Annotated in this window: 430 protein-coding genes, 4 tRNA genes and 4 pseudogenes (1 of these 438 cut by a window edge); 234 read left to right on the forward strand and 204 right to left on the reverse strand. The window is 67.9% G+C overall.

Translation table 11 applies throughout. The features are described 5' to 3' along the window. The first annotated feature begins 4 nt into the window (after positions 1–4). From FZP69_RS13340 to FZP69_RS13350, 3 genes are all read left to right on the forward strand, one after another. Positions 5–214 carry a hypothetical protein gene (locus FZP69_RS13340; RefSeq protein WP_152041899.1) on the forward strand — a complete coding sequence of 70 codons (210 nt, stop codon included), beginning with the start codon at positions 5–7 and terminating at the stop codon, positions 212–214. Between the two features lie 141 nt (positions 215–355). Next, positions 356–724 (forward strand): VOC family protein, encoded by a 369-nt coding sequence (locus FZP69_RS13345; RefSeq protein ID WP_152041900.1) that lies wholly within the window; start codon positions 356–358, stop codon positions 722–724. Positions 725–1,053: 329 nt separating this feature from the next. Next, positions 1,054–1,776, forward strand: a complete 723-nt coding sequence (locus tag FZP69_RS13350) for a fumarylacetoacetate hydrolase family protein (RefSeq protein ID WP_152041901.1) — start codon at positions 1,054–1,056, stop codon at positions 1,774–1,776. A gap of 45 nt (positions 1,777–1,821) precedes the next feature. Here the strand turns inward: FZP69_RS13350 and FZP69_RS22595 are convergent, their stop codons facing one another. Both FZP69_RS22595 and FZP69_RS13355 read right to left on the reverse strand, forming a co-directional pair. Continuing rightward, positions 1,822–1,986, reverse strand: coding sequence for a hypothetical protein (locus FZP69_RS22595; protein WP_192918581.1), 165 nt, complete (start codon positions 1,984–1,986; stop codon positions 1,822–1,824). A 114-nt stretch (positions 1,987–2,100) separates the two neighbouring features. Further along, entirely contained in the window at positions 2,101–3,048 is a 948-nt protein-coding gene (locus tag FZP69_RS13355; RefSeq protein WP_152041902.1) for a D-2-hydroxyacid dehydrogenase, read from the reverse strand. A gap of 344 nt (positions 3,049–3,392) precedes the next feature. On the opposite strand from FZP69_RS13355, the gene FZP69_RS13360 reads away from it, so the two are divergent. Next, positions 3,393–4,787, forward strand: coding sequence for an NAD(P)/FAD-dependent oxidoreductase (locus tag FZP69_RS13360; protein WP_152041903.1), 1,395 nt, complete (start codon positions 3,393–3,395; stop codon positions 4,785–4,787). Between the two features lie 81 nt (positions 4,788–4,868). On the opposite strand, the pseudogene katG reads toward FZP69_RS13360, so the two are convergent. After that, positions 4,869–7,034 (reverse strand): annotated as a pseudogene (gene katG / locus FZP69_RS13365) (catalase/peroxidase HPI); the annotation flags it as partial. A gap of 184 nt (positions 7,035–7,218) precedes the next feature. Here katG and aceB point away from each other — a divergent pair. Then, positions 7,219–8,526: a malate synthase AceB gene (gene aceB, locus FZP69_RS13370; RefSeq protein ID WP_152041905.1), complete on the forward strand. Its 1,308-nt coding sequence runs from the start codon at positions 7,219–7,221 to the stop codon at positions 8,524–8,526. 423 nt (positions 8,527–8,949) lie between these two features. Here the strand turns inward: aceB and FZP69_RS13375 are convergent, their stop codons facing one another. Continuing rightward, entirely contained in the window at positions 8,950–9,372 is a 423-nt protein-coding gene (locus FZP69_RS13375; RefSeq protein WP_152041906.1) for a hypothetical protein, read from the reverse strand. 343 nt (positions 9,373–9,715) lie between these two features. Here FZP69_RS13375 and FZP69_RS13380 point away from each other — a divergent pair, with 343 nt between their 5' ends. The 7 genes and pseudogenes from FZP69_RS13380 to FZP69_RS13405 all read left to right on the forward strand — a co-directional run bounded on the left by FZP69_RS13380 (position 9,716) and on the right by FZP69_RS13405 (position 13,050). Further along, on the forward strand, positions 9,716–9,985 hold the full coding sequence (locus tag FZP69_RS13380) for a type II toxin-antitoxin system HicB family antitoxin (protein WP_152041907.1): 270 nt from the start codon (positions 9,716–9,718) through the stop codon (positions 9,983–9,985). A 3-nt stretch (positions 9,986–9,988) separates the two neighbouring features. Then, complete coding sequence (locus tag FZP69_RS13385; RefSeq protein ID WP_152041908.1) at positions 9,989–10,240, forward strand: type II toxin-antitoxin system HicA family toxin; 252 nt, start codon at positions 9,989–9,991, stop codon at positions 10,238–10,240. Positions 10,241–10,254: 14 nt separating this feature from the next. After that, positions 10,255–10,395, forward strand: coding sequence for a hypothetical protein (locus FZP69_RS22600; RefSeq protein ID WP_192918582.1), 141 nt, complete (start codon positions 10,255–10,257; stop codon positions 10,393–10,395). A gap of 349 nt (positions 10,396–10,744) precedes the next feature. Continuing rightward, complete coding sequence (locus FZP69_RS13390) at positions 10,745–11,641, forward strand: DUF3267 domain-containing protein (RefSeq protein WP_152041909.1); 897 nt, start codon at positions 10,745–10,747, stop codon at positions 11,639–11,641. Between the two features lie 140 nt (positions 11,642–11,781). After that, positions 11,782–12,228: a hypothetical protein gene (locus FZP69_RS13395; protein ID WP_152041910.1), complete on the forward strand. Its 447-nt coding sequence runs from the start codon at positions 11,782–11,784 to the stop codon at positions 12,226–12,228. 264 nt (positions 12,229–12,492) lie between these two features. After that, positions 12,493–12,796: pseudogene (locus FZP69_RS23425) on the forward strand (type II toxin-antitoxin system HicB family antitoxin). 3 nt (positions 12,797–12,799) lie between these two features. Next, a pseudogene (locus tag FZP69_RS13405) lies at positions 12,800–13,050 on the forward strand (type II toxin-antitoxin system HicA family toxin). A gap of 181 nt (positions 13,051–13,231) precedes the next feature. Here FZP69_RS13405 and FZP69_RS13410 read toward each other — a convergent pair. After that, positions 13,232–14,344, reverse strand: a complete 1,113-nt coding sequence (locus tag FZP69_RS13410; protein WP_152041911.1) for a pyridoxal-phosphate-dependent aminotransferase family protein — start codon at positions 14,342–14,344, stop codon at positions 13,232–13,234. 220 nt (positions 14,345–14,564) lie between these two features. Here FZP69_RS13410 and FZP69_RS13415 point away from each other — a divergent pair, with 220 nt between their 5' ends. The 9 genes from FZP69_RS13415 to FZP69_RS22605 all read left to right on the forward strand — a co-directional run bounded on the left by FZP69_RS13415 (position 14,565) and on the right by FZP69_RS22605 (position 22,245). After that, positions 14,565–14,897, forward strand: coding sequence for a hypothetical protein (locus FZP69_RS13415; RefSeq protein ID WP_152041912.1), 333 nt, complete (start codon positions 14,565–14,567; stop codon positions 14,895–14,897). A gap of 106 nt (positions 14,898–15,003) precedes the next feature. After that, entirely contained in the window at positions 15,004–17,427 is a 2,424-nt protein-coding gene (locus FZP69_RS13420) for an amino acid permease (protein WP_152041913.1), read from the forward strand. Positions 17,428–17,749: 322 nt separating this feature from the next. Continuing rightward, complete coding sequence (locus FZP69_RS13425; protein ID WP_152041914.1) at positions 17,750–18,634, forward strand: aldo/keto reductase; 885 nt, start codon at positions 17,750–17,752, stop codon at positions 18,632–18,634. A 23-nt stretch (positions 18,635–18,657) separates the two neighbouring features. Then, complete coding sequence (locus FZP69_RS13430) at positions 18,658–19,398, forward strand: class I SAM-dependent methyltransferase (RefSeq protein ID WP_152041915.1); 741 nt, start codon at positions 18,658–18,660, stop codon at positions 19,396–19,398. 198 nt (positions 19,399–19,596) lie between these two features. Further along, a complete protein-coding gene (locus tag FZP69_RS13435) occupies positions 19,597–20,028 on the forward strand; it encodes a hypothetical protein (protein ID WP_152041916.1) in 432 nt (143 codons plus the stop codon). Between the two features lie 19 nt (positions 20,029–20,047). Beyond that, positions 20,048–20,494: an SRPBCC domain-containing protein gene (locus FZP69_RS13440; RefSeq protein WP_152041917.1), complete on the forward strand. Its 447-nt coding sequence runs from the start codon at positions 20,048–20,050 to the stop codon at positions 20,492–20,494. A 34-nt stretch (positions 20,495–20,528) separates the two neighbouring features. Further along, on the forward strand, positions 20,529–21,257 hold the full coding sequence (locus FZP69_RS13445) for a hypothetical protein (protein WP_152041918.1): 729 nt from the start codon (positions 20,529–20,531) through the stop codon (positions 21,255–21,257). A gap of 33 nt (positions 21,258–21,290) precedes the next feature. Then, positions 21,291–21,809, forward strand: coding sequence for a hypothetical protein (locus tag FZP69_RS13450; RefSeq protein ID WP_152041919.1), 519 nt, complete (start codon positions 21,291–21,293; stop codon positions 21,807–21,809). A gap of 295 nt (positions 21,810–22,104) precedes the next feature. Next, a complete protein-coding gene (locus tag FZP69_RS22605; RefSeq protein ID WP_192918583.1) occupies positions 22,105–22,245 on the forward strand; it encodes a hypothetical protein in 141 nt (46 codons plus the stop codon). A gap of 116 nt (positions 22,246–22,361) precedes the next feature. Here the strand turns inward: FZP69_RS22605 and FZP69_RS13455 are convergent, their stop codons facing one another. After that, the gene (locus FZP69_RS13455; RefSeq protein ID WP_152041920.1) at positions 22,362–23,435 is read right to left on the reverse strand and encodes a sodium:calcium antiporter; all 1,074 of its coding nucleotides are present in this window, start codon (positions 23,433–23,435) and stop codon (positions 22,362–22,364) included. Between the two features lie 56 nt (positions 23,436–23,491). Beyond that, positions 23,492–24,907, reverse strand: coding sequence for an FAD-binding oxidoreductase (locus tag FZP69_RS13460; protein ID WP_152041921.1), 1,416 nt, complete (start codon positions 24,905–24,907; stop codon positions 23,492–23,494). 169 nt (positions 24,908–25,076) lie between these two features. Here FZP69_RS13460 and FZP69_RS13465 point away from each other — a divergent pair, with 169 nt between their 5' ends. Beyond that, a complete protein-coding gene (locus tag FZP69_RS13465) occupies positions 25,077–25,724 on the forward strand; it encodes a hypothetical protein (protein ID WP_152041922.1) in 648 nt (215 codons plus the stop codon). 121 nt (positions 25,725–25,845) lie between these two features. Here the strand turns inward: FZP69_RS13465 and FZP69_RS13470 are convergent, their stop codons facing one another. The 9 genes from FZP69_RS13470 to FZP69_RS13510 all read right to left on the reverse strand — a co-directional run bounded on the left by FZP69_RS13470 (position 25,846) and on the right by FZP69_RS13510 (position 33,146). Then, on the reverse strand, positions 25,846–26,487 hold the full coding sequence (locus FZP69_RS13470) for a hypothetical protein (RefSeq protein WP_152041923.1): 642 nt from the start codon (positions 26,485–26,487) through the stop codon (positions 25,846–25,848). Positions 26,488–26,643: 156 nt separating this feature from the next. After that, on the reverse strand, positions 26,644–27,144 hold the full coding sequence (locus FZP69_RS13475; protein WP_152041924.1) for a hypothetical protein: 501 nt from the start codon (positions 27,142–27,144) through the stop codon (positions 26,644–26,646). 81 nt (positions 27,145–27,225) lie between these two features. After that, positions 27,226–27,786 (reverse strand): DUF2391 family protein, encoded by a 561-nt coding sequence (locus tag FZP69_RS13480; RefSeq protein WP_321168825.1) that lies wholly within the window; start codon positions 27,784–27,786, stop codon positions 27,226–27,228. A gap of 79 nt (positions 27,787–27,865) precedes the next feature. Continuing rightward, positions 27,866–28,312, reverse strand: coding sequence for a luciferase domain-containing protein (locus tag FZP69_RS13485; protein ID WP_152041925.1), 447 nt, complete (start codon positions 28,310–28,312; stop codon positions 27,866–27,868). 134 nt (positions 28,313–28,446) lie between these two features. Continuing rightward, positions 28,447–28,872 carry a VanZ family protein gene (locus FZP69_RS13490; protein WP_152041926.1) on the reverse strand — a complete coding sequence of 142 codons (426 nt, stop codon included), beginning with the start codon at positions 28,870–28,872 and terminating at the stop codon, positions 28,447–28,449. Between the two features lie 147 nt (positions 28,873–29,019). Next, positions 29,020–29,973: a hypothetical protein gene (locus tag FZP69_RS13495; RefSeq protein ID WP_152041927.1), complete on the reverse strand. Its 954-nt coding sequence runs from the start codon at positions 29,971–29,973 to the stop codon at positions 29,020–29,022. A gap of 88 nt (positions 29,974–30,061) precedes the next feature. Further along, positions 30,062–30,535, reverse strand: a complete 474-nt coding sequence (locus FZP69_RS13500) for a Zn-ribbon domain-containing OB-fold protein (RefSeq protein ID WP_152041928.1) — start codon at positions 30,533–30,535, stop codon at positions 30,062–30,064. Then, entirely contained in the window at positions 30,532–31,716 is a 1,185-nt protein-coding gene (locus tag FZP69_RS13505; protein ID WP_152041929.1) for a thiolase C-terminal domain-containing protein, read from the reverse strand. Before FZP69_RS13505 ends, FZP69_RS13500 begins: the two co-directional genes overlap by 4 nt. Positions 31,717–31,901: 185 nt before the next feature. Continuing rightward, positions 31,902–33,146 carry an NAD(P)/FAD-dependent oxidoreductase gene (locus FZP69_RS13510; protein ID WP_152041930.1) on the reverse strand — a complete coding sequence of 415 codons (1,245 nt, stop codon included), beginning with the start codon at positions 33,144–33,146 and terminating at the stop codon, positions 31,902–31,904. Positions 33,147–33,229: 83 nt separating this feature from the next. Between FZP69_RS13510 and hisD the strand changes: the two genes are divergently transcribed. The 11 genes from hisD (at position 33,230) to FZP69_RS13565 (ending at position 42,407) form a co-directional block, all read left to right on the forward strand. Further along, complete coding sequence (gene hisD / locus FZP69_RS13515; RefSeq protein ID WP_152041931.1) at positions 33,230–34,519, forward strand: histidinol dehydrogenase; 1,290 nt, start codon at positions 33,230–33,232, stop codon at positions 34,517–34,519. Between the two features lie 440 nt (positions 34,520–34,959). Then, the gene (locus FZP69_RS13520; RefSeq protein ID WP_152041932.1) at positions 34,960–35,322 is read left to right on the forward strand and encodes a HesB/IscA family protein; all 363 of its coding nucleotides are present in this window, start codon (positions 34,960–34,962) and stop codon (positions 35,320–35,322) included. A 243-nt stretch (positions 35,323–35,565) separates the two neighbouring features. Beyond that, the gene (locus FZP69_RS13525; protein WP_152041933.1) at positions 35,566–37,230 is read left to right on the forward strand and encodes a thiamine pyrophosphate-binding protein; all 1,665 of its coding nucleotides are present in this window, start codon (positions 35,566–35,568) and stop codon (positions 37,228–37,230) included. A gap of 82 nt (positions 37,231–37,312) precedes the next feature. Next, positions 37,313–37,558 carry a DUF5816 domain-containing protein gene (locus FZP69_RS13530; RefSeq protein WP_152041934.1) on the forward strand — a complete coding sequence of 82 codons (246 nt, stop codon included), beginning with the start codon at positions 37,313–37,315 and terminating at the stop codon, positions 37,556–37,558. 101 nt (positions 37,559–37,659) lie between these two features. Next, positions 37,660–37,998, forward strand: a complete 339-nt coding sequence (locus tag FZP69_RS13535) for a DUF7116 family protein (protein ID WP_240137630.1) — start codon at positions 37,660–37,662, stop codon at positions 37,996–37,998. A gap of 54 nt (positions 37,999–38,052) precedes the next feature. Next, positions 38,053–39,000 (forward strand): metal-dependent hydrolase, encoded by a 948-nt coding sequence (locus FZP69_RS13540; protein WP_152041935.1) that lies wholly within the window; start codon positions 38,053–38,055, stop codon positions 38,998–39,000. Between the two features lie 61 nt (positions 39,001–39,061). Then, positions 39,062–39,703 (forward strand): hypothetical protein, encoded by a 642-nt coding sequence (locus tag FZP69_RS13545; RefSeq protein ID WP_152041936.1) that lies wholly within the window; start codon positions 39,062–39,064, stop codon positions 39,701–39,703. A 56-nt stretch (positions 39,704–39,759) separates the two neighbouring features. Then, positions 39,760–40,362 carry a hypothetical protein gene (locus tag FZP69_RS13550; RefSeq protein WP_192918584.1) on the forward strand — a complete coding sequence of 201 codons (603 nt, stop codon included), beginning with the start codon at positions 39,760–39,762 and terminating at the stop codon, positions 40,360–40,362. Positions 40,363–40,743: 381 nt separating this feature from the next. Beyond that, the gene (locus tag FZP69_RS13555; RefSeq protein WP_152041938.1) at positions 40,744–41,544 is read left to right on the forward strand and encodes a helix-turn-helix transcriptional regulator; all 801 of its coding nucleotides are present in this window, start codon (positions 40,744–40,746) and stop codon (positions 41,542–41,544) included. A 124-nt stretch (positions 41,545–41,668) separates the two neighbouring features. Further along, a complete protein-coding gene (locus FZP69_RS13560; protein ID WP_152041939.1) occupies positions 41,669–41,875 on the forward strand; it encodes a dodecin in 207 nt (68 codons plus the stop codon). A 127-nt stretch (positions 41,876–42,002) separates the two neighbouring features. Continuing rightward, positions 42,003–42,407 (forward strand): universal stress protein, encoded by a 405-nt coding sequence (locus tag FZP69_RS13565; protein WP_152041940.1) that lies wholly within the window; start codon positions 42,003–42,005, stop codon positions 42,405–42,407. Between the two features lie 3 nt (positions 42,408–42,410). Here FZP69_RS13565 and FZP69_RS13570 read toward each other — a convergent pair whose 3' ends face one another. After that, positions 42,411–43,388: a mechanosensitive ion channel family protein gene (locus FZP69_RS13570; protein ID WP_152041941.1), complete on the reverse strand. Its 978-nt coding sequence runs from the start codon at positions 43,386–43,388 to the stop codon at positions 42,411–42,413. A gap of 265 nt (positions 43,389–43,653) precedes the next feature. Here FZP69_RS13570 and FZP69_RS13575 point away from each other — a divergent pair, with 265 nt between their 5' ends. Further along, positions 43,654–44,394, forward strand: a complete 741-nt coding sequence (locus FZP69_RS13575) for a proteasome assembly chaperone family protein (RefSeq protein ID WP_152041942.1) — start codon at positions 43,654–43,656, stop codon at positions 44,392–44,394. A gap of 211 nt (positions 44,395–44,605) precedes the next feature. Beyond that, the gene (gene trmB / locus FZP69_RS13580) at positions 44,606–45,667 is read left to right on the forward strand and encodes an HTH-type sugar sensing transcriptional regulator TrmB (protein ID WP_152041943.1); all 1,062 of its coding nucleotides are present in this window, start codon (positions 44,606–44,608) and stop codon (positions 45,665–45,667) included. Positions 45,668–45,825: 158 nt separating this feature from the next. Here trmB and FZP69_RS13585 read toward each other — a convergent pair whose 3' ends face one another. From FZP69_RS13585 to rpl7ae, 7 genes are all read right to left on the reverse strand, one after another. Beyond that, positions 45,826–46,047 carry a hypothetical protein gene (locus tag FZP69_RS13585; RefSeq protein ID WP_152041944.1) on the reverse strand — a complete coding sequence of 74 codons (222 nt, stop codon included), beginning with the start codon at positions 46,045–46,047 and terminating at the stop codon, positions 45,826–45,828. Between the two features lie 261 nt (positions 46,048–46,308). Further along, entirely contained in the window at positions 46,309–47,169 is an 861-nt protein-coding gene (locus tag FZP69_RS13590) for a hypothetical protein (protein ID WP_152041945.1), read from the reverse strand. Positions 47,170–47,248: 79 nt separating this feature from the next. After that, complete coding sequence (locus tag FZP69_RS13595; protein ID WP_152041946.1) at positions 47,249–48,322, reverse strand: Gfo/Idh/MocA family protein; 1,074 nt, start codon at positions 48,320–48,322, stop codon at positions 47,249–47,251. A 246-nt stretch (positions 48,323–48,568) separates the two neighbouring features. Next, the gene (ndk, locus tag FZP69_RS13600) at positions 48,569–49,060 is read right to left on the reverse strand and encodes a nucleoside-diphosphate kinase (protein ID WP_152041947.1); all 492 of its coding nucleotides are present in this window, start codon (positions 49,058–49,060) and stop codon (positions 48,569–48,571) included. 76 nt (positions 49,061–49,136) lie between these two features. Then, positions 49,137–49,547, reverse strand: coding sequence for a 50S ribosomal protein L24e (locus FZP69_RS23430; RefSeq protein WP_152041948.1), 411 nt, complete (start codon positions 49,545–49,547; stop codon positions 49,137–49,139). Further along, positions 49,547–49,771: a 30S ribosomal protein S28e gene (locus FZP69_RS13610; protein WP_103426021.1), complete on the reverse strand. Its 225-nt coding sequence runs from the start codon at positions 49,769–49,771 to the stop codon at positions 49,547–49,549. The genes FZP69_RS23430 and FZP69_RS13610 overlap by 1 nt, the downstream gene beginning before the upstream one ends. Positions 49,772–49,777: 6 nt before the next feature. Next, entirely contained in the window at positions 49,778–50,140 is a 363-nt protein-coding gene (gene rpl7ae, locus FZP69_RS13615; RefSeq protein ID WP_152041949.1) for a 50S ribosomal protein L7Ae, read from the reverse strand. 261 nt (positions 50,141–50,401) lie between these two features. Between rpl7ae and tmcA the strand changes: the two genes are divergently transcribed. Beyond that, on the forward strand, positions 50,402–52,765 hold the full coding sequence (tmcA, locus tag FZP69_RS13620) for a tRNA(Met) cytidine acetyltransferase TmcA (RefSeq protein ID WP_152041950.1): 2,364 nt from the start codon (positions 50,402–50,404) through the stop codon (positions 52,763–52,765). A gap of 382 nt (positions 52,766–53,147) precedes the next feature. Beyond that, positions 53,148–53,312, forward strand: coding sequence for a hypothetical protein (locus tag FZP69_RS22610; RefSeq protein WP_192918585.1), 165 nt, complete (start codon positions 53,148–53,150; stop codon positions 53,310–53,312). A gap of 9 nt (positions 53,313–53,321) precedes the next feature. On the opposite strand, the gene FZP69_RS13625 is transcribed toward FZP69_RS22610, so the two are convergent. The 6 genes from FZP69_RS13625 to FZP69_RS13650 all read right to left on the reverse strand — a co-directional run bounded on the left by FZP69_RS13625 (position 53,322) and on the right by FZP69_RS13650 (position 59,491). Then, a complete protein-coding gene (locus FZP69_RS13625) occupies positions 53,322–54,065 on the reverse strand; it encodes a GNAT family N-acetyltransferase (RefSeq protein WP_152041951.1) in 744 nt (247 codons plus the stop codon). 215 nt (positions 54,066–54,280) lie between these two features. Then, entirely contained in the window at positions 54,281–54,682 is a 402-nt protein-coding gene (locus FZP69_RS13630) for a hypothetical protein (protein ID WP_152041952.1), read from the reverse strand. After that, positions 54,679–56,385, reverse strand: a complete 1,707-nt coding sequence (locus FZP69_RS13635) for an FAD-dependent monooxygenase (RefSeq protein WP_152041953.1) — start codon at positions 56,383–56,385, stop codon at positions 54,679–54,681. Before FZP69_RS13635 ends, FZP69_RS13630 begins: the two co-directional genes overlap by 4 nt. Then, a complete protein-coding gene (locus FZP69_RS13640; protein ID WP_449329027.1) occupies positions 56,378–57,904 on the reverse strand; it encodes an electron transfer flavoprotein subunit alpha/FixB family protein in 1,527 nt (508 codons plus the stop codon). The genes FZP69_RS13635 and FZP69_RS13640 overlap by 8 nt, the downstream gene beginning before the upstream one ends. 212 nt (positions 57,905–58,116) lie before the next feature. Then, positions 58,117–59,001, reverse strand: coding sequence for an electron transfer flavoprotein subunit beta/FixA family protein (locus FZP69_RS13645; RefSeq protein ID WP_152041954.1), 885 nt, complete (start codon positions 58,999–59,001; stop codon positions 58,117–58,119). A gap of 145 nt (positions 59,002–59,146) precedes the next feature. Beyond that, positions 59,147–59,491 carry a 4Fe-4S dicluster domain-containing protein gene (locus FZP69_RS13650; protein ID WP_152041955.1) on the reverse strand — a complete coding sequence of 115 codons (345 nt, stop codon included), beginning with the start codon at positions 59,489–59,491 and terminating at the stop codon, positions 59,147–59,149. Between the two features lie 108 nt (positions 59,492–59,599). Between FZP69_RS13650 and FZP69_RS13655 the strand changes: the two genes are divergently transcribed. Then, positions 59,600–60,082 carry a DUF456 domain-containing protein gene (locus FZP69_RS13655; protein ID WP_152041956.1) on the forward strand — a complete coding sequence of 161 codons (483 nt, stop codon included), beginning with the start codon at positions 59,600–59,602 and terminating at the stop codon, positions 60,080–60,082. A gap of 22 nt (positions 60,083–60,104) precedes the next feature. Here FZP69_RS13655 and FZP69_RS22900 read toward each other — a convergent pair whose 3' ends face one another. Then, a complete protein-coding gene (locus FZP69_RS22900; RefSeq protein ID WP_152041957.1) occupies positions 60,105–60,908 on the reverse strand; it encodes a cyclase family protein in 804 nt (267 codons plus the stop codon). Between the two features lie 171 nt (positions 60,909–61,079). On the opposite strand from FZP69_RS22900, the gene FZP69_RS13665 reads away from it, so the two are divergent. Next, a complete protein-coding gene (locus FZP69_RS13665; protein ID WP_152041958.1) occupies positions 61,080–63,263 on the forward strand; it encodes a PAS domain S-box protein in 2,184 nt (727 codons plus the stop codon). Between the two features lie 71 nt (positions 63,264–63,334). On the opposite strand, the gene FZP69_RS13670 is transcribed toward FZP69_RS13665, so the two are convergent. The 3 genes from FZP69_RS13670 to FZP69_RS13680 form a co-directional block, all read right to left on the reverse strand. Further along, on the reverse strand, positions 63,335–65,068 hold the full coding sequence (locus tag FZP69_RS13670; RefSeq protein ID WP_152041959.1) for a glutamate--tRNA ligase: 1,734 nt from the start codon (positions 65,066–65,068) through the stop codon (positions 63,335–63,337). Between the two features lie 917 nt (positions 65,069–65,985). Next, positions 65,986–67,038: a geranylfarnesyl diphosphate synthase gene (idsA3, locus tag FZP69_RS13675; protein ID WP_152041960.1), complete on the reverse strand. Its 1,053-nt coding sequence runs from the start codon at positions 67,036–67,038 to the stop codon at positions 65,986–65,988. After that, positions 67,038–68,384, reverse strand: a complete 1,347-nt coding sequence (locus tag FZP69_RS13680; RefSeq protein ID WP_152041961.1) for an RNase J family beta-CASP ribonuclease — start codon at positions 68,382–68,384, stop codon at positions 67,038–67,040. Before FZP69_RS13680 ends, idsA3 begins: the two co-directional genes overlap by 1 nt. A gap of 326 nt (positions 68,385–68,710) precedes the next feature. Between FZP69_RS13680 and FZP69_RS13685 the strand changes: the two genes are divergently transcribed. The 7 genes from FZP69_RS13685 to FZP69_RS13715 all read left to right on the forward strand — a co-directional run bounded on the left by FZP69_RS13685 (position 68,711) and on the right by FZP69_RS13715 (position 72,569). Next, positions 68,711–68,938, forward strand: a complete 228-nt coding sequence (locus tag FZP69_RS13685; RefSeq protein WP_152041962.1) for an LSM domain-containing protein — start codon at positions 68,711–68,713, stop codon at positions 68,936–68,938. After that, positions 68,935–69,111 (forward strand): 50S ribosomal protein L37e, encoded by a 177-nt coding sequence (locus FZP69_RS13690; protein WP_152041963.1) that lies wholly within the window; start codon positions 68,935–68,937, stop codon positions 69,109–69,111. The genes FZP69_RS13685 and FZP69_RS13690 overlap by 4 nt, the downstream gene beginning before the upstream one ends. A 216-nt stretch (positions 69,112–69,327) precedes the next feature. Further along, positions 69,328–70,800 carry an amidophosphoribosyltransferase gene (gene purF / locus FZP69_RS13695; RefSeq protein WP_152041964.1) on the forward strand — a complete coding sequence of 491 codons (1,473 nt, stop codon included), beginning with the start codon at positions 69,328–69,330 and terminating at the stop codon, positions 70,798–70,800. 181 nt (positions 70,801–70,981) lie between these two features. Next, positions 70,982–71,275, forward strand: coding sequence for a HalOD1 output domain-containing protein (locus tag FZP69_RS13700; protein WP_152041965.1), 294 nt, complete (start codon positions 70,982–70,984; stop codon positions 71,273–71,275). A gap of 95 nt (positions 71,276–71,370) precedes the next feature. Then, positions 71,371–71,856, forward strand: a complete 486-nt coding sequence (locus FZP69_RS13705) for a hypothetical protein (RefSeq protein ID WP_152041966.1) — start codon at positions 71,371–71,373, stop codon at positions 71,854–71,856. 54 nt (positions 71,857–71,910) lie between these two features. Continuing rightward, on the forward strand, positions 71,911–72,180 hold the full coding sequence (locus FZP69_RS13710; RefSeq protein WP_152041967.1) for a DUF2249 domain-containing protein: 270 nt from the start codon (positions 71,911–71,913) through the stop codon (positions 72,178–72,180). Continuing rightward, positions 72,168–72,569, forward strand: coding sequence for a hypothetical protein (locus FZP69_RS13715; RefSeq protein ID WP_152041968.1), 402 nt, complete (start codon positions 72,168–72,170; stop codon positions 72,567–72,569). The genes FZP69_RS13710 and FZP69_RS13715 overlap by 13 nt, the downstream gene beginning before the upstream one ends. A 35-nt stretch (positions 72,570–72,604) precedes the next feature. On the opposite strand, the gene FZP69_RS13720 is transcribed toward FZP69_RS13715, so the two are convergent. Together FZP69_RS13720 and FZP69_RS13725 are read right to left on the reverse strand one after the other, a co-directional pair. Further along, on the reverse strand, positions 72,605–72,982 hold the full coding sequence (locus tag FZP69_RS13720; RefSeq protein WP_152041969.1) for a cupin domain-containing protein: 378 nt from the start codon (positions 72,980–72,982) through the stop codon (positions 72,605–72,607). Beyond that, the gene (locus FZP69_RS13725) at positions 72,979–73,206 is read right to left on the reverse strand and encodes a DUF2249 domain-containing protein (protein ID WP_152041970.1); all 228 of its coding nucleotides are present in this window, start codon (positions 73,204–73,206) and stop codon (positions 72,979–72,981) included. Before FZP69_RS13725 ends, FZP69_RS13720 begins: the two co-directional genes overlap by 4 nt. Before the next feature lie 88 nt (positions 73,207–73,294). On the opposite strand from FZP69_RS13725, the gene FZP69_RS13730 reads away from it, so the two are divergent. Beyond that, positions 73,295–73,582: a CGCGG family putative rSAM-modified RiPP protein gene (locus tag FZP69_RS13730; RefSeq protein WP_152041971.1), complete on the forward strand. Its 288-nt coding sequence runs from the start codon at positions 73,295–73,297 to the stop codon at positions 73,580–73,582. 73 nt (positions 73,583–73,655) lie between these two features. Here FZP69_RS13730 and FZP69_RS13735 read toward each other — a convergent pair whose 3' ends face one another. Then, entirely contained in the window at positions 73,656–74,966 is a 1,311-nt protein-coding gene (locus tag FZP69_RS13735; protein WP_152041972.1) for a hypothetical protein, read from the reverse strand. A 167-nt stretch (positions 74,967–75,133) separates the two neighbouring features. Then, positions 75,134–76,207, reverse strand: coding sequence for a copper-containing nitrite reductase (gene nirK / locus FZP69_RS13740; RefSeq protein ID WP_152041973.1), 1,074 nt, complete (start codon positions 76,205–76,207; stop codon positions 75,134–75,136). A gap of 372 nt (positions 76,208–76,579) precedes the next feature. On the opposite strand from nirK, the gene FZP69_RS13745 reads away from it, so the two are divergent. Further along, on the forward strand, positions 76,580–77,566 hold the full coding sequence (locus tag FZP69_RS13745) for a cupredoxin domain-containing protein (RefSeq protein WP_152041974.1): 987 nt from the start codon (positions 76,580–76,582) through the stop codon (positions 77,564–77,566). A 40-nt stretch (positions 77,567–77,606) separates the two neighbouring features. Here FZP69_RS13745 and FZP69_RS13750 read toward each other — a convergent pair whose 3' ends face one another. Further along, on the reverse strand, positions 77,607–79,889 hold the full coding sequence (locus tag FZP69_RS13750; RefSeq protein WP_152041975.1) for a nitric-oxide reductase large subunit: 2,283 nt from the start codon (positions 79,887–79,889) through the stop codon (positions 77,607–77,609). A gap of 208 nt (positions 79,890–80,097) precedes the next feature. Between FZP69_RS13750 and FZP69_RS13755 the strand changes: the two genes are divergently transcribed. The 3 genes from FZP69_RS13755 to FZP69_RS13765 all read left to right on the forward strand — a co-directional run bounded on the left by FZP69_RS13755 (position 80,098) and on the right by FZP69_RS13765 (position 84,300). Continuing rightward, positions 80,098–82,026 (forward strand): ABC transporter substrate-binding protein, encoded by a 1,929-nt coding sequence (locus tag FZP69_RS13755; protein ID WP_152041976.1) that lies wholly within the window; start codon positions 80,098–80,100, stop codon positions 82,024–82,026. A gap of 100 nt (positions 82,027–82,126) precedes the next feature. Beyond that, entirely contained in the window at positions 82,127–83,131 is a 1,005-nt protein-coding gene (locus FZP69_RS13760; RefSeq protein WP_192918687.1) for an ABC transporter permease, read from the forward strand. After that, positions 83,131–84,300 (forward strand): ABC transporter permease, encoded by a 1,170-nt coding sequence (locus FZP69_RS13765; protein WP_152041978.1) that lies wholly within the window; start codon positions 83,131–83,133, stop codon positions 84,298–84,300. The genes FZP69_RS13760 and FZP69_RS13765 overlap by 1 nt, the downstream gene beginning before the upstream one ends. Before the next feature lie 163 nt (positions 84,301–84,463). Here FZP69_RS13765 and FZP69_RS13770 read toward each other — a convergent pair whose 3' ends face one another. Beyond that, positions 84,464–87,088: a pentapeptide repeat-containing protein gene (locus tag FZP69_RS13770; protein ID WP_152041979.1), complete on the reverse strand. Its 2,625-nt coding sequence runs from the start codon at positions 87,086–87,088 to the stop codon at positions 84,464–84,466. Positions 87,089–87,284: 196 nt separating this feature from the next. Here FZP69_RS13770 and FZP69_RS13775 point away from each other — a divergent pair, with 196 nt between their 5' ends. Together FZP69_RS13775 and ppsA are read left to right on the forward strand one after the other, a co-directional pair. Continuing rightward, entirely contained in the window at positions 87,285–87,539 is a 255-nt protein-coding gene (locus FZP69_RS13775; RefSeq protein ID WP_152041980.1) for a hypothetical protein, read from the forward strand. A gap of 198 nt (positions 87,540–87,737) precedes the next feature. Next, positions 87,738–90,062, forward strand: coding sequence for a phosphoenolpyruvate synthase (ppsA, locus tag FZP69_RS13780; RefSeq protein ID WP_152041981.1), 2,325 nt, complete (start codon positions 87,738–87,740; stop codon positions 90,060–90,062). 61 nt (positions 90,063–90,123) lie between these two features. Here ppsA and FZP69_RS13785 read toward each other — a convergent pair whose 3' ends face one another. Continuing rightward, complete coding sequence (locus tag FZP69_RS13785) at positions 90,124–91,716, reverse strand: sensor histidine kinase (protein WP_152041982.1); 1,593 nt, start codon at positions 91,714–91,716, stop codon at positions 90,124–90,126. 302 nt (positions 91,717–92,018) lie between these two features. On the opposite strand from FZP69_RS13785, the gene FZP69_RS13790 reads away from it, so the two are divergent. From FZP69_RS13790 to metG, 3 genes are all read left to right on the forward strand, one after another. Next, positions 92,019–92,591, forward strand: coding sequence for a YqaA family protein (locus FZP69_RS13790; protein WP_152041983.1), 573 nt, complete (start codon positions 92,019–92,021; stop codon positions 92,589–92,591). Positions 92,592–92,646: 55 nt separating this feature from the next. Further along, positions 92,647–94,662, forward strand: coding sequence for a PAS domain-containing sensor histidine kinase (locus tag FZP69_RS13795; RefSeq protein WP_152041984.1), 2,016 nt, complete (start codon positions 92,647–92,649; stop codon positions 94,660–94,662). A 158-nt stretch (positions 94,663–94,820) separates the two neighbouring features. Further along, positions 94,821–96,899 (forward strand): methionine--tRNA ligase, encoded by a 2,079-nt coding sequence (gene metG, locus FZP69_RS13800; RefSeq protein WP_152041985.1) that lies wholly within the window; start codon positions 94,821–94,823, stop codon positions 96,897–96,899. 371 nt (positions 96,900–97,270) lie between these two features. On the opposite strand, the gene FZP69_RS13805 is transcribed toward metG, so the two are convergent. Together FZP69_RS13805 and FZP69_RS13810 are read right to left on the reverse strand one after the other, a co-directional pair. Continuing rightward, positions 97,271–97,720: a hypothetical protein gene (locus FZP69_RS13805; RefSeq protein WP_152041986.1), complete on the reverse strand. Its 450-nt coding sequence runs from the start codon at positions 97,718–97,720 to the stop codon at positions 97,271–97,273. Positions 97,721–97,835: 115 nt separating this feature from the next. Continuing rightward, a complete protein-coding gene (locus FZP69_RS13810) occupies positions 97,836–98,621 on the reverse strand; it encodes a cytochrome bc complex cytochrome b subunit (RefSeq protein WP_152041987.1) in 786 nt (261 codons plus the stop codon). Positions 98,622–98,762: 141 nt separating this feature from the next. Between FZP69_RS13810 and pyk the strand changes: the two genes are divergently transcribed. The 5 genes from pyk to FZP69_RS13835 all read left to right on the forward strand — a co-directional run bounded on the left by pyk (position 98,763) and on the right by FZP69_RS13835 (position 104,030). Next, positions 98,763–100,544: a pyruvate kinase gene (gene pyk / locus FZP69_RS13815; protein ID WP_152041988.1), complete on the forward strand. Its 1,782-nt coding sequence runs from the start codon at positions 98,763–98,765 to the stop codon at positions 100,542–100,544. Between the two features lie 144 nt (positions 100,545–100,688). Beyond that, positions 100,689–100,970: a DUF7312 domain-containing protein gene (locus tag FZP69_RS13820; protein ID WP_152041989.1), complete on the forward strand. Its 282-nt coding sequence runs from the start codon at positions 100,689–100,691 to the stop codon at positions 100,968–100,970. Positions 100,971–101,107: 137 nt separating this feature from the next. Continuing rightward, positions 101,108–102,379, forward strand: a complete 1,272-nt coding sequence (locus FZP69_RS13825) for an ArgE/DapE family deacylase (RefSeq protein ID WP_152041990.1) — start codon at positions 101,108–101,110, stop codon at positions 102,377–102,379. Beyond that, positions 102,376–103,263 carry a hypothetical protein gene (locus tag FZP69_RS13830; RefSeq protein ID WP_152041991.1) on the forward strand — a complete coding sequence of 296 codons (888 nt, stop codon included), beginning with the start codon at positions 102,376–102,378 and terminating at the stop codon, positions 103,261–103,263. Before FZP69_RS13825 ends, FZP69_RS13830 begins: the two co-directional genes overlap by 4 nt. After that, complete coding sequence (locus tag FZP69_RS13835) at positions 103,263–104,030, forward strand: hypothetical protein (RefSeq protein ID WP_152041992.1); 768 nt, start codon at positions 103,263–103,265, stop codon at positions 104,028–104,030. The genes FZP69_RS13830 and FZP69_RS13835 overlap by 1 nt, the downstream gene beginning before the upstream one ends. Before the next feature lie 349 nt (positions 104,031–104,379). Here the strand turns inward: FZP69_RS13835 and FZP69_RS13840 are convergent, their stop codons facing one another. Continuing rightward, positions 104,380–105,480, reverse strand: a complete 1,101-nt coding sequence (locus FZP69_RS13840) for a tyrosine-type recombinase/integrase (protein ID WP_240137635.1) — start codon at positions 105,478–105,480, stop codon at positions 104,380–104,382. A gap of 455 nt (positions 105,481–105,935) precedes the next feature. Here FZP69_RS13840 and FZP69_RS13845 point away from each other — a divergent pair, with 455 nt between their 5' ends. Then, positions 105,936–106,187 carry a phage repressor protein gene (locus FZP69_RS13845; RefSeq protein ID WP_204960023.1) on the forward strand — a complete coding sequence of 84 codons (252 nt, stop codon included), beginning with the start codon at positions 105,936–105,938 and terminating at the stop codon, positions 106,185–106,187. An 870-nt stretch (positions 106,188–107,057) separates the two neighbouring features. On the opposite strand, the gene FZP69_RS13850 is transcribed toward FZP69_RS13845, so the two are convergent. The 3 genes from FZP69_RS13850 to FZP69_RS13860 form a co-directional block, all read right to left on the reverse strand. Continuing rightward, positions 107,058–108,878: a pentapeptide repeat-containing protein gene (locus FZP69_RS13850; protein WP_192918586.1), complete on the reverse strand. Its 1,821-nt coding sequence runs from the start codon at positions 108,876–108,878 to the stop codon at positions 107,058–107,060. A gap of 277 nt (positions 108,879–109,155) precedes the next feature. After that, the gene (locus FZP69_RS13855; protein WP_152041995.1) at positions 109,156–110,187 is read right to left on the reverse strand and encodes a hypothetical protein; all 1,032 of its coding nucleotides are present in this window, start codon (positions 110,185–110,187) and stop codon (positions 109,156–109,158) included. A gap of 266 nt (positions 110,188–110,453) precedes the next feature. Beyond that, a tRNA-Pro gene (locus tag FZP69_RS13860) sits at positions 110,454–110,524 on the reverse strand. A gap of 319 nt (positions 110,525–110,843) precedes the next feature. On the opposite strand from FZP69_RS13860, the gene FZP69_RS13865 reads away from it, so the two are divergent. Then, positions 110,844–111,404 carry a diadenylate cyclase gene (locus FZP69_RS13865; protein ID WP_152041996.1) on the forward strand — a complete coding sequence of 187 codons (561 nt, stop codon included), beginning with the start codon at positions 110,844–110,846 and terminating at the stop codon, positions 111,402–111,404. Positions 111,405–111,422: 18 nt separating this feature from the next. Here FZP69_RS13865 and FZP69_RS13870 read toward each other — a convergent pair whose 3' ends face one another. The 5 genes from FZP69_RS13870 to FZP69_RS13890 all read right to left on the reverse strand — a co-directional run bounded on the left by FZP69_RS13870 (position 111,423) and on the right by FZP69_RS13890 (position 114,970). Beyond that, positions 111,423–112,349 carry an RNA-guided pseudouridylation complex pseudouridine synthase subunit Cbf5 gene (locus FZP69_RS13870; protein WP_152041997.1) on the reverse strand — a complete coding sequence of 309 codons (927 nt, stop codon included), beginning with the start codon at positions 112,347–112,349 and terminating at the stop codon, positions 111,423–111,425. Between the two features lie 23 nt (positions 112,350–112,372). Beyond that, positions 112,373–112,951 (reverse strand): (d)CMP kinase, encoded by a 579-nt coding sequence (cmk, locus tag FZP69_RS13875; RefSeq protein WP_152041998.1) that lies wholly within the window; start codon positions 112,949–112,951, stop codon positions 112,373–112,375. 152 nt (positions 112,952–113,103) lie between these two features. Then, the gene (locus tag FZP69_RS13880; protein ID WP_152041999.1) at positions 113,104–114,054 is read right to left on the reverse strand and encodes a DUF106 domain-containing protein; all 951 of its coding nucleotides are present in this window, start codon (positions 114,052–114,054) and stop codon (positions 113,104–113,106) included. Between the two features lie 96 nt (positions 114,055–114,150). Continuing rightward, positions 114,151–114,360: a hypothetical protein gene (locus tag FZP69_RS13885; protein ID WP_152042000.1), complete on the reverse strand. Its 210-nt coding sequence runs from the start codon at positions 114,358–114,360 to the stop codon at positions 114,151–114,153. Then, positions 114,353–114,970, reverse strand: a complete 618-nt coding sequence (locus FZP69_RS13890; RefSeq protein WP_152042001.1) for an SHOCT domain-containing protein — start codon at positions 114,968–114,970, stop codon at positions 114,353–114,355. Before FZP69_RS13890 ends, FZP69_RS13885 begins: the two co-directional genes overlap by 8 nt. Positions 114,971–115,102: 132 nt before the next feature. Between FZP69_RS13890 and FZP69_RS13895 the strand changes: the two genes are divergently transcribed. Next, positions 115,103–115,726, forward strand: coding sequence for a TetR/AcrR family transcriptional regulator (locus FZP69_RS13895; RefSeq protein ID WP_152042002.1), 624 nt, complete (start codon positions 115,103–115,105; stop codon positions 115,724–115,726). 34 nt (positions 115,727–115,760) lie between these two features. On the opposite strand, the gene FZP69_RS13900 is transcribed toward FZP69_RS13895, so the two are convergent. Next, positions 115,761–116,765, reverse strand: coding sequence for a hypothetical protein (locus tag FZP69_RS13900; RefSeq protein ID WP_152042003.1), 1,005 nt, complete (start codon positions 116,763–116,765; stop codon positions 115,761–115,763). Between the two features lie 132 nt (positions 116,766–116,897). Beyond that, positions 116,898–117,536, reverse strand: coding sequence for an adenylate kinase (locus FZP69_RS13905; RefSeq protein ID WP_152042004.1), 639 nt, complete (start codon positions 117,534–117,536; stop codon positions 116,898–116,900). Positions 117,537–117,746: 210 nt separating this feature from the next. Here FZP69_RS13905 and FZP69_RS13910 point away from each other — a divergent pair, with 210 nt between their 5' ends. Next, a complete protein-coding gene (locus FZP69_RS13910; protein WP_152042005.1) occupies positions 117,747–118,739 on the forward strand; it encodes a YeiH family protein in 993 nt (330 codons plus the stop codon). 75 nt (positions 118,740–118,814) lie between these two features. Here FZP69_RS13910 and FZP69_RS22625 read toward each other — a convergent pair whose 3' ends face one another. Next, a complete protein-coding gene (locus FZP69_RS22625) occupies positions 118,815–118,970 on the reverse strand; it encodes a hypothetical protein (RefSeq protein ID WP_192918587.1) in 156 nt (51 codons plus the stop codon). Between the two features lie 138 nt (positions 118,971–119,108). On the opposite strand from FZP69_RS22625, the gene FZP69_RS13915 reads away from it, so the two are divergent. From FZP69_RS13915 to FZP69_RS13950, 8 genes are all read left to right on the forward strand, one after another. Continuing rightward, positions 119,109–120,443 carry an MFS transporter gene (locus tag FZP69_RS13915; protein WP_152042006.1) on the forward strand — a complete coding sequence of 445 codons (1,335 nt, stop codon included), beginning with the start codon at positions 119,109–119,111 and terminating at the stop codon, positions 120,441–120,443. A gap of 89 nt (positions 120,444–120,532) precedes the next feature. Further along, entirely contained in the window at positions 120,533–120,946 is a 414-nt protein-coding gene (locus tag FZP69_RS13920) for a hypothetical protein (protein ID WP_152042007.1), read from the forward strand. A gap of 275 nt (positions 120,947–121,221) precedes the next feature. Then, complete coding sequence (locus FZP69_RS13925) at positions 121,222–121,707, forward strand: universal stress protein (RefSeq protein ID WP_152042008.1); 486 nt, start codon at positions 121,222–121,224, stop codon at positions 121,705–121,707. Beyond that, positions 121,704–123,926: an amino acid permease gene (locus FZP69_RS13930; protein ID WP_152042009.1), complete on the forward strand. Its 2,223-nt coding sequence runs from the start codon at positions 121,704–121,706 to the stop codon at positions 123,924–123,926. The genes FZP69_RS13925 and FZP69_RS13930 overlap by 4 nt, the downstream gene beginning before the upstream one ends. Positions 123,927–124,062: 136 nt before the next feature. Beyond that, the gene (locus FZP69_RS13935; protein ID WP_152042010.1) at positions 124,063–125,163 is read left to right on the forward strand and encodes a sensor histidine kinase; all 1,101 of its coding nucleotides are present in this window, start codon (positions 124,063–124,065) and stop codon (positions 125,161–125,163) included. 63 nt (positions 125,164–125,226) lie between these two features. Then, positions 125,227–126,177, forward strand: coding sequence for an alpha/beta fold hydrolase (locus FZP69_RS13940; RefSeq protein WP_152042011.1), 951 nt, complete (start codon positions 125,227–125,229; stop codon positions 126,175–126,177). 434 nt (positions 126,178–126,611) lie between these two features. After that, positions 126,612–127,637, forward strand: a complete 1,026-nt coding sequence (locus FZP69_RS13945) for an AIR synthase family protein (protein ID WP_152042012.1) — start codon at positions 126,612–126,614, stop codon at positions 127,635–127,637. 34 nt (positions 127,638–127,671) lie between these two features. Beyond that, on the forward strand, positions 127,672–128,967 hold the full coding sequence (locus FZP69_RS13950; protein ID WP_152042013.1) for a hypothetical protein: 1,296 nt from the start codon (positions 127,672–127,674) through the stop codon (positions 128,965–128,967). 6 nt (positions 128,968–128,973) lie between these two features. On the opposite strand, the gene FZP69_RS13955 is transcribed toward FZP69_RS13950, so the two are convergent. Beyond that, the gene (locus FZP69_RS13955) at positions 128,974–129,972 is read right to left on the reverse strand and encodes an alpha/beta hydrolase (RefSeq protein WP_152042014.1); all 999 of its coding nucleotides are present in this window, start codon (positions 129,970–129,972) and stop codon (positions 128,974–128,976) included. 302 nt (positions 129,973–130,274) lie between these two features. Between FZP69_RS13955 and kynU the strand changes: the two genes are divergently transcribed. After that, positions 130,275–131,537 carry a kynureninase gene (kynU, locus tag FZP69_RS13960; protein ID WP_152042015.1) on the forward strand — a complete coding sequence of 421 codons (1,263 nt, stop codon included), beginning with the start codon at positions 130,275–130,277 and terminating at the stop codon, positions 131,535–131,537. A gap of 31 nt (positions 131,538–131,568) precedes the next feature. On the opposite strand, the gene FZP69_RS13965 is transcribed toward kynU, so the two are convergent. From FZP69_RS13965 to FZP69_RS13975, 3 genes are all read right to left on the reverse strand, one after another. Further along, positions 131,569–132,291 (reverse strand): SDR family NAD(P)-dependent oxidoreductase, encoded by a 723-nt coding sequence (locus FZP69_RS13965; RefSeq protein WP_152042016.1) that lies wholly within the window; start codon positions 132,289–132,291, stop codon positions 131,569–131,571. Positions 132,292–132,372: 81 nt separating this feature from the next. After that, positions 132,373–132,792, reverse strand: a complete 420-nt coding sequence (locus tag FZP69_RS13970; protein WP_152042017.1) for a desampylase — start codon at positions 132,790–132,792, stop codon at positions 132,373–132,375. Beyond that, positions 132,779–133,408, reverse strand: a complete 630-nt coding sequence (locus FZP69_RS13975) for an NUDIX hydrolase (protein WP_152042018.1) — start codon at positions 133,406–133,408, stop codon at positions 132,779–132,781. Before FZP69_RS13975 ends, FZP69_RS13970 begins: the two co-directional genes overlap by 14 nt. 159 nt (positions 133,409–133,567) lie before the next feature. On the opposite strand from FZP69_RS13975, the gene FZP69_RS13980 reads away from it, so the two are divergent. From FZP69_RS13980 to FZP69_RS13990, 3 genes are all read left to right on the forward strand, one after another. Beyond that, positions 133,568–134,245 carry a PHP domain-containing protein gene (locus FZP69_RS13980; RefSeq protein ID WP_152042019.1) on the forward strand — a complete coding sequence of 226 codons (678 nt, stop codon included), beginning with the start codon at positions 133,568–133,570 and terminating at the stop codon, positions 134,243–134,245. Positions 134,246–134,418: 173 nt separating this feature from the next. After that, entirely contained in the window at positions 134,419–134,664 is a 246-nt protein-coding gene (locus FZP69_RS13985; RefSeq protein ID WP_152042020.1) for a hypothetical protein, read from the forward strand. Between the two features lie 149 nt (positions 134,665–134,813). After that, complete coding sequence (locus FZP69_RS13990; protein WP_152042021.1) at positions 134,814–135,071, forward strand: hypothetical protein; 258 nt, start codon at positions 134,814–134,816, stop codon at positions 135,069–135,071. A 17-nt stretch (positions 135,072–135,088) separates the two neighbouring features. Here the strand turns inward: FZP69_RS13990 and FZP69_RS13995 are convergent, their stop codons facing one another. Continuing rightward, positions 135,089–135,502, reverse strand: coding sequence for an Lrp/AsnC family transcriptional regulator (locus tag FZP69_RS13995; protein WP_152042022.1), 414 nt, complete (start codon positions 135,500–135,502; stop codon positions 135,089–135,091). 97 nt (positions 135,503–135,599) lie between these two features. Here FZP69_RS13995 and carA point away from each other — a divergent pair, with 97 nt between their 5' ends. Beyond that, positions 135,600–136,673 carry a glutamine-hydrolyzing carbamoyl-phosphate synthase small subunit gene (gene carA, locus FZP69_RS14000; protein ID WP_152042023.1) on the forward strand — a complete coding sequence of 358 codons (1,074 nt, stop codon included), beginning with the start codon at positions 135,600–135,602 and terminating at the stop codon, positions 136,671–136,673. A 122-nt stretch (positions 136,674–136,795) separates the two neighbouring features. On the opposite strand, the gene FZP69_RS14005 is transcribed toward carA, so the two are convergent. After that, the gene (locus FZP69_RS14005) at positions 136,796–137,731 is read right to left on the reverse strand and encodes a GNAT family N-acetyltransferase (protein ID WP_152042024.1); all 936 of its coding nucleotides are present in this window, start codon (positions 137,729–137,731) and stop codon (positions 136,796–136,798) included. Between the two features lie 448 nt (positions 137,732–138,179). Between FZP69_RS14005 and FZP69_RS14010 the strand changes: the two genes are divergently transcribed. Then, positions 138,180–139,055 carry an amidohydrolase family protein gene (locus FZP69_RS14010; protein WP_152042025.1) on the forward strand — a complete coding sequence of 292 codons (876 nt, stop codon included), beginning with the start codon at positions 138,180–138,182 and terminating at the stop codon, positions 139,053–139,055. Positions 139,056–139,601: 546 nt separating this feature from the next. Here FZP69_RS14010 and FZP69_RS14015 read toward each other — a convergent pair. Both FZP69_RS14015 and FZP69_RS14020 read right to left on the reverse strand, forming a co-directional pair. Beyond that, the gene (locus FZP69_RS14015; protein WP_152042026.1) at positions 139,602–140,366 is read right to left on the reverse strand and encodes an enoyl-CoA hydratase/isomerase family protein; all 765 of its coding nucleotides are present in this window, start codon (positions 140,364–140,366) and stop codon (positions 139,602–139,604) included. Positions 140,367–140,477: 111 nt separating this feature from the next. Beyond that, the gene (locus tag FZP69_RS14020) at positions 140,478–141,125 is read right to left on the reverse strand and encodes a helix-turn-helix domain-containing protein (protein WP_152042027.1); all 648 of its coding nucleotides are present in this window, start codon (positions 141,123–141,125) and stop codon (positions 140,478–140,480) included. 86 nt (positions 141,126–141,211) lie between these two features. On the opposite strand from FZP69_RS14020, the gene paaA reads away from it, so the two are divergent. Genes paaA through paaE form a run of 5 tightly spaced genes read left to right on the forward strand, consistent with a single transcriptional unit; the run spans position 141,212 to position 143,934 of the window. Next, positions 141,212–142,144, forward strand: coding sequence for a 1,2-phenylacetyl-CoA epoxidase subunit PaaA (gene paaA / locus FZP69_RS14025; protein ID WP_152042028.1), 933 nt, complete (start codon positions 141,212–141,214; stop codon positions 142,142–142,144). A gap of 1 nt (position 142,145) precedes the next feature. Then, complete coding sequence (gene paaB, locus FZP69_RS14030; RefSeq protein ID WP_152042029.1) at positions 142,146–142,481, forward strand: 1,2-phenylacetyl-CoA epoxidase subunit PaaB; 336 nt, start codon at positions 142,146–142,148, stop codon at positions 142,479–142,481. Further along, on the forward strand, positions 142,481–143,350 hold the full coding sequence (gene paaC, locus FZP69_RS14035) for a 1,2-phenylacetyl-CoA epoxidase subunit PaaC (RefSeq protein WP_152042030.1): 870 nt from the start codon (positions 142,481–142,483) through the stop codon (positions 143,348–143,350). Before paaB ends, paaC begins: the two co-directional genes overlap by 1 nt. After that, positions 143,340–143,762, forward strand: a complete 423-nt coding sequence (paaD, locus tag FZP69_RS14040; protein ID WP_152042031.1) for a 1,2-phenylacetyl-CoA epoxidase subunit PaaD — start codon at positions 143,340–143,342, stop codon at positions 143,760–143,762. The genes paaC and paaD overlap by 11 nt, the downstream gene beginning before the upstream one ends. Before the next feature lies 1 nt (position 143,763). Next, a complete protein-coding gene (gene paaE, locus FZP69_RS22630) occupies positions 143,764–143,934 on the forward strand; it encodes a 1,2-phenylacetyl-CoA epoxidase subunit PaaE (protein ID WP_192918588.1) in 171 nt (56 codons plus the stop codon). A gap of 217 nt (positions 143,935–144,151) precedes the next feature. On the opposite strand, the gene FZP69_RS14045 is transcribed toward paaE, so the two are convergent. The 8 genes from FZP69_RS14045 to FZP69_RS14080 form a co-directional block, all read right to left on the reverse strand. Continuing rightward, positions 144,152–144,418 (reverse strand): hypothetical protein, encoded by a 267-nt coding sequence (locus FZP69_RS14045; RefSeq protein ID WP_152042032.1) that lies wholly within the window; start codon positions 144,416–144,418, stop codon positions 144,152–144,154. A gap of 513 nt (positions 144,419–144,931) precedes the next feature. Continuing rightward, positions 144,932–145,321, reverse strand: coding sequence for a PaaI family thioesterase (locus FZP69_RS14050; RefSeq protein WP_152042033.1), 390 nt, complete (start codon positions 145,319–145,321; stop codon positions 144,932–144,934). 118 nt (positions 145,322–145,439) lie between these two features. Further along, positions 145,440–146,528, reverse strand: coding sequence for a hypothetical protein (locus tag FZP69_RS14055; protein WP_152042034.1), 1,089 nt, complete (start codon positions 146,526–146,528; stop codon positions 145,440–145,442). 157 nt (positions 146,529–146,685) lie between these two features. Then, positions 146,686–147,456: an ABC transporter ATP-binding protein gene (locus FZP69_RS14060; protein ID WP_240137638.1), complete on the reverse strand. Its 771-nt coding sequence runs from the start codon at positions 147,454–147,456 to the stop codon at positions 146,686–146,688. Next, on the reverse strand, positions 147,453–148,256 hold the full coding sequence (locus FZP69_RS14065; protein ID WP_152042035.1) for an ABC transporter ATP-binding protein: 804 nt from the start codon (positions 148,254–148,256) through the stop codon (positions 147,453–147,455). Before FZP69_RS14065 ends, FZP69_RS14060 begins: the two co-directional genes overlap by 4 nt. Further along, positions 148,249–150,219 (reverse strand): ABC transporter permease, encoded by a 1,971-nt coding sequence (locus FZP69_RS14070; protein WP_152042036.1) that lies wholly within the window; start codon positions 150,217–150,219, stop codon positions 148,249–148,251. The genes FZP69_RS14065 and FZP69_RS14070 overlap by 8 nt, the downstream gene beginning before the upstream one ends. Before the next feature lies 1 nt (position 150,220). Then, entirely contained in the window at positions 150,221–151,492 is a 1,272-nt protein-coding gene (locus FZP69_RS14075; protein ID WP_152043388.1) for an ABC transporter substrate-binding protein, read from the reverse strand. A gap of 205 nt (positions 151,493–151,697) precedes the next feature. Continuing rightward, positions 151,698–152,702 carry an LLM class flavin-dependent oxidoreductase gene (locus tag FZP69_RS14080; protein ID WP_152042037.1) on the reverse strand — a complete coding sequence of 335 codons (1,005 nt, stop codon included), beginning with the start codon at positions 152,700–152,702 and terminating at the stop codon, positions 151,698–151,700. 56 nt (positions 152,703–152,758) lie between these two features. Between FZP69_RS14080 and FZP69_RS14085 the strand changes: the two genes are divergently transcribed. After that, positions 152,759–153,280: a VOC family protein gene (locus FZP69_RS14085; RefSeq protein WP_152042038.1), complete on the forward strand. Its 522-nt coding sequence runs from the start codon at positions 152,759–152,761 to the stop codon at positions 153,278–153,280. 26 nt (positions 153,281–153,306) lie between these two features. On the opposite strand, the gene FZP69_RS14090 is transcribed toward FZP69_RS14085, so the two are convergent. Beyond that, positions 153,307–153,783 carry a MaoC/PaaZ C-terminal domain-containing protein gene (locus FZP69_RS14090; RefSeq protein ID WP_152042039.1) on the reverse strand — a complete coding sequence of 159 codons (477 nt, stop codon included), beginning with the start codon at positions 153,781–153,783 and terminating at the stop codon, positions 153,307–153,309. 569 nt (positions 153,784–154,352) lie between these two features. Between FZP69_RS14090 and paaI the strand changes: the two genes are divergently transcribed. Continuing rightward, positions 154,353–154,808, forward strand: a complete 456-nt coding sequence (gene paaI / locus FZP69_RS14095) for a hydroxyphenylacetyl-CoA thioesterase PaaI (protein ID WP_152042040.1) — start codon at positions 154,353–154,355, stop codon at positions 154,806–154,808. Between the two features lie 95 nt (positions 154,809–154,903). On the opposite strand, the gene paaK is transcribed toward paaI, so the two are convergent. Further along, entirely contained in the window at positions 154,904–156,196 is a 1,293-nt protein-coding gene (gene paaK / locus FZP69_RS14100) for a phenylacetate--CoA ligase PaaK (RefSeq protein WP_152042041.1), read from the reverse strand. A 197-nt stretch (positions 156,197–156,393) separates the two neighbouring features. On the opposite strand from paaK, the gene FZP69_RS14105 reads away from it, so the two are divergent. Both FZP69_RS14105 and FZP69_RS14110 read left to right on the forward strand, forming a co-directional pair. Beyond that, positions 156,394–157,557, forward strand: coding sequence for a thiolase domain-containing protein (locus FZP69_RS14105; protein ID WP_152042042.1), 1,164 nt, complete (start codon positions 156,394–156,396; stop codon positions 157,555–157,557). Next, positions 157,554–159,011, forward strand: coding sequence for a zinc ribbon domain-containing protein (locus tag FZP69_RS14110; protein WP_152042043.1), 1,458 nt, complete (start codon positions 157,554–157,556; stop codon positions 159,009–159,011). Before FZP69_RS14105 ends, FZP69_RS14110 begins: the two co-directional genes overlap by 4 nt. A gap of 50 nt (positions 159,012–159,061) precedes the next feature. Here the strand turns inward: FZP69_RS14110 and FZP69_RS14115 are convergent, their stop codons facing one another. After that, positions 159,062–160,207 carry a thiolase family protein gene (locus tag FZP69_RS14115; RefSeq protein WP_152042044.1) on the reverse strand — a complete coding sequence of 382 codons (1,146 nt, stop codon included), beginning with the start codon at positions 160,205–160,207 and terminating at the stop codon, positions 159,062–159,064. Between the two features lie 129 nt (positions 160,208–160,336). On the opposite strand from FZP69_RS14115, the gene FZP69_RS14120 reads away from it, so the two are divergent. Next, complete coding sequence (locus tag FZP69_RS14120; RefSeq protein WP_152042045.1) at positions 160,337–160,756, forward strand: spore germination protein GerW family protein; 420 nt, start codon at positions 160,337–160,339, stop codon at positions 160,754–160,756. Positions 160,757–160,836: 80 nt separating this feature from the next. On the opposite strand, the gene FZP69_RS14125 is transcribed toward FZP69_RS14120, so the two are convergent. Continuing rightward, positions 160,837–161,835: a hypothetical protein gene (locus FZP69_RS14125; RefSeq protein ID WP_152042046.1), complete on the reverse strand. Its 999-nt coding sequence runs from the start codon at positions 161,833–161,835 to the stop codon at positions 160,837–160,839. A gap of 136 nt (positions 161,836–161,971) precedes the next feature. On the opposite strand from FZP69_RS14125, the gene FZP69_RS14130 reads away from it, so the two are divergent. Together FZP69_RS14130 and FZP69_RS14135 are read left to right on the forward strand one after the other, a co-directional pair. After that, complete coding sequence (locus FZP69_RS14130) at positions 161,972–162,853, forward strand: 3-hydroxyacyl-CoA dehydrogenase family protein (protein ID WP_152042047.1); 882 nt, start codon at positions 161,972–161,974, stop codon at positions 162,851–162,853. Further along, complete coding sequence (locus tag FZP69_RS14135; protein WP_152042048.1) at positions 162,850–163,734, forward strand: enoyl-CoA hydratase/isomerase family protein; 885 nt, start codon at positions 162,850–162,852, stop codon at positions 163,732–163,734. Before FZP69_RS14130 ends, FZP69_RS14135 begins: the two co-directional genes overlap by 4 nt. Before the next feature lie 246 nt (positions 163,735–163,980). On the opposite strand, the gene FZP69_RS14140 is transcribed toward FZP69_RS14135, so the two are convergent. Continuing rightward, positions 163,981–164,745, reverse strand: coding sequence for an IclR family transcriptional regulator (locus FZP69_RS14140; protein ID WP_152042049.1), 765 nt, complete (start codon positions 164,743–164,745; stop codon positions 163,981–163,983). 224 nt (positions 164,746–164,969) lie between these two features. Between FZP69_RS14140 and FZP69_RS14145 the strand changes: the two genes are divergently transcribed. Further along, positions 164,970–166,664: a thiamine pyrophosphate-binding protein gene (locus FZP69_RS14145; RefSeq protein ID WP_152042050.1), complete on the forward strand. Its 1,695-nt coding sequence runs from the start codon at positions 164,970–164,972 to the stop codon at positions 166,662–166,664. 161 nt (positions 166,665–166,825) lie between these two features. Next, a complete protein-coding gene (locus tag FZP69_RS14150; RefSeq protein ID WP_152042051.1) occupies positions 166,826–167,788 on the forward strand; it encodes an NAD-dependent epimerase/dehydratase family protein in 963 nt (320 codons plus the stop codon). 42 nt (positions 167,789–167,830) lie between these two features. Here FZP69_RS14150 and FZP69_RS14155 read toward each other — a convergent pair whose 3' ends face one another. The 3 genes from FZP69_RS14155 to FZP69_RS14165 form a co-directional block, all read right to left on the reverse strand. Then, entirely contained in the window at positions 167,831–168,028 is a 198-nt protein-coding gene (locus FZP69_RS14155) for a hypothetical protein (protein WP_152042052.1), read from the reverse strand. 97 nt (positions 168,029–168,125) lie between these two features. After that, complete coding sequence (locus FZP69_RS14160; RefSeq protein WP_152042053.1) at positions 168,126–168,722, reverse strand: HD domain-containing protein; 597 nt, start codon at positions 168,720–168,722, stop codon at positions 168,126–168,128. Further along, positions 168,719–169,444, reverse strand: coding sequence for an EthD domain-containing protein (locus FZP69_RS14165; RefSeq protein ID WP_152042054.1), 726 nt, complete (start codon positions 169,442–169,444; stop codon positions 168,719–168,721). Before FZP69_RS14165 ends, FZP69_RS14160 begins: the two co-directional genes overlap by 4 nt. A gap of 472 nt (positions 169,445–169,916) precedes the next feature. Between FZP69_RS14165 and FZP69_RS14170 the strand changes: the two genes are divergently transcribed. Next, positions 169,917–171,167 (forward strand): M24 family metallopeptidase, encoded by a 1,251-nt coding sequence (locus FZP69_RS14170; RefSeq protein ID WP_152043390.1) that lies wholly within the window; start codon positions 169,917–169,919, stop codon positions 171,165–171,167. A 469-nt stretch (positions 171,168–171,636) separates the two neighbouring features. Here the strand turns inward: FZP69_RS14170 and gatD are convergent, their stop codons facing one another. Next, positions 171,637–172,890: a Glu-tRNA(Gln) amidotransferase subunit GatD gene (gatD, locus tag FZP69_RS14175; RefSeq protein ID WP_152042055.1), complete on the reverse strand. Its 1,254-nt coding sequence runs from the start codon at positions 172,888–172,890 to the stop codon at positions 171,637–171,639. 172 nt (positions 172,891–173,062) lie between these two features. Between gatD and FZP69_RS14180 the strand changes: the two genes are divergently transcribed. Beyond that, positions 173,063–173,590 (forward strand): hypothetical protein, encoded by a 528-nt coding sequence (locus FZP69_RS14180; protein ID WP_152042056.1) that lies wholly within the window; start codon positions 173,063–173,065, stop codon positions 173,588–173,590. Positions 173,591–173,608: 18 nt separating this feature from the next. On the opposite strand, the gene FZP69_RS14185 is transcribed toward FZP69_RS14180, so the two are convergent. The 3 genes from FZP69_RS14185 to FZP69_RS14195 all read right to left on the reverse strand — a co-directional run bounded on the left by FZP69_RS14185 (position 173,609) and on the right by FZP69_RS14195 (position 177,287). Beyond that, positions 173,609–174,265 carry an ArsR/SmtB family transcription factor gene (locus FZP69_RS14185; protein WP_152042057.1) on the reverse strand — a complete coding sequence of 219 codons (657 nt, stop codon included), beginning with the start codon at positions 174,263–174,265 and terminating at the stop codon, positions 173,609–173,611. 76 nt (positions 174,266–174,341) lie between these two features. After that, entirely contained in the window at positions 174,342–174,983 is a 642-nt protein-coding gene (locus FZP69_RS14190; protein WP_152042058.1) for a DUF1405 domain-containing protein, read from the reverse strand. A 99-nt stretch (positions 174,984–175,082) separates the two neighbouring features. Continuing rightward, on the reverse strand, positions 175,083–177,287 hold the full coding sequence (locus tag FZP69_RS14195; RefSeq protein ID WP_152042059.1) for a hypothetical protein: 2,205 nt from the start codon (positions 177,285–177,287) through the stop codon (positions 175,083–175,085). Between the two features lie 178 nt (positions 177,288–177,465). Between FZP69_RS14195 and gpmI the strand changes: the two genes are divergently transcribed. Then, complete coding sequence (gene gpmI / locus FZP69_RS14200; RefSeq protein ID WP_152042060.1) at positions 177,466–178,980, forward strand: 2,3-bisphosphoglycerate-independent phosphoglycerate mutase; 1,515 nt, start codon at positions 177,466–177,468, stop codon at positions 178,978–178,980. A 68-nt stretch (positions 178,981–179,048) separates the two neighbouring features. On the opposite strand, the gene FZP69_RS14205 is transcribed toward gpmI, so the two are convergent. Beyond that, positions 179,049–179,705: a TVP38/TMEM64 family protein gene (locus FZP69_RS14205; RefSeq protein WP_152042061.1), complete on the reverse strand. Its 657-nt coding sequence runs from the start codon at positions 179,703–179,705 to the stop codon at positions 179,049–179,051. A gap of 218 nt (positions 179,706–179,923) precedes the next feature. On the opposite strand from FZP69_RS14205, the gene FZP69_RS14210 reads away from it, so the two are divergent. Further along, a complete protein-coding gene (locus FZP69_RS14210; protein WP_152042062.1) occupies positions 179,924–180,289 on the forward strand; it encodes a DUF5830 family protein in 366 nt (121 codons plus the stop codon). Between the two features lie 33 nt (positions 180,290–180,322). Here the strand turns inward: FZP69_RS14210 and FZP69_RS14215 are convergent, their stop codons facing one another. After that, positions 180,323–181,543, reverse strand: coding sequence for a DUF7115 domain-containing protein (locus tag FZP69_RS14215; RefSeq protein ID WP_152042063.1), 1,221 nt, complete (start codon positions 181,541–181,543; stop codon positions 180,323–180,325). Between the two features lie 219 nt (positions 181,544–181,762). Between FZP69_RS14215 and FZP69_RS14220 the strand changes: the two genes are divergently transcribed. Beyond that, a tRNA-Met gene (locus FZP69_RS14220) sits at positions 181,763–181,914 on the forward strand. A gap of 700 nt (positions 181,915–182,614) precedes the next feature. Here FZP69_RS14220 and FZP69_RS14225 read toward each other — a convergent pair. Genes FZP69_RS14225 through FZP69_RS14235 form a run of 3 tightly spaced genes read right to left on the reverse strand, consistent with a single transcriptional unit; the run spans position 182,615 to position 186,003 of the window. Next, entirely contained in the window at positions 182,615–183,865 is a 1,251-nt protein-coding gene (locus FZP69_RS14225) for an ABC transporter permease (protein WP_152042064.1), read from the reverse strand. After that, positions 183,855–184,595 carry an ABC transporter ATP-binding protein gene (locus FZP69_RS14230; RefSeq protein WP_192918589.1) on the reverse strand — a complete coding sequence of 247 codons (741 nt, stop codon included), beginning with the start codon at positions 184,593–184,595 and terminating at the stop codon, positions 183,855–183,857. Before FZP69_RS14230 ends, FZP69_RS14225 begins: the two co-directional genes overlap by 11 nt. Beyond that, positions 184,534–186,003, reverse strand: coding sequence for a hypothetical protein (locus tag FZP69_RS14235; protein ID WP_152042066.1), 1,470 nt, complete (start codon positions 186,001–186,003; stop codon positions 184,534–184,536). Before FZP69_RS14235 ends, FZP69_RS14230 begins: the two co-directional genes overlap by 62 nt. A gap of 334 nt (positions 186,004–186,337) precedes the next feature. On the opposite strand from FZP69_RS14235, the gene FZP69_RS14240 reads away from it, so the two are divergent. The 3 genes from FZP69_RS14240 to FZP69_RS14250 all read left to right on the forward strand — a co-directional run bounded on the left by FZP69_RS14240 (position 186,338) and on the right by FZP69_RS14250 (position 187,935). Beyond that, positions 186,338–187,285, forward strand: a complete 948-nt coding sequence (locus tag FZP69_RS14240) for a M48 family metallopeptidase (RefSeq protein ID WP_152042067.1) — start codon at positions 186,338–186,340, stop codon at positions 187,283–187,285. 147 nt (positions 187,286–187,432) lie between these two features. Next, positions 187,433–187,615, forward strand: coding sequence for a hypothetical protein (locus tag FZP69_RS14245; protein WP_152042068.1), 183 nt, complete (start codon positions 187,433–187,435; stop codon positions 187,613–187,615). Positions 187,616–187,707: 92 nt separating this feature from the next. Further along, positions 187,708–187,935 carry a DUF7385 family protein gene (locus tag FZP69_RS14250; protein WP_152042069.1) on the forward strand — a complete coding sequence of 76 codons (228 nt, stop codon included), beginning with the start codon at positions 187,708–187,710 and terminating at the stop codon, positions 187,933–187,935. 48 nt (positions 187,936–187,983) lie between these two features. On the opposite strand, the gene FZP69_RS14255 is transcribed toward FZP69_RS14250, so the two are convergent. Next, positions 187,984–188,703, reverse strand: coding sequence for a hypothetical protein (locus FZP69_RS14255; RefSeq protein ID WP_152042070.1), 720 nt, complete (start codon positions 188,701–188,703; stop codon positions 187,984–187,986). Positions 188,704–188,875: 172 nt separating this feature from the next. On the opposite strand from FZP69_RS14255, the gene FZP69_RS14260 reads away from it, so the two are divergent. Further along, the gene (locus FZP69_RS14260) at positions 188,876–189,844 is read left to right on the forward strand and encodes a hypothetical protein (RefSeq protein ID WP_152042071.1); all 969 of its coding nucleotides are present in this window, start codon (positions 188,876–188,878) and stop codon (positions 189,842–189,844) included. A gap of 362 nt (positions 189,845–190,206) precedes the next feature. Here FZP69_RS14260 and FZP69_RS14265 read toward each other — a convergent pair whose 3' ends face one another. Continuing rightward, a complete protein-coding gene (locus tag FZP69_RS14265; RefSeq protein WP_152042072.1) occupies positions 190,207–190,395 on the reverse strand; it encodes a hypothetical protein in 189 nt (62 codons plus the stop codon). Between the two features lie 52 nt (positions 190,396–190,447). After that, positions 190,448–190,708, reverse strand: a complete 261-nt coding sequence (locus FZP69_RS14270; protein ID WP_152042073.1) for a hypothetical protein — start codon at positions 190,706–190,708, stop codon at positions 190,448–190,450. 288 nt (positions 190,709–190,996) lie between these two features. Here FZP69_RS14270 and FZP69_RS14275 point away from each other — a divergent pair, with 288 nt between their 5' ends. Continuing rightward, a complete protein-coding gene (locus tag FZP69_RS14275) occupies positions 190,997–191,332 on the forward strand; it encodes a transcriptional regulator (protein ID WP_152042074.1) in 336 nt (111 codons plus the stop codon). A gap of 71 nt (positions 191,333–191,403) precedes the next feature. Here the strand turns inward: FZP69_RS14275 and FZP69_RS14280 are convergent, their stop codons facing one another. From FZP69_RS14280 to FZP69_RS14305, 6 genes are read right to left on the reverse strand one after another with little or no spacing between them, the layout of a single operon-like run. Then, entirely contained in the window at positions 191,404–192,348 is a 945-nt protein-coding gene (locus FZP69_RS14280) for a DMT family transporter (RefSeq protein WP_152042075.1), read from the reverse strand. Between the two features lie 33 nt (positions 192,349–192,381). Continuing rightward, positions 192,382–193,725 (reverse strand): ABC transporter ATP-binding protein, encoded by a 1,344-nt coding sequence (locus FZP69_RS14285; protein ID WP_152042076.1) that lies wholly within the window; start codon positions 193,723–193,725, stop codon positions 192,382–192,384. After that, positions 193,718–194,995 carry an ABC transporter ATP-binding protein gene (locus tag FZP69_RS14290; protein WP_152042077.1) on the reverse strand — a complete coding sequence of 426 codons (1,278 nt, stop codon included), beginning with the start codon at positions 194,993–194,995 and terminating at the stop codon, positions 193,718–193,720. The genes FZP69_RS14285 and FZP69_RS14290 overlap by 8 nt, the downstream gene beginning before the upstream one ends. Continuing rightward, positions 194,992–196,062: an ABC transporter permease gene (locus FZP69_RS14295; RefSeq protein WP_152042078.1), complete on the reverse strand. Its 1,071-nt coding sequence runs from the start codon at positions 196,060–196,062 to the stop codon at positions 194,992–194,994. The genes FZP69_RS14290 and FZP69_RS14295 overlap by 4 nt, the downstream gene beginning before the upstream one ends. Before the next feature lie 7 nt (positions 196,063–196,069). Continuing rightward, positions 196,070–197,068 (reverse strand): ABC transporter permease, encoded by a 999-nt coding sequence (locus FZP69_RS14300; protein WP_152042079.1) that lies wholly within the window; start codon positions 197,066–197,068, stop codon positions 196,070–196,072. Positions 197,069–197,087: 19 nt separating this feature from the next. Then, complete coding sequence (locus FZP69_RS14305) at positions 197,088–198,752, reverse strand: ABC transporter substrate-binding protein (RefSeq protein ID WP_152042080.1); 1,665 nt, start codon at positions 198,750–198,752, stop codon at positions 197,088–197,090. 151 nt (positions 198,753–198,903) lie between these two features. Between FZP69_RS14305 and FZP69_RS14310 the strand changes: the two genes are divergently transcribed. After that, positions 198,904–199,551 (forward strand): ribonuclease H, encoded by a 648-nt coding sequence (locus FZP69_RS14310; RefSeq protein ID WP_152042081.1) that lies wholly within the window; start codon positions 198,904–198,906, stop codon positions 199,549–199,551. 94 nt (positions 199,552–199,645) lie between these two features. On the opposite strand, the gene FZP69_RS14315 is transcribed toward FZP69_RS14310, so the two are convergent. Then, a complete protein-coding gene (locus FZP69_RS14315; protein ID WP_152042082.1) occupies positions 199,646–200,422 on the reverse strand; it encodes a sulfite exporter TauE/SafE family protein in 777 nt (258 codons plus the stop codon). Positions 200,423–200,586: 164 nt separating this feature from the next. On the opposite strand from FZP69_RS14315, the gene FZP69_RS14320 reads away from it, so the two are divergent. Continuing rightward, positions 200,587–201,282, forward strand: coding sequence for a twin-arginine translocase subunit TatC (locus FZP69_RS14320; protein WP_152042083.1), 696 nt, complete (start codon positions 200,587–200,589; stop codon positions 201,280–201,282). 92 nt (positions 201,283–201,374) lie between these two features. Beyond that, entirely contained in the window at positions 201,375–202,343 is a 969-nt protein-coding gene (locus tag FZP69_RS14325) for a winged helix-turn-helix domain-containing protein (protein WP_152042084.1), read from the forward strand. A 158-nt stretch (positions 202,344–202,501) separates the two neighbouring features. Here FZP69_RS14325 and FZP69_RS14330 read toward each other — a convergent pair whose 3' ends face one another. Both FZP69_RS14330 and FZP69_RS14335 read right to left on the reverse strand, forming a co-directional pair. After that, the gene (locus FZP69_RS14330; protein WP_152042085.1) at positions 202,502–204,751 is read right to left on the reverse strand and encodes an NADP-dependent malic enzyme; all 2,250 of its coding nucleotides are present in this window, start codon (positions 204,749–204,751) and stop codon (positions 202,502–202,504) included. A gap of 128 nt (positions 204,752–204,879) precedes the next feature. After that, positions 204,880–205,998, reverse strand: a complete 1,119-nt coding sequence (locus FZP69_RS14335) for a M24 family metallopeptidase (RefSeq protein WP_152042086.1) — start codon at positions 205,996–205,998, stop codon at positions 204,880–204,882. Between the two features lie 227 nt (positions 205,999–206,225). Here FZP69_RS14335 and FZP69_RS14340 point away from each other — a divergent pair, with 227 nt between their 5' ends. The 7 genes from FZP69_RS14340 to FZP69_RS23270 all read left to right on the forward strand — a co-directional run bounded on the left by FZP69_RS14340 (position 206,226) and on the right by FZP69_RS23270 (position 211,511). After that, entirely contained in the window at positions 206,226–207,110 is an 885-nt protein-coding gene (locus FZP69_RS14340; RefSeq protein ID WP_152042087.1) for a COX15/CtaA family protein, read from the forward strand. A 143-nt stretch (positions 207,111–207,253) separates the two neighbouring features. Then, positions 207,254–208,189 (forward strand): basic amino acid ABC transporter substrate-binding protein, encoded by a 936-nt coding sequence (locus FZP69_RS14345; RefSeq protein WP_152042088.1) that lies wholly within the window; start codon positions 207,254–207,256, stop codon positions 208,187–208,189. 88 nt (positions 208,190–208,277) lie between these two features. Further along, positions 208,278–209,108, forward strand: a complete 831-nt coding sequence (locus FZP69_RS14350; protein ID WP_152042089.1) for an amino acid ABC transporter permease — start codon at positions 208,278–208,280, stop codon at positions 209,106–209,108. Further along, the gene (locus FZP69_RS14355; RefSeq protein ID WP_152042090.1) at positions 209,105–209,869 is read left to right on the forward strand and encodes an amino acid ABC transporter ATP-binding protein; all 765 of its coding nucleotides are present in this window, start codon (positions 209,105–209,107) and stop codon (positions 209,867–209,869) included. Before FZP69_RS14350 ends, FZP69_RS14355 begins: the two co-directional genes overlap by 4 nt. A gap of 106 nt (positions 209,870–209,975) precedes the next feature. Then, positions 209,976–210,176 (forward strand): hypothetical protein, encoded by a 201-nt coding sequence (locus FZP69_RS14360; RefSeq protein WP_152042091.1) that lies wholly within the window; start codon positions 209,976–209,978, stop codon positions 210,174–210,176. A gap of 47 nt (positions 210,177–210,223) precedes the next feature. Then, positions 210,224–211,297, forward strand: a complete 1,074-nt coding sequence (locus tag FZP69_RS14365; RefSeq protein WP_152042092.1) for a TrmB family transcriptional regulator — start codon at positions 210,224–210,226, stop codon at positions 211,295–211,297. Positions 211,298–211,388: 91 nt separating this feature from the next. Further along, the gene (locus tag FZP69_RS23270) at positions 211,389–211,511 is read left to right on the forward strand and encodes a hypothetical protein (RefSeq protein ID WP_275689366.1); all 123 of its coding nucleotides are present in this window, start codon (positions 211,389–211,391) and stop codon (positions 211,509–211,511) included. A gap of 412 nt (positions 211,512–211,923) precedes the next feature. Here FZP69_RS23270 and FZP69_RS22635 read toward each other — a convergent pair whose 3' ends face one another. The 4 genes from FZP69_RS22635 to FZP69_RS14395 form a co-directional block, all read right to left on the reverse strand. Then, positions 211,924–213,522: an ATP-binding response regulator gene (locus FZP69_RS22635; RefSeq protein WP_192918590.1), complete on the reverse strand. Its 1,599-nt coding sequence runs from the start codon at positions 213,520–213,522 to the stop codon at positions 211,924–211,926. A gap of 88 nt (positions 213,523–213,610) precedes the next feature. Further along, entirely contained in the window at positions 213,611–215,161 is a 1,551-nt protein-coding gene (locus FZP69_RS14385) for a replication factor C large subunit (protein ID WP_152042093.1), read from the reverse strand. A 42-nt stretch (positions 215,162–215,203) separates the two neighbouring features. After that, the gene (locus tag FZP69_RS14390; RefSeq protein WP_152042094.1) at positions 215,204–215,578 is read right to left on the reverse strand and encodes a PIN domain-containing protein; all 375 of its coding nucleotides are present in this window, start codon (positions 215,576–215,578) and stop codon (positions 215,204–215,206) included. After that, a complete protein-coding gene (locus tag FZP69_RS14395) occupies positions 215,579–215,809 on the reverse strand; it encodes an AbrB/MazE/SpoVT family DNA-binding domain-containing protein (RefSeq protein ID WP_152042095.1) in 231 nt (76 codons plus the stop codon). Positions 215,810–216,331: 522 nt separating this feature from the next. Between FZP69_RS14395 and FZP69_RS14400 the strand changes: the two genes are divergently transcribed. Then, on the forward strand, positions 216,332–216,763 hold the full coding sequence (locus FZP69_RS14400; protein ID WP_204960024.1) for a pyridoxamine 5'-phosphate oxidase family protein: 432 nt from the start codon (positions 216,332–216,334) through the stop codon (positions 216,761–216,763). 228 nt (positions 216,764–216,991) lie between these two features. Next, positions 216,992–217,447, forward strand: coding sequence for a pyridoxamine 5'-phosphate oxidase family protein (locus FZP69_RS14405; RefSeq protein WP_152042096.1), 456 nt, complete (start codon positions 216,992–216,994; stop codon positions 217,445–217,447). A gap of 45 nt (positions 217,448–217,492) precedes the next feature. Here the strand turns inward: FZP69_RS14405 and FZP69_RS14410 are convergent, their stop codons facing one another. Further along, positions 217,493–218,668: a metal-dependent hydrolase family protein gene (locus FZP69_RS14410; RefSeq protein ID WP_152042097.1), complete on the reverse strand. Its 1,176-nt coding sequence runs from the start codon at positions 218,666–218,668 to the stop codon at positions 217,493–217,495. A 67-nt stretch (positions 218,669–218,735) separates the two neighbouring features. Next, positions 218,736–219,236 (reverse strand): GNAT family N-acetyltransferase, encoded by a 501-nt coding sequence (locus tag FZP69_RS14415; RefSeq protein WP_152042098.1) that lies wholly within the window; start codon positions 219,234–219,236, stop codon positions 218,736–218,738. A gap of 1,142 nt (positions 219,237–220,378) precedes the next feature. Here FZP69_RS14415 and FZP69_RS14420 point away from each other — a divergent pair. Together FZP69_RS14420 and FZP69_RS14425 are read left to right on the forward strand one after the other, a co-directional pair. Then, the gene (locus FZP69_RS14420; RefSeq protein WP_152042099.1) at positions 220,379–221,200 is read left to right on the forward strand and encodes a hypothetical protein; all 822 of its coding nucleotides are present in this window, start codon (positions 220,379–220,381) and stop codon (positions 221,198–221,200) included. A 271-nt stretch (positions 221,201–221,471) separates the two neighbouring features. Then, positions 221,472–222,287: a hypothetical protein gene (locus tag FZP69_RS14425; RefSeq protein ID WP_152042100.1), complete on the forward strand. Its 816-nt coding sequence runs from the start codon at positions 221,472–221,474 to the stop codon at positions 222,285–222,287. An 80-nt stretch (positions 222,288–222,367) separates the two neighbouring features. Here FZP69_RS14425 and FZP69_RS14430 read toward each other — a convergent pair whose 3' ends face one another. Beyond that, positions 222,368–223,996: a hypothetical protein gene (locus FZP69_RS14430; protein ID WP_152042101.1), complete on the reverse strand. Its 1,629-nt coding sequence runs from the start codon at positions 223,994–223,996 to the stop codon at positions 222,368–222,370. Between the two features lie 316 nt (positions 223,997–224,312). Then, positions 224,313–225,077, reverse strand: a complete 765-nt coding sequence (locus FZP69_RS14435; RefSeq protein ID WP_152042102.1) for an SDR family NAD(P)-dependent oxidoreductase — start codon at positions 225,075–225,077, stop codon at positions 224,313–224,315. A 941-nt stretch (positions 225,078–226,018) separates the two neighbouring features. Between FZP69_RS14435 and FZP69_RS14440 the strand changes: the two genes are divergently transcribed. The 3 genes from FZP69_RS14440 (at position 226,019) to FZP69_RS14450 (ending at position 228,216) form a co-directional block, all read left to right on the forward strand. Continuing rightward, a complete protein-coding gene (locus FZP69_RS14440; protein ID WP_152042103.1) occupies positions 226,019–226,342 on the forward strand; it encodes a winged helix-turn-helix transcriptional regulator in 324 nt (107 codons plus the stop codon). A 27-nt stretch (positions 226,343–226,369) separates the two neighbouring features. Further along, on the forward strand, positions 226,370–227,545 hold the full coding sequence (locus FZP69_RS14445) for an isochorismatase family protein (protein ID WP_152042104.1): 1,176 nt from the start codon (positions 226,370–226,372) through the stop codon (positions 227,543–227,545). A gap of 392 nt (positions 227,546–227,937) precedes the next feature. Then, complete coding sequence (locus FZP69_RS14450) at positions 227,938–228,216, forward strand: hypothetical protein (RefSeq protein WP_152042105.1); 279 nt, start codon at positions 227,938–227,940, stop codon at positions 228,214–228,216. A gap of 127 nt (positions 228,217–228,343) precedes the next feature. On the opposite strand, the gene FZP69_RS14455 is transcribed toward FZP69_RS14450, so the two are convergent. The 4 genes from FZP69_RS14455 to FZP69_RS14470 all read right to left on the reverse strand — a co-directional run bounded on the left by FZP69_RS14455 (position 228,344) and on the right by FZP69_RS14470 (position 231,810). Further along, positions 228,344–229,468 (reverse strand): TrmB family transcriptional regulator, encoded by a 1,125-nt coding sequence (locus FZP69_RS14455; RefSeq protein ID WP_152042106.1) that lies wholly within the window; start codon positions 229,466–229,468, stop codon positions 228,344–228,346. A 224-nt stretch (positions 229,469–229,692) separates the two neighbouring features. Beyond that, on the reverse strand, positions 229,693–230,166 hold the full coding sequence (locus FZP69_RS14460; RefSeq protein WP_152042107.1) for a hypothetical protein: 474 nt from the start codon (positions 230,164–230,166) through the stop codon (positions 229,693–229,695). A gap of 531 nt (positions 230,167–230,697) precedes the next feature. After that, complete coding sequence (locus FZP69_RS14465; protein WP_152042108.1) at positions 230,698–231,339, reverse strand: metal-dependent hydrolase; 642 nt, start codon at positions 231,337–231,339, stop codon at positions 230,698–230,700. Between the two features lie 183 nt (positions 231,340–231,522). Beyond that, a complete protein-coding gene (locus FZP69_RS14470) occupies positions 231,523–231,810 on the reverse strand; it encodes a hypothetical protein (RefSeq protein WP_152042109.1) in 288 nt (95 codons plus the stop codon). Positions 231,811–232,122: 312 nt separating this feature from the next. Here FZP69_RS14470 and FZP69_RS23275 point away from each other — a divergent pair, with 312 nt between their 5' ends. The 3 genes from FZP69_RS23275 to FZP69_RS14480 all read left to right on the forward strand — a co-directional run bounded on the left by FZP69_RS23275 (position 232,123) and on the right by FZP69_RS14480 (position 233,469). After that, on the forward strand, positions 232,123–232,254 hold the full coding sequence (locus tag FZP69_RS23275; RefSeq protein ID WP_275689367.1) for a hypothetical protein: 132 nt from the start codon (positions 232,123–232,125) through the stop codon (positions 232,252–232,254). Next, positions 232,251–232,958: a helix-turn-helix domain-containing protein gene (locus tag FZP69_RS14475; RefSeq protein WP_152042110.1), complete on the forward strand. Its 708-nt coding sequence runs from the start codon at positions 232,251–232,253 to the stop codon at positions 232,956–232,958. Before FZP69_RS23275 ends, FZP69_RS14475 begins: the two co-directional genes overlap by 4 nt. Positions 232,959–233,133: 175 nt before the next feature. Beyond that, complete coding sequence (locus FZP69_RS14480; protein ID WP_152042111.1) at positions 233,134–233,469, forward strand: ArsR/SmtB family transcription factor; 336 nt, start codon at positions 233,134–233,136, stop codon at positions 233,467–233,469. Between the two features lie 131 nt (positions 233,470–233,600). Here FZP69_RS14480 and FZP69_RS14485 read toward each other — a convergent pair whose 3' ends face one another. From FZP69_RS14485 to FZP69_RS14500, 4 genes are all read right to left on the reverse strand, one after another. Beyond that, positions 233,601–233,951 (reverse strand): hypothetical protein, encoded by a 351-nt coding sequence (locus tag FZP69_RS14485; RefSeq protein ID WP_152042112.1) that lies wholly within the window; start codon positions 233,949–233,951, stop codon positions 233,601–233,603. Between the two features lie 143 nt (positions 233,952–234,094). After that, the gene (locus FZP69_RS14490; protein ID WP_152042113.1) at positions 234,095–235,195 is read right to left on the reverse strand and encodes a hypothetical protein; all 1,101 of its coding nucleotides are present in this window, start codon (positions 235,193–235,195) and stop codon (positions 234,095–234,097) included. A 168-nt stretch (positions 235,196–235,363) separates the two neighbouring features. After that, positions 235,364–236,701: a hydroxymethylglutaryl-CoA synthase gene (gene hmgB, locus FZP69_RS14495; RefSeq protein WP_152042114.1), complete on the reverse strand. Its 1,338-nt coding sequence runs from the start codon at positions 236,699–236,701 to the stop codon at positions 235,364–235,366. Between the two features lie 110 nt (positions 236,702–236,811). Further along, positions 236,812–237,804 (reverse strand): type IV pilin N-terminal domain-containing protein, encoded by a 993-nt coding sequence (locus tag FZP69_RS14500; protein WP_152042115.1) that lies wholly within the window; start codon positions 237,802–237,804, stop codon positions 236,812–236,814. 189 nt (positions 237,805–237,993) lie between these two features. Here FZP69_RS14500 and FZP69_RS14505 point away from each other — a divergent pair, with 189 nt between their 5' ends. Further along, positions 237,994–239,583, forward strand: a complete 1,590-nt coding sequence (locus FZP69_RS14505) for a hypothetical protein (protein ID WP_152042116.1) — start codon at positions 237,994–237,996, stop codon at positions 239,581–239,583. A gap of 70 nt (positions 239,584–239,653) precedes the next feature. Here FZP69_RS14505 and FZP69_RS14510 read toward each other — a convergent pair whose 3' ends face one another. The 4 genes from FZP69_RS14510 to FZP69_RS14525 form a co-directional block, all read right to left on the reverse strand. Next, positions 239,654–240,238, reverse strand: a complete 585-nt coding sequence (locus FZP69_RS14510) for a DUF2150 family protein (RefSeq protein ID WP_152042117.1) — start codon at positions 240,236–240,238, stop codon at positions 239,654–239,656. Positions 240,239–240,364: 126 nt separating this feature from the next. Beyond that, complete coding sequence (locus tag FZP69_RS14515; protein ID WP_152042118.1) at positions 240,365–241,210, reverse strand: TatD family hydrolase; 846 nt, start codon at positions 241,208–241,210, stop codon at positions 240,365–240,367. Between the two features lie 77 nt (positions 241,211–241,287). Next, positions 241,288–241,647, reverse strand: coding sequence for a hypothetical protein (locus FZP69_RS14520; protein ID WP_152042119.1), 360 nt, complete (start codon positions 241,645–241,647; stop codon positions 241,288–241,290). Positions 241,648–241,711: 64 nt separating this feature from the next. Beyond that, the gene (locus tag FZP69_RS14525; protein WP_152042120.1) at positions 241,712–242,167 is read right to left on the reverse strand and encodes an NYN domain-containing protein; all 456 of its coding nucleotides are present in this window, start codon (positions 242,165–242,167) and stop codon (positions 241,712–241,714) included. Positions 242,168–242,401: 234 nt separating this feature from the next. Between FZP69_RS14525 and FZP69_RS14530 the strand changes: the two genes are divergently transcribed. The 5 genes from FZP69_RS14530 (at position 242,402) to gcvPB (ending at position 247,430) form a co-directional block, all read left to right on the forward strand. After that, positions 242,402–242,674 (forward strand): hypothetical protein, encoded by a 273-nt coding sequence (locus tag FZP69_RS14530; protein WP_240137641.1) that lies wholly within the window; start codon positions 242,402–242,404, stop codon positions 242,672–242,674. A gap of 519 nt (positions 242,675–243,193) precedes the next feature. After that, positions 243,194–244,294, forward strand: coding sequence for a glycine cleavage system aminomethyltransferase GcvT (gcvT, locus tag FZP69_RS14535; protein WP_152042121.1), 1,101 nt, complete (start codon positions 243,194–243,196; stop codon positions 244,292–244,294). A gap of 9 nt (positions 244,295–244,303) precedes the next feature. After that, positions 244,304–244,678, forward strand: coding sequence for a glycine cleavage system protein GcvH (gene gcvH, locus FZP69_RS14540; RefSeq protein WP_152042122.1), 375 nt, complete (start codon positions 244,304–244,306; stop codon positions 244,676–244,678). Then, complete coding sequence (gcvPA, locus tag FZP69_RS14545; RefSeq protein WP_152042123.1) at positions 244,675–245,994, forward strand: aminomethyl-transferring glycine dehydrogenase subunit GcvPA; 1,320 nt, start codon at positions 244,675–244,677, stop codon at positions 245,992–245,994. Before gcvH ends, gcvPA begins: the two co-directional genes overlap by 4 nt. Next, positions 245,994–247,430, forward strand: coding sequence for an aminomethyl-transferring glycine dehydrogenase subunit GcvPB (gene gcvPB, locus FZP69_RS14550; RefSeq protein WP_152042124.1), 1,437 nt, complete (start codon positions 245,994–245,996; stop codon positions 247,428–247,430). Before gcvPA ends, gcvPB begins: the two co-directional genes overlap by 1 nt. A 40-nt stretch (positions 247,431–247,470) precedes the next feature. On the opposite strand, the gene FZP69_RS14555 is transcribed toward gcvPB, so the two are convergent. Next, positions 247,471–248,103, reverse strand: coding sequence for a TetR/AcrR family transcriptional regulator (locus FZP69_RS14555; RefSeq protein ID WP_152042125.1), 633 nt, complete (start codon positions 248,101–248,103; stop codon positions 247,471–247,473). 74 nt (positions 248,104–248,177) lie between these two features. After that, the gene (locus tag FZP69_RS22640) at positions 248,178–248,345 is read right to left on the reverse strand and encodes a DUF7838 family putative zinc beta-ribbon protein (RefSeq protein WP_192918591.1); all 168 of its coding nucleotides are present in this window, start codon (positions 248,343–248,345) and stop codon (positions 248,178–248,180) included. 298 nt (positions 248,346–248,643) lie between these two features. Between FZP69_RS22640 and FZP69_RS14560 the strand changes: the two genes are divergently transcribed. After that, complete coding sequence (locus FZP69_RS14560) at positions 248,644–248,883, forward strand: glutaredoxin family protein (protein WP_152042126.1); 240 nt, start codon at positions 248,644–248,646, stop codon at positions 248,881–248,883. Positions 248,884–249,139: 256 nt separating this feature from the next. Here FZP69_RS14560 and FZP69_RS14565 read toward each other — a convergent pair whose 3' ends face one another. Further along, positions 249,140–250,018, reverse strand: coding sequence for an NmrA/HSCARG family protein (locus FZP69_RS14565; protein WP_152042127.1), 879 nt, complete (start codon positions 250,016–250,018; stop codon positions 249,140–249,142). A 134-nt stretch (positions 250,019–250,152) separates the two neighbouring features. Here FZP69_RS14565 and FZP69_RS14570 point away from each other — a divergent pair, with 134 nt between their 5' ends. Further along, entirely contained in the window at positions 250,153–250,410 is a 258-nt protein-coding gene (locus FZP69_RS14570) for a DUF7553 family protein (RefSeq protein ID WP_152042128.1), read from the forward strand. 40 nt (positions 250,411–250,450) lie between these two features. Further along, positions 250,451–250,525: transfer RNA gene (locus FZP69_RS14575), tRNA-Val, on the forward strand. A 116-nt stretch (positions 250,526–250,641) separates the two neighbouring features. Here the strand turns inward: FZP69_RS14575 and FZP69_RS14580 are convergent. The 5 genes from FZP69_RS14580 to FZP69_RS14600 all read right to left on the reverse strand — a co-directional run bounded on the left by FZP69_RS14580 (position 250,642) and on the right by FZP69_RS14600 (position 255,685). Next, complete coding sequence (locus FZP69_RS14580; protein ID WP_192918592.1) at positions 250,642–251,064, reverse strand: hypothetical protein; 423 nt, start codon at positions 251,062–251,064, stop codon at positions 250,642–250,644. A gap of 332 nt (positions 251,065–251,396) precedes the next feature. Next, entirely contained in the window at positions 251,397–253,574 is a 2,178-nt protein-coding gene (locus tag FZP69_RS14585) for a heavy metal translocating P-type ATPase (protein WP_152042130.1), read from the reverse strand. Between the two features lie 137 nt (positions 253,575–253,711). Then, complete coding sequence (locus FZP69_RS14590) at positions 253,712–254,140, reverse strand: universal stress protein (RefSeq protein ID WP_152042131.1); 429 nt, start codon at positions 254,138–254,140, stop codon at positions 253,712–253,714. Positions 254,141–254,426: 286 nt separating this feature from the next. Then, the gene (locus tag FZP69_RS14595) at positions 254,427–255,290 is read right to left on the reverse strand and encodes a CPBP family intramembrane glutamic endopeptidase (RefSeq protein WP_152042132.1); all 864 of its coding nucleotides are present in this window, start codon (positions 255,288–255,290) and stop codon (positions 254,427–254,429) included. Continuing rightward, on the reverse strand, positions 255,287–255,685 hold the full coding sequence (locus FZP69_RS14600) for a DUF5518 domain-containing protein (protein ID WP_152042133.1): 399 nt from the start codon (positions 255,683–255,685) through the stop codon (positions 255,287–255,289). Before FZP69_RS14600 ends, FZP69_RS14595 begins: the two co-directional genes overlap by 4 nt. A gap of 158 nt (positions 255,686–255,843) precedes the next feature. On the opposite strand from FZP69_RS14600, the gene FZP69_RS14605 reads away from it, so the two are divergent. Next, the gene (locus FZP69_RS14605; RefSeq protein WP_152042134.1) at positions 255,844–256,746 is read left to right on the forward strand and encodes an alpha/beta hydrolase; all 903 of its coding nucleotides are present in this window, start codon (positions 255,844–255,846) and stop codon (positions 256,744–256,746) included. 123 nt (positions 256,747–256,869) lie between these two features. Here the strand turns inward: FZP69_RS14605 and FZP69_RS14610 are convergent, their stop codons facing one another. From FZP69_RS14610 to FZP69_RS14620, 3 genes are all read right to left on the reverse strand, one after another. Continuing rightward, positions 256,870–257,625: a CPBP family intramembrane glutamic endopeptidase gene (locus FZP69_RS14610; protein WP_152042135.1), complete on the reverse strand. Its 756-nt coding sequence runs from the start codon at positions 257,623–257,625 to the stop codon at positions 256,870–256,872. After that, on the reverse strand, positions 257,622–258,488 hold the full coding sequence (locus FZP69_RS14615) for a hypothetical protein (RefSeq protein WP_192918593.1): 867 nt from the start codon (positions 258,486–258,488) through the stop codon (positions 257,622–257,624). Before FZP69_RS14615 ends, FZP69_RS14610 begins: the two co-directional genes overlap by 4 nt. Before the next feature lie 64 nt (positions 258,489–258,552). After that, positions 258,553–259,446, reverse strand: a complete 894-nt coding sequence (locus FZP69_RS14620) for a type II CAAX endopeptidase family protein (protein WP_152042136.1) — start codon at positions 259,444–259,446, stop codon at positions 258,553–258,555. A gap of 178 nt (positions 259,447–259,624) precedes the next feature. Between FZP69_RS14620 and FZP69_RS14625 the strand changes: the two genes are divergently transcribed. Then, a complete protein-coding gene (locus FZP69_RS14625) occupies positions 259,625–260,305 on the forward strand; it encodes a hypothetical protein (protein WP_204960026.1) in 681 nt (226 codons plus the stop codon). On the opposite strand, the gene FZP69_RS14630 is transcribed toward FZP69_RS14625, so the two are convergent. The 5 genes from FZP69_RS14630 to FZP69_RS14650 all read right to left on the reverse strand — a co-directional run bounded on the left by FZP69_RS14630 (position 260,291) and on the right by FZP69_RS14650 (position 263,027). Next, positions 260,291–260,518, reverse strand: coding sequence for a hypothetical protein (locus tag FZP69_RS14630; protein WP_152042137.1), 228 nt, complete (start codon positions 260,516–260,518; stop codon positions 260,291–260,293). The two genes, FZP69_RS14625 and FZP69_RS14630, sit on opposite strands and share 15 nt — an antisense overlap. A gap of 4 nt (positions 260,519–260,522) precedes the next feature. Next, positions 260,523–260,708 carry a hypothetical protein gene (locus FZP69_RS14635; RefSeq protein ID WP_152042138.1) on the reverse strand — a complete coding sequence of 62 codons (186 nt, stop codon included), beginning with the start codon at positions 260,706–260,708 and terminating at the stop codon, positions 260,523–260,525. Between the two features lie 143 nt (positions 260,709–260,851). Next, positions 260,852–261,541, reverse strand: a complete 690-nt coding sequence (gene queC / locus FZP69_RS14640; protein WP_152042139.1) for a 7-cyano-7-deazaguanine synthase QueC — start codon at positions 261,539–261,541, stop codon at positions 260,852–260,854. A 232-nt stretch (positions 261,542–261,773) separates the two neighbouring features. Then, positions 261,774–262,559: a 7-carboxy-7-deazaguanine synthase QueE gene (locus tag FZP69_RS14645; protein WP_152042140.1), complete on the reverse strand. Its 786-nt coding sequence runs from the start codon at positions 262,557–262,559 to the stop codon at positions 261,774–261,776. Between the two features lie 6 nt (positions 262,560–262,565). Further along, positions 262,566–263,027 carry a 6-pyruvoyl trahydropterin synthase family protein gene (locus FZP69_RS14650; RefSeq protein WP_152042141.1) on the reverse strand — a complete coding sequence of 154 codons (462 nt, stop codon included), beginning with the start codon at positions 263,025–263,027 and terminating at the stop codon, positions 262,566–262,568. Positions 263,028–263,253: 226 nt separating this feature from the next. On the opposite strand from FZP69_RS14650, the gene FZP69_RS14655 reads away from it, so the two are divergent. Beyond that, a complete protein-coding gene (locus tag FZP69_RS14655; RefSeq protein ID WP_152042142.1) occupies positions 263,254–263,562 on the forward strand; it encodes a hypothetical protein in 309 nt (102 codons plus the stop codon). A gap of 36 nt (positions 263,563–263,598) precedes the next feature. Here FZP69_RS14655 and FZP69_RS14660 read toward each other — a convergent pair whose 3' ends face one another. The 3 genes from FZP69_RS14660 to FZP69_RS14670 all read right to left on the reverse strand — a co-directional run bounded on the left by FZP69_RS14660 (position 263,599) and on the right by FZP69_RS14670 (position 266,184). Beyond that, entirely contained in the window at positions 263,599–264,381 is a 783-nt protein-coding gene (locus tag FZP69_RS14660) for a nucleotidyltransferase family protein (RefSeq protein WP_152042143.1), read from the reverse strand. Next, positions 264,378–265,607 (reverse strand): molybdopterin molybdotransferase MoeA, encoded by a 1,230-nt coding sequence (locus FZP69_RS14665; RefSeq protein WP_152043394.1) that lies wholly within the window; start codon positions 265,605–265,607, stop codon positions 264,378–264,380. The genes FZP69_RS14660 and FZP69_RS14665 overlap by 4 nt, the downstream gene beginning before the upstream one ends. A 157-nt stretch (positions 265,608–265,764) precedes the next feature. Beyond that, on the reverse strand, positions 265,765–266,184 hold the full coding sequence (locus FZP69_RS14670; protein ID WP_152042144.1) for a hypothetical protein: 420 nt from the start codon (positions 266,182–266,184) through the stop codon (positions 265,765–265,767). Between the two features lie 149 nt (positions 266,185–266,333). On the opposite strand from FZP69_RS14670, the gene FZP69_RS14675 reads away from it, so the two are divergent. The 10 genes from FZP69_RS14675 to FZP69_RS14720 all read left to right on the forward strand — a co-directional run bounded on the left by FZP69_RS14675 (position 266,334) and on the right by FZP69_RS14720 (position 277,029). Further along, positions 266,334–266,495, forward strand: coding sequence for an AbrB/MazE/SpoVT family DNA-binding domain-containing protein (locus FZP69_RS14675; RefSeq protein ID WP_152042145.1), 162 nt, complete (start codon positions 266,334–266,336; stop codon positions 266,493–266,495). A 176-nt stretch (positions 266,496–266,671) separates the two neighbouring features. After that, on the forward strand, positions 266,672–267,262 hold the full coding sequence (locus FZP69_RS14680) for a CoxG family protein (RefSeq protein ID WP_152042146.1): 591 nt from the start codon (positions 266,672–266,674) through the stop codon (positions 267,260–267,262). A gap of 2 nt (positions 267,263–267,264) precedes the next feature. Next, the gene (locus FZP69_RS14685; protein WP_152042147.1) at positions 267,265–268,128 is read left to right on the forward strand and encodes an FAD binding domain-containing protein; all 864 of its coding nucleotides are present in this window, start codon (positions 267,265–267,267) and stop codon (positions 268,126–268,128) included. Continuing rightward, positions 268,125–268,781 carry a (2Fe-2S)-binding protein gene (locus tag FZP69_RS14690; RefSeq protein WP_152042148.1) on the forward strand — a complete coding sequence of 219 codons (657 nt, stop codon included), beginning with the start codon at positions 268,125–268,127 and terminating at the stop codon, positions 268,779–268,781. Before FZP69_RS14685 ends, FZP69_RS14690 begins: the two co-directional genes overlap by 4 nt. Further along, positions 268,778–271,267 (forward strand): aerobic carbon-monoxide dehydrogenase large subunit, encoded by a 2,490-nt coding sequence (locus FZP69_RS14695; RefSeq protein ID WP_152042149.1) that lies wholly within the window; start codon positions 268,778–268,780, stop codon positions 271,265–271,267. Before FZP69_RS14690 ends, FZP69_RS14695 begins: the two co-directional genes overlap by 4 nt. A 178-nt stretch (positions 271,268–271,445) precedes the next feature. After that, on the forward strand, positions 271,446–272,642 hold the full coding sequence (locus FZP69_RS14700) for an XdhC family protein (protein WP_192918594.1): 1,197 nt from the start codon (positions 271,446–271,448) through the stop codon (positions 272,640–272,642). Beyond that, a complete protein-coding gene (locus tag FZP69_RS14705; protein ID WP_152042151.1) occupies positions 272,639–273,655 on the forward strand; it encodes an AAA family ATPase in 1,017 nt (338 codons plus the stop codon). Before FZP69_RS14700 ends, FZP69_RS14705 begins: the two co-directional genes overlap by 4 nt. 2 nt (positions 273,656–273,657) lie before the next feature. Further along, positions 273,658–275,013, forward strand: a complete 1,356-nt coding sequence (locus tag FZP69_RS14710) for a VWA domain-containing protein (RefSeq protein ID WP_152042152.1) — start codon at positions 273,658–273,660, stop codon at positions 275,011–275,013. A gap of 1 nt (position 275,014) precedes the next feature. Continuing rightward, positions 275,015–275,839, forward strand: a complete 825-nt coding sequence (locus tag FZP69_RS22905; protein WP_204960031.1) for a Rossmann-like domain-containing protein — start codon at positions 275,015–275,017, stop codon at positions 275,837–275,839. Further along, complete coding sequence (locus tag FZP69_RS14720; RefSeq protein WP_152042153.1) at positions 275,836–277,029, forward strand: XdhC family protein; 1,194 nt, start codon at positions 275,836–275,838, stop codon at positions 277,027–277,029. Before FZP69_RS22905 ends, FZP69_RS14720 begins: the two co-directional genes overlap by 4 nt. A 138-nt stretch (positions 277,030–277,167) precedes the next feature. Here the strand turns inward: FZP69_RS14720 and FZP69_RS14725 are convergent, their stop codons facing one another. Then, entirely contained in the window at positions 277,168–277,770 is a 603-nt protein-coding gene (locus tag FZP69_RS14725) for a 5' nucleotidase, NT5C type (protein WP_152042154.1), read from the reverse strand. Between the two features lie 184 nt (positions 277,771–277,954). On the opposite strand from FZP69_RS14725, the gene msrA reads away from it, so the two are divergent. Beyond that, the gene (msrA, locus tag FZP69_RS14730) at positions 277,955–278,503 is read left to right on the forward strand and encodes a peptide-methionine (S)-S-oxide reductase MsrA (protein ID WP_152042155.1); all 549 of its coding nucleotides are present in this window, start codon (positions 277,955–277,957) and stop codon (positions 278,501–278,503) included. A 116-nt stretch (positions 278,504–278,619) separates the two neighbouring features. On the opposite strand, the gene FZP69_RS14735 is transcribed toward msrA, so the two are convergent. Then, a complete protein-coding gene (locus FZP69_RS14735) occupies positions 278,620–279,048 on the reverse strand; it encodes a CBS domain-containing protein (RefSeq protein ID WP_152042156.1) in 429 nt (142 codons plus the stop codon). Positions 279,049–279,148: 100 nt separating this feature from the next. Between FZP69_RS14735 and FZP69_RS23050 the strand changes: the two genes are divergently transcribed. Beyond that, positions 279,149–279,445: a zinc ribbon domain-containing protein gene (locus FZP69_RS23050; RefSeq protein WP_240137643.1), complete on the forward strand. Its 297-nt coding sequence runs from the start codon at positions 279,149–279,151 to the stop codon at positions 279,443–279,445. 442 nt (positions 279,446–279,887) lie between these two features. Here FZP69_RS23050 and sucD read toward each other — a convergent pair whose 3' ends face one another. The 3 genes from sucD to FZP69_RS14755 form a co-directional block, all read right to left on the reverse strand. Beyond that, entirely contained in the window at positions 279,888–280,760 is an 873-nt protein-coding gene (sucD, locus tag FZP69_RS14745; RefSeq protein ID WP_152042157.1) for a succinate--CoA ligase subunit alpha, read from the reverse strand. Next, positions 280,757–281,902, reverse strand: a complete 1,146-nt coding sequence (gene sucC, locus FZP69_RS14750; RefSeq protein WP_152042158.1) for an ADP-forming succinate--CoA ligase subunit beta — start codon at positions 281,900–281,902, stop codon at positions 280,757–280,759. Before sucC ends, sucD begins: the two co-directional genes overlap by 4 nt. 228 nt (positions 281,903–282,130) lie before the next feature. Further along, positions 282,131–282,415, reverse strand: coding sequence for a hypothetical protein (locus FZP69_RS14755; RefSeq protein ID WP_152042159.1), 285 nt, complete (start codon positions 282,413–282,415; stop codon positions 282,131–282,133). 159 nt (positions 282,416–282,574) lie between these two features. Here FZP69_RS14755 and FZP69_RS14760 point away from each other — a divergent pair, with 159 nt between their 5' ends. The 6 genes from FZP69_RS14760 to pdhA all read left to right on the forward strand — a co-directional run bounded on the left by FZP69_RS14760 (position 282,575) and on the right by pdhA (position 288,582). After that, positions 282,575–283,915, forward strand: coding sequence for a RimK family alpha-L-glutamate ligase (locus FZP69_RS14760; RefSeq protein ID WP_152042160.1), 1,341 nt, complete (start codon positions 282,575–282,577; stop codon positions 283,913–283,915). Between the two features lie 308 nt (positions 283,916–284,223). Further along, positions 284,224–285,183 carry an NADPH:quinone reductase gene (locus tag FZP69_RS14765; protein ID WP_152042161.1) on the forward strand — a complete coding sequence of 320 codons (960 nt, stop codon included), beginning with the start codon at positions 284,224–284,226 and terminating at the stop codon, positions 285,181–285,183. A 96-nt stretch (positions 285,184–285,279) separates the two neighbouring features. Further along, complete coding sequence (locus tag FZP69_RS14770) at positions 285,280–286,080, forward strand: type II CAAX prenyl endopeptidase Rce1 family protein (protein ID WP_152042162.1); 801 nt, start codon at positions 285,280–285,282, stop codon at positions 286,078–286,080. A gap of 114 nt (positions 286,081–286,194) precedes the next feature. Further along, complete coding sequence (locus FZP69_RS14775) at positions 286,195–286,461, forward strand: TrmB family transcriptional regulator (RefSeq protein WP_240137644.1); 267 nt, start codon at positions 286,195–286,197, stop codon at positions 286,459–286,461. A gap of 146 nt (positions 286,462–286,607) precedes the next feature. Beyond that, entirely contained in the window at positions 286,608–287,372 is a 765-nt protein-coding gene (locus tag FZP69_RS14780; protein WP_152042163.1) for a metallophosphoesterase, read from the forward strand. A 124-nt stretch (positions 287,373–287,496) separates the two neighbouring features. Continuing rightward, complete coding sequence (gene pdhA, locus FZP69_RS14785; protein WP_152042164.1) at positions 287,497–288,582, forward strand: pyruvate dehydrogenase (acetyl-transferring) E1 component subunit alpha; 1,086 nt, start codon at positions 287,497–287,499, stop codon at positions 288,580–288,582. Positions 288,583–288,637: 55 nt separating this feature from the next. Here the strand turns inward: pdhA and FZP69_RS14790 are convergent, their stop codons facing one another. Next, positions 288,638–289,915, reverse strand: coding sequence for an NAD(P)/FAD-dependent oxidoreductase (locus tag FZP69_RS14790; protein WP_152042165.1), 1,278 nt, complete (start codon positions 289,913–289,915; stop codon positions 288,638–288,640). A gap of 207 nt (positions 289,916–290,122) precedes the next feature. Beyond that, positions 290,123–290,317 carry a cold-shock protein gene (locus FZP69_RS14795; RefSeq protein ID WP_152042166.1) on the reverse strand — a complete coding sequence of 65 codons (195 nt, stop codon included), beginning with the start codon at positions 290,315–290,317 and terminating at the stop codon, positions 290,123–290,125. Positions 290,318–290,530: 213 nt separating this feature from the next. Between FZP69_RS14795 and FZP69_RS14800 the strand changes: the two genes are divergently transcribed. The 6 genes from FZP69_RS14800 (at position 290,531) to FZP69_RS14825 (ending at position 295,996) form a co-directional block, all read left to right on the forward strand. Then, positions 290,531–291,691 carry a threonine synthase gene (locus tag FZP69_RS14800; RefSeq protein ID WP_152042167.1) on the forward strand — a complete coding sequence of 387 codons (1,161 nt, stop codon included), beginning with the start codon at positions 290,531–290,533 and terminating at the stop codon, positions 291,689–291,691. A 95-nt stretch (positions 291,692–291,786) separates the two neighbouring features. Further along, positions 291,787–292,497, forward strand: coding sequence for a metal-dependent transcriptional regulator (locus FZP69_RS14805; RefSeq protein WP_152043397.1), 711 nt, complete (start codon positions 291,787–291,789; stop codon positions 292,495–292,497). Further along, positions 292,497–293,234 carry a TMEM165/GDT1 family protein gene (locus tag FZP69_RS14810; RefSeq protein WP_152042168.1) on the forward strand — a complete coding sequence of 246 codons (738 nt, stop codon included), beginning with the start codon at positions 292,497–292,499 and terminating at the stop codon, positions 293,232–293,234. Before FZP69_RS14805 ends, FZP69_RS14810 begins: the two co-directional genes overlap by 1 nt. A gap of 151 nt (positions 293,235–293,385) precedes the next feature. Then, positions 293,386–294,042 carry a LysE family translocator gene (locus FZP69_RS14815; RefSeq protein WP_192918691.1) on the forward strand — a complete coding sequence of 219 codons (657 nt, stop codon included), beginning with the start codon at positions 293,386–293,388 and terminating at the stop codon, positions 294,040–294,042. Positions 294,043–294,151: 109 nt separating this feature from the next. After that, entirely contained in the window at positions 294,152–295,207 is a 1,056-nt protein-coding gene (locus tag FZP69_RS14820; protein ID WP_152042170.1) for an NAD(P)-dependent glycerol-1-phosphate dehydrogenase, read from the forward strand. A 171-nt stretch (positions 295,208–295,378) separates the two neighbouring features. Beyond that, entirely contained in the window at positions 295,379–295,996 is a 618-nt protein-coding gene (locus tag FZP69_RS14825) for a DUF420 domain-containing protein (RefSeq protein ID WP_152042171.1), read from the forward strand. A gap of 38 nt (positions 295,997–296,034) precedes the next feature. On the opposite strand, the gene FZP69_RS14830 is transcribed toward FZP69_RS14825, so the two are convergent. Further along, the gene (locus FZP69_RS14830) at positions 296,035–296,280 is read right to left on the reverse strand and encodes a hypothetical protein (protein ID WP_152042172.1); all 246 of its coding nucleotides are present in this window, start codon (positions 296,278–296,280) and stop codon (positions 296,035–296,037) included. 125 nt (positions 296,281–296,405) lie between these two features. Between FZP69_RS14830 and FZP69_RS14835 the strand changes: the two genes are divergently transcribed. Next, a complete protein-coding gene (locus FZP69_RS14835; RefSeq protein WP_152042173.1) occupies positions 296,406–297,476 on the forward strand; it encodes a glycosyltransferase in 1,071 nt (356 codons plus the stop codon). 96 nt (positions 297,477–297,572) lie between these two features. On the opposite strand, the gene FZP69_RS14840 is transcribed toward FZP69_RS14835, so the two are convergent. Then, positions 297,573–298,184 (reverse strand): halocyanin domain-containing protein, encoded by a 612-nt coding sequence (locus FZP69_RS14840; RefSeq protein ID WP_394350169.1) that lies wholly within the window; start codon positions 298,182–298,184, stop codon positions 297,573–297,575. Between the two features lie 172 nt (positions 298,185–298,356). After that, complete coding sequence (locus FZP69_RS14845) at positions 298,357–299,430, reverse strand: M42 family metallopeptidase (protein WP_152042175.1); 1,074 nt, start codon at positions 299,428–299,430, stop codon at positions 298,357–298,359. Between the two features lie 309 nt (positions 299,431–299,739). Here FZP69_RS14845 and FZP69_RS14850 point away from each other — a divergent pair, with 309 nt between their 5' ends. From FZP69_RS14850 to FZP69_RS14860, 3 genes are all read left to right on the forward strand, one after another. Then, the gene (locus FZP69_RS14850) at positions 299,740–300,633 is read left to right on the forward strand and encodes a GAF domain-containing protein (protein ID WP_192918595.1); all 894 of its coding nucleotides are present in this window, start codon (positions 299,740–299,742) and stop codon (positions 300,631–300,633) included. Continuing rightward, positions 300,630–301,316 (forward strand): DUF7504 family protein, encoded by a 687-nt coding sequence (locus FZP69_RS14855; protein ID WP_152042177.1) that lies wholly within the window; start codon positions 300,630–300,632, stop codon positions 301,314–301,316. The genes FZP69_RS14850 and FZP69_RS14855 overlap by 4 nt, the downstream gene beginning before the upstream one ends. Positions 301,317–301,429: 113 nt before the next feature. Further along, the gene (locus tag FZP69_RS14860) at positions 301,430–301,687 is read left to right on the forward strand and encodes an MTH865 family protein (protein ID WP_152042178.1); all 258 of its coding nucleotides are present in this window, start codon (positions 301,430–301,432) and stop codon (positions 301,685–301,687) included. Between the two features lie 167 nt (positions 301,688–301,854). On the opposite strand, the gene FZP69_RS14865 is transcribed toward FZP69_RS14860, so the two are convergent. Beyond that, on the reverse strand, positions 301,855–302,859 hold the full coding sequence (locus FZP69_RS14865; RefSeq protein WP_192918596.1) for an LLM class flavin-dependent oxidoreductase: 1,005 nt from the start codon (positions 302,857–302,859) through the stop codon (positions 301,855–301,857). Positions 302,860–303,080: 221 nt separating this feature from the next. On the opposite strand from FZP69_RS14865, the gene FZP69_RS14870 reads away from it, so the two are divergent. The 5 genes from FZP69_RS14870 (at position 303,081) to meaB (ending at position 308,604) form a co-directional block, all read left to right on the forward strand. After that, positions 303,081–304,943, forward strand: a complete 1,863-nt coding sequence (locus FZP69_RS14870; protein ID WP_152042180.1) for a S9 family peptidase — start codon at positions 303,081–303,083, stop codon at positions 304,941–304,943. Between the two features lie 177 nt (positions 304,944–305,120). Next, the gene (locus FZP69_RS14875; protein ID WP_152042181.1) at positions 305,121–305,975 is read left to right on the forward strand and encodes a zinc ribbon domain-containing protein; all 855 of its coding nucleotides are present in this window, start codon (positions 305,121–305,123) and stop codon (positions 305,973–305,975) included. Next, positions 305,976–306,812 carry a DUF4013 domain-containing protein gene (locus FZP69_RS14880; protein ID WP_152043398.1) on the forward strand — a complete coding sequence of 279 codons (837 nt, stop codon included), beginning with the start codon at positions 305,976–305,978 and terminating at the stop codon, positions 306,810–306,812. Between the two features lie 263 nt (positions 306,813–307,075). Then, complete coding sequence (locus FZP69_RS14885) at positions 307,076–307,492, forward strand: cobalamin B12-binding domain-containing protein (RefSeq protein ID WP_152042182.1); 417 nt, start codon at positions 307,076–307,078, stop codon at positions 307,490–307,492. After that, positions 307,489–308,604 carry a methylmalonyl Co-A mutase-associated GTPase MeaB gene (gene meaB, locus FZP69_RS14890; RefSeq protein WP_152042183.1) on the forward strand — a complete coding sequence of 372 codons (1,116 nt, stop codon included), beginning with the start codon at positions 307,489–307,491 and terminating at the stop codon, positions 308,602–308,604. The genes FZP69_RS14885 and meaB overlap by 4 nt, the downstream gene beginning before the upstream one ends. Positions 308,605–308,909: 305 nt before the next feature. Here the strand turns inward: meaB and FZP69_RS14895 are convergent, their stop codons facing one another. The 4 genes from FZP69_RS14895 to FZP69_RS14910 form a co-directional block, all read right to left on the reverse strand. After that, entirely contained in the window at positions 308,910–309,518 is a 609-nt protein-coding gene (locus tag FZP69_RS14895; RefSeq protein ID WP_152042184.1) for a hypothetical protein, read from the reverse strand. 84 nt (positions 309,519–309,602) lie between these two features. Further along, positions 309,603–311,330 (reverse strand): b(o/a)3-type cytochrome-c oxidase subunit 1, encoded by a 1,728-nt coding sequence (locus FZP69_RS14900; protein ID WP_152042185.1) that lies wholly within the window; start codon positions 311,328–311,330, stop codon positions 309,603–309,605. Further along, entirely contained in the window at positions 311,330–311,917 is a 588-nt protein-coding gene (locus FZP69_RS14905; RefSeq protein WP_152042186.1) for a cytochrome c oxidase subunit II, read from the reverse strand. The genes FZP69_RS14900 and FZP69_RS14905 overlap by 1 nt, the downstream gene beginning before the upstream one ends. A gap of 1 nt (position 311,918) precedes the next feature. Further along, the gene (locus FZP69_RS14910) at positions 311,919–313,109 is read right to left on the reverse strand and encodes a halocyanin domain-containing protein (RefSeq protein WP_152042187.1); all 1,191 of its coding nucleotides are present in this window, start codon (positions 313,107–313,109) and stop codon (positions 311,919–311,921) included. Positions 313,110–313,426: 317 nt separating this feature from the next. Between FZP69_RS14910 and FZP69_RS14915 the strand changes: the two genes are divergently transcribed. The 5 genes from FZP69_RS14915 (at position 313,427) to FZP69_RS14935 (ending at position 318,846) form a co-directional block, all read left to right on the forward strand. Then, on the forward strand, positions 313,427–313,624 hold the full coding sequence (locus FZP69_RS14915; RefSeq protein WP_152042188.1) for a hypothetical protein: 198 nt from the start codon (positions 313,427–313,429) through the stop codon (positions 313,622–313,624). Between the two features lie 156 nt (positions 313,625–313,780). Next, positions 313,781–314,518 carry a sulfite exporter TauE/SafE family protein gene (locus tag FZP69_RS14920; protein WP_240137761.1) on the forward strand — a complete coding sequence of 246 codons (738 nt, stop codon included), beginning with the start codon at positions 313,781–313,783 and terminating at the stop codon, positions 314,516–314,518. Between the two features lie 4 nt (positions 314,519–314,522). Beyond that, positions 314,523–317,102: a heavy metal translocating P-type ATPase gene (locus tag FZP69_RS14925; protein ID WP_152042189.1), complete on the forward strand. Its 2,580-nt coding sequence runs from the start codon at positions 314,523–314,525 to the stop codon at positions 317,100–317,102. Next, the gene (locus FZP69_RS14930; RefSeq protein WP_152042190.1) at positions 317,099–317,788 is read left to right on the forward strand and encodes a DUF7546 family protein; all 690 of its coding nucleotides are present in this window, start codon (positions 317,099–317,101) and stop codon (positions 317,786–317,788) included. Before FZP69_RS14925 ends, FZP69_RS14930 begins: the two co-directional genes overlap by 4 nt. 110 nt (positions 317,789–317,898) lie before the next feature. Further along, positions 317,899–318,846 carry an alpha/beta fold hydrolase gene (locus FZP69_RS14935; protein ID WP_152042191.1) on the forward strand — a complete coding sequence of 316 codons (948 nt, stop codon included), beginning with the start codon at positions 317,899–317,901 and terminating at the stop codon, positions 318,844–318,846. A gap of 485 nt (positions 318,847–319,331) precedes the next feature. On the opposite strand, the gene FZP69_RS14940 is transcribed toward FZP69_RS14935, so the two are convergent. Further along, positions 319,332–319,715, reverse strand: a complete 384-nt coding sequence (locus FZP69_RS14940) for a Zn-ribbon domain-containing OB-fold protein (RefSeq protein ID WP_152042192.1) — start codon at positions 319,713–319,715, stop codon at positions 319,332–319,334. Continuing rightward, a complete protein-coding gene (locus FZP69_RS14945) occupies positions 319,712–320,875 on the reverse strand; it encodes a thiolase domain-containing protein (protein WP_152042193.1) in 1,164 nt (387 codons plus the stop codon). Before FZP69_RS14945 ends, FZP69_RS14940 begins: the two co-directional genes overlap by 4 nt. Positions 320,876–321,179: 304 nt before the next feature. On the opposite strand from FZP69_RS14945, the gene FZP69_RS14950 reads away from it, so the two are divergent. The 3 genes from FZP69_RS14950 (at position 321,180) to FZP69_RS14960 (ending at position 323,796) form a co-directional block, all read left to right on the forward strand. Next, positions 321,180–322,475, forward strand: a complete 1,296-nt coding sequence (locus FZP69_RS14950) for a M28 family peptidase (protein WP_152042194.1) — start codon at positions 321,180–321,182, stop codon at positions 322,473–322,475. A 115-nt stretch (positions 322,476–322,590) separates the two neighbouring features. Continuing rightward, positions 322,591–323,325: an NAD(+)/NADH kinase gene (locus FZP69_RS14955; protein WP_152042195.1), complete on the forward strand. Its 735-nt coding sequence runs from the start codon at positions 322,591–322,593 to the stop codon at positions 323,323–323,325. A gap of 24 nt (positions 323,326–323,349) precedes the next feature. Next, on the forward strand, positions 323,350–323,796 hold the full coding sequence (locus FZP69_RS14960; protein ID WP_152042196.1) for a DUF7313 family protein: 447 nt from the start codon (positions 323,350–323,352) through the stop codon (positions 323,794–323,796). 536 nt (positions 323,797–324,332) lie between these two features. On the opposite strand, the gene FZP69_RS14965 is transcribed toward FZP69_RS14960, so the two are convergent. The 7 genes from FZP69_RS14965 to FZP69_RS14995 form a co-directional block, all read right to left on the reverse strand. After that, on the reverse strand, positions 324,333–324,608 hold the full coding sequence (locus FZP69_RS14965; protein ID WP_152042197.1) for a DUF7314 family protein: 276 nt from the start codon (positions 324,606–324,608) through the stop codon (positions 324,333–324,335). Beyond that, positions 324,601–324,996: a DUF7315 family membrane protein gene (locus FZP69_RS14970; protein ID WP_152042198.1), complete on the reverse strand. Its 396-nt coding sequence runs from the start codon at positions 324,994–324,996 to the stop codon at positions 324,601–324,603. Before FZP69_RS14970 ends, FZP69_RS14965 begins: the two co-directional genes overlap by 8 nt. Before the next feature lie 52 nt (positions 324,997–325,048). Beyond that, positions 325,049–325,831, reverse strand: coding sequence for a cytochrome bc complex cytochrome b subunit (locus FZP69_RS14975; protein ID WP_152042199.1), 783 nt, complete (start codon positions 325,829–325,831; stop codon positions 325,049–325,051). Positions 325,832–325,838: 7 nt separating this feature from the next. Further along, complete coding sequence (locus FZP69_RS14980) at positions 325,839–326,636, reverse strand: cytochrome b (protein ID WP_103424801.1); 798 nt, start codon at positions 326,634–326,636, stop codon at positions 325,839–325,841. A gap of 7 nt (positions 326,637–326,643) precedes the next feature. Continuing rightward, positions 326,644–327,030: a DUF7318 family protein gene (locus FZP69_RS14985; RefSeq protein ID WP_152042200.1), complete on the reverse strand. Its 387-nt coding sequence runs from the start codon at positions 327,028–327,030 to the stop codon at positions 326,644–326,646. Next, the gene (locus tag FZP69_RS14990; RefSeq protein WP_152042201.1) at positions 327,030–327,680 is read right to left on the reverse strand and encodes a halocyanin domain-containing protein; all 651 of its coding nucleotides are present in this window, start codon (positions 327,678–327,680) and stop codon (positions 327,030–327,032) included. Before FZP69_RS14990 ends, FZP69_RS14985 begins: the two co-directional genes overlap by 1 nt. A 73-nt stretch (positions 327,681–327,753) precedes the next feature. Further along, entirely contained in the window at positions 327,754–328,722 is a 969-nt protein-coding gene (locus FZP69_RS14995; protein ID WP_240137645.1) for a DUF7319 domain-containing protein, read from the reverse strand. A gap of 348 nt (positions 328,723–329,070) precedes the next feature. Between FZP69_RS14995 and FZP69_RS15000 the strand changes: the two genes are divergently transcribed. Then, positions 329,071–329,565 carry a DUF7321 family protein gene (locus FZP69_RS15000; protein WP_152042202.1) on the forward strand — a complete coding sequence of 165 codons (495 nt, stop codon included), beginning with the start codon at positions 329,071–329,073 and terminating at the stop codon, positions 329,563–329,565. Between the two features lie 333 nt (positions 329,566–329,898). On the opposite strand, the gene FZP69_RS15005 is transcribed toward FZP69_RS15000, so the two are convergent. Together FZP69_RS15005 and nth are read right to left on the reverse strand one after the other, a co-directional pair. Then, positions 329,899–330,657 carry a YihY/virulence factor BrkB family protein gene (locus tag FZP69_RS15005; protein ID WP_152042203.1) on the reverse strand — a complete coding sequence of 253 codons (759 nt, stop codon included), beginning with the start codon at positions 330,655–330,657 and terminating at the stop codon, positions 329,899–329,901. Between the two features lie 159 nt (positions 330,658–330,816). Beyond that, a complete protein-coding gene (gene nth, locus FZP69_RS15010) occupies positions 330,817–331,503 on the reverse strand; it encodes an endonuclease III (RefSeq protein ID WP_152042204.1) in 687 nt (228 codons plus the stop codon). A gap of 104 nt (positions 331,504–331,607) precedes the next feature. On the opposite strand from nth, the gene FZP69_RS22645 reads away from it, so the two are divergent. Continuing rightward, a complete protein-coding gene (locus FZP69_RS22645; protein WP_192918597.1) occupies positions 331,608–331,763 on the forward strand; it encodes a hypothetical protein in 156 nt (51 codons plus the stop codon). Between the two features lie 144 nt (positions 331,764–331,907). Here FZP69_RS22645 and pan1 read toward each other — a convergent pair whose 3' ends face one another. Next, a complete protein-coding gene (pan1, locus tag FZP69_RS15015; RefSeq protein WP_152042205.1) occupies positions 331,908–333,125 on the reverse strand; it encodes a proteasome-activating nucleotidase Pan1 in 1,218 nt (405 codons plus the stop codon). A gap of 166 nt (positions 333,126–333,291) precedes the next feature. Here pan1 and FZP69_RS15020 point away from each other — a divergent pair, with 166 nt between their 5' ends. The 4 genes from FZP69_RS15020 to rad50 all read left to right on the forward strand — a co-directional run bounded on the left by FZP69_RS15020 (position 333,292) and on the right by rad50 (position 338,328). Further along, complete coding sequence (locus tag FZP69_RS15020; RefSeq protein WP_152042206.1) at positions 333,292–333,567, forward strand: winged helix-turn-helix domain-containing protein; 276 nt, start codon at positions 333,292–333,294, stop codon at positions 333,565–333,567. Positions 333,568–333,685: 118 nt separating this feature from the next. Continuing rightward, positions 333,686–334,000, forward strand: coding sequence for a hypothetical protein (locus tag FZP69_RS22650; protein ID WP_192918598.1), 315 nt, complete (start codon positions 333,686–333,688; stop codon positions 333,998–334,000). 162 nt (positions 334,001–334,162) lie between these two features. After that, positions 334,163–335,644, forward strand: coding sequence for a DNA double-strand break repair protein Mre11 (gene mre11, locus FZP69_RS15030; protein ID WP_152042207.1), 1,482 nt, complete (start codon positions 334,163–334,165; stop codon positions 335,642–335,644). Further along, entirely contained in the window at positions 335,641–338,328 is a 2,688-nt protein-coding gene (gene rad50 / locus FZP69_RS15035) for a DNA double-strand break repair ATPase Rad50 (RefSeq protein WP_152042208.1), read from the forward strand. The genes mre11 and rad50 overlap by 4 nt, the downstream gene beginning before the upstream one ends. A 48-nt stretch (positions 338,329–338,376) precedes the next feature. Here the strand turns inward: rad50 and FZP69_RS15040 are convergent, their stop codons facing one another. Together FZP69_RS15040 and FZP69_RS22655 are read right to left on the reverse strand one after the other, a co-directional pair. Continuing rightward, complete coding sequence (locus FZP69_RS15040; RefSeq protein ID WP_152042209.1) at positions 338,377–338,799, reverse strand: DUF7346 family protein; 423 nt, start codon at positions 338,797–338,799, stop codon at positions 338,377–338,379. 647 nt (positions 338,800–339,446) lie between these two features. After that, positions 339,447–339,614 carry a DUF7331 family protein gene (locus FZP69_RS22655; RefSeq protein ID WP_192918695.1) on the reverse strand — a complete coding sequence of 56 codons (168 nt, stop codon included), beginning with the start codon at positions 339,612–339,614 and terminating at the stop codon, positions 339,447–339,449. A gap of 159 nt (positions 339,615–339,773) precedes the next feature. On the opposite strand from FZP69_RS22655, the gene FZP69_RS15045 reads away from it, so the two are divergent. The 4 genes from FZP69_RS15045 to sufD all read left to right on the forward strand — a co-directional run bounded on the left by FZP69_RS15045 (position 339,774) and on the right by sufD (position 346,283). Then, positions 339,774–342,485 (forward strand): DNA-directed DNA polymerase, encoded by a 2,712-nt coding sequence (locus FZP69_RS15045; RefSeq protein WP_152042210.1) that lies wholly within the window; start codon positions 339,774–339,776, stop codon positions 342,483–342,485. Between the two features lie 182 nt (positions 342,486–342,667). Continuing rightward, positions 342,668–343,579: an ABC transporter ATP-binding protein gene (locus FZP69_RS15050; RefSeq protein ID WP_152042211.1), complete on the forward strand. Its 912-nt coding sequence runs from the start codon at positions 342,668–342,670 to the stop codon at positions 343,577–343,579. 58 nt (positions 343,580–343,637) lie between these two features. Next, complete coding sequence (sufB, locus tag FZP69_RS15055; RefSeq protein WP_152042212.1) at positions 343,638–345,068, forward strand: Fe-S cluster assembly protein SufB; 1,431 nt, start codon at positions 343,638–343,640, stop codon at positions 345,066–345,068. After that, on the forward strand, positions 345,069–346,283 hold the full coding sequence (sufD, locus tag FZP69_RS15060) for a Fe-S cluster assembly protein SufD (protein WP_152042213.1): 1,215 nt from the start codon (positions 345,069–345,071) through the stop codon (positions 346,281–346,283). Positions 346,284–346,929: 646 nt separating this feature from the next. Here sufD and FZP69_RS15065 read toward each other — a convergent pair. The 3 genes from FZP69_RS15065 to FZP69_RS15075 form a co-directional block, all read right to left on the reverse strand. Then, entirely contained in the window at positions 346,930–348,603 is a 1,674-nt protein-coding gene (locus FZP69_RS15065) for an alpha-amylase family protein (protein WP_152042214.1), read from the reverse strand. Positions 348,604–348,670: 67 nt separating this feature from the next. After that, a complete protein-coding gene (locus tag FZP69_RS15070; protein ID WP_152042215.1) occupies positions 348,671–348,964 on the reverse strand; it encodes a DUF3006 domain-containing protein in 294 nt (97 codons plus the stop codon). Beyond that, a complete protein-coding gene (locus tag FZP69_RS15075; RefSeq protein WP_152042216.1) occupies positions 348,964–350,424 on the reverse strand; it encodes a lamin tail domain-containing protein in 1,461 nt (486 codons plus the stop codon). The genes FZP69_RS15070 and FZP69_RS15075 overlap by 1 nt, the downstream gene beginning before the upstream one ends. Before the next feature lie 122 nt (positions 350,425–350,546). Between FZP69_RS15075 and FZP69_RS15080 the strand changes: the two genes are divergently transcribed. From FZP69_RS15080 to FZP69_RS15095, 3 genes are all read left to right on the forward strand, one after another. Further along, the gene (locus FZP69_RS15080; RefSeq protein ID WP_152042217.1) at positions 350,547–351,032 is read left to right on the forward strand and encodes a ferritin-like domain-containing protein; all 486 of its coding nucleotides are present in this window, start codon (positions 350,547–350,549) and stop codon (positions 351,030–351,032) included. Between the two features lie 76 nt (positions 351,033–351,108). Further along, positions 351,109–351,543: a metal-dependent transcriptional regulator gene (locus FZP69_RS15085; protein ID WP_152042218.1), complete on the forward strand. Its 435-nt coding sequence runs from the start codon at positions 351,109–351,111 to the stop codon at positions 351,541–351,543. A 403-nt stretch (positions 351,544–351,946) separates the two neighbouring features. Then, positions 351,947–352,019: transfer RNA gene (locus tag FZP69_RS15095), tRNA-Gln, on the forward strand. Between the two features lie 186 nt (positions 352,020–352,205). Here the strand turns inward: FZP69_RS15095 and FZP69_RS15100 are convergent. Next, positions 352,206–353,816, reverse strand: a complete 1,611-nt coding sequence (locus FZP69_RS15100; protein ID WP_152042220.1) for a Na+/H+ antiporter NhaC family protein — start codon at positions 353,814–353,816, stop codon at positions 352,206–352,208. Positions 353,817–353,902: 86 nt separating this feature from the next. Here FZP69_RS15100 and FZP69_RS15105 point away from each other — a divergent pair, with 86 nt between their 5' ends. Then, entirely contained in the window at positions 353,903–354,325 is a 423-nt protein-coding gene (locus FZP69_RS15105) for a universal stress protein (RefSeq protein ID WP_192918599.1), read from the forward strand. 897 nt (positions 354,326–355,222) lie between these two features. On the opposite strand, the gene FZP69_RS15110 is transcribed toward FZP69_RS15105, so the two are convergent. The 3 genes from FZP69_RS15110 to FZP69_RS15120 all read right to left on the reverse strand — a co-directional run bounded on the left by FZP69_RS15110 (position 355,223) and on the right by FZP69_RS15120 (position 359,828). Then, positions 355,223–357,319, reverse strand: a complete 2,097-nt coding sequence (locus FZP69_RS15110) for a nuclease-related domain-containing protein (protein ID WP_152042222.1) — start codon at positions 357,317–357,319, stop codon at positions 355,223–355,225. Positions 357,320–357,714: 395 nt separating this feature from the next. Beyond that, entirely contained in the window at positions 357,715–358,407 is a 693-nt protein-coding gene (locus tag FZP69_RS15115) for a universal stress protein (RefSeq protein ID WP_152042223.1), read from the reverse strand. Further along, the gene (locus FZP69_RS15120) at positions 358,407–359,828 is read right to left on the reverse strand and encodes an APC family permease (protein WP_152042224.1); all 1,422 of its coding nucleotides are present in this window, start codon (positions 359,826–359,828) and stop codon (positions 358,407–358,409) included. Before FZP69_RS15120 ends, FZP69_RS15115 begins: the two co-directional genes overlap by 1 nt. Positions 359,829–360,024: 196 nt before the next feature. Between FZP69_RS15120 and FZP69_RS15125 the strand changes: the two genes are divergently transcribed. Then, positions 360,025–360,996, forward strand: a complete 972-nt coding sequence (locus tag FZP69_RS15125) for a D-2-hydroxyacid dehydrogenase (protein ID WP_152042225.1) — start codon at positions 360,025–360,027, stop codon at positions 360,994–360,996. Between the two features lie 361 nt (positions 360,997–361,357). Here FZP69_RS15125 and FZP69_RS15130 read toward each other — a convergent pair whose 3' ends face one another. From FZP69_RS15130 to FZP69_RS15140, 3 genes are read right to left on the reverse strand one after another with little or no spacing between them, the layout of a single operon-like run. Continuing rightward, the gene (locus FZP69_RS15130; RefSeq protein WP_152042226.1) at positions 361,358–363,931 is read right to left on the reverse strand and encodes a xanthine dehydrogenase family protein molybdopterin-binding subunit; all 2,574 of its coding nucleotides are present in this window, start codon (positions 363,929–363,931) and stop codon (positions 361,358–361,360) included. Then, positions 363,928–364,554, reverse strand: a complete 627-nt coding sequence (locus FZP69_RS15135) for a (2Fe-2S)-binding protein (RefSeq protein WP_152042227.1) — start codon at positions 364,552–364,554, stop codon at positions 363,928–363,930. Before FZP69_RS15135 ends, FZP69_RS15130 begins: the two co-directional genes overlap by 4 nt. Positions 364,555–364,591: 37 nt before the next feature. Then, a complete protein-coding gene (locus tag FZP69_RS15140; protein WP_152042228.1) occupies positions 364,592–365,518 on the reverse strand; it encodes an FAD binding domain-containing protein in 927 nt (308 codons plus the stop codon). A gap of 176 nt (positions 365,519–365,694) precedes the next feature. Between FZP69_RS15140 and FZP69_RS15145 the strand changes: the two genes are divergently transcribed. From FZP69_RS15145 to FZP69_RS15155, 3 genes are all read left to right on the forward strand, one after another. Then, positions 365,695–367,158: an amidohydrolase family protein gene (locus FZP69_RS15145; RefSeq protein ID WP_152042229.1), complete on the forward strand. Its 1,464-nt coding sequence runs from the start codon at positions 365,695–365,697 to the stop codon at positions 367,156–367,158. A 261-nt stretch (positions 367,159–367,419) separates the two neighbouring features. Then, positions 367,420–369,528, forward strand: a complete 2,109-nt coding sequence (locus tag FZP69_RS15150; RefSeq protein ID WP_152042230.1) for a hydantoinase/oxoprolinase family protein — start codon at positions 367,420–367,422, stop codon at positions 369,526–369,528. Next, the gene (locus FZP69_RS15155; protein ID WP_204960035.1) at positions 369,525–371,702 is read left to right on the forward strand and encodes a hydantoinase B/oxoprolinase family protein; all 2,178 of its coding nucleotides are present in this window, start codon (positions 369,525–369,527) and stop codon (positions 371,700–371,702) included. Before FZP69_RS15150 ends, FZP69_RS15155 begins: the two co-directional genes overlap by 4 nt. Positions 371,703–371,771: 69 nt before the next feature. On the opposite strand, the gene FZP69_RS15160 is transcribed toward FZP69_RS15155, so the two are convergent. Both FZP69_RS15160 and FZP69_RS15165 read right to left on the reverse strand, forming a co-directional pair. Continuing rightward, the gene (locus FZP69_RS15160) at positions 371,772–372,134 is read right to left on the reverse strand and encodes a cupin domain-containing protein (protein WP_152042231.1); all 363 of its coding nucleotides are present in this window, start codon (positions 372,132–372,134) and stop codon (positions 371,772–371,774) included. Between the two features lie 146 nt (positions 372,135–372,280). Further along, positions 372,281–372,985 (reverse strand): ABC transporter ATP-binding protein, encoded by a 705-nt coding sequence (locus tag FZP69_RS15165; RefSeq protein ID WP_152042232.1) that lies wholly within the window; start codon positions 372,983–372,985, stop codon positions 372,281–372,283. Between the two features lie 122 nt (positions 372,986–373,107). Between FZP69_RS15165 and FZP69_RS15170 the strand changes: the two genes are divergently transcribed. From FZP69_RS15170 to FZP69_RS15190, 5 genes are all read left to right on the forward strand, one after another. Beyond that, complete coding sequence (locus FZP69_RS15170; RefSeq protein WP_152043401.1) at positions 373,108–374,547, forward strand: ABC transporter substrate-binding protein; 1,440 nt, start codon at positions 373,108–373,110, stop codon at positions 374,545–374,547. Positions 374,548–374,549: 2 nt separating this feature from the next. Further along, positions 374,550–375,449 (forward strand): branched-chain amino acid ABC transporter permease, encoded by a 900-nt coding sequence (locus tag FZP69_RS15175; RefSeq protein WP_152042233.1) that lies wholly within the window; start codon positions 374,550–374,552, stop codon positions 375,447–375,449. A 1-nt stretch (position 375,450) separates the two neighbouring features. Beyond that, a complete protein-coding gene (locus FZP69_RS15180; protein WP_152042234.1) occupies positions 375,451–376,515 on the forward strand; it encodes a branched-chain amino acid ABC transporter permease in 1,065 nt (354 codons plus the stop codon). Continuing rightward, complete coding sequence (locus FZP69_RS15185; protein ID WP_152042235.1) at positions 376,512–377,282, forward strand: ABC transporter ATP-binding protein; 771 nt, start codon at positions 376,512–376,514, stop codon at positions 377,280–377,282. Before FZP69_RS15180 ends, FZP69_RS15185 begins: the two co-directional genes overlap by 4 nt. A 72-nt stretch (positions 377,283–377,354) precedes the next feature. Next, positions 377,355–378,170, forward strand: coding sequence for an SDR family NAD(P)-dependent oxidoreductase (locus tag FZP69_RS15190; RefSeq protein WP_152042236.1), 816 nt, complete (start codon positions 377,355–377,357; stop codon positions 378,168–378,170). 69 nt (positions 378,171–378,239) lie between these two features. On the opposite strand, the gene FZP69_RS15195 is transcribed toward FZP69_RS15190, so the two are convergent. Continuing rightward, positions 378,240–379,922, reverse strand: a complete 1,683-nt coding sequence (locus FZP69_RS15195) for an ABC transporter ATP-binding protein (RefSeq protein WP_240137646.1) — start codon at positions 379,920–379,922, stop codon at positions 378,240–378,242. A 202-nt stretch (positions 379,923–380,124) separates the two neighbouring features. Beyond that, positions 380,125–380,871, reverse strand: coding sequence for an SDR family NAD(P)-dependent oxidoreductase (locus tag FZP69_RS15200; protein ID WP_192918600.1), 747 nt, complete (start codon positions 380,869–380,871; stop codon positions 380,125–380,127). A gap of 295 nt (positions 380,872–381,166) precedes the next feature. Here FZP69_RS15200 and FZP69_RS15205 point away from each other — a divergent pair, with 295 nt between their 5' ends. Then, a complete protein-coding gene (locus FZP69_RS15205) occupies positions 381,167–382,387 on the forward strand; it encodes a BMP family ABC transporter substrate-binding protein (protein ID WP_152042238.1) in 1,221 nt (406 codons plus the stop codon). Between the two features lie 88 nt (positions 382,388–382,475). Here FZP69_RS15205 and FZP69_RS15210 read toward each other — a convergent pair whose 3' ends face one another. Beyond that, complete coding sequence (locus FZP69_RS15210) at positions 382,476–384,026, reverse strand: amidase (protein WP_152042239.1); 1,551 nt, start codon at positions 384,024–384,026, stop codon at positions 382,476–382,478. Between the two features lie 220 nt (positions 384,027–384,246). On the opposite strand from FZP69_RS15210, the gene FZP69_RS15215 reads away from it, so the two are divergent. Together FZP69_RS15215 and FZP69_RS15220 are read left to right on the forward strand one after the other, a co-directional pair. Next, a complete protein-coding gene (locus FZP69_RS15215) occupies positions 384,247–385,377 on the forward strand; it encodes an ABC transporter permease (protein WP_152042240.1) in 1,131 nt (376 codons plus the stop codon). Position 385,378: 1 nt separating this feature from the next. Next, positions 385,379–386,377 (forward strand): ABC transporter permease, encoded by a 999-nt coding sequence (locus tag FZP69_RS15220; RefSeq protein ID WP_240137647.1) that lies wholly within the window; start codon positions 385,379–385,381, stop codon positions 386,375–386,377. A gap of 25 nt (positions 386,378–386,402) precedes the next feature. On the opposite strand, the gene FZP69_RS15225 is transcribed toward FZP69_RS15220, so the two are convergent. The 4 genes from FZP69_RS15225 to FZP69_RS15240 all read right to left on the reverse strand — a co-directional run bounded on the left by FZP69_RS15225 (position 386,403) and on the right by FZP69_RS15240 (position 391,283). Then, on the reverse strand, positions 386,403–386,924 hold the full coding sequence (locus tag FZP69_RS15225; protein ID WP_152042241.1) for a hypothetical protein: 522 nt from the start codon (positions 386,922–386,924) through the stop codon (positions 386,403–386,405). Positions 386,925–387,160: 236 nt separating this feature from the next. After that, positions 387,161–389,380 carry a hydantoinase B/oxoprolinase family protein gene (locus tag FZP69_RS15230; protein WP_152042242.1) on the reverse strand — a complete coding sequence of 740 codons (2,220 nt, stop codon included), beginning with the start codon at positions 389,378–389,380 and terminating at the stop codon, positions 387,161–387,163. A 221-nt stretch (positions 389,381–389,601) separates the two neighbouring features. Continuing rightward, positions 389,602–390,381 carry an SDR family NAD(P)-dependent oxidoreductase gene (locus tag FZP69_RS15235; protein ID WP_152042243.1) on the reverse strand — a complete coding sequence of 260 codons (780 nt, stop codon included), beginning with the start codon at positions 390,379–390,381 and terminating at the stop codon, positions 389,602–389,604. 62 nt (positions 390,382–390,443) lie between these two features. Further along, positions 390,444–391,283, reverse strand: coding sequence for an alpha/beta fold hydrolase (locus FZP69_RS15240; protein WP_152042244.1), 840 nt, complete (start codon positions 391,281–391,283; stop codon positions 390,444–390,446). A 159-nt stretch (positions 391,284–391,442) separates the two neighbouring features. Between FZP69_RS15240 and FZP69_RS15245 the strand changes: the two genes are divergently transcribed. Beyond that, positions 391,443–392,825, forward strand: a complete 1,383-nt coding sequence (locus tag FZP69_RS15245) for an LLM class flavin-dependent oxidoreductase (RefSeq protein ID WP_152042245.1) — start codon at positions 391,443–391,445, stop codon at positions 392,823–392,825. 80 nt (positions 392,826–392,905) lie between these two features. Further along, positions 392,906–393,931 (forward strand): LLM class flavin-dependent oxidoreductase, encoded by a 1,026-nt coding sequence (locus tag FZP69_RS15250; protein ID WP_152042246.1) that lies wholly within the window; start codon positions 392,906–392,908, stop codon positions 393,929–393,931. Positions 393,932–393,990: 59 nt separating this feature from the next. On the opposite strand, the gene FZP69_RS15255 is transcribed toward FZP69_RS15250, so the two are convergent. Further along, the gene (locus FZP69_RS15255) at positions 393,991–394,368 is read right to left on the reverse strand and encodes a Rid family detoxifying hydrolase (RefSeq protein ID WP_152042247.1); all 378 of its coding nucleotides are present in this window, start codon (positions 394,366–394,368) and stop codon (positions 393,991–393,993) included. A gap of 153 nt (positions 394,369–394,521) precedes the next feature. On the opposite strand from FZP69_RS15255, the gene FZP69_RS15260 reads away from it, so the two are divergent. From FZP69_RS15260 to FZP69_RS15275, 4 genes are all read left to right on the forward strand, one after another. After that, positions 394,522–395,523, forward strand: coding sequence for an agmatinase family protein (locus tag FZP69_RS15260; RefSeq protein ID WP_152042248.1), 1,002 nt, complete (start codon positions 394,522–394,524; stop codon positions 395,521–395,523). A gap of 5 nt (positions 395,524–395,528) precedes the next feature. Continuing rightward, positions 395,529–397,088, forward strand: coding sequence for an amidase family protein (locus tag FZP69_RS15265; protein ID WP_240137649.1), 1,560 nt, complete (start codon positions 395,529–395,531; stop codon positions 397,086–397,088). Further along, positions 397,088–398,593 (forward strand): amidase, encoded by a 1,506-nt coding sequence (locus FZP69_RS15270; protein WP_152042249.1) that lies wholly within the window; start codon positions 397,088–397,090, stop codon positions 398,591–398,593. The genes FZP69_RS15265 and FZP69_RS15270 overlap by 1 nt, the downstream gene beginning before the upstream one ends. A 223-nt stretch (positions 398,594–398,816) precedes the next feature. Then, complete coding sequence (locus FZP69_RS15275) at positions 398,817–399,365, forward strand: HIT family protein (RefSeq protein WP_152042250.1); 549 nt, start codon at positions 398,817–398,819, stop codon at positions 399,363–399,365. Positions 399,366–399,448: 83 nt separating this feature from the next. On the opposite strand, the gene FZP69_RS15280 is transcribed toward FZP69_RS15275, so the two are convergent. Both FZP69_RS15280 and FZP69_RS15285 read right to left on the reverse strand, forming a co-directional pair. Next, positions 399,449–400,153 carry a DUF120 domain-containing protein gene (locus FZP69_RS15280; RefSeq protein ID WP_152043405.1) on the reverse strand — a complete coding sequence of 235 codons (705 nt, stop codon included), beginning with the start codon at positions 400,151–400,153 and terminating at the stop codon, positions 399,449–399,451. 162 nt (positions 400,154–400,315) lie between these two features. Beyond that, positions 400,316–401,092, reverse strand: coding sequence for an IclR family transcriptional regulator (locus tag FZP69_RS15285; protein ID WP_152042251.1), 777 nt, complete (start codon positions 401,090–401,092; stop codon positions 400,316–400,318). A 1,045-nt stretch (positions 401,093–402,137) separates the two neighbouring features. On the opposite strand from FZP69_RS15285, the gene FZP69_RS15290 reads away from it, so the two are divergent. From FZP69_RS15290 to FZP69_RS15330, 10 genes and pseudogenes are all read left to right on the forward strand, one after another. Beyond that, positions 402,138–403,274 (forward strand): hypothetical protein, encoded by a 1,137-nt coding sequence (locus FZP69_RS15290; protein ID WP_152042252.1) that lies wholly within the window; start codon positions 402,138–402,140, stop codon positions 403,272–403,274. 425 nt (positions 403,275–403,699) lie between these two features. Continuing rightward, on the forward strand, positions 403,700–404,320 hold the full coding sequence (locus tag FZP69_RS15295) for a DUF4255 domain-containing protein (protein ID WP_152042253.1): 621 nt from the start codon (positions 403,700–403,702) through the stop codon (positions 404,318–404,320). A 5-nt stretch (positions 404,321–404,325) separates the two neighbouring features. Next, entirely contained in the window at positions 404,326–404,469 is a 144-nt protein-coding gene (locus tag FZP69_RS22660; RefSeq protein WP_192918601.1) for a hypothetical protein, read from the forward strand. Beyond that, positions 404,466–405,104 (forward strand): hypothetical protein, encoded by a 639-nt coding sequence (locus FZP69_RS15300; RefSeq protein ID WP_152042254.1) that lies wholly within the window; start codon positions 404,466–404,468, stop codon positions 405,102–405,104. Before FZP69_RS22660 ends, FZP69_RS15300 begins: the two co-directional genes overlap by 4 nt. Before the next feature lie 137 nt (positions 405,105–405,241). Continuing rightward, entirely contained in the window at positions 405,242–406,714 is a 1,473-nt protein-coding gene (locus FZP69_RS15305; RefSeq protein ID WP_152042255.1) for a phage tail sheath family protein, read from the forward strand. A gap of 92 nt (positions 406,715–406,806) precedes the next feature. Continuing rightward, entirely contained in the window at positions 406,807–407,247 is a 441-nt protein-coding gene (locus FZP69_RS15310) for a phage tail protein (RefSeq protein ID WP_152042256.1), read from the forward strand. Further along, positions 407,248–407,610 (forward strand): annotated as a pseudogene (locus FZP69_RS15315) (hypothetical protein); the annotation flags it as partial. Between the two features lie 41 nt (positions 407,611–407,651). Beyond that, a complete protein-coding gene (locus FZP69_RS15320) occupies positions 407,652–407,909 on the forward strand; it encodes a DUF6760 family protein (RefSeq protein WP_152042258.1) in 258 nt (85 codons plus the stop codon). Further along, entirely contained in the window at positions 407,909–408,349 is a 441-nt protein-coding gene (locus FZP69_RS15325; protein ID WP_152042259.1) for a phage tail protein, read from the forward strand. The genes FZP69_RS15320 and FZP69_RS15325 overlap by 1 nt, the downstream gene beginning before the upstream one ends. Positions 408,350–408,377: 28 nt before the next feature. Next, the gene (locus FZP69_RS15330; protein ID WP_152042260.1) at positions 408,378–410,570 is read left to right on the forward strand and encodes an ATP-binding protein; all 2,193 of its coding nucleotides are present in this window, start codon (positions 408,378–408,380) and stop codon (positions 410,568–410,570) included. A gap of 93 nt (positions 410,571–410,663) precedes the next feature. On the opposite strand, the gene FZP69_RS15335 is transcribed toward FZP69_RS15330, so the two are convergent. Beyond that, on the reverse strand, positions 410,664–411,791 hold the full coding sequence (locus tag FZP69_RS15335) for an eCIS core domain-containing protein (RefSeq protein ID WP_192918602.1): 1,128 nt from the start codon (positions 411,789–411,791) through the stop codon (positions 410,664–410,666). Positions 411,792–414,068: 2,277 nt separating this feature from the next. Here FZP69_RS15335 and FZP69_RS15340 point away from each other — a divergent pair. From FZP69_RS15340 to FZP69_RS15385, 10 genes are all read left to right on the forward strand, one after another. After that, positions 414,069–414,734, forward strand: a complete 666-nt coding sequence (locus FZP69_RS15340) for a CIS tube protein (RefSeq protein ID WP_152042262.1) — start codon at positions 414,069–414,071, stop codon at positions 414,732–414,734. After that, positions 414,731–415,759 carry a phage late control D family protein gene (locus tag FZP69_RS15345; RefSeq protein ID WP_152042263.1) on the forward strand — a complete coding sequence of 343 codons (1,029 nt, stop codon included), beginning with the start codon at positions 414,731–414,733 and terminating at the stop codon, positions 415,757–415,759. The genes FZP69_RS15340 and FZP69_RS15345 overlap by 4 nt, the downstream gene beginning before the upstream one ends. Then, a complete protein-coding gene (locus FZP69_RS15350; RefSeq protein ID WP_152042264.1) occupies positions 415,756–416,385 on the forward strand; it encodes a phage baseplate assembly protein V in 630 nt (209 codons plus the stop codon). The genes FZP69_RS15345 and FZP69_RS15350 overlap by 4 nt, the downstream gene beginning before the upstream one ends. A 9-nt stretch (positions 416,386–416,394) precedes the next feature. Beyond that, positions 416,395–416,685, forward strand: coding sequence for a PAAR domain-containing protein (locus FZP69_RS15355; protein ID WP_152042265.1), 291 nt, complete (start codon positions 416,395–416,397; stop codon positions 416,683–416,685). A 97-nt stretch (positions 416,686–416,782) separates the two neighbouring features. After that, positions 416,783–417,172 (forward strand): GPW/gp25 family protein, encoded by a 390-nt coding sequence (locus FZP69_RS15360; RefSeq protein ID WP_152042266.1) that lies wholly within the window; start codon positions 416,783–416,785, stop codon positions 417,170–417,172. 4 nt (positions 417,173–417,176) lie between these two features. Continuing rightward, positions 417,177–421,484, forward strand: a complete 4,308-nt coding sequence (locus FZP69_RS15365) for a putative baseplate assembly protein (protein WP_152042267.1) — start codon at positions 417,177–417,179, stop codon at positions 421,482–421,484. Next, the gene (locus FZP69_RS15370) at positions 421,485–423,977 is read left to right on the forward strand and encodes a putative baseplate assembly protein (protein WP_152042268.1); all 2,493 of its coding nucleotides are present in this window, start codon (positions 421,485–421,487) and stop codon (positions 423,975–423,977) included. It begins immediately after the preceding gene. 1 nt (position 423,978) lies between these two features. Then, positions 423,979–426,414, forward strand: a complete 2,436-nt coding sequence (locus tag FZP69_RS15375) for a phage tail protein (RefSeq protein ID WP_152042269.1) — start codon at positions 423,979–423,981, stop codon at positions 426,412–426,414. A 64-nt stretch (positions 426,415–426,478) separates the two neighbouring features. Then, a complete protein-coding gene (locus FZP69_RS15380) occupies positions 426,479–429,292 on the forward strand; it encodes a hypothetical protein (protein ID WP_152042270.1) in 2,814 nt (937 codons plus the stop codon). A gap of 849 nt (positions 429,293–430,141) precedes the next feature. Then, positions 430,142–430,912: an SDR family NAD(P)-dependent oxidoreductase gene (locus FZP69_RS15385; protein ID WP_152042271.1), complete on the forward strand. Its 771-nt coding sequence runs from the start codon at positions 430,142–430,144 to the stop codon at positions 430,910–430,912. Between the two features lie 60 nt (positions 430,913–430,972). Here the strand turns inward: FZP69_RS15385 and FZP69_RS15390 are convergent, their stop codons facing one another. From FZP69_RS15390 to FZP69_RS15415, 6 genes are all read right to left on the reverse strand, one after another. Next, the gene (locus FZP69_RS15390; protein WP_152042272.1) at positions 430,973–432,220 is read right to left on the reverse strand and encodes a mandelate racemase/muconate lactonizing enzyme family protein; all 1,248 of its coding nucleotides are present in this window, start codon (positions 432,218–432,220) and stop codon (positions 430,973–430,975) included. Between the two features lie 171 nt (positions 432,221–432,391). Beyond that, on the reverse strand, positions 432,392–433,513 hold the full coding sequence (locus FZP69_RS15395) for a zinc-dependent alcohol dehydrogenase (protein ID WP_152042273.1): 1,122 nt from the start codon (positions 433,511–433,513) through the stop codon (positions 432,392–432,394). 61 nt (positions 433,514–433,574) lie between these two features. Beyond that, positions 433,575–434,324, reverse strand: coding sequence for an SDR family oxidoreductase (locus FZP69_RS15400; RefSeq protein WP_152042274.1), 750 nt, complete (start codon positions 434,322–434,324; stop codon positions 433,575–433,577). 46 nt (positions 434,325–434,370) lie between these two features. After that, positions 434,371–434,712 carry an AzlD domain-containing protein gene (locus FZP69_RS15405; RefSeq protein WP_152042275.1) on the reverse strand — a complete coding sequence of 114 codons (342 nt, stop codon included), beginning with the start codon at positions 434,710–434,712 and terminating at the stop codon, positions 434,371–434,373. Then, positions 434,713–435,396, reverse strand: a complete 684-nt coding sequence (locus tag FZP69_RS15410; RefSeq protein ID WP_152042276.1) for an AzlC family ABC transporter permease — start codon at positions 435,394–435,396, stop codon at positions 434,713–434,715. Positions 435,397–435,528: 132 nt separating this feature from the next. Then, on the reverse strand, positions 435,529–437,424 hold the full coding sequence (locus FZP69_RS15415) for an MBL fold metallo-hydrolase (RefSeq protein ID WP_192918603.1): 1,896 nt from the start codon (positions 437,422–437,424) through the stop codon (positions 435,529–435,531). Positions 437,425–437,530: 106 nt separating this feature from the next. Here FZP69_RS15415 and FZP69_RS15420 point away from each other — a divergent pair, with 106 nt between their 5' ends. Continuing rightward, entirely contained in the window at positions 437,531–438,487 is a 957-nt protein-coding gene (locus tag FZP69_RS15420; RefSeq protein ID WP_152042278.1) for a 3-hydroxyacyl-CoA dehydrogenase family protein, read from the forward strand. A 1-nt stretch (position 438,488) separates the two neighbouring features. After that, positions 438,489–439,424 (forward strand): D-2-hydroxyacid dehydrogenase, encoded by a 936-nt coding sequence (ddh, locus tag FZP69_RS15425; RefSeq protein WP_152042279.1) that lies wholly within the window; start codon positions 438,489–438,491, stop codon positions 439,422–439,424. A 51-nt stretch (positions 439,425–439,475) separates the two neighbouring features. On the opposite strand, the gene FZP69_RS15430 is transcribed toward ddh, so the two are convergent. The 4 genes from FZP69_RS15430 to FZP69_RS15445 all read right to left on the reverse strand — a co-directional run bounded on the left by FZP69_RS15430 (position 439,476) and on the right by FZP69_RS15445 (position 445,064). Then, the gene (locus FZP69_RS15430; RefSeq protein WP_152042280.1) at positions 439,476–440,678 is read right to left on the reverse strand and encodes an MFS transporter; all 1,203 of its coding nucleotides are present in this window, start codon (positions 440,676–440,678) and stop codon (positions 439,476–439,478) included. A 331-nt stretch (positions 440,679–441,009) separates the two neighbouring features. Continuing rightward, positions 441,010–442,686, reverse strand: coding sequence for a thiamine pyrophosphate-binding protein (locus FZP69_RS15435; protein ID WP_152042281.1), 1,677 nt, complete (start codon positions 442,684–442,686; stop codon positions 441,010–441,012). A gap of 125 nt (positions 442,687–442,811) precedes the next feature. Beyond that, a complete protein-coding gene (locus FZP69_RS15440; protein ID WP_152042282.1) occupies positions 442,812–443,585 on the reverse strand; it encodes a DUF7260 family protein in 774 nt (257 codons plus the stop codon). 519 nt (positions 443,586–444,104) lie between these two features. Continuing rightward, complete coding sequence (locus tag FZP69_RS15445) at positions 444,105–445,064, reverse strand: mannonate dehydratase (protein WP_152042283.1); 960 nt, start codon at positions 445,062–445,064, stop codon at positions 444,105–444,107. Positions 445,065–445,698: 634 nt separating this feature from the next. On the opposite strand from FZP69_RS15445, the gene FZP69_RS15450 reads away from it, so the two are divergent. The 4 genes from FZP69_RS15450 to FZP69_RS15465 all read left to right on the forward strand — a co-directional run bounded on the left by FZP69_RS15450 (position 445,699) and on the right by FZP69_RS15465 (position 449,842). Beyond that, on the forward strand, positions 445,699–446,889 hold the full coding sequence (locus FZP69_RS15450) for a UxaA family hydrolase (RefSeq protein WP_152042284.1): 1,191 nt from the start codon (positions 445,699–445,701) through the stop codon (positions 446,887–446,889). Continuing rightward, the gene (locus FZP69_RS15455; RefSeq protein ID WP_152042285.1) at positions 446,886–447,203 is read left to right on the forward strand and encodes a UxaA family hydrolase; all 318 of its coding nucleotides are present in this window, start codon (positions 446,886–446,888) and stop codon (positions 447,201–447,203) included. Before FZP69_RS15450 ends, FZP69_RS15455 begins: the two co-directional genes overlap by 4 nt. Next, entirely contained in the window at positions 447,200–448,327 is a 1,128-nt protein-coding gene (locus FZP69_RS15460) for a UxaA family hydrolase (protein WP_152042286.1), read from the forward strand. The genes FZP69_RS15455 and FZP69_RS15460 overlap by 4 nt, the downstream gene beginning before the upstream one ends. Before the next feature lie 168 nt (positions 448,328–448,495). After that, the gene (locus FZP69_RS15465) at positions 448,496–449,842 is read left to right on the forward strand and encodes a DUF362 domain-containing protein (protein WP_152042287.1); all 1,347 of its coding nucleotides are present in this window, start codon (positions 448,496–448,498) and stop codon (positions 449,840–449,842) included. Between the two features lie 33 nt (positions 449,843–449,875). Here the strand turns inward: FZP69_RS15465 and FZP69_RS15470 are convergent, their stop codons facing one another. From FZP69_RS15470 to FZP69_RS15480, 3 genes are all read right to left on the reverse strand, one after another. Further along, the gene (locus tag FZP69_RS15470) at positions 449,876–451,087 is read right to left on the reverse strand and encodes an ABC transporter ATP-binding protein (protein WP_152042288.1); all 1,212 of its coding nucleotides are present in this window, start codon (positions 451,085–451,087) and stop codon (positions 449,876–449,878) included. Between the two features lie 88 nt (positions 451,088–451,175). Continuing rightward, positions 451,176–452,051: a carbohydrate ABC transporter permease gene (locus tag FZP69_RS15475; RefSeq protein ID WP_152042289.1), complete on the reverse strand. Its 876-nt coding sequence runs from the start codon at positions 452,049–452,051 to the stop codon at positions 451,176–451,178. Between the two features lie 73 nt (positions 452,052–452,124). After that, positions 452,125–453,008: the 3' portion of a carbohydrate ABC transporter permease gene (locus FZP69_RS15480; protein ID WP_204960037.1), read on the reverse strand. It continues 70 nt past the right edge of the window; only the last 884 of its 954 coding nucleotides appear in the window; the start codon falls outside the window, past its right edge; it ends in the stop codon at positions 452,125–452,127.

Here is a 453,008-nt window from a genome sequence, read left to right on the forward strand (position 1 = left end):
AGTCATGACAGACTCCACGACCTGGACTCCGCTCGAGGCGGCGTACGACGAAGACGACAGCAAGTGGTACGTCCTGCTGTACCGCGTCCGCGAGAAGGGCGGCGGCGACCGACACGAGTTCCGCACGGTTCGCGGCGACGCGACGACCGAATTCGGGATCACGGAACACAAGAACGGCGAGCGGCTGAACGTCACCGGCGGCGAGGAGCTATAGCGAATACTCGCGCTCGATCTGTCGCGGCCGGCGTCCCCGGCTCCGGCTCGGCCCACGGCGAACTCGGACAGCGGCCCGTCTCGTGGGGCCACGTCGGGAGACAGCGACCAGCTTTATCATCCACAGGGTTCGACCTACCGCATGGCACCGTTTATCCACCTGTGTCTGAACGTGACCGACGCCGACGAGAGCCAGGCGTTCTACGAACAGTTCGGTTTCGAGTACTCGCGGTCGTTCGATCTCGCCGGTGCCGAGAACCGGTACGTGATCGACGAGAACGGTATCGAGATCCAGCTCCGCGACGACCCCGAGGTCGAGTCGGTCGAGGTCGGCGACGCCTGGGACCACCTCGCGCTCGCCGTCGACTCCGTCGACGACGAACTGGCGCGGATCGAACACCACGGGCTCGTGAAGGGGCCGATGGACGTCGAGCAGGCGGGTGCACGCGTCGTGTTCTTCGAGGATCCCGACGGCCACGTCGTCGAGCTCGTCGAGTCGCTCGAGGACTGAACCCGGGGACCGGCGGCGGGCTCGTAACGGCCCGAAGTCGCCCGGAAGTTCAAGTCCGATGGGGCGGCCACCCATCCGCGTGACCTGACGAGTGGCCCGGCGCGTCTCGCAGTCGTGCGGTACGTCGCGTTCGGGGGCCGAAGCCGTACCGCCTGATCGCCACGGATCGCGAGCGACGGGTAGATCGACCGAGCGGGAGCGAAGGGATACTCGTCACCGTCGCGACGGACTCGGTAACGATGTACTGGCTGCGCTCGGTCACTCCGTCGTGAACGACGCCGCGGACACGAAGCGACACGCTTTCGGTTCGGAGCGTGCGACACCGGGGTATGCGAGTAGCGAGAGCACGGACCGACGACGGCGTCGTCACGGGAACGTACCGCGACGGCCATCTCGTGACCGACGACGGGGAGTACGCGGTCGATCCGGCGCACCTCCTCCCGCCCTGTGAGCCGACCGCGCTGTACTGCGTCGGGCGAAACTACACCGCGACGCTGGAGCAGATGGCGTACGAACGTCCCGAGGAGCCCGACTTCTTCATCAAACCGCCAGCGTCGCTGCTCGGACACGGCGACCCGATCGCGTACCCGCCGTTCACCGAGGAGCTGACGTACGCGGGAGAGCTCGCGGCCGTCGTCGACGTCGAGTGCCGCGACGTCGGTCCCGACGACGTCGACGAGGTGGTGCGCGGGTACACCGTGATGAACGACGTGGACGCGCTCGACCAGCAGGGACGGACCGCCCGCAAGGCGTTCCGGGGGTCCGGACCGCTCGGTCCCTGGATCGAGACCGACGTCGATCCCACGGCCATCGACATGTACACCGACGTCGCGGGCGAGCGGCGGCAGGAGGCCAACACCGAACTGATGCTGTTCGGCCCCGCCGAGATCGTCTCGTTCCTCTCGCGTCGGTTCACGCTCCAGCCCGGCGACGTGATCGCGTTCGGCAGCCCCGCGAACCCGGGCCTCGTCGAACCCGGCGACACCGTCGAGATCACGTACGAGGGTGTCGGGACGCTGCGGAACGAGATCGTCGGAACTGACGCCTGGTGACTACGACGTCGGGACACCGACTGCCTCCCGCAACGAGCTCCCTCGTCAGACGTCGTTGAGGCAGTGATCGCAGGTCGACTCGAGGGCTTCGAGTTCCGTGTCGGAGACGACCCGCTGGCGTCTGCAGGTCACCCCGACGTGGGTCCAGAGACAGGTCTCGCGGTGCCACGTCCCACCGGCTGTCTGGACGATCACGTGTCTCCCTTCCATACACTCACTATTCCGTGAAAGTTTAAAAAAACCACCACCGACGCCGTCAGATCGCTAGGGGCGCGGGGGCGACGGGGAGAGCGACCGGCGATCGGCCCGTGTGCCGACGGAGGGTCAGACCACGCGGTTGAGCAACTCGTCGTCGCCGGCGTCGAGCCGTCGGACGTTCTCGGCGACGATCTCGGCGAGGCGCTCGTAGTACCGCGGGGTGTGGCCGGCGTTGTGGGGTGTGATCAGGACGTTTCCGACGTTCCAGAGCGGGTGGTCTTCGGGGAGCGGTTCGGGATCGGTCACGTCGAGCGCGACCCCGCGCAGGTGGTTGTGCCGGAGCGCCCACAGGAGCGCGTCGGTGTCGACGACCGGTCCGCGGGCGACGTTCACCACGACCGCACCCGCCGGGAGGGTCTCGAACGCCTCGCGGTCGACGAGCCCCTCGGTCGTCTCCGTGAGTGGGCAGGCGAGGACGAGGTAGTCGGTCCGCGCGAACGCCTCGTGGACCGCATCGAACCCCACCACGTCGTCCGTCGGTCCGCCTTTCTCGGGCGTGTAACGGACGCCGATTGTCTCGACGCCGAAGCCGTCGAGCCGGTCGACGACCGCCTCGCCGATCGCGCCGAGGCCGACGACCGTCACGGTCGATCCCTGTAGCTCCCCGGCCTGGAACGAGCGCCACTCCCGGTCGCGCTGGCGCGCCCACGCGGTGTCGAACCCGCGCGTGAACGCGAGCATCGCACCGATGGCGTGTTCGGCGACGTTGGGACCGTGCACCCCGGCGGCGTTCGTCACGGCGACGCCCGCGTCGGCGAGCTCCCGCGTGGGGAGGTGGTCGGTACCTGCCCAGGCGCACGCGAACAGCTCCATCCCCGCGTCGGCGTCGTCGGGGGCGAGACGCTGTCCTGTCACGACCCGCGCGGCGAGCGCCTCGCGTTCGGCGGCGGGCGTCCGTGCGAGGTGGATCTCGTGGTCCGGCAGCCGCTCGCGGAGCGCCGCGGCGTAGTCGCTGGCTGGCATCCCGTGTACCTTCTGCCTGAGGACGGCGACGTCCGGTGGTGTGTCGGTCATGCGCCGGGGTTCGACGGGTGCGATCAAGAGTGCGTTCGAACCGGCCGAGGTCGCCGTCACCTCGTTCGGATGTCAGTGGCCATCGTCGGCGGTCGTCGGTTGGCGGCAGTCATCGGTCGGCGGCTGTCACCGGGCGTCTCCGACCTGTCCAATAGAGGATACGAAGACGGAGCGTCAGGGAGTCATACTGTCGGCTGGAAGTCCACGAAGAACTTCGAAACCCTCGGGTGCCGAACGTCTCGAGACAGTTACAGCCGACAGTATCAGATCGCCCTCCACCTCCGGGGGCTGCGGTCCGCCGGAGAGGAGTGGAGTTTAATACCGCCGCACCGAGCGAACGAAGTATGGAACGCGTGGACGTGGCCATCGTCGGCGGCGGACCGGCCGGGTCGTCTGCGGCCCACGCCGCTGCGGACGCAGGGGGGTCCGCACTGGTGCTGGAGAAGGGCGTCCCCCGGACCGACCGTCCCGACCGACTGGGTCCCGACTCGACTGACGCCGCGGGCATACTCGACTACTGGGTCGACATCATGGGGATCCATCCCGACGAGTTCCCCGACGGCGTCCTCCTCCACCACCTCGACCGCGCGGAGTTCATCGGCCCGAACGAGTCGGTGACGATGCGGTCGACGGGTATCGACTCCTCGTACGACCACTTCGGCTACTGTTTCCACCGTGCCCGCTTCGACGACTTCCTCCGCGACCGTGCCGAGGCGGCCGGGGCGGAGTACCGCGCCGGCGTGTCGGTCCGCGACGTCGAGACGGACCTCGACGCCTACGGGGGCGAAGACGATCCCCGACACCTGGTTCGGACGGCCGACGGGTCGAACGTCGGGGCGGACTTCCTCGTCCTCGCCGACGGTCCTCAGCGGACGATCACCAACAAGGTGCTCGATCGGTTCCTCCCGTTCGACATCACGGACCGACTCGCGTCCACCTCGTCCAACCACATCGCGTACCAGGAACACCGCCGTTTCCCCGAAGAGGTGTACGAGGAGGTGTCGGGTGCGATCAAGTTCTGGTGGGGGTACATGCCGGGACACACGGCGTATCCGTGGATCTTCCCGAACGACGACCGGGTGTGCAGGGTGGGGCTGACGATGCCCATCGGCCTTGACCTCTCGGAGGTAGCGGACCGCGAGAAGTACAAACTCCTCCACCCCGACGACGAGCGGATCCCCCGGGGACGAGAGTACATCCGTCGACTCCTCGAACAGGAGTACGGCGACGAGTACGACATCGAGTCGGACTTTCCCCTCGTCGAAGACCGCGCGAAGTCGAAGGGGACCGAGACGTACCCGATCTCGTCGACGCGCCCGATCGACTCGCCCGCGCGGGCGGGTATCGCCGTCGTCGGGGGCGCGATGGGTGCCACCTCGGCGTTCCACGAGGGCGGCGACCACGTCGCGGTTCGGACGGGCGCCATCGCCGGTCGGCTGGCGGCCGAGGGCGACCTCTCGACGTACAACCGCGCGTGGAAGGACGCGATCGACGACGAAGTCCTGCGAAACGTGGCGATGGCCGACATCGTCCACGACTACGGACCCGACGACTGGGACTGGGCGTTCCGGACGGCGAGGAAACTCCAGACCGACAAGGGCGGCTACCGGTCGCTCAGCGTCTCGAAGATGAGCGCCGGCGTGAGCGCCGCGAAACTGGTCGGGACGTACAAGAAGCGCAAGTTCACTTTCCGCAACGGCAAGTACGTCCAGCTCCGCGAGGACGAGTACACGGTCTGAGAGCGTGAAATCCGCTTGGATGAGGGCCGCGTCGTCCACCAAGGCGTCGGAGACGACCACCGCCCGGAGTCGCGCCCGTAGTTACTCGAGGTCGAAGCGGTCGAGCGTCATCACCTTCCGCCACGCGTCCGCGAAATCACGCACGAACTTCTCCTCGGCGTCGTCGGAGCCGTACACTTCCGCGATTGCCCGAAGCCGCGAGTTCGATCCGAAGACGAGGTCGACGCGAGTGGCCTGCCACTGGAGTTCGCCGGTGTCACGGTCGTACCCCTCGAAGACGTCGTCTGAGTCGCTTGACGCCTCCCACTCCGTCTCCATGTCGAGCAGGTTCACGAAGAAGTCGTTGGTCAGCGTCTCCGGCCGGTCGGTGAGGACACCGAAGTCGGAGCCGCCGTAGGTCGCGTCCAGCGCCCGCATCCCGCCGACCAGCACCGTCATCTCGGAAGGCGTCAGGTTCAGGAGCTCCGAGCGGTCCACCAGCAGTTCCTCCGCCGGCCGCGTGGCCTCGTCCGAGAGGTAGTTACGGAAGCCGTCGGCCGTCGGCCTGAGCGCCTCGAACGAGTCGACGTCGGTCTGTTCCCGCGAGGCGTCGGTCCGCCCCGGTTCGAACGGAATGGACACGTCGTACCCGGCGTCCGCCGCCGCCTGCTCGACGGCGGCGGTGCCGCCCAGAACGATCAGGTCTGCGAGCGAGACCCTCGTCCCGTCGGTTCGTGAGTCGTTGAACTCCTCGCGGATCTCCGCCAGCGTGTCCAGCACGGTCGCCAGCTCCGCCGGCTCGTTCACCTCCCAGTCTCGCTGGGGCCGGAGGCGAATCCGGGCGCCGTTCGCGCCGCCGCGTTTGTCGCTGTCGCGGAACGTCGACGCCGACGCCCAGGCGGTCTTGACCAGTCGAGAGACGGATAGGTCGGATTCGAGCACGTCCGTTTTGAGCGCGGCGACCTCCTCGTCCCCGATCAGTTCGTGGTCGACGTCGGGGATCGGGTCCTGCCACAGCATCTCCTCGTCGGGGACTTCCGGGCCGAGGAACCGCGACGGCGGACCCATGTCGCGGTGGATCAGCTTGTACCACGCCTTCGCGAAGGTGATGCCGAACGCCATCGGGTTCTCCTGGAAGCGCTCGACGATCTCCCGGTAGTCGGGGTCCCGTTTCAGGGCGATGTCCGTCGTGAGCATCATCGGGGTTCGCTTCTCTGACGGGTCGTGGGCGTCGGGGACGGTGTTCTCCAGCGCCTCGCCCTTCGGCGTCCACTGCCAGGCACCGCCGGGACCCTTCTCGGGCTCCCACTCGTAGTCGAGCAGGTTGTCGAGATATCCCATGTCCCACTCGATGGGAGACGACGTCCACGGCCCCTCGATGCCGCTGGTGATCGTGTCGGCACCCTTGCCGGAGCCGTACTCGTTCTCCCAGCCGAGGCCCTGTTTCTCGATGGGAGCCGCCTCGGGTTCGGGGCCGAGGTTGTCGCCGGAGTCGGCACCGTGGACCTTGCCGAACGTGTGGCCGCCGGCGATGAGCGCGACCGTCTCCTCGTCGTTCATCGCCATACGGCTGAACGACTCGCGGATGTTCTCCGCCGACGCGAGCGGGTCCGGCTGGCCGTCCGGCCCCTCCGGGTTCACGTAGATGAGTCCCATCACGGTGGCACCGAGCCCCTCCTGCAGCTCGCCGTCCTCGTCGAAGCGCTCGGACGCCTCCCACTCGTCCTCTGGGCCCCAGTCGACGGCCTCGTCGGGTGCGAAGTCGTCCTCGCGCCCACCGGCGAAGCCGAACGTCTCGAACCCCATCGACTCCATGGCGACGTTCCCGGACAGGACGAGCAGATCGGCCCACGAGAGGTTGCGGCCGTACTTCTGCTTGACCGGCCAGAGCAGCCGGCGCGCCTTGTCGAGGTTCGCGTTGTCGGGCCAGCTGTTGATCGGCGCGAAGCGCTGTCTCCCGCCGGCGGCACCGCCACGGCCGTCGCTGGTGCGGTACGTGCCGGCGCTGTGCCACGCCATCCGGATGAAGAGCGGCCCGTAGTGGCCGTAGTCGGCCGGCCACCACTCCTGTGACGTCGTCATCACCTCCTCGATGTCCGATTTCACCGCCTCGAGGTCGAGCTGCTCGAACGCCTCGGCGTAGTCGAACTCCTCGTCCATCGGCCCCGGTCGGTGCGCGTTCCGGTCGAGAACCGTCAGATCCAGCTGATTCGGCCACCAGTCGTGGTCGGTGCCTGTCATCGACGATCGGTTTTCGCGTCCGCCTGTTAAAGTTGCCTATTGCGAAGAATAATTTGTCTAATCTGAATGTATATTTTTCATTTGTGGTAATTCGATCGCTCCGACCGGTTCCCACGGAGATTGGAACTCGGATGGTACACAATCGTTACGAAACAATATCGCCCCGATACAAACTGATTAATAGCTCTCTTCGAACCCTGCACACGTCGATATGAGCACCGAAAGACACTACGAGCGCGAGTTCGTCCGGACGTTCTTCACCTCCCCGACGGCGGTGGAAGGCGAGGACGACTCCGCGAAGATGCTGCGGAGCGCCGCCGGTCTCCGGGGGATGCAGGCACCGGACACCTGGATCCCGGACAACGAGGACGCGACCGCGCCCTCGATGCGTGACGAGGGCGTCGAGAACATCGTCGACGTCGTCGCCGAACACGGGGCGGCGTTCCCGGGCGAGATCCACCCGCGGGTCGTCTGGCACCGCGACGACCCCTCGACACGCTACGCGGGCTTCCGGATGATGCTGGAGATCGCCGACCCCGAAAACGGCGCGGTCGACCACATCGACGGGTTCGTCATCCCCGAGGTCGGCGACATCGACGACTGGAAGAAGGCCGACGAGTTCTTCACCATCGTCGAGAACGAGCACGGTCTCGAGGAGGGAAGCCTCTCGATGTCCGTCATCGTCGAGAGCGGCGAGGCCGAACTCGCCATGGGCGACCTCCGCAAGGAGATGGGTCGGCCGTCGAACAACCTCGAACGGCTGTTCATGCTGGTCGACGGTGAGGTCGACTACACCAAGGACATGCGGGCCATGACGCCGACGGGATCGCTCCCCCCGTGGCCCGAGCTGCGGCACAACACCTCCCGTGGAGCCAGCGCCGCCGACCTCGTCGCCGTCGACGGGCCGTACGACGACATCCGCGACGTCGAGGGCTACCACGAGCGGATGGTCGACAACCGGGCGAAGGGGATGATCGGCATCTGGTCGCTGACGCCGGGACAGGTCGTCGAGGCGAACCGGTCGCCGCTCCCACCGAAGACCGGGAGCTGGCTGCTGGAGGTCGACGGCGAGGACGTCGAACTCGAGGCGGTGGACGGCAAACAGGTGTACGACGGGGACGAGGTCGAACTCGACGCGCTCGGTGACGATCGGTACGAGCTGGAGGTCGGCGACGACGAGATGGAACTCGACGCCGACGGCCTGCGCGAGGAACTGCTGGCCCTGACGTCGTACGTCCCCAGCATGGACGACATCGTCGACTCCATGGAGGAGTTCGAGGCGGCCAAGGAGGCCGGGAAAGGTGCCATCGCCATGACCCAGTCGGCGACCCTGGTCATCGACGGTGTCGAGATCGACATCAGCAAAGACCGCATGTGGGACGAGGCGACCTACCAGGCCGCCCAGACGCCGATCGCGCTGTTCCAGGACGTCTACGAACACCGACCGGACCAGCACGAGGAACTCGAGGAGATGTACGGTGCGGACGTCGTCGAGCGGGCGACGTCGGTCGGCAACTGAGCCCGCCGTCACCGCACTCGTCTTGCCGCGGCCGTCGGCTGGCATCGGTCGCTGACGCCAGTCGGTTCCGTTCGACCGGGCCACCCTGTCGCAACTGGTTTGTTTCCACACCGACTACTGTGCGCTGCACACCGCAGTCCCCGCCCGAGTACGCCTACGAGGGCGCGATGACGCGCGGAGAACCCCGGTGTGGCACATGAGGGCCCGCTCACACCTGGTTTCGACCGAACGTGGGCCGCCCGGCACGAGGGTTTCCCGGTTGACACGGCACGCAGCCCAGGGATGATACCGGTCGTTAGTGTTCCGGGCGTACACTTCGAGTATGCTCTTAGAAATATTTGTGAATAATATAGCTCGATTCAGTTGCGATCTACCGATGAGTCCGGTTCTTTGGTAGTAACCGCTCTTCCTACTGGATTCTGATCACCTGCGTCTAATCTGACGGCGAAGCAACTCCCCGCCCACGTACCCGATACAGCCGAATAAACACCCCCATGAGACGATGAGGAAATCGAGGTCGAAGAGAAAACCCAATCGCTCTGTGACGGTGAACCCTCGGTATAGGAAGAACACTTCGACAAGCCCTGTGGAGAAAAACACGAAACAGGAACTGGCAAGACCCAGAATGAACTCGCGACGGAAGTACGCGATTACACTAGACGATATTATTGCGATGAGTGTCGCAATGAACGGGGGGCTCGGGCCACCCCACGAAACAAACGAAGCAGAGCCGAAGACGCCTGTTAGATAACCGATTGCGACGACGAATGAGATGGCGAGAGACCCGATTATTGATGTCCTCAAGTCCACATCGTTACTCCCAAAGAGAACTTCGGCCCAGTACATTCCAAGCCCCGACTTTGTAACCTGTAATTGTAGTTTTTCTGTCTAAGACTCGGCGTATTGCGAATGCACACCGAGTGAGTGTTTGGTCGTTGATTGCCTGCTGAACTCACCTTCTGTATTCAGCAGGCAATTGCTGACGATATGGTGACAGGACATCGACATCCACGACTCGGAATCCGTTCGTGCCAAGATCATTCCTGAAGTAGATTACATGTGTCGACCTTCTTCGGTCAGTGGGCTATCCCGGCTAGTCCGACTGTTCGAAGAATCTGGATAGATGTGAGATGTTTGGATAGCCACCGACCAAACGCTTATTCGACGCGTTGCGCTATCCGTAGCTAGAATGGCCAGTTCGACCAGAGACGGAGCGACTCACACCGACGAGATTCGTCTGTGGCGCGAGGACGATTGGTGGGTCGCCAAACACGTCGAAACCGGAGTCACGACGCAAGGCCAGTCCAGAACGGCTGCACTAGAAAACCTCGACGAGGCGGTTGCGCTCCACAACGACGAGATCGGGAGAGATCCGACCGACGAGGAACTCCGTGAGATGGGAATCGACCCGGCCGACAACAGGACCGGTGACCGGGACGCACCAGACGTGCTCGACTAATCGATGGGGAGACGGACGTTCTCCGGCACGGAAGTCGTGAAGGTGCTGGTCAACGTCGGGGGCTTCGAGTGGCGACGGACGACTGGCGATCACGCACAACTGTACTACGAGCACCCCACGAACGAGGACGACCGACGGCGAGTCACGGTTCCGTTACACGACGAGCTTCGGACCGGAACGCTCCGTGGCATCGCCGACAGTGCCGGGGCCAACGACTTCGACGCGTTTTGTGAGTGGATCGACCGCCACGCCTAATCAGGACGGACGGGATGACATCCGATAGCCATACCGGCGACCGTACCCCGCTCGACGACGTGATGGACGATATTCGTCGAGAACTGGTGCTACGAGTCGCCAAGGCAGACCGGGAGAAACACCGCGACATCTACGACGCGCTCGAACACGAATAGTTCTCTCACGACCTTCGGTTCCCGACTCACAGAGTCCCAGTGTTTCACTTCCACCGAGCCTACTAGTAGAAGCTCGCCCGGTAGTGTTCCGGGTGTACATTTCGAGTATGCTCTTAGAATCATCAGTGAATAATATGTATATGTTCAGTTACGGTCTATCGTCGAGATCGATTCTTCCGTAGTAACCGCTCTTCCTACCGAATCTTGGAAACAGTCGGTGATAACGAGCTTGGAATGAGGTCTCCCGAGAGTACTGACATCTGTCAGCGTTGGATGGTCGTGCTGCATACAGGGCGTATATCGAGTATGGTGCGAACGCTTTTCTGCAAGAGGGATGTCACGCTAGTGAATGGATGACTTGTCTACTGAGCGAGTTCTCGCCGATCTCGAACTCACTCGCGGGCTTACGATTCAGATGCTGGCAATCGGCACGCTGGGAATGCTCGTCGGGTGGACGCTCTTTAGTGGCCTCTACCAGTTCACAACCGGTAACGCTGTAACGTTTCAATTTGCGCCGGTATCGGTCGGTTGGCTTGCAACCCCACTGAACATCCTCGTCCTCGTGTTTCTTGGGACCGCGGTTCTCGCACCCCACGAGTGGCTACATGGGCTCGCAATCAGATACTACGGTGGCGAGCCTCGCTACGGTGTCGGTGTCGCTCACTTCGTTCTCCCATATGCGTATGCGACGACCGATCACGAGTTCACGCGCAACCAGTTCATCGTGGTTCTCTTGACGCCCCTCGTCGTGATGACACTCGTCGGTATCCCCCTGATGATCCTTCTCGAGTGGGGCTGGCTGGCCATTCCACTGACACTGAATGCCGCTGGCGCGGTCGCGGACATCTGGATGACACTGATGGTAGTGAGCTACCCGGTACACATTCGTATCGTTGATCACGAACGCGGCGTCAGAATCCTTGGGAAGGACAGTGATCGTCCGCGTTCGCTGTCGATTACGTCGCTCGTCTGGGACGCACTCTCCGGTGCGGCGGTGGCGTTGTTTGTCGTGGGGATTCTCCTGGCACTTGGTGGTCCAATACTCCTCTCGGCGCTCGGAGTCGAATCGATGACGGTCGGGAAGCCGGGGACGATTACGTACCTCTTCGCGTTCGTCAACACCGCAGAAGAAATCTCGATCAGTGTCGGTCCGGGTGTCCTGAGTGTGGGTGGTCTGCTTGGATTGCTGTATGCGTTCGTGCGGAGCTATCGTCGAGGCAAACGGTCACTCACGGACACCGCGTAGCACATCCACCGATGAGGTACAACGGCTACGCTGAAGGAACAAGGGTAGACTGCCGGGGACACAGTCCGTATCTGTCCCCACTGTCTCTCGAAGGCCGGTAAGCCCATTACCGCACGGCGACACTTCCATACTACTTACTCATGGAGAAGACCCCACTGTTCCGAGAAGTGCAGCGGTTTCGCCAGCCGTGGCTCTGGGCACTCCTCGGCGGTATCGCGCTTCTTATGCTCGTGTTGGGACCCATTTCGTGGAGCGGGCTCGTCGTCGTCGGTGCGGTCGCTGGACTTCTGTACAGCCTTCGTCTCGAAACCGAAGTGAGAGCTGACGGCATCTATCTCAAAATGTGGCCGCTTCATCGGTCGTTCCGTCGGGTACAATGGACGGAGATTGAACGCTACGAGCCCGAAGAGTACAGACCAATTCGTGAGTTCGGTGGGTGGGGCATTCGCTGGGCACCCGGGAAGATCGCGTACAACGTACATGGCAACCAAGGGATTCGGATTTTGCGAACGAACGGACGCGTAGTGCTTATCGGATCACAGCATCCAGAGGAATTTGTAAAGACAATTGACGAGGCAGTACAGTAGTATCCTCGTTTCCGCTTGACCGCCACCAAGAACGAAGAGATAACAGAATTAGATTGCATGTGCCGAGTTCCGATTGGCGTGTCGTATTGTCTGAGTTCACGGCTCAATTCGTTCGATTTTTACTTCCACCGAGCCTACTAGTAGAAACTCGGCCGGTAGTGTTCCGGGCGTACACGTCGAATTCACCGGCAGTGGCTTCGTTGTGGACGTATTCTCGTGACATTAGTGCTCACCCGCGTGCGAGGTGTATCAGCTCACGACCGAATCCCTACGCGAGACGTCCTACTATCTCAGACCAACAGAGCCAGTTCGACGCGAGATGGGAGCCCGCACGAAGCGGAGATTCGGCTGTGGCGTGAGGACGACTGATGGGTCGCCAAAGACGTCGAAAACGGTGTCACCACGCAAGGGCAGTCTCGGGAGGCTACACTGGCAAACCTTGACGAGGCGGTCGCGCTCCACAACGACGAGGTTGGGAGAGCGCCGACCGACGAGGAACTCCGTGAGGTGGGTTCAGCCCCCGGACAACACGACTGGTACACAGGAGCCGCCGGACGTACTCGAGTAATCGATGGGGAGGAGGGCGTTCTCCGGCCGAGAATGGTGAAAGTACTGGTCAACGTCGGTGGATTCGAGTGGCGACGAACGACTGGCGACCACGCCCAGTTGTACTACGAACATCCGACGAGCGAAGCCGACAGACGGCGGGTCACGGTTCCATTACACGACGAACTTCGAGCAGGGACGCTCCGTAGTATCGCCGACAGCGCGGGTGCGAGGGATTTCGAGGAGTTCTGTGAGTGGCTCGACCGTAACTCGTAGTTCCCACTGCGACCGTGAGCGGGTTCAGAGTACATCGGTTCTCACGCACACTCTACTAGTCGTTCGTCGATCGGTAGTGTTCCGGGCGATATTCGTTTGATTGCAGGTCACGAGTCCGAAGCCGGGGATCGATCGAGACGGACCGGGACGAACGTGACGAGGTCAGGTGCCGCCCGACGGCTCACAGGTCGGCGACGTCCTCGATGGCGTCGGTCAGCGCCCTGATCGATTCCACGTCGTGTTCGCCCATGTGGCCGATCCGGAACGTCTTTTCGCCGAGCGCCGATCCGTACCCGTTCGAGAAGACGTAGTCGTACTGCTCGGAGACCGCGTCGATGGTCGCGGCGACGTCGATACCGCGCGTGTTCTCGATGCAGCTCACGGTCTGTGACTCGTAGCCCGCCTCGGGGAAGGTATCGAAGTGCTCGCGAGCCCACTCGCGGGTGTACTCGGCCATCTCCCGGTGGCGTCGGTCGCGCTCGGCGTGTCCCTCGTCGAGCATGTGTTTCATCTGTTTTCGGTAGGCGAGCATGATCGGGATCGCCGGGGTGGAGTGGGTCTGTCCCTTCCGATCGTAGTAGTCCAGACACCGCTGGAAGCCACCGTACCACGACGCCGACTCTTTCTCCAGTTCGCGCTCGTAGGCGGCGTCGCTGACGACGCAGGTCGTCAGCCCCGGCGGCATGGCGAACGCCTTCTGCGAGGAGTTGAAGATGACGTCGATGCCGTGGGCGTCGATGTCGACGTAGTCGCCGCCGAGCGACGACACCGCGTCGACGACGAAGTAGGTGTCGGGGTAGTCGGCGACGACGTCGCCGATCTCTTCGATCGGGTTTCTGACTCCCGTGGAACTCTCGTTCATGACGCAGCCCACGACGTCGTAGCCGGTGTCGCTCTCTTCGAGTCGCTCTCGCACGTCCTCGGGTTTGACCGCCGTGCCCCACTCGTACTCGAGTCGGTCGACGGTCTTGCCGAGTCGCTCGGCGACGTTGGCGAAGCGTTCGGAGAAGCTCCCGTTGGTCGCACAGAGGATGTGCTCGTCGACGAGGTTGAGCGTCGCCGCCTCCCAGAACTCCGTGCCCGACGCCGTGAGGACGATGACGTCGTTGTCGGTGCCGAGGAACTCCTTCGTGTCCTCGACGATGGTCGTGTAGAGGTCGGTCATGCGTTCCATGCGATGTCCGAACATGGGCTGACACATCGCCTCGATGACGTCCTCGCGCACCTCGGTCGGACCCGGGATGTACAGCGTCTTGTCGCGGTAGTCGTCCGTGTACTCGCGTTTGTCGGTCACGTGTTCCACCTGAGTACCGATGGCTGGGTGGGGGGATGTCATGGTACTTTTGATTCCGCGCTGAACACGGGGAGGGAGAGACGTGGCCAGTGAGACGGAGGGAGAGACGTAGCCAGTCGGGTCGGGAGTGGTCGTCACGGCGTTCGTCTCCGTCCTCGGGCGACCACCCTGCCACGAGACGTCGCGCCCCCTCCGGCGCGACGCTCATCAGCCCGTCGTCGTGGATCGCCTCGGCGATCGCGGGGAACCGGCCGCGGGAGGCGCCGTCCACCTCGCGGAGTCGGGACGACAGTCGCAGACCATCGCGGACGTCGACGACGCGTTCGACGATCGCCGCGGCGAGGTGCCCGCGCTGGCGCACCAGTTGCGAGTGTCGGACGGTGTGGCGTTCGTCCGGGGCGAACACATGCGAGACGCGATCCGACAGCTTGGTCTCGAGGCGGCGACTGTTCTGGCGAAACACCGGTACACGGTTACAACGGCCCTTATGAACTGGCATCGGAGCCACCCGGATCACGGGGGTGCCGGTGACGCGCCCGTGCGTGCTGTGTGACCGTATCCGTACGCGGAGTCGATTATATTTTGTGTGTTGTATATTTACAGGGGTTCGTGTATATATACCAGAGCGTTCATGTCCTCTGCCCGTGCTGACGTAGGGTATGACTGCCGCGGGGGACGACGCGTCTGTGTCGGCGGGGACGGAGCAGCTCACCGAGGAACTCAACCCAGAGATCGGGCTCGTCGGTGCTCTGGCCATCGGCGTCGGGACGATGATCGCCGCGGGCATCTTCGTCCTCTCTGGGCTGGCCGTCACCAACGTCGGCGCAGTCGCCATCGGCTCGTTCCTCCTCGCCGCGGTGATCGCGGGGTTCACCGCCGCCGCGTACGCCGAGTTCTCCTCGATCTACCAGGAGAGCGGCGGCGGCTACATGTTCGTCGCGAACACGTTCGACAGCGACGTCACGTACATCATGGGCTGGACGATGATTCTGGGCTACCCCGCGAGCGCAGCGTTCTACCTGGCGAGTTTCTCCGAGTGGTTCTTCCGGTTCATCTACCCGATCCTGGACGTGCCCGAGGCGCTGCCCTTCTGGATTCCCGGCCTCGCCATCCTCGGGCTGTTGATCCTCATCAACCTCAAGGGGACCGAGGAGTCGACCCAGTTCCAGATCATCGTCACCCTGCTCAAGGTCGTCCTGCTGTTGTTTTTCCTCTGGGGCGGGCTCCAGACGTTCGACTCGGCCGTCGTCGCGATCTCGGTCGCCGAGAACATCGACAAGGTGGCCCAGATCGGGCTCACGAGCGCGCTGGTGTTCATCACGTTCTTCGGCTTCTCGGCGATCACGACCAACGCCGAGGAGATCAAAGACCCCGGGCGGACGATCCCCCGGGCGATCTACCTCAGTATGGGGATCGTGACGGTCATCTACGCCCTCGTGGTGCTCGTCATCGTCCTCGCGGTCAACAACGCCGCGTTCCTCGACTTCCTCACCCAGAACGTCGACCTCGGCGGTCTCGACCCCGCGGCGTTCGTCGGCGAGAACGGCGAGGTGTCGATGGGGTACGCCGCACAGTACTACCTCGGCCCGATCGGGTTCAACGTCATCATCGTCGGGGCGCTCTTCTCGATGCTGTCGGCGGCGAACGCGACCATCATGGCCGGGTCGCGCGTGAAGCTCTCGATGGCCCGGCGGAGCCACCTCCCCCGCGGATTCGAGGACATTCATCCTGACTTCAACACCCCGTACAAAGCCGTCCTCCTGACGGGCGGGCTGATCCTGGTGTACATCGTCGTCTTCGCCATCGTCTTCGGAGAGACGGCCGGGACCGAACCCCTGTTCGGGCTCCACCTCGGGATCGAGGGGCTGGCACAGTTCGCCAACTTCCTCCTCCTGAGCGGGCTGAGCATCGTCAATATCGCGCTCATCCAGTCGCGACGGAAGTACCCCGACCTCGAGCGCGGCTTCAGGGTCCCGCTCGTCCCGTTCGTCCCCATCGTCGCCGTCCTCGCCAATGTCGGCCTCCTGCTCAACGTCGGCCTCGTCGCCTTCGCCATCGGGCTCGGCGTCGAACTCGTCGGCGTGGCCGTCTGGTTCACCTGGAAGAGTCAGAAGCCGCCCGTCGAACGCCTCGAACGCGAAACCCCGACAGCCGTCGCCGAGTACAAGGCGTCGGGAGAGGGGTATCAGGTCGTCGTCCCGATCGCGAACCCACGGAACGCCGCACAGCTGATGCGGACGGCGACGACGCTCGCCGCCGAGAACGACGGCGAGGTCCTGGTGATGAGCGTGGTCACTGTCCCCGAACAGACGCCGCTGTCACGCGGCCGCGAGCGCACGGACGAGAAGCGCGACGTGCTGAACTACGCCATGTCGATCGCCGACGAGGAGGGCGTCCCCGTCAGCGGGACGATCAGGATCGGCCACAACGCCGCCTCGGCCATCCTGAACACGATCATCCAGCACGACAGCGACGCCGTCGTCGTCGGCTGGAAGGGGAGACGAACCCAGCGACGCGACGTGGTGCTCGGGACGAACGTCGACCGGATCGTCGCCGAAGCCCCCTGCGATGTCTACGTCGAGAAGTTCGGGATGCGAGCCGACGGGGAGATCGACTCGATCCTGCTGCCCACCTCCGGCGGGCCGCACGCCGCGCTCGCGGTCGAGACCGCCGAGGCCGTCGCCAGACGAACGGGCGCGACCATCCACGCGGTGTACGTCCTCCCGCTGGACGCGGACGACGAGATACGCCAGCAGGGCCAGTCGATGCTTTCGACCGCGACAGAGAGCATCGACGACGTACCGGTCGAAACGACCCTGCTGGAGGGCGACGACGTCGTGTCTGCACTCGTCGACGAGAGCGCGAACCACGACCTGACCATCATCGGGGCCACCCGAGAAGGGGTGTTCCAGAAGTTCCTCTTCGGGACGATTCCGGAGACTGTCGCAGAGCGGGCCCAGACGACCGTCATCATGACGAAGCGCTCGCTCCCGGTCGGAGAACGGCTCCAGCAGTCGGTCACGAAGCTCCAGGAGCGAGCGACGGGGTACACCGACCCGCTGGAGGTGAACGACGTCGATTGATCGACGTCGAAGCGCGGCCGTTCGTCGGAGAGTCACATCTCTCACGATCGACGAGAGCTCCGAACGCTCCGAGGGTAGCAGTGGGTCGACCGTCTCGACTGTCCACACGGAGCCGGCACGCCGTACGGCAGGCTCGACGAGTGCCTCTCGTCGGGTCGGCACACACGCCCTTCCGTCGGGTCGGCACACACGCCCTTCCGTCGAGTCGGCACACACGCTCTTCCGTCGAGTCGGCACACAAGCCCTTCCTGTCGACCGGCACACACGCCCTTCCTGTCGACCGGCACACACGCTTTTTACCGACCGCCCGTGAGTCACGTCCATGCAGACACGCCCACTGGGCGAGACCGGCCACGACAGCACGGTCATGACCTTCGGCGCGATCGCGCTCAACTGGCTCGAACAGGAGGGCGCGGACCAGCTGGTCGAACTCGTGCTCGACCGTGGCGTCAACCACTTCGACGTCGCACCGACGTACGGCGACGCCGAACTCAAGCTAGGTCCCAAACTCCGCCAGCACCGTGACGAGATCTTCCTCGGCTGCAAGACGCAGGAACGGGGATACGAGGGAGCACGGCGGAAGCTCGACCGGTCGCTCACCCGCCTCGGGATCGACACGATCGACCTCTACCAGATCCACGGACTGGAGTACGAGGACGAGCTCGACGAGATCACTGCCGAGGGGGGTGCGCTCGAGGCGATTCGGGAGGCCAAACGCGATGGACTCGTCGACCACGTCGGTCTGACCAGCCACGGCGACCCCGGCCTGATCCTCGACGCCATCGACCGCATCGACGACCTCGAGACGGTGATGTTCCCGCTGAACCCCGTCGTCGCGGGCAAGGACGACGCCGAACACGACTACGAGGCGGTGCTCGACCAGGCCGAGGAGGCGGGGATCGGCACGCTCGGCATCAAGGCGTTCGCGAAGGGTCCGTGGCCCGCGACCGACGACCTCCCCGAGGAGGACCGACCGTACGCCAACTGGTACGAGCCGATCGACACACCCGACGAGATCAGGGCACGGTTCGACTTCGCAGCCGCGCAGGGGCTGTCGACCGTCGTCAGTCCCGGCGATCCGAAGCTAGTCGCGATGGTGCTCGACGCGGCCACGCGCTACGACGGGATGGACGAGGCCGCCCAGCGGTCGCTGATCGAGCGGCTCCGTCACGAACGGAGTCCCGTCCCCGAACAGCTCCACCACTGACGCGCCGGCGACGAGAGTCACCGATGGACGTCCCGACCACGGTCACGACGGCCCTCGCCGACCGTCCGGTGTCGGGCGCGGTCTGTCTCGACGCCGGTGCAGGCGTCGGCAACACGACCGCGGGCCTGCTCGCGGCCGGTGCCCGGCGGGTGTACGCCGTCACGAACGACCCGGGCCACGCACGCGCCGTCGACGAACGGCTGGGCGACGACGATCGGCTCGTCGTCTTGGAGGCCGACGTTCGCGCCCTCCCGCTCGCGGCCGACGCGATCGACGTCGTCACCGCTCACGGCCTGTTCAACGTGCTCGAACCCCGGACACTCGACGCGACCGCGACCGAACTGACACGCGTGACGGCCCCCGGTGGACACCTCGTCGTCGACGACTACGAACCGCTCCCCGACGCCGCCGCCGTCGGCGACCTGTTCGCGCTGGAGAACGCGGCGACCGAACTCGCCGACGGCCGACCCGCGCTCACCTTCTATCCCGCCGACGTCCTCCGCCGGCTGTTCGTCGGCTCGGGGTGGACGTTCGACCGGGGGTCGACGCTACTGGATCCGGTGCCGTGGACGAGGACCCACGTCAAGGCACACGCGGCTGCGACGCGGGAGGCGGCGGCGCGGCTGCCGGAGGGACTGGAGGCCGAGCTACGCGCCGAGACCGATCGCCTCGTCGACGCCGTCGACCGGGAGTCGGTCGGGGAGATGTACAGCCTCGCGTTCCGGCTGCCGGCCCGACAGCGCGGGCGACACACGGACATGTGAGGCGTCGACGGCAGCGGGGAACGTCGCCGCAGGAGATCGCCGTCTGGTGGGAGACGACGCGCACCATGGAGGCACGCGGAGGGTGTCGAGGGGTGCGAGGCGGCTGTCGGTCACGGTCGAGCGGCCCTCCTCACGACGTCGTGCGCACACCTGTTTCTCCACGAACAGGTATTTCACCCCGGCGGACGGGGGGTGAGTATGAGCCGACATCCGCCGGATAGGACCGTCGTCACTGGCGTGCTCGCCGGACTGGTCCTCCTCGGCGGGTGTCTCGGCGGGCTCGGTGCGCCGACCGATGACGCCGTGGGTCCGAAGGAGTACCCCGATCGGCCACCCACGGTCGACGCCGAGACGGCCGGGCCGTACGTCGCGGCCTACGAGGAGGCGTACCGCCACAACCGTATCGTCGAGGAGGAGACCGAGACGATCCAGGAGGTCGTCGTCGGGGCGGGCGTCGTCTCCGCCACGGAGCGGGGCGACGGCTACGAGGTCGTCGTCTCGGTCGGCTTCTACTGGACGTTCGGCGACGACGGCTCCGGCCAGCCGACCGGAATCGCCGACGGTCGACCGTACGAAGCGACCTACTTCGTGAACGCGACCGCGACCGAGCGGCTGGGGGATACGCTCTGAGGGGTCGACCGAACCAACGATGTTCACCAGAGAGATCCACACCGAACGCGAGATCGACGCGCCCCCGGAGCGGGTCTGGGAGGTCCTCACCGACTTCGCGGCCTACGGGGCGTGGAACCCACAGATCACGGCCGTCGAGGGCGTCGCCGTGGAGGGAGCCGACGTCGACCTCACGGTCCAGCACCGCGGCCGCGAGCGCTCCATCACGGCGACGATCACCGCCGTCGAACCGGCGCGCCGGCTGGAGTGGGTCGCCTCCCTCGGCGGGCCGTGGTTGTACGAGGGGCGGCACACGTTCGAGCTCCGCGCGCACGACGGCGATCGGACGGAGTTCGTCAACCGGGAGCACGTCTCGGGCATCACCGCCCCCCTGATCGTCCGACCGGGTTCGGACGAGGCGTACGAGGCGATGAACCGGGCGCTCGCCGAGCGAGTGCGGGCGCTCGAACGGGACGACACACCGTGAACACGTTTATCGGGCCGGGGAAAGAGGTCGTCGCATGGCCGTCGGAGGCGACCTCCTCGTCGCCGTGCTCATCACGGGAGGTATCGGGCTCTTCTTGCTCGGTGCTGGACTCCGCGAGGCGTACCTGGCCGTTCGCCTCTGGCGGAAGCGTGCCGTCCCGATCGGTGAGCTCGACGACGCCTCCGGGACGGTCACCGTCTCGGGACGCGCGGAACGGATCGACGAGACGGTCCGCGGGCCGCTGACCGGACGGGACTGTCTCGGCTACGCCTGGCGTGTCGTCGGACTCCGGACCGTCCGCGGGTTCGACGGCCGCGTCGAACAGTCGTTCCACCAGCTCGGTCGAGGGCAGGAGGCGGTGCGGTTCCGGCTCCGAGACTACAGCGGGAGCGTGGTCGTCGATCCGGTCGGCGCGACGCTCCGCCTGAACGAAGAACACGTCACGGATCCGGTTCGAGACCCGGTCGAACGGGGCGACGTCTCGCTGTCCGGACTCTCTCACGACGGCCCGCGCCAGTACTACGAAGCGCGGATCGACGACGGCGAGACCATCGTCGTCCAGGGGCGCGTTCAGCCTACCGCGGATCCGCGGCTCGACGTCGAGAAGATCGGGGTACAGCTGTCTGGACGGGGCTTGTACATCGCCGACTCGGACCGGTCACGCGCGGTTCGGCGATCCGCCCTCGCGGCCGTCGTGTCGCTCCTCCTCGGCTTCGGGGCGCTCGCGGTGCTTGCTCTCATCGTCGGGGTGGGTCCCCTGTGAACGCGCACCGTTCTCCGGGGGCGAGCTGAATACGTGTCGCGCCTCGCCGCCGCTCCGACGCTCGACCCCCGCCGGTCGGCGCTTCCCGCGACCGCCGTCTTCGCCCTCGGACTGGGACTGTTCCTCCTCGACGCGACGTCAAACCCTCGTCCGGGACCGGTCGCGTACCTCCTGACGCCGACGCCCGTCGCCGTCCTGCTGTACGTCCGCGACCGTCCGACCACGGGCCGCCGCCGTCTCCTCGCGCTCGGCGCGTGGGGATTCGTCGGAACGACCGCCGCCGGCCTGCTCACGGTCCTCGTCGCGCTCGGCACGCGCCTCCCCCGGCCGTACGAGGCGTGGGAGTTCTTCCTCCTCGACCTCGGCGTGTTCCTCTGGTTCGTGGTCGCGCTCGCCGGCGCGTTCGTCGTGGCGGCGCGGCAACACGGGAGACGCGAGCGCCTGGCGCTCGCGGCCGGACCGGTCGCCCAGTTCGGAGGGTTCCTCCTGACGACGTTCCTCACCGCCGAGGCGGTGGTGCTGTTCGGGGTCGTCGTCCCGTCGTTCGCGTGAAGGGGATCGGACTCGTTCGTACAGTGGGTGCAGGACTCGCTCGCACAGTGGGTGCAGGACTCGTTCGTACAGTGGGTGCAGGACTCGTTCCGTGACGGCGAAACCAGGGTTTACCCTCGGTGCGCGAGTCGTCGGCCACGTGCCGTCCACGCGCAGGCGCGTCCGCCGACTCACGCCGGCGGCGCTGGTGCCGGGGTGTGCCGCACCGACGGCGACCGAGCCCTTCGATGGACGGTACTCGTGAGGATTCGAGGAGCGCGTCTTCGCCCCCTGCGGAGGCGACGAACGGTGGTGGGTGGCCGACGACGCCGAACTGGTCGCACGTCACCGCGAACTCGCCGACGGGTGCGAGCCCGTGTACGCACAGCTGTACGGCGAACTCAGCGACCGAGGGGGCGACGGACAGAGCGGACAGTCCCCCGACAGCCCCGGGTGACGCGGGTGGTGGCAGTGAGACGGACGACCGAAGCGGACTGTCGGCCCGGATTCGACCCTGGGGAGTGACGACGACAGTGGGTGGACGTCGTGCAGAACGTGTCCGGGTGCGAGCCGCTACCCGACGAGGCCCAGTATCCATCGAGCGACTTCGGAGGTGGCGAACAGCCCACCCTCGACCCGGGAGAGCTGTCGGCCGGTCCACAGCGCCGCGACCATCAGCACCGAGACGACCGTCAGCCAGGCGACGGTCTGTAGCACGTCGGGGCCGACCGAAAGCGGCCGGATGACGGCCGAGAGACCCATGATCCCGAGGACGTTGAAGACGTTCGAGCCGACGACGTTGCCGACAGAGACACCGAGGCGACCGCGCCGCATCGCGACCAGCGAGACGGCGAACTCCGGCGTCGAGGTGCCGGCGGCGACGATCGTACTGCCGATCACCAGGTCAGAGACGCCCGCGCCACGGGCCAGCGCCGAAGCCGCACCCACCAACAGGTCCCCGCAGACGAGCACCACCCCGAGTCCGACGACGAGCAAGAGCGCGTCGCGGCCACGGAAGTCGACACGCTCGGTCAGCGCAGTCGAAACGGCGTTCGGCGGGTTCGTGGCCGCGTCGTCGGCCCCCACGTCGGCCGATCCGGAGGCGTCGACCGACGACGGCTCCGATGTCGTTGTCGCTGTCGATGCGGATTCCGATGTCGACGTCGATGCTGTCGGCGTCTCGGTGGTCGTCCGGAGGAGGTAGCCCGTGTAGGCGACGAACAGCCCGACCAGCAGCGCTCCTTCGAGCCGACTGACGACCCCGTCGAACAGCACCGCACCGCCGAGGAGCGTGCTCGCGACCAGAACGACCCCGTCGCGGTGGACCAGCGACCGCTCGATGGGGACGACCCGGACCAGCGAGACGACGCCGAGGATAAAGGCGAGGTTGTAGACGTTCGAGCCGACGACGTTGCCGACGGCGATGGCACCCAGGCCGGCCAGCGCCGCGTCGACGCTGACCACGAGTTCGGGCGCGGAGGTCCCGGCGGCGACGACGGTCAGCCCGATAGTGAGTTCCGAGAGTCCCAGGCGACGCGCGAGGCGAATCACGGTGTCGACCAGGAGCCGGGCACCGAGCCAGAGCCCCCCGATCGTCAGGACGACGATTCCGAGCTGGACGACGGTCGGTGGCAGTGCCGTACCCATCGGAGTCGAGCGAAGCGTGTCGTGGGGGGAACAAAAAACCGGGGCGTTCGAGGAGATCAGCGGGCGGGCGTGACGTTCAGGTTGCTGCGGAGCAGGTTCTCCGGGTCGTACTCGGTCTTGAGCTCCGCGAGGCGAGCGAGGTTGTCGCCGTACGCCATCTGCGACCGTTCTTCACCGGAGACGAAGCCGGGGAAGCCGGGGTAGAACCCTTCGAGCGTCGCCGCCGACTCGCGGAGATCGCGCCAGGTCGACTCGGACCACACGAGGTGTGCCTCGTCGGCAGCGGGGTCGCGCCAGGTCGTGTCGATGGAGACGAGGAATTCGGCGTCACGCCAGGCGTAGGCGGTCTCGTCGGCGGCGACGTCGCTCACCGCGCCGCCGAGGTGCCAGGCCGTCACCGCCACCTCGTGGCCGGGGGCGGACTCGCCGGCTGCCGCGATCCGACCGATCAGGTCGTCCGACAGCTCCGAGGCGTACAGCGAGTGCCACGAGTAACGGTTTCCGGAAGGGAACATCTCGTTGGCGATCTCGTGGACGGCCAGGAACGGCATCGGGGCGCTGAGGTCCATCGCGGGCTCACCCATCTCGCGGAGGGGGGCGAGCGCCGTCTCACCCTCGGCAACGTCGCCGGCGTAGACGCCGAAGAACATCACGATGGGCGCGCCGTGGAACTCCTGCGGGACGAACGGGAACGGCGGGACGAACGTCCGGAGGGCCATCGAGGTCACCTCGTCGGGGGCGTCGGCGACGAACTCGCGGTAGCGTCGGAAGATATCCGACGTCGTCTCCGCGTCGGGAGCCGGGTACGCGACCTGCGCGACCGCGACCTCCGGGCCGAGTTCGAAGCAGTCGAACTCGTAGCTCGTGACGACGCCGAAGTTTGCGCCGCCGCCGCGGAGGCCCCAGAACAGCTCCGGGTTCTCCGTCTCGCTGGCGGTCAGCACGTCGCCGTCGACGGTGACCAGTTCGACGGAGTGGAGGCCGTCGACACCCAGCCCGTGCTTACGTCGGACCCAGCCGATGGCACCGCCGAGCGTCGAGCCGGCGACGCCGTTGTGTGCGGCGCTCCCGCAGGCGATGGCGAGGCCGTGCTCCTGCGTCACCGAGAGGATGTCGCTGACGCGGCAGCCCGCGCCCACGCGGACCGTCCGCGCCTCGGCGTCGAGGTCGACGGTCGTGAGGTTCGAGAGGTCGACGACGAGTCCGTCGTCGACGATGGCGCTGCCGGTGACGTGGTGGCCGCCACCGCGAACGGCGATCTGGAGCTCTTGCTCGCGGGCGAACCGGATCGCTTCGGCGACGTCGTCTGTCGAGGTGACCTGAACGATGGCCGCGGGGAACCGGTCGATGCGCCCGTTCCAGAGCGCGCGGGCGGTGTGGTAGCTCTCGTCGTCGGGAGTGATGACGTCGCCGGCGACGGCGGTGCGAAGGTCGGAGACGGTCGAGGAGTCGAGGGGTGTAATCGCGGACATGGTGTACCTGTTGCTCTCTGTGTGAGAATGAGTGTGGGTATCGCTCGCTCAGAATATAAAGTGCGAGTGACACGAAGTGGCAGCTACTGTCGGCCGCCGGACGGCCGTCGATCCCTCGAACGTGACGCGCAGCATCCAGGGTTTTCCGTCCAGGGGACGGTGACGGGGTATGGGTGTGACAGCCGTGTACCGAGACGGAGCGTGGGCTCCGTTGAGCGGCGTCGCCGCAGTCGTCGGGTCGGTCCTCTGGATGGCGATGCCGTGGCTCCAGTTGGCGGCGCTCGGCACCCGACCGTACGTGGGGACCGCGTTCGACGTCGGCTCCTTCCTCGGGTGGTTGCTGATGGCCGTCGGACTCGTCGGCGCTCGGACGGCGTTCGGTGACCGATACGGTCGCGTCGGCCGAGCCGGCGTCGCCCTCTCGGGAGCGGGAATGACCGTCGTCGCCGGCCTGCTTCTGCGTCGGGTCGCGGTCTTCGTCGACGCGGGGTTCAGACGGGTCCCTGCGACCGGCGAGGACCCGGCGGGACTGGTGCTCACGTGGGCGTTCCTGCTCGGGTTCGGACTCGTCTTCGTCGGTGGGGGGCTGCTCGGCGTCGCCCTCTGGCGTCTCGGCCTCGGTCGACCGCTCGCGGCAGGCGTGCTGGTCGCCGCCCCCATGCTCGTGCTGTTGCTCCTCGTCCTCCGGCTCCTGTCGCTGCTTCCGCTCCCGTTCGGGAGAGCCCTCGTGGGGACCAACATCGCGTTCGTCCCACTCGCGGTCGGCTGGATGGCGCTCGGTCGACTGGTGTACACGGTGGCACGTGCCGACGGCTGAGTCGCGGAACACGACGGCTCGGAACTCGCTTTCGACGGCAAAAGCCTCCCCCGGAGTCTCGTTCTGCGGCTCGGCCCCGTCGGTCGTCCGTCAGGCCGTCCGGGAACCGCCTCGGCCGGGCTCACCGCGGCGTCAGTGTCACCCGAAGGTCGTCGACGAAGTGGGTCGCGTCACCCTCCCAGATGACACTCACCCCGACCGCGACGTGGAGGGTGTCGGTCGATAGCGTCGGCGTCGTCCACTCGAAGGAGTACTCGCGCCAGCCGTCGGCCAGCCACAGCGGTTCGCGGAGGCCGCCGTACGGCGTCTCTCCCAGGACAGACGTGTTCACCCCCGGACTGGGGAAGTCCTCCTCGGTCTCCGGCGGCGAGGGACCGAGTCGCATCACGGCGTCCCGGAGCGTGTTGAACGACTCCGACTCGCTCCAGATCTCCGCCGAGACCTCGGCGGTGTACGCCCGTCCCGGGTCGACGGCGACGGGGTGGACGGCCCACGCCGTCCCGTCGTCGTAGTCGCCCTCGGTGAAGATGCGGAGGCTCCGGTCCCCTTCGGCGGCCTGCTCGTCCGAGACGACGACCGTCCACTCGAACTCGGCGACGTCCACCTCCGGACCGATCGCCGCGTCGCTCGTCCAGTCTCCCAGGCCGCCTTCGAACCCCTCGCGAAAGGCCGAGCCGGCGGTCGGAGCCGTGCACCCCGCCAGACAGCCGAGCCCACCGAGTCCGATCGTCGCTCCTGTTCGAAGCACCTCGCGCCGGTTCACGGCCGTTACCGTCGACCGAGGCATAAAAAAACTGGCGCGGAGGCGAGGCGTCGAGAGCGTGCGTGTCGGCGGACACGGCCGGGACGACAGCCCACCCGATCCCGGAAGTCCCATCCGCCGGGCACACGGGGATTGCGACGATCTCAGCGTCCGTCGTCATCCGCGAACGGATGCGACGGCGACGCCGACTGCTGCCGGACCGAACAGCACGACGAGTGCCAGCGCCGTCCACGCGAGGAGGGCCTCGGCGCCCGTCAGGAACGTAATGTTGTAGCGGGTGAAGTCACCGAAGACGACCGGGAGCGACGCGAGGAGCGCGACGGGGAGGCCGACGGTGGCGTCGCGGAGCGCCCGTTCCGGCTCGCTCCCACGTCGCACGAGGACCCAGCGGGCCACCGTCAGCGGGACGGCCCACAGGACGACGCCGAGGACGGTGGCGACGATTGCGACCGTCACACCGGCCGCCGGCGAGATGGTCGCGACGACGCCGACCAGCGCGAGTGCGAGCGCCGCGACCCCGCCACTCGCGTACACGAGCGCCCGCGAGAAGGGCCGGATCCGTCGGGCGAGCAGGAACGCCGCCGCTGCCAGTGGGACGGCACCCACAGCCGCCACGAGGAAGCCGATCACCACGAGCAGGCCTGCGGTGGTCGTCACGACTCGGATGGAGGCGCTCGTCCCGTCGTGATAAGGATGGAGGTCGAGCCGTCGGGACGACCGGACCGACGCCGTAGCGTCTCACCCGAAGAGGGAGTCCGCCGTCGCGGCACCCACCACCGCGAAGATGGCCCCGATCGAGATCGCCTTCACGGTCGTCTCGGGGGTCGCCCCGAAGGTCACGGGGGCCGAGAACACGAACGTCAGGATCGTCACGGAGAGGTACGAGATGAGCACCAGCGAGACGAACCGGATCGGTAGCCCCGCGATCGACTCCTCGCGGTCGGCGTGGTGTTGCTCGGCGGCCCGGTACAGCGCGCCGTAGCCGATGAAGACCACCATGAACACGGTGATCGCCCACTGGAGCCAGTTCATCCCCGCGGCGAGGTTCCACACCTCTTCGGTGACGATGAACGGGGCGGAGAGGATGAACCCGCCGACGATCTGCTGTGCCACGTCGTCGAACCCGAACATCCGGCCGCCAGCGAGCCGATTGACGGTTCTGATCGTCCGTCGGATGACGCGACGCTCCTCCGCGGAGTCGGCCGTCTTCTGGAGCCGTTTCAGGTCGTCCAGCAGCTCCTCGACCTCCTGCTCGGTCGGGACCGGTTCGTCGGTCACGAGTGACTCTGGTTCGCTCACCGCCTGGCAGTATCGGGGTGGAAGCGTATAACGGTCGCGTGAGCGGCGAGACGAGCGCGAACGGTGGGGCCGACGGTGCCTACCGACCGGCGGCCGTGGTCGATTCAGTCGTACCGGTCGACCGTGCGGTGAGGAACTCGCGGATCGCCGCGGGCGGATCCAGCGCATCGACTTCGTTCGCGACGTCGATCCCGTCCACGGCGGCGACGGTACCGCGTCGCTGGAGCGCCGCGACGTGGGAGAGGTACGACAGCCGGAGGAGCCAGACGGCGCGCTCGGCGTCGGCCTCGGAGTCGACGTGCGTCGTGACCCATCCGGAGTCGGGGAACAGGTGGTGTTTCGCGGTGAGCCCCTGCTCGACGACGACGTCGCGCACGCGCTTAGCGAACGGGATGTCGACCTGGTGCGTCCCGTGGATGTGACCGAACTCGCGCCCACCCAGCGTGAACTCGCTCCCGGCGAACCGGTGTGGTTCGACCTCGACACCGGGCCACGACGCGACGGTCGAGACGATGTCCGTGTCCATGCTCCCTCCTACGCGGTCCGAGGAGATAACTCGACCAGACGATCGACCATGCGGACGCACCGGGTGGTTGAGGCCGTGGTTCCAGTCGGTTCGTCGCGGCAGTCGGTTCGTCGCAGCCGCCCCCGCCGCACTCCTCACTCCTCGTCGACTCGGCGGTTCACCGGGTCACCCGACGAACCCACCGACTCCGACGCCGACACTCGCCACCGGAAGAGAGCCACCGCCAGGACGCTGCCGACGAGGCTCGCGAAGACGTCGCCGCGCTCGTACCGCCGGCCAGGGATCCACCGCTGGAGCAGTTCGAGCGCGAGGCCGTAGCCGGTCGACAGGACGATCGCCACGATCGACGGGCCGACCGACCACTCTCCGGCGTCGTACGCCTCGACCAGCGCGACGACGAGCGTGCCGTGCCCGACCCCGTGGAGCGCCTTGTCCACTCCGTACGGCGGGGGCTGGGGCGGGTCACGTCGTTTCGCGGGGAGGAGGTTCGCCCCGAGCAGCACCCCGGCGACCACGACGACCCGTCTCCAGTCCGCGTCCGTGCGCTGACGACGGTCCATACACACCCCAGGTCGATCAGAGGGCTAACAGTTTCGCCCGTGTGCGTGCCTCGCCCCAGCCGCCGAGTCGGATCCGCATCCGGATCCGGATCGGACTCCCACTTCGGACTCGGACCCCGTACGTGGCCCGATCGGCGGGGGTCGTCCTCACCGGACGACGTCGACCGAGAAGACGGCCGTATGCGTCAGCAGATACTCCGTCCTGTCGACGAACCGCACGACATCGCCGGACAGTTCGCGGTGCTCGGACCGCACGTCGCGCTCGTCCGGAGACCGTTCGACGAGGTGTGGCTCGACGATGCGCACGAAGGAGTCGGGGACAGCCGCGAGCCGGAGCGTGACCACGTCCGCCGGCTCGTCGGTGGTCGGCGACAGCGACAGGACGTACCACACCGTCGTACTGAAGAACGCCGCGTCGGTCTGCTGGACCTCGTAGCCGCGGTACACCACACCCTCGCGGCTGACGTACCCATCGAAGAATCGGGTTCTGGCCCACTCGCCGAGGCGGCTCTCTGGGACGACCGTCGCGCGCCGACCGTCGTCGATCGCTCGCTCGACGAGGCGACGACGCGCCGGGAGCAGCGCGTCCAGCGGCGTGACCGTCGCCGTCTCGGGTGGCGCGTCGACCCGTTCTGCGCCCACGAGGCGGTCGTAGCGCGTCCCACCGTCGACGGTCGTCGCGTACGTACCCGAAACGTCGGACGGTCCCGCCAGTTCGACGTGGTCGACGCCCGAGAGGACCGGCTCCGGCGTCTCGACGAACGCCTCATCGTGGCCCCGGACCGTCTCTTCACTGGTCGCGGCACGCTGCAGCCACGCGCGGAGCCGCGAGGGATAGACGACCACGGGGGCGTCCCGGGGCACGCCGTCGACGGTCCGGAGCCGGACGCGTCCCTTCGTCGGCATCGTCGACGTCGTCTGGGTCGTCTTCGCCGTGGTGGTCACTCCGTCTGTCGAGCGCGTCGTCCGGTCGGCCGTCGACTGTCGGACAGTCGACGGGTTGGTGTCGCCTCCCGCGGGCCCGAGACAGCCCGCGAGCCCGGCGGTCGACCCGAGCGACGCGACGGACGCGAGCACCGCTCGGCGGTGAAGCCGTCTCATGTCTCACGACGCGAGGCGTGTCGAGACGTGTCTTGTGGAGACTGAAACGACCGTTTGTGCGTCGAGAAACGACCGTCTCGCGGGTGGCCTACACCGCCTCCCGGAGGGCGAAGACGTGGAACGGCCAGTCGCCTTCGTACGACAGGTGCGCCTCGGCGTCCACGTCGGGATCACGGACCGTGAGTTCGACCGGTGTCCCGATGGCGAGGTCGTCGTAGTCGGCGTCGACGCGCCCCGTGAGCCGTACGCCGGAGTCGAGTTCGACGATGGCGACGGTCAGGGGCGCGAGATGCTCGAACGCGGTCGGCGGCCGCGAGATCTCGGTGTACGAGTACACCTCACCCGTCTTCGGTTGCTCGGCGATGCCGACCCGCCGGCTCCCGCAGTCGTGACAGGCGGGACGCGGGGGGACGAGCACGGTGTCGCAGTCGCGGCAGACGGCCGCGAGCAGCCGTCCCTCCGAGAGTGCGTCGAAGAAGCCGGGGAGCGTGAACGGGCTCTCGGCCGTGATCTCCTTGGGAGCGAGCGGTCCCTCGGGATAGTCGGCGTCGCGGTCGCTCATCGTGCACCACCTCCGTTCGGGCCGACGAGCAGGTGCGCGGCCGTCACCGCGTCGGCGACGCCGCCCTCGTTGACGAGGAGCGCGACGCCCGCGCCGTCGACCTGCCGGTCGCCCGCGTGCCCGGTGAGCTGGTCGTACGCCTCGGCGGCCTGGGCGACTCCGGTCGCGCCGATCGGGTGGCCGCGCGCCTTCAGCCCGCCGCTCGTGTTCAGGTGGACGTCGGTCCACCCCTGGCTCCGTTCTCCGGGGGGGCGCGCCGTCTCGACACCCCGCCCCCGCGGGGCGAACCCCACGGATTCGGCCAGGAGCGCCTCACAGACGGTGAACGCATCGTGCACTTCGGCTACGTCGACGGCGCTGGCCGTGACGCCCGCCTCCTGGTACGCCCGTTCGGCCGCGAGGTTCGCTCCCTTGACGAAGGTCAGGTCGCGCTCGGCGACGGAGATGTTGTTCGCGGTCGCGGCCGACCCTGCGACGGAGACCTGCTCGTCGCGAGGGACGAGGTCGTCGGCCACCTCGGGGGAGACGACGAGCGCGACCGCCGCGCCGTCCGTGACGGGCGCACAGTCGTACAGTTTCATCGGTCGGGCGACCGGTGGCGACTCCATGACGGTGTCGACGTCGATCTCCCGCTGGAACATCGCGTGTGGGTTCTTCGCCCCGTTGGCGTGGTTCTTCACCGCGATGCGGGCGAGGTCTTCCTCCGAGACGTCGTGTTCGTGGAGGTACCGCTGTGCCAAGAGCGCGTACTGGCTCGGGGCGGTCACCCCCGACCGCTGTTCGAGCGCGCGGTCGAACGCCGCCGCGAGCGCGTTCGTCGCTCCCTCGGTGCCGCCGGCGGTCATCTTCTCGACGCCACAGGCGAGGACAGCGTCGTGCGTGCCGGCGCGAACGTCCTGAACCGCGTGCCGCAGCGCGAGCGCCCCGGCGGCCGCGCAGCCCTCGACCCGCTCGGCCGGGATCCCGGTGAGTCCGGCCCACTGCGCCATGAGCGTCCCCTGCATGATCTGGTTCTCGTACTGTTCGGACTGGTTGCCGAGGTAGAGCGCGTCGACGATCTCGGCTGGATCGGGCAGCCCCTCAAACGCCGCCGCCAGCGCCGCCGAGAACAGGTCCCTGCCGGGAAGGTCGGTTCGTCCCAGTTCCGAGAGACCGACCCTGACGAGTCGTGGTTCAGGCATGGTACCGTCATCGTACGTGGGCGTTGAAAGTGTATCCCTGTGTCGGGAGGACGGTGGCGTCCGAGATGACGCACGACGTCGGGTGGGCCCCGACGGGGAACACGTGCTGAAGCACCTCCGTCTCGGCGAACGATTCGACGGGTTCGTCTCGATGGCGGAGCGGCCCGTCGTCGCATGCGGTGGGATTAGCCGCCAGTCGCTGTCTCCGCTCGGCGCGCCGAGTCGTACTCCCAGGTGTCCGTGTACGCGTCGACCAGACGCGAACGAACGCCGGCGATCCCGAGGAGTCGAACGAGGAGCCGCGGGTGGCGGGCGATGCGAGCGATCACTCGCCAGGGCCTGCGTGTCACGTCTTCGACGCCGAGACCGTCGATCGCCCGGGCGACCGACGCCAGCAGTTCGGGGTCCTCGGTCGACTCCCACACGCCGCGCATCAGCGTCGCGAGCCGATACTCCGCTCGCATCGACTCGTGCAGCCGTCGTGGGTACTCCGCCACGCGGCCCTGTTTGACGAGGTCTGCGAGCAGGGACGACGATCGGATCGCCTGGCTGATCCCCTCGCCCTGGTACCGGTTGGCGATGCCGGCGGCGTCGCCGACGAGGAAGACGTTCCCGTTGCGGTGGGTGTGCTCGGGATCGAGACTCGGCCCACGCGGGATGGTGTAGATCCCGTCCTCGCGCGCGGGCCGGGGGACGCCGAAGCGGTCGCACGCGCCCCACAGCTCCTCGATGTAGTTGTCGGGGCGCTCCTCACCGGCCCCGCCGATGCCGACGTTCGCCCGACGGTCGGACTTCGGGAACACCCAGAAGTAGCCGAGATGGCCCTCGAAGACGATGTCGGGTCGGTGTGGCGTCTCGGAGGCGGCCTCGACGTCGGCGTTGAGCGCGACGACGTCGCCCGTGTACGCGCCCGTCCGTCCGGCGGCCTTCAGCGAGAGCGCTGGCTGGCCCGTGGCGTCCACGACGAGGTCGAAGTCGTCGACGATCTCGCGGTAGCGGCCGACGGAGACGTTCGTCCCCTCGCACACGTCGACGCCGCGCCGTCGGAGTCGATCGGCCCACCGCCGTTCGACCACGTCCCGGTCGGTGACGAACCCCTCGTCGACCGTGATCGTCGTGGACGCGAGCGGTGACGCCATCGCGTCGCGGTCGGTCGACGGGTAGACGTGGAGGTCGAACCCCTCGATACGGTTGAGAAAGCCGTTCTCCGGCGTCGTCGCCAGCGGGACGACCGACGACTCAGTGATCGCCTCCCCGCAGTTCACGCGTTTGTCGTCGTACGACTGCCGCTCGAACAGCGTCACGTCGGCGAAGGCCGCGAACCGATCGGCGGCGGTGGCCAGCCCCCCGACCGCGCCGCCCAGGACAGCGACCCTCGGTCGAGTCGTTGCTGTTACTGAAATGACTCGTCTTACGACGGTGCAGTGCATGAAATTCGCGCCGACGGGCGTCGGCGTGCACGCCCCCGACGCCGAGTCGGAACGTCTTTTCACCCGCCGAGCCAACGACGGGTATGACTCTGGACCTCGGTGTCCGGGCGGTCGCCGACCTCCGCCCGGCGGAACGCGAGGCGCTGTTCGAGCGCGACGCGGGCGTCTCGGCCGTCCGAAGCGACGTCCGCGAGATCGTCGAACGCGTCCGCGAGGAGGGTGACGTCGCCGTCCGGGAGTTCTCGCGGGAGTTCGACGACGTCGACGTCGGCAACCTCGACGTGACGGACGCGGCCGAGCGCGCCGTGAGCGAGGTAGAAGACGACGTACTCGACGCCATCCGGACCGCGATCGACAACGTCCGGGTGTTCCACGAGCGCCAGCTCCCCGAGGACTGGCGCGTCTCCGAGGACGGCCGCGAACTCGGCCGCAGATTCCGCCCGCTCGAACGCGTCGGTGTCTACGTCCCCGGCGGCGCCGCGGCGTACCCCTCCAGCGCGATCATGGGCGTCGTACCCGCGGTGGTCGCGGGCGTCGAACACGTCGCCGTCGCCACACCCCCCGCCGAGGAGATGAACCCGGTCACCCTCGCGGCCATCCACGAGGCCGGTGCGGACCGCGTCTACGCCGTCGGCGGTGCACAGGCCGTCGCGGCGCTCGCGTACGGCACCGAGACGGTGAACGCGGTGCAGAAGCTGGTCGGCCCGGGCAACCGGTGGGTGACGGCGGCGAAAGCCGAGGTCCGCGGTGACGTGGAGATCGACTTCCTCGCCGGCCCCTCCGAGGTGCTGGTGCTCGCTGACGACACCGCCACGCCCGACTACGTCGCGGCCGACCTCCTCGCGCAGGCCGAACACGACCCGAACGCCTCCGTCGTCTGTGTCACCGACTCCGCGGCCGTCGCCGAGGCCGTCGTCGCCGCGGTCGAGGAGCAGTTGCCCGACCGCGCACGCGCCGACGTCGCCCGCGAGGCGCTCGAAGCCGACGCCTCGGGCGTCTTCCTCGCGCGCTCGATGCCCGAGGCGGTGCTGTTCGCCGAGGAGTACGCCGCCGAACACCTCTCGATCCAGGCCGCCGACGACGAGGCGCTCCTCGACCGGGTCGCGAACGCGGGGAGCGTCTTCCTGGGGCCGTACACGCCCGTCGCGGCGGGCGACTACGCCTCGGGGACCAACCACGTGCTCCCCACGAGTGGCGGGGCACGCCTCCACGGTGGCCTCTCCGTGGACACCTTCCTCCGGTCGTCGACCGTCCAGCGCCTCTCGCGGGAGGGGCTCGACGACCTCTCGGAGACGATCACAACGCTCGCCGAGGCCGAGGGGCTGGAGGCGCACGCCGCGAGCGTCCGCGTCCGGTTCGAAGACGACGGGTGATCGCTCGCCCGTGCCGCCCGGCGGGGGTTACAGGACGCCGCTCGACGGCAGATAGTCGACCTGACAGTCCCGACAGGTGACCATCTCACAGTGCTCGGTACACCGCCGAACTCTCCCACACAGTTCACACTCCGTGTGTCGGCCGTTCCACTCGCACGTGCTCAGTGTCTTCGCTCTCTCCGTCGAACCCAGCATTCCGTAACCGACGCTCGGGACGTCGTGAACTTAAACACACGTCTCCGCTCACTGGGGGGTTATTTACACACGTTCGGGGGGTCGACCCGAAGCCGGCACGTCGCGTGGACGCGGGCCGGACGTACAGACAGCACGGACCGCGGTCCCGGCGGGGACAGAGTCGGACGTGGAGGCCACCTCCCTCGACGGGCCGGACCCACCGGCCGCTGCGTCAACGTTAACTCACTGGCTACTGAACTACGGGTATGAGCGCAGAAGCGGTCGACGGGGAGGAAACACCCGTCCGCGTGACGGAAGTCGCGGCCTCGGAGGCGCTGTCGCTCCTAGAGGGCGAAGGGCTGGACACGGACGTCGCCGGCCTCCGGCTGTTCGTCCAGCAGGGCGGCTGCGCCGGACTCTCGTACGGGATGCGGTTCGACGACGAGCCCGAACCCGACGACGCCGTGACGGAACACCACGGACTGCGGATCTTCGTCGATCCCGCCTCCCAGAAGTACATCGGCGGCTCCACGCTCGACTACGAGAGCGGCCTCCAGGCCGCGGGGTTCCACGTCGAGAACCCGAACGTCGTGAGCGAGTGTGGCTGCGGCGAGTCGTTCCGGACCTGAACGCCGAGTTCGTCGTGCGAGAGTAGCCGGACAGCGGGCGACGAGCCACGACCGTCGGAGCGGGGTCGGTTCGGCGACGCTGCCACCGGCCGGTCGTCGGCAGTTCCGCGACCAAGCAGCCCCGGCACCGCCGAGTGAGTGGGTCCGTCTCGCCGACCCCCGTCCGGCCTACAGGGCAGCGTTCCGATCGGCTCCGGCAGGTCGGGGAGGCAACTATATCGGTTCGACTCGTGACCCTGAGTCATGACCACCACGGGTGCGGACCTCGTCGTCGAGGCCCTCGAGTCGTACGGCGTCACCCACCTGTTCGGAAACCCCGGGACGACGGAACTCCCGCTGATGCAGGCGCTCGGCCGGAGCGACATCGACTACGTCCTCGGCCTCCACGAGGACGTGGCGGTGGGTGCTGCGGCAGGCTACGCGACGCGACGGCGGTACCACAGCCACGCCGACCCGGACGTGCTCCCGCTCGGCGTGGCGAACGTCCACCTGGCCGGCGGGCTGGCTCACGGCCTCGGCAACCTGCTGAACGCCGACTACTCGGGGGTGCCGCTGTTGCTCACCGCGGGCGGACACGACCGCGACTTCCAGCAGGACGAGCCCATCCTCCGGGGCGATCTCGTCTCGCTCGCCGAGCAGTACACGAAGTGGAGCGCGGAGGTGAAGCACGTCGACGCGCTGCCGCGGATGGTCCGCCGCGCCGTCCGGACGGCACTGACCCCGCCCACGGGACCGGTGTTTCTCACAGTCCCCGTCGACGTCCAGCTGGCCGAGACCGACCACGAACCGGAGCGACTGGGCTCGATTCCGACCGCCGGGCGGGGCGACGACGCGGCCGTCGCCGCCGCCGCGAGCGCAGTCGTCGACGCGGACGACCCCGTGGTCGTGGTCGGCGACGCGGTCGCCCGGAACGACGCGGTCGACGCGGCGGTCCGGTTCGCGGAAGCCACCGGGGCGCGCGTCCACGGCGAGATCCTCACCGGCGAGGCGAACTTCCCCAGGACGCACGACCAGTGGCAGGGGGTGCTCTCGACGCGGGCGGCCGCCGCGGCCGAGGCGATGGACGCCGACACCCTCGTCTTCGTCGGCTGTTCGACGAACACGACGATCACGCGCCCCGATCGACCGCTCGTGCCGGCGGACGCGACCTGCGTCCACGTGACGGACGACGCCTGGGAGCTCGGCAAGCACGCACCGGCCGACGTGGCGGTGCTCGGCGATCCGCGGGCGGTACTGGCCGACCTCACCGCGCGCGTCGACGACCGGCTGGGCGACGCCGAACGAGCCCGACGACTCGAACGCGTCGACGCGTGGGCGGCGGCTCACGCCCAGGACCCGCCCGAGACGGCCGGGGGGACGCTGACGCGGACGGGGCTCGCGCGAGCCCTGCGACGGGTCGCGGGAGAAGCCGTCGTCGTCAACGAGTCGGTCACCGCGACGCCCGCACTGCACGCGGAGTTCCCGTTCGAGTCGACGCAGTTCGTGAGCGCCAAAGGAGGGAGTCTCGGCTACGGGCTCCCCGCCGCCGTCGGCGCGGCGGTCGCCGAACACGAGGCAGACAGCGGCCGCCGGATCCTCGCGTACGTGGGGGACGGCTCGTACCTCTACTACCCGCAGACGCTCTACACCGCCGTACGGGAGGGCCTCGACCTGACCGTGGTCGTCCCCGACAACCGGAGCTACCGCATCCTCAAGGACAACACCGCGCTGCTCCTCGGTGGCGACCCCGACGACTACGAGTACGACGGCGTCGACCTCGACCCGCCGGTCGACCTCGTCGCGAACGCCGAGAGCCACGGGGCGACGGGACGCCGCGTCGACACCCCCGACCGGGTCGACGAGGTGCTCGCGGAGGCGATCGCGCGCGAGGGACCCGTCGTCGTCGACGTCCCGGTGTCCGACCGCTGACGGCGGGGCGTGGCGGCCGGCGTCGCCAGGGATGACACGCGACGAAGCGACAGTATAAATCCCGGGAGGCGCTGGAACGAGTATGCAACTCGAAGCCGCCGAGACGAGCGCCGGGGCCACGGTGTACGTCGCTCCGGCCGAGACGGAACGCGGGTCGAAGGGACCGTTCTACGTCGTCTACGTCACGCCGGACCGCGAGACGCGCTGGGGGTACCGCTGCGGGAACTGCGACTCGTTCGATACGGCGATGGACACCATGGGCCGCGTCGAGTGTAACGAGTGCCGGAACGTCCGCAAGCCCGACGAGTGGGACGCCGCTCACGAGTAGCCCGACCGTTCGCAGGATCCGGCGACTTGCCGGTGGATCCGTTCGCAGAACCTGACAACTGTGCCAAACTTTATCAGGATATGTGTCGTAGCCGAGCGTACATGGCCCCTGTTACCATGCCACCTGTGGAGGAGGCACGGGCGATCTTCCAGCGCCTCGGCTACGAGGTGTCGGGGAGTGGCCCGGAACTGTTGGCCGAGCGCAAGTGGCGCACTGTCCGCGTAACCGCTCTCTCGTCCCGATCCGAGGTCGTCGCCGACGGCGGGACCTGCGAGAGCGACTATCGCCTGCAGTGTTTCGTCACGTGGGCAGAGGAGACAGGGGAACTCGCGCGGCGGCTCCGTCGGTCGACGCCCGACTTCGAGTGGGCCGTCATCGGCGTCGAACCGGGGACCGACGAGTACGAGATCGTGCGCGACTCCGAACCCGTCCCCGTGTAACCGCGGTACCACGGCACACGGTTCACTTATTCCCGAGAACGTCGAACGAGAGGTATGTTCGTCGGCCACGCCGCGCTGGCGTTCGCGGTCGTCGCGGGCCTCGCCGCTCGCGAGTGGCCACGCCGCGACGCCCTCGCCGTGGGCGCCGTCGCCGCCGCGTTCGCCACCCTCCCCGACGTCGACGTCCTCTACGCACCCGTCGGTCTCGTCGGTGCCCGTCTCGACGCGCTCGCGCTCGCGTCGGCGTTCTGGTCGACGTCGACGCTGGTTCACCGCGGCGTGACGCACTCGCTCGTCGTCTCCGCCGTCGTCGGCGTCGTCGCCGTCGCCTGGTTCCTCGGTGCCCGGCGGGGATCGGGACGGCTCCGCGTCGTCGCAGCGGGGCTCGGCGTCGGGCTGGTCGCGGCCGTCGGCGTCGACGCCGGCGCGCTCGGTGCGCTGGTCACCGCGTTCTTCGTCGTCGGGGCGGTGGGGGTGTCGGCCGCCGTCGTCCGGGTGACGTCGCTCGGGACGCGCCCGTTCGTCGCGGCGGCGGCAGTCGGTCTGCTGTCGCACCCGTTCGGGGACGTCTTCACGGGCGAACCGCCCGCCTTCCTCTACCCGTTCGACGCCGTGCTCCTCGCGGAGCGCGTCACCCTCGCGACCGACCCGACGCTCCACCTGCTCGCCGCGTTCGCGGTCGAACTCCTGGCGGTCTGGCTCGCGGTCGTCGTCTGGGCGGACTTGCGGGACGTGCGTCTCCACGCGTCGGTGCTGCCGCGCGTCGCGGTGGCGGCTGGCTACGCGGTGGCGGTCGCGTTCGTTCCACCGCCCACGCTCGATCTGTCGTACCCGTTCGTCTTCAGCGTGATCGCCGTCGGAGGTGTCGGCGCGATCCCCCGCGTTCGGCTCGGCGACGAGCGTCGGATGACGGTCCCCGACCGTCGGGCGGCGTTCGTCACGGCGCTGTCGGCGATCACCGTCGCGTGGGCCGCCTACACCGTCGCGTACCTCGTCCTGTGAGACAGCCCTGGTCCGTCCGTTGTCGAAAGCGGTTTGCCCCCGTCGGATCCTACCAGTGCGCATGTCGGAGACTGCAGGACTGCGAAGCGTCGTCGAGAGCCAGCGGCTGAACGCCCTCCTCGCGTGGCTCCTCGTCGGACTCCTCCTCGTGGCCGCGGGTGTGAACCTCGTCGAGCGACACCCCGTCTGGGCGGGTGTCACCGCCACGGTCGCCGTGCTCGCACTGATCCCGGCGATCCGGTACCGCGACCCCCTGACGATGCTCCCGTGGGAGGTGCTGCTGGTCGCGTCGTTGCCGATCATCGGACGGACGTTCGTCGTCGGCCAGCGCGTCGGTGGCATCACGCTCACCGGTCGGGTGACGACCTACCTGGCGGTCGCGGCAGTCGCGCTCGTCATCGCCGTCGAACTCGACGCGTTCACCACTGTCCGGATGAACCGGGCGTTCGCACTGTTGTTCGTCGTCGTCACCACGACGGCCGCCGCGGGCGTGTGGGCGGTCGTCCAGTGGACCTCGGATCTCTACCTCGGGACGTCGTTACTCCTCGACGGTCGCCCCGAGGAGGTCGTCGAGACGGAGCTCATGTGGGACTTCGTGGCCGCGACCGCCACCGGCGTCCTCGCGGGACTGCTCTTCGAGTACTACTTCCGCCGGCGTGCCCGGACCGGTGCGCGGGTCGCTCGGGAGGGGCGCGAGTCGTGAGGCTCGCCGAACGCCTCCGACCCACGCCGAAGACGCAGCGCCGGCTCAGCAGGGCGATGCAGGTCGTCCTCGTGGGGCTGGTGTTCATCGGTCTCGACCGCGGCAACGTCGGCATCGTCGTCAACGGTGTCATCGCACTCGTGATCACCTACCTCCCCGCGGTGCTCGAACGCGACTACCACATCCCGATGAACGCGGGCCTCACCCTGTGGCTCACGAGCGCCGTGTTCCTCCACGCACTCGGCACCGTCGGCCTCCCCGGATCGGAGTTCAGCTTCTACCAGACCGTCTGGTGGTGGGACCACCTCACGCACACGCTGTCGTCGTCGGTGGTCGCCGCCGCGGGCTACACCACGGTCCGCGCCATCGACGAACACTCCGAGGAGGTGTACCTCCCCTGGCAGTTCACGTTCGTCTTCGTCCTGCTGTTCGTCGTGGCGCTCGGCGTGCTCTGGGAGGTGATCGAGTTCGCCGTCGGCGGCGTCGGCGCGCTCTTCGGCGGCGGGTCGATCCTGACCCAGTACGGCCTCGAGGACACGCTCCTCGATCTGGTGTTCGACATCGTCGGCGGTGTCGTCGTCGCCCTCTGGGGGACCGCGTACCTCGGTGACGTCGTCGGCGCGCTCACCAGACGGCTCGACGGACGAACGTCGGACTGAGCACACACGGTCGGCGTCGACGACACGACGGTAGCCCGCAGACGACGACACGGGGGTGACCGTCAGCGCCGTCGAACTGGCAACAGGCACCAGCGGCCGCACCGTCGTTGGCTGTTCCCTCTTCCCCTGGTGTGGGCGTCCCGCCGAACTGGTCTGCGAGCCGTTCACGGACACTGGACACGACGGGGACGCAACTGTTCACTCGTCGTGGGGAAGCTGTTCACTCGTCGTGAGCGAGCGCGGTCGACGACGCGGCGTGCCGCTCACACCGCGAACTGTGTCACCCGACGGGTCGTTCCCGCGGCGGCGTCGGTCGCTGACGTGAACGGCCGCGATTGGGTTAGGTATATACGGACCCGTTCTCCAAAGAGAAAATGTACGATGAATCGGGGGGAGCCGGAGGACGTACTGGAGACGATCTCGCACCGTCGCGAATTCCTCGCGCTCCTCGCCGACGAACCGCTGGACAAAGCCTCGATGGTGCGTCGGATGAACGTCTCCCGATCGACGGTCAACCGGGCGATCACGACGCTGGAGTCGCACGGCCTCGTCGAACGGGTCGACGGGGCGTACGCGACGACGACCACGGGGATCCTCGCACACCGGCACCTCCGGGAGACGCTGTCGGTCGTCGAGGGCCTGATGGACGCACGACCCCTGCTCGCCGACGCCGGCGACGCCGTCCGCGACGACCTGCCGCTGTCGCTGTTCCGCGACGCGACCGTCGTCGGGGCCGACGACGACCGGCACGGCCCGGTCCGCTTCCTAGTCGACCTCCTCGTGGGCGCACGGACCATCCGTTCGGTCGGCGCCGTCTTCCGGAACGACGTGCCGACGTCGATCCGCGAGCGGGTCGTGAACGAGGTCGAACTCCGGATGACATTCGTCATCTCCTCCGAGACGCTCGACTGGGCACGCACGTACCACGAGCCCGAACTCCGCGCCACCGTCGCCGCGGACGAGCACGACCTGTGGGTCACCGACGACCCCCTCCGGACGACCGTAGCGGTGGTCGACACGGGAACCGAGGAGACGGTCACCGTCGTCTTCTACGACGACGCCGGCGAACCGATCGGTCTCGTCAACACGGCGGACCCCGCCTGTCTCGTCTGGGCGCGCGAACGGATCGACCGGGTGCTGGCGACGGCGACGCCGATCGACGCGATCGTCGACCTCGACTGACGGATCGTCGGGGTGCCGGGTCGTCGGGACGCTGGACGACCGAACCCGTTCGTCTCCCTCCGTGGTCGCGCCGCGGCGGCGAGGACGTGGACTTTTGTTCCCCTGTGCTGTACTGAACCATGCCATGGTGTACAAGAAGATCACGCTCATCGGTCGCAGTCCCGAGAGCTTCGACGCCGCCGTCGACGACGCGATCGACCGCGCCAACGACACCCTCGACAACGTTCACTGGGTCGAAGTGGACGAACTGGGCGTGGAGATCGCCACGGTCGACGACCGGGAGTATCAGGCCGAAGTCACCGTCGCCTTCGAGCTCGAGGGGGCGCAGTGACCGACGGGAACGGCTAATCCGGTCGGGCGACAGGAGTCAGAACGGCTTCGACGCTCCGTCGACCCTCCGATCTCGATCCCGCCAGACAAAGGAAACGTTCAGGAGAGCGGAGCGTTTCCTCTCGCACATGACTCGCGTCGTGGTCCCGGTCAGATACCCCCTGACGGGACCCTCCGAAACCACGCTCGAAGAGGCGGTCAGCATCGCCAGTGAACGTGACGCGGATCTGACGGTGCTGCACGTCGACCTCTATCAGGACTCCAGAGGCGTCACCCGTGCGGACCTCAAGCGCGCGGTCGAGCGAGCGGTCGGACCGGTCGGCCGCGCCCGGTACGTGGTCCGCCGCGGCTTCCTCGTGGAGGAGACGATCCTCGAGGAGATCGCCGCCGAAGGAGCGGACATCGTCGTGATCGGCTCACAGCAGGCCTCGCGGTGGCGAACGATGGTCAGACGGTTCATCGACGACCCCGACATCGAGACGTTCCTCCGCGAGAAGCTCGACTGTCAGGTCGTCACCGTCCGCTCCGACTAGTCGCTACTCCTCGGGGGGAGCCGACGGCGCGGGGGCGTGCTCCGCCGCGCTCTCGCGTCCGTTCGTGACGGCGACCCGGGCGGTGCCGCTGGTCTCGTCGAAGACGTGGTGCTGATGCGGGTAGGCCATCTCGACGCCCTCGCCGTCGGCGTCGAGCAGCGGTCCGAGGTTGGTCAGGACGCGCGACCGGACGGTCCCGAGCTTGTACGGCTTCTTCGCCCAGTAGCGCAGCGTGAGGCGGATGCCGTGGTCGGCGTACTGGTCGATGTACGCCGTCGGTTTCGCGGGGTAGCGGGCGCTCCCGATCCGGATGTCCGGCCCGCCCTCGATGACCATGTCGCACTGCCTGCCGGCCTGTTCGAGCAGCCTGCGTGCCCTGTCGACGTCCGACTCGTACGTCACCGTCACCTTGAGCGTGAGCCGGGTGCGTTCGTCCTCCGCGGAGTAGTTGACGACGTCGCGGTCCCGGATCGTGGAGTTCGAGATGACGAGAAAGGAGTTGTCGAGCGTGAACATCTTGGTGTACCGGAGGGTGATGTCGTCGACGAACCCCCGCCGCCCGTCGTCGAGTTCGATCATGTCGCCGATCTCGTACGGCTGATCGGCGAGGATGAACAGGCCGTTGATGACGCTCCCGATCAGCGGGGCGAGGATGATCCCCGTCACGGCCGAGAACACGCCCACCGAGATGACGATGTTGGATAGTTCGATGCCGACGGCGTTGAGCCCGAACGCGACCGCCAGAAGGACGGTGAAGACCCGGACGGACTTGAGGACGGTCTGTGCGACGCTCTGCCGTCTGAACTGTCGCGCGACCGGCCGCCCGAGGAGGCGAACGACGTACGTCGAGAGGTACGCGCCCACGGCGAGGTGGAGCAACACCACCACGAGCCGCCAGCCGGGGAACTGTGCCCAGGTCGGGAGCAGGTCCGCGAGCGTCCACCCGTTCGCCGTCTGCAGTACCACCGCGACGGTATCCATGCGCCAGCGTCGGAGTGTCCATAAAAAAGGGTTGTCCTCGCCACCCTGCTCGTCCGTGCTTCGGATTCGACGTCGGGCACGTCGGATTCGATCGGGAGACCACGGACTGCAGACCGCAGACGCTGGCTCCCGGGCGAGCCAGCGAAGCCACCTCGTCGCCGCGTCCCGACCGCTCGCCGACGAGTCGTCGACGGAGCGTGGCTGATCCGACGATTCGCGTCCACACGGACGAACAACTAAGCCACGTGTCGGTGAACCAGTTGGCATGTCCGAGACGACACGCGCGCCGCCCGACGTTCGCGTCTCCCACGACAGCGAGCCGAGCAACACGATCCTCGCGGGCTTCTCGGCGTTCGGGCTCGCCGGGCTCACGGCCGTCGACTTCCTCGTCGAACACCTCGAACTCGAACAGCAGGGCCACGTCACCGTCGAGGGTCTCCCGACCATCACCCCGTTCACCGAGGGCCGCCCCCGCCACGCGACGCGGCTCTACTCCCGCGACGACCTCGACGTCACCGTCCTCGTGGCCGAACTGTTCGTCCCCACCTCGGTCGGACACGCGTTCGCCGACGCCCTCCTCGACTGGACCGAGGGCGGTCCCGTGGAAGAGGTGGTCGTCCTCGCCGGTGTCCCCGTCCCGCACGGTCCGGACGCCCACCGGACGTTCTACATCGCCACCGACGACTACCGCGACCGACGACTCGCTGACGTCGAGATCCCGCCGATGGGCACTGGCTTCCTCGACGGCGTCAACGCGGCGCTGGTGGCCCGGGGTCTCGACTCCCCGCTCGGCGTCTGCGTCTACGTCACGCCGGTTCACGCCCACGCGCCCGACGTCGACGCGGCCATCCGACTCGTCGAGGCCATCGAGGCGGTGTACCAACTCGGTATCGACCCGTCACCGCTCCGCGAGTTCGCCGAGCGGGTCCGCCAGTACTACGCGGACCTCGCGGCGCGGATGGACGACCAGCAGACCGAGGTTCCCGAGGACCGAATGTACATGTGAGAGCCGGCAGACGCTCGCACGGACTCCCGTCCGGGCCGGCTGTTCCCCGACCCGCGACCGCCTCGTTTCCGGGACGCAGACGGAGTTTCGACCCGCGACCGCCTCGTCCACGGGTCGCCGGTGGTTGTCCCGATCCAGGAAACGGTGTTCCGTAACGTCGTGCTACTCGGTTTATAATAAATCCTTTATCCCAGAAGGCCAACTGCCGCGTATGGTAGACGACCTGCGGACGACGATGGAGCGCGTCGGCGACCGCTTCAACCTCGGCGAGTACGAGATCGAGGCGTATCTGGCCGTACTCGAACACGGACAGTTGACGGCGAGCGAGATCGCCGACCGGACCGACATCCCCCAGCCCCGGGTGTACGACACGGTCCGGTCGCTCTCCGATCGGGGACTCGTCGAACTGCGCGAGTCCCGTCCGATGAAGATCGTCGCTGTCGACCCCGAGGACGCCTTCGGAAGCATCCAGACCTCGCTGACCGAACTCGTCTCCGAACTCGAGGCGCGGTACACGGCTCCCGCCCGCGACACGGAGGCCGTCACGCTCGTCAAGTCGCGCTCGACCATCCTCCGGTACGTCGAGGAGATCATCGAGACTGCCGAGTACGAACTGGTGCTGTCGCTGACGCCGGACCTCCTCCGGCGGTTCCGCGACGACCTCGCCCGACAGATCGACGCGGGCGTGAGCATCGACCTGCTCGTGACACCCGCATCCAAGGCACCCGACCCCCGCGAATTCGACTACCTCGACGTCGCCACCGTGGCACGGGCCCGCCGCGGCATCACCACCCCCGTCCTCGCGGTCGCCGACGGCGACTACTCCATCTACGCCACGCAGGACGCCCTCCGGGACGACCGCGACCGCTACGGCGTCATCTTCAACCGTTCCGCCCTGGGCTTCCTCGTGAGCGGCTTCTTCGGTACGGTGCTGTGGACCACGGCCGAGACGCTCGACGCCGACGGTAAGCGCCGGCCGTTCCCCCGGCGGTACGCGTCGATCCGCCGCGCCGTCAAGGACGTTCGCGAGATGGAGGGGCCGTTTTACGCCTCGGTCTCCGGCCGCGACGTCGAGACCGGCGAGGCCATCATCGTCGAGGGTCGCGTCGAGACGTACACGTTCGAGGACACCGAGGAGGTCGCGTCGTTCGTCATCGAGACCGACGACGGCCCGGTCGACGTCGGTGGACTGGTCGCCGCGCTCGAATCCGTCGAGGCCCAGGAGATCCTGCTCGGACGCGACGGCGTGCCCGACCGGGCGTCGCTAGACTGACCCGACCGGGACGGGGCTGTCGAACGTCTCGGTGGTCGGTCGGGTGCGGAGCGTGTCCCGAACGCAGTAGCTGTCTCGATCACCGGGGAGGCGCATCGGCTCGGCGAGGATCTACCGAACGGCCGACGAGGGCGGCTGCAGGCCGGCGGGGCAGACGGCTAGCAGCCGCCGCCCTCGTCGGGATGCCACGCACACGCGTTCCCGGTCGTGAGACGGTTTTCGTCGATGTACGCGGCGAGACACGCGTAGTGACAGAAGTACTCGGGCGACCCGCAGTCGTCCTCACAGTCACGCACGCAGATCGGGTCGTGGTCGAAGATTCGCGACGCGCAGTACGCACACCGCTCGTCCGCGTCCGGTGTTTCGACGGTCGTGGACATGCGAGTGATAGTGGACCACCCATGGAAAACGTTTCGTAGCGACCCCGGCGGGGACGTGGCCCGTACCCAGCAACCCGACCGCTCGCGAGCGGAGAACCGTTTCGATGACCGATGCTCCGAAAACCGTTTCGATGACCGATGCTCGGAGAACCGTTTCGGAGACCGAGACGGTCGCGTCGACCGAACGGAGTTCGTATCGCGGTCCCCGAGCGTCGACCGAACCGACCGTTCGACAGGCGGCCCTCCCGGTCGGACCGAGACTCAGAACTCGTACAGCAGTTCGTCGCAGTCGGCACAGGCGAGGACGGGCGTCTCCGGCTTGTCGTACACGCCGACCGTGCCACCGCAGCAGTTCTTCACGACGGTCTCCTCGACGGCCCCACCGCAGACGGGGCAGCTCTCGAGGAAGAGTCGAATCGGCGTCGCCGCCTGCGCGGCGGTCAGCGGGTCGACCCGGTCGCCGATGGCGGCGACGGCAGCCGTGTCGGCGACGGCGTGCGCCCGCGAGAGCCACACCTCGTCGCCTCCGGCACCGGCAACCGTCTCGGCGTCGTCACGATCCTCCTCGGCGACGGCGGTTCGCGTCACGACGACCCAGTCGCCGTCGCCCTCGACGCGGCCCTCCGCGGGGAAGGGTGCCGCCGACGCGGTCGACGCCGCCAGCTCCGCGTCCGAGACGTCGCGGAGCCGTCGCATCCCCGCCTCCCAGCTCCGGCGCACGTCGTCGGCGAGGAAGAGGTCGCCCGACTCGTCGGCCGTGACGACGCCGGCGTCAACGAGGCGGCGGATGAGCTCGTCCCCGTCGACCTCCTCGTCGACGAGCGACTCCGAGGTCCGGCCACCGTCGGCCCGTTCGGGCCGGGCGTGACCGAACCGGTCGCCGACGTCGACCGGGAGCCGCGCGATCAGCCGTGGCGCGACCGTCGGGGTGTACGGGACGACGTACCCCCGCAGGGCGACGAGCGCGCTGCCCGCGAGGAGCGCGAGCACGCCGAGCGGCGGGGACACTACTCCGAGGAGCGCACTCGCGACGACGACGACGACGGCGTTCACCACGGTACAGGGCCAGCACCGGTTCTCGCCGGTGTACTCCGGACGGCGGAGTCGTGACGGCAGTGACATGGACGAACGTGAGAAAGCCGGCTGTTTCAACCTGTCTGTCCCGGGCAGCCGTCGTCAGTGGGTGGCGACCACGGCTGGATCACTCGTCGAGCCGGACGGCCCGACCCTCGCTCGCCGAGCGGTAGATGGCGTCGATGACCCGCTGGACCGTGAGTCCCTGGTCGACCGTGTTGCGCCCGAGCGTCCCCGTCCGCACCGCCTCGACGAACGCGCGCTGTTCCTGGCGGTGGGTGACCGACTCGCGGGTGTCGACGACCGACGTCGAGAGGTGGTTCGCACCGCCGACGCCGGCCTCGTACACCGTGAGTTCGTGCTCGTTGCGGTCGAGCGTCGCCCCCGCTTCGGTCCCGCGCACGACGAACTCGTCGGAGTCGGGGCGGTTCGCCGCCCACGCCACCTCGAGCGAGACAGTCTGCCCGTCGGCACAGCGGATGAACGCCGACGCCGAGTCCTCGACGTCGAAGCCGCCCGGTCCCTCGTCGGCACCCCACTGCCGGAGGAAGGCGTAGTCGTCGCGGGTGCCGAACTCCGACCGGGTCGTCCCCGACACCTCGACGACCTCGGGGAAGTCGAGGAAGTACAGCGCGAGGTCGATCGCGTGGACGCCGATGTCGATGAGCGCGCCACCGCCGGCGACGTCCTTCGAGGTGAACCACGAGCCGCGGCCGGGGATCCCCCGTCGCCGGACGTAGTTGGCCTCGACGTGTGTCACGTCGCCGTATCTCCCCGCACGGAGATCGTGTTTCAGCACCTCGACCGGGTTCGAGAACCGGTTGTTGAACCCGACCATGCAGATCGCGTCGGCGTCGTGGGCGGCCGCCGCGATCCGCTCGGCGCTCTCGACCGAGTGGGCCAGCGGCTTCTCGAGGAGCACGTGGACCCCGGCCTCGAGTGCCGCGACGGCGTACTCCTCGTGGAACCGGTTGGGGGTCGTGACGACGACGGCGTCGGTCGCCGCGAACAGCGCCGTCCGGTCGTCGTACACCTCGACGTCGTGTTCCTCGGCGAACGACCGCCGCGCCCCGGCGTCGATGTCGAGCCCCGCGACCAGTTCCGCTCCGTCGACGTCCCGGAGGAACTCCGCGTGGTAGCCGCCGATGTTTCCGAGCCCGACGATACCGATCCGTACCCGCTCGTCGTCTGTGGAGGTCATACGACAGCCGAGACGGTCCGAGTGGTTACGTGTTGCGAGTTCGATGGACCCGGCCGACCGTCACGAGGAGACTGCCGACCGTCACGAGGAGACTGCCGACAGTTACCGGAGAACTGCCGAGGGGTCACGCTCACGACGAGCGAGTCCGTCGCGTTCGGGACGTGGCACGATCGGTCCGGCGGATCGGAACGGGTCGACAGAAGGAAAACCGCACCGCGTCGGCGATTCTGTGTAAGCCAGTACGACTCAGTGCGACTCTTCCTCGTAGATCCACGCCGCCGAGTCGAGGCCCCAGTCGACGAGTTCCTCCTCGTCGAAGAAGAGGCCGATCTCGCGCTCGTTCGGCGGGACGTCGTCCTCGTCCTCCATCGGCGCGGAGGCGTGGATGACGTTGTGACCGAGGTCCAGTCCGTAGTCGCCGCGGATGGTGCCCGGGGGCGAGTCGGCGGGGTCGGTCTCGCCGACCATGCTCCGGACCTGTCGCACCGCGTCGGCACCCTCCCACACCATCGCGAAGACGGGGCCGGAGGTGATGAACTCGACGAGCCCCTCGAAGAAGGGCTTGCCCTCGTGCTCGCCGTAGTGGTCGTGGGCGAGGTCGTCGTCGACCTGCATGAATTTCGCGCCGACGAGTTTGAGACCGCGCGCCTCGAAGCGCGAGACGATGTCTCCGACGAGTCCGCGCTGGACCCCGTCCGGCTTTACCATCACGAACGTGCGCTCGTCGTGGTGACTCACGCGAACCACCTCGTGGTGAGCGTGAGGTCGAAAGTCGCAGTCGACGAGCGGAGCGAGTTGAACCGTCTTTCGGAACTCATTCTTCGTCGTCCTCGTCCTCGTCGTCGGCGACCGCCGACTCAGTCGTGTCGGCGTCGGCCACCTCTTCCGCATCTTCCGCGTCTTCCGCGTCTTCCGCGTCCTCCGTCGCTTCGTCGTCCTCGGGTTCGTCGACCGCTTCGGCCTCGGCGACTGCTTCGGTCTCCGCGGCTGCTTCGGCCTCCGCGGCCGCAGCGGCCGCCGCGTCCCGGGCCGCCTGTGCGCGTTCGCCCTGGCGCCGTCCCTCGGCGGTCCACTCGAGGTCGCGGGCCTCCCGACCCAGGAGGTAGTTCTTCTCGGCCTTCGAGTCCTTGAAGTGGAGCACGGTGCCGTCGGTCCTGACGAACACCGTCCCCGTGCCGGGTTCGATGTCGTCGCCCGTGTAGTCGCAGGTTCGTTTCTCGACCATTACTGTCCCCCGATGGAGTCGGCGTCGCGCTGGGTCTCCCGCAGCTGGAGGATGTCCCCCTCGCGGACGGGCCCCAGCACGTTTCGCGTGATGATGCGACCCTGGTTCGAGCCCTCGCGGATGCGGCACTTGACCTGCATCGCCTCGCCGTGCATGCCGGTCTTGCCGACGATCTCGATGACCTCCGCGGAGGTGGAGTCGCTCGCGCTCTCTTCTGCGCTCATGGTCGGTTATCGGAGTTCCTCGACCTTCGAGGCGATGTCCTCGACGCTCGACTCGGCCTCGCCGGCGTCGACGATGGCCGCGGCGGCGCTGCCGACTTCGAGGCCGGCGGCGTGGCCGATGTCGTCCTGCGTCTCCACGAAGATGTACGGGATGCCCTTCTCCTCGGCGATGTCGGGGAGGTGCATCACGATCTCTTCGGGGGAGACGTCCTCGGCGATGAGGACGAGCACGGCGTTGCCACGCTCGATCGCCTTCGTCGTCTCGTTCGTCCCTTTCTTTACCGTTCCTGTGTCTCGTGCGACCTCGAGCGCGTCGACGGCGCTTTCGGCGAGGTCTGCGGGTACATCGTAGTCAACGTAAACTGGCATGGTATCCTCCTCCTACCCGGGGCTCGACTGCCTCGCCGAACCGGTCTTCCGGCGTCCGCCTCTCGACGGCAGTCCCTGACGGCGAGGAGTAGTCATCGACCACGGGCAGGGGTGTACGCAGTCGTAGAGCATCACTCCATAAAAGCGCTTTCAATGCCGTCACGCCGTGTGAGACGGGCGCACGGTACTTTCGGTGTCAGCGAGGCCGAACGATCGGTGCGAGTCCGAACCGCCTTATCGATCCCTGTCCAACCACGGACGATGTCGGACCCCTCTCCCGCCCCGACCGGCCCGACCGTCCGGGCACTGGCCGCGGATCTCGCCAGGGCGGCGACCGCAACCGACCAGCGTCGTCTACTCGTCCTGAGCGGAGCCCGCGACGCCGGGTGGGACGCCGTCTTCGACGCCGTCGACGGTGCCGGCGTGGACGACGACGTGACCCTCGTCACGACCCGCGAGGGGTTCCGGTTCGAGCGCGTGTCGCCGCCCCGCGCCGACAGCCTCCTCGGAACCACCCGGCGGATGGTCGTCTGCGACGGCCACGAGGGGTTCTCGCCGAACCTCCTCGGTCGACTCTCCGGCGTGGTCGACGGTGGCGGCCTCCTCGTGCTCCTAACGCCGCCGCTCGACGACTGGTCCGACCGACGGACCGACTTCGACGAGCGACTCGCCGTTCCACCGTTTTCGGTCGAGACGGTGACGGGCCGGTTCCGCCGTCGACTCGTCGACGTGCTGCGCACGCATCCAGGCGTGGCCGTCGTCGACGTCGACGGCGGCACGATCCAGCGCGACGGCACGATCGACGACGAGGCCGACCTCGCGGACGTCGATCGCCCGACAGCGTCCGTTTCGATCCCCGACGACGCCCTGTTCCCCCGGGCGGCGTACGAGGCGTGCCTGACTCGTGATCAGGCCCGGGCCGTCGCCGCGCTCGAACGCCTCCACGGCGAGAGCGAGGCAGTCGTCGTCGAGGCCGACCGTGGGAGGGGGAAGTCGAGCGCCGCCGGCATCGCGGCGGCCTGTCTCGCACGCGACGGACGCGACGTGCTCGTGACGGCCCCACGCTACCGCAACGCCCGCGAGGGGTTCGTCCGCGCGCTGGCGCTGTTCGAGACGCTCGGCGTCGCCGTCGACCACGACGAGGCTGATCACGTGATCACGGTCGACTCCGACGCGACCGACGACGCCGACGTTGACGGAGACGGACGCATCCGGTTTCTGCGACCCGCAGCGGCGACCAACGCAGTCGACGAGGCCGACGTCGTCCTGGTCGACGAGGCGGCGGCCCTCCCGGTCCGGGTGCTCACCGCGTTCCTCGACGCGAGTCGGGTCGCCTTCTTCACGACCGTCCACGGCTACGAGGGCGCGGGTCGGGGGTTCACCGTCCGCTTCCGCGACCACCTCGACGTGTCGTCCCACGCGGTGACCGACGTCCGCCTCGACGACCCCATCCGCTACGCGCGCGGCGATCCGGTCGAGTCGCTGGCGTTCCGCGCGCTCCTGCTCGACGCACGGCCGCCGGTCGAGCAACTCGTCGCCGACGCGACCCCCGACACGGTCGCCTACGATACACTCACCCCGGAGGCGCTGCTCGCCGACGAACACACGCTCCGCGAGGCGTTCGGCCTGCTCGTGCTCGCCCACTACCGGACCGAGCCGAACGACCTCGCCCGCGTGCTCGACGCGCCGAACCTCACGCTCCGGGCGCTGGTCCACGAGGGACACGTCGTCTCGGTTGCGCTGCTCGCTCGCGAGGGCGGTCTCGACGCCGACACCCGGGCGAGGATGTACGGGGGTGCGCGCGTCCGCGGGAACATGCTCCCCGACGTGCTCACCTCACAGCTCCGCGACGAGGACGCCGGCGTCCCCGTGGGGTACCGGGTGATGCGCATCGCGACCCACCACACCGTCCGGTCGCGGGGGCTGGGGTCCCGGCTGCTCGACGAGATCCGGTCGGAACTCCAGGCGGGAGACCCGCTGGCAGACCGCCTGGCCGCGGAGTCGGTGGGACACGAGCCCGCGGTCGACTGGCTCGGGGTCGGCTACGGCGCGACACCCGCGCTGGTGTCGTTCTGGCACGAGAACGGATTCTCGACCCTGTACCTCTCCACCTCGCGGAACGAGACCAGCGGCGAACACTCGGTGGTGATGCTCGAGGCGCTCTCGTCGGCGGGCGAGGCGCTCCGTGACAGACACACACGGTGGTTCTGCGACCAGGTCGCGGGCGTGCTCTCCGACCCGCTCCGTGACGTCGATCCCGACGTGGTTCGTGCGTCGCTCCGGGCCGTCGACGCCTCGGTTCCGCTCTCGCTCACGGACCGCGAGTGGCGGCTCGCCGTCGACGCCTCGTTCGGCCCCGGCCTCTACAGCGCCCACCCGTCGGTGTTCCGCCGACTGGCGCTCCGGGCGCTCGTCGGCTCCCGACACGAGGAACTGCTCACACCGGCACAGGAGCGACTGCTCGTCCGCAAGGTGCTCCAGGCACACCCCTGGCCCGCGGTCGCCGACGAACTCGACTACGTCTCGCCGAGCGAGTGTATGCGATCGCTCGGTCGGGCGTACCAGCCGATCGTCGAACACGAGGAAAGTGCGGTGGCGGCGTCACATCGCCGACGGTACGAGTGAGGGCGGAAAGCGCACGTCGGTGCCGACCTCCGGACGGAGCGGTGACTCGCTCCTCGTCTTCCCGTCTCCTCTCTCGTGGGGACCACGTCCCGTCGCCGCGTGCACTCCATCGGCTGTCCGGTCTCGTGTTCGACGATGGGCTTCTGGTGCGTCGTCCGCGTCCTCACGAGCGGTGTTTACTGCCGTCGTCGCGACCGCCACGTCCGTCTCGACGTCGACCGTGACCGCGTCGTCGGCCGGGCGCGCGGGCGACCGCGACCGGAACGACCACCGAACAGACGAACGCTGGACTCCCGTAGGGCCGACCGACGCCGGAGGGTCACTCCGTGGAGGAGCTGGGTCGGGATACACACTCTTGTCTCCCGAGCGACACCGTACTCGTATGGAGACGTGCAGCGAGGACGGCTGTGAGAACGAGGCCGCGGTCCGGGTGTACGTCCCGTGGGACGCGGACCGCGACGTCTGTACGGCGCACGCACGAGCCATCGTCCAGCAGGACGGCGTCGTCGCCGAACCCCTCGACGGCGCGGAGAAGAACTGGCGGTAGTGGGCGAGTTCAGTCCGAGAGGTCGACGGCCATCATTACCTCGTCGACGTACTCGCCATCGATCCTGTAGTGGTGTTTCCGGACGGCCTCGGTCTCCCAGCCGTGGCCCTCGAGGAAGTCGATCGCGCGCTGGTTCGTCTCGGGGACGGAGTTGTACAGTTTCTCGAAGCCGTGTTCGCGCGCCCACTCGACGCCGCGTTCGAGGAGGTCCGAGCCGATGCCGTGGCCGCGGTACTCGTCCCTGAGCCCGACCGTGAGGACAGCCGTGTGCGCGAGGAACTCGGTCTCGGGGAGGTCGAGGTGGACCCAGCCCGCGACCTCGTCGTCGTCGCCGACGCAGGCGACGAAGAAGATCCGAGAGCGGACCTCGTTGTGCCGGATGAGCACCTCCTCGTGGTCGAGGACGTCGGCGACCGTCTCGGCCTCGAAGTAGTCACCCTCCTCGGCGACCTCGCGGATCGTTCGTGTGAGATCCTCCTGGTCGTCCTCGCGGGCCGTGCGGATGACGAACGAGAGACCACCCGACTCGTACTCGCGGGGGGCTTCCTCCTGGTAGGCGATCTGGAGGCGGTCGCCGACCTCGCGAATGTATCCCTCGCGCCGGAGGATGGTCATGTGGACGCCGAACGCGCCGGGTTCCATGTTCAGCGAACGCCGAGCCTCGTCCTTGCGGACCGTGCCGTGGCTCTCGACGTAGTCGTAGAGGTCCTTGCGGTCCTTGTGCGAGAAACTGAGCTTGTCAGTGATGTCCATGGGCGGGTGTACCACACTCCGGTACTTAATCTTTGTTCGTGAATGTGGCCTGCTGGACGGGGATGCAGCCAGGGACGATCGAAAAGACGGAGAGCACGGGACGGATACAGAACGGGACGGATACAGAACGGATCGAAGAACCGATCGAGGAGCCAATCGAGGCGACGATCGAACCGAGGGCGGGACCGACGACGTGCCCTCGGTCGGGGCGGGTCTCAGTCCCGTTCCGGGACTTTCGTCACCAGCTGTGCGGTATCGACGATGTTGTGCGTCTTCAGGACGATCTCGGCGACCTCCCGCACCGTGGTGTCCGTGTCGAACTCGACACCGTGACACCGCGTCCACAGCGAGAGGTAGTCGTTCGTCGCCCGGTGGAGGAGTTCGAGTTCCCGGGCGGAGAACTCCACGTCCCACTCGGCGGTACGGGCCTCGATGTACAGCGAGACGACGTCACCGAGACCGTCGCGGGCGTACCGGAGCGCCCGCTCCTCGTCCACGCCGTCGAACGCGAACGTCTCGCGCTCGTGACGGGCCTCGTCGGCGAGGTCGGCGATCCGGGGGTAGTAGCCCGAGTGCTGCTTCCGGCGATCGTCGCGGCCCTCGTGCTCCCGGGTCACCCCTGTTTGAACTCCACGCCCTTGCCGCCGCGTGGATGGACCCACGTGGTGTCGGCGACGACGGCGCAGGTGCCGCACTCGACGCACGGCTGGGTGTCGAGCGAGACGACCTGCTCCTCGTGACCGTTCGTTCGGATCGTCTCCTCGCGGTAGCAGCCGCCGCCGAAGTCTCGCGCGGAGACGGGACAGGCGTACACCGCTGCCCCCGACGCCGCCATCGAGTTGTCCTCGACGACGATGTGCGGGTTGCCGATGTCGGTGTTGTACGCCAGGTTGCCGATCCGTTCTTCCAGCGACGGTGGCTCGATCTCGTTCGTGTCCCGCACCGGCGTCCCGAGTTCCTCCGCGATCACGGTCGGGAGCGTGACGTACGGCGTTCGGGTGTCGGGGATCATCGACACCATGAGCGGCGAGTTGTACAGTTTCTCGAGCTGGGAGCCGAGCAGTCGCACCCCGAACCGACCGAGCGGCGAGTCGACCACGTCGTCGACGACGCCGGCGAGGGGTTCGCGCTCGCCCTGCGAGCCGAGGAGGTCGTACTGCGTCGGTCGGAGCTTCTTCATCACGCCCTCGTCGCGGAGCTTCTTGGCGTAGAGCTTGCCGGCACCGTCGGGCGACCCGCGCGCCCGCGACTCCGCGAACGCCTCCGCCGCGAGCGCGCCCGCGGTGACGGCGTGGTTCATCCCCTTGATGATCGGCCCCTGTGCCTGCATCTGTCCGGCCGCGTCGCCGACGACCACGAGGTTGTCGCGGTACGGCTCGCGGAGGGCGGCCTTCTTCGAGTCGGGGACCAGCTTCGCCGAGTACTCCCGTTCGTGGTACTCGTCACCGAGCCACTGTGCGAGGAGCGGATGAGTGAGCAGCGCGTCGAGCAGCTGGTGCGATTCGAGTTCGCCCTCGACGATGCTGTCGAGGTGGAAGACGGTGCCCAGCGAGAGCGAGTCCCGGTTGGTGTAGAGGAAGCCGCCGCCGCGGGCCTCGTCGAAGAGGTCGCCCGAGAACAGGTGGGCGACCCCCTCGTCTTCGGCGATGTCGAACCGGTCGTTGACGACGTCTTCGGGCATATCGACCACGGCTTTCACGCCCTGGAACCACTCCTCGGGGCGCTCCCAGTCCATCAGCCCCGCCTGCCGTGCGAGTTCGGAGTTGACGCCGTCTGCGGCGACGATCAGGTCGGCCCGGATCGGGTCGAGTTCGTCGCAGGTCACGCCGACGATCCGCCCGTTCTCCGTCAGGAGCCCGTCGACGTGGACCTCGGTGAGGAGGCCACCGCCGTGGTCGCTGGTGCGCTCGTGGACGCGCTCGGCGAGCCACGAGTCCATCTTCCGTCTGAGGACCGCGTCGGACCACTCGGTGTCGGCCTCGTGGAGATCCGTGAGGTCGAACGACTTGACCTTCGAGCCCGCGACGTTGTGGATGTAGTAGTCCGTGATGGGTCGTTCGGACGCCTCCTCGCGGAACTCTTCGAAGATCCCGTCGATGGTGTACGGCGCGGACTCCTCGGCGTAGATCAGCCCACCCGAGACGTTCTTCGAGCCGGCGTCGACACCGCGTTCGAGGACGAGCGTCTCGACGCCGTACGACGCCAGCGTGGCCGCGGCCGCGGCTCCGCCCGGTCCCGCACCGACTACGACCGCCTCGTAATGTTCATACTCTGCGCCCGGGTCGACTTCCGTGGTCTCGGATGTGTTCGCGCTACTCATGGTGTCCACCGTGTTCGTCGCCTCCTGCGTCGTCCGCCTCGTCCGTGCGTGCGCCGCCGTCGGTCCGTGCGTCGTCCACGCGACCCCCGTCGGCGACCGCGCCGACGTCGAGTTCGCCCGTCTTCACCGCCTCCGTGAGTCGGGGCAGGACCTCGAAGAGGTCGCCCTCGATGAAGTAGTCCGACCAGTCCTTGATGCGGGCGTCGGTGTCGGTGTTGATCGCGACGATGGTGTCGCTTTCGTCGCAGCCGACCTTGTGCTGGACCGCGCCCGAAACGCCCGCCGCGATGTACAGCGTCGGCTCGATGACCTGTCCCGTCTCGCCGATCTGTCGTTCCTCGTGCGTGTACTGCTCGACGTGGCCGTCGAACTGGAACGAGCCGGTGACGATCCCCCGAGTAACGCCGACGTCGGCGCTCTCGAACTGGTCGGCGAGTTCGACCGCGAGTTCGACCCCTTTCGTCGGGTCGGCGCTGATGCCGCGACCGACGCAGACGACGACGTCGTTGCCCGTGAGGTCCACCCCTGAGTCGAGCTGGTCGAACTCGGTCACGGTTACCTGGAACCAGTCGTCATCCAGCGGGAGGTCGTTGTGGACGACCTCGCCGTCGCGGGCGGGGTCAGGGTCGGGAATCTCGAAGCTTCCCGGGATGACGGAACCACCCTGTGGGTGGAACTCCCGGTGAGGGTTGTCGAGACAGAGAATGGTCGAGTACTCGAAGCCCGAGAAGTCGGGCCGCGGCATGTGGAGCACCCGCTCGAACGTCTTTTTCGTCCCGGGCTTGCCGGTCTTGACGGGATTCGAGATGACTGTATCCTCGATGTACAGCCCCGAGCAGTCGGAGGCCAGCCCGGAGTCGAGTTCGGCTTGCACCTGCGCGGAGAGGTCGCGACCGTTGTTCGTCGCCGGGAAGATCACGTAACGCGGCTCGTCGTAGTCGCGCCACTCCTGTGACTCTTTCTCGCGGCCGTAAGGGTGGTCGGCCGCACGCGCCATGTCGCAGAAGATCTCGGTGAAGGGCTTGTGCCGGAACCGCTCTAATCGCTCGTCCTCCTGGACGACGACGACGTCGGCACCGAGCGCGATGCACTCCTCGGCGTGTCGCTCGACGTCGTCGCCAATAAGGACCGCGACGACCCGTTCCTGCTCGTCGTAGTCGTCGTTGTAGGTGTCCATCAGCTCGCGGGCCTTGCCGAGCATCTCGCGCGAGACGTCGATCAGCTCGCCGGCCTGCGTCTCACAGTAGACCCACATGTCGCGGTAGTCGCCGTCCTCGAGCGCGTGGACGTACTGCTTGTCCTCCGTCGGGTGGTCGAGGTCGGGATGGCGCTCCTCGGGCGACTCCCGCTCGGCCTGTTCGCCATCGTCGTCGCTTCCCTCCAGGGATTCGAGGCGGTTCTCGAACTGTCGAATGATGGTGTCGCGGTCTTTACCTTCGCGCTCCTCTTCGAGGAGTTCCCGGAGCCGGTCGACGTCGTCCATCGACTTGATGGCGTTCGCGAGGTCGGCCATCCCCATCTCGTCGAGGTCGATCTCACCGTCACCCTCTACCTCGTCGTCGAGTTTGTCGATGCGCGACTGGATGAGCGTTTTTACTGGAGCCCGATCCTCGCCCTCCTCCTCGGCGGCGAGCATCGCTTCGAGGCCCTCGCGGTCGTCGACATCCTTGATCTTGGGGCCGAGTTCAGCGATCTCGTACTCCGTCGGGTCGAGTGGGAGGTCGGCCACCGTCAGTCACCCCCCGCCTCGGCGGCGTTCGCACTCGCCGAAAACGGCGTCAGTTCCTCCACGACCTCCTGCATCGCGTCTGCATCCTGCGGATCGACCATCGTCGCCTCGCGCTCGGCGGGTGCTTTCGGGATCGGATCCACGGAGGAGACGATGGTGGGCGAGCCGTCGAGCCCGATGTAGTCGGGGTCGAGGTTCAGGTCGACGTGGTCCCAGACGGTGAGGTGGTCCTCGAACGCCTCGGCGCGCTCGCGGGTCTGCCGGCGGAGTTCCTTGAGTTCGAGGCGGTCGCCGGCCGTTCTGTAGACGGGTTCGAAGTCGGGATCGGAGACGATGAAGGCCGGCATCGGTGCCTCGACGGTCTCGATCTCCTCGATGTCACCCTCCACGAGGCGCTTGGCGCGGACCGTCCGTTCCTCCTCGTCGACATCGAGCGCGACGACGTGGGTGATGACGGGCATGTCGAGACACCAGCACGTCTGGGGGCCGGTGTGGCCCGTCTCCCCGTCAGCGGTCTTGAAGCCCGCGAACACCAGGTCGGGGACGCCACGCTTGCGGATGGCCGTTCCGAGGGTGATGGCGGTGGCCCACGTGTCGGCGGCGGCCATCTCCCGGTCGGAGACGAGCGTCAGGTCGTCGGCGTACACCGTCTCCATCGCCTCGCGGAGGACGTCTTTGTAGCCGGGCGGCCCCATCGACATCACGGAGACGGTCCCTCCGTGTCTGACCCGCGTCTGGAGCGCCGCACGGAGCGCGTGCTTGTCGTTCGGATTCATAACCGTCGGTGTCTTCCCCCGCTCGAGGTGGCCGTCCTCGTCGAACGACACCTGCCCCTCGCGGAAGTCCGGTACGCCTTTGGTCAACACGACGGTGTCAAGTTCACCCATTGTCTCGCAATCACCTCGGCACGTTTTCGTAATAATCTTTTGCCCGCATCCCCGTCAGTCGGGAACGGAGTCGCCGCTGCGGGTCCGTGTGACGGTCACGAACTGGACGAGAAGCCGGTCGCCGCGCGACCGATGACGCCGCGTCTCAGATCCGCCCGGCGCGGCCCGGGTCGACGTCAATGGCGTCGACCGGACAGACGTCGACGCAGAGCATGCAGTCGATGCACTGGTCCTCGTGCGTCGGTTCGGCCTTGATCTCCGATTCGGGGTGACCCGGCGTGTCGACCCACTCGAACACGTCGACCGGGCAGTCCTCGAGGCAGGCGCCGTCGGCGATGCAGATGTCGAAGTCGACCGCGACGTGCGTGCCGTGGATGCCCTGTTTCTCCGGCGGATCGTACGGTCCCCAGATCGCGACGTCGTCCGCGAAGGCGTCGTCGTCGACCTCGGCCCGCTCCCGGTTCGTCTCGAAGTTCGCGTCGATGGCCATGTGAGGTCATAACAGGCAGACCACTTAACTCTTGCACGGAACCCGTTCGGGTGACGGCGAGCGGATTCGTCCCGGACTGCTTTTGCCGACGCCCGGCGAGAGCGAGGTATGGTCTCCACCCTCGCGTGGGTCGCGCTCGCCCTCGCCGCCCTCGGCGTCGTCGGGAGCGTCCTCCCGGCAGTCCCCGGCGCGACGCTCTCGCTCGTCGGCGTCCTCCTCTACTGGTGGTCGACGGGCTACACCGACCCCTCGACCCCGATCCTCGTGGGGTTCGTTCTCGTCGCCGCCGTCGCGACCGCGGTCGACGTCGCCGGGAGCGCCGTCGCCGTCCACGCCGGCGGTGCCTCGTCGCTCACCGCGGCCGTGGCGCTCGTCGCGGGGCTCGTCCTCGGGCTCCTCACCGGCCCCGTCGGCTTCGTCCTCGGCGTCGCTGGCGCGGCGTTCGCCGTCGAGTACTACCGGACCGGCAGCTCGGAGGAGAGCGGGCGTGCCGCCCTGTTCGCCACCGTCGGCGTGCTCGGCTCGGCCCTCGTTCAGGGGTTACTCACGCTGTCGCTGCTCGTCGGGCTCGCGGTCGTCGTCTTCACCTGATCGTCGTCGGGGGCGATTCGGATCAGTCGTCCGTCGACGCGACCGCTCTGACGGGTGCGCCGTCGCCGTCGAGCGCCAGCGGGTATCCGTGGAACTCGAAGCGCGACGGGAGCCGGGCCAGTCCGGTCAGGTTCTCGTAGATCAGCCGCCCGGCTCCGAGGATGGCATCGTGTGCCGCGAACCCGGTCGACTCCGCCGGTTCCGTCGGTTCTGTCGGCTCCGTCGGCTCCGTCGGCTCTGTCGGCTCTGTCGGCTCTGTCGGCTCCGTCGGCTCCGTCGGCTCTGTCGGCTCTGTCGGCTCTGTCGGCTCCGTCGGCTCCGTCGGCTCTGTCGGCTCTGTCGGCTCTGTCGGCTCTGTCGGTTCCGCACTCGGCGACGGCGTGGGGTCGACGTTCAGTGCGTCGGTCGCCACGTCGTACCCGTGGTCGACGCACCACTCGGCCGCCGCCCGCGTCAGGAACGGGTGATCCGGAGACCGGGCGGTGCCCCAGTGGTCGTCCCACCCCGTGTGGAGCACGAGCAGGTCGGCGTCGGTCGCGTCTGGCAGGTCCGCGACCCCGATCGGCGCGCGAGCGCCGAGTCGAACGTCCGCCAGCTGCGCGTCGAAGCGGAACGCGTCGGGCGCGAACGCGCCGAGCGTCGCGCCGTCGTCCTGCGTGTGGCTGGGCGCGTCGACGTGCGTCCCCGAGTGACTCCCCAGCGAGAGCGCCGTCACCCGGTAGCCGTCCGTCTCGAAGTCGGCGTGAGGTTCGATCTCGACCGAGGGGTCGCCGGGGTACGTCTGCATCCCCGCTTCGAGCGGGTGTGAGAGGTCGTACGTGGCCATGCCTCCGACTCGCGGAGCGGACCGTTACGTCTTTCCGTGGCTCGGTTCCGCGACGAGGCGGTGTCGGCCCGGTCCGAGCTGGTCGTCGCCGTCCGATCGGCGGGGGCGGTCGTTCTCAGCACTAATACTCACCACAGAACCGTTATATCGCCCGTTCGAGACGGTCGGACAATGAACTGGTCGGCACGGTCGTCGATCCGCGTCCTCCACGTCGACGACGATCCGGAGTTCGCCGAACTCACCGCGACCTTTCTCGAGCGCGAGGACGAGCGGCTCACCGTCGAGACGGCACAGAGCCCACCTGCGGAACTCGACCGCCTCGCCGACGACGTCGACTGCGTCGTCAGTGACTACGACATGCCGGAACTGACCGGGATCGACTTCCTCGAGGCCGTTCGCGAGCACCACCCCGACCTCCCGTTCGTCCTCTTCACGGGGAAGGGGAGCGAGGAGGTCGCCAGCGACGCCATCTCGGCGGGCGTGACCGACTACATCCAGAAGGAGCACGGAACCGGCCAGTACGCGGTCCTCGCGAACCGCATCGGGAACGCCGTCGAACAGTACCGATCCGAGGCCGCCCTCGAGGCGAGCCAGGAGCGCCTCTCGCTGTTCATCGAACAGTCGCCGCTGGGCGTCCTGGAGTACGACGAGGAGTTCGAGATCGTCGGACTCAACCCTGCTGGCGAGGAGATTCTGGGCTACTCCGAGGCGGAACTGTGCGGCCACACCTGGCAGAAGCTGGTCAGCCCGTCGAGCTACGAGAACGTCGACGACGTCACCACCGCCCTCTCGGCGGGGACGGGTGGCTTCCACAGCGTCGACGAGAACGTCCGGAAGGACGGCGAGCGCATCGTCTGCGAGTGGCACAACCGTGTCGTCACCGACGAGGAGGGAGACGTCGTCGCGGTCTTCTCGCTGTTTCAGGACGTCACGGAACGCCGCCGACACGAGGAACACCTCCGGGAGACGACTGCCCGCCTCGAAGCGCTGTTCGAGCACTCGCCGGACATGATCGACATCCACGACGCCGAGGGGACGATCCTCGACGTGAACCCGCGGCTGTGTGAGGTGACGGGGTACGACGAGTCGGAACTCGTCGGCATGAAGGTGTGGGACGTCGACGAGACGGCCACGCCCGACGACGTGCGTGCCGCCTGGGAGCGGATGGCTGACGGCGAACGACTCGAGCTGGACGGGGAGTACGCATGTCGCGACGGGTCGACGGTCCCCGTCGAGGTGCACGTCAGACGGATCGAAGGGGACGGTGACCCCCGGTTCGTGGTGAGCAGCCGCGACGTCTCCGAGCGTATCGAGCGGGAGCGACAGCTCGAGGCGGCGACGGCACGCTACCGGACACTGGTCGAGCGCTTCCCCGACGGCGGGGTGTTCATGTTCGACGACGACCTTCGCTACACGCTCGCGGGCGGCGACGAACTGGCGGCGGCCGGGTTGACGGCCGACGAGGTCGTCGGCAGCCACCCGGACGAGCTGTTTCCGGCCGACGTCTCGGCCGAGCTGGTCGAGCGATACCGCGACGCCCTAGCAGGCACCAGTCACGTCTTCGAGCAACAGTACCACGGCGAACGGTATCGGGTCCGAACGCTCCCGGTCCGGAACGACGACGGGGACGTGGTCGCGGGGATGGCCGTCTCACGGGTCATCACGGAACAGAAACGACGGGAGGAGCAGCTCGGTCGGCAGAACGAACGGCTCGAAGCGTTCACAGAGGTCGTCTCGCACGACCTCAGGACGCCGCTCTCGGTCGCCGAAGGCCACCTCGATCTGGCCCGGGCGGACTGTGACTGTGGCCACGAACACCTCGACCGGGTCGAGAACGCACACGCCCGGATCCGGACGCTGCTCGAGGAGCTGCTGGCGCTCGCTCGAGACGGTCCGAGACACGAGGCCGTCGACACGGTCCCTCTCGTGGACGTCGCCCGGGCGAGCTGGCGGAACGTCGACACGGGCGACGCGACGCTCGTCGTCGACACCGACCGACAGATCCTGGCCGACCACAGTCAACTCCAGCAACTGCTCGAGAACGTGATGCGCAACGCCGTCGAACACGGTGGCGAGGACGTGACCGTGACCGTCGGCGAACTCGCCGACGGCTTCTACGTCGCCGACGACGGCGCCGGCATTCCGGAGTCCGAGCGGGCGAGGGTGTTCGAGAAGGGGTTCTCGACCGCGTCTGACGGGACCGGTTTCGGCCTGTACATCGTCGCGGAGCTCGCCGACCGACACGGCTGGACGGTCCGCGTCTCCGAGAGCGAGAACGGTGGCGCACGGTTCGAGATCACCGGCGTCGACCTCGTCTCCCCGGAGCCACGCACCAGCGTCTCACACGACGACTGAGGTCGACGGGTTCCTCCGCGACTGCGTTCGGTCGGTGCCTCGGCGACCGCACCTCCTCGGGCACTCCCCCCTCAGGGGTGTGCGAAGTAGACGACCGACTCGTCGCCCGAGACGGCGCCGTCCTCGGCCACCCGGTCGACACGGACGAAGCCGATCCGCTCGAACTGGAGCACCTCGTCGACGTCACGCTCGGCGAACCCCGGCTCGGCCATCCCGGTGACGTCGCCGTCCATCGTCCGCATTCGGACGGGGAGGGAGCCGTCGGCGGGCACCCAGTGGACGACGTCCACGTCGCCGTCGCGGACGACGTCGATGTCGTCGCCCGTGAACTCGAACGCGTCGCGGGTGTGCCTGACGCAGCCGTAACCCTTCAACCAGACACGCCGCCCGTTCGGTGGGACGTCGTCCGGTTCGACGAGTACCGCACCCTCGACCGGGATGTGGCGGCGGCCGCGGTCCTCGTGGTCGGGGTGGACCGGCGGCTCGCCCGCCGCCGGGCCTGCGATGACGGGCTTCTCCACCCCGTCGCGCACGAAGAAACACCGGTCGGACGCGTCGTCGACGCGGTCGCGGTTCTTCGCGTACACCGACGACATCGAGAGATCGACGTTCGCGGTCGACGTGCCGAGTTCGATCATCGCCTCGACGACCGCCTCGCCCCTGATCCCGCGGCGGCGCAGGCTCCGCAGCGTGGGTGCGCGCGGGTCGTCCCAGCCGTCGAGTTCGCCCGCGTCGATCAGTTCCTTCAGCGTGGAGGTCGAGAGTTTCACGTCGTACGCGTCGACGTCGACGTGGCCCCAGTGGATCACCTCGGGGTACTCCCAGCCGAAGTAGTCGTAGACGAACTCCTGGCGTTTGGCCGAATCCTGCAGGTCGATGCCACGGATGATGTGGCTGACTTCGAGCAGGTGGTCGTCGATCCCCGACTGGAAGTCGAGCATCGGCCAGCACCTGTACTGCGACGCCGCCTCGCGAGGGTGCGGGGTGTCGACCATCCGGAAGGCGACCCAGTCGCGGAGCGCGGGGTTCTTGTGTTCGATGTCGGTCCTGACTCTGAGGACCATCTCCCCCGCGGCGAACTCGCCGTCGACCATCGCCGTGAACTCCTCGTGGGTCTGCTCGGTGGACTTGTCCCTGTGTGGACAGGCCTCGCCCGCGTTCTTCAGCGCCGAGAACTCCGCCTGCGGACACGAACAGGTGTACGCCCCGCCGGCGTCGACGAGGTCGCGGGCGTACTCGTAGTACGTCTCGACACGGTCCGACGCCGTCACCACCTCGTCGGGCTCGAACCCCAGATAGGCGACATCGTCGAGGATCTGGTCGTAGGCGTCGAGGTCGGGTCGCTTCGTCTCGGGGTCGGTGTCGTCGAACCGGACGACGAACTCGCCGTCGTACCGCTCCTTGTACGTCCCGATGACGGCGGGCATCCGCGCGTGGCCGATGTGCCACGGGCCGTTCGGGTTCGGCGCGGCGCGCATGCGGACCGTCTCGTACGCCTCGACGTTCGGCAGGTCGGGCAGGGTGTGGTCGTCGCCCTCGTCGTCGGCGTCGAGGGCGGCGGCGAGCGCGGGGTCCAGTTCTTCGAGACGAGCCCGTCTCTCCGCCGTGTCCATCTCGTTCACGCGCTGGACGACTGGCGCGACCACGCCCGGCACCGCGTCGCCGTGGGGGCGGAAGTCCGGGTTCTCACCCATCAGCGGTCCCATCACGGCGCCGACGTCGGCGTCGCCGTCGTGCTTCAGCGCGTTGAACAGGGCGTGGGCCTCCGCCGCCCGTTCGACGCGCTCGCGGAGTTCGTCTTCCATCGTCTCCCGGTGTGGGAGGCGTGGGCAAAAGAAACCCGGATTCCCGGTCACTAGCGGCAACGGGGGACGCGGGCAGGGGTACGTCAATGAGTACCACGCCGAGACGTATGAGCGTTTCGCGGGGTCCGGTGCGGAGCAGTGTACGGTGATGGCCGCGACTCGACAGGTCTGTACACGTTCTGGGCGGGCGGAGGCCCGAGCCACGGCGGGGGCGGTGGAAGTGTCCGATTCAGTGATCCACCCCGGAACGGTGCCACCGCGAGTACCTCGACGGGGCGACGTGGGACGTCCGTCCGACAGGCGTCTGCCGGGCGCTCTCAGCGCTGAATCCCGGGAACGAGGAGTTATCCGTGCACGCGACTCGACGCAGACGTCGTCCACCATGTCAACACCTCGCAATCCAACGGTCCACGTGCCGGCCGGAGACGAGTACGACCACGTGTTCCACTCCTCGACACGCTGTCCAGGGTTCCCGGTCACGTCCACCGCGATGCCCCGGTCGAGAGCCCGACGGGACGGTCGAACCGAGTGTCCCCGGTGTTACGAGCGACGAATGCGGACCGTCGAACGCGACTCGGCCGGTCGCGTCGAGTCGCGCTCGTGGCGGCCGGTGTCGGAGTCGAGGGGCTCCGGATTCTCCGGGTTCGCCGTCGACTGACACTGTCGGCTGTAACCGTTTCGAGATCTTCGACACCCCGAGGTATCGAACGTTTTCGTGGCCTCACAGCCGACCGGACGAGTGCGACACGGTCCGCTCGCTCGCGATCGATTCGTGGTCCGTCGGCGATCACGGTCCACGGAACGACTCACTCCACTATCGGTCGTCGCGACGGACGGAGAGCGAGGCCGACGTCACACGGTCACCGTCCCCTCGGGGCCGGGCCGAACGGAGGTCCTGACCGACGCCGATCCGACGGTCAGTAGCCGCGGGTGATGAGGTAGTCGGCGATGTCCGCGAGGAGGCTCCGCGCCTCGTTGTCGGGGAGCACTTCGAGTCGGGACTTGCTCTTGGCGACGAGCTCCTGGGCGGTGGTCCGGGCGTAGTCGATGCTCCCTGCCTCCTCCAGGGTGGCGACGGCCGCCTCGACCTCCCGCTCCGTGAGTTCCTCGGGCGTCTCGGCGGCGACGAGGGAGTCGACGTCGACACCCTGCTGGCGGGCGTGGAGCGTGATGAGCGTCTCCTTGTCCTCGACGAGATCCGACCCGCGCTGTTTGCCCAGCCTGTCGGAGGGAACCGTCAGGTCGAGCACGTCGTCCTGTATCTGGAACGCGCTGCCGGCCTCGATCGCGTACTGGTGGAGTGCGTCGACGACGGTGTCGTCGGCGTCCAGGAGGATGGGCGGGATGGCCGCGGCCGCCCCGTAGAGGACCGCCGTCTTCGACTCGACCATCTCCAGATACTCCTCGGGACGGATCTCGGTGCGCCCCTCGAAGTCGACATCGAGCGCCTGTCCCTCGCAGATGTGGGTACAGGTCGTCGCCAGCTTGCGGGTGGCGCGGAGCCCGTTCTCGGGGCGGGCTCCGGTGTGGGTGAGGATCTCGAACGCCTTCGAGTAGAGCGTGTCGCCCGCGAGGATGGCCGTGTCGGTGTCGTACTCGACGTGAACTGCCGGAACGCCCCGACGGAGGGCGTCGTCGTCCATGATGTCGTCGTGGATGAGCGTGAACGACTGGATGATCTCGATGCTCATCGCGGCGGCGAGGACGTCGATCCGCTCGCCCGAGAGGGTCGGGAAGTCGGTGTACGACTCGGACAACGGTTCGGCGTCAAGCAGCGCCTCGCTCACGAGGAGCGAGACGGTCGGACGGAGCCGTTTGCCGCCGGCCAGCAGCAGGTAACGCGACGCCTCCCAGAGCCGTTCGGGCTGTGCCATGGGGAGGTAGTCGTCGATGGCGCCGTTGACGACCCGGCGACGTTCCTCGACCGCGGCGAGTACCCGCTCCTCGGTGGCGTTCGCGTCGGAGGGCATCAGTCCACCAGCTGGATCATGTTGCCGTTCCGCGTGACGTGGAGGTCGCGCCCGAGCGCGTACCCCTGGTTCTCCGCGAGGTCGACGTACGGGGAGAAGCCCTTCAGGTTCTGGTGGGCCGGGATGACGTGCTGGGGCTGGAGCGCCTGCAGCATCGTGTAGTGGCCCTCCTCGCGGAGGTGGCCGGACACGTGGATGTCGTCGTAGATGCGCGCGCCCTGCATCTTCAGGAGCTTCTCGGACTGGTAGCGCTGCCCCTCGTTCGTCGGCTCGGGGATGACGCGTGCGGAGAAGAGCACCTTGTCGCCGTCGTCGAGCTCGAACGGCGTCTCGCCGCGGCCCATCCGGGTGAGCATCGCGCGCGGCTCGCCCTGGTGGCCGGTCACCACGGGCAGGTAGTTCTCCTTGCCCTCGTTCATGATGCGCTTGAACGTCCGGTCCACGGACTTGCGGTGGCCGTACATCCCGACGTCGTCCGGGAAGTCGACGAAGCCGAGTCGCTCGGCCGTCCCCGAATACTTCTCCATCGACCGACCAAGGAGGACGGGCTGGCGGCCGATCTCCTTGGCGAACTCCACGAGGGAGGTGACGCGGGCGATGTGTGAACTGAACGTGGTGGCGACGATGCCGCCGTCGTAGTCCTCGATCGACGTCATCACGTCCCGGAGGTGCCGGCGAGCGACCGCTTCGGAGGGCGTCCGGCCCTTGCGACCGGCGTTGGTGCAGTCCTCGATGTAACAGAGCACTCCCTCGCCCTCGCGGCCGATCTCGCGGAAGCGCTTCATGTCGATGGGGTCGCCGATGACCGGCGTGTGGTCCATCCGCTTGTCCAGCCCGTAGACGATGGCTCCCTCGGGGGTGTGGAGGACGGGGTTGATGGCGTCGATGATCGAGTGGGTGACGTTGACGAACTCGAGTTCGACCTGGTCGCCGATCGACATCGTCTCGCCCGCCGACATCTTGACGAGGTCGTTGCCGACGTTGAACTTGTTCTCGCCCTCGATCTGCTGGCGGACGAGTTCGATGGTGAAGGGCGTGGCGACGACCGGCGCGTCGTAGCGGTGGGCGAGCTTGGAGATGGCGCCGATGTGGTCGAGGTGGCCGTGTGTCGGCACGATCGCCTTCACGTCCCCTTCGAGGTCGCTCATCACCCGGTCGTCGGGGATGGCGCCCATGTCGATCAGGTCGAGGCTGTGCATCTGTTCGGTTTCGACGTTGTCGTGGATGAGAACCTGCGAGAGGTTCAGACCCATGTCGAAGACGACGACGTCGTCACCGGCGCGGACAGCAGTCATCTGGCGGCCGACTTCCTCGTAGCCGCCGATCGTTGCGATTTCTATTTCCATGGTAGCACTGAAACGCGAGGGTGTCGCACTCGTGTATCTGAATCCCCGCGGATGTGGCGGAAGCCACGGGCCTCGGCGTCTTGCAGCCTGTCGGTCGGTGGTCCCCGCTGTACGACCGGCGGTGGTCGCACTTACCCGCGGGAGTGTGGTACTGGAGGCTACACGCCGGGGTACTAAAAGAGCACGGGTTGTGGTGGACGACGCGTGAGAGCCGCCACGACCGCCCGACGTGGCGGGGGCGAACTGGGAGACGCCGGGCGACAGGGGGTAGGCGAACACGACCGACAGACGGTACGTTTATTAGTGCGACAGAAGCGTGTTCAGGTATGAGTGGACGACCGCTGGACGTACTCGAGGCGTCGCTCGACGCGCTCGTCACGGTTCATCTCAAGGACGGAACGATCTACCACGGCGTGCTCGCCGGGTACGACCAGCACATGAACCTGGTGCTCGAGGGCGACGACGTCGGCGACGTCCACGGTGAACTGGACGCCACTGCAGTGCAAGACACAACGATTATACGCGGCGACAACGTCGTGACGATAACAACATGACTGGCGCAGGAACGCCGAGCCAAGGGAAGAAGAACAAGACGACGCACGTGAAGTGCCGCCGGTGCGGCGAGAAGTCCTACCACGTGAAGAAGAAGGCCTGTGCGTCCTGTGGCTTCGGGAAGTCGGCCAAGCGTCGAGACTACGCCTGGCAGTCGAAGGCCGGCGACAACTGAGTCGGCGGTCACGGTTCTCCCGGTCGCTTCGTTCGTCACCGTGGTCTGTCGTGACAGGGCAGTCCACGGGACCGATCGACCACCGTCGCATCGAAGGACGACGAACCGGCCCACGGCGCGGGACCTGTACACGATTACGCACAACTTCGGGTTACCGCTCGGGAGAATACGGCACAACCACGGGTCTTTTTACTGCTCCGAGCGCATCCCACTCGTATGGCACACGGGCGGGACACACTCCCGGACGGACCGACGGAGAAGTGTGGCGTCGTCGGTCTCTCGCTGGCCGATCGGGCCGCTGCACGGCCGCTGTACTACTCGCTGTACGCCCTCCAGCACCGGGGGCAGGAGTCGGCGGGCATCGTCACCCACGACGGGTTCCAGCAGCACAGCCACGTCGACATGGGGCTCGTCGGCGACGCCTTCTCCGAGTCGGATCTCGCCGGGCTGAACGGGACCACGGGGATCGGCCACGTCCGCTATCCGACGGCCGGGAGCGTCGACAAGTCCTGCGCACAGCCGTTCACCGTGTCGTTCAAGTCGGGATCGCTCGGGCTGTCGCACAACGGCAACCTCGTCAACGCGGGCGAGATCCGCGACACGCTCGCGGCGAAGGGCCACGCCTTCACCTCCGACGGCGACACCGAGGTCATCGCCCACGACCTCGCGCGGAACCTCCTCGAGGGTGACCTCGTCCGCGCCGTCAAACGGACCATGGAGCGCATCCACGGCTCGTACGCGCTCACGATCATGCACGACGACACGGTCCTCGGCGTGCGCGATCCCGAGGGGAACCGTCCGCTCTGTATCGGCGAACTCGACGACGGCTACGTCCTCGCCAGCGAGAGTGCGGCCATCGACACCCTGGGCGGCACGCTCGTCCGCGACGTGCGACCCGGCGAACTCGTTCTGCTCGAACGCGACGGGTCGGGCTTCGACTCGTACCAGCTCGTCTCACACGAGCGAACCGCCCACTGCTTCTTCGAACACGTCTACTTCGCCCGCCCGGACTCGCGCATCGACGGCACGCTCGTCTACCAGGCGCGCCGCGAACTCGGCCGCCGGCTCTGGGACGAGAGCGGCGTCGACTCCGACGTCGTGATGCCCGTCCCCGACTCCGGCCGGGCGTTCGCCTCGGGGTACGCCGAGGCCGCACAGGACGACGGGGCGGACGTCGAGTTCGCCGAGGGGCTGATGAAGAACCGCTACGTCGGCCGGACGTTCATCATGCCGACGCAGGACGAGCGCGAACGCGCCGTCCGGCTGAAGCTCAACCCCATCCGGAGCACGATCGAGGGGCGGTCGGTGACGATCATCGACGACAGCATCGTCCGTGGCACCACCTCGCGTCAGCTGGTGAGCCTGCTGCGGGACGCCGGTGCCGACGAGGTCCACGTCCGGATCGGCGCGCCGCCGATCGTCGCTCCCTGTTACATGGGCATCGACATGGCGACCCGCGAGGAGCTCATCGCCGGCGACCAGTCGGTCGACGACATCTGCGAGGAGATCGGCGCCGACTCGCTCTCGTACCTCTCGATCGACGCCGTCGCCGCGGCGCTCTCGTCGTCCCGAATCGATCTCTGCCTCGGCTGCGTCACCGGCCAGTACCCGTACGACATCGACGGCGAGGAGACCGATCGGGCGGTCGAACGACCCGCCGTCACCGACTCCGCACCCGCAGACGACTGATCGCGGGGGCTGGACCACGGCGACGCGAGGGGAGCCACCGCCGCGTTCGAGCGGGCTACAGTCTCCCGGCCGTCCGACCCGAAACGGACGTTATCGTGCGGTTTTGAGACACACTATTTAAATAGATGTACTGGGTACCTCTCGCTCATGCCGGGATGTCGGCGATCCGGGGTGTTCGTGCGTGGCTGACGGCGTCCTCGCCAGTACGCGGTTCGATCCGACCGCGGACCGGTCAGTCTGCGTGGCGATCGTCGAGACGATCGAGCTGGTCACGGACCGGACGGACGACCTGCCACCACTCGGGGAGCGGATCGACACCGACGCGGTCGACGCGCTGTTCTCCACGCACTTCGGCACCGCGCCCGAACCGGCCGTTCGCCTCTCGTTTCCGTACGAGGAGTGGCAGGTGACGGTGTCGGGCACGGGCGAGATCGTCGTCGGCCCGCTGTCGGGTCGCGAGATCGCCAGCGACTGACGGCCGGCGGTTACGACGGCGCGGGTCCGTCGCCGCCGGACGAGTCGAACACGTTCGGGGGACGGCTCTCGGTCGTCCCGTCCCGAGTTCGACGTATGAGCCGCGTGTTTCCGTTCGGATCGAGGGACGACGCGTTCGACGACGAGGGGTCGTTCGTCCCCGCGCACCTTCCCGATCCGGACCCGTTCCTCACGGAGGAGGGTGGAGAGGTACTCACCGACGAGGCACACGTCCGCATCCACGACTGGAGCCGCGACGTCTTCGAGGCACGGGGCGTCTCCGACGCGACGTTCGGCTACAATCTCGCGCGACTCAACGACGACGCCCGACATCCCGACGCCGGGATCCGCTACGCGCGCGACGGCGACGAACTCCGGGCGGTGTTCACGCCGACGACGGCCTTCTGTCCGCAGGCCGAGACGCTCGCAGTCGCGGCGTTTCGCGCGTGGAACGATCGCGGTGACGGTGCGGAGACACCGACCCCGCCCGACGGCGTCGACCACGTCCGCGTCCGGGTCGCCTCGCTCCACCGCGACCACGAGCGGATCGACGCCCGGCTCCAGTCGCTCGAATCGACGTAACACCCGAACCTGTTCGGGAGAACGTTGGGGAGCATCCGTCGTGTACCGGCGCACATGTCCGAGACTGCTCGACTCCCCCCGGCGCTCGAATCGACCGTGCCGACGGACCGCGCCGTGGTCGCCGTCGACGTGGCGACGGCACCCCCACCGGAACCCCTGACGCGGACCCTGGAGGCGCTGGCGACGCTCGACGACGACGAACTCCTCCTCCAGGTGAACGACCGCGAGCCGACGTACCTCTTCCCGAAGCTCGACGACAGGGGTGCCGCGTACGCGACCGCCGAACGAGTGGAGACGGTGGTGACCGCGATATGGTACCCGTGAACGGAGTCTCGTCCGAGGACGGGAACCGAGCGGACACCGGAAACCGGACGGACGAAGACGGACACCGGGCGGACGACGATCGTTCCGAGGGGAGGGACGCCGACGAGCGGACCGAGCCGGTCGACGCGCGCGCCCTCTCGCCGGCCCAGCGCCGCGCCGTCCTCCGGGTACTCGCCGACCGCAGTGGCGAGGTCGCCACCGACCAGCGACGGGCGGCGATCAGCGCACTGGACGACGGGACGGGCGTCCCGCCGGAGACGCGGTGGGTCCTGTCGACGATGGCCGTCAGGCTCGCCGTCCGGGTCGTCTCCCCCTTCGCGACCCCGCTGGTCGACGGCGACGACCGGGCGGCGGTGGCCGTTGCCGAGCTGTTCGCTCCGTCGGAGTGATCCGATCCGGCCTCCGAGGTGACCCGACCCGCACCTCAGTGGCCGTCGAGACCGAGTCCAAGGACGACGAGCGCCGTCGCCGGGCCGTCGTCGGTGGCGGCGGGCGAGACCTCCTGTTCGCCGTCGAACCGGAGGCAGTCACCCGTTTCGGCCGACCAGGTGTCCCCGGCGACGGTCACCTCGAACCCACCCTCGACGACGAAGAAGACGACGCCACGTCCCGGATGAGCGTGGGGTGGGACTGACTCACCCGCGTCAAGGCGGAGCCGGACGACGTCCGGTTCGCCCTCACCGTCGAAGAGCCGCCCGGTGCCGTCGAGGTCACTCAGCGCCGCCCGTTCGACGCGCGCCGGGTCGGTGGCTCCTCGGTCGGTGTCGGTCGTGCGGTCGTCGGTCCTGTGATCGTCGCTCATCGTTTCGGGAACGTCGCGACGTAGCGGTCGTCGGCCTCCCTCTCGACCCGGTAGCCGTCGCCGTCGAACGCGTCGACCTCGGCCTCGAACTCGTAGTACAGCGGCGACGGGTCGTGGTCGTTCACGACGACGAGCGCCTCGCCGGCGTCGAGGGCCTCGAAGCAGTCGTGGATGCGTTCGTGGCGCTGTGCGGGCGGGAGGTCGCGGACGTCCAGTCGGTCCATATCTCGACTGTCTCGCCCGAACGGTCTGTCGGTTCCCCCGAACAAGTTCGGAGGGAGAGTGAACCGCCGGGTGGCCGTAGAGGCGACCATGACCGACAGCGACGTCGCGACGGAACCCGTCCACGAGAGCTCGTGGTCCGCGAACCTCGAGACGGAACGGCACGCCGCCGACCAGGACCTCGTCGTCACCGAGGCACGCGACGCCGTCCACGCGACGCGGGCGGGCGTTCACGTGAACCTCGTCACCCACGGCGACCACGGCGACCCGAGGGAGTACCTCTGGGAGCCACTCGCGTCGCTCGACCGGGTGGAGAGAGTCGAGTACGTCGATCGGTGTGGCTGTGGTGGTCACGTCACCCGCGTCCACGTCGCGTAGCGAGGATCGCCGGCTCGGTGGCAGTTCGGCCGTCGACGGTCGAAGCGCCGTACACCGACGTTCGGGTTCGCGGTCACTCGCCAGTTGGTGGGCGTTCACGTGGTGCCGCGCGCCACCCTCGCAGTGCGTGCACCCACACCACCTGCACGAGGTTGAGCGCCGCGAGCACGAGCGCGGTGCCCGCGACGGCGACACCGGCGACGACCAGACGTGGCGTCCCGAACACCGTCCCCGCGACCAGCGCGGCTCCGCCGAAGACGAGGCCGACGAGGTCTGCACGGGCGGCGCGAGCCTCGTACAGGTCGTCGGGCATCGGCACCGGCTCGAATCCGACGCGGTCGGCGTACCGCCGGTCCCAGATCAGGAAGGGAACGACGTGGTACAGCGTCCCGACCAGGACGGCCGCGAACACGACGCCCAGCACCCACGCGGCCGCCGCCGGTCCGACCGCACCCGTGTCCAGCGGGTGGGTCAGGAGCGTCGGTGCCGCGAGCACGGCCCACAGTGGGAGGGCGACTGCGACGACCGCGTACCGCGTCGCCGTCGGCGTCGTCTCGACGCGGCGTTCGAAGACGACGCGGACGAGCAAGAGGCCGGCGGCGACCACGCCGACGAGGACGAGGGCGGCCCCGAGGAGCGCGAGACGGTGGTGTGCGAGAGCACGTCCGGCGGCGAGGAGGGCGACGCCGGGTGGGAGCGTCGCCTCCTCGACGCGGCTGAGACGGATCGAGCGGCGGTCGACGTCGGCACCGGCGAACATCGGCCCGAGCTGGTACAGCGCGCCGACGACCGTGAGCAACACCCCACCGAGGAGGGCGAGCGTCGCGTGCCCCGAGCGGACGGCGGCGTGCGAGAGGCCAGCACGGGCGAGGAGGCCGACCGAGAAGTCGACGGCGAGGAGGCCGCCCAGCGCGACGGCGACCGCGAGCGCACAGAGCGCGTAGACGAAATGTCGCTCGGTCACGTCGCCCCGGCGTGGTCGCGGCAGGGTTCGAAGGAGGTCGTAGACGAACGTCCAGACCCCGGCGACGGCGAACAGCCCGAGCACGAACAGTCGGGGACGACCGAAGACGGCGGCCGACGTCAGGCCGACGACGCCAGCGGTCACGAGGACGAGTGCCAGGTCTGCGAGCCGGCGCGAGTGGAGGTCGACGCCCGACCAGACCGGGACGAACTGTTCCATCGCGCCCATGATGGTGAGACAGATCCACCCCAGGACGAGGAGATGGATCGGAGCGAGGCGGACGAGTCCGTCGAGATCGCCGACGAGGACGACCGTCCCGAGGACGACCCCGACGAGGAGGAAGCCGAGCCCGAGCACGGCGTGCGCGAGCGGGAGCCGGAGCGGCGGACCGTACGACGTGTCGACGTCCGGAACGCGCATGCGAGACGGTTCGGCGGCGGTCGGCCTGCGCGTTCTCCCGAACGTGTTCGACTGCCCGTTCGGCCACGACGCGGGGTTCTCGAACGGCAGGTCGGCCGGGAACCGCGAGCCGAAGTCGCACACCCGAACGGGCTCGACGAAAACGAGGTCACCGAAGACGCCGCGACTCACTGCTCGGGGTTCGGGTCGAAGATGTCGGGTCGTTCCTCCCCCTCGGCGGTCACGATCGCCATACAGCCCTTGCGGGCGACCCGCGAGAGCGCGTGGTCGACGAGTTTGAAGTTCCCCGGGACGGGGAAGCTCATCGTCGCGATCGTCGTCGAGCCGGGTGCGACGGGCTTGGTCTGGACGTGGGTCTCCGGGCGGGTGGTGAGCGAGCCTTCGGGGTACAGTTCCTCCCACACGTTGCCGATGGGGTGGAAGCTGGAGGTGAGGTTCGGCCCGCCGGTGACGAAGTACGTCCGGACGGTGTCGCCCGTCGAGACCGTCGCCGCGGTCCCGTGACCGTCGGGCGTCAGAGCGTACTGTTCGCCGTTCATCACGACGTACGTCGGCTCCTCCCGCTTCATCGCCTGCATGTCGAAGCGGTGTTTACCGGACTCGCCGGCCTCCTTGTCCGTGTAGATCTCGTGCTGGCCGAGGTAGAGTTCGTGGTCGACCGCGGGCATCCCCTCCTCGGGTTCGACGAGGATGATGCCGAACATCCCCGCCGAGATGTGCATGTCGAGGTTCGGGACCGCGCAGTGGTAGATGTACGCGCCGGGGTACGTCGCCTTGAACCGCAGGCGGGCGGTCTCGCCTGGCGCGGTCATCGTCGCCTCGGCACCACCACCGGGGCCGGCGACGGCGTGGAAGTCGACGTTGTGCGGGAGGGCGTTCCCCGAGGGGTTCTCGAACGTCAGGTCCACCGTGTCACCCTTCCGAACCCGGATGAACGGCCCCGGCACCTGGCCGTTGTACGTCATGTAGTCGAACGTGACGCCGTCTTCGATCTCGGCCGTCACTTCCTCCGGGCGGAGGGTGACGTCGACCGTCGTCGGCGTCGACCGCTGGATGGGGCCGGGGATGTCGGTCGGGTCCGCGGCGACCCGGTCGACCGTCGGTTTCGCGTTCTGCTCCATCGCCGTGCGCTGTCGCTCCGTGTCCGCCGCGGTCGGTGCGTTCGCGGCACAGCCGGCGACGGCGGCCGCGCCGCCGACGCCGAGGGCTTCGAGGACGGAACGACGGGTGGTTCGGACCATCGGTGGTCACCTCACAGTCGTGAGCTAGTGGTACAGGGACTAAAACCGGGACTCAGGCTGTACGACCGTGAGAACGCGGGCGGAGATGTTCGGACTGGACACTTAAATCAGCGACCAGCGTCTCGCTCGTGCGTCGGAGCCATCCCTGGTGGACTCGCGCGACCGCGCCGGCGGATACGTCGGCGTCTCCGGACGGTCCGTCCGAGCGACTCGTTTCACCCGGCCGAGGGTCGGTCGCCACTCGGACAGTGGCGGACGGCATCGAACGCGGTGGGTGAGCCGGCTCGATCGACGTCGCGACTCCGCGACAAGTGACCTCGTAAAAACATTTTTTATTGTTAGGTTCTATCGTTCCGCGAGGGTAGTTACCTAATGACGCGATCGGACGACAGCGGAGCGGACGAACTGGACACGTACCGGCTCGCGCGCCGTGCAGTGTTGAAGGCGACCGGTGGTGCGGCGGCGCTGTCGCTGGGGGCCGGAACGGCCGCCGCGGCGAACCACAACAACGGCCACTCGGGGAACGAGAACGGGAACGGCCCCGGAACGGGCCAGGGTGACTCGAACCCGAACTACATCGACCCGGTGTTCGGACAGGCGTCCGCGGAGCCGAAGCCGGAGTCGTTCCGGCCACCGGTCCGACCGGATCACGAGGTGGACATGCTGTTCACCGTCGAGAACCTGCTGTTCGCGGCCGCGGCCGAACTGGACGAGGATCAGAGAACGGCCGTCAACAGCGCTGCTGCGGACGGGACTGTGACGAGTCAAGAGGCGGGCGATCTGGACGAGACCATCACGATCGAAACGCCGAACGGGCCGGAGGAGGTCCCGCTCTCGGCGGTCGCTGGGGCCTTGACCGAGACGCTCGGGTTCAACTTCGAGCCGGCGGGGCTGGTGGTCGAACCCGGCGACATCGTCGTCTTCGACGCAGTGTCGCCCGACCACCTCGTCGCCTCGTATCACGAGCGACACGGGCGGCAGAACCGCGTTCCCGGGGACCCCGGGTCCGGAACCGGACTCATCTCGTCGCCGCTCATCCCCGTCGGCGGCTACTGGCTCTACCAGTTCGAGGAGCCGGGCGTCTACGACCTCAACTGCACGGTCCACGAGCTCTTCGGCATGGTGATTCGGGTGGTGGTCACGGACGACCCGAACGACGTGCCCGAACTCGACGTCGACGAGGGGAGCGGCCGCCCGCCGGAAGACGTCAACGAGATCGAACTCGTGTTCGGCGGCCTCGACCCGAACCTCCCGAGCGCCCTCGGCGCGCTCGAGACCGATGCGCTCTCCCCCGGGAACATCGTCGACGAGGGCGAAGTCAGCTGGGAGGCCGTCGTCGAGGAACACCGGACGTCGTAGCGGGCCTCGGGACGGTCCCCGGACGGGCTGTGGCCGCGCGTCAGTCGTCCGACTGGAGCGCCCGTGCCGGCTGAGGCAACCGGACGTCGTCGGGATCGGTCACCTCGCGCCGCGACCGGAGCTTGTCGAGCACGTCGTACGCGAACAGGAACGTCCCGGCGATGAGCAAGGTGTCGCCGGGCATCCGCACCCAGAACAGCAACTGGACGAGGTCGCGCTCGTAGAAGGCCAGGCTGCGGGCGGCGTCGTAGCTGGCGGTGAAGGCCGTCTCCAGCTGGAGGAACCCCACGGGGAGGACCGAGACGAACACCATGAGCGCGAGCCCGACGTTCCAGAGCCAGAACGCCCACCGGAGTCGCCGGCCCGACCACTCCCTGGTCGTGATCCGGAGCATGTACGTCGCCATGCCGATGGCGAGGAAGCCGAACGCACCGAACATGGCGGCGTGGGCGTGTCCCACCGTGAGGTAGGTGCCGTGCTCGTAGTAGTTCACCAGGGGGAGGTTGATGAAGAACCCGAGCACGCCCGCCCCGACGAAGTTCCACGCCCCCGAGGCGATGATGAACATGAAGGGGAGCGTGTAGGGGAACGACTCGCCCTGCGCCGCCAGCGAGCGGTACTCGTTCAGCGCCTCGAAGAGGATGAACACCAGCGGGAGGAGTTCGAGCGTCGAGAAGGCGCTCCCGATCGGCACCCAGAGGTCGGGCAGACCGACCCACCAGTAGTGGTGCGAGACGCCGATGACGCCCGTACTCATCACGAGCAGGGCCTCGAACATCACGGCCTTCTCGGCCGACTCTCGTCTGAGGAGGTTCATCGAGACGAGAGTGATGCCGACGATGGCGACGATGAAGAACTCGAACGCGCCCTCGACCCACATGTGGACGACCCACCACCGCCAGAACTCGGTGACGACGATGTTGGTCCCCGGGGTGTAGAGGAAGCCCGCGACGAACAGCAGGGCGATCGAGCCGCCGGCGTAGAGGATCATGTGCGCGAGACCGTAGCGCGGCTCCTCCCGGAGGAGGGGTCGGAAGCCGCGGGCGACCAGCGCGGCCCACGCGAGAAAGCCCAGGAGCAAGCCGGCCTGCCAGAGTTTGCCGACCTCGAGGTATTCGAGGCCCTCGTTGCCGAGGATCCACCAGAGCGCGCCGTCGATGTACCCCTGCGCGCCGAGCCAGATGCCGGCGAGCCCGCCGACGGCGACGACCACGAGCGCGCCGAGGAGGCCGTAGACGTACCGTCCCTGGTTCTCCGGCTCGTAGCCGGTCAGGAGCGCGGGGAGGAACAGCCCCGCGCCGAGCCAGAGCGTGGCGATCCAGAGCACGCCGAGGTCGATGTGCCACGTCTTCGCGATGGCAAAGGGGAGCCACTGGAGGACGTTCACGCCGAGCAGTTCGCCGAGGCCGAAGAAGCCGGCACGCTCGACGTAGTAGTGAGCGAGCAGGCCACCGAGGAGCACCTGTCCACAGAACAGCAGGGCGGCAACGGGGACGAACGACAGCGCCGCCATCTGACTCGGCACGAGATCGACGTCGCCCGGACGCGGGACATCGATGTGCTCCGTCTCGGGTTCGGGCAGGTCGACCGAGCGGTAGAGCCAGATGCCCAGTCCAGCGGCACCGACGAGGAGGATCATCGCGACGACCGACCACGTCATCGCCGCGGCGGTGGGTTCGTTCCCCGCGTCGGGCGCGTACGGCCAGTCGTTGGTGTAGGTGTGCGTCGACCCCGGCCGTTCCGTGTGGGCGGCCCACGCGGTCCAGAGCGCGAAGTCGGCGAAGTCACGCGCTTCCTCCTCGGAGGAGATCATCCCCGCGGGGACGCCCCGTTCGGCCTCACCCTCGTGATAGCGTTCGACGTACTGTTCGCGGACGCGCTCGTGCGCCCACGCCTCGGCGGCCGAGTAGTCGACTGGACCGCCGTCGTACCCCCGATCGAGGTCCGACTCGACGAGGCTGTCGACGGCGGCCTGCCGCTCGCGCGCGAGGTCCGCGTACGCCGTCCCGTAGCGCTCGCGGGCGTAGTACTCCTTCATGTACTCCGTCTTCAGGTCGAGCGCGTCGGCGGTGTAGTCCTCGCCGAAGTACGCGCCGTTGCCGAGGACCGAACCGTGGTTCATCAGCCCGTCCTGCTGGAAGACCGTCTTCCCGTGCCGGACGTCGGCACCGGTCGCGATCGTCTCACCGTCCGGTCCCTCGATGCGCTGTGGGATGGGCGGTGCCTGTTCGTACGCGAGGTACGCCCCCGCGCCCATCACGACCAGGTTGAACACGAACACGACGACCAGCACGCGTGCGATCGTTCGTCTGCGTATCTCCATGACAGTCGGCTGTTCACGGGCCACCGTTACCGGCGTCACGGCGCTTCCCAGACCACGACACGGGGGGCGAACATGTTCGACCTGCGGGATCAAGGGAAAGGAGGACTCCCGTCGAGCGTGATCCCGCGGTTCACTCCGTGGCTACGGGTCGGTCGACGCGGGCACGTCGGGCGAAGCTTATTTGCATGATTAACCGTTGACAATACCTATGCCGTCTGACAACGGGGCTGCGGGCATCGACCGTCGACAGGTGTTGAAGACGCTCGGCGTCGGCGGACTGGTCGGACTGGCAGGGTGTAGCAGCGAGGACGCAAGCGACGCCGACGGCGCTGGCGACGCCACCGACACCGACGGCGGGACAGGGACCACAGAGGCGTTCGAGGCGCAGGGACCGGGTGATAGACGCTGGATCCGGGCGGCCACCTCCAGCGCGCAGAGTCTCAACCCGCTCAACGTCAGCGACGAGGCGACGACGAACCGGATCGGCCTGCTGTACGACCCCGGCAGCGTCACCGTCGACGGGCCCGCCGTCGAGGGGCGACTGCTGTCGGACTGGCAGCTCTCCGACGACGCCCGCACGGTCACGTACACGGTCCGCGAGGGACTGGAGTGGGGGGCCGGCTACGGGCAGGTCACCGCCGACGACTACATCGCGTTCGTCGAGAACATCGTCTACGGCGACCTCGGCAGGGAGCAACGGCCGGTCGGCTACACGCAGACGGACAGCTACGTCCTCGGCGGTGAGCGGTTCGAGATCGAACGGCTCGGGAAACTGTCGTTCCGCGTCACGCTGCCACAGCCGCGGGCGTACTGGCTGACAGAGGATCCGCTTCGGGTAGCGTGGATCGTCCCCGCGGGGCTGATCGAGAAGTACAAGCCCCTGCAGAAGCGGACGGTGAACGGCGAGGAGGCGAACGTCGTCAGACAGATCGGCGCGGACCCGGCCGTCGCGGAGGCCGACCTCGCCGGGAACCTCGGGCCGTTCACGTTCGAGCGCTGGACGAAGGGACAGAAGCTGGTACTGAGCCGGAACGACGACTACTACCTCGCGGGCACGGACGTCGGCGGCGGACGGTTCGAGGGTGCGCCGACCATCGAGGACTTCACCTACCAGGTGTTCGACGAGCAGTCGACCGCGTACTCGGCGTTGCGTGCGGGCGACATCACCGCGACGAGCCTCGAGGCACGGAAGGTCGACGAGGTCGGGTCGAGCGACGGGGTAACGGTGTTCGAGTCGCAGTTCGGCGACGGGGTGTTCTACCTCAACCTCAACCACAGGGTCAACGGCTGGGCACCGATCCGCGAGAGCCGCGCGGTGCGGCAGGCGTTCGCCCACCTGATCGACAAGACCACCCTCATCGACCAGATCTTCGAGGGACACGCCGACCCCGCGGCGACGTTCCACCCCAGCTGGGGGCCGTTCTACCCCGACGACCTGCCGACGTTCGAGCCCAGCGTCGACCGGGCACGGGAGAAGTTCGAGAACGGGACCGGGAGCGACTACGGCTACGACGGCGAGGCGTTCCTCGGGCCGGACGGCGAGCAGGTCGAACTGCGGCTCGCGATCAACAACGCCAGCCAGACCGGCGAGATCATCGGCAACTACCTCAAAGAGCGGCTCGGCCAGGCGGGCATCGCGGTGACCGTCGTCGGGACCAACTTCACGAAGCTCCTCACCCAGTACGGTCGGAACAGCGTCGACAACAACCCGAACTTCGACGGCGAGCCCTCGTACAACTCCGGGCCGTACAACGCTGGCGCGTACGACGAGGCCATCTCACAGGAGCCGTGGGACATCCTGCAGGGGGTCGGGTTCTCCGCGGCCCCCTTCACCCCGTGGCAGATCATCGACCTCGTGCTGACGCGCACGGGGACGTTCAACTACTTCGGCTACACGACCGACGACTACGACCTCTCGACGCGGATCGAGGAGGCGGCCACGGCGACCTCGCGGTCGGAGACCGAGTCGATCCTCGCGGAGATGTTCCGCTTCCTCGCCCGCGAGCAGCCACTCACGTGGCTCTACAACGACAACTTCCTCGGCGGCTACCGCCGTGCGGTGTCGAACTTCCCGGAGCCGGACAGCTACTGGGACAAACCGGACAGCCGGACGCTGACGCTCCGCACCGCACAGTGAACGCCGGACACGACCGCCGCTCGGTCCGTCGAGATCGAACCGCCGCGGGGCAGATCGATCGGGATCGACCCCGGAGACGGGACGGAGCCGACCGATGTCGATGAGGTGGTACGTGGTACGGCGACTGCTGTGGACCGTCGTGGCGACGTGGGTGGCCGTCAGCCTGACGTTCGGACTCCTGATGGTCGCCCCGAGCCCGGGCGCCGAGGCCGCGGCGGCCCAGTGTGCCGCACAGGACCAGGACCCCGAGCAGTGCCGGCAGAACTACCTGGAGGAGCGCGGCCTCACCCGCCCGATCTCGGTCCAGTACGTCGACTTCATGACCGGGATCTTCACGCTCGACTGGGGCTACTCGAACAGCCAGGGCAAGCCCGTCCTCGCCGCCATCGCGGACGCGTGGGTGTACTCGGCGCAGTACTTCGTCCCGAGCGTCCTCCTCAGCGCCGTCGTCGGCTACGCCATCGGCCTGTACAGCGCGGTGAACCGGCACACGCTCACCGACTACGTCGGCTCGTTCGTCGCCTACTTCGGCATCAGCGTCCCGAACTTCTGGTTCGCGATCGTGTTGATCCTGATCGTGGGCGTCTGGTTCCGGGACGCGCAGGTGCTGGGCGTCTCCCTGGAGCCGCTGAGCCTCCGAACCTACTACGAGGTCGACTACCCGACGTTCAGCGTCAGGAACGCGAAACAGCTCGTGCTGCCGGTTGTCGTCCTCTCGACGGCGAGCGTCGCCAGTCAGATGCGATACGCGCGGGCGCAGGCGCTCGAGTACGCGACCGCCGACTTCGTCAAGACCGCCCGGGCGAAAGGTGCCTCGACGTGGCGCGTGCTGATCTACCACGTCCTCCGGGTCGCGCTCGTCCCGCTGTCGACGATCCTCATCGTCGACGTGCTCGCGGTGCTGTTCGCGGGCTCGTTCGTCATCGAGACGATCTTCCAGATCCCGGGTCTCGGCCGACTGGCGCTCGAAGCGATCAGTCAGCGAGACACGGATCTGGTGCTGGCCACGACACTGATCCCCGTCTTCCTGGCGATCGTCGGGAACCTCATCCAGGACCTGGCGTACGTCTCCCTCGACCCACGGATCGACTACGGTGATCGGTGATGTCGGGGGACGCCACGCGAGAAACGGCGGCGTTCGACGCCGAGACGGAGGCGCTCGACTCCGAGGCGGACAGGTTCGACACGATCGAGTGGGACGAGATCGACGCCGACGGCGACGGTGTCTCGCCAGTCCTCGTCGTCGAGGCGCTCGTCTTCGTCGTCGTCGCGGCCGCGTTCGCCTACGACTACCTCGTCGTCGCGAACGACGGGCCGCTCCTGTTCGACTGGGACGTCACGTCGGTCGAGTGGCTGTTCCTCGCGGTCCTCGTGCTGGGCGCGTTCCACGTCGTCGCCCCGCTGGCGCGGAACCGCCGGATGACCGCGTACTACTGGCGACAGTTCCGGAACGACCGGTTAGCGGTCGTCTCCGCCGGCTACCTGTGTCTCCTGTTCCTGATCGGGGTGTTCGGCCCGATCGTCTGGGCGGCCCCGAACGGGACGATCGACTACGGGACGGCGTACGCGCCGCCGGTGTTCCTCGGCGGCGACGGGGCCTCGCTGGCGCACGCGCTGGGGACCGACGCACAGGGGCGGCATCTCTGGCACCTCATCGTCTACGGCATCCGAGTCAGCTTCGAGGTCGGGCTCATCTCGACCGCGATCGCCATCACGCTCGGGACCGTCGTCGGCGCGGTCGCCGCGAACGTGGGCGGCTACGTCGACGAGGTGCTCATGCGCTACGTCGACATCCAGCAGACGTTTCCGGTGTTCGTCCTCCTCGTGTTCCTCGTCTACCTGTTCGACGCGAGCCTGCTCCTCATCGTCGTCCTCTACGGCGTGTTCGGCTGGGAGGGGACCGCCAGACTCGTCCGGTCGGAGGCGCTCCAGCGCTCGGAGGAGACGTACACGAAGGTCGCCGAGGCGGCCGGCGCGAGTCACTGGTGGGTCGTCCGCCGGCACGTCATCCCGAACGTGTCGAGCACGGTCATCACGGCGGCGACGCTCTCCATCCCCGTCTTCATCCTCGGCGAGGCCACGCTGTCGTTCCTCGGGTTCGGCGACCCGAGCACGTTCAGCTGGGGCCGGACGATCAACGCGGGGCGCTCGGACCTCGACAGCGCCTGGTGGATCAGCACGATCCCGGGCGTGGTGTTGTTCCTCACGGTGCTGGCGTTCAACTTCACGGGCGACGCGCTCCGCGACGCCGTCGACCCGCGGACGGACTCGTGACGTGGCGACCGGGTCGTGGGTCGGAGACGGCTCGTCGGTGACGCGCCACACGCCGCCGCGAGCTGTCCCGGACGGGGAGGGTGGGGCCTCTCGTGCTGTGAGACCGCTCGGCCCCCTCCGGGTGTCCGGCCGCTCGGACCTGTCGGAGACGTCGGCCCGGGAGTCAGCGCCCCCGGAACCAGGAGACGAACCCGCTCTCGACACCCTCCTCGCTCGTCGTGCTCCCGAAGTAGATGCGGAGCTGTTTGATCGCGAGCCACGAGAACGGGACGATCAGGACGGCGCCGACCGCCCGCTCGAACGCGCGGACGTGGACGCCGGCACCGACCGGTTCGAGCGTCGAGACGCCCAGTTGCTCGAGCAGGACCGCCCCCGTCGGCTCGAAGAGTTCGAACGGGAACAGCGGGTCGAGCGGCGTCTTGACGACGACGTACATCCCGTCGAGCAGCGTGACGAGGCTGTAGACGAACAGTCGAACGACGTCGAGCGCCGAGAGCCCGACACCGGTGTAGACGGTCGCGGTGGCGGGGTCGCGGAGACCACCGAACGCGAGGTAGAGGCCGCCGAACGCGAGCGCGACCAGGCCGACGACGGCCGCCAGGACGAGCGGGACCTCGCCCAGCAGGAGGACGAACTTCGCCGCGTTCAGCTCGACGATCCGGGCCCAGTTCCCGTCCAGTCTCGCGCGGCGGATCCGCGCGTCCTGTTCTCGCAGGTAGTGTTTCTCGGTGAGTGCACGTCGGTACCGACCACTCCTGATCAGCTGTCGGTGGATGGTCTCGTGGGTCCAGGCCTGCTTCTCGAACCGCGTACGATCGGCGTCGCGACGGGCGATCCCCTCGTCGTCTGGCGTCTCGACGGCGGCCCTGCCGTCCCCGTCGGTGCCGTCCGGTTCGGTACGGTCGTCGCCGCAGTTCGGCATCTCGTCACCGACGTCGTGGGGGGCGTCATCCGCGTGATCGACGGTGCCGCGTGCCCGGAGCGCCCGTGCAATCCGACCGACGACACCGCTCTCCGCGACCGTCCCGTCTGCCACGTCGTACAGGTCGACCGCGGAGAGCGTGGTCGAGCGGTCCATGTCGCAGTCGGTGAACGTCGCGCGGTAGATCCGCGCCCCGTCGAACCGCGCGGACCGGAGATCCGTCTCGACGAACGAGGCGTCCTCCAGGGTGGCGTTCCGGAAGTCCGCGAACCGGCAGTTCGCGCCGTCGAAGACGGCGCCGGAGAGCTCGCCGCAGGCGAAGTTCGTGCCGTGCAGGTCGGCCTCACTGAAATCCGCTCTCTCGAACGTCGTTCGCCTGAACGAGTCCGACGGTTCGACGACGAGTTCGCGGGTGCGGTCGATCGTCGTCTCGTCGGCCGTCACCCGGGCGGTGCGCAGGTCCTGTCCGCGGAAGTTCGCGCGGGAGAAGTCGGCGCGGTTGACGTGGCGCGCCAGGTGGACGGTCGCGTCGGTCAGGTCCGCGCCAGTGAAGTCGGCATTAGCGACGTCCGCGTTCGTGAAGTCGACGCCCCTGAGGACGGTTCGACGGAACGACGCCCCCGACAGTCGGCAGCCGGAGAGGTCCGCGTTCGAGACGTCGGCCTCGTCGAAGGTGGCGGAGGCGAGGTGTCTCTTGAGGGGCGAGACGTCGAAGCTCGACACGTCCGACCCGGGGAAGTTCACGTCAACGGACCGGGGGAACCGCGTCCGGGAGAAGTCGACCGCGGAGAGGTCCGAGTCGACGAACGAGAGCTCCAGGTGGTCCTCGAACGTCGTCCCCGAGAAGTCGCCGTCGCCCTCGAAGACGCACCGAAACACGGGACCCTGCTCGAAGACCGCGTCCGAGAAGTCGGCACCGCGTTCGAACGTGCCGGTGAATCCGGTCGAAGCCGCGAACCGGGCCCCCGAGAAGTCGGCCCGCCGTTCGAAGACGTTGGTGTCCCAGAAGCGTACCTCCATCTCGAACGTCGCGTTCGAGAAGTCCGCCTCGTCGCGGAACCGCGCGCCGTGGAAGTGTGCCCAGTCACCGACCCGAACGCCCGAGAAGTCCGCTCGCCCCGCGAACGAGGTGTCCCGAAAGAACGCCGCGCCCGCGACCGTGGCGTCTTCGAAGGTCGCGTCCGCCTCGAACGCCGCCCCGGAGAACTGCGCCGAGATGGGCGTCGGTGCGCGCTTGCCGTGGCCCGTTCGTGACCCGCGCTCTTCGAACCGTGCGTTCGCAAAGCCCGCGTCGGCCGCGAACGTCGCGGACGAGCAGTCGACCGCACCACCGAACGTCGCACGGTCGAGGGAGACGGACGCCTCGAAGGTCGTCTCGGTCAGGTCGACACGGCCGGCGACCTCGATCGCCCGTGCGTCGATCGGCACACGGATCGTCGCCCCCCGCCACTCGAACGAGTCGAACCGGGCGTGCCGGAGGTCGATCGGTCCGTCGACGGCGACCGTCGTCCCCGTGAGGTCGAGCGATCCGAGGTCGGCGTCGATGAACTGGGGCGGGCGGAGACCGTCGCCGTCGAGTGCCCGTCGTTCCCCCCTGACGACCGCGACGAACTCCGCTGTGAGTTCCTCCTGCGCCACCCCGTCCGGGTCGTGGAAGACGCACACTCCCCGATCAGTCGCCTCGTGTGGACAGCGCCAGACCAGCCGCCCGTCCGTGGTCTCCTCGAGGACGCCGTCGCTGTCGAGACTGTCGATCTGACACGGGGTCTCCGTGGTGGCGTCCCACTCTGCCGGATCGAGCGTGTGACGACAGCGGACCACAGTGGACTGGCTCGATCCCGTCTCGGTGTGTGTCGTGTCCGTCATAGATCCCACGCCGCGCGATTCGGTCCCGCGAGCGACGAACTCTCAACCGCACAACTCGAACGCTAATAACTGTTCGCCCGCGAGCGCCGGCACGGGAGCCGCGAACCGTGGTCCGCTCGTCCGGCACGACCGTGACAGGAGCGGCGGCAGTCGAGAGAACGACGACGATTTGTCGTCACGGACCGAACTCGACCCGATGCGACCCATCCGGTTCGAGACGGCCGACACCGACGACTACACCCAGATCGGCGAGGGGCTGACGCGCGTCGCGCGAGCGGCGGGGCGGCTCGAAACCGGTCACGCGGTCGGCAGGTACGCCCTGCGACACGACGACGGCTGTGCGGTCTGCGGCGAACGGGTCGCGGCGGGCGAGACGTTCTACCTCGACCCCGAGACGGGCGACCTGCTCTGTGCGACCCACGGCCGAGCGCGACGCGGCGAAGACGAGTAACCGGAGAGCGGACGGACAGCGGCTCGTGGCGCGGCGCGAGTCCGTTATATGACAGTAAATTGTGACGAAACCGAACGTCGTGACACGACAGAACGTCGCAACGTGGGACCGTTGGTACACGATTCCGAGCGTAATCAATATTCCTTGTTACAGGTCCGGAAAGTTCTTTACCGATTCCCGGCACGCATCAAGACACACATGGGAGTGCTCTGGCTGGACGACGTGCGGTCCGACGACCTGGAGACGGTCGGCGGGAAGGCGGCCTCACTGGGGGAACTCACGGCGGCGGGTCTACCGGTGCCGCCCGGGTTCGTGGTCACCGCAGGGACCTACCGGACGTTCATCGAGACGGCCGGGATCGACGACGAGCTGTTCGACGCCGTCGACGTCGACTCCGAGGACTCGAAGGCGCTCAAGGCCGCTCACGAGCGGGCACACGCGCTGATCATGGAGACGCCGCTGCCCGACGAGGTCGCGGCGGAGATCGTCGAGGCGTACCGTTCGATCGACGACGGGGAGGCGTTCGTCGCCGTCCGCTCGTCGGCGACCGCGGAAGACCTGCCGGACGCGTCGTTCGCCGGCCAGCAGGAGACGTTTCTCAACGTCCGCGAGGCCGACCTGATCCGACGGGTGAAAGAGTGCTGGGCCTCGCTGTTCTCCCAGCGCGCTATCTACTACCGCAACCAGAAGGGGTTCGACCACGACGCGGTCGACATCGCTGTCGTGGTCCAGCGGATGGTCGACGCCGACAAGTCGGGCGTGATGTTCACCTCCCACCCCTCGACGGGCGAACCGCGCATCATCATCGAGGCGGCGTGGGGGCTGGGGGAGGCGGTCGTCTCGGGTGCCGTCTCGCCCGACAACTACGTCGTCAACCGTGCGACCCAGCGCACGGAGGACGTCACCGTCGCCGACAAGAAGCTGATGCACGTCAAGGACGCGGAGACGGGCGAGACCGTCGAGCGAAAGGTGCCCGACGATCGCCGGACTGAGCGGGTGCTCTCCGACGAGGAGATCGCCCGGCTCGTCGATCTCGGCGAACAGGTCGAGACGCACTACGGCCAGCCACAGGACGTCGAGTGGGCTGTCTTCGACGACGAGGTGTACATGCTCCAGTCGCGGCCGATCACGACCATCTCCGACACGGCGGTCTCCAACGTCTCGGACGTCGGCGTGGGAGCCACCGACGGCGACGTGGCGGGCGAGGCCACCGACGGGGCCGGCGAGACCACTCGTGACCAGACCGCCGTGGGCGAGGTACTCCTGCGGGGGCTGGGTGCGAGTCCGGGCATCGCCTCCGGGCCCGCGCGGATCGTCACCAAACTCGACCACCTCGATCAGGTCGCCGAGGGCGACATCATCGTCACCGAGATGACGATGCCGGACATGGTGCCGGCGATGAAGCGCGCCGCGGGCATCGTCACCGACGAGGGCGGGATGACCTCTCACGCGGCGATCGTCTCGCGGGAACTCGGCGTGCCCGCAGTGGTCGGGAGCAGCTCGGCGACGCGACAGCTTGAGGACGGGCAGCCGATCACCATCGACGGCGACAAGGGGACCATCAGGGAAGGGGTCGAGTCGAAGGAGAAACAGCGCCAGCCGGTCGAGGACGCCCGGCCCAAGACGCCCGTCAAGCCGATGACCGCCACGGAGGTCAAGGTGAACGTCTCGATCCCCGAAGCCGCCGAACGCGCGGCGGCGACGGGTGCGGACGGCGTCGGCCTCCTGCGGATCGAGCACATGGTACTCTCCCTGGGCAAGACACCCGAGCGATTCATCGCGGACAACGGCGAGCGGGCGTACGTCGACGAGATAATCGAGGGCGTGCGGACCGTGGCGGACGAGTTCTACCCGCGCCCCGTACGCGCCCGGACCCTCGACGCCCCCTCCGACGAGTTCCGTCAGCTCCAGGGCGGCGAGGACGTCCCGCGCGAGCACAACCCGATGCTCGGCTACCGCGGGATCAGGCGGTCACTGGGAAATCCGCGCGTGTTCAAGCTCGAACTGGAGGCGTTCCGCCGCCTGTACGACATGGGCTACGACAACCTCGAGGTGATGTTCCCCCTGGTCAACGACGCCGAGGACGTCGTCCGCGCCCGCAAACACATGAGAGAGGCGGGGATCGATCCCGGCAAACGCGAGTGGGGGGTGATGATCGAGACGCCCGCGTCGGCGCTGCAGGTCGAGGCGATGGCGAAAGCCGGCATCGACTTCGCCTCGTTCGGCACCAACGACCTCACGCAGTACACGCTGGCCGTGGACCGCAACAACGAGAACGTCGCGAGCGTCTACGACGAACTCCACCCCGCCGTCCTGGAGCTCATCGGATCGACCATCGAGACCTGCCGCGACCACGGGGTCGAGACGAGCATCTGTGGACAGGCCGGCTCGAAGCCCCGGATGGTGCAGTTCCTCGTCGAACGCGGTATCTCGTCGATCTCCGCGAACATCGACGCCGTCCGCGACGTCCAGCACGAGGTCAAACGGGTCGAACAGAAACTGCTCCTGGACTCGGTCAGGTAGCTCGACTCGGTCCGATAGCGCCCAACACCGCCGGTTCGTGCACTCCCGCTCGGTCGTCGCTTCACTTCTCGACGGTGACGCTCGGGAACGTCGCGGCGACGACGCTCCCACGGGGAGACCGCGGTTCGACGGTGACGTTCCCGTCGAGCGAGGTGACGAGGCTACTGACGACCCAGACGCCCAGCTGCGAGCCGTGGCGGATGGGATGTTCCTCCAGCCCGCCGGTGAGGAGTCGGCGGTCCTGCTCGGGGATGCCCGGACCGTCGTCGCTGACGCGGATCGACACGCGTTCGTCGCCGCCCTCGTGGACGCGGACGACCTCGATGCGGACCCACGGATCGGAGTCGTTGTGGACGATGGCGTTCTCGACGAGTTCGTGGACGACGAGCGAGAGCGACTGCGTCCCCCGGACGACCGCCACGGCGGGGAGCGACGTCTCGATCACCGCGAGAGGGTACCGCTCGCCGAGCCGCTCGGTCACCTCGTTCACGACGGCCACCAGGTCGATCGGTGTGGTGGGGCGGTCGTCGGCGTTGACCTCGCGGTAGCGGCGGGCCTGTTCGCTCAGCGAGAGCAGCTCGCGCGCGGCTGCACCGATCGTCGTCGCCGCGGTCGCCGTCTCGGCGTCGCGGTCGCTCGCCAGCGCGGCCGCGTGTCCGAGGATGATGTTCGCCTTGTTCCGCAGGTTGTGCCGGAGCACCCGGTCGAGCACGTTGATCCGCTGTTTGTACTGGGAGATGTCGTAGTGGACGACCGCTACCCGGACGGGGGCGGCGTCCGCGACGGGGACGATACCGGCAGAGAACCACCGGCGGGTTCGCTTCCCGTGACAGGGGTACTCGATCCAGTCGCCGTCGCTCTCGCCGTCGACCACGCGACGGATCGCCTTGGCGGCCGCCGTCGCGAACGTGTCGTTAGCCTGGTCGCAGACCGCGATGTAGTTGCGGCCGACGTCGGTCTCGTCGGGGTCGCGACCGTTCTCCGCGCCGAACCGCGTCCACGCGTCGTTGACCAGCAGGATGACCCCGTCCTCGTCGAGGAGCGCGACGGGGAACGGGACGGTCGAGAGCGAGTCGAGCACGTCGACGTCGGCCGGCCGTCCGTCCTTCATCGGGTGGTCGTCGCTGCGGTCGTCGTCGGCAGTACCGCCACCTTCGACGGCACGGTCGCCACCAGTGTGTTGACCTGCGTCCCCATCGCTGGTCCCGCCGGGCCGAACGGACGTCGCGTCCCCATCGGAGTCGGTGGGGGTCGACACCGTGGTGCCGACGGTGGTGGGGTCGGTGGACTCACGCGGACCGGTCACGCCGCGGAGCCTGTCGTCGGTGGGCGCCGCCACGCTCGTGAGGAGGTCGACGAGCGTCGGCGTCACGACCGGCACGTCGGCTGCGTGCACCCAGTCCGGGGCGGGCGTCTCCGATCGAGAGAGGACGTAGACGTCGCCGGAGAGCGCCTCGAACCACGGTGGAGGCGTCGTTCCGAGCACTTCGGCGTCGACGATCACCCACTCGGCGTCGGGGACGTCGGCGGCCGTCCCGAAACTGTCCGCTGACCGCGTCGTGATGTGGTCGGCAGACAGCCCGTCGAACGCGTCGGACCGGTCGACCCGATCCGAGACGTACAACAGCGTGTCACGGCGTGACTGGGGATGCATGACTCTCGAGCGTTCGTTCTGGTTTATCCCTCCGTCGGATATAATAATACCGACAAAACAGTGCTCGGAAGAATATCCGGGACTCTGATGTGTTTAACCTGACGTTATCGTCGAATACAACGGCTCTTACCTGTTTTCAGCCCTGAAACACGGATCGACCCGTGGACGAGTGTCCAGGGCGAGGGCGGTCGTGACAGCCAACTACTACGATCCGACGAGCACTCGTTCGGCACGTGTGACGCTCGCTTTACACGTCCTCGAAGAATCTCAAGACTTACGTCCACGCTCACCAACTATCCACCGTGACATCCGCGGCTCTGGCGTCGACGCTCGCCGACGTCGCTCTGCCGTTCGTCTTCTCCGAGAGCGGGTGGTTCGCGTCGCTCGTCCGGACCGCGACGGGATGGCCGGGGCTGGGGATCATCTTCGGCTACTCGTTCCTCATCGCCTTCGCGCTGCCGGGGGTGAGCGAGATCGTCCTGCTCGCGCCGCTGAACCTCGGCCTGCCGGGGTGGGCGAACACGACTCTCATCGTCCTCACGTCGGGGGTGGGCAAGGCCGCCGGGAGCGTCTTCGCCTTCCACATCGGGCAGGAGGCGAAGGAGTCGGGTCCCATCATCCGCGCCCTGCGACGGTCGCCCATCGACGTCGTGGCGTGGTCCGAGAAGAAGACCGTCCAGCTCGCACAGCGGTACGGGTACGGTGGTCTCGCGCTGGCTCTCTGCGTGCCGGGTTTCCCCGACACCCTGTCGATCTACGCGTTCTCGGTGCTCGAAGAGGACTACTGGCGGTTCGCGCTGGCGACGTTCGTCGGGAGCGTCGGCCGGCTCGTCGTGACCATCGTCGGCGTCGAGGCGTTCTTCTACCTGTTCTGAAATTCAAGGCTGTTCACCGAAACGTACATACTCCTCGGAAATAGTGTTCAATGGGATGATCATCCCGCTGCGAGTGGTACACCTCGGCGAGGACGAGGACGCCCTGGACCGGGTGGCGGCATCACTCGCGGCGGTAGACGACCGCGTCGACGTCTACTCGACCAGCGACGCCGACGACGCGCTCGACCGGATCGCGACCGCGTCGGTCGACTGCGTCGTCACAGGGTTCGAGCCGTCGTTCCTCCGGACACTCGCGACCGACCACGCCGCGGTCCCGTGCGTGCTCTTCTCGTCGGTGGAGACCGTCCCCGTCGAGGTCCTCACCGCGAACGTGGCAGCGGTCGTCCGGACGGACGAACCCGACCCGTTCACTCGAGTGGCGGAACGAGTCGTCGACGTGATCCGAGAGCGAAGAGCGGCGGCTGACGGGGACCGCGGGCTGTTCGCCACGCTCCTCGCGGCGTCGACCGACGTCGTCGCCGTGGTCGACACCGACGGCCGGTTCGGATACGTCTCCCCGGCAGTCGAACGACTCCTGGGCTACGACCCCGACGACCTGGTCGGCGAGGACAGCCTCGCGTACGTCCACCCGGACGACCGCGACCGGGCGAGCGAGCGACTCAAGGGACTGATCGACGACCCCGACGGGGAGCTCACGGACGAACTCAGACTGCGACACGCCGACGGTTCGTGGGTATGGGTCGAGAACCGCGGGCGGAACCTCCTCGACGACCCCGACGTCGGGGGCATCGTGATCTACTCGCGCGACGTCACGGCGCGCCGCCGCCGCGAGGAACGGCTCCGCCGGTACGAGGCGATCGTCGAGAACATGCAGGACGTGGCGTACACGGTCGACGAGTCGCTCACCGTCACCTCGGTGAACGACCGGGTGCTGGCGTACGCAGAGCGACCCCGCGAGTCGATCGTCGGCGAGTCGATCGAGACGCTGGCGGCCGAGATGCTCGTCGACCCCGAGAACGTCGAACGGCTCTGTGACGCGCTCGAGTCGGTCGTCGCGGGGGAGACCGACGGCGAACGGCTCGAACTCGGTATCGACCTGCCACGGGGGACGGTGTTCGCCGAACTGCAGGTGACGCCGCTGCGGGGAACGGACGCGACCGGAGGAGAGGCGCCGCAGGGTGCCGTCGTCATCTCCCGGGACGTCACGGAACGTCGGGGCGACGAACGCGAACTCGAACGACAGAACGAGCGGCTCGAGGCGTTCACGAGCGTCGTCTCGCACGACCTGCGCGGGCCGCTGGCGGTCGCCAGCGGCAACCTCGAACTGGCGCGATCGGAGGTCGAGCACGAACGACTCGACACGGTCGCCCGTGCGCACGGCCGGATGAGCGACCTCATCGACGACCTCCTGAACGTCGCGCGGCAGGGGACACCCGTCGACGACCCGGACCCGGTCGACCTGGACGCCGTCGCCGAGGCGTCCTGGACCCTGGTCGAGACGGGGGACGCGACCGTCGAGATCGACACGGGGCTCGTCGTGCGCGCGGAGGAGCAACGGCTCCGTCAGTTCTTCGAGAACCTCTTTCGGAATAGCGTGGAACACGGTTCCACGGGGAGCGAGAAGACGTCCGGTGGCAGCGTCGGGCACGGCGCTCCGGGGAGCCACCCCGCGGCCGGCGACCCGATCGACGAACCGGCGACTCCGGCTGGCGACTTCGTGCGGGGCGGTTCGACGACGGACGACGAGGGTGAGACGACACCGGCCGATGCCGGCGACGGGGACGACACCAGCGACGCCGAGGGGGCCGGCGTGACCGTCCGCGTCGGTCGGCTCGACGACGGGTCGGCGGAGGCCGCAGACGCGAACGAGAGACGGGACGTGGACGCGCGCGGGGGCTTCTACGTCGAGGACGACGGTCCGGGTATCCCACCCGACGTTCGTGACGCGGTCTTCGAGGCCGGCTATTCGGCGAAACCGGACGGGACGGGGCTCGGCCTGATGATCGTCCGGGAGATCGCCGACGCTCACGGCTGGGACGTCACTGTCACCGACGGGTCGACCGGTGGGGCGCGGTTCGAGGTGCGGAACGTCGCCCTCGCGTCGGCGTGAGGACCGACGGCTGGCCAGCGATCGCCGAGGACCGACGACAGGTCAGTGACGACGGTGCCGTCACGCCACCCACGAGGGGTGCGATCGGCTCGCGATCGTCTGTGGTCGACGGCCAAAAACCAGCGGCCTTTAGACCTCCACCGCGTCACACGTAACACATGAGCCACGAGGACTTTCCCACGGACAGTCCCGCGGTGGTGACGTGTGGGCTGCCGTACGCCAACGGCGACCTGCACATCGGCCACCTGCGCACGTACGTCGGGGGCGACGTCTACGCGCGTTCCCTCCGAAAGCTCGGGCAACGAACCGCCTTCGTCTCGGGCTCCGACATGCACGGGACGCCCGTGGCGGTCAACGCCGAGAAGGAGGGGCTCACCCCGGAAGAGTTCGCCCTGTCGTACCACGAGACGTACGAGGAGACGTTCCCGCAGTTCAACGTCGAGTTCGACAACTACGGCCACACCCACGACGAGACGAACACCGAGGTGACGACGGAGATCGTCCGGCGGCTGATCGACGGCGGCCACGTCTACGAGAAGGAGATCAAGGTGGCGTTCGACCCGGTCGAGGAACAGCCCCTCCCCGACCGATACGTCGAGGGGACCTGTCCGTACTGCGGCGCGCACGCGAGAGGTGACGAGTGCGACGAGGGTTGTGGCCGGCACCTCGAACCCGGTGAGATCGAAGATCCCACCTCAACGCTGACGGGCAATCCCGCCGAGTACCGGGATCGAGAACACAAGTTCTTCCGCGTCTCCGAGTTCCAGGAGTACCTCCAGTCGTTCATCTCCCGGCTGGAGGGCACGTCGAACGCCCGCAATCAGCCCCGCGAGTGGATCGAGGGCGAACTCAAAGACTGGTGTATCACCCGCGACCTCGACTGGGGGATCGACTACCCCGAGGAGGGAACGGACCTCGTGCTCTACGTCTGGGTCGACGCACCGATCGAGTACGTCTCCTCGACGAAGCAGTACACCGAACGGGTCGGAAGCGACGAGTACGACTGGGAGGAGCCGTGGAAGGTCGACGGCGGGATCGTCCACGTCATCGGCCGCGACATCATCCAGCACCACACGGTGTTCTGGCCCGCGATGCTCCGCGGAGCCGACTACAACGAGCCCCGCGCGGTGATGGCGAGCGGCTTCATCACGCTCAACGGCAAGGGTTTCTCCACCTCCCGCGACCGGGCGGTGTGGGCCGACGAGTACCTCGACGAGGGCTTTCACCCCGACCTCCTCCGGTACTACCTGGCGACCAACGGCGGCTTCCAGCAGGACGTCGACTTCTCGTGGGAACGCTTCCGCGAGCGGGTCAACAACGAACTCGTCGGGACCGTCGGCAACTTCCTCTACCGGTCGCTGCTGTTCGCGTACCGCGAGTTCGGCGGCACCCCCGAGGCCGACCTCTCGAGCGAGGTCCGCGAGCGGATCGACGACGCCATCGACGACTTCCGCGAGGGCGTCAACGACTACTCCGTCCGCCGGGTGGGTGACGCCGCGGTCCGACTCGCCGCGTTCGGCAACGAGTACATCCAGCGGAACGAGCCGTGGAAGCTCGCGGACGACGACCCGCAGAAGGCGCAGGTTATCCGCGACTGCGTCCAGATCGCCAAGGCCGTCGGCGTGCTATTCGAGCCCATCGCGCCCGGGAAGGCCGAACGGCTCTGGGCGAGCCTCGACGAGGGGACGTCGATCCACGATGTCGAACTCGGTGCCGCGCTCGAACCCCCGGCACGCGAGTTCGCCGAACCCACCGAGCTCTTCGAGAAGGTCGCCGACGAGCGGGTCGAGGAGCTGAACGAGAAGCTCCAGGCGCGGATCGCGGAGAGCGAGGCCGACGCCAGCGACGAAGACGCGGACGACTCCGCCACCGACGAGGCAGACACGACCGCCGACGTCGATCTCGAGCCGCTCGCCACGGAACGGATCGGCTTCGACGACTTCCAGGAACTCGACATCCGCGTCGGCCGGATCCTCGCGGCGGAGGGGATCGAGGGGGCGGACAAACTCGCCCGCCTCGAGGTCGACATCGGCGTCGAGGAGCGACAGGTCGTCGCGGGCATCAAACAGCTCCACGACCTCGACTCGCTGGTCGGCGAGCGGGTGATCATCCTCGCGAACCTCGAGAAGGCGGAGCTGTTCGGCGTGGAGTCGAACGGGATGCTGCTGGCGGCGGGCGAGGAGGCGGACCTGCTGACGACGCTGGGCGACGCGGTGCCCGGCGAGAAGATCCGCTAACCGTCTCGGTGGCTCCGTTGAATTGCTCTGGAACGGATCGGTACGGTAGAACTCCCTACCAGAGAAAACGATGTACAGGCACGTCCGCAACTACCAGCAATGGGTAGCTTCGTAACGCCGCCGAATTGGACCGATGACTCGTCCGACAACGACGAACCACGACCACGACTTGGCGACCTACTTTCAGGCCGACTTGCAGACGTGGATATCGATTCTGTTGCAGCGGTGCGTGACGGACGAAAACGAGGATGAAGGTGCACCGGAAGAGATGACTGGCTGACCAACACGAACGAAGCTCTCGATGTAGCTATCAAACCAGTGTTACAAACCACAAGCTAAACGTAGAGAGTGTTTTCATCAGGACGACTTAATCACGAGTTGATGGGGTGTTCGGATTCCCAACCACAGTTAGAACATATGTCCGGATCGTCCACGAGCTCATTTCCGCAATCCGGACACCCTCTTGTTGCTGATACTTCAGGTACGGTAACGGTCACCATCGCTGGTTCTACTCTGGTAACCAATTCATGGACTTCCGTTAGTAGAATGTTCCACTTTACTCTGGTTCCGGTGATCCTAGCCGCGTGAACAAGAACCCTCACGAGATCTTTCTCTGGGACATCCAGTGCACCGAACTCAACATCAATATCAGATAGGGCCTCCTGGATGATACCATCAATTTCATTAGGAATCTCCGAGCTGGCAACGTTCCTAATCGTTTCAAGCGTCGGTTGATCTTCACCGTATAATCGCTCTATATCGTCCCCGCTGATTGCCGTCCGGACGATGTTAACTCGCCGTTTTACCCTGTCCTTATTCATGTTCTCGGGTAGTCAGGGAGTCGTAATAAGAAACTTGCCACATACACGCTGTGTATTCATCACCGTCCCAGCAAATTCTCGTATAGAGAGGAGTTCAACAGAGCCGGCTCGGACCTCACCGCGGCGGTCGGAGCCGGTAGTAGCGGCGGTTGAGGTCGTACATGTACCCCTCGCGCATCGTCTTCAGCACTGCATAGGTGACGATCCCCGCCACGATCGGTAGGAGGAACGTCAGGTCGAACAGCAGGTCGACGTTCATCGGCACGAGGTTCTTCACCGACAGCAGCGAGATGGTGAACGCGAAGACGACGCCGAGCACGCCGACGGCGGCCCAGAACGGCTGCTCGACCGGTCTGCGAGCGCTCCCCTTGTTGAGGAAGGGGACGATGGCGATCAGGCCCACCACGACCACGTTCGCGAGGACGCCGTACGTGCGGTCGGCCATGATCTTCTGCCCGCCGAGGATGGCGAGCTCGGGGTTCAGCGGGTCGAGCTTGAGCAGACCGAACGACCAGTAGAGATACCAGTCGGGGAGGATCACCGCGGGGGTCGAGGAGGGGTTCGCGGGCGGGCCGATGTGCGGCGGCATCGTCGCCGAGAGGAACAGGATCATCCCGACGAAGAACGAGGCGATAGAGGCGTTCCGCACCGTCTCGTGGGGCCACGTCGGGAAACCGAGCACGTCGCGCTCGACGTACGTCGACTCCTGACGGAGGGTCTGGTCCTCGTACCGCGCCCGTTCGAAGTACTCGTAGGTGAGCCGCGACAGCCCGGTCGTCCGGGCCTTCCGCTCACGCCAGGTCGGGGTCGTGTCGTCCGAGGGGATCGCAGGGGGGATCGTACCCCCGTCGGGCCGTGGGTCGGACCCGACACCGTTCGTGGAGGGGTCGTCCGGATCCATACCTCCCAGAGGCGTCGAGCGGAGATAAGCCGCGCGCGGCCCGGGTGTCCTATATAGACTCGCCACCGCTCGTGAGAGAGGTTTACTCGCTCGAGAGTTTCATCGCCGGTCTTTTTACGCTACTCGGGCGTAGCGGCGTCCATGCGAAACGCGAAAATCGTCTGCACGCTCGGGCCAGCGTCGGACGACGAGGACACGATCAGGCGGCTCGCGGACGCCGGGATGTCCGTGGCTCGACTCAACGCGAGCCACGGTTCGGTCGAACACCGTGCGGAGGTGGTCGACCGGATCCGCGCCGTCGACGACGAGATCCGCGACCCACTGGCGGCGATGATCGACACGAAGGGACCGGAGGTACGAACCGCACCGCTCGACGAACCCATCTTCCTGAAGACGGGGAGCGAGGTCCGGTTCGTCGAGGGCGACGAGGCGACGTCGGCGGAGGTGGGGCTCTCGTACTCCATCTCCGCGGTGAGCGTCGGCGACCGGATCCTCCTCGACGACGGGCGCATCGAGGCGACCGTCACGGACATCGACGGCGAGGCGGTCGTCGCCCGTATCGACTCCGGCGGCGACCTCAGTGGGCGCAAGGGTGTCAACGTCCCCGGCGTCGACCTGGACATCGACCTCATCACGGAGGGGGACGCGCGCGACCTCGCGCTCGCGGCGGAGAAGGAGGTCGACTTCGTCGCCGCTTCGTTCATCCGCTCGGCGAACGACATCTACGCCATCTCCGACTTCCTCGAGGAACACGGCGCAGACATCCCCGTCATCGCGAAGATCGAACGCGCGGGTGCCGTCGAGAACCTCGACGAGATCGTCGAGGCCGCCTACGGCGTGATGGTCGCCCGCGGCGATCTGGGCGTGGAGTGCCCGCTGGAGGACGTGCCGATGATCCAGAAACGGATCATCCGGCGGTGTCAGGCCGCTGGCGTGCCGGTCATCACGGCGACGGAGATGCTCGACTCGATGGTCCACGCCAGACGGCCGACGCGCGCGGAGGCGTCGGACGTGGCCAACGCGGTGCTCGACGGGACCGACGCGGTGATGCTCTCGGGGGAGACCGCCGTGGGCGACCACCCCGTGCGCGTCGTCGAGACGATGGCCCGGATCGTCCGCGAGGTCGAGTCCACGGAGGAGTACGACGAGAGTCAGGAACAGCGCGTACCGACGGCGAGCACCGACTCGCGGACGGAGGCGCTGGCCCGCTCGGCGCGCTATCTCGCCCGCGACGTCAACGCGGCGGCCGTCGTGGCGGCGAGCGAGTCGGGGTACACCGCCCGGAAGACGGCGAAGTTCCGCCCCGGCGTCCCGGTCATCGCGACGACCCCGAACGACCGGGTCCGCCGGCAACTCGCCCTCTCGTGGGGGATCGACGCCCGCTACTCCGAGTACCGTCAGAGCGCCGCCGAGGTGATGGACGACGCGGTGAACGCGGCGCTCGAAGCTGGGGTGGCCGAGAGCGGCGACACGATCGTCATCCTCTCCGGGATGATGACCGAACTCGAGGAGACCAACACGACCAACATGCTGAAGGTTCACGTCGTCGCCGAGGCGATCGCCAACGGGCGGAAGATCGTCGCCGGGCGGATCGCCGGTCCACTCTACCGGACGGCCGACGGCGACCTCTCGGCCGTGCCGGAGGGTGCCGTCCTCTACCTCGGTGCGGACTTCGACGGCGAGTTCGACGGCGACGCCCGCAAACTCGGTGCCATCGTCGACGCCCGGCCGGGTCTCACGGGCTACCCCGCGATGGTCGCGCGCGAACTCGACATCCCGATGATCTCCGGCGCACCGATCCCCGACACGATCGACGAGGAGACGATGGTCACCCTCCACGCCGAGCGCGGCATCGTCTTCGAGGGCGACATCCTCGCCCCGGAGGACCGCGACCGCCACGCCATCGCGAACGGCCGGTCGTAGCGTCGTAGTAGCTGCCAGGCGTCGTGTCGTCTCACGGGGAGGCTCTGTCGTCGCCACCGGCGGTCTCGGTCGTCGTCACCGGGGATTTCGAGTGTTTCGACCGTGTGCGGTAGGCATTTGACGCTCCCCCACCAACTGTTGGTAATGGCGCAGTCCAGTCCGGATGCCGAGACCGACCACGACGCCCAGTCGTCCGCCGAGGACGACCCCGCTGACGGCGAACCGGCCGGAGCCTCCGGCGACGACGTCGCCGAGACCGCGGCCGACGAGAGCCAGTGGGAGTTCGGGCTCGACGAGGTCGGTCCTGACGGGATCATCGACTCCGAGCCCGAACCACTCGAACCAGGTCAGCCGCGGCTCGAAAGCGTCTTCTTCGTCCTGCTCGGCGTCGTCGGCACGCTCCTGCTGCTGTCGACCGTCGTCTGACCCCACCGACGGTGGCCGCACCCCGCCGGGCGCAACTGCCGCTGACCGTGGCGCACTGGTTGGTTCGAACCGTTTTTATCGCGTGACGGAATCCTGGCAGGCGTGGACTGGTCACCGGAACCAGTCGGCCCCCGACGATGATCACGAAAGCCGAACTCTACGACGCGGTCGACGCACGCGAGGCGGAGATCGTCGCGTTCATGCGCGACTTCCTCGCCCTCGAGACCGAGAACCCGCCCGGGAGGAACTACCGCGAGGGGGCCGACTTCCTGACCGCCGCGCTGGAACAACGGGGATACGACGTCGAACAGGTCACGGTCCCCCCGGAGGTGGTCGCCCGTCACTACCCGGAGCGGACCGACCACGAGCGGGTGAACGTCGTCGGGCGACGGTTCGGAACTGACACCGGGGACGGCCCACACGTCCACTTCACCGGCCACTTCGACGTCGTCCCCGCGGGCGAGGACTGGTCGACCGACCCGTACGAGGCCGTGGTCGCGGACGGCCGCATCTACGGCCGCGGGGCCTCGGACATGAAGTCGGGGATCGCCGCGAGCCTCTTCGCCGTCGACGCGCTCGTCTCGCTGGACACGCCGCTGCCGGGGACGATCACCCAGAGCATGACCGTCGACGAGGAGACGGGCGGGTTCACGGGGCTTGGCTACCTCGTCGACGAGGGGTACGTCTCACCCGACAACACCGACTACTGCGTCTACACCGAGTGCTTCGACTCCTCGCGGGTCTGCCTCGGCCACCGCGGCGTGCTCAAGTTCCACGTGACGGCCACCGGCGAGAAGGCCCACGGTTGTATGGCCCACGACGGCCGCAACGCCATCACGGCCATGAACGACTTCCTCTCGCGGGTCGAGCGGTATCGCGAGACGCTCCACGACCGGACGACCGACCTGCCGGTGACGCCCGTGGAGTCGCGCCACGCGGACGTCTCGGCGACGATGCTCGACGCCGGCTACTCCGAGAACGTCGTCCCCGACCGGTGTCGGGCGACGTTCTACCGTGTCCTGGTCCCCGAAGAGACGGTCGAGGGTGCCCGCGAAGAGGTGCGCTCACTCATGGCCGAGACCGAGGACGAGTTCGACACCACGCTCTCGTACGACGAGATCATGTACGCCGAGCCCACCGCCGTCTCCGAGGAGTGTACCGTCGCGCGCACGTACGCCGAACACGTCCGCGACTTCCACGGCGACCCCGAGTTCGTCGTCTCGCCGGGGTCGGACGACCAGCGGTTCGTCGTCAACGACGCCGGCATCGAGGAGTGTATCGTCTACGGACCGGGCCTCCTCGACCAGGCGCACGTCGTCGACGAGTACGTCCCCGTCGAGGAGATCCTCACCGCGGCGAAGGTGATGGCCGTCTCGACCGCCGACCTCCTGGGGGTGCTCGCGGAGTGAGCGAGGGACTCGACCGCACGCCGGCGGCGGTCGTCGACACGGCGCGCGCGGTCGAACTCGACGGGAACGACCGCGATCCGCACTCGGTGGAGGTCGTCGTCGCCGACGCGCACGCGACTGGAGACGCGACGCGCACCGAGACGGGATACGAGGGGCCCGACGCCGTCGCCTGCGGGCACCTCGCCGCGGCGCTCGCGGTCGCCGACGCGGTCGAGGGCGTCCGCGTCCACCACGGCGACGTGGATCTGACGCGCGACGGACCGTGGCTCGTGCTCGCCCCACTGTCGGGGTTCGTCGCGACGGTCGCCACGGGGACCGCCACGGCGACCGTGACCGTCCCGCTCGACGGCGACCCACGACGAGTGCGCCCCGTGCGGGAGCGTCTCGACAGCGTTCTCGCGGCCGCACGCGCCCGCCACGACCACTACCCGGTCGCCGACGACGACCGGGGCGTGTTCCGGACGGGGCTGACGACGCTCTCGGTGAGCGAGGTGACCGTGACCGACGACCTCCGGGTTCGGTTCGACGTATCGACCACGCCCGCGACCACGCAGAGCGAGCTCGCAGAGCGGTTTCGAACAGGGATCCCGGTCGACGAGGCCGCGGTCGACGTCGACCTCGAGTTCCAGGTGGGCGTCGAGCGAGCCAGCCCCAGTGCCGCCCTGCGCGAGGCGGTCGAAGACGCCCACCGCGCGGTCGTCGGCGACGCAGGCTACGAGTGGCTGCCGCGACCGACGGTCTTCTCGCGGCTCCCCGCGCCGGAGAAGGTCGCGTTCGGTGCCGGCCGGCCCGGTGACCGGTTCGACCACGACGACTTCGAACGGACGCGCGACCTCCTCGAACGCGTCGTCGACAGGCTCCAGCAGCCGGAGGAGTCGCGCTGATGTCGACAGGCTCCGTTCGAACGCTCGCCGACCCGGTCGTCGGCAGCGAGGTTCGCGTCGAGCCGAAGGAGACGCCGGGGATCGAGATCAACGGCCTCCCGGCCGACCTCGACCACGTCGTCAAGGCGGACGTCCGGGTCGACCTCGGCGGGGACGCAAACCGGGCGTTCGTCGTCGAACACGTCCTCGGTCCGCTGGGGCTCCGTGGCGTGACCGCCGCCCGCGTGACGGGCCGCGTCGAGACGTGGGACTTCGCCCGGCCCGAACACCGGTTCTGCTACTCGACGTCGCTCCCGCCGTCGAACGTCGTCGGCCACCCCGCGGGCCTGCCGAACCCCGACCTGGCGCGGGCGGTCGGCGAGGTCGACATCGTCGGCGATGTCCCGAGCCGGACCACCGTCTCGGAGCCGGTGACCGTCGAGGCCGGCGGCGGGCGACTGACGCTCCGTCCCCGAGCGTACGGTGCTGGCGTCCGGTTCGAGGCGTCGTACGGCGAGGCGAGTCTCGCGGCCGAAATCGACCCGAAGGGGGAGACCGACGACGCGCTCGTCGAACGGGTGACGACGAGCACGACGCCGTACCTCTCGTCCGACGACACCGAGGGAGTGACGCACGCGGTCGCCGACCTCGTCTCCGACGTCTGTGTCCTCGGCGGCTTCGACGACCTCGTGGTCGAGGCGGAGCTGGGCGAGGCGTACCACGCGCTCACGGTCGGGGCGGCGCGGGAAGCGCGGAAACGGGGAGTGGTCGTCGCGCGTGAGGGCTGAGTCGGTCGGGAACCACGAGAGTCGAAATACGAACCTCGAGCGGTCGAGGTCATTCTGTACTGTTCCGCGACGAGTGGAGCGAGTCGCGGGCCGACGACCGAACGGAGCGAAGCGGAGCGAGGGAGGAGTGCTTTTGTTGCCAGAACGCCGTGCGTTCTGGCTGAACAGCCAGAAATCGGAGATTTCTGGCGCTGATCCAGGTTTTACCGAGGGCTGACGAAGTCAGCCCGCAGCGTAAAAGCTGGAATGGGACCGCCGAGATGCCCGTGAGGACAGCTCGTACTCCCAGTTTTCTCCGAAAACATGGGACCGCTGAGATGGACGCTCCTCTTGTTGCGGGGGAGCAGTCTTACTCATCCCCCTCACCGTCCTCAAGAAGGTCACGTCGGGATTCCATCCGGCGGAGCTGCTGCGGGTGATCGTAGTGCTGGCGAATTACCTCGGGCGTCGCGTTCGCCCGTTCAGCTAACACCTCCGGCGGCCAGCCACGGTCTCGATGGTCGGTGATCGATCCCGTGCGGACTCGGTGAGGTGACCGAGACGATGGACACCGTGCTTCGAGTCCATGCTTACGCGCCTCGCAGGTCTCGATATCACGGCCGTGTGGGCAGTCGGCGCCGAACCGACACGGTTGGCTAATGATGTTGAAGACGCGACGGATGGCGCTCTTCGACATCCGACCGGAGCCCTTCTCGGTCGAAAACAGTGGAGCTCGTCCGTTATCATCCATCGTCTGGACCCTATTCACCATGATATACCCTCTGAGCACGCTGGCGACGTCCTCGGTGATAGCCACTGGACGCTGCCCTTCGTGCTTGTTCTTCAGTGGCGTCTCCTCTCTGTGACGAAAGTAGACGAACGGTACCTGAACCACATCGCGAATCTCGTCGAACTCGGTGTCGTCGATCTCCGGGTAATGGAGGAGGCGGTCGAGATGCTCGTTCTTCAAGAAGCAGTCACCGACATCTAACGCTCGGAGTGCACCCAATCGCGCGGTCGACTCCCACGCGAGCGAGAACAGACCGTGTTCCCGTGATGCGTGTCGATACGTCGTGAGATTGCCGAGGATTTCTTCGGCCCTCGTCCGTGACAACTTCTCTTCATTCACCCGTTCTGTCTTCACGAGGGATGGTATGTCGACGGCTTTCACTACCGACTCAGCGACAGCGTTGTAATCGGCGCAGAACCCGAGAAAGAGCTTGATCGTCCCGAGTCGATTATTTAGCGTCGATTGTGCGTGTCCGTCAGCCCGACACTCGTTATCGAACGCGTAGATGTCTCGAGTGGTGAGGTCGTTGAGGTTGTCGATTCCATGTGACTCGCACCACTCCACGAACTGCCTCACGCGGTAGAAATAGCTCTGAACCGTCTCCTCAGCCTTTTCAGTTCGCTGACGGTCCAGCCACATCTGCATTCCTTCGCGCGGTGGGAGAGGCTCAAGCTCCTCCATTGGCCTCACCATCCGACGGAAAGGTCCTGACTGGTCGTCTCTCGTGGCGGAGAAGCGGATATCTACTGACTCTTGTTCGTTCTTTTCTTTGAACCGGGTCGTGCTCTCCGAGTGTTTTATCGGGAGCGTGTTCGTTCTTTAGCACGGCGTTATCGGGTTTCGACAAGCGCCACTCCCGGACCTCTCCACAGGTCCACTCTGCCTTCCCGTTTTCACGACTCTGTTGAGTGGTGCTTGTCTAATGTCCATCCTAGCCCCTGGAAACAAAATGTTCCTCCGAAGGAATTCAAATGTGTCTTAAGCATAGATACTTTCTTGAAATGAATCTTGATCGAGTCCAGAGATGATTCGCCTCAATGGAAGTATCATCATGTTGTACACCAGTGGGAACTGGTCCAGCACAACCCCGTTTCATGCTGAACCAAGGATGGACTATGCGTAAACGTGGAGAGTGGATGAAGCCCGTGGACGATCTCATACTGGAACTACTGAAGGACGAGGGTCAGTATCCTCCAAAACTAATTGGCGAGAAAACCGACAAGCATCCAAAGTACGTTGGTCGGCGGTGCCGTGCCCTCCGTGATCACGGACTGTTGAGAAATCTAGGGAGGGGACTGTATCAGATAACTGAGGATGGAGAGTTGTATCTGGAAGGAGAATTGGACGCAGCCGAAGTTGCCGATACAAACGAGTCAACTGAGGAGTGATCCTGCATCTTTGACTAAGTGTAGTGGAGTTCTGCGTGGGCGGCGTATTAAGACCGGAGCTCTGTCTTCCGCTGAATGAAGGCAAACTCTGCTTACCACCGCCTACCCTCGCTAAAGGACTGTTTTGACGGAATTGAAAAGAAAGAGTCTGCCTGACGCTGCTCAGTAATTGCCCGCAGATGGAGAGTGAGCTCACGACGCTCGCGGGCAAGACTTCTGTGTGCGTCGACGAGAAGACGAATTTGCTGATCTACACTCGTCTGTTCAACGTCGGTACCATCGATGGTACCAACGATTTCACCCAGTTGCTCGATCGTCTCCGCTTGTATACGTGGTCTTTGCTCTGTCATGGAGGTAGAAGGGTTGAGAAGCCACAAAACGATGGTGCCTGTCCTTGGTACCAAGATGATTCTGGCTACAAGTAGGCGCTATCAGGGAACGAGCGAAAACCGCCATACAAGAGCGGGGTTTGGAGGCAACAACAACCGAAGGAGAGGCTAATAGTATGTATTGACGCGTATAGAGAGACGAGACGGTTTATTTCGTTCAAGAAGGGACCCGGCGGGCCGTCGTGTACTGGACTCGTTCGTTCTGAATTAATTTGACAGGGATCTGTATTCTCAACTGACCAGAACGTGAGTCCGTCTTTACCGAGTCTACACGATTCAATAGGAAAAGGCCTACTGACAGAGATATTGGAACCGGAGGAAACAGTGATAAAGACCGAATCTAACCAGTTATGAATCGCTCGAAAGTACGACAGTCTGACAGAATTGGACTGAATCGGGAGACACACCCGGCGGTGGCCGACCGAGGCGAGTGGCTGCGTCCGCAACGTCGTTGAGGAATTCAGTCGCCCGTGTGGGGGGATCAGATCGACTCGCGGGTGGCGAGGACGTACCCCAAGAGAACGGTGCTCAGAGTACCGAAGAAAGTCTGGAACAGAGCCGCCGCCCGAGTCACTCCATCGGTGATCGGCGGATCCGGCGGGCGAGCGGTCACAAACGTGACGACGCTGTAAGAGAGGTACTGATCAAACCCCGCGTGCCACCAGTACACTGCGGTCGGGAGCAGGAAAATCAGAAGCATGACGCCAACGACTGCTTTCAGGTCCACACCGTACCCGGTCGTGTAACGGGAGAGCCACGAGAGGACATAAGCCTTGTAATCACCATCTATTCCTGCCTCTACACGGCGTGCGCGACGCTCCCATAGATACTGCCGTCGAGCCTTTCCGACCAATCCCCGGGCACTCAATTCGTCCTTGACCGTATGATATGCTCTCGCTATTTCATCCCAGTCTGAGGGCGAATTGGCGGATGTTTCTGCTCTTGATTGCCGACCACACCGAGTTGCCTGAGTGAACGCCGCTTCTGAGAAGTCGACACTCCGCAGGTCCGCCTTCCGCAGGTCAGCCCCCGACAGGTCCGCCTTCTGCAGGTTCGCATCCGACAGAGTCGCCTTCTGCAGGTTCGCATCCGACAGGTCAGCCCCCGACAGGTCCGCCTTCTGCAGGTCCGCCTTCTGCAGGTCAGCCCCCGACAGGTCCGCCTTCTGCAGGTCCGCACCCGACAGGTCCGCCTCCCGCAGTGTCGCTCCCGACAGGTTCGCATCCGACAGATCCGCATCCGACAGGTTCGCATCCGACAGGTCTGCATCCGACAGGTCTGCATCCGACAGATCCGCACCTGACAGGCCCGTCCTCGACAGGTCCGCACCCGATAGGTCCACATCCGACAGGCCCGTTCTCGACAGGTCCGCCTTTTGCAGGTCCGTCCCCGATAGGTTCGCCTCCGACAGAGTCACCCCCTGTAAGTCCGCCTCCGACAGGATCACCCCCTGCAAGTCTGCCTCCGACAGGGTCACCCCCTGCAAGTCCGCCTCCGACAGGTCCGCCTCCGACAGGTCCGCCTCCGACAGGTCAGCCCCCGATATGTCCGTCCCCGATATGTCCGTCCCCGACAGGTCCGCACCCGACAGGTCCGCACCCGACAGGTCCGCCTCCGACAGAGTCGCCTTCCGCAGGTCCGCATCCGATAGGTCCGCATCCGACAGAGTCGCCTTCCGCAGGTCCGCATCCGATAGGTCCGCATCTGGCAGGTCCGCCTTCCGCAGGTTCGCTCCCGACAGGTTCGCATCCGACAGGGTCGCTCCCGACAGGTCCGCCTCCCGCAGGTTCTCATCCGACAGGTCCACACCCGACAGGTCCGCATCCGACAGGTCCGCCTTCCGCAGGTTCGCTCCCGACAGGTCCGCATCCGACAGGGTCGCTCCCGACAGGTCCGCCTCCCGCAGGTCCGTCCCCGACAGGTCCGTCCTCCACAGGTCCGTCCCCGACAGGTCCGTCCTCCACAGGTCCGTCCCCGACAGGTCAGCATCCGACAGGGTCGCTCCCGACAGGTCCGCCTTCCGCAGCTCCGCATCCGACAGGTCTGCATCCGACAGGTCTGCATCCGACAGGGTCGCCATCCACAGGCCCGTTCTCGACAGGTTCGCCTCCGACAGGTCTGCATCCGACAGGTCCGTCCTTGACAGGTCTGCATCCGACAGGTCCGCCTCCGACAGGTCTGCCCCCGACAGCGTCGCCCCCGACAGGGGCGCTCCCGACAGGTCTGTCCCCGACAGGTCCGCCCTGTCGAGTAGTTCGGCGGGACCGTTCTGCCCATCCCGATTTATGATACGATTTTCCATCGTCTCTCGAGTTGCTCGTAACTCCTCAAACGGTTTTTTCTCTCCTGACTTAGTCTCGGCATGCCAGATACACCGGTCACGATCCCCCCACGTCTCTCGATAACAACAACTCGGGTGAGCAACCTCAGATGAAGTTTCGTACCGACAGCGCTCGGTCGGTCTATTCATCATGCCTACATATTCCGCAGAATCAACAATCAATCTACCGTCATGTAGGGATCACTGTGAAGAGCGCTACCCTCGGGGCGTTGGCACCGAATACACCTCACCGCGTAGATTAGTTTGGCGTAATCGAAAGTGCCTCCACATAGTACTTAGCGTCCGCGTCTACGGTCATGATGTAGTCAGTGTACGACTGTGCAGACCAGCCCACAGAAGGAGTAAACTGAAAGAGATAGGTCTCCCCCTCAACAGCGTGGAAGTCGAGAGAAAGCTGTCGAGGCTCGTAACGGTCAATAGAGAACTGCCCAGAGCGACTCGATCGTGGCGTGAGGTCGAACACCCAACTGAGGACCTGCTTCGCGATAAACGAACCAATCACGCCAAGGTAAATCGAAATCAATCGCCCCGCGATGAACTCTAAGAGTTGTTCGGCCACCTCTGTTGCCATCTGAGCGTTCTTGTCGCGAAGGTCGGGATGCGTTCTTTCATGCAAAACACGTGATGCGCGGGAATCAAGTACGGCGAGATTCGACTCGAACGTTATCGAGACGTCTCGGGAATCATTATCCTGTGGAGCGTAGCCGTAGCCACCGAACCCCCAATAATCGACGGTTAATCGATACTGGCCAGTCTGCGGTGCCTGCCAGGCTGTCCGGTAAAATCCACCACCGTTTGCGGCAGTTTGTCCGGTCCCATAGGTGGTCCCTTCGAGTGCGAAGTACAGAGAAGTGTAATCACGATGTTCAGACACGAGCTCGTTGAATTCTGCGGATTCTCCACTACCACGAAAGCCTTGTGTGGCACCTTCGGCCGGTTGCTGAACAATCTCTTGGATCGGCAGTTCACCACGAAGAACTGATACGGGGTCTCGAGGGATTGCTGCGGGTGGCGTTGTCGTTGGCTGTGGTGATGCCGTCGGTGTCGGGGTTGCGGTCTTCGTCGGTGTCGGCGTTGAAGTGGCCGTTTCGGTGGGTGTTGCTGTCGGTGATGATGTCGGAGCCGCGGTTGACCTAAGCGGCGTCCGCGTGCCCGTGGGAGCAGTTTCCCCTGTCTCTGCAAAATCTGTCGAGATGGCTGAGCATCCTCCGAGAAGTGTGGAACCACTGCAGCCGAGTAGTTCGAGAATTCGTCGTCGGCTGAGGCGCATTGGTGCTGATTGTGTTCACATACTAATAATACTCATCCCGATGCATTGTTTGTTGTCGGAATTAGGTTCAGTGCTCCTGACCACCGACTTAGATCCTCCCGCTGTTGAAGTCTGAGCCCTAACTCTCCTGAGTCGCTCACAGCTCGCCACCTCCGGGAGTGATTGAACAGTTGATAAACAGCGACTTTATATCCAAAATCTCATCGAGAAAAATGTCGCGTGACCCGAGTGAACGGCCAACTGTGTAAACTCCCGGGAATAAGACATGGGACCGCTGAGAATCGAACTCAAGTCCTGCGGACCCCATCCGCAGAGGATACCACTACCCCACGGTCCCTCGTGGCGCATCTCGGGAGAGGCCCGTCCGGGGGTTAAACGCTTCGTTTCCGCGTCACCGTGAGGCGGGGGCGTTCTGTCGTCGCACCCGATCCCGTGACCCACTCGAACGCGGAGGCACTGGTCCGCTGCAGACGGCCCTGTCGCGTTTCGACGCTCGCGCCGCGGTGACACACCATCGTAGGGCGACCCGTCCGGGCCGTGGGGGCCGCGTCGGGCTCTGGTGTCGATACGCTGATACAGCCGACGCACGTACCCACGGCCAGTATGGAGCACGACAGCCAGTACTCGCTCGTGGTCGCCGGCATCGCCCCTGGCACATGACCCGTCGGAGCGCACTCCGGGCGCGGTACGCGACCAGCCAGGAACTGATGGACCTGATCCGCTACACGGCCGAGAGTCTGAGCCTCGAGTTCACTCTGTGGGACGAACAGTACGTCACCGGGCCGGGGCTCTACGTCCTCATCGTCGCCGACGTCGACTTCGGCGACTACGCCGACCCGCTCGGAGAGAACCGGTGGCCGGTCGAGCAGTGCGAGGTCGTCGGCAACGAGCCCGAGGCGTTCGTCGAGGCGGCCCGGGAGGTCGCGTTCACGATGGACGGGGCCGTCGTCGTCGCCGGGGACGGCACCGTACAGGAACAGATGGTCCGCGTCCGGAACCTCTCCGAGGCCGAACGCCAGCGTGGTGACGAGATCGTCGCCGCCGACTGGATGGGGACGAGACATCTGAGTGCGCTGGAGGTGTCGACCCGCCAGCAGGTGCTCTGGGCGGTCACACTGAGCGAGGAGGACGGCCGGGTGACCACGTTCCTCAACGGAGCGTACCGGGATTACGAGCGCGACGCACTCGGAGGGCGGTGGCGACCGGAGACGTCGTAACCAGGGTCGAATTCGGGATCACACCAGTACGCGCTCCAGCGCGACGACCTCGCCGCGGTCCGCGTCGGGGTCGCCGACCAGCCGGCCGAGACAGACCGCGCTCCCGTCGGGGGTGTAGCAGGCGACGAGGTCACCCTCGTCGACGCTCGTCCCGGTTCCGACGTCGGGGACCGGCTCCGTGGCCGTGTCGACGCCGATGACGCCGGGCGCGTAGACGGGAGCACCGGTCGCGACCTGTTCGGCGGCGGAGGGGGCGATCGTCACGCGAGGGAGGTGGACGAGCGCGCGCTCGCCGGGGGCGACGACGTCGCGGAGCGGACCCTCGTCCGGATCCGCGCCCGCGTCGGCCCCGTCGGCGAACGCCACGGCGTCGGCGAGGTCGTGCATCGTCACCAGCGTCGTGTCGTCGAACGGCGACGTCGCGGTCCGGCGGAGGTGTCCCATGTGTCCGCCGGTCCCCAGCGCGAGGCCGAGGTCGTGACACAGTTTTCGGACGTAGGTCCCCGACTCACACCTGATCCGGAGGAGCACCTGTCGATCCCGCGAGTCGAGTACCTCCATCGCGTACACCTCCCTGACCCGGAGGCGGCGGGTGACCGCGCTCTTCCGTGGGGGTTTCTGGTAGAGCGGTCCCTCGAACTCCTCGACCACCCGGTCGAGATCCGTGGGGATCGGGCCGTGCAGTTCGAGCACGGCGACGTACTCTTTCGCCCCCTCCAAGAACACCTGTGCCATCCTGGTCGCGTCACCGAGGAGGACGGGCAGACAGCCGGTCACCTTCGGGTCGAGCGTTCCGGCGTGAGCCGCGCGGTCGACTCCGACGAGATCGCGGACCCAGGCCGTCACCTGGTGAGCGGAGGGTCCCGGGGGTTTGTCGAGGTTGACGACGCCGAACGTCTCGAGTGCCGAGCGCGAGCGGTCGTCGGGCGGGGCACGGAGCGGCATGGGTATCTCGTGTGTCCGGTGTCTCAGAAGTCGTAGATGACGCCGTCGATCGGCGCTTTCCCCTCGTCGGAGTTCGGATCGTACGAGTCGACCGCGGTGGTGAGCATCCCGAGCACGCCCTCTGGGCTCCACCGCGCCGTGTTGTAGACGATGTCGTAGATCGAGCGGTCGTCGATGTCGATGTTGTAGTACTCGCGGTAGCGCTTGGCCTCGCTGCGTTCGCGGCGGTGGGTCTCCTCGTAGGCGTCGTCGAACGACTTCCCCTCGCGCTCGCCGATGCGTTCGGCCCGGATGTTCAGCGGGGCGTCGAGCCAGATTTTGATGTCCGCCTCGGCGGCCGCGAGCCAGCCTGCGAGCCGCGACTCCAAGAGCACGTCGTCGCGCTCGTGGGCGATCTCGTAGAGACGGCGGTCGAGGTCGCGATCGATCTGCTCGTCCTCCTCGGCGAGTTCGTTGAACTCGACGGGGGTGAGCCCGCGCTCCTCGGCGAGCGAGCGGAAGATGTCGCCACCCGAGATATGCTCGAGCTCGAACGCCTCCGCGAGCGCGGCGGCCGTCGTGCTCTTACCACTGCCGGGGGGCCCGGAAACGGTGAGTAACATATCGCTACTCCGCCCGGCGTGCTAAAAGAGACTGTCGGTACACGAGGACGAACGGGCGGTGGAACGGGGCGAACGGATGCACACGCGAGCATCCACCGGAACGTCTCAGCCACGAGGGGGAACGGGACAGCGACGGTTCGAGGCGAAGACGGTCAGGACGCGCTCGCCGACGTCGGTGTCATGTCGATGTTGAGCCCCTTGCGGATGATCTGCGTGAAGCCCATCGAGCAGAGGAAGTACCAGACGATCCACGCCTGGATCGGCCCAAGCACCTGGTCGGTCCAGGCCACTTCGCCCATGAGCGGGAGGACGAGGTTCTCGAGCACCACGTGGGAGTCGGCGTTCGGCCCGATACCGATGCCCCAGTACATCCAGAGGAACACCGGGATGGTGAAGAACATGATCCACACCATCGGGCGGAACTGCTCTTTGAACATCCCCATCTGGTCGCCCATCGCCTCCATCTGTTCCTCCTGAATGCGGTCGAGCTCCTCGTCGTTGCCCTCCTCTTTGGCCTGCTTGCGCCGCTCCTGGATGTCCTTCATCCGGTCTTGGTACTTGGACATCTTCTCCATGTCCATCAGGTTCGCCTGCAGGAGCGTCGAGTACAGCCCGGTCGCCAGCGCGAGGATCATCACGACGGCGTAGAAGGGCATCAGCGTCGCCAGCGGACCCAAGAAGACGTCCATGACCCCGCCGATGACGTTCCGGAGCGGCGCCCACGAGTAACCCGCGAACAGGGCGACCGTCACCACTGCGGCCCCCTTGTCGTACTTCGACCACGACGAACCTTCGACCTCGTCGTCCGACGTCGTCGACGTCGAACCGGAGGACGAGGTCGACTTCGAGTCCGTCGCTCCCGTCGAGCCGTTGAGTCCCGCTCGCACCTCCTCGGCGTCGGCGAGCCGGAAGCCGGCGTCACCTTCGACGAGGACGCCGCGTTCGATGAGCCGTCCCCACTGTCCACTCGTGAGATCGCCTTTCACGTCGACCCACGTGACCTCTCCGTCGTCGTCGACGTGCGCGAGGACGGTCTCGATCGCCCCGCGCATCCCGTCGTCGTCGTCGACGAGGTCGCGCACCTTCTGCTCTGTCCGTGCCATTGCGCCACGATAGGCAACCAGCCGTTATGAAGCTTTTACTCTCTGGCGTCGCGGGTGCACCGGATCGGATCGGGAGCTGAGACCCCCGACGACCGGTCATCCGGCGAGCCAACGGCGGAGGGTCGCCCCTCTCCAGAGGAAAAGCCCCGACACGACCAGGAACGGGAACGCGACCGCCTGCGTGGCGAGTTCGAACTGGGCCATCTCCGCGAGCGGCGAGTAGAGGTAGAGACCGAGCCAGCTCGCGACGACCAGATGCGCGTACCGCTGGTACCGGCGACGCCAGACGATCGGGACCTCAGACACGGTCGGCCCCCTCGTCGCCGTCGCCATCGCCGTCCATGTCGTCTCGACGGTCGTCCTCGCCGCGACCGCCCTCGTCCCTCCGACCGCGTCCGTCTCTCTGCCCGCGTTCGTTCCGGTCGTGGGTCGCGCCTGTGTCGGTCCCGATCCCGTCACGAGCCGGGCGTCGTGAGTCCGCACGCGACCAGTCCGCCGCCTGCTGGACCGTCTCCGTCTCGAGCAAACGCTCGACGCGGCGCTCGAACTCTCCCTCGTCCAGTTCACCCCGGGCGTACCGCCCGCGGAGGGTCTGGAGCGCCTCGTCGTGGACGGTCTCGTCACGGTCGGCGACGAGACCGGCTCCGTCGTCGGACGACCGTGGTGCGGGCGTCCCCGTCCGGGCGGACGAAGCCTCGAACCGCCCGGCGAGGCCGACGGCCATGGGGAGGACGACGCCGAACCCCACGGGGAAGGCGACCCAGAAGTAGGGGACACCGAGCGCCATCGCACCGAACGCCACCGTGAGGATCGCGAGCGTGACCCCCCCGGCGACGGCACCCGGCAGTCCCCGGGTCGGGTTCGACACGCACGTCGGCCACTGGTTCCGCTGTTCGAGAGGGAGGTTCGATCGCATGGTTGAGCGTCTACTCAGACGACACCCGACTACTTAACGTTTCTGAGTGAACACTCGGTCAGTTCCGGCCGACCGACGCGAGGCGATCGCCGAGTCCGTGGAGTTAAGCCGCGCCGCCGTCTCGAGCCACAGGTGAGCGACCGCCCATCTCCGTCGGCTCGGACGGAGGTCGTTCGAGCCGTGAAGAGCGCGCTGGCGAGACACGGCTACGCCGGGCTGACGACCAAGAAGGTCGCCGCGGAGTCCGACAAGAGCGAGGCGTTCTTCTTCTACCACTACGACACGAAGGACGATCTCGTGGTCGCCTTCCTCGACTGGGCGATCGAGCGGAACGAGACGCGGCTGGCCGACCTCGACGACGACCCCGTCGATCGCCTGTACGACACGCTCGACTTCCTGGTGGGCGACCCGACCGACGAGGTCGACCGCGGGATCAACGTGGCGATGATGGAGCTGCTCTCACACGCGCCCCACAACGACCGGTTCAGCGAGCGACTCACGGCGTACGAGCAGTCCGTCCTCGACCTGTTCGTCGAGATCCTCGAGGAGGGGATCGAGCGTGAGGTGTTCCGCGCCGTCGACCCAGCGGACGTCGCGGCCTACCTGCTCGTGACGGCGAACGGGACCGCGGGCGCGGCGATGGCGCTCCGGATGGACCACGTCGACGGCGGCGTCCGCCGCGAACTCGACCGATACCTCCGCACGTGCGTCCTCCGCGACGACGTTGCCCCGCCGTCGGACGTCCTCGTCCGGTGACCAAGCGGCCCGACGACCGACCCGCAGGGACGCGTCAGCGGAGCAGTCGCGGTCTGTAGAGCCGCGTCGTCGTCGCCAGGAAGTCGTTCGTCTCGACGGCGTCGACCAGTGCTGGCGGCATCGACTCGACCGTCGCGGCACCGGCGTCGTCCGCGACGGCCGTGGCGACGATCTCCCGTCCCCGCGCGGAGAGGTCGACCGGCTCCACCGCGAAGACGACGTCGTCCTCGTCGACCGTCTCGACGGGGTCGGCCCACAGCGTCGTGTGAACGTGGAACGTGTCTCCCTGAGCGAAGTACCGCCGATAGCTCCGGTTCCGGTACCTGAAGTAGTCGTACGCCCGCACCGCCTCGAACGCCTCGCTCCGTCGCTCGTGGGTGCCGACCTCGTACCCGCGCTCGTTCTCGATGGCCGCGACAGCGACACGACGCTGCGCGGGCGGCAGGTCAGAGACGTTCGCCACCCGGACCTCGCCGACAGAACGGGAGTCGTCGGCCGCGGGAACCGACTCGACCGGCACCCCCTCGACGGCGTAGTACGACTCGCCGGCGTACACCAGCCGGGGGGCGTACCGCTCGCCGTCGACGACGAGGACGTCCGCGGCGGCGAGCGCGAGGTCGACCTCCGGGGACGCGGGGCCGGTCGGCGTCGACGTCTGGCTCGTCGGCGTCGACGTCTCCGTCCCGCGACGCGTGGGGAACGCTGGCGTCCACCCCTCTTCGGTACCGATGTCGACCGCGCCCGTCTCGGCGGCCGTCGTCACCCACTCCCACACGTCGGGGGAGAGGACACCGACCCGGGACCGGTGCGGCAGGTCGTCCCGGTCGACGTCGTGGAGGACGAGCGACGTTCGCGTCGGAGTTCCCGTCTCCGCGCTGTCGGTGGTCGGCTCGATGCTCGCCGTCTCCCCCGAACCGTCGGCGCTCGGGGACGCGGTGGCGTCGGACGTGTCCGTCCCGGTCTGTCGACCACTACAGCCGGCTCCCAGGACGAGAGCCAGGGCCGCGTGTCGGCAGATACGGCGTCTGCTGGAGGGCATCTCGTGATTCGAGTATACGGTAGCGGAGTGATAAGGCCTGTTGCCAGCCGTTCCCGGCTGTCGCCACCCCGGGGCGGCGACGACCGGTACACAGTGACAATAGTGCCTGGAGTCTTCGGACGGCCGTGTGGCCTACTCGTCGACGACGTCGGCGATCTCCGCGAACACCTCGTCGGGCGTCCCCTCGCCGTCGACCTCGACGAGTTCGCCGCGTGCGCGGTAGTGTTCGACCACGGGTTCGGTGTTCTCGCGGTACACTCGCAGACGTTCGCGGACGGTCTCCTCCGTGTCGTCGTCGCGCTGGATCAGTTCGCCGCCACACTCGTCGCAGACGCCCGCCTCCTCGGGGGGTGCGAACTCGACGTGGTAGTTCGCTCCACAGTCGTCGCAGACGCGCCGTCCGGTGAGCCGATCGACGAGTTCCTCCTCGCTCACGTCGAGGAAGATCGCCGCGTCGAGGTCCGTGATCTCGGAGAGGTACTCCGCCTGGTCGAGGTTGCGCGGGTAGCCGTCGAGGACGTAGCCGTCGGCGGCCTCGAGCGCCGTCTTCACGATCTCGTTGACGACCGCGTCGGGGACGAGTTCGCCCGCGTCCATGTACGCACGGGGTGTGTCGAACTCCGTGTCCATGTGCGAGAGGTCCATGTCCTTGTTGGCGCGCAGGGCGTCGCCCGTCGTGACGTGTTCGAGGTCGAACTCGGCGGCCAGTCGCTTCGACTGCGTTCCCTTGCCGGCGCCGGGCGCGCCGAGCAGGAGGATGTGCTCTCCCATGTGCGCACGCAGCCACCCCGGGGTTAAAGAGTTGAAGAAACGTCCGTCGACGTCGCCGCCGATCCACGCGGGTTGCTGCAACGGTTGCTGGTTTTGACGAGACGACCCGCCTCCGCTCGGCAGTACCGGGAGTGAGTTGCAGCAACGTTTTCTGGTATCGATGACGAAAACCGACACGTTCAGCATCCCCGCACCGGTTGCTGGAGTCGAATGCACCCGGTCGTCGCCAGGCTCCGCGCGGTCGCGCCGGGCGTCGCGCTACTCGTCGCGCTCGCGCTCGTCGCCCACAGTGTCGGGGTCGCGGTCGGCGTCGAACCGCTGTTGCTCGCGGTGGGGGCGGGCGCGCTCGTCGGGAACCTCGTCTCGCTCCCCGCGACGGTCGAAGAGGGGACGGCGCTGCACTCGCGGTTCCTCGACGCCGGCATCGTCCTGCTCGGGGCGAACGTCGTCCTGGGCGAGCTCGTCGAGGCGGGCGCGGTCGTCGTCGGACTCGTGGTCGGGGTCGTCGTCGTCGGGCTCCCGCTGGGGGAACTCCTCGGTCGGCGTGTCGGCCTGGGATCGACCCCGTCGTCGCTGCTCGCCGCCGGGGCGAGCGTCTGTGGGGTCTCCGCGGCGACCACCGTCGCCGGGGTCCTCGACGCCCGCGCGGAGGATCTGACGGCCGTCGTCGCGGCCATCCTCGTCTTCGACGCCGTGACGCTCGCGACGTTTCCCGTGGTCGGGAGCCTGCTCGACCTCTCCGCGCGGCAGTTCGGCGTCTGGACCGGGCTGAGCATGTTCAGTACGGGTCCCGTCACCGCGGCCGGCTTCGCCTACGCGCCCGCGGCGGGCCGGTGGGCCACAGTCACCAAGCTCACCCGCAACGCGCTCCTGGGCGCGGTCGCGCTCGTCTACGTCCTCCGGCTGTCGGGCCGTACGACGGATCGGTCGCGGTTCGCACATCTCCGCGACGGGATCCCGCCGTTCGTCCTCGGCTTTCTCGTCCTCGCGACGGCCGCCAGCGCCGGCGTGCTCGGCGACGAACTCGTCGCGCTCGCCGACCGTGCCTCGACGGCGCTGTTCACCCTCGCCTTCGCCGGCCTCGGCCTCGACATCCGCCTCGAGGGGATGCGTCGCGTCGGCGTCGCCCCGCTCGTCGTCCTCCTGGGACACCTCCTCGTCGTGAGCGCCCTGACGCTCCTCGCGGTCCTCGCGCTGCTCTGAGCGGTCTCAACTCCGTGATGGTCGTCTCTGGCGAGGCGACAGCGGGGCGACGGCACGGCGACACGGGTGTGCCGCTCACCCGCCGTCGGTCTCGACGGCGTCGTCAGGTGTCGGCTGCAACGCCTTCGGGGAGTGCGACTCCCGCCGGAGGCTCTCCCAGACGATTCCCACCGAAAAGGCGACGACACCGAGCAAGAACGCTGCCACGACGATCGTGTCGAGTGTCACCATCGTCTCTCCCTCCGTGTTAGTGTATGACACGCACCCGTATTCAACTCGTCGTCGGGAGCGGCTCCACGGTCGCGTGACCGGCTCCGGGTGGCTCGCGAGTCGACAGAGGTTTGTCTCCGATCACCCACGTCCGAGACGATGCGTCGGCTCTCTCGTGGCTGGCTCCTCGTCGGCGTCGCCGCGCTCGTCATGGGCCTGGGGGGTACGTACCAGTTCGTCTGGTCGTCGCTCAGCGGCGCGGTCGGCGGGCGCTTTCCCGGCGCGTCGAGCCCCGCGCTCGGCACCGTCTTCACCCTGTTCGTCGTCGCCCAGGCCCTCGCGCAGTTCCCCGCCGGCCGGATCCGGGACCGATACGGCCCGCGGAACGTCCTCCTGGTCGCCGCGGCCTGTCTCTTCGTCGGCTACGCCGGCGTCGGCCTCGCTCCCTCGTTCCCCGCCGTCGCGGTCGCGTACGCGGTCGGCGGTGTGGGCGCGGGCGTCGCCTACACGGTCGCCGTGAACACCCCGGTCAAGTGGATCCCCGAAGAGGGCCGTCGCGGCCTCGCCACGGGCCTCGTGACGATGGCGTACAGCGGGACGAGCGTGCTGTTCATCCCGCTCCTTCGGGGCTCGCTCGACGACGCGTTCACCACGACGCTCCTTGCGCTCGGCGGTGTGGCCGGCGTGGGAGGGTTGCTGGGCGCGTGGCTCATCCGCGATCCCGACCGCGTGGCGGCCCGCGGGCAGTCCGCCGACGACGAGGACGTCGCCGCGTCGGACGACGGAGCGCCGGATGGTCTCGACGCGGCCGACGACGCGACAGCCGGTGCCGGCGCGGACGGGGACGCGACCACGCCGGCGGCCGAGCCGGCCGTCGGCTGGCGCACCGCGGTTCGAACGTGGCAGTTCTGGGTGCTCTACGGCGTGATGATCGCGGTGAACGGCGTCGGTCTCATGCTCGTCGGGCAGTCGGTCGGCTACGCGACCGGACTGGGCCTCTCGGCGACCGTCGCGACCACGGTCGCCTCGGTGATCGCCCTCGCCGACGGGGCCGGCGTGCTGGTCGTGAGCGGGCTCTCGGACCGGTTCGGGGGGGAGCGGACCGTCGGCGTCTCGCTCGTCCTCTGTGGCTGCGCGCTCGCCGGGAGCGTCGTCGTCGGGGCGCGCGGGCTGTCGGTCCCGTTCGTGTTGCTCGTCGGGGCCGCGGCGTTCTTCCGGAGCCCCGTCTTCGGCATCTTCCCCACGCTCGTCGCCGGCTACTACGGTGCGGCGCGCTCCTCGGAGAACTACGCGGCGGTGTACTCCGCGAAGATCCCCGGCGGCGTCGCCGGCGGTACGGTGGCCGGCGTGCTCGTCGCGACGCTCGGCTGGTCGCGGTCCTTCTTCGTCGGTGCGGGCCTCCTCGCGCTCGCCGGCCTGGCCGCACTCGCGCTCCGGCCCGTCTCGCTCGACGCCGGTGGCGACCCACGTGGCGTCGCCACCGAGGACGACTGAACCCTGACGGGTCGACGGCGAGCGCCACCCTGCCGACACCGTCCCCAGCGAACAGCACCGATTTCCGTCTCGACGGCGAATCGGCGCACATGACCCGTTTCGACGCCGACACCCCGGCCGAACGCCGAAAGCTGTTCGCGGAGGCCATCGTGGCCCACCGCACGCGCGGCAGCCCCTTCCTGACGGTCGAGGTCGACGCCGACCCCGAGATCGACGGCACCGACGACGACGGTGACGCGCTGCCCGGTCCGTGGATCCAGTTCGCCGAGCAGACGTTCAACCTCGACGTCACCGACGACGAACGCGCGCGACTGGAGACGCTCCTCGACGAGTTCCGCGAGTTCCGGATCGACGAGGTACACTCCCCCGAGGAGAGCGAGGGGACGAACCTCCGGATCACCGCCCGCTCGGACGCGAACCGCCTCGCGGGGTTCGTCGACCGCACCTTCCAAGAGGTGTACGGCCGCGACGAGGACTACCGCGCCTGGGTGACGCAGCTGTAGGGACGCGGGAGACGGTGAGGTGGCGAGAGATGATACAGGCCAGGTTGTCGGTGTGCCTCGACCGCGGGTGGAAACACGAGACGGTCCACGACTGCCGACGAGCCAGGAGGCGATCCACGACCGCGAGACGGCAGCCGTCTGTGGGAAGTGGGCACACGGTCGTCCGGAGGGGAACGACATAAGACATCTGACCACATAGCCGCCGTCAATGAGCCCACGATCAGGCGAGAGACGGCGACAGCTCGGTCGAACAGTAGATCCGGGGGGTCCCGGGCATGGCTGACGGCGACGCTCCCCCCGCGAACCTGCTCTCCAACCCGTTCGTCCCCGTCGCGAGCGTCGACGACGCGCGGATCACCCTCGACGCGGTGCTCGACCGGGTCGCAGCCGCCAGCGGTCGGATGACCGTCGCCCACGTCGTCGAGAAGGCCGGCGGCGCGCCCGACAAGGCGTCGATGGAGCAGCGGGAGGGAATCGCCGAGGAGGCGTTCGAGCTCGTTCGCGGCCGCGCGGCCGACGCGGGCGTCGACGTCGAGACTGAACTCCTCTACGGGACCGACGTCGCCGAGACGCTGGTGGAGGCGGCCCACGAGTCGGGAGCGACCGCGATCGTGTTCACTCCCCGCGGGCACAAGTGGTGGTGGGACCTCTTCAGCGAGGACGTCGCCGACGCGCTCGTCCACGAGAGCGACCTGCCCGTCGTGGTGCTGCCGAGTCCCGCGGACGCCGGCGCCGACGACGGCGGGGGTGACGACGCGTGAGTGGCGGCGACGAGGAACTCGCCAAAGACCTCGGTCCCCTCGCCGCGCTCACGATCGGCGTCGGGACCATGATCGGCGCGGGGATCTTCGTCCTCCCCGGCGTCGCCGTCGCGGAGGCCGGACCGCTCGCGGCGGGTGCGTTCGTGCTCGGCGGCGGGATCGCGCTCCTGACGGCGCTGTCCGCCTCGGAACTGGGCACCGCGATGCCGAAGTCCGGCGGGGCGTACTACTACGTCAACCACGCGCTCGGGCCGCTGTTCGGCTCCGTCGCGGGGTGGGCCAACTGGATGGGACTCGCCTTCGCGAGCGCTTTCTACATGTTCGGCTTCGGCCAGTACGTCAACGAGTTCTTCACCTTCCCCGATCTCGTGCTCGGTCCGCTCACCCTGACGTCGGCGAAGATCATCGCCCTCGCCGGCGGGGCGTTCTTCGTCTTCGTCAACTACGTCGGCGCGAAGGAGACCGGTAAGCTCCAGAACTACATCGTCGTCACGCTGGTCGGGATCCTGGCCGTGTTCACGGCGTTCGGCGCGCTCAACGCGGACGTCGCCAGACTCCGCCCGTTCGCACCCGACGGCTACACCGCGCTTCTGCCCGTGACAGGCATCATCTTCGTCTCCTATCTGGGCTTCGTCCAGATCACCTCCGTGGCCGAGGAGATCAAGGAGCCGGGGAAGAACCTGCCCCGGGCCGTGATCGGGAGCGTCCTCATCGTGACGACGATCTACGCGCTCGTGCTGCTGGTCGTGCTGGCGGCGGTCGACAACTCGCTCGTCGCGAACAACCCGACCGCGGTGGTCGACGCCGCGCAGTTCCTCCTCGGGCCGATCGGTGCCGTCGCGTTGCTGTTCGGGGGACTGCTCGCGACGGCCTCCTCCGCGAACGCCTCCATCCTCGCCTCCTCGCGCATCAACTTCGCGATGGGCAGAGACCAGATCGTCACCGAGAAGCTCAACGAGATCCACCCGCGGTTCGGGACGCCGTACAAGTCCATCGCGCTCACCGGGGCGTTCATCCTGCTGTTCATCGTCTTCGGTGACATCGAGACGCTGTCGACGATGGGGTCGACGTTACACCTCGTGATCTACGGCCTGCTGAACATCGCGCTCATCGTGATGCGCGAGGCCGATCCCGACGAATACGAGCCCGCCTACACGGTGCCGCTGTACCCGATCGTCCCCATCGTGGGCGCGATCATCTCCTTCGCGCTCATCGCGTTCATCAACCCGTTCGTCATCCTGCTCTCGCTGGGCTTCGTCGTCTTCGCCGCGGTCTGGTACCTCGGCTACGCCCGCACGCGGACGACCAAGCAGGGGATCCTCGGGCAGTACATCCTCAGCCGCTCCGACGAGATGCCCGAGCCGGCCGTCTCCGCCGCGACGAGCGTCCAGCCCGACGGCGGCCAGTACCGCGTGATGGTCCCTCTCGCCAATCCGGGTCACGAGAAGGACCTCATCACGCTCGCCTCGGCGATCGCCAAACAGCGCGGCGGGACCGTGGTGGCGACGCACATCGTGCAGGTGCCCGACCAGACCGCCCTCGAATCCGCCCGCCAGCAGGACGACTTCGACGCCGCCCGTGCCCTGCTCGAGAAGGCCCGCGAGGACGCCGAGACGTTCGGGGTGGACGTCGAGACGCACACGATCCTCTCACACAGGTCGTTCGAGGAGATCTTCGACGCCGCGCGCACGTACGACGCCGACCTCACGATCATGGGGTGGAGTCCCGACGCTCACGGCTCGCCCGGTCGTGCCGAATCCGCGATCGACGAACTCGCGCACTCGCTGCCGTGTGACTTCCTCGTCCTGAAGGACCGCGGCTTCGACGCCTCCCGCATCCTGGTGCCGACGGCTGGCGGTCCGGACTCGGACCTCTCGGCGCAGGTCGCGGCGATGCTCCGCGAGGAGTACGGCTCGGAGATCGACCTGCTCCACGTCGCCGACGACGTCGCCGCGGGCGAGGCGTTCCTCACCGAGTGGGCCGAGGAGCACGACCTCGCCGACGCGAACCTGCTCGTCGAGAGCGGCGACGTCGAGTCGGCAATCGCACGCCACGCCGAGGACGCGTCGCTCCTCATCATCGGTGCCACCGAGCGCGGGCTCCTGAGTCGGCTCGTCCGCGGGTCGCTCGTCCTCGACGTGCTCTACGACGTCGAGTGCTCCGTGCTCCTGGCCGAGCGAAAGAACGAGCGTAGCCTGCGCGAGCGACTGTTCGGCTGAGCCGGACGCGTCGTGCCGGCGCGGTCGGCCTGGCCCGGCCCAGCCCGGTCCGCGCCGACGGCGACCGCCGGACACCCGGTCGGCACGGACGACCACGTCAACAGGACTTTATCGGCCGGCAGGGACTGGACTGTCGATGACCGAGCGGTCTCCCCTCTTCTCGCCAGTCGTCGCCATCGCGACGGTCGCGCTCCTCGTCGCGTTCACGCTCGTCACGATCGCGCTGTTCCCGGCCCAACCCGACGTCTCCGCTGCGGTCTACCTCGAAGCCGCCTTCGCTGCCATCCTGCTGTCCGGGGTCGTCGTCGTCAGCTGGCTCGACCTCGATCGGCACATCGGCTGGCCGTTGTTCGTCGGCCTCGTCCTCTTCGGCCTCCACTCGCTCGCCGAGGTGATCGGCGAGTTCGTGCGCCTCCCCTTCGCGTACTCGATCGTGCTCGAGGAGGTCACGATCCTCGCGGGTACGCTCTTTTTGCTCCTGGGGCTGTACCGCTGGAGCGAGGAACGGACACGACGGGAGCGACTGCTCGACGAGCGCCGTCGGCAACTGAAAGAGACGAACGACCAGCTCGAGGTGTTGACCCGGATCATGCGCCACGACGTCAAGAACGATACGACGGTCGCGCTCGGCTGGGCCGAGATACTCGACGAGCACGTCCACGGAGAGGAGGGACGTCGGGCGCTCGGCCGCGTGACTGACGCCTGTCGAAACATCGCCGCACTCACCGACACCGCCTACGATCTGGTCCAGATCCTCGCGGCGGACGACGAGGGAGGCCTCCAGACCGAGGCGACGGACGTCCGTGCGGTCCTCGACGACGAGGTTCGGAAGGCAGGCAACCGACACGGCGACGCCTCGATCACCGTCGAGTACGGGGCCGATCTGTCCGGGACGATGGTGGTCGCCAACGACCTGCTCCACTCGGTGTTCGCGAACCTGCTCACCAACGCGGTCGTCCACAACGATCGCGACGAACCGCGGGTGACGGTCGACGCCGAACGCGACGGCAGCCGGGTCCGGGTCCGCGTCGCCGACGACGGGCCGGGAATCCCGGACGATCGCAAGGAGGAGATATTCAGGAAAGGCGAGCACGGCCTCGAGAGCGCCGGTACCGGCATCGGACTGTTCCTCGTGCTCGAGCTCGTGAACCGGTACGGCGGCGCGATCCACGTCGTCGACAACGAGCCGCGCGGTGCGGTGTTCGTCGTCGACCTCCCCGTGGCGTTCGACGCCTGAGTCACCGGCGGCTCGTCGGTGTCGTGTCGGCGGATATTAGTCCACGACGCGCTTCGAGCCCACATGAACCGAACGCTGTCCGCGCGCTCGACCCCTCCGGGTCTGACCGCCGACGCGGTCGACGAGCTCGCCGACCTCGACGCGGTCGACGCCCGCAGTGAGTACGTCGACGTCGGCGACGTCACGCTCCACACCGTCGTCGCCGGACCCGACGACGGCCGCCCCGTCGTGCTCCTCCACGGGTTCCCCGAGTGCTGGTACGGCTGGCACCGGCAGCTCCGGCCGCTCGCCGAGGCCGGCTTCCGCGTGCTGATCCCCGACCAGCGGGGCTACAACCTCAGCTCGAAGCCCGGCGGCGTCGACGCCTACGGGATCGACCTCCTGGCGGGTGACGTCGTGGGGCTGCTGTCCGAGCGCGGCCACGACACCGCCGCCGTCGTCGGACACGACTGGGGCGCCGCCGTCGCGTGGTGGACGGCGCTCCACCATCCCGACCGGCTGAGCCAGCTCGTCGTGTCGAACGTCCCGCATCCGACCGTCTTCGACCGGGCGCTCCGCCGGAACCCGCGCCAGCAGCTGAAGTCGTGGTACGTGCTCTTCTTCCAGCTCCCCGGGCTGCCGGAGCGGCTGGCGCGGCTGAACGAGTGGGCGCTCCCGACTCGCGCGCTGGTCGACTCGGCCCGTCCGGGGACCTTCTCGCCCACGGACCTCGACCGCTACCGTCGTGCGTGGTCACAGCCGGGTGCGTACGCGGCCATGGTGAACTGGTACCGCGCCATCGTCCGCGAGCGCCCCCGGCCGAGAACGGAACGGATTCGGATCCCGACCCGGGTCCTGTGGGGAGCACGGGATCGGTTCCTCGAACAGTCGATGGCACGCGAGAGCCTCGAGTTCTGCGACGAGGGGTCGCTCCGGCTCTTCGAGGACGCCACGCACTGGCTCCAGCACGAGGAGCCGACCGCCGTGGGGGAGGAACTGATCGACGTCTGTGGCGGGGTCGCGACCGGTCGGTAGCGGGCGCGGACGCGAGCCGACCGACCATCGCCCGTGGCTGACCACCGCTCCTGATCGACCGCCCGTGGCCGACCGCCGCTCCTGATCGACTGCCCGTGGCTGACCACCGCTCCTAGTCGACCGCCCGTGGCCGACCACCGCCGTCGGCCGGCGCGTCCGAGACTCAATAGTCGCTATCGAATCTATTGCGTCCTTCCATACGCTCACTGTCGGTCTCGAGAAAACTTAGTGAGATTCATATTCCTGGAGTGACGAGTCAACGGTGGCGTAGGGAAGGGAACCCATCCATCGGTCCGCGGGATGCCTGGAGGCCTGCGCCCTTCATGAGCGAAGACGGCCGCACACAGCCACCTGTTGCGGCCACCTCCTTTCCGGAACCGCTCGCTCACGACGGAGAGCGCCACGTCTTTGAGCGACGCCCACGCAGCGGGGCCATGGACGCTGCTCTCGGTAAAGTCGACCAGGCCTTCTTCACCGAGTACCTCTACCCGAACCTCGGGGCCGACCGCGACGACGTCCGACTGGGGCCGACGCACGGCGTCGACTTCGGCGTCCTCGACGTCGACGGGAGCGCGCTCGTCGTCGCCACCGATCCCGTCTCCGTCCTTCCCCGGCTCGGGTTCGACCGCGCCGCGCGCTTCGCGCTCGACATCGTCCTCGCCGACGTCGCCGTCTCGGGGCTCTCACCCACCCACCTCACGGTGTCGCTGTCGCTCCCGCCCGACTTCGACGACGAGTCGTTCGCGACGTTCTGGCGGGCGTGGAGCAACGAGGCCCGCGACCTCGGCGTCTCGGTCGTCGCCGGCCACACGGCCCGGTACGCCGACGCGTCGTTCCCGTGGGTCGGTGCGGCCACCGCCATCGCGGTGGGCGACCACGACGCGATCGTCCGGCCCGACGGCGCGCGTCCCGGTGACGACCTCGTCGTCACGAAGGGGCCGGCGGTCGAGGCGACCGGCCTGCTCACGTCGCTGTTCCCCGACGCCGCCCCGCTGTCGGGGGAGCTGTTGAAGACGGCACAGGCGCGGCTCGACGAGACGGGCGCCGTCCGCGACGCCGGGGTCGTGAGCGGAGTCGACGGCGTCCACGCGATACACGACGCGACCGAGGGCGGACTCCTCGGCGCGTGCTTCGAGATGGCCGACGCCGCCGGGGTTCGGTTCGACGTCGACACGGCGCGGGTCCCCTGGCGGCCCGGCGTGCGGGAGACGGCCGAGGCGCTCGGCTTCGACCCGTGGACCGCGACGACGGCCGGGACGCTCGTCGTCGCGGTCGCGCCCGAACACACGGACGGCGTCGTCGCGGCGCTCGACGGGGCGGGAACGCCGGTCGGCGTCGTCGGCTCCGTCGCAGAGGGTGAGGGCGTCACGCTCGACGGCGAGGCGGCCACGAAGCCACAGGGAGACTCCTCCTGGCCGGTGTACGCCGCGCTCGCGGAGCGGGCCGACCAACAGACATAGGCCGCCCCACGGACGACAGTGCCACACGCCCTCCATGTCCTCCCCACCCCTCTCGCGCAGGTCTCTCCTCGCCAGCATCACAGGCGTCGGGACGGCCGCCCTCGCCGGCTGTGCGTCGCTTCCGCCCGGACCCACCGGCGACGTCACACTCATCCGGACGCGTCGACTCTCGATTCCCGACACGAGCCGCCCGTACCGGACGCCGACCGACCCGCACGTGCTGGCGACACGTGTCCACCTCGACGACATCGTCACCACGGCCGAACCCCTCCTCGCCGCTGTCCCGGATGGGGAACTTGACGAGGACCGCAGCCGTGACCTCCGAATCGGCGTCGGTGAGGGTCGGGACCTCCTGACCGAGACGGCCGACGACCCGGCGAGTGCCGACGCGTACGGCTCGTACGTCGGCGACATTCCCTACGCCGCGGAGGCGCTGGGGTTCCTTCAGTCGTGGCACGGTCACACCGACTTCGAGACGGCGCGACGTCGACTCGGTCGGATGCGCGCGTCGGTCGCCGAGACGGCCGGCGTGTTCGACTACCGTTGTGTGGACCCGGGTCGATTCCTGGCCGGCGTCGGCTGGGCCGAGCGCTGGCTGTACTTCGCCGACATCGCCGACATCGGTCAGCAAGCGTCTCCGGACGTCGACGGCCGTGCCGAACTCGCCGACCGAGTCAGCCACGTCCGCCACCACGCCGAGAAGATGCGCCGAGACGTCCGGTCGGGGCGGTACGTGTATCGAGCGTACGACGACGAGCGACCCGCCGACGCCGAGCCGTTCGCCGAGGCACTGGCGGCGAACCGGCGAGCCGTCCGGGAGCGGCTTCGGTCGGTCGCCGTCGACCGGGAAGCCGGAGCAGAACGTACCGAGTCGACGGACGACCCGGCACTGGAGACGTTCTGGCACCGGACCGCCCGCGGTGCGGGTGAGGCGACGGTAGCGCAGTACAACGTCGAGCGTCACCTCGACCGCAACCGCGACGTCCTGGCCGCCGTCTCCGCCGCACGCGCCGTCTGCGAGTACGAGGGGTATCACGCGGCCAGCGAGGCCGACGAGACTGTCGCTGCGGACCCCTCACCCGAGGTACTGTTCGACGCGAAGCGCCGAGCAGTCGGTGCAATCGACTCGGCGCTCGTCGACGACGACCCGTTTCGGGCCTGGCTCCTCGAACTCGCGGCCGACCTCGTCCGGGTTGGCGACCGCTCGTTCGAGAACGACCTGCTCGACAGCGATGCGGAGCGACGGGCGTCGGCCCTCGCATACTACCGCCGCGCCGCGGGCGCGGCAACGGCCGGCGACGAGGTGGCCGCGACGCTCGAACGCCGGTGACACCGCTTACTCGTCGGAGTCGGGTGCGAACCCGTTCTGTAGCGCGCCCGCGACCCGGTCGAGCGCCTCGTCGGCGGCGTCGACGTCGGCGGCGAGGCTCAGAAAACCGTGTGGCATGGCCGGATCGTGGTCGTGCTGGACGGGGACGCCGGCGTCGGCGAGCGCCCGTGCGTAGGCGGCCCCTTCGTCGCGGAGGGGGTCGAAACCGGCGGTGACGACCACTGCCGGTGGGAGACCGGACAGGGAGTCCGCGCGGAACGGCGAGACGAACGGGTTGTGGCGATCGACCGGCGAGCGGAGGTAGGTGTCGTACGCCCACTCGACGTCGCGACGGGTGAGAAACGGGCCGTCGGCGCGTTCGTCGAGTGAGGGGGTGTCGACGCCGCTGTCGAGCATCGGGTAGCAGAGCAGCTGTCCCTCGACCGACGGCCCGCCGAACGCCCGCGTGTACAGACAGGTCGCCGCCGCGAGGTTGCCCCCCGAGCTCGTTCCGCCAACTGCGATTCGAGCGGGATCCGCACCCAGCGCCGCGCCGTTCTCTCTGACCCACACGACCGCGGCCACGCAGTCTTCGAGGCCGGCCGGGAACGGGTGGTCGGGTGCGAGGCGGTAGTCGACGCTCACGACGACCCGCCGGGAGCGGCGGGCGAGACGTCGGCAGACCTCGTCGATGGAGTCGAGCGTCCCCAGCGCCCACAATCCGCCGTGGAAGAAGCACAGCACGGGGAGCGTCTCCTCGGGGTCGGGATGGTAGACGCGGAGCGGCAAGTCGCCGCCGGGACCGTCGATAGCGATGTCGGAGACGCGCTCGACTCCAGGTGGGTCCGTCGGCCCGAACAGCTTGTCTTCGAGGCGACGAGCGCTCTCGACGGAGAGGGCGGACCACTCGGGGAGACCCAGTCGCGCGGCCTCGTCGAGGACGGGCTGGACCTGCGGGTCGAGTTCGTCGGCCGCGTGGGCGGCGATAGTGGTGTCTGGAGGTGTGTCAGGCCCGGTGTCGGTCATACTCGGTGAGCGGTCGGGGAGGACAAAACAGTCACGGCGTGGCTGTAGTGTCCGAATCGCGCGGCCGAGGCTGTGGGTCTCTCACGCTCGGGATCGGACGAACCCTCAAATACCATGACGCGGCCACGACTCCCGTGACCTGACAACGGCCACGCGGTGGACGCGGGTGTCCGGCACGACACCGCGTGGTGTGCGAGTGCCGGCTGTTCGCTTTTGAGACCAGCCGCGGCAGCGTCCACCCACTCGCTCCCGTCTACCAGTCGAACACCAAGCTACTTCCACGCTCCCGCCGCAGACGCTCCATGGACGACTCCTCCCTCGCCAGCGCCCGCGAACGCGACGCCGCGGACCCGCTCTCGGACTGTCGTGAGCGTTTCTTCCTCCCCGACGGCGTGTACATGGACGGCAACTCGCTCGGCCTCCTCTCCGAAGACGCCGAGGCGGCGCTCGACAGCGTCGTCAAGGAGTGGCGCGACCTCGCCATCCGGGGCTGGACCGACGCCGACCCCGACTGGTTCACGTACGGCGAGCGACTCGGCGACCGCGTCGCGCCGCTCGTCGGCGCAGGAGGCGAAGAAGTCGTCATCGCCAACTCTACGACGGTGAACATCCACACCTTGTTCGGGACGTTCTACGACCCCGCTCGGGGTGAGAAGGTCGTCGTCGACGCGCTGGATTTCCCGACGGACCACTACGCCATCCGCGCACAGCTCCGCGCCCGCGGGGTCGACCCGGACGAGGCGCTTCGAGTCGTCGAGAGCCGCGACGGGCGGACCGTCGCCCGCGAGGACGTCGTCGACGCGATCGATGACGACGTCGGCCTCGTGTTCCTTCCGTCCGTGCTCTACCGGTCGGGCCAACTGTTCGGCATCGAAGCCATCACCGAGGCCGCGCACGAGTCGGGGGCGCTCGCCGGGTTCGACCTCGCGCACTCGGTCGGCGTCGTCCCACACCACCTCTCGGACGCCGGTGTCGACTTCGCGGTCTGGTGTCACTACAAGTATCTCAACGCCGGCCCAGGCGCCATCGCGGGGCTGTACGTCAACGAACGGCACTTCGGCGTGACGCCCGCGCTGGCGGGCTGGTGGGGCAACGACAAGGGGACGCAGTTCGAGATGTCGATGACGTACCAGCCGGCGCAGTCGGCCGGCGCGTTCCAGATCGGGACGATACCGGTTCTGGCTGCCGCGCCGCTCGACGGGGCACTCGACGTGCTCGCCGACGCCGGTGGCGTCGAGGCCGCCCGCGAGAAATCGCTGGCGCTAACTGACTACCTCATCGACCTCGTCGACGAGCGTCTCCCCGACTGCGAGGTCGGGACACCGCGAGCCCACGCGGAGCGGGGCGGACACGTCGCAGTGGAGCATCCGGAGGCCGCCCGCGTGTCCGAGGCGCTCCGCGACCGCGGGGTGGTCGTCGATTACCGGCCGCCGAACGTCGTCCGCGTCTGTCCCGCGCCGCTGTACACGCGGTTCGAGGACGTCTGGCGCGTCGTCGACGAGATACGAACCGTTCTCGACGAACGCGCGTACGAGTCGTACTCGATGGGAGGCGGTGTGACCTGACCGCGCGTTCACCAGACGCGGGAGCGAGGGCTTACCAGTCGATGGGCTGTCTGTTCCGCCAGAACTGCCCTGACGGTGCGCCCGGTCTGAAGCGACAGAGCCACACCGGCGTCGCCGCCCCGTCTTCGACGGATTTCGAGGCGCCGTCACCGCCCATGTCGGTCCGGACCCACCCGGGACAGACCGAGTTGGCGATGAGCCCGTCGTCACTGTACTCGCCTTCGAGATAGGCCGTGAGTCCATTTAGTCCCGTTTTCGAGATTCGGTACCCCGGCGACCCGCCGCTCTGTCCCTCTCGTAGCGCCCCCATTCCCGACGAGAGGTTGACGACCCGGCCTCCGTCGTGCTGTAACAGGAGCGGCACCGCGTGCTTGCAGAGGAGCATCGGCCCGCGGAGGTTCACCGCCAGAGTCCGGTCGAGCTCCGCCGTGGGGGCGGCGACGATGTCGCCGTCCGGACCGATGATCCCTGCGTTGTTGACGAGGACGTCGAGACGACCCACCTCGTCGAAGATCCCGTCGACGGCCGCCTCGACGTCGCCCTCCTGCGTGACGTCGAGGAGCACCCGTTCGGTGCCGTCGGGCGTCTCGTTGTCCATCTGGCGGCTCCCGGCGTACACCGTCGCACCCAGATCTCGGAGCTGTCGGGCGATCTCCGCGCCGAGTCCCCGGTTGGCACCGGTCACGAGCGCGACCTGCCCGTCGAGCGAGTCGTACAGTTCGGGAGCGGCGTCGTCCGCGTCGCTGGTCGTCATACCCGTCCGTCGGGGTCGGTGGGCAAAGGGGTTTCACTCTCGGGGGTCGCCCCGCTGGCGGCGGAACGGGCGTGCCGAGCGTCAGGGGCCGACGCCGACCGACAGCCGCTCGAACGTTTCGCCGGTCCACCGCCACGCCCGCACCCCCGCGTCGGGAAGCGAGACGATCGCGTAGACGGATCCGGACCAGGTCGCCTGCGCCTCGTCGGTCGCGCTCGGCCCCGGTGGTCCGCGGGGATGGGAGTGGTAGAAGCCGAGATGCGTGGTCGACGCCTCGACGCGCTCGATGGCCTCGATCATCTCCGCGGGCGCGAGTTCGTACCGCGTCTCGGGAGTGGCCGCGACGTTCGGAACCGCGGGCGCGGTCGTCACCCGCGTCGGACCGTCGACCGGATCGACGCCGCCGAGCACGCCGCAGACCTCGTTCGGCGCGCCCTCGCGAGCACGGTCGAGGAGACGGTCGTGGACCGCCGGCGCGACGAGGAGGTCAGGCGAAGTCACGGCGCATCGCGATCTCGAACCACGGACACAGCCGGAGCTGTCGGTACCACTGCGGGTGGTCGTGGAGGTGGTCGTAGTCGGCCCAGAGCATCCCCGCGATCTCCTCTTCGTCGGGGTCGAGCGCCGTGTCGCCGAGCGTCACCTTCAGCACGGCGCACACCTCCCACTCGAGCCCGGCGTTCTCGTAGTAGCGTTTGTACTCGAACTTGTCCGTCACGCGCAGGTCGTCGTACTGGGTCGGCGTGACACCCAGCTCCTCCTCGAGACGCTGTCTGGTCGCGTCCTTCTGGCTCTGCCCCTCGACCGGGTGCGAGGCGACGGTGCCGTCCCAGCACGTGTCCCAGAGTCGCTTCGTCGGCGCGCGCTGTGCGAGGAGGATGCGGCCCTCGCGGTCGAAGACGAGACAGGTGAACGCCCGGTGGCGGATCCCCTCGCCGGTGTGGGCGGCGAGACGGTTGACGAGTCCCTGCGGTTCGTCGTCCTCGTCGACGGCGATGACGTCCTGGTTGGCGTTCTCGTGGGGTGCCTCGGCCCCGGCCCCGGTGGCGGATTCGGCGGCCGATTCGGTTTCGGACCCCGACTCGGCGGAGGCGGATCGGTCCTCGTCCGTACTCATACACGTGACATGCGAGCAGTGGGGTGAAGGCCTCTTCGGTGCGTGACGGGTGCCCACCCCCCGAGCGGTGCTCGGACCGTCGCCGCTCGGCCGTGGGACCGAAGCACGACCCGCTCGGAGAACGGAAGAACGAAGCAGTCCCGGTCCTCGAATACGAGCGTGTTCGACGTCGACCTCCACACGCACTCCCGGTTCTTTCACGTCGGCGATGGGCCGACGGCGTACGACAGCGTCGGCCTCCGGACGAACGCGTTCGTCGCCCGACGCCGCGGCCTCGACGCCATCGCGGTCACCAACCACGACTACCGGTATACGGCCGAGACGGCGCTCCCGACGCTCCCCGGCGTCGAGGTGTCGACGACGCGGGGGCACGTGCTCGTCGTCGGGCCGGACCCCCCGGCCGAGACGACCCCGGGGGCGCTGACACCGGCACAGACGGTCGAACTGGCGCACGACCGCGGCTGCGCGGCGATCCTGGCACACCCCTACCGCAACAGCGCCGCACGCCAGTCGCGAGCGAGATTCGACGCCGTCGAACTCAACGGGAAGAACCCCGAGCACGTCCACATGACGCGCCGACTCGCCGCCGAACTCGACCTCCCGCTGGTCGGCGGGAGCGACGCACACTACCCCTTCGAGATCGGGCGGGCGTTCACGCGGATCGACGCCGACGAACTCACCCCGACGGCCGTCGCCGACGCGATCCGCGCCGGCGACGTCGAACCGGTGGTCGATCTCGGACGGATTCACCGGCTGCTCGACCGGGCGTACACGCGACTCCACGAGCGCAAGGGGTGGATGGACGTGGTCGACGACGCCGACGTCCGGACGTCGTGACGTGATCGATCGTCACGCGGGAGTGGCGGCCCGTGTCCGTGGCCGTGACCGCCCACGATCCCCGCGACCCGCCGTCCGACGCCAGCGGCGTCGGCCGGATCTATCCGCCAACTATTATCTACACTGATATTCTTGGCCACAGAATTATATACCGGAAAGCCGACTCCGGAGGTATGGCAGTCCGTAATCGAGTCCTCAACCGGATCACTGGCCTCTTCGTCCGCTGGGACCTGATCAAACACCCGTACGGCCGCGAGTACGCCAGAGAACGGTACAGTTTCACGGGTCGGCGGATGCCCGACGTCGAGTTCGAGTCAACCCCGGATCGGCGGCACTCGTGGACCAGTGCGGCACTGGTCGGGACTGCCCTCCTCCTCATGAGTCTCCTCACGGCGGGTGTCCTCTTGGCCGCGGTGTAACGGTCGACTCGAGAACGTGCAGAGACACGCACGACTCGGTGGGATGCGGTCGGTCCCACGTTCACCGTGCGACGACGGATCGAGACGACTGTTATCTTCTCTGATATTCTGGCAGTGAGGTTTATACGTGTCCGCATAAAGTTCAATTTATGAGACTGTCGCGACGGCTTACGGGACGTCTGATCAGACTGTTCGTCCGCTGGGGTCTCATCAAACATCCGTACGGGCGGGAGTACGCCAGGGAGCAGTACACGCTCACGGGTCGACGGGTGCAGGATGCGGAATCGTCACGGGACGCTCAACGAGTGACCACGCGCGTGACACCGCGGGTGGGTGCGGCGCTGATGGCGATGGCCCTCCTGCTTTTGAGTTTCCTCGCGGCGGGCGTGCTCATCGCCTCGGGATGACGACGCGGGGTCGCGATTCACCCGAGGCGTTCGTCGAGGATCAGCCGCGTCTTGGTGCTCTTGACTTCGTCCAGTTCGCGTGCGCGTGTTATGAGGTCGTTCACCGCCGCCGTGTCGGCCGCGTCGACGATGAGCACGATGTCCTGCTCGCCCGAGACCTGCCAGACGAAGTCGACGTCGTCCCACTCGGCCATCTCTTCTGAGACCTCGCTCGTGTTCACGTCCACCGCGACCGACACCTCCACCATCGCCTTGATGTTTCCCGTCCGCGTGGCGACGGTGAACCGTTCGATGATCCCCTCCTCCGTCATTCGTTCGACGCGGTTCCTGACCGTTCCCTCCGACGTGCCGACGCGGTCAGCGATCTCGGTGTATGCCGTCCGCGCGTCCCGGCGGAGGATCGAGAGGATCCGGTGATCGAGGTCGTCCATACCGGGGGGAGCGTGTGCGAGCCCTTACCAATTACGAATTTCGTAACTCGGCTTCGAAAGCAAGGCTTATTACCCTGTTCCACATGTGATTCTCGTAATGTCGGACGCCTACCTGGCTCTGGAAGACGGCCGCGTCATCGAAGCGCGTGGTCGCGTTCCGGGGCGCACACGTGGCGAACTGGTTTTCACGACCGCCTACACCGGCTACGAGGAGAGCCTGACCGACCCCTCCTACGAGGAACAGGTCCTCACGTTCTCGTACCCGCTCATCGGGAACTACGGCGTCCGAGAAGAGCGGTTCGAGTCGTCGCACGTCCACCCGCGTGCCGCCATCGCGCGCGAGTTCACCGACGAGGTCGTCGAGTGGCTCGCGAGCGAGTCGGTGCCGGCGATCGACCACCTCGACACCCGTGAGGTCGTCACCAGCGTCCGCGACCAGGGCGCGATGAAGTGCGGCATCGCCGTCGGCGACGGCGTCACGCCCGAGGACGCGAAGGCGGAACTCGCACAGTGCAAGGGGATGTCCGAACACGTCGACATCGGCGCGCAGGTCAGCACGCCCGAGTCACAGTTCTTCCCGGGCGACGACGGTGGCACCGACGCCACGGTCGCCCTGATCGACTGCGGCGCGAAGGGGTCGATCACGGAGTCGCTGGTCACGCGCGGCGCGGACGTCCACCTGCTCCCGTACGACGCCACCGTCGAAGACGTCGAGGCCACCGACGCGGACGTCCTCTTCGTCTCGAACGGTCCCGGTGACCCGGAGAACTTCGTCCAGGCACAGGCGCTCGTCGAACACTTCGCCGGCGACCTCCCCATCGCGGGGATCTGTCTCGGGCAGCAGGTCGTCGCCAACGCGCTCGGTGGCTCGACCGAGAAGATGACGTTCGGCCACCGCGGCGTCAACCAGCCCGTTCGCGATCTCCGCTCGGGGAAAGTCGTCATGACCACACAGAACCACGGCTACACCGTCGCCGACCCCGGCGACCTCGAGGTGACGCAGGTCAACGTCAACGACGACACCGCCGAGGGGCTCGAGAACGAGGAGCTGAACGTCATCACCCGCCAGTACCACCCCGAGGCGAACCCCGGCCCGCACGACTCGCTCGACTTCTTCGACGACGTGCTGGCGATGGCCGACGCGGAGACGAAAGTCGCGCTGGCCGACTGAGCGTCCGGTCGTCCTTCCGGTTCTTGCGGTGGTGTCGCCGACTCGGAGCCGTGTCGCTCGGCGACCGTTCCCGCCGTCGGTTCCAGCATCACACCGCCTGATTCGACGGTCGGCCGCCGCGGTCAGAGTCGCGCCGCGAGGACGAACACCGGTTCGTCCGCGATGTCCGCTCGGCTCGTGGCGGCGTCCGACGCCCACGTCACCCCCTCGGGGATCATCACCCGCGTCCGGTCGACGCCGCACGCGGCGGCGTCCCGTGCGACGCCAGCGAGCACCGCACCCGCGGCGTCGGCATCGCCTTCCGGCCACGCGCCAACCGCGTACTCCGCGTATTCGACGTCTCCGTCGCCGTCCTCCTCGCGCTCGAACGTCCGGATCCGTTCGGCGAACCCCCCCGCGCCCTCGTCGACCGTCACGAGCCGTCCCGCGGCGGCGGCCGCGTGGAGTCGTTCGCGCGTGAGCGTCGACAGCGCCCACGACACCTCGTCGTCCATCACGAGGCCGCGGAGCTGTTCACGGGCGGCGCTCGCGGACCAGAACGCCCACGCACCGTCCGGGGCGGGGTCGGGGTCGACGCGTGCGGTCGCCGCGCCGGCGTCCGGATCGGGTGTCGGATGAGCCCACCGGAGCTCCGTGCAGGGTTCGAAGCCGACGCGGCGCGCGGAGCCGAGCGCTGGGCCGTTCCACGAGAACGTCATGTTCCGACAGACCGTACAGCCCCGGTCGCGTGCCCAGTCGAAGACCGCGTCGGTCAGGACGCCGGAGAGCCCCTCGCCCCGGTGGTCCGGTGCGACCCGCATCCCCGAGGCCCACGCCTCCCACGCCGAGAGTCGGTGTCCCCGGACGATGCCGACGACGTCACCCGGTTCGGCGCGTGCGTCCGCATCGCCGCGAACGTCGGCCACGAGCGTCCGCCGGTCGTCGCCGTCGGCGTCGACCCACTCGTCGAAGACGGTGGGGAGGTAATCCGTGACGTCGCGGTCGGCCCAGGTGTCGCGCGTGAACGCCGCGACCGCCTCGGCGTCGCTCGCACGGGCCTGTCTGATCGTCGGCGTCATCAGAGGTCGCTTCCCATATTACTGTGTGATGGGACGGCCCATCGCGTGGCGAGCAAGTCGACCGTAGCGAGCGGGTCAACCGCACCGATCCGGTCGTGGCCGCGTGTCGGCCGGTCGCGAGGCGGTCCCGAGGTGGCGTGTCGACGGTGGAGGCCGTTTCGGCGTTCGGGGAGTGAGCGTTCCGGCATCGTCCGTCCGTTCGTCCCGCAGCGTAAACCGGTTGTCGTCTCGTTCTCTCGACTCCCGTCTCTCCACCGAGTGTGGCGCGGACGGCGAGTTCGCCCACTGAACAAGCGGTTCGGACGAGCCCGAGGCCCGATCCGCTCGACGGTGATCTCGCCGACGAAATCGCGGAAGCTTCGAGCAAATTGTTTTGGAAGATCGGCTTCGTCGGCGACACCGTCGTGGTCGGCGGTTCGTTTTTCATCGTGGGCGACGCGGGACGACCATGAGCGTCATCGACTCGCTCGACCGGCCGCGCATCGTCGACACGCACGCCCACCAGCCGACGGCGACGTTCCTCGAGGACGCGGGGGGCGAGATGATGCGCGACGCGGCACGGACGTTCGGCGCGGAGATGGAGACGTGGAGCTACGAGGAGATGGTCGAGGAGTACCACGACGCCGGGATCGCCCGGGCCGTGCTCCTCGGCTGGGACGCGGAGACGAACACCGGAAGCCCGCCCGTCCCGAACGACCACGTTGCCGAGGTCCGCGACGAGCATCCGGAGTTCTTCGTCGGCTTCGGCAGCGTCGACCCCCTGAAGGACGACTGCGTCGAGGAGGCGATCCGGTGCGTCGAGGACCTCGACCTCTCGGGGTTCAAGTTCCAGCAGATCGCCCAGGGGTTCGATCCGAGCGACACAGCCCACGAACAGCTGTTCGACACCATCGAGGATCTCGGGGTCCCCGTCGTCTTCCACGGTGGGAGTTCGACGCTCGGCGCGGGCGCACCCGGCGGCCGCGGCCTCCGCATCAAGTACGGGAACCCGATGCTCGTCGACGACATCGCGGCCTCGCATCCGGAGCTGCAGATCCTGCTCGCGCACCCGGCGTTCCCGTGGGAGAAAGAGCAGCTGGCGATCTGTCGACAGAAGGGGAACGTCTACATGGACCTCTCGGGGTGGCTCCCCAAGTACATCGACGACCAGGTGTTACACTACGCCGGGACCGTGCTGAAAGAGAAGGTGATGTTCGGGACGGACTACCCGATGATCCGTCCGGGGCGGTGGCTCGACCAGTTCGAGGAGTACACCGACTACTCCGACGAGGTCCAGCGCAAACTCCTTTGGGAGAACGCCGAGTCGTTCCTGGGGCTGGACTGAACAGGGATCGAGCGGTGTGGCCCGGTCGAGCGAGTCGGCTCACAGGGATCGACGGAGGAAGCCACGCACGCGGGCACGGACCGAAGACACGATCGAGTGGTCGTGAGAACGGCAGTGCCGAGTGGAGGGCACGTCTCGGTCACACGGTGGTGTGATTCACGTGCGGGGACGGGGACTTACTCCGGGCTCGTGTAGGTGTCGAGTTCGTCCGTCCGATCCGGGTGCTCTTTTTCGACGTGCTGATGGACGCGGTGTGTGGCCTGCTCGGGAGCAGTTTTCACGTCGTCGTGTTTGGGATCCGGATCGAAATCACAGAACGGACACTCAGACAGCGAGTCTCGGGCCATACCCGGACGTTGTCCCTGGAGACGGAAAAAGAGCGTGACGCTGCCGAATTCATGTCCCGACAGAGGGTTTCCAACCGCGCCGAAGTGCCGAGGCCAACGACGGGATAGGCGCTGAACACACCCTCTCCATCTCGCACGCCGATTCGATCACGTGGGAACTCGGGCGTGTCGGTGTGTACGGAGACGGACCTGGTCCCACTCAGTCGAACTCCGGCCGCCGTCCCTCCAGAAACGCCGCGATGCCCTCGCGGTGGGCGTCGGTGTCGTACGCGAGCGCCTGGACGTGCGCCTCCCGTTCCAGCCCCGCCTGCCACGACCGACCGAGGTTGGCGTGGATCGCCTCCTTCGCCAGCGCGAGGGTCTCCGACGGACGGGACGCGAGCGTCTCGACGGTGTCGTCGACGACGTCGTCCAGTTCCTCGCTCGGGACGACGTCGTTGACGAGATCGAGAGCGGCCGCCTCCGTCGCCGAGATCAGCTCGCCCGTGAACGCCAGCTCCTTCGCGGTCCGCAGCCCGACCAGCCGCGGGAGCGTGACCGTCCCTCCCATGTCGGGGACGAGGCCGACGTTGACGAACGACGCGCCGAAGCGCGCCTCCTCGGCCGCGTAGGCGAAGTCGCAGGCGGCGACCAGCGACAGACCCGCACCGACCGCGTCGCCGTTCACCCGCGCGACGACGGGGGCCGGACACGAGAGGACCGCCTCGGCGACCCGCCCGAGCGTCTCCCGGACGCGCCCGTAGGCCTCGCGGGCCGTCTCCTCGCGCTCGGCCATCGCCTGGATGTCGCCGCCGGCGCTGAACGCGTCGCCCTCGCCGGTGATCACGACCGCGTCGAACGCCTCGGCTGAGACGGCGTCGAGTGCGTCGGCCAGCTCGCGCGCGACCGAGGCGTCGAAGGCGTTCTTCACCGCCGGTCGGTCGAACGTGAGCGTCCGGACGCCCGCCGTGTCGTCGATTCGCATGCAGGCGGCTACGGGGAGGTGGCGTAAAAAGCCACTCGGCGCTCCGTGCGATCCCCAGCCGACCGCGTGCTCAACCTGATCGGCCCCCGTCCTGGCCGGCTGCCGTCCCGGTCAGCCGTCGTCCCCGTACAGCGATCCGAACAGCGTCGACTGCGCGCGGCGGAGCCGTTCGAGGAAGGCGGACTTGCTGATGCCCAGCTCGGCGGCGACCTCCGCGGCCGTAACGGCGCGCGGGAGGTCGAAGTAGCCGAGGTCCCACGCGGCCTGGACGGCCTCCTCCTGTGCCGTGGTCAGGTTCCACCGCCGGGCGATAGGTTCGCGGTCGTCGCTCCGGAGGGGGTACACCTGTCGCAGGCTGACGCCCACGGTGTGCCCCGCGGCCTCCATCACCCCGCGGAGGACGTCGTAGCCGACGACCGCGCCGCGCATCGTCGCGCCGCCGCGCCGGTAGCGCATCGACTCGACGAGGAACCCCCTGTCGACGAGTTCGTGGACGACGCAAGGGTGTTTCGACAGACACCGGTAGTTGCTGGTCCCGTCGTTTCGGGTCACGTGCAGGTACCGGATGGCGTCGTCGTCGTCGAGTGTCGCCGTGAGCGACTCATTCGTCGCCGCCGAGAACCGCAGGAGGACGTTGCCGTCGCGCCGCAACTGCGGAGGTTCGGCGTCGACGACGGCGTCGATCGCGGCCGTGGCTCGTGCGAGGGGACAGTCGTCGCCCTCGACGCGGAACTCCGCGACCAGACACTCCGCGATCACGCCTCGTGATTCGAGCGAGAATATATAAACCCCGCGTATGGACGGGGTAACTGGTAAGGGGCAAAATCGTGATAGTTAGCACAGCGATGGATCTCGAGACAGTCAAACGGCGGGCGAGTCCCCGGGAGTTCTCCCCGAAGGACGACATGCCCGAGGAGTACCGGAAGGCGGCGACCCGGATGATCCAGTTCCACGCGAACAGCGAGATCATGGGTGCCTACCTAGAGAAGCCGTTCATCCGACAGGCACCGTCGCTCGACAGAAAGCTCGCGTTCTCGGCGAAGGTGCAGGACGAGATCGGCCACGGTCAACTCCTCTACCGCGCGGCGGAGAACCTCGGCGTCAAGACGCGCGAGGAGATGCTCGACGAACTCGCTGACGGCAGGGGGAAGTTCCTCAACTGCTTCCACTACCCGATGGAGTCGTGGGAGGAGGTGCCGATGATCGGCTTCTTCGTCGACGGCGCGGCGATGCGCCGGCAGGCCACCCTCAAGAACACCTCCTGGGAGCCGTACGCACACGCGATGGACAAGATCTGCTTCGAGGAGGGCTTCCACATCAAACACGGCGAGTCGATCCTGGCTGAGCTGGCGACGGGGTCGAAAGCCCAGCAGGAACGTCTGCAAGAGGCGTTCGAGATGTGGTGGCCGCGCATCCTCCAGTTCTTCGGCCCGACGAACGAGGCGAGCACCCACCACGACTTCGCCGCCGACGTCGGTCTGAAGACGATGACCAACGACGAGCTCCGTCAGCAGTTCCTCAACGCCTACCTCCCCAAGGCCGAGCGGTACGGCCTGGAGATCCCCGACGAACCGCGGATCCGGCGCCACGACGACGGCCGCTACGAGGTGGTCGAGGAGGACCTCGACTGGGACGAGTTCTGGACGGTCGCGAAGAACGAGTACGAACCCGGACTCGGACAGATCGACGCCCGCGAGGCCGCCCAGGAGGCGGTCGACTGGGTCCGCGAATCGATGGAGACGCCGGCCGGCGGCCCGACGCCGGCGGCGGCCGATTGAGATGATCTGGGAAGTGTTCAGACAGGAGAAGAAGGGCGGCTACCACACCCACTGCGGGAACGTCCACGCGCCCGACCGAGAGATGGCGCTCATGTTCGCGCAGGTCCAGCACGCCCGTCGCAAGCCGACGCACTCACTGTGGGTCGTCCCGAAGGAGGAGATCGGAGAGGTCGACCACGAGGAGGCCGCCTTCGGCGGCACCTCGGACAAGTCGTACCGCTGGGCCATGACGTTCAACACCGACATCGAGTTCGCCCAGGAGATCAAAGACTCCCAGCGCGAACAGGAGGAGGCCGAGCGCGACCGCGCCCGCGCGGAAGCGGAGGGTGACGACTGATGTCTACGGAAGCGGACACGGAACTCGGCGGCCCCACGGAGCTCTCCGAGCGCGAACGAGCCGCCGTCGAGGCGCTCCTTCGGGGGATGGCCGACGACGAGTTCGTCCTCGCCGAGCGGTACATCGAGTGGCAGGTCGAGAGCCCGACCCTCGAGTCGGACCTCTCCATCGCCAACATCGCCCAGGACGAGTACGGCCACGCCCGCCTGTGGTACGACCTCCTCGAGGACTTCGGTGCCGCAGAGGAGGACCTCATCTGGGAGGCCGACCCCACCGACTTCCGTCACGCCACGCTCGTCGAACTCCCCTTCGCGGAGGGCGACTGGGCCGACGCCATCGTCCGAGGCTACCTCTTCGACGTCCACGAGCGTAACCTGCTCGACGCGCTCGCGGGATCGCAGTATCCGCGAATCGCCGACCGCGTCGAGAAGATCCGCCGCGAGGAGGAGTACCACCTCGAACACGGCCGGAGCTGGCTCGAACACCTCGCTGACGACGCGCCCGGTCGCGAGCACGTCCAGGACGCCCTCGACCGGCTGTTCCCGTACGCGCTGACGCTGTTCGAGCCGATGGCCGAGGAGGAGGACATCGTCGACCTCGGCCTCCGGACCGCGTCCGTCGACGATCTCCGCGGCCAGTGGCTCGACGAGGTCGTCCCGTATCTCGAGTCGCTCGGCCTCCGCGTGCCGGTCGACGACGTGCCGGTCGACGACGGCGCGGTGCTCGTCGACCTTCCCGATCGCCGGGGTCGAAACGGCGACCACACGGAGCACTGGCCCGAACTGTTCGAGGAGTTCACCTTCACGTACCACGACCTCGACTACGCGCGACCGCCCCACCTGATGGAGGATCCCGACGATGTCGAGTGACGACGTCCGGGAGACCGCCGAACCACAGTACTGCGGCTACACCGACTACCGCGACGGTGAGCGCGTCCCGGACCTCCCCGCGACGGGTGAGGGGGCCCGGGGACTGGAACGCGACGTCTGGGACGCCCTCTACTCGGTCGAAGATCCCGAGATGCCGATCAGCGTCGTCGACCTCGGCCTGATCTACGGCGTCGACGTCGACGAGCACGGTCGGGTGATCGTGGAGATGACGCTCACCTACACGGGCTGTCCCGCCCGCGAGATGCTGCAGGACGATCTCCGCGAGGCAGTTCTGGACGTGGATGGCGTCGAGTCGGTCGATCTCCAGCTGGTGTGGAACCCGCCGTGGTCCGTGGAGATGGTGACGGAGCAGGGCAGAGACGACCTCCGCGAGTTCGGGCTGAGCATCTAGCATGCGCCGAAACCTCGACCCCAGCGTCGACACCAGTGGGAGGGACGAGCGGGCGACCTGCCCGTACTGCGGCGGGACCGACACGCAGAGAGAGCACCCGAAGGGCCCCTCGCTCTGCCGGTCGATGCACTTCTGTGCGGACTGTCAGGAGCCGTTCGAGAAGTTCGGGTGAGTCGGTTCTGACGGGTCGGCCTCGTCGAGATCATCGATCGGTGATCGGTTTCGGAAGCCGTGCTGAATAGAACGCGCGAATACAGCACGGCGCACACCGAGAATCGGAGTCGTCAGATTCGGTCACTACAGACCAGAGGGTTACCGGACGTTGGTAGCAGTCGCCGCCGTCTACTGTTTCCTTGGAACGACAATCTCGGACGGAGAGCCGCTATCCGTTAGAAAATCGGATTGCCACCGAGGAGGCGGTGAAAGAGTTCATCGCCCGCAAGAACGGTCAGTGCCGCTCCGAAGAGAGCAGCAGCGAATGTTGGTAATGATGTGGTGCCGGCAGTGAATGCGATAGCAGTCATCCAGAGCAGTCCGACTCCAAATGCTCCGAGAACAGCCCACATTGCACCAGAGAAGACGGACAGAACGGCATCGCGCCCTCCTCGATAGGCCGCCTCGTACTGAGTGGTCTTTTCGAGGGAATCTTCGGTCATAGGAGATGCTTGGGTTGGGCAAATCAAAAAGATTGCCAGTCGGCACTTAACCGGGCGAGTATGTATGCAGTTCTACTGACCGGCTGATTCATCCTACTCGGTGTGAAACCACCGATGGCCGACTGCTGACTCCATCCTCTGTATCTCGCACGACGCCGCTGACAGCACTCGGTACGGTTCAGCGATCGTGCTGAATACACGGCGCGAGTCGCACGCAAGACGACCACGACACACCCGCTGATGAATGGGTGGAACTATGTCCACGAACGCACCGAATTTCTGTTCGATCGCCGCGTCGACTGTCTCGTTCGTGTCGCGCCGGTGGTAGCGGTCGTCGTCCAGCCGTGGGTTCCACGTCATGCGTGCTCCGCCCCGACGACGAAGAGGGCGAGCGTCACCGTCGTCGCTGGCCCACACGAGGGCATCCGGAGTGGAGGGCTCACATCACCCACCATACGCGTATTGCGACCGAACCGTTTCGTGTTTATCCGGCATGGCGCGACGGAGGCCGCCTCACCCCGTCTTGTACACTCCCCTGGCTTGCGCGACGTGTTCGTCCCCGTCGCCCTCGGCGTAGACGTCGACGTCGACGCTGCCGACGTCGCCGCCGACGCGCACCACGTCCGCCTTCGCCCGGAGGTCGCCCGTCCCCGCGCTCAGGTAGTCGATCCGCATGTCGATGGTCGGAACGGGCTGGTCGACCACGGAGACGAGGGCCGCGCCGCCGACCGTGTCGGCGAGGGTGAACGTGACGCCGCCGTGGGCCATCACCCGATCCGCGTTCCACGACAGCTCCTCGCGCATCTCGATCCGCCCCTCGGCGTGTCCGTCGCCGACGTCGGTGAGTTCGACGCCGAGCAGTTTCGCGAACGGCATCGACTCGAAGAACACCTCGATGTCCATACCCCTCCCTCGTCGCCGTGGCTCTTCGTCGTTTCCCCGTTCGTCGCGGACCGGCCAGTGTTCTCGCCCGGGTGGGTCGAGGCGGCCGGGACGACGATGGGACGGCTCGCGACCCGGTCTATCGGTCGGGGTGTGACTCCTCTATCGACGCACAGATGTCGCGGAAGACGCGCCCGCGAAGGGTTGTGGATTCGAGGCTCTCCTCGATCGTCGAATCGTCGACGTCCCGTCCGAACGAGGTAGTCTCGCCGAACAGGATGCCGATCGGGACCACGAGCAGTGACGTCGCGAACGTCGCGTTCCAGCTCGCCGCAAAGACCAGTTCGCTCATCTCGTCGGCCGTCGAGACGTCCTCGATGGTGAAGTAGTCGATCACGCGGATCCGGATCACGACCGAGAGGAGCAACAGGAGCGTCACGACGGAGACGAGGACCTGGCACACGGAGAGCAGGCTCAGCCCGACCTCGGTCCCGAACACGGTGATCGCGCCCAGTCGGACGGTCTCGAGCGATGGAACGAACGTAAGCCCGAGCGAGAACACCGCGATGAGCACGCTACTCAGAAACTCGCCTCGGCCGATGTCTTCTTTCGTCTCCGTCCGTCTCCGCTGCGATTCCTCGACGAGTTCCTCCGCCTCCATCGAATCCACCTCCTCGAAGGCCCCTGTCAGTTCCATCCGCCGCGTCGCCCACGCACGAACGTCGGCCCGGAGGTTCTCCAGTTCCCGCTCGGTCACGAAGTACTCGACGAGCCGCTCTGTCGAGCGGTTCGCCTGCCGGAACAGCCGCCCGATCTTCCCCGACACGTACGAGACCGACAGGAGGAGAATCAGCAACCCACCCAGGGCGTAGAACGACAGATCACCGAGTCGTCCGACCCCGCGTTTCGCGCGAGTGGGAAGGTCGGATCCCGGGCGGTCGCCCCGCCAGATGCCGACCACCACCCGAGCGACGCCGAGACTCGTGACGATCGCGACGATCGCCGTCCACTCAACCACCGCGACGCACGCGTGCCAGGCGCCTCGCAACAGAGTTCGGGGCCACCAGTAACAGACGTCTTTGAGTCCATCGACGATCGGGGTGAGTATTCGTTCCGACCGAGGGAGCATCCATTTCACCGCCAGAACCGGCAGCAGGAGCGGCAGGCCAACGACTACCGCGACGAGCCCGGCGACGAGCCGCGCGAGCGCATCACCGGCGAACCTCATGGCGTTCCAGACGACCGGAACCACCAGACAGCACACCATCGAGACAGCGTTCCGCAGTGGGTGACTCTCGGATTCTCGTTTCGGTTTCGGTGTTCGCATACCGTTGTCCGAACGAGTGTTTCCACCGGTGACAAATAACAGTGGGTCCTCGCTCCGCTCACTCCGTCGTCGACACGCCCAGGTACCGGTCGAGCACCGCGTCGTTCGCTGCCACGCGTTCGGCCTCGCCCTCGTGGACGACCCGTCCCTTGTCGAGGATGTAGACGTAGTCGGCGACGCGGAGGGCGACGCCGACGTTCTGTTCGACGAGGAGGATCGTCGTGCCTTCGCGATTGAGCTCGTCGATCTTCCGCTGGACCTGCTCGACGATGGTCGGGGCCAGTCCTTCCGTGGGTTCGTCCAGCATCAACAGCCGCGGTGCGGAGACGAGCGCGCGAGCGATGGCGAGCATCTGCTGTTCCCCGCCCGAAAGCGACGACCCGCGACTGTCGCGGTGGCGGCGGAGGTTCTCGAACTCGTCGACGATCGCGTCGACCGAGGGCTTGTCGACGCCACGTCGCCCACCCAGCCGTCCGATTTCGACGTTCTCGGTGACCGTGAGTCCGGGGAAGATCCGCCGCTCCTCGGGGACGAGCGCGATGCCCGCCTGCGCGGTTTTCTCGGGCGACAGCTCCGTCACGTCCTGCCCGTCGAAGGTGACCGACCCCGAGGTGGGCGTGACGTTCCCGAGGATCGTCCGGAGCGTCGTCGTCTTGCCGACGCCGTTGCGGCCGATGAGGCTCACGACTGCCCCCTCGGGCACGTCGAGGTCGACGCCCTGGAGGACGCGCGTCGACCCGTACCCCGAGACGAGGTCGCGGACCGAAAGCAGCGCGTCCCCGCCGGCGTGCTCGGGAGCGGTCCCGGCATCGGTCGGCTCCGAACTCACACCTCGACACCTCCGAAGTACGCCTCGCGCACCGCCTCGTCGTCGGCGATCGCCTCCGGCGTCCCCTCCGCGAGCACCCGTCCACGGTGTAACACGGTGATCCGGTCGGAGACGCGCATCACGAGGTCGATGTCGTGTTCGATGAGGACGAGCGTCCGGTCCGAGAGCACCTCGTCGATGAGGTCCATCGTCGCCCGCGTCTCCTCGGCACCCATCCCCGCGGTCGGTTCGTCGAGGAGGACGACCTCGGGGTCCGTCGCGAGCACGATAGCGATCTCGAGGCGGCGGCGGTCGCCGTACGCGAGCGCGTCTGCCACCTCCCCCGCGCGGTCGCGGAGGCCCGACCGATCGAGGACCCGCGCGGTGTGCTCGTTCACGTCGTCGAACGAGTCGGCCCCCCGGAGGAACTCGTCGACGGGAGCGAACCCCCCCTCGCGGGTGGCCTGGGCGGCGAGACGGACGTTCTCGTGGACCGTCAGTCCGCCAAAGACGTTGGTGATCTGGAACGATCGTCCCAGGCCTCGAGCGACCCGTTCGTGCGGTGCCAGCCCCGTGACGTCCTCGCCGTCGAGGAACACCCGACCCTCGCTCGGGACGAGCGCGCCCGTCAGGAGGTTGAACGTCGTGGTCTTGCCCGCGCCGTTCGGCCCGATCAGACTGCGGAACTCGCCGCGTTCGACGGTGAGGTTCACGTCGTCGACGGCGACCAGACTGCCGAACCGCCGGGTGAGGTCCTCGGTGCGGAGGACGGCGTCCGTCGAGTCCGCGGCCGCGGTCGTGGCCGCGTCTGACTCACTCATGCTCGGCCTCCCGGTCGGTCACGCCCGTCCCGTCGCGGAGCAGCGACCGGACGGTCGGGTGGTCGAGGACGGTCCGCGGGAGCGACACCAGCCCCCGGGGGACGAAGATGACGAACAGGACGAAGAGGACGCCGATGACGAGCCGCCACTGCTCGACGTACGACGAGAGGACGTCCTCGCTGGCGACGAAGACGCCAGCACCGAGCATCGGGCCGTACAGGGTGCCCATCCCGCCGAGAACCGTCATCACGATCACTTCGCCGGAGTTGATCCAGTGGAGGAACGCGGGCGCGACGTAGCCGTTGTTCGTGGCGAACAGGCCGCCGGCGAGCCCCGCGAGCCCGCCGCTGACGACGAACGCGCGGCGCTTGTAGACGGTGACGTCGTAGCCGACGAACGACGCGCGCTCCTCGCTCTCGCGGATCGCCTGTAACACCGAGCCGAACGGCGCGCGGATGAGCCGTCGCGCGAGCAGGTAGGACCCGACGACGACCGCGAGGAGGAAGTAGTAGTGGACCACCCCACCGTCGACGAGGATCGGCCCGAGCGCAACCTCGAACGTCGAGAGGTCGACGCCGACGCCCGCGAAGCCGTAGAGACCGTCGACGCCGAACAGCCCGTCGGAGCCGCCTGTGAAGTCGAACTTGAAGACGGCGTTGAAGAAGAGTTCGGCGAACGCGAGCGTGATCATGGCGAAGAAGACGCCGGAGACGCGGATCGAGAGGAAGCCGATCCCCCACGCGAGGGCGGCGCAGACCGCGATGGCGACCGCCAGCGCGACGAACATCGACGAGGAGAGGTGCAAGAGCGTGAGCACGGCCGCGTACGCTCCGACCCCGTAGAAGAGCGTGTGACCGAGCGACACCAGCCCCGCGTATCCAAGCACGAGGTCGAGGCTGAGCGCGAACAGCGCCCAGATGAGGATGTCCTCGAGGAGCGTCACGGTGTAGGCGTTGCCGGTCACCTCGGCGAACAGCGGTACGAGCACGAGGGCACCGACAGCGGCGTAGCCGAGCTTCGCCCGGGTCGCGGCGGAGAGGACGCCCCCGCGTGCGCCGTGGAGCAGGGCACCGCTGTGACCGCCGCCCTCGTGGGAGGTCCCGAACAGCCCCGTCGGTCGCACGAGCAACACGGCGATCATGAGGAGGAAGACGACGAGCCCCTCCAGAAACGGCGTGTACGTGCGGGCGAGCGTCTGGACGACGCCGACGAAGAGCCCGCCGACGACCGCGCCTCTGAAGGAGCCGAGCCCGCCGAGGACGACGATGACGAACGCGGGAATGATGACGGACGATCCCATCGTCGGACTGACGTTCTGGAACGCGCCGAGGACGATGCCCGCGACGCCGGCGAGGGCGGCACCGAAGCCGAACGTGAGCGTGTAGTACTTGTCGATGTCGATACCGAGGGTGCGAACCATCTCGCGGTCCTCCGAGCCGGCGCGGACGATCATCCCGAACCGGGTTCGGTTGAGCAGGAGCCACGTACCGAGCGCGAGCGCGGCGCCGAAGACGATCATCGCGTAGTTGTACAGCGAGTAGCTGAACCCGAGGAAGGCGACGGGCGTGTCGAGAAGCGCGGGGATGGCAAAGGGCTGGGCGGACTTGCCCCACACGGCCGTGATGAGGTCGTTGATGATGAGCACCAGCCCGAACGTGAGGAGGATGTGATACAGCGGGTCCCGCCCGTAGAGCCGCTTCACCGTGAGGCGTTCGATCCCCATCCCGACGACGCCGACGAGCAGCGGGGCGACGACGAGCGCGACCCAGAAACCCGTCCCTCCCAGGGGACCGGCGATGGCGAACGCGAGATACGCGCCCAGTGCGAACAGTTCGCCGTGGGCGAAGTTGATGACGTCCATGACGCCGAAGATGATCGACAGTCCCGCCGCGAGGAGGACGTACACCATCCCGACGGTGAGCCCGTTGAGCACCTGCTCGGCGAGGCCCGTGACGACCGACATCTCAGCCCAGGTTACAGCCGAGTTCGCCGCAGGCGGGCAGTGCGTCCGCGCCTTCGACCTTCTTCACCGTGTTCACCGTCGCGGGCCCGCCGCCGCTGTCGGGGGCGACGAGTTCGGCCGCCCACACCGGGTTCATCGCCTGGTGGTCGCAGGCACGGAACTCGTTCTCGCCGAGGATCGTATCCATCCGCAGGCCGGCGAGGGCGTCCTTCACCTCGACCGGATCGGTCGTCCCGGCCTCGGCGATTCCCTGGGCCGTCATTGTGATCGACATGTACGCGACGCGGGCGAAGTTGTCGGGCGGGCCGTCGTACGCCTCCTGGTAGGCGGAGACGAACTCCTGGTTGTTTCCCGTCTCGAGCGTCGGGAGGTATCTGACGCCGCCGTAGGTGCCGTAGGCGGCCTCGCCGAGCGCGTTGCGAACCACGGCGAACGTCATCGTCGGCGACATCAGCGCCACCCGGTCCTTGAGCCCCTGGCCCGCCGCCTGTTTGACGAAGTTGATCAGGTCGCCACCGGTCATCCCGAGCACCGCGACGTCGGCGTCCGAGTTGGCGATCTGGCTGACGTACGAGTTGAAGTTCTGTGCGCCCAGCTGCGACCGACTCCGGCCGACGACGTTGACGTCGCGTCCCTGTTTCATCCGGGACTCGACGCGGTTCATCACCGACTCGCCGTAGGCGTAGTCGGCGATGTGGAACCAGACGTTCGTCCCGAGTTCGTTGGCCGTGTAGTCGGAGATCGCCTCGGCCATCTGGGCCGTGTTGGTCTCGGCGCGGAAGACGAACTCGTTGCAGTTCGATCCCGTGATCGGGACCGCGGCGCCGCCCGGGTTGTAGATGACCTCCTGCTCGAGGGCGAACTCGTTGAGCGCGAGCGCCGTCGACGAGGAGATGGCGCCCATGAGGTACGAGGCGCCGTCCTGTTCGACCGTCGACTGCGCCTTCCGTCTCCCCGTGGCGGGATCGGCCTCGGTGTCCTCGTACACCCCGGTGATCTCCACGTCGAGGTCGTCGTTCTCGTTGACGTGCTGGATGGCGAGTTTCGCGCCGTTGCGCTGCCCGACGGCGAGCCCACCGTACGGTCCGGTCATGGGGCTGATCACGCCGTAGGTGATGCTCTGCGTGCCGCCACCTCCGCCAGCGGTGCCGCCGAGACAGCCCGCGACTCCAGCGAGGCCCGCGACGCCGGCGAGGCCCGCAGCCTGTACGAACGACCGTCGTGACGAACGCGGCCCCGGGCCGGCGTTCGCGGAAGAACCGTCTCTGACCATGGTGTATGCTGTGGGTGTCAACACCAACCGGGGTGTCGTTAATAAATGTTCGTGTCTTTCGCGGCGGACGTGGTGGACCACGTGAACGAACCACGTCGAACCCGCGTCTGTTCGCCCGCGTCGACTCCGTCGCCGTCGTCTCACTTCGAATCCACGCGACCCACTCGCGTCGACTCCGGCACCGACGATACGACGTCGTGCGGCGTCAGGCGATCCGCGGTGCGACCTCGTCGCCCAGCCGGTCGATGCATTCGACCATCCGCTCGGTGCCGATCCCCGGGTGGTAGGTCCGGAAGACGAAGTGGACGTCGTCGCCGACTGCGTCGCGGTACGCCTCGAGTTCGGTGACGACGTCGTCCGGCGTCCCGTAGATGGCCTGGTCTCGCAACTCCTGCACCCGGTCGTCGGGGAGTTCGTCGACCGACTCGCCGGAGAAGATCTCGGCGTAGCGACGCTGAATGTACAGGTACCCCTCGCGCATCGCCGCCCACGCCTCCTCACGCGAGTCGTCGACGAAACCGTGCTGGAGGACGTACACCTGGAAGTCGTCGTCGAGCCCCTCCTCCTCGCGCACGCGCCGGATGTCCTCGACGCGCTTTCGAACGCCCTCGACGGAGAGCGAGGACGGGGCACACCAGGCGTCGCCGATCCGGGCGGCACGACGGACCGCGGGTTTCGCCGACCCGCCGAGCATCACCGGCACGTCGTGGGCGGGTTTCGGCGTCACGTCCACGTCGGGAGTGACGTCGTGGAACCGTGGTTCGATCCCGAGCGGGCCGTCGGACCACGCCGCCCGGACGAGGTCGACCGTCTCGACGAGGCGATCGACGCGCTCGTCGAGGTCGACGCCGAACGCCTCGAACTCCCGGGGGTTCGAGCCGATGGCCAGCCCCAGCGTCGTTCGGCCCCCCGAGAGCAGGTCGACCGTGGCGACGTCCTCGGCCAGTCGCACCGGATCGTACAGCGGCGCGAGGGCGATGCACGTCCCGATCTCGGTCCCGTCGGTGACGGCCGCGAGCGCCCCCAGCGCCGGCATCGTCCCCGCGAGGTAGTCGTCGGGGGTGAAGTGGTGTTCGGAGACCCACGCGCTCGCCAGTCCCGCGTCGTCGATCGCCCGGCCAAGCGTCAGCATCTCGTCGTAGATCTCGACCCCGGAGCGGTCGTCGCCCGGGCGTCGCTGGCAGGTGAACAGTCCCGTGCCGAGTTTCATGCCTGTGACTGTTCGCCGTGGTGGTTAAGCATTGGGAGGGTGACGTGTGGTCACGCATGACCGACAGCGAATCCGGGGACCTGCCACCGATGCCGCCGGCCCGCGTCGACCACGTCGGCATCGCGGTCCACGACGTCGACGCGGCCGAGGCGACGCTCCGTGCGCTCGGCTGCACGCCCGTCCACCGCGAGACCGTCCCCGCCGGGACGTTCGAGTGGGCGACGTACACGCTGGGCGACGCCTCGCGAGTCGAACTCGTCGCCCCCGTCGAGAGCGGTGGCGAGTCGTTCCTGACCGGGTTCCTCGCTGATCACGGCCCGGGCCTCCACCACGTCACCCTCGAAGTGACCGACGTCGACGCCGCCGTCGACCGACTCGAGGCCGCCGGCGAGCGGGTGGTAGGCTACGCCGTCGAGGACGGCTGGACCGAGGCGTTCGTCTCCCCGCGCAACCCGACCGGGACGCTGTTCCAGCTGATGGCGTACCACGACGACTACCGCGAGCGCGGGCCCGACGAGGCGCTGTTCGTCCGCGGGGAGCCGCTCGGGGACGAGAGAGAGAACGGGGACGAGCGCTGACGCGGCGGCCGGGCTCGTCGCGCCTCTCAGTCGTCCGTCTCCTCCGCATCCCGGCGTTTGATGAGGAATTTCATGTCGCCCGCGAGGACGACCGTGTCGTCCTGGTTGGTGAGCGTACAGTCGAGGACGACGAGACCGGCGTCCTCGCGGGAGAGCTCCTTGCGTTCCGTGACCTCCATCTCCAGCGAGACGGTGTCGTCGATGTACACCGGCGCGGGGAGATCCATGTAGTTCATCCCGAGGAAGGCGACGGCGGTCCGCTCGACGATGCCCGAGCGGTACACCAGCCCCGTTGCCTGGACGAACGTCATCGGCCCCTGGGCGATGCGGCCCTCGAACTGGGTGTCCTTCACGTACTCCCGGTTCGTGTGCAACTCGGTCCAGTCGCCCGACAGCGCCGAGTGCATCACGAAGTCCGTCTCGGTGATCGTCCGCCCGACGGTCTCGAACGTCTTGCCGACCTCGAAGTCCTCGAAGTAGTGCGGCTCGTAGCTGTAGGCCATACCCGCCCCACTCGCGCCTCGGATAAATCGCTTTACCCCAGATGTGCGGTGGCGCCGTCGACGTCTCCCCGGAGATCCGCGGTCCGGTCGGTCCGACGGCTCACTGTCGTGCGGGACGCGGACGCGGCGGAATCCCACGGTCCTCCCCACTCGGTTCGCTCACTCGCTTCGATCGTGGGAACGCGGACGGAGTCGCGACCGTCGCGCCACTGCGAGACACGAGCACGGACCCCGTCGACTGGTCGGCGTGCGGGACCGAGCGACCAACGGGAGCGAGGGATCGCGCGAGGTCTTCGTGAGGGGAACGAACGGCTCGGAGCGACTGCGTCGCTCCGGTGGGCTTCGGCTGGGCATCGTCCCAGCCGTACCGGCTGGGGAGGGCGAGGCTTCTCGCCGCGCACTGGGTACCGTGTGGGACTCTCAGCCCGACCGGGGGCGACTCCAGGCACAGTATGGGGCCACTCACACGCCATCCCACGCTCGACGCCCCGGTTCACGTCGTCATCCTCGTCCCTCGCTCGGACCCTGGACGCCGACGCCTACTTGCACCGGGGGAACGACGAGAGAGCATGACCGACGACGCAGCCGACTCCGACGAGACCGACGTGGCGGCCGACGACGAGGACACGAACCCGGTCGCCGAGATCGCCGAGCGCGCGTCGAACGACCCCTTCTGCGAGACGGTCGGGATCGACCTCGCGTCCGTGCACCCCGGTTACGCGGAGACCATGCTCACGGTCGAAGAGCGTCACCTGAACTTCCACGGGACGCCCCACGGTGGCGCTGTCTACGCGCTAGCCGACGCAGCGTTCGCGGCGGCGTCGAACACAGGGTCGAAGACGGCGGTCGCGCTGGAGACGAACATCTCCTACTTCGCGGCTGTCGACGTGGGCGAGACGCTCCGGGCGGTTGCCGAGGAGACGCACCTGGGGGGACGGACCGCGGCGTACGACGTCCGGGTCACCGACGAAACCGGCGATCCCGTGGCGACGTTCCGCGGGCGGGTCTATCGGTTCGACGACTGACGTCCGACGGAGATGGAGGCGGTCCCGACGGAGATGGAGGCAGTCCCGACAGAGATGGAGGCGGTCCCGACGGAGATGGGGGCGGTCCGGAGGGATCAGTCCCCGCGGTGATCGTACACCCGCTGGACCTTGCCCGTCTCCTGCCGGGCGATGTCGCCGTAGGGGACGAGGTGGAACTCGTCGGGCGTGAACCCGAGGACGTTCTTCAGGCGGGTCCCGATTCGGGCTTCGAGGTCGTCGACGTCCCCTGCGAAGTCCTCGACGAGTTCGACGGTCAGTTCGACGGTGTCGAGGTTTCCCTCGCGGTCGAGGTCGATGCGGTAGTGCGGGGCGACCTGGTCGAACTCGAGGACGACGTCCTCGACCTCGCTGGGGTAGAAGTTGACGCCACGGACGATGAGCAGGTCGTCCGCCCGGCCCGTGACGTTGTCCATCCGCACGGCGGTCCGCCCGCACTCGCAGGTGTCGTAGTCGAGCGTGGTCAGGTCACCGGTCCGGTACCGGAGGACGGGCAGGGCGTCTTTCGCCAGCGTCGTCAACACGAGTTCGCCCTCCTCGCCCTCCTCGACGGGGTCGCCCGTCCGCGGATCGACGACCTCGGGGTAGAAGAGATCCTCCCAGATGTGCAGGCCGTTCTGGGCCTCGATACACTCGATAGAGACGCCGGGCCCGACGATCTCCGAGAGGCCGTAGATGTCGACCCCTTTGACGCCGAGGCGTTCTTCGATCTCGTAGCGCATCGGGTCCGTGCAGGGTTCCGCGCCGAAGAGGATCAGCCGGACAGGCAGGTCGTGGACGTCGATGCCCATCTCCTCGGCGACCTCCGCGAGGTACAGCGAGTACGACGGCGTACAGGTGAGCACGTCGCTCTCGAGGTCGGTGAGCAGTTCGACCTGCCGCTGGGTGTTGCCGCCGCCGACTGGGATGACGGTCGCGTCGATCTCCTCGATACCCTGATGGAGGCCGAGTCCGCCGGTGAAGAGCCCGTAGCCGTAGGCGTTCTGCACGACGTCCGTGCTGTCGACGCCGGCGGCCACGAGACACCGCGCGACCGCCTGGGTCCAGACGTCGAGGTCCTCCTGGGTGTAGCCGACGATCTTCGGCTTGCCCGTCGTCCCCGAAGAGGCGTGGATGCGGATCACGTCTTCCATGTCGCGGGCGAACAGCCCGGTGGGGTACTCGTCGCGGAAGTCCTCCTTCGTGGTGAACGGGAGCTCGTGGATGTCGTCGACGCCGTCGATGTCGTCGGGGGTGATCCCCCGTTCGTCGAACGCGCGTCGGTAGTAGTCGACGTTCTCGTAGGCGTTCTCGACGGTCGCTCGCAGCCGCTCGTCCTGGATCTCCCGTAGCTCCTCGCGCGAGGCGGTCTCGACGCTGTCGTACACCATAGGCGAAACGGACGATTGTTTGTGATAAAAAACGTTGGGTCCGACCACCGGCGTCGGCTCTCCCGTCGGTCACGACGCACGTCGGAGCGCACCGACCGACAGGAGCGGACGCCGCGATGGGTCCACTCGTGTCGCCCTCGCCCGCCGCGTGACACGCGGGCCGAACCTATTTGTCTCCGACCACGCAACCGGGGGCCATGCGAGACGCGTACGTCGTCGGCGCGGGCCAGTCGCGGTACGGTGCGTTCCCCGACGAGAGCTACCGTTCGTTGTTCACGACGGCCTACGAGGCGGCCATGACGGAGGCCGATCTCGACGCGGCGGCCGTCGACGAGGCGGTCGTCGGCACGCTCGGTGTCGGCGGGCGACAGATCGGGCTGTCGGGGCCAGCGGTGACAGAACACGTCGGCCTCCACGGCGTCCCCTGCACGCGGGTCGAGAACGCCTGTGCCGCCGGCGGCTACGCCGTCCGGAGCGCCGTCCAGGCGGTGAAGAGCGGGATGGCCGACGTGGTGGTCGCCGGGGGGTTCGAGGTGATGACCGACCTCTCGGGCGACGTCTCGAAGTACTGGCTCGGCGTCAGCGGCGAGACCGAGTGGGAACGACTCACGGGCACGACCTTCTCGGGCGTGTACGCCCAGATGGCGTCGGCGTATCTCGACGCGTACGACGCCTCTCCCGACCACTTCTCGAAGGTCGCGGTGAAGAACCACGCCAACGGCGCGAAGAACCCGAAGGCACACCTCGGCTTCGAGTGCTCGCTCGACGACGCCCGCTCGGCACCGATGGTCGCCGAGCCGCTGAACCTCTACCACTGCTGTCCCACCACCGACGGGGCCGCCGTGGTCGTCGTCGCCAGCGCGGACGTCGCGGCGTCGTGTGACCACGCCGTCCGGGTGGCAGGCGTGGGTGCTGCCTCCGAGCGCGTCGGCCTCTTCCAGCGCGACAGCTACACCTCGATCGCCTCCTCCCGAAGAGCCGCCGAGGCGGCGTACGAGATGGCCGGCATCGACGCCGCAGACATCGACGTCGCCGAGGTCCACGACTGCTTCGCCATCGCCGAACTGCTGGCGTACGAGGACCTCGGCTTCTGCGACCCCGGCGAGGCCCCCCGGCTGATCGACGACGGCGTGACGGAACTCGACGGTGAACTGCCCGTCAACCCCTCGGGTGGCCTGAAGTCGAAGGGCCACCCGATCGGCGCGACCGGGACCGGACAGGTCGTCGAACTGTTCGACCAGTTGACGGAGCGGGCGGGCGACCGCCAGGTTTCCGGGGCCGACATCGGACTCGCCCACAACGTCGGCGGGAGCGGTGGGGCGACCGTCGTCCACGTGCTCGAGGGAGGTGCGTCGCCGTGACCCGGCACGTCACGGGCGTCGGGGCGTACGTCCCCCGACTGTTCCTCCCCGCGAGCGCGTACCGCGAGGCGTGGGGCACCGGCGGCCCCCGGGGGATCGACCGGACGGCGGTGCCGGACGCCGACGAGGACGCCGTGACGATGGGCGTCGAGGCGGCGACACGTGCGCTCGACGCGGCGAGCGTCGACGGGGACGAGATCGCCCACCTCGCCGTCGCGACGACGACCCCACCGAACGACGAGGAAGAGCTGTGTCCGCGCCTGGCGTCGCTGCTCGGGTCGACGCCGGAGACGACCCGGCAGTACGGTGGCGGCACCCGGGCGGGAGTGGCCGCAGTCGCCGCGAGTTGCTCGGACGACCGCGCGGTCGGTGGCCCGGCGCTCGTCGTCGTCGCCGACGCACCCCGCGGAACTCCCGAGAGCGACGAGGAGGCCGCGGCGGGGGCGGGTGCCGGCGCGATCGTCCTCGACGGCGTCGACGACGTCGACGACGGAGGGTCGATGACGGTCGACACGGTCGGCGAGGCGTCCGACCCGGTTCCGGGGACGCGCTTCCGCCGCCGGGGGCGTGCGACGACGGAGTCGGTCGGCATCACGCAGTACGAACGGGAGGCGTACAAGGACACGGTCGCGGACGCGGTCGAGGCGCTCGAAACCGACGTCGCGAAGGTCGACGCCGCGGCGCTCACCGCGCCGAACGGCCGACTGCCGTACCGGGTCGCGGGGACTGTCGGCCTCTCGACCGACCAGATCGCCGCGGGGACCGTCGTCTCGGAGACGGGCGACGCGGGTGCGGCGGGGCCGCTGCTCGGCCTGGCGTCGGCGCTCGACGCGGGTTCGACATCGGTCCTCCTCGTCGGCTACGGCGGCGGTGCCGGGGCGACGGCGCTCGTCCTCCGGGGGGAGTGTCCCGTCGAGGCGACGCTCGGCGGCGACGTCGAACTCACCTACCCCGAGTATCTCCGTCGCCGGGGGACGATCACGGGGACGGAACCGGAGGGCGGCGGGGCGTACGTGAGCGTGCCGTCGTGGCGGCGAACGCTCCCCCAGCGCCACCGCCTCGTCGCCGGTCGCTGTCGGGCCTGCGACGCGCTCGCGTTCCCGCCGGAAGGGGCCTGTCACGCCTGCGGCGCGCTCGACGGCTACGACCCGAGTTCACTCCCGGGGACGGGAACTGTCGAGGCGGCCACGGTGATTGGGCAGGGCGGCGCGCCACCGGAGTTCGTCGAACACCAGCAGCGCGCGGGGGCGTTCGGCGTCTGCGTGGTCGCGTTCGACGCCCCCGACGGCTCCGACGGCGACGAGGCGGTGAGCGCCCCGGCGCAGGTCGTCGACTCGCCGGCCGCCACGCCGAGCGTCGGCGACCGCGTCGTCGCCGTCCCGCGTCGGATCTACGAGCAGGAGGGCGTCGTCCGGTACGGCTTCAAAGTCGTCCCCGTGTCTGCCCGTCGGTAGGCGCGTCGCGAGGGAGTCCCGAAGACTGGGTCGTCGCTGTTCGGTCCCGCTCAGACCCGCTCGAACACCGTCGCCACCCCCTGCCCGAAGCCGACGCACATCGTCGCCAGTCCGTACCGCCCGTCGCGCCGGGCGAGTTCGTGCAGTAGCGTCGTGGTGATACGCGCACCGGAACAGCCCAGGGGATGGCCGAGTGCGATCGCCCCGCCGTTGACGTTCAGCCGGTCCTCGTCGAGGCCCAGTTCGTCGACACAGTACAGCGCCTGCGAGGCGAACGCCTCGTTGAGCTCGACGAGATCCAGATCGTCGACGGCGAGGTCGGCCGCCGACAGCGCCCGGCGGGTCGCTGGGACGGGGCCGATCCCCATCACTTCGGGGTCGACGCCGACGGCTGCGCGGGAGACGACGCGGGCGAGGACGGGCAGGTCGTGCTCCTCGGCGTAGCGTTCGGACGTCACGAGGAGGCCTGCCGCGCCGTCCGTCAGAGGGGAGGCGTTGCCGGGCGTGACGGTCGCCGCCTCGTCGTCGGCGAAGACGGTCGGGAGGCTCGCCAGCGCGTCCATCGACGTGTCGGCACGGGGACCTTCGTCGTCCTCGACGGGGCTGTCGGACGTCTCGACCGGGACGATCTCGTCGTCGAACCGTCCCTCTGCGGCCGCCGCGACCGCCCGTTCGTGCGAGCGGAGGGCGAAGCGGTCCTGTGCCTCCCGACCGATGCCGTGCCGTCGTGCGACCGTCTCGGCCGTCTCGCCCATCGACAGGCCGTCGCCGCCGTCGTAGCGTTCGGTGATGGCGGGATGGAGCCAGTCGGAGAACGGGACACGCGACATGTGTTCGACGCCCGCGACGGGGAACACCTCCCCATCGCCGGCCTCGACCGCGCGGGCCGCGTCGTTCAGCGCCGTCAGTGACGACCCGCAGAGCCGCGAGAGCGTCATCCCCGGCACCGACTCGGGGAACCCACCCGCGAGGAGCGACTGTCGGGCGAGGTTCCGGCCCTGTTCGCCCTCCTGGTTGGCGCAGCCGAGGCGGAAGTCGACCCACTCGTCGGGGGCGACCCCTATCCGGTCGACGAGCGCGTCGAGGACGGTCGTCACGAGGTCCTCGGGGTAGACGTCGGCGAGGGAGCCGTCCTTCTTGCACTGGGGCGTCCGGACCGCCTCCACGACGACGGCGCGGCGGGACGTGTCGGTCATGCCCCGTGAGTTGGACGGGACCGCGTATGAAGCTTGGTCCCGGACGGCCGACCGCAACCGTGGGTGCCGCCGCGAAGTCGGCCCGATCCGACAGCGTCTCTATCAATACGTACCCCGTCTGATACCGATATGAGCGTGCGAGAGCGGTTGTCTTCGGTTCTGGAACGGATACGAGAACACTCGGGCGTCACCGCCGCGTACGGGGACCCGATCGAACGCGACGGGCGGACGGTCGTTCCTGTCGCACGGGTCGTGTACGGGTTCGGCGGCGGATACGGCCCGAGCCCCGCGGAGCGGACTGACGGAGAGGGTCACGAGCCCACGGGCGGCGACGGAACCGGGAACGCGGAGAGGAACGAGGATCGGGAGGAGGGCGGAGGGGCCGAAGGGGGCGGGATGGGCGGTGGCGTCTGGACGGTGCCGATCGGCGTGGTCGAGATCACCGACGACGAGACGCGGTTCGTCCCGTTCCACGCCCGAGCACGGCTATTCGTCGTCGCGGGCGCGTCTCTCGCCGTCGGCTACCTGCTCGGCCGGAAGTGGCGGTGATCGTCTCTGTTGTGAGCCATTACTGCTGACTCGCCGGGACGGGGCGGCGAACCAGCAGTACACAGTCACGACAGACACGATCAGTGAACCCACCCGCCGATCTCGAGCCGAAACCGTCGACCACCGAGCGCGGCGTACCACGAGTCTTCGTGGGGATCGGGCAGCCGTTCGACCCCGGACAGCCGTTCACGGAGCGCGGTGAGCGCCGCCGATTGCGGTTTGCACTCCTCGTACCCCCGGACGAGCGCGTCCTCGACGATCGCCCGCCCCGCGTCGGGGAGGTCGTCGAGCCGGACGAGGTACTGGTCGGTGACGAACTGCCGAAACGTGTCGGCGGTCGCGCCCACCCGTTCGAGTGTGTAGCGGACGGTCCGTCGTTCCTGTGTCGTCTCGGCCTCGGCCGCGACTGTGACCCGGAACGTTCGGTCGCGCCAGCGGACCCACGTCTCCGTGCCGACGATCCGTGAGTCGTCGCCCCCACCGGGATACGGGGCGGGAAACTCCCGAACCGTGAGGCCCTCCCGGGGCAATTCCTCCCCGTGATCGGGGTCGAACACCGCGACGCGGAGCGCCTCTCGATCGACCGACGGAAGCTCCTCGAACGGGACGACTGTCGCATCCGCCGGTGCCGCCTGTCCGCGCTCCCACTCGACGTCCATCGGGAAGGCGGGCACGCGCTCCGTCGCCGTGACGGTGGCACGGGTTCGATAGAACGCGTCCCCGTGGGTGACGAACACGCCGGTCTCGAGTGGGTGTTCCCCGTACGTTCGGTGATCGGCGTGCCCGTTCTCGGCGGCCTCGACCACGATGGTCCGCTCGGTCTCGCCCAGAGCGAGCAGCAGGTCGTCGGCCGGGTCGAACGCACTCGTTCGAACCTGGACGCCGGCCTGACACCGGCCGTCCGTACCGGATCGGTCATCTGCGGTCGTCGGCGAGGACGACGTCGTCTCGGTCGTGACGTCCGTCGGGCGGTCCGTCGGCCGATCGGTCTCGGCCCCCGTGGACGGACCCGTTCCGAGACAGCCGCTGGAGAGCAGTGTCGCGCCCAGTACGAGGGCACGGCGGCGTGCGAGTGGCATACGGGGCACATGCCCGAACGGCGGCAAAGGCCTTGTGGAGGTGAACGCTGTGGTCGAACCGACACCGGTGGCGTTCACTCCCGACGGGTGTCGGGCGGGCCAAACGGTTATCCCACTCGCCGCAGCCTCTTCCACCATGCACGTGACCGTCCTCGGTGCCGGCACGATGGGCCACGGCATCGCTCAGGTGTCGGCGATGGCAGGCCACACGGTGGTGGTGCGGGACATCGAACAGTCGTACGTCGACGACGCGTTCGACGCCATCGAGTCGAACCTCGAGGGAGGGGTCGAGCGCGGCAAGGTGACCGAAGCCGAGATGACGGAGACGCTCGACCGACTGTCGGGCACCACCTCCCTCTCGGACGCGCTGGTCGACGCCGACCTCGTCGTCGAGGCCGTACCCGAAGACCTCGACCTCAAGAAAGAGACGCTCCGTGAGGTCGAGGGGCTGGTCGACGACTCGACCGTCATCGCCTCGAACACGTCGTCGCTCTCGCTGACCGACATCCTGAGCGCGTTGTCGACCCCCGGCCGGGGTGTCGGCCTCCACTTCTTCAACCCGGTCCACATCATGGCGCTGGTCGAGGTGGTCGTCGCCGAACAGACCGCGCCGGAGACGCGGGCGTTCGCCCACGAGTTCGTCGAAGGAATCGACAAGACCACCGTCGAGGTCGCGGATTCGCCGGGGTTCGCCTCCTCGCGGCTCGGCGTCGCCCTCGGCTGCGAGGCGATGCGGATGGTCCAGGAGGGCGTCGCCTCGCCCGCGGACATCGACACCGCGATGGAGCTCGGCTACAACCACCCGATGGGCCCCATCGAACTCGGTGACGTCGTCGGGCTCGACGTCAGGCTCGACATCCTCGACTACCTCCGTGAGGAGCTGGGAGAGCGGTTCCGTCCGCCACAGGTGCTCAAACGGAAGGTGCGCGCGGGGAAACTCGGCAAGAAGTCGGGCGAGGGGTTCTACGTCTGGGAGGACGGCGAACGGGTCGGCGTCAGCGGCGAGGGGGACCGATGACCGACGTTGGCGGTCCGGATGGCTCGGGTGGCGAGAACGACCCGGGCGGCTCGGGCGACGAGATCGACCAGGACGACGTCGCGGCGATCGCCGCCGACTGCGAGACGGTCGACGTCGCGGTCGACGACCGGGTCGTGGGCGTGACGACGGTGACGATGAACCGTCCGGACGCCCGTAACGCGCTGAACGCCACGCTCCGCCGGGAACTCAAACGCGTCCTCGACGCGGTCGAGGCGAGCGACGCCCGGGTCGTCGTCCTGACGGGCGCGGACGAGGCGCGCGCGTTCGTCGCCGGGGCCGACGTGAAGGAGCTCCGCCAGCGCGACATGCTCGCCCAGCGCGAGGCGAGCAAGCGTCCCCGCGTCTACGAGTACGTCGACGACCTCCGCCAGCCGGTGATCGCGCGGCTCAACGGCCACGCGCTCGGCGGGGGTTGCGAACTCGCACAGGCGTGCGACGTCCGGATCGCCCACGAGCGGGCCAAACTCGGCCAGCCCGAGATCAATCTCGGCATCATGCCCGGCGGCGGCGGAACGCAGCGACTGGTCCGGCTCGTCGGCGAGGGGCAGGCGATGCGGCTGGTGCTCTCGGGCGAACTCGTCTCGGCCGAGGAGGCCGCGGAGATCGGGCTGGTCGACGAGGTGCACGGCGACGAGACGTTCGACGACCGCGTCTACGACCTCGCCGGATCGATGGCCGACAAGAGCCCCGTCGCGCTTGAGTTCGCCAAACAGGCGGTCAAGGCCGGCTCACGAATGAACCTCGACCAGGGGATCGAGTACGAGGCGGAGCTGTTCGCACAGCTGTTCGGCCACGACGACAAGGACGAGGGGATCGACGCGTTCCTCGAGGACCGCGATCCGGTCTGGTCCGACCGCTGATCGCTCGCGACACGGCCGGCGACCGAGGGTCCTGATTCCTCACTGACCAAACCGTTCGAACTAATCGAACACCGGACGGTGTGAACACTCACACGAACACGCCGAGAAACCGAACGGCTCTCCGGCGTCCAATGGGCGCGTTACACGCGTATTCGTGTAACGATCCGCCCGATCGAGTTCGAGATCCGTGTTTTCTCAACGAGTCGTCACCTCGGAGAGGGTTCGAGTTCCTCGAACGGATCGGGGTCAAGAGAAGCTGAGGTTGATCTCGACCTCGTTGGCGGCACCGAGCAGGAGCTGCGGGAGTTCGTCGGTGAGCCGGTCGCCGGCGAGTCGGCTCGAGGGACCCGAGACGCTGATCGCGCCGATCGCGTGCCCGGCCTCGTCCGTGATGGGGACGCCGACGGCGTGGAGCTTCGGTACCGACTCCTCGCGGTTGAGGGCGTATCCACGGTCGCGGACCCGGTCGAGATCCGCGAACAGTTCCTCGCGGTCGGTGATGGTGTGTTCCGTCCGCGCCGGGAGCCCGTGGCGGTCGCAGATTTCGTCGACCCGCCCGTGGGGGAGGTGGGCGAGGATGGCCTTCCCCGCGGCGTGCTGGTGGAGGTACGTCCGGGTGCCGTCGCGGGCGTCGGTCCGGACGGAGCCCTCGCCCGTTGCTCCGTAGAGGTGAATCCCGCGGCCCGCCTCCTCGGTGATGCACCAGACCTTCTCGCCGGTCTCCCGGGCCAGTTCGTCGACCTTCGGCTTCGCCACCGCGTAGAGTGCGTGCTCGTTCCGTGCGGCGACACCGAAGTCGAACAGCCGAAGGCCGAGCCGGTAGCCCTCGTCCGTCGAGACGACGACGCCTGCACGTTCGAGCGTCTGCAGGTGTCTGTGGACCGTACTCTTGGCCATCCCGAGATCGTCGGCCAGCGCGGTCGGGCCGAGCGGACCCTCCCGCTTGAGCCGTTCGAGGAGCGCGAACGTCGTCTCGACGGTCGTCACCGGGCGTCGCTGTGCCGGAGCCATAGTCGATTGTCGTACTGAACCGACATAAGTGTTCGAGTAGCTCGAACCACGCGAGGCGGTCCAATCGACGACAGAGCAAAGTGTTCCCCCGTCGCGGGTGAACACACCGATGACGACACGGATCACAGCCGGTGGCGTGAGCGCATGGCCGTTCGAGCCGAGAGACGCCGAACCGGAGCGCGAGCAGGAAGGCGTCGCCGATCTGTCTGGAGAGTGAGCCGCCGATGGACACGAGCGAACGGCTCGTCGAGACGCTCGAGGCGCTGGGCGTCGAGCGGGTCTTCGGCTACCCCGGCGGCCGGGTCATCGAACTGTTCGACCACCTCCCGGAGTCGACCGTCGACCTCGTCCGCCCGCGCGACGAGCGCGAGGCGAGCGTCATGGCGGAGGTCCACGGTCGGCTCACGGGCGAACCGGGCGTCCTGACCGGACAGGGCCCGTGGATCGGGAGCCTCGGGCTCATGGGACAGATGGAGGCACGGCTGTCCTCGTCACCGATGGTGACGATCACCGAGGCGTCAGAGCGCGGCGACTACTCCACGCTGGCGCCGTACCAGCAGTCGCGGGGCGACTACGGCGGCCTCTCGCTGCCGAAGATCCTCGACGCCGTCACGAAGGAACACTGGTTCCCGCGGACGCCCACGGAGACGGTCCGGAGCCTCCAGCTCGCGTTCAAACACGCCGTCGCCGGGCGACCCGGCCCGACCGCTGTGATCCTCGACGGGAACGCCGTCACGGCCGAGCTGCCGGACGACCCCACGCCGCCGGTGTGGGCCGATCGCGCGCAGACCCGGACGTGGGCGGCCCGCCCCACGGCGCGCGACGTCGCCGCCGCCGCGGAGGCGCTCTCTGACGCCGACCGGCCGGTCGTGGTCGCCGGCAACGGCGTCCACGCGGCGTCGGCGTACGACGAACTCGAGGCCGTCGCCGAGGCGTACGGGGCGGTCGTCGTCACGTCGTATCTCGGCAAGTCGACGATTCCCGAGACCCACCGGCTCGCCGGTGGCGTCATCGGCTCGTTCGGCCACGAAGGTGCCAACCAGGTCGTCAGCGAGGCCGACGTCCTCCTCGTGGTGGGCTGCCGGCTGAACCCGATGGACACGAACTGGACCGCGCCAGAGTTCATCCGCCCGGACGAACAGACGATCGTCCACGCCGACGTCGACGCACGCAACGCGGGCTGGGTCTACCCCGCCGACGTCGGGTTGATCGGGGACGCCGCCGAGAGCCTCGCCGACCTCGCCGCCGCGGGCGGGAACGACACGGACTGGGCCACGGAACGCGCGGCCGAGGCCCGCGAGGACTTTCACGCGCCCGAGTGCGACGCCGACTCCTCACCCGTGACGCCCCAGCGCGCCGTCGCGGAGATCGAACGCGTCGTCGACACCGACACCGTCGTCACCGCCGACTCGGGAAACAACCGCTTCTGGCTCCTCAACTACCTGCAGACGCCGGGTGTGCGGACGTACTTCGGGTCGGGCGGCGTCGGCGGGATGGGCTGGGCGAACCCGGCGGCGGTGTCGGCCGCGCTGACCGGCGTCGACCACGTGATCGCGGTCGCCGGCGACGGCGGCTTCACCATGACGATGACGAGCGTCGAGACGGCCGTCCAGGAGGGTGTCGCACCGACGTTCGTGGTGCTCAACGACCGGAGTCTCGGGATGGTGCGCCAGATGCAGTCCGCGCCCGGCGACATCGCCGGCGTCGACTTCCCGGACAGCGACTTCGCGGCGATCGCGGAGGCGTTCGGTGCCGACGGCGTCCACATCGACTCTCCAGACCACCTCGCCGACGCGTTGCGCGAGGCGAAGGCGTCGCCGACGGCGACCGTGATCGACGTGTCGATCGACCCCGATCAGGACATGGCCGCGACGCTGGAGTCGTCGTTCTACGCGTCGGTGGGTGGCCTGCACGAGTAGGACGGGGTCGACGACTCGCGCCGTCGGTCGTCCCGTTCGTGACGGTGACTGTGACGCGCGCAGGCGGGAACCGAAACCGACCCGCTGCGGTGCTCACCGATTCGTCCGTCACACACGCCCCCGAGAAAGGCTTTTGTCGGCGGCCCAGGCACCTATTCCACATGTCATCGTCGACCGTGTTAGTCACGGGTGGGACCGGCTTCATCGGCTCGTACGTCGCGGCAGATCTCCTCGACCACGGCTACGACGTCGTCGCGTACGACCTTTCGACGGACCCGCGCATCCTCGAAAAGCTCGACATCGCCGACGACGTCGAGATCCGGCGCGGCGACGTCACCGACCCGACGGACTTCGTCCGCGCGGTCCGCGAGACCGGAACCACCCACGTCGTCCACCTCGCCGCGCTCCTGACCAACAGCGCCCAGTCGAACCCGCGGGGGGCGATGCAGGTGAACATCGAGGGGACGAACAACGTCTTCGAGGCCGCCCGCACCCTTTCGGATCAGGTCGACCGCGTCGCGTGGGCCTCCTCGGCGGCCGCGTACGCGCCACCCGCGAAGTACGGCGACCGGTTCGTCACCGAGGACGACCTCGTCTCGCCCGACACGCTCTACGGCGCGACGAAAGCGTACAACGAACACCAGGCGCGCGTCTACCGCGAGGAGTTCGGCGTCTCGGACGTCGCCCTGCGACCGACGGTGGCGTACGGGCCCTACCGCGAGACGGGCGGGTCGGCGTTCCTCGCGAACATCGTCGAGAAGCCCGCCCTCGGCGAGCCCTTCTCGGTGGAGTACGGCGATCAGGTCATCGACTGGCAACACGTCCGCGACATCGCGCAGGCGTTCCGACTCGCCGCCTTCACGCCCGAGGACGACCTGACCCAGCGGGTGTACAACGTCCGTGGGGAGCTGGCGACCATCCGCGAGGCCGCCGAGACCGTCGAGCGGATCGTGCCCGACGCGGACCTCACCGTCTCGGACGAGGGCGAACTCCCCTGGACCCAGCGACTCGACATGACCCCAGCGCAAGAGGATATGGGGTACGAACCGGCGTACGGGCTCGAACGCGGCTTCCGCGACTACATCAACGTTCTCCGGGAAGAGCGCGGTCTCGATCCGGTCTGAGCCGCGTTCGAGCGCGCTCCGAGCGACCGCGCGAGGCGACCGTCACTCGGTCGACCGCCCGGCCTCGTCGAGGCCGAGGATCTCCGAGATCTCCTCGGCGGAGAGGAGGTCGACGATGCTCTCGCCCTCCTCGTACCGGGCGCGCTCGTCCGGATCGAGGTACGTGTTCAGGTCGCCTTCCGAGAGCGCCGCCTCCAGTTCGGTGTCGAGATCGTCGGGGTCGTAGCCGGGGAGTGTCATATCGTCGACTCTCTCGCGGACGGACTTATATCGTTTCCCGGTCAGATTCGTCGACTCACCCGTGCGTCCCCGACGGCCGGCTAAAGGCCGACAGCCATCACGCCGTCTGCGAGTACTCCTCAACCCACTCGTCGAGGCTCATCCCCATCGTCGCCTGCGTGATGGCGTTCGAGGAGATCGCGTTCGCGCTCTTGACCAGTTCGGCCTCCAGGGTACGCGTCGGGATCTCGCCGATGAAGTGCGGGACGGCGCGCTGCACGGCCAGCGGACAGCCGACTTCGTGCGCCAGCGCGTACCCCGACAGCGAGTGGGGGATCTCCTGCGTGGCGTACTCGGGGTCCGGGTCGACGAGTTCCTCGTCGACGAAGTCGACGTACTCGTAACATTTGCCGACGTCGTGGAGGAGACACGCGGCACGCACGACGTCGAGATCGGGATCGGCCCCGTGGAAGTCGCGCTGCTGTTCGGCGGCGTCGACGGCAATCCGCGTGACGCCGCGGACGTGTTCGACGTTGGTCACCTCGTGGATGTTCCACGCGTAGGGGATGTCCGCGACGTCGCGCCACCCGCCCCGGTGGAGGCCGAGACACCACGCCTCCGTCACCTGCTCGCGCAGACGATCGTCGCCGACGTCGCCGAGTTCGGGGAAGGCGTCCGTGACCTGCGTCCGGTACCGCGAGGCGTCGTCGGTCATGCGCCACCGGTCTCGTCCTTCTGGACGGTTTCGCGCCCGACGAACCGCGGGCGGTCGCCGATCGAGAGGAAGTTGTCCACATCCTCACGGGGCGCGCGTGCCTTCGGGTGGTCGGGGTCGTAGTCCCGCGAGGACTCGTGCCCGAGGCCGGCCCGCAGCGCGTCGAGGTCCTCGAAGTACAGTTCGGCGACGCCGTCGAACTCCGACGCCTCCGGGTCGGTGGGGACGACGCGCGTGTACCGGACGACGCCGGGGATCTCGCGCGCCAGCGGGACGTGCTCGTTCGCCCAGTGGTCGAGGAACGCCTCGTGACTCAGTCCCTCCTTCCGGACGAGGAAGGCCGAGTGTTTGTACAGGCCCGTGGTGTCCCCTCCCGTGACGTCCTTCTCGACGAACTCCTCGCCGATGAACCGGGGTCGGCGCTCGATGTCGAGGAAGTTGTCCACGTCCTCGCGGGCCTCCTTCGCCTTCCCCTTCGCGGGGTCGTAGTCCCGCGACCCCTCGCTACCGAGCGCGTCGTGCAGCGCGTCGAGACGGTCGAAGTACAGTTCGGCGACGCCGTCGAACTCCGACGCCGCGGGGTCCGCCGGAAGGACGGTGTGGTAGCGGACGACGCCCTCGATCTCCCGCGCGATGGGCGTGTGGTTCGTCTGCCAGTAGTCGACGAACGCGTCGTGGCTCATCCCCTCCTTCCTGACGAGCAGGGCGATGTGCTTGTACATGTGACTCGTTCGGGTGTCGTGGGTCGTGGTGATAAATGGTGAGGGATGTCGTGGTGGGGTGCAGCGCGGACGTCGGTGGATCGACTGGGAGGGTGACCGGGCTCACGTTCGGGCGGTCGGCGCGCGGGAGTGAGCGAGTGCAACGAGCGAACGGCGCGCGAGGGCCTCGGCCGGGCTCCGTCCCGGCCGTACCGGCTGGGGAGGGTCGAGGACGTTCGGTGCATACCGCGTCCGCTGCGAGTGCCCAGTCCGCACCAGTACTGCTCCCGCGTCGGTCGGCTGCCGGGCGACCGGCTCCGGTTCACCGAGACGGCTACCGAGCTCGGCTCCGGTTCACCGGGACGTCACGCCGGTGGAGTCCGTCTCACACGGCCGCTGTACGTGCCCGAGCACGAGACCACGCTCGACAGGGGCGTACCTTCATTACACCCACGAGAGACGTACGCCCATGCCCTTTCACGACCGGGAGTTCATGAGCGGGACGCGCGGGACGATGGCCGTCGACTGGGAGGAACGAATCGACGTGAAACGCCTCCGAGAAGAGCGTCACGAGCGCGCGCTCGAACGCATGCGCGAGGCTGGCCTCGGGAGCATGCTCCTCGTCGACGACCCCAACATCCGGTACGTCACCGGTCTCGCTATGACCGGCGGGTCGGGTGCCGACCACTACTCGCTCCTGGTCGAGGACGGCACCGTCGTCCACTGGGACACCGCCGACCACGCCTCGAACGAGCGGTACAACTGCCCGTGGCTCGCCGATATCCGGTACGCCTGTCCCGGCCTCGGCAACGTCCCCCGGTCGTCGGGGAGCGACACCGCTCGCACGTTCCTGCTGGAGAAGATGGCCGAGACGGTCGCTTCGGCGCTGGAAGAGTACGGCGTCGCCGACGAACCGATGGGCATCGACACCGCCCACGGGGGACTGGTCGACGCGTTCGAAGCCGGGGGGGTCGACGTCCGACCCGCCGCGTGTACGGCGGTGATGGAGGACGCCCGCAAGACCAAGACGAGAGACGAGATCGAGTGCCTCAGACAGGTGGCCGCGATCTGCGAGGCGGGCTTCCAGGCCATCGTCGACAACCTCTCCGTCGGCAAGCGGGAGTCCGAGGTGTGGGGCGACGCCGTCCGCGAACTCTGGCGCCACGGGGCGATGGTCCAGGGCGGATACCTGACGTCGGGACCGAACACGTGGCCGAAACACCAGGCCAACACCACCGATCGGCTGATCAGGCCGGGCGATCTGGTGTACGCGGACTTCTACAACGTCGGCTATCTGGGCTATCGCTCGTGTTACTACCGGACGTTCTCGATCGGCGAGCCCACCGACGCGCAGCGAGACGCCTACGAGACCGCCCGCGACAACCTCTACGCCGTCCTCGATCGGATCGAGCCCGGCGTCACCACCGACGAGATCGCCCGCGCGTTCCCCGACATGGAGGGCGAACACGCCGACTTCTACGACGCGACGGAGCACTGGCAGCTGACGACCAACCACTGGGCGCACGGCCTCGGTCTCCAGCTGTACGAGGTGCCGCTGATCTGGCGCGGCCTCTCGCTCGACCACCCGATCGAGATCGAGGAGGGGATGACGATGGCCGTCGAGACGCAGGAACCCGCCGACAGACAGGGCGTCCGCGTCGAGGAGATGGTGGTCGTCCGCGACGACGGCGTCGAGCTCCTCAGCCAGTGGCCCGTCGAAGAGATCACCGTCGTCGACGGCTGATTCTGTAGAACAATTTGCTCGCTTTTTTCGTGAGCACACGTCGGATCTCGTGAGCACACGGCGAGAACCCTGTCAGCGGGACGGCAGCAGCGCAACTCGACCACGAGACGGCTCCTGGGTGAGACGCGACGCCCCCGACCGACCTCCAGATCGGCCGATCGGCGGACGCCACCGGATCGACCGATGGGAGCCGACAGATCGTGGTACCGAGAGAGGGAGAGTGAGAGAACGAACGCCTGACGAGAACAGTTCGTCCACACGCGCCGTCAGGCGTCGTGATCCGAGGGCGAGAGTCAGACGGTCCATCTCCGTCGCTTCGCTTGCTCGCTCCCCCTCGGCGCACCGTCCGCACGCTGGTACAGTGTTTTGTGATCCGGCGACTCGACCCCGGTGCCGGCTCCCATCCACGACACCTCTGAGCCGAGCCACGACACTTCCGATTCAAAAGTCGAGCAAAGAGTTCCAGTGATTACTCCCAGGGGACCGACCGCTCCTGCAGTTCGCCAGCGAGGTTCTCGCCCATGGCCGCCGCGGGGTCGGGGTGGTTCGCCAGCGCCCACATCAGTTTGACCTTCGCGGTGCCGGGCAGGGTGTCGCCGCTCTCGACGACCCCGGCGTCGAGGAGGTCGCGGCCGGTGTCGTAGACGCGGTCGCAGACGCGGCCCTCGATGCACTGGCTCGTCATCGCCACGACCGTCCCGTCATCGACCAGCTCCGCGAGGGTGGGGATGAAGTCGGTGTGAACGTGGCCGAGGCCGGTTCCCTCGACGACGAGACCGTCGAGGTCCCTGCTCGCGAGGAAGTCGGCGTACCGGTCGAGGTCCATCCCCGGCGTGAACTTCAGCAGGTCGACGTTCTCGTTCAGGTCCTCGTGGAGCGCGAGGTCGCGCTCGCCCCGACGGGTGTACGACCGTCGCCACGCGATCTCCTCGGTCTCGTAGTCGACCGTGCCCAGCGGTTTCGCGCCGACCGTCTCGAACGCGTCGCGGCGCGAGGTGTGGTTCTTCCTGACCCGCGTCCCGCGGTGGAGCGCACAGGTCGTGTCCGATCCCGTGGCGTGCATACAGACGAGCACCTCCGCGCAGTCGCTCGTGGCCGCCTCGACGGCACAGACCGCGTTCATCACGTTGTCCGAGGAGGGTCTGTCGGCCGAGCGCTGACTCCCCGTGAAGACGATCGGGACGGGCGTGTCGAGCATCAACGCCATCGCCGTCGCCGAGAACTGCATCGTGTCCGTCCCGTGCATCACCACGACGCCGTCGGCTCCCGCTTCGATCTCCTCGTGGATCGCTCTCGCCAGCTCCTGCCAGATGCCCGGGTCCATGTTCTCCGAGAGGATGTTCGCGACGACCCGGCCGCGGTAGTTCGCCCGGCCCGCGAGATCCGGCACGGCCCTGAGCACGTCCTCGGCGGTGAACTGCGCGGTCACGGCACCCGTCCGGTAATCCACCGTGGAGGCGATGGTCCCGCCCGTCGAGATGAGCGACACCGTCGGGAGGTCGCCGTCGAACTCGATCTCCGACGAGGAGTCGCCGTCCTGCGCGCTCTCGATGTCGTACACGTCGCGTTCGAGCACCTCCACGTCGCTCTCCGCCCGGTCGACGCCGACGTTGTACCCGCCGTCGAGTTTGACGACGAGGTGATCGGGTGTCGAGGAGGGCAGGAGGACGCCCTCGTTCGTGACGCCCGCGCGCGTGACGCGGACGCGGTCCCCTGGGTTCATACGCCGGGCTTTCGTGGGGTCGGACTTGAATCCCACCGTTCGGACCGGCCGGTGGGCGCGGGGTCGCGTGGTCGTTCCTGTCGGTCTCGGCGAGAGCGAGTGGGGGGTCAGTCCCACCCGTGGGTGCCGACGGGACACAAGAGCCATACGTCGTGCGCTCCGTCGGACGAGTATGCAGCGCGAGGAGGAGTCCGAACGGTCCGTCGACGACCTCCTCTCCGACGTCGACCGGCTCACGGACGGAGAAGCGGACGCGGCCGGCGAGGAGTCAGCCGCGCGAACGGATGACTCCGACAGTGAGTCGTCGAATCGGTTCCGTGGTCGGCTCGGCGGACTCTTCTCGCCCCGCGTGTTCCTCGTCGCCCTCCTCCTGTCGGTCTTGGCGGTCGTCGCGGGCGGTGCCGTGCCGCTCCTGGGCTTTTTCGGCCGCCTCGTCGGGCTGTTCGTCGTCGGGTTCCTCGTCGGCGTCGTCGGGAGCGAGCGCCGCTACACGGAGATCGGTCTCGCGGGCGCGCTGGCGTCGGGGCTGGGGTTCGTCCTGAGCACGCTCACCGCGGCGTTCTTCCCCTTCGCCGTCCGGCTCCTCGCGGAGTACGGCGTCGCCATCGCCGGCGTCGGGGCCGGGGTCGGCGCGATCGCGGCACTCGTCGGTCACTACGTGGGACGCGACCTGCGGGACGGGCTCACCCGCGAGCTCTGAGTCGTCCCGGACCGACGCTCACTCGACGACGTGCCACTCGTCGTGTCGCTGTTCGACGAGGCCGCGTTCGGCGAGCGCCCCGAGCGCGCGGTCGACGGCGTCCGGTGTGGTGTCGACCTCCTCGGCGATCCGTGCCGGCGTTCGCGCGCCCGTGGCGATCGCCGCGAGCACCTCCGCGTAGAACCGCGAATCGGAGTTCGCGCCGATGCGTTCGTTCAGTCGGTCGAGCACGTCCGTGAGCCGCCCGTGGACGTACCGTTGTGCGAGCGAGAGTTCGTTCTCGAGTTCCTCGAGCCGGGCGAGATCGCTCGCGAGCTCCGTGAGCGAGTCGCCGGTGCTCGAGGGGACGTCGAAGGAGATGTGCGGGCACCGCCCGGACATGTCGAGGCTCGGACTCGCCGGGTAGGCGCTCTTTGCGCCGAAGCCGTAGCGCGAGACGTTCACCTCGAGGCGGATGTCCCGCGAGATGTGGAAGTACTTCCGGCGCTGGTCGTCGGTCTGCGACTCGATGATGCCGGCCTCCTCGAGCTTGCGGAGGTGGTCGATGACCGCCTTGGGCGAGACTCCGAGGTACTCACTGATCTCCGTCACGTAACACGGTTTGTGGGCGAGTAACCGGAGGATTCGCCGCCGGTTCTCGTTGCCGAGGAGATCGAGAAGATCCGCGGAGTCCATCGACTGAGGGTAGGCGACTGACGCTGAAAAGGTTGACCCCATCGCCACGACCACTCGACTGCACCGGCGCCACCGACTACTCGGCGTCGAGACGGCCGAAGACGCGGGCAGCCAGCGCGACCGAGAGGAACGACAGCGCGACCGTCGCGACCACGAGCACCACCCCGGGTTCGTAGCGGAGTGGGGGGTAGTAGCCGAAGCCGTAGTCGAAGACGTCGTTCACGAGGAGAGCGACGAGCGCGAAGCCGAGCGCCCCGCGCGTCGTCCGGCCGTAGTGGGGGATGAGAAACGCCTCGACGACGAACCCCAGGTGGGTGAACATGATGCCCCAGTAGTCCCACAGCGCCGCCGCCGAGAAGCCGACGTAGAGGTCGGGACGGAGGTTCAGCGCGAGCGCCGTCCAGAGGCCGTACTTGACGAGCCAGACGAACGCGAGCGTGTGGAGGTACGCCAGTGGGCGGTTGACCGGTGCGTCGCTCACCGGGCGGCCCAAGTTCGAGAGCAGCGTCGCGATCGACAGTGTCGCCAGCGCGAGCGCGGTCGGCGAGTCGCCGAACAGCGGGTAGAGGAAGGTGGGCAGGTCGGCGAACGAGGGATCCGAGTGGACGTAGAAACTCACCCCCACCAGAAAGGCACTGGCGTTCAGCGCCAGAAACGTGACGAGGCTGGGGCCGTTCCCCAGATACTCTTGGACGTACCGTTCGGGGACGAGCACCATCGTCTCCTACCTGGCACCCACTGGGAAAAACCGTGGCGTTCCGGCGGTCGGCGTGGCACGCCGACGCGGCTGGTGAGCGGGGTGTGTCCCCCGCGGTGCCTACGCGTTTACCACGTCGAGATCGATCGCCTGCCGGATCCGCGTCTGTGCCTCCTGAACGCGCCGGAGGACGAACCGCCGGAGCGTGGTTGGGAGTCCGTCGCCGGCGTTCCTGGCGACGGTACGGGCCGCATCGAGGTGGCCGAATGCCGTCCGAAGCTCCCCATCCGCTTCCTCCGGCAGCCCCTCGTCGAGGAACGCGTCGGCCTCGAACACCGCTCCGAGCGCGCGCTCGAACCGCTGGCCGACCTCGTCGGCCGCGGCGAAGTCGAGCCGCGCCTCCCGCGTCTCGGCGACCCGATCCAGTTCGGCCTCGTACTCGCGGCTCGTCTCGCGGAGGTACGAGACGAGAAACCGGACGACGGACGCCTTGCCCGTCTCGGTTTGCCCGGCGGGAGCGGGTTCGCCCGTGGGACCGGGCCGGACGCGCTCGACGCTGACGTTCCCCGTGACGTCCGTCACCTCCACCACGTATGCGCCGGCGCGGTGGAGGTAGATCGCCGACCGGCGGTCCTCCTCGACCGGTGGGGCGTCGTAGACGGTCCCCCCGAAGTCGTCGCGGACTCGGACCGATGCGGCACCTCCTCGCGCGGCGGCGTCGACCGGGAGTTTGAACGCGTCGGCGGTCTCGACGAGGGCGAGCCGTCCGCCCGCGCCGGCGCGCACGAGGTCGACACCGCGCTCGACGTCGAGACGCTGGGCGTACGGCGCGTAGCCGGCACCGTTCACCACGAGCCGGTGCTCGCCGTCGTCGACGTCGACGAGGACGACGTGCCCGTGCGAGGAGGGGACGGCGACCGGATCGGACTCGAACAGGGCGACCACCTCGGTCCCGAGCGACGCGAGCGTGATTCCGGCGTTCGCCGGCGCGGCGTCGTTCGGCCGCATCGCCAGCACGCCCGCGACGACCGTCGCACCGGTGTCCGGAACCGAGAGCCCGTACCGTCGACCGAGTTCGCGCCGGTGGCGTGCGTCGGTCACGTCGTGGATCGGCTCGTCGAACCGCGCCTGGTCCGCGTCGTCCGACCACGGGAAGCCCGCAGCCGAGAGGTGGTGGGCGATGCGGTCCTCGACGAAGCCGGGGACGGCGAACGGGAAGCTCAACTGCGGGCCGGTGAACGCCTCGATGTAGGTCACCTCGTCGATCGGAAGCAGGTCGTACGCGACGTCACCGCCCGCGAAGCCGAAGACGAGCCCGTCGCGGCGCGGCGGGAACGACGACGGCGGGCGCTGGAGGTCGGTGAGCGAGTCGACCGCCAGCGACGCCGGGAGGAAGTCGTCGGCCGTCACCCGGAGGGCGGCGTGGTCGAACAGCAGGTCGCCGTCGAGCTCGGGGACGACGTACGGGATCGTGAGGCCTTCGCCCCGCGGGAGTCCGTACGCCAGCGGGAGTCCCTCGCTGCCGGCGACGGCGGCGACCGGCGCGTTCGTGACGTCGGCCGGTTCGTCTCCAGCGGGGTACCGCTCGAACCGATCTCTGGTCCGGTTGGTGCCGATGGCGCTCGAGTGCGATCCGAGTTCGGCGATCACGCTCACCGTCTCCGACGGCGGGTCGAGGTGTTCGTTGTTCGGCATCGACCGCGCGTGAGCGCTCCCCACGTACAGCACCGGCGTCGGCTCCCCGCCCGACGTGTCGAGCCAGACGTACAGCACTTCCCAGTCGTGCCAGTGGAAGTTGGTGGTGAACTGGTCGAACACGGAGTAGAACCAGTACTGGACCACGCTGAGGTCGTCGGCCGGGGAGACGACGTGGTAGAACACCGTCGGGAACGGCGGCGCGTCCGGATCGTCGAACGCCGCGACGTAGTCGTTGAGCGCGTTAAAACCGTCCACGACGGGGTCGTCGGCGTCGGGAACGAACGCACGCGGGTCGGTCGGGAACCACCGCTCGTCCCGGTCGAAGTAGAGGTCGGGGGCGAACCGCTCGGCGAGCGCCCGCGCGTCGTTCGCCGACGCGGGCGTCGACGTCGGAGTCGCCGCCGCGGTCGGTGTCGGGGTTGCCGTCGTGGTCGTCGTCGGGGTCGAACCGCCCTGCTCCTGAGGAGGGCGACCCAGACAGAGGCTCAGGAGTCCCTCGAGCACGCCTACCGCGGCCGTGGCGACGAACGGTCGGCGGCGGATCGTGGAGCCGGGAGCGTCGTCCGTCTCCCGTCCGTCGGGGTCCACCAACGGTTCCGTCGTGTCAGTCTGTTCGAAGTCGTCCATGGTCTCACTCGCAGAGGATCGCCACGGCGCCAATCACGGTGGGCCGTCCGTCGTCCCGCGGTTCTGTCGGACCCACGGTGTCGCAGTGTGGCGGTATGGTACGACACCAGCTCACATGGCTCTGTCGGACGACCTGACAAACGACACGTAATTACCACTCCGAAGTGAGTAGTCGTGTATGCAGGCTGCGCTCGTAATCCTCGACGGCTGGGGGCTCGGCGACCACGACCGACGCGACGCGGTGAAAGCCGCCGACACCCCCAACTTCGACCGCTTCGCCGCGAACGGCGCGTACAGCACCCTCGACGTCTCGGGGCGGCGGGTCGGCCTGCCCGAGGGACAGATGGGAAACAGCGAGGTCGGCCACCTCAACATCGGGGCGGGGAGAGTGGTGAAACAGGCGTACACCCGGATCGAGGACGCCATCGCCGACGGCTCGTTCGAGGAGAACGACGCCATCGCCTCGGCGTTCGACCACGCCGAGACGACCGGGGGGCGGGTCCACTTCATGGGGCTCGTCTCCGACGGTGGCGTCCACTCCGAACAGGGTCACCTCCACGCGCTCGTCGACATCGCCGCCGACAGGGGAGTCGAAGCCGTCACGCACGCGTTCATGGACGGCCGCGACACCGACCCGCACGGGGGCCGCCACTACCTCGCCGACCTTGAGGGGCACGTCGCCGACCGCGGAACTGGCGACGTTGCGACCGTCTCGGGGCGGTACTACGCGATGGACCGCGACCAGAACTGGGAGCGGACGAAGCGCGCGTACGACGCGATCGTCTCCCGTGAGGCCGACCACACGGCGACGACGGCCGTCGAGGCGGTCGAGGCCTCCTACGACCGCGGCGACACCGACGAGTTCGTCGAACCGACCCTCGTGGAGGGCGGCCCCGCACTCGAAGACGGCGACGCCGTGGTCTTCTTCAACTTCCGACCGGATCGCGCCCGCCAGCTCGTCCGGATGCTCGGCGACGTCGACCCCGTGTGGGAGTTCGACACCTCGCCGCCGGAGATCGAACTCGTCACGCTGACCGAGTACGACCGGACGTTCGACTTCCCCGTCGCGTTCCCACCGAACGAGCCCGAGGACACGCTCGGCGAGGTCCTCTCCGAAGCGGGCAAGACGCAGCTTCGCCTCGCGGAGTCCGAGAAGTACGCCCACGTCACCTACTTCCTCAACGGCGGCCGCGAAGTGGAGTTCGAGGGGGAGCGACGGGAGATCATCCGGTCGCCGGACGTGCCGACGTACGACCACCAGCCCGAGATGAGCGCCGAGGAAGTGACCGACACGGCGATCGGAATCGTCGAATCCGACGATCCGGACGTGCTTGTGCTCAACTACGCGAACCCGGACATGGTGGGTCACACGGGAGACTTCGACGCCGCGGTCGCCGCGGTCGAGGCGGTCGACACCCAGCTCGGACGGTTGATCGAGGCCGTCCAGGCCGCGGGCGGGCACGTCCTGATCACCGCGGACCACGGCAACGCCGACGACATGGGGACGCCCGACCAGCCCCACACCGCCCACACGACGAACCCCGTCCCCCTGATCTACCTCGCGCCGGACGGCTCGGCGGGCGAGCGGACGCTCCGTCCGGGCGGGTCGCTCTGTGACCTCGCGCCGACGCTACTCGAACTCGTCGACGTCGACCAGCCGGCGGCGATGACGGGCGAGTCCCTGCTGGAGTGAGCGGTCGGGGAGAGAGCTGTCAGCCGAAGAGACTGTCGAGTCGTCGCGGGGAGCGGAGGCCGACACCGTCACGACTCCGTGTCGACGCCGGGGAGCGGATCGTCCGCCCGCTCGACGAACGATCGGTAGACGGGGCCGGCGAGGAGCAGGACCGCGGCGAGCGCGGCGGCGGCGACGAGACGGAAGTCGACGGCGCCGAGCGTCGCGTTCGAAAGCGAGTCGAGCGAACTGCCGGCGAGCACGCCGACGACGGCCCATGGGAGTTCGCCGATGGTGGTCCCGACGACGAACGCCGGGAGCGAGACGCCGGAGACGCCCGCCGCGACGGAGACGACGTCGGACGGGGCAGGCAGGAGTCGGGAGCCGATCACGCTCCGGAGGTCGCCGGCCTCGTGGACGACGCGTTCGCCCTGGCTCGCGACCCACGACTCGCGGCCGAGGCGGCGTGCGACGACGAACGGCGGGACGCTCGTGATCGTGATGAGTGCGAGCGCGTACGGGAGGCCGACGACGCCGTAGCCGTAGCCGGCCGCGACGGCCAGGAGCGTCGTCGGCCAGGCGACGAGCGGGCGGACGAGTGCGACGACCAGGAGGGCGACACCGAACCGGAGCGGGTCGGCAACGACCCAGGTCAGCCCCCGCAGCGCCGTCTCCGGTGCGACGACGAGTGTCCCGACGAGCACGGCGAAGCACAGGCCGCCGACGAGGAGCCGTGACCGTCGCATACCCGACGGATCTCGTTCGAGGCAGTATACGCTTTGTGTTCGTACGGTCCCTATGACCGGAGAGTCGGATAGTCGACACGTCGTGAGCGGCCCACGCGACCGAGCCGCGACTGACGCACGACCGGGCCGCGACTGATGCGCGACCGAGCCGCGACTGATGCGGACCGATCCAGGCCACGCACGGAACGCTTATTCACCCGACCACGGAATCCCGAGGTGTGACCGAGCGTTCCGACCGGGTCGAGCTCGCGCTCGACCTGCTCGCCCACATGGAGACCGACGAACTCGCCCTCGCGGACGTCGTCGACCGCATCGAGACGGTCACGACCGACCCGTCGCTCACCCGTGAGATCCTCGACACCGCCGAGATGCGCGGGATCATCGACCGTGACGGTGCCCGGGTCCACACCCGCCGCGGTGGTACGTTCGTCCGCTTCGACAGCCAGATCCACGTCCGAGACGGGGAGTACGACTGTCGGCGCTGCGGCGCGAGCCTCTCGACCGGCTACTTCGTCGAGTTCGACGCCGGCGAACTCGGGCCGTTCGGCTCGTCGTGCGTCCGGAAAGTGCTCGGGCGCGAGTGACGGACGGGGCGAGCGAGCCGCCCCGGCCGGGCATCAGAGCCGACTGCGGATCTCGGCGATGAGCCGCTCGATCAGCTCCTCCTGGCGGTCGAGGCGGTCGTTCTGTGCCTCGATACGCGCTCGCAACGCCTCGACTTCGGCCGTGAGCGCCGCCAGATCGTCACCCCGGGCGTCGTCCACGACGTTCGCCGCCTCCCGCGGCTCCTCGACGGCGTCGTCGGTCAGTCCCAGCAGGTCACTGGTCTCTATCACGTCGGGGTCTGCGGGTTCGCCTGTCCCCGAGTCGGGCTCGGAACCGTTCGCGTCCGCTCCCGATCCGGGTGAATCGGCGGGATCGACAGTGTCGGCAGTGTCGGCGGGTGCGACGCCCTCGGAGGAGTCGGTGGGCGCCGTCGCGCCGGGCTCCGTCGCCATCGTCGGGGCCGCGTCAGCTGGCTCTCCCATGCCCGCGTCGGCTGGCTCTTCGGTCCCCGCGTCGACGGCGGCCTCTGCGTCGGTCTGCTCCGTCTCGGCCCGGGTCGCGTTCTTCGGCTGCTCCGTGAGTTCGCCGGGGTTGACCGACAGCGGGGTCGGACCCTCGCCGAACGACATTCGCGACGAGGGGGCGTCGTCCTCGTCGACGCCGAACCGTTCGCGGAGTGCCGCGACGCTGTCGACGCCGTGGTGGTCGAGGACGGCCTCCGTCAACCGCTCGCGCACCTCCCGTGCGCGTTCGTTCGGTGCCTTGAACCGCTCCCGTCGCCCCCCGAGCGTGAGGACGAGCGTCGTGGCAACGCTGCCCTCCTCGAACGAGAGGTCGGTGACGTCCTCGTAGCGGAACTCCTCGAACTCCTCGTCCCACACCGCGTTGCCGATGTGTTTCACGAGCCGGTCGCTCGTGACGACGAGCGTCAGCTCAGAGAACCGGAACGTCTCCTTCACCGTCTCACCGGGGTCGGTGACGCCGACGGCGTTGAGCGTCCCCGCGAGCACGGGGTGGAGCGCGCGGTCGAGCGCCTTCGCCGGAACCGAAAAGGAGCGCTCGCCGTCGAGCCCGTAGTCGAGCGTGATCGTCGCCTTGCGCCGACCGGTGGAGACCGAGACGCGCTCGGCACCGTGGGGGAACTCCTCGACGGATTCGTCCGAGAGGAGCTTGTCGGCACGGTAGAGGATCGTTCGTGTCGGCGTGACGAACAGTGCGTCGTCGCCGAGATCGACGCGGGCGGCGACTCCCTCGTCGCCGAGCGCCGACTGGACGACGTCCGGATGAGTCATGGTCTCACGTCCCCGCCGGTCGGCATAAATCCGCGGGTGGAATTTCGGCTCGTGATACCGCCACGCCCTCCTCACGTCTGTCGCTCGTCAGCCGGCCGTCGGACGTGACGTCGACCGGCCCCCGCCGAACCCGACCGTTGACCCCGGCGCGTGGTGGCACATCGCTCGACCGCGACGGATAGGAAGGTTGAAGGGCGAGACCGCAATACGGCAGTATGCGGCCGGGTGGCTTAGCTGGACATAGCGCCGCACTCATAGGGTTCTGAGATTCGGTGCGGTACCGCCTTGGAAGCCTCCGTCACCCCACGGGGCCTGCCGAGCCTCGAACCTGGGCTATGCGGAGATCGCGGGTTCGGAGCCCGCCCCGGCCACTTTCTCTCGACGAGTCCGAACGCAGTGAGTGACGAGTCCCCACGAAATGGTCGTGGTGCGGGCGGAGAAGCCGGAACGGTCGCACGCGAGTGTCAGCGGGCGTGCGGCAGGGAACGACGCGAGTTCACGAGCGGCGTGACCGTGGTTCGGAGCCCGCCCCGGCCACTTCTCGAAACCGCCACGAACCGACGTGCGAGTGACGACACCGAGAAGGGGCCGGGTGTACGCGACGAACCCGGAACGGTCGCCACGAACATCAGCGAGTGGCGAGTCGGCGGAGCTCGTCTCCGCCGGACGTTCGGAGCCCGCCCTGTGACTGCTGGCCGACACTCGCTGCTGGAACTGTCCGGCGGTTCGGACACTCTCCGGGACGACTCGTGGACGCTGTCGAGGCGGGCCGACTCGTGGAAGTAGTCGAGCCCCAACGACCCACCGACGTCGTCGAGGTGAGTCGACTCGCGGTCGCCGGTGCGCGGCGAGAAGCCACAGTCCTCCCCAGCCGACTCCCTCCCCCCTCGCTTCGCTCGGGGGGTCGGTCATCCCTCGCGCGCTCTGTCGCGCTCACGGGGAGCGCGACGCCGCGCGCCACTACTCCAGTCTCGAGCGCCGAGCGTGTCCGAACGCGCCACTGCTCACTCCACCTCCACGAGGTCACCGGTGCGCACGAACACGTCCCAGCGGGGCCCCGGTGGAGCGCGGTCAGTTCCCCCGCAGCGCCTGCACGGGGTCGAGCGTCGCCGCCTTCCACGCGGGGTACGCACCGCTCACAAGGCTGGAGCCGATACCGAACGCGAAGCCCACACTCAGATAGAAGAAGCTGAGCGTGTCGAACGCGAGCGGATCGCCGAGGAACAGACTGTTGACGCCCGCCCCGACGAGGGCGCTCACGACGACGCCGACCGTGCCGCCGATGAGGCCGAGGAAGCCCGCCTCCGTCAGCAGGATCCGGAGGACGGCGCGCTTCTCGAACCCCACGGCACGGAGGACGCCGATCTCCTCGCGCCGTTCGACCGTCGACATGAGCATCACGTTGAGGATGCTCGTCCCGGCGACGACGAGCGACACCGCGCCGATCCCCACGAGGAAGAGGTTCAACTGGAAGAAGAGCTGGTCGATCTGTTCGGCGATCTGGCCGAACTCAAAGATCCGGACGCGCTCCTCGCGGCCGTTCATCGCCGTCCGGATGCGCGCTGCCGTGCGGTTCGCCTCCGCGGTCGAGTCGGAGAGGACGACCACCTGCGAGTAGGTGTTCTCGTCGAAGCGCTCCGTCGGCAGGACGACGGCGTTGTCGGGGTCGACGATCGTCGCCTGGCCCGTCTCGTCGAGCACGGCGACGACGCGGTACGTCGTGTCGTCGATCGCCAGCGCCTCGCCGGCGCGGATCCCCTCGTCGCGAGCGAGCTGGTCGCCGACGACGACGCCGCTGCGCCACTGGTCTGGAATACGTCCCTGCCGGACATCGTACAGCGAGTTCGGGTCGTCCAGCCCGTACACCGTGCGGTTCTGGGTCTCCCCACGGTAGGTCACCTCCCGGCTGTCGCGCTTGACCGGGACGAGTTCGGCCGCCCCCGCCGCGCGCTGGATCTCGCGCAACTGCGTCTCGGTGAAGTTCTGCCGGTCGAGGTCCTCACCCGGCGAGACCGCGACGTCGTTGCCGATGGTTCCGATGTTCTGCATCTGTGAGCGCTGGAAGGCGGAGCCGAACATCCCGAGCGAGGCGATTGCGATGACGCCGATGGCGATGCCGAGCGCCGCGAGCAGCGAGCGCGTCTTCGTCCGCGTGAGGTTGCGCGCGGCCAGCGAGAGGACGGGAAAGCGGTCGGTGAGCGTCGTGGGCGGCACCACCTCGTCCGACGGTCCGCCCCCGACCCGTCTCGGCGGCTTCGACGAATCCGCGGGCTTCGGGGGTCCGGACGGCTCCGACGGCTCCGACGAGTCGTCACGAGACATGCTGTGTCTCCCTGGACGAAGCCCCGAGCCGTCCGTCGACGAGTTCGACAACGCGGTCGGCGTGGTCCGTCACGAGCCGGTCGTGGGTGACGGCGACGACACTGACGCCCTCTTCCGTGATCGCCTGGAACTCGCGGAGGATCTGTTTGCCGGTCGCCTGGTCGAGGTTGCCCGTGGGTTCGTCCGCCAGCAGGACGCCCGGCTCGTTGATCAGCGACCGGGCGATGGCGACGCGCTGTTGCTGCCCGCCGCTCAGCTGCGGCGGGCGGTGTTCCGTTCTGTCCCCCAGCCCGAACCGCGTCAGGAGGTCGACGGCGCGGCGGTTGCGCGCCGCGGCTGTGCCCACGAACAGGCGAGGGAGGGCGACGTTCTCCCGCGCGGTCAGCGTGGGGATGAGGTAGAACTGCTGGAAGATGAACCCGATCGTCTCGCGGCGGAGTGCGGTGCGTTCGCTGTCGGAGAGCGTACCGGAGTCGACCCCGTCGACAAGGACGGTCCCTTCGGTCGGCGTATCGAGGAGTCCGAGCACGTTCAACAGCGTGGACTTGCCCGATCCCGAGGGGCCGACGACCGCGACGAACTCGCCCGACTCGACGACGAAGTCCACGTCCCTGAGCGCGGTGACGATCTCGGCCCCGACGTCGTACGTCCGGGTGACGTCGCGCGCCTCAATCAGCACGGCGACGCCTCCACAGGAACACGCCCGCGACGACGACGGCGAGCAGGACACCGACGCCGACGAGCGGGAAGCCGGTGCCGCGCCGCTCGGGCGTCTCCGGCGGGTCGTACGTCGCCCGGACCGTGCGCGTCCGCTCCTCGCCGTCGACGAGATACGTCGCCTCGAGCGGGATGGTGGTCGCGTTCTCCCCGTCGATCCGGGCGTTCACCGTGAACGACGAGAAGTCGCTGGCGTCGACCGCGCCGACGAAGTACTCCTTCCCGGGGTTCGCGGGCGTGACCGACTCCGTCGACAGGACGCGGACCGTGACCGCCTGTACCCGGGTCGTGCCCGTATTGCTGGCCGTCCCCGTGACGCGGACGGTGCCGTCGCCGGTCCGGGCGACGTCGACCCCGGTGAGGTCGATCCGTCCCGGAACGAACGCCCCGGTGACCTCGCGCGTCGTCTCGTGGCGCTGGCCCGCGACCTCGTAGTCGGCGCGAACCGTGAGTCCGGTTCCGACCGAGGCGAGGTCGGTGACGTTGAGTCGGGCCGTCTCGGTGGCCTGCGGCCCGATCCGGTCGACGAGCGCGGTCGAGAGGCTCGCTTCGCCGCTCTCGCCCGTGACCGCGACGTCCTCGAGCGGGGCGTTGCCGAGGTTGACCACCGTCACTTCGACCGCAGGCGTCTCGCCACGGACGGTCGACACGTCGAGTCTGACGTCCCTGTCGAGGGGCTCGACGGCGTAGCGGAACCGTTCCGTGACGGTCCGTCGCTCGCCGGTGACGTCCGTGTACGTCACTCGCGCGCTGAGCGCTCGATCGCCGGCACGCTCGGGCGTGACGGCGAACGTGTAGTTCGCCTCGGCCTCGCCGGCGAGCGCCGATCGGACCCGACTCGGCTGGTCGACGCGCACGCCGTCGCCCGTCAGTTCGACGCGGAGGTTGCGGATCGAGTCGGCGAGTCCGTTGGCCACGGTCACGTTCACCGCCGACTCCGCCCCGACGACACCGTCCTCGAACGCGAGGTCGATCTGCGGCCGCTGCTGTTCGACGACCTGGACGGTGACGGGGTACGCCACGCGGACGGCACGGCCCGTGGCGGTCTGTCCGTAGACGAGTACGCGGAGCTGGTGCCAGCCGGGCTCGTCGACCGTCGCGGGCAGGCCGATCTGCATAGACGACCCGGGCTCGAGCGTGCCGAGGTCGCGGGCGTTCGTGTAACCCGACGGTCCGCGGCCGGGCACCTCGACGACGACTTCGTTGACGCGGAACGGTCCGCTGGCGCCCGCCTGATTGCGGATCGTCGCGGTGACCTCGAACGTGTCGCCGACGCCGGGAGTGGTCGGCGTCTGTGTCGCGTTCGTGACGACGATCGACGACTGTGCGCTGGCGGGGGGTGCCGTCGCGGCGAGGCTCCCCAGCAGGCAGAGTGCCACGAACGCCGTGACTACGGCGGTGGAAGGCTGTTTCGGGGACATAGGGCTTGCGTAACACGTCCAGCGACCGTCTCTTAGCTCTTGCCGTTTCACCGAGCGTTCACTCAGGGTCCGGTGTCGAGCCACCGCCGACGGAGGTCGTCGTCACGGCCACGGCCGGCGAGGCCGCCAGAATCGCCGGCCCACCGGCCATCTCGTGAGCCTCCCGAATTTACGCGACCCATCGAGACACAGTACGTCGAAGGGAGGCTATTACAACGTCGACGAGTAGTGAACAAAAACGTATCGGTGGTTGTGCCCGATCCTCACACGCGTCTCTCGCGGCGGGTGTCCGGACGCGACAGGCGTTTGACGACCACGCGCGTACGTCGATCACATGCGACGATTCGGTGCCCGACTCGCGATGCTCGCGGTCGGACTGGCGGTCGCGACGCTGTATCTCGGCGTGGCGGCCGTCCTCGTCCGTCTGCTCGCGTTCGCGGTCGACGGACCCAGAGACGTCGCGACGACCGTCGTGACGGTCGGTGTCGTGACGGTCCTGGTGGGCTACCTGAGCTACCGGTTCGGGACGACACGCACGCTCGCCGAACTCGATGCGACCGAACTCGATCGGGAACAGGCTCCTGGCCTGTTTCGACGGCTGGACGACCTCTGTGCGGCGATGGCTGTCGACCAGCCGCGCGTGCTCGTGGCCGAACTCGGCGTGCCGAACGCGTTCACGCTCGGTGGCGGTCGCCGGGGCGTGGTCGTCGTCGACCGGTCGCTGTTTCGGCTCCTCGACCGCGACGAGTTCGAGACGATCCTCGCCCACGAACTCGCCCACCTCGCGGGCTACGACAGCCTGCTGAAGACCCTCGCGTACAGCGCCGTCCAGACGGCGGCGGGCGTGGCGTTCGTCGTCGTCCTCCCGGTCGTGATCGTCCTCGTCGGATTCGCGCGCGGTTTCGCGTGGGCGCGCGGGAGACCGCTCGGCCGGGTCGACAACCCGTTCGTCCGGGTTCGTCGGCGACTCCTCGACGCCATCGGCGTCGTCCTCTTCGTCCTGACGCTCGTGCTGTTCGCTCACTCGCGCCGCCGGGAGTTCGTGGCCGACGACCGTGCGGCGCGCGTGACCGGGAAGCCGCTCGCGCTCGCCAGCGCCCTCCGGCGCCTCGAGGCCGCCAACGATCGGTGGCTCCTCTCGCCGCTGACTGTCCGGGGAACCGACGACCACCCCCTCACGCGGTGGCTCGCGACGCACCCCTCGACGGAGGACCGCGTCGAGCGGCTCGTCGACCGGGCCGAGCGGCAACGGAGCGCGGTAGCTGCGACGCCGCGTCGCTGAGTGTGGTACGTCGGAACACGCCACGCAAACGTTATTATCTATCATTACAAACTGAGGGTCGACCGACGATGCTACTCGTACACGTACGCGACTGATTCTCCCCTGTGACGCATCGTCAGCCGACCGTTCCGTCTCCCCCCCAATCGAATGAGCACGACACACCGACCCACCGACCAGCAGCAGACCAGCCAGCCCCGGACGACCGACGAACAGGACACCGCCGCTTCCGGCGATCGACGAACCGGTGCGCCACGGACGTTCTCGTCGACGAACCGCCGTCCGCTCCCTCCCACCTTCGGCGACGAGCAGTGGGCGACGGGCGAGCCGTAACCGACGGACGGGGCCGGTCGCCGTGATCGCCCGCCGACCGGGCCGCGGGATTCGCCCCCGACGTTTATGCTACCGGGCGTCACACGCCGACTATGGAAGACTTCGACGAGATGCTCTCGTCACTGACGGTCCAGGAGACCGCCGGCGGGATCAGACGGTACCGCAACACGGTCAGTATCACCTGTCCCGCCTGTGGGAGTCCGTTCGACGACCTCGTCGTCTGTGAGGACGACTACAACAGTCTCGAACTCAGTATGCCGCTCGATCTCTGTACGACGACCCACGACGACCAGGTCGTCCTGTTCACACACAAGCCATAGGGTAGACTCGCCGCGGCAGCCGGTCCGTCCGGCGGCCGCGGGCCGGTTTCAGTCGAAGACGCCGACGGCGACGGCGAAGCTGCCGACGAGAACCGCGAGGAGTGGCAGGAAGCTCGCACCCCAGAGGAGCGGACAGTCCCCGCCGCACGTCAGGAGACGCGAGGTCACCTGCGCGGCACCGCCCCACAGCGCGAGCAACGACAGCACAGTGCCGCCGACGACGAGCCCGGCCCGGACGCCGAGCGGGTGGTCCGCCGGTGGCCGCAGTTCGACCGTCGCGGTCGTCGCACCACCGTCGGCCACTGCGTTGGTCTCCTGGGATCGTGCGTGCCCTCGGACGAGCCCCTGGAGTCCCGCACGGTCGACGAGCGTCACCAGCTGATCGCTGGCGAGGCACTCGACACCGTGTTCCTCGGCGGCCGCGTAGATCGAGGCGTCGTACTCGCGTCCACTGGTGAGCGTCGCGTCGACGTCGCCGAACGACGCCGCCATGCGAGCGAGGCGGCCGACGCGTTCCGGAGTGGCTCTCGCCATCGGATCGACCCACACGAGGTGGACGGGCCCTCCGTCCCGGTCACGAACCAGCACGAACCGGTTCCCGCCACGGTCGGTCTGTGCGGTGCGGTACCCCCGGTCCTGCCAGAACTGCGTGACGACCGTCGCTAAGAGCGACGTGTCCGCCGTCGCGAGGAGTCGCCGGAGCGGCACGTCTGCGGACGGCGACCGCTCCGGTGTCGTGTCGTCGCCGTCGGGGAGAGTCTCGCTCATCGGAGGTGGGTCGGTCGCGTCCGTCGTCGAACGTCTGACTGGAGTCGGTTTTTCGCCGAACGGTGCAGTAGGTGTGGTGACGACGCGTCGGTGTATAGGTGTTCGTGTGTAGGTATCAAATCAGATATCGGCTCCCGAAACGTTTAGCACGGCCGTCACCGTTGCCGTGGACATGGGTGAACTGCGGTCGTGTTACTTCTGTGGAACGACGGCGGCGCTCGCGGAGTACGAGACGCTTCCAGCCGACCTGCGTGCGGACGACGCCGCGTCGCAACAGGTGGTGCTCTGTGATCGCTGTCAGACGAAACTCACCAACGTTCTGGCCCCGATCGTCGACCGCCTCGGAGCCGCCGGGACGAACCCCCGGACGACCGAGTCGACCGAGTCGTCACCAGCGACCGGCCCGGAGACCGACGTCGCTGTCCAGTCGGACGTGACGTTCACCGGGACGTCGTCGACGGAACGCCGCGACGCGACGACCGATCCGCCGGCAGCCGACGTCACGGCGGACGAGTCGCCGACGGCCGACGAACGAACCGGCGCGGCGTCGGACGACGCGTCGACGGAACGCCGCGATCCCTCCCCGGCAGTCCGAACCGGGCCGCGCGACGAAGACGACACGGCTCGGAGGCAGCAGCGGGACGAACCCGACGCGGAAGCCGGAGACGGACACGACTCGAGGGACAGAGACGGAGCCGGCGACCACGAGGAACGCGACGGGGAGAGCGGGGACCGGGCCGACGGGGACGAGGTCGATGGTCACGACGGGAGCGGTGAGACTGACGAAGCCGACGAAGCAGGTGAGACAGACGAAGCAGGTGAGACAGACGAAGCAGGTGAGACAGACGAAGCAGGTGAGACCGACGAGAAGGTCTCGCGGTCCGCGACTGACACGACGGCGGACGCTACCGACGCCTCCGCGACCGACGGGGCTGAGCCCGTGCGGGACGACCTCGATCGGGTGTACTACAAGCTGCTCCGCTTTCTCCGCAACCGCGAGTTCCCCATCCCGCGGGCGGAGGCGGAGGCCGTCGCACAGAGCGCCTACGATCTCACCGCACGCGAGGCGACACAGGTGATCCAGCGAGCCGTCGATCGGGACGTCTTGGCGGAACACGACGGCGACCTCCACCGCACCTGAACGACCGTCGCTCCCGGTCGTCGTTTCGACCGTGAATCCGTCCGTCGCTCGCGAGTGGGTCGACTCCAGTGACGGCGTCGGTCCGCCGATTATCCTACCCGAGATCCGGGGGACTGCCTTTATTACCGATGGCTCGGTCGGGTGAAGCAGGCACGCAGAACCGGTTGCACGGGACCCCTTTTCAACCGTCCACCGTTGCAGTTCTCCGACCTGCCGACGACACGGGTGCGTCCGCAGAACCGCCCGCTCGACGAACGGAGTGACTCGGCGTCACGGTCGAGGCGGGGAGCACACGATCGAACGAAAGAGTACACCGCCGACCGCCGTCACCGAACGAGGGTCGGGGGTCCGACGTCGGTCAGTCAGACGGGGCGGCCGCCGCCGTCGGTACCGACGAGGTAGGTTCCGTACGTCAACAGGAGCGCCGCCGGCAGTAACGCGAGCGTGGCCGTCCGTCCCGAGCTGGGCACGAGACCGGGCAGGAACGCCAGCGAACCGACCAGCATCAGCGCCACGCCGACGAGTCCTTTCTTGCTGAGTTTCAGTCCCATACGCGCTCTCGGGAGGCGGCCAATATGGAAGTTGCGCTTTCGGCCGCGACCGCTACTGGCCGTGTCCGTGGCCGATGACGAGCGCGACGGCGTTCAGGGCCAGCAGCAACCCGAAGACGAGCGTCTCCTGCCCGTCGAGCCCGCTGATGAGCAGCGGGAGGTAGAGGAAGGGGAGGGCGACGGCGGCCCAGAAGCCGACGAATCGGAGGGGTGCGGCGACCAGTCGGGCGCCGTGTTGGAGGGACTGTGACTGTGCCACCTCCCGCACGCGAGTGAGGCGTTCGCGGGAGACCGGGGACGAGGAGTTCGACATGGAAGGTGACTCGTCGTACACAACGAGTGCGCCGCATAAATAACCGTCCGAGGGTTAACTTCGTTTCAGCGGCGTGAGTCACTACATAATGAACCGTTCACTACCGGTTCTCTCGCCACATAACGTTTTATACGTCTCTGTAACGTTTTTATTCTTCGAATACTCCTCGAGATAAGCGTCCGACGGACAGCCGGCAACTACTTCCGGAACCGGTGTCGGACGGGAGCGCCGTGGCGCTCTCGTGGGTCACTCGGACGCTTTTGTGGCCCGCCACCGTTCACCACGTGTATGGCCGAACTCAACGCCGTGGCAAAGCGGATGTACAACGTCACGCCCGACCGACTCCGTCTCTCGCTCGACGACGGGACCACGGGCGTCTTCGAGCTGTCGAGCGCCGAGTTCTTCCAGCAGACGTTTCAGGCCGAGGGACGCCGGATCGACGGCGACGCCGCGGCCTACCGGTTCACGACCGACGACGACAACGCGGCGGTGCTGGCCGGTCGGCAGACCGACGACGGCGGCTGGACGCTGGTCGGTGAGGTCGTCACGGCCGAACGCGCCGACGCCGGCACTGGGGACGCGACCGAGGAGACGACGGACGACGCGACCGACGGCGTGAGGTGACGTACGGTCGGCGTGACCGTGCAGTCGGAGGAGAGCCGGCACGTGCCGGCGTTCGCCCCGACGATCCGGTCTCAGTCGTCGCGGACTCCCGGGAGCCGTCCGCGCCCACGGAGCCGCGGCAGTTCCGCGCGGATCGCCTCCCGCTTGACGAGCGCGAACCCGAGGAAGATGAGGACGAAGCCCACGACAGTGTACACCGTAGGGACTTCGGCGAGGAACAGCCAGCCAGAGAGCGCCGCGAACGCCGGGGCGACGTACGAGACGAGGTTGATCTCGATCGGACCCAGCCGGTCGAGCAGGTCGAAGTAGATGAGGAAGCCGACCGCCGACGCCGCCAGCGAGAGGTACGCGAGCGCCGCGACCGATTCGACCGTCCAGACGGCGTCGGCGAGCGACTCGCCGAGTGCGGCCGAGACGGCGTGCATGACGAGCGCACCACCGAGCATCGACCACGCCTCCATCGTCTCGATGCGCATCGTCGCGTCGAGCCGGCGGGTGAGCACGGAGCCGAACGCGAACGCCGCCGCCGCGCCGAAGACGAGGAGTTTCGCCACCGCCCCCCCACCGAGCAGGTCGTTCGGGTTCGGCTGGGTGAGGACGACGACACCGACGAGGCCGAGGAGCAGTCCGACGATCCCGACGGCGGTGAGGCGCTCGCCCGGGAGGAAGAGCCGGGCGAACGCCGTGGTGAGAACCGGACTCAGGGAGACGACGACCGCCGCGGCAGCCGACGTGACGGCCGGGTCGCTCTCGCCGACGAACAGCAGGACGTGGTAGCCGGCGATCAGGAAGAGCGACCCGATCGCGACGGCGGTCCACTCCGTCCGACCGCGCGGGATCGGGTCGTCGACGACGACCACCGCGTACGCGAGCATGACGACCCCGGCGATGTCGTACCTGATCGCCGCGAAGAGGACGGGCGGGATGTACGCGAGGCCGGCCTTGATCGCCATGAACGCCGACCCCCACACGGCAGCGAGGACGAGGAAGAGGGCGAGGTTCCGGTAGCGGCTCACACTGGGGGTTTCGGGGGCGCGTAAAAGTGTCTTTCAGTTCGTTCCCGGCCCGCCGTCGGGCCGCGGTTCGGGTCGTTCGCGTGCGACCGTGCCGTCGTCGTAGAGGTGACAGGCCGTGGCGTGCGTCTCGCCGACGCGCTCGGGCCGGTCGGTCTCGCAGACGCTCTCGAAGCGGTCGCGGAGCGTCCCGACCGCCTCCGCACGGTCGCCGCGGGCGAGCGCCGCGAGCGCGTCGTCGACGACGCGGGCGTCCGCCCCCGACAGCGACGCCTCCTCGAAGTACGTCTCGCGGACGTGTTCGGTGAAAGCCGCCTCGTCGCTGGACGCGGCGTCGAGCCGATCCCACACCGTCTCTGCGTCGAGGTCGCCGCGTTCGAGCGCGTCGCGGAGGTCCATCACCGCCCGGTACGTCGGCTGGTCGATCGGCAGGTCCGACGGGGGGATGACCGCGGGGCAGCGGGTGCGGAACCGACAGCCAGACGGCGGGTTCCGTGGCGAGGGGACGTCGCCCGCGAGCGCGTCGACCTCCCGACCGTGTTCGGCGACGCTGGCCCGCGGGACGCTCTCCAGGAGCGCCTCGGTGTAGGGGTGTTCGGGGGCGGTGAAGATCTCGTCCGTCGGGCCGAGTTCGACCACGTTGCCGAGGTACATCACCGCGACGCGGTCGCAGAGATGCCTGACGACGGAGAGGTCGTGCGCGATGAACAGGTACGTCAGGCCGAACTCCGCCTGGAGGTCGGCGAGGAGGTTCAACACCTGCGCCTGCACGCTCACGTCGAGCGCCGAGACGGGTTCGTCGAGGACGACGAACTCGGGGTCGAGCGCGAGCGCCCGGGCGATGCCGATCCGCTGGCGCTGACCGCCCGAGAACTCGTGGGGGTATCGGTCGAGCTGCGACGCCGACAGGCCGACCCGCTCGAGGAGTTCGCGGGCCCGATCCCGGCGCCACTCTCTCGTGCGCTTCTCGCCGGGATCGTCGGGCAGGTCGTGGATGACGAGCGGTTCGGCGACGATGTCGCCGACGGTCATCCGCGGATCGAGGCTCGAGAAGGGATCCTGGAAGACGATCTGGGCGCGGCGGCGGAACGCGTCGAGGCGGTCGCCGTCGAGTTCGAAGACCGCCTCGCCGTCGAAGGTCACACTTCCCCCGGTGGCCTCGCGCAGCCGGAGCAGGGTCTCGCCCGTCGTCGACTTCCCACAGCCGGATTCGCCGACGAGCCCCAGGGTCTCGCCCTCGTGGATGTCGAAGCTCACGCCGTCGACGGCCTTCACGCTCCGGGGCTCCTTCCCGAGCAGCCGGTCGACGAGCGTGTCCTGTTCGTAGTAGTACTTCTCGAGGTCGCGCACCGCAACCAGCGGCTCTCGGTCGCTAGTCATCGGCGGCCACCTCCGCCTCTGTCTCCGCGGTGTCGTCGTCCTCGAAGTGGCCATCGTCGAGCGCCGCGGCCGGATCGTACTCCCGGTCGGCCAGCACGCACCGCACGGCGTGTTCACCGACGCCGTCGTCTCCGTCCCCGTCGCCGTCGCCACCGCCGTGGGCGACCGCCCGCTCGTCGATCCGGTGGAGACAGTCGTCCATCGCCTTCGGACAGCGGTCGGCGAAGTAACAGCGATCGCCCATCTCGCTGTCGAGCAGCGACGGGACGTTCCCCTCGATGGGGTCGAGTCGGGGCGCGGGGTTCTCCAGATCCGGGATCGACCCCAGGAGCCCCTGCGTGTACGGGTGGACCGGCCGCTCGAAGACGTCCCCGAGCGTCCCGCGCTCGACGAGTTCGCCCGCGTACATCACGCCGACGCGGTCGCACATCCGCGCGATGACGCCGAGATCGTGCGTGATCATCACGACGCTCATCCCCTGGTCGCGCTGGAGTTCGCGGAGGAGGTTGAGGATCTGCGCCTGGATGGTGACGTCGAGCGCGGTCGTCGGCTCGTCCGCGATGAGCACGTCGGGCTCGCCCGCGAGCGCCTGCGCGACCATCGCGCGCTGGAGCATCCCGCCGGAGAACTGGTGGGGGTACTCCTCGGCGCGCTCCGCGGGATCGGGGATGCCGACCCGTTCGAGCAACTCGACCGCCTCCGCCCGACTCCCGTCGGAGACGTAGTCGCGCGAGGGCAGGAGCGTGTCGCGGACGTACTGGCCGAGACCGTACCCCTGCGTCCGCGACCGCGTCCGCCGCGGGTTCGCTCGCGCCCGCCGCTGGACTTCGACGGCTTCGGCGATCTGCGTACCCACCGTGATCGAGGGGTTGAACGACGACATCGGATCCTGGAAGATCATCGAGAACGACGGCCCCCTGAGCGATCGGCGGACGCCCTCGGGGAGGCGACGGAGGTCGACGAAGTCGCCGTCCACGGCGGCGGGCGTCGAGTCGCGGAACTCGTCGGCGAGCGCCGGCTTGCGGTACCACACCTCCCCCGACGTGATCCGTCCGGGGGACTCGATGAGGTCGATGAGCGACAGCGCCGTGACCGACTTGCCGGAGCCCGACTCGCCGACGATACCGAACACCTCGCCGTCGCGGACGTCGAAGCTCACCCCTTCGACGGCGTTGACCTGCCCCTCCTCGGTGAAAAAGCGCGTGCGGAGGTCGCGGACGCGGAGCACGGCGTCGCCGGTCGACGCCGAGGTGGGCGCGTCGGCGCTCATACGCCACCCTCCCCCTCGATGCCGGGATCGAGCGCGTCGCGGAGCCAGTCACCCACGAGGTTGAGGCCGATGACGGTGACGACGATCGCGAGGCCGGGCACGGCCGAGATCCACCACGCCGTCGACTGGTACTGGCGGCCGAGCGCGATGTCGAATCCCCACGAGACGTCCGCCCCCGAGAAGCCCAGGAAGGAGAGCGCGCTCTCGAGCAGGATGATCGCCGCGACCTGGATCGTCGCGAGGACGAGGATCGGCGTGATCGCGTTCGGGAGCACGTGTCTGAAGACGATCCGCGTGTCGGAGGCACCGAGCGCGCGAGCGGCCTTGACGTACTCCTCCTCTCGCAGGGCGAGCGCCTCGCCGCGGGAGACACGGGCGAACCAGACCCAGTTGACGAGCGCGACCACGACCACGACGGTCCCCGGGAGCACGACGGACGACGGCATCGCCCCCGCGGAGGGGAGGCCGACCGCGCCACGCCAGGCTTCGGCGATGCCGGTCGTGACCAGCGGATCGGGGAACGTCACCTTCGCCTGCCCCCAGACGCCGACGAGGGCGATCGCGAGCACCAGCGACGGAAACGCCAGCATGACGTCCGCGGTGCGCATGAGCGCGTCGTCGACGCGGCCGCGGGCGTACCCCGCAGTGAGGCCCACGACGACACCGACGAGTGCCGCGAGTGTCGTCCCGAAGACGCCCACGAGCATCGACGTCCGTGCGCCGTAGACGACCCGCGAGAGGATGTCGCGGCCGTTGCCATCGGTGCCCAGCGGGTGGGCGAGCGTCGCGTTGTTCGACACCGTCTTCGTCTCCGTGACGACCTGTCCGTCCTCGATGACGACGCTCCCGTTCTCGGTCTTGGTCACCTCCTGCGTCTGCGTCGTCGAGAAGCCGAGCGGCGGCTCGCGCGCCTCCTCGAGGTTCTGCGAGCCGGGGTTGTACGGCGCGATAAGCGGCGCGAGCAGCGCCATCAGCAGGACGAAGACGACGATCGCGATGCCGACCTTCGCCAGCGTGTTCCGGCGGAGTTCGCGTTTCAGGTTCCGGAGTGTGCGTGGGGAGATCATGTCGGTGTCAGTCGAACGCCACCTGCGGGTTCACGTACGCGTACAGCGTGTCGACGAGGATGTTCACGAGGACGAAACCCACGGCGACCACGATGAGCGACCCCTGCAGGACGGGCCAGTCCCGGGCGTTGATGCTGTTGATGATCAGCGTGCCGAGGCCGGGCCAGGCGAACACCGCCTCCGTGATGACCGCGCCGCCGATGAGCGTGCCGAGCTGGAGCCCGACGACGGTGACGACGGGGATGAGCGTGTTGCGGAGCGCGTGGCGGTAGCGCGTGAGCGTCTCGGGCAGCCCCTTCGCGCGCGCCGCGCGGACGTACGTCTGCCCGAGTTCGTCGAGCATCCCGCTTCTCGTCAGCCGAGTGATGAGCGCCGTGAAGTACGTACCCAGGGTGATGGCGGGGAGCGTGATGTGCCAGAGCCAGGTGAGGAGCCCGTCGGCGGCGCTCCCGACGTTCCCGGCGATCAGGAGGCCGACGACCCCGTCGAGGCCGATTGGTCGCTGGCTCGTCGGGAAGAGGTCGAGCTGGACCGCCAGCAGGATGATGAGCATCACGCCGAGCCAGAAGTTGGGGGTAGAGATGCCCAGGAGCGAGAACAGCGTCGCGCCGTAGTCGGCGGGTTCGTGGCGACGGGTCGCGCTCACCACGCCCAGCGGGACGGCGATGACGACGGCGACGACCGTCGCCGCGACGGCGAGCTCGAGCGTCGCCGGGATCTTCGCGACCACCCGGTCCAAGACCGGCGTCCGGGTGACGAGCGAGAAGCCCAGGTCGCCCACCGGGATACCCGCGACGAAGTCGAGGTACTGGACGTGTAACGGCTCGTTCAGCCCGAGTTCGGCGACCACCTGTCTCCTCACCTCGGGGTCGACGTCCGGTGGGAGCAGGACGTTCGCGGGGTCGCCCGGCGAGATGAATCGGAGGCCGAAGACGACCGTCACGACGCCCCACACCACGAGGACGCCCTGGAAAGCCCGCTTGACGAGGAACCTGGCCAGCGACATTGCGTTGGGGTCTATTCGTTTACTTCGGGCTCATCGCGTACGCGTCGATGCGCTCGTCGCTGCGGGCCTGCCAGTCGACCCGTTCGGAGACGCCGTAGACGCTGAACTGCCGGTTGAGGAAGATCCACGGGGCCTGGTCGTGGGCGAGCGCGTTCGCCTCTTGCAGGGTCGCCTCCCTGGTGTCGCCCGACTGGTTGCCCGCCTGGCTCAACAGCGAGTCGAACTCGTCGTCGCTCCACGAGGTGAGCGCACCGTCGCTCGTGAGCAGGGCGGTCATGACGAGGCCGCCGTCGAACGTCGCCTCGCCCCAGCCGATGAGGTACCACGGGGGTTTGTCCTCGATGTTCCCCGTCAGGAGTTCGTCGACGAGCGAGCCGAAGTCGCGCTGGCGAACCGTCGCCGTCACGTTGGGCAGTTCGTCGATGAAGCCCGCGACCGCCTGGGCGATCTCGAGGTCCTTCAGGTAGCGGCCGACGGGCGTGTTGAGCTCGATCTCGACGCCGGCGTGACCGCTCTCTTCGACCAGTTGCTCGGCGCGGTCGGGATCGTACGGGTACGGATCGACGTCGGGGTTGTGGCCGACGAACCCTTCGAGCGTCGGCTGACCGGTCGCGGAGCCGAAGCCGCCGAGGACGTTCTCGACGATGCTGTTCAGGTCGATCGCGTAGTTCATCGCCTGGCGGAACTCCTGGGAGGAGAACGGCTCGACGTCGTACCGCATCGCGTTGTAGATGATCCGCGTGCTCGGTGCGGCCGCGATCCGCGCCTGGTCGCTGTCGTTGACCCGCTGGACCTCCTGCGGGGGAACGTTCACGACGACGTCGGCCTCGCCCTGCAGGAGCTGGTTGACGCGGGTCCCCGCCTCGCTCGCCGCCCGGAACGTCAGCTCGGTCACCGCGGCGGTGTCGTCCCAGTACTCCTCGTACGGCGTCAGGACGACCGCCTCGTCCTCGGTGTACGACGAGAGCTGGAACGGGCCGGTGCCGTTCATCTGCTGGCCGATCTCGGCCTTCGAGCGCTCCTCGACCCAGCTCTGCTGCATCACGTCGCAGTAGGTGGCGAACTCGGAGAAGACGATCGGGTTCAGCCCGTCGTTCGACACCGTCACGGTGCCGTCACCGGAGGCTTCCGCACCCGTGACGCCCGCGAGCTGGTCGCGCTGGGGGCTGGCGAAGCCGACGTCCTCCTGGACGATGCGGTTGATCGAGTAGGCGACGTCCCCGGCGGTGAGTTCGTCGCCGTTGTGGAAGGTGACGCCGTCGCGGAGCTCGAACGTGACCGTGTTCTCGCCGTCGACCCGCTCGTAGCCCGTGGCGAGTGCCTCGGTGATCGACCCGTCGGCCGTGCGGGTGAGTACCCCCTCGTAGGCGTGGAGCATCACGACGTCGGTCGGGGTCTCGCGGTGGTCGTGCGGGTCAAGGCCGGAGGGCATGTTCCCCTGGACGATCGTGACCGGGAAGTCACCCATCGATCCGTTTTCGGACTCTTCGGGGGTGTCGGTCGCCGTCTCCGTCATCTCGGCCCCGCCGTCGCCACCGTCGCCGTCGTCGCCGTCGCCACCGTCGCCGCCACCGCCACCATCGGAGCCGCCGGTACCGCTACAGCCAGCGAGCGTCGCGGCCGCCGCGGCGCCCCCGCTGAGCTTGAGAAAACTCCGTCTGTCGAGCCGGTCGTCGGAAGTCATACCGCGTCTTTTGCGCAGGGCAGGTATATATGCTATGGATACACGTGATCCGGTCCGGACCAGGTCCGACCGCTCCGGTCGGTTCCCGAGGTGTTGCGCGGGCCGGCCGTCGCTGGCGTACGTTTAAGTATCCTGGTTACCAAATCCGGGTATGGCCGTTCACGGCCGTCAGACGCTCCGGGACCTGTTCGACGACTCCCCGACGCCCCACATCGCGCACCCGCCGCGCACCCACCACCGACACTTCTACGTCGCCACCGACGGCTCCTATCGACCCGATGGCGGCGGCCTCGGTGCGGTGATCGAGGCGCGCGACGGGACCCGCGTCGCCCGGGTCTCGCTCCCCGACACACCCCCCGACAACAACGTCGCCGAGTACCGGGCGCTACATCTCGGGCTCGACGTCCTCGCGGCGCGTGCGCCGCCGGACGCGCTCGTCGGCGTCCTCGTCGACCACGACGACCTCGCGGGGAACGTCAACAGCGCCGTGCTCGAGACACGGCAACCGGGGTGGCACCCCGGTCGGTCGTCGTCGGTTCCCGCCGGGAGCGAACTCCACTGGCGCGGGATCCAGGCACGCATCGCCGGCTTCGGCGAACTCCGTGCCGCCCGCATCGACTCCCGGGACAACCCGGCTCACCCCCTGGCGAACACGCCCGCGGAGTACGCCCACGTCAACCGACAGCCGGACCGGTGCGTCCTCCCGTGCGACCGGATCGGCCGGGAGGTCGACACCGCCGAGCCGCAGTTCCCGCCGCCATCGCGCTTCGACCGGGCGGGCGGCGCCAGCAGCGACTGAGCCGCGCTCGCACGTCCTCGAACGAACGGTCACAGCGCCGCGGAGCCGGCGGATCGCCGACTCGTCGTCTGTTCACCACCCATCGAGGCTCGTTCTACAGCCCGGCACCTCGCATCAGCAGTCGAACGCCGATGAGCGCCAGGAGTCCGAACATCGTGACCCGCCGGGTCGTCCGCGCCAGCCGTGGACGGAGCCGTTTTCCGACCGAGACGCCGACGAGGCCAGGCACCGCCGCGACCGCAGAGAGCAGGAGGAGTCCACCACCCTCGTACAGCCCCAAGAGTCCAGCCGCGACGACTCTGACCGAGGAGATGCCGAGAAACACCATGGCGACGACGCCGACGAACGTCCGGTGGTCGAGGTGGAGGCTCTGCAGGTAGGCGATCACCTGGACGCCGACGTTCGTCGCACCGAAGACCAGCCCCGAAACCAGTCCGAGAGCGAACTTCACGCCGACCGTGTCGGAGACGTTCGCCCGAACCCACTCCTCACCGGGCAGCGGATAGCGCTCCTGTGTGAATCCGAGGAAGCCGAAGACGAACAGCCCGAGGGCGAGCGCGAGCGGTCGCGTCGGCACCCGCGAGAGCAGGCTCATGCCCACGACGGTCCCGACGAGCGCCGTCGCGACGAACGGCCAGAACCGCTCCGCACACGTCTGGAGCCCCTCCCGGTCGAGTTCCCGGACGAGCGAGAGGTTCGCCCCGAGGATCGGGAGGATCATGACGACGACCGCGACCCGTGGCTCGAGGACGGTGGCCATCAGGCCGGTCCCGATGACGGAGTAGCCGAAGCCGTTCACGCCGGTCACGAAGCCGCCGACGACGACGATGCCGAAAACCAGCGCCGCGAGCGAGAGGGAGAGTGAGACCACGTAGGGGAGAACACGCGGATAACGCGTATGAAACCACGCCCGAAGTGTGACGGTCGTACCCGGCCACCCGCGTGACGGTGGAGCGGCTGCACGGCTTCGCACGGGAGGCGACGACCGTCGGGACGGGAGAAAGTTGACAACGGCCCCGGTTCGTGGGGGAGACGATGCACTCGGATCTCGCTCCCACACTCACCCCTCGCCGCGAGCGCGGATCGCCGCTCGGGACCGCCCTCCACCGCAACTCCCGCCGGCTGCTGGCCCTCTTCGCGCTCTCGACCGCAGTGGCGACGGCCGTCGTCGCCGGCACGGTGGACTTCGTGGGCGCGGTCCCGTACACCGCGGTCTCGACCCTCGACCCGCTCACGTCGGCCCGACTCGCCGTCGAGGTCGGAATCGTCGTCGGCCTCGCGTCGACGGCGGTCGCGACCGCCTGCGTCGTCGCCGGCGACCCGCGTGTCCGCGTCGGCCGAGCCGTCCCGCTGGTGCTCGTCGCGCCGGTCGGCTTCGTCGCCGGCGTCACGGCCGGGCACGCCGTCCTCCCGGCGCTGTTCGCGCTCCAGCCGGCGGGCAGTGTGACGTCGCTCGCTGTCGCCGTCGGTCCCGCCGGCGTGGTCGAGCTCGCGCTGTTTTTCCCCGTCGCCGTCGGCGTCGGCGCGGCGTTGCCGGCGGTGTCGGTCGCGGCCGTCCGTGCCGGCGCGGTCCCCCGTTACACCTCGACGCGACAGCGTGGGATCGTGGCGCTCGCGGTCGTCACCATCGCGGCGACGCACTCGCCGCCCGATCTCGCGACGTTCGGCCTGGTCGCCCTCCCCCTGTTCGTCGGCTTCGGCACCGGCCTCGCGTGGCTCGAGCTCGCCTGATCGGTCGCCTCCGTCGTTCGCTCCCTCGCGGCCGGCCGCCGGTCAGCCGTCGGTCGTGAGACATATAGCCACGTGTCGGTCTAGCTTTGCACATGCCGGTCGAGGATCCGGACCCGAACCCGAAGGCAGACTCGACCCTCTCGCCCGACGAGGCGTTCGCCACGCTGGGTAACGAGACGCGGGTCGAGATCCTCCGGACGCTCGGAGAGGAGAGCGGACCGCTCTCGTTCTCGACGCTGTTCGACCGCGTCGAGGTCGACGACTCCGGGCAGTTCAACTACCACCTCGACAAGCTCGTGGGTCACTTCGTCCTCGGGACCGACGAGGGGTACACGCTCCGCCAGGCGGGCCGGCGCGTGATCGAGGCCGTCCTCTCCGGGGCCGTGACCGACGCGCCGGTGGTCGAGCGGACACGGATCGACCAGCCGTGTCACTACTGCGGCGCGGACATCGAGATCAGCGTCCGCCAGGACCGGGTCGTCAAGTACTGTACCGCCTGTCCGGGACGGAACGCGGACCCGAGCACGACGCTCGCGGGGGCCGTCGACGAGGACGGCTTCCTCGGGACGCTTCCGATCCCGCCGGCTGGCGTCCAGAACCGGTCCCCCGTGGAGGTATTCGAGGCCGCGTGGACGTGGGCGAACCTCGAGTTCCTCGCCGAGGCCAGCGGCGTCTGCTCGCGCTGTTCGGCGGCGCTGACGGAGTCTGTCACCGTCTGCGAGGCGCACGACGCCGCGAACGGGCTCTGTGATCGGTGTGAGAACCGCCACGCGGTCCAGTTCCACGCCGACTGCCCGAACTGCATCAACGACCTCCACGGGCCCTTCGTACTGAAACTCGTCTCCCGGACGGAGCTGCTGGCGTTTCTCACCTCGCGCGGGCGCAACCCCGTCGCGCCCTCGCGCGGGTCGATCGCCGCGGTCGACCGCGTCCACATGGACTACGACGAGGCGGTGCTCTCGACCGACCCGTTCGAGGCCCGCTTCACGTTCTCCGCAGACGCCGACACGCTCACGCTGACGGTCGACGACAGCCTGGACGTGGTCGACGTCGAGCGGTGACTCTGTGGGCCGACGGTGACGCCCGTCGTCGGGCCGTCGCGGATCGTGATCGTAGCAGATCGGCTATCGACAGCGACGCCCACGAGGTCGAACGACCAGCGTTTCCGGTCGCTCACTCCGGTCGCTCCCGCAAAACCTGGACCAAAATGAATCCCGAACTACTCGCCCTGCGCGTCGACGACCGCCACGCCCGCCAGGTTGACGATGTCCTTCACCTCGTCGCCGCGCTGGAGCACGTGGACCGGTTTGTTCATCCCGACGAGCATCGGGCCGATGGCCTCGGCGCCACCCAGCCGCTGGAGCAGTTTGTAGCCGATGTTGCCGGCCTCGAGGTTGGGGAAGACGAGGACGTTCGCCGGTTCCTCGAGGTCGGCGAAGTCGTACGTCCCCGTGAGGATGTCCTCGACGACGGCCGTGTCGGCCTGCATCTCGCCGTCGACGGGGAAGTCGACCTCGGGGTCGTCGTGGAGCGCTTCGACCGCGGTGCGCGGTTTGCGGGTACCCTGGTTGTCGACCGATCCGAAGTTCGAGTACGACAGCAGCGCGGCACGGGGCTCGACGTTGAAGCTCCGGGCGAGCTGGGCGGTGTGTTTCGTGATCTCGGCGAGCACGTCGGCGGTCGGGTCGAGGTTGACGGTGGTGTCGGCGGCGAAGATGATCCGGTTGCGGAAGGTGAGCAGGTACACCCCGGCGGCGTACTCGGCGTCCTCGGCGGTGCCGATCACCTCCAGTGGGGGGCGGAGCGCCGAGGGGTAGTGGTGGGTCAGCCCCGTGAGCATCGCGTCGGCGTCGCCCTCCTCGACCATCACGCTCGCGAAGTAGTTGCTGTCGGTGCGGACGCGCTGGGCGGCCTCCGACCGCGTGAGCCCCTTGCGCTGGCGGAGTTCGTACAGCCGGTCGGCGTAGTGGTCCCAGTCGCCGTCGCGGGGGTCGGCGACGGTCGGCTCGAACTCGAGCCCGAGCCGCTGGGCCGTGCGTTCGATCCGTTCCTCCCGACCGATGAGGACCGGCCGAGCGATCCCCTGTTCTTCCAGCTGGTAGGCGGCGCGGATCATCTTCTCGTCGGTCCCCTCCGCGAGGGCGACGACCTTCGGGTCGGACTTGGCCTTGTTGAGGACGACGCGCATCATCTCGCGGGACTTGCCGAGGCGGGCCTCGAGCTGCTCGACGTACGCCTGGCGGTCGAGTTCGGTCCGCGCCGCGCCGGAGTCAACCGCCGCCTCCGCCACCGCCGGGGCGACCTCGAACAGGACGCGCGGGTCGAGCGGTTTGGGGATGACGTAGTCGGGACCGAACTGCAACGGACTGTCGCCGTACGCCTTGACCACGGCGTCGGGGACGTCCTGCCGCGCCAGTTCGGCCAGGGCACGGGCCGCGGCGAGTTTCATCTCCTCGTTGATCTCGGTGGCGCGGACGTCGAGGGCGCCGCGGAAGATGAACGGGAAGCCGAGCACGTTGTTCACCTGGTTGGGGTAGTCCGACCGACCCGTCGCCATGATGACTGTGTCGTCGCGGGCGGCCTTGGCGTCCTCGTAGCTGATCTCGGGGTCCGGGTTCGCCATCGCGAAGACGATCGGGTCGTCGGCCATCGACGCGATCATCTCCTGCGAGACGATGCCGCCAACCGAGAGACCGACGAAGACGTCCGCGTCGACCATGGCGTCCGCGAGGTCTCCGCCGGGGATGTCGCGGGCGTACTCGCGCTTGAACTCGTTGACCTCGTCCGCTCGGTCGGCGGTGATGATCCCGGTCGAGTCACACATCACGATGTTCTCGTGGCGTGCACCCAGCGACTCGTAGAAGCGCGCGGTCGCGATGGCTGACGCGCCCGCGCCGGAGAAGACGATGTCGAGGTCGGCGAGGTCCTTGTCGGCGATCTCGGCGGCGTTCAACAGCGCGGCCCCGGAGATGATGGCGGTGCCGTGCTGGTCGTCGTGGAAGACGGGGATGGACATCTCCTCGCGGAGGCGACGCTCGATCTCGAAGCACTCCGGTGCCTTGATGTCCTCGAGGTTGATCCCGCCGAACGTCGGTTCCATCGCGGCGATCGTGTCGACCATGTCGCCGGGATCCGTGAGGTCGAGTTCGACGTCGAACACGTCGATGTCGGCGAACCGCTTGAACAGCACGCCCTTCCCCTCCATGACGGGTTTCGAGGCCTGTGCACCGATGTCACCGAGACCCAAGACGGCAGAGCCGTTCGAGACGACGCCGACGAGGTTCCCCTTCGCCGTGTACTCGTAGGCCCGGTCGGCGTCGGCGTCGATGTCGAGACACGGCGCGGCGACGCCCGGCGAGTACGCCAGCGAGAGGTCGCGCTGGGTGTTCGTCGGTTTCGTCGTCGCGATCTCGATCTTGCCGGGCGGGTCTTGCCGGTGATACTCGCGAGAGTCGTCGTCCAATCCCATGCCGCGACCGTTCACCCCGATACGTAAATAGATACTCCTGTCTGTCGATTTTGCGTTCGACGACTGTCGAAGTCAGCGCTGGTCGTCCATCCCCAGCGGCGGACAGATGAGCTCCGAGACGGACCAGCTCAGCGCCGGAGGACGTCGTGGCGCTCCTGGCTCACGGTCCCCCAGACGTCTTCGACTTCGACCGTCGGCCACTCGCCCGTCGTCGTCAGCGTCTCGAAACCGTCGGCCGTGACGAGGCTGGTGTCCTCGCTCTTCGCGCCCTGTACGGTCGGGTTCCAGGCGTACGCCATCGGTTCGTGGACTCGTGGCCCGCTGTCGGGTGTGGCGATCCACTCCCTGCCGGCGTAGCCGGCGGCCCCGCCCTGGTGGTGGTTCCGCCACTCGCCGTCCCACCCGACGCTCGCGTAGGCCTCCTGTACGTCGGCGAAGACGTTGCCGGCACGACCGGCGCGCGTGGCCGCCACCTGCGTCGCCGCGAGCGCCGACGTCTCGATCCGGGCGGCCGCCGTGTGTCGCTCCGGGAGCCACCCGGGGGGGTCGAACGCGACCGTCCGCGTGAGGCTGGCGTACAGCCCGCCGCGCTGGGCCGTCACAGAGACGAGGGCGTAGTCGCCCAGTCGCGCTTCGGTGGGGGTGTAGTGGCGGTACTTCCCGGCCCTGTCGGCCCCGCCGACGAGCGCGACGGGCGACTCGATCCCGCGCGCGGAGAGCGCGACGCGGAGCGCGGCGGCGACCTCCCGTTCCGTGTCCTCCGGTTCGAGCGCCCGACAGATCCGCTCGACCGCCGTCGCCACCTCGTGGCCGAGGTCTCGATAGCGGTCGACGTCGGCGTCGGTCAACGGCTGTCGGAGCGTCGAGGCGTCGACCGACTCCCACCCCTCGACGTCGACGGCGATGTCGGCCGCGGCCGGCGTCGGCGAGCGGTCGGCGAGGGCGTCGGCGAGCGACCCCGCGTGCCACTCGGACGACTCGACGGCGAACGCGTCGGGGAGTTCCTCCTCGGCCAGTCGCTCGGCCTCGATGTCGTTCGTCACGACGCGCACCTCGTCGCCGTCGTACCCCGCGGCCGCGACGCCCGCCGGGGAGTCCCGGTCGACGACGTTGCTCGCACCGCCCGTGAGCCAGGCGAAGGAGTTGGGGCGAGCGAACCACACGGCGTCGAGGTCGCGCTCGTGCAGGTAGTCGTCGAGTCGCCGGGTCTTGACGTCGAGGTCGGATGCGGCGGGGGCGTCGGTCATACCCGTCGGTCGTCACGCCCGCGTATTGAATCGGGTGGTGTCGTCGAACCCTGCCGTCGGGACCCGGATCGGGTCGCCGTCTCGAGAGATCGAGAGGTCTCCTCGATAGATCGGGTAGTGTCGTCGAGACCGACGTCGGCGTCGAGCCGATCCCGCTCGGGTAGTGGCTCCCCACCCGCGGAGAGACAGAGTCAGGCATAAGTACGGACGGTCCCGAGTCCGAGGTAATGAGCCAGTATCGCCCCTCGTGGCTGTCGTTTCGGCGCTTCGCGGCGTTCACGACGGCCCTCGTGCTGACGCTCGTGATGCTCGGGGTCTACACCGCCGCGACCGGCTCCGGGCTGGCCTGCTCCGCGCAGTGGCCACTGTGTGACGACGGCCTCCTCCCGCAGACGATCCCGTCGTTCATCGAGTGGTTCCACCGCCTCGTCGCGATGGTGGCGGGCTTCTTCATCCTCGGAACCGCGCTCTGGTCGTTCTCGGCGGGGGATCGACGGACGAAGGCGACGGCGACGCTCGCGGTCGTCCTGCTCCCGCTCCAGATCTCCATCGGCGCCGTGACCGTGACGCTCAACGGTCTCCTCCCGCAGGGGTACTCTCCACCGACGCAGGGCGCACACCTGGTTGTCGCGCTCACCATCTTCACGGCGCTCGTGGTGACGACGCTCCGAGCCTACCGGAGCGAGTGGACGCGCCCCCCCAGACGTCGTGCCCGCAACGCCCTGCTCGTCGCACTCGGACTCCTGCCCGTGGCCGTCGTGCTCTCGCGGGTCGTCCCGGTGGTTCCGTACTCACCGGGCGCGCAGGCGGGTTTCTACGGGGTGTCGCTGACGCTCGTCGCCGCGCTCGTCGCGAGTGTCGTCTGGCTCGGGGGGACACCGGCGGCACGCTTCCGCCTGCCACTCGGCGGGGCGCTCGCGGCCGTCTTCCTCGCGCTGTTGCTCGGTCGCGACCTCGTGTTCTACACGCCCGTCTGGCGGCTGCTCAACGCCGCGCTGTTCGTCGTCGCCGGTGTCCTCGTCGGTGGTGTCGTCTGGGCGGTTCGTCGTCAGGACGCGCCGATCCGCAGGGATCGATCCGGCGTCTCCGGCGACCGGGTATCCGACGACTGAGTCTCGCGCCCGCTACTTCGGTCGCGGGGTGCCCGAACGGTGGATAATACACCCTTGGTCACGACTTCAGTGTATTAACTCTCGAGACTGTCTCTAAGCTCATCTGGTAAGCGTTAAATGTTCTCGGCCGTCACCGAGAAAGTATGGACCGACGAACGTACATCAAGCTCAGTTCCGTCACGGCCGCGGGTCTCGGACTCGCTGGCTGTACCGGAAGCGGCGGGAGCGGTGAAAGCAGCGGCGACGGCGAGAGCGGGAGTGGCGGCAGTAGCGACGGCGGAAGTGGGAGCGACGGCAGCAGCGGCGACGGCAGCAGTGAGGAGATGACGGAGGCCGAGACGACTGAGTCGGTCGTCCCCGAGACGGTCGTCATCGGCTCTGACATCCCGTACCGACCCTTCGAATACGAGACGGCCGCGGGCGAACTGAAGGGGTTCGACGTGGAGATCGCCCAGGCCGTCTTCGAAGAGCAACTCGGCGCGAGCTACGAGTTCAAGAAGACCTCCTTCGACACGATCATCCCCTCGCTGAACAACGGGAACTTCCGCGTGATCATGTCCGCGATGACGATCAACGACGAGCGCGCCGAGCAGGTCGACTTCTCGGAGCCGTACTTCACGGCGTACCAGACGATCATCGTCCGCGAGGACTCCGACATCTCCTCGAGGGAAGACCTCCGCGGTGCGGCGGTCGGTGTCCAGAAGGGGACGACGGGCCTCGGCGCGGCCGAGCAGTTGCAGGAGGAGTTCGACGGCGACCTCAACCTGAAGGAGTACGACCAGATCACGGGCGCGTTCGACGCGCTGATGAACGGGCAGGTCGACGCCGTCATCAACGACAACACGGTCAACGCCGAGTTCGTCAACAACCAAGAGGGCGTCCGGTTCGTCGAGGGCGAGGGTGCGGCCGCCGAGCAGGGCGAGAACGCCCCGCCGTACCTCACACTCACGGTGGAGAACTACGGCATCGCGTTCCGCCAGGACGACGACGCCTTCCGCGAGCGGGTCAACGAGGCGCTCGCCGCCATCCGCGAGGACGGCACGTACGAGGAGATCTACTCGAACTACTTCTCCGGCTGATCGACGCTGGCCCCGACCCTGACACCGACTCCGGTGTCGACGTCGGGAACCCTCTCACTTTTCACGTCACACCATAACACACCCAACAATGGCCGAATCATACTCGACCGACTCGGTGCCGGTGGAAGACCGGGTCGACGAATCGGTGATCAACGACCGGACGTTGAAGTACGCGGGTATGGCGGTGTCGAGCCTCTTCGCTATCGTCGTGGTCGGCCTCATCGGCTACATCGTCTACGCCAAGGTGAGCTTCGACCTTCTCATCACTATCTTCCCGCGGTTCGTCGACGCGTACGTCCTCGTCCTGCAGATATTCGTCGCGGGGAGCGTTCTCTCCGTCATCGGCGGGGTCTTCGTTGGCTTCATGCGGGTGTCGAACACGAGCCCGACCAAGACCGTCGCCAGAGCGTACGTCCAGTTCTTCCGTGGGACACCATTACTGTTCCAGATCATCATCGTCTACTTCGGGATTCCGGCGCTGTGGACCGGCACCTTCCCCATCCAGAACTGGGAGATTCCGGCGGCGATCATCGCTCTGACGCTCAACCACGCGGCGTACTCCGGCGAGGCCATCAGGGGTGGCATCGGTGCGGTCCCCGACGGCCAGCTGGAGGCGGCGCGCTCGCTCGGCATGTCGTACACCCAGGGGATGCGCGAGGTCGTCCTCCCGCAGGCGTGGCGCAACGCGCTCGCGGCCATCGGCAACGACCAGGTCATCCTCGTGAAGGACACCTCGCTCCTGACGGTGATCGCCGTGCCCGAGATCATCAGCGTCTTCCGGAGCGTCAACAGCGCGACGTTCGACCCGTGGACGCCCATCGTCCTCACGGCGGTGGCGTACCTCGGCATCACGCTCCCGCTGGGCTACCTCGTCGGCTACCTCGAAGACCGCTCGGACTGGGGTGGTGACCGCCGATGAGTCGAAGCCGACAGCGGGGTCGGGTCGAGGGCCAGGCACTCGTGGAGTTCGACCAGGTGGACAAGTACTTCGGCGACACCCACGTCCTGAAGGACGTCTCGCTCGACATCGAGGAGGGTGACGTCACCGTCGTCATCGGCCCGTCGGGATCGGGGAAGTCGACCCTTCTCAGATGCGCCAACCGCTTGGAGGAGATCCAGGGCGGGGAGATCCGTCTCGACGGCCAGTCCATCTCGTCTCCCGACGCCGACATCGACCGGCTCCGCCAGCGCATCGGGATGGTGTTCCAGTCGTTCAACCTCTTCCCGCACAAGACCGCGCTCGAAAACGTCACGCTCGCGCCGCGGAAGGTGCGCGGCGTCGACAAACAGACGGCCCGCGAGCGGGCCGAGCGCCTGCTCGACCAGGTCGGTCTCGGAAAGCAGAAAGCGTCGTACCCGAACCAGCTTTCCGGCGGCCAGCAGCAGCGCGTCGCCATCGCCCGTGCGCTCGCGATGGACCCGAAGGTGATGCTGTTCGACGAGGTGACGAGCGCGCTCGACCCCGAACTCGTCGGCGAGGTGCTCGGCGTCATGCGCGACCTCGCGGAGGACGGCATGACGATGATGGTCGTCACCCACGAGATGGGCTTCGCCCGCGAGGTGGGCGACCGCATCGTGCTGATGGCCGACGGCGAGATCGTCGAGACCGCCGCGCCGCAGAAGTTCTTCGACGATCCCGACACCGAGCGCGCGAAGCGGTTCCTCTCGCGGATGCTGTAGCCGGCCTCCCGATCCGACGTCCCTCGCGGAGACGTTCCCGAACTTCTATTCGCGATTGATAGTCAGGGAAGAAGACTTATATCGGCGGCTCCGCTCCCCCTCGGTGATGACACTCGCATCGACGCCCGACCGTCCCCACAAGGACCACGAGATCGGTTCGCCCTCCCTCACCGACGCGCGTCCGAAGACGGTGCTGTTCTGTGCGTGCGGCCGGGAGGCCCCCGCGGACGCGTGGCAGACGGAGCACGACGACGGCCGCTGGATCGTCGGGTGCCCCGACTGCGGCGAGACGCTGACCGTCCGCTGATCGCTGCGGGGCGGTACGCCTACGGTCCCGTGACGTGAGTGGGCCGTATGGAGACGGACGAACTCACCGAGACGCTCCGGGAGGCGGGGCTCTCGCCGTACCAGGCGGACGCGTACGTCGCGCTCCTCTCGCTCGGGTCGGCGGCGGCGGGCGACCTCGCGGAGGCGAGCGGCGTCCCCCGCCCCCGGATCTACGACGTCCTCCGCGACCTCGAGGCCGCGGGCTACGTCACCACGTACGAACAGGACCGCCTCTACGCGGAGGCCGTCCCCCCCGAAGCGCTCCGCCCCCTTCGCGACCGCATCCGGCAGTTCGAGTCGGCGCTCGACGAGATCGACGCCCGGTACCGGACGCCGGCGACCCGCGACAGCGACGTGACGCTCGTCTCGCAGTTCGATACGGTCTTCGAACAGGCGAGGCGCGACATCGACACCGCCGACCGACACGTACAGGCCGTCCTCACGTCCGCGCAGTTCTCGGACCTCCGCGAGGCGCTCTCCGACGCGTACGATCGGGGAGTCTACGTCCAGGTGTCGCTGCACGCGGCGGACGGTGAGACCACGCCCGACGCGGACGCGTTCGAGGGCGTCTGTACCGAGGCCCGTCGCCTCACCTTCCCGAAGCCGTTCCTCGTCCTGACCGACCGGCAACGGGTCAGCTTCTCCCCCAAGGGCCGGTCGATCGACGAGTACGGGGTGCTCGTCGACGACCGCGCGACGGCGTTCGTCTTCCACTGGTTCTTCCTCACGAGTTGCTGGGAGGTGTACGACCCGATCCACGCCGACTCGCGCGACAGTCTCCCGCTCGCGTTCGTCACGATCACGGACGCCGTCCGCTACATCGAAGACCTCGTCCACGACGACGCGACCGTCCACGTCGTCGTCGAGGGGTACAGCGTCCAGACGGGTCGTCGACGCACCGTCTCCGGCACCGTCGTCGACGTCGACTACCTGGGACACGCGGGTGACGGCGAGGAGGTGCCCTCGCTCGTGCAGCTGGCCGCGCGGGCGACGATCATCGTCGAGACCGAGCAAGGAACCGTGACGGTCGGCGGGGAGAACGCGCTCGCCGAGGACGTGAGCGCCGACCGGATCGTCGTCGAACGGATCGACCGCGACTGACGTGTCCGCCCGCCGAGACGTCTGTTACAACGGCTATTGTTAAGAAAACTGACAAGACTTATCTACCCGCGCGGCCTCTCTCGAGACGAGGATGACGATGAACCAGAACGACTCCCAGACCCAGACCCGAACCGAGAACGTGACCACCCGCCGCCGCGGCTTCATGAGCTGGTGGACTGCCGCCGGACTGGCCCACGGCGCCGGCGCGGGATAGCCACGACGAACCCACCGACCCGTGGTCCCGCTGACCGCGACTCCTCCGCTTTTCCCGATACCGACACCGACATGATCGCCGCTACCGACGTCCCTGCCTCCGTCACTGTCGCGGTCACCGTTCCAGCCGCTGTCGCTGCCAGCGTCAGTCTCGACCCACTGCGAGCGTTCGTTCGGCTCGAACGGTGCAGTGGTGGGTGCAGCGTACTATAGCGGCCGGTGCCGAGCACTGCACCAGTCGGTCCCGAGTTACGGTACCAGTCAGTCCCGAGCTACGGAACCAGTCGATCCCCAGTACTCCAGCGATCGGTGCACGCTACCGACCACCGGCATCACTACGCGCGGCCGCCGACAGTCACGGACGGTGCTCGACGGCGTCCCCACGTTCTGGCTCCTCCCCGTGGGGTCCGACGCTAGTCGTCCTCGTCACCATCGTCGCCGTCGCCGTCGTCGCCGTCGCCACCGCCGCCGTCGGCGACCGCGTCCGAATCGGGATCGGCGTCCGCGTCAGCGTCCATGTCGCCGTTGGACCCCCGTGACCCGGCCGACGACGAGGAGTCGTCGACCGCGACGACGTCGACGCCGCGGAACTCGAACCGTGCCCCACCGTCGGTCCCGTCTCGGACCGAGACGGTCCAGCCGTGGGCGTTCGCGATGCGCTTGACGATGGCGAGACCGAACCCGGTTCCCGCCCGATCGGTGGTGAAGCCGGACTCGAACACCTTGACGTGGCGGTTCTCCGGGATCCCCGGGCCGTCGTCTTCGACGAAGAACCCGAAGACGCCGTGTTCGTCCTCGAGGGGACCGACCCGGACGGTCGGGTCGGGCCCGGCGTGTTCGAGGGCGTTGGCGAAGAGGTTCTCGAACAGCGCACTCAGGCGCTCCTCGTCGGCGTGAACCCGTGGGAGCCCCTCGTCGAGGACGTACGAACCGCCGTCGAGGCCGACGGTCAGCGCCGCGGCCTCCGTGACGTCGACGAGCGACACCGCCTCGGTGGTGTTGACGACGCGTCCTTCCCGGGCGAGTCGTAGCATGTCGTCGATGAGCCGCCGCATCCGGTCGTGGGCCGTCCTGATCCGCTCGAGGCTGTCGGCCTGTTCGTCCGTCGCGGACTCCTCGACGAGCGTGAGGTACCCCTCCGCGACGTTCAGCGGGTTACGGAGGTCGTGCGAGACGAGTCGAGCGAACTCCCGCAGCCGTTCGTTCTGTTCGCGGAGGCCGTGCTCGGCCTCCTTCTGCTTCGTCACGTCGCGGACGGCACAGACGAAGCCGCCTCCCTCGAGATCCGTCAGCGACTTCGACTTCGGGAACGTCGATCCATCGTCGCGGAGCCCGACCGACTCCCCGTGCCAGCTCCCCTGTTCCCTGAGCGCCGGCAGGATCTGGAGGTACATCCGCTCGTTCTCCTCCGGCGGATTGATGTGTTCCCACGACGTCCCGATCAGTTCCTCCCGGTCGTAGCCGTACAGTTCGGCGTACGCGTCGTTCACCTCGACGAACTTCCCGTCGGCGTCGACGACCGCGATCCCCTCCTCGACGGCCTCCATCGCGAGCGCCTGCAGGTCGCGCTCGGCCTCCGCCCGGCGGCGAGCCACCGCGGCCTCGATCCGTGCGGCGAGGATCTGGTGCCCACCTGTCACCGACTTGCGGACGTAGTCCGTCACGCCCGCGGAGATCGCCTCACTCGCGACGTCCTCGTTCCCGTGGCCCGTGTAGATGATGAACGGGACCTCCGCGTCGTGTTCCCGCACCGCTTCGAGCAGATCCAGTCCGTCGAGCTCGGGCATCTCGTAGTCCGAGACGATGCAGTCGATCGGGTCGTCGGCGTCCTCGATGGCGTCGAGCACCGCCGTGCCGGACGGGACGCCACGGACGCGAAAGTCGGGGGTGGTCGTCTCGAGCAGGCGCACGGTCGTCTCACGCATCACGTCGTCGTCGTCGGCGACGAGAACGTGGATCGTCGATCGCCGCGCGCCGGTTGCTTCCCCTGCGATCCGTTCCCCCTCGGTCATACTCGATTGAATTCAGTTATCAGGCCACGGTAATAAGTCGTGTGCATCCAGAGATCACCGGCGATCGGCCGTCCGTGTCGTCGCGGGCTCAGGTGAAGTCGAACAGACCCGACTGACCGTCGTCACGATCCGCGTCGGTCGAATCAGTCTCCCCCTCGTCGGTCTCGTCGGCCTCTGTCGCGTCGGCAGTTTCGCCCGCCTCTGTCGCGTCGGCAGTTCCGTCGGCCTCGGTCGCGTCGTCGGTGAGGGCGTCGAGCGTCGTCGCCGACGACGCCGTCTCGTCGTCGGCCGCCGCGTCCGACCCCGACTCCGCGTCCGCCCGGCGCGTGAAGGCGTCACCGGCGTGTGCCTCGATCTGCTCCTCGCGGCGTTCCTCTGCGTCGGCGACGATCCCCTGCACCTTGTTCGTCGACTCGCCGCTCCCCGTCACGTACGCGACGTGCGAGGCGTCGAAGTCGTACCACGCCGCCATCTCCACGGTGAGCTCGCGAGGTTTGCAGTGGTGGGTCATCACCTGCAGGAGCGGCAGGACCTCGCGGCGGGCAGTGGCGACGCTCACCCCGGCCGACTCGGCGATCCGTTCGGTGACGGCGTCGCGCGTGGCGTCCTTCGTCGACCGCCACGGGGCTCCCCCGTACCGGGTCCACCCGCCGCGCGTCCGGTCCCGCGAGGCGGCGACCCCGGCGGAGACGTTGTCCGTGACGTACCGCCAGTAGCGGTACTCCTGGGTGGCACGGACCCGGCCGAGCCACCGATCGGCGTTCGCGAGGAACTCGTACGCGCGTGCGAGCTCCGCGCCCTCGTACACCATCGACACCTTGTCCTCGATCCACGCGGTGAGGTCGTCGGGCGTCTCGTCCGTGTCGTACGCGGTCCGGAGCGCCGCCTCGGAGGTGTCCTCCTTGAGCACGCTGTCGAGGAACGAGAAGACGTTCACTGTCCGGTCCCGACCGCCGGAGGTGACGTCGTCGAGCGTGAGCGACGACTGCCCGCCGACGGAGCTCTGGAGGTCTCTGACCGCCGACCGCAGGTCGCCGTCGTTCGACTCGGCGATCCGCTGGAGCGCCTGTTCTTCGAACTCCACGCCCTCGCGCCGACAGATGTCGCGCAACGCGGGCACGATCGACCGCGCCGAGACGTCGCGGAACTCGATCTCCCGGCACGCGTTGCGCATCCCCCGCGACATGTCGTAGTAGTCGTTGGCGATGAGGACGATGGGCTGGTTCGCCTCCTTCAGGAGTTTCGTCACCGCCTGTTTTCCCCCGTAGTCCTTCTGGTAGTGGATGTTGTCCGCCTCGTCGAGGATCACCAGCTGGCGTCCTCGGTCGCGCTGCCCGCGCGTCGACGCGTCCGTCGCCCCCGCGAGCGTCGTGTTCATCGCCGCCCGCCCGGCGAACCGCTCGATGACGTCGGCCGTCCGCTGGTCGGACGCGTTCAGCTCGACCGTCTCCCACCCCCTGTCCGCGGCCAGCGCGTGCGCCGCGCTCGTCTTGCCGACGCCGGGGCTGCCGTGGATGACGACGGCCTCCCGGTGGTCGTCCCACGTGTCGGCCCACTCCTCGAACTCGTCCCGGGCGCTGTCGTTGCCGCGTACCTCCGACAGGGTCACCGGGCGGTACTTCTCCGTCCAGTCGGCCATTACGGGAGGAAGGGGTGAGGCGGGTTTAGTGGTTGCGGAGGGCTACTCCTCGGCCACGCTCTGGAGGTCCAGACGGGGGACGAAGCCTTCGTAAGCCCCATCGCTGGAGACGACGGTGTCTCCATCGGATTCGACGAGATGGAGTGCGTCGAAGGGAGTGAACCCGTGATCTTCGACGTACGTGGCGGCCGCGACGACCGTATCCACGTCGCCGCGAACGTCCACGAGCTTTGCGGCGTTCGTGACGACTCGTTCCGTGTCTCGGCCCTCGCGGTACGCGACCAAGAGCAGTTCGATGAGCGTGAACTGCGACGTCCACAGCTCGTCTCGGTGGGCGCGATACACCGCCTCGGCGGCGTCACCGAGCCAGTCATCGTCTTTGATGAGTGCGAGAAGGAAGTCGGTCTCGGCGTACATTCAGCGTCCGGCCTCGTCCAGCGCCGCTTCGCGGGCTTCCTCGCGAAGTTCACTAGCCGTCTTCTCGACATCCGCAAACTCCTCCCGGAGCGCGTCGAGAGGGTCGTCCGCGACCGGAATCAACTTGATTCCGTCGTGAAGTTGGACGATGTGGTAGTGGTCACCGTATCGTTCTCGCATCTCCTTCGGGAGCGTCAGACGCCCCCGGTCGTCTAGTCTCGCGTCCGACATACACCGACGTATGATGGGTAGAGACAAGAATATTCCCCATATCTGCAGATACACCCACCGAAGGCGTCGCCGGGTGCGGTAGGTCATCACCTCGTGGGTGACCAGTCGTTGAACGGCGACCCAACATGTTTACACACAACGTACACACGACTTCGCCAACGTCTCCGTCCAGTCGGCCATTACCAGTGGAAGGCGGGAGGGAGGGTTAGTGGTTCCGGACACCGGAGCGGTCGGGCGACGCGTCGAGTGGCCTCCAGACGGTTGGACTGCCGAGCCCTCACGTGCGGCTCACCGGCGTACAGCGACCGCTCGGTCGGCTGGCTCCCCCGTAGTAGCGACACCCGTCTGATCGAACGCCCTCGACAGAGCCACGCTATCGAGCCCGCTCGAACGGATCAGAGCTGGCGACGGCCGTGACTCGCTTGCTCACGGGCTCGTGTCGATCGACGGTGCGACTCGATCCGATAGCCGTCGAACGGGACCGGGGTGGATTTATCAGGTCGGCTGTCGTCCGGGTGACGTATGTCCCGCGCAGAACCGATGGACGAGGCCGAAATCGACGGGTTCCTCGGGAACGAGGGAACGGGCACGCTGGCGTTCGCCCAAGAAGACGAATCGTACGCAATTCCCATCTCGTACGGGTTCGACGCCACGGACGGGACGTTCTACTTCCGCCTGGCGTTCCACCCCGACAGCGAGAAACGAGCCTTCCTGGGACCCGACAGTACGGTGTCGTTCGTCGTGAGCGAGGAGACCGACGAGGGCTGGCGGAGCGTCGTCGCCCGTGGTCACCTCCGCGAGACCGGCGAGGCCGCCATCGACTCCAGCGTCGTCGAGGCCATCCGCCGGGTCAACATCCCCTTCTTCACCGTCTTCGACCGGCCCGCGCGCGACCTCGACTTCCAGCTGTTCAGGCTCCGACCCGACGAACTCACGGGGCACAAGCAGACCTGAGGTCGGTCGACGCGACCGATCGCGGCACGGCTCCGGACTGACCGATGTCTCCCGACAGCGCCCGCCAGGTGGCCGGTGGGCGTCGATCGGCTCGAACGCGACGCGGTCCACGTCGGGCGTCGCCGGAAGCGGGGTTCGCGTCGGGTGATGCTCGGGCCGGGGTCCACGCTGGTGTCGAACACCGAGAATCACCCACCGGCTTTTGACGCACCGGGACGTATCTCTCGTATGACCGATCCTCGCTCGATCGAGATGGACGACGAAGCGCGAAACGAGTTCCTCGGCACCGGCGGGACCGGCGTCGTCTCGTTTCCGACAGACGCGGACGACGCACCGTACTCTCTGCCGGTGTCGTACGGTTACGACGAGGCCGACGGCGACTTCTACCTCCGACTCGCGTTCGGTCCCGAGACGGAGAAAGACGGCGTCGTCGCTGACCACGCCTCCGTCTCGTTCGTCGTCTACGACCAGACGGACGAGGGCTGGCAGAGCGTCGTCGCGACCGGCCGTCTGGAGGAGGTGACGGAGGCGGCGATCGACTCCGACGTGGTGCAGGCGATGCGCCGGGTGCACATCCCCCTCGTCGACGTGTTCGGCCGCCACCCCCGGGAGCTGACGTTCCGCTTCTTCCGACTCTCGACCACGGACATCTCCGGTCGGAAGGAAGCGCGGAGCGCCGACTGAGTGGTCACGGCCGGCTCGCGGACGGAGGGCGGCGGTCCCGCCGAGTCACCGACTCGTCGGCCCGTCGGGGAGGAACCCCGAGACGAGGTCGCCGCCGAAGAGCACCGCCTCGGGGTCGTTGAGCGTCGTCGACTCCTCCAGCGGGTCGCCGGCGACGACGAGCAGGTCGGCGTCCGTTCCCGGTTCGAGCGTCCCACAGCCGTCGAGACCGACCGTCTCGGCCGCGGTCTCGGTCATGGCGGCGAGCGCTCCCCGCGGGGAGAGACCGTGTTCGATCATGAACGTGATCTCCGCGGCGTTCGAGCCGTGGTAGTTGAACGGCGTGCCTGCGTCGGTCCCGCCGGCGATCCGCACACCCGCGTCGACCGCCCGGGCGAACGACTCGAGGTGGGCCTCGTAGATGTGGTCGGTCTTGCGCGCCGAGTCGGCCGTCGCCCACTCGACGTTGCGGACGATGTAGTGCGGGGCCGAGAGCGTCGGCACCAGGGTGACGTCCTCGGAGACGAGCAGCTCGATCGCCTCGTCGTCGAGAAAGGTGCCGTGTTCGATGGTGTCGACGCCGGCCAGCGCGGCCGCCTTCGCGCCGTCGGCGCCGTGGACGTGCGTCGCCGCGTGCAGGCCGTGGCGGTGTGTCTCGTCGACGAGCGCGTCGAGTTCGTCGTCCGTGAGCGCGACGCGGTCGGGATCGGTGCCGGGCGTCGTCACCCCACCGGTGGTCATGAACTTGATGAACTCCGCGCCGCGTTTGACCTGCTCGCGGACCGCCTTCCGAGCGTCGACCGGGCCGTCGATCTCCCGGCCGAGGTGGTGGCCGTGCCCGCCGGTGATCGTGATCGAGCGGTCGTTCACGACCATCCGTGGGCCGGGGACGTCGCCACGGGTGACCGCCCGCTGGAGGTCGAGGTCGACTCCCCGGGCGGCCATCACGCGCGTGCCGGTGACGCCCGACTCCAGGGTCTTCCGGGCGTTTCGTGCCTCGACCAGCGCGAGTTCGGCGTCCGACAGTTCGACGACCGACTCGACGCTCGTCTCGCCCGACAGCGAGAAGTGGACGTGGGCGTCGACGAGTCCCGGCATGAGCGTCCGCCCGTCGAGGTCCACGATCCGTTCGTCGGACCGTGGGCTGAGGTCTCCGACCGCGTCGATCAGCCCATCTGCGACCCGGAGGTCGCCCTCGTGGTCATCGGTACTGGACAGGAGACGGGCGTCGCGCAACAGCATCTACCGCCCGTCGGAGTGGGACGGGTATGAATGTGTGTGAATCGACTCCAGGCGTCTCCGCCCGAGGTCAGAGCGATCGGGCGACCATCTCGCCCCAGTGCTCGAACCCCCACCGACCGTAGAAGGCCCGCGCCCGGTCGTTCTCGCGGTCGACGTCGAGCACCAGTCGGTCGAGCGGGGGGTCCTGCGCCCGCGCACAGTCGAGCGCCGCCCGCATCAGGTCGTCGGCGATCCCCGTCCCGCGGGCCGGCGGGTCCAGATACACCTCGTTCAACACGGCCGCGTCCCAGATGTACGCCAGTGACGCCGGGAGCACGAAGACGTACCCGATGGGCCCCTCCTCGTGAGCCGCGACCTGGACACAGTCGGGGTCCTCGTCGACGCACCGCCCGACCCACGCCAGCCACTCCGTTCGGTAGTCGTCGGTGAGTTTCTCGGCGTAGCGTGCGCGCTTCTCGTCGCCGCCGGTCCCGTCGCCGAGTCCGAGTTCGAAGCCGCGCTTGAGCGACCAGAGCTCGTCGGCGTCGTCCTCGCGGAACGGTCGGACCGTCGTCGTCTCGTCGGTCATGCACCCTGTTCGTGTCGCGCCCAACTGAAGCGTTCGTTCTCCGGTCGTGGTGCTCCCGCGTCCGCCACCCTCGTCGCCGACCGACTTTCGTGTTGATTTCGTCATCAAGTCCACCAGACAGCGAAGGTTTCGAGCCGTGATTCGGCGATGGGGAGCGTCGCGTTCGAGATCGTATTTGAGACCCCGAGGGTTCCATCATCTTATATCACGAAAGATACGTTCAGTGGGATTCCGATGTTCGTAGCGGCACACGCGAAATCGGAGGCCGAGTCAGTCGAGTGTCGCCTCGAGGTGCGCGGCATCGTCAGCGAGAAAAGTGACGTTCGCTACTTGCTGTTTCTCTCGAAGCTCGCGGAGACCCATTGCCGTGAATTGCGTTCTTCGCGTCCGAAAGGGCCGAAAGTGGAGGAATTAGTTTACGCCGGGATGAACGCTGCAAACAGCCAGTCTGTGTCCATTGTCGAGAATCACCGTCTCGTCAACCGCGATCTAATTCGGATCTCATCGATGTCGGGCCGTAGATCGACCTTCCGTATCCAGTCGTGAATCGCGGTTCGACTCCGGCCGGGCACCCAACCGTTCGATATTCTTTTGTATCACCGATTTTCAATTCGCAAGATAGAATTGACTAGCCACTTCAATTGCAAACTCTATGTATCCGTTCTCGCGCCACAGACGCAGAGCCGATCACTCGGTATTTCGGCTGAAGCGGTTGAATTCGGGTACAGACCGTTAGAACTTCAACCGCCCCCTTCCTGACTTAATACGACCAATTCCTCCGCCCGGGGCTTGATTTTCGCCGCTATCGATTTTGAACTCACACAGTTCAAGAACGATCGCTGATCTCCATCACAGTTCAACGTGCGCATCAACGTGCACATCAACGACTTATACACCTCATGAGTGGGCAGTCAGCAAACTGTCCCGAATCTCTTGATCTGTTCGCACCCACTAAACACGTCTAAGGTCGCACCAAGCGCTCAACGGTTGAACACCGGTCAAGGCGATTCTAAGTCTGACCGTGGTCACATTTAATATCTTCTATGACAGTTCACTAACCAAAGTGAGTGTTCAATTGTTCATACTACAACGACTGGCAACGATTGTGACGGGTATACAAAATAGTCAACATACGATTCAACATGAACCCGGAAATTTCACGTCGTGACATATTAGGCATGTTCACCCTCTCAGGAACGAACGTATCGCTTGATCCACAGAGACCCAACACTCAACAACCGATCGATCACACACGGAGACAATCTTTCGGAGATAGTCCAGATATCTCCGCAGATTCAGCGACGTTCGAAGCTAGAACCGACAAACAAACTGTCGAACCGGGTGAGAGATTTAGGGTTTCTTTCTCGTTCACCGATCCGGATGCTGAATCGTACGAGTCGTACGAGAGTTTTACAATTAACCCATTTAATTGTGAAGGAATACCGGAAAGTTGGGGGATTGTCGGTGGACACAATGATAATTTAGCTTGGACACCTCCAGGCCCGTTTAGATGTTCGGGGTGGCTTGGTGATTTTTTTAATCCCAATAGATCGTCTGTCGAGCCATATATAATATTCGAACTCGAAGACCCGTTATCAGGGTCAACCACCATCGACGCCAGTGTCGAATATCCAGACGGTTTCATTATTGACTCAGTGACGATAAATGTAGATACACCAACCCCGACCCCTACTCAAACCCCGACCGAAACCTCCCGTCCCACGCCGACAGCAACGGCATCGCCAACACCGAAAGTTACTGTAGACAGGACGACATCGACCGGTGCCCCTGCTCAGGTCAACGATCGATCAGGCTCACGTTTGACGCCGACCGTAGATGACGGAATCCTTGTTCGAGTGATCAGAAGCCTTCTCGCGGTTGAGGCGCTGGTCGCCGTCTCAACTATTGGAATCGTGTTGTTGATCGTGAAACTGTGGGAGAATCGACAAAATCGACAGCAATGAGCCACATGCCGATGATCAATCTCGCCTGGTCGTCTTTTTTTGCCGGTGGTGTCGTGACCCTCCTGTATATTGTCGCCCATCACGAGAATCACCTCCAGCGCACGCCCGTATCGGTGGTTCTGATCTCGATCTTCTTTTTTGCTGGTCTTCTTCAGCTGCCACCACTCCAATCAAGTCTTAGATGGATCCTCACGTTGGTGGCGTTCGCAGCGCCCGTCGCACTCAGCGTAATCGCCATCAGGGAGTTGATCAGAACCCCCCGAATAGACGAATGATCCCGTTCCAAATCTCGGCTTTCATTGAGGTGCTGCCCCCATGGCTCCCGCCAGTGGCGATGGCTGCTGGATTCTTTCTGCTGCTCGTTGGACTGATAGACGAAATCCTCTACGGGTACTTCGGACACTGGGCGGAGTACAACCGACCAGTGATGCTAGCTGTGAGCGTGTTTTTCACGGTGAGTATCGGGGGAGCTGGTTATCAGACGATCCACGCACAGCAGTTGACGTTGCTGTTCGCGCTGATGACCTTCATCGGTGGTCGCCTCATTCAAGGGGCGGTTGCTGCACAGTTGGGACAAAAGCTAATCAATAGCGTGCTATCAGGGTCATCAGGCTCTGGAAGAACCGTTAACCAGATCGTCGGTCACATCGTGTCATCGATACGACAGCGGGCGATCCTGCTTCTCGTCTCAGGAACGATTGTAGTCTACACCGGTGCGAGTATTACCGTGGTGGTTCTGTTCAACACCGGCGGGACGCGTGCCGTGGTCGAACGTTTCTGGCTGGGGATGTTCTTCCTCACCATGGCCGAATTGGCGTACGACTTCCGGAACTTCGCACACCGGATCTCTTGGATCGCCGCAATCGGTCTTATGATTGCGACGGCTGGAGCGTTCCTGCACAGTCCGGCTGGTTTCTCGAATCTAACTGTCGTTTTAACCCCGTATCTCAGCAATCCGATCCCGGATTGGATGCGACTCCCACTGGGCACAATCGGGTTTGTGTGTGGGGTCGTCCTCTGGGCGACGTTCTATATCCGATCCGTCAAAGCGGCACACGAGGACAACACGGCCCCGGACGCCCGTTGAGTGTTGCAGACTGCTCACGGGGCCGCCAGCAGCGGCACGAGTCACCATCGTCGATCCGGGTTCACGGTCTCTTCGTTCGATCAGACCGCTCCCTCGCGTAGTCGCCGTACAAACAGCATGAGTCCACCGCCTCCGAAACCGAGGATGCCCAATATCGCAAACGCAAATCGGTATCTCGCGGGAATGATCGGGAACGAGAGCAAGCAAATGCTGCCCGCAAGGATGATATACCAAGTAGTCCAGTTGTCTGCCGTTCCGTCCCGCGTCTCGTATCGGTTCAGGACGACGAAGCCACTCATCAGTGCGAGTAGGACTAGGAGACCGAGAGGGGCTGCAAGGAGGTCAAGCCACTCGTTCGCTGAGTTAACTGACTGCGAGCGCATGCGAGCCACTTGTGCTGCCGCTGGGATTACAACAAATTGGAAGACGAAACTCCCGACAATCCAGTAATGCTCATGCGTCACAGATTGATCGTCGACGCGGCGTGTTCGCCGTGCGATCACCCAGCCGAGGCCTACGACGAGTGGCCAAAGGAGTGCGAACGCGACCAAACCAAGCAGTCGGTACTCCGGTGTGCTGACGAGCACTCCGGTTCCCAGCACGGCCAAGACTCCCACGCTTGGGAAGATGGTCACCCCTGGTACCCGGGAGGGTGGCTCGCCGTCCGTCGTGTCGCGCTCCTCCCGCTCGTCCAAGAAGTACGGGAGCCGCCGAAATTCTCGAATCCAGGCCCAGAAGGCGAGTAAACCCATCACCGGCACCATTACCGCAATCCCGAGCAGATACCAGAAGGCTAGCAGTGCTTCAATATCATGTTGCAGGAGAGTCGCAGGGAGTGAGGGGACTGCCTCGATCACGTTCAGCCACAACGCCGGGAGAAGCGTCAAGAGTGTCCCAGAAAACAGTATACCCATAAACCCAAGCGAGATCAGCAGTAGCCCCTCAAAGCTCCGCAGTGCGTTCTCTAAGGTACCCACCAGAAACTTCTCGATGTCGAATCTTAGTGCTCGAATCCGGTCTTCGCTCGGTCCGATCGAGAGTCGAGAGAAAACCGCGCTTGCCAGTGCCCACCCGAAAAATACGAGATCGGGAAACGGATACGCTGAAATAAGAATGCTTGATAGTAGCCCGCTCAGTGCCACGGGGAGGGCTAGCAGCATTCCACCTACCGTCAGAAACAGTGCGGCAGCAAGAAGGCCACAGAGGCCGTCTCGTTCGAGCTCAGCCTCGATCTCGCCGATCACATCTTGTGCCGGCAGAATCCGGTCCACCAGCTCCGGTAACCGCCCGCGTGGATTCAGCACTGTCCATCCACGGACGAACGAGAGATACCACACGAGCAACCAGCTAGTGGTGAGGTAGGCCACGATCAGTACAACGACACCAACCCCTATCGAGTCACGAACGATATACTCGAACACCACGCCATGTACTACCGCACCCCCAGCGAATATCGTTTTAAACTCTCGGTCTATCTTGGCAAGGACAGCACCAGAGCCGTATGCCAGCGGTGCAAACGTGTAGAACACGACCGCAAACACCAGCCAGGTCGTCGCCGCTGTGACTATTTGAGAACCAACCACACCTCCCCAGAGGGAGATCAGTGGAACGAGGAAGTCTCCCCAAGAGCCAGTGAGGAGGTCAAGAATCGAAGCTCCACCGACCCAGAATTCTGGCATTCTGAGCCATCGCCTGATCGCGATGGTCATTCGAGTCTAGTAGTTTACAAGCCTTTGTATTTCAATGTCGGTGGTAGTTCTGTTACGGGACTGGCACCAGAGATGAACTGCGCGGTGCAAGCTACCGTATCGAGAATTCTTCCGACCGTTGAATCGTTATCCGAGTCCGTACCGAAGTCGTTCAGTCTGCTGAATGTGGGCCTGCTGATTCACCGGGCCGATTTATTGATCTTGATGTAGTGCGGGGCGCCGGTTGGCGTCTACGGTCAACGGAAGCGACGGTCCACCCGTCCTTATCGACGGTTGTCGCCCGGCAGTCATGCCACGGCGTCGTCGCCCTCGTGCGTCACGTGGGGCTGGCGACGATTCCCCCGTCGACGACGAGATTGTGACCGGTCACGTACGAGGCGTCCTCGCTCGCCAGGAACGCCGCGACGTTCCCCACATCCTCGGGTTGGCCGATCCGTCCCAGCGGAACGGCGTCAGCGAATTCGTCGGCCGTATCCTCGTCTTCGACCGTCGCCGCGGTCTCGATGATCCCCGGGTTGATCGCGTTCACCCTGATCCCATCGGCCGCGACTTCGACCGCGAGCGCTTTCGTGAGGTTCGTCACGCCCCCTTTCGTGGCGCAGTACATCGAGGTGTCGCGGAACCCGTACAATCCCGCGATCGAGGAGATGTTGATGATACACCCGCCATCGGGCTGGTCCCGCATCACGTCGATAGCGGCCTGACAGCCGAAGTAGACCCCGTTCAGGTTGATACCACACAACGACTCGAAGTCGTCCAGTGAGACGTCTTCGACGGGGAGCTTTCGGTCGATGCCGGCGTTGTTGACCATCACGTCGAGGGACCCGAACGCGTCGACGGTCCGAGCGACCGTGTCGCGGATATCCCCGATCGACTGCACGTCACACTCGACGAACTGCGCCTCTCCGCCGCGCTGGGTGATCCGCTCGTGTGTCGGTGTGCCACCCAGCCGCGGGTCCTCCCGAACGTCGGCGATGGTCACGCTGGCACCTTCACTCGCGAGCCGGGTTGCGATCGCTCGGCCGTTACCCGACGCGCCGCCGGTTACCACCGCAGCCACGTCCTCGAATCTGTTTGACATCGCAGTAAGCCCCATGACAGCGAGTGGCAAAAGCGTTCTCGGGGGCACGAGCGTCGTCGGGTCAGCGCCGTGACCGGCGTCGCGCACGGGTGTGCAGCGCATCTGCGAACGGGAGGTGGCCGCGAGATAGAGAACACGTTCCCCGTGTGAGACCGACTACGGGCGGGACTCGCCGATCTTCCTCGGGGTACGTTTCGAGGTACGACCTCCGTTCCGAGGTACTGTCTGATATATGTCATTAGCGATCGTCCTCTCGGGTGTGTCGAACGCGACCGAATCCGGAGGCTCGTACGGACCGGGCATGAACGCAATCGGCGGGAGTGGCGACTGTTCGCATCCACGGGAGGCTCTGAGTCTCGTGTCGACGAACGGAATGACCTACTACTACAGGTGTGCCGACTGCGACGCGGTGGTGATCGTGTGGAGGCGATAAACCGTGTCAACGGTGACCAATGGATCGTCGGTGACAACCGATTAGCGGTGGATGAACGCCGATGGACCGTGGGTGACCACCGACGGCTCGTACGCACGACTACCACTCCGATCTGACGTTCGGTTCGAGGTAGTACCGCCCACGATACCACCTCTCCGCCCCGGTATTGCATGAGTTATATCGATGCGGTTCGAGGCTCGAATCGTGGTCAGAACTGTCTGGCGGGATTCGATTCGCGTCCCGTCCCACTCCGATCTCGCGAGCAGGCTCCTCATCGTGTCGACGCGCTCGTCGGCCGTAGCGAACCCGCTCCGATTCTGGTCGTCGGGGTTTCAGTCGCTCGGGACTTCGAGCCACTGCCAGGCACTGTTCGCGTTTACCACGAGCGTTGTTCAAATCATTGATAATATTTATCGCCACACGAGACAGCATACTCCCATGACCCGGCCAGGTTCCACGAGTAGTCGTCAGTACACCCGGAGCGACAGGAGGAGGAGTGAGCCGAGAGATGTGTGAGTACGAAGATCTGGACTGGAAGCGTGAGTGGCACGGTCTGTGGTCGGTCCTCAGCTGCAAGTGGACGTTCCACGTCATCCGACTCCTCCTCATCGACGACCACGGGTTCAACGAGATCAAACGAGAGCTCGACGGGATCACCGCGACGATGCTCTCGCGGCGGCTCAAGCAGCTCGAGTCGGAAGGGATCCTCGAGCGGGAGGTCCTCGACACGAGCCCTCCGTCGACGAGGTACTCACTGACGGAGACCGGTGAGGAGCTCGCGGAGATCCTCAGGCAGGTCGAACAACTGCGGCCGCTTTCCGACGATGAGTGAGCTGCATCCGGCCTCCGGTGGGTAACCATGCACGAACACAGCAGAACCACGCGACAGACCGCACTGGACGGGGAGACTGCAGTTCTCGTCTTCCCCTCGGAAAACGCGGGCTCCTCCGTCCTCGACCAGTCGTCCGACACCGCGTGTGTCGTCTCCGAGGGGAAACATCGACACTGGTACACGGTCGCCGTTCGCCTGCGCGGCGAGGCCGGCTTCGACGACCTGCAGCCGGAGGGCGGCGAGTTCGACGACGTTCTCCCGTTTCACGCTCACGGCTACGACGTCCTGTCCGATACTGCGCTCGTCGAGCAACTCGAGGCGCGAGGCATCCGTCGACTCGTTCTCTGTGGCGGACGGACGAACCACGAGGTCGCATCGACCGCCCGGTCCGCGCTGACCCGCGGATACGAGGTCACGGTCGTCGCCGATACGATGTTCGCCGGTCGAACCAGGACTCGAGACGGCGCCTGTTCGCCTCCACAGGACGTCCACGCACTGACGCTCGCGACACTCGACCGGCTCGGTGCGACAGTCACCTCCGTACGGGGGGTAGTGACGGAGTCGTACGAGTCGCTGGTCTCCGAGTACCTCACTGCACTGTACACTGATTCGGTGGGTGAGGCCGATTTCGTTCAGGCACCGCCGCTTCCGACACCCTCCATTCACCCGACGGCCGCGGCGCTCGTCGTCGTCAACGTTCGAGAGGAGTATCCAGCGGCGGAGTTCGGGGACCGAAACAACAATCAGGCAGAGCTGCAGATCGAACGGCTCGTCGACGCGTGGCGTGCACGTGGCCGGCTCGTCCTCCACACGGCTCATCCACCTCGTTTTCTTCCGGACGATCCTGTTTTGCAGGGATCTACCGTTCGACCGGTGGCCGACGAACCCACCATCGAGGCAGCGACAGCGGACGCCTTCGTACGCACGAAACTCGACGACATCCTTCGGTCGCGTGGCATCGAACAACTGGTGTTCGTCGGGGTCCCGCTCCAGGAGGCGGTCGCCGGCTCGGCGCGAACCGCACTCGAGCGGGGCTACGACGTGCTTATCGTCGAGGACGCGACCGCGGGGTACGACTTCGTCGGTGACGATGGACTCGAGGTCGCGGGGACGGAAGCGCACTGGATCGAGACGACGAGCCTCGCCGCGCTCGGGGCATCCCTGATAGAGACCGAAGAGCTGTGCGAGCAGCTCGAAGACTGAACCGATCCGGCTCACTGCCCGCGCTCTCGTTGGTCGACCACTCGATGGCTATCGATTACTACGCCCGTTGTACGGGAGCGGCGAGTACAACGCCAATAGTTAAAATAATTGATAATACTTATCTTCGAGAACGACCGACGGTGTTCATGGGATGGTCACACACCCCAGCAGCCGAGGAGAAGAAGACAGAGCGCAAGAGCGGGACGAGGTGGTGGTACATCGCAGGCGTGGCTATCGGTGCGGGAACCGGATAGGAGACGCCAGCGTATTTTTGAGTCCGATCCCGTTGAGACTTCGATAGTGATCTGTGTTCCCAGCTGTGGTGGATACAGAAGGCGTCTCGTTCGACCGAAGAGTAACAACCGCGTGAGGCCTACTGTCGTTGACCGACTATGCCGGAGAGGAGAGCGATAGGGAAAATTTCCCTCCGAGCGGGCGCGTTCGTGCTTTCAGGAGTCGCGCTTTCCACTGTTCTGTTCTCCGTGATATCGACGTTCGTTCTCTTTCGGGACTCCGCAGTACCGGTGTTGTTCGCGATTGCCGGTTCGATCCCGGTCGGGATCAATTCGTATCTCGTGCTTTCGTACGTCCTCGGGTTCCTCGGGAGCTACGCGTTCTTTTACAGGGGTGGACTCAACCGGATTCGGGGTCTCTTCAGAGACGATCGATGAACTCCATCTGTTCGATCCGCAGGGTACCCCTGGCTCGACCGTTCCCGACGGTCGGTCCGCCAAGTACACCTCTGTATCCAGCACGACGTTTCCCTTCAGCCACTGAAAGATTCGACAGGGGTGGGTGCTACTCGGTCCGTTCGACGATGTCGGTGATGATGACCCGAGCGGCCTCGACGTCCTCGTTCACTGCACCTTTCCCCCCGACGGTGACGGTCGAGCCCTCCGTCTCCACGACGATCTCGGCCTCCCGGGTGAGTAGCGACCGGGTCGGTTCCCCGTTCGGCGATTCGGAGGTGTCCGTCCGGACGGAGGTGATCTGCCCCGAGAACCGGTCGTGTCGCCCACTCGAGACGCGGCGTCCCTCGACGGTGACGGTGACGACTGCGTCCTCTCGAAGCAACGGGTCGACGGCCCGGATGAGTTCGCGGACGTCGACGAACTCGATCGGGGGGCGGTCACTGCGCGCCGAGAAGACACGATCCGACGGCTCCCAGAGCGCAGCCAAGAAGTACCACTCGTACACGTAGGCAGTGACGGGGTCCACGACGACGATACCGTACTGCGGTTCGAGGGACGCGCTCGAGTCGCCGAACCGGTCACGAGTAGTGTCCCGGTTGAACGGTGCGAAGCAGACGTCGTGACCGTCGATGATCGCGAGGAACGGCTCGTACATGCAGGGGGTCGCACCGAACCGGACCTCGGAACAGACGCCCTCGAAGAGACCATCGGACGGGGTGAACGCCGCCGAGGAGTGAAGCGCGACCTGCACCGAGACTCCGCGTCGATACGCCGACCGCAACACCGACTCCACCGCGTGATAGTTGTCCGGTGTGAGGGCGAGAAGGATCTGGTGGTCCGCGTCGACGATCCGTTCTTTGGTCCGCGCGAGGACCGTCTGGAACTGTTTTACCACGCCGATATCGATCGAGTCCGGGGACGGCTGGACCCAGCGTGTGTTGATCTCGTCGATCGCCGCTTCGAACTGGTCGACTCGTGCGACGAGACGCTGCAGTCCATCCTCGGGATCGAGCGCTTCCGCGTACAGTTGATCCCGTTCGTAGGTGACGACGTACCCCTCCGCTTCGAGCGCGTCGAGGACGTCGTAGATCCGTGGTGCGGGGACGCTACTCGCCTTCGCGAGTTCCTGTGCCGAGAGACTCCCGCGTCCGAGCAACGTCACATACGCTTCCGCCTGGTACGGCGACAGTCCGGCGTCGCGGAGGGTCTCCACGAGCGACTCCGTGTTCATGATGAGCGTAGGCTCCCGTCGGTCATATCTTCACCTCCGCGACCGATGGCCGAGTGGCCGTGCTCGTACGAGCGAAAGGCGGGCTGAGAACCTCCCGGGGTCGGACTACGTGTGTGTCGTCCATTGACCGGTCGTTCGGAGGACGCTGGCGGGTATAACGGTGGGAGTACCCCGACCGGTACGGAGTATCCGCAGTGGTACCCCTCGATACGTCTCGACGACGCTCATGGCATCTCTTCGGCGTCGACGGGCAGAAGCGGTGTCGTACTCGGTGAGTGCTGGTACACGACTCCATCGAAGCCGAGTCGGGTGAGACGCCAGCGCCGGTACCATCGGCGGAGTCGTGACCGCCTGTCGGTGAAGTACAGCGCGTCGACGTCGTACGCCTTCGCGACGGCGGCGGCCACGCAGAGTGGGTCACCGACGCGACCGAGTATCGTCGCCTCGACGCCGAGAGGGGCCAGTGCTGTCGAGACGAACGCCTGCGCGGCACGCCGTGCTGCAGCCTCGGCGTGCTCGATCGAGTACTCGACGTGTACGTCGGGGAGATCTCGATACACGGACCGGCGATCCCCGAACGACGCCTCTGACACGGTCGAGAGGACGACGACCTCGTCAGAGAGCGCGTGCGATGAGATGGGTCGCGTGAATCCGCCCGCGGGTTCCGCGTCGACCGGGTGAACGATGAGGATTGGCATAGTGGGTGCGAATCGATGTGAGAACACCGCCGTCCCGCTCGATTCAGCGAGACTACTCCGGAAATGGTAGTATATCAGACAGTACGCGCGACGGTACCTCCTCTCTCGTCCGATATCGGCCGAGTGCTGCACCGTCCCCGTGCAGGCGTCGCTCGAACTCTTCGAGTATCGGGCAAGGCTGCGGATCACGGCGGGGTCGCTTCAGAGCGGTACCGAACTGACGACTCGGAGTACTCGGATACTCCCCGGCGGACGATCAGCGAACGACCAGCGGCGTCACTCTCGATCGCAGACGTCTTCGGCCGAGACAGGCACGGGTTCAGTCTCCCCCAGTGAGCGGATCGCCTCTGTCGACGCCTGAGACTCGTTCCGACTGGAGGTCGACCCCTGAACGTCGAGGGTCGTGCACAGGATCGGGCCGATTCGCAACCTCGGACGCTGGGGCTGGTCTCGTGTCACGGGGGGTCGTCCCACCTGTCGTCCTCACGGCTCACGAGAGAGACACACGCGACGACGAGAGCGGTCGGTCGGTCAGCGCCGCCGGGCGTCCCAGAGCCGGAACGAGACGACCGCGGTGCTCACGAGGACGAGCATCAGCTCCCACCCGGCCTGGATCACTGGCGCGATCCGTTCGACGTCCTTCGGCTCCTTCCCCGGCGAGGGATCGACGGGGGTACTGTAGTGGACCGTCTTCGTCGAGGGCTGTGGGGTGGACTGTCTGGACGGTTCGGGCGGCTGGAGTTCGACGAACGTCTGGACGAGCCCCCGCTGGTCGGAGAGGAGGAGCCGCCCGTCGACGGTATAGAACGCGTCGACCACGGGGTAGAAGACGTTCACGCCGTTGGTGAACAGGTCGGGGAGGATCCCGCCGAACACCATCGCGGCGAGCGAGACCCACGCGACGCGGACGCCGCGATCCCCGAACCGACCGCGGAGCATCGACGCCGGCCGAACCGTGTCGACCCACAGCAGGAGGCCGACGACCGCCGGGAATAAGAAGCCGTGGAGCAACGATCGATGAGCCCCCGGAAGCACGATTCCGGCGAAGGCGTCGAGGTCGGGGACGGCGGTCGCCGCGAGGACGACGGCGACCGCTCGCGCGTCGAAGTCGGTGGTGAGGAGTGCCGCGCCGACGAGCCCGCCGATCGCGACGTGGACGAGTGTCGATGGCATACCCGTACTCGGTCCGGCCGTGGCTTGAGCGTTCGCCCGGCCGTCCGCGAGACGCGACTGAGGACGACGGGACAGGGTACGATCCCAGCGCCGACCGTCAGGCGACGGAAGCGAAAGTGGACACGAGCTGGTGGGCGGAGACGGATCGACTCACTCGGTCGAACTGCGCACCACCCGTCGGCGTCAGTGACTCCGCCAATGGCACGCCACGCAGTCCCGGATCCCGTGGACGTTGACCGTGGTCGCGGCGCAGTCGGGGCACGCCGTCGCCACACCGCCGTCGGTGACGGCGCGTCCGGTTCCCCGCTTCGACGCCGGATCCGACGACGAGCCGGACGCGGCTCTCTCCGGGACGACCGGGTGACAGTCGCGGCACAGCCAGCGGGTCGTCCGGTGCGTCGTCGTTCCGGCGTACGCACGGTACCGAAGGACGCGGTCGACGTCGTCGCCACAATCGTCGCACTCTAGCATGGTTGGCGACAAATTGTCATGGTATTCAAAGTGCGTTTCCCTAAATGTGGTCGGGCGTCACGGTATCCGTAATAGCACCTTATATTTTGGAGCGGAGCGGCGGAGACGGGGGCGAGCGCGGCCGCGGTCACTCGCGGTGCGGAGTCGCACGTGATCCGGAGTCGGCCACCGACCGGTCGGGCGACGCGTCAGACGCCGACCCGGCCCACGTGCCAGTGTCGGGCCCAGGCACGCGGCAGACCGAGCGACGTCGGCGGCCGTCAAACGTGGGTTTCGGTACGGTTTTGTGTCCACTCGTCGGACAGTGAGGAGATGCCGCCCGTGGACAGCGACGAAGACGCGTGCGACGAACGGTCGTCGGTGACGGCTCCGATGTGTCGACGTGCCCACCGGACGGTCACGACCGTGGGGCGGGCCGACGTGGTGGCGGGGGAGTCGTCGTGACTGACGGTCCCCGGGCCGACCTCGCCCGCCGGGTCGCCGGTGAGATCACGCTCAGCGACGACCCCGGTGCGACCCTCCGCAAGTGGCGGACCGACTTCGACGTCTCGCAGACGACGCTCGCCGACTACCTCGACGTCTCCTCGTCGGTGATCTCGGACTACGAGTCGGGGCGACGCGAGAGCCCGGGGATCGGCGTCGTCAGTCGGATCGTGAACGCACTCCTCGACATCGACGAGGCCCGCGGCGGATCACGCATCAGGCAGTACGCCCGGGTCGTCGGCGCGGGGTTCGAGAGCGACATCGTACAGGACCTCCGCGAGTACCCCACGGCGATCCGTCTCGCCCGGGTGTACGAGGCGATGGGTGCGACGGAGGTCGTCCGCGGCGACACCGACCGCGTGAGCGGCCACACCGTCATCGACAGCATCGAGGCGATCACGCGCCTCTCGAGCGAGGAGTTCTACCGCCTCTACGGCGAGTCCACCAACCGCGTGCTCGTGTTCACGAACGTCACCCGGGGCGAGTCACCGCTGGTCGCCCTCCGCGTGGTGAACCCCACGCCGAACGCGGTCGTGCTCCACGGCCTCTCCGACGAGGACCTGTGGGAACACGCGGCCACCCTGGCGACCATCGACGGCTTCTCGCTCGCGGTGTCGACGCGGGAGCTCGACGAACTGCTCGCCGACCTCCGGACGCTGGCGTAACTCGTCGACGGTGGCGGCGACTTCAGTTCGTGAAGACGCCTCGATCGAACGGGAGCGAGACGAGAGCCCGTGGTGGTTCCGGACGCGTGGGGATGCCGACTGGCACGGTCTCAGGGGACGCGTCCCTCCCGCCACGCCCGACGTTATTTATTCGCCCATCGCGTGAACGCCCACCGTGAGCAGAGCGTGGGAAGCCGAGACGGTGTTCGACCTGCTGGGGAACGAACTCGTCCGCGAGATCCTGGTGCTGACGAGCCTCGAACGGCTCTCGGCGGAGGAGATCGCAGCACGGTGTTCGGCGTCGCAGCCGACCGTCTACCGGCGGCTCGACTCGCTCGAAGAGTACGACCTCGTGGGGGTCCACACGGAGTACGACGAGGAGGGGAACCACTACAAGAGCTACGAGTGTCGGCTGGAGGACGCCCACATCAGCATCGAGGAGGGTGGATTCACGGTCGATCTCACGCTCCGACGAGATCCCGTCGGCGACGTGGACCTGCCGGACGAGTGAAGCGGGGAGCGTGCCAGTCGGGGGACGGCATCCAGTTCAGGGCGTGTGCGCATCGGGGACCAATCCGGCACGCTCCCAGTCGCCCTCGGGACGCGTGGCTTCGTCGACCGCGCGGCCGTGGATCGTCGTGGTTACCCGGACGACAGGCGGATCTGTGACTCCTCGTCGAGGTAGACGTAGCCGACGGCGATGGCGGCGAACCCCAGGAAGATCGGGATGTACCCCTTCGGAGAGGTCTCGGGCTGGAGGAACGCCGCCCAGCCGACGACGGCGAGCGAGAACGCGATGAGACCCATGGACTTCCAGTGCTGGGCCCAGTCCGTCGCCGTCTCGAGGACCGAGTCGGAGGAGTCGGTCGTGTCCGCGGACCGCCCGGGCAGTGCCGTGTCACTCGCGTCAGCGGAGGTGGTCTGGTCGTCGGAGTCGGTCGGTTTGCGCGACGATGCCTCGGCGTCAGTCGACGCGTCCGAACCGGTTGGCACGGACATCGTCCAGTCGAACGTGTGGGCGCGGAGACGACTAAAACCCGTGGAGAGCTTCGGCGTCTGAAGACGCGAGGAGCGACGAATCACCGAGTATCGCGTGCGGAGTGTGGATCGCAAATGACGACTCGCAGCGCCGACCGCTATCCCCTGGTGGGGCAGGTGGGCTGGTCCTCGTAGGCGTAGCGCACGAAGCCGGACTCGAGCGACGCCGCGGTCGTGGGCGAGAGGTGATCGTTGCGTCGGAGGTCGTTCGTCGAGAGCCACCCTTCGTCCGTGTGGGTCCGCCACTCGACGAGTCCGGCCGTGTTGTGGAGGAGTTCGTGCGTCAGCACGACGGTCCGGTCCGTCCGCCCGTCTCGGACCGTCGTCTTCGTCCCGTCGACGACCGAGACGTACTCGCCGACGATCGCGTAGCCGCCGCGGGCCGACCCGTCGAAGTCGCCGAACGTGGTCTGGTAGTAGACGCACTTCGCCCGGCCCAGGTGGGCGCGGTCGTACCGGTCGAGGACGATCCCCTCCGGGGAGGTCGTCTTCACCTCGCTGTCGAGTCGGCGTTCGTCGACGAAGTGGAGGCTGATGCCGGTCGATCCGTCGGGATTCTCGACGGGCATCTCCGCCCAGATCCGCTGCAGTTCGCGCCGCTCGGCGCTGTCGAGGGGTTCGATCTCGCTGCCGTACAGGACCTGGAGGTAGACGTCTTTTCGACCGACGCTCGCGTCGGGGAGCGGCACCCCGTCGGGCGTCTCACCCGCCCGTTCCCAGTCGTCGCGGAGTCGGTCGCCGTCCCGGTCGGGACTCGGACGAGGGACGACCGGCCTGTCGGCCACGCTCCCGTCAACGTAGCCGATGACGTCACCGTCCACCTCGGTGGTGTCGCCGGGCCCGGAGTTGACGTTCTCGATGGCTCCCTTCGCGTCGACGAGCGTGAACATCGTGGCCCCCGAGACGACGAGGAGCAGGATCGAAAAGGTGATCATCACCTTCCCGAACGTGCTCTCGGGGGTGATGCGCCGCCAGATCCGCGTGAGGACGCGACCGACCTGCACGCCACCGGGGACGACGATGCGGACGACGAGAACCGCGGTGACGGCGGCGAAGACGAGCATTCCGAGCAGGATGGCGACCGTCACCTCCGGTGAAGGGAGCGCCGTCGGCCACCACGGTGGCCGGGCGACGAAGAGCTGATTCTCAGTCACGAGTCCCAGCAGGGCCGACGCGTCTGCTCCGATTGTCGGCATCATAGACGGCTATCGACCGCTATCGTTGAAAAATCCGCCGTCCCGAATATCTACAGTGATAACTCAGGTATAAAGCGAATATAAAGGGTACTTGAACGACCGGACACGGCGAGGGGCGGACAGGCGAGCGGGTGGCCGATGCGCGTGTGAGCGACGATCTCGCGGAGGGGGCTATTCGACGTACTCGTACTTGCGTTCGTTCATCCGACCCCACCCGGCGAAGACGAACTCCCCAACCGGAGCGGTGAACTCCTCGACGTCGATCTCCTTGTCGTGGTTGTGGACGTCGTGGACCTGCTCGTACTCGTCGAACGAGAGGTCGTAGCGGCGGGCGATCTGCTCGTCGATAGTCAGCTGCTGGATCTCCTCCTTCCAGCCGTCCTGGACGGTCTCGGCGTGGATCTCCGCCTGTGCACCCGACCCGTACGACCCGACGAGGAGTTTCTCGCCCGTCAGCCCGCGGCCCGTCTCTGCGGCCGTCTGGAGCGCCGACGCTCGCGCGAGGTGGACCGAACCGGTGTACCAGTTGCCCAGCTGTCCCGAGAGGGTGAGCGTCGGGTCGATCGTGCGGTCGTACCAGTCGCGGTACCTGTCCGTCCCCTTGAGCCCGTCCATGTAGTCGCGAATGGCGTTCTCGTAGGCGTCCCAGCCGTCGAACGCCTCCTCGCGGGGCTGGCGACCGATCTCGGCGGCGAGTTCGTCCTCGATCTCGGTGTCGCGCGTCATGTGGCGGTAGCCGAGGAGCGCGGCCCGGCGGACCATCCCCGGGAACGGGGTGTGGAAGGGGATGTACGCGAAGTCGTCGGGGTGAGTGCGCCCGGCGACCGACTCGTAATCCTCGAGCGCCTCGCGCATCCGTGCGAGATACACCTTCATCGAGCGCTTGCCGTCGACGGAGGGGAACTGCTGGTTCGGCTTGAGAAAGTCCGTCTCGTCCGCCGACCCGTACCCCTGGTCGGTCGACAGTTCGACCACGCTGGGGTCTTCGGAGATGAGCATGGCGACGGCGCCCGCACCCTGCGTCGCCTCGCCGGGGTCCCCTCTGGCGTAGAGCGCGGTGTCGGTGGCGATCACGAGCGCCGAGCGACCCCGGTGTCTGCCGGCTTTGATCCAGTTGTACGCGTCGTCGATGCTCTGGGTGCCCGCGACGCAGGCGAACTTCCGCTCGCCCTTGTTCGCGTGGTGGAAGTCGCCCTCGTACACCTGTTCGAGACAGCCCGCGATGTACGTCGAGACGGGTTTGGAGTTGTCGAACGCCGACTCGGTGGCGACGTCGATCCGACCGATGGCCTGGGGTGTGAGCCCGCGGCGGTCCATCAGGCGCTTGGCCGCGTTGGCACCCATCGTGACGATGTCCTCGTAGACGTCGGGCATCGACGAGGTGTACAGACCCAGCCCCTTCGTGTACTTCTCGGGGTCGTCCCCCTTCGTCGGCGCGAACGTGTTCGGGAGGTCCAGTTGAAGTTTGCCGGTCCAGATCTCGATGGCGTCGATCCCCACGCGTGTCATGGCCGACTGTTACTGCGGAGCTACATATGGGTTTGTCGATGGCGATTACGTCGAACGTCGAACATCCCGGGACACACGGTAGACGACCCCGCCGTGTTCACCGCCGTCTCCTAGACCACCTTGCCGTTTCCATTGCCGTTCCCGTTCCCACTGCCGTTGCCATTGCCGTTCCCACTGCCGTTCCCGTTCTCATTGCCGTTGCCCCCGCTACCCGGCGATTCGACGGTCACGGTCTCCGTGGCCGTCGTCGCTGCGTTTCCGGAGTCCCGGACGACGATCTCGACCTCGTACGTTCCCCCGTCGAGGTCCTTGAACTGGGTCTCGCCAGTCTGCGACGTCCCGGACACGTCGGGCGACCGTTCCGCGACGATCGCCCCGTCTCGTCTGACCGTGAGGTCGAGAGACGTGAGTTCGGCATCGTCCGTGACGGCCCAGTCGGCGTCGATCTTGCCCGACTTGCCCGGTGACGTGACGTCGAACGTCGTGATCGTCGGAGGATCGTCCGGAGGTGGTGTGGACGTCGGTGTCGCGGTCGATGTCGCGGTGGGCGTGGACGTCGGTGTCGCAGTCGATGTCGCGGTGGGCGTGACCATCGGTGTCGCGGTCGACGTGGACGTCGGCGTCGCAGTCGACGTGGGGGGTGACGCGGGTGTGGGCGTCGTCGTGGGTGGTCCGTACGCTGGTGCCGGGGTCGCCGTCAGCGTCGGCTCCACGACAGTCACACGGCCCTCGAAGACGACCGTTCCCGTCGCGTTCTCGACGACGAGGACGTCGAGGCGGGTTCCGGCAGGAGCCCCGGATATCGGGGTCGTCCACCTCGTTCCCTCCACGAACGAGTCGGGCATCTCGTGGATCTCGCCCCGCGACCGGAGGACGACCTGGCCGTCGTCTATCGTCTCCCCGATCGTGTGTCGGACGGTCAACGTCGTGGTTCCGCCGCGGTCGATCGCGACCACGTCCACGTCGGACGCGGCAGACGACGACTGCTCGAGGGTAGAGGTGAGATAGAACCCACCGAACGCGGCAGCCGCGGAGACGACGATGCCCGTGAGGAGGAGGACGCCGATCACGTTGGCCTGACCCCGCCCGTCGGGCGCGTGCATGACGTGGTGGTTCGCGGTGTCGGTACATATCACCCTCGTACCAAATATTACGATTGATATTAATATCGGGGGATGACCGGCGCCCGAACCCACGCTCCACAGGAAGCACGAGACGAGAGGCGACTCATCATCTCTATATTGATAACCACGTCGCCACACATATAACCCGACTCCGGCATCGTTCGACTGATGTTCGAGGGTGACGATCGTGGACAGTCGATACAGATCGGAGCGATCCTGCTGTTCGGTCTGCTCATCGTCGGCCTCTCGTTCACCCAGGCGTTCGTCGTCCCGCAAGAGAACAGGGGCGTCGAGTTCGGCAGCTACGTCAAGGCGAGCGACGACCTCACCGCGTACTACCACGACGTCCTCGCCGCCGGGACCCAGGGCTCCCAGACGGGCCAGACGGTCCAGACGGGCGTGAGATACCCCACACGGACGATACTCGTCAACCCCGGCCCGGCGGCGGGGACGGTCCGGACCACCGCGACGCGGAACGTGACGATCGCCGGCGTCCAAGCCGTCTCCGGTGAGCACCGCAACGTCCGTGGGTTCTGGGACACGGATACCCGTGGACCACGGAACTACAGCACCAGGCACGTCGAGTTCGACCCCGGGTACAACGAGCTCGACGCGTCGCCGGTCGTCGTCTCCGGCGTCGGAACGTACCGGCTCGGGAGCGGCGGCCAGGTCGCGCTCACGGAGCAGTCGTTCCTCTCGGGCAACCGGATCACGCTGGTGACCGTCGACGGCGAGGTCGAGACCGGGGGGATCTCGACGTCGCTCTCCGCCGCACCGACGAGCGTCGCCACGCGCTCGGTCACCGTGACAGGCGACGGCGGGAGCGACTTCACCATCACCCTCCCGGTGCCCGGCGACGCGACGGCGTGGAACGCCTCCAGTGGCGCGCGGAGCCTCCGCGGCAACCCGAACGTGGTCGGGACCGAGGTCAACGGTTCCCGCGTCGACGTGACGTTCGACGGCTCCGCGCGGTACACGCTCCGGCTGGCGAAGGTGACGGTCCGCGACAGTAGCGACTCGGGAATCGAGCCGGAGACGGCTCCGCAGTACATCGTCCCGGTCGACGGGAACGGGACACAGGTGCCGGCGACGGGGACGAGAGCGATCGGAGTGGAGGTCCGGGACGTGTACAACAATCCCGTCGCGGGGTCGACCGTCGAGTTTACCGCCACGGACGGGTCGTTCCCCGGTGGTGCCACGACGACGACCGTGACGACCGGAGCCGACGGGCGTGCCAGCGTCGAGTTCAACATCAGCAAGACCACCGACGTAGCGACGCTCACTGCCGAGATCGACGGAGCGGGACGCTCCCCGTACAACGAGACGACGATCACGCTCGCCCGACAGGCTGCGGGGACCGACACGGGGACGGACAGCATCAACCCAGCCGAGGACGGCAGCATCAAGCTCGTCGAGGCGATCGAGTCCGGCGGGGGCAGCACGAACGCGACGATAACGTTCGACAACACGCTGTCGGAGTCGGTGCGGATCACGTCGATCCGTTTCTCGTTCTACCACCCGATCTCGAGCGGTGGGGAGGTCGCCGACACGGCGACGATCGGCGGGAAGACGGTCGGGATTCCCGGGACGATCGAGACGCTCCCGAACGAACCCGTGCTCGACCCGGGGCTCGACACGGTGACGATCAGCTTCAGTCCCGGCGGTGTCAACACCGACGGGGACTTCTTCGTCGCGACCGTCACGTTCGACAAGGTCGACGGGAGACAGACGTACTTCGTCGTGATCCAGAAGCCGTAGCCGACCGCTCGGTTCACCTGCCAGAGCACCGAAAACCGTCCGTTCGGCCCGCTCCAGTTGGAGGGCCCGGTTACTCGTCGTCCTCTTCGATGACCTCAGGGTCCGCCAGCGCCGACTGCAGCGAGTCCAATCCCGACACCCAGTCCGAGACGAGACCGTAGTCGATGTCCTCCAGCACCGATACGTCGAGTTCGTCGTCGTCCTCGATGACGAGCGTCCCCGCCTGGACGACGTGGGCGAACGCGGTGTCGAGGTCTTCCTCCTCCTCGGCGGCGACCGCAGCCTCGACGTGTTCGCGGATGGTCCCCTCGGGGGCGGGGCCGCTGGCGACGTACTCCTCGGCGGCCGCGAAGACGCACCGGAGGCTCATCTGGACGCCGTCGACGAGCATGAGTTTCTCCTCGCTCTCGAACTCGACCTCCGAGAGGACGATCTCACCGATCTCGCGGATCTCCTCGAGGGCGGTCTCGTCGTCGACCACCTCGTCTTTGTACGCGGAGAGCACCTTCGCGACCGCGATGGCGGCGTCGTCCTGCATGTTGAACAGCAGTCGAGCCGACTCCTCGCTCTCGGGGTCGAGGTCTTCCTCGGCGACCCGCGACAGCCAGTTCTGCCAGCGTTCTTCGGAGTAGTAAGACTCCTCTGCCTCGGTCATACGTGAGCGTCTCCTCCCGTCGTCAAAGGCCTTTCTTCTCCGAGGCTCGGTGCGAGCGGGTCACACCCGCCACACGCGACGGGGTTCGAGGTTCGAAGCCGATCCCAGATCCGTCGCGCCCGTCGTTCACCGCTCCAGCGTCGCCTCGGTGTCGATCCCGTAGACGCGTGCGGGCGTCTCGACGTGTGCGCGGCGGACGGCGTCGTCGTAGCCCTCGTCGAGCAGCGTCCGGACGCGTCGCGGGACGGTCTTCGGCCCGAGGACCGCGCCCGGCCGGTCGGGGTCGTCGATGAAGTCCGTCTCCATCAGGAACGGCTCCTCCCGGTTGGCCGCCTCACGGAGCCAGTCCGGTTCGCTCATCACGCTCGGCGTCACGCCGCGGAACGTCCCGCTGGCGTAATGTTTGACTACCTTCTCGCGGGGGAGACCACGTTCCTCGGCCCAGTCGCCGACCGCGGTCAGATCCTCCGTCGCCTCGGTGTGGAGCTGGACCGCACAGCCGCAGTCCGCACCGAGCGACAGCGCGTGGCGGAGCACGTCGTTCGAGGCCTCCCACACCGCGTCGGTGACGTCGTAGTGGGGGCGTCCGGACTTGAGCGCGAGCGCGCGACCCTCCGCGACGTACTCCGCCGCGACGTCGAGGCCGTCCTGCATGAGATCGCGAGCCGCCGCCGGTTCGAAACCGCGCTCGTCGACCAGCCGCGAGACGAGCCCCGGATGGACGCCCAGGACGGGCCACGCTCGCCCGTCGAGCACGTCCGAGGCCCGGTCGACGACCGCGATCGTGGTCTCGAAGACGGCCCGGAAATCGTCGCCCGACTTCACCTCGACGCCGAGCTGCCACGAGGGCTTGTTGACGACGAGGAGGTGGGTGCCGCCGACGCGAGCGAAGTCCTCGACGGCCTCGATGCCCTGTCCGTGTGCGGGGTCGAGATGCAAGTGGTCGTCGAGTACCGGCGTACCGAGGTCCATGCCGGGCGTACGGCGTCGGACACAAAAGGAGGCCGGATTCGTGCCGGGACAGGCACAGGTCTCGCGCTCGCGTCGGGTCAGGCACCCGGGACGCCGAACGCCGACAGCGAGCCGACGCCGAACAGTGAGAGCACCGCCAGCACGACGAGCGAGGCGACCCACGCGACGAGCGCGATGCCCGCGGCCGAGACCCAGCCACCCGGGTAGCGCCAGTTCACCACCCCGACGTACGCCACGAGCGTGAGGACCACGCCGAGGAACGGGATCCACCCGAGAAAGAGACCGACGAGCGCCCAGACGACCGCACCGATGAGTGCAGTGACGACCGCGTGGTCGAAGTCGCGCTCGCCGACGACGACGCGGGCACCGACGTAGATGCCGAACCCGCCGACGAGGAGGCTGACGACGAACCCGACGATCGAATCGATGAGTCCCATAACGGTGGGAGGACCGCGAGTTTCAAGAGCGTTTCCACCCGCCGACGCGTCACCGACGTACCCCTCACTCGTCGAGCGTGACGTGTTCGCTGGCGGCGTTGCGGAGCGCGTCGGAGCGGCCGTGCGATCCCGGCGCGATCGCCACGGTCCGGACGCCGTACTCGTTCGCGACCTCGAGCGCGGGTTTGAAGTCGGTATCGCGGGAGACGAGCGCGATCACGTCGGCGGTCCCCTCGGCGACCAGGCGAGTGAGGTCGACGGCGAGTTTGACGTCGACGTCACCGCTGGTGACCACCACGTCGAACCCCCGCGCTTCGGCGGCCTGGATGAGTCCCGGGGTGGCGTGTTCGTCCACGTACAGCCTGGTCGTGGCCGGGCGACCGTACCGACGAGCGGCCGCCCGCAGGTCGTCGAGGTCGACGTCGAACTCGTCGCGGAGGACGTTCGGGCCGTCGACGAACAGCGCGACCCGGGGACTGTCGGTGGTTTCCCCGGCGAACAGCCGGCCGAACAGGTCCATACGGCCGTTACTGCCGATCGGCTCAAAGCTGTGGTGATTCGGGCGCGGGCCGGAGCCGCCGTCGACTCGTCCAGCCCGTGCCGCTCCGGCCAGACGCATCCCGGGGGAGTCGGCGTGACACCCCGTGACGCACCACCACGACAGGGCGGATCACTAGTACAGCCTAATACACCTTCATCACGTTGCTACACATTTATCTTTACACTTATGTGGCTACAGTCGCTGTAATTTGATATGAGCGAAACCATGAGCGAAAAAAGCCTTTCATCGTTTATTATTACAGATTCGATGAACGGCCACGGTGCCATCACGGTAGAGTCGGCCGAAGGCCACGCGACGTACCACGTCGTCGACTACGAGAACGGTAAGACGCGCGAACGGTTGGCGTCGCTCACCGAAGGCTCACAGGTCCGGATGGCAGTCGAGCGTGCCGGCGTCAGGGCGAACGTCTGGAAGGCGACGAGACTCGTCGGCGGTAGTGGGAAGCCAACGCCGGTTCGCGCCTGACGCGCTCTCTTACGACACCGCGCTCTGCTACCAGGTCCACCCTGTCTCGACGGCCCGGTCTGTCGCCTGTATCGCTCTGTCTCACGGGGACCCGCGTTCCGCACGGTCAGTACTGCGTGTGGAGAGAGTCCGACCCGACGTCGTGCCGCACCGGCGAGAAGACGTGCTGTCCCGCGGACGGCCGTGCGTTCAGCGTCGACGCATCGCGGCCGACATGTCCGCGAACGTCGCCGTCTGCCTGGTCTCGGAGATCGTTTCGCCCTCGCCGCCCGTCGTAAAAATACTTACTACCATTGTAGTTACTTTATGCGTCGATCTACATAACTCTACTCATCGCGGGCGGGGCGGCCGCGTGAGTGCTCCGTCGAGCGTGGGCACCTGCGGGCGGGAGAGAGTGACCGGCGGGCGACCCGGGAAGGTCGACAGCGACCGATCGGCGAGGTGTCAAAGCCGGCAGACGGTCGGTTTCCCGCTCACCGGGATACCAAAGCATTACTTTGCCCCCGACAATCGTCCCGCATGGCCCTTCGGAAGCCGCCACTGCGGGACGTTCACGCCGACTGGGACGCGACGTTCACCGAGTTCGGTGGGTGGGACATGCCCGTGGAGTTCGACTCCATCAGGCGCGAGCATACGGCCGTGCGCGAACGGGCGGGGATCTTCGACGTCTCGCACATGGGCGAGATCGAAGTGTCCGGGCCCGACGCCACGGCGTTGATGCAGCGACTCACCTCGAACGACGTGACGGCGCTGTCCCCCGGCGACTCCCAGTACGCGGCGATCACGACCGACGAAGGGATCATCGTCGACGACACGATCGTCTACCGACTGCCGTCGACGGGCGACGAAACGTACCTCTTCGTCCCGAACGCGGGCCACGACGAGGAGACCGTCGAGTGGTGGACGAGACACCGCGACGAGTGGGGGTTCGACGCGACAGTCCGGAACACGACCGAGGACTGGGCGATGTTCGCGGTCCAGGGTCCGAACTCACCCGGCCTCGTCGACGAGGCGACCGCCACCCCTCTCGAGCTCGCTCGGTTCGCGATCGAGGAGGTGTCGATCGCGGGCACGACCTGTCTCCTCGCGCGGACGGGTTACACGGGCGAGGACGGCTTCGAGGTGCTCTGCCCGTGGGACGAGGCCGAGGGGGTGTGGGACGCGTTCGTCGACGACGACGAGTGTCCGCCGTGCGGCCTGGGTGCCCGCGATACGTTACGGATGGAGATGGGGTTCCTGCTCTCCGGACAGGACTTCCACCCCGACGACGAACCCCGGAACCCGTTCGAGGCCGGAATCGGCTTCGCCGTCGACCTCGACACCGAGTTCGTCGGCCGGGACGCGCTCGAGCGCGTCCAGCGCGAGGGCGTCGACGAGCGGTTCGTCGGTATCGAACTCCTCGACCGTGGGATCGCCCGCCACGGCTACGACCTCACGACCGAGGCGGGCGACCACCTCGGCCACGTCACCAGCGGAACGATGAGTCCGACGCTCTCGAAGGCGATCGCGCTCGGCTACCTCCCCGTCGACTACGCCGAGCCAGGCACCCGCGTCGACGTCGTGGTACGCGGCTCGGGGAAAGCCGCGAGAGTCGTCGAACCGCCGTTTATCGACCGCTAACACACAACAATGTTCGAAGTACCTGACGACAGACGGTATCTGGAATCGCACGAGTGGATCACGACCGACGCGCCCACGCGGGTCGGCATCACCGACTTCGCACAGGACGAACTCGGCGACGTGGTGTTCGTCGAACTCCCGCAGGAAGGCGACACCGTGAGCGCGGGCGACTCGTTCGGCGTCGTCGAGTCGATCAAGGCCGTCTCCGACCTGTACGCACCGGTCTCCGGCGAGGTCGTCGCGGTCAACGAGGAACTGTTCGATCGACCCGAACTGGTCAACGAGGACCCGTTCGGCGACGGCTGGATGCTCGAACTCGACGCCGACGACGCGTCGTTCGACGACCTGCTCTCCGCCGAGGAGTACCGCGAGCAGATCGAATGACTGGGAGTCCGTACGCCCCGCATACGGCTTCCGAAACCGAAGCCATGCTCGACGTCGTCGGGGTCGACTCGGAGGCAGAGCTGTTCGATATCCCCGATGAGGTAGCGTTCGAGGGATCGTTCGGCATCGATTCGAAGTCCGAAGCGAGCGTCAGGAGAGAGATCGAGGCGAGGCTCGGACGGAACGACGACCTCGTGGAGTTTCTGGGACGGGGCCACTACGACCACTACGTGCCCTCGCTCGTGTCGGACCTCTCGCGGCGGTCGGAGTTCCTGACCTCGTACACGCAGTACCAGCCAGAGATCACCCAGGGGTTCCTGCAGGCGCTGTTCGAGTACCAGTCGATCCTGGCCGAACTCACGGGGCTCCCCGTGGCGAACTGCTCGATGTACGACGCCGCCACCGCGCTCGGCGAGGCCGCACGGCTCGCCGGACGGGTGCGCCAGGCCAGCGGGTCGACCGTGCTCGTCCCCGACCACCTCCACAGGGGGAAGGCCGGTGTCCTCGACAACTACGTCGACGGCGCGGAGCTGTCGATCGAACGGTATCCGATGGACGACGGCGCGGTCGACGTGGACGCGCTCGCGGACCGCGTCGACGAAGACACCGTAATGGTGTACGCCGAGTCGCCGACCGTCCACGGCGTGATCGAACCGTCGCTCTCGACCGTGGGCGAACTCGCGACCGACGAGGATGCGTTGTTCTGTCTCGGCACCGACCTCGTCGCGATGGCGCTGCTAGAGGAGCCGGCGTCGGTCGGCGCGGACGTCGTCGTCGGCACCGCCGACTCGCTCGGGCTCCCGACGAGTTACGGGATGGGGCTGGGGCTGTTCGCCACCCGCGAGGGGTTCCTGCGGCAGGTACCGGGTCGGCTCGTCGGGGCCAGCGAGGACGCCGCCGGGAACCGCGCGTTCACGCTCACGCTCCAGACGCGCGAACAGCACATCCGCAAGGAACGTGCCACGTCGAACATCTGCACGAACCAGGCGTGGGTCGCGCTCCGGACGGCGATGCACGTCGCCTCACTCGGTGCCGGCGGCCTGGTCGACCTCGCCGAAGACTGTGTGACTGACGCCCGCGACCTCGCGATCCGGCTCGACGAGGTGTCGGGACTGCAGGCACCCGTCCACGACCGCCACCACTTCCGGGAGTTCGTCGCTCACACCGACCAGCCCGCCGAGGCCGTCGCCGCAGACCTCGAATCCGAGGGGTTCGCGGTCCACGTCGTCGGCGACCACCGGGTCCAGATCTGCGTCACGGAGACGAATCGCGCGCACGCGGACGCCCTCGTCGCGGCGTTCGAGGAGGTGGCCTGATGCGGTACGACCAGGCGCGCTACAGCCGCGACGGGACGTACGAACCGCTCCTCTCGGAGAAGGACGAGACCGAGGTCGCGGTCGACTCCGCGCTCCCGGACGAGCTCACCCGCGACTCCGTGTCGCTCCCCTCGCTCTCGGAGCCGGAACTCGCCCGTCACTACACGCGGCTGTCGCAGATGAACTACGGCGTCGAGACCGGTCCCTACCCGCTGGGGTCGTGTACGATGAAGTACAACCCCTCGTTCACCGAGGACGTCGCGTCGCTCCCGAGCGGAGCGGTCCACCCCGACCGCTCGCCCGAGTCGGTCCAGGGGTCGCTCGCGATCATGCACGGCCTCCAGGAGTACCTGGCGGAGATCGGCGGGATGGACGCCGTGACGCTCCAGCCACCCGCCGGTGCGGCGGGCGAGTTCACGGGCATCCTGATCGCGAAGGCGTACCACGAGGCGAACGGCCACGACCGCTCGGAGGTGATCATCCCCGCCTCGGCGCACGGGACCAACTTCGCGTCGGCCGCGATGGCGGGGTACGAGGTGGTCGAACTCCCCTCGGGGGAGGACGGCCGCGTCGACCTCGACGCGCTCGAGGCGGCGGTCGGCGACGAGACGGCGGCGCTCATGCTGACGAACCCCAACACGGTGGGGCTGTTCGAGCGCGACATCGTCGAGATCTCGGAGATGGTTCACGACGCCGGCGGACTGCTCTACTACGACGGGGCGAACCTCAACGCGCTGCTCGGGCGGGCCCGCCCCGGCGATATGGGCTTCGACATCATGCACTACAACGTCCACAAGACGTTCGCGACCCCGCACGGCGGCGGCGGTCCCGGAGCCGGCCCGGTCGGCGTCGTCTCCGACCTCGCCGACTTCCTCCCGGATCCCCACGTCCGGGCGTCGAACGGCGGCTACGAACTGTACGAGCCAGCCCACTCGATCGGGAAAGTCCACGGCTACGCGGGCAACTGGCTCGTCCTCCTCAAGACGTACGCGTACATCTCACGGCTCGGCGACGCGGGGCTCCGAGACACGTCCGCGAAGGCCGTGTTGAACGCCAACTACCTCGGCTCACGGATCGACTTCGACATCCCCTACGGCCCGTTCCACCACGAGTTCGCCGCGACCGCCGGTGGCCGCGACGCCGCCGAGGTCGCCAAACGGATGCTCGACTACGGCGTCCACCCGCCGACGACGAAGTGGCCCGAGTTCGTCCCCGAGGCGATGCTCACCGAACCGACGGAGGTGGAGAACAGGGCGTCGCTGGACGATCTCGCGGCGGCGTTCAACCGCGTGTACGCCGAGGACGACGAGACGCTCGCCGACGCGCCGACGCGGACGGCCGCCCGACGGATTGACCAGGTGGGTGCCGCCCGGGACCCACAGCTGTCGTGGCACGCGCTCGGCGACGAAGACAGCGCTGCCGCGGGCGAGGACTGAGCAGGAACCGATCCGGGGTCGCCCGTCGGCGCGGCGACCCTCACTCGGTCGCCGAGCGTCGTCCGTCGCCGTCGAGTTCGAGCCGCGCGGAGACGTGAGCGTCGAGTTCCGCCCGGATGTTGGCTTGCCACCCGTCGTCGGAGGTCGCACCCCCGACGAGCGTGCCGAGCGTCGTCGCCAGGAGGAACTCCGCGATCCGGACGGGGTCACCCTCGCGGAAGTCGCCCGACTCCATGCCGGCCCGGAGGACGTCGGCGAGTCGGTCACGGAGCGCGTGGTCGGTCTCCGTGAACTTCGCGCGGAACGTGGGGTCGTGCGCTGCCGCCGCGCGGAGTTCGACGTAGACGCGGTCGAACTCACACCGCTCCTCCGGGGCGGCGACCGGGAGCAACCGGTCGAAGAACTCGTCGAGACGGCGGGGGGGTGCCGCGTCGTCCGTCGCCTCCATCTCGGCCTCGAACTGGTCGATGAGAAAGCCCACGAAGTCGACGAGGAGCGCGTCCTTGCCGTCGTAGTGGTGATAGAGGAGGGATTTACTCTTGTCGAACTCGTCGGCGATGCGCTGGATCGTCAGATCGGCGTAACCGTGCTTCGTCAGGGCCGCGTACGTCGCTCGCATGATGTCGGTCCGCGTCCCCTGCGGCGCATCGGCGAACATCTCGGTGTGCCCCATTTGAATGAATATTCAGTCAGACGTAAAAGCGGCTTCGGTCGGCGTTCCGTCCTGACAGTCTCTCTCCCGTCGGCTCAGGCTTCGACCGACGTGTCGATGTCGCCGATGCGAACGAAGGCGTAGTCGCACTCCCCGCAACGCCACTTGATCTTCTCGCCGAGGTGCAGTTTCGTGCTCGCCGTCCGCCAGAACGTTCGATCCTCGCTACACGTGGGGCAGTGGTGTTCCATCTCGAGACTCATACACGAGGATGGGAGAGGACGGTGTTGAAGATGTTGGTTCGCCGGATCCCGCCACGGAACCGGAGGCCGCGTGGAGACGTCTCTCGAAGCGGACGAGCCGTCTCCGCCGTATCCCTCCGGCTCGCCGTCACACCCGGACAGACAGAGCTGTCGCGTGCGGCGCCAGGCCGGAGCGCCGAGTCGAGTGTGGCAGAAGCCAAGCTCGACGGTATCAGGAGTCGGGGTCGGTGATGTCAGAAGTCGAGGTCGGCGATGTCGGTGGCCAACTTACTTCCTCGGGGCGCGCGTAGGGCAGGTGATGTCTCTCACTCTGTACGCGCTCGACGGCTGTCCGTACTGCGAGAAGGTCCACGACGCGCTCGACGCGGCGGGAATCGACTACGAGACCGAGTGGGTCGAAGCCATGCACTCCGAGCGGAACGAGGTCAAACGCGTCAGCGGCCAGCGGGGAGTCCCCGTCCTCGTCGACGACGACCACGGAGTGACGATGGCCGAGAGCGAGAAGATCCTCCAGTACGTCGAGCGAACCCTCGCCTGAAGAACGTCGAGCGAACCCTCGCCTGAAGAACGTCGAGCGAACCCTCGCCCGGAGACGCGAGGGCGCTGTTCCACACGGCTCGGCTTCTTCGCCACGGCTCGGCTCGGTTCGTCGGACGCACGCGATCTCAAGAACACACGCGGCCTCCGAAGACGACGGTCCGTCGAAACGGGCCGGGACGACCCCCCGACCAGCGAGGCCGCGACGCGTGTAGCGGCCCACTGCGGAGGCAACGGCAGCAGTCGAGGATGCCCGCTCAGGCCGACGCCGGAGCCGAACGCGACGCCCAGTGTGCGTCGAGGTATTCGGGGAACGTGACGTAGTCGATGCCCGTCCGCTCGGAGAGTGCGTCGACGTCGATGTCGTAGCCGCCCTCGTTGAACCACCGGTACATGTCGGCCATCTCGTCACCACCCTCCGCCCGGTACGCCTCGACGTCGAGGTGAACCGCGCGGACGTCGCGGTCGAGTGCCGCCGAGAACGCGGCCGCGAACCCCTCGAGCGTCAGTTCGTCGCCCGCGATCTCGACCGTCTCGCCGCGCCACGACGCGGGGTCGGCGAACGCCGTCGCGACGGTCCGACCGATATCGCCGACGTCGACGACGCCGAGCGAGACGTCCTCGGCGAGGGGCACCGCGAGTTCCCCGTCGCGGATGGACGCCGCCAGCCAGGTGAAGTTCTGCATGAAGTAGACGGGACGGACGATCGTCCAGTCGAGTCCGGAGTCGACGAGAGATTCCTCGACACGGGCCTTCGACGCGAAGTGTTCGAGCGGGGCCGTGTCCGCGCTGGCGACCGACGAGTACACCACGTAGTCGACGCCGGCGTCGACGCAGGCGTCGATCATCCGGCGGCCGTGATCGGCCTCGGCCTCGGGACCGTCCTCGAAGAACGTCGTCACGAGGAAGACGTACTCCATCTCCTCGACTGCCGCGTCGAGCGACGCCCGGTCGTTCAGGTCGGCCTCGACGACGTGGACGCCGCGCGCAGCGAGTGCCGCCGCCGCGTCGCTCTCGGCGCTGCGGGTCATGCCGGAGACGTCGTACTCGCCGTACTCGCCCGAGAGGAGCGCGTCGACGACTGCACCGCCCTGCTGGCCCGTCGCACCGCTGACGAGCACACGCTTCGTTGCCATGGTGAGAGAGATCGCGTCGAGCGGAGAAAAAGAGACGCTGAGCCGTGACAGCACGGACGTGTCGTCGACTGAGAGTATCTTAGAGCTGATACCGACCCACAACGCTCATATCTGTCGCCTGCGTAAGGGCAGATATGAACAAACACTTCGAAGACGCGTGGTACTACCTGGGACGGGCGTTCGACCACCTCCGGATCGGGCTCGAAGAGGAGCTGGCACCGCTGGAGGCCGCGATGCGCGAACGGTTCGGCTGGGAGGACGAAGACGACGAACAGACGCGCCTCGACCGCTTCCGCTCGGAGATCCGCAAGGTCGAAGACCGAGAGCCCGTCCGAACGGCCCGTGAGCGGATCGAGGGCTACCGCAAGCGCGAGCAGCAGGCGGCCGAGTAAGTAACTCTTAAGTCCCGGCCACGGGTACGAGTTGCTGCGCGGGTTGGTGGTCTAGCCCGGTTATGACGGCTCCTTCACACGGAGCAGGCCGGCGGTTCGAATCCGCCCCAACCCATCCACTTATAACGGTTTTTAGCCTGTCAGCGGCGGCAAAATCCGTGGGTCTGTCAGCGCGCTTTTAGTGGTGATTCCAGTGACGCGGATCGTCAAACTTGACCCGCCCATTTGCGACTATTGCGGCTGCGACATCGTCGAGGATGATTGCCTGTGGCACCGCTGCCGGCCGGTCGCCCAGAGCGCCGCGTTCGCCATCTGGACGTGCTCGGGGGCCTCCAGGGGATCGTCACCGTAGGTGCCCAAGTACGCCGCGAGGTAGATCGCCAGCTCGTCGAGCGCACCATCGTCGTCAAGGTCCTGATCTCGTCCAGCGTGCCGCACCGAGACCGTGCTGTCATCATCGACCGCGTGCGCCTCCGGCTTCGCGAGGTCACAGTTGCGGACGTGCGCCTCGATCACCGGCTCGAACGTCGAGCGAGTCACCAGCCCGTCGACGAACACCGCCAGGTGGACGTGCAGGTAGCCGCTCTTGTGCGGCTCCAGGATGGCGAGTCGCTCGTACCGTCGTCCGTCGAGCGCCCGGTCCGAGAACCCCACTGGCAGTCGCTACCGACACCGCGTTCGAGAGCGTGTGGAAGACGACGGGCACGAGGACACGGCCCCCAGCCGTATTGTCGAGCCACGTGGCGATGACACTGATTCCGACAACGACTGTGGCGTAGAGGTGAAACCTCAGTTGCTGGTATCGGTAGAGGTTCTCGTTATTCGACCGACCGACTCGCGCCTCGTCTCTCGCAGGGTCACGGTGAACGACTGAGGAGCTATCCAGAGGGGCATACTGAATACCGAGATTAAATTCCACACGGCGTCCGAGATCACTCACACGTTTCGAGAAGGGAGAACCGCACCTTGTTACAGTGTGACCCTCATCAGCGATAGCCCAACAGACGGAGGCCGTTCAGAGAGACGACGACCGTCGATCCCTCGTGACCGATTACAGCGAGCGGAAGCGGAATTCCGCTCAGAAGGATCGTCCCGACCATTAGCCCGATCGCACCGAACGCGATGGCGAGGTTGATCGTGAGCGTCCGGCGAGTCTTCCGTCCCAATCCAAGGACGTACGGGATTTTGCCGAGGTCGTCACCCATCAACACGACGTCGGCGGTTTCGAGCGCGACGTCCGTCCCGGCACCACCCATCGCGATCCCGAGGGTCGCTGTCGCGAGCGCCGGTGCGTCGTTGACACCATCACCGACCATCGCCACGTTCTCGTGGCGAGCCACCAGTTCCTCGATCGTTCTCACTTTCTCCTCTGGGAGGAGTTCTGCTTGCACTTCGTCGATCCCGACCTCCTCTGCGATCCGCTGTGCCACCCGTTCGTTGTCACCCGTCAACATCACGATCTGGTCGACGCCGAGGGACCGCAACTCGGCGACCATCTCGGCCGCCCCCGGACGCAGGCTATCAGTGAAGGCAAGCCAACCGAGCACGCGAACAGTGTCGTCCGTCTCCCGAGCGACGAGGACACTCGTTTTTCCCTCCGCCTCGAGTGACGCCAGCCGCTCTAATCCACGCTCGACCCCGTCAATCGCGCTATCCGCGACGACGGTCTCGAAGTAACTCCGGTTCCCGATGTGAACCGTCGCGTCTCCAACCGTCGCTCGAACACCCTTTCCAGCAGCCGCCTGAAATCCACGCGCCTCGACGACATCGAGGGATCGGTTCTTTGCCGCAGTGACAGTCGCTCGTGCCAGGTGGTGCTCAGACCGGGCCTGGACCGCAGCTGCGAGCGCGAGCAAGTCGTCTTCGCCCGAGGCCTTGTCCAGCTCTCCATCGCGGACGATCACGTCCGTCAATTGCGTGTTCCCCTCCGTGAGTGTCCCCGTCTTGTCGAACGCCACGGCGTCGATGGTCGCCGCCGTCTCGACGTGCTCACCGCCCTTGAACAGAACGCCCTGCCGCCCGCCCGAGGCGATAGCCGACAGGACCGCAGCGGGCGTCGAGATGACGACTGCACACGGCGAGGCGGCGACCATGAGCGTCATCGCCCGGTAGAACGTACTCGTGAACTCACTGCCGAGGGCGAGCGGGACGGCGATCGCCGCAACCGTGAGTCCGAACACCCCCAGTACGTACGGTTGTTCGAGTCGGTCGATGAGCCGCTGGGTAGGGGCCTTCTCGCTCTGGGCGCGCTCGACCATGTGGATGAGACGGGTGATAGCTGACTCGTGAGCTTCCCGCGTGACCTCGATCTCCAGGCTCCCGGTCTCGTTGATCGTTCCACCGAACACCTCGTCGCCGGGTGCTTTCGAGACTGGCATCGACTCGCCGGTGAGCGAGGCCTGATCCACCGCGCTCTCTCCGGTGGCGACGACGCCATCGAGCGGAATTCGGTCACCCGGGCGGACGATGAACACGTCACCGACCTCGACCTCGTCGATGGGCATCGTGACCTCCTCACCGTCACGCAGCACCTGTGCGGACTCGGGCCGCATCTCGACGAGGGATCTGATCGCCCGCCGCGAGCGCCCGATGGCGTAGTGCTGGAGCGTGTTCGACAGCGAGAACAGGAAGAGGAGCATCGCTCCCTCGAACGGGGCGCCGATGGAGAGCGCGCCGAGTGCGGCGACGATCATCAACAGGTCGATGTCGACAGCGTGGTGACGAAGCGTCTCGATCGCTCCTTTGAGCCCGTACCACCCGCCGAAGACGTACGCGACACTGTAGCCCGCCCATCCCAGCAGTTGTGGACCGTCGAGCCATCCCGTCACCAGGCCGGTGACCATCCCAGCGAGAGTCAATGCGACGAAAACGGCTTCTCGCTGTAGGTCCGCCCGCGTACTCACGTCGTCCGAGGAGGACTCTGCCTCGTCTCGAACGGCGACGTCGTGGTCTCGAACCAGTCGTTCGAGTTCGTCTCTGGTGACGACGCTCTCGTCGTACGAGAGACGAACACGCCCGGTTCGGAACGAGACGTCCGCATCGTGAACACCCGGTGTGGCTTCGAGCGCTCGTTCGACTGACCGGGCTCCTGCTTCGCCACGCCCACCCCGTCGCTCGACGGGGAGCGTGCATGTCGACTGTGCGGCTATGTCCGGTTGTGCCATGTCGTACACGTCTCACTGGGTGTCTATCGTCTGGAACCGACGAGGTCCCCCGACATCGATTCGATAGGAGGTGCCGCGTCGAACGTTCGTCCGGAACCTGGTTCTCTTCGGTACACTCGATACAGCCGAGCAAAAGGTCATCGGATGATGGTCACTGGTTGTTGGCCGCTTCGCGTCACCGTTTCTGCCACGCTCCCGAGGAGTGCCCGTTCGATGCCGTCTCGACCGTGGCTCCCCATAATGAGCTGATCGATGTCGTGTTCGTCGGCGTAATCGAGGATCTCACGCGCTGGCCGACCGACCGCTGTCACGGTCGTGAGTTCGACGTCGAATTCGTCGGCGATTGCTCTCGCGTCTTCGTGTATCGTCTCGGCTCTCTCCTGCGCTGTCTCGTACCATTCGTTAGCAGCGGGGAGCCCACCGGTCTCCGCCACAAAAATCGAGTCGACTGGATTAATCACGTAGATCGTCGTGACCGACGCGGTTGGAAAGGTCTCGAGGGCGTAGCGTAACGCACGCTCAGCGAGTGGTGAGCCATCGATAGGGACGAGAATCGTCTCCGGCATGACAGTAGCTTGCCATGCGAGGACATATGAGCATACCGTCTTGGTGTGGTACGGCGATGGAGCCTCTCTGTCGCGTCGATGCGACCGCCCCGACGAGCCGACGCTACACTGACGTCAGATCGTCGCTCCCCCGCAGGTCCCATCGACGGGATCACCTGTTGATCGGGGCTATTTCTTCCAGGTCGTGGATCAGCCAGCTCACGGGGAGCAGCCACAGCACCAGTACGTTCACCGAGATCGTCATCAGATGGTTGGTGGGTAGTCGTCTCTCACGACACGGACTCGTTCAGCCGAACACCCCTGTCGTATCGCGCCGTCGCCACAGGGCGACACCGACCGTCACGAGTACCAGCAAGAAGAACGTGTACCAGCGGACGACCTGCGACGGTGCGAGCAGTTCGCCGGGGAGGTTGATCATCAGGTGGAAGAGGACGGCGGCGAGGACGCTCCGGGAGGTGTTGTCGTAGATCCAGGCGTACAGTGTCTCGAGGAAAACGAACGTCGCGAAGAACCGCCAGACGATCGGCTGGTACGACGCCTGACTGTAGTAGCCCTCCATCAGAAAAAAGGGGATGTGCCAGCTCGCCCAGACGGCGCCGCTGATGAGGCCGGCTGTGACCGGACTCCAGATGCCCATCAGTCGATCGAGGAAGTAGCCGGTCGAACCCGTCTCCTCGACCAGTCCCGCACCGACCGTGAAGCCGAAGAAGGCGAACAGACTGAGTGGATTCGTGAGCCGCTGGAACGTCGAGACCGGATCGAACGGTCGTGTCGTGGCCCCGGTCAGGACGGCGAGCCCGCCAGCGACGACCGTGAGACCGGGATACAGCAGGAAGATCACGACGTACCAGCGCGGTCTGATGCGACGAGGATTACTGATCCGGTCCCACAGTTCGCGGAGACCGGCCATCCCATCGGACCGACGTATCATCGTGATTCCCCCGATCAGCGGGCTCAACGACCCGAGATAGAACAAGAGGACGTTCGGGAACGTCCAGACGCTCTCGCCCGAGAGGATGACGAACCCCCAGAACAGCCACGCCCACCCCAGATAGATGGCCACGTACCCCCACAGGCTGACGCTCTCGCGGAGGCGGGAGGCGAGTCCGTCGCCGGTCGTCATCCCCGATCCACCTTCCGTGAGACTCATCCGCGTTCCGGGGACGCTGTTCCACTTTGCCCCGACCGGGTCTCCTGAGCCAGATACGCACCCAGATATCCACCGATGGCGCTCAGCCCGATGATCCAGGCGAACAGCAGCGGGAACATGACGAAGAGGATAATCGCCAGCTCCACACCACCAGGAAGTCCGAACATCGAGGCGCGTCCGAGGTACAGCACGAACCCGAGGACCAGTATCAGGACGATGGGGAGGGTCGCGAGTCCACCCGAGATGGCGCCGATTCTCGCACCGCGCTTGGGGGGCTCCTGCTGGAGGTATCCGGCCGTTCCGCCACCAAACAGTGGCGAAAAGCCCGTGAACGAGAGGGCGATAGTTACGACTGCACCGAGTACCGCGTTGCGCAATTCAGTTTGATCTACCATGGAGAACGGTTGGATGGCTGTCGGGTTAGCTCCCATGGGCCGTTCCCGGGAACTGGGAGCCATCTTCCGAGGAGGTCCGACCCGTGGCTCGATACCGATCTGTCGTCCGAGACAACGGACGAGAACGGTTAACGGGGCTGGCTACGGTAGTGAGTTCGATGGAGGTCACCCGTCACGAGCACTCGTTCGAGAGTCGGGGCGTCGCCTGTGCCGGCTGGCTCTACCTGCCGGCCGAGGTGACCGATCCGCCGGTCGTGGTCATGGCACACGGGTTCGGCGGCGAGCGGACCTGGCGGCTGCCCGCATTCGCCGAGTGGTTCGCCGAACGGGGTCTTGCCGTGTTTCTCTTCGACTACCGCACCTTCGGGGCGAGCGACGGAGTGCCGCGCAACCTGGTCGATCCCTTCAGACATCGTACCGACTGGCTCGCCGCCGTCGAGTACGTTCGATCATTGCCGGTCGTCGACGGGACTCGGATCGCGCTCTGGGGCACCTCGTTCAGCGGCGGGCACGTCGTCGAGGTCGCAGCGCGCGTCGATGCAGTCTCGGCCGTCGTCGCCCAGATCCCGTTCGTCGACGGTCCCCGGACGGCCCTCCATCGGGTCCACCGTGGAGGTGTCGAATATCTGAAGCGCGGCGTCGCGGCGGGGCTGCGGGACTTCGGACGAGCGCTCACTGGTCGTCGACCGTACTACGTTCCCCTCGCCGGACACCCGGACGAGTTCGCAGTTCTGAACACGCCTGACGCGCTTCGCGGCATTCAGGGGTTGATTCCCGACGACGAAGACTGGGACAACCGCTGTCCCGCTCGGGTCGTACTCACGGCTCTGGCGTACCGACCGGTGGCCCGTGCGAGCGCGGTCGACGCACCGGTGTTCGTCGCCCAGGCAACGGACGACACCATTATCCCCGAATCGACGACCGACCGACTGGTGCGTGAACTCGACGACGTGGAACGAGTCAGATATCCGCTCGGCCACTTCGACCTATATCGGGGGGAGCCATTCGAGACGCTCGTCGAACGCGAGACGGAGTTTCTGCTTCGACACCTCCGGGATTGATCTGGAATACAGACGTCCAATCGACGACCAGTGACCTTCTCACGCCGAGCCGGTCTCTCGTGCCGATGTCGGTGCCCCCGAGGTTCGAAGTCGGTAATAGTCAGTGAATGGAGACGAGACGGCTCAGCCGACGAACCCGTGTGCGATCCCGGCCGACAGGAGTGTCCCGCGCCGATCGACGAGCCACCCGGTGATGATGCCGACGAGAAAGACGACCAGCAGGAGCGGCCACGCCGAGACGGGGTAGTAGCCGAGGTGGGCGAGTGAGAAGACGGTAGCCTGGCCGACGATTGCGGTGAATCGGCCGTAGCGCTCGGACAGCAGGCTCTGGAGAAAGCCGCGAAAGAGCGTCTCTTCTTGGAACGCCGCGATGGCGAACCCGAAGAACCAACCGAGCAGGAGGTTGACGACGACCCCGGTTGCCTGCCCCCCAGGGGCGACCACAGATGGCTCCGGCGCTACCCCTGCATCACCGACGGGCGAGAGCCCGGGAACGAGTGCCATGACCGCCAGCACGCTGGTGACCGTGACAACGAGGACGGCAACGACACCGACGACACCCCACACGAAGTCGCCACGGAGCTGCGACGGGGAGACCCACCACGTCCGGAGGTCGACACCGACCCACCGTGTGAAGCCCAGATAGACCAGTCCGACCGAGAGGACCAGGAACACGCCGCCGAGGAACAGGAGGAACATCGGGTCGGTGCTGTAACCGCCGCCAAAGTATCGATCCCAGACCCTCACCAAGAGCGCTCGGAGAACGACGAACACCCCGAGGAGGAGCAAGCCCCGGACCTGTTGGGTTCGGGTTAGGCCGGTCTCTGGAAGCATCGGCGTGGACGACTCGTCGCCTGCCGTGTGGAATCTCGTACTCATATCAGTGGAATTTTGTTATTGGTCGCTTCGGTGGCAACGCTCTGGACGAGCGAGGGGACCGACTCCGGCGGTGCACGGTAGTTCCCTCGTCCAGTCTCGAGTTCACCCTCGGTTACTATCCACCCGTCCCGTGAGCCGACCACCTCGACGGATTGACGATCCGTGTACTCGTTGAAGTTCCAGCCGAACACCCACCAGCTGTTCGTCCCCCGGAGTTCGACAGCAACGTACACCGTGGTGTCGGGGTCGGCGTCGTACGAGACGAAGACACGGCCGCCGTACACGTAACACGTCTCTTCCTCCCCTCGGGTCATGAAACAGGCCGTTTCGGTGCGATTCTCGTGGGGGCGCAGGAGTGGTTCGCTCGTGACCGGTGATCGGGTTTCGATGGTGGCCTCACCCTCGACCCTGGCGTCGATCTCGACGTCCTCGTGTTCGACGCGGAGGTGACTCTCGTTCGTCGGGTCGTACTCGTCGGGTGGGATGGTCTCCCATCGAACGAGGCGGTCGTCTCTCACGACACTGTAGTGGTACGTCGGATCGGTCGGGATCTCGTCCGCTCGAACGCGGAGCATCGGTCCAGCGTCGGTAGCGACAACGTCGTACGTCCATCCGTCCGGTGTGAACGGGTGTCGCACGTCGGCAGTGTCGAGAAATGAGTCGCCATCTCGGTTCGGGAGCGGCACGAGGATAGTCACGTTCGTAATCATCGCGGAAGGTGAGATGCGGACCTCGTACGTGTAGTCGCTCCCGTAACTGTCGCGATAGAGATGTTGGGAGTAGAGGAACAACCCACCAACAATTGCGGCGACGACCACGAGAAACGCGACGAGGACGACGAGGAGTACACGGCGCACGTTCATCGATGCACCCCGCTCATCCGAGAACGAACGACCCATGTTGGTGGGGAGGAGTCGGAGAACATCGTCAATCCTCCAGTGAAACCCGCGTTCGATCAGTAGCCGGACGACGCTCCACCCGCCGAGCGTACAGGCTCGTCCCCGCGATCAGGAGGACGAGACCGACCACACCCCACGTAAGGAGCGCGTGGGACACGTACATCGCCGTCAACAACTCCCAGTTCAGCGTGTCTCCGAGGAGGACGACGTCGAGGTCGAGCGGAACCCGGCCGGTCGTCGAGTTGTCGGCCCCGTGCATCACCATCGCGAGGAAGGCACTTCCCCCCGAGCCGTTGAACACCCATGCCAGGAGGATGGAGAACGCAACGATGCCGGTGAAGTAGGAGACGACGAGAACGACGGGCCAATCTGCCCGCATCCCGCCGGGGAGAACGAACTGTGGGAGGTGCCAGAGGCCCCAGAAGACACCGATGACGACTGCCGCCCGAAGTGCCCCGTATCGCGCTTGTAGTTCCGGCTGGGCGAAGCCACGCCAGCCCAGTTCCTCCTGACCGCCGCCGATCAGGGTCCCCAGGACGACGCCGAGCACGATACTGAACGGGTCGAACGTGAAGGAGCTCCAGTCGATGGGATCACCGGCGAGCCACCCGACGATACCCGACGCGTAGGCCATCCCGAACGGGACTGCGATCGCGAGCACGTACCACTTCGGATGTACCCGCCAGCGGAGGACGTTCTTGAGCCATTCGCGGACGCTCTCACCGCTGCTGTAGAGGACCACCCCAGCTGCGACGGCGGGAGCCAGCGGGCCAAGGAAGCCGCCGATGAACCACCACGTCCAGGAGGGCTCCATCCCGAGCAGAACGATCACGCCTTCGAGACTCCAGGAGATCGCGTACGCCAGGAGAAAGAACGCGGCGATGCGGTGTTGTCCCATCCAGTTCGTCACGACACTGCTCATAGTACCATCTCCGCTCCAATCGACAGTAACTCGCGAAGACGGTTCTTAGGAAGTAAGAAACAACTGACAGGACCTACCGGTTTAGAACCACACCTCGACAGGGAAGACAGACCATGACCGATATCCGCGACACTGAACGATCGCCATCGAAAGAGCCTGCACCGAGAGCGGACGCAACGTGGCGACGACGCATCCGATGGTCGGGGGGGCTGCCTTATTCATCGCCGTATACTGGACGCTACTCAGGGAGTGGATGCTCACCTGGGGAGCGACCCCGTCGGAGGTGCACATGCAGTTTCCAGGCGACGATCTGCTCTCAGACCCGGACGCACAATCGACCATGGCAGTCGATATCGACGCGTCTCCCACCGATGTCTGGCCGTGGCTTCGTCAGCTGGGACAGGACCGTGGCGGGTTCTACAGCTACGAGTGGGCAGAGAATCTCGTTGGGCTCGACATCCACAACGCGGATCGGATCGTCGCGGAGTGGCAGGACCTCTCGGTTGGGGATACAGTCCGACTCGGCCGTGCTGACCGGTTCCCCGACGCGGTCCTGAAAGTGGTCGCGATAGATCCGGCGCAGTCACTGGTCCTACGGGCTCCCGACGAACCGACGTGGTGGGTCTGGTCTTTCGTGCTCGACCCGGTCAACGAGACGACTACACGACTGCTCGTGCGCTCGCGCATCCGCTTGCCCGAAAACACGGTGATTCGTCTTGCTGCACGATCCGTACTTGACCCGGTGTCGTTCGTAATGACACACGGAATGCTTCGGGGTATTCAGACACGAGCTGAACAACTCGCAAGGCACCGGTCCGACACGAACGACTCCGGCGTAGCAGATTCAGACAGTGAATAGGCCGGCTACGCCAGCAATTGCGATCAAAACACCGATAGCCCCGAGAAGCCCCAGATATTTCAGTTCCTCTCGGTAGTACCGGAAGTACGAGAAGAGCCCGAAGAACCCGAAAAAGAACAGCCAGGCGGGTTCGTGAAGCGCGAAGGCTTGGAGCCCCGTCAGGCCGAACAGCCCGAAGAGACCGATTCGCCAATCCCGCACTGTTTCGGCCATCGGTTCAAGCCTCCACCGCCTCCACTCGGGCGATGAACATCTCGAATCCATACATGGTCGCGAGGAATAGAGCAGCGAACACTGTCCACCGCGCCACGTCGAAGCTACCAGTGAATGCCAGCGTGTTGAAAATGTACGAGAGCGAGGCGGCCACGAACCCGGAGACGTAGAGGTTTCTTCGCGTGGTCATACGACGATTCGATTCCGGACAGTGATATATGTTTGTCAGTAGCGTCCCGCGACACGGAAGTCGCTCGGTGACAACCGCGCCGAGCGTACAGACAGGAGTTCGTACAGCGAGTGCTCGTTCACTCTAGTAGCGTCTCCGCGACGTCAGTCGACGTACACGGGCCGCTCGGCGTACGGGATCGGATCTTCGACGCCGAGCCGCTGGAACGCCTGGAGTCGGAACGCACAGGAGTCGCAGGTTCCACACGCTGGCTCCGTCTCCCGATAGCACGACCACGTGTGTTCGTACGGGACGCCGAGTGCGAGCCCGTGTTCGGCGATGTCGGTCTTCGACCACTCGACGAACGGTGCCTCGAGACGGATCTCCGTGTCGGGTTTCGTCCCGACGTCGATCACCCGCTGGAACGCCTCGAAGAAGGCCGGTCGACAGTCGGGGTAGCCCGAGAAATCCTCGGAGTGGGCACCGACGAAGATCGCGGCGGCGTCGTTCGCCTCCGCGTACGACGTGGCCATCGACAGCAGGTTCGCGTTCCGGAACGGGACGTACGACGTCGGAATCTCGTCGCGCTCCACGTCCGCGTCCGCGAGCGCGATCCCTTCGTCGGTCAGCGACGACGCCCCGATGCGAGCGAGGTGTTCGGTCTCGACGTGGAGAAAGTCCTCGGTTCCGACGACCGTCGCCAGCTTTCGAGCCGACTCGAGCTCTTTGGCCTCGGTGCGCTGTCCGTACGACGTGTGTAAGAAGAGCGGCTCGTAACCGCGGTCCATCGCCTCGTACACTGCCGTCGCACTGTCCATTCCGCCGGAAACCAGGATAACTGCGCTGTCGTTCATCGTGATCTCGCCTCGTCGATCGCTCGCTCGAACCCCCATCTCGCGTCGTTCGGGCACGCGTCACGGGTCGCGCGGGTGGCCGGCTCCGTCGCACGCTCGACCTCACGCGTCGTCGCCGACGGGAGGCGCGTTCCTGTCCAGTCCGTCTCCCAGTCGGTGTCTGTCGGGTCCCGGGCGGTGTTCGTCGAGTCTCGATTGCCCGGCCGTCTCTCGACGTGTTCGCGGGACATAGTCACGTTCCCGGTGCGTCGTTCCAGAGGTCGACGTGCAGCCGCGGCGTGTAGCGGTAGCCGTGCTCCAGCGCCAGCGTCGCGGTGAGTTCGCGGGTGTCCGCCAGCCGTTCGCGAGTCGTCCCCTCCGGCATCAAGAGCACGTCACGGTTCCGGATCCGGGCGCTGGTCACGGACCGAAGCTCCTCGACGAGCGCCTCGATCTCGGCGAGATCCGCTCGCCCCGTCACCACGAACTTGAGCTGGACGTCGTAGGCGTCGACGAGCGCGGCGAGCGACTCGCAGTCGAGCCGGTCCCGCTCGTGGCGGTCCCGCCACGTCCCGACCGCGGCGTCACCTCCGGCGGGTGGTCTCGTCTCGCTCGGCGTCGACGACGCGAGCTTCGGGCTGATCGAGACGAGGTCGATGGGTGCCTCGCGGTAGACCGTCCCGTTCGTCTCGACGGTCGTGTGGTAGCCTCGATCCGACAGCTCGGTCAAGAGCGGCTCGACGCCGTCGTGAATCATGGGTTCGCCCCCCGTGACGACGACGTGGTCGCCGTCGTAGTCGGCCACTCGAGCGGCGAGAGCCGCCACGTCGAACCAGCCGTGTGTCGGCTCCCAGGAGGTGTGGTACGAGTCACAGAACCAGCACCGCAGGTTACAGCCGGAGATCCGAACGAAGGTGCTGGGCACGCCGACGAGCGTCCCCTCGCCCTGCAGCGAGTGGAACACCTCGTTGATCGGGAGGGCGTCGGGGCCGACGGCGTCCGGCGCATCGAGCGTCGTGGTGTCCGCGTTGACGGGCATCGCGACTCACCGACCCGCACGGAGTTCGCCGGTCTCGGCGACCTCGACGGAGACGTCGGAGACGGTGTCCGGGAGAGCGTCTCGCAGCTGTCGTTCGAGGACCACGGCCATCACCTCGGCGGTCGGTGGATGCTCGAGGACGATCACCGCGTCCCCGTCGCCGGACCGCTCGAACGCCTCGACGAGCGGGTCACCCTCCTCGAGCAAGAACCGGTGATCCCACCGGTCGACGATCGCGGTCACCGCACCCTTGTCGACGACCCACCCCTCATCGGTGAGTTCGCCCCGGACCGTGACCGAGATCTCGTAGTTGTGTCCGTGTGGGCGCGAACACTTCCCGTCGTGGTGCTGGATGCGGTGACCCGAGCTGATGCGGATCGGCCGATCGTAGCCGACGTGGAGGAGCCGCTCGCCGGCCGAGGAGAGGTCGATATTCTCGGAATCCTCTTCGAGTACGCTTCGTGGCATATCGTGAGATGAGCGAGGGTCAGTATAAGCGTAGTCCTTCGCCCGAGCGTGCGACCGCCCTCGACCACGATCACGCCGGCGCGCGGCGAACAGAGCGGGGAGAGGCGGGAGCGTCCGAACCCGGCTGACGAGCGGTTCACCTTTAAGTGTCCACCGGTCAAGTGGTACTGACGACAGGAGTCGACCGACCATCGCCGGTCGACGGCCACGTCCGTCCGCCGCCATCATGTGTCGAGAACTCAACCGGGAACCGATCTGGGTCGCCACCATCCGACTCGCGTTCACGCAGGGGTGGGCCGACGTCGACAGCGTGGCCGCGGAGGCGAACCTCGTCCCGGGACGCGAGAGCACGGTCACGGACGTCCTCCAGACGATGTGCGAGCGCGACCTCCTGGTCGAAGCACCGGACTTCGACGACAGCGGCCGGTATCTCGTCGGGCCGGTGCTCCGCCGGTCGGCCCCGTCGCCGAAGGGGGTCGAACGCCTCTCGCGGCGGGGTGTCCACCAGTGGGAGCGGCCGCCGGCGGACGACTGACGCCCACGGACGCGGTCGGCCGACCCGGGCGTCGACTCAGTCGAGCGCGTCGAGGTCGGCCGGCGTGTCCACGTCGCGCCTGACTCCGGGGTCGCCCGTCTCGACCAGCGCCGAGCGGTCGCCCCGACGGAGGACGTGACGACCGCCCCGGTCGCCCGAGACGGCGACGAGGGCGTCGAAGTGTGTGCGGTCGAACAGCACGGGGTTCCCCCGTTCGCCCGCGACGGCGGCCGCGAGCGCCGTCCACCGGTTCCCCTCGTACACGTCGACGAGCGCCCGGACGCTGGCCGGATCGACGCGGGGCATGTCCCCGAGGGCGAACACGGCCGCGTCGACGTCGGGACCGAGCGCCTCGACCCCCGCACGGACGGACGTCGCCTGCCCCTCGCGGTAGGCGTCGTTCTCGACCACCGTGACCCCGACTCCGTCGAGCGCCGTCGCGACGCGGTCGCCTTCGTAGCCGACGACGGCGACGACCGGATCGAGTCCCGCGTCGAGGAGCGTTCGCGCCGCGTGACGGACGAGCGGTTCGCCGTCGAGCGTCGCCAGCAGTTTGTTCGCGTCGCCGAACCGCGATCCGGTGCCCGCGGCGAGGAGGACGCCGGCGACCCGCGACCGTGGCCGATCCCCGGCGTCGGCGTGTCGCTCGTCGGCACCGTCGTCGACGACGCTGTCGCCCGCTCCGGTCACGCTCCCGGGCGGGTCGACGATGGGAAGGCCGGCTTCGTCGGTCGCGTCGGTCGCGTCGGTCACGTCGGTCTCACCGGTCTCGTCGATCCCGTCGGTCGCGTCGGTGTCGTCGGTCGTCCGCCCGGTCATCGCTCGACCGCGTCGTACGGGACGACGTCGACCGGAGAGCCGGCGTCGAGTCCGGTGTCGGTCACGACGAAGCCGTCGGCGCGGGTCGCACGCGTACTCGACGAGAGCACGCTCGGATCGAACGTCTCGTCGTACACTTTGAGTGGGGAGTCGACGTGACCCAGGGGGAACGCCTCGACGAGTTCGCCGGACGCGTCGTCGCCCGAGAGCGTCACCGGGACGACGTAGTCGAACCCCGGCGCACCGATCTCGAACCCCCGTTCGAGCGTCGCCCGAACCGTCGGCAGCCGCGTCTCTCCGACGAAGAACGGTCGGGCGACGAGCGTGGTGACGGTGTGGGCACCGACCGGTTTGCCGGGGATGGCGAACGCCACCGCGTCGTGATCCGGGAGTCGAGCGACGGCGATGGGTTTGCCCGGACGGAGTCGAACGCGGTGAAACAGTACCTCGCCGAGGTCCGACAGCGCCCGGACAGCGTAGTCCTTCTTTCCGACGCTCGTCCCGCCGGTGGTGACGACCACGTCGTATCGCTCGGCGAGTTCGGACACACGATCGCGGACGACGGCGTAGTCGTCGGGGACCGTCCCCTCGTAGGTGGCGTCGTGGCCCCACGAGTCGACGAGCGCGGCGAGCATCGGCGAGTCGAGATCCGTGTGTCGCCCCTCGTGGATCTCGGTGCCCGTCGCGAGCAACGCCACCGAGACGGGTCGGTGGACCTCGCACGTCTCGTGGCCGAGATCGCGGAGGAGAATCGCGTCCCGCGGGGAGAGCCGCTCGCCAGCCGAAAAGAGCGTCTCGCCCGCGGTGACGTTGCTGCCGCGGCGGTAGACGTACGTCCACGGAGTGAGCGCCGGACCGTGCAGTCGTTCCTCGTCGTCGACGGTCTCGACCGTCGCCTCCTCGCGCTTGAGGACGGCGTTCGCTCCCCGGGGCAGGGGTGCGCCGGTCGCGATGCGGACCGCGTCGCCGGCGTCGAGCGGGGGCGGGTCGTCCTCGGGGTAGACGGAGACGTCGCGGAGGCGGAGCGGGTAGTCGTCCGTCGCGTCGAAGGCGAAGCCGTCCATCGTCGCGTGCGACCGCGGCGGCTGGTCGTCGGGTGCGACGATATCGGCGGCGAGCGTCCGTCCCGCGAGGTCGGCGAGCGGCACGGTCTCGGTCTCGCGGTCGGCCAGCGCCGCCCCGCGCAGCGCGTTGACCCTGGCGGCGGCGGCGGTTCGGGAGAGCATCACGTCGTGGGGAGGGTCCCCGTCGGGGCTGTCGTCACCGTCGGAACTGCGTGTCACGCCGGTCGGGTTAGACGGGGGCCGTGTTAAGTCCTCTCACGAGGCCGGTCGTGATCGACGGTCGACCGACGACGGACGGGAATCGTCCGAACGCTCGGCGTCACGGAGAGACGTCCAGCGCCGCCGCGACCGCCGCGAGCGTCGTTCGGAGGTCGTCGTCGGCCACGCCGTCGGCCCTGATCGAGTAGTGGACGAGCCGCACCATCTCGCCGTCCGGTGCCGACGCGCCGCGGTGGTCGGTCCGTTCGGCGGCGAACGGGGCCGCCTCGAGCGCCGCACGGACCGCCGTCTCGGTCGCGTCGGGGATCCTGAGCTGCACGCCGAGTCGGCGGGCGGGCGGTGCCCAGACGACCCCACTGCGGTTGAACGCGGTCACGAGGCTGTCGTCGCCGAGTCGAGCAGCCGTCAGCGGGTGGAAGAAGTCGACGACGCACTGTCCGCCCGCCTCGGTCCGGCGCGGTCGGACGGGAGCGTCCCCGAGCAGCTCCTCGACGAGTTCGAAAAACGGCGTACAGTCCATACACCCGCTTCGCCGGAGGCGACCTAATACCGATGGTCGGCAGTGGTCGGCGGCTGATCGCGTGCCACTGCTGGGTGCTCCGGTGGGACAGTTGCGCCGACAGCAAGGTTGATTGTCCGCCGTTACTATGCTCCCTCAAGGTATATTCTATGGGAAAACTCACCGATACTAAAGTCTCCGAAAAGAACCTCACCACCGTCCCGAAGCCGGTCAGGAACTTCCTCGACGTCGGTGAGGGGGACCGGATCGAGTGGCACGTCGAGGACGGCCACGTCATCGTCCGCAAGGCCGACACCCCGGTCGACGGCTGATCGGGGCGGTTCGGTCCCGGTACGTGGAGTGGACACCGGGCCGTTCGGCGCGCTCGACTCTCGTCGTTTCTGATTATTCGGTGACAGCATACTCCCCGGTTTATCAGAAACTTTTATGCGAGTGGGTGAGAGTGACACGGACGAGTCTTAGGGCTCGCATAGGAGTCAGTACTTAAATGGAGTTCAGCGGTGAATTCGAACTGGACGGCGTATCGCCGGAGGACGCCTGGATCGTCCTCTCGGATCCGATCGCGGTACGAGACGCGCTCAAGGGCTGTCGGTACATCACCAAGATCGAGGACGGCGACTTCAACTTCGACGACTACGAGCCGGACGAGGACGTCGAGACGCTGCCGGACGCGGATCCCGAAGCAGTCGCCGCGCGCGCCTTCGAGGCGGGCGGCGTCTACGCCGCGCTGATGCAGGTCGGGGTCGGGAGCGTCAAACCCCGGTTCGAGACACGAGTCACGATCGAAGAGCGCGACTTCCCGCGGATGGTGGCGACCGGCGGGGGGGACGCGTCGGGCAGCAGCTTCGAGATGGAGTCGTGGATGGAGATCGAGGAGACCGACGACGGCTCCATCGTCAGGTGGGGGACCGAGGCGGACGTCTCCGGGCGGATCGCGCAGCTGGGCGGGCGCGTGATGAACCCCGTGGCGGACAAGATCGTCTCCAACTTCTTCGGCAACATCCAGAAACAGATGACCGGCTTCGAGGAGAGCGAGAAGTCGGCCGGCATCCGTGACCGACTGAGCGGGCTCATCTGATCATGAAGGCCGCACAGTTCGAACACCACGAGCCGAACACGCTGGAGGAGGCGGTGAGCCTCCTCGACAGTCTCGACGAGCCGACCATTCTCGCGGGTGGACAGAGCCTCATCCCGATGATGCGCTTCCGGCTGGCGCGCCCGGCGACCGTCGTGGATCTGAACCGCATCGACGACCTCGACTTCCTCACGGAGGAAGACGGCCACCTCCGGATCGGCGCGCTCTGCCGGCACGTCGACGTCGAGGAGTCCGAGATCGTCGCCGAACGCTACGGGAGCTTCGCGGATGCGGCTCCCCTCGTGGCGGATCCGCAGATCCGCAACCGCGGCACGGTCGTCGGCAGCGTGGCGCAGTCCGACCCGAAAGGTGACTGGGGGACCGTCCTCCTGGCTCACGACGGCGAGGTCGTCGCCGCCGGGCCCGACGGCGAACGCGTCGTTCCCGCCGAGGAGTTCTTCCTCCTCCCGTACGACAACATGCTGGACGAGACGGAGCTGATCACCGAGCTCCGCGTCCCGATCCCCGCCGACGGGGAGGGGAGCGCCTACCACAAGCTGAAGCGGAAGGTGGGCGACTACGCGATGGTCGGCGTCGCCGCGCGCGTCGTCCTCGAGGACGACGTCGTCACCGACGCCGGCATCGCTCTGACCGCGGTCGACATCACGAACGTCTCGGTGCCGGACGCGGCGGCCGTGCTCGAGGGCGAGACGCCGTCCGGAGCGCTGTTCAAGCGGGCGGGCGAGATCGCCGCCGACGCCGCCAACCCGGAGTCGGACGAACACGGGAGCGCCGACTACAAGGAGAACATGGTCCGGGTGCTGACCCAGCGAGCCCTCGCGGACGCCGTGGAGCGTGCGACCCAATGAGTACGAAGGATATCACCATCACCGTCAACGGCACCGAGCGCGAACTGAGCGTCGAACCCCGACGGTTGCTGGTCCACGCCATCCGCGAGGACCTCGACCTCACGGGGACACACATCGGCTGTGACACCGGCAACTGCGGGGCCTGTACTGTCTACCAGGACGGCGAGGCGATCAAATCCTGTCTCATGTTCGCCGTCCAGGCCGACGGGAGCGACGTGACGACGGTCGAGGGCATGCAGGACCTCCCCGAGGCGGGGATGGGCCGCTCCGACGACCTCCACCCCATCCAGGAGGGGTTCCGCCAGATGCACGGTCTGCAGTGCGGCTACTGCACCCCCGGCATGATCATGGCGGGGAAAGCCCTCCTCGAGAAGGACAGCGACCCCTCGGAGGCGACGATCCGCGAGAACATCAGCGGCAACCTCTGTCGTTGTACGGGCTACCAGAACATCGTCAAATCCATCCAGTACGCCGCGGACGTGTTCAACGACCGCGAACCGCCCGAATCGCCCGTCGAGAACCCCGATTCCGGCGGGACGGCCGCCGCGGACGGTGGCGTCGACTGTGGCACCGGCTGCGGCTGTGACGCCGGGGTCGATCTGGACCGCGAGTATCCGGCGGACACCGCCGGCGACGGAGGGGCCGAGCGATGAGTAGCGAGACCGAGAAACCGGACGCGAAGTACCGCCACGACGAGGACGGCGGTCCCGACCCCGAGGCCCACCACGGCCACGGTCGCGGCGGGATGGGCGAGGAAGTCAAGCGGAAGGAGGATCGGCGCTTCATCACGGGCCGCGGCAACTACGTCGACGACATCAAGAAGGAGGGGATGCTCCACTGCGAGATCGTCCGCAGCCCCCACGCGCACGCCTACGTGAAGTCGATCAACAAGGACCGTGCGCTCGCCGTCGACGGCGTCGTCGCCGTCCTCACGGCCGAGGACCTCGCGGAGTACGACCTGGCGACGATGCCGACGCTGATGGACGACACCCAGGACGTCCTCGTGCAGGACAAGGTGAAGTTTCAGTCACAGGAGGTCGCCGCGGTCATCGCCACCGATCGCTACATCGCCAAGGACGGCGCGGAGAAGGTCGAGGTCGACTACGAGACGCTCGACGCGGTCGTCGACGCACGGAAGGCGCTCGAACCCGACGCCCCGCTGGTGAGAGACGACATCGAGGGCAACGACTCGAACCACATCTTCACCTGGGAGACGGGCGACGAGGCGGCCACCGAACGGGCGTTCGCGGAGGCCGACGTCACCGTCGAACAGGAGATGTACTACCAGCGGATCCACCCCGCGCCGATCGAGACGTGCGGGTGTGTGGCCGACTGGGACACCGCCAACGAGAAGATGACCGTCCACCTGACCTCGCAGGCACCCCACGCCCACCGGACGCTGTTCTCGATGGTGTCCGGCATCCCCGAACACAAGGTGCGGATCGTGAGCCCCGACGTCGGCGGCGGCTTCGGCAACAAGGTGCCCATCTACCCCGGCTACGTCGTCGCCGCCGCGGCGTCGTACGTCATCGGCCAGCCCGTCAAGTGGATGGAAGAGCGTTCGGAGAACATCCAGACGACCCACTTCGCGCGTGACTACGAGATGACCGGCCGGGTCGCGGCGACCGCGGACGGAATCATCCAGGGCATCGACGTGGAGGTGCTCGCGGACCACGGCGCGTACAACGCCGCGGCCCAGCCCTCGAAGTTCCCGGCGGGCTTCTTCAAGATCTTCACCGGGTCGTACGACGTCCCGGCCGCCTACTGCACGCTCGACGCGGCCTACACGAACACCGCACCCGGCGGCATCGCCTACCGGTGTTCGTTCCGGGTCACCGAGGCGGTGTACCTCGTCGAGCGGATGGTGAAGGTGCTCTCGCAGGAGCTCGACATGGACCCCGCCGAGATCCGGCGGAAGAACTTCATCCCGAAGGAGGCGTTCCCGTACGAGTCGGCGACGGGCTGGACGTACGACTCCGGCGACTACGAGCGCGCGCTCGACAAGGCGCTCGACGCCGTCGACTACGAGGGGCTGCGCGAGGAACAGCAGCGTCGGCTCGACGCGGACGACGACCGCCTGCTGGGGATCGGCTTCTCGACGTTCACCGAGATCGTCGGTGCCGGCCCCGGCAAGCAGTGCGACATCGCCGGCGTCGAGATGTTCGACTCCGCGGAGATCCGTGTCCACCCGACGGGGAACGCCACCGTTCGCATCGGCGTCCAGACGCAGGGACAGGGCCACGAGACGACGTTCGCGCAGATCGTCGCCGAGGAACTCGGGTTAGACGTCGACGACATCACCGTCGAACACGGCGACACGGACACCGACCCGTACGGGCTGGGAACGTACGCCTCCCGGTCGACGCCGGTCGGCGGTGCGGCGACGGCGGTCGCCGCACGCAAGGTCAGGGAGAAGGCGAAGAAGATCGCCGCCAACGAACTCGAGGTCGCCGACGAGGACGTCGTCTGGGACCGTTCCTCGGGGGCGTTCCACGTGACGGGCGCACCCGACCGGTCCGTGACGATGAAGGAAGTCGCCTTCGCCTCCTACACGAACTCACCGGCGACCGAAGAGCCCGGCTTGGAAGCCGTCGACTACTACGATCCGCCGAACATGACGTTCCCGTTCGGGGCGTACGTCTGCGTGGTCGAGGTCGACCGCGAGACCGGCGAGGTCGACATCAGGAAGTTCTACGCGCTCGACGACTGTGGGAACCGGATCAATCCGATGGTCATCGAGGGGCAGGTTCACGGCGGCCTCGCGCAGGGGATCGCCACGGCGATGCTCGAGGAGGTCACGTTCGACGACAACGGCAACGTCACGGCAGGGGACTTCATGAACTACCTGCTCCCGACGGCGATGGAGATCCCGCACATGGACACCGACTACACGGTGACGCCGTCGCCACACCACCCGATCGGCGCGAAGGGCGTGGGCGAATCTCCCACGGTGGGGTCGCCGCCGGCGATCGTCAACGCGGTCGTCGACGCGATGGCGCACGCCGGCGTGCGCCACGTCGACATGCCGATGACGCCCGACCGGGTCTGGTCGGTGCTGAACGACGCGGGACTGGCGCTCGACCCGGCCGACCGGTTCGAGTTCGACTTCGAGACGGACGGCGCGGAGGCCGACGACTGACCACGCGCTCGGCCCGTCGTCAGTGTCGACGGCGTGATCGGACGTACCGTCGAAGACGACTTCAGCCCCGGAATCGTAACCGGACCAGATGTCGACATCGACGCCGACCCCGGGGCCGCAGCGTTCCCCGGTCGCTCCGGATCGGATCGGGGTGACCGGACCCCCACACGCACACCAGATGACAGACGATACCGAGACGGACCACGACGGAGACGGAGATGGAGCGCGCGCGGACGCCGCCTCATCCGCGACGATCGACCGGCTCGCCCGACAGTACGTGGCGGAGAATCGCCCGTTCGCCCGGGTGACCGTCGTTCGCCGCGAGCCACCGGTGTCCGCGCGCGTCGGCGACCGCGCGGTCGTCACGGCCGACGGCGACCTCACCGGGTGGATCGGCGGTGTCGCCTGCGCACAGTCGGTCGCCGTGCGCGAGGCACGGGAAGCGATCCGCAGCGGCGAATCGAAACTGATCGGCATCGCGCCCGACCCCGCCACGATCGACCGGCCCGGCCTCGACGCGTTCCCGATGACGTGTCACAGTCAGGGGACGATCGAGCTGTTCGTCGAGCCGGTGACGCCGCTCGCGCGGCTCGTGATCGTCGGCGACTCGCCCATCTCGCGGGCGCTCGCGCGCCTCGCGGCTACCCTCTCGTACGACGTGACCGTCGTCGCCCCCGAGGGGACGGAGCCGATCGAGGCCGACCGACGGCTCGCGGCGACGGAGGACGCGGCGGCGCTGGCCGAGGAGATCCACGGGGCGACGTGGGTCGTCGCCGCGTCGATGGGGACGACCGACGACGTCGCCGTCGAGGCCGCGCTCGACGCGGGAGTGCCGTACGTCGGGCTCGTGGCCAGTCGTCGGCGTGCGGACGAACTCTGTCGTCGAGTGGCCGACCGGACGGGCCGACCGGCCGAGGAGGTCCGGGCGGCGGTCACCTCGCCCGCCGGGGTCGACATCGACGCCCGGACCCCCGAGGAGATCGGCGTGAGCGTCCTCGCCGAACTCGTCGCCGTCCGCCACGCCGCCGGCGACAGGCCGGTCTCCCGCGCAGGCGCGGACGGCCACGGGGACGACTCCGGAGACGCCGGGGGAATCGGTGACGACGCCGAGAAAGCCGGTGGCGACGCCGAGGAAGCCGGTGGCGACACCAGGGAAGCCGACGACGGGAGCGGCGAACACGACGCCGTCGACGCCGAAAGCGACACCCGAGAGCCGGCGGTCGCCGTCGATCCCGTCTGCGGCATGGACGTGACGGTGGGCGAGGCGGCGGCCACCGCCACCCACGAGGGCCGCACGTACCACTTCTGCGGGGAGGGCTGTCGGGACGCGTTCGTCGACGACCCCGAACGGTTCGTGGAGCGTGCGGAGCCATGAGCGGAGCCGACGAACCGGCGGCCGACGGCGACCGCGTCTCGCCGGCCGAGGTGAGCGAGTCCGAACTCCGCGATCGGTTCGAGGCCGCGGACTACGTCGCCGACGAGACGCTCGTGACGACGGTGTACCTCGCGCTCCGACTGGGCAAGCCGCTGCTCGTCGAGGGCGAACCCGGGAGCGGGAAGACCGAACTCGGGAAGGTGCTCGCCGAGTCGTTCGACACCGAACTCGTCCGGCTGCAGTGTTACGAGGGGCTCGCCGCGGAGAACACGCTGTACGAGTGGAACTACACGAAACAGCTCCTGGCCGTCCAGTCCGGCGACGCCGTGGAGGACGGCGTGTTCTCCGAGGAGTACCTCTTCGAGCGGCCGCTCCTGCGTGCGCTCACCGCCGAGGGCGACGTCCCTCCCGTGCTGCTTATCGACGAGGTCGACCGTGCCGACGAGGAGTTCGAGGCCTTCCTGCTGGAGGTGCTCTCGGACTTCCAGGTGACGATCCCCGAGTTCGGCACCGTCGCCGCGGAGCGACCGCCGATCGTGGTCATCACCTCCAACCGGACGCGCGGGCTATCGGACGCGCTCAAGCGACGCTGTCTGTACCTCCACGTCGACGCCCCCTCGTTCGAGACGGAGGTGGAGATCGTCCGCCGGAAGGTGCCGCAGCTCGACGCGACGGTCGCCGCCGAGGTCTGCGCAATCGTCCAGGAACTCCGCGAGAACGCCTTCCTCAAGCGGCCCGGCGTCGCCGAGACGCTCGACTGGGCCCGCGCCGTCGCCGAACTCCGCACCCCGGACGACGGCTCCGACGTCGATGCCGCGGAGATCGAGCGCACCATCGGCACCCTGCTGAAGGAGGTCGAGGACGTCCAGCGGGTCGACTCGGCCCTGCTGGAGCGGCTAGAGCGCGCCGCGCGGGAGGCCCGGACGCCCACTTCGGCCGCGGACGGGACGGACGCGGACGTCGACACCGGCGAACGCGCGACGATCGACGACGGGGCGACGAGCGAGAACTGACGATGGACGGCTTCGACGAGACGCCCGACTTCGTCGCCGCACGCGACCACGTCCTCCGAGAGGTGGTGTTGTTCGCCCGGACCCTCCGCGAAGAGGGCGTCTCGGTCCCGGCGAACGCGGCGATCTCGGCGACGGAGGCGCTCTGCGCGGTCGGCCTCACCGACCGCGAGGGCGTCCGGGCGGCGACCCACGCGACGCTCGTGTCCGACCCGCGCGACACGGACGCCTTCGAGACGCAGTTCCCGGCGTTCTGGCACCGCCTCCGCACGGGGCTGGAGGCGACGGCCACTGCCGACGACGTGGGCGACCGGGCGGGGAGCGGCGCGCTCTCGACGGCCGACGCCGACGGCACCGACGACGGCGGGGACGCGGCGGACGGGTCGGCAGCGGCGGCCGGCGGCGATCCCGGCGGCGAGGGCGCGGACGACGAGACGGTGCGCGAGCGTCGACTCGTCGACCACGACGCGGAGACGGGAAGCACGAGCGACGGCGACAGGGAGCGGAGCCGCGTCTCGACGTACAGCGCGGGTGGCGCGGGGACCCCTGTCGCCGACGAGTCGACTGACGCTCCGCTCGACCGGGCCGCACTCCGGCGGTTCGAGGGGGCGCTCTCGACGCTCGCCGGCCGACGGTGGAAACCCGGCGGTGGTCGCCGGATCGACGCCCGCCGGGCGCTGCGGTCGAGCGTCGGCACCGGCGGGACGGTCGTCTCCGTGCCGACCCGCGAGCGAACGCCCGACGCGTTCCGGGCCTGTCTGCTGGTCGACGTGAGCCAGTCCGTGCTCGACACGATCGACCGCGGCTTCCTGCTCGCCGTGCTCGACGCGCTCGTCGACGACGGTCGCGGCGTCCGCGTCTTCTTCTTCGACACCGAGATCCGCGAGGTGACGGCCGTCTTCGTGGACTCGCGTGGCGACCCGGCGGCGGCGCTCGAACGCGCCGAGGTCGCGTGGGGCGGCGGGACGCGAATCGGCGACGCCATCGCCGACCTCCGGCGACGGTGGCCCGGCGCGGTCGACCGGCGGACGGTGACGCTCGTCGTGAGCGACGGACTGGACGTGGGAGCAGTGGACGACCTCGAACGCGGGATGACGTGGCTCGCGCGGCGGTCGCGGGCGGTCGTCTGGCTGAACCCCCTCGCGGCCTCCGCCCGGTACGAGCCGACCTGCCGGGGGATGGCGGCGGCGCTCCCGTACGTCGACGGCCTGTTCGCCTTCGCCGGCTCCGACGACCTCGACGAGGTGGCGCGACAGCTGTCGAGACACGGTCTCGGCGGCCCGATCGGCTACGAACACGACTTCCGCGACCGAACGACCGCGGCAAGAGCGGCGGAGGCCGGCACTGGAGGGACGAGCTGAGATGTCGGACGCGCTCGTCGCGACGGTACGCGACGCGCTCTCGGACCGCGCGCGGGCAGCGGACGACCCCCGCGTGACGGTCGGCGACCGCGTCGTCCTCGTCGAGTGCTCCCATCCAGCCCACGGCTCGCTCGCGGGCGTGGCCCACAGGCCCGACCGGACGGTGGAGGCGTTCGACCCCGACGCCGACCGACGCGTCGTGGATCTCGCCGGAGAGTCGACGGGGGCTCCACACGGGAGCGTCGCCCGGGCGGTCGGCCTCGCGACGCTGAACGCGCTGTCGGCCCCCGACATCGGGTGGCTCGTCGGCGACCCGATGGCGGCGCTCTCGGCCGACGTCGACGTCGTCGCCACCGTCGGGCTGTTCCGTCCCGCGTTCCGGAAGTTCGGGAACGTCGCGGTCCGGGTCGTCGAGCGCGACCCAGAGAGGATCGACCTGGCCTCCCTGCCCGGGGCGGTCCCGACCACGCTCTTCTCGCCCGACGAGGCCGCGGCCGCGTTCGACGGCGCCGACGTCTGCTTCGTCACGGGGTCGACGCTGGTGTACGGCGGCGTCGACGACTACCTCGCGGCGGCGGCGGACGTCCCGCTCGTCGTCCTGATCGGCGCGACTGCCTCGCTCCTGCCGGAGCCGGTGTTCGAGCGCGGTGTCGACCTGCTGGCCGGGGCGCGAGTACGGGACGCGAGCCGGGTCCGCGAACGCGTCGTCGCGGGCGACTGCGGGACCGACCTCCACGACGCGGGGCTGCAGAAGGTGTACTGCCCCGCGACGGCGACGCTTCCGGGCGTACAGTTACCAAGCACCAGACCCGATACCCAACAATGACCAACGACACGCACGATTCGGACGAGACGACCGACCCGACCGGCACAGCGGAGACGGACGCCAACTGGAGCGTGCCCGAGACGGAGGTGCTGTCGCGGGCGCACGACCTCCTCGACAGCGACCGCCGCGGCGTCCTCGCGACGATCATCGCCGTCGAAGGGAGCGCCTACCGGCGCCCGGGGGCGAAGATGGTCATCCCCGAGGACGGCGAGGGGGTCGGTCACATCACCGCCGGCTGTCTGGAAGAGGAGGTCCAGCGCCTCGCGAGCGAGGTGCTCGCCGCGGGCGAACCACGGGTCGAGCGCTACGACCTCATGCCCGAGGCGGACGACGACGTCTGGGGGCTGGGCGTCGGCTGTAACGGCGTCATCGAGGTGCTGCTCGAACCGCTCGACGAGACGTACCGTCCCGCCGTCGAGGCCGTCTCGGCAGGGAGAGACGTCGGCGTGCTCACCGTCGTCGACGGCGACGGCGAGGGCGCGCGAGCCTACTACGACCCCGAAACCGACGCGTTCGATCTCCACGGAGGGTTCGACGCCGACCTCGCCGAGCGGGTCCGGGAGGCGGCGGCGACGCTCACGGCACAGGGTCGTGCGGACTCCGTCGAGGTCGATGGCATTACGGTGTTCGTCGACGGCCTGGCCGCGCCCGCGACGCTCGTCGTCGTCGGCACCGGCCACGACGTCGGTCCGATCGCCGAACTCGGCGCGCAGGCCGACTTCCGGGTGACGGTCGTGGGGTTCCGGGGGGCCGCCGCGAAAGCCGACCGGTTCCCCGCGGCGAGCGAGGTCGTCTCGACATCGCCCGCACGGATGACCGAGGCGTTCGACTTCGACGCCGAGACGTACGTCGTGGTGGCGACGCACAACTTCGTCGACGACCGGCTCGCCGTCGAATCCCTCCTCGCCGACACGCCCGTCCCGTACGTCGGGCTGATGGGGCCGCGCGAGCGGTTCGAGGAGATGCTCGACGCGTTCGCCGAGGAGGGGACGACGTTCACCGACGCGCAGCTCGACCGCCTGTACACGCCGGTCGGTCTCGACCTGGGCGGCGGCTCGCCGTACCAGATCGCCCTCTCGATCGTCGCGGAGGCGCTCGCGGTGAAGAACGATCGCCAGCCACAGCACCTGAAAGCCAGAGAAGGGACGATTCACGACCGGGTGGAGCTGTCGACCGACGGCGGCCGGTGAGCCGACTCGAGGAGTGTCGAAGACTGACTCGACCGCGACGACGGCGGCGGTGGATTCTGCGGCCGCGGTGAGTGCGGGCGCTGTCGAGGCGGGTCGGAGCGAGCCGAGGCAGGTCGAGATGGGCCGGAACGAGCCGAGTCAGGCCAGATCGAAGACGCGGAGGACGTCCGCCCACGACCGGACGACCGTGGCACCGTCGCAGGCGGCGTGATCGCTGTACGGCTGGGCAAACAACAGTCCCTCCATCCCCGCCTCGACGGCGTCAGCGACGTTGCCGTGGTAGTCGTCGACCAGTGCACGGCCGGGGAGGATGGCCTTGTTCTCGGGGACCTGCTCGACGAACTCGTCGTAGGGGATGTCGTGGTCGCGGAGCCACGCCCGGGTGTAGTCGTGGGTCTCCGGTGGGCGGTGCGTGGCGATGGCGACGTGGTGGGTGTCGCTCAGACGAGCGAGCGCGTCGGCCGCCCCCGCCATCGGCGACATCCCGCCGAAGTACCACTCGGGGTCGCGCTCGAACGCCTCGACGATGAGTTCGCCGATGTGGGCGTGATCGTCGTGGCCGGGGATGTCGTAGTCCCAGGCGACGACCTCCTCGGGAGCGAGCGAGACGCCGTACGTCTCATCGAGGTACTGACACGCCCGCGGGAGTTGCCACGCGAGCGTGCCGTCGACGTCGACGAGGATGCGGTCGGCGGGGTCGAGGGTGGTGGTGGTGTCGCCGTCGTCGCGTGCCGTCGTCATCTGTCCACGAGTACGGGGAGCGCGTACAAAGGTCTCTCGCCGCGACGCCGTCTCGCACTCCTCGCCGGGGCACCGTCTCGCATTCCTCGCCGGGGCACCGTCTCGCGCTCACGCAGGACGTCGCGGCGGCCGTCGCTCCCGTTCGCGCCAAGAGGCTTTACGCACAGAGCACCTCCCACCAGGTATGGCAGACGAATCGAAGCTCGCCACGGTCGGCGGGGGCTGTTTCTGGTGTGTCGAGGCGGCGCTGAAGGAACTCGACGGCGTCGACGAGGTCACCTCGGGGTACGCCGGCGGCTCGACGGAGGATCCGACGTACGAGGCGGTCTGTTCGGGCAAGACCGGCCACGCCGAAGTGGTCCAGGTCGCGTACGATCCGAGCGTCATCGCGTACGACGAACTCCTCGAGGTGTTCTTCACCGTCCACGACCCCACCCAGCTGAACCGGCAGGGACCGGACGTCGGTTCGCAGTACCGCTCGATCGTCCTCTACCACGACGACGACCAGCGCGAGATCGCGGAGGCGTACATCGAGGCGCTCGACGAGGAGTACGACGAGCGCGTCGTCACCGAACTCGTGCCGCTGGAGACGTTCTACGCGGCCGAGGAGTACCACCAGGACTACTACGAGAAGAACCCGAACGACGCCTACTGCAACTTCCACGCCGCGCCGAAAGTCGAGAAGGTGCGCGAGACGTTCGCCGAGAAGGTGCGCGCGACGAGCAGCCGCTAACCGCGGCTGGTCGTCGTGCGGGCACTACGGGCGTGGCACGCGTCGGGGAGGGGCGACGAACGGGGAGGGCGGGTGGGGTGCGGTGAGTGGTACAGGCGTGAACAGCGTGTGGACCGTCACGGCTTGCCGTGGTTCCAGGCGTGGCCCTCCTCGGCGAGTTTGCCGGCCTCGCGCTGGAACTCCGAGAAGTGCCACACGAGATCGGTGACGGTCACCATACCGACCGGGTCGACGCCGCGGCTGACGAGCAGTTTCTTCACGTCGTAGTCGCGCATCCGCTCGGCCGCCTTCCGCACCGTCGCGGTCGGTTCGATCCGTTCGACCGGCTGAGACATCACGGCGCGGGCGGGGATGTCGCCGAGCGGTTCGCTGATGTCGCGAGCCGCGACGAGGACGTCGCTCTCGGTGACGATCCCCGTCGGGACGTCGTCCGTGACGACGACGCTTCCGGTGCCGGCCATGAGCATCCGCGTGACGCAGTCGGCCAGTGTGGCCGACAGCGGCACCGTCACACACCCCTTCGTCATCACGTCTTGTACCTGCATTTTCGGACTATCGTCGTCGGTGATACTTAATCCCCCACATCCGGATATCAGTCGTGAGAAACCACGACAAACCCATATCGGTGCACTCCTTGCGTCACGTATGGATTTCGTCATCGCCTTCAGACTCCTCGTGGCGGCGTTCTGCATCGTCGCCCCGTCGTTGCTGTTCATCGGGTTCGTCCGCGTCCTCGACCGGATGCGTGACGACGACCTGGTGAACCGGGTCATGGAGCGCATGGACGAACAGCCCACGGGTGCACCGGGCCCCGCGGCAGTGCTGACTGGCGGCGTCGTGGACGGGGAGGAGTCGGAGCTCGTCGCGTGTTCGTCCTGTGGCCTCCCGAACCCGGGATACGCGGGCTACTGTGGGAACTGCCTCACGAAGCTCGACAGCTGACCGACCGAGACGATTACCACTGACCACGGCCGGCCGACCGTTCCCTCCCCGAGTGAGGCGTGCGCAGGGTTCCAGCGCCCGTCTCGGCGGTCGGCGACGACCCGCGCGTCCTCCGCTCTCTCCGACTCTCTCCGCCTCTCCGATCCGGCGACGTCTCTTTGACCTTTTTCCTCGAATCTGATATCCACGGCCGGAGGGTGTGTGAAACGCTCAGACCCTGCAGATCGGCGTCGTTATCGGTCACCGATCCGTCGCAGTCTCGACCGGGTTACCAGTTCAGAGAGACACCGACGAGACGGCGCGGCGCTTTCCCCGAGACCGGCCCGCAGGTGACCGCGGCTACCGTCGTCGAGACGGCCGCGTTCGGTACGTCTCCCCGAACGACCCACCGACCGGAGATGTCGGCAGAGCCGAGAAGGCCGTGCCGACCGGACCGGCGGCGTCAGGAGAGGAAGCCTTCGATGTGGTCGGCCACTTCCTCGGGGGTGTCGCCCACGGGGACGCCGGCGTCGTTGAGCGCCTCGATCTTCGACTGGGCGGTTCCCGTGCCGCTCCCACTCACGATGGCACCGGCGTGCCCCATGCGCTTGCCCGGCGGGGCCGTACGGCCGGCGATGAAGCCGGCGACGGGCGTGTCCATCTGCTGGGCGATGAACTGTGCCGCCTGTTCCTCGTCCTCGCCGCCGATCTCGCCGCACATCACGACGGCTTCGGTGTCGGTGTCGGCCTCGAACAGCTCGAGGGCGTCGACGAACGACGTCCCGATGATCGGGTCGCCGCCGATGCCGACGGCGGTGGTCTGACCGATCCCGCGCTGGGTGAGGTTGTCGACCACCTGGTACGTCAGGGTGCCAGATCGGGAGACGAGACCGACGTCGCCGCTGGAGAAGATGTTGCCCGGCAAGATGCCGAGTTTGGCCTCGCCCGGTGTGATGATGCCCGGACAGTTCGGGCCGATGAGGTGGGTGTCGGTCTCGCCGAGTCTGCGGTAGACCTTCGCCATGTCCTGCGTCGGGACGCCCTCGGTGATCGCGACCACGAGGTCGAGCGAGGTGTCGAGCGCCTCGAACAGCGCGTCCGCGGCGAACGCCGGCGGGACGAAGACGACAGAGGCGTCGGCGTCCTCCTCGGAGACGGCGTCGTGAACCGTGTCGTAGACGGGGACGCCCGCGACCTCCTGCCCGCCCTTGCCGGGGACCGCGCCGGCGACGACGTTCGTCCCGTACTCGATCATCTGGTCGGTGTGGAACGACCCCTCACCGCCGGTGATCCCCTGTACCACGACTCGCGTGTCGTCGTCGACGAGAATACTCATTGGTTGACCTCCTCGGCGTTCTTCACCGCACGCTGCACCGCGTCTTCGAGCGTCTCTTCGACCTGCACCAGTTCGGTGTTGAGGATCTCCATTCCCTCTTCGGCGTTGGTCCCCGCGAGGCGGACCACGACGGGTTTGGGGATCTCGTCGAACGCCTCGAGCGCCTCGTTGATCCCCCGGGCGACCTCGTCACCCCGCGTGATGCCGCCGAAGATGTTGAACACCACGCTGTCGACGTTCGGGTCGGAGAAGACCATGTCGAGGGCGTTCGTGACGCGCTCGGCCTTGGCACCGCCCCCGATGTCGAGGAAGTTCGCGGGTTCTCCCCCGTAGTAGTCGACGAGGTCGAGCGTCGTCATGACGAGGCCCGCACCGTTGCCGATGATGCCGACGTTGCCGGAGAGCCGGACGTAGTCGAAGCCGTACTCGTTCGCCTTCGCCTCCAGCTCGTCGCCGGCGGCCTCGTCTTCCATCTCCGCCAGTCGTGGGTGGCGGAAGAGGGCGTCGTCGTCGACGTTGAGGACGGCGTCGGCGGCGATCACCTCTCGCTCACTGGTGACCATCAGCGGGTTGATCTCGGCGTCCGAGGCGTCGTTGGCCTCCCAGAGGTCGTACAGCGTCGTCAGGACGCTCGAGACCGACCGCGCGATGTCGCGGTCGATGCCCGCCCCGTACACTGCCTTGCGTGCCTGGTAGGGATGCATCCCGAACGCCGGATCGACGTGTTCGCGGGCGATGGCCTCGGGGTCCTCCTCGGCGACGGCCTCGATGTCGACGCCGCCCTGCTCGGAGACCATCGCGACGGGGCGGCCCTCGCCGCGGTCCATCGTCACACCCACGTAGAGTTCGTCTTCGAAGTCGACGCCCGCCTCGACCAGCACGCGATCGACGCGGTAGCCTTTGAGATCCATCCCGAGGATCTCGTCGGCGTACTGGCGCGCCTCCTCGACGGTCGACGCGATCTTGATGCCGCCGGCCTTGCCGCGGCCGCCGACGTGGACCTGCGCCTTGATCGCGGCGGGGAAGCCGATCTCTTCGACCGCCGCTACCACCTCGTCGACGCTCGAGGCGAGTCGGGACTGGGGTACGGGAATCCCGGCGTCGGCGAAGACCTCCTTCGCCTGGTACTCGTGTAGTCGCATCGTCTGTGACCGGGACAGGCCGACGCTTAAATCCCGCCGGTTCGGGTGAGTGTGACGCCCGCACGAGGATTGACTCGAAAACGTGTATCCAGTTCGTCCAGGACCGAAACCGAGCTGGTAGCCGTTCGCCGTGCCGGTCCCCGTCGAAGGGACACTGCGACCCGAAGTCGCCCCCACATCAGTCATCGGTGGTCGGAGACCACGAACGACGCCGCGTCCGATGCCTCGTCAGTCGGCGGCGCGGAGATCGCCGGCGACGCCGACGCCCCCGACGACGACCCCGAGGGCGGAGAGCGCGGCACCACCGACGACGGCGGGATTGAGCTGACAGGTGTTGCAGCCGTCGAACACCGCGACCCCCGAGAGGGAGACGCCCCTGAGCGCCAGCACCAGCGGTGGGTTCTCGCAGAAGACCTCGGTACAGCCGAACGTGACACCGAACGCGACGGCCGCGACGCTCGCGACGAACAGCCCGACACCGAAACACGACATTCCGACCCGGACGAGGCGCATATCTCTCCGTGTTCCCCGGTGGACTAATGCGTTTTCACCTCGGGGCGAAACGACCGCTTCGAGACGGAGCGGCCACTCGACGACGAGCATGGTAGTCGTGTACAGTCGTCCCACGCCTTCGCCGGTACGCTTTCGCCCCTCGGCCGTCACACTACTGTCATGACGTCTCCCGTCCGGGTCGGCGTGCTGGCGCTCCACGACAGCAAGGAGTCGAAGGCGATCTGCAACGCCGTCGAGGCACTCGGTCACGAACCGGCGTGGCTCAGAGAGGAGAACACAGTCGTCCGGATCGAGGACGGGGACGTCCGTCTCGAACCGGACGTCGACGTGGTAGCGAACCGACTGCTCCTCTCGAACACGGACCAGCCGACCGAGGAACTCGGGATCGCCCGGACCGTGGCCGCACAGCGACCCATCCTCAACCCGCCCGAGGCGACCGCCGTGGCCGCCCACAAGCTGGCGACAGCGTCGCTCCTCGCCCGCGAGGGGCTCCCCGTCCCGAAGACCCTGCTCGCGCTCAGTGGAGCGAACCTCAACGCACACAGCCGGGAGTTCGGTCCGGAGGCGGTGTACAAGACCGCCATCGGCACCCACGGTGGCGGCGCGTGGAAGGTCGACACCGACGACGTGCTGACCGCGAGAGTGGGCAAACGTCGAGCGTTCCTCCAGGAGTTCGTCGGCTCGCGGGAGCCGCCGCGCGATCTCCGGGTCTACGTCGTCGGCGACCGGGTCGTCGGCGCCATGTTCCGCTACGCCACGGACCACGACTGGCGGACCAACGTCCACCTCGGCGGCGAAGTCGAAGACGCCACGGCGTCGCTCCCCGCACGGGCGGAGGAGATCGCACTCCGGGCGTCGTCGGCCGTCGGCCTCGACTACGCCGGCGTCGATCTCATCGAGGGCGACGCCGGCTGGTACGTCCTCGAGGTGAACCCGACCGCGGGGTTCCGGGGCCTCTACCGGGCGACGGGGGTGAGCCCCGCTCCACACATCGCGGCGCTCGCACTCCGGCACGTAGGCGTCGACGTCGACGCCGACCGAGTACGCGACCTCGCCACCACGCTCGACGACTCCCCGCCGTCGTGCATGCCACGGCCGCAGGCGACCGACTTCGAGGAGCCGCCGGTCATCGGCTTCACGGAACGAGTCGTCGTCTCCGGCACCGCCGGGACGAAGACCGTCGTCGGCAAGGCCGACTCGGGCGCGGCACGGACCAGCATCGACCTCCACCTCGCGGCCGAGATCGGCGCAGGGCCCATCCACACCGTCTCCACGGTCAGGAGCGGCAGCGCGACGAAGGGCCAGTCGCGCCCGGTCGTCGACCTCGTGATCGGCATCGGCGGCACCCAGCACACCGTCGCCGCGAACATCGTCGATCGGAGCCACATGTCCCACCCGGTCCTCATCGGTCGTGACGTCCTGAAGCACTACTTCCTCGACATCTCGCGCCGGGTGGAGGATCCAAGCACCTACCCGCTCGACGACGAGGGCGAGGAGTGACGACTGGACGGTCCGGGTCACGGGCGTCGGGGGCGTGCGACCGGGTGGCCCGGATCGAGTGACCGGGCCGCTCGGACCGGGCGGATCGAAACGTTTGAGTAGTTACACGTCAGATATCGTGGTCGAGGCGTCACTCGATTCTCCCCTCTCCCCCTGCGAGTGACCCTCGTTTCGTGTGACGTATCCGCCGACACAGTCGTTCGGCCAGCCCGGACACGCGTTCGGTCAGCGACTCGGTCACGCGGGCGCGACCGTGACTTTCCGGTAGTCCCGGTTTTATCGCCGTCGACGACGTGTGCTCCGGCGTCATGCAGGCAGTGCGCTTTCACGAGTACGGTGGCACCGACGTGCTCCAGGTGGAGGAGGTAGAGCGCCCCGAGGCGACCGGTCACGACGTCGTCGTCGAGGTCGCGGGGGCGGGCGTCAACCCCGTCGACACCTACTTCCGCGAGGGATCGTACGAGCCGTTCACGCTCCCGATGATCCCCGGCGTCGACGCCGCCGGCGAGGTGGTCGCCGTGTCGGAGTGGGTCGACGACTACGCCGTCGGCGACCGCGTGGTCGGGACGGGGCTGGGAATGAACCACATGGGTGGCTACGCCGAGTACGCCGCCGTCCCCGAGGATCGCCTCGCGCACCTCCCCGACGGCGTCGACCTCGTCGCCGCGGGCGGGGCGGGCGTCGTCGCCGTCACCGCGTGGCGGGCGCTGATCGACCACGCCGGCCTCGAACCCGCCGAGTCGGTCCTGATCCACGGCGGCTCCGGCGGCGTCGGTCACGCCGCGGTCCAGCTGGCCGCCGCGACCGGCGCACACGTCCTCGCGACCGCCGCCCCCCGGTACCACGACCGTCTCGCCGACCTGGGTGCCGACGCCGTCTTCGACTACGCGGACGAGAACCTCGCCGACGCCGTCGTCGACGAGACCGGCGGCGTCGACGTCGTCGTCGACCACCGCCTCGACGACTACCTCCAGTTCGACGCGGAGGTCGCGGCCACCGGCGGTCGCGTCGTCGGGATCGGCGAGAACGACCCCGTGGTCGGCTTCTCGAACGACGGCGTCGCCCGGAGCAAGGACGTCTCCTACCAGTTCATGAGCATGTACAACACGCCGCGGCTGGCCGACCCGCTCGCGGGCGTCGCCTACCTCATGGGCGAGGGCGACGTCGAGATCGCCGTCGAGCGGACGTACGATCTCGACGAGGCCGCCGAGGCGCAGCGAGCCGTGATGGAGGAGTCGGTCTTCGGCAAACTCGTCATCACGCCGTAAGTGACGGGCGACGGCTCGTCCCGTCGACGCCCTGTTGTTCTCATCGCCCGAGAAGCGACGCGCCAAACGAAGCGCTCCGTGTGCGTACTCCTCGACATGAACACGTTCACCAGACGCCGCAGCTGGTTCGCTCGATCGGTCGTCGACCACCCGGTCGTCGCTGCGCTCGCGCTCGTGCTCACCTGGACGCTCGCCACGTACGTTCTCGAAGGCGCGCGCCTGACGCTCCTCCGTCCCGAGGCGATCGTCGACCGGCTCCTGTACGCCATAGTGGCGAACGTGCTGCTCGGCACCGTGTTGGGCCTCTGGATCGTCAGGAACCGTCTCCGTACAGACCCGGCGCGTGTCGGCTTCCGTCGACCTGTACGGACGGTCGTGGGCGTCGTCGTCGCGCTCGGTCTCGGCGCGGGCGCGTACCTCGCACAGTCGCCCCCCACGACCGATCCGCTGGTCGTCACGAACGCATTCGCACAGACGCTCGTCGTCTCGATCGCCGAGATCGTGGTCTGCTGGGTCGTCCTCGGTGTGGCCGTCGAGCGGGCGATCCAGCCGCGCGTCGGGCGGGTCGCCGCGATGGCGTGTCTGGTCGTGACCGCGAGCGTCGCGTTCGGGCTCTACCACGTCGCGCACAGCCCACCGTTCGACACGCCGGCGATGGTGGTGCTGCTCACGGGCGTCGGTGTGGTCACGAGTCTCGTCTTCGTGGTGAGCCGTGACCTCTACGCGACAGTCGCCTTCCACAACGCCCTCGCACTGACGGGCGTGACGCGTGCGTTAGCGGCGTCCGGCCGTCTCTCGGCGTTCGCCGACCCCGCTCCCGTGCTGTGGGCGACCGCCATCGTCGCGCTGGCTGCCCTCGTCGCGACCGACTACTGGCTGGTCCGCCGCCGACGGTAGCGGCGTCGGTGCCGACGCGTCGCCGGTGACGAATGTCATTCGAACGACTCGTTTCTCCGGTGCTGAGAACGACGGCGGCTTTTTATACTGGTTGCCGTCGTCGTTCCTCACAAGATGTCAACCCAGGCACTCGAGGCGAACCCCGCCACCGAACTCGGCCGGCAGAACCGCACGCCAATCGAGACGCTCCGGATCCCCGAGCGCGTCACGTCGGCGCAGGCCAAGCTCGTCTACTTCTACCTCGACACCCGCGGCACCGCGACCGTCGACGAACTCGGCACCGCGCTCCGGATGCCCAAGCTGACGCTGTTCAGCATCCTGCAGACGCTCGGCGAGTACGACCTCGTCGTCCGCGACGGCGACGCGGTCAGCACGGCCTGAGTCGGTCGACGTCCGATCCTCGTCGTGTCCGGGCCGTCGTCGACTCCCGTCCCGCACGTCGGCTGCGCCCACCTACCGTCTCGTCCCGCACGTCTTCCTGCCGGATCGACCGCGCGGTTTTTGTCCGCCCTCTCCAACCCTGTGCCGTGTTCCACGTCGCGTTCTACGATCGGTCCCTCTACGTCCCCCTGTCGTCGACGCTCGTCGTCGCCGATCTCCACGTCGGACGGGCCGACGCCTCCGACGTGAACGCCCCGCTCGGCGAGGGAGCGGACCTCGTTGAGCGACTCGGAGGGGCCGTCGATGCGTTCGCCCCCGAGCAGGTGGTGTTCGCGGGCGACGTGCTCCACGAGTTCGGGCGGGTCGGGAGCGGCGCGCGCGAGACGCTCACGACGCTCACCGAGGTGTGCCGCGACGCCGGCGCACGGCCCGTGATGGTCGCCGGCAACCACGACGGCGTGCTGTCGACCGTCTGGGACGGCCCGATCCACGACGCGTACGTGGTCGACGGCGGCGAGGGCGACGTGGTCGTCTGCCACGGTCACGAAGAGCCCGTCGAGACTGGGCAGACCGGGGCTGGTGGTGGCGAGGGCGACGACGCCGATACAGAGACGGCCGACGCCACCCCCGCGCTGTACGTCGTCGGCCACGACCACCCCGCGATCACGATCGAGGGCCAGAAGCGACCGTGTTTCCTCTACGGCGAGGGCGTCTATCGCGGCGGGGACCTCCTGATGCTCCCCGCCTTCACCCGCGTGGCCGCCGGCGTCGCGGTCAACGGGATGCGGAGCCGTGACTTCCAGTCGCCGCTGGTGCGAGATGCCGACGCGCTCCGACCGATCGTGTGGGACCAGTCGACGGCGGAGGCGCTGTGGTTTCCACCCCTGGGACGGTTCCGACGGCTGTTGTGAGCGGGCGGCAGTCGGCGCGTAGCACGCGAGTCCGTCACCGACTGGCAGACCCCCGGAAGAGCCACGGCTGCGGACCACCTCCGACGAGCCGAACGTTCAATATCCAGCCGACTCACCAGCACACGTGCGCGTGGATCACTACGACGACGCCGACTTCGTTCGAACGCTGGACGCCGACGGACGGGTCGTCGGCGAAGTCCCGGACCTCACCGACGACCGATTGCTGGCGATCTACCGAGACATGCGCCTGACGAGGCATTTCGACGAGCGGATGGTGAGCCTCCAGCGCCAGGGCCGGATGGGGACGTACGCCCCGGCGGTCGGACAGGAGGCCTCGCAGGTCGGCTCGACCCACGCCCTCCGCGAAGACGACTGGATCGTCTACCAGTACCGAGAACACGGTGCCGTCGCCGTTCGGGGGCTCTCCTCGGCGTACCTCCTCTACTGGATGGGCCACGAACACGGCAACGCCGCGCTCGTCGACGACCACGTCGCGCCGCTCAACATCACCATCGCCGATCAGATCCCTCACGCTGTCGGGATGGCCTGGGGTGCGAAGCTGAAGGGTGACGACACGGTGGTCGTCTGTCACTTCGGCGACGGCGCGACCTCCGAGGGCGACTTCCACGAGGCGGCCAACTTCGCGTGCGTGTTCGACGTCCCCTGCGTGCTCTTCTGCAACAACAACGGCTGGGCGATCTCCCACCCTGCGGAGCGACAGACGGCCTCGCGGACGTTCGCGGAGAAGGCCGACGCGTACGGGATCGAGTCGGTCCGCGTCGACGGGATGGACCCCCTGGCCACGTACCGCGTCACAGCGGAGGTAGTCGAACGCGCCCGTGACGGAGGTGGTCCCACGCTCGTCGAGGCCGTGCAGTACCGCTACGGCGCACACACCACGGCGGACGACCCCAGCGCGTACCGCGACGAGGCGGAGGTCGAGCGGTGGCGCGAGCGCGATCCCCTGGAGCGGTACGAACGGTTCCTCCGCGACCGCGGTCTCGTCGACGACACGGTCGTCGAGGAGATCGAGGCCGAGGCACGCGAGACGGTCGCGACCCTCGTCGACGAGGCGGAGTCGTTCGAGGCTGACCCCACCGCGATGTTCGACGACGCCTTCGCCGACTCCACGGCCGAGATCGACGCCCAGCGTGCGGCGTTCGAGCGGCGTCTCGAGGAACACGGCCACGACGCCTTCCTGCGCGAGTGACGCGCGCCGCGTCCGTGACGGCCCGCCGGGCCGCGGAGGAGGACGCCCCGGAGAGTCAGGAGAGGTCTGTCTCGACCGCGTCCGCCGCGACGCGCCCGCTCTCCAGCGCGCCCTGAATCGCGGACCACTGGGTGTAGTCGCCGGCGAGGTAGACTCCCCCGTCCGGAGCGCGGACGTCGGGCAGCGTGTCGTGGATGCCCGGCGGCTGGTCGAACTGGGCGAACTCGATCCGGTCCGTCGCGAGCGGTTCGAGCCGCCCGAACTCCCGTTCGGGGAACCACGACGAGAGCGCCGTCCGGGTCGCGTCGGCGAGGTCGGCGTCGTCCATCGACAGCGGCTCCTCGCCCAGAAACGTCGCGTTCAGGAGTTCGGCGTCGTCGGGAGCGTAGTCGGGCGCGACGTCGGAGAGCGGGACGACCGCGTTCGGTCGGGCGGAGTCGGCGTTGAGGAGGATGCGCTGCTTCGTGCCGAGATCGGTTCCGCCGGGCAGTCGGTAGTACTGCGTGGTCGACGGCCGTGCTCGTGTCGGGATCGACTCGACGCCCGTCAGCTCCGCCGCTGTCCGGGGATCCGTGGCGACGACGACGGCGTCTGCCTCGATTGACTCGCCGTCGACGGTGACCCGTGCCTCGTCGTCGGTGTCCTCGACGCCGTCGACCGTCGAACCGGTCTCGAACTCGACGCCAGCGTCTCGGGCGCTCGCGGCCAGCTGGTCCGGAATCGCGCCCATCCCGGCGGCCGGGACGGCAGTCCGGCCCTCGCTCAGCATCCGGAAGGTGTACTCGAAGACGCGCTTGGAGGTCGACAGCGACCGGTCGAGCGTGATCCCCCCGTAGAACGGCGCGACGAAGTTCTCGGCGTAGCTGTCAGAGAAGCCCCAGTCGCGGAGATAGTCGCGGATGCTGGCGTCGGGCCCCGAGAAGAACTCGTCGAGTGCGTACGTCCCGAGATGCTGTCTGAGCGCCAGCGTCCGGAGCTTGTCGCTCGTCGTCACCTCGCGGTTGAACAGCGACTCGAAGAGCGAGAACGGATCCCGCAGCGGATCGGAGAGCACGGAGCGTTCGCCCGGGCGGGCGATGACCGCCCCCGGCGTGAACGGCTGTAGATCGAGCGCGTCGAGGTCGAGCTCCCGGCGGGCGGCGGGGTAGGCGGTGAACAGCACCTGGAAGCCGCGGTCGAGCGTGAACCCCTCGTACTCACGCGACCGGACGCGGCCGCCGACCTCCTCGCGCTCCTCGTACAGCGTGACGTCGGCACCGGCGGCCGCGAGTCGACGGGCGGCGACCAGTCCGGCCAGTCCTGCCCCGCACACCACGACGCGTGCTCCGTTCATGGGTCGGCTTCGGCGGGCGGTTACAAAGGAACTGCGTCTCCCCGACGGTCGAAAGGAGAGCAAGGGCGTTCACGAAGCGAGTCCGGTCGTGGTCGGCCGAGGAGACCCGTCGAACCGATCGCACCGGATCCCGTGTGCGTCCAGATGGAGACGTTCGGGACGGAGTCGTCACTCGCGGTCGTAATAAACCCGCAGAACTGCGTCGCCTTACAGCCGAACGAGGTTCGCAGCGCGGGGACCCTTCGGCGAATCCTGAATCTCGAACTCGACCTCCTGGCCCTCCTCGAGGTCCGGACCACCGACGTCCTCCATGTGGAAGAAGACGTCGTCGTCAGCGTCGTCAGTGTTGATGAAACCGTAACCGCCCGTGTCGTTGAAGAAGTCTACCGTTCCGGTCGCCATTGCCTCTGAAAGGAGATGGCGTCCGGGGTTAAGGCTTGCGAGGGTCGTGGTACCACCACCGCCACGGTGTGCGTCACCGTGCTGTATTCGGACGGTCTCGCGTCGATGCCGTGGTCGACCGGTCGCGTCGATGACGCGGGGTCGAACAGCACCGGGGCCGACCGAACAGGACCGGACCGGAAGGGATTCCCCCGTCGGGTCGTACCCTCGGCCATGGAGCAGAGCGACGCGTTTCGGGCGCTACGCTGTACGGCGACCGGCGAGGAACGACCGCCGGAGGCGACGTGGACGGGACGGAGCGACGCGGGCGCACCGCTGAACCCGGTGTACGACTACGACGCGGTCGACTGGACGCGAACGACGCTCGCGGACGCCCGCTCGATGTGGGCCTTCGCCGAGTTGCTCCCGTTCGCGTCGGGTGTGAGCGCCGGCGAAGGCGGCACCCCGCTGGTCGGCGCGCCGGCGCTTGCCGAGGAACTGGGGGTCGGGTCGCTCCTCGTCAAGGACGAGGGACGAAACCCGACCGGGACGGTGCTCGACCGTGGCCTCTCGCTGGCCGTCACGGCCGCGACCGAAGCCGACGCCGACCTCGTCGCCCACGCCTCGCCCGGGAACGGCGGCCAGTCCGGCGCGGCGTACGCCTCCCGGGCGGGTATCCGCTCGTACGCGTTCGTCCCGTCCAGGGCACCCTTCCCGAACAAGGCGATGACCAACGTCCACGGCGGCGAGATGCGCGTCGCGGGAGGCAGGTACCCCGACGCGCTCGACGCGCTGCACTCACAGCTCGAATCGTCGTGGTTCACGCTGCAGGAGTTCGACACGCCGGTCCGCCACGAGGGGTACAAGACGCTCGCCTACGAACTGGTCGGGGAGGTCGGCGAACCCGACGCTGTGTTCGTCCCGGCGAGCACCGGTGAGGTGGTGTACGGCCTCGTCGAGGGGTTCCGCGACCTGCGCGAACTCGGTCTCGTCGACGACCTCCCCCGGGTGATCGCCGCACAGGCCAGCGGCTGTGCACCCATCGCGGCTGCGTTCGAGTCGGGCGGCCCCGTCGAGACGTGGGAGCACCCGGACACGATCGTGGGGGAGCTGGAGATCCCCGACCCTGCCGGGGGGGACCTCGCGGTCGAGGCCGTCTCCGAAACCGGAGGGCGCGTGGTGACGGTCGACGACGAGGAGATCCTCGGGAGCGCGGTCGCCGCCGCCCAGGGCGCGGCGCTCGAAGTCGGGGCCGCTGGCGGCGCCGCCGCGGCCGCCGCGGACGCGCTGGCCGACGAGTTCGACGGCGACGCGACGCTGGTCGTCGTCAACACGGAGTCGGGCGTCAAGACGGCCGACATCCTCCGCTCGCACCTGATGGGGCAGGGGATCTGACGATCCGTTTCGACCTCACCCGGGAGTGGATTTAGACGGACAAAACTTTCTTTTCACGACATCTCGTACCTCCGTTCGAGATGGCGAAGTCCGACGTGCTCAGCGACGTGATGGAGGACTACCTGAAGTCGATCTACACGCTTCAGGCGGAGGGGGGGCCGCCGGTCTCGACGTCGGCTATCGCCGACCTGTTGGGCAAGACTCCGCCGACGGTGACGAGCATGATCGGCAAACTCGAGGAGCGTGGACTGGTCTCCCGCGAGAAGTACAAGGGAGTCGAGCTGACGCGCGAGGGTGAGACGGTCGCTCTCGAGGTCATCCGACACCACCGGCTGCTGGAGGCGTACCTCGCGGAACACCTCGACTACGACTGGAGCGAGGTGCACGACGAGGCCGACGCGCTCGAACACCACATCTCCGAGGAGTTCGAGCGTCGGGTCGCCGAGGCACTCGGCGATCCCGAGGTCGACCCACACGGCGACCCGATCCCGAGCGCCGACCTCACCCCCCTCGAGGCCGACGACTCGACGCCGCTCGACCAACACGGTGTCGGCGACGTCGTCGTGGTCACACGCGTCTCCGACCGCGACGAGGAGGAGCTCGAATACCTCGCCGACGCGGGTATCACACCGGGGACACGGGTCGAGGTCGTCGACGTGGCCCCGTTCGGAATGGTGACCGTCCGCGTGAGCGAAGGGGGTCGCGAACAGTCGCTTCCCGAGTCGGTAGCGCGGTCGATCCGGGTCAGAGCCATCGCCGAAGAGGACGACGAGGAGGATCGATCTCGTCGGGAGGTCGAGGGGTGATGGCCGGATTCGTCGAGGTCGCCGCCGTCGCGTTCGCCGCACAGTTGGCCGTGCTGCCGGGCGAGAAAGTGCAGTTCATCATCGCCGGTCTCTCGACGCGGTACGACCCGAAGGTGGTCGTCGCCGCGGCCGGGACGGCGTTCGCGGGGTGGACCGCGCTCGAGATCTGGTTCGGCGCGGCGCTGAAGGGGGCGCTCCCGACCGTCGTCCTCGACGGGATCACGGTCGTCCTGTTCGTGCTCTTCGCAGTGCTGCTCGTCCGGTCGGCCCCCGAGCCCGGCGAGACGAGCGTCGGCCCCGACGGATCGGAGAGCGCCGAGAGTGCGGCGTTCGACGCCAGCGCCGAGACCGACGGGGGCTTCGTCGACGTCACCCCACCGACGGTGTTCGGGCGGGACCTCGACGCCTTCGGGAGTTTCGTCCCCATCTTCACGATGATGGCCGTCGGCGAGTTCGGCGACAAGACGCAGCTCGTGACGATCGGTCTCGCCGTCCAGTACGGCGCTCACCCGGGTATCTGGGCCGGTGAGATGCTGGCGATCGTTCCGGTGAGCCTCGCCAACGCGTACGTCTTCCACCGCTTCTCCCACCGGTTCGACGTGCGGAAGGCACACCTCTTCGGCGCAGCGCTGTTCGGGTTCTTCGCCGCCGACACGGTGCTCGCGATGGCCACCGGCTTCTCGGTGTGGGAGACCGTCGTCTCGGCGGCCGCGGACGCCATCCTCGCGCTGGTGTGACGCGAGGCACGTCCACACGGGCTCGCTCCACCACCGTCGAGCCGTGTGAACGTCGATAGCCGACAGATGCGCGAACGTCGAGGGTTTTTAGCCGACGACCCAGTACGAACGAGCGATGTCCGACGTGTTCGTCTCTGCCGGCGCTGGCGTGGTGTTCGGCCTCGCCCTGGCCGCCCCGCCGGGACCGATGAACGCCGTCATCGCCGAGGAGAGCGTCCTTCGCGGGTGGACCGCCGGGTTTCGGGCGGGCCTGGGGGCGATGACCGCCGACGCGACCTTCTTCGTGCTCTCGCTCGTCGGCGTCGTGGCGTTCGTCGAACGGTTTCCCACCGTCCGCGGGGTGATGGTCGGCGTCGGCGGACTGCTCATGCTCTACTTCGCGTACGGTGCGGCCCGCGAGATCGGCGAGACGTTCGATCCGAGCGGGGCCACCGCCACCGACGGTGGCGAGGCGAGTGCCGGCTTTCGGAAGGCGTTCGTGCTCGCGATCACCAATCCGTACCAGATCCTCTTCTGGCTCACGATCGGCGTCGCACTCCTCGAATCCGGGCGGTTCGACGTGCTCGCGCAGACGCCGTACGTCGGCGGCGACCTCGCCGGACTGCTCGTCGTCGAGAAGGGGAGTCCGGCGCTCGTCGTCGGCTTCTTCGGCGGCATCCTCGTCTGGGTGACGGGGTTCCCGGCGGCGCTCGTGACGGCCGAACGTCGCGTCGAGGCGGTCGCCCCCGTCGTGACGGCGCTGTCGGCGCTCGTCCTCTGCGGCTTCGGCCTGCTGTTTCTCGCCGACGCCGCGACGACGCTCCTCTGATCCGGTTCGCCATAGATCCGGCCGCGGAGTCGAGCGGGTGCTCTCCAGCGGTCGTGCGGCCGGTCCCGTAGTGAGAAGTCCTATGACCTGCGGGCGTGGATACGGGGACATGTTCGACAAGTCGACGTGGATCAAACTCCCGCGGAACGTCGTGGTCGGCCACGGCGTCATCGACCAGGTCGGTGCGGCCGTCGACGACCTCTACCTCTCCGGACGGCCACTGCTGGTCACGAGCCCGACGCCCGAGCGGCTGGCCGGCGACCGGCTCCGCGCGCAGTTCGACGTCGAACCACATACAGTGACCGTCGAGACGGCGAGTTTCGGCAGCGTCGAGGCGGTCGCCGAGACGGCCGGAGCCGAAGGGGTCGACTTCATCATCGCCCTCGGCGGGGGGAAGGCGATCGACATCGCGAAGATGGCCGCCGAACGGGTCGACTGTGGCTTCGTCTCGGTTCCGACCGCGGCGAGTCACGACGGCATCGTCTCGGGTCGGTCGTCGATCCCCGAGGGCGACACGCGCCACTCGGTCGCGGCGGATCCCCCGCTCGCGGTCGTCGCCGACACGGCGCTCCTCGCGCAGGCACCGTGGGAGTTCACGACCGCCGGCTGTGCGGACATCATCTCCAACTACACTGCCGTCAAGGACTGGCAGCTCGCCCACCGGCTGAAGAACGTCGAATACTCCGAGTACGCGGGTGCGCTCTCGGAGATGACCGCCGAGATGCTCGTCGACAGCGCCGACTCGATCAAGCCGGGGCTCGAAGAGTCCGCCTGGGTCGTGGTGAAGGCGCTCGTCTCTTCCGGCGTCGCCATGAGCATCGCCGGCTCCTCACGGCCCGCGTCGGGGGCCGAACACCTCTTCTCGCACCAGCTGGATCGGCTCGTTCCCAACACGGCGTTACACGGCCACCAGGTGGGTGTCGGTGCGATCATGACCGAGTACCTCCACAGCGGCGAGAAAGGACAGTGGCGGAACATCCGCGACGCGCTCGACCGGATCGACGCGCCGACGACCGCACGGGGGCTCGGTGTCGCTGACGAGACGGTGATCGAGGCACTCACCACCGCCCACACCATCCGCGACCGCTACACCATCCTCGGCGACGGGATGAGCGAAGACGCCGCCAGGGAGGTCGCACGGGTAACCGGCGTCGTCGAGAGCTGAGCTGGGGCTGACAGCCGACACTGCCGGCACACACGGCGTCGTGTCGGACTCCCGCGGCCCGCCGTGTGGAGTCGGTCACAGCATCGAACGGTCTGGTTCCGTCATCGCGTATGAACCTTCGTGTGCGGACGAACCCGAACACGGATATTCACCCCGTCCCAAGCCCCGTCTATGGCAACAGCCAGCGTGCGCGGGCCCATCAGAGAACACCCCGCAGTCGTGACCGCGGTGCTCTCGGTGGTGGGGTACGCCCTCGTCATCGGCACCTTCCTGGGGTACGTCCCCCGTTCACTGTTCCCGGAACTGACGCTCGCGCAGGTCAATCGCCTCGCCGACGCCATCGCCGTCATCAACACGATCGCGACGCTGCTTCTGATCGCCGGCTGGCGGTTCATTCGCCGCGGCGAGGTCCGCAAACACGCCGCCTCCATGAGCGGAGCGTTCGGGCTCATCCTCGTCTTCCTCGTGCTCTACCTGACGAAGATCGGGGGCGGCGGCACCAAGGAGTTCGTCGGTCCCCAGCTGGTGTACTACGGCTACCTCGCGATGCTCGCGGTCCACATCGTCCTCTCGGTGGTGTCAGTCCCCGTGGTCCTCCACGCGCTCGTCCTCGGCGTCACCCACACCCCCGACGAGCTCCGAGCGATGGGAACCCACCGGAAAGTGGGTCGCGTCGCCGCGGGCGCGTGGATCCTCTCGCTGTCGCTCGGCGTCGTCACGTACCTGCTGCTCAATCACGTCTACGACTGGCGGTTCGTCGAGGCGCTCCTGCTCCCGGTCGGGCTCTGACGCGGATCGACGACGCCGGCCCCTCTTCCGGACGCCGCTCACTCGAAGGCGGGGTCGACGCCACGCCGCCACCAGATGAACCCCGTCAGCGCGGCGAGCGTTCCTATCATTCCCCCCGCGTTCCACCAGCTGAGCGCTCCCGAGACGTATCCGTACCCGGCGCCGAGAACGACGGCGACCGCGACGAGCCCGTAGAGCGTCAGATACCACTCGCCGTACCACGAGGCGAACCGTCGTCCGGCCCCGGTCGAGTCCACGCTCGGCTCCTCGGCGTCCGCGTCCATACGTTCCCCTTCGACCGAACCGACATAACGCGTGTGGCCGCTCGGCCGTCCGTCGGCCGCGAGACCACCGACCCGCTGGCCGGCTTCCGGTAGGATTTATTACGTCGGACGCTCGCTCCGAGATTATGCACGTCGCCCTGGTCTCGATGTTGACGGCGCAACACCGCGAGACCGGTGCGACAGAGCGGACGCGACGGGTCGCCGAGGGGCTCGCCGCCCGGGGTCACGAGGTGACGGTCTGTTGTGCCCGCTGGTGGGAGGGAACCATCCCCGAGTTCGAACAGAACGACGTGACCTACCGCGCGATCACGGACGGACCCGCACCTGGATCGTTCGGTTCGAAGCTCCCGCTTCACCTCGCGAAGGTGAACCCCGACATCGTCCAGGCGGTCAACAGCCCGCCGGGGCACGTGACGGCCGCGAAGACGGCGTGTCGACTCCGGCGGATCCCCCTCGTCGTCGACTGGTGGTGTGACGACCCTGCCGACGACTGGGTGGGGTACAAACGCGCGGTCCGGGCGGCGTCGCGGGTGCTCGTCCCGTCGGAACTGATCCGGACGCAGGTCCGTGAACACGGGGCGACCGCGGAGGAGGTCCGGACCGTCCCCGAGAGCATCGACATCGACCTCGTCCGCGACGCCCCCGTCGATCGGCGGGCCGACGTCGTCTACGCCAACGACCTCGACGAGACGGCCAACGTCGAGTCGGTGCTCCTCGCGCTCGCGGAACTCCGAACGCGTCGGTGGCGCGCCGCGATCATCGGCGACGGGCCGCGCCGGGCGGCGGCCGAGCAGATGGCTGCCGACCTCCGTATCGACGACCGGGTGGCGTTCCTCGGCGACCTCCCACCCGAAGAGTTCGTCCCGATCCTGAAGGGGGCACGGGTGTTCGCCCAGACGGCCGAGCAGAAACCGTTCGCGACCGAACTGCTCTGGGCACTGGCCTGCGGATGCGTCGGTCTCGTCGAGTACCAGGCCGGATCGAGCGCACACGAACTCGTCACGGGGGCGGCCCGGGGACGGCGCGTCACCTCGCCGCAGGAGCTGGCCGACGCCATCGTCGACGCCACGGACGACGGGGACGCAACCGTGAACGGGGCGTACGACGAGTACGATCACGACGCCGTCCTCGACCGCTACCTCGAGATCTACCGCGCGGCGATCGACGACCACGGGTTCTCGTTCGGACTGTTCTGAGCCGACGGCCGGGGTCGTGTCGAGCACGAGGGGATGTTCGAGAACGGACCCCGCTCACCCACGTGACCGCGACCGCGACGGATCGCCCGTGTCGGCCTACTCGTCGGGCGTCTCGTAGTCGCCGCCGTACTTGAGGAAGAAGAAGGCGAGGCCGAGCGTGGCGATCATGGCGAACGTGGTGGCGACGCCGAGGGTCTTGGCGCTCTCGGGGACCTGCGGACGACTGCTCCCGCCGCCACCGCCGCCCGTCTCGACGGTGGGGATGTCGCTCCCGACGGCGACCGCGCCGAGCATCCCGAGCGCTTGGTGGGGCGAGCAGTAGTACTTCGTGATGCCCGTCTCCTCTTCGGAGAACGTGTGTTCGAACGTCGTCCCCGCCTCGGACACCGCGGCACCGCTGTCGAGCGACGCCGGGCCCTCTTCGGTGATGACGTTGTGACCGCCACCCTCGCCAGTCCACTCCCAGACGACGGTGGTGCCGGGGTCGACCCAGATACCCGCCGGGGCGAACGCGAGCGCGCCGCCGTTGCCCTCTGCCCCGACATCGACGGTCACCTCACTCTGCCCACGGAGGTCCTCGTAGCCACCGTCGATACCGTCCAGGTAGCCACCGAAGTCCGGCTCTGTCGTCTGTGCCGCGGCACTCCCCGACGCACCCGCGACGGCCGCCGTCCCGCCGGCGGCTGTCAGGAACGCTCGCCGCGACATCTGCGTGTCGCTCATACCCGCGCCTATGGCGCCGCCTGTAGTGAATACTTTGGTTCGCGTCCGTCGGTTCTTTGATTCGCGTCCGTCGGTTCTTTGATTCGCGTCCGTCGGTTCCACCCACGGGAGTGCCGGTCGGGAGGGCGTGGGTCCCAGCCGGGCCGCACAGCGGCGACTACAGCGAGTAGTCGTGCTCGCCCGTCTCCGTCCCGAGGAACGCCGACAGCAGATCGACGGTCGCCGCGACGTCGGCGACGTGGACGGACTCGGTCGGCGTGTGGAGATACCGGGTCGGCACCGACAGCGCCCCGACTGGGACGGGCCCGCCCGCGCGCTGGAGGTTCGCCGTGTCCGTCCCGCCGGCGGGGAGCACCTCGAGCTGGTGGGCGATGCCCTCGGCGTCGGCGAGGTCGCGGAGCCGTCGGTTCACCTTCGGGTTCGTGATGACGCTCGAATCCTTCAGCTTCACCGCGACCCCGTCGCCGAGTTCGGTGACGTAGTCGGCCGCGTCGAACGCGGGGACGTCGTTCGCGACCGTGACGTCGAGCGCGATCGCGAGGTCCGGATCGAGGTCGACGCCGACCGCCTGCGCCCCGCGCAGTCCGACCTCCTCCTGAACCGTGGCGACGAAGTGGACGGTCACCGCTGGATCCGAGAGCCGGCGGGCCGCCTCGATCATCGCGAGCAGGCAGACGCGGTCGTCGAGCGCCTTGCCGGTGACGTGGTCGCCCATCCGGATCGTGGTCTGTCGCATCGTCACGACGTCGCCGATCGACACCCGCTCGTCGACCGTCTCGCTCGGGAGACCGAGGTCGACGTGGACGTCGGCGACCGTCGGGTCCTTCTCCTTCTGTTCGTCGGTCAGCGTGTGCGGCGGGACGGAGCCGATGACGCCGGTAAGCGGTCCCTCACGCGTGTGGACACGAACCCGCTGTGCACGGAGAACCCGTGGATCCCACCCGCCGAGCGCGTCCAGCTGGAGGAACCCCTCGTCGGTGACGTGTCGCACCATGAACCCGATCTCGTCCATGTGGGCGGCGACGACGACCTCGTACCCACGGTGTTCGCCCTCGCCGGCGAGCGTGCCGACGACGTTGCCCATCGCGTCCGTCCGCACCTCGTCCGTCGCCGCCGCCAGTTCGCGACGGACGACCGCACGAACCGCGTCCTCGTAGCCCGGCGCGCCGTCGCTCTCCGTGAGTTCCCGGAGGAGATCGAAGTCGAACGCCGCCGGGGTGTCGTCTTCCATATCCTTCGGTCGACGGCGTCGGATATAACTCCCGGCACCGTCGGCGAGTGGGACGGGCGATGTGTCGACGGAGTGGACTTTCGAGGGGTTGCAGCGCCGTCTCGGCGTCCGGGAGATCGTCCGTACCATCGCACGACGGTCCCCGATTTCGTCTGTGATAACCGACACCGAACGTTTATTCGACCGACCACCAACCCGTCACCCGTCAATGACGACGAAGGAGCGAGGGCCGTACGGGAGCGTGCGACGCTGCCGTCGCCTCGTCACTCGATGGCTCACTGCTGGCGTCCAGGAGGCGAGAGCTGGACGATGACCGAACGGACGACCGTCCTCTGCGTCGACGCCGACGACGCCGACCGCGACCGCACGATCGAGGCGTTCGAATCGACACCGAGACTGACAGCCACGGGAGTCGACTCGGTCGCCGCGGCCGAGGAGGCGATCGTGTCGACAGTGGTCGACTGCGTCGTGACCGCGTACCGGCTGCCGGACGGGACCGGGCTGGACGTCGTCGCGGCCGTCCGGGAGCGACACCCCGACGCGGGCTGTGTCCTCTTCACCGACGTCCCGTTCGACGAGATCGACACGCAGAGAACGGCCGGCGCCGTCGTCGACCACCTCCAGAAGGACGACGCGGAGTACGACTACCTCCCCGATCTCGTCACGAGCATCACGACCGCCCGGACGCACACCGCCTACCCGCTCCCCGACGACGAGGACGAGCGGCTCGCGGCGCTGGCGGCGTACGACGTCGACGGGCTGGCGACGGCCGACACGTTCGACCGGCTGACGGAGCTGGCTGCCCGCCAGTTCGGGGTGCGGTTCGCGTTCGTCGGACTCGTCGACGCCCACGAGGAACGGTTCCTCTCGTGTTACGGCGGGGACTGGGAGTCGATCCCGCGCGAGCGAACCATCTGCACCTACGCCATCCTCGAAGAGGACGTCACCGTCATCGAGGACGTCAGGAAGGATCCGCTGTTCGAGACGAACGACCTGCTCGACGACCTCGGCATCCGTTCCTACGCCGGGGCGCGACTGACCGGACCGAACGGCGAGGCAGTCGGGATGTTCTGTGTGCTCGACGACGAGCCGCGGACGTACACCGACGAGGAACGGGCGACGTTGCGGCTGTACGCGGCGGAGACGTCCGAACAGCTCGAACTCAGGAGGCGGCTGACCACAGTCGGGAGGGCCGAACGGTGAGCGCGGAGTTCGGCACCGACGCGACGACGCCGGACAGCCGGTACGAGTTCGACCCGGACCTCCCGCTCCGTCCCGTGGCACACGGCACCTCCGTCGTCGTCCGCGGCGACTCGGCCGCCGCGCCGGGCGATCTCGCGCTCAGGCTGCTCTCGCCGGTTCCGCGCAACGCCGGCGGCACACTGCTGATCGACACCGACGACACGTCGAGGCGGACCGCCGACCGCTGGACCGAGCTCACCGACGCGTCCGCCTCGCGGCTGGCCGTCGTCAGCTGCGATGGTGGCCGGGCGCGCGAACCCGACGAACTCGGTGCGGGTGTCTGTGTCTCGGGACCCGACGACCTGACCGGTCTGGGCATCCAGTACTCGAAGCTCGCGCGCTCGTTCACCGAGGGACCGCGCGGACGGCTCCGGGTCGGGCTCGACTCCGTCTCGACGCTGTTGATGTACGCCGACGACGTCCAGACCGTCTACCGGTTCCTCCACACGTTCACCGGACGGCTCCGGTCGACCGGCCAGCTCGGCGTCTTCGTCTTCAATCCCGAGATGCACGACCAGCGGGTCGCGAGCGTCGTCACCCAGCCGTTCGACGCCGCCGTCGACGTCCGACTGGCCGACGACGGGACCCGAGAGGTGCGCGTCTCGGGTCTGTCCGATCAGCCCACGGAGTGGACCCCGGTCTGACACCGTCGTCCCGTCGTGGTCGGTTCGGCCGCTCCCCGGCCGCCGGGACGGGACGTCGTCGGTCGAGCGCCCGTTCCGGAACGTTTTTGCACCTCATGAGGGAGTGTGCATCCATGACTGACGTCGAAGCCGAACTCCGTGCACAGTTCGAAGAGGCGTTCGGCAGTGCCGACTTCCCCGTTGAGAACCAGATGGATCTGGTCCCTGCGCTCCCCGACGGTCCCGGAACGACGTTCGAGGCCGGCGACGTCTCCTTCTCCGCGATGGAGCTCGCCGCCAACCTCAGCGGACACCAGGAGTTCCCGTACGCGACGCTCGACGAGCTGGTCGACGACGTCATCGCCGCGCTGAAGTCGGAAGGCATGATCTGAAGCCGCCGGATCCTACACCAGGAGACCGACCCGTCGCCACGACTGCGCGGCCGGGAGACCGCTCGACGCGAGCGTTCCTGGGTGAGATCTCGACGTGAGCGTTCCTGGATGAGACCTCGACGTGAGCGTTCGTGGCCGACACCTCGTCAGTCAGCCGTGCGGTCGACTCAAAACGCCGGCATGACCTCCTCGGCGACGGCCTCACAGAACTGCCCCTGGTCGGGGCTGGAGCTCTGGAAGACGACGTGGTCGAAGCCCACGTCGACGTAGGTCCGTGTCACGTCGAGGAGGTCCTGCGGGTCGTCGGTGACGACGAAGGCGTCCTCGAGAGAGTCGGTCCCGACCCGGTCGCCATGTAGCTGGAGGTACCGGGGGTCGGCGATGTCGACGTCGAACACCATCGGGAGGAGCGTACAGCGCCACGGCTTGCAGGGTTCGAGCGCCGCCTCGACCGTGTCGGCGTAGGAGACGTGGATGTGGACCGTCCGCTCGACGTCGCCGGGATCGGTGTTCCGCTCGGACTTCTCGACGCCGCGGTCGACGGCGGGGAACAGCTCGTTCGCGACTTTCTCGGGCTCCTCGTACACCGTGACGAAGCCGTCACCGAGATCGCCGGCCATGCACGCCGAGGTCGGTCCGTTCCCGGCGACGTGGATCGGTGGTGCCTCGTCCGGACCGGTGTAGAGGTTCGCCCCGTCGAGCGTCCAGTAGTCGCCGTCGAAGTCGACGAACTCGCCCTCGAAGAGGGCGCGGATCAGCCGGATCGACTCGGCGGTCCGCCGCGCGCGCTCGACGTACGGTGGCCGGTCGTAGCCGAGGGGGGTCTCGTTGAGCGCCTCGCCCGTCCCGAGACCGAGGAACACCCGGTCGGGGTAGAGGTCGAGGAGCGTCGCGAGCTGGTGAGCGACGTTCGCCGGGTGGTATCGCTCCAGAATGGCCGTCACGCCCGTGCCGATCGTGATCTCGTCGGTGCGGTCCAGCGCCACGGGCATCCACGACCAGCAGTTCCCGCCGTGGGCGTCGGAGCCGTCCGAGAGGTGGTCGAACCACGGGTGGAAGTGATCGTTCACCCAGACGCTGTCGAACCCGGCATCCTCCGCGAGGAGGACCTGATCGAGACACTCGGCGGGCGAGAACTCTTCGAGCGACGCGAAGAACCCGAACTTCGGCATAACAGCACAGGCTCCCCGCGACCTCTTAGCATGTCGGGTCACGACACGGACGGGAGCGGCCGTCGCAGGTGACCACCGGCAGTGCAGCCGTGCAGGAGGAGATCGAGGGAGAGAACCACCCGTGCGTCGTTCCGAACGGGGCGTCACTGCGTCTCCCCGACAGAGCACCACGATGCCGGGCCGAAGAAAGGGGTATACCCGGGCCGGTCGAAGCCACGACCATGTCCGACCCCGACGGCCGCTCACGGCCCGCATTCGACATCGAACGGTACCTCAACGTCCGGAGCGCCTACGGCGCGTCGTTCGCCCCCGATGGGACGCTCGCCTTCCTGATGGACACGACGGGCGTCCCGCAGGTGTGGACGCTCGACGCGCCGGGCGCGTGGCCGGACCAGCGCACCTTCTTCGACGAGCGGGTCACGTTCGTCTCGTGGTCGCCGGAGCGACCCGAACTCGTCTTCGGCATGGACGAGGGCGGCGACGAGCGCCAGCAGCTGTTCGTGCTCACGCCCGCGACCGGCGAGATACGCGAGCTGACGGCGACACCCGAGGCGAAACACCGCTGGGGCGGGTGGAGCCACGACGGCGAACGGATCGCCTTCACCTCGAACCGGCGTGAGGAGTCCGTCTTCGACGTCTACGTGCAGGGCCGCGACGAGCGTGGCGACGACGCGCGGCTCGTGACGGAGGGCGACGGCTGGCTCACGCTCGGCGGCTGGTCGCCCGACGACACCCGGCTGCTGGTGACGCAGGCGTACTCGAACTTCGACCAGGACGTCTCCGTGCTCGAGGTCGAGACCGGCGAGCGACGCCACCTCACGCCACACGAGGGGACGGTTCGCTACACCAGCGCCTCGTGGGGTCCCGACGGCGAGAACGTCTATCTCGTCACCGACGAGGGCGACGCCGACACGCTGTACCTCGCCCGCATCGACCTCGCGACGGGGGAGCTCTCGCGGGTGACCGTCGAGGACGACGCCGACACGCCAGAGAACCGCAACTCGCCCGACGGCGACTGGGAGGTCGACGGCGTCGCCGTCGACCACGACTCCCGCCGGCTGGTCTTCTCGCGGAACGTCGACGGCTACACCGAACTCACGGTCGGCGAGCTCCCGGCACCGGGTCGCGTCGACCCACTCCCGACGCCCGACCTCCCGCGCGGGACCGCCGGTGGGGTGGGCTTCGACGACGACGGCGACCGGTTCGCGCTCTCGGCGTCGGCCGCGGCCGACAACACGAACGTCTACGTCGTCGACGCGAAGACGGGCGAGACCACCCGGTGGACCAGAGCGGCGACCGCGGGCATCCCCCGTGACACGTTCGTCGCGCCCGAACTCGTCCACTACCCGACGTTCGACGGCAGAGAGATACCGGCGTACTTCTCGGTGCCCGACACCGAGGGCGAAGTGCCCGTTATCGTCGACATCCACGGCGGTCCCGAGTCGCAGCGACGGCCGTCCTTTTCGGCGACGAAGCAGTACTTCATCAACCACGGCTACGCCGTCTTCGAGCCGAACGTCCGCGGCTCGTCGGGGTACGGGAAGGCGTACGGCCACCTCGACGACGTCGAGAAGCGGATGGACTCGGTGAGGGACGTCGAGGCGGCCGTCGAGTGGCTCCACGACCACCCCGCGGTCGACCCCGACCGGATCGTCGCCATGGGCGGCTCCTACGGCGGGTTCATGGTGCTCGCCTCCCTGACGGAGTACCCCGACCTGTGGGCCGCCGGGATCGACATCGTCGGTATCGCCAACTTCGTCACGTTCCTCGAGAACACGGGCGAGTGGCGACGGAAGTTGCGAGAGGCCGAGTACGGCTCCCTGGAGGAGGATCGCGCCTTCTTAGAGGAGATCTCCCCGATCAACACCATCGAGCGGATCGAGGCACCCCTGTTCGTCCTCCACGGCGCGAACGACCCGCGCGTCCCCGTGAGCGAGGCACACCAGATCGTCGAGGAGGCGCGCGACCAGGGCGTCCCCGTCCGTGAACTGGTCTTCGACGACGAGGGCCACGGCTTCACCAAACTGGAGAACCGCATCGAGGCGTATCGAGAGATCGTCGACTTCCTCGACGAGCACGTCTGAGCCGGCGAGTCCTTTCCTCCTCGCCCGGCCGAGAAGGTACTCGACCCGTAGTACGTGAACGTAACCGGGATGTCGTCAGCGTGTCGCGAGCAGAACGAGGACGACCGTCGGATCGTCGTTACGGAATTATTTGATGTTGCGACACTGTTATGATAGCACGAATACATTAATCGCCCGATGAGCCAGCGAGACGACACTTCAGACACCGACGAACAGGGCGCGGAGACCGAAGTCGCCGACAAGGCCGACACGGATCGGTCGACCGACACGGGCGCTGGCGACGGGGACCCCCCGACCGACGAGTCCGCCACGCCCGGTGAGGGAGAAACGGACGCCTCCGAGACGGAAGGCGGGGATGGTCCGGAGGCGTCCAGGACGACCGACGAGGGCCCCGAGAAGGCGGAAGAAGTGGAGGGCACCGAGGAGGACGGATCGGAGGAGACGGAAGAGGCCGAAGAAACGGGGGAGATCGAAGACGGGGAGAACCCCGACGAGGCCGACGCGACCGACGCAACCGACGAACCCGATCCCACCACGGCCGGCGAGAGCGGGGCCGACGACTCTCCCGCGCTCGAAGACGAGTCCCCCGGGGGCGTCGTGGAGTCGGAGATCGAAGAAAGCGGAGCGGTCGAGGCGGACACGCCCCCGTCGGCGGCTCCCGAGAAAGGGCTGGACGAGGTGTACTGTCAGAGCTGTGGCGAGCCCATCAAGGCCGAAGCCGAGGTCTGTCCCCACTGTGGTGTCCGCCAGAGTGGATCGTCGAGCGAGGAGAAGAACTCCGCGATCTCCTTCATCGCGTCGCTCATCATCCCCGGTGCGGGACAGGCGTACAACGACCAGATCGGCCGGGCGATCGCCATGTTCTTCGGGGCGATCGTCGCCGACACGATCCTCTTCGTCCTCGGGACGCTCCTCTCTGTCATCCTCATTGGCGTGTTCTTCTTCCTGTTGATCCCGGTCGTCCACGTCGTCATCGCCTACGACGCGTACAACCAGGCCGAGAAGATCAACCGCGGCGAAGTGACCGTATAGATGGGCGAACGCGAAGGACGAACCAAGGGCGTCGACGAGGTCTTCTGTTCGAGTTGCGGCGAGCCGATCAAGCGCGAGGCGGAGATCTGCCCGCACTGCGGGGTGCGAAACCGTCGGGCGCCTGCCTCGTCTCGATCGAGACGGGAGGTTCGCCCGCCCGAGCAGGGGGGAAGCATGCTGGGGGACGCCATCGAATACCCGATCCGTGGCGATGAGGGGGCGAAGAACGTACTGATCGGCGGCGTGCTGTCGGCGCTGTGGTTTCTATTCTTCCTCCCGACGCTGTTCGTCTTCGGCTACCTCGTCCGGGTCATCGCGACGACCGCGGGCGGCGAGGACTTCCCGCCGCGGTTCGACGACTGGGGCCGGCTCGGCGTCGACGGCGTCGTCGGGACGGTGCTGTCGGCCGTCTTCTACCTCGTCCCCGTCGTCGTGTTCGTGCTGATCGCCGGTGTCGGCGGAGTGACCGGTAACGAGAGCCTCGCCACGGCCGGCACCGCCGTCGCCGCGCTCGTCTCGATCCCCCTGTTCGTCGCGTTCGTCTACCTCTACCCGGCAGTGCTAGCGGAGTTCGTCGTCGGCTATCGCGGTGACGGGTTCGAGACCGAGCGGATCGTCGAGGCGACTACCTCGTCGTCGTACCTCGTGGCGTGGCTCGTCGGCTTCTTCATTCAGATCGGCGCGTTCGTCGCGCTGTCGATCCTGGGGCTGATCCCGCTGATCGGTCTCTCGGTGCTGATCGTCGGTCCGTTCGTCGCCTTCGCCGCCAACGTGGCCGCGTTCCGGGCGTTCGGCGTCGCCTACCGGTCCGCAACGGGGACGAGTGCGACCGGCTGAGTCCACTGGTCCGGGGTTTCGGTCGTCGATCGCCTCGCCGGAGTGCTCACGTCGAGGTCGATGCGAGGCGTATCGCTGTGTTCGGATGCCGCGCATCTCCGGCATGACCAGCCTCTCGAGACGGACCGCTCAGACACCTCCCTCCCCACACAGACTTCCGCTCGTGACGACCACGGCCTGAAAGCCGACGGACTCACGCTCCACCCTCAACACCTTCCTCATCGTCCGTTAGAGTCAAACGACTCCCACGCGAATCAGGGGATATGAGCGCAGACGCAGAGCAGCGGACGATCCGGTGTCTCATCGCCAAGGTGGGCCTCGACGGCCACGACCGCGGCGCACACGTCATCGCGCGTGCCTTCAGGGACGCCGGGTTCGAGGTGGTCTACTCCGGGCTCCACCGGGCGCCCGACGAGATCGTTCAGGCCACGGTCCAGGAGGACGTCGACGTCCTCGGCATCTCTATTCTCTCGGGAGCGCACAACACGCTCGTCCCGAAGATCGTCGACGGCCTCAAGGAGTACGGCGCGTTCGAGGACACGCTGATTCTGGTGGGCGGGATCGTCCCCGACGAGGACCGCGCGAAGCTCAAAGAGATGGGCGTCGCCGAGGTGTTCGGCCCGGGGACGCCGATGCAGGAGACGATCGACTTCGTCCGCGAGAACGCGCCCGAACGATGAGCCAGGCCGAGGCCGACCTCGTCGACGACCTCTTGGGTGGGTCACACCGCGCGCTCGCCCGGACCATCACGAAGATCGAGAACCGCGCGCCCGGCTACCGCGAGATCGTCTCGGCGCTCCACGCGCACACGGGCGACGCCGAGGTGATCGGCGTCACGGGTAGCCCTGGGGCTGGCAAGTCGACGCTCGTCGACAAACTCGCGAAGCGCTACCGCGATCGGGGACTCACCGTCGGCGTCATCGCCGTCGATCCCTCGTCGCCCTACACCGGCGGCGCGGTCCTCGGCGACCGCATCCGGATGGGCTCGAACGTGGGCGACATGGACGTGTTCGTCCGGTCGATGTCCGCCCGCGGCCGACTCGGGGGGCTGTCGACCGCCACGGCGGACGCGGTGAAGGCGCTGGACGCGTTCGGCAAGGACCGGATCGTCGTCGAGACCGTCGGCGCCGGGCAGAACGAGATCGACGTCGTCCGCACCGCCGACACGGTCGTCGTCCTCGTCCAGCCCGGTTCGGGCGACGACGTCCAGATGCTCAAGGCCGGCATCCTCGAGATCGGCGACGTCTTCGTCGTCAACAAGGCCGACATGGACGGTGCGGCCCGGACGGTGGCCGACCTCGAGGAGATGATCCACCTGCGCCGCGAGCCGACGGCGACCCTCGACACGGGCCACCACGCGCTCGACGGCACGGGAGGCACCGCCGGAGCCGGCGACGCGGACCACGGTCACGGCGGGGTCGGCGAGACCAACGGGGAGCAGGGCACGGAGGAGTGGACCCCCGAGGTCGTCGAGACCGTCGCCACCTCGGGCGAGGGGATCGACGACCTCCTCGAGACGCTCGCGGCCCACCGCGACTATCTGGAGACGACGGGCCGGTTGCGCGCGAAGGCGCGGACCAGATACGCCGAGGAGATCCGGACGCTCGTCCGGTCGGACGTGTCGGCCCTCGTCGAGCGCGAACTCGACGCCTACGGCGGCGTCGACGCGCTCGCGGAGGCCATCCTCGACCGCGAGACCGACCCGTACACGGTCGCCGACGAGATCGTCGCGCCGATCCGCGACTGCGTGGGCGACCGCCGGGACGAGGACGGACGCGACACCGACGAGTGAGGGCCCGACGACGGGTGAGGACCCGAACCGGAGCGGGATCGAGGTCGACGCGACCGACCGTCACCACGGACCGGTGCCACGGCCACTGTTTTGACTGTGGCCGCACGAACAGAGGGCATGGGAGATCGCGCCTGCTACCGGGAGTTCTGTCCCGACTGCGACGCCCAGGTGAGCATCGTCGACGAGGAGTGCCCCGACTGCGGACGGGCGCTCGAACTGCGGTGAGTCGGATGAGCGCAGTCGATCGTCGATCCCCGTCCGTCCTCGAGTTGTCGTTTCCCGCCCGTCACCGGGTCGTCGCCGCCTCAGCTCCCCTCGACCGGGATCCGCCCGAGGTCGACCGTGTGATCCGTCGTCACGGCGTCGCCGGCCCCCGTGCGGACGACGACCGACGCGGGTCGATCCCCCGGCGGGAGCTGCCAGGTACCCGTGATCTGAGCGGTGTCGCCGGCTGCGACGGTCACGGCCCGGCCCGTTCCCTCGACGGTCCTCCCACGCTCGGTCGTCACGGGACCGAACTGGACCGTGTACGGCTCCGACGCCGTGTTCTCGACCGACGCGGCGAGGGTGAGCACCCACTGGTCGGTCGCGGCGCGGAACGAGGCGACCGAGAGCGTCTCGCGCTGGGGCGTGTCGGGGAGGAGTTCGTCGCCGACGCCGACTCCACCGCTGCCGGCGGTCGTCGTGGTGTCGCCGCTCTCGCCCCCACCGCCGTCGTTACGATCGTCACCGAGGAGTGACTGCTCGACCAGGCCGACGAACGTCGCCAGCTCCACGAGGATGGGGATGCCGATCCCGAGTCCGACGAGGAGACGGATGATGGTCCGGCGTCTGTGCGCCTCGGCCGCCGACTCCGTCTCGGCGGCGTCGCTCGTGGCCGCGGTCGGGCCGTCTGTCGTCGTCTCGTCGGACACGGATACGGATACGAGCTGGGGAGCGCAGAGGCGGTGTGAAGGCGGTGCGTCGATCGGAGGCGGGGCTCCGTGCCCGCGCCGGTGTCAGACCGGGATCGGTGGGCTCCCGGGGGCGAACAGTCCGTCGGCGACCATGCTCCAGAGCGGCGGTCCGTAGGCGATGACGACGAGCACGATAGCGATGAGCGCCCAGATCCGAAGGTCATCGAGGACGACCGGGCTGTTCTGGGGCCCCGACAGCGCGGGCGGGAGTTCGCTGTTGACCTCGAGCTTCGCGCTCCGGTCGCCGAACCACGTCGCCACGACGACGGCGAGGAACATCAGCAGGGCGATGAAGAGGATCGTGCCACCGATGGCGATCTGGAGGCGCATCTCCGCGATGCCGCCGATGACGTTCTCGAACTCGACGTTGGCGTACTGTGGTTCGGCGGTCCGCCGGGGGACGCCCGCGAGACCCGCGCGGTGCATCGCGTTCGACATGAGCGTCATGCCGACGAACCACGTGTACGGCTGGACCATGGCGACCGTCTTCAGCTTGAGGTTCTTCCCCGTCACTTGCGGGAGGAGCCAGTAGGTGATCGCCATGAACGTCAGCGCCGCGGCCGTTCCCACGGTGAGGTGGAAGTGGCCGGGCACCCACAGCGTGTTGTGGACGAGGTAGTTGATGTTCATCCCGGCGTTGATCATCCCCGAGAAGCCGCCGGCGGCGAACATCAGCCCGGCGAGCGCACAGCCCGAGAAGGCGGGGTTGTCCCACGGGAGCGCGCGGAGCCACCCCAGCCGTCCGGTGCCGCCGCGCTGTCGGGCACCGTGTTCCATCGACGCGACGACGGTGAACGCGGTGAGCAACGACGGCAGGAGGAGGAACATCGTGTTCGTCATGGCGATGAACTTGAACCCCTCGGGGATGCCGGGGTCGACGTACTGGTGGTGGAAGCCGACCGGCGTCGAGAGGATGACGAACAGGACGAAGACGACCCGCGCGAGCGGATCGGAGAAGAGCCGTCCGCCGGAGAGTTTGGGCAGGAGCGTGTACCACACCAGGTAGGCGGGCATCAGCCAGAAGTACACGACGGGGTGGCCGAAGTACCAGAACAGCGTTCTGGTCAACAGCGGGTCGACGGCGGGGATGAGTCCGAGCGACCACGGGAGCAGGAAGACCAGCACTTCGACGGCCACGCCGATCGTCGAGATGTACCACATCAGCATCGTCGCCAGCACCATGAACGTCCGCAGTGGGATGCGGTCGTCGGGGTGCTCGGCGCGCCACCGGCGGTACGCGAGATACCAGTCGACGCCCGCGATCCACGAGCCGACAATGAGCAGCGCCGCTCCGAGGTAGAAGATCGGGTGGGCCGCCATCGGCGCGTAGAACGTGAACAGGACGTCCGCACTGACGGGACCACCCGTCAGGCCGCCGAGGATGGCGAGCCCCGCGAGGAGCGTCCCGACGAACATCGTCGCGAACCACGTCTTCGACAGCCGTTCGCTCAGTTTCTCGTCGAGGCTCGCAACGACGGCCCACGAGAAGATCCCGGTGATGAAGAACGTCGTGAACACCAGCGCCAGCAGGACGCCGTGGCCCGTCAACAGCGTGTAGTAGTCGGCCGAGGAGACGAACCCACGGTAGATCCCCGTGCGATGGAGCGCCTGAATCATCCCGAACAGCCCCCCGACACCGAGCGAGCCGAACGCCACCGCGAGGTTCAGCCGCACGATGAACGCGTCGTGGGGGAACTTGTCGACGAACGCCTCTCTGTCGATGGGGACTGTCTCCCCGGTCTTCTCCTTGTATTCGTCCGCGAACGCCATTATTCGGTCTCCTCCTCGCCGTCGTCGGGCTGGTTCTCGTTCACTGGCTCCTCGCTATCTCCGAACGCCTCGGGGTTCTGCAGGTCCGAACTGGTGAACTCCGACTGCGGCACGACCTGCAGCTGTCCCTCCATCGTGTGGTGAGCCGCGCCGCAGTACTCGTGACAGATCATCCCGTAGCTCCGCGTCTCCTCGAACTGGACCGTGACCGTGCTCACCTGTCCGGGAACGGCCATCAGGTTGATGTTGGTACCGGCGACCTCGAAGCCGTGAATCACGTCGCTCGACGTGATGTGGAACGTCACGGTCGCCCCGGCGGGCACCCGGAGGGGCTCGTTCGTCCCGGGCTCGAAGAGGAACTGCCGGGTGATGACGTACACGTCGTACTGGTTCTCCCCGGTCTGATACGTCCCGGGCTCGCCGAACCGCGGGTGGTCGTTCAGCGCGTTCGCGTCGACCGTCCCGCCGGTGTCGTCGACCATCTTCACGCCCGCGCCGACCGCACCGTACGTGACCGTGCCGATGAAGCCGACGATCAGTAGCAGTGACAGTGCGACCCAGAGCTTCTCGAACCTGTGTATCTCCATCTTATCCCACCACCGTTGGACCGTTGCCGAGGAACTCGACGAAGTACATGAACACCCACATCAGGACGAGGATCACGAAGTAGCCCAGGATGAGGGTGAACGTCCCGACCGGGTCGTAGTCGTCGTGTTCGATCGCCACCTCGGGTTCGTCGAACGCCGCTTCCGCCGTCGGTTCGCGATCGAAGCTGTCGGGCTCCGGTGCCGGGTACCGCTCGCGGTTGATCGCCACGTAGGCGATGGCACCGACGATGGCGAGGAAGATCACGCCCAGGATCCCCGACGTGACCTGCAACAGCTGGACCGCGGCTGCGGACGCCTCGCCCTCTCCCTCGGCACCGCCGCCGGGTGCAGCACCGACGACGACCGCGCCCTTCATGCCCAGCGAGAGGTGCGGCTCGCAGTAGTACGTGTAGACGCCTTCGGTCTCGAACGTGTGCTCGTACGAGAAGCCGGTGTTCTCGATCGGCTCGTACCCTTCCCACCCCGCACCCTCGGGCTGTTCTTCGACGAGGACGTTGTGGGTGTTCGACGTCCAGTTGAACGTCACCGTCGTTCCGGGCGACACCCGGACGGCCGGCGGTTCGAAGGCGAACGTGCCGCCGTTACCCTGCGCACCCACCTCGACCTCGACCGCGTCCTGACCGGTCAGGTCTTCGGTCGAACCGTCGAAGTTGTCGACGTCGGAGAACCAGTCGCCGTAGTCGGCGGGGACGCCCTCGGCACCACCACCGCCGCTCTCGACGACGACGACGCCTTTCATCCCCAGCGAGAGGTGCGGCTCGCAGTAGTACTTGTAGACGCCTTCGGCCTCGAACGTGTGGTCGAGGGTGAACCCCGTGTTCTCGATCGGCTCGTGCCCCTCCCAGTCCGACTCCGACGGCTGTTCTTCGAGGAGGATGTTGTGGGTGTTCGACGTCCAGTTGAACGTCACCGTCGTTCCCGGATTTACTCTCACTGCGGGTGGTTCGAAGGCGAACGTCCCGCCGTTACCCTGCGCACCCACCTCGATCTCGATCGCGTCCTGGCCGGTCGCGTCGACGGTCGTCCCGTCGTAGTTGTCGACGTCCGAGAGCCAGCCGTCGTAATCGCCACCCTGCGCTGCGACGGTCCCCGCGCCGGCACCGGCCCCGAGCGTCGCGACGCCCGCGACAGCACCGCCACGGAGCACGTCGCGGCGGGTCCGTCCACTCATCAGCCGACCCTCCCACCGCGCGGGAGCGCCGGCGTGCCGTTGACAACCTGTTCCATATCGGGCTTTTGCGAAGACCACCCTCTAAAGTGTTCGTACGGTCCCCGTTCCCGAGGAGCCGGGGAATGATTTAAGTAGACGACTGTTGTCAGCACCAGACTGTTTCCGGTCGGCTTCCGCGTCGACCACCGTCTCGGTCGGTGGCGGCAGATCTCGAAACACACAAGTCGACCGAATCACTCAGTCGCAGGGTGCTCGCCGGCTCTCGTCCGACGACAATCGGGGTTCGATTTAAGAGGTCGTATCGGGAACTCGTGGGTATGAGTCTACCGACGGACTGGGACCTGCGGACGGCCGTCGTCGTCGCGCTGCTCGCGCTGTTGCCCGTCGCAGTGTTCATCCTGCTGCGGGACACGTTCATCGTCGCGCTGTCGCTCGTGAGCGTCCTCATCATCGGCCTCGCGCTGTACCTGATGTTCTCGCCGTCCGAGGCCGAGGTCAAACCCTCACGGGGGTAGCGGGCGGTGTTGGTTCCGGTCGTCTCGTCTCCCGGGTTCGCGGACAGGGTCAGCATCTCCGACAGCACCGGTATCGCCGACGCCACGGGCGTCACGGTCACCGGTTTCGCCAGCGTCGTCGGCCCCCTCGACGTCGCCGGCGTCGCCGTCCCGGAACTGGCCGTCTTCCTCGTCGTCGGCGTCCTCGGCGGTGCGCACTGTCTCGGGATGTGTGGGCCGCTCGTCGGTCTGTACGCCGACCGGATGGACTCGACGGGGCTCTCGGGGAGCGCGATCCGTCAGCACGCCCTGTTCAACGGCGGCCGGACCGTGGGGTACGCGCTCGCGGGCTTCCTCCTCGGAGGGATCGGCTCGCTCGTCTTCGACGCCGCCGCCTTCGCGAGCGTCTCCGGCCCCGTTCGCGGCGTCGCTGGCGTCGCCGCCGGCGCGTTCATCCTGGTCACGGGCGCGACGTACGCCGCCGGTGGGTCGGGACACGGCCCGTCGATCCCGGGACTCGACGGTGTCTTCGCCCGGGTGTCGGGCCTCCTCACCGCGCACGTCGACCGCTGGGTCGGCGGGCCGCGGATCGTCGGCCTCGGGATGGTCCACGCGCTCCTGCCCTGTCCGATCCTCTACCCCGTCTACCTCTACGCGCTCGCACGGGGCTCTCCCGTGGCCGGCGCGCTCGCGCTCGCCGCGGTCGGCCTGGGGACGTTCCCGACGCTGTTCGCCTCGGGACTCGCCGTCGGCTCCCTCGGTTCGATGGGGTCGGGACGGCGTGCGGCCCTCCATCGCGTCCTGGGCGTCGCTTTCCTCCTCCTGGGGTACGTCCCGCTCGCCCACGGGCTGATGCTCCTCGGCGTCGACGTGCTCCCGCACGTCCACATCCCCATCTACCAGCCGCTCGGGTGATCCCATGACCGACCACTGCACGCTCTGTGACCTGCCGACGCCCGACCCGCCCGTCACGGCCGACGACGTCGACGGCCGCTTCTGCTGTCGGGGCTGTCTCGTCGTCGCACGGACGCTCGGCGACGCGGCGGCGGCAGACGTCGACTCGGAGTCGGTCGCGGAGACGCTCGCGGCCGACACGGACGACACGGACGTAGGCGACGACGCGGATGGGTCGCGCGGTGGAGTCGACGCGGACGCGACGACAGGGCCAGACGCCGACGCCGTCGAGTCGTACCTCGCCGTCGACGGGATGCACTGTGCGACCTGTGAGGCGTTCGTCGAGTCGCGGCTCCGGCGGGAGGGCATCTACGACGCCGACGCGAGCTACGCCTCCGGCCTGCTGAAGGTCACCCACGACCCCGGGTGGGACGCGGAGCGACTCGCCGGGCTCGTCGACGGCCTCGGCTACCGCGCGCGCGAGGCCGGCGACGACGAGGGGGAGACCGAGGACGTGGGGCGTCTCCTCGTCGGCGGCTTCTTCGGCATGATGACCATGCTCTGGTACGTCCTCTTCCTCTACCCGACGTACCTCGGCGTCGACGCCTCGCTCCTCCTGTTCGACGTCTCCTCCGCCGCGGGGACGTATCTCGTCGCCAACATCTGGGTGATGACGACCATCGTCCTCGTGTACACGGGGTACCCCATCCTCCGCGGGGCGTACGTCAGTCTCCGGGCACGCGAGCCGAACATGGACCTGCTCGTCGCGGTCGCGGCCACGACCGCGTACGGCTACTCGACGCTCCTCGCGCTTTTGGGTCGGTCGCACCTCTACTTCGACATCACGGTCGTCGTCGTGCTCGCGGTCTCCATCGGCGGCTACTACGAGGAACGACTCCGCGGGGCCGCCGCCGGGAGCCTCCGGGCGTTCTCCGAGCGCCGCGTCTCGGAGGCGCGGGTGCGAACCACGAACGGAACCGAGACGGTCCCGCTCGACGCGATCGCCGAGGGCGACGAGGTGGTCGTGCGGGCGGGTGAGACCATCCCGGTCGACGGCGTGGTCGCCGACGGGTCGGGCGCGGTCGACGAGTCGCTCGTCACGGGCGAGGCTCGACCGGTCCGTCGCGAGGTGGGCGACGGGGTCGTCAGCGGGTCGCAGCTGCGGGACGGCGGACTGATCGTGGCCGCCGACGCGGAGGCGACGCGGACGATCGACCGCCTCGTCGAACTCCAGTTCGCGCTCAGGACCCGCTCGGGCGCACAGCGGCTCGCGGACCGGATCGCGCGCGTGTTCGTCCCGCTCGTCGTCGCGCTCGCGGTCGTCGCCGGCAGCGTCCACCTCGTGCTCGGCGCGACGCCCACGACGGCGCTGTTGACCGGGCTGACCGTCCTCGTCGTCTCCTGTCCCTGTGCGCTGGGGCTCGCGACGCCGATGGCCGTGGCGAGCGGCGTCCGCGAGGCGCTCGACCACGGGATCGTCGTCCGCTCGGGCGAGCCGTTCGAGCGGGCGACCGACGCCGACGTGGTCGCGTTCGACAAGACCGGGACGCTGACGACGGGCCGGATGGTCGTCCACGAGGTCTCGGGCGACGACGAGACGCTCGCGGTCGCGGCGGCGCTCGAACGCTTCGCCGACCACCCCGTTGCCGACGCGATCGTCTCGCGGGCGACCGGCGACGACGCCGAAACCGGCGGCGCGCTCGACGACCGCGCCGAGGTCGATCTCTCGACATCCCCCGCGACCGACGGCGGCCTCGCGGTCGAGGACGTCGAGGTCCACCCCGGTCGCGGCGTCTCGGGGACGGTCGGCGACCGCCGGGCGCTCGTGGGCAGCGGTGATCTGTTCGCCGACCGCGCGTGGTCCGTCCCGGACGCCCTCGCGGAGACGGCGCGCGAGGCGCGCGACGCGGGCGCGGTACCGGCGCTCGTCGGCTGGGACGGGCGGGCGCGCGGCCTCGTCGTCGCGGGCGACGAGCCGCGGCCGGAGTGGGCGTCGGTGGTCGAGTCGCTCGCCCGCGAGCACCGTGTCGTCGTCGTCACGGGCGACGGCGCGGCCGCCGCGGAGCGGTTCGCCGCGCACGACGGCGTCGACGAGGTGTTCACCGACACGCGGCCCGAAGCCAAAGTGGCGCTGGTCGACCGACTGCGCGGGAGCGACGAGCGCGTCGTCTTCGTCGGCGACGGGAGCAACGACGCGCCGGCACTCGCCGCGGCCGACCTCGGCGTCGCGCTTGAGTCAGGGACGCCGCTGGCGGTCGACGCCGCCGACGCCGTCGTCACGACCGACGACCTCCGGACGGTCGAGACCGTGTTCGCGGTAACCCGCGCCACGCGCCGGCGGATCCGCGAGAACCTCGGCTGGGCGTTCCTGTACAACGTCGTCGCGATCCCGCTGGCAGCGCTGGGCCTGTTGAATCCGCTGTTCGCCGCCGTCGCCATGGCCACCAGCAGCCTCCTCGTGGTGCTTAACTCGCGGCGGCGGCTGGTCGACGCGGAGCGGTTCGGCACTGCGGGAGGCGATCGGTCCCGTCGAGACCCTCCGAGCGGGAACGACGAGCCGCGGCGAGCGGACGACGGGACGGCCGCGGGAGGGACGCCCGCGTGAACGCGTTCGGCGTCGGTCTCGGAGACCGCTCCGACGAGGTGCGACGGCTCGTCCTCGTCGCCGGCGCGCTCGTCGCGTGCGAACTCCTCGTGCTCGGCGCGTACTTCTCCGTCTCGACGTGGACGGTGATCGCCCCACGGTACGTCCTCTACCCCTTCGTGTGGATCAACGTCGCCGTGCTGGCCGTGCTCGCGGTCGAACGGCCCCGGGCGACGGGGCGCAGACGACTCGTCGCGGTCGCGGTCGCGGTCACCTACCTCGTCGTCGTGACGTGGCTCGACGGGACGGTCGGGGCCGGGGCCGGCTCGGGAACGCTCCATCTCCTCGCACTCCCACCGGGGTGGGGGCCGGCGCTGCTGTACGACGGGCCGGTCCGACTCGCGCTCTTCCCGTTCAAAGTCGTCGGCTACGTCGTGCTCGGCTACCTGGTGTACGGCCTCGTCGTCGACGCCGCCGGTTCGGGGCTCCTCGGCGGTGCCGTGGGGCTGTTCTCCTGCGTCTCGTGTACGCTGCCGGTCGCCGCCGCCGTCGTCTCGGGTCTCGTCGGCGGGACGGTCGGACTCACGGGCGCGACCGCGTGGTCGTACGACCTCTCGACGCTGGCGTTCGTCGTCGCCGTCGGGACGTTAGCGTGGCGGCCGCGGGTCGGGACGGTCGTGGGTCGATTCGTCCGCGGTCGCGAGTAGCGGACCGGCCACGCGCGTGATGCGGTAGAACGCGCCCGGATCGAGAGAGGCGAGGAGAAGAGCGCACCGCGGCCGTGTGGGTCAAGTCGGTCGCGCTCTTCGACTCGGGTATGATCCGACGACTCGCGAAGGCCGCTGGCGTCGGGCTCGCCGCCGTCGGCGGGCTCGCCGCGGTCAACACCGCACTCGCCGGCCGTGCCGAGCCGCTCGAACAGCCACTCTCCGGGACGGAGCGCACCTACCGCTGGCGCGGGATGGACGTCGCGTACACGGAAGCCGGCGAACCGGACGCACCGACGGTCGTCCTCATGCACGGCATCAACGCCGCCGGCTCCTCGGGGGAGTTCAGAGCCGTCTTCGACGACCTCGCGCGCGACTACCACGTCGTCGCGCCCGACCTCCCCGGCTTCGGCCGCTCGGACCGCCCGCCCCTGCAGTACTCGGCGGCGCTGTACGAGGACTTCGTCGCCGACTTCCTCTCGGAGTACGACGCGCCCGCCGTAGTGGTCTCGTCGCTCACGACCGCGTACGTCGCCCGCGCGCTCGCGGACCCGTACGGTGACGTGTCCGTGTCGTCGCTCGTCGCCGTCTGTCCCACGGCCCGGGGCGGCCCCGATCGGGTGACGTGGGCGCGGGAGCTCCTCCGGGCACCCGTCGTCGGCACGGCGCTGTTCAACCTGCTCGCGTCGAAGCCGTCGATCCGCTACTTCAACGCCGACCACGGCTACTACGACATGGCCTCGGTCTCCGACGAGTGGATGGCGTACGAGTGGCAGACGGCCCACCAGCCGAACGCGCGGTTCGCACCGGCGTCGTTCGTCAGCGGCTTCCTCAACTCCGACGTCGACCTCGGGGCGGCGCTCCGTGATGCGGACGTCCCGGTCACGTTCGTCTGGGGCCGCGAGGCCGACATCACGCCCCTCTCGGCGGGACGCGACCTCGCAGAGGAGGCCGACGCACGGCTGGTCGTGATCGACGACGCGAAACTCCTGCCGCACGTCGAACATCCGGGTGCGTTTCTGGACGTCGTCCGGGAGTCGTTCACGGTTCCCGTCTGAGTCGTCGGACAGTCTGGCTCACGATTCACCCGGGGGCCCTCATCCCCGGATGGTCCGAAACGATCTGACAGCGGTCGGGTCCGGTCGCTCGTTCGTGGCTGCAGCGCCGACAGCGTGGTCACGGGTAACACGGACGCGCAAGGGGCGAGAGGACGCAGGTCCCCCTGGCTCGAAGCCACCGACGTCTGCTGTCGCGGTCTCCGGGCCGCGAGCTACGACCAGTCGAGTCCGCCGAGCTGTCGCCCGGTTCCTTCGCAAAGACACGGCTGGGGAGGAAGGAACGTCTCGCCGCGCACCCGGACCACCACGTCGGTATTACCGCACCGACCCGCCGGGACGCCGAGACTGACGTGACGGACGACTCCCCCGCCGAACGAATTCGACGGTTCCGAAACCGAACCGTCGGACGAGAGGGCGTCTCGACTGAACTCACGGCGGTTTCGAGACCGACCGGTCCCGGCTGCGGCGTCGGGGGGAGAGGGAGCTTACCGCGGGTGGAACGTCAGCATCCGGTTGCCCGTCATGGTGTTGCGCCCGACGGCGAGACCGACGGTCATCCCGACCGAGACCTCGTCGGGATCGGCGCGGACGATAGCCGTCATGCGGACGGGACCGAAGTCGGCGATGGCGGTCGTGTACGGCGTCTTCGCCGCGAACGACGGGGCCGCGATCTGCGTCGTGGTGTACGTCTCGACCGTCCCCATCTCGGGCAGCGACTCCCGGGACAGGTCGGCCGAGCCGCAGTGGGGGCAGACCCGCCGCGGCGGGAGCGACCCGTGCCCGTTCTCGCAGGCGAGGTAGTACCCCTCGCCCTCCTCCACGGCGTCGAGGAGGTCGTCGTAGCCAGCGTCGCGGGGCTTGGCTCTCACGCCACCACCTCCAGCACGTGGACGACGGCGCTCGCGACCGTGCCACCGGCATTGTGGGTCACGCCGACCGTGCCGTCGACGTAGTCGCTGTTGGGGTGGTCACCCGAGAGCAGGCGGAACAGCTCCGCGACCTGCGATGCGCCCGTCGCCCCGACGGGGTGGCCCTTCGCCTTCAGGCCGCCGGAGAGGTTGACGGGGAGGGAGCCGTCCTTCGTCGTCTCCCCGTCGCGGGCGGCGGAGACGGCCTCGCCCGGTTCGTAGAAGCCGAGCGACTCGAGCGCCAGCACCTCGGCGATCGTGAAGCAGTCGTGAACCTCGGCGACGGCGACGTCGTCGGGCGTGATGCCCGCGTCGGCGTACGCCTCCTCGGCGGCGCGGTCGGCGGCGGGCGTCCGGTTGAGGTACGCCCGGTCGTGGAGCGCCATCTTGTCGCCGCCCTGGCCCGTACCCGTGATGGCGATCGGGGCGTCGATGCCGTGTTCGTCGGCGTAGGCGTCGCTGCAGAGGACGACCGCCGCCGCCCCGTCGGTGATCGGACAGGAGTCGTACAGCCCGACGGGATCGGAGATCATCGGGGCGTCGAGGTGGTCGTCGACGGAGATAGCGCTCCGGTACTGTGCGTACTCGTTCGGGAGCGCGTGGTCGTGGTTCTTGACCGCGATGTGCGCGAAGTCCTCGCGCTCACCCCCGAACTCCTCGAGGTAGGCGCGCTGCATCAGCGCGTACGCGCCGGGGAACGTCATCCCGGCGCGGACCTCGTACAGTTCGTCCGCGGCGATGGCGAGGAACTCCGTCGTGTCCTCGGTCTCTTGGTTCGTCATCCGTTCCATCCCGCCGGCGAGAACCACGTCGGCCCGGCCCGAACGGATCGCCGTCACTGCGGCGCGCACGGCCACGCCAGCCGACGCACAGGCCTCCTCGTACCGCGTGGCGGGACAGTCCAGCCCGGCTGCCTCCGCCATGATCGGCCCCTGGTGGCCCTGTCGCTCGGCGAGCTCGCCCATGAAGTTCCCGTACGTGATCTCGTCGACGTCGTCGCGTGGGATGCCCGCCTGCTCGCGGGCGCTCAGCGCGGCCTCGGCGAACAGATCCCGCCCCGTCCGATCGGGAGAACTCCCGAACCGCGTCAGCCCTGCCCCAGCGATGCGAACCGTTGTCATGGTCTAACGTACTGGTTGTTGTGAATAAAACCCTGTCGATGGTATTTCGTGGTGGTTCTCGGCGTTCAACACCATCTCGAGACAGGAATTGGATAAAAATGGTTTTGGGCGATGCATCGAAAATCGAAGTTTCGACCCCGATTCGACGCCCGGCGCTCGGGGGGGCTCTCCGCCATCGAACCCCGCTCAGTGGGGATTTAATTCGACCCGTGACGCGGATGACACGAACGTGGTCGGGATCGGAGAACGCGGAGGGAGTCGGGGGGACCGAAACGGTTTCCGCGACGCCCGGCGAGGGGCGGATATGACCGAGTGGATCGGCGACACGTTCACGAGCGACGTCGGCTGGAGACACCTCGAGCGGCTGGTCGACGTCGGCGACCGCATGGCGGGATCGGACGGCGAACGACGGGCGATCGAGGCGACACGGGACGCGCTCGACGACGCCGGTGCCCGCGACGCGGGCGTCGACACGTTCCCCATCCAGGGGTGGGTTCGCGGCGAAAGCGGCGTCGAGGCCGGCGGACGGACGCTCCCCTCGATCGCGCTCCCCCGGAGCCCCGCAGACGAAGTCACGGGGCCGCTCGTCGACCTCGGCGACGGCCTCCCGGCCGACTTCGACCGCGACCTCTCGGGGACGGTCGTCCTCGTCTCCTCGACGGTGCCGGACCACGTCGATCGGTTCATCCACCGCCGCGAGAAGTACTACCGCGCCGTCGAGGCAGGGGCGGCGGGGTTCGTCTTCCGCAACCACGTGCCCGGCCAGCTCCCGCCGACGGGGAGCGTCGGGACCGAGGCGTCGCCGATCGGCGCGATCCCGGCGGTGGGCGTCTCGAAGGAGGTCGGAACCCAGCTCGCACGTCGGTTCGTCGGCGAGACGGTGACCGTCGGCGTCGACTGCGAGACGCCCGACGCCGACAGCGGGAACGTCCACGCCGACGTCGGTCCCGCAACCGAGGAGGCGATCTACCTCACGAGCCACGTCGACGCCCACGACATCGCGGAGGGGGCGCTGGACAACGGTGCCGGGACGGCGATGGTGGTCGAACTCGCCCGCGTGCTCGCCGGACGTGCCGAGGAACTCGAGACGAGGGTTCACCTCGCCTGCTTCGGCGCGGAGGAGGTCGGTCTCGTCGGCTCGACCCACGCGGCGGCCGAGGTCGACGACGTCCGCGCCGTCTGTAACCTCGACGGCGTCTGCGGTGGGCGGACCCTCAAGGCACACGTCGGCGGCTTCGACGGGCTCGGCGCGGCGTTCGAGACCGTGGCCGACCGGTTCGACCACCCCGTCTCCGTCGTCCCCGAACACCTCCCCCACTCCGACCACTGGCCGTTCGTCGCACGCGGGCTCCCCGGCTGTATGGTCTCCGCGGAGACGGGCGACCGGGGGCGGGGATGGGGCCACACCGCGGCCGACACGCTCGACAAACTCGAACCCCGGACGTTCCGGGAACAGGCGATCCTGCTCGCCGACGTCGTGGTCGAACTCGCCCGCGACGACGCCGACCTCGCGCCCGTGCCCACCGAGGAGATCGCCGCCGCGCTCGACGCACAGGGCGAGGCCGAGGGGATGAAACTGACCGACGACTGGCCGTTCTGAGCGTGAGCGGTCGCGTCGGGCGGACGGAACCACTCTCTCCCCGGAACCCCGAGGACTTTTACTGGGGCGAGCGAAGACCGGCCGTGATCGTAGTGACGCGCGTGAAGGGGACGAGATGTCGCTGACCGTCGCACACCGGGGCGACGACGTGTGCACCGACCCGGTGGCACGCCTCCCGGCCGACGTCTCCCACGCGGCGCGCGAGTCGGCGGCCGACCTCCTGCTCGCCGTCGGCGACGACGCCGTCTGTTCGCTCGTGACCGACCCCGCTCCGATCCCCGCCATCCTCGTCGACGCCGACGTCGGGCGGCACGGGGTCTCGGGAGACGACGTCGCGGACCTGCTCCGGACGCTCGCGGGCGATCCGGCGGTCCTCTCGGCCCGGACCGTCGCCGCGCCGCGTCTCTCCGTGACGGTCGACGGGGACCGCACACCGGCCGTGCTCGACGTCGCGCTCGTGACGAGCGAGGCGGCCCACATCTCCGAGTACACCGTCGCCGACCCGATGGGACCCCTCGCGTCGTTCCGCGCGGACGGCGTCGTCGTCGCCACACCGCTCGGAAGCGCCGGCTACGCCCACGCCGCCGGCGGACCGGTGCTCACGGACGGCGACGGACTCGCGGTCGTACCCATCTCGCCGTACACGACGGGGCCGTGCACGTGGGTGACCGACGCCCCGGTGACGCTCGGCGTCGAACGGGACGAAGCGCCCGTGTCGCTCGTCGTCGACGGGACCACCTACCGGGAGATCGGCGTCGACGACGCGGTCCTGCTCGAGATGGCGGGGACGATCGACCTGATACGCCCGCTCGCCCCCACCGACGGCGCGCACAGATTGGAAAAACTCTAATGAGTACCTGCCCGAACGTCGGGTATGCAACCGTTACAGTTCCTCGTCCCGCTCGACCCGTTGGTCGCGGCGGAGTCCCTGATCCCGTTCGTCGTGCTCGTGCTCGTGGTGGCCAACATGGTGACGCGTCTCCTCGCGCATCGCACACACGTCAGACAGGCCGAGGAGGGTGAGGACGACGAGGCCATCACGCGGTACACCCCACACACCGTCACGACCGTGCTCCTCGTCCTCGCGTCGTTCGCCTTCCTCATCGTCGCACCGCACGGCGGAATGGTGATGGCCGTCCTCGTGCTCGGGGTGTTCATCGCGGACTTCTTCGAGTTCGAGGCTCGCAGAGTCGAAGCCCGCAACGAGATGACGATGGAGCGACCGAAGGCGGCGGTCACGGCGTCGATCGTGGCGCTCCTCTACGCGAGTTTCCAGAGCCTCTTCTTCATCGTCGAACCCGTCTGGTCGGCCATCGTCTGATCGACGCCGTCCGGCCGCCCGATCGCCCCCGGATCGTACCCACCTGGTCGTTCCCCCGATCGACCCCGGATCGTTTCCCCGGTCCTCTCCGTCTTCTCGACGCTTCCGTGGTGCGTCCCGACGCTCCCCTGCTCGTGGTGCGTCTCGACGCTCCCTCGCTCGCGGTACCTCGCAGCCTCCACGCGACCGCACGCGACACGGACACAGCGCCGCGTGGTCCCGATAGACCCGCGCCGTGTCGGGGCGAACAGGTCATCCGTGACGGCACCGTCAGATGAGGACCAGGCCCGTGACGGCGTGGACAGCACGGCGATGGAACAGCCGGCGTGGACGAATCCCCCGAGCGCGGCAGATCGGGTAGCCGACTGCGAACCAGCCGATCGACGGGCGAGACGGTCGCGGTCGACGACGAGCGGACGAGCGTGCCGGCTGGTGACCGACGCTCGGCGGCGTCGCTAGCGGTCGACGGACGCACGACGGCGGCGGCTCCCGATCGGCGGTGAAAACGCGGAGAGCGAAGGAGAGCGGGGAGGAGTCTACTGGGTACGACGGTTCTCGTACGCCTTGCGGGCCTCGCGGACACCGGGAATGAGCACCCAGAACGTGAGCGCGCCGATGAGCGTGAACCAGAACATGACGTCCATCAGCGCGACGCCGAGCGCGTTGAACAGGTCGTCCCCGGAGGCCGTCACCGGTGCGACGAGCTGGTCGGTGCTCTCGAACCCGGTGGTCCGGTACCAGCTCGCGAGGACCATCCACGCGAGCCCGCCACCGGTGAAGATGCCGAGCCCCTTGATGAATTCGTCAGCCATTGTCAGAGTCTTCGTCGGCGTCCTCTTGAGACTTTCCCATCCCCTCCGCGCGGAAGCGGGTCGCGAGCGTGTAGATGCCGGCACCGAAGCCGATGACGAGGAGACCGACCACGGCCAAGACGGTACTCAACACGCCCGTCGGAACCGAGAGACCGATCGCGCCGAGCGCTCCCGCGATGAGCGCCCGGAGGAAGCTCACTTGGAGGGTCGCGGCGTCGAGGAGGAAGAAGCCGGCGACGACAGTTACGACCGCGATGAGCGTCGAGAAGACGGTGATGGTCTTGTACAGTCGCATCGGCACCTCGACGTCGCGTCGGCCGCGTCGGCTCGTGGTCGCGGTCGCGGGTCGCTCGCCTGTCGAGTTCGTGGTGTCCGTATCTGAAGTCATGGGGAGGAAGAACGGGGACGTGCGACGGTGACGATCGTCCCGATCGGGATCGCTATTTGGGTGGTCGGAGCCGGTAGTAGCGGCGGTTGAGGTCGTACATGTACCCCTCGCGCATCGTCTTCAGCACCGCGTAGGTGACGATCCCCGCCACGATCGGCAGGAGGAACGTCAGGTCGAACAGCAGGTCGACGTTCATCGGCATCAGGTTCTTCACCGACAGCAGTGAGATGGTGAAGGCGAAGACGATGCCGAGCACGCCGACAGCGGCCCAGAACGGCTGCTCGACCGGCCGGCGCGCCGACCCCTTGTTGAGGAAGGGGACGATGGCGACGAAGCCGACGACGACGAGGTTGGCCAGCACGCCGTACGTGCGGTCGGCCATGATCTTCTGCCCGCCGAGGATGGCGAGCTCGGGGTTCAGTGGGTTGAGCTTGAGCAGACCGAACGACCAGTAGAGATACCAGTCGGGGAGGATCACCGCGGGAGTCGACGAGGGGTTCGCGGGCGGGCCGATGTGCGGCGGCATCGTCGCCGAGAGGAACAGGATCATCCCGACGAAGAACGAAGTGATCGAGAGGTTGCGGATCACCTCGTGGGGCCACGTCGGGAACGCGAGCACGTCGCGCTCGACGTACGTCGACTCCTGACGGAGGTCCTGATCCTCGCGTCGGGCGCGCTCGAAGTACTCGTACGTGAGCCGGGAGAGCCCCGTCTTTCGCGCCTTGCGTTCGCTCCACGAGGGCGTCTCGTCGTCCGGCGGGACGGCGAGGCTGCCGGAGCCGTCGGTCACCGCTTCCTGTTCGCCTTCGTCGGTGGTGTCGTCGTCTTGACTCATGATTTGATCAGTGTGGCTCCGCGATGCCCTGCACCCAGACGATCCCGATGTGGATCGCGATGAGCGTCGTCACCACGAAGGGTAACAGGAACACGTGGAGGATGTACATTCGCTGGAGGGTGGCCTGGCTCAGCGTGAAGCCGCCGAACAGCAGCTGGGCGACCCACTCGCCTGCCAGGGGGATCGACAGCGACATCTCGACGCCGATCTGGCCGGCCCAGAACGCCAGCTGGTCCCACGGCAGCAGGTAGCCGGTGTAGCCGAACACCATCGTCAGGCTGATCAGGACGATGCCGAGGATCCAGTTGAGCTCGCGCGGCTCCTTGTACGCCCCGGTGAAGTAGACGCGGAGCATGTGCAAGAAGACGGCCGCGACCATCACCTGCGCGGACCACCGGTGGATGGAGCGGAGCATGAACCCGAACTGCAGGTCACGCATGATGAACGCGATGCTGTTGTACGCGGTCGAGGGATCGCCGGTGGTCGCCGGGCTGTAGTAGAAGCCCAGGAGCGCACCGGAGATGGCCGCGACGACGTACGCGAGCGTCGAGAACAGCCCCAGCGTGTAGAGGGGATACCAGTACCAGAACTTGTTGTCGAGGTTGTACTGTTCGGTGTGGCTCTTCGGCATCTGGAGGTTGACCCGGTAGTACAGCGTCTCCATCAGCTCCAGGTAGTCGACGATCCGCAGCCGCTTGTCGACGTAGATCAGACCGAGCAGGAAGAACTGCTCGACCTTCGTGAGGTCCTCCTTGGACTTCAACCAGGCCTTGTGGTCGTACTCGTCTTTCTTCTCTAAACTCATTGCTATGTTATCGCTTGTAGTAGGGGTAGATCGCGCGCTTCACCGTGTCCCAGGCGCCGTCACCGAGGCGCTCGCCGTCGACGTCCTCCTCGCGGATGTAGAGGTCCTCCCACTTGCGCCGACGCTTCTTGACGATCATCACGTCGGGGAGGAACTCCTTGCGGTAGAGCGCGAGGATGAACGCCAGGTCGACGAAGATCACCGCGAGGACGCCGCCGAGGAACATGTTCCCCGTGTCGGTCAGACCCCACCCGGAGACCAGGCCGAAGGTGAAGAGGAAGACGAACACCACCTCGATCACCGTCAGGAGGACGATGCCGATGGCGGCGGCGGTCGACTCTCTCGCCGATTCGTAGCGGTGGATGTCGCCGTACGTGCTGCCGGACGACGACATCACTCACCACCTCCCGTGTTGCCCGTGTTCGGCGACTCGCCGTACTTCAGGATGTAGAACGTGTAGATGATGGTGACGATGATGCCGAGGATGGTCGCCGCGCCGACCCAGTGGGCCTGGATCGGGACGCCGAGCTCCTCGAGTTCCTTCTCTCCACCGCCGCCCGTCGACACCGTCGGGACGTCGCCGCCGACGGCGACCGCGCCGAGCATCCCGAGCGCCTGGTGGGGCGAGCAGTAGTACTTCGTGATGCCCGCTTCGTCCTCGCTGAAGGTGTGCTCGAAGGTGGTCCCTGCCTCGGCGACCGGTGCGCCGCTGTCGAGCGAGGCCGGACCCTCTTCGGCGATCACGTTGTGACCGCCACCCTCGCCGGTCCACTCCCAGACGACGGTGGTGCCGGGGTCGACCCAGATGCCCGCCGGGGCGAACGCGAGCGCACCGCCGTTGCCGTCCGCGCCGACGTCGACGGTCACCTCGCTCTGTCCACGCAAGTCCTGATAGCCGCCGTCGATGCCGTCGAGGTAGCCACCCCAGTCGGGCTGAACGTTCCCACCGCCACCGCCTTCCTCCTGAGCGGCGGCGCTGCCCGTAGCGGCTGCCGCAGCGACGGACGCACCTCCGGCCGTCCGGAGAAAATCCCGCCTGTTCATACAGGTCTGCCTCAGGATGGAACGCGCTTAAACCCACCGACTCCACCCTTCCAGGGTGGTCGCGGACCCCCGCTCAGACGCCCTGTGCGCCCCGCTCGCCAGGGCCGTCCTCGCCCGTGTCGCCGACCCCCTCGACGCCCGCGTCACGAGGCCCGTCACCACCCTGTTCATCCGCGCCACCGGTGCCCGCCGCGAGCGCCCGCTCGTCGGTGGAGTCCTCGTCGAGCGGGGGGAGGAAGTCGGGGCGTGCCCCGTCTTCGACTCCCACGGCGCGGAGACGCTGGCGGTACTCCTCGGAACGAAAGCGGTCCGAGAGCCGGGCGTTCGCGACCACGAAGAAGAGGAAGAAGCCGATGAGCAGGAAGAACAGCGCCGCGACGGGCGCGACGATGGTGTCGACGCCGGCGAAGAGCCACGCGCCCAACAGCCCCAGCCCGCCCAGCATCTGGACGAACGCCACGACCTGGAGCATCAGGTTACCGAACTCGCCGCTCCCTTCGGGGACCTCGTCGGGGGAAGGGAGGCCGACGTTCGCCGGCGGCTCCGTCACCTCGTAGTCGTCCATCGAACAGAGCGCGACGGTGGGAGTGACGTCGCGGAGGACAGTCCCCTCGCCCTCGACGCTGCCGTCGGGGTAGACGATGGCGTACCCCTCGTCGGAGTACGCGACCAGCCGCGGCTCGCCCTCGCTGGTGTAGCGCTCGATGACGGCGAAGACGTCCCGGGCGGCGATCCGGTTGAGGAGGTCCTTCTCGACTCTGTCGAGGAGTTCTGGGCCGACGATCCACGACTCGGGATCGAACACTGCTTCCCACTCCTCGCGGGTCATCTCCGCCATGTCCGCCGGCCCGAAGTTGTCGAAGTCGTACTTCTCCTCGACCTCGCGTCGGAGGGCCTCGAGATCCCGGTCCCGGTCGCCCTCGGAGTCGGGGTCGGTCGCGGCGTCCGTGTCGGGAGTCGGTGGATCGTCGACCTCCACGCGGTCCGACTCAGCCGTGCCGGGTGGCTTCTCACCCACCTGCTCGTCCGAGGCGTCGGTCATCGGGTAGAGTTAGTTCGGAGGACCGTTAAGCGGTTCGCTCCGCGACAGTCCCGTCGACACGTCCGTGCTGGCGAAGGAGTGGAGAGACCGGCGCGTCGGTCCCGTGCGTACGGAAAGAGTGATTGGAGTCGTCGTGCGCGAGCAGTCGGCCGGGGAGGAAGAGTCTGCGCACCGGCTACTGCTCGGTAGCCGTCGATGTGATCGAATCGGTCCACACACCGACCGGTCCTGCGGTGAACGTGGTATGGACCTCGTCCGCACGGGGTCCCGCACGTCGGACGCCGGAAGCCGCGACGACGGTTGGCGCGAGTCGTTCCCTTTACACCCCCACCCCCCTTAGCCCGGCCGATGGCAAGCGAGTCGACGTACGCCACGATCGCAGCCCTCCTCGTCACGTCGAGTCTGCCCTTCTACCTGTACGGCGCGTGGATCATGATCGACGCCGAGACCGTCACCTGGGAGGTGCTGATCCACCATCTGAAGTTCATCGTCCCCGGACTCGTCCTCAACACGATTCCCGTCGTGACGTGGATGATGCCGCGGCTCCTGAACCAGCTGAGCGGTCTGTCGGCGCTCCACGCCATCCTCGGCCTGCAGGCGTACGCGATGCTCGTCTTCGCGCTGACCGGCATCGTCCGGATCTTCCAGGCCAAACACCGGGCGAACCTCTACCAGGATCCCGATCAGGACGTCGATCTCGACGACCTCCACGAGAACATGGGTGCGTGGCGCGGTCGCCTGCGGATCGGGGTGTTCGGCTACGTGCTCTTCTGGTTCGGCGCGTGGCTCCTCGGCATCTACCGGTACGTCACCGGCTACATGCTCGGGTCGGGGCTCGGGTAGCGGGGCCCCGAGCCACGGCGTCCGTCGACCTCTCGAAGCGAGACGGCCCGGACGTCGACTACGAGGGATGCGTGTCGCATCGTCCGGAGCGCAGTCACCCGGAGATCACGCCGGGTCGACACTGGCGAGTCGTATCCCGTCTCGGATCGTGTGAGTCGCCGTGTCGTCCGTTCCTGTACCGAGCGACACCACGGGTCGCTCGGTCCCGCAGCCGCGTCGGAACCACCGAGCCATCGAACCCATCGAACCGCCGCGGTCCCGTTCGCCGTGACTGGTCGGTGAGGAGCGCTCGTATGAGGGGGAGACCCCGCGAGTCCCCGGCAGGTGCCCTCGTTACAGATCCAGGGCCGCGTTCACCACGACCCCGACGAGAAGCACGATCGCCGCGACGTAGAGAAACGTGATGAACAGGAGGAAGGCCCCGAGGATGCCGTACGCGGCGTACCTGCCGGCACTGCCCGCGTAGTAGTAGAAGCCGACCTGGAGGAGGACCCAGCCGACCGCGGCCACGGCGGCGCCCGGGAACGCGTGTCGAGTCGTGACGTCCACCGGTGGCATGATGTAGAAGATCGGCAGGAACGCCAGGCAGAGGACGACGACGGCGGCGAGGTTTCCGACCAGGGTCGGATATTGGACGGGAACGTCGACGAACGTGAGCGCCACACCCAGCGCGCACAGTGCCACGAACCCGAGGAACAGCGTGGCGAGGGCGAGCACGCTCTTTTTCAGCTGGTCCGACAACGAGAGGTCCGACTGACGGGAGTAGATTTCGTCGAAGGCAACCGTCAGTCCGCGGAATACTTTACTTCCACTCCACAGCGCGAGGAAGGTACCGACGACCCCCGCGACGCCGTGACCACTCATATTCGAGAGGATGCCGTTCAACACGTCCGAGCCGCTCGTCGAGAGGACCGATTGGAGGACCGCTATCAGCGTCTCCCTGACACCGACCAGCGAAACGAGGGCGAGCGCGAGCAGGAGCAGCGGAACGAACGAGGCGACGGCGTAGTAAGCGATACTCGCCGCCATGAACGTCACGTCCTTCTCCCGGGCGGTCTCGACGATGCCCCTCCCAGTTGCTAGTGCGGACATGATCTTTTGAGCTCATGTTCTTTCGATCTCACGGACTCGCTATCGGTTGCGACGAGTGAATAGCGACCTGCTTTCGTCTGCCAGCCGTTGAAACCGACCCTCGGTGTGCTCGCCGCTCCTACTTCTGTCCCTCACCCGATCGCGCGAACGGTGGACCGCTCACCCCCACAGCTCGCCGCTGGCCAGGTCGACCCCGTTGTCGAGCTTCGACGACGGACAGAGGTCTTCGAGCGTACACTCCTCACACGACGGGTTGCGGGCGTCGCAGACCGCGCGGCCGTGGCTGATGAGCAGGTGGGTGAACTGCTGCCAGTCTCCCTCGGGGACCACGGTCATGAGGTCCTGCTCGATCGTCTCCGGGCGCTCCTCCTCGGTGAGTCCGAGCCGGCGCGAGAGCCGCCGGACGTGGGTGTCGACGACGATCCCCTCGACCACGTCGTGGCCGTGCTGGAGGACGACGTTCGCGGTCTTTCGGCCAACACCGGACAGCTCGGTCAGCTCGGTCATCGTGTCGGGTACCTCGCCGTCGTGTTCTCGTACGAGCGTCTCGCCGATCGACTGCAGGTAGCCCGCCTTGTTGTTGTGAAACGTGATGCCGTAGATGTCCTCCGCGAGCTGTTCCTCGGCGGCGGCCGCGTAGTCCTCGGGAGTGCGGTACTTCTCGAACAACTCGCTCGTGACCTGATTGACTCGTTCGTCGGTACACTGCGCCGAGAGGACGACCGCGACGAGCAGTTCGAGCCGGTTCGAGAAGTCCAGCGAGATGGTCGAGTCGGGGTACTCCTCGTACAGTCGGTCGAGGACGGCGTCGACCTGCTCCTCGCGCGAGTCGCGTGGGGTGCCCATACGCCGACGTTCGGTGGTAGCGACATGAGTGGTGTGGTTCGAGAACCGCCGACGGCGATCAGTGGGGGGTAACGTTTTCTCGCGGGCGTGCGACTGTCGACCACATGACCGACGCCGACGCCGACGCGAGAGGGCTCGCACAGTTCGACCACGACGCCTGGCGGACGCTCGTCGGTGCCGGGGTGGGCTACGGAATCGTCCTCGTCGCCATGTTCGTCGCGCTGTTCGTCGTGCCGTTTCTCGTGTTTCTGGCACTGTAGGTCGGTTCGAGCCGACGTCCGGGCGTCCACGAGGAGACGCCGTCGGGGACGATACTCGAGAGCCGGGACTCGAACGGGAGTGACGCTCGGATCTCGACGACTCTCGGAACGCGAGCCATCGGTGGAAAAGTCGTCCGTGTCGCTCTAGGCGAACGCGCGGGAGACGTCGCCGTCCTCGTCGGCTTCGGCCTGCACCTTCTCCCAGGCACCGACGAGGTCCTCCATGAAGATCTCGGTGCGGTCGTCGCGGATGGCGAACATCCCGGCCTCGGTGCAGACGGCCTTGATGTCGGCACCCGAGGCGTCCTCGGCGAGTTCGGCGAGGTGGGCGAAGTCGACGTCGTCGGAGACGTTCATGTTGCGGGTGTGGATCTTGAAGATGATCTCACGCCCCTCAACGTCGGGTTTGGGCACCTCGATGAGGCGGTCGAACCGGCCCGGGCGCAGGATCGCGGAGTCGAGCATGTCGAAGCGGTTGGTCGCAGCGATGATCCTGATCTCACCGCGCTCGTCGAAGCCGTCCATCTCCGACAACAGCTGCATCATCGTCCGCTGGACCTCGGCGTCGCCCGACGTCTTCGAGTCCGTGCGCTTCGAGGCGATGGCGTCGATCTCGTCGATGAACAGCACGGCGGGTTCGTTCTCGCGGGCGACCTCGAAGAGGTCGCGCACCAGTTTGGCCCCCTCGCCGATGAACTTGTGGACCAGTTCGGAGCCGGCCATCTTGATGAAGGTGGCGTCGGTCTGGTTCGCGACGGCCTTCGCGAGCATCGTCTTGCCGGTCCCGGGGGGCCCGTACAGCAGGACGCCCGACGGCGGGTCGATGCCGACTTCTCTGAACATCTCGGGGCGTTCCAGCGGCATCTCCACCGTCTCGCGCACCTCGTTGAGCTGGGCGTCGAGCCCCCCGATGTCCTCGTAGGTGACGTCCGGGCTGTGTTCGACCTGCATCACGCGAGCGCGCACGTCGGTCTCGTTGTCGAGCCGTTTCACGATCGACAGGGAGTTGTTGACCGCGACGCGGGCGTCGGGTTCGAGCTCCTCGCGCATCTCCTCTGTGACCTCCGTCAGCGCCTCCTGGTTGTTCCCGTGCTGTTTGATCACGACGCCGTCGTCGTTGATCTCCTGCACCGTGGCGACGAACAGCGGCGACTGCTTGAGCTTCTTGTTCTCGTGCGTGAGCCGCTCGAGCTTCTGCTGGTACTTGTTGTTCTCCGCGTTCGCGTCGAGGAGTTTGTCGCGCATCTCCTCGTTCTGCCGTTCGAGCACCTCGAGGCGCTCTTCCAGCGCCTCGATCATCTCCTGCTGCGACGCGACCTCCTCGTCGTACGGAAGGTCGACGTCGTCGACCGTGTCGGTCATCGTCCGTCGTAGGGCACAAGCTCATAAGAGGCTTCGGGTCGGTGTATTCCCGACCGAAGACAGACTCTCAGGGAGTCGGTTCGGCCGTACGTCCGCAGCGTGTAATTACCTTCGATAATACACCGAATTAGAAAATATTATCCCGCTGTATCACGCTACCCCACGTATGAGCACGTCCGAGGGACTTGCGAAGGCGGAGTCGAGTTCGGGATCCGGGGCAGACCGCTGGGAACAGGTCCGAGACCTCCCACCCAGTGCGAAACTGGTCGCGAAGGTCCTCGACTACGAGGAGACGCTCACGCAGTCGCAGATAGCGGAGGAGACGCTCCTGCCCGCGCGGACCGTCCGGTACGCCCTGACGCGGCTCGAGGAGGCGGGCGTCGTCACCTCGCGCTTCTCCTTCTCCGACGCCCGCAAGCGGCTCTACCGGCTGACGATCTGAGCGCGGCGTTCGTCCGCGTTCGTCCGCGTCCGTCCCGAGAGTCGGCCGGCGAGCCACCGGACCGCGCCACTGGTCGCCCACCCTCGGGTTCAAATACCGGGCCGCGGCCACCACTCCCGTGGACGGGACGACGCCGACAGGAGCGACGAAGCGTACACTCCGGGCACTCGCCAGCGGTGCGCCCGGCGACGACCCACCAGCACGGGTCGTCGACGACGCGACCGACGCCCTGGAGAGCGTCGAGACCGCCACTCGACTCGTCGACGCCGGTGGCGTGGGACGGCTGGCCCGCGCGGTCGCCGGGGCCGCCCGCGACGGCGACGACGCGACGGTCCGACGGGGGCGTGAGGCGCTCGCGGGGCTCTGTGCGTTCCGGGCGGCGCTCGACGGAGACGCCGCCACCCGTGACGCCGCCGGAAGACCGCGACGATGAGAGACTGCGACGATGAGAGACGGTCCCACGAACACGGACCGAGGAGCGACCACGGACCCACGACTGCGGATCGAAACAGGACCACGCTTCACTTCCGCCCCGGTCGCGGAACCGTTTTACCGGGTGGTGGCAAACCGGGAGACAGATGAAACGAGGTGACAGATGACCCGGGTCATCCACACAGGCGACACCCACCTCGGCTACCAGCAGTACCACTCGCCGACGCGGCGACAGGACTTCCTCGACGCGTTCGAGCGGGTCGTCGACGACGCCGTCTCCGACGACGTCGACGCGGTCGTTCACGCGGGTGACCTCTTTCACGACCGTCGACCGGCCCTGCCGGACCTCCTCGGGACGCTCTCGGCGCTCCGACGGCTCGCGGACGCCGACGTCCCGTTCCTCGCGGTCGTGGGCAACCACGAGTCGACGCGCGGCGGGCAGTGGCTCGACCTCTTCGAGCGGCTGGGCCTCGCCACGCGGCTGGGCTCCTCACCCGTCGTCGTCGGCGACGTCGCCTTCTACGGCCTCGACCACGTCCCCGCCTCGAAGCGCGCCGACCTCGACTACGTGTTCGAGCCACACGACGCCGCGTTCGCGGCGCTCGTGGCCCACGGCCTCTTCACTCCCTTCGCTCACGCCGACTGGGAGACTGAAACCGTGCTGGAAGAGGCGACCGTCGACTTCGACGCGGTACTTCTCGGCGACAACCACGCGCCGGGGACGGAGCGCGTCGACGGGACGCCCGTCACGTACTGCGGGTCCACCGAGCGCGTCTCCGCGGCCGAGCGCGACGGGCGCGGCTACAACCTCGTCACGTTCGACGAGAGCGTCGACATCCGACGGCGGGCCGTCGAGACGCGGCCGTTCCGGTTCGTCCCGGTCGATCTCGCCGAGGACGAGGGCGAAGAGCGCGTCCGCGAACAGGTCCGTCAGCACCAGCTGGACGGGGCCGTCGTCGTCATCGAGATCACCGGCGACGGCGATCCCGTCACCCCCGCGGCCGTCGAACAGCTCGCGCTCGACGAGGGGGCGCTCGTCGCTCGCGTCACCGACCGTCGCGAGTTCGAACGCGCGGGCGACACCGGCTCTGTCGTGGAGTTCGCGGACCCCGACGCGGCGGTCCGCGAGCGGGTGACCGAACTCGGCCTCTCGCCCGCGGCGCTCGACGTCGACGACGCGGTCCGGGGCGACGTCGCCGACGCGAACGTACGCGAGACGGTGAAACGCCGGGTTGAGGAACGGCTCGACGACGTCTCGGGGTTCGAGCCCGCGGACAGCGACGGAGCCGTCGTCGAGGACGAGACGACGCCTCGCGCCGACGGTGACGACGACGCCGTGAGCGCGGACGCGGAGCGCGAGGCGGAAGCGAATGCCGAGTCGAACACGGACGCCGACACGGGTAGAGGGATCGATAGAACGCCTGCCGGCGACGGTTCGGCCGACGCGGTGGGGGATGGGGACGCGACCGCAAGTGACGGAGACGCGACCGCTGTCGACGGAGAACGGGTCGGCGACGCCGACGACGCGGCCGGGACGACCGAGACGACTGGCAGCCCGACGGACGAGACCGAGCCCGACACGAGTCGCTCCGGCGCGGGAGACGACGGGGACGACGGACAGGTGTCGATGGAGGACTTCCTGTGAGGTTCGACCGGATCCGTCTGAGGAACTTCAAACCGTACGCGGACGCCGACCTCTCGCTCGACGACGGCGTGACCGTCATCCACGGGCTGAACGGGAGCGGGAAGTCGTCGCTCCTCGACGCCTGCTTCTTCGCGCTGTACGGCGCCCGGGCGCTCGACGAGACACTCGACGACCTCGTCACGACGGGCGAGGACGAGGCGGAGGTCGACCTGTGGTTCACCCACGACGGGACGAGCTACCACCTCCATCGCCGGCTCCGACGGTCGGGCGAGCGGATCCAGACGGCCGACTGCACGCTCGAGGGACCCGACGCGACCTACGATGGCGCGCGCGACGTGCGCGACCGGATCGCCGGTATGCTGCGGATGGACGCCGAGGCGTTCGTCAACTGCGCGTACGTCCGTCAGGGAGAGGTGAACAAGCTCATCAACGCCACCCCGAAGCAGCGGCAGACGATGCTCGACGACCTCCTCCAGCTCGGGACGCTGGAGGAGTACCGCGAGCGTGCGGGACAGGCGCGACTCGGCGTCGAGGACGTCAGGAGCGAGAAACGGGGCGCACTCGACCAGCTGGATGGAGAGATCGAAGCGTACGAGGAGCGCGACCTCCACGGGACGCTGAACGCCCTCCGGAGCCAGCGGCGCGAGGTCGACGAACAGGTCGAACGGTACGAGAGTCAGCGCGAGCGCGCCCGCGAGACGCTCGACACGGCGCGAAGCGTCCTCGACGAACACGAGGACCGACGCGAGGAGCTGGCGACGCTCGACGACGAGATCGACGACCTCGAGACGGCGGTCCGCGAGACCGAGCGCGAACGCGAGGAGATCCGCGAGCGGCTCCGCGAGGAGCGCGAGCGGATCGACGAGCTCGACGACGAGATCGACGACCGGCTGACGGAGACGGAGCTGGCCGAGGCCACGCCGGAGGCCGTCGACGACCGCGTCGAGACGCTGTCGACCCGCGCGGACGAACGCCGCGAGGAGGCCGCAGAGCACCGGACCGAGGCGACGGCGCTGGAGACGCAGGCAGAGAACCTCGCGTCGAAGGCCGACGACATGACGTCGCGCGCCACGGAGAAGCGTGAGCGCGCCGACGGCCTCGAGGCGGAGGCCGACACGGCCGCCGAGGAGCTGGACGAACGCCGCGAACGCGTCGCGGAACTCGAGGCGGAGGCCGACGAACTCCGGGCGAGCTTCGCGGACGAACCCGTCGACTTCGGCGCGGCGACCGAACGCGTCGAACAGCTTCGAGAGAGGCTCGCCGACGTCCGGAAGCGCCGACAGGAGATCGCGGCGGCGCTCGAGTCCGCGCGGCGTCGGGTCGACGAAGCCGAGCGCCTCCGCGAGGAGGGAAAGTGTCCCGAGTGCGGCCAGCCCGTCGAGGGGTCACCGCACGTCGAGCGGCTGGCCGACGACCGCGAGCGGGTCGCGGAGCTCGAGACGGAGCTGGCAGCGGTCGACGCCGAACGCGAGGAGTGCGAGGCGGCGATCGAGGACGCCGAGGCGCTGGTCGACCGCGAAGAGCGAGCCGAGACGATCGACGACCGGCTCTCGACGCTCTCGCAGCTGGTCGACGACCGGGCGGCGACCGTCGAGGAGACGCGCGAGCGCGCCAGCCGGCTCCGGGAGGAGGCGGCGGAGCTCGACGAGCGGGCCGCCGAGACGCGCGATGCCGCCGAGACCCAGCGCGAGCGCGCAGAGACCGTCCGGGAGCAGGCGACGGAGACCGCCGAGGCGGCCGACGCGCTGGACGAACGCGTCGAGCGACTGACCGCGTTGCACCGTCGGCTCGACGAGCGCGCCGAGACGACGACGACCGTCGAACGCCTCCGGGAGCGACGCGAGCGGCTTGCCGACCTGAACGACGAACGGAACGACAGGCTCCGGGAGAAGCGCGACCGCCGCCGCGAACTCGCCGAGGCAGTCGACGAGGAACGGGTCGCGGAGGCCCGTGAGAACGCGCAGCGGGCCGAGACGTATCTCGAACAGGTCGGCCAGACGCTCGAGGAGCTGAACGAGCGGCGCGACGACCTCCAGAGCCGCATCGGGAGCGTCGAGGGCGAGATCGACCACCTCGAGTCGCTGCGCGAACGGCGCGACGACCTCGCGTCGAAGGTCGACGCCCTGGAGTCGCTCCACGACGAGACCGAACGGCTGGAGGCGATGTACGGCGACCTCCGGGCCGACCTCCGTCAGCGGAACGTCGAGACGCTGGAGCTGATGCTGAACGAGACGTTCGACCTCGTCTACGGCAACGACGCGTACTCGCACATCCGGCTCGACGGCGAGTACGAACTCACCGTGTTCCAGAAGGACGGCACAGAACTCGCCCCCGACCAGCTGTCGGGGGGCGAGCGGGCGCTGTTCAACCTCTCGCTGCGGTGTGCCATCTACCGGCTCCTCGCGGAGGGGATCGACGGGGCTGCACCCATGCCACCGCTCATCCTCGACGAACCGACGGTGTTCCTCGACTCGGGACACGTCTCCCGACTGGTGGACCTCGTCGACGAGATGCGGTCGCTCGGCGTCAGACAGATCGTCATCGTGAGCCACGACGACGAACTCGTGGGCGCGGCGGACGACCTCGTAAGGGTCGAGAAGGATCCGACCTCGAACCGCTCGACGGTCGAACGGGTCGACGACCCGACGCTCACGGCCGTCAGCGGGGGAGCAGGACTGGACTAGAGACGTCCGGGGCGTGTAGGAACACACACCGCGGGCGGCGCGGACGCACTAGGGGCGCAACGCGGCAATTGCCTCGCGCGTCGTCTCCGTCGCGTCGTAGCCGCGCTCGCCGGCCACCTCGCGCTCGCGGACGAGCCCCGCCGCGCGGAACTCGGCGAGCAGCCCGTGGAGATCGGATTCGCAGAGGTCGTACGCGGCGAGGAGGTCTCGGACGGCGAGCGGGCCACGGTCCGACAGCTCGACGAGCAGGCCGAGCGCCCGTTCGGTGTGCGCCGCCGTCAGGACGCGCCGGACCGGTTCTGGCACGCCGAGGGCCGCGGCTTCGAGCGGCGAGACACCCTCCGCCGGGGAGAGGTCGTCGTTCGGGAGGTACTCCTCGTCCCCGGTCTCGGGGTCGCGGACGAGACTCGACTCGCTCGAGCGCTTCACGAGGAGGTAGCGCCTCCCGTCGGCGTCGCGCACCGTTCGCATACTCGAGGGGAGCCGGGCACGACGTTTAGCCGTTCCGCCGGCCGGGGTCGGTCGCCGAATCCGAATCCGCATCTGAATCCGCGCCGCCCGCTCCGTGCACACGGTCGTCCGTCGTCTCGGTCCGTGAGTCGTCGGAGTCCGTGGATGTCGCGTCCGTCGACTCGGCCCCCCATCGGCGGAGACGGCGGGGGCGTCCTCGGGTACGTCGGTCTTAAACGCCCGGGAGGTCGCGTACGCCCGGAGGCCGGCGAGCACGCCGACGGCGAGCGCCCCGCCGAGGAACGCCTGCCCGCGGACACAGCATCGCACCGATGCTCGCGTGGAAGCGGACGACGTTGACGAAGACGACGCTCGTATAGAACGTCGTGAACAGGTGTGGATCGACGTCGGCTTCCGCCGTCTCGACCTCGGGGAGCCGTGGGAGGTCGCACTCGGGGGCTCCCACTGGGACGACAGAGTGGGTTCCGCGGGTTCGTCGGGCCACGGATCGAATACGACTGTGTGGAGGCGACGTGGGAGAGAACGTGTTCGGCCTCGGGCCCGCGGTCCGAGCCGGCGACTGCGGCCCGTCGGTCGAGCGGGTCGCTCGCGTCCAGAGGCGGTAGCCGAAACAGTAGGAGAAGCCGTGAGACGAACTCGGAGGCGAGTTACGCGGCGTCCCTGAGTCGGATCGCCGCGCTGGTCTCGACCCACGCGAGCGGGTTCTCTGCGTCGAAGAACACGACGCCGTCCTCGATCTCGTATGTCTCGACCGCGACGGCTGGGTCGTGGTCGTCGGCGTGATCCCGCCTGTCGGCACGAATCGGGTCGGACATGTACTCGTGGTATGGCGTACCATGTCATAGGTCTTTCTTTCGTGACGGAATTTGTCCTCCGAATCGGTCGGTGTCGCGCCGCGAGATCGACCACGGACGCCCCCAGTCCGCATCGGGGACCGACTGGGTTTTTAGCCGGGAGCGGCAAAGGTGGTCAACATGACGCAGACGGGACTCGGCGACTTCTCCACGCCCGCCGAATCGGTCGACGAGGGTGGTGGCGGCGACCGCCCCGACGAGTCAGTGATCGCCGAGGCGGTCGCCGGCAACGGCGGACCACAGGTCACAGAGCGCCTCGAGGGCGCACGGGCGGGATACCCCGACGCAGACGGGGTCGTCGACCTGATGGTCACGCAGGTCGACTACACCATCGAGGGCCAGGGCCGTGACGAGTACCCCGTCGTCCACGTCTTCGGCCGCACGGCCGACAACGAGACCGAGCACGTCCGCGTGCTCGGCTTCGAGCCGTACTTCTACGCGCCCACGGAGACGCTCTCGGACGACCTCCTCGACCGCGACGTCATCACTCGCACCGAGGAGGGGTTCGAGAGCATCCGGGGTGAACCGCTGACGAAGATCTGCACGCGCACACCACGAGACGTCGGCCAGATCCGCGACGAGTTCGAACATTACGAGGCGGACATCCTCTTCCCCAACCGACTGCTCATCGACAAGGACGTCGGGAGCGGAATCCGCGTCCCCGAACGCCGACTCGAATCGGGCGCGATCCAGGTCCCACACGAGGAGGTAGAGGCACAGGAGGTCGACGCCGACCTCCGGGTGAACACGTTCGACATCGAGGTCGACGACCGCAACGGCTTCCCCGAGGACGGCGAAGAGCCGATCGTCTGTCTCACCAGCCACGACTCGTACGACGACGAGTACGTCGTCTGGCACACGGTCGCCCCCGAGGGGAACGGTGTATCCGTGGAGTCCCTGTCGGGGTACGATCCGCTTCGCGAGGGGATCGACGTCGAGGTCCGCTCGTTCACCGACGAGGCCGCGATGCTCGACGCGTTCGTCTCCTACGTCGAAGAGACGGATCCCGACGTCCTCACCGGGTGGAACTTCGAGGACTTCGACGCGCCGTATATGCTGGATCGGCTCGAACGACTGAACCCGACCTGCGACGAGGACCTCGCCGTCGACCGGCTCTCCCGCGTCGGCGAGGTGTGGCGCAGCGGCTGGGGCGGCCCCGACGTGAAGGGTCGCGTAGTGTTCGACCTGCTGTACGCGTACAAGCGGACGCAGTTCACGGAACTCGAGTCGTACCGGCTCGACGCCGTCGGTGAACTCGAACTCGACGCGGGCAAGGAGCGGTACTCCGGCGACATCGGCGACCTCTGGGAACAGGAGCCGGAACGGCTGCTGGAGTACAACCTCCGCGACGTCGAACTCTGCGTCGAGATCGACCGCAAACAGTCGGTCGTCGCCTTCTGGGACGAGGTGCGGTCGTTCGTCGGCTGCAAACTCGAGGACGCCCCGACGCCGGGCGACACGGTCGACATCTACGTGCTCCACAAGGTCCACGGCGAGTTCGCCCTCCCCTCCAAGGGCACGGTCGACAGCGAGGAGTACGAGGGTGGGGCGGTGTTCGACCCCATCGTCGGCGTCAAGGAGAACGTCACGGTGCTGGACCTGAAGTCGCTGTACCCGATGTGCATGGTGACGATCAACGCCTCGCCCGAGACGAAGGTCGATCCCGACAGCTACGACGGGGGGACGTACCGCGCACCCAACGGGACCCACTTCAGACGGGAACCGGACGGCATCATCCGGGAGATGGTCGACGAACTGCTCGACGAACGCGAGCAGAAGAAGTCGCTCCGCAACGAGCACTCGCCCGGCTCCGAGGTGTACGAGCAGTACGACCGCCAGCAGGCGGCGGTGAAGGTGATCATGAACTCCCTGTACGGCGTCCTGGGGTGGGATCGCTTCCGCCTCTACGACAAGGAGATGGGAGCGGCCATCACCGCCACCGGACGGGAGGTCATCAAGTTCACCGAGGAAGTAGCGAGCAGACTGAACTACCAGGTGGCTTACGGTGACACTGATTCAGTCATGCTCGAACTCGGGCCCGACGTCTCGAAAGCCGAGGCCATCGAGCAGTCCTTCGACCTCGAAGCGCAGATCAACGCCGCCTACGACGACTTCGCGCTGGAGGAACTCGGTGCCGAGGAGCACCGCTTCCAGATCGAGTTCGAGAAGCTCTACCGGCGGTTCTTCCAGGCCGGTCGGAAGAAGCGCTACGCCGGGCACATCGTCTGGAAGGAGGGCAAAGACGTCGACGACATCGACATCACGGGCTTCGAGTACAAACGCTCCGACATCGCGCCGATCACGAAGGATATCCAGCAGCGGGTCATCGAGATGATCGTCACCGGGGAGTCGACGGGGGAGATCAAGACGTACCTCTCCGACGTCATCGCCGACTTCTCCGAAGGTGATCTCTCGCTCGACGACGTGGGCGTGCCCGGAGGGATCGGCAAGCGACTCACGGCGTACGAGACCGACACGGCCCACGTGAGAGGGGCGAAGTACGCCAACCTCCTGCTCGGGACGAACTTCGGTCGCGGCTCCAAGCCCAAACACCTCTACCTCGAGAAGGTCCACCCCGACTTCTGGCAGCGGATCGAGTCGGAGCGGCCCGCGATCACCGACGACCCGCTCTACATCGCGTTCAAGCGCGACCCCGACGTCATCTGCTTCGAGTACGCCGACCAGGTGCCCGAGGAGTTCGTGGTCGACTGGGACAAGATGCTCGACAAGACGCTGAAGGGACCCATCGCACGCGTCATCGAGGCGCTGGGGATGTCGTGGGACGAGGTGAAAAGCGGCCAACAGCAGACGAGTTTCGGACAGTTCACCTGAGGATCGGCCCCCTCGCGACACGAACTGGCTTCGGGCGACCGAAACCCGGACGATTGTCGAGTTGCAACCCCCTCTTTCCCGTTTCAGAAAATATATTCTGTTAGTGAAAAGCTCAGGATGGCAAATGCGTAAGCATTATGGGTCCAACTCCCCCACTTCGGGGTAGAGGAACACCACCAACAATGGCCACACTCGAAATCAAGAACCTCCACGCCGAGGTCGCCGAAGAGGACGGCGAAGTCATCCTCCGGGGCGTCGACCTGGAAGTCAGCTCCGGCGAGATCCACGCACTGATGGGACCGAACGGCTCCGGGAAGTCGACGCTGGCGAAGATCATCGCCGGTCACCCGGTCTACGAGGTGACGGAGGGCGAGATCCTCCTCAACCTCGACGGGGACGAGTTCGGTGCGGACTTCGAGATCCCCGACGACATGCGGACGTGGGACCTTCTCGAACTGGAGCCGAACGAGCGTGCGGCGCTCGGTATCTTCCTCGGCTTCCAGTACCCCGCAGAGATCGAGGGCGTTACGATGACGAACTTCCTCCGACAGGCGCTCAACGCCAAGCTCGAAGAGCGCGAGGAGCTGTTCGAGGACGACGAGGCCGACGAAGCGGAGGAGGAAGAGGCGGGCTACGACACCTCGCCGATGGAGGGGCCGGCCGACGACGGCGAGATCGGCGTCGCCGAGTTCCAGCAGCTGCTCAAGGAGAAGATGGCGCTGCTCGACATGGACGAGAAGTTCGCCCAGCGCTACCTCAACGCCGGCTTCTCCGGCGGCGAGAAGAAGCAGAACGAGGTGCTGCAGGCGGCCATCCTCGAGCCGTCGATCGCCGTCCTCGACGAGATCGACTCCGGGCTGGACATCGACCGACTGCAGGACGTCTCGAAGGGGATCAACGCGCTCCGTGACGAGCAGGGCACGGGCATCCTCCAGATCACCCACTACCAGCGCATCCTCGACTACGTCGAACCCGACCACGTCCACATCATGCTCGACGGGAAGGTCGTCAAGAGCGGCGACGCCTCGCTGGCCGAGCAGCTCGAGGACGAGGGGTACGACTGGGTGCGCGAAGAAGTGTACGAGGCGGCGTAACTGTGTGTAGTCACACACAGGATGACACGCAACGAAACGTAACAACACGACACACATCATGAGCTCCGAACAAGACCACCTCAAAGAGACCGACACCGAAGCCCGCTTCGAGTTCAAGAAGGAGCAGAAGTCCTCCTTCCAGGCCGACAAGGGCCTCACCGAGGAGACGATTCGCGTCATAAGCGAGGACAAGGACGAACCCGAGTGGATGCTCGAGCGGCGCCTCCGCGCGCTGAAGCAGTTCCAGAAGATGCCGATGCCGACCGACTGGCCCGGCCAGCCGGACCTCTCGGAGGTCGACGTCGACCAGATCATCCCGTACATCCGCCCCGACGTCGACGTGAGGGGCGGCGTCGACGACTGGACCGACCTTCCGGACGACATCAAGGACACCTTCGACAAGCTGGGCATCCCCGAGGCCGAGAAGAACGCCCTCTCCGGCGTGGGTGCGCAGTACGAGTCCGAGGTCGTCTACCAGAACATGCAGGAGCGCTGGGAGGAGAAGGGCGTCGTCTTCTGCAACATGGACAAGGCCGTCCAGGAGTACCCCGACCTCGTCCGCGAGCACTTCATGACGAAGTGCGTCCCGCCGAGTGACAACAAGTTCGCCGCCCTCCACGGGGCCATCTGGTCGGGGGGCTCGTTCGTCTACGTCCCCGAGGACACGACGGTCGACATGCCCGTCCAGGCGTACTTCCGGATGAACTCCGAGGGGATGGGCCAGTTCGAGCACACGCTCATCATCGCCGAGAAGGGCTCGGAGGTCCACTACATCGAGGGCTGTTCCGCACCCAAGTATTCGGCGTTCAACCTCCACTCCGGCGGTGTGGAAGTGTTCGTGGGCGAGGACGCCCACGTCCAGTACTCGACGGTGCAGAACTGGTCGAAGAACACGTACAACCTCAACACCAAGCGCGCCATCGTCGAGAAGAACGGTCGAATGGAGTGGATCTCGGGATCGATGGGGTCGAAGGCGACGATGCTGTACCCCTCGTCGGTGCTGAAAGGCCGCGGCGCGTCGGACAACCACATCACCATCGCCTTCGCCGGCGCGGGTCAGAACATCGACACCGGCGCGAAGGTGTACCACAACGCGCCCGAGACCAAGTCCACGATCGAGTCCAAGTCCATCTCGAAGGACGGCGGTCGCACCAATTACAGAGGACTGGTCCACATCGCCGACGGCGCTCACGACTCCTCCACCGCGGTCGAGTGTGACGCGCTGATGTTCGACAACGAGTCGACGTCGGACACGATGCCGTACATGGAGATCAACGAGTCGACCGTCGACGTGGCCCACGAGGCCACGGTCGGCAAGATCGGCGACGAGGACGTCTTCTACCTCCAGTCGCGTGGCCTCGACGACGACGACGCCAAGCAGATGATCGTCTCGGGCTTCATCGAGCCCATTACGGAGGAGTTGCCCATCGAGTACGCGGTCGAACTCAACCGGCTCGTGGAACTCGAGATGGAGGGGAGCCTCGGATAGATGTCCACGACACTGCCAGCAACCATCTCCGAGGAGACGGTCCGACAGCTCTCCGACGAGCGAAACGAACCCGAGTGGCTCCTCGAGACGCGGCTGGAGGCGCTCGCGGCGCTCTCCGACGCCGAACTCCCGGACGTCATCCAGACGCCCGGTCGGCGGTGGACGAACCTCGAACAGCTCGACTTCGAGGAGCTCGTCGACCCGCTCGCCCAGACCGAAGAGCGCGACCTCGTCTCGCCGGAGTCCGACGTCGAGGTGCTCTCGTTCGTCGACGCGCTCGACGAGCACGAGGACGTCGTCCGCGACGCCTTCGGGAGCACCATCGCCCCCGACCGCGACTACCTCACGGCGCTGTCGGTCGCGCTGTTCTCCTCGGGGACGCTCGTCTACGTGCCCGCGGGGGTCGACGCCGAGGACGTGAAGATTCGGACACGGATGGAGGGTCGCTCGCTGTTCAACCACACGCTCGTCGTCGCCGAGGAGTCGTCCTCGGTGACGATCCTCGAGCGGCAGTCCTCCGAGTCCTTCGACGGCGACGGGATGCGCTACTACAGCGGCCTCGTCGAGGTCGACGCGGGCGAGAACGCCTACGTCCAGTACGGCTCCCTGCAGGACCTCTCCGAGGAGACGTACAACTACTCGCTGAAGCGCGGTATCACGGACACCTACTCGTCGGTCAACTTCATCGAGGGGAACCTCGGGTCGCGGCTGACGCGCTCGGACATCGAGACCGAACTCAACGGCGATTCGAGCGAGACGAAGATCGTCGGCGCGTTCTTCGGTCACAACGACCAGCACTTCGACGTCAACGCCCGCGTCTGGCACCAGGCCGAGCACACCACCGCCGACCTCGTCACGCGGGGCGTGCTCGACGACGAGGCCCGCTCGGTGTACGAGGGCGTCCAGGACGTCGGTCGAGACGCGTGGGACACCAACTCCTACCAGCGCGAGAACACGCTGATGCTCTCGGACGACTCCGAGGCCGACGCCTCGCCCAAGCTGATCATCCACAACCACGACACGGAAGCGAGCCACTCCGCGACGGTCGGGCAGGTCGACCGCGAGGACCTGTTCTACATGACCTCCCGTGGGATCCCACACCTGACGGCGCGGAACATGCTCGTCGAGGGCTTCTTCGTCCCCGTCCTCGAGGAGATCGCGGTCGACGAACTCCGCGAGGACCTCCAGGAAGCGATCGCCGCGCGGCTGCGGTAACGTCGGCTGCGGCTGCGGCTGCGACTTCGACTCTCCGTTTTTTTCGGCACGGTGTCGCCCCAGAGAACCGAGCAGGCCGACGTCGCGCGTCGAGTAGCTCGATGTGGCTGTCGTGTTAATCTGGGTAGATATCCTCGGTTGTGGAGGGAAAGAGCGAGACGACCGCACGGTGCACGGGCGTCACGAAAGCCACAGACCTCCCCAGCCGATTCGGCCACTCGTTCGCTCTACTCTCTCGTGGCCTCATCCCTCGCGCGTGAAGTCGTGAACGGAGCCGCGACCGTCACGCACCACCGCAGAGCGTCGCACGACTGATCTACGATCGCGGCCGGCGCGCGGGAGCGAACGACGTGAGCGACTCGCGCGAGGTTTTCGTGAGCCGTGGCGAACGAACGGCTCGGAGCGACGAAGTCGCTCCGGTGGGACCGTGCTCGCGCTTCCGTGCGCGAGCCACCGGCCGGGGAGGATCGAGGCTCCGGTCCACCACGCCCGTATGTCGCGCGGCGTTCGTGCTGTTCCCTCTCCACCCGATCGATTCTCACCAGAACAGTACGACACGCACGTTCACGGTCCCGAACGATCCCGGAGGTCGACACGGCGGCTCCAACGAGGACACACTGGTCCAGTGGGTGGACTCACGGCCCACTCAGGGCGATCCCAGCGGCACCCGCTCACCACGTCTGTCCCCGCGGAGCCACACGTAGCCGGTCGCGTCGAGATCGAACGTCACGCGTCCGTCCTCGACGGCGTAGTCGCCGAGGCCGACGAGTCTCGTGGTCGCGTCGGCGGGCGCGCCGAAGTCGACCGTCACCGTTCTGGGTTCGGCCGCCAGGTTGTGCGCCGTCAGGAGCACGGTCCGGCCGTGGTCGATCCGGTGGACCCAGACGTCGTGCGGTTCGACGCCGACGATCGAGAACTCGCCGGAGGAGATTTCGGTGCAGATCGTACGGGCGTCGACGATGCGGGAGATCCGGTTCAACAGCGACTCCGGGTCGGCGCGCTGGTCGGCGACGTTCACCCGCTCGTAGCTGTACCGCCCCTCGTCGACGACGGGGTGGTAGAGTGCTTCCTCGTCGGCCGTCGAGAAGCCGCCGTTGCGGTTGGCGGACCACTGCATCGGCGTCCGGACGGACTCGCGCTCCGGGAGGTCGAGATCCGCACCCATGCCGATCTCGTCCCCCGAGAGGATGACGGGCGTCCCCGGCAGGGCGAACATGAGCGAGTGCGCACAGGCGATGCGGTCGTGGTCGCCGGCGTACAGGTCCGCCAGTCGGAGACGGTGGCCGCGGCCGAAGATCCACGAGTCGCCGTCGTCGTCGCCGAAGAAGTCGCGGGCGTGGTGGAACGCCTCCCACGGGAGTTTGAGGAGGTTCCACTCGTCGTGATTGCGGAGGAAGTTGGCCCACTGTCCCACGTCGGAGACGTCGGGGAGCACCTCGAACGACCGGTAGAGTGGCCAGGTGTCTTTCACCCCGACGGCGTACGTGAGGTGGGCGTTGAGGACGAAGTTGAACATGAGGTCGAATCCGTCGCCGTCGCCGAAGTACTGGTCGAGGTGTTCCGGTTCCTCGTCGGCCTCGGCGATGAGGATGGCGTCGGACTTGGCCTCCTCGACCCACGACCGCATCCGTCTGAAGAAGTCGACGCCCTCGGAGAGGATGTGGGCGTCGTGCCCTTTCGGCATGGTCATCGGGTGGGCGGCGTCGATGCGGAAGCCGTCGACGCCGAGGTCGAGCCAGAACTCGAGGACGTCGCGGATCTCCTCCTGCACCCGGGGGTTGGCGACGTTCAGATCGGGCTGGAACCGGTAGAACTGGTGGAAGTAGTGTTTGCCCGCGACGTCGTCGTACGACCAGACGCCGTCCTCGTACTCCGGGAAGATGTTGCCGCGCTTGTGCGCCGACTCGAGGTGGCTCGTCCAGAGGTAGTAGTCGTGGTACTTCGAGCCGGGGTCCTGACGGGCGCGCTGGAACCACCGATGTTGATCGGAGGTGTGGTTGAACACCATGTCGCAGAGCACGCGGATGCCGCGGTCGTCGGCGGCCTCGACGAAGTCGGCGAAGTCGCCCAGCGTCCCCACCCGCGAGTCGACGCCGTAGTAGTCGGCGACGTCGTAGCCGTTGTCGGCGAGTGGGCTCGGGAAGAACGGTCGGAGCCAGAGACAGTCCACGCCCAGTGTTTCGAGGTAGCCGAGCCGTTCCGTGAGGCCCTGGAAGTCGCCCCAGCCGTCGCCGTCGGCGTCGTTGAACGTCTTCACGTCGAGCGAGTAGATGACGGCGTCCCGGTACCACTCCGGGTCGCCACGCCGTGTGCGGGCCATAGCCGTTCCACCGGTGGCGGGAATAAAAACCGCGGGGATTTCGCGGGCAGCCCGGTGGAGAGCCGCCTTACTCCTCTGTGTCCGACGGCGGCCGCTGGGCGAGCCGATCGAAACGGGTCTGTGCCGCCTCGGCGCGTCGCTCGGTCTCGTCGGCCCGGTACGCGAGCTCGAACCGATCGGGCGCGACGGTCAGGTCGAAGACGGCGTCGACGCGACGCCCCACCTCGGGGACCACCTCGACAGGGAGGTCCACCTGTGCGAGGGTGTCGGCGTCCCGGTCGACGACCAGCACCGCGAGGTCGCCGCCGGGCGTCTCCTCGAAGCGATCGAGCGTCGCCGTGTACGTGCCGGAGTCGAGCATCAGTAGGGAACCTCGGTGACGGTTCCCCCGTCGGGACGGAGCAGGGTAACGGTGTCGCCGTCGTTGTTCCACACCGGACGGCCGGCGCCCCAGTACAGGTCGGTGTCGGTGTCGATCCCCTGGCCGGTCCGGACCGTGACTGACGCGCCGGGGTCGAGCACGACGTCGGGGAAGGTGTACCGCACCCCGCTCTCGTCCGTGAGTACCCACCCGGAGAGATCGACGGGAGCGTCGCCACGGTTCGTCACCACGACGTACTCGTCGGCGAGGTTCTCCCGGTCGTCGCCAGCGGCGTCGGCGTGAATCTCGGATATCTCCACTCGTGTTCGCTCCGTGCGGACGGTCCCGTCGCTCCCCGCGCGGTCGCCCCCGTCGGCGTCGCCCTCGCCCGCGCGGTAGGCGTCACGGACGACGACGGGGCCACCCGTCCCGGGTTCGACGGGAGCCTCCGTCCGGAGGTCGCGCGGTCTCGTGGTCGCCGCCGCCTGCGTCGCCACCTCGATCACCCGGCCGTCGCTCGTGGCGACGACCGTCCCGTGCGTCCCCGTCCAGTACGTCGGCACTTCTCGGTCACCGAGGCGGTCGAGCACCTCCTCGTGTGGGTGGCCGTACCGGGAGTCGTACGCCGAGGAGACGACGACCACCGCGGGCGTCGTCGCGTCGAGTAACGCCGCGCTCGTGCTCGAACTGCTCCCGTGGTGTCCCGCCTTCAGCAGCGTGGCGTCGAGGGTCTGTCCGTGGGTTCGGACCAGATACGGCTCCTCGACCGGACCGGCGTCCCCGGTGAGGAGGACGCTCGTCCGCCCGAACGAGAGCCGGAGGACGACGCTGTTCTCGTTGCGCTCGCCGTCGGCGAGGGGCGTCGCGGGTGGGGCGAGCACGTCGACGTCGACGCCCTCGAGCGGGATCTCGTCGCCCGTCTGTGTCCGGTACAGCGGGACGTCGTGACTCTCGACGGCGTCGAGGTAGCGCCCGTACGTCTCGGTCGACGCCGCCACGCCGGGATCGTAGACGGCACCGACGCCGTCGCCATCGGTCTCGAGGTGATCGATGACGGCGGCGTGCCCGCCGATGTGGTCGGCGTCGGCGTGTGTCGAGACGAGCGCGTCGATCCGATCGATCCCCCGGGCGTCGAGGTAGTCGATCACGTGCTCGCCGTCGTCGCGGAAGTCGCCGGTGTCGACGAGGAGCGTCTCGCCGGTCGGGCCGACGACGAGCGTGCTGTCACCCTGGCCGACGTTGATGAAGTGGACCGCCAGTGTGCCGTTCACCCCCGGTCCGGAGTCGGTCGACCCGCCAGCGTCGGCCGTGACACCGGCGGTGGTCGTCTCGCCCACCGTCGCATCCGTGCCCGGCACACCCGGTCCGTCGGTCACGGACCCCGTCCCGGTGGTACAGCCGGCGAGTACGAGGAGACCGACGACGGCGAGCACGAAAAGCGGAGGGGGCCAGTGGCGCATACGGTCACTGAGCGCCCGGAGGTCTTGAGACTGCGGCCGGGAGTGAGGGAACCGTTTAAGTTCGTCACACACCACCTGCCGAGTATGACCGTATCGGATCGCGTCGCCAGAGGGGTGGATCCGTGAGTGTCGGCCACCGGGTGACGTCGGACCACCAGCTGGCACGACTCCTCCAGATCGGGATCGTCCTGGAGGAGGTCGTCGAGGCCCGCGCTCAGCACCACGCGGGAGAGCTGGACGAGCGTGACGACGAGATCGAGCGACTGCTCGCCGATGCCGCCGAGGAGTCCGCCGAACACCGGGCCCGACTCGAACGCGTCATCGACGAACTCGACGTCGAGAGCATCCCGTTCGAGGAGATCGACGCGCTCGTCGAGGCACAGTACGGGAAGACGAAACCCGAGGACTTCGACGGGGTGCTGTACGATCAGCTCTGCAACGAAGAGACGGCGTACAAGTTCTACGACGACCTCATCGGCGCGATCCGCGCCAGCGACGTCTCGTTCGGCGTCGACCGCGATCGGCTGCTCGACATCCTCGTCGAGATCCGAGCGGAGGAAGCCGAGGGCGTCGAGGCGGTGACGAGAGTCATGGAGCGCCGCGAATGACGCCCGCGTCGAGCCGACCAGCGCGGGACCGGGGTGTAGGTGTACGAACGACGCGGCCACCGCGAGAGGAAACCAGATGAACACCGCAGACCAGTACGTCAAGGCGATCTATCTGCTCCAGGAGATGGAGAACGGCCCCGCATCGACCGGCGCGCTCGCCGACATGCTCGACGTGAGCCCCGCGAGTGCCAACGAGATGATCGGCAAGCTCGAAGGGCGCGGGCTCGCCGAACACGAAAAGTACAAGGGCGTCCGACTCACCGAGGAGGGGATCGTCAACGCCCGCGAGGCGCTCCAGACGTACTGCATCATCGAGCGCTTCCTCGCGAACGTCCTCGACGTCGAGGAGTTCCGTGCCGAGGCACGCGAACTTGAACCCGTCATCGACGAGACGGTCGCCGAACGCCTCGACACCATCATCGAGCGCAACCCCGACTGCCCCGACTGCTTCGACCCCGAGACCGACGCCTGTCGGTACCTCGAACTCGCGTCGGAGAAGCCCGCGGACTGATCGGCGCGCCGGTCCCGCCCGACACGCGAGCGTTTCACTCAGATCTGTCATGCAATAATGTTTTGTGCCGGGGGGTCGTGTGTGGATAGAGGGGTGGGAACGAATGTCACTATCGATCGATCGGCTCTCGACGTCCTTCGCTCGGCTCTGGTGCGCGGTCGGGGACAGGAGAGAGCGACCGTCGTCGCCGTACGTGTGTCGTGGGTGTGAGACACCCTTCGACGTGGAGTACCACGTCTGTCCCGTCTGCGGAGGGTTCTCCGTCGAACTGGTTCTCTCCGAAGGCAACGAGGGGTGGAGACCGCTACAATCTTAAGTCTCAGATTGGTACGAGGGAGTACAGTCCCGTGACGTGGAGACGCGTCTCGTTTCCGCTCGTCGGGGGCTGGCGAGTGGCGTGACCAGTCCCGTGGTGTAGTGGCCAATCATAATGGCCTTTGGAGCCATTGACGGCGGTTCGAATCCGCCCGGGACTATTCTGCGAGCGTCAGCGAGCAGTGATAGTCGTTACTGGATTCGAGCCCAGACGACGAGCGGACGCGAGTCGTCGCGGTTCGATATCCGCCCGGGACTATTTTCACCGAGGTTCGAGTTCCTCGCTCCTCGCCCAAGGCCGCAACTGCGTCCGTGGAGCCGTCCGACGAGTGACCACTCCTCCCGAGTCAGTCGTCAGCCGGTGCCCCTTCGGGAGGTTCCGCGGCAGATTTCGGGTCGATCCCACGGCGATTCGCGTCGAACTCCGAGAGCCCGTAGACGAGCCCGATCAGCGAGACAGCGCCGACAGCGAGCAGGACGAACGGGGTGATGCGGGTGTAGCCCCACACGATCATCAGCACGGTCACGACGAGGATGACGGTGACCGCGTAGTAAAACTGCGTCCGGACGTGGTCGATCAGGTCGGCCCCGGTGAACGTCGACGACAGCACCGTCGTGTCGGAGATCGGCGAGGAGTGGTCGCCGAAGATCGCGCCCGAGAAGACCATGCCGACGATGACCGCGACCATGGTGTGGTTGCCGGTGAGGTCCCACGCGACTGGGACGGCGATCGGGGTCACGATAGCCATCGTCCCCCAGGAACTGCCGGTCGAGAAGGCGATGAACGCCGCAGTGAACAGCACCACGACCGGGAGGATTTCGGGCGAGAGGAACTCTTGGACCAAGACAGCGATGTACGCACCGGTGCCGAGTCCGCCGTCTTCGACGGGTGCGACGACGTTACCGATACCCCACGCGAGGACGAGGATCGTCACCGCCGTGAGCATGATTCCGAAGCCGTCGATGGTCGTATCGACGCTCTCGCCCAGCGAGAGGATGTTGTAGACGTATCCGAGCACGTACGTCGTGACCACCATGGCGAACGACCCGAAGATCAGCGCCACGGCGTAGTCGGCCCCGGTGACCATGTCGTACAGCGAGGCACCCGGTTCGAACCCGGTGAACAGCGCGGACCCGATGGTGACCGAGATCAGTACGACGATCGGCAAGAAGAACGAGGTCAACCGCGGATCGTCGATGTTCGGTTGGCCGAGTTCCGCCTCGACGTCCTGCATCGGCCGGGCGTCGTCGCGCGTCACTTTGCCGGTTTCGGCGGCGCGGTGCTCGGCGGTGAGCATCTCGCCGTAGTCACGCTGAGTGAGTACGATGATGCCGACCATCACGATGGCCAAGATCGCGTACATGTTGTAGGGGATCGACTCCAAGAACACGCCGAACGAGTCGGGAATTTCGCTCTCCGCCAGGCTCGTCGCCCCGTAGCCCGACTCGATCATCGACAGCTGGAACGCGACCCACGAGGAGATCGCCAGCGTCGCCACCGGCGCCGCGGTCGAATCGACGAGGTACGAGAGTTTCTCGCGTGAGATGTGCAGATAGTCCGAGACGTCCTTCATCGTACTCCCGACGACGGCCGTGTTGGCGTAGTCGTCGAAGAACAACACCACGCCGAGGATCCACGCGGCGGCCCCGGCTTTACGCTTGGTGTCGATCCGCTCGAGCGCGAAGTTCCGGACGGCGTGTGAGCCACCCAACCGCCAGATCATCGCGACCGACGACCCGAGCAGCAGCGTGAAGATGATGATCTGCGCGTGGAACACGCTCTCGCCGACGGCCGCCGCGATCCAATCGAACGTCTGTCCCAGACCGACCCCGCCCGTGAGGATGACGCCCCCGGCCCAGATGCCGACGAAAAGCGACAGGACCGCCTTCCGTGTGGCGATGGCGAGGACGATAGCCAGCAGCGGCGGGATAAGTGACAGCGATCCAAACTCTGTCATGTGTACACACACTACAAACTACTATTTAAACGCTCCTCAACGGAATGGGGGAGGAGTTTAATGCTGGAGCCCACGATTCGGGGGCCATGACGGGTGTCCTGGTTCCGTTCGACGGTTCGAAGCTCGCGATCGAAGCCCTTCGGTTCGCCTACGAACGCTTTCCGGAGGCGGAGGTAACGGCACTGTTCGTCGTCGACACGAGCGTCACGTACCAGCCAGAGAAGTACGTCGGGGTGAAACTCGGCGAGATCTACGAGCAGCGCGAGGCAGAAGGTGAGGCGCTACTCAAGGAGGCCGAGGTGGTCGCTTCCGACTACGACGCCCCACTGACGACGGCGATCGAGCAAGGACGACCCTGGCAGGAGATCCTCGACTACGTCGACGACCACGGGATCGACCACGTCGTCCTCGGGAGTCACAGCCGGGACTTCCTCGAGCGGTTCTTCGTCGGGAGCGTCGCCGAACGCGTCGTCGACCGGATTCCCGTCCCGGTCACCCTCATTCGGTGATCGGGTCCAGCCGACGCACCCGGCGTCGCCGTGAGAGGACGACCGCGCGTCTCGATGTACCATCTGCATCGAGACGGACACGAGGTGATGGGACGGATTGACAAGCAAATCGACCACCGTCGACTGCCGGCGTAGCTTATACGTGGCTCCCACCCGCGAGACGCGACGGACGCGGTCGTGATCTACCTCGATGAGGCGGATTCAGCTGAAGAGGTCTGGCAGCTGTGAGAGGACGCCCGCTCTGTGTTGCGTGATCTAAACACAGAGGATGATGGCCTCGATACGTCCAAGTTCGCTGAGCACCGCACTGGGCGAAACGTCTGGACTGCAGTGAATGGTGGCAGCGTCGCGATACAATACATCACTTTCGCTGGATCGACCTGAATCGCTGAGTGACCGACCGGGGAACGACGGTCTCGAGAGTAGAACGCCGGACTCTCACCGCCACCCGGGACCTACTTGAGGTGAGCAATACGGTGTCGAAACCAGCAACCGGAACGACGCGCTGGAGATCGATTTCGGAGGTCTCGATCCAGACCCTGACCCTCGATTCCTGATTCACGAAGGGCTCGAGGTCTGGAAGAACGCTGGACAGGATCCTGCTCGGTACAGGACTGCATCAGTGAAGTATAACGGCGCTAGCAGGCAGGTGTTCCAGTTCCTGTAGCAGACTCCGAGTGAGTGGCAACACTGTCCAGAGCACCAGCTAGCGGCTATTTCTGCTTCGTTTCTGGGTAAGGAAGAGAGATCTCGAGCGCGTTTGGGGTGGCTTCGGCTTTCGCCTCAGCCACACCCAAGGGAAACCACGATGCGAGGCGTCGGGTTTCCCCTTAGGGGTGTGCCTAAGGGCACGTAATTAAAATACTCCCCCGGCTTTGAGCAAGCCGCTACTGCAGGTCAATATGTCCGTTCGTTCTCCGATAACCAGGTGGCCTTAGACCGATCCCCAAATTCTGAGAGTATTAATCGAATGTCGTCCCCTGCACCCGTGATGTCACCTATTGAGTGGTAGAAAGAAACATTAGCACTCTCCTTCCAGACCTGTCTACCGGGGAGATTTTCATACGGATCTTCTCCCGTTTGACTGTACAGGCCTAAGAAATCCAATTCATCCACACTATGTATCTGTCCGTCTTTGGCTGCATTTATCCTAAATCTCAGAAACTTGATAAAGTGTTCAACATTAAGTATCCTTGAAAGAAGATCAAGATCGTAGATGCTCACCACGTATGGAATAAGTGTCTGATCATCTATCAACGATACATAATCCATAGTAGCAAGTCGATCATATTCCCCGCCCATTACTACCATCGGAAGGAATTCCGTGATTTTCTCACTCTGAGCACTTTCGTGACTTATAGCATCTCCAAGCGACCACTCACCCTGCTGCAAATTTTTGATCTTTCTGTCAGCTTGACTCACTCCCGCAAGAATTCCTTTGTTCATATCCTTCTTGATCTTGCTAATATCTCCTTTCCGTGCATCATCGGTCAAAAATTTCGACTTGACTTCAATTATTACAGCTGTTGAATCAAAAATGGCGACGAGGTCGATTTCCTCATTTCCCCATGAGACACTATGAAAGACATTCCCACCTTTCTGAAAGAGTTGATTGACTCGATCATACGACCAGTACTCTAGTAGCTCTCCTCTATGATTGAAGTTCAGTTCAAGCGTGATATCGGAATCTGTATTCATGTTATTGAGGTCATAAAAAAATGTCTTTGAGAGTGCCCGAGTGAACATTTGAGGGTAGGCAAAGAGAAATTGATCATTTATTTCTAACAGAGGAGTTGCTTCCAATTGATTAAACCCAAACGGAGTACTTACGTTGTAGCTACCAATTGGGGCACTGATACGGTCTAGAAACGAATTTATCCGCTCCCGGTTATGTATATCTAATGAAGATATTATTTCTTCTCTACCAATCCAAAATCCATTGGCGGCGGTGGACATGAAGGCCGCCCACGATTCCAACTCTCCTCGCTGAAGAGTGGTATGTAGGGGAGATTCAAGATGTTCAGATAGTTTTTCCCCGTTCTGAATGGCTTCTTGAATACCCCCCACCATCCTGAGACAATCTGCTTGATAATATCTCCCATCTTGGGTTATCTTGGACAATCGATTGTATAGTTTGTCTAATAATACTGATGACCAATTGGCTATGTTAATCATGTCTAGTCCTTTGTTCTTCAGAAAGTCGTACTGATAAGGCGCATATATTTTTTCAATATATTCTACATACTGTTCAGGATATGCGTAATTCCCGTAAATCAATTCACTATTTTGAGCCGCCGCTGCTAGACTTTCATCATCACGGAATGGTTTTTCCCCAATAAAATCATATTCACTGCTGAATTTTGAATAGAGAGACTCTAAGAGGGAGTACAGCTGAAATAGTTCCGCACCATATACACGATGTTGAGTAGTCCGATACCCTCCAGCGAGATCTTCATCAGCAATTGATTGAATCTCTCTCCACCTTTCCGAGTATGACAGAGAACCACGCTTATTACAGTCCGCGTCCGAAGGAAAGCTCCCGATAAGGGCCAAGGAGAACTCAAACATCCTAGGGGGAAGGCCTATATGTTCATTGGTAAATGGGTCGTTGTATGCGAATTCAGATAATATTCTAGTAGAGGCGAGGAAAGTAAGAGCATTTTTGCTTCCTAACCGGTTTACTACCGACTCTAATTCGGTTAGTATCTCCTGTTTTGATTTATTCGGCGTAGAATTAGTTAGTTGAGTATGGTTTCGTAGCCCTGGGATATTATACCAGTCGAGAGGCAAGAGAAATCGATCTTCGTAGGGATAAAGACCCATTATATTTTCTACTTTGTCCCTGCTCAGCCGAAAAGAAGGCTCAGTATGTGCACTAATCCCGGACAAGAGCATATGATGCCTCACTTTACAATCTATGCAGAATCTGACACCACTCGTCGTCGAGACAGGGATATTACGTTCACAAAGATCGCAGAACTGTTGATCGCTCATTGCTCAAACTTACTGCCGTGGAATAGTAAAAAGGCGGGTAAAACAGTATTCACTTTACTCTCCTCGGGGTTGCGCATCGATCTATACAGGGACCTCGAGGTACGCACGGAGCGTATCGTACCCACCAGTCACGTGCATACATTTCAGCCAGAAGAGACTCGGAACGATTCCGGAACAGGGCCAGATGGCTTTGATTTACAACCAGTCACCGTTCCAGCAACTCCGAGACAACACTCGGGGAGGGTTCCTGCACACATCGGAATATGAGTGCGCGGAACGGCCAGCGATCCAGCTAGGCGACGAACGCCACACTGTCCCGGGTGTCGATCCGTTCGCTCGTCGCAGCCTCGGACCCGTTTCGGACACCGATACCCCGTCGGGAGAGTATCCCGGCCTCACTCCCGTTCCGCCGGCGGCCGTCTCACGACGAGCACCGGGCCGACCGACTCCGCCGCCACGCGCGCTGTGACCTCGCCGAGGAGGAACGACTCGAGCGATGGTGCCTGTTCGCCCATCACGATTGCGTCGTGGTGCGGCACGGCCTCCAGCAACGCGTCGAGCGGGTTCCTGTCCTCGGCAATCTTCGTCCGGACGTCGATACCCGCGTCTTCCAGACGCGACCGAGCGCCCTCGAGCGGCGTGACCCCCTCGTCACCCGCCACCCGGAGCAGCGTCACGCGGATGTCCCGGTCGCCGACGAGTTCGGAGACGAACTCGATGATCCGGTCGGCGGCGACGTCGCCGGAGAGCGAGACGAGCAGCTGATCGACCGCCCCGGTCGCGCCGGTGATCGCGTACGCGTCGGCGCGGACTTCGTCGGCGACCCGCCGGACGGTCTTCTGTCGGTTGGCCGTGAAGACGAGCCGGTAGTCGGCGTCGCCGCCGGCCTCGCGGAACTCCTCGGTGATGTCGGTCAACGCCGCGTTGGCTCGCTCTTCGTACTGGCTTCGGGCCTGGTCCGGCGGCGTCTGCTCGGGCAGGACGTGGTAGCCGAGCACCGTGACGTCCATCGTGCCCAGGAGATTCATCAACCCGAGCGGAACGGCCTCGTTCTTGAGCACCGCGACAGGGACGACGACACGAGTCATTAGAGAGCCCCCTTCAGAGTAACGTCCCGGGCGTAATAAGCGTACCAGCCGGCCGTCGCGACCATGATCGCGAGGCCGATGATCTGCGAGGCCGGCTGCATGAACCCGATGAGCGCGAAGCTCGCGAGCGCGCCGAGCGCCGGGACGACCGGGTATCCCGGCGTCCGGAAGTCCGGGTCGTACCAGTCGGGTTCGTCGCGCCGGAGGACGAGGAGCGCGACGCAGATGAGCCCGTAGAGGACGAGATGGAGGAACGACGCGACCTCCGCCAGCACTTCGACCTGACCGGTCGCGACGAGGACGAGGACCGGTCCGCCGGCCATCCCGAGCGCCACGTGCGGCGTGCCGTACTTCAGGTTGATCCGGCTCGCCCACCGCGGCAGCAGCGCGTCCTTCGAGACCGCGTAGACGGCTCGAGACGTGCTCAGGATCGACGCGTTCGCGCTCGACATCGTCGCGAGCAGTCCACCGAAGACGATCGCGAGCGCGCCGGCACTACCGAGGTAGTGCCGGCCGACGTCGACCATCGCGGTCTCACCGAGGCTCGCGAGCCGCTCGCTGCCGAACGCGCTCGTGGCGACGAAGATCGTCACCACGTAGAGGACCCCGACGATCACCACCGACCCGACCATCGCCAGCGGGAGGTTCCGACCCGGCCGCTTCATCTCCCCGGCGACCGTCGCGACCTGCGCGAAGCCGAGGTAGGAGGTGAACACGAGCGCCGCCGTCGTCAGGACCGGGAGCGGCCCGAACGGCATGAACTGCTCGGGGGCGCTCGGCTGACCGACCAGGCCGAGGGCGTCGAGCGACCCCCAGAGCAGGACGACCGCGAGGATCGACAGCAAAAGCGCGACGACCCCGTTCTGGAGCTTCGCGGCGTTCTCGGTACCGGTGACGTTCAACAGCGTGAAGCCCACCCCGAAGACCAGCGCGATGGGGATGACGAGGCCGCCGCCGAGGGTGATCCCGACTTCGGCGAGGGTGTCGATAGCGTAGAAACCGAAGCCGACGAGGTAGAACGCGGTCGCGAACACCAGCCCGAACCAGAGCGAGAGCCCGACGACGGCACCCGCGAGCGTGCCGAGTCCACGTGAGATGAAGTAGTAGCCGCCGCCGCTTTTCGGCATCGCTGTCGCCAGCTCCGAGGTCGGCAGCGCGACCAGGAGCGCGACCACGCCGCCCAGAGCGAACGACCCCGCGGCAGCCGGCCCGGCCTGCCCTGCCGCCAGGCCCGGGAAGACGAAGATGCCGGCCCCGATCATCGTCCCGACGCCGATCGCAAGGCCGCCCGGGAGCCCGAGCGTCCGCTCGAGTTCGGCATCGTCGGTGTAGGTCGCCTCGTCGGTTTCGACGGTCGGTTCGACGTCCGGTGCCTCACCTTCGATGTTCGTCCCGACTGATGGTAACTCCTCGGAACCCATATCCGACTGTCATAACAGCGCGCGTGGTAACTGTACCGCTCCTGCCGATCGTCACCCGTCGACTCTCACGCTCGTGCGCGGCACACGGAAGGACTAAACGAAGACCTCCCCACCCCTCGAACACGCGACTGCGACGTGACTGCGGCCGGGACACGACCGACACACCGGCCGGCCCGTTCACACGAGACCCGACACCATGCCCCAGACACCCGACGTCCTCGTCCTCCGCGAGGGGACCGAAGGACTCTCCACCGAACCGTACGCCGACGCGCTCCGCGAGCGCCTTCCCGAGCGAACCGTCGCTCGCGCGCGGACGCCGACACAGGAACGCGACCTCGTCCGGCGGGCACGCGTCGTCACCGGGCGGACGATCGACGAGACACTGCTCGACCGTGCGGAGCGGCTCGAGCTGTTCGCCTGCACGTTCGCGGGCGTCGACCACGTGCCGACCGAGGCACTCGAAGCACGAGGCGTGGCGCTCACCAACGCCGGCGGGATCCACGCGCCGGGCATCGCGGAGCAGGCGCTCGGGAACGCGCTGGTGTTCGCCCGAAACCTCCACGAAGGGTGGCGACGCAAGGAACGGGGGGAGTGGCGACACTTCCAGTCGGGGGAGCTCACCGCCAGCACCGTCACCGTCGTCGGACTCGGCTCCATCGGCCAGGCGTTCGTCCAGCGGCTGGCGGGCATGGAGGTACACACGATCGGGGTCCGGTACACGCCCGAGAAGGGCGGTCCGACCGACGAGGTCGTCGGATTCGACGACGAGGCGATTCACGACGCGCTCGCGCGCAGCGCGTACGTCGTGCTCGCCTGCCCGCTCACTGAGACCACCCGTGGGCTGATCGGAGAGGCCGAGTTCACGACGATGCCGCCCGAGAGCGTCCTCGTCAACGTCGCCCGCGGCGGCGTGGTCGACACGGACGCGCTGGTGACGGCGCTACAGTCGAACGCCATCCGGGGCGCGGCGCTCGACGTGACCGACCCCGAACCACTTCCAGGAGGTCACCCACTCTGGGGACTCGAGAACTGTCTCGTCACGCCACACACGGGCGGACACACGCCGAAACACTGGGAGCGACTCGCCGAGATCGTCGCGCGGAACGTCGAACGGCTCGAGACGGGTGAGCGACTCGAGAACCTCGTAGTCGACCCCGGCTCCGTGTGATCGGAACGATCCGCCCAGCCCCAGGCAATCTGAATACAAGTATTACTGTGTAGCTGGTGCGATGTGTCCGGACCGTGATGGGACTGCACGCGCTGACCGTGCGACGGCTGACTATTCGGTCGAATTCCTGGTCTCAGGCGCCAATGCCGTGTTTTTGACGGAGATTTGATCGGCTGAACGAAGCGTGAGATCCAACCGTGTGAGAGACTGTTCGTTTCGAAGTATCGGCGTATAGCTCCAGAAGCGACGGAACTATCGTCGAGCCGACATCGTCGACTCGAACACGGTCCGGTCGTCAGAACCGGATAGTGTGTCCGAATCCGAGCGTAAATATACAGATGTGGTTGAACTACATCGACCATCACTCCACCGACTCGAACGTCCGCTCGCGGAGTCCGATCTCGGAGAGCCGGGGGAGCACAGTCGCCGCCCGGAAGGGGAGGTCGAAGAAGCGCTCGCCCGTCGCGTCGGCGAGCGCGTTGCCGACCGCGCCCATGACGGGGACGAGCGGGCACTCCCCGACGCCTTTCTGGCCGTGCGAGGTCGTGGGGTCGGGGTTCTCCAGCTCCGTCATCTTCGTCACGAGGGGGACGTCGCCCATCGTCGGCGGGTGGTAGTCGATGAGCGAGTCGTTCCGGAGTCGGCCGGCGTCGTCGTAACTGTACCCCTCGAGCAGCGATTCGCCGAGTCCCTGGACGATCGCGCCCTGGATCTGACCCTCGACGAGCTTCGGGTTGATGACGTTGCCGACGTCCTCGCAGATGGCGACGTCGACGACCGAGAGGTGGCCCGTCGTCGGGTCGACGTCGATCACGACGCCGAGCGCGCCGAACGTGTAGCTGTGGGCGACGTTCCCGCGCCCGGTCTCGGGGTCGACGAACTCCACCTCCTGGCTCTGATACTTGCCCTTGCCGACGAGCGAGACGCCCCCCTGGAGGGACGCCGGGCGCTCGGCTTCGGGGCCGAGCGTCTCGGGGTTGCCGCGCATCGCGATGCCGGCCAGCGTGTCGAGCGTCATCGACACCGTCCCGTCGGTGATCTCGACGGCAGAGTCGCCCTGGTCGCCGAACCCACCGCCGGCACCGACGTCGGCGACCGTCTCGTCGACGAGGGCGGCGTCACAGACCACTCGGCCGTCGACGAACGAGACGTCGTCCGGCGCGACGTCGAGCAGGTGGGCGGCGACCGCTCCGAGCGTCTCCCGGAGGTCGTCGGCCGCACGCGCCGCCGCGGAACCGGCGATGATCGTGCCGCGATCGGCCCACACGCCCAGTCCCTCCGGCGTCGTGTCCGTGTCGCCGCGAATGACGCTCACGCGGTCGACCGGGAGCCCCAGCGTGTCGGCGACGAGCTGGGCGATCCCCGTCTCCGTCCCCTGGCCGATGCTCGCGATGGCCGTGAGGACGGTCACGTCGCCGTCGCGGTTCATCTTCACGATGCACTCGTCGAAGTCGCCGCCCGAGGCGGTCTTGTTCCCGCCGCGTTTCATGATGGTCCCGACGCCGACGCCCCGGAGCTTGCCGTCGTCGGTCCGGATTCCTCCGCGAATGCGGTCCCAGCCGATCTCCTCGCGGACGGTTCTGAGACACTCCGGCATGTCAGCGTTGCGCCAGACGAGCCCCATCGACGTCCGCATCGGCATCTCCGCCCGTGTGGGGACGTTCCGCAGCCGGAGTTCCACCGCGTCCATCCCCAGTTCCGCCGCGGCCATCTCGACCAGTTGCTCGCGCATGTACGTCGCCTGCGGGTCGCCGAACCCGCGCACGGCGGTCGAGGGCATCACGTTCGTGTAGACGAGCCGGCCGTCCCACCGCTGATTCTCGATCTCGTACGGGCCGGAGCCACAGACCATCGACGAGTAGCCCACGGCGACGCCGTAGGCGGCGAACGCGCCGGTGTTCTGCGTCAGGTCGACGTCGAGCGCGACCATCTCGCCGTCCGCGGTGACGCCGAGTCTGCCCTCGAGCCGCTCGTTCGCCCGGCCACGCCCCGCGACCATCTCCTCGCGCCGGTCGAGGACGTGTTTGACCGGGCGGTGGGTGTCCATCGACAGCAGCGCCGACGTGATCTCGAACGGGTACACCTCGAGCTTGATGCCGAACCCGCCGCCCACGTCGGGGAGTTTGACCGTGATGTCGCGGCGGTCCAGATCTGAAAAGACCTGCGAGAGTTCGACCGCGAGCAAGTGGGGCATCTGCGTCGACGTCCAGAGCGTGAGCGTCCCCGCACCGGGGGTATACTCCGCGATACAGCCGTGTGGCTCCAGGGGTGCAGGCGTCGTCTTGTTCGTCTCGAAGGTCCCCTCGACGACCACGTCGGCGTCGGCCATCGCCTCGTCGACGTCGCCGGCGAACGCCTGCCCCTCCCACGGGACGTTCGTCGGCCCCTCGCGTTCGGGGTGGAGGTCCGGTGCGTCGTCGGCGAGGGCGTCGTCGATCGTCGTCACGGCGTCGAGGGGGTCGTACGTCACCTCCACGAGATCGACCCCCTCGCGGGCGGCGCGCTTGGACTCGGCGCAGACGACCACGACCTCCTGGCCCTGGTAGATCGCGCGATCGGAGGCGAGCGGCTCCTCGTCGTCGAGCATGTAGCCGTACCGTCCGTCGAGGTGTGGCTCGACGTCCGCCGCGGTCCAGACGCGGACGACCTCCGGGTGGGCTTCTGCGGCCGTGGTGTCGACGTCGACGATCTCGGCGTGGGCGTGTGGACTGCGGACGAACGCCGCGTGGAGGGTGTTCGGCCGCTGGATGTCGTCGACGTACCGGCCGTGACCGGCCACGAACCGGGAGCCGTCGAGCCCGTTCACTCGCTGGCCGACGCTCCCGCTCGCCTCGTCGGGCGTCACCGACGCGTCGGTCGTCTCGGTCCCGTCCGCGCCCGCGACCGAGTCGGCCTCGTCGTCGGTCTCACGCACCGGGGGCTCGGGCTGGCTCATTCGCCGTCACCCTCCTCGTCCGCGACGGGGTAGGTCGCGTCGAACACACCGACGTCGGTATTGCCGGCCCCGGCCCATGATCCGCTGTCGGGGTCGACGCCGCCGTCGGTCGCCGGCTCGCCGTCTCCCTCCCGGAGTCGTTCCGCGGCGACCTGGACGCTCTCGACGATCTTCGTGTACCCCGTACACCGACAGACGTTCCCCGCGAACCACTCGCGGATCGTCTCGACGTCCGGATCCGGCTCCTCGCGGAGCAGCGCGACGGTCGAGGTGAGGAAACCGGGCGTGCAGTAGCCACACTGGAGGCCGTGGGTGTCCCAGAACGCCGACTGCACCGGGTGGAGGTCGGTCCCGTCGGTGAGGCCCTCGACGGTCGTCACCGACCGCTCTGTGACCTGTGCGGCGAGCAGGTTACACGACTTCACGGGCTCGCCGTCCAGCAGGACGGTACAGGCCCCGCACTTGCCGCTCTCGCAGCCGCGGTGGGTGCCCGTCAGCGAGAGCGACTCGCGCAGGAACGCCGACAGCAGCGTGTCGGCGGGCACGGTCGCCGACCGGTCGTCGCCGTTGACGGTCGCCTCAACCGTCACGGTCGCCTGCGGGGTCGGCACCGAATCGGTCATCGGTCGCCGCCTCCCGTGGTCGCCGTTCCGTCGTCGGTCATGCCGGCACCTCCACGTCGGTCCGGGCGTCGTCGACGGCGTCGGCGAACGCGCGTTCCGCAAGCGTCACCGAGAGGTCGCGTTTGAACGGGGCGTCGCCCTCGGCGTCCGCGACGGGGTCGAGTTCTTCGGCGAGCTGGTCGGCGGCCGCGGCGAGTGTCGTCTCGGTCGCGGGCTCTCCCGCGAGCGCGGCCTCCGTCTCTGCCATCCGCCGCGGTCGGTGCTCGAACGCGCCGGTGAACACCCGCGCACGCTCGATGTGCGTCGCGTCGCGACCGCCCTCTGCGTCGCTGTCGTCGTCCCCTCGGTCGCCGGCGGCGAGATCGAACCGTGCGGCGACGCTCCCGACGGGGAACGAGACGCCGGCCGGCTCGTAGTTGGCGTACCCCCCGCCCCGGCCGGGGCCGCAGACGGGGACCCGGATCTCAGTGACGAGCTCGCCCGGGTCGAGCGTCGTCTCGTGTGCGCCCGCGACGATCGACTCGACGGCGTGTGTCCGCTCACCGTCGACCGACGCCGTGACGACGGTCGCGTCGAGCGCGCCGGCCACGGCGGTCGGGTCGCCCCGGGGCGTCACCGCCGCGACGCCGCCACAGAACGTCCCGCGGTTCCGGACCTGTACGTCGCCGATGTGCGCGACCGCGTTCGCCAGGAGCGGGCACGCCGTCGCGACGAGGTCCGACTCGAGCACGTCGACGTACCGGACCAGACAGGGGACGACGAGGTCGTCGCCGTCGCGCCCGACGGTCGACCGGCCGGGCAACTCGTTGATGTCGACGAGACACGCCGGGGTCGCCTCGCCCGAACGGAGCATGGGGAGGAGGCTCTGCCCGCCCGCGAGCACGGCTGCCTCGTCGCCGTGGCGCGCGAGCAGCGCACACGCCTCCTCGACGGACTGCGGTCGCACGTACGTGATGTCTGCCACACTCTCACGGTGTTGTCGGCACGGTCTTATACATTTCCCAGCACCCCGGATCGAAGCCGATGAACGCACCAAAGCCACGGGGAAAACTGTGCGTTCGCACACCCCTTCGGACGACGGGCGGGGCGAACGTCCGCCGCCGGAGGAACGCTTATGCGTGCGGTGGACGACGTCGGCACATGACAGACAGTACGGAGACAGCGACCGCCCCGACGGGCGACGCGACGGTCGACACGCTCGTCGCCGGCGGGCGCGTCGTCACGCAGAACGCGGCTCGCGAGGTGTTCGACGACGGGGCGATCGCCGTCCACGACGGCGAGATCGTCGCCGTCGGTCCGTCGGACTCGGTGACCGAGCGCTACGACGCCGAGACGGAGATCGACGCGAGCGGCCACGCCGTCCTCCCCGGCCTCGTCGACGGCCACGTCCACGTCTCGGATCTCCTGCTCCGGGGTGGCTTCACCGAGGATCGCGGCCTCTACGACTGGCTGTACAACGTCAAGCGGCCGGGCGTCGCGGCGATGGACACCGACGACCACGTCGTCGCCGCGGAGCTGTACTGTGCGGAGGCGCTCCAAGCCGGCGTGACGACGTTCGTCGAGAACGACGCCGAACTCCCCTGGGGGGCGACCGGCCGCGGGATCACCGAGTCGAAGCTCGCGGTGTACGACCGCGCCGGCGTCAGGAACGTCTACGCGCGCGGGATGCTGGACGAGACGGCCGACGACTACTTCCGGTCGCTCCTGGAGACGATCCAGGCGCGCGACCCGGGGGTCGCCCACGTCGACCCCGACGAGACGGTCGTCGACACCACGACCGGCATCGAGACGGTCGAGTCCCTGATCGAGGAGTTCCACGGGAGCGCCGGCGGCCGGCAGTCGGTGTGGATCGCCCCGGTCGTCCTCGAGGCGATGTCGACGGAGGGGCTCCAGGCCGCGTACCGCCTCGCGGAGGAACACGACGTGATGTCGACCATCCACGTCGCCGAGGCCGAGGTGCAGGAACAGGGTCCCGTCTCCGGCGTCGAGTACCTCCGCAACATCGGCTGTCTGGGCGAGCACGCCCTCCTCGCCCACTGCGTCCAGATCAGCGACCGCGACGCCCGCATCCTGGCCGAGACGGACACCCGCGTCTCGCACAACCTGCTGACGAACCTCCGGCTCGGCACCGGCGTCGCCCCCCTGCCGACCCTCCTCGACTGCGGCGTCACCGTCTGTCTGGGGACGGACAACGCCACCCTCTCGGACACCGTCAACCCCATCGGCGACCTCCGGTTCGTCGCGACCGTCCACGACGGCGTCCACCGCGATCCGGGGCTGATCTCCGCCCAGACCGCCCTCGACATGGTGACCCGCGACGCCGGTCGGGCGATCGGCCGACCGGACCTCGGAACGCTCGAACCGGGCACCTGCGCCGACGTCGTGCTGCTGGATCTCGACCACCCGCACCTGACGCCGTGTCCCGACGTGGTGTCGGCGATCGTCTACCAGGCGCAGGGGTTCGAGGTCGACACGGTCCTCGTCGACGGCGAGGTCGTCGTCGCGGACCGCGAGGTCACGACGCTCGACACCACCGACGTCAGCGAGCGGGCGACGGCCGCCGCGCGTGGCGTCCGCGAGCAGTCCGGGGTCACCCCCGACTGACCGACTGACCGACGGGCACGGGGACGCTGTACACGGTCGGGCGCTCGTACGGTCGGACACCGGCCCAGCCGACGTCCGTCCGCTCGATGCGGTGGCAAGGTTTATCGTGGCGGTGTTCACATCGTCTGGTATCCACGATCCACCAATGGTAGCACCAGTTCGACAGCGGCCGCACACCACGCGCGCCGGCGCGTCCGTGGCCCGACGGCTCTTCGACGCCGATATCGACGCTCCGATCGACCCTCACGGGGGAGGCGAGACGTGACGTACCGAATCGGCACCGACATCGGCGGCACCTGCACCGACTCGGCCGTGATGGACGACGAGGGACGGCTGGTCATCGGGAAGGCGCTGACGACGTACCCGAACTTCGCCGAGGGCATCTTCAACTCGCTGGCCGACGCTGCCGAGGAGCTCGACATCGATCTCGAGGAGCTCGTCGCCGAGACGTCGCTGTTCCTCCACGCGACGAGCGTGGGCGAGAACGCCCTGTTCGAGCGCGAGGGAGCCGAGACCGCCCTGCTCACGACCGCGGGCTTCGAGGAGACGCTCCACGCCACCCGCGGCGGCTACGGCCGCTGGTCGGGGCTGCCGTTCGACCAGGTGAAGGACGTCATCAACTCGGACAAGCCCGAGCCCCTCATTCCGATGTCGCGCATCGCCGGGATCGACGAGCGCGCCTACCGCGATCGGATCGTCGAACCGCTCGACGACAGCGAGGTCGTCGAGGCGGTCGACGCCCTCGTCGACGACGGCGCGGAGGCGCTCGCGTGCTGTTTCCTCTGGTCGTTCACCACGCCCGACCACGAACAGCGCGTCGCGGAACTCCTCGAGGAGCGCTACCCGGACCTGTACGTCTCGACGTCGTACGCGGTGTCGCCGACGATGGGCGAGTACGAGCGGACGGCGACGGCGGTGCTGAACTCCTACCTCGGCCCGTCGACCGAGGAGTACCTCACGAGCCTCGAGTCGACGCTGGCGGAGCTGGGGTTCGGCGGGAGCATGCTGCTGATGTTCGCCCACGGCGGGCTGGTCTCGGGGTCGGATGCGATCGAGCGCCCGGTCGGCCTCATCGAGTCCGGGCCGGTCGGCGGCCTCCTCGGGAGCCGGTTCGTCGCCGAACACCGCGACGAGTCGAACGTCATCTCGACCGACATGGGCGGCACCACGTTCAAGGTCGGCGTCATCCACGACGGCCGGCTGGAGTACGCCGACGAACCGATGGTCGGCCGCCACCACTACCAGTTCCCCAAGCGCGACGTCCACTCGATCGCCGTCGCCGGCGGGAGTGTCGTCTCGGTCGACCCCGAGACGGGCATCCCGTCGGTGGGTCCCGAGAGCGCGGGGTCGGACCCGGGACCCGTCTGCTACGGCAACGGCGGCGAGCAGGTGACCGTGACGGACGTCGACCTGGTCCAGGGCTACTTCGCGCCGGAGTTCTTCCTCGGCGGGTCCGAGGAGATGGACCCCGACGCCGCCTACGACGCCTTCGAGGAACAGATCGCCGAGCCGCTGGGCAAGGACGTCACCGAGGCGGCGGCGGACATCTACCGGCTGACCAACTCGATGATCGCCGACCTGATCCACGAGACCACGGTCGAGAAGGGGATCGATCCTCGCCGGTTCACGCTGAGTGCCATCGGCGGCGCGGCGGGAATGCACGCCGCGTCTTACGCGCGCGAGCTCGACATCCCCGAGGTGCTCGTCCCGTACACGGCGTCGGTCAACAGCGCGCTCGGTCTCCTGTCGACCGACGTCGTCCACGAGTACACCGACGTCACGCAGCTGTCGGAGCCGTTCGACCTCGGGACGATCAACGACGTCTTCGACTCGCTCGAGTCGACGGCCCGCGAGAAGCTCACGGACGAAGGGTTCGACCTCGACGAGGCGACGCTGGAACGCTCGATCAGCATGCGGTACGAGCGGCAGGTCCACGAGGTGCTCACGCCCGTCGAGGGACGCGAGTCGCTCGACGAGGGGGCGCTCGCGGCGACGGTCGACCGGTTCGAGGAACTGTACGAGAAACGGTACGGCGAGGGGTCGGCGTTCGTCGACGGCGGGATCGAGATCACGGAGTTCCGCGTCCGCGCCGTCGGCCCGCTCTCGACGCCGGAACTACACGAACACGACACGGCCGCACCCGACGCCGAGCGCGCCCGCATCGGGACGAAACAGATGCACTTCGCGCCCGACGGCCTGACCGAGGCGCCCATCTACGACTTCGAGGCGCTCGACCCCGGGGCGAGCGTCGCCGGCCCGTGCGTCATCCTGACGCCCGTGACGACCATCGTCGTCAACCCGGGCGACGAGGCGCGCGTCGACCGCTACCGGAACGTCCACATCGCCGTCGACGTCGGAGGTGAGCCGTGACCACTCCGACGGGTGAGGCCGGGTCCGCGGACGCCGGCCTCTCGCTCGACGGCATCGACCCGGTGACGTTCCAGATCATCAAACACCGCCTCGAGCAGGTGACCGACGAGGCGGTCGAGGCGCTCAAACGGGTCTCCGGCGCGCCCAACACGAACGAGGGCCACGACCTGATGGTCGCGCTGTACACGCCCGACGGCGACCTCCTCACCGGAGGGGTCGGCTTCCTCCACCACTACCTCGGCGCGTCGGAGGCGACCAAACACGTCATCGAGACGTTCGCGGGCGACATCGGCCCCGGGGACATGTTCATGCTGAACGACCCCTACACCGCGGCGCTCCACCCGCCCGACGTCTACATCATCAGCCCCATCTTCTACGAGGGGGAGTTGCAGGCGTTCTCCGCGAGCTTCGTCCACGTCGCGGACATCGGCGCGGTCGACCCCGGCGGGTTCGCCCCCAACTCCACCTCGGTGTTCCACGAGGGCTTCCAGACGCCCGGATTGAAACTCATCGACGGCGGAGAGATGCGCGAGGACGTGCTGGCGACGATCAAGAACATGAGCCGCGACCCGGGGATGATCGAACTCGACCTGCGCTCGCAGATCGCCGCCAACAACGTCGCGAACGAGCGCCTGCAGTCGCTGGCCGACGACTACGGCGCAGCGACGGTCGAGCGCGTCGGGCGCGAACTCATCCGGCAGTCCGGCGAGCGGTTCCGGAGCCGACTGCGCGAGTTGCCCGACGGCCGCTTCGAGACGCGACAGTACCTCGACTCGGTCGCCGAGGAGCGCGACTACGAGGTCCGGCTCGCGCTGGAGAAGGAGGGCGACTCGCTGACGTTCGACTTCGCCGGCACCGACGAACAGAGCGAGTACGGCCTCAACTGCACGTACATCGCGACGTACGGTGGCGTGCTCGCGCCCGTCTTCCCCCTGTTCTGTTACGACATGACGTGGAACGACGGTATCATCCAGGCGGTCGACGTGGAGGCTCCCCGGGGGAGCATCGTCAACGCCGAGCGGCCCGCACCCATCTCGATCGCCACCGTGGCGACGCTCCAGATGTGTAACAGCCTCTCGACGCTGGCCGTCTCGAAGCTCGTTGGCGCGAGCGAGACGCACGCCGACCGCGCCACCGGCGTCTGGCACGGCGCGCACTGCCACGTCTCGATGGAGGTCGACCGCGGCGACGACAGCAGCGTCGAGACGCTCACCGACACGTTCGCCGGGGCGGGCGGGGCGCGTGCGTTCGACGACGGCGTCGACCTCGGCGGGGAGGTCGTCAACGTCGTCGCCCGGTGGGGGAACGCCGAGCGCCACGAGGCCACCGTCCCGCTGCGGTACGTCCAGCGCCGCTACGTCCCCGACTCGGGCGGCGCGGGCGAGTATCGCGGGGGTGTCGGCCACGAGTACGCGCTCGCGCCCGTCCCCGGCGTGGACGTCGAGTCGATCGACGTGGTCACCATCGGCCGCGGCCTCGCCGTCCCGCACTCGACGGGGGTGTTCGGCGGCTACCCCGGGTCGACGACCGACTACCGGCTGTTCCACGACGTCGGCAACGTCTCGGGCACGTTCGACCCCCAGGAGGCCGGCGAGGGCGACCCCGCCGCCTGGGGCGTCCACCGCATCGAGGACGACGACGTCTTCTACCTCCGGTTCCCCGGGAGCGGCGGCTACGGCGACCCGCTCGACCGCCCGCCCGAGAAGATCGCCGCCGACGTCGCGAGCGGGAAAGTCACTCCCGAGACGGCCGCCCGCGTCTACGGCGTCCCGGTCGACGCCGAGGGGACGATCGACGGCTCCGTCGAGGAGACGCGGGAGGCGATCCGCGCCGAACGGCTCGCGGAGGCGTCGGCACACATGCCGCCGGTGCCGGCAGACGAGACCGCGCCTGCCGAGGCCGGCACGCGACTCGGGCCCAACGTCGCCGTCGTGGTGGCCGACGGGGATCGGTACGCCGCGTGCGACGCCTGCGGGACCGTCCTCGCCGACGCCCGTGAGAACTGGAAGGACTCCGTGGCGGTGGTCGAACGACCGCTGTCGCACGCCGGCGCGCACACGAACGGGAGCGACGCGTTCTGCCTCCGCGAGTTCTCCTGTCCCGACTGCGCGACGCTACTCGACACGGAGGTCGCCCGGGTCGGCGACGAGTTCCTCACGAGCCGGCTGTACTGAGCGGCGGGCGGTCCACGGGCGCACGAACGTACATGCCGGCGCTCCGTCAGGCGTCCGACCGTCGCGGGCTCACCCCTCTCGCTGTTCTCGGTACCACGACTCCCAGTCGGGGTTGGTCCGCGGCGGGCTGAAGATGTCGATACCGTTTACAGGGACGTCGCCGCGGTTCTCGGCGGCGTGAGCCTCGTTCGCGCCGATGGCGTACGAGTCGTTCGGCCCCACCGTCACCTCCTCGTCGGCGAGGACGAACGTCAGCTCGCCGGAGAGGATGTACCCCAGCTGTTCGTGTTCGTGGCGGTGTTCGGGGAACTCGACGCCGGGGTCGATCCGAAAGTGCAGGACGTTACAGCGGTCACCGAGCGCGAGTTCGGTCAGGGTGACGCCGTCGTCGACGGCGGCGCCCGGACGGTCGGAGAGTCTGACGGTCTCCATGGCGGGCGTGTGGACGGAAGGTCAATAAGTGGTCGGATTCGGTGTGCGTTCGTCGGGGGAGAAGGCCCAGAACTGCTGGAAGCTGACGCCTGGCGTCACACGGTCGGCCCGAACCCGGCGAGGGCGGGAGACGCCTGACCGGGGACTCAGCCGCCGAGGAACTCCTCGCGGACCTGCTGGCTGGCGAGCAGGTCGGCGCCCGCGCCCTCGATCCGGTTCTGCCCCTGGACGAGCACGTAGCCGCGGTCGCAGCGGCGGAGCGCCTCCGTCGCGTTCTGCTCGACGATGAGGATCGACGTCCCCGCGTCGGCGACGTCGTCGACGCTGTCGAACATGTCGTCGACGAGGCTCGGCGCGAGACCCGCGGACGGTTCGTCGAGGACGAGCAGGTCGGGGTCGAGCATCAGCGCCCGGCCGAGCGCGAGCATCTGCTGTTGCCCGCCGGAGAGCCGCCCGGCCTTGCGCGTGCGGTGGTCGGCGAGCTCGGGGAACCGCTCGAACACCGCCTCGAACGCCTCGTCGGGGACGTCGTCGAGGATGTACGCCCCCATCCGGAGGTTCTCCTCGACCGTCAGCGGGGGGAAGACGTTGTTGCCCTGGGGGACGTAGTTCATGCCGAGCCGGATGATCTCCTGCGGCTCGGCGTCCGTGATGTCGGTGCCGTCGAACTCGATCCGTCCGTCGGTGCGGTCGGCGAGGCCGAACACCGCCTTCAGCAGCGTGCTCTTGCCCGCGCCGTTGGGACCGATCACGGCGACGTACTCGGAACGGTCGACCCGGAGATCGACGTCGGTCAGCACCTGATGGTCCCCGTAGCCAGCGTCGAGATCCGATACCGAGAGTAGCGTCATCAGTCCCGAAGCGACGCGCTGGTGTAATCAATTCACTGGTATCGCCGAACGACTGGACGATCGAGTACAACCGATGCACATACCCAAAGTTTTAACATATTTTATCGGAGTTCTGCTATCGCATGTCACGTAAGCCCCGAACGGAGAGTCACGAGCGACGGCGTTTCCTACAGCTACTCGGTGCGGCCGGTCTGGCCGGCGTCGCCGGCTGTACGGTCAGTCAGGAAGGAGACGGAGCCAGCGGCGGCGAGAGCGACAGCGGCGGCGGAAGCGACGAGAGCGAGAGCGGGAACTCCGGCGGATCGAGCGGCGGGAGTTCGGACGACTCCGGTGGTTCTGCGGACGACGGCGGTGGGCTGGAGACGGTCGTAGTCGGGAACCCGACCAACGAGACGGGTCAGTTCAGCTGGGTCAACGCCTCCGGCGACAAGGCGCACGACATCGCCGCCCAGGAGATCAGGGAGGCCGGGGGCCCCCTCGGCGCGGAGCTCGAAGTCGTCCGTCGGGACACGGCGCTCAACCCACAGAAGGCCCGGCAGGTCACCTCGCAGATGCTCAACTCGGACGGCGCGGTCGTGATCAACGGTCTCGGCTCCGGGGAGATCACCACCAACTTCGACTGGATCCAGGACCAGGAGGTGTCGGTCGTCTCCGGCGTCGCCGGCACCGGGGCGCTCAGGGAACAGGGCGGCGACGGCGGGACGCCGGACGACTTCGGCGACGACGAGTGGGTGTGGCGGACGGTCGCCGGCGACAACCTCACCGTCATCGGGACGGCGACGAAGGCCATCGAGGACGGCAACACGAAGATGGGCTTCTTCAGCGGCACCGACCCGACGAACTCACAGGCGACCGACACGCTCATCGACCTCTACGAGGAGATGGGTGGGGAGGTCGTTGAGCGGATCGGGCTCGAACAGGGCCAGGCCTCGTTCCAGCCCGCCATCGACCGGATGCCCTGGGAGGAGATCGACGCCTTCTGGATCGCCTACAACACCACCGACGGCATCGCGTTCATGCGCCAGTGGGCGCAGTCGGACGCCGCCGACACCCTCGGCTACCTCCAGGAGTGGGCGTACAACGAGAAGTTCATCTCCGAGATGGGGTCGCTCCTGGAGGGCAAGGAGCTGGTCACGCAGACCCCCCTGCCGGAGAACCCGCGACAGCAGGCGCTCGAGTCGAAGTTCACGGAGCGGTTCGACGTCGAGTGGCTCCCGCTGTTCTGCTCGACGTACTACGACACGCTCAACGTGAGCATGCTCGCGCTCCACGCGTCGGGCGAGACCGGGTCGATCGAGGCGCAACGGAAGGCCATCCAGCGGAACATCCGGCGGGTCTCGACGCCGCCAGGGACCGAGGTCACCACGTTCGGCGAGGGGAAGGAGGCGCTCGACAGCGGCGAGGAGATCAACTACCAGGGCGCGGGGTCGACCTGTAACTTCACCACGCACGGCAACGTCTTCACGCCGATCGCCGTCTTCGACATCACGCCCGAGGGCTTCGAACAGAGTCAGACGCTCGCCGAATCCACGCTCCGCGAACGCGTCGGCGAGAACTACTGACGATGGCGTCCATCGTCCAGTACGTGCTGTACGGGCTGGAGATCGGATCGTACATCGCCGTCTCCGCGGTCGCGTTCACCCTCGTGTATGGACTGGTGGGGATGCTCCACATCGCCCACGCCGAGTACATGATCGTCGGCTCGTATCTGGGCGTCCTGGGACTGACCGTGTTCGGCCTCTCGCTGCCGGTGACGTACGTGTTCGTCCTCGTGGCGGCGGCCGTCGTCGGCTGGCTGGTCGCGCGCGGCTTCTACCGCCCGATCCACCACAAGGGTCCCATCGCACTGCTCTTTACGTCTGTCGCCGTTGGATTCGTCCTCCGGTTCGGTATCCAGTTGATCGCCGGTCCCGAGGCGCGGTTCTACGACCCCATCACTGGCCGCTACCAGTTCGACGTCCTCGGCGGGCTGGTCGTCACGAACCGGATGCTGTTGATCGTCGGCACGGCCGTCGTGGTCGTCGTGGGGCTGCACCTGTTGCTGACGCGGACCGACCTTGGCATCGCCCTCCGGGCCATGGGGGCGGACGAGGACCTCGCACGGGTGACGGGGATCCGGACCGAACACCTCCGCAACCACGTCTGGCTCATCTCCTCGGGGCTGGCCGGCCTCTCGGGGTTCCTGCTCTCGATGCGGCTGTACGCGGCACCGCGGCTGGGCATCTCACAGCTCATCGTCGTCATCGCCGCGGCCATCCTCGGCGGGGCCGGCAGTCCGTACGGCGCGGTGCTCGGGGCGTACATCATCGGGATCGTCATCTCCGTGTCGACGGGTGCGCTCCTCCCGGCGTGGGGAAGCAACCTGGGGACGACCATCGCGTTCGTCGTGCTCATCGGCATCCTGCTGGTCAAGCCGGGCGGGCTGACCGGTGCCGACGTGACCGCGAAACGGGAGGAGCTCTGAGATGAGCGTCGACTGGCTCCCGTCCCGGTTCGCGGGCGTCGACGGGACGACCGGGACGCTCGCGGCCGCCGGCGTCGTGCTGGCACTGCTCTCGCTCGGCTTCCTGTTCAGTAGCTTCGTCGTGACGGTGCCGAACGCGAGCGTCGTCTTCTTGGAGCTGGCCATCACCTGGGCCATCTACGGCCTGCTCGTGCTCGGGCTGAACGTCCAGTACGGCTACACGGGGCTGATCAACTTCGGCCACCTCGTGTTCTTCCTGGTGGGCGGCTACGCGTTCGGGTTCGTGACCGCGAGCGGGCAGGCCGTTGGCACCGGTCTCGGCCTCCACTGGCTCCCGGGGGTCGTCGCCGCGCTCGTCGCCGCGGCGGTGCTCGGCACGATCATCGGCGCGACGACGCTCCGGCTCCGCGGTGACTTCCTCGCCGTCGTCACGGTGGCGGCGCTCGAGGTCGGCCTCGAACTCGTCGAGAGCTTCTCCGAGATCACCGGCGGCACCGTCGGTCTCTACGGCCTCCCGCGGCTGGTCCACGCCGAGAGCGGCAACCCCGACACCGCGCTGCTCGTGACGTTCGTCGCCCTGCTCGGTCTCTTGCTGGTGGTGTACGCCGGGATCACTCGGCTGGTCGAGTCGCCGTACGGGCGGGTGCTCAAGGCGATCCGCTCGGACGAACTCGTCGCGCAGTCGCTGGCCAAGCCCACATTCCGGTACAAGCTCCAGGTGTTCGTCTACGGCTCGGTCCTCGCCGGGCTGGCCGGCGCGCTGATGGCGATCTACTTCGGCGCGGTCGCCCCCGCGTTCTTCAGCATCGACACGACCGTCATCATCTGGATCGGGATGCTGCTCGGCGGCGCGGGGAACAACCGTGCGGTGCTCGCGGGGATGGCGCTCATCCTCGGCATCGAGCTCGGGACGCGCTTCCTCAACGAGTTCGTCACCGGCCTGGTCGCCGACGCGCAGTTCGGCGCGGTCCGCATGATCATCATCGGGCTGATCCTGATCGTCGTCATTCGGTACCGACCGGCGGGGATCTGGGGCGACGAGGACGAGATGGAGGGGCTCGGATGACGCTCCTCGAGACGCGCGGCGTCCGCAAGGCGTTCGCCGGGCTCCAGGCGCTCGACTCCCCCGACGTCGCCGTCGACCGCGGCGAGGTCGTCGGCCTCATCGGGCCGAACGGCGCCGGCAAGACCACGTTCTTCAACTGTCTCACGGGCGTCCTCGAACCCGACGAGGGGGAGGTGCGGTTCGACGGCGAGGACGTCGTCGGCGAGGAGCCGTACGCCATCGCCGACCGGGGGATGGTCCGGACGTTCCAGCAGCCCCGCGCGCTCGAGGCGATGACCGTCGCCGAGAACGTCAGGCTCGGCGCGGGAGATCACCCGGGCGAACGCCCCTGGCACGCCCTGACGTGGTCGGCGTCGCTCACGGAGCGCGAGGCCGAGGTCGATCGTCGCGCGCGTGAGATCATGGCGTTCCTCGACATCGACCACGTCGCCGACGACTACGCCAGCACCCTCTCCGGCGGCCAGCAGAAGCTCCTGGCGCTCGCCCGGGCGCTGATGACCGAGCCGGAACTGCTGTTGCTCGACGAACCCTTCGCGGGGGTCAACCCGACCCTCGAACGCGAGATCGTCGAGCGCATCGTCGAACTGAACGAGCGGGGGATGACGCTGTTCATCGTCGAACACGAGCTTGAGAACCTCGTCGAGGCCGTCGACCGGCTGATCGTGCTCCACGACGGCAAACTCCTCGCGGAGGGGACGCCGGACGCCGTCTTGACCGACGACCGCGTCGTCGACGCGTATCTCGGCGAATCGATGACCCCCGACTGACCGTACCGAGGACGGCCGTCCCGGAGGGGACGTCGGGGTGTGACTTATCACGGAGCGGGGGGAACTCCGTCCATGTCGTCGTTGCTCACGGAGCGTGTCGCCGTCGTCACCGGCGGTGCCAGTGGAATCGGTCGTGCCACCGCCCTCGCGTTCGCCCGCCACGGCGCGGACGTCGTCGTCGCCGACCGCCGCCCCGCCCCCGACGGTGTCGATCCGACCCACGAGGTGGTCGAGCGCGAGACCGACCGGCGGGCGCGGTTCGTCGACTGCGACGTCACCGACCTCGGCGACGTCGAGCACGCGCTCGACACGGCCGAGGCGCTGGGTGGAGTCGACGTGTTCGTCAACAACGCCGGCGTGTTCGAGCGCGCCGACGACTTCTTCGCGGCGACTCCCGAAGACTACGCGGCGGTGATGCGCGTGAACGCGATGGCGCCGTACTTCTGCGCCCAGCGCGCGGCCGTCCGGATGACCGGCGAGGGCGGCTCGATCGTCAACGTCTCCAGCCTCAACGGGATCGTCGGCAACGGCAAGTCGGTCGCCTACTCGGCGTCGAAAGGGGCGGTGCGGCTCCTCACCTACGCCCTCGCCCACCGACTCGGCCGGGAGGGGATCCGGGTGAACGCGATCCACCCCGGCGCCATCGAGACGCCGATGACCGAACCCGTCGACCGGGCGGTGACGGACCGGTTCGTCGAACACGTCCCGAGCGGGCGCGTGGGTCGTCCCGACGACGTCGCCGGCGTCGCCGTGTTTCTCGCGAGCGACCTCGCGGCGTACGTCACCGGCGAGTCCGTCGTCGTCGACGGCGGCTACGCCTCGACGGGCGGACTGACACAGTCGTTCGAGGCGTATCCCGAACCGACCGAGCGCGACTGGCGGCGTTGACGGGCGTCTCGGCAGTGTGCGTCCGGAGAGCCAGGAAAACGAACACCGTATGCGTTCGGGCCGGAGCGCTCAGCCCGACGCGTCGGCCAGGGCGTCCGCCGTCTCTTCGGCGGCCTCTCGGTCCTCGCCACCGGCGTCGCGGCGGCCGCCGGTCATGTACAGACCCAACTCCTCGCGACTCGCCTCCTCGACCGGCGTCGTGTGGATGATCTCGCCGTCGTAGATCACCGCGACCCGGTCGCTGAGGTCGAGGATCTCGCCGAGGTCCTCGGAGATGAGGAGCACGCCCGTCCCCCGGTCACGCTGTTCGAGGATCGCCTCGCGGACGAACTCGATCGAACCGACGTCGAGCCCACGGCTGGGCTGGTTCGCCACGAGGACGGACGGCTCCCGGGTGAGTTCCCGGCCGAGGATGAGTTTCTGGAGGTTCCCACCCGAGAGCGTGCCGCTCTCGACGTCGACATCGGCGACGCGGACGTCGTACTCGTCGACGATCCCCTCGGTGTAGCTCCGGGCGCGGTCGTAGTCGATGCCGAGGCCACCCGGCCCGCGTCTGAACTGGGACGTCCGGTAGTCCTTCATGATACCGTTGACGACGAGGTCGAGACCCGGCGCACAGCCCTCACCGTGACGGTCGGCGGGGACGTACGAGACGCCCGCGTCGATGAACGCGCGGGTGGGCGCGTCCGTGAGGCTCGTGCCGTCGACGTCGATCGAACCGTCCGTGGGCGTGCGGACGCCGACCAGACACTCGGCGAGGTCGCGCTGTCCGTTGCCGCTCACCCCGGCGAGGCCGACGATCTCGCCCTCGCGGACGGTGAGATCGAGCCCCGACAGCGTCTCGACGCCCCGGTCGTCGACCGCCACGAGATCCCGCGCCTCGAGCACCGGGTCGGTCCCCCCGACGTCCGACGTGACGTTGGCCGTCTCGAGCAGTACCTCCCGACCGACCATCATGCGCGCGAGCGTCGACTCGTCGACCGTGTCGGTGTCGACCGTGTCGACGACGCTTCCGTCTCTGAGCACCGTCACCCGGTCCGTGATCCGCATCACCTCGTCGAGCTTGTGGGTGATGATGACGACCGTGAGCCCCTCCTCGACGAGTCGCTCGAGTGTCTCGAACAGCCGGTCGATCTGGTCGGGCGTGAGCACCGCCGTCGGCTCGTCGAGCACGAGGAGGTCGACGTCGCGGTACAGCGCCTTCAGGATCTCCACCCGCTGTTGCTCGCCGACCTCGAGTTGCCACACCGCCTGGGCGGGTTTGACGTCGATGCCGAACCGCCGGGCGGTCTCCTCGACCCGGTCGACCGCGCTGGACGCGTCGTAGGAGAACAGTCGGAGGAGCGCGTTGAGCGGCCCCTCCGAGGCGACGCGGTCGAGAAAGCCCGACGACTCGGACTCGTCGTCGGTCAGCGACGGGTACGACTCTCTGAGCCCCAGCACGACGTTCTCCGCGACCGTGAGCGTCGGGACGAGCTTGAAGTGCTGGTGGACCATCCCGATCCCGGCCTCGATGGCGTCGTCGGGGCTCCTGACGTCGACAGGCTCGCCGTCGATCCGGACGACGCCCTCGTCGGGCTGGTAGAGGCCGTAGAGGATCTTCATCAGCGTGCTCTTCCCCGCGCCGTTCTCGCCGAGCAGGCCGTGGATCTCTCCGCGCTCGACCGTGAAGTCGACGTGGTCGTTGGCGACGACCCCGGGGAACGTCTTGTGTATCCCCTCCATCTCGAGGAGTGGAGGCGTTTGTGACATACTACCGGGATCCTCGTGCGGGTCAAAAAGTATTTGGGTCCATCCCGGTCGACGCTGGACGGTTCGGGAACGCGGGCGCGTCGCGGTCACGTCTCGTCGAATCGGTCCCCGTCGAATCCTCCGGCTCCCGCCGAGACCTCGCCTGCCGGTCCGACCGAGACGCCACTCGCCGGTCCGACCGAGACACCGCCTGCCGACGGACTCACCGGAAAGTCAGCCCGCCGTCGGGGTGGAGGGTGCTGCCGGTGATGAACGAGGCGCGGTCGCTCGCGAGGAACTCGATGGTGTCGATCACCTCCTCGGGGGTGCCGTTCCGGTGGAGACACTGTCGGTCCGCGATGGCGTCGAGGTACTCCTGGTCGAGCTGTTCGCTGGCATCCGACGTGACGAGCCCCGGGGCGACCGCGTTCACCCGGACGCCGTTCTCGCCCGCTTCGGTCGCGATAGCCCGTGTCAACGGCGGGATCGCACCTTTCGAGGCGACGTAGTGGGGGTAGCCGGTCACCCCGCCGTACATCACGGCCGACGCGACGTTGATCACGCTGCCCGTCCCGGCGGCCTCCATCCGCGGGACGATCTCCCGACAGCAGATGAACACACCCGTGGTGTTGACGTCGAGTACCTGTCGCCACTCGTCGACCGGGATCTCGTCGTACCGTCGGTCGCGCCCGGTGACGAGCGGAGCGTAGATCGCGGCGTTGTTCACCAGCACGTCGATCGTGTCGAACCGATCGACGGCCGTCTCTGCCAGCCGGCGGACCGCCTCGGTGTCGGTGACGTCGGTCTCGACGCCGATCGCGTCGGTGTCGAGGCGCTCGGCGGCGTCGGCGGCGGCGTCGACGTCGGCGACGACCACGTTCGCGCCGTGCGACGCGAACCGTTCGGCCGTCTGCCGACCGATCCCGCGGCCACCCCCGGTGACGACGACCGTTTGGTTGTCAAAGCTCAAGATATCCCCCTCGACGGTCGGTTTCTCCTTAGTTCTTTGCTCGTCCGGTCGGCGCTCCGCGCTCGGAACGGACGGGCGCCGAGATGGACGACCGTCGCCGACCGGCCGGGCGGGGGGCTGTCTGACCGGACACGGATACGTCCAGTTAGACGGGAGGCTCGGGGTTTTTTCTGAATATTTCGATCCGGAATCGGGTTTCAATTGTACAAACCACGTTGTGTGAGGAGCATACACAAACAATCGTTGCTCGATGTAGTGGTTATAAGTACCATGCGAAGAGTGTGCAAATCAACCTATGCGCACGCGTAGAGCCACTCTCAAGGCGCTCGGAGCAGCAACCATCGCGGGTCTCGCCGGGTGTACCGGTGGGAACGGTGGGGACGGCGGCGACGGCGGCTCCGGTGGCGGCAGCGACGACACCGCGACCGAGACCAGCGGATCGGACGGGACCGCGACCGGTACCGCCACGTCGAGCGACGGCGGGAGCGGGAGCGAACAGGACACCGTTACGGCCGCGTACGTCTACAACGAGTCGGTCACCGACCTCGGCTGGGTCCACACGCACGAGGTCGCCCGCGAGGCACTGGAGGAGAAGTACGACTGGTACGAGACGCGGGTCGTCGAGGACGTCACGGTGTCGGAGGCCGAGAGCACCTTCGCGGACCTCGCGAACCAGGACGTCGACGTCGTCGAGGCGGCCACGTTCGGCTACGGCGAGCCGGCCGGGAAGGTCGTCGCGGAGAACGACATCTACATCGAATCGCCGCGTATGGCCCCCGTCGGGAACTACGACGGCCCGAACCTCGGCTACTACCTCGGCCGGCTCGAGGAGGCGTGTTACGCGGTGGGCATCGCCGCCGGAATGCTGACGGAGTCGAACACCCTCGGCTACGTCAACTCCTTCCCCATTCCCAGCGTCACGGCCGAACTGAACGCGCTCGTACTCGGCGCGAAGAGCGTCAACCCGGACATCACGATGAAGGTCCGGTACGTGAACTCCTGGTTCGATCCGCCGAAGGAGCGCGACGCGGCGAACGCACTGATGGACGAGGGCGCGGACGTGATGGGCTACCGGGTGAGCAATCCGGCGACGATCCAGGCGGCCGCCGAACGCGACGTCTGGTCGTACGGCTACGCCGACGGCTTCTCCGGCACCGAGATCGCGTACGACAAGTACATCACGAGCCGGATGTGGAACTGGGAGCCGTTCTTCGACGCGACCGCGAAGTGGGCCCGCAAGGGCCAGCCCGGCGCGAAGGAACGGTTCAACCTCGACACCATCCGCGGCAACTACTTCGGCTTCGAGGAGGGCGGCATCCAGCTGGACGAGTTCGGCTCGGCCGTCCCGAGCGACGTCCAGAGCGAGGTGACCGGCGCGGTCGACGCCCTCGCTAGCGGCGACATGGGCGGCTCCGACATGTTCGCGGGGACGGAGTTCGCCGACATGAGCGCGTACGAGCGCTCGACGCAGACGGGCAGCTACGTCGACGGAATCGAAGGCGAACTGCCCTCCTGAGCCCGGTACCGGCACCGGGCCGACGCTCCCGCGGCCGAACCCGACCACACCGACTTTTCACGCGACGCGAGGTCAACCCCGTCGTCGTTCAGAACGCCAGCGACTGCCAGTCGGCGTCGCGCTCGAACGCGCTCGCCGCCCGGAGGACGGTCTCCTCCTCGAACTGGCGACCGACGAGCATCAGTCCGATCGGGAGTCCGTCGGCCATCCCGCACGGCACGGAGATGGCGGGGTGGCCGCTCATGTCGAACGGCATCGTGTTGCGCGTTCGTCCCTTCTTCCCCTGCGCGCGGTTGACCAGTTCGACCCGGTCGACGTCCGCCTTGTGCTCGAAGGCGGTCATCGGCGTCGTCGGCATGGCGAGCAGGTCCACCGCCTCAAGCGCGTCGTCGTAGGCGGCCGTGAGTTCGGTCCGGAGGTTCTGTCCCAGCCCGTGGTAGTGGCCGTGGAACGCCTCTTTGAGGTAGCGCCCGAGCATACACTTGAGCTTCACCGTCGGGGCGAAGTCGTCGCCGCGGGCGCGGCGTGCCTTCGCGAAGTGTTTCGCGAAGTGGGTGTCGTAGCGCCCCCCGACGAAGTAGCCGGTACACTCGGCGTCCCACACCATCGCGGCGTCCTCGTTCTCGACGGCGAGCCAGACGAAGAAGCCGTCGACGTGCCAGGGGATCGATACCTCCTCGACCTCGGCACCGAGGTCACCGAGGCGGTCGACGGCAGCACGGACCCCCTCGTTGACCGCCTCTTCCCCGCCGGCGAACTCGAAGCCCTCCGTCAGGACGCCGATCGTGAGCCCGTCGACGCGGTCGGCGAGGGCGTCGCAGTAGCTCCCGTCGATCTCCGGTAGCTCGCGTTGGCGGGGGTCGTGCGGGTCGGGGCCGGTGATGACGTCCAGCGCGAGCGCGACATCGTCGACCGATCTCGCCATGGGGCCGACGTGGTCGAACGAGTGGCCGAGCGGTGCCGCCCCGCGGAACGAGACCAGGCCGTGGGTCGGCTTGAGACCGACACAGCCCGACCACGAGGCCGGCGTCCGGAGCGAGCCGGCCTGGTCGGTCCCGATGGCGACGTCGACGTCACCCGTCGCGACGGCGACGGCGCTGCCTCCCGACGATCCCCCGGCGAGGTGGTCGTCGTCCCAGGGGTTGAAGATCGGACCGAAGGCGGACATCTCGCCGCTGCCGGAGACCGCCATCTCGTCCATGTTCGTCTTGGCCGTGATCGTCGCGCCGGCATCGAGGAGCCGCTCGACGACGAAGGCGTCTTCGAGCGGTACGAACCCCTCGAGCACCTTCGAGGCGCACGTCATCTCGACGCCCGCGACGGCGACGTTGTCCTTGACGCCGACGTCGTAACCGTCGAGGGGACCGCCGTCTGCGCCCACGACGCGACACCGCGTGACGACCGCGTTGTACGGGTCCTCGTCGGTTCCCGGCCGGTAGCCGGGGTCGCGTTCGAACCGGGGACGGTCGACCGGCGGTTCGTGGAGTTCGTCCAGTCGTTCGCAGAACCCGATCTTGGCCTCGATGAGTTCGTGGTAGTCGTCGAGTTCTTCCTCGGAGAGGTCGAAGTGGTAGTGGTCGGCGAGCGCCCGAACCTGTTCGCGGCTCGGCGGACGCACGACGGGGGGCAGCTGCGACATACCTCCCGTCGTCGGACGTGGAGCATAAACCTTCGGCCGACAGCGGTGTCACGGGTCCGAGACGGGTAGCGTTCACCCGATCGACCCGCCGAACACGAACAGAATCGGTGCGATTCGTTGACGGACGCGTGTGTCGTCGGGCGATTCGTTGAGATTGTCCCGATTCGTCGACCGAACACCAAACTCTTAAGCATCACCTTTGGTATCGTTCACCAGAAAGATGGAACTCGCGTTCAACATGACGCCCCGCCAACGGACGCCGGCGTGGCTGTCGGTGTCCGCGCAACTGTTCACCGTCGTCGCGGCGCTGGTGCTCGCCGCCGTTCCGCTGCTCGTCGTCGGAGTGAACCCGCTCGCGGCGTACGGGATGATGTTTCTCGGCGCGGTCACCGACCCGTTCCAGGCCACCCGCGTGTTGAATCGAAGCGCACCGCTCATTCTCGCCGGCCTCGCCGTCTACCTCCCGCTCCGGAGCGGGAAGTACAACATCGGTGCGGAGGGCCAGCTCGTCGTCGGCGGTATCGTCGCCGTCTGGGCGGGGCTGAACCTCCCGTCGATGCTCGGCATCGGTGCGACGGGTCTCCCGATGCTCCTCCTCCTCTTCCTCGCGAGCGCGCTGTTCGGGGCGCTCTGGGTGTTCGTCCCCGTCTACCTGCTGGTGAAGTACGACGTCAACGAGATCCTCACCACACTGATGCTTGTGTTCGTCGCCCAGCGGCTGAACGACTTCCTCATCAACGGGCCGATGCAGGCACCGCTGGGCGCGTTCCCCCGCACGCCCAGCATCGAAGCCTCGCTCCCGACGCTGTTCGGGACCGACGTCGACGTCGGCATCGTCGTCGCGCTCCTCGCCGTCGCCGCCGTCTGGGTGCTGATGAACGAGACGCGACTGGGGTACGAGATCCGTCTCACGGGGTCGAACCCGCGCGCGGCGACCCAGACGGGGATCGACGCAGCCGTCGTCACCTTCGTCGTCTTCACGCTCGCCGCGGCGTTCGCGGGACTCGCCGGCTTCATCGAGATCGTCGGGAACCAGCAGCAGTTGACGCCGGCGTGGAACCCCGGCTACGGCTGGACCGCCATCCCCATCGCCCTCCTCGGGAGACGCGGGGCGATCCAGACGATGCTCGCCGGCTTCCTCTTCGGCGTGCTGTTCGTCGGCGGGCTCGCGATGGAGACGACGCTCGGCGTCCCGGCGGCGATCTCGTCCATCATCGAGGCGCTCATCATCCTCTTTCTGATCGCCTCGGAGTTCGTCCGGACGTACCGGTTCGACGTCCGGATCGGCGGGTTCTCCTCGCGACGCTCGTTCCAGCGGTTGACCGGCGTCGACGGCGAGGAGGGGATCTGAGATGACCGAGTCGGTCGTGACGCCGCTCGTCACCGGGCTGTCGATGGCGTTCCTCACCGGGCTGGTCGACGCCATGACCAAGGCAGCCACCCCGCTGCTGTTCGCCGCGCTTGGCGAGATCGTGGCAGAGCGCTCCGGCGTGTTGAACCTCGGGATCGAGGGGACGATGCTGATGGGTGCGCTGTCGGCGTTCGTCGTCACGGTCACCACCGGCAGCCTCTGGCTCGGCTTCGGCGTCGGGATGCTCGTCGGCGGACTCGCGGGACTCCTCCACGCGTTCCTCTGCGTGACGCTCAAGGCCGACCAGGTCATCAGCGGGCTGATGATCACCATCCTCGGAACCGCGATCACCACCTTCTTCGGCGGTGACTGGACCGACCGCAACATCGAGGGGCTCGGAGAGGTGTACTTCCCGATCGTCGGACGCGCGCTGGCGGACGTCCCCATCGTCGGCGAGGCGTTCTTCCACACGACTCCGACCGACTACGTGGCGCTCCTCCTGGTCCCGATCGTCTGGTACGTGGTGTTCCACACGAACCTCGGGCTGGAGATCGACGCCGTCGGCGAGGATCCCGAGAGCGCCGACACCGTCGGCGTCCCCGTCTTCCGGCTCCGATACCTCGCGACCGTCTTCGGCGGCGTCCTCGGCGGGCTGGCCGGAGCCCACATGTCGCTGGCGTGGATCCAGCAGTGGTCCAACGGCATGACCTCGGGGCTCGGCTGGATCGCCATCGCGCTGGTCATCGTGAGCCGGTGGCGCCCGTTCTACGCCCTCGCCGTCGCGTACGTCTTCGCCACGTTCAACGCGCTCCAGATCCGCATGCAGGGGATCGACGTCACGGGCGGCCCCATCGTCGAGACGCTCACGAACCCCATCTTCATGGGGATGTACCCGTACCTCGCGACCATCGCCGTGCTCGCGTGGGTCTCCCGCGGCGAGGTGAGCGCGCGGCTGGGCGGACCGTCGGCGCTCGCCGTTCCGTACACCCGCGAGGAGTAGGAGTAAGAGTGAGCCGTCCCCGCGGTCACTCGGGGAGCTGGTGGATCACGTACAGCGAGACGAGCTGCGCGATGAAGATCCGCATGTGGGTCGACTCGACGCCGTAGGCGATGAACACCTCCGTCATCAACATGAACGTCGCGAACAGCGCGAGCGAGGGGACGAACGCCTGATACACCGGCTCGAGCCCCGACCGGGCACCGCGGAACTGGACGAACGCGCGCCAGAACAGCCCCGCGACGAGGACCTCCCAGACGACGACGCCGACGAACAGGAGCGCGACGACGCTCTCGGGCGTGCCGTGGACCGACGTCGTGTCGAGCATGAACGCGTAGTTGCCGGAGGCGAACGACCACCCGGAGCCGAGCACGCCGAGCGCTTTCAGCCCGTCGAAGACGTTGGTGAGCGTGACGAGCGAGATCCAGGCCCCCCAGAACAGGAGGATCCCCCGCTTCACCGTGGTCGAACTCCACAGCTGCGTCGCGTAGCCGGTCGCCTCGGTCGTGCCGAACGATTCACCCGTCCGCGTCGTCTCTCCACTGGACATACATGTACCCGAAACGAGAAGATCTCGTAAGTAGATTTCGCATCGACCAGTACTTGCTGTCGACTGCCACGAACGAACGGTTTCCTCCGATATCTTCTGGATGTTGTTCACTTCGTGCGCGTAGCTCGGACCGCAGTGTCGACGCCGCCGCGTCTCCCGGTCGACTCGAACGCGCCGCCACCACGTCGCCGGCGGCACCACGTCGCGAGCGGCACGAGCACCGTCGGGGCGGTCGTTCACAGTAGGCGGCTCTCGAGGAACGGGTCGTCCTCGTGGGCGATCTCGGTGTCCAGGAGGGTCCCGCAGGCGCTGCAGACGAACTGTCTGAGCTCGAACGAGTCGTCGGCGTCGTGTGCCGACCCCGCCGCCGACACGGGGAGCGTCCGCACGGCCACGTGGTCTTTCCAGCTGGCGTCGGTCGGCGCGAGGACCGCCCCGCAGTCCGCACAGGCGGTGTAGCAGTCGGTATCGTCGGCGACCACGCGGAGCGACGGGCCGAGTCGATCGCCGGTGGGGCGGACGTCGGCCGCGTCGACACCGTCGACCGGTGCCCCCACCGTGTCCGCCGCGGCGAGCCGTTCGCTCCGGAGTCGGTCGCGGGTCCGCTCGACGGAGCCGTCGAGGGATCCCTCGGCGTCGACGGGGACGCCGTAGACGTCGCGCGCGGTCGCCGGCGTCACCCGCCCGGTCCGGACGTCCTCGGCGACTGCGTCGGGGTCGCGGGCGAGCGGGTCGCCGTAGCCGCCGCTCCCCGGGAGTCGGACGTGGAGCACGTCGCCCGTGTCGAACGTGGTGACCCCCCACTGTGCGTTGTCCTGACGGGTGTTCGAGAGCTGCTCCGCCGTGGGTGGGTAGTCGGTCCCGTCCGCCCAGAGGTCGGTGTCGCGGAACGCCGTGTACTCGATCGTACTCCCCGGGTAGCCGCCGAAGACGCCGGTCGACTGCGGCACCTCGACGCCGCGGCCGAACGTGACCGTCTCGAAGGTGTCGACGTCGTCGCCGTACGGCGTGATCGCGTACTCGTGGCCGACGCCCCCGCGGTGTCGGCCTGCGCCACCGGAGTCGGCGACGAACCGCCGGTAGAGGTACACCAGCGGGAGGACGCTCTCGTGGCGCTCGACGTTGGCCCACCGGGAGACGACGTTCACGAGTTCGCCGCCGAGATCGACGCCGTCGGCGAACGCGCGCGCGCCGGCCGCGCCCGCGAAGGTGTCGGTGATGACGTCGACCGTCGTCTGCCCGCCCTGGTCGACCTCGACGATGTAACCGCCGTGCGCGCCGTGCCAGACGCCGGTGGCGCGGTCGGCGTGCGTCTCGCTCGCGCCGACGAGCTTCGAGACGGCGAGCGTCGAGAGGCTGTTGCACGTCTGGAGCGTCGCCACGGTGGCGATCGAGATGGGTGCGGGCCGCTCGGCGTTGACGATGCTTCCGCGGGGTGCCTCCACGTCGATGGCGCGGATGATGCCGTCGTTCCACGTCATGTCGTGACAGAGCATCGGGAGGAGCGGCGCGACGACGCCGCCGACCGTGGCCCAGTACGTGCAGTTGAGACCGTACTCGCTCTGTTCGTCGGTGCCGGCGAAGTCGTACGTCAGCTGGTCGCCCTCCTTCGTGAGCGCCAGGTTCACCGTGAAGGTGCGGTCCTCGGGGAAGGAGTCGACGTACTGCCGCGTCTCGAAGCGACCGTCCGGCAGCTCCCGGAGCCGGCGGCGGAAGGCGGTCTCCGACTGGTCGATGAGCGCCTCGCCCACCGCGTCGACCGTCGCCGCGCCGTAGTCGTCGAAGAGGCTCACGAGCCGCTCGTTCGCGACGTTGTTGGCAGCGATCTGCGAGCGCAGGTCGAGCTCGAGCATCCCCGGATCGCGGCTCATGTTCTTGACCGTCGCGAGCACGTCCTCGCGCATCTCCCCGCCGTCGACGAGTTTGAGTCCGGGCGTCTGGAAGCCCTCGTGGAACACCGAGGTGGAGTTGGGCGAGAAGCCGCCGGCGTCGACCGACCCGACGTCCGTGACGTGGACGAAGTTCGCCGCGAACGCCTGCAGTTCCCCCTCGTAGAAGATCGGCGCGACGAGGTAGACGTCGGGCGGGTGGAACGCCGCGGTGTACGAGTCGTTCAGCATGAACACGTCGCCCGGCCCGATGTCGTCGCCGAAGAAGTCGAGGATCCGCTTGGTCGCCTGCGAGGCACCCAGGTAGTGGTGGAGGAAGCCGACGCCCCCGGTGAGGAGGTCGCCGTCGGCCGTGTACAGCGCGACCATCAGGTCGTGGCCCTCGTTCGTGTTGGGCGACCCCGACACGCGCTTGAGCGCCTCGACCGCCTCGTCGGTCACCTGCTCGAGGCGGTGTTTGATGATCTGGAACGTCACCGGGTCGACGCCCTCGAGCGAAGGGCCGAGCCGGGCGTCCTCGGTCGACCCCTCCGGGGCGTTCGGTTCGGCCGGCTCGTCGGGGGTCATCCGGTGACGCCTCCCGCGGTGCGACGCGGACGCAGCAGGGTGTGGCGGTGCGGCGGCGTGGCGTGAGCCATCAGCGCCCTCCCGGGCGGGCGGCGACGCGTGTCGCCGTCTCGTTCCGAGCGGTGTTCGACAGCCGTGGCGTTCGGTGGAGTCGCATACCTCTATCGTATCGTTCTCCGTCAAATAACTTGGGCTGTGTGCACGGCCGGATCCGGGTCGGTCTACGCCAGCGCGCCCGCGTCGATGGGGAGCGCCGTCCCCGTGACGTACCGGGCCTGATCGCTCGTGAGCCAGAGGACGGCGTTGGTGACGTCCGCGGGGTCGATCCGCTCGCCGGGGTCGAGGAGGTTGTACGTCCCCTGGTAGTCGACACCCTCGGCCAGGAAGTTCTCGTCCTCATCGCGGCGGTCGTCGACTGCCTCGGTGCGGACGCCGATGGGACTGACGGCGTTGACCCTGACACCCGCGCCCGCGAGCTCCTGCGCGAGCGTCCGCGTGAGCGAGACGACGCCGAACTTCGAGGCGCTGTACGCGCCCAGCCCGGGGATGGTCGTGTGGCCGAACATCGACGCCGTGTTGACGATCGAGCCGCCGCCGTCCCGGTCGAGCATGTGTGCGCCGACGTGTTTCGCGCAGAGCCAGGTGCCCTTCAGGTTGACCGACTGGACGGCGTCCCACGTCTCCTCGTCGAGCTCGGTGAGCCGACCCATCCGGTCGATCCCGGCGTTGTTGACCAGCACGTCGACGCGGCCGAACGCCGCCAGCACGTCGTCGACGGCGTCGACCACCGCACGCTCGTCGGTCACGTCGCACTCGACACCGAGCGCCCGGACGCCGAGCGCCTCGAGTTCGTCGATGATCTCCTCGAGGCGGTCCGCACGGACGTCGAAGAGCGCCACGTCCGCGCCGGCCGCCGCGTACGCGCGAGCGTGGCTCCGCCCGAGCCCCCGTGCGCCGCCCGTCACGAGCACTACGCTGTCGCCGAAGTCGTACTCGACCATGGGGTTCGTCTCCCCCGGGTTCACTTAGCGTTTGGCCTCGCGGAGCGACCGCCGTGCCGGCCTCACGCCGTCAGAAACTCCGTGACCAGTTCGACGAACGCCTCGGGGCGCTCGACCTGCGAGCAGTGGGCACAGCCGTCGAACACCTCGAAGCGGGCGTCGTCGCTCCCGCGAGCGACGGCCTCGTACACCGACCGCATCGTCTCGACCGACTTGAGTCGGTCCTCGACCCCGGCGACGACCAGCGTCGGCGTCGCGATGTTCTCGTAGTCGTTCACGCGGCGGAAGGTGCGGTCCAGCTCGAACGGCGCGTCGAAGCGGATGGCCGCGGTGGCCTGCCACTGACCCGGAACCCGACTCGCGGCCACGCGACGGTCGAGGTAGGCGTCGTCCCACCACTGCTCGTGGTAGAGGAGATCGAGGACGTCCGTCATGGCCTCGGGCGAGCCGTCGAACTCTCGGAGCACGTCACCGAACGCCTCGGGCGGTCCGCCCCCGCCGCTGACGGAGACCGCGCGCTCGATCGGCCACTCCAGGGGCGGGTCCTCCGAGAGGACACTGAGGACGTCGCCGCCGCCGAGCGAGTTGCCGATCACGTGGGTGGAGTCGACACACAGCGTGTCGAGGAAGTCACCGACGTGCGAGACGCGCAGGTCGAACTGGTCCTCGAAGCTGAACAGCTTCTCCGTGTGACCGTAGCCGATCATGTCGGGCGCGAGGACGTGGAACTCCTCGGCGAGCGGGCCGACGACGGGACCCCAGCTGAACGCGGCCGAGGCACCGAACTCACCCGAGTGCAGGAGGAGCACCGTCTCGTCGTGCTCCCGGCCGGCTTCGAGGTAGTGGGTGCGGACGCCGTCGACGTCGAGGTAGCTTTCGGAGTAGGGCTCGTCTGCTGGCATACCTGGGTTCGCCCGGTGGTTCGATCAGCGGGTACATAAGTCACGGTGTCGACGGGACGACCGCGGGTGGACCGGTCTTCTCGCGCTGAAGAGACGACCGCTCTTCAGGCGAAAAGTTGGGCAAGATTTAATTGAGTGACTCGTGACGCTAACATAGCGATGGATTTCGGCATCTTCCATAACGGGAGTACCAACGTCCCGATGAAACGGGCGGAGAACGGTATCGTGATCCCGGACGCGACGGTCGAGGAGATTCACGCGAGCAACCAGCAGGTCCTGAAAGACCAGATCCGCCACGGGGTGCTGGCGGACGAACTCGGGCTCGACCGCGCGTTCTTCACCGAACACCACTTCGAGCTCACGGGCGCGGAGTTCAGCGCGAACCCGCTGCAGGCGCAGATGGCGGTGGCCGCCCAGACCGACCAGATCAAGCTCTGCCAGATGGGGAACATCCTGCCGTGGCACGACCCGGTCCGGCTGGCCGAGCAGACCGCCGCGCTCGACGTCTACAGCGACGGTCGGGCCGAGATCGGGCTGGGACGGGGCTACCAGCCGCGCGAGGCGGAGGTGCTCGGCGCGATGTACTGGGGCGGCACCTGTATGGACGACGAGAAGAACCGCCGCGTCTTCGAGGAGAAGTACGACATCCTGATCAAGGCCTGGACGGAGGACTTCCTCGGCTACAACGGCCAGTTCCACCACATCCCGCCGGTGTACACCAAACACCACCACACCCAGGACCACGCGTACCTCACGGACGAGGCCAGCGAGTACGACGTCGACGACGTCATGGACTGGGACGAGGAGGGCGACATGTACTCGAAAGGATCGTCGCGGATCCTGCTGTCGACGAACAGTACGGTCGAGAAAGTGCCGGTGTTCCCCCAGCCCGTCCAGGAGCCGTATCCGCAGCTGTGGATGCCCGTCGTCTCGCCCCGGTCGGTGTCGTGGGCCGCGTCGAACGGCGTCAACGGCGTCATCACGCTCGGACCCAAATCGCGCCTCGAACCCGTCGTGAACACGTACTACGAGGCCGCCGAGGAGGCCGGCTGGCCGGACCGCCGCCCCGAGTACGACGGCGAGCCGTTCGCGTACGGCTGGGACGAAGAGCGCCAGCGCGGGCTCGGCTTCTACCGGCTGATCTTCAACACCGACGTCGCCGACGAGGAGACGTTCGAGCGGTTCAAGCTCGGCGCGGAGGCCGTCTGGGACCACCTCGCAGCGTCGTACAGCGCGGAGCTCCTGTTGAACCTCTCGGACGACGAGGTCGAGACGCTCCGTTCGCGGCAGGACCTCGACGAGGACCAGCACGTCCGCGCGGACTTCGAGATGCTCGAGAAGAAGTCGATCGCGATCACGGGCACGAGCGAGGAGATCGCCGACGAGATCGCGGCGATCAAGGAGGACGTCGGCTTCACCGACCTCAACCTCGTCGGCTACTTCGAGGCCGCGGGCATGACCGGCGAGGAGGCCGACACCCAGCTCAGAGCGTTCGCCGAAGAGGTGAAGCCGTACCTCGAAGAGGAGTTCCCCGGCGCATGAGCGGACGACCGGGAGCGACGAGAGCGACGAGAACGACGGGAAGCGGTCGACCGAAATCACTGACCGTGAGGGTGTACTGAGTGCGCTTCAGCGCGAGTCTCGCCAACGACCACACGCCCGCGGAGATCGTCGAGGCAGCGACGTACCTCGACGGCGACCGGACGTACGAGAACCTCTTCGTCGGCGACGAGCGGCTCCAGCGGAACACGTACGCGCTGCTGTCGCTGGCGGCGGCCAACACCGATCGCATCGGGCTCGGGACGGGCGTGACGAACCCCTACACGCGCCACCCGGCGATGACCGCGGCCGCCGTCGCGACGGTCGACGAACTCTCCGGCGGTCGCGCGAAACTGGGCCTCGGCGCGGGGTCGCCGATCGTGCTCGACCCGCTGTCGTACGACCAGTCCGACCCGCTCGGGACGCTCCGCGACGCGGTGAAGGTGATCCGGCCGCTGCTGCGCGGCGAGCGGGCGACGCTCGACCGCGACGAGTTCGGCATCGACGACGCCGCCATCGACTGTGCGACCGACCGCGACGTCCCGATCTACGTCGCCGGGCGTGGCCCGAGCATCCTCGGGCTGGGCGGCTACCGCGGCGACGGCGTCTTCGCCGGCGCGGGCTGTGCGTCGGTCGACGGGATGGCGTACGCCCGCGAGAAGATCCGGCGGGGGGCCGAGAAGGCGGGCCGAGACCTCGACGACGTCGACGTGGTCTGCTGGGCGTTCTGCTCCGTCGCCGACGACCGCGAGGCGGCCCTCGATGGGGTCACCCCGCTGGTGGCGAAGATCGTCGAGAAGGCACCTCTCAAGGCGCTGGAGGCGATCGGTCTCGACCCCGACGCCGCCCGGCGCGTCAAGGAGCTCGACGACGTGTCGACGCTCTCGACGACGGCGCTCACCGAACACGTCCCGCGCCCGGTCGTCGAACAGTTCGCCGTCGCCGGCACGCCGGCCGACTGTACCGCACACCTCCAGCGCCTCGCCGACAGCGGCGTCGACCACGTCGGCCTCCTCGCGTTCGACAACGACGAGCGCCCGGCGCTGGGGAGCCTGAAAGCGGTCTCGGAGTCGGTCGTTCCCGACCTCGACTGCGACGGCGACGCCTGAACTGAACTGAGCTGAATCGGCGCTGAACCGTCTTCTTCGATCCCGGCGACCTATCGACGCTACTCGGTCGTCGCGACCATCACCAGCTCGATCGTCGCGCCAGCGGGGAGGGCGCGGACCTCGACCACGTCGCGGGCGGGTGGCGGTCCCTCGAAGTATTCGGCGTACGCCTCGTCCATCGCCGCGAACTCGTCGACGTCTGTGAAGTACGCCGTCGTCTTCACGACGTTCTCGAACCCCGTCCCGGCGGCCGTGAGGATGCTCTCGAGGTTCTCCATGATCTGATGGGTGCGCGCGGCGACGCTCCCCTCGACGAGTTCCCCGTCGGGCGTGACGTGGACCTGTCCGGCGGTGAAGACGAAGCCGTTGGCCTCGACGGCGTGCGAGTACGCTTCCTCCTCGGGCGGTGCTGCGTCCGACGAAACTGCGCGTTGCATACACACCGAGACTCGCCCGTCGTTTGATAAACGTTTGGGTCCGTTCGGTCGCTCTCTCGTCGTCCGTCCACCGAAGCCGACGAGAGCGGTCGTTCGTCCACCAACGATTGCATCGAGGTGTAGGTTTTAGTGGTGGTAGTGTGAGTGAACTCCATGGTAGACAGACCCGACGGTGCGTTCCTCGACACGGGGATCGCATCGTTCATGAACACGGAGACGGTCGATCCGTACGCCGACCCGCTCGAGGACGTCGACGTCGGGATCGTCGGCTTCCCGTTCGACAGCACCTGTATCAGTCGGTCTGGGACGAACGTGGGCCCCCGAGCGATCCGCGACGCGAGCGCACAGACCCGCACGTACCACTTCGAGTACGACACCGACCTCGCCGACCACTACCGCGTGGCCGACTGCGGCGACGTCCCGACGGTGCCGGGCGACTCGGAGACGAGCCTCGCGAACGGGACGGAACTGCTCTCGATGCTCGTGGAGACTGGGACGATGCCCGTCCTCCTCGGCGGCGACCACAGCGTGACGGTCGCCGGCATCCGCGCGCTGGCCGAACACGCCGACGACCCCGGACTAGTGCTCGTCGACACCCACTTCGACACGGCCGACGACGTCGCCGGCCAGCGGTACAACCACTGCTGTCCGATCGCCCGCGCGGTCGACGAGGCCGGCGTCGATCCCGAGAACGTGAGCATCATCGGGGTCACGGCCCCCACGAACCCGCGGTTCGAGATGGAGACGGCTATCGACCAGGGGATGAACCTCTACACGCTCGACGAGGTCATCACGCGGGGTGCGCCGACGGTCGCCCGCGAGGCCGCCGACGCCGCGAGCGCGGGGACCGACGCGCTGTACCTCACGCTCGACATCGACGTGCTCGACGCGGGCGCGGCCCCGGGGACGGGCGTCCCCACCAACGGTGGGATGCTCGCCCGGGAGTTCCTCCAGGTGATCGGCGAGGTCGCCGCCCACGGCATCGACGCCCTCGACGTGGTCGAGGTGTCGCCGGGGATCGACCCCGCCGGGGTCACCGCACGGATGGCGACGCGGGCGGTGGTCGACGCGCTGGCCGCCAACGCGGTCGGCGAGTCGCACGCGCCAGGGACGGGGACGGCGGCGACCGCCAACTGCCGGCGGTCGAGGGAGTGAGCCGCGTGACCGAACTCCCGCCGAACGTGAGCGCCCCCGGCCGCGAACAGCTCCGAGAACTGGCCGACGACCTCCACCTCGATCTGAGCGACGAGGAGCTCGACGACTACCTCGAACTCGCACGCGGGTCGATGGGGGTCTACGAGCGGCTCGACGAGCTCCAGCCGCCGAGCCGCGAGCGCCGACACGGGAGCCGCGATCCCGGCTACCGGCCCGGTCCCGACGAGGACCCGCTGAACGCCCACCTCAGACTGTGCCGCGTCGAGGGTGCCGACGACGGCCCGCTGGCAGGGTACGACGTCGGCGTCAAGGACAACGTCGCCGTCGCGGGCGTCGAGATGACGTGCGCCTCGAAGGTGCTCGAGGGGTACGTGCCTTCGCACGACGCCATCGCCGTCGAGCGGGTGCTCGACGCGGGTGCGACGATCACCTCGAAGAACAACCTCGACGAGATGGCAGTGTCTGGTAGCGGCGAGATGTCCGCCTTCGGTCCCGTGCGCAACCCACACGACCCGGACTACCTCGCCGGAGGGTCGTCGGGGGGAAGCGCCGTCGCCATCGTCACGGGCGACGTCGACGTCGCCCTCGGCACCGATCAGGCGGGCTCGCTGCGGCTGCCAGCCGCGATGTGCGGCTGCGTCGGCTTCAAGCCGACCCACGGGCTGGTGCCGTACACCGGTGCGGTCCAGCAGGGGCACTCGTGGGACCACGTCGGCCCCATGGCCGCGTCGGTCGAAGACGCCGCACGCGTGCTCGAAGTGATCGCGGGACCCGACCCGCTCGATCCTCGATGCGGGACCGCCGAACCGGACGCGTACACGGCCGCGGCGGACGGGGCGGCGGGAGCCGAGGATCTCACCGTCGGCGTGCTCGCCGAGGGGTTCGGCTCGGGCCACGAGGACCCCGGCGTCGAAGAGGCGTGCGAGGCCGCCCTCGACGACCTCGCCGACGCGGGGGCGACGCTGACCGAGGTCTCCGCGCCGCTCCACGAGGACGGCACCGTCGTCGGCCTCGGCGTCCAGGTGGAGGACGCCGCCGCGATGTGGCAGTCCGAGGGCGTCGGCCACTTCGTCGGCGGCGGGTACGACGAGTCGTTCCGCGCGGCGTTCGCGGCGGCCCGGCGGAGCCGCGCCGACGACTTCGCGCCGACGGTGAAGAACATCATGCTGACCGGGGCGTTCATGCGCGACCACCACCACGGTCGCTACCACGCGCGGGCGCAGAACCTCGTGCGCCGGCTCGCGGCCGACTACGCCGACGCGTTCGAGACGGTCGACGTGCTGGCGATGCCGACGACGCCGCTGACGGCGTTCGAGCTGGTCGAGGAGCTCTCGCGCGTCGAGATCGTCCGCCGGTCGCAGGGGAAGGCGGGGCGCACCCGGAACACGATGCCGTTCAACATGACGGGCCACCCCGCCATCTCCGTGCCCTGTGGTACCGCCGAGGGGCTGCCGGTCGGGCTGATGTTCGTCGCCCCACACCACGAGGAAACGCGGCTGGTTCGCGCGGGGACGGCGCTGGAGGCCGTCGCCGGCTACGAGGCCGCCGTGGAGGAGGTGGCCTGATGGCACCGCGCCCACCCACCGAGGACGACATCCGCGACCTGGGCGACCAGCTCCACCTCGACCTCTCGCCCGCGGAGGTGGCCGACTTCACCGAACTGGTGACCGACGGGCTCGCGTCGTACGAGACGGTGCGGGAACTCGGCCGGGTGAGCCGACCGACGACGACGCGCGAGCGCGGTCCGGGCCACCGCGTCCGCGAGGGCGATCCGCTGAACGCGTGGATCACGGCCTGTACGGTCCAGGGAGCCGACGACGGCCCGCTGGCTGGCTGGGACGTAGCGGTGAAGGACAACGTCGCGGTCGCGGGCGTCGAGATGACCTGCGGCTCGCAGGTCGTCGAGGGGTACGTCCCGAACCACGACGCGACGGTCGTCGACCGGCTCTTAGACGCCGGGGCGACCGTGATCGGCAAGACGAACATGGACGACATGGCCTTCACCGGCAACGGCCACTCCTCGGCGTTCGGGCCGACGCTCAATCCGCACGACCCGGCGTACCTGTCCGGCGGGTCCTCCGGAGGGAGTGCCATCGCGGTCGCCACGGGTGAGGCCGACGTCGCGGTCGGAGCGGACCAGGGTGGGTCGATCCGCGTGCCGGCCGCGTGGTGCGGCGTCGTCGGGCACAAGCCGACCCACGGGCTGGTGCCGTACACGGGCATCGTCGGCATCGAGAACACCATCGACCACGTCGGTCCACTGGCTCCGGACGTCGAGACGGCCGCGAAGACTCTCGGCGTGATGGCCGGGAAAGACCCCGACGACCCCCGACAGCCGGAGACGGTGCCGGTGGCCGACTACGCGGACGAGCTCACGGGCGACCCCACCGACCTCGCCGTCGCCGTGCTGGAGGAGGGATTCACGCGGCCCGAGGCCGACGACGACGTGAACGACGCCGTGCGCGGGACGCTCGACGCGCTGGCGGACGCGGGGGCGACCGTCGACGAGGTGGCGTTCCCGTGGCACGACGACGCGGTCGACGTCTACTCCGTGGCGCTCGCGGAGGCGACGTACGCCGCGATGACCGGCGAGGGGCTCGGCCACAACTGGAAGGGGTGGTACAACACCCAGTGGGCCGACGCGTTCGGGAAGTTCCGGCGCGAACAGGGCGGCGACCTCCCGCCGAGCGTCAAGTACACGCTCCTCCTGGGGGCGTACACGAGCGAGGCGTACCACTCGACGTACTACGCGGAGGCGATGAACCTCCGGACGGAGCTCACGGCGGCGTACGACGACCTCCTCGCGGAGTACGACCTGCTCGCGATGCCGACGACGCCGCAGCTCCCCCACGAGTGGGTGCCGGATCAGGACCGGTTCGCGTTCCTCGACGACGCCTGGGGGAGCCTCGCCAACTGCTCACCGTTCAACGCGACGGGGCACCCCGCGCTGTCGGTGCCCGCCGGCACGGTCGACGGACTGCCCGTCGGCGTCATGTTCGTCGGTGCGGCGTTCGACGACGCGACGGTGCTCGACGCGGGGCGGGCCGTCGAGACGCTGACGGACGACTGAGCCATCGAACGACGGAGAGGTTCGTACACGGACTCACCGACAGACCGACCCTCGACCCGCTCGGTCGGCACGGACGGCCGCTCTCGACACGGGTCCGGCGACCGCTCTCGACACGGGTCCGGCGACTGCTCCCGACACGGGTCTGGCGACTGTTCCCGACACGAACCGAACTGCCATGTCACCGACCACCACACTTATCGAGTCGGAGCGTCTCCACCCTCGCATGGAGCCGTTGTTCGCACCCTGGCGGATGGCCTGGGTGTCGCAGACGGACGAACAGCCGACGGTGAACGACTGCGTGTTCTGCGAGGTCCCGGCGGCACGGGAGGACCGGGAGAACCGCGTTCTGCTCCGGGGCGAGCGGGCCTACGTCCTCCTCAACCGCTCGCCGTACATGACGGGGCACGTGATGATCCTCCCGTACGAACACACGGAGGAGTACCAGTCGCTCCCCGACGAGACGGTCCGCGAGGTGAGCCACCTCCAGCAGCGGTCGCTCCGGGCGCTCGAGGCGGCGCTGTCGCCAGACGGCTTCAACGTCGGAATGAACCTCGGGACGGCCGGCGGGGCCTCCGTCGCCGACCACCTCCACGTCCACGTCGTGCCGCGGTGGGACGACGACGTGAGCTTCATGCAGATGACGGGGGAGACGAGCGTCATCGTGGAGGCGCTCGACGAGACGTACGAGCGGCTCCGGACGGCGTTCGCGGACCTCGACGGTGTCAGGGAACGGACGCCGGAGGCGGCGCTCGAAGTCGACGCGAGCGCCTGACCACACCCGGAGTGGACGAAGAGCAGGGGCCGAGTCCTCGCCAGCGCCGAACCCGACCGCACCCCGTCGTACCGTCCTGTCCGTTACTCCAGCACCTCGAGTCGGACCTCGCTCCCGTCGGTGAGTTCCAGCGAGGTTCGGAGCTTCGTCGGGGCGATGACCTCCAGCAGGTCCGGGTCGTGGTGGGTCCGGTCCGGGACGAGGACGTGCGCGGGACCCTCCGTCAGGCCGTCCGCCTCGACGACGACCGGGTAACACGTCGCCGACCCGTACGTCCGTTCGTCGTCCGACCAGGCGTCGATGGCGACGGCGGTGGCCGTCGCGAGTCGATCACGCTCGCGGGCACTCCGTTCGTCGAGTCTGACGTTGAGCGTCCCGGGGTACGGTACGTATCCGAGCCGTTCCTCGAACTGCTCGACGTAGCCGGGGAGCGAGATGTAGTGCTGGCCCTCACCCATCCCGTCTTCCACCACGCCCTCGAACGCGAGACCGGACCGCTCGCCGAAGAGTCGCCGGTACTGGTCGTACTCGCGTGCGAGGAGGCGACGACCGCTGGCGGTGACGTGGACGTGCTGGTCCGTCCCGCCGGCGGCGCGAGCAACGTAGTCGCGGTCGGCGAGGTCACGGAGGTGGGCGCGGGCGGTCGCCGTCGAGAGGTCGAGTCTGTCGCCCAGTTCAGTGGCCGACACGGCGGTGTGGCCGTCGAACCCGGCGACGAGTGCGAGCTGTTTCAGCGTCGCGAGGCGTTCGGCGTCGATATCTGTCGAGTGTGTGGTTGTCACGGTCATCTGTCTGATGGGGCGGGCTGTCGCCACGCTACTCACACGGGTCGCTCGCTTTCGGTGGTCGCTTCGATAGTCGTCGACCGAACACATAAATCTACCCCGAGCGAGACGGACGGGCGGTGCGTCTCGGAACGGACCTCGCGTGAGAAGTGGACGAACGGCGAGTCACCCGTCCGATTCAGACAGGAGTTTGAGTTCGATCTCGTTGGTCGCGGCGAGGATCTGGTCCGGGATCTCCGAGCGGTAGCGCTCGCCACGGAGCCGTTTCGCGGGAGCGGTGACGCTGATCGCGCCGACGACCGCGCCGGCGTGGTGGACCGGTGCACCCACGGATCGGAGGCCGCGCGTGGTCTCCTCGTCGTTGTACGCGACCCCCTCGTCGCGGACGCGGTCGAGCTCGGCGAACAGCTCGTCGAGGTCGGTGATCGTCCGTTCCGTCTGTGCCGGGAGCCCGTGGCGGTCGACGATCTCCCGGACACGTTCCTCGGGGAGGTGGGCCAGAATCGCCTTGCCCGCCGCGAGGTGGTGCATGTGGCTCCGCTCGCCGAGCCAGGTTCCGACGGTGAGTGCGCGGTCGCCGGCAGCCTTGTTCAGATCGACCACCCGTCCGTGTTCCTCGACGGTGAACCACGCCATCTCCGTGGTCTCCTCGGCCAGCCAGTCGAGCGTCGGCTGGACGAGCCGCGACGCCGGACTCCGGTTCTTCGCGTACATCCCGTGTCCGAGAAAGCGGAGTCCGAGGTCGTAGACGCCGTCGTGTTCGACCAGATACTCCCGGGCCTCGAGCGTAGCCAGGTAGTCGTGTGCCGTGCTCGTCGCCAGTGACAGTTCGTCGGCCAGCTCCGCCGTCGTCGCACCCTCGAGCCGCCGGACCGTTTCGATTACTTCGAAAGTCCTGTCGGCCGTCTTTACCCGCCGTTTCGGCCCGTCTACGGTCGGCATGTTCGCAGATTTTCGTACTCCTACTTAACAGTTGTTCTCGTTCGGCCCTGACAACGGTGTTTGTTTCACGCTCGTGGTTCGGAATGATAGAATCGATCGATCGTGATGACCGCAGCGCCGACGACCGGGGGCGAAGACACCCGGATCACGAGGTCGGCTTCGATCAGACGGGGACCACCCCAGCCGATCGACCCGTGTCGAGAACCCCTCGTTCCGCCCCACAGCCACCGCGTCCGGGGGATTGCCGGGCGGTTCGGCATGGCTTCGAAATCCACGTCGAATGGGAACGATGCACACGGTCGATTCGGAGAACTCGAAATCCGTCGTGCCTCCGCACTCGACCCGTCGGAGGACGAGAAGGCATTACAGGTGTACAGCTGTAACACGGTGTCCGGACGAGCAGTCCGAACCCGGACACGTCGACTGCCGCGAAGACGGGCAACCGTCGTCGTATAAATAGTATCACTTGGACGTTTTCTCAGCGAGGACGGCCGCGATCGGACGGACTCGTCGACGACGAATTCGACGACGGAGCGACGCTCGTCCCTGACTCGTTCGGCGTGATCCGGACGGATCAGTGGGACGAAACCGGACGTCGGCCAGGTGTCGTCGTCGGCCGTTCTATCGGGAGAAGGTCACGCTAACCCGACGCGAGGAGAGAGACGGCTCGAGGCTCAGAATAGACGGTCCAACGCGTTCTCGACGTCTCGAGCCTGGGTACTGGATCGGTTTCGTACACGCTCACCGGAGAGGTCGATCGGGCACGGACCCGCTCGACGACCGCCGTCGGTCGCCGGACGTCGACGCCCAGAAACGGTGAGACGGTCGACGAGCGAGTACAGGTGCGGTCCGCCGACCTGAAGGGCTCGACTCGGGTGAGCTGACCGTCAAATTTATCCAGATACATATAATCAATTCGTCACAGGAACTGGTCTGTCACGAACCGCGTAGTCGTACGCGTTCGCGTCCGTCTTCTCGCTCGGCGAGACAGTCCGGACGGGCCACGAATAAGGTAATGCAGTGACACGACGTCGTTCCGGACGAGATGAGCACGGTCGATCGAACACCGACGACGGGAGAGGCGGGGACACCGGTTCCCGAACCGAACACCGACACGAACGTCGAGGTGCCGGTCGTCCATCCGGCGCGCGCCTACGTCGGGAAACAGTTCACGAATCGAGTCGCGTACGCCAGGCTCCGTGCCGAACTCGCCACGGCTCGGCCGGAGTTCGAACTGGTCGCCGAACGGTCCGGCTCTGTCGCCGAGTCCTGGGCTCGCCACGGCCGCACCCTGCTGGACGCGGCAGAGGCGAAGCTACGGATGGGCGCGATCGGGGAGGCCTGGCGACACCTCCACACGGCGAGACGGCTCGAACTGTACGGGCTGGAAAAGCTCGACGACGCACGCGGCGCGGACGGTGACAGGAGACGTCGGTCCGAACTCCAACTCCGTGCCGCCGTGGTCCGCGAGGAGGCGCTCGACGCACTCGGTGGGTGGCGGCGGCGGGCCGTCGTCGACCTCCTCTGCGACGGGGACGAGAAGCTCAGGCCCGATCTCGGTGCCGCGGAGATCGAAGCGGCGATGGCGATCCTCCACGAGCAGTACGAGAACGTCCACATGGCCCGGACCGAACGACAGCACCAGTTCAATCAGCTCGTCCTGATGGGCGCGTTCTCCGGGCTGGTGTTGCTCGTCCTCACGTTCCTCGACTGGTGGTGGGATCCCGTCCCTACGACTCGGCTCACCGGGCGGCTGGCAGCGTTTCTCGTGACGCCGTTCGGGGCGGGCGACGTCGACACCACCGCTCCGGGACTCGCGATCTACATGACCGTCGCCGGGGTGATGGGCGCGTCGCTGTTCGGCATCCGATCGCTCCGGAACCGCTCGCTCTCGACGAAGGTCCCACAGCAGGTCAACCTCATCACCGTCACCAGCGCCCGCGGCGTGATCGGGGCGGTGTCGGCGCTGTTGTTCTACTTCGTCCTCCAGACGTCGCTGCTGGACGGCGGCGTGGTACTGGCCGAAGGCGCGATCACCGCGCCGATGATGGTCGTCGTGGGGTTCGCCGCCGGCTACACCGAACGACTGGCTCCGAGCGTGGTCGCGAAGATCTCGTCGATCACCGAGGCCGGCGGTGCGGCCGACCCGGACGCCCGCCCGAACGAGAAGCGGGGTGTCTGAACGAGGACGAACGTCGCGGACGAGATCACCGAACGTCTACCAGCGGCGTTCGAGCGTGCGCCGGCGACATTCGAGCGTGCGTCGGCGACAGCCGACAGTGGCGGACGCCGGTAACAACCGACAGGGGCGGGCGCGACGCCGAACGCGAACGACGGACCGGCGACCGCAACGAGCGCGGCCGGCGACCGCCACGACGCCGAGCGATCGGTCCGAACCGTCCTCGTCGAACACGTGTTGGCTGAGATAGACTTTTGCCGTCGGGGAGTAAACTCCCGGTGAAGGAGAACGCGATGCGAAGTGTGACGAGAGACAGGACCGGCGACCCGTCGACCGAACGACGGTGGCCGGGCGAGGAGTGGTGGACCGCCGAGCACCGCGACGACGGGCGCGCGGTCGGTGCGTCGTCCCGTGGAGCGGCGTGACCGATGTCGGGTCACTCGGCGATCGCGGACGTGGGCGAGACGATCGTGGAGATGCTCCGCGACCGGCTGGAAGCGCTCGACTCCCCCGTCGTCGCCCGCGACGAGGTCGCGCTAGCCTCGCCGGCCGACATCGGTGAGGGAGCGGGCACCACCCCGCGGCTCACGCTCTACCTCTACCGCGTGCAGGAGAACGAACACCTGAAGAACGCGGAGCGGCAGGCGATCACACCCGACACCCGACGGGACCCACCGCTCGCGCTCGACCTCTACTACCTGCTCACCGCCCACCCGTCGGGGACCGGCAGCGGGAACGGAGGCGTCGATCGGTCGGCGGAACAACACATCGTGCTCGGGCGTGCCATGCAGGTGATGCACGACAACGCCGTGCTCGACGGCTCCGCGTTGCGCGGGACGCTGGCCGAAGAGGTCAGGATCTCGCTGTACCCCGAGGTGACGAACGACGTCGTCGGGATCTGGAGCACGTTCGCGGACCGACCGTACCGTCCGTCGGTGGCCTACCTCGTCAGCCCGGTCCTCATCGAGTCGACCGCGACGGCGTCGACCCAGCGCGTCGTGGAGACGCGGACGGACTACTACACGGCGGGAACCGACGGACAGGAGTGAACACGATGACGCCGACGTACACGAGGACGGGGGGAGAACCGCGGGCGGAGACGGGGATGGAGACGAAGACGGAGACGGAGATGGGGACGGGGACGAAGACGGTGGCGGAGAGAGGGACAGGGGCGAAGACGGGGGCACAGCTCCGATGAGCGAGCGGGAGTGGGTCGCCGTCGACAGCCGCGAACGGACGCTATCGCTGGCAGTGATGCCGGTCGACGCCGTCACCGGCGGTCGTCCGATCGAGCCACCCCGGGTCGTCATCGAGGAGGTCGACGCCGACCCGGTCGGGACGCGGTCGGGGTACCACCTCTTTCTCGACCTCCCCGCGACGCCCGACACGGTCACCGTCGTCGTCGACGGAGGATCGCGCTACCTCGACGCGGAACGCGTCGTCGATCGGTCGGCACTGGATCGACTCGACCCGTCGGTGACGGTCGCGCTCGACCCGGCTCCGGCGTATCCGTTCGCGCCGAGAGCGACGCTGCTCCGCGGGAAGGTCACGAACCGGGACGACGAGGGCGTCGAGGGCGTCGCGCTCTCGCTCCGCCACACCGACGTCTCGACGGTGTCGACGACCGGCGGCGACTACGTGCTGTGGCTCGGCGACCTCGTCCGCGAGAGCGTCGAAACCGTTGGAGACCGTCGGCTCGTCCGGGTCAACAACCAGCCCCCGCGACTCGTCGCCGAACACGACGACTACCGCCGAACGGTCGTCACCCAGGAGGTCGAGGAGGCGACGACGACGGTCCGGGACGTGGAGCTACGACCACCCGGTGGGCCGTAGGGCGTGGACGCGAACGGGCCGACACCACGGCCGACATTGTGGTCGGCCGGTCCGTCTGAAATTCATTCATTAGCAAAAATTTATTTGAGTGTACACGACAATGAGGTCACATGACACTGTTGGGTAGGTGGCAGTAGATGCCCGAATACCGATCGCCAGGCGTGTACATCGAGGAGGTCGCGACGGGGGCGGTTCCTATTCAGGGAGTAGGAACGAGCACAGCGGGGTTCCTCGGGTTGACCGAACGGGGCCCGACGACGCCGGAGCTCGTCACGAGCTTCGCCGAGTTCAGACGGACCTACGGCGCGGCCGCCGAGTGGACCTACGGGGAGGGTGACGACGCCGTCGAGGAGTCGTCGTTCCTCGTGTACGCCATCGACGGCTTCTTCAAGAACGGCGGGGGCCGCTGTTACGTCGCCCGGATCGTGGCGAGAGACGCCACGGCCGCCAGCACGACGCTCGACGAGGCCGTCACCGTGACGGCCATCGGCGAGGGGCTCTGGGGGAACGACGTGACCGTCGACGTCGGGACGGGGACGCTCTCGACCGACCTGTTCAGCCTGACGTTCCACTACGGGGAGTACGAGGAGACGTACGGCGACCTCTCGAGCGACCCCACCGACGGCAACTACTACGAGAAGGTCGTCAACGGCAGTTCGACGCTCGTCGAGCTGTCGCGGGCCGGCGAGGGGACGCCCGCGGTCGCCAGCGGCGTCGCGCTCGAAGGCGGGGCGGCCGGGGCCGAAACCGTCGGGCTCGACGACTTCCAGGGCCGCGACACGCCGGGAGACCGCACCGGCCTGGCCGCGTTCGAGGAGATCGACGACATCCAGATCGTCTGCGCACCGGACGAGGTCAACACGACCGACTACGCGGGACTGACAGGCGAACTCCGGACCCACTGCGAGAACATGGGCGACCGGTTCGCGGTCCTGCAGGGCGAGCGGAGCGTCGACATCGACGGGCTCCGCCCCCCGGTCGATTCGGACTACGCGGCGTACTACGTCCCCTGGATCAGGGTCATCGATCCCGAGACGAACGCCCCAGTGCTCGTCCCGCCCGGTGGCCACGTCGCGGGGATCTACGCCCGGAGCGACACGGAGCGGGGCGTCCACAAGGCACCGGCGAACGAGATCGTCCGCGGTGCGCAGGAGCTCCAGCTCAACATCACGAAAGAGGAGCAGGAGGGGCTCAACCCGGTCGGCGTCAACGTCATCCGGAGCTTCCCGGGTCGCGGCATCCGCGTCTGGGGTGCCCGGACGACGTCGAGCGACGCCCTCTGGAAGTACCTGAACGTGCGCCGGCTCTTCCTCTACGTCGAGGAGTCGATCGAGGAGGGGACGCAGTGGGCCGTCTTCGAGCCGAACGACCAGCGGCTCTGGGCGCGCGTCCGTCAGTCCGTCAGCAACTTCCTGACGTCGGTCTGGCGGGACGGCGCGCTGATGGGGACGACGCCCGAGGAGGCGTTCTACGTCACTTGCGACCGCACCACGATGACGCAGGACGACATCGACAACGGGCGGCTGATCGTCGAGGTCGGGATCGCGCCGGTCAAACCCGCGGAGTTCGTCATCTTCCGCATCACCCAGACCGCCGGAGGCTCCGAATGAGCGACGCCGACGCCGGGGCGACGACGAAGCGACCACGACCGACGACGGGGCGGTCACGAACGACGACGGACACCGACATGGAGGACAGGTAGATGCCGGACAGACACGGGCCGTACCGCAACTTCAGATATCTGCTCGAGATCGACGGGATCGCACAGGCGGGGTTCAGCGAGGCGACGATCCCGGAGGCGTCGACCGAGCCGATCGAGTACCGCGAAGGGAACGAAGCGCCGACGGTCAGGAAGCTGTCGAGCCTCAACGCCTACGGGAACGTGACGTTACAGTGGGGCGTCACCACCGACTCGATGGCGCTGTACGAGTGGTGGACGCTGGTCGAACAGGGGAAGGTCGACGAGGCCAGACGGAGCGTCGCCGTGATCGTGCTCGACGAGGAGGGTGAACCGGGTGCCCGGTGGCAGTTCCGCAACGCGTGGCCACAGCAGTACGACGCGCCGGATCTCAGCGCCACCGCCAACGAGGTGGCGATCGAGAGCCTGGAGATCGTCCACGAGGGCATGGAACGGGCCGAGTAGATGAGCGGGTCCGCGCTCCAGACCGAGTTCGAGTTCACCCTCCCCCAGGGGTACGCCGACGAGGAGGGGACTCTCCACCGCGAGGGGACGATGCGGCTCGCCACCGCGGCCGACGAGATCAAACCACTCACCGACCCACGGGTCAGATCGAACGGCTCGTACCTGACGGTGATCCTGCTCGCGCGGGTGATCACCAGACTGGGCACGATCGAGGAGGTGACGCCACACCACGTCGAGAACCTGTTCGTCTCGGATCTGGCGTACCTGCAGGACCTCTACGAGCGAGTGAACGCACGGGGGGCAGACACCGTCGACGCCGTCTGTCCCGAGTGTGGCGAGGGGTTCGAGGTCGAGATCCGGTCGACGTTCGAGCGGGAACCGGAGGAGGTGGAGGCGGGAAACCCGTGAGTTCGCCCTCGTCCCAGCCCCCGATCGAGGGATATCCGCTGGACCGGCTGTACGAGGAGGTCGCCTTCGTCGCGTACCACTTCAACTGGTCACACGACGAAGTGCTCGCCCTGCCGCACTGGGAACGCCGGCGCTGGTGCGAGGAGATCAGCGCGATCAACGAACGGATGTCCGACGACGGCCAGCGGGGACCCTCAGGGTCGAAGCGGTCGCCGCGGTCGCTGGATTCGATCGAACCGGCCGGTGAGCGCTGATGTCGGCGGAACGGACCGACCCCTACCGCGGCTTCCGGTTCCACGTCGAGATCGACGATCTGATCGTCGGGGGGTTTTCCGAGGTCTCGGGCCTGGAGGTCGAGGTGAGGACCGAGGAGTACGAGGAGGGCGGCGTCAACGGGTTCGTCCACAAACTCCCGACCCGCGTGCAGCACCCGAACCTGGTGCTCGAGCGGGGACTGACCGACTCGACCGTCTTCTGGGACTGGATCGAGGCCACGACGTCGCCGCCGGTGACGCGCCGGAACGTCCGGGTGCTGGTGCTGGACTCGCTGGGACAGGAGACCTGGGGATGGGAGTGTCGGGAGGCCTTGCCGGTGCAGTGGAGCGGTCCGACCCTCCAGGCCGACCAGGGGACGGTCGCGCTCGAATCGCTCGAACTGGTCCACCGAGGAATCAGCAGAATGAGGCCACCGTGACCCGAGACACGCGCTCCTCTCGCCGCGAATGACGCCGTACGCCGACAGCCGTGACCACCTCCGAGACGAACTCGCCCGCCTCGACCTCCTGCTCAGACTCCGACTCGAGGAGTGGTGGGAGGAGAACGACCGGCTCGACGAGTTCCGCGGGCTGTACGTCTCCGACGAGGCGGTCGATCGGCTCCTGCAGACGGCGTCTCCCGGCGCGTCCGGCGACGAGGCGGGACGCGAGCGGCGGCGTGACGGACACCAGTCCGGCGAACAGCAGGAGCTCCTCGCCCGGATCGAGGAGGCGACACGCCGTCTGCGCGAGCGGCGGGCGCGGACTCCGGCCGAGCGGGGACTGCGGCTCGACCACCTCGCGGCCCGGTTCGCCCTCGACCGTCGCGACCAGGACGCGCTCCTCGTCGCCGTCGCACCCGAACTCGACCGCAAGTACGAGACGATCTACTCGTACCTCCAGGACGACGTGACCCGGACGCGACCGACCGTCGAGTTGATCCGGCAGATCGTCACCCCGACGGCGGCCGACCGACTCGACGCACGGGCGACGTTCGCGCCGCGGTCGCCGCTCCGGCGGTCGGGACTCGTCCGCGTACGCGACGAGGACCGGCCGCTCCTCTCGAGGACGGTGTCGGTCGACGAACGCGTCGTGGCGTTTCTCCTCGGGGACGACGACGTGGATCCCGAACTCGCGGACGTCGCCGAACTGACCACGGCCGACCGCTCGCTGACCGATCTGGTGATCGACACGGAGCGGCGCGAGGCACTCAAGCGGATCGCCGCGAGACGCGAGGAAGGCGGCCCGTTCGTGATCCACCTCCACGGACCACGCGGCGTCGGCAAGGCCGCAGCGGTGGCCGCGCTGTGCGCGATCGACGGGACACCGATCCTGACGGTAGACGCCCGGGCGATCGAGCCGAGCAGGAGTCGAGACACCTTCGTCCGTCTGCGCAGGGAAGCACACCTCCAGGCCGCGGCCCTCTACCTCAGACAGTTCCCGTCGGCGCGACCGGCGGCGACAGCCGAGGACGAGAGCGAGCGGGTGGACCCGGAGCCTGTCGACCCCGACCGCCTTCTGGGGGAGGTCGACGCGTTCGACGGCCCCGTCTTCCTCTCGGGCGAGCGACCGCTCCCGTCGAGACTTCTGGTCGGCGTGGTGCGCCACGACGTCGCGACGCTCCACCTCCCGCGCCCCGACTACGAACACCGGCGGGCGCTGTGGGAGGCCGTCGACGACCTCCCCGACTCGGTCGACACGGCCGCCCTCGCCGCCACGTTCCGGCTCACGGCCGGGGGGATAAGAGACGCCATGGCGGCGGCCCGGATCGACGCGAACGGCGACGACCTCACCGGAGAACACGTCTATCGGGGCTGTCGGGCGCAGACGGCCGGCAACCTCTCGTCGCTGGCCAAGCGTGTCGAGCCGACGTACACGTGGGACGACATCGTCCTGCCAGCCGATCGGCTCGCCCACCTCCGGGAGGTAGCCGCCCATCTCAGACACCGTGGTCGGGTGTACGACGAGTGGGCGTTCGCGCGGAAGTTCAGCCTCGGCAACGGGCTCAACGTGCTCTTCACGGGGGCGTCGGGGACCGGCAAGACGATGGCCGCCGAGGTCGTCGCCAACGACGCCGGCCTCGAACTGTACAAGATCGACCTCTCGACCGTCGTCAGCAAGTACATCGGCGAGACAGAGAAGAACCTGAGCCGGGTGTTCGACGAGGCCGAGACCAGCGACGCGATCCTCTTCTTCGACGAGGCCGACGCCCTGTTCGGCAAGCGAACCGAAGTAAAAGACTCCCACGACCGCTACGCGAACATCGAGGTGAACTACCTGCTCCAGCGGATCGAAGAACACGACGGGACGGTCGTCCTCACCACCAACTTCGCGGGGAACATCGACGACGCGTTCCGCCGTCGCATCCACCACAGTGTCGACTTCCCGGTGCCCGACCGGGCGTCGCGCGAGGCGATCTGGCGGGGGATCTTCCCCGCGGAGACGCCCGTGGGCACACTCGACTACGACTTCCTCGCGGGGCTCGACCTCGTCGGCGGCAACATCAAGAACGTCGCGCTCACCGCGGCGTTCCTCGCGGCCGACGACGACTCCGCGGTGGAGATGGAACACGTCGTCCGGGCCACGAAACGGGAGTTCCAGAAGCTGGGCCGGCTCCTCAAACCCGAGGAGTTCGGCGAGTACCGCGAGTTCGTCGCGTAACGGTACAGGTACCGCGCTGTCGTGTCCCGCCCTCACCGGAGTGGTCGTGGATGGGAGTCATGGTCCTCGAAGAGCGAGTTCCGATCGGCCGCCTCAGGGTGCAGGGGGGACGCCCGGAATCGCGATGGCGACGACCAGTCCGAGGATGCTCGCGGCGGAGCCGACGTCCGAGAGGATGTCGCGGTCGGATTCGTCGGATGGGTCGAAGAAGTACGCCTCTCCCTTCACGAACGTGTCCTCGAGCACGAACCCACCAGGGACACCGCGACACGCCTGGTTCACGCTCGTGTTCGCCTGCGTCGAGCAGCAGTTCCGCTTGGCCGACATGTGTATCTTGACCCACTCCCAGGGGTTGTTCTCTACCTCGTAGATCTCGATACGGTACCGTGCGGCGTCGACGCACTCACAGCTGCTTCCGAACACCTGGGACTGCTTGTTGCTGTTGTACCGATGAGTGATTCGTGTCGCGTTGAAATCGCCGGCGAACGCCCGGACTGTCGTCGTCGGACCGGTCTCGCCGATCGGCGGAGCTTCGACAGTGGAGAGGTCCCGTCCGGGCGGATGCACGCACTCGGCCTTCTGGACCCGTTCGCTCCCCGCGCGCTGCTGGAGCACGTGAGTCAGTTCGTGGGCGATGAGCTGTCTCCCTGCCGGCGTCTCCGGAGCGTACTCCCCCGCGCCGAACACGACGTCGGTGCCGAGCGTGTACGCCCGTGCGTGGATCGCTCGCGCCGACTCGGCCGCGCGCGGGCCGGTGTGGACGCGGACGTCCTCGAAACTCGTCCCGAAGCGCGGCTCGAAGTACGTGCGGACCGACGCCGGAAGGGGACGCCCGCCGCCCGGTGGCGACACGTCCGAGTCCGCCGTTCGCCCGCTACCGACGGCGCGCCGCTGGATCGTGGGAGGAGTCGCAGTGGAGGCGGTCGTCGACGTGACCGACCCCCGCACGACGGCCTTCGAGACCCGCTCGGCCTCGCGCTCGTACCTGTCGTCCGGGCTCCCGATTCGCCGTTTCGCCTGAGCGGCCGTGTCGCCGGCCGTCGTGGATTCGCCCGTGGTCTCTGTCGTGGATCCCAGCTTCTCCTCACAGTCGGGACAGTCGAGCGACTTGCCGGCGCGGTAGCGCGCCCGACACCGAGGACACAGCGAGCCGACCGGGGCCGCCGTGGAGTCGGACGGCTTGCGTCGCTCCCCTCGCCGGCGTGAGGCGGCGTCGACCATCCGTTGAACCGTCCGGTTTCCGAGCTGTCGCTGGACGCGGTGCAGGGGATGGCCGCTGGGAGACGTGCTCGTTCCCGTCTCTCTGGATGCACGTTCGGCGTTCGTCTCACGTCGCCGTTGGTCCGTGCGTCTCCCGGGCGGTCCTCGAGTCGACGGTCGCTCCTCCTCGGCGGTCCGCTGGCCGGCGCGGGCGTTCATGCGCCCGGCCTGCAGAGAACCAGTCGTTGGTGAACCATGCTAACTCGACTCATCAGTCGACGCCGATCGATAATAGCTCTTTCCGCCCGCGGATCCGGTGGTTCGGGAAGTCGACGTGGAGACGGTCCGAGAAGTTAGTGTAGGGAAACTCATAAGTCGCGTCCGGGAGATGTGAGATCAGTTACCAGCGTCGGACCGACAGAGCCGGCGAGCGCGTCTCGCCGGCCACGCGTCGAGCGCCGACGGGAGGTAATCAGTGCCCGAAACAGGCGATCTCCCCGAGCTACCGCGGTTCTCGCGACCGATCGGGCTCACGGGGCACCTCCCCGAACCGGGAGCTGCCACGGTGGGTCCGGCCAGAGCGATCAGTCTGCTCGGGCCCTTCGCCGGCGTGCTCGCGCTCCGCTCCGGCGAGCGGTCCGGAGCCTGGGGAGGGCCTTCTCTCTCGTACCTCGGGCTCCACCCCTGGATCGTTCAGCACGTCACGAACGAGGCCGCAGCCGGCCGGCGAAACGAGACGACCGACGGCGACGAACCCCCCGGTGACTCCGCAGCCGACGAGTCGACGACGGCGGGAGCCGAGCACGTCACGGTCAGAGAGGTTCTTCGGCGCGGCGGCGACCTGACACGGACTGGGCACGCCCACGTCGTCCGGCCTGCTGGGCGGTCATCGTCCGACGCCACGGCCGGGAGCCGCGAGGCGTCCGGGCGGGTGTCGGAGTGGACCGACGCGGGCGAACGAAGCGCCGGACAGTGGCTCGACCGTCGGGGCGGCCGCGCGGGCGTCCCGGGCGGGGGGGTCGATGCACGCGACGCGACAGAGCGGCGTGGGTCGCTCGGTCGGACCGGAGCGAGCGAAGTGGGAGGTGGGAGCGAACCAGCAGGCGGGAACGAAGCGGTCGAGGGAGGTGACGCGGCCGACGACCGCGTCGGTCCGGACGAACGCGAGGCCGCGGCGGTCGGACGGCCGGGCTCGGGCGACGAGGAGCACCCGGGCGGCCGGGAGAGACAGACGGACGAGAGAGCGGTTCGGGCTCGCTGGTCCCCCCGCCGGCGACTCGACCCGCGACCGACGCTGCGCGTGAGAGAACTCACGACGACCACGCCCCGGTCGAGACGACCGTCGCGGCCTCACCGGGGGGCGGACCACGACGCCGACGGCGGGGCGAACGCCGCGAGATCGACCGAGGTCGCCGCCCGTCACGGTCGGTCGAACGCCCCGGCCGGCGAGGTGAGAGCCGACAGCGCGCTTGCCACCACTGCAGGAGCGGACGAGGACCGAGCTCGGACTCACGTAGGAGGCGAATCCCGGGGGGCAGGAGACGAACCTCCACAACCCCGGAGTCGGACGGACGCGACTGAACCACGGCGGCCGACCCGTGGGCCAGCAGCCGCACCCCCGGGCGTGGACCGATCCGACGGTGAGGACCGGAGGGGACGGGACAGCCGGACGGAGCGCTCCCGCGCGACGGAGTCGCTGTCCGTCCGCCGGCCGACCGGACGACGGGCCGACGACGGATCCGAAGTACCGTCGGAGCGACGGATACAACCGGATTCGACGAAGACGGCGAACGCGCCGGCTCGCCGGTCGGAACCCACCGCCGGCGTGCCGACCGATTACCCCCGGTTGGTCGTCGACACGGCGTCGGCCACCCGGGACAGGACGTCGTCCCGAGAGGGATCCTCGTCGCAGAACGAGACGGCGGCACGGAACGGAACGACCGGCCGGCGGGACGACCGGCCAGGTACCGACCGCAGGACGTCGGCGACGGCGCGCGGTCGTCGACCCGGACACCCCGGGGACGCGAACGAGACGCGTGCACCGACCAGCGTCATCCCGGAACGGGGGGTCGAACTCGAGCGGCTCGTCGACCGACTCTACCGGGAACTCGAGCGAAAGAGCCGTATCGAACGGGAACGGATGGGAAGTTGACATGATATTCGACACGAACCCGCGGGCCGGAGACGGGTCGGCGAACAGGAGATGGAACGGACGGGCACGGTCCACCACCCCGATGGGATGGGAGGTCGGTGCCGTGAGGAGAACACCGGAAGCGACACCACGGCGGGTGGCCTGAGATGGGCGCACGAGCCACGGGGTCGAAGCTGCAGGACGCCGTGATACAGGTGCTCGACGCCAGCGGTGACCCGGTCAGCGGCGCGGAGATCCCGGTCGCGTTCAAGCCCACGGACTACAGTCTGACCCGGAGCGTCACGTACGGGAGCCAGAGCCTCCCCGGAAACCGGACGCCCGTGACCCAGTTCGTCAGCGGCGAGGCGGACACGCTGACGATGGAGCTGTTCTTCGACACGTTCGAGACGGGGACCGACGTCAGGGAGCAGACCGACCGGATCGACGGCCTCCTCGCGGTCGACGCCGAACTGCACGCCCCGCCGACCTGCCGGTTCGTCTGGGGGAGCCTCAACTTCCGGTCCGTCGTTGAGTCCGCGAACAAGTCGTTCACGATGTTCCTCGACGACGGGACGCCGGTGCGGGCCCGCGTCGACGTGACGTTCCGGGAGTACGCTCCGCCCGGCGACGAACAGGCGGCCCGGCCGCGGCAGTCGGCCGACCGGACGAAGCGCTGGCGGGTGACGGAGGGCGACACGCTCTGGTCGATCGCCGCGAGCGAGTACGGCGATCCGACGAAGTGGCGGGTCGTCGCGACGGCGAACGGGATCGAGAACCCGCGCACGCTGACGATCGGGGTGGAGTTGACGCTCCCGCCGCTGGGGTCGCCGTGAGCCTCGCGGCGTTCGGGGAGAAGTACCGGGGCTTCTACACCCCCCGGTTCACCGTCGGCGTCGGATCGACGACGTTCACGGAGTCGAGCGGGGTGATCTCCGACCTGTCGGTCGACACGGCCGTCGACAGGGCCGACCGTGCGTCGTTCACGCTGAACTACCCGTTCGACCACGAGACCGGCGAGTTCGACGGCCTGGACTGGACGGCGTTCGAGCCCGGGGTCGACCTCGCCGTGTCGATGGGGTACGCCGACGAACTCGAACCGCTGTTCGTAGGACGGATCCAGTCGGTCGAGCCGACGTTCCCGTCGGGTGAGGGACCGACCGTGAGAGTGAGCGGCTACGGGTTGATCCACGAGATGACGCGCGGCACCAGGTCGCGCTCGTGGGACGACGCGACCGACAGCGACGTCGCGCGCGAGATCGCGTCGGACCACGGCTTCACCGACCTGACGGTCGAGTCGACCGACCTCGAACGGCCGAAGATCATCCAGCAGGGACAGAGCGACTACAGCTTCCTCGAGGGACTGGCCGAGCGGAACTACTTCGAGCTGTTCGCGCGACGGGACGCCTTCGAGTTCGGTCCGCCCAGACAGCGGAGCGAGCCGATCGCCACACTGCGGTACGGCGAGTCGCTCGACTCGTTCTCGCCGACGATCAACCGAGCCGAGCAGGTCGGCACGGTCGTGGTCAGAGGGTGGGATCCGGCGACGCGGGAGCCGATCGTCGGACGCGCGGAGCACGGGGAGTCGTCCGCGGCTGGAACGCGCGTGCTGGAGATCCCCGTCGGCTCGACCGAGGAGGCCAACCGGATCGCCGAGGCCGACCTGAACCGGACGCTCCAGGGCGAAGTCGAGGGGAGCGCCGAGACCGTCGGTCTCCCCGAGATCCAGGCAGGCGAGTGGGTGCGACTCGAGGGCACCGGCGAGCGGTTCACCGGCAACTACTACGTGGAGAGTGCGACCCACACGCTGGGTGCCAGTGGCTACCGGACCACGTTCCAGATCACGGAGACACCGACATGAGCGCCCCGGGCGGGTTCGGACGGACGGGCTCGATCCCCGGCGTCGCCGTGGCGATCGTGACCGACAACGAGGACCCCGAGGGGATGGGCCGGGTGCGGGTGACCTATCCGTGGCGGGACGCCGACGACGAGAGCCACTGGGCGCGGATCGCGACCCCGATGGCGGGCGGCGGGATGGGCGCGTACTTCCTGCCCGAGGTCGACGACGAGGTCCTGGTCGCGTTCGAGAACGGCGACATCCACTACCCGTACGTCGTCGGGAGCCTGTGGAACGGAACGGACGCACCCCCAGCGGACAACGCCGACGGGAAGAACGACGTGCGGCTGATCCGCTCGCGGAGCGGCCACGAGATCGTCCTGAACGACTCCGACAGCGAGGGGAGAGTCGAGATCACGACCGCCGGCGGCCACACGATCGTCCTCGACGACAGCTCGGGGAGCGAGACGGTCGAGATCGCGGACGCGGGTGGCAACGCGATCACGCTCGACACACAGGGCCTGTCGATCACGGGGGCGTCGAAGGTCAGCATCTCGGCCCCGATGCTCGAATTCAAAGGCGACGGCAACGTGAGTGTCGAGGCTTCCGGTATCCTAACACTTAAGGGTTCGTTAGTGAAGATTAACTAAGGTGATCGAGTGCCACCAGCAGCACGCGTGTTAGATCCGACGTCGCACGGAAGCCCACTCGCCGGTGCGGGGAGTCCGACCGTCCTGATCGGCGGGATGCCCGCCTGGCGGGTCGGCGTCGACGTACACGTGTGCCCGCTCGTCACGGGGACCGTCCCACACGTCGGGGGATCGGTCGCCGTGGGGAGCACCAGCGTACTGATCAACAACGTGCCAGCGGCGCGGCAGGGCGACGTCGTCGTCGAGAGCGGACCCCCGAACACGATCGCTGGCGGCTGTCCGAGCGTCCTCATCGGGTGACGCTCGGCCGGAGACGGACGCGGACGCGTCGGCGGGGCGGACGACCCCCGTCGGTCGGTGGCGTTCGACGGCGGACCCGACAGGCTGGAGTACCTACATGCAACGTGATTTCCTCGGAACGGGGTGGAGCTTTCCGGTCGAGCCGGACGCCACGGGCGACGTCGAACTGTCGTCGGGCGAGGCCGACGTCGCGGAGTCGATCTGGATCGTCCTCGGCACGGCCAAGGGCGAGCGGACCATGCGACCCGACTTCGGCTGCGGGATCCACGACTACGTGTTCGCGACGGTCAACACGACGACGCTGAACCTGATCGAGACGAGCGTCCGGGAGGCGCTGATCAGGTGGGAGCCGCGGATCGAGGTGCAGAACGTCGAGATCAGGACCGACGAGATCCGGACGGGGAAGCTCCTCGTCGACATCGACTACCGGATCAGGAACAGCAACACCGAGGCCAACCTGGTGTACCCGTTCTACCTGGAGGAGTGAGTCGGTGGCGAGCAACGAGCCGGTCGTCGACGGGCGGGAGAGCGAGGAACTGCTCGAACGGAGCCGGCGGATCGCGCCGTTCTACACGACCGAGTGGGATCCCGACGCCGAGGACGCCGGGAGCGTCCTCCTCGAGATCGTCTCGCGGATGGCGGCCGACGTGGTCGACCGCCTCGACCGGGTGCCCGAGAAACACCGCGTCTCCTTCTTCGACACCCTCGGCTTCGGCAGGCAGCCGCCACAGCCGTCGCGGGTGCCGCTGGTGGTCCGCGTCGCCGAGAACGTCGGCGAGAACGTGCCGATCCCGGCGGGGACGCAGGCGGTGGCAGAGGCCACGGAGACGACGCCGGAGACGACGTTCGAGGTAGTCCCCGAGGGCGGGTTCGAGGCGACGCCGGCGACGATCGAGCGGGTGTACAGCGTCGATCCGGCTGCCGATCGGATCGTCGAACACTGGACCGCGCTCCAGTCGGGATCGACGAGCGAGCTGTTCGACGGGACGAACCTGCAGGAACACGCGCTCTACCTGGCCCACGGCGATCTCCTCACGCTGAACCCCGGGTCGACGATCCAGGTGACGGTCCGGACGGACGCGAGCGAGGCCGTCCTGTCGACCCTCCTCTGGTCGTACTACGGGACGGGCGGCGACACGGCGCCCGGGGAGGGCTGGCACGAGTTCGAGCACACGTGGCGCGACGACTCCGACGGAACGGGGTCCGTGGTCGAACTCACCCTCCCGGCGACCGGCGAACTCGTCGAGACGACCGTCGACGGGACAGAGAGCCGGTGGCTCCGCGTCGCGACGCCCGCGGTCGTCGACGCCGACGAACTGACCGACCACTTCGGCGTCGCCATCGACGACGTCGCGCTCGGCACCGGCCCGGACCGACTCGATCCCGACGACCTGCTCGCGAACGACGTCCCGCTGCCGACCGACGAGAGCGACGACTTGCTGGTCCCGCTCGGTGAGACGCCGAGGGTCCTCGACGCCTGCTACCTCGGCTCCGCGGAGGCGCTGACGAAGAAGGGGGCGGCGGTCGCGGTGACGTTCGTCGGCGTGCCCGCGGTGGTGTTCGTGGACCAGGAGATCGACGGTCCCACCGTATCGGTCCAGTCCGCGACGCTCCCACACGGTGGGTTCGTCGCGGTCTACGACACGTCGGCGGGCGCGGAGCCGTCCCCGGAGACCCTGCTCGGCGTCACGAGCCACCTCGACGCGGGAACACACGACGACGTCGCGGTGTCGTTGTCCGACCCGACCGACACCGCCGTCGACTGGTCGACGCTCGAGACCGAACGCCGGTTCACCGTACGACTCCACCGCGACACCGACGGGGACGAGGTGTCCGACGCCACCACCGACGGCGACGACGGGAGCGCGCTCGGCGAGCCGTACCGGATCGACGGGGAGGTGGTGTCGGCGACGGCCACGGTGCGTTCCGGTAGCGACGGGCCGGAGCCGACGGTCACGTTCCGGCCCCAGCGCTCCGACGGGACGACCGTCACCGTCGAGACCGTGGTGCTCGCCGAGGCCGGATTCGTCGCCGTCTCCGAGGGCGCGCCGACCGAAGCGACCGAGCCGACGGACGTCGTCGGCGTCTCGACGCCCCTCGACGCGGGGAGCCACCGGGACGTCGAGATCACGCTGTTCGACGTGCCCGGCGGGACGTTCGACCGGTCGACGCTCGCGGCGAGCGAGACGCTGACCGCGCGGCTCCACCGCGACACCGACGGCGACGGCGTCTTCGACTACCTCGCGTCGGAGGGGTCGGAAGACGGACCGTACACCGACGACGCCGGCGACGACGTGGCCGACAGCGCGGTCGTGACCGTCGAGGAACTGCCCGAACCGGGGCTCTCCTGGGAGTACTGGGACGGTGACGCCTGGTCGCGGATCGACGGTCTCGACGACGGGACGGACCGACTGCGGTCCCCCGGACGGGTCGCGTTCACCGTCCCGGACGATCTCGCGCCGACCACGGTCGCCGGTCACGAGGGCCACTGGATCCGCGCCCGCCTGGTGAGCGGCGAGTACGTCCGAGTGACGTACGAGGAGACCGACGACGGCGACCTCCTGACGCGAACGGTCTCGGGCGAGCCACCGCGCTTCGGGCACGTCTCGCTGCGCTACGAGCAACGGACGCCGCCACGACACCTCCGGACGCACAACAACCTGGCCTGGGTCGATCCGCAACCAGGCGGATCGCCGGGTGAGGGGACGGGGGGCGACGGGACGGGGAGTGGAGCCACCACGGGTACCGACGGTATCGGTCGGCTCACCCCGTTCGTCCGGCTCCCCGACCGGACACAGGCGCTCTACGTCGGGACGGACCGCCCGCTCGAGGACGGACCGATCACGCTGCTGGTCACGCGAACCGACGTCGAGTACGCCGACGGCTTCCACCCGCGGATCCGGTGGGAGTACCGCACCGCCGACGCCGGAGGCGCGGGGGAAGCGGCGACCGACGAGTGGCTTCGGCTCGACGCGCAGGACGGCACGGAGGGCCTGACCGAGCGGGGGATCGTGCGGCTGGTCTTCCCCGAGGCGACCCCCGCGACGACGCTGTTCGATCACGACGCACACTGGATCCGCGCCCGGGTGACCGGCACCGAGTTCACGACGGGGACGGCGGACGGTACGGGGACGTCGTCGGGGGCGTCGGGCTCGTCAGTGTCGACGGCGACCACGTCGGCCTCGTCGGGATCGTCACCGGCGTCGGTATCGACGACGGCGACGACGGCGACGACCCCCGTGGCGATCACGGCCGTCGACCCCCTGCGAGGTCGGGTCGTGGTCGAGAACCGCGGCGAGGCGGTCGTCGATCTCGGTGGACACCGGCTGACGTTCGCGTGCGTCTCCCCCGACGTCCGGCCCGGCGTGTTCCCGGACGGGACCACGGTCGGTCCCGGGCAGTCGCTCGTCGTCGGGGTGGGCGGCGACTCCTCCGATGCGGGGTCGTCGACAGGGGTCGACGTCCGGTTCGAGCACGCGGTCCTCGACGACCGGGTGAACGTGGTGGCGATCCGGACACCCGACGGAGTGCTCGTCGCCGAGCGGACCGCGGGTCTCCCGTCGCCCTGCGACGTGACGGTCGAGACGGCGCCCCCCGGCGGGGCACCGACGACCGATCCGCCGGCGCTGACGGGGCTGTCCCTCAACGCCGGGTGGGCGTCGAACGTGACGACGGTTCGGACGGAGCTCCTGGGTTCGAGCGACGGCACGCAGGACCAGACGTTCGACGTCTCGACGCCGCCGGTCGTCGACGAGGAGGTCTGGGTGGACGAACAGTCGGCGCTCTCCGAGCGGGCGCGAGCGGAGCTGACGGAGACGCAGCCGGACGCCGTCGAGGCGGTGACCGGGCCGAGGGGCGAACTCCGGGAGTTCTGGGTTCGCTGGACCCCGGTCGAGGACTTCCTCGGCGTGGCGGCGGACGCGAGAGCGTACACGGTGGACCCGCTGACCGGCGTGATCACCTTCGGCGACGGCGTCAGGGGCGCGATCCCACCGATCGGTCGCGACAACGTCCGGGCGAGCTACCGGACGGGCGGCGGGACGGCAGGGAACGCCCCCGCCGACACGGTCACCAGCCTGACGAGCTCGATCCCGTTCGTCGACTCGATCACCAACCCGGAGGCGGGCGACGGCGGTGCAGCGGCGGAGTCGACCGGGGCGGTCCTCTCGCGCGCGCCGCGGGAGCTCAGGGACCGCGGCCGGGCCGTGACGTCGGCCGACTTCGAGCGGGTGGCGATGGACGCCTCCCGGACGCTCGCCAGGGTGCGATGCCTGCCGGGGATGGACGAGGCGGGCGAGCGCAGCCCCGGCTGGGTGACGCTGCTGATCGTGCCGTCGGCCGGCCGTCGGAAACCCGTGCCGTCCGTCGAGTTGAAGCGGCAGGTCGTGGCGGCGGTAGGGAGCGACGCGCCGGCCACGCTCACCGCTCCGGACCGACTCGTCGTCCGCGGGCCGAACTACGTCGAGGTCTCGGTCGAGACCGAGGTGGTCGCTGCCGGCACCGGGAGCGTCTCGACGCTGGAGGAGACGGTCACCGACGCGATCGACGACTTCCTCCACCCCCTCACCGGTGGGCCGTCGGGTGACGGGTGGGCGTTCGGCTCCCTCCCCTGTCTCTCGGACCTCTACGCCCTGCTGGAAGGGATCGACGGCGTCGACCACGTCGCCGACCTCGTCGTGCGGTTCGAGGGGAGCGGTGCGCCGATCACGGTGACCGAGGGAGGAGCGGAGCCGAGCGCGGCATCGGACGCGCTGGTCTGCAGCGGGCGACACGACGTGGTGGGACGGGGGGGTGTGTAGATGGGACTCGACGTGCCGAACCTGGACGACAGGACCTACGAGGAGTTGCTCGAGGACGCCCGGAAGCTGATCCCGGTCCACTCCGAGGAGTGGACCGACCACAACGCCCACGATCCCGGGATCACGATCCTGGAGACGCTCGCGTGGATCGCCGAGACGTACGTCTACCAGCTGGACCAGGTGACCGACGCACACCGCCGGAAGTACCTGAAGCTCCTCGGGGTCCTCCCGCGGTATCCGACGCCCGCGTCGGTCGAGCTACAGCTGACGCCCACCCCCGGTTTCGCGGGCGAGCGCGTGCCGGCGGGCGTGACGGTCGTGGCCGCCGACGGAGCGGACGGTGCCGACGACTCACCGACGCCGGCCAGTCCGTCGACGGACGGCGGGCCAGCGACCGGGACCGTGTTCGAGACGACCGCGCCGTTCACACCCACACTGACCGGTCTCGAACGGGTCGTCTCGGAGGACCGTGCGGGACGCACCGACAACACGACCGCCAACGGGGCCGACGGGATGCACTACCTGGCGTTCGGCGAGGCGGCAGAGGCGGGGAGTTCGATCTACCTCGGCTTCGATCGCGACCCCTTCGCGACACCCCGGCTGGACCTCACCGTCGACTTCCACGAGGAGGGGCTGCCGGTGCCGGCGTCCCACGGCGACGAGCCACCCGAGTTCGGCCCGCTGGTCGAGACCTCTCGCACCCCCTGCAAGGTGACGTTCGAGCCCTCGGTGGCGGTCGTCTGGGAGCACTGTACCGACTACGCGACGTGGCACGACGACGCGGTCTGGGCCGACGTCGCGGTCGCCCACGACGGGACGAACCAGCTGTACGGGAGCGGGACCGTCTCGCTGGCTCGCCCGCCCACCTGGCAGCCTGCAGACGCACGCGAGACGATACTCGACCAGGACACGGCGTACTACTGGCTCCGCTGTCGCGTGGTCGAAGCGGGATACGAGATCCCGCCGCAGCTCGACGCGATCCGGCTGAACGTCGTGCCGGCGCGTCAGCGAACCGTCGTCAGGGGTGAGACGCTCCGACGCGACGTCGACGAGGGCCACACCACGGACCGCGAGTCGACGACGGCCCGCCCCGGGCAACGGTTCGTCTTCGCGAACGCGCCGGTGCTCGACGCGACGGTCAGCGTCGGCGACTCGCGGTGGACGCGCGTCGACGACTTCGACGCCTCCAGCCCGGACGACACCCACTACGTGCTCGAGAGCACGGCGGGGGCGGTCAGGTTCGGCGACGGCGTCAGGGGCGCGATCCCGCGGGTGGGGCAGTCGGTCGTGGCCGAGCAGTACGTTCACGGGGGCGGCGAGGCCGGTAACGTCGCCGCCGGGACCGACTGGTGGTTCCGGAGCGACGGGGTGTACACGTACTACTGTACCCCGCATCGGGCGCGAGGGATGCGCGGGGCGATCGTCGTCGGCGACCCCGCGGAGACCGCGGACGGGACGCCCGTCGAGCCGGAGTACGGCGGATGGTTCGGGGCCGACCCCACGGATTCGACGGACGAGAGCGCGGTCGACAGCTACGACGGAACCGTCGACCGGCGCGGGGAGGCGGAGGTGACCGTCGAGGTCGGCGCCGACGGGAACGACGGTGCGTTCGCCTTCTCGCCGACCGCGGTCCGGATCGACCCGGGGACGACCGTCCGGTTCGTCTGGGTCACGGACGGACACGACGTCGTCGTCGAGAGCCAGCCCGCGGGGAGCGACTGGACGGGTCACCCCGAGGTCGCCGACGCGGGGACCGAGGCGAGCCACACGTTCGCGGTCGGCCGGCTCAGAGCGCTGCCGGTGACGGCACGCGGTGGCGCGACCGGCGGCCGCGACGCGGAGTCGGTCGACGAGGCGCTGGGCCGGCTGAAACGCGACCTCGACACGCCCTACCGGACGGTCACGCGCAACGACTACCGGGACGTGGCGATGTCGACGCCCGGGTTGCGGTTCGGGCGGGCGACCGCGCTGGTCGACGCTGGCCCCGAGCGCGAGGGGTGTGAGACCGCCCAGAGCGTGACCGTCGTGGTGGTCCCCTACAGCACGCAGAACCCGCCGGTGCCGAGCCGCGGCTTCCTCGAGGCGGTCCGACGCCACCTCCGGAAACACCGCCTCCTCACCGACCGGGTGGAGGTCCACCCCCCGACGTTCGTCGCGGTCGGGGTCGTCGCCGACGTCCGCCTCGTGCCGGGATATTCGGAGGCCGGTCGAACGGAGGCGGTGACGGCGGCGCTCGACGCGTTCCTCGACCCGCTGGAGGGGTTCGACGGCGAGGGCTGGCCGTTCGGCCGGACCCTGTACGCGTCGGAGGTGTACGCGGTGATCGAGGGCATCGAGGGCGTCGACTGCGTGCGCGATCTCACGCTCCGCGCCCGGGGAGCCGAACGAATCGACGGGGACGGAAACGTCGTGATCGCACCGACGGCGCTGCTCTCGCCGGCCGACCACGACGTCTCAGTGACCGCCGACCGCGACGGCTGCGAGGTGCGCTGAGATGACGTTCTCGTTCCTCGGCACGAGCACGGCCACGGGGTGGGGCGAGTGGGACCGCAGCAACGTCGCCGTCGTCGACGACGCCGTCGTCCTGCGGTCGGACGCGTTCCCCGCGTACGTCTCGCCGACGCTCGCCATCGAGGACCCGCCGCCGGGCTTCGTCGCCGTCGACGTCGCCCAGGACGGCTGCGGGCAGCTGTACGTCCTCGGGGGAGACGCGCGGATCTACCGCTACGACGGCGAGAAGGACGTCCTGGAACGGCTCCACTGTCTCGGAGACGACGAGTGGGTCGGCACGCCGAGCGCGCTCTGTGTCACCCGCGACAGCCTCTACGTGGCGACGCGGCCGGACGCCGACGATGGGACCGAACCGACCGACGTGGCCGACGACGCCGGCGGAGAGAGAGGAGACGACGGAGACGCGACCGACGAGGCAGCCACCGACGGGACGGTAGGCGACGGAACCGTCGGCGACGAGGCAGCCACCGACGGGACGGTGGGCGACGAAGGAGCGACGGGCGGGCGGGTGTACGCCTTCTCGATCACGCTGCTCCAGCTCAGGTGGGTCGTCGACGGGCCAGTGGTCGACCCGGTCGCGCTCGCCGAGCGCGACGAGGCCGTCTACCTCCTCGACAGGGGGCGCGGTCCCGGCGACGGACGACTCGCCACCGTCGGCGCGGGTGGGACGGTCGAGTCGGTCGCCGCGCTCGACGCGCCGACGGACCTGGCGATCGACGACGACGGGGCGCTGTACGCTCTCGATCGCCTGGTCGAGAGCGGTGACGGCGCGCCGGCCGTCCGGAAGTTCGCCCCGGATCACGCCGAGATCACCGACGGGACGTACCCGTTGACGGCCTTCGAGGTCGGGAGTGGCGGGACGTTCGAGCCGGTCTGCCTCGCGGTGCGCGCCGCGGACGAACTCCTGCTCGGAGTCGGCCCGGACCCGCTCGCGGAGCGGAGCCTGTTCCGGTACGTCGCCGTGACGGGCGCGTTCGAGCGGCTGGCGAGCTTCAAACGGAGCTGTTCGGCGCTCCTGCTCGGTCGCGGATCGGTGGGAGGGACCGAGGGGACGAGTCGGGGACTGTACGCGATCGACGGGGACGACGCGCAGGTGTTCTTCCTGCGCGAGGCGGTGCGGTACCGATCGAACGAGCCGGGGTCGAGCTACACCGCGTCGCTCGTGCGACGGCTCGACTCGGGGATCCGAGACCTGCAGTGGCACCGGGTGACGCTCGACTCGGAGCGCGGTGGGCCCCGTCTCCAGGTCCGACTCCGCTACTACGCGACCGACGATCCGGACGAGGAGATAGACGCTCTCGAGCGGATCTCGGGGATCGGGCCGACGTACGCCAGTCGACTCAGCGCTGCCGGCGTGACGGGGATCACGGAACTCGCGGAGCTCACGGTGGCGACGATCGCCACCGCTGCCGAGGCACCGGAGGGGCGAGTCGACGACTGGCTGGTACAGGCCCAGAACTTCGTCGGTCGGTGGACGACGCTGACCAACCCCGAGGACGCCCTGCTCGACGACGCGGACGGGCGGTACCTCTGGGTCCGACTCGACCTGTTCGGGAGCGAGTACGCCTCGCCGCGGGTCGAGTCGTTCCGGGCGTACTTCCCCAGACAGTCGTACCTCCGTCACCTGCCGGCGATCTATCGGGCTGACCCGGAGAGCGCGGCGTTCCTCGAACGGTTCCTCTCGCTGTTCGAGAGCACGTTCGTCGGCGTCGAGGAGGAGTTCGCGGCCATCACCCGGTATCTCGACCCGCGCGGGATCCCCCCGGAGTTCCTGTCGTGGCTGGGCGGGTGGCTCGCCGTCGGGAGCGACGAGACGTGGCCCGACGCGGCGACGCGCGACCTGCTCTCCCGGGCACCGGAGCTGTTCACCAAGCGCGGGACGCGCGAGGGACTCCTCGCGGTGCTGGGACTGTACCTCGCCCACGTCGAACCGGAGCCGCGCGCCGGGATCGAGACCGGAGTCGACCGCGGGGGCGCCAGGGGTGAGGAGACGACCGGCGGCGCGGTGGACGCGACGGCCGGCCACGGCGACGGTGCCGTCGGGGTGTTCCTGTTCGAGGACGCCGACCTGGACTGCATCGACGACGCCGAGGTGCGCGCGCTGTACGAACGCATCGTCAGCTGCCCGCAGTGTTTCCTCGTGCTCGTCCCGCCGACCGTCGGCGACGAGGCGTACCGAACCGTCCGGCGGATCGTCAACCAGGAGCGACCGGCTCACACGGCCGGGCGGGCGGTCAGGCTCCAGCCGTGGATCCAGCTCGGTGGCAACGCCTACCTCGGCGTCAACAGCGTCCTGCCGCGGCGCGAGTTCGTGCTCGAACGGGCCGGGCTCGGGACGGACTCTGTCCTCGCCGAGCGGGAGGCGTTCGCGCAACTCGGACGGCAGTCGAGAGTCGGGGAGGATACATTGATATCGTAGCCCGTACCACGGAGAGTCACGAACAGTCGGGAGACCGAGAGGAGTCCGAGGGCGATCACCAGAAATGAGCACACATCAGGGAAACAGACGAGACGGCTGCAGACTTCACCAGTTCGAGAAGAACCGCTACTTCCACGGGAAGCTGATGACGGCCCGCGACATGCAGGCCGATCAGGATTACCACGCCGAGCGGCTCGCGACGCTCGCCCGGCACGTCCTGGGGGAGGGGGTGGTCTGTGGGCTGACGACGACGGTGACCGCGAACGGCGCCGACCTCGAGATCGTGGTGCGTCCGGGGCTCGCCCTGGACTGCTGTGGCAACCCGGTCGTGGTCGACAGCGAGCACACCACGACCCTCACGCCGGGCGAGGAGATGGACGAACTCCACCTGTCGCTCGTCTACGACGAGTGTACGAAAGAGACCGTCCCGATTCCGGGGTCGGCGAACGCGTGCGAGGAGGAGTGCACGTACAACCGGATCCTGGAGATCACGGATCTCACGTCCGCGGCCGAGCCGCCGGACGCGTTCAAGACCGTCTCCGACGCCGTCGTGTTCCCCTCACAGGCCGACGTCCAGGCCGACGAGGACGCCGCGCTCGGGACGATCGCCCGCTCGTACCACGACGCCGAGTCCACCGACTGCGAGAGCTGTGACGAGCCGTCGATCTACCTGGGCGTCGTGACCCGACGCCCGGACGGCTCGTGGAACGACGAACTCTCGACGGCGGGACAGCCGCTCGTCTACACGAACGACCTGCTGTACGCGGCGGTCGCGCGCCACGCGGCGGACTTCGACAACCCGCACGACGTGGCACTCGAAGTCACGGACGACCAGCCCGACGCGGTCGTTCGCGTCCAGGGACCGGCCGTCGCCGGCGGGGACGTCGCGTTCGTGTCGCCGAACGACACGGTGACCATCACCCCGAATCCCGGCGACACGGGGGTCGATCTCGACGTCTCTCAGGAACTCCTCGACCGGCTGAGCGCGGCCGAGGACCGGCTCGAAGATCTCGCAGGCGTCGAGGACCGGGTGAGCAGCCTCGAAGCCGAGGTCGAGCGGCTCTCCGACAGCGTCGTCCAGCTCCGTCGCTACGTGATGGACAAGTCGCTGAAGTACAAGCTCCGGACGTTCACCCGGGTCGCGGAGGTGCTCGGGAGCGAGGCCGCGGAGCGTGTCGCCCTGGTCACCGAGGACGCCATCCTCGGCGGCGTCTACCACGACGAAGACCAGTACCGCGACGTCCTCGGTGAGATCGTCGAACTGGAGCGGGAGGTGGCCGAAGCGCTCGAGGAGGCGGTCGACGAGGAGACCGACGAGATCGCGCTCGAGCGCTACCGGGAGGCCGTAGAGGAACTCGCGGAGGCGCTCGAGAACGAGGACGCGCTGGCCGTGGCAGTCGCACAGGACGAGGTCTGTGAGTTCGCGGAGTGGATCGTCGGGACGGCGGTGCAACAGACGAGCGACTTCCGGCCGGTCCTCGAACGGAAGGCCGAGGCGTTCGCGGGCGTCGCGGAGCGGTTCGAGAACGAGCTCGCCCGCGAGGTCTCCGCACGGGCGGAGGAAGCCATCGGAACCGACATCAGCACCGACGACGCGGCGTTCGTCGACTTCGTCGAGGAGGCCGGCGAACTCGAGGCGGAGCTCGTGGACGACCTCGACGGGGTCACGGAAGAGAGCCTCGTGCGGTATCGTGGTGCCGTCAGGGAATTACAGGTCGCCCTCGAGAGCGGCCACGCTCCGACGGTCGCAGCGGCACAGAACCGCGTCTCGGCTGCCGCCGACCGGCTCGCGGTCGAACGCGAGGTCGAAGTCGACTTCGGGCCGACGCTCGAACGGAAGGCCGGCTCGTTCGCCACCGTCGCAGCCCGGTTCGAGAGCGGGAACGCCGAAGAGGTGGTCGAGCGGGCCAGAGCGGCGCTCGAGTCCGACGCCCGGAACGACAGCGAGGCGTTCGTCGCGTTCGTGGACGAGGTCGCGGACGTCGAGCGGGGGCTGGTCGACGAACTCTCCGAACAGGCCGCGGCCGCCAGCCTCGAACGGTACGCCGGCCTTATGAGCCAGCTGGAGCGGGCGCTCGAGAGTGGGGACCCGTTCGCGGTCGCCACGGCGCAGGACCGCGTCTCCGGCGCTGCCAGTGGGCTGGCACCGGTGGAAGAGCCGGACGAGCCCGACCGCGACTTCCGCGGGACGCTCGAACGGAAGGCCGGCTCGTTCGCCGTCCTCGTCGAACGGTTCGACAGTCAGGTTGCGGCCGAGATCTCGGCGGCGGCGCGGGAGGCCATCCAGTCCGGTGCCGGTGAGAGCGCCGACGCGTTCCTCGAGTTCATGACCGAGATCGTCGGGCTCGAACAGGAACTCGGCGGCGAACTCCAGGGGACGGCGACCGACACGAGTCTCCGGCGGTACGCCGGACTCGTCGACTTCGTCGCCCAAGCCGTCGAGGAAGGCAACGCGGTCGGGGCCGCGGACGCGCAGGACCGCGTCTCCGAGGCGGCCCGCGGGATCCAGCCTCGGACCGTCGTCCTCGACGATCGGATCCGCGACGTCCTCGTCGACAACGATCGGGTGTTCACCGACGTGGCCACCCGGTTCGACAGCGGGACCGCCGAGCGGATCGCCGAGATGAACCGGGAAGCGCTCGAGGCGAGCGACGACGACATCACCGACGAGAGCACGCGCGGGTACCTCCGAGCGTCCGTGGAGTGGAACCGCGAACTGGCCGCTGAACTCGAAGGGGTGGCCACCGACGAGAGCCGTACTCGGCTCCTGTCGTCGGTGAACGAACTGTCCCGTGCGATCGAGAGCGGGAGCGTTCGGGACGCGGTAGAGGCGAACGAACGGGTCACCCTGAACGTGGAACGCTTGCAACCGGTGTGACGACGAGACGGACGTCGACGTCGTGCGGTCGGGGCCGACGTCGGTGATCTCGCAGCCGACGTCGTCGAAGACGAGGAGCCGGCCTGCCCGTTCGTGTTAGTCATTCATGTTTTATCAGAAACAAATTACATCCGTACCGTCGTAATGTACGTGGGAGCGGGTACGTTCCGGGTGGTCGCCGTCGACTGATTCACGACCGGACCGCTCCGTCCGAGCGCCCGGTGCGAGCGGGACTCTCCCGTCCGAGAGCGAGGTGACGGGCCGGAACGGGCCGTGCGCGTTCGACAGCGGCGTCCGATACGGAGTCCCACACGAGGTCGACCCCGGAGACGCCGGTCGGGAGAGGGTCATCGCCGAGACGGAGCACTGAGAGGCGCGTATACAGAATAGTACTTGTATTTCGAGACGGCTCGGACGACTCGAATCGGTCGGTGGTTTGATCCTATACAGGCACCGATTCGGTCGTATTCGCACGTATTGATCGAATATATCGACTATTGTCGTCGGAACGTAGCCATTCTGGGCGCTCAGAGATGTTTACCGACACTGCCGCTCGCTCGTCGACGATGACCGATGCCCGGCTTGCGTGAAATCGGTCGAAACACGAGTCTGACGCCGCTCCGAGGGTGACAACATCGTCCGCCGGTGGTCGACACGCGTCCGACGAGCCGTCACAGTGTATCCAGGTAGATATATTCAATCGGCAACTCGAACGGACTAGACCACGTGTTCTCGGGCCGACCCGCTGGGGTCGATCAGCGGTCGCCCGTGCGAGGGTTCGTGGGGAGTCGCTCGTCAATGCGAAGTCGTGGCAACTGTTAACTCGTGTCGACACGAGGGCAGGACCGCATGACACTGCTAGATGGCAAGACAGCAGTCGTGACGGGCGGAGCGAGTGGCAACGGGCGGGCGATCGCCGAGACGTTCGCGGACCACGGGGCGGCGGTCGTCGTCGCCGACGTCCGGGAGGAACCCCGCGAGGGTGGCGCACCGACCCACGAACGGATCAGGGAGGGCGGCGGCGAGGCGACGTTCGTCACCTGCGACGTGAGCGACTACGACGACTGCGTCGAGGCGGTCGCCGCCGCCGACGAGTTCGGCGGGCTCGACGTCATGGTCAACAACGCGGGGATCGTCGGCCCGCAGGTACCGCTCGTCGACCTCGACTTCGACGAATACCGGTCGCTCATGGCGGTGAACCTCGACGGCGTCTTCCACGGGTCGAAGGCCGCGGCGCTCGAGCTGGTCGACCGTGGCGGCGGGAGCATCGTCAACATGTCCAGCGTTGCCGGGATGGCCGGCTACGGCGGTATCACGCCGTACTCGGCCGCGAAGGGCGGCGTGCGGCTGTTCTCGTACGCGCTCGCCAGCGAACTCGGGCCGGACGGCGTCCGGGTGAACGTGGTCCACCCGGGCGTGATCGAGACGGAGATGACGCGGGAAGACTCCCCGATCGTCGGCACGGAGGAGGGCGAACAGCTGAAGGCGACCGTCCCGCTCCGGCGGTTCGGGAACCCCGAAGAGGTCGCCGGTGTCTGTCTCTTCCTCGCGAGCGACCTCTCGTCGTACGTGACCGCGGAGTCGATCGTCGTCGACGGCGGGAACCTCAACAGCGCGTAGCTCGCGTTCGACGCCGAACGCGTGGGCGTCGGCAGCCCGACCGTTCGACGGGCGGCGACCTCACGCCTCGTCGTACTCGAACTCGGTCCAGGGGCCCTCTACGTACGGATACTGCTCGACCACGTCGAGGTTCACCTCGACGCCCAGCCCCGGCGCGTCCGGAACGGTGAGGCGACCGTCCTCGACCGGCGGTTCGCCCACGACGAGGTCGAACGCGAGGTCGAACGGGTACATCCCGGGATCGCCCGACGCGTCGACGAGCGGATCGTTCTCGAAGACGGGATACTCCACCAGTCCGACCTCCGGACCGGCCGCGACGAGGTGAGCGTTCGCCAAAAGCCCGAGCCATGTCCCGAAGTTGTGCGGGACGAACTCGACGTCCCGGCCCCGACAGAAGTCGATCACGCGGGCGCAGCCAGTGAAGCCGCGGTGGTGACGGACGTCCCCCTGCAGGAACGAGACGGCCCCCGTCTCACCGAGGGCGACGAGCCCGGCGGGCGACGGTTCGCTCTCGCCGCCCGCGAGCGGCGTCCCCGTCCCGGCGAGCCGTTCGTAGCCCGCGTAGTCGTCCGGCGCGACCGGCTCTTCGACCCAGTACGCGCCGCGGTCGCCGGCGTGGGCGACGAGGTCGTCGACCACGCGTTCCCCGTACGGGTCACGGAGCTTCCACCACGTGTGCGCGTCGAGCATCACCTCGGTCTCCGCGACGGCGTCGGTGACGAGATCGATCGTCCGGTGGTCGGCCTCGGGCCCGATCCCCGGTCGGTACTTGTACCCCATGAATCCCGCCTCCTCGACGTAGCGCGCCTGTTCGGCGTACCCCTCGGGTTCCATGTACATGCCCGCACTGGCGTACAGCGGGAGGTCGGTCGTCGGCGCGGGTGCGTCGTCGAACTCGTCGACGAGAAGGTCGTACACCGGCGCACCCGCCTGCTTGCCCAGGATGTCGTAGAGCGCGACGTCGACCGCCGAGACGGCCTGGTGACGCACGCGTTCGGGCAGATCGATCGCGTCGATCCGGTCGTGGGCGTCGGTCACGTCCTCGACGGTCGCGCCCTCGAGCGCGGCCGCCACGTCGGTCTCGATCACGTCGGCGAACGTGCCCTGCGAGTCGCCCTCGAAGTATTCGCGCATCGCCGAACTGCTCGCGCCGCCGGTCGCCACGCCGCGGTCGCCGGCGGCCGTCTCGACGACCACGAGCACGACGTCCCGCTTCAGCAGGCGGCGACGTCCACCGTGGAACGGTCGCTCCTGGACGGGTTCGATCGGTGACGACAGCGCGTACCCCTGGACGTCGGTGATTCGCATACATCCACTGCCAGCCGAGTCGACCTAAAACGACCGGACGCACGACGGTCGAGAACCGACACGCGACGACGAACGACGGACGACGGACGACGGACGACGGACGACGAACGGCGAACACGCGAGGGCGAAGGACGTCGGACGTGCGGTGCCGGGGCGCTGGTGGGCGGGTCGCTACGGGTGGATGGTCGCGCGGTAGGAGTCGCCCGCGGCCTGCGTCTCGAACGCCGACTCGGCCTCCGAGAGGTCGGCGCGGTAGTTGAACAGGTCGAGGAACGGGATCCGGTCGCGGTGGTGCTGGAGGAGCGTGAGGCTCGTCTGGAACTGCGACGGTGGGTAGACGTAGCTGCTGGCGACGGAGACGTCGTTCTGGACGATGTGCATGGGGTTGATCTCGGCGGTCCCCGCGTCGGCAAAGTGCCCCACCTCGACGAGGGTACCGCCCTGACGCGGCATCCGGAGCCCCTGTTCGAAGGCGCTCGGGTGGCCGACGGCCTCGACGACGACGTCCGGCCCGACGCCACCGTTGCCGGCGGCGGTGACTGCCTCGACCACCGCGTCATCGCCCTCGTGCTCCCGTACGTCGACGACATCGGTCGCGCCGAACCGCTCCGCCATCTCCAGCCGTTCGTCGATCATGTCGACGGCGATGATCTCGCCCGCACCGGTCGCCGTCGCCGTCGCGATGGCGAGCAGTCCGATCGGTCCGGCCCCCTGGACGGCGACGCTCTGCCCCGGTCCGTACCCCTCGCGGGCGAAGGGCAGCCCCGGCGGGAACGCCTGCGAGAGGGCGTACGAGGCCACCGCGAACGGTTCGACGAGCGCGCCGTACTCGATGTCGAGGCCGTCGGGGAGCCTGAAGAAGTCGGCGTCGGCCTCGACGAGGACGTACTCGCTCATCCCGCCGCGGATCGCCGGCTCCTGACTCGTACCGACGAAGCCGTACACCGTTCGGTTCTGGCAGGCAGTCGGTCGCTGCGGGAGGTTGTCGCAGAACCAGCAGTCGCCGCAGGCTCGGCCGGGGCAGACCGTCACGGCGTCGCCCTCCGCGACCGGGTTGCCGGCGAAGTCCGACTCGACCGCGTCGCCCATGGCGGCGATCCGGCCGGAGAACTCGTGGCCGGGGATGACCGGGAAGTCGAGCGGCATCCCGCCCTTGTTCATGTGGACGTCGGTGCCGCAGACGCCGCAGAGCTCCACCTCGATCAGCACCTCGTTCGGCCCGACGTCCGGGACGTCGAACTCCTGGACCGTGAGCGTTCCTGGCCGCTCCATCACGAGACTCCGTGAGCGCATACCGGATCACGCGTGGCGCGTGACAAATAGTTACCCCTCGCGGCGGTTGCGACCGAGACGACTACCGCGACCAGCCGGAGAAGGCGTTTCGGCGGTAGAAGTTCAGCTCGGAGACGACGTTGGGCGGCTCCTGCCGGGCGGCGAAGGCGATGGCGTCGGCCAGGTCGTCCGGCGTCGCGGTCTCCATCCCCTCGAACCGCTCGTGCGCCGGCTGGCCATCCTGAATGCCGATCTCGGTGTCGACCTCGGTCGGGTTGACGATCGTGACGCCGACGTCGTCCTCGCCGAGGTAGCCCGACAGCGAGAGGGCGAACCCCCGCGTCCACCACTTCGAGGCGGCGTAGACGGGCTGGTACGGGATCGGGTAGTTCCCCGCGAAGCTGGCGACGAATATCAGGAGTCCCGACGACTCGCGGAGCGGCGGGATCGACGCCCGGGCGGTGAAGAAGGTGCCGTCGACGTTGACGTCCATCAGCGAACGGTACCGCTCGATCGACATCTCCTCGACGTCGCCCATCCGGTTGATGCCCGCGTTGGCGACGACGACGTCGAGCCCCCCGAACGCCTCGACGGTCGCCTCGACGGTCGCCTCGACCGCCGCCGGGTCGCTCACGTCCGTCGGCGCGACCAGTACCCGTCGGTCGAACTCCGTCTCGATGTTCTCGGCGAGCGTCTCGAGCCGGGGTTCGCGCCGGGCGGCGACGGCGACGTCCGCGCCGTCGCGGGCGAGGCGACGTGCCGTCGCGCGTCCGATGCCAGAACTCGCCCCCGTCACGAGTGCCGTCTTTCCCTCGAGTGGTGTGTCGGTCATGATTCCGGTAGTCGATGGCACACCCAGTGGGCTTAGCTCTGTGGGCTCAGAGCGCCCCCACGAGGAGCACGACGCCCATCCCGACGACCACGGTCGCCACCAGACTCCCGGTCCGCCAGGCGACGACTGCAGCCACAGCGGCGGCGAGGAGTCGTTCGTTCGCGACCGACAGCGCGAGCGTCCCGTCGAGGAGGACGACCCCGGGGAGCGCGATGGCCGCGAACACCGCCGGCGGGAGGTACGCGAGCCCCCGTTCGAGCAGCGGCGGGAGGTCGCCGACCCGGTCGAGCAGGACGAAGAAGGAGAGCCGGTAGGCGAGCGTCCCGACGGCGACGGCGAGGACGACGAGCCAGACCGTGGTGGCGGAGACGCCCGAGGCGGGTGCCACTCACGCCACCTCCCGCTCGGTCAGGAGGCCGGCGGCGATGCCCGCGAGCGTGGCGACCAGGAGTCCGGCGTTGAGCGGGACGCCGACGCCCGCGACGGCCACGACGCCACCGATCACCGCCGCTACCAGCGCCGGCGTCCCGTCGAGCGCCGGGACGAGCAGGCCGATGAAGACGAGCGGGACGACGAAGTCGAACGGGAGGTCGAGGGGGACGCGGCTCCCGAGCACGACGCCGACGGCGGTGCCGGCCATCCACGCGACCCAGACCAAGAGTGCCGCGCCGAGGTAGTACCAGCGCTTTCGCCGGTCCGTGTCGCCCGAGAACTCGGCGATGGAGACGGCGTACACTGGGTCGACGAGGAGGAAGCCGACGACGCCCTTCCAGGCGGCCGACAGCCCCCGCAGGTGGGTAGCGAGCGACGCACTGAACATGACGAGCCGGAGGTTGATGACGAGCGCGGTGAAGACGACGACGGCGACGGGCGTGTTCGCGCGGAGGAGTTCGACGACCGCGAGCTGTGAGGCGCCGGCGTAGACGAACGCCGACATCGCCAGCGCCTGGCCGTCGGTGAAGCCGACCGAGGCCATGGCGATACCGGTGACGATCCCGTACGGGAACACCCCGAGGAGCAGCGGGGCCGCGGCGACGACGCCGGCCCGGAGATCGGGGTGAGTCGAGTACATGCTACGGACTCGCCCGGTCGAAGGGATGAAGCTTGTCGTTCCGGCGGTCCCGTCCCCGACCCCGACCCCGGCTCCAGCTCCGGCTCCGGCTCCGGCTCCGACCGCACCCCTGACCGTCTCCGCGGGGGGCGGTCACTCCTCCCCGACGTGGATCACCGCCTCGACGACCGGTCCCCGCGAGTCGCCGTCGATGCTGACTTCGGCCGTCGTCAGCACGCGCCCCGTCCCGTCGGGCACCGTGACCGACAGCGGGAGTTCGCCGCGTTCGCCGGCCGGGAGGTCGGTCTCGTTCACGTCACCGATCGGGATGCCGCCGGGACCCAGCGGGCGGGCCTCGTAGGTGACCGCGCGGTCGAAGTTGTTGCGGAGCAACAGGGTGTAGTCGACCGTGTCGCCGGGGGCGGCGTGGGTCTGGTAGGGGAGCAGTCGCGCCCAGAAGAGATCGACCGCCTGGGCTTCGGGCTCCGGCACGAGGTCGCGGAAGAGCCGTTCCTTGCGATCGACGAAGTCACAGTACTGCGCGATTGCGCGGTCGTCGGCGTCGAGCACCTCGCCGTGGCCGGGACAGACGACGTCGGGGGCGACCGCGCGCATCACCTCCTTGCACCGCCGGTGCATCCAGAACTGGAAGCTGTTGCGGAGGACGGTCGTCTGGTGGGGGCGGCGTTCGCGCCGGTCGGGGTGGACGACCGTCTCCCCCTCGAAGTAGTTGTCGCCGGTGAACGCGACGGTCTGGCCGTCGATCTCCGCGGCGAGCACCGAGTGGAACTCGGTCTGCCCGGGCGCGTGGTAGACGTCGAAGGTGAACTCCTCCCAGGTGAACGACTCCCCGTCGGAGAGGCGACGGGAGACGTCGATCGGCTCGGGGTAGACACAGGGCGTCGACGACCACGCCGCCGGCTCCTCGATCACCTGCGCCACCTCGTCGAGCGCCCAGCAGTCGACGTCGTGGTGGCGCTGGAGGTGAGGGATACCGCAGGTGTGGTCGTCGTGGACGTGCGTCGGGATCACGACGTCGAACGACGTGACGCCCCACGCCTCGCGGAGTTCGTCGAGGTGGTGTTCGACGAACCGCATCGTCTCCATGTCCTCGCGGTCGCGGCCGATCATCATGTGCTCGCGCAGGGAGTGGCCGTAGTCGACGAACAGCGCCTTCCCCGAGTCGCTCCGGAGCACGTAGAAGTTGCTGCACGTCCACGGCCCGCCCCAGAGCAGGTGGTCGGAGACGGGGACCATCCGCATCTCGGGCAGGTACGCCCGACTACCCGCGCCGAGCGTCTCGACCGCCGAGTCGCCGTGTGGCCCGAGGTCGACCAGCCGCATCAGGCGGTCGCGGAGCCGGTCGACGTCGCCGAGGGGGTCCTCGCTCACGCCCCCGTGAGCCGGACAGAGCAGGTCCGGTGTCTCGCGTTCCAGCGCCGCGATCGACTGGAGCGTGAAGACGACCCCCTTCATGTCGCTGTACTCGTACTCCATCGAGTGCAGGTCGTGGAGGTGTCCGCCCGCGCGCAGGAGGTCGCCGACGAAGGCGATCCGCTGGCCGTCGATGTCGACGAGGAGCGTGCTGCTCCCTGCAGTGTGCCCTCTCGCCGGGATCACCTCGACGTCGTAGTCGCGCCAGGTGAACGTCTCGTAGTCGTCGAGCGTCGCGTCCACGGGGAGTGACGACCCGCGCGTGAAGAACGTGTTGCGGTCGTTGTAGTTGTCGTACAGCCGCCGCTTGGCCCAGAACGTCTCGACGTCGTCGAAGAGGAACCGCTCGTGTTCGGGGACGGCGACCTTCGCGCCCCGTTCGACCAGCGCGTCCGTCCCCCAGCAGCCGTCGCGGTGATGATGGGTGTGGAGCGCCCACTCGACGGCGACGCCTCGCTCGGCGAGCACCTCCCCGATCGCCCCCGAGCTGGGGTCGACGACGAGCGCGGCGTCGTCGTCGACGAGCGCGTAGGCGTTGCAGCTGTCGCGGTAGCGGAACAGGCCCTCGGAGAGGCTGTCGAGCACCCCCGCGGGCGGGTCTGTTGATGCGGACATAAGCGGGTGTCGCGGTCGACCGTCAAAAACGTTCACTCGGACGGGACGCCGTCCGGTCGACCGGGGCGGTGCAAACTTTAGGAGGGGGGCGATCTCATGAGAGACGATGACAGACACGATAACGGACGAACGCATCGCCGTCGTCGGTGCCGGTGACATGGGTCACGGCTTCGCCCTGCACTTCACCCACTGCGGCAAGGACGTGACGCTGATCGATCACCGGGAGTCGAACGTCGATCGCGCACGCGAGCGGATCCGCGAGGTCGTCGCGTTCCACGTCGAGGAGGGGCTCACGTCGATGCCACCCGACGAGGTGGTCGACCGGATCACGTTCACCACGGACCGCCCCGCGGGCGTCGCCGAGGCGGACCTGGTGCTCGAGACCGTCACCGAGGACCTCGGAGTGAAGCAGGAGCTGTTCGACGACCTCGCGGCCGAGACCGGCGAGGAGACGCTCCTCACCTCGAACACCTCGGGACTGCCGATCACCGACATCGCGGCGGGTGCACCGGAGGCGGCCGAGCGCATCGTCGGCTGTCACTGGTGGTATCCGCCGTACCTCCTCGAGCCGGTCGAAGTGATCCGGGGCGAGGAGACCGCCGAGGCGGCGATGGCGCGCATGGAGCGGTTCGTCGAGTCGGTCGACCGGGAGCCCGTGGTGGTCGAGCGCGACGTGCCGGGGTTCGTGTGGAACCGCGTGCAGAGCGCGGTAGTCCGCGAGTGCATGCACCTCGCCGAGGAGGGCGTCGCCTCCATCGAGGACATCAACACCGCGATCCGCGACGGCTACGCCCGCCGCACGGCGGTCATCGGACCGTTCGAGACGATGGACGTCGCGGGGCTCGCGCTGTTTCAGACCGTGGCAGGCGACCTGTTCCCGCACCTCTCGGATGCCGACGAGCCGAGCCGGCTGTTCGACGAGTACCTCGACCGGGGACGCGGCGGTATCGAGGACGGTGCCGGGTTCTTCGAGTACGACCGCCCCGCGAGCGAGGTGACCCGCACCCGCGACGAGGGGCTGGCCGCGCTCCAGCGGACGATCGACGACTTCCGGGAGGAGTGAGATGGCCATCGAGCGACTCGGCGTCCACGACTCCGTGTCGACCGTCTTCCCGCCCGAGGTGCTAGCCGACGCGCTGGCCGACGTCGACCCCGACGTCACCGTCGTCGGCGACGATCCCGACACGCTCGGGTCGTGCGACGCGCTGGTGACGCTCGCCTACAGCGACGCGTTCCTCGACGCCGACCTCGCGTGGATCCACTCGATCCAGGCGGGCGTCGACCGCTTCCCGTTCGACGCGCTCGCGGAGGCGGGAGTCGTCCTCACCAACAGCTCCGGCATCCACGGCGAGAGCGTCGGCGAGACAGCGGTCGGCTATCTCCTCGTGCTCGCCCGCCGGCTCCACCGCTACGTACGGAACCAGCAGGAACACGTCTGGGCCCACCCCGCGTGGGACGAGCCGTTCACCGTCGCGGGGACGTCGCTCTGCGTCGTCGGCCTCGGGACGCTCGGTCGGGGGATCGCCACGCGCGCGGCCGCCCTCGGTATGGACGTCACCGGGGTCAAGCGGACCGTCGAGCCGGTCGAGGACGTCTCGGTCGTCTACCCGCCGGAGGAGCTCCACGAGGCGATCTCGGACGTCGCGTTCGTCGCGCTGGCCTGCCCGCTCACGGAGGAGACGCGCCATCTCGTCGGCCCTGCGGAGTTCGAGACGATGCGCGACGACGCCTACCTGCTGAACGTCGCGCGCGGGGCCGTCGTCGACGAGGAGGCGTTCGTCGCGGCGGTAGCGGAGGGCACGATCGCCGGCGGCGCGCTCGACGTGTTCGAGACGGAGCCGCTCCCCGAAACGTCGCCGCTGTGGGATCTCGACGAGGTGATCGTCACGCCCCACCGCGCCGGAGCCGACCGGGCCTACTACGAGGGAGTCGAGAGGCTCGTCCGCGAGAACCTGCGTCGCCTCGCCGCCGGAGACGAGTACACGAACCGCGTCGTGTAGATGCGTACGGGACGGGAACGTGGGGTGGTCGCGGACGGGCGACAGGCCGGACTACAGACCGATGCCGAGGACGCGGTTGGCGACGATGCCGACGATGGCGAGACTCAGGAGGAGGACGACGACGCCGTACGCCGCCGGCCAGCCGGCGCTGTCGGCGAGCACGCCCGTCACGACGCTGCCGAGCGAACCGACGAACATGTAGACGGTCCGGACGAGCCCGAATGCGGCCCCGCGTCCGTCATCGTCGAACAGATCCATGACCCGCGACTGGAAGACGCCGCCCCACGACAGCCCGGCCCCGAGGAGGCCGACGCCGACGAGCGTCGAGCCGAACCCGTCGGCGACGATGACCGTCCCCAGTCCGGCGGCCGCGATGAGGAGGACCGACGCGAGCACCGTCTCGCGCGCGAACCGATCGGACAGTTTGCCCGACAGCGGCAGCCCGAGCGCCGAGAGGAGGAACACCGCGCCGAAGACGACGCTCGCCTCCTGGACGCTGAGCCCGCGGTACTCGACGAGGAACGTGGGGAAGAAGGAGGTGAACGCCTGCCAGGTGTACGAGACGCAGACGCCGACGAGCGTCATGTAGACGATCGACGGCCGCGTCAGGACCTCGACCGCCGTCTCGACGAGCGCGGTGGCCGTACCGCCGTCCGGGTGGACGTCACTCGCAGGCGCATCCGGCTGTCCGCCCACCGTCGACACGGGACGCACTCCCCAGCGGAACAGGACGAACGCCGGGACGGAGACGGCCGCCCCGACGAGGACGGCCGGTCGCCACCCGTAGGTGACGCCGACGTACGCGGCGACGGGAGGCACGAGCAGACCGGCGGCCGGGCCGCCGGCCGAGTGGACGCCGAGCACCTGACCGGTCCGCGTGAACGCCTTCGTGAGCATCGACGTGCCGACCGTGAAGTAGAGCCCGGCCCCCCCGCCGAGAACGACGGTGAAGAGACCGAACAGGGCGAACGTCGGCGAGAAGGCGAGCAGCGCGCTCGCCGCCGCGGTCACTCCGATCGCGACCAGGATCACCCGGTAGTCACCGATCCGGTCGGCGACGAGCCCGCTCGGGAACTGCAACAGCGCGTAGACGGCCCACATCCCGGTGAGCGCGAGCCCGATCGCGCTCTTCGAGCTGTCGAACGCCACGATGATCTCCGGGACGACGGGACTGATGACGAGGCGGGCCGCGTTGTTGCTGAACGAGGCGAGGAACGCGGCGACCAGCAGGGTGTGTCGGTACCGCCAGTTCACGCCCGGCTAGCCACGGGCAGTGGTGATAGCTGTGTCCATCCACGCCCTGCTTGCCGCATCCAGGCACTCGGAACGAGCGCGGGTGACCGGGGGGAGGGGCGGAACGTCCACTCGTGCGAGGGTGACGACCGAATCGGGTATGCGGTGGTACCGACGGACTGACAGTGGTGACGACGGACAGGCGGTGGCACCGACGGACCGGCAGTGGCGACGACAGACCACCGCTGGCGACGGAGCACGAGACACGAGACGCGAGCGACGAGACGCGAAACGCGGGACGTGACGGACGCACTCGGGTTCGACGATCTGGTCGGTCACCCTCGATCGACGGTCACGGCAGGTCGACCGTGGAGTCGTAGTCGGCCGCCTCGGCCGCCGACGGCTCGTCGGTCTCGATGGCCACGTCGATCAGGTCCGGCCCGTCGCGGCCGACGGCCGCGTCGAGCGCGTCCGCGAGCCCGTCGAGCGTGTCGACGTGCGTCCCACGGCAGCCGAACCCCTCGGCGACGGTCGCGAAGTCGGGCGACCGCCACGTGAACTGGTGGCCCTCGGTGTACTGTTCGATCTTCGGCGACTTGCTGATGATGCCGTAGTCGGCGTTGTTCGAGACGACGACCGTCACGTCGAGATCGTACTCGGCGGCCGTGTGAAGTTCGTGGACACACATCATGAGCCCGCCGTCGCCCGTGAGACAGACGACGGGCGCGTCGGGGTTGCCCAGGGCAGCACCGATGGCGGCCGGGAGGCCGACGCCCATCCCGGCCCACGACCCCGCGGTAACGTAGTCGTCGGGGCGGTACGCCTCGAACACCTGCTTCGACCAGAGCCGGAAGCCGCCGACGTCGGTCGTCACCACGGACTCCCGCGGGATCGACCCGCGGACCCGCCGTAAGACGGCGGGCGTGTTGAGCGGCGTCGCGTCGTCGAGGAGGCCGCGAGCGTCGAGCGACTCGACGTACTCCGCGCGGACCGCCGAGGCGACCGCGGCTCCGTCCCACCCGCCGGGGTCGTCGAGCCGCGAGCGGAGGCCCGAGACGACCTCGGCCACGTCGCCGAGGAGGGCGACGTCGGCGTCGTAGGAGGCGTCGACCGCGGCCGGTTCGAGCGTCACGTGGACGAGACGGTCGCCCATCGAGAGCGACCAGTGAGCGGTGGTCACGCCGTCGAAGTCGGTGCCGAGCGCCAGGACGACGTCGGCCCGGTCGAGTACGCGGCGAGCGCCGGCGGGGAAGTGTGAGCCGGTGACACCGAGGAAGCGGCCGTCGTCCTCGGGGAAGACCCCCTTGCCCTTGTAGGAGGCGGCGACGGGGGCGTCGAGGTCGGCGGCGAGCGCGGCGACGGCCTCGACCCCGCCGGGCGAGCGACGCGACCCACCGCCGACGTAGACGACTGGCCGGTCGGCCGCCGACAGGAGCGTTGCCGCGCGGTCGAGGTCGGCGTCGAGGTCGTACGTCGTCCGTTCGGGCGAGACCGTCGCGGTCGGCGCGTCGAACGACTCGTCGAGGACGCGGCTGGAGACGCCGAGACGGACGGGTCCCGTGGGCGGTTCGAGCGCCGATTCGATGCCACGAGTCACCGCGGCGGGCAGGTCGAGCGCCCGTTCGATCGACAGGTTCTCCTTGACGACGTTGTCGAACGTGTCGGCCTCGATCTCGTGGATCGGTCGTTTCCCCCGGTCCTCGGGGTTGACGTCGGCCGAGATGTGGACGAACGGGACGCAGTCGTTCAGCGCGTTCTTCAATCCGTGCATGGCGTTGGTGTCACCCGGTCCCGGGACGGTGAGCGTGGCAGCCACCCGCCCGCTCGACTCGTAGTACCCCCACGCGATGTGGGGGATCGCCGTCTCGTGTCGGGCCATCACGTACCGCATCTCGTCGCGCTCGACGACGGTTCTGTCCAGGGGGAGTGTCTGGGTGCCGGGCAGCCCGACGAGGAGGTCGATTCCCGCGTCGACGAGCGCGTCGTACACGTACTCGCCGCCGCGCCGTGTGTCGTTCGTGTCGGTCATACACGTTCTCCCGCGAGCGGGGAGTTAGTCTTTTCTCCGTGGGGTCGCGCCTCGTTCGTACCCGCCACACCTGCTCGTGACAGCTCTCGGCAGCCCCGAAGCCACAGGCGACCGTCGCGGACGGTTCAGAACCGCGTGAGGTAGTGTTCGACCGACGCCCGCAGGTCGTCGATCCGTTGGCCGACCCGCGCGACGTCGTGGAGCGCCGGGTAGTCGACTGGGAGCGACCGGTAGTAGTAGACCACGCGGGGAACCTGTTCGTCGGCGACGGCGACGGTCTGGGTCGGGAGGGTCCGCTGGCGCTCGGCAGCGGCCGCGTCACACCGCTCACGGAGGTCACAGGTGGTCTCCCAGAGCGAGAACAGTTCGCCCGGCTGCCGGGCCGCCAGTGGCGGATCGCGGTGCGAGTCGATCGCAGTCGAGAGCTCGGTCACCGCCCGTTCCGCCGTCGCGAGCGACTCGCGCTCCGCGTCGAGCGCGTCGCAAAACGCCTCCCGCTGCTCGATAGACGTCCGAACCGCGTCGACGAGGCGCGACTTCAGCATCGGCGACACCCCGGGCTGGGTCCGGAGCGCCGTGGCGATCTCCGCACCGAACTCCTCGGCCAGGCTCTCGTCGAGGCTGTCGCCGTAGTCCTCGTCGTAGTGCGGGACGGCCATGACGGTCTCCCGGTAGTGCTGTCGGATCCGTTCGATGTCGGCGTGACACGACGGACTGGCGGTCGAGACGTGGACCGCCGTCGGACCGGCCGGTCCACGTGACGCCGACAGCGTCGGGTCGATCCTGTCGAGTCGTCGCTCGAACGCTCGTAACGCGTCCAGCTCGTCGAGGACGCGACCGTCCTCGTCCGCGAGGATCCGCCGTGCCCGGCCGATGTACTCTCCGGACTCCTGTGTCATGTCGCTTGGTGTGTCACTCGACACCACGGGTGTTATATGTTTGGGAGCCGGCACCCGACGGTCGGCCCGTCCGGCCCGTGGCTGCTGCGCGCGACGCGAGGACGGTCGTCGAGCGCCGGTCGCCACGAACGGCACCCGTGGACGCTCGATATGGACGAACCCGTCGACGGCGAAGACGTCTGGAGAATCCTCTCGAATCGAGGTGAAAAATGGAGTACAGTTCGATTCAGAGACGGATGACGAAATCATCTGGGCTCTTTTCGCGCACCGCGTTGGACGAGATTCGAGTTTGTCAGTGACGAACGAGCGGCGCCCTCCCGGTCGTACCCGAGAGGCGAGAGCCTCACGCGGGAGCACAGGATTTCAGCGGGGGACGCGACGGAATTTCGGAGAATGAGGGAGTTCGCACGACCGGATCGCCGTCGAGATGAATTACAGCAGTATAGGTGTAATCTATCCTGACCGGTCGAGCGGTGGTTCAGTATTGACGAACCACGGGAGTCGGGGCGGAGACCGCGGTCACTCGGTGGCCGCTTCGAGCAGGCCCCGCATGTACCCGATCGCGAACAGTCGGCCGAGAGTGTGGTAGCCCGGGTTGGAGTTGTCCTCGCCCGCCATCGTCGGGACGTGGTCGGGTCGCATCGGTCCGTCGAACCCGATCTCCTCGTACGCACGCATGGCGGCCAGCATGTCCGTCGGCCCCGCGTCGTGCCACGTCTCGACGAACCGGTCGGCGTCGCCCTCGACGTCGCGGAAGTGGACGAAGTTGATCTTGTCGCCGAAGTGTCTGATCGCGGCGGGGATGTCGGCACCCATCGCCGCGAAGTTCCCCTGGCAGAACGTGACCCCGTTGTGCTCGCTGTCGTAGATGTCGAGCACCCGGTCGTACGCCTCGACACTGGTGACGATACGCGGGGTCCCTCGGAGCGACTCCCGCGGGGGGTCGTCGGGGTGGAGTCCGAGTTTGACGCCAGCCTCTTCGGCGACGGGGACGACCCGTTCGAGGAAGTATTCGAGCGCCTCCCAGATCTGTTCGTGCGTGGCCGCCTCGGCCTCGCCGCCAGCGGTTCCGGGCATCTTCGCGTTGTCGTACCCCGTGACGTACGAGCCGCCACGCGACTCGATGTGGGCCTCCGTCCGCGCCCAGCGAACCCCCGCCATCCAGTCGTAGCAGACGACCGGGATGCCGAGTTCGCCGCAGTCGCGGAGGAACTGTTCGAACACCTCGATGTCCGCGTCCCGTCCGTCGAGACCGAGTCGCACACGGTCGGAGATCGGGACCGACCCCTCGAGTACCGCGAACTCGAGCCCCGCGTCCTCGAGCCAGTTCGTGAGGCCGAGCAGATCGTCGAACGACCACTCTGTTCGGCCGTCGCCGATCTCCAGCGGGTGGATGACCGCCTGCGTGACGCCCATCTGTTTCGCGAGCTGCCAGCGTTCGTCCGGCTTCGGTGGCAGGATGAGTGCAGGTTCTACCATGGGGAGAGATGCTTAGCTCTCGGATAAATAGCTTCGGAAGTCGACGGCTCCGACGGCGCGTCTCGGTCGATCCGTCGGTGGCCCGCGCCACGGACCCGTCCACGCTCCACAACTGCCCCGCGAGCCGTGGTAACACACGTCGTGACGTGTCCGACGTGAGCGAACGAGCGATCGGAGCACGTCGAAAAACGCGCGGAACCGATCGGGCTGCAACGCGAGGGACCGGACCGGTCAGGAACGGCCGTATCAGCCGTGTAACGGTCGATGACACCTCACCGTCGAACTGTTTCCGTTCCCGACCGACGACACGTCGGACCGCACGTCCGCGGCAGGCGTCGACCAGTACTCGGTTCCGTAACTGGGTAATCGGCTCGTTCGCGGGAGGAACCGCGCGAAGTTCGACCACCACGCACGGACGTTCAGTCGCCACACCACGACGGACGGTCGGAGACGAACGGTCGAACGTGTCGGTTTCGAGTCGATCCTCGGACGTGTGCGCGGTCCGTGGTGATCGCGTGCGGGACGAGAGTCGTCCGACGATGTCGCACTCGCGAGTAGCGAGTGGATCGTCGTCTCCGGCGGACCGGGGCCGAAGCGAAGAACTATGCCGATCGGTTTCGAAACGATCGACCAGATGGTACCGACGTTTTCCGGCTACAGACGGCCGAACGGACGTATCGGCGTCAGAAATCACGTCGCAGTGATTCCGACGTCGGTAGCGTCGAGCAGTGTCGCGTCACGGGTCGCGGCGGACGCGGGGCCGTGGGCACGGGCGACACCGCACCAGATGGGGACGACACAGCCCGACGCGGCGCGCCGCCAGACCGAGCGCGTACTCGTCGGCGTCGGGCGGAACCCGAACGTGGGGGCGGCGCTAGTCGTCGAACTCGGCACCGAGGACATCGACGCCGACGCGGTCGCCGACCGCATCGCCGCCGTCGAAACCCCCGTCGAGACGCTCTCGATGCGCGAGGTCGGGGGAACGACGAACGCGCTCGCCGAGGGCGTCGAACGCTGCCAGGCGCTCAACGCCGAGATCGAAGACGCCCGCCGGGAGGAGGCCGAGGTCTCCGAACTGGTGTTCGGCGTCGAGTGTGGCGGGAGCGACGCCACCAGCGGTATCGCCGCCAACCCTGCCGTCGGCAACGCCTGCGACCGCCTCGTCGCCGCTGGCGGAACCGCCTGCTTCAGCGAGACCCCCGAGTTCATCGGCGCCGAACACCTGCTGGCGGATCGCTGCGTCGACGACGCGGTGCGCAAACGCCTCCTAGAGCGCGTCGAGCGCCGCGAGAACATGGCCAAACTCATGGGCGTCGACATCCGCGAGGCCCAGCCGTCGCCGGGGAACAAGGAAGGGGGGCTGACGACGATCGAGGAGAAGAGCCTGGGGGCGATCTCGAAGGGCGGAACCACACCCGTCCGGGGGATCGTCGACTACGGCGAGGAACTGCCCGTCGGTGGTGGGCTCGTCCTGATGGACACGCCCGGCTACGACGTCGAGAGCGTCGTCGGCAAGGTGGCGGGCGGCGCGCAAGTGATCGCGTTCACCACGGGGAGAGGCAGCACCACCGGCAACCCCATCGCCCCCGTCATCAAGGTCACCGGCAACCCGAACTGCTGGGAACGGATGTCGAACAACATGGACGTGAACGCCTCGACGGTGTTCGACGGCGAGTCGCTCGACACCGTGGGCGAACGCGTCTACGAGAAACTGATCGCCGTGGCCGACGGCCACCTCACAGAGGCCGAACACCGCCGCCTCGAGGAGTTCGCCATCAACGAGATCCAGCCGAACGAACTCGCCGAACTGGAGGTGCGCGGATGAAGGGCGAGGTGCTCGACGACGTGGCGCTGCTCATGACCGAGCGGGACGCCGTCGTCACGGCGGTCGACGATCTGGCGGCGGGACACGAGGTGCACGTCGACGACTACACGGTCACGCTCGCCGACGACGTCCCGTTCGGTCACAAGTTCGCCATCAGGCCGATCGGGCGCGGCGACGACGTCGTGAAGTACGGCGAGGTGATCGGTCGGGCGACGGTCGACATCGCGCCGGGCGACTGGGTGCACACCCACAACTGTGAGAGCACCCGCGGGCGTGGCGACCTCGAAGCCGCCACCGGGGGTGGCGGCGAATGACCGCCTCCGGCGAGGCGGCGACGCGAGCGGTGCGGTTCGAGGGGTACGACCGCGGTGGGGGACGCGTCGGCGTGCGGAACCGGGTGCTCGTGTTGCCCTCGGTGATCTGCTCGCACGTGGTCGCCGACCGCATCGCCGAACGGGTCGAGGGGGCGGTGAGCGCGCCGCACGACCACGGCTGTGCACAGATCGGGAGCGACAACGACCAGACGCGGCGGACGTTCCTCGGCACCGCCACCAACCCGAACGTGGCGGGGACGGTCGTCGTCGGCCTCGGCTGCGAGGTCATCCAGTCGGACAGCCTCGCGGCCGACCTCGCCGACCGTGGTGCGAGGGTGCGCGAGCTGTCGATCCAGGACGTCGGCGGCACCGACGAGTGCGTCGAACAGGGGGTCGAGCTGGTCGAGGGGCTCCGACGCGAGGCCGAACGGACCGAACGCCGGCCCGCGAGCCTCGCGGATCTCACGGTCGGCGTCGTCAGCAGCGACCTGCGCGAGTCGACCGTCGACGTCGCCGACCCCCTCGTCGGGGCGTTCGTCGACCGGGTCGTGGGGGCGGGCGGGCGCGTCGTCGTCGCCGGGAGCGAGCGGCTGACGACGCACATCGACGCGGCGACCGCGGCCGCCGCGACCGACGCCGTCGCCGCCGGCGTCGACCGACTCGTCGAACGACACCGGAACCAGCCGTCGAAGGCCGCACGGCTCGCGAGCGAGGCGAGTGGACTCCCGTTCGAGACGGTCACGCGGGCGTGGGGGAGCGGCCCCATCGACGAAGTCGTCCGCTACGGCGACCAGGTGGAGATCGACACCGGGCTGGCCGTGCTGGACGCCCCCTCGCGATTCGAGGAGGCCGCGACCGGCCTCGCCGCGGCCGGGGCACAGCTCGTCGTCCACGTGACGGAAGACGGCATCCCCGCGGGCCACCCGATCGCGCCGGTGCTCAAGGTGTCCGGCGACGCCGACACGGTCGCGGCGCTCCCCGACGATATCGACGTCGACGCGACGGCGACGGACGTGGACGGCCTGACCGAACGGGTGCGCACGGTCGCCGACGGCGAACCGTGCTGTTCGGAGCGCCACGGGCTGACCGAGTTCGCGATCACGCGCGTCGGGCCCTCCATGTGAGGGGGCTCGGAGCGCGCCATTCGAGCGCTCCCCGGAACGGGCTCGCCGGCCACCCATGGGCGACCGACAGCCGGCCACCGCGGTCCGGCACGTGACGTGAATCACGGAGGAGACGACCGCTGAGAGCGGTTCCTTTATGTCGCTCCGTCCGGGAGAGAACGACAACACATGACCGAATCCGGAGACCCTACCGTCGGCCCGATCCCCGAGGAGACCGTCCTCGACGCGTGCGGCGACCGAACCCTCCCGAAGATGGGCATCGTCGAGCAGCTGTGGGAGACGGACCCGATCCCGACCGACGAGATCGAGTCGGTGGCCGCCGACGCCGTCGGCGACCTCGCCCTCGACGAGATCCCCGACGGCGGCGAGGTCGCGGTCGGTGCGGGGAGCCGGGGGATCACGAACCTGCCCGCGATCGTCCGCGGCGTCGTCGGCGGGTTACAGTCGCGCGGTTACGAGCCGTTCGTCTTCCCCGCGATGGGGAGCCACGGCGGCGCGACGGCCGAGGGACAGCGCGAGAAACTCGACGCGCTCGGGGTGAACGAGGAGAGCGTCGGCTGTGAGATCAGAGCGACGATGGAGGTGACGGAGATCGGTCGAACGCCGGAGCGGAACGTCGCGGTCGTGGCCGACGCGAACGCGGCGGCCGCCGACGCCATCGTCCCGGTCAACCGGGTCAAACCCCACACCGACTTCGACGGGCACGTCGAGAGCGGGCTCTCGAAGATGATCGTCATCGGGATGGGCAAACAGCGCGGTGCGAAGTTCGCTCACGAGGGGGCGGTGAACTGGAGCTTCCGGGAGATGATCCCACAGATCGCCTCGCTGCACCTCGAGAACCTCCCCATCGTCGGCGGGATCGCCATCGTCGAGGACCAGCACGACGACACGGCCATCCTCGAGGGCGTTCCCCCCTCCGGCTTCCTGAAGCGCGAGGCGGAACTGCTCGAGATCGCCTACGACATCATGCCGACGCTGCCGTTCGACGACCTCGATCTCCTCGTCGTGGACCAGATGGGCAAGGACATCAGCGGCTCGGGTATGGACACCAACGTGATCGGGCGGCGTGGCTACGGCTTCGAGGGCGAACCAACCGACGCGCCGTCGATCAAGCGTATCTTCGTCCGCTCGCTCACCGCTCCCTCGCACGGGAACGCGACGGCGCTCGGGATGGCCGACTTCGTCCACCGGGATCTGATCGCCGACACCCAGCTGTACAAGGCGGTGATCAACACGCTCACGGCGAGCACGCCGCGTGGCGCGCGCGTCCCGCCGATCATGGAGACCGACCGCGCCGGCTTCGTCGCGGGGATCTCGACCGTCGGCATCGTGGACACGGACGACCTCCGGGTCGTTCGGGTGACCGACACGATGCGGCTGGAGCGGCTGTACGCCTCGGCCGCGCTCGTCGAGGAGGCGCGCGATCGCGACGACCTCCGCGTCGTGCGCGAGCCCGAGCCCGTCGCGTTCGACGACGAGGGACAGTTCGTGGCACCGTCGCCGGATCTCCACTGACTCCGAGGCGGATCGAGAGACCGCCGAGGTGGGTCAGACCGTGATGTTCTGCCCGGTCTCGTCGTCGAACAGGTGCATCTTCGACCGATCGATCCGCAGTTCGGCGAACTCGTCTTCGCGCACCTCGCTGGCCGGCGAGACCCGAGCGGTGAACTCGTACTCGCCCGCGGCGGTCGGCGAGAGGGTGAGGTACTTGTCGGAGCCCATCGGCTCGATCACTCTGACGTACGCCTCGATCGTGTTCGCCGGCGTCGCGGCGTCACCAGCGAGTGCCGCGTCGTTGATGTCTTCGGGACGGATCCCGAGCGTCAGCGACGCCGGATCACCCCCCCATCGATCGACGGTGGCCGCGAGGTCGTCCGTGAGTTCGATCTGGAACTCGTCGGTCTGAGCCCGGTAGCCGCCGTCGTCCAGCGGGACGATGTCGGCGGGCAGGAAGTTCATCGGCGGTTCGCCGATGAACCCCGCGACGAACCGGTTCACCGGCTCGTCGTACAGTTGCTGGGGCGGTCCGAGCTGCTGGAGCCGACCCTGATTGAGCACCGCCACACGGTCGCCGAGCGTCATCGCCTCGGCCTGGTCGTGGGTGACGTAGATCGTCGTCTTCTCGACGCGCTTGTGGATCTCGTTGAGTTCGGTCCGCATCTGGACGCGGAGCTTCGCGTCCAGGTTCGACAGCGGCTCGTCCATCAGGAACACGGACGGCTCCCGGACGATCGCTCGTCCGAGGGCGACGCGCTGTTGCTGGCCGCCGGAGAGCGCGCTCGGCTTCCGGTCGAGGAGTTCGGATATCTCCAGCAGGTCGGCGGTGTGTTCGACGCGCTCGTCGATCTCGTCCGACGGGTAGTTCCGGATCCGGAGCGGGAACGAGAGGTTCTCCCGGACGGTCATGTGTGGGTACAGCGCGTAGTTCTGGAACACCATCGCCACGCCCCGTTCGCGTGGTTCCAGACCACTCACGTCCTCGTCTTCGATCCAGATCCGTCCCTCGGTCGGGGTTTCGAGCCCCGCGACGGTGCGGAGCGTCGTTGTCTTCCCACAGCCCGACGGCCCGACGAGCACGAGGAACTCCCCTCGTCGGATGTCGATGGAGAGGTCGTCGACCGCCAGCACCCCTCCTTCGTCGTCGTCGTAGACCTTGCTGAGGTCGTCGATCCGGACGTTGATCTCCTCGTCCGACTGGGCCGCGTCGGTCTGTACGTCGCTCGTATCGGCTGCCTTGGAACTCTGTGTCGTGTCGCTCATGATCTGCGTGTCTGGTGAGTCGGGTGGGTCACGTGAGCCGGGCGTCCCGTGGTCGTGGCCCGGGTGTCGGGCGTGGGCGCGGTGACGGTCATTGTTTCAGTGCCCCCGCGGTCAGTCCGCTGACGATGTACCGCTGGAACGCCATCACCACGAACACGGTCGGGATGATCGCCAGGACACAGGCGGCCGCCAGGGACGCCCAGGCGACCGAGACGTCGCCGACGAACCGGTAGACGGCCACGGAGATGGGCTGTGCGGCCAGCGTTCGGGTCACGATCAACGAGAACAGGAACTCCCGCCACGAGTAGAGGAACGTCAGGATGCCACACGCGGCCAGGCCGGGACGGGCGAGCGGGAGCACGACGTGACGGAACGCCTGTAGGTAGGTACAGCCGTCGACGCGCGCCGACTCGTCGAGTTCCTGTGGGATGGAGATGAAGAAGTTCCGCATGATGTACACCATCAGCGGCAGCCACAGGTACACCTGCGCGATGATCACGCCGGGGATGGTGTTGAGTAGCTCCAGCTCCGACATGATCCGGTAGTACGGGATGATGAGCCCGATCGGCGGGAACAGCCGGGAGAACAACACCCCGACGAACAGCGCGGTGTCGAACCGGAACCGGAACCGGCTGAAGGCGTACCCCGCCGGGACCGCGAGCGTCAGGACGATCACGGTCGTCGTCGTCGAGATGACGATACTGTTGACCATCGCTCGCCAGTAACTCTGTTCGATCAACACGTTGTAGTACGACGCCAGCGTCGGCTCCCGCGGGAGGACGCTGAGGTTGTACACCGCCTCGTTGGTCTTCAACGACGTCAACACCTCCCAGAGGAGCGGGGCGACCACGATGAACACGGAGAGGGCGAGGACGAGGTGGACGACCATCGGCCCCTCGACGACGTCCCAGAACCGCTGGCGAGTCCGGTAGTCGATCCACTCGTAACTCTCTTCGGTGCTCATCGTGACCGCCTCCGGGCGCGGGTCGGATCGGCCGGTGAGAGCGGTCTCCCGTCGAGGACGGTGGTGTTACCCGTCATTCGTCGATCCCTCCGATTATCTGCGTCACGTAGAAGAGGGCCACGAGCACGGTGACGCCGACGAGGAAGACGGCGACGGCAGCCGCGTAGCCGAAGTTGAAGTTCACCATGCCGGTGCGGTAGATGTGGATGCTCAGCACGGTCGTCCGCTGTCCCGGCCCACCCCGCGTCATGGGGAAGATGATGGCGAACGCGCGGAAGGCGAACATCCAGGTGATCAGCCCGACGATCGCGAAGTACGGCCGGAGTCTCGGGAGCGTCACGGCGCGGAACGCCTGCAGCGTCGTGGCGCCGTCGACGCGGGTCGCGTCGTAGAGGTGGTTCGGGATGGACTGCAGCCCTGCCAGGAACACGACCATCGCGAACGGCATCCGCGCCCAGGCGTCGACCAGCATGACCAGGAGCATCGCCCGGTCGCCGTTCGCGAGCCAGGCGACCGGATCCGCGACGAGCCCCGAGCTCACCAGAATCAGGTTCAGCAGGCCGAACTCGTTGCCCTGCAGGATCCACCGCCAGATCAGCGCGACCACCGCGATGGGGATCGCCCACGCGAACATCAGGACCGTCGAGTAGACGTTCCGAAGCCAGCGACGGCGGACGTGGTTGATCCCGAGGGCGATCGCGAGGCCGCTCGTCGTCGAGACGATCAGCGACCCGGTGGAGTAGACCAGCGTGTGCTGGAAGTAGCTCCAGAACTCCGCGGACTGGAACATCGTCGTGTAGTTGCGGAACGCGACGAACCGCGGATCGATCCCCGGTAGCGTCAGGAACACCGACTGATAGAACAGGAACGCGACCGGGTAGACGAAGATGACGAAGATGACGAGCAGTGCTGGCCCCATCGTGATGGCGAGCACGTGGTCGTTCGCGAACCGCGAGA

Source organism: Salinigranum salinum (genome assembly GCF_009176545.1).
GTDB classification, from domain to species: Archaea; Halobacteriota; Halobacteria; order Halobacteriales; family Haloferacaceae; genus Salinigranum; species Salinigranum salinum.

What these genes read in the sequence shown, in the direction of transcription:
- FZP69_RS13690 (WP_152041963.1), top strand. Translation starts at nt 68,935, where the DNA reads ATGACTGGCGCAGGAACGCCGAGCCAAGGGAAGAAGAACAAGACGACG.
- FZP69_RS13445 (WP_152041918.1), top strand. Translation starts at nt 20,529, where the DNA reads ATGGCCGTCGGAGGCGACCTCCTCGTCGCCGTGCTCATCACGGGAGGT.
- FZP69_RS14935 (WP_152042191.1), top strand. Translation starts at nt 317,899, where the DNA reads ATGATCCGACGACTCGCGAAGGCCGCTGGCGTCGGGCTCGCCGCCGTC.
- FZP69_RS13595 (WP_152041946.1), bottom strand. Translation starts at nt 48,322, where the DNA reads ATGACCTCCACAGACGACGAGCGGGTACGGATCGGTATCGTCGGGCTC.
- FZP69_RS14415 (WP_152042098.1), bottom strand. Translation starts at nt 219,236, where the DNA reads ATGACCGACGAGACGACGACGGTCCGACCGTTCCGCGAGGACGACGCC.
- FZP69_RS14155 (WP_152042052.1), bottom strand. Translation starts at nt 168,028, where the DNA reads ATGACACTCCCCGGCTACGACCCCGACGATCTCGACACCGAACTGGAG.
- pan1 (WP_152042205.1), bottom strand. Translation starts at nt 333,125, where the DNA reads ATGACCGACACGGTCGACGACGTCGACCTTCCGTACGACGAGGAGGTC.
- gpmI (WP_152042060.1), top strand. Translation starts at nt 177,466, where the DNA reads ATGCAGGCTGCGCTCGTAATCCTCGACGGCTGGGGGCTCGGCGACCAC.
- FZP69_RS13725 (WP_152041970.1), bottom strand. Translation starts at nt 73,206, where the DNA reads ATGGACCGACTGGACGTCCGCGACCTCCCGCCCGCACAGCGCCACGAA.
- FZP69_RS13540 (WP_152041935.1), top strand. Translation starts at nt 38,053, where the DNA reads ATGTTCGTCGGCCACGCCGCGCTGGCGTTCGCGGTCGTCGCGGGCCTC.
- FZP69_RS14865 (WP_192918596.1), bottom strand. Translation starts at nt 302,859, where the DNA reads ATGCCGAAGTTCGGGTTCTTCGCGTCGCTCGAAGAGTTCTCGCCCGCC.
- FZP69_RS15215 (WP_152042240.1), top strand. Translation starts at nt 384,247, where the DNA reads ATGGAACTCGCGTTCAACATGACGCCCCGCCAACGGACGCCGGCGTGG.
- FZP69_RS14830 (WP_152042172.1), bottom strand. Translation starts at nt 296,280, where the DNA reads ATGGACGCGGACGCCGAGGAGCCGAGCGTGGACTCGACCGGGGCCGGA.
- FZP69_RS14395 (WP_152042095.1), bottom strand. Translation starts at nt 215,809, where the DNA reads ATGTCGGACGCGAGACTAGACGACCGGGGGCGTCTGACGCTCCCGAAG.
- FZP69_RS13640 (WP_449329027.1), bottom strand. Translation starts at nt 57,904, where the DNA reads ATGGGGATGGCCGACCTCGCGAACGCCATCAAGTCGATGGACGACGTC.
- FZP69_RS14500 (WP_152042115.1), bottom strand. Translation starts at nt 237,804, where the DNA reads ATGCACGCGCCCGACGGGCGGGGTCAGGCCAACGTGATCGGCGTCCTC.
- FZP69_RS22625 (WP_192918587.1), bottom strand. Translation starts at nt 118,970, where the DNA reads ATGGTGACACTCGACACGATCGTCGTGGCAGCGTTCTTGCTCGGTGTC.
- FZP69_RS15170 (WP_152043401.1), top strand. Translation starts at nt 373,108, where the DNA reads ATGTCACGTAAGCCCCGAACGGAGAGTCACGAGCGACGGCGTTTCCTA.
- FZP69_RS14985 (WP_152042200.1), bottom strand. Translation starts at nt 327,030, where the DNA reads ATGTCGTCGTCCGGCAGCACGTACGGCGACATCCACCGCTACGAATCG.
- FZP69_RS23430 (WP_152041948.1), bottom strand. Translation starts at nt 49,547, where the DNA reads ATGGTCGAGAAACGAACCTGCGACTACACGGGCGACGACATCGAACCC.
- FZP69_RS13495 (WP_152041927.1), bottom strand. Translation starts at nt 29,973, where the DNA reads ATGAGACGGCTTCACCGCCGAGCGGTGCTCGCGTCCGTCGCGTCGCTC.
- gcvT (WP_152042121.1), top strand. Translation starts at nt 243,194, where the DNA reads ATGGCCCTTCGGAAGCCGCCACTGCGGGACGTTCACGCCGACTGGGAC.
- tmcA (WP_152041950.1), top strand. Translation starts at nt 50,402, where the DNA reads ATGTCGGACCCCTCTCCCGCCCCGACCGGCCCGACCGTCCGGGCACTG.
- nirK (WP_152041973.1), bottom strand. Translation starts at nt 76,207, where the DNA reads ATGGTCCGAACCACCCGTCGTTCCGTCCTCGAAGCCCTCGGCGTCGGC.
- FZP69_RS15450 (WP_152042284.1), top strand. Translation starts at nt 445,699, where the DNA reads ATGGTACCGACGTTTTCCGGCTACAGACGGCCGAACGGACGTATCGGC.
- FZP69_RS14470 (WP_152042109.1), bottom strand. Translation starts at nt 231,810, where the DNA reads ATGCTAGAGTGCGACGATTGTGGCGACGACGTCGACCGCGTCCTTCGG.
- FZP69_RS13375 (WP_152041906.1), bottom strand. Translation starts at nt 9,372, where the DNA reads ATGTACTGGGCCGAAGTTCTCTTTGGGAGTAACGATGTGGACTTGAGG.
- FZP69_RS15075 (WP_152042216.1), bottom strand. Translation starts at nt 350,424, where the DNA reads ATGCGCCACTGGCCCCCTCCGCTTTTCGTGCTCGCCGTCGTCGGTCTC.
- FZP69_RS14505 (WP_152042116.1), top strand. Translation starts at nt 237,994, where the DNA reads ATGTTCGAGGGTGACGATCGTGGACAGTCGATACAGATCGGAGCGATC.
- FZP69_RS13775 (WP_152041980.1), top strand. Translation starts at nt 87,285, where the DNA reads ATGCGACCCATCCGGTTCGAGACGGCCGACACCGACGACTACACCCAG.
- FZP69_RS15145 (WP_152042229.1), top strand. Translation starts at nt 365,695, where the DNA reads ATGACAGACAGTACGGAGACAGCGACCGCCCCGACGGGCGACGCGACG.
- FZP69_RS14310 (WP_152042081.1), top strand. Translation starts at nt 198,904, where the DNA reads ATGGCCGTTCACGGCCGTCAGACGCTCCGGGACCTGTTCGACGACTCC.
- FZP69_RS14760 (WP_152042160.1), top strand. Translation starts at nt 282,575, where the DNA reads ATGACGTCTCCCGTCCGGGTCGGCGTGCTGGCGCTCCACGACAGCAAG.
- FZP69_RS13510 (WP_152041930.1), bottom strand. Translation starts at nt 33,146, where the DNA reads ATGCACTGCACCGTCGTAAGACGAGTCATTTCAGTAACAGCAACGACT.
- FZP69_RS15210 (WP_152042239.1), bottom strand. Translation starts at nt 384,026, where the DNA reads ATGTCGCAGCTGCCCCCCGTCGTGCGTCCGCCGAGCCGCGAACAGGTT.
- FZP69_RS13650 (WP_152041955.1), bottom strand. Translation starts at nt 59,491, where the DNA reads ATGGCCATCGACGCGAACTTCGAGACGAACCGGGAGCGGGCCGAGGTC.
- FZP69_RS14215 (WP_152042063.1), bottom strand. Translation starts at nt 181,543, where the DNA reads ATGACTCATCCGGACGTCGTCCAGTCGGCGCTCGGCGACGAGGGAGTC.
- FZP69_RS15175 (WP_152042233.1), top strand. Translation starts at nt 374,550, where the DNA reads ATGGCGTCCATCGTCCAGTACGTGCTGTACGGGCTGGAGATCGGATCG.
- FZP69_RS14835 (WP_152042173.1), top strand. Translation starts at nt 296,406, where the DNA reads ATGCACGTCGCCCTGGTCTCGATGTTGACGGCGCAACACCGCGAGACC.
- FZP69_RS14105 (WP_152042042.1), top strand. Translation starts at nt 156,394, where the DNA reads ATGCGAGACGCGTACGTCGTCGGCGCGGGCCAGTCGCGGTACGGTGCG.
- FZP69_RS14320 (WP_152042083.1), top strand. Translation starts at nt 200,587, where the DNA reads ATGCACTCGGATCTCGCTCCCACACTCACCCCTCGCCGCGAGCGCGGA.
- FZP69_RS13670 (WP_152041959.1), bottom strand. Translation starts at nt 65,068, where the DNA reads ATGGAAGACGAACTCCGCGAGCGCGTCGAACGGGCGGCGGAGGCCCAC.
- FZP69_RS22905 (WP_204960031.1), top strand. Translation starts at nt 275,015, where the DNA reads ATGTCGGACGCGCTCGTCGCGACGGTACGCGACGCGCTCTCGGACCGC.
- FZP69_RS14435 (WP_152042102.1), bottom strand. Translation starts at nt 225,077, where the DNA reads ATGTCAAACAGATTCGAGGACGTGGCTGCGGTGGTAACCGGCGGCGCG.
- FZP69_RS15050 (WP_152042211.1), top strand. Translation starts at nt 342,668, where the DNA reads ATGGCCACACTCGAAATCAAGAACCTCCACGCCGAGGTCGCCGAAGAG.
- FZP69_RS14945 (WP_152042193.1), bottom strand. Translation starts at nt 320,875, where the DNA reads ATGACAACGGTTCGCATCGCTGGGGCAGGGCTGACGCGGTTCGGGAGT.
- FZP69_RS14660 (WP_152042143.1), bottom strand. Translation starts at nt 264,381, where the DNA reads ATGACCGGGCGGACGACCGACGACACCGACGCGACCGACGGGATCGAC.
- FZP69_RS15375 (WP_152042269.1), top strand. Translation starts at nt 423,979, where the DNA reads ATGACGTTCTCGTTCCTCGGCACGAGCACGGCCACGGGGTGGGGCGAG.
- FZP69_RS13625 (WP_152041951.1), bottom strand. Translation starts at nt 54,065, where the DNA reads ATGGACATCACTGACAAGCTCAGTTTCTCGCACAAGGACCGCAAGGAC.
- FZP69_RS14225 (WP_152042064.1), bottom strand. Translation starts at nt 183,865, where the DNA reads ATGTCTCGTGACGACTCGTCGGAGCCGTCGGAGCCGTCCGGACCCCCG.
- FZP69_RS15325 (WP_152042259.1), top strand. Translation starts at nt 407,909, where the DNA reads ATGTCGGCGGAACGGACCGACCCCTACCGCGGCTTCCGGTTCCACGTC.
- FZP69_RS14560 (WP_152042126.1), top strand. Translation starts at nt 248,644, where the DNA reads ATGTCTCTCACTCTGTACGCGCTCGACGGCTGTCCGTACTGCGAGAAG.
- FZP69_RS14595 (WP_152042132.1), bottom strand. Translation starts at nt 255,290, where the DNA reads ATGAGTCTCACGGAAGGTGGATCGGGGATGACGACCGGCGACGGACTC.
- FZP69_RS13680 (WP_152041961.1), bottom strand. Translation starts at nt 68,384, where the DNA reads ATGGAAATAGAAATCGCAACGATCGGCGGCTACGAGGAAGTCGGCCGC.
- FZP69_RS13835 (WP_152041992.1), top strand. Translation starts at nt 103,263, where the DNA reads ATGTCGACAGGCTCCGTTCGAACGCTCGCCGACCCGGTCGTCGGCAGC.
- FZP69_RS13900 (WP_152042003.1), bottom strand. Translation starts at nt 116,765, where the DNA reads ATGCCCTCCAGCAGACGCCGTATCTGCCGACACGCGGCCCTGGCTCTC.
- FZP69_RS14350 (WP_152042089.1), top strand. Translation starts at nt 208,278, where the DNA reads ATGGCCGAATCATACTCGACCGACTCGGTGCCGGTGGAAGACCGGGTC.
- FZP69_RS22900 (WP_152041957.1), bottom strand. Translation starts at nt 60,908, where the DNA reads ATGGCCACGTACGACCTCTCACACCCGCTCGAAGCGGGGATGCAGACG.
- FZP69_RS14065 (WP_152042035.1), bottom strand. Translation starts at nt 148,256, where the DNA reads ATGAGTGAGTCAGACGCGGCCACGACCGCGGCCGCGGACTCGACGGAC.
- FZP69_RS14410 (WP_152042097.1), bottom strand. Translation starts at nt 218,668, where the DNA reads ATGCTGTTGCGCGACGCCCGTCTCCTGTCCAGTACCGATGACCACGAG.
- FZP69_RS14605 (WP_152042134.1), top strand. Translation starts at nt 255,844, where the DNA reads ATGGAGGTCACCCGTCACGAGCACTCGTTCGAGAGTCGGGGCGTCGCC.
- FZP69_RS14455 (WP_152042106.1), bottom strand. Translation starts at nt 229,468, where the DNA reads ATGAACACGGAGTCGCTCGTGGAGACCCTCCGCGACGCCGGACTGTCG.
- FZP69_RS13385 (WP_152041908.1), top strand. Translation starts at nt 9,989, where the DNA reads ATGGGGAGACGGACGTTCTCCGGCACGGAAGTCGTGAAGGTGCTGGTC.
- FZP69_RS14180 (WP_152042056.1), top strand. Translation starts at nt 173,063, where the DNA reads ATGCAGCGCGAGGAGGAGTCCGAACGGTCCGTCGACGACCTCCTCTCC.
- FZP69_RS13555 (WP_152041938.1), top strand. Translation starts at nt 40,744, where the DNA reads ATGAATCGGGGGGAGCCGGAGGACGTACTGGAGACGATCTCGCACCGT.
- FZP69_RS15260 (WP_152042248.1), top strand. Translation starts at nt 394,522, where the DNA reads ATGGTAGACAGACCCGACGGTGCGTTCCTCGACACGGGGATCGCATCG.
- idsA3 (WP_152041960.1), bottom strand. Translation starts at nt 67,038, where the DNA reads ATGCCCTCCGACGCGAACGCCACCGAGGAGCGGGTACTCGCCGCGGTC.
- FZP69_RS13755 (WP_152041976.1), top strand. Translation starts at nt 80,098, where the DNA reads ATGCCGTCTGACAACGGGGCTGCGGGCATCGACCGTCGACAGGTGTTG.
- FZP69_RS14010 (WP_152042025.1), top strand. Translation starts at nt 138,180, where the DNA reads ATGAGCGTCATCGACTCGCTCGACCGGCCGCGCATCGTCGACACGCAC.
- nth (WP_152042204.1), bottom strand. Translation starts at nt 331,503, where the DNA reads ATGGGCACCCCACGCGACTCGCGCGAGGAGCAGGTCGACGCCGTCCTC.
- FZP69_RS15290 (WP_152042252.1), top strand. Translation starts at nt 402,138, where the DNA reads ATGAGCACGGTCGATCGAACACCGACGACGGGAGAGGCGGGGACACCG.
- FZP69_RS14285 (WP_152042076.1), bottom strand. Translation starts at nt 193,725, where the DNA reads ATGACTAGCGACCGAGAGCCGCTGGTTGCGGTGCGCGACCTCGAGAAG.
- FZP69_RS14450 (WP_152042105.1), top strand. Translation starts at nt 227,938, where the DNA reads ATGCCGGAGAGGAGAGCGATAGGGAAAATTTCCCTCCGAGCGGGCGCG.
- mre11 (WP_152042207.1), top strand. Translation starts at nt 334,163, where the DNA reads ATGACCCGGGTCATCCACACAGGCGACACCCACCTCGGCTACCAGCAG.
- FZP69_RS15390 (WP_152042272.1), bottom strand. Translation starts at nt 432,220, where the DNA reads ATGCGAATCACCGACGTCCAGGGGTACGCGCTGTCGTCACCGATCGAA.
- FZP69_RS14880 (WP_152043398.1), top strand. Translation starts at nt 305,976, where the DNA reads ATGGGCGAACGCGAAGGACGAACCAAGGGCGTCGACGAGGTCTTCTGT.
- FZP69_RS15105 (WP_192918599.1), top strand. Translation starts at nt 353,903, where the DNA reads ATGACGGGTGTCCTGGTTCCGTTCGACGGTTCGAAGCTCGCGATCGAA.
- FZP69_RS15120 (WP_152042224.1), bottom strand. Translation starts at nt 359,828, where the DNA reads ATGGGTTCCGAGGAGTTACCATCAGTCGGGACGAACATCGAAGGTGAG.
- FZP69_RS13560 (WP_152041939.1), top strand. Translation starts at nt 41,669, where the DNA reads ATGGTGTACAAGAAGATCACGCTCATCGGTCGCAGTCCCGAGAGCTTC.
- FZP69_RS14995 (WP_240137645.1), bottom strand. Translation starts at nt 328,722, where the DNA reads ATGACCGACGCCTCGGACGAGCAGGTGGGTGAGAAGCCACCCGGCACG.
- FZP69_RS13655 (WP_152041956.1), top strand. Translation starts at nt 59,600, where the DNA reads ATGGTCTCCACCCTCGCGTGGGTCGCGCTCGCCCTCGCCGCCCTCGGC.
- FZP69_RS15295 (WP_152042253.1), top strand. Translation starts at nt 403,700, where the DNA reads ATGTCGGGTCACTCGGCGATCGCGGACGTGGGCGAGACGATCGTGGAG.
- ddh (WP_152042279.1), top strand. Translation starts at nt 438,489, where the DNA reads ATGGCCATCGAGCGACTCGGCGTCCACGACTCCGTGTCGACCGTCTTC.
- FZP69_RS15415 (WP_192918603.1), bottom strand. Translation starts at nt 437,424, where the DNA reads ATGTCCGCATCAACAGACCCGCCCGCGGGGGTGCTCGACAGCCTCTCC.
- FZP69_RS13705 (WP_152041966.1), top strand. Translation starts at nt 71,371, where the DNA reads ATGAGCCGCGTGTTTCCGTTCGGATCGAGGGACGACGCGTTCGACGAC.
- FZP69_RS14345 (WP_152042088.1), top strand. Translation starts at nt 207,254, where the DNA reads ATGGACCGACGAACGTACATCAAGCTCAGTTCCGTCACGGCCGCGGGT.
- FZP69_RS15330 (WP_152042260.1), top strand. Translation starts at nt 408,378, where the DNA reads ATGACGCCGTACGCCGACAGCCGTGACCACCTCCGAGACGAACTCGCC.
- FZP69_RS14570 (WP_152042128.1), top strand. Translation starts at nt 250,153, where the DNA reads ATGAACAAACACTTCGAAGACGCGTGGTACTACCTGGGACGGGCGTTC.
- FZP69_RS14905 (WP_152042186.1), bottom strand. Translation starts at nt 311,917, where the DNA reads ATGGAGATACACAGGTTCGAGAAGCTCTGGGTCGCACTGTCACTGCTA.
- FZP69_RS15350 (WP_152042264.1), top strand. Translation starts at nt 415,756, where the DNA reads ATGAGCGCCCCGGGCGGGTTCGGACGGACGGGCTCGATCCCCGGCGTC.
- FZP69_RS13485 (WP_152041925.1), bottom strand. Translation starts at nt 28,312, where the DNA reads ATGGACACGGACATCGTCTCGACCGTCGCGTCGTGGCCCGGTGTCGAG.
- FZP69_RS15160 (WP_152042231.1), bottom strand. Translation starts at nt 372,134, where the DNA reads ATGGAGACCGTCAGACTCTCCGACCGTCCGGGCGCCGCCGTCGACGAC.
- FZP69_RS13985 (WP_152042020.1), top strand. Translation starts at nt 134,419, where the DNA reads ATGGCAGTCCGTAATCGAGTCCTCAACCGGATCACTGGCCTCTTCGTC.
- FZP69_RS22640 (WP_192918591.1), bottom strand. Translation starts at nt 248,345, where the DNA reads ATGAGTCTCGAGATGGAACACCACTGCCCCACGTGTAGCGAGGATCGA.
- FZP69_RS13745 (WP_152041974.1), top strand. Translation starts at nt 76,580, where the DNA reads ATGACGCGATCGGACGACAGCGGAGCGGACGAACTGGACACGTACCGG.
- FZP69_RS14070 (WP_152042036.1), bottom strand. Translation starts at nt 150,219, where the DNA reads ATGTCGGTCGTCACGGGCCTCGCCGAGCAGGTGCTCAACGGGCTCACC.
- FZP69_RS14875 (WP_152042181.1), top strand. Translation starts at nt 305,121, where the DNA reads ATGAGCCAGCGAGACGACACTTCAGACACCGACGAACAGGGCGCGGAG.
- sufB (WP_152042212.1), top strand. Translation starts at nt 343,638, where the DNA reads ATGAGCTCCGAACAAGACCACCTCAAAGAGACCGACACCGAAGCCCGC.
- FZP69_RS14160 (WP_152042053.1), bottom strand. Translation starts at nt 168,722, where the DNA reads ATGACCGACGACGCCTCGCGGTACCGGACGCAGGTCACGGACGCCTTC.
- paaC (WP_152042030.1), top strand. Translation starts at nt 142,481, where the DNA reads ATGTCTACGGAAGCGGACACGGAACTCGGCGGCCCCACGGAGCTCTCC.
- FZP69_RS22660 (WP_192918601.1), top strand. Translation starts at nt 404,326, where the DNA reads ATGACGCCGACGTACACGAGGACGGGGGGAGAACCGCGGGCGGAGACG.
- FZP69_RS13865 (WP_152041996.1), top strand. Translation starts at nt 110,844, where the DNA reads ATGACCCGTCGGAGCGCACTCCGGGCGCGGTACGCGACCAGCCAGGAA.
- kynU (WP_152042015.1), top strand. Translation starts at nt 130,275, where the DNA reads ATGGACGACTCCTCCCTCGCCAGCGCCCGCGAACGCGACGCCGCGGAC.
- FZP69_RS14840 (WP_394350169.1), bottom strand. Translation starts at nt 298,184, where the DNA reads ATGTCGCGGCGAGCGTTCCTGACAGCCGCCGGCGGGACGGCGGCCGTC.
- FZP69_RS13425 (WP_152041914.1), top strand. Translation starts at nt 17,750, where the DNA reads ATGCAGACACGCCCACTGGGCGAGACCGGCCACGACAGCACGGTCATG.
- FZP69_RS13505 (WP_152041929.1), bottom strand. Translation starts at nt 31,716, where the DNA reads ATGCCTGAACCACGACTCGTCAGGGTCGGTCTCTCGGAACTGGGACGA.
- FZP69_RS15180 (WP_152042234.1), top strand. Translation starts at nt 375,451, where the DNA reads ATGAGCGTCGACTGGCTCCCGTCCCGGTTCGCGGGCGTCGACGGGACG.
- FZP69_RS13570 (WP_152041941.1), bottom strand. Translation starts at nt 43,388, where the DNA reads ATGGATACCGTCGCGGTGGTACTGCAGACGGCGAACGGGTGGACGCTC.
- FZP69_RS14585 (WP_152042130.1), bottom strand. Translation starts at nt 253,574, where the DNA reads ATGGCACAACCGGACATAGCCGCACAGTCGACATGCACGCTCCCCGTC.
- FZP69_RS15100 (WP_152042220.1), bottom strand. Translation starts at nt 353,816, where the DNA reads ATGACAGAGTTTGGATCGCTGTCACTTATCCCGCCGCTGCTGGCTATC.
- FZP69_RS14460 (WP_152042107.1), bottom strand. Translation starts at nt 230,166, where the DNA reads ATGCCAATCCTCATCGTTCACCCGGTCGACGCGGAACCCGCGGGCGGA.
- FZP69_RS14085 (WP_152042038.1), top strand. Translation starts at nt 152,759, where the DNA reads ATGACCGACAGCGAATCCGGGGACCTGCCACCGATGCCGCCGGCCCGC.
- FZP69_RS15410 (WP_152042276.1), bottom strand. Translation starts at nt 435,396, where the DNA reads ATGTACTCGACTCACCCCGATCTCCGGGCCGGCGTCGTCGCCGCGGCC.
- FZP69_RS23275 (WP_275689367.1), top strand. Translation starts at nt 232,123, where the DNA reads ATGCCGCCCGTGGACAGCGACGAAGACGCGTGCGACGAACGGTCGTCG.
- FZP69_RS13905 (WP_152042004.1), bottom strand. Translation starts at nt 117,536, where the DNA reads ATGGGAGAGCACATCCTCCTGCTCGGCGCGCCCGGCGCCGGCAAGGGA.
- FZP69_RS13945 (WP_152042012.1), top strand. Translation starts at nt 126,612, where the DNA reads ATGGACGCTGCTCTCGGTAAAGTCGACCAGGCCTTCTTCACCGAGTAC.
- pyk (WP_152041988.1), top strand. Translation starts at nt 98,763, where the DNA reads ATGCGAAACGCGAAAATCGTCTGCACGCTCGGGCCAGCGTCGGACGAC.
- FZP69_RS22595 (WP_192918581.1), bottom strand. Translation starts at nt 1,986, where the DNA reads ATGGAAGGGAGACACGTGATCGTCCAGACAGCCGGTGGGACGTGGCAC.
- FZP69_RS13440 (WP_152041917.1), top strand. Translation starts at nt 20,048, where the DNA reads ATGTTCACCAGAGAGATCCACACCGAACGCGAGATCGACGCGCCCCCG.
- FZP69_RS13890 (WP_152042001.1), bottom strand. Translation starts at nt 114,970, where the DNA reads ATGCGATCGAACCTCCCTCTCGAACAGCGGAACCAGTGGCCGACGTGC.
- FZP69_RS15440 (WP_152042282.1), bottom strand. Translation starts at nt 443,585, where the DNA reads ATGACACAGGAGTCCGGAGAGTACATCGGCCGGGCACGGCGGATCCTC.
- FZP69_RS13965 (WP_152042016.1), bottom strand. Translation starts at nt 132,291, where the DNA reads ATGACGACCAGCGACGCGGACGACGCCGCTCCCGAACTGTACGACTCG.
- FZP69_RS14150 (WP_152042051.1), top strand. Translation starts at nt 166,826, where the DNA reads ATGTCATCGTCGACCGTGTTAGTCACGGGTGGGACCGGCTTCATCGGC.
- FZP69_RS15465 (WP_152042287.1), top strand. Translation starts at nt 448,496, where the DNA reads ATGACCGAATCCGGAGACCCTACCGTCGGCCCGATCCCCGAGGAGACC.
- gcvPB (WP_152042124.1), top strand. Translation starts at nt 245,994, where the DNA reads ATGCGGTACGACCAGGCGCGCTACAGCCGCGACGGGACGTACGAACCG.
- FZP69_RS14205 (WP_152042061.1), bottom strand. Translation starts at nt 179,705, where the DNA reads ATGCGACGGTCACGGCTCCTCGTCGGCGGCCTGTGCTTCGCCGTGCTC.
- FZP69_RS13855 (WP_152041995.1), bottom strand. Translation starts at nt 110,187, where the DNA reads ATGCGCCTCAGCCGACGACGAATTCTCGAACTACTCGGCTGCAGTGGT.
- FZP69_RS14980 (WP_103424801.1), bottom strand. Translation starts at nt 326,636, where the DNA reads ATGAGTTTAGAGAAGAAAGACGAGTACGACCACAAGGCCTGGTTGAAG.
- FZP69_RS13590 (WP_152041945.1), bottom strand. Translation starts at nt 47,169, where the DNA reads ATGTCACTGCCGTCACGACTCCGCCGTCCGGAGTACACCGGCGAGAAC.
- FZP69_RS14275 (WP_152042074.1), top strand. Translation starts at nt 190,997, where the DNA reads ATGGCCGAACTCAACGCCGTGGCAAAGCGGATGTACAACGTCACGCCC.
- FZP69_RS14665 (WP_152043394.1), bottom strand. Translation starts at nt 265,607, where the DNA reads ATGCTCTCCCGAACCGCCGCCGCCGCCAGGGTCAACGCGCTGCGCGGG.
- FZP69_RS15220 (WP_240137647.1), top strand. Translation starts at nt 385,379, where the DNA reads ATGACCGAGTCGGTCGTGACGCCGCTCGTCACCGGGCTGTCGATGGCG.
- paaI (WP_152042040.1), top strand. Translation starts at nt 154,353, where the DNA reads ATGACCGACGACGCAGCCGACTCCGACGAGACCGACGTGGCGGCCGAC.
- FZP69_RS14525 (WP_152042120.1), bottom strand. Translation starts at nt 242,167, where the DNA reads ATGGACCTGTTCGGCCGGCTGTTCGCCGGGGAAACCACCGACAGTCCC.
- FZP69_RS14405 (WP_152042096.1), top strand. Translation starts at nt 216,992, where the DNA reads ATGACCGATCCTCGCTCGATCGAGATGGACGACGAAGCGCGAAACGAG.
- FZP69_RS14725 (WP_152042154.1), bottom strand. Translation starts at nt 277,770, where the DNA reads ATGACGACGGCACGCGACGACGGCGACACCACCACCACCCTCGACCCC.
- FZP69_RS15230 (WP_152042242.1), bottom strand. Translation starts at nt 389,380, where the DNA reads ATGACCCCCGACGAGCCGGCCGAACCGAACGCCCCGGAGGGGTCGACC.
- FZP69_RS14140 (WP_152042049.1), bottom strand. Translation starts at nt 164,745, where the DNA reads ATGGCTCCGGCACAGCGACGCCCGGTGACGACCGTCGAGACGACGTTC.
- rpl7ae (WP_152041949.1), bottom strand. Translation starts at nt 50,140, where the DNA reads ATGCCAGTTTACGTTGACTACGATGTACCCGCAGACCTCGCCGAAAGC.
- FZP69_RS13720 (WP_152041969.1), bottom strand. Translation starts at nt 72,982, where the DNA reads ATGAGCGACGATCACAGGACCGACGACCGCACGACCGACACCGACCGA.
- FZP69_RS14650 (WP_152042141.1), bottom strand. Translation starts at nt 263,027, where the DNA reads ATGCCACGAAGCGTACTCGAAGAGGATTCCGAGAATATCGACCTCTCC.
- FZP69_RS14250 (WP_152042069.1), top strand. Translation starts at nt 187,708, where the DNA reads ATGGAAGACTTCGACGAGATGCTCTCGTCACTGACGGTCCAGGAGACC.
- FZP69_RS14845 (WP_152042175.1), bottom strand. Translation starts at nt 299,430, where the DNA reads ATGGAAGACGACACCCCGGCGGCGTTCGACTTCGATCTCCTCCGGGAA.
- FZP69_RS13940 (WP_152042011.1), top strand. Translation starts at nt 125,227, where the DNA reads ATGAACCGAACGCTGTCCGCGCGCTCGACCCCTCCGGGTCTGACCGCC.
- FZP69_RS15185 (WP_152042235.1), top strand. Translation starts at nt 376,512, where the DNA reads ATGACGCTCCTCGAGACGCGCGGCGTCCGCAAGGCGTTCGCCGGGCTC.
- FZP69_RS13430 (WP_152041915.1), top strand. Translation starts at nt 18,658, where the DNA reads ATGGACGTCCCGACCACGGTCACGACGGCCCTCGCCGACCGTCCGGTG.
- FZP69_RS13710 (WP_152041967.1), top strand. Translation starts at nt 71,911, where the DNA reads ATGTCCGAGACTGCTCGACTCCCCCCGGCGCTCGAATCGACCGTGCCG.
- hmgB (WP_152042114.1), bottom strand. Translation starts at nt 236,701, where the DNA reads ATGACACGCGTGGGGATCGACGCCATCGAGATCTGGACCGGCAAACTT.
- FZP69_RS14810 (WP_152042168.1), top strand. Translation starts at nt 292,497, where the DNA reads ATGGCCGGATTCGTCGAGGTCGCCGCCGTCGCGTTCGCCGCACAGTTG.
- FZP69_RS13465 (WP_152041922.1), top strand. Translation starts at nt 25,077, where the DNA reads ATGGGTGTGACAGCCGTGTACCGAGACGGAGCGTGGGCTCCGTTGAGC.
- FZP69_RS14770 (WP_152042162.1), top strand. Translation starts at nt 285,280, where the DNA reads ATGAACACGTTCACCAGACGCCGCAGCTGGTTCGCTCGATCGGTCGTC.
- FZP69_RS15115 (WP_152042223.1), bottom strand. Translation starts at nt 358,407, where the DNA reads ATGACTCGTGTCGTCGTCCCTGTCGCGGTGCTCAAGAACGAGGCCGTT.
- FZP69_RS15020 (WP_152042206.1), top strand. Translation starts at nt 333,292, where the DNA reads ATGAGCACGTCCGAGGGACTTGCGAAGGCGGAGTCGAGTTCGGGATCC.
- FZP69_RS15435 (WP_152042281.1), bottom strand. Translation starts at nt 442,686, where the DNA reads ATGACCGACACGAACGACACACGGCGCGGCGGCGAGTACGTGTACGAC.
- FZP69_RS14510 (WP_152042117.1), bottom strand. Translation starts at nt 240,238, where the DNA reads ATGACCGAGGCAGAGGAGTCTTACTACTCCGAAGAACGCTGGCAGAAC.
- FZP69_RS15285 (WP_152042251.1), bottom strand. Translation starts at nt 401,092, where the DNA reads ATGCCGACCGTAGACGGGCCGAAACGGCGGGTAAAGACGGCCGACAGG.
- FZP69_RS13795 (WP_152041984.1), top strand. Translation starts at nt 92,647, where the DNA reads ATGATCATCCCGCTGCGAGTGGTACACCTCGGCGAGGACGAGGACGCC.
- FZP69_RS14515 (WP_152042118.1), bottom strand. Translation starts at nt 241,210, where the DNA reads ATGGACCTCGGTACGCCGGTACTCGACGACCACTTGCATCTCGACCCC.
- FZP69_RS14860 (WP_152042178.1), top strand. Translation starts at nt 301,430, where the DNA reads ATGACTGACGTCGAAGCCGAACTCCGTGCACAGTTCGAAGAGGCGTTC.
- FZP69_RS14005 (WP_152042024.1), bottom strand. Translation starts at nt 137,731, where the DNA reads ATGACGCCGACGATCAGACAGGCCCGTGCGAGCGACGCCGAGGCGGTC.
- FZP69_RS14675 (WP_152042145.1), top strand. Translation starts at nt 266,334, where the DNA reads ATGGGAAAACTCACCGATACTAAAGTCTCCGAAAAGAACCTCACCACC.
- FZP69_RS14910 (WP_152042187.1), bottom strand. Translation starts at nt 313,109, where the DNA reads ATGAGTGGACGGACCCGCCGCGACGTGCTCCGTGGCGGTGCTGTCGCG.
- FZP69_RS14240 (WP_152042067.1), top strand. Translation starts at nt 186,338, where the DNA reads ATGCGACGATTCGGTGCCCGACTCGCGATGCTCGCGGTCGGACTGGCG.
- FZP69_RS14235 (WP_152042066.1), bottom strand. Translation starts at nt 186,003, where the DNA reads ATGTCCCCGAAACAGCCTTCCACCGCCGTAGTCACGGCGTTCGTGGCA.
- FZP69_RS14120 (WP_152042045.1), top strand. Translation starts at nt 160,337, where the DNA reads ATGAGCGTGCGAGAGCGGTTGTCTTCGGTTCTGGAACGGATACGAGAA.
- FZP69_RS14365 (WP_152042092.1), top strand. Translation starts at nt 210,224, where the DNA reads ATGGAGACGGACGAACTCACCGAGACGCTCCGGGAGGCGGGGCTCTCG.
- FZP69_RS13955 (WP_152042014.1), bottom strand. Translation starts at nt 129,972, where the DNA reads ATGACCGACACCGGGCCTGACACACCTCCAGACACCACTATCGCCGCC.
- FZP69_RS14955 (WP_152042195.1), top strand. Translation starts at nt 322,591, where the DNA reads ATGTCGCTGACCGTCGCACACCGGGGCGACGACGTGTGCACCGACCCG.
- FZP69_RS14295 (WP_152042078.1), bottom strand. Translation starts at nt 196,062, where the DNA reads ATGATCTCCCCACGCACACTCCGGAACCTGAAACGCGAACTCCGCCGG.
- FZP69_RS23270 (WP_275689366.1), top strand. Translation starts at nt 211,389, where the DNA reads ATGACGATGAACCAGAACGACTCCCAGACCCAGACCCGAACCGAGAAC.
- FZP69_RS15110 (WP_152042222.1), bottom strand. Translation starts at nt 357,319, where the DNA reads ATGAGCGATCAACAGTTCTGCGATCTTTGTGAACGTAATATCCCTGTC.
- FZP69_RS13665 (WP_152041958.1), top strand. Translation starts at nt 61,080, where the DNA reads ATGAACTGGTCGGCACGGTCGTCGATCCGCGTCCTCCACGTCGACGAC.
- FZP69_RS14615 (WP_192918593.1), bottom strand. Translation starts at nt 258,488, where the DNA reads ATGAACGTGCGCCGTGTACTCCTCGTCGTCCTCGTCGCGTTTCTCGTG.
- FZP69_RS13920 (WP_152042007.1), top strand. Translation starts at nt 120,533, where the DNA reads ATGACCCGTTTCGACGCCGACACCCCGGCCGAACGCCGAAAGCTGTTC.
- FZP69_RS14520 (WP_152042119.1), bottom strand. Translation starts at nt 241,647, where the DNA reads ATGGGACTCATCGATTCGATCGTCGGGTTCGTCGTCAGCCTCCTCGTC.
- FZP69_RS15135 (WP_152042227.1), bottom strand. Translation starts at nt 364,554, where the DNA reads ATGACCGATTCGGTGCCGACCCCGCAGGCGACCGTGACGGTTGAGGCG.
- FZP69_RS13915 (WP_152042006.1), top strand. Translation starts at nt 119,109, where the DNA reads ATGCGTCGGCTCTCTCGTGGCTGGCTCCTCGTCGGCGTCGCCGCGCTC.
- FZP69_RS14885 (WP_152042182.1), top strand. Translation starts at nt 307,076, where the DNA reads ATGAGCGCAGACGCAGAGCAGCGGACGATCCGGTGTCTCATCGCCAAG.
- FZP69_RS22635 (WP_192918590.1), bottom strand. Translation starts at nt 213,522, where the DNA reads ATGACCGAGGGGGAACGGATCGCAGGGGAAGCAACCGGCGCGCGGCGA.
- FZP69_RS13845 (WP_204960023.1), top strand. Translation starts at nt 105,936, where the DNA reads ATGAAGCCCGTGGACGATCTCATACTGGAACTACTGAAGGACGAGGGT.
- FZP69_RS13520 (WP_152041932.1), top strand. Translation starts at nt 34,960, where the DNA reads ATGAGCGCAGAAGCGGTCGACGGGGAGGAAACACCCGTCCGCGTGACG.
- FZP69_RS13785 (WP_152041982.1), bottom strand. Translation starts at nt 91,716, where the DNA reads ATGCATCCCCAGTCACGCCGTGACACGCTGTTGTACGTCTCGGATCGG.
- hisD (WP_152041931.1), top strand. Translation starts at nt 33,230, where the DNA reads ATGACTCTGGACCTCGGTGTCCGGGCGGTCGCCGACCTCCGCCCGGCG.
- queC (WP_152042139.1), bottom strand. Translation starts at nt 261,541, where the DNA reads ATGAACGACAGCGCAGTTATCCTGGTTTCCGGCGGAATGGACAGTGCG.
- FZP69_RS14695 (WP_152042149.1), top strand. Translation starts at nt 268,778, where the DNA reads ATGAGTAGCGAGACCGAGAAACCGGACGCGAAGTACCGCCACGACGAG.
- FZP69_RS14300 (WP_152042079.1), bottom strand. Translation starts at nt 197,068, where the DNA reads ATGTCGCTGGCCAGGTTCCTCGTCAAGCGGGCTTTCCAGGGCGTCCTC.
- FZP69_RS14565 (WP_152042127.1), bottom strand. Translation starts at nt 250,018, where the DNA reads ATGGCAACGAAGCGTGTGCTCGTCAGCGGTGCGACGGGCCAGCAGGGC.
- FZP69_RS14800 (WP_152042167.1), top strand. Translation starts at nt 290,531, where the DNA reads ATGGAGCAGAGCGACGCGTTTCGGGCGCTACGCTGTACGGCGACCGGC.
- FZP69_RS15045 (WP_152042210.1), top strand. Translation starts at nt 339,774, where the DNA reads ATGACGCAGACGGGACTCGGCGACTTCTCCACGCCCGCCGAATCGGTC.
- FZP69_RS15310 (WP_152042256.1), top strand. Translation starts at nt 406,807, where the DNA reads ATGCCGGACAGACACGGGCCGTACCGCAACTTCAGATATCTGCTCGAG.
- FZP69_RS14245 (WP_152042068.1), top strand. Translation starts at nt 187,433, where the DNA reads ATGAGCACGACACACCGACCCACCGACCAGCAGCAGACCAGCCAGCCC.
- FZP69_RS15205 (WP_152042238.1), top strand. Translation starts at nt 381,167, where the DNA reads ATGCGCACGCGTAGAGCCACTCTCAAGGCGCTCGGAGCAGCAACCATC.
- FZP69_RS13360 (WP_152041903.1), top strand. Translation starts at nt 3,393, where the DNA reads ATGGAACGCGTGGACGTGGCCATCGTCGGCGGCGGACCGGCCGGGTCG.
- FZP69_RS15460 (WP_152042286.1), top strand. Translation starts at nt 447,200, where the DNA reads ATGACCGCCTCCGGCGAGGCGGCGACGCGAGCGGTGCGGTTCGAGGGG.
- paaE (WP_192918588.1), top strand. Translation starts at nt 143,764, where the DNA reads ATGCGCCGAAACCTCGACCCCAGCGTCGACACCAGTGGGAGGGACGAG.
- FZP69_RS15130 (WP_152042226.1), bottom strand. Translation starts at nt 363,931, where the DNA reads ATGAGCCAGCCCGAGCCCCCGGTGCGTGAGACCGACGACGAGGCCGAC.
- FZP69_RS14710 (WP_152042152.1), top strand. Translation starts at nt 273,658, where the DNA reads ATGGACGGCTTCGACGAGACGCCCGACTTCGTCGCCGCACGCGACCAC.
- FZP69_RS14260 (WP_152042071.1), top strand. Translation starts at nt 188,876, where the DNA reads ATGGGTGAACTGCGGTCGTGTTACTTCTGTGGAACGACGGCGGCGCTC.
- FZP69_RS15445 (WP_152042283.1), bottom strand. Translation starts at nt 445,064, where the DNA reads ATGGTAGAACCTGCACTCATCCTGCCACCGAAGCCGGACGAACGCTGG.
- FZP69_RS22655 (WP_192918695.1), bottom strand. Translation starts at nt 339,614, where the DNA reads ATGTCCGACCCGATTCGTGCCGACAGGCGGGATCACGCCGACGACCAC.
- FZP69_RS14925 (WP_152042189.1), top strand. Translation starts at nt 314,523, where the DNA reads ATGACCGACCACTGCACGCTCTGTGACCTGCCGACGCCCGACCCGCCC.
- FZP69_RS14045 (WP_152042032.1), bottom strand. Translation starts at nt 144,418, where the DNA reads ATGACCGAAGATTCCCTCGAAAAGACCACTCAGTACGAGGCGGCCTAT.
- FZP69_RS13880 (WP_152041999.1), bottom strand. Translation starts at nt 114,054, where the DNA reads ATGGCACGGACAGAGCAGAAGGTGCGCGACCTCGTCGACGACGACGAC.
- FZP69_RS13390 (WP_152041909.1), top strand. Translation starts at nt 10,745, where the DNA reads ATGGATGACTTGTCTACTGAGCGAGTTCTCGCCGATCTCGAACTCACT.
- FZP69_RS13950 (WP_152042013.1), top strand. Translation starts at nt 127,672, where the DNA reads ATGTCCTCCCCACCCCTCTCGCGCAGGTCTCTCCTCGCCAGCATCACA.
- FZP69_RS14195 (WP_152042059.1), bottom strand. Translation starts at nt 177,287, where the DNA reads ATGGACGACTTCGAACAGACTGACACGACGGAACCGTTGGTGGACCCC.
- gatD (WP_152042055.1), bottom strand. Translation starts at nt 172,890, where the DNA reads ATGAACCCAGGGGACCGCGTCCGCGTCACGCGCGCGGGCGTCACGAAC.
- FZP69_RS14850 (WP_192918595.1), top strand. Translation starts at nt 299,740, where the DNA reads ATGACCGAACGGACGACCGTCCTCTGCGTCGACGCCGACGACGCCGAC.
- FZP69_RS14340 (WP_152042087.1), top strand. Translation starts at nt 206,226, where the DNA reads ATGAGCCAGTATCGCCCCTCGTGGCTGTCGTTTCGGCGCTTCGCGGCG.
- FZP69_RS14900 (WP_152042185.1), bottom strand. Translation starts at nt 311,330, where the DNA reads ATGGCGTTCGCGGACGAATACAAGGAGAAGACCGGGGAGACAGTCCCC.
- FZP69_RS13340 (WP_152041899.1), top strand. Translation starts at nt 5, where the DNA reads ATGACAGACTCCACGACCTGGACTCCGCTCGAGGCGGCGTACGACGAA.
- FZP69_RS14990 (WP_152042201.1), bottom strand. Translation starts at nt 327,680, where the DNA reads ATGAACAGGCGGGATTTTCTCCGGACGGCCGGAGGTGCGTCCGTCGCT.
- gcvPA (WP_152042123.1), top strand. Translation starts at nt 244,675, where the DNA reads ATGACTGGGAGTCCGTACGCCCCGCATACGGCTTCCGAAACCGAAGCC.
- msrA (WP_152042155.1), top strand. Translation starts at nt 277,955, where the DNA reads ATGGCAGACGAATCGAAGCTCGCCACGGTCGGCGGGGGCTGTTTCTGG.
- FZP69_RS14385 (WP_152042093.1), bottom strand. Translation starts at nt 215,161, where the DNA reads ATGGCCGACTGGACGGAGAAGTACCGCCCGGTGACCCTGTCGGAGGTA.
- FZP69_RS14820 (WP_152042170.1), top strand. Translation starts at nt 294,152, where the DNA reads ATGTTCGACAAGTCGACGTGGATCAAACTCCCGCGGAACGTCGTGGTC.
- sufD (WP_152042213.1), top strand. Translation starts at nt 345,069, where the DNA reads ATGTCCACGACACTGCCAGCAACCATCTCCGAGGAGACGGTCCGACAG.
- paaB (WP_152042029.1), top strand. Translation starts at nt 142,146, where the DNA reads ATGATCTGGGAAGTGTTCAGACAGGAGAAGAAGGGCGGCTACCACACC.
- paaA (WP_152042028.1), top strand. Translation starts at nt 141,212, where the DNA reads ATGGATCTCGAGACAGTCAAACGGCGGGCGAGTCCCCGGGAGTTCTCC.
- FZP69_RS14255 (WP_152042070.1), bottom strand. Translation starts at nt 188,703, where the DNA reads ATGAGCGAGACTCTCCCCGACGGCGACGACACGACACCGGAGCGGTCG.
- FZP69_RS13770 (WP_152041979.1), bottom strand. Translation starts at nt 87,088, where the DNA reads ATGACGGACACGACACACACCGAGACGGGATCGAGCCAGTCCACTGTG.
- FZP69_RS13635 (WP_152041953.1), bottom strand. Translation starts at nt 56,385, where the DNA reads ATGAGTAGCGCGAACACATCCGAGACCACGGAAGTCGACCCGGGCGCA.
- FZP69_RS15225 (WP_152042241.1), bottom strand. Translation starts at nt 386,924, where the DNA reads ATGTCCAGTGGAGAGACGACGCGGACGGGTGAATCGTTCGGCACGACC.
- FZP69_RS13345 (WP_152041900.1), top strand. Translation starts at nt 356, where the DNA reads ATGGCACCGTTTATCCACCTGTGTCTGAACGTGACCGACGCCGACGAG.
- FZP69_RS14765 (WP_152042161.1), top strand. Translation starts at nt 284,224, where the DNA reads ATGCAGGCAGTGCGCTTTCACGAGTACGGTGGCACCGACGTGCTCCAG.
- FZP69_RS14325 (WP_152042084.1), top strand. Translation starts at nt 201,375, where the DNA reads ATGCCGGTCGAGGATCCGGACCCGAACCCGAAGGCAGACTCGACCCTC.
- FZP69_RS14530 (WP_240137641.1), top strand. Translation starts at nt 242,402, where the DNA reads ATGAGCGAAACCATGAGCGAAAAAAGCCTTTCATCGTTTATTATTACA.
- FZP69_RS15305 (WP_152042255.1), top strand. Translation starts at nt 405,242, where the DNA reads ATGCCCGAATACCGATCGCCAGGCGTGTACATCGAGGAGGTCGCGACG.
- FZP69_RS14425 (WP_152042100.1), top strand. Translation starts at nt 221,472, where the DNA reads ATGATCCCGTTCCAAATCTCGGCTTTCATTGAGGTGCTGCCCCCATGG.
- FZP69_RS15300 (WP_152042254.1), top strand. Translation starts at nt 404,466, where the DNA reads ATGAGCGAGCGGGAGTGGGTCGCCGTCGACAGCCGCGAACGGACGCTA.
- FZP69_RS22600 (WP_192918582.1), top strand. Translation starts at nt 10,255, where the DNA reads ATGACATCCGATAGCCATACCGGCGACCGTACCCCGCTCGACGACGTG.
- FZP69_RS13975 (WP_152042018.1), bottom strand. Translation starts at nt 133,408, where the DNA reads ATGAGTACGGACGAGGACCGATCCGCCTCCGCCGAGTCGGGGTCCGAA.
- gcvH (WP_152042122.1), top strand. Translation starts at nt 244,304, where the DNA reads ATGTTCGAAGTACCTGACGACAGACGGTATCTGGAATCGCACGAGTGG.
- FZP69_RS14145 (WP_152042050.1), top strand. Translation starts at nt 164,970, where the DNA reads ATGGACACGAGCGAACGGCTCGTCGAGACGCTCGAGGCGCTGGGCGTC.
- FZP69_RS15475 (WP_152042289.1), bottom strand. Translation starts at nt 452,051, where the DNA reads ATGAGCACCGAAGAGAGTTACGAGTGGATCGACTACCGGACTCGCCAG.
- purF (WP_152041964.1), top strand. Translation starts at nt 69,328, where the DNA reads ATGGCACACGGGCGGGACACACTCCCGGACGGACCGACGGAGAAGTGT.
- FZP69_RS14630 (WP_152042137.1), bottom strand. Translation starts at nt 260,518, where the DNA reads ATGGCCGAAACAGTGCGGGATTGGCGAATCGGTCTCTTCGGGCTGTTC.
- FZP69_RS15400 (WP_152042274.1), bottom strand. Translation starts at nt 434,324, where the DNA reads ATGACCGACACACCACTCGAGGGAAAGACGGCACTCGTGACGGGGGCG.
- FZP69_RS14825 (WP_152042171.1), top strand. Translation starts at nt 295,379, where the DNA reads ATGGCAACAGCCAGCGTGCGCGGGCCCATCAGAGAACACCCCGCAGTC.
- FZP69_RS13760 (WP_192918687.1), top strand. Translation starts at nt 82,127, where the DNA reads ATGAGGTGGTACGTGGTACGGCGACTGCTGTGGACCGTCGTGGCGACG.
- FZP69_RS13535 (WP_240137630.1), top strand. Translation starts at nt 37,660, where the DNA reads ATGGCCCCTGTTACCATGCCACCTGTGGAGGAGGCACGGGCGATCTTC.
- FZP69_RS15190 (WP_152042236.1), top strand. Translation starts at nt 377,355, where the DNA reads ATGTCGTCGTTGCTCACGGAGCGTGTCGCCGTCGTCACCGGCGGTGCC.
- FZP69_RS14735 (WP_152042156.1), bottom strand. Translation starts at nt 279,048, where the DNA reads ATGCAGGTACAAGACGTGATGACGAAGGGGTGTGTGACGGTGCCGCTG.
- FZP69_RS14265 (WP_152042072.1), bottom strand. Translation starts at nt 190,395, where the DNA reads ATGGGACTGAAACTCAGCAAGAAAGGACTCGTCGGCGTGGCGCTGATG.
- FZP69_RS14135 (WP_152042048.1), top strand. Translation starts at nt 162,850, where the DNA reads ATGACCGACGTTGGCGGTCCGGATGGCTCGGGTGGCGAGAACGACCCG.
- FZP69_RS14590 (WP_152042131.1), bottom strand. Translation starts at nt 254,140, where the DNA reads ATGCCGGAGACGATTCTCGTCCCTATCGATGGCTCACCACTCGCTGAG.
- FZP69_RS14125 (WP_152042046.1), bottom strand. Translation starts at nt 161,835, where the DNA reads ATGCCACTCGCACGCCGCCGTGCCCTCGTACTGGGCGCGACACTGCTC.
- FZP69_RS15240 (WP_152042244.1), bottom strand. Translation starts at nt 391,283, where the DNA reads ATGCCAGCAGACGAGCCCTACTCCGAAAGCTACCTCGACGTCGACGGC.
- FZP69_RS14490 (WP_152042113.1), bottom strand. Translation starts at nt 235,195, where the DNA reads ATGATGCCGACAATCGGAGCAGACGCGTCGGCCCTGCTGGGACTCGTG.
- FZP69_RS13910 (WP_152042005.1), top strand. Translation starts at nt 117,747, where the DNA reads ATGCACCCGGTCGTCGCCAGGCTCCGCGCGGTCGCGCCGGGCGTCGCG.
- FZP69_RS14360 (WP_152042091.1), top strand. Translation starts at nt 209,976, where the DNA reads ATGACACTCGCATCGACGCCCGACCGTCCCCACAAGGACCACGAGATC.
- FZP69_RS15040 (WP_152042209.1), bottom strand. Translation starts at nt 338,799, where the DNA reads ATGCGAACGGTGCGCGACGCCGACGGGAGGCGCTACCTCCTCGTGAAG.
- FZP69_RS13525 (WP_152041933.1), top strand. Translation starts at nt 35,566, where the DNA reads ATGACCACCACGGGTGCGGACCTCGTCGTCGAGGCCCTCGAGTCGTAC.
- FZP69_RS14080 (WP_152042037.1), bottom strand. Translation starts at nt 152,702, where the DNA reads ATGAAACTCGGCACGGGACTGTTCACCTGCCAGCGACGCCCGGGCGAC.
- FZP69_RS14420 (WP_152042099.1), top strand. Translation starts at nt 220,379, where the DNA reads ATGAACCCGGAAATTTCACGTCGTGACATATTAGGCATGTTCACCCTC.
- FZP69_RS14165 (WP_152042054.1), bottom strand. Translation starts at nt 169,444, where the DNA reads ATGTACAAGCACATCGCCCTGCTCGTCAGGAAGGAGGGGATGAGCCAC.
- FZP69_RS15070 (WP_152042215.1), bottom strand. Translation starts at nt 348,964, where the DNA reads ATGCTCGACTCCGGCACGTACACGGCGACGCTCGATCGCTTCGAGGAG.
- FZP69_RS14970 (WP_152042198.1), bottom strand. Translation starts at nt 324,996, where the DNA reads ATGACTTCAGATACGGACACCACGAACTCGACAGGCGAGCGACCCGCG.
- FZP69_RS15340 (WP_152042262.1), top strand. Translation starts at nt 414,069, where the DNA reads ATGGGCGCACGAGCCACGGGGTCGAAGCTGCAGGACGCCGTGATACAG.
- FZP69_RS13545 (WP_152041936.1), top strand. Translation starts at nt 39,062, where the DNA reads ATGTCGGAGACTGCAGGACTGCGAAGCGTCGTCGAGAGCCAGCGGCTG.
- FZP69_RS14400 (WP_204960024.1), top strand. Translation starts at nt 216,332, where the DNA reads ATGTCCCGCGCAGAACCGATGGACGAGGCCGAAATCGACGGGTTCCTC.
- FZP69_RS14680 (WP_152042146.1), top strand. Translation starts at nt 266,672, where the DNA reads ATGGAGTTCAGCGGTGAATTCGAACTGGACGGCGTATCGCCGGAGGAC.
- FZP69_RS14465 (WP_152042108.1), bottom strand. Translation starts at nt 231,339, where the DNA reads ATGCCATCGACACTCGTCCACGTCGCGATCGGCGGGCTCGTCGGCGCG.
- FZP69_RS15420 (WP_152042278.1), top strand. Translation starts at nt 437,531, where the DNA reads ATGACAGACACGATAACGGACGAACGCATCGCCGTCGTCGGTGCCGGT.
- FZP69_RS14655 (WP_152042142.1), top strand. Translation starts at nt 263,254, where the DNA reads ATGTGTCGAGAACTCAACCGGGAACCGATCTGGGTCGCCACCATCCGA.
- trmB (WP_152041943.1), top strand. Translation starts at nt 44,606, where the DNA reads ATGGTAGACGACCTGCGGACGACGATGGAGCGCGTCGGCGACCGCTTC.
- FZP69_RS15255 (WP_152042247.1), bottom strand. Translation starts at nt 394,368, where the DNA reads ATGCAACGCGCAGTTTCGTCGGACGCAGCACCGCCCGAGGAGGAAGCG.
- FZP69_RS14950 (WP_152042194.1), top strand. Translation starts at nt 321,180, where the DNA reads ATGACCGAGTGGATCGGCGACACGTTCACGAGCGACGTCGGCTGGAGA.
- FZP69_RS13585 (WP_152041944.1), bottom strand. Translation starts at nt 46,047, where the DNA reads ATGTCCACGACCGTCGAAACACCGGACGCGGACGAGCGGTGTGCGTAC.
- FZP69_RS13530 (WP_152041934.1), top strand. Translation starts at nt 37,313, where the DNA reads ATGCAACTCGAAGCCGCCGAGACGAGCGCCGGGGCCACGGTGTACGTC.
- FZP69_RS14075 (WP_152043388.1), bottom strand. Translation starts at nt 151,492, where the DNA reads ATGGTCAGAGACGGTTCTTCCGCGAACGCCGGCCCGGGGCCGCGTTCG.
- FZP69_RS13645 (WP_152041954.1), bottom strand. Translation starts at nt 59,001, where the DNA reads ATGGGTGAACTTGACACCGTCGTGTTGACCAAAGGCGTACCGGACTTC.
- metG (WP_152041985.1), top strand. Translation starts at nt 94,821, where the DNA reads ATGAGCCACGAGGACTTTCCCACGGACAGTCCCGCGGTGGTGACGTGT.
- FZP69_RS13550 (WP_192918584.1), top strand. Translation starts at nt 39,760, where the DNA reads ATGCAGGTCGTCCTCGTGGGGCTGGTGTTCATCGGTCTCGACCGCGGC.
- FZP69_RS14670 (WP_152042144.1), bottom strand. Translation starts at nt 266,184, where the DNA reads ATGGACTGTACGCCGTTTTTCGAACTCGTCGAGGAGCTGCTCGGGGAC.
- FZP69_RS15085 (WP_152042218.1), top strand. Translation starts at nt 351,109, where the DNA reads ATGAACACCGCAGACCAGTACGTCAAGGCGATCTATCTGCTCCAGGAG.
- FZP69_RS15380 (WP_152042270.1), top strand. Translation starts at nt 426,479, where the DNA reads ATGAGCACACATCAGGGAAACAGACGAGACGGCTGCAGACTTCACCAG.
- FZP69_RS14685 (WP_152042147.1), top strand. Translation starts at nt 267,265, where the DNA reads ATGAAGGCCGCACAGTTCGAACACCACGAGCCGAACACGCTGGAGGAG.
- FZP69_RS14305 (WP_152042080.1), bottom strand. Translation starts at nt 198,752, where the DNA reads ATGACTTCCGACGACCGGCTCGACAGACGGAGTTTTCTCAAGCTCAGC.
- FZP69_RS13460 (WP_152041921.1), bottom strand. Translation starts at nt 24,907, where the DNA reads ATGTCCGCGATTACACCCCTCGACTCCTCGACCGTCTCCGACCTTCGC.
- FZP69_RS15360 (WP_152042266.1), top strand. Translation starts at nt 416,783, where the DNA reads ATGCAACGTGATTTCCTCGGAACGGGGTGGAGCTTTCCGGTCGAGCCG.
- FZP69_RS14790 (WP_152042165.1), bottom strand. Translation starts at nt 289,915, where the DNA reads ATGAACGGAGCACGCGTCGTGGTGTGCGGGGCAGGACTGGCCGGACTG.
- FZP69_RS14600 (WP_152042133.1), bottom strand. Translation starts at nt 255,685, where the DNA reads ATGGTAGATCAAACTGAATTGCGCAACGCGGTACTCGGTGCAGTCGTA.
- FZP69_RS13750 (WP_152041975.1), bottom strand. Translation starts at nt 79,889, where the DNA reads ATGGAGATACGCAGACGAACGATCGCACGCGTGCTGGTCGTCGTGTTC.
- FZP69_RS14335 (WP_152042086.1), bottom strand. Translation starts at nt 205,998, where the DNA reads ATGACCGACGCCCCCGCCGCATCCGACCTCGACGTCAAGACCCGGCGA.
- FZP69_RS13765 (WP_152041978.1), top strand. Translation starts at nt 83,131, where the DNA reads ATGTCGGGGGACGCCACGCGAGAAACGGCGGCGTTCGACGCCGAGACG.
- paaD (WP_152042031.1), top strand. Translation starts at nt 143,340, where the DNA reads ATGTCGAGTGACGACGTCCGGGAGACCGCCGAACCACAGTACTGCGGC.
- FZP69_RS14720 (WP_152042153.1), top strand. Translation starts at nt 275,836, where the DNA reads ATGACCAACGACACGCACGATTCGGACGAGACGACCGACCCGACCGGC.
- FZP69_RS13850 (WP_192918586.1), bottom strand. Translation starts at nt 108,878, where the DNA reads ATGGAAAATCGTATCATAAATCGGGATGGGCAGAACGGTCCCGCCGAA.
- FZP69_RS13350 (WP_152041901.1), top strand. Translation starts at nt 1,054, where the DNA reads ATGCGAGTAGCGAGAGCACGGACCGACGACGGCGTCGTCACGGGAACG.
- FZP69_RS15470 (WP_152042288.1), bottom strand. Translation starts at nt 451,087, where the DNA reads ATGAGCGACACGACACAGAGTTCCAAGGCAGCCGATACGAGCGACGTA.
- FZP69_RS14290 (WP_152042077.1), bottom strand. Translation starts at nt 194,995, where the DNA reads ATGAGCGCCGACGCGCCCACCTCGGCGTCGACCGGCGACGCCGTGCTC.
- FZP69_RS15335 (WP_192918602.1), bottom strand. Translation starts at nt 411,791, where the DNA reads ATGGTCGACGCCGCCTCACGCCGGCGAGGGGAGCGACGCAAGCCGTCC.
- FZP69_RS14705 (WP_152042151.1), top strand. Translation starts at nt 272,639, where the DNA reads ATGAGCGGAGCCGACGAACCGGCGGCCGACGGCGACCGCGTCTCGCCG.
- FZP69_RS13500 (WP_152041928.1), bottom strand. Translation starts at nt 30,535, where the DNA reads ATGAGCGACCGCGACGCCGACTATCCCGAGGGACCGCTCGCTCCCAAG.
- FZP69_RS13820 (WP_152041989.1), top strand. Translation starts at nt 100,689, where the DNA reads ATGGCGCAGTCCAGTCCGGATGCCGAGACCGACCACGACGCCCAGTCG.
- FZP69_RS15280 (WP_152043405.1), bottom strand. Translation starts at nt 400,153, where the DNA reads ATGACCGTGACAACCACACACTCGACAGATATCGACGCCGAACGCCTC.
- FZP69_RS14090 (WP_152042039.1), bottom strand. Translation starts at nt 153,783, where the DNA reads ATGGCCTACAGCTACGAGCCGCACTACTTCGAGGACTTCGAGGTCGGC.
- FZP69_RS13355 (WP_152041902.1), bottom strand. Translation starts at nt 3,048, where the DNA reads ATGACCGACACACCACCGGACGTCGCCGTCCTCAGGCAGAAGGTACAC.
- FZP69_RS14170 (WP_152043390.1), top strand. Translation starts at nt 169,917, where the DNA reads ATGAGCGGGACGCGCGGGACGATGGCCGTCGACTGGGAGGAACGAATC.
- FZP69_RS13575 (WP_152041942.1), top strand. Translation starts at nt 43,654, where the DNA reads ATGTCCGAGACGACACGCGCGCCGCCCGACGTTCGCGTCTCCCACGAC.
- FZP69_RS14870 (WP_152042180.1), top strand. Translation starts at nt 303,081, where the DNA reads ATGTCCGACCCCGACGGCCGCTCACGGCCCGCATTCGACATCGAACGG.
- sucC (WP_152042158.1), bottom strand. Translation starts at nt 281,902, where the DNA reads ATGCGACTACACGAGTACCAGGCGAAGGAGGTCTTCGCCGACGCCGGG.
- FZP69_RS13870 (WP_152041997.1), bottom strand. Translation starts at nt 112,349, where the DNA reads ATGCCGCTCCGTGCCCCGCCCGACGACCGCTCGCGCTCGGCACTCGAG.
- FZP69_RS13990 (WP_152042021.1), top strand. Translation starts at nt 134,814, where the DNA reads ATGAGACTGTCGCGACGGCTTACGGGACGTCTGATCAGACTGTTCGTC.
- FZP69_RS13565 (WP_152041940.1), top strand. Translation starts at nt 42,003, where the DNA reads ATGACTCGCGTCGTGGTCCCGGTCAGATACCCCCTGACGGGACCCTCC.
- FZP69_RS13435 (WP_152041916.1), top strand. Translation starts at nt 19,597, where the DNA reads ATGAGCCGACATCCGCCGGATAGGACCGTCGTCACTGGCGTGCTCGCC.
- FZP69_RS23050 (WP_240137643.1), top strand. Translation starts at nt 279,149, where the DNA reads ATGGATTTCGTCATCGCCTTCAGACTCCTCGTGGCGGCGTTCTGCATC.
- FZP69_RS13715 (WP_152041968.1), top strand. Translation starts at nt 72,168, where the DNA reads ATGGTACCCGTGAACGGAGTCTCGTCCGAGGACGGGAACCGAGCGGAC.
- FZP69_RS15065 (WP_152042214.1), bottom strand. Translation starts at nt 348,603, where the DNA reads ATGGCCCGCACACGGCGTGGCGACCCGGAGTGGTACCGGGACGCCGTC.
- carA (WP_152042023.1), top strand. Translation starts at nt 135,600, where the DNA reads ATGTCGGACGCCTACCTGGCTCTGGAAGACGGCCGCGTCATCGAAGCG.
- ppsA (WP_152041981.1), top strand. Translation starts at nt 87,738, where the DNA reads ATGGGAGTGCTCTGGCTGGACGACGTGCGGTCCGACGACCTGGAGACG.
- FZP69_RS14115 (WP_152042044.1), bottom strand. Translation starts at nt 160,207, where the DNA reads ATGACCGACACGTCCCGCCGCGCCGTCGTCGTGGAGGCGGTCCGGACG.
- aceB (WP_152041905.1), top strand. Translation starts at nt 7,219, where the DNA reads ATGAGCACCGAAAGACACTACGAGCGCGAGTTCGTCCGGACGTTCTTC.
- FZP69_RS14645 (WP_152042140.1), bottom strand. Translation starts at nt 262,559, where the DNA reads ATGCCCGTCAACGCGGACACCACGACGCTCGATGCGCCGGACGCCGTC.
- FZP69_RS14355 (WP_152042090.1), top strand. Translation starts at nt 209,105, where the DNA reads ATGAGTCGAAGCCGACAGCGGGGTCGGGTCGAGGGCCAGGCACTCGTG.
- FZP69_RS13380 (WP_152041907.1), top strand. Translation starts at nt 9,716, where the DNA reads ATGGCCAGTTCGACCAGAGACGGAGCGACTCACACCGACGAGATTCGT.
- FZP69_RS13395 (WP_152041910.1), top strand. Translation starts at nt 11,782, where the DNA reads ATGGAGAAGACCCCACTGTTCCGAGAAGTGCAGCGGTTTCGCCAGCCG.
- FZP69_RS14965 (WP_152042197.1), bottom strand. Translation starts at nt 324,608, where the DNA reads ATGGCTGACGAATTCATCAAGGGGCTCGGCATCTTCACCGGTGGCGGG.
- FZP69_RS14700 (WP_192918594.1), top strand. Translation starts at nt 271,446, where the DNA reads ATGACAGACGATACCGAGACGGACCACGACGGAGACGGAGATGGAGCG.
- FZP69_RS13995 (WP_152042022.1), bottom strand. Translation starts at nt 135,502, where the DNA reads ATGGACGACCTCGATCACCGGATCCTCTCGATCCTCCGCCGGGACGCG.
- FZP69_RS14755 (WP_152042159.1), bottom strand. Translation starts at nt 282,415, where the DNA reads ATGCGCCTCGTCCGGGTCGGAATGTCGTGTTTCGGTGTCGGGCTGTTC.
- FZP69_RS15275 (WP_152042250.1), top strand. Translation starts at nt 398,817, where the DNA reads ATGGAGCCGTTGTTCGCACCCTGGCGGATGGCCTGGGTGTCGCAGACG.
- FZP69_RS14270 (WP_152042073.1), bottom strand. Translation starts at nt 190,708, where the DNA reads ATGTCGAACTCCTCGTCCCCGGTCTCCCGCGAACGCCTCACTCGCGTG.
- FZP69_RS15000 (WP_152042202.1), top strand. Translation starts at nt 329,071, where the DNA reads ATGGCAAGCGAGTCGACGTACGCCACGATCGCAGCCCTCCTCGTCACG.
- FZP69_RS15165 (WP_152042232.1), bottom strand. Translation starts at nt 372,985, where the DNA reads ATGACGCTACTCTCGGTATCGGATCTCGACGCTGGCTACGGGGACCAT.
- FZP69_RS14620 (WP_152042136.1), bottom strand. Translation starts at nt 259,446, where the DNA reads ATGAGCAGTGTCGTGACGAACTGGATGGGACAACACCGCATCGCCGCG.
- FZP69_RS15005 (WP_152042203.1), bottom strand. Translation starts at nt 330,657, where the DNA reads ATGTCCGCACTAGCAACTGGGAGGGGCATCGTCGAGACCGCCCGGGAG.
- FZP69_RS14130 (WP_152042047.1), top strand. Translation starts at nt 161,972, where the DNA reads ATGCACGTGACCGTCCTCGGTGCCGGCACGATGGGCCACGGCATCGCT.
- cmk (WP_152041998.1), bottom strand. Translation starts at nt 112,951, where the DNA reads ATGTTACTCACCGTTTCCGGGCCCCCCGGCAGTGGTAAGAGCACGACG.
- FZP69_RS14975 (WP_152042199.1), bottom strand. Translation starts at nt 325,831, where the DNA reads ATGAGTCAAGACGACGACACCACCGACGAAGGCGAACAGGAAGCGGTG.
- FZP69_RS22610 (WP_192918585.1), top strand. Translation starts at nt 53,148, where the DNA reads ATGGAGACGTGCAGCGAGGACGGCTGTGAGAACGAGGCCGCGGTCCGG.
- FZP69_RS14795 (WP_152042166.1), bottom strand. Translation starts at nt 290,317, where the DNA reads ATGGCGACCGGAACGGTAGACTTCTTCAACGACACGGGCGGTTACGGT.
- FZP69_RS13925 (WP_152042008.1), top strand. Translation starts at nt 121,222, where the DNA reads ATGGCTGACGGCGACGCTCCCCCCGCGAACCTGCTCTCCAACCCGTTC.
- FZP69_RS13490 (WP_152041926.1), bottom strand. Translation starts at nt 28,872, where the DNA reads ATGGACCGTCGTCAGCGCACGGACGCGGACTGGAGACGGGTCGTCGTG.
- FZP69_RS15270 (WP_152042249.1), top strand. Translation starts at nt 397,088, where the DNA reads ATGGCACCGCGCCCACCCACCGAGGACGACATCCGCGACCTGGGCGAC.
- FZP69_RS15455 (WP_152042285.1), top strand. Translation starts at nt 446,886, where the DNA reads ATGAAGGGCGAGGTGCTCGACGACGTGGCGCTGCTCATGACCGAGCGG.
- FZP69_RS15195 (WP_240137646.1), bottom strand. Translation starts at nt 379,922, where the DNA reads ATGTCACAAACGCCTCCACTCCTCGAGATGGAGGGGATACACAAGACG.
- FZP69_RS15125 (WP_152042225.1), top strand. Translation starts at nt 360,025, where the DNA reads ATGCCCCAGACACCCGACGTCCTCGTCCTCCGCGAGGGGACCGAAGGA.
- FZP69_RS14430 (WP_152042101.1), bottom strand. Translation starts at nt 223,996, where the DNA reads ATGACCATCGCGATCAGGCGATGGCTCAGAATGCCAGAATTCTGGGTC.
- FZP69_RS14185 (WP_152042057.1), bottom strand. Translation starts at nt 174,265, where the DNA reads ATGGACTCCGCGGATCTTCTCGATCTCCTCGGCAACGAGAACCGGCGG.
- FZP69_RS15235 (WP_152042243.1), bottom strand. Translation starts at nt 390,381, where the DNA reads ATGGTCGAGTACGACTTCGGCGACAGCGTAGTGCTCGTGACGGGCGGC.
- FZP69_RS14190 (WP_152042058.1), bottom strand. Translation starts at nt 174,983, where the DNA reads ATGGTGCTCGTCCCCGAACGGTACGTCCAAGAGTATCTGGGGAACGGC.
- FZP69_RS14690 (WP_152042148.1), top strand. Translation starts at nt 268,125, where the DNA reads ATGAGTACGAAGGATATCACCATCACCGTCAACGGCACCGAGCGCGAA.
- FZP69_RS15395 (WP_152042273.1), bottom strand. Translation starts at nt 433,513, where the DNA reads ATGCGCTCACGGAGTCTCGTGATGGAGCGGCCAGGAACGCTCACGGTC.
- FZP69_RS13840 (WP_240137635.1), bottom strand. Translation starts at nt 105,480, where the DNA reads ATGGAGGAGCTTGAGCCTCTCCCACCGCGCGAAGGAATGCAGATGTGG.
- FZP69_RS13685 (WP_152041962.1), top strand. Translation starts at nt 68,711, where the DNA reads ATGAGTGGACGACCGCTGGACGTACTCGAGGCGTCGCTCGACGCGCTC.
- FZP69_RS22645 (WP_192918597.1), top strand. Translation starts at nt 331,608, where the DNA reads ATGACCGACGCCGACGCCGACGCGAGAGGGCTCGCACAGTTCGACCAC.
- FZP69_RS14015 (WP_152042026.1), bottom strand. Translation starts at nt 140,366, where the DNA reads ATGCGAATCGACGACACGGCGGGCGTCCGGACGCTCACGTTCGACCGA.
- sucD (WP_152042157.1), bottom strand. Translation starts at nt 280,760, where the DNA reads ATGAGTATTCTCGTCGACGACGACACGCGAGTCGTGGTACAGGGGATC.
- FZP69_RS13935 (WP_152042010.1), top strand. Translation starts at nt 124,063, where the DNA reads ATGACCGAGCGGTCTCCCCTCTTCTCGCCAGTCGTCGCCATCGCGACG.
- FZP69_RS13810 (WP_152041987.1), bottom strand. Translation starts at nt 98,621, where the DNA reads ATGGATCCGGACGACCCCTCCACGAACGGTGTCGGGTCCGACCCACGG.
- paaK (WP_152042041.1), bottom strand. Translation starts at nt 156,196, where the DNA reads ATGGTGTACGACAGCGTCGAGACCGCCTCGCGCGAGGAGCTACGGGAG.
- FZP69_RS14775 (WP_240137644.1), top strand. Translation starts at nt 286,195, where the DNA reads ATGTCAACCCAGGCACTCGAGGCGAACCCCGCCACCGAACTCGGCCGG.
- FZP69_RS13730 (WP_152041971.1), top strand. Translation starts at nt 73,295, where the DNA reads ATGACCGACAGCGACGTCGCGACGGAACCCGTCCACGAGAGCTCGTGG.
- FZP69_RS14960 (WP_152042196.1), top strand. Translation starts at nt 323,350, where the DNA reads ATGCAACCGTTACAGTTCCTCGTCCCGCTCGACCCGTTGGTCGCGGCG.
- FZP69_RS14055 (WP_152042034.1), bottom strand. Translation starts at nt 146,528, where the DNA reads ATGAGGTTCGCCGGTGATGCGCTCGCGCGGCTCGTCGCCGGGCTCGTC.
- FZP69_RS13825 (WP_152041990.1), top strand. Translation starts at nt 101,108, where the DNA reads ATGATCACGAAAGCCGAACTCTACGACGCGGTCGACGCACGCGAGGCG.
- FZP69_RS14050 (WP_152042033.1), bottom strand. Translation starts at nt 145,321, where the DNA reads ATGGACATCGAGGTGTTCTTCGAGTCGATGCCGTTCGCGAAACTGCTC.
- meaB (WP_152042183.1), top strand. Translation starts at nt 307,489, where the DNA reads ATGAGCCAGGCCGAGGCCGACCTCGTCGACGACCTCTTGGGTGGGTCA.
- FZP69_RS14440 (WP_152042103.1), top strand. Translation starts at nt 226,019, where the DNA reads ATGTGTGAGTACGAAGATCTGGACTGGAAGCGTGAGTGGCACGGTCTG.
- FZP69_RS13420 (WP_152041913.1), top strand. Translation starts at nt 15,004, where the DNA reads ATGACTGCCGCGGGGGACGACGCGTCTGTGTCGGCGGGGACGGAGCAG.
- FZP69_RS14390 (WP_152042094.1), bottom strand. Translation starts at nt 215,578, where the DNA reads ATGTACGCCGAGACCGACTTCCTTCTCGCACTCATCAAAGACGATGAC.
- FZP69_RS15370 (WP_152042268.1), top strand. Translation starts at nt 421,485, where the DNA reads ATGGGACTCGACGTGCCGAACCTGGACGACAGGACCTACGAGGAGTTG.
- FZP69_RS14330 (WP_152042085.1), bottom strand. Translation starts at nt 204,751, where the DNA reads ATGGGATTGGACGACGACTCTCGCGAGTATCACCGGCAAGACCCGCCC.
- FZP69_RS13735 (WP_152041972.1), bottom strand. Translation starts at nt 74,966, where the DNA reads ATGCGCGTTCCGGACGTCGACACGTCGTACGGTCCGCCGCTCCGGCTC.
- FZP69_RS13805 (WP_152041986.1), bottom strand. Translation starts at nt 97,720, where the DNA reads ATGAATAAGGACAGGGTAAAACGGCGAGTTAACATCGTCCGGACGGCA.
- FZP69_RS13455 (WP_152041920.1), bottom strand. Translation starts at nt 23,435, where the DNA reads ATGGGTACGGCACTGCCACCGACCGTCGTCCAGCTCGGAATCGTCGTC.
- FZP69_RS14445 (WP_152042104.1), top strand. Translation starts at nt 226,370, where the DNA reads ATGCACGAACACAGCAGAACCACGCGACAGACCGCACTGGACGGGGAG.
- FZP69_RS15385 (WP_152042271.1), top strand. Translation starts at nt 430,142, where the DNA reads ATGACACTGCTAGATGGCAAGACAGCAGTCGTGACGGGCGGAGCGAGT.
- FZP69_RS14635 (WP_152042138.1), bottom strand. Translation starts at nt 260,708, where the DNA reads ATGACCACGCGAAGAAACCTCTACGTCTCCGGGTTCGTGGCCGCCTCG.
- FZP69_RS14555 (WP_152042125.1), bottom strand. Translation starts at nt 248,103, where the DNA reads ATGGGGCACACCGAGATGTTCGCCGATGCGCCGCAGGGGACGCGGACC.
- FZP69_RS15245 (WP_152042245.1), top strand. Translation starts at nt 391,443, where the DNA reads ATGGATTTCGGCATCTTCCATAACGGGAGTACCAACGTCCCGATGAAA.
- FZP69_RS14915 (WP_152042188.1), top strand. Translation starts at nt 313,427, where the DNA reads ATGAGTCTACCGACGGACTGGGACCTGCGGACGGCCGTCGTCGTCGCG.
- FZP69_RS13610 (WP_103426021.1), bottom strand. Translation starts at nt 49,771, where the DNA reads ATGAGCGCAGAAGAGAGCGCGAGCGACTCCACCTCCGCGGAGGTCATC.
- FZP69_RS14610 (WP_152042135.1), bottom strand. Translation starts at nt 257,625, where the DNA reads ATGAGTACGAGATTCCACACGGCAGGCGACGAGTCGTCCACGCCGATG.